Annotated in this window: 395 protein-coding genes, 5 tRNA genes and 4 pseudogenes (2 of these 404 running past the window's edge); 208 read left to right on the top strand and 196 right to left on the bottom strand. The window is 62.8% G+C overall.

From position 1 onward, the window contains the following. The 7 genes from AC56LY_RS17725 to AC56LY_RS17695 all read right to left on the bottom strand — a co-directional run. Positions 1 to 993: the 5' portion of a tetratricopeptide repeat protein gene (locus AC56LY_RS17725; protein WP_499581652.1), read on the bottom strand. It extends 555 nt beyond the left edge of the window; 993 of the gene's 1,548 nt are visible here — the first part of the coding sequence; its start codon is at positions 991 to 993; its stop codon lies off the left edge, out of view. A gap of 83 nt (positions 994 to 1,076) precedes the next feature. Further along, a complete protein-coding gene (locus tag AC56LY_RS17720; protein ID WP_499581651.1) occupies positions 1,077 to 3,104 on the bottom strand; it encodes a phospholipase D-like domain-containing protein in 2,028 nt (675 codons plus the stop codon). Positions 3,105 to 3,137: 33 nt separating this feature from the next. Then, positions 3,138 to 5,906 (bottom strand): type VI secretion system Vgr family protein, encoded by a 2,769-nt coding sequence (locus AC56LY_RS17715; RefSeq protein ID WP_499581649.1) that lies wholly within the window; start codon positions 5,904 to 5,906, stop codon positions 3,138 to 3,140. A 112-nt stretch (positions 5,907 to 6,018) separates the two neighbouring features. After that, positions 6,019 to 7,125, bottom strand: a complete 1,107-nt coding sequence (gene tssG, locus AC56LY_RS17710; protein ID WP_499581647.1) for a type VI secretion system baseplate subunit TssG — start codon at positions 7,123 to 7,125, stop codon at positions 6,019 to 6,021. Continuing rightward, complete coding sequence (gene tssF, locus AC56LY_RS17705) at positions 7,089 to 8,930, bottom strand: type VI secretion system baseplate subunit TssF (RefSeq protein ID WP_499581645.1); 1,842 nt, start codon at positions 8,928 to 8,930, stop codon at positions 7,089 to 7,091. Before tssF ends, tssG begins: the two co-directional genes overlap by 37 nt. A 20-nt stretch (positions 8,931 to 8,950) precedes the next feature. Then, complete coding sequence (tssE, locus tag AC56LY_RS17700; RefSeq protein WP_499581643.1) at positions 8,951 to 9,433, bottom strand: type VI secretion system baseplate subunit TssE; 483 nt, start codon at positions 9,431 to 9,433, stop codon at positions 8,951 to 8,953. Positions 9,434 to 9,446: 13 nt separating this feature from the next. Further along, positions 9,447 to 9,581, bottom strand: a complete 135-nt coding sequence (locus tag AC56LY_RS17695; RefSeq protein ID WP_499581641.1) for a hypothetical protein — start codon at positions 9,579 to 9,581, stop codon at positions 9,447 to 9,449. A gap of 48 nt (positions 9,582 to 9,629) precedes the next feature. On the opposite strand from AC56LY_RS17695, the gene tssK reads away from it, so the two are divergent. Next, entirely contained in the window at positions 9,630 to 10,961 is a 1,332-nt protein-coding gene (gene tssK / locus AC56LY_RS17690) for a type VI secretion system baseplate subunit TssK (protein ID WP_499581639.1), read from the top strand. A 15-nt stretch (positions 10,962 to 10,976) separates the two neighbouring features. On the opposite strand, the gene AC56LY_RS17685 is transcribed toward tssK, so the two are convergent. The 5 genes from AC56LY_RS17685 to AC56LY_RS17665 form a co-directional block, all read right to left on the bottom strand. Continuing rightward, positions 10,977 to 12,995: an alpha/beta hydrolase family protein gene (locus AC56LY_RS17685; RefSeq protein ID WP_499581637.1), complete on the bottom strand. Its 2,019-nt coding sequence runs from the start codon at positions 12,993 to 12,995 to the stop codon at positions 10,977 to 10,979. Between the two features lie 109 nt (positions 12,996 to 13,104). Continuing rightward, positions 13,105 to 15,171 (bottom strand): sodium:solute symporter family protein, encoded by a 2,067-nt coding sequence (locus tag AC56LY_RS17680; protein WP_499581635.1) that lies wholly within the window; start codon positions 15,169 to 15,171, stop codon positions 13,105 to 13,107. After that, positions 15,168 to 15,482: a DUF4212 domain-containing protein gene (locus AC56LY_RS17675; protein ID WP_499581633.1), complete on the bottom strand. Its 315-nt coding sequence runs from the start codon at positions 15,480 to 15,482 to the stop codon at positions 15,168 to 15,170. Before AC56LY_RS17675 ends, AC56LY_RS17680 begins: the two co-directional genes overlap by 4 nt. Beyond that, positions 15,472 to 17,046, bottom strand: a complete 1,575-nt coding sequence (locus AC56LY_RS17670; protein WP_499581631.1) for a sensor histidine kinase — start codon at positions 17,044 to 17,046, stop codon at positions 15,472 to 15,474. Before AC56LY_RS17670 ends, AC56LY_RS17675 begins: the two co-directional genes overlap by 11 nt. Then, positions 17,043 to 17,783: a response regulator gene (locus AC56LY_RS17665; protein WP_499581629.1), complete on the bottom strand. Its 741-nt coding sequence runs from the start codon at positions 17,781 to 17,783 to the stop codon at positions 17,043 to 17,045. Before AC56LY_RS17665 ends, AC56LY_RS17670 begins: the two co-directional genes overlap by 4 nt. Before the next feature lie 221 nt (positions 17,784 to 18,004). On the opposite strand from AC56LY_RS17665, the gene recA reads away from it, so the two are divergent. The 6 genes from recA to AC56LY_RS17635 all read left to right on the top strand — a co-directional run bounded on the left by recA (position 18,005) and on the right by AC56LY_RS17635 (position 23,551). Further along, positions 18,005 to 19,078 (top strand): recombinase RecA, encoded by a 1,074-nt coding sequence (gene recA, locus AC56LY_RS17660; protein WP_183556129.1) that lies wholly within the window; start codon positions 18,005 to 18,007, stop codon positions 19,076 to 19,078. Positions 19,079 to 19,153: 75 nt separating this feature from the next. Continuing rightward, a complete protein-coding gene (gene recX, locus AC56LY_RS17655) occupies positions 19,154 to 19,618 on the top strand; it encodes a recombination regulator RecX (protein ID WP_499581627.1) in 465 nt (154 codons plus the stop codon). 455 nt (positions 19,619 to 20,073) lie between these two features. Beyond that, positions 20,074 to 20,637 carry a DUF2889 domain-containing protein gene (locus AC56LY_RS17650; protein ID WP_499581625.1) on the top strand — a complete coding sequence of 188 codons (564 nt, stop codon included), beginning with the start codon at positions 20,074 to 20,076 and terminating at the stop codon, positions 20,635 to 20,637. A gap of 66 nt (positions 20,638 to 20,703) precedes the next feature. Then, on the top strand, positions 20,704 to 21,873 hold the full coding sequence (sucC, locus tag AC56LY_RS17645) for an ADP-forming succinate--CoA ligase subunit beta (RefSeq protein ID WP_499581623.1): 1,170 nt from the start codon (positions 20,704 to 20,706) through the stop codon (positions 21,871 to 21,873). Positions 21,874 to 21,892: 19 nt separating this feature from the next. Then, positions 21,893 to 22,774: a succinate--CoA ligase subunit alpha gene (sucD, locus tag AC56LY_RS17640; RefSeq protein ID WP_343026256.1), complete on the top strand. Its 882-nt coding sequence runs from the start codon at positions 21,893 to 21,895 to the stop codon at positions 22,772 to 22,774. Positions 22,775 to 23,080: 306 nt separating this feature from the next. Further along, positions 23,081 to 23,551 (top strand): pilin, encoded by a 471-nt coding sequence (locus AC56LY_RS17635; protein ID WP_499581621.1) that lies wholly within the window; start codon positions 23,081 to 23,083, stop codon positions 23,549 to 23,551. Between the two features lie 68 nt (positions 23,552 to 23,619). Here AC56LY_RS17635 and AC56LY_RS17630 read toward each other — a convergent pair whose 3' ends face one another. Both AC56LY_RS17630 and AC56LY_RS17625 read right to left on the bottom strand, forming a co-directional pair. Beyond that, the gene (locus AC56LY_RS17630; protein WP_499581619.1) at positions 23,620 to 25,686 is read right to left on the bottom strand and encodes a S9 family peptidase; all 2,067 of its coding nucleotides are present in this window, start codon (positions 25,684 to 25,686) and stop codon (positions 23,620 to 23,622) included. 156 nt (positions 25,687 to 25,842) lie between these two features. Beyond that, positions 25,843 to 26,298: a fasciclin domain-containing protein gene (locus AC56LY_RS17625; RefSeq protein ID WP_183556134.1), complete on the bottom strand. Its 456-nt coding sequence runs from the start codon at positions 26,296 to 26,298 to the stop codon at positions 25,843 to 25,845. Positions 26,299 to 26,465: 167 nt separating this feature from the next. Here AC56LY_RS17625 and AC56LY_RS17620 point away from each other — a divergent pair, with 167 nt between their 5' ends. Beyond that, on the top strand, positions 26,466 to 27,398 hold the full coding sequence (locus tag AC56LY_RS17620) for a MerR family transcriptional regulator (RefSeq protein WP_499581617.1): 933 nt from the start codon (positions 26,466 to 26,468) through the stop codon (positions 27,396 to 27,398). 1 nt (position 27,399) lies between these two features. Here the strand turns inward: AC56LY_RS17620 and moaC are convergent, their stop codons facing one another. Continuing rightward, positions 27,400 to 27,906, bottom strand: a complete 507-nt coding sequence (gene moaC / locus AC56LY_RS17615; protein ID WP_499581615.1) for a cyclic pyranopterin monophosphate synthase MoaC — start codon at positions 27,904 to 27,906, stop codon at positions 27,400 to 27,402. 75 nt (positions 27,907 to 27,981) lie between these two features. On the opposite strand from moaC, the gene AC56LY_RS17610 reads away from it, so the two are divergent. Further along, complete coding sequence (locus AC56LY_RS17610) at positions 27,982 to 29,568, top strand: M48 family metalloprotease (RefSeq protein ID WP_499581613.1); 1,587 nt, start codon at positions 27,982 to 27,984, stop codon at positions 29,566 to 29,568. Between the two features lie 9 nt (positions 29,569 to 29,577). On the opposite strand, the gene AC56LY_RS17605 is transcribed toward AC56LY_RS17610, so the two are convergent. Genes AC56LY_RS17605 through AC56LY_RS17595 form a run of 3 tightly spaced genes read right to left on the bottom strand, consistent with a single transcriptional unit; the run spans position 29,578 to position 31,394 of the window. Beyond that, entirely contained in the window at positions 29,578 to 30,165 is a 588-nt protein-coding gene (locus tag AC56LY_RS17605; protein ID WP_499581612.1) for a DUF2946 family protein, read from the bottom strand. Positions 30,166 to 30,169: 4 nt separating this feature from the next. Continuing rightward, positions 30,170 to 31,153 carry a YheT family hydrolase gene (locus AC56LY_RS17600; RefSeq protein ID WP_499581610.1) on the bottom strand — a complete coding sequence of 328 codons (984 nt, stop codon included), beginning with the start codon at positions 31,151 to 31,153 and terminating at the stop codon, positions 30,170 to 30,172. A 46-nt stretch (positions 31,154 to 31,199) separates the two neighbouring features. Continuing rightward, complete coding sequence (locus tag AC56LY_RS17595; protein ID WP_499581608.1) at positions 31,200 to 31,394, bottom strand: zinc-finger domain-containing protein; 195 nt, start codon at positions 31,392 to 31,394, stop codon at positions 31,200 to 31,202. A 223-nt stretch (positions 31,395 to 31,617) separates the two neighbouring features. Between AC56LY_RS17595 and AC56LY_RS17590 the strand changes: the two genes are divergently transcribed. The 11 genes from AC56LY_RS17590 (at position 31,618) to AC56LY_RS17540 (ending at position 42,801) form a co-directional block, all read left to right on the top strand. Continuing rightward, positions 31,618 to 32,376, top strand: a complete 759-nt coding sequence (locus AC56LY_RS17590; RefSeq protein ID WP_183556140.1) for an AzlC family ABC transporter permease — start codon at positions 31,618 to 31,620, stop codon at positions 32,374 to 32,376. Beyond that, a complete protein-coding gene (locus AC56LY_RS17585) occupies positions 32,369 to 32,713 on the top strand; it encodes an AzlD domain-containing protein (RefSeq protein ID WP_499581606.1) in 345 nt (114 codons plus the stop codon). Before AC56LY_RS17590 ends, AC56LY_RS17585 begins: the two co-directional genes overlap by 8 nt. A 38-nt stretch (positions 32,714 to 32,751) precedes the next feature. Next, a complete protein-coding gene (locus tag AC56LY_RS17580) occupies positions 32,752 to 33,966 on the top strand; it encodes a phosphoglycerate kinase (RefSeq protein WP_499581604.1) in 1,215 nt (404 codons plus the stop codon). Between the two features lie 52 nt (positions 33,967 to 34,018). Next, entirely contained in the window at positions 34,019 to 35,467 is a 1,449-nt protein-coding gene (gene pyk, locus AC56LY_RS17575) for a pyruvate kinase (protein ID WP_183556143.1), read from the top strand. Positions 35,468 to 35,576: 109 nt separating this feature from the next. Next, positions 35,577 to 36,641, top strand: coding sequence for a class II fructose-bisphosphate aldolase (gene fba / locus AC56LY_RS17570; RefSeq protein ID WP_183556144.1), 1,065 nt, complete (start codon positions 35,577 to 35,579; stop codon positions 36,639 to 36,641). 149 nt (positions 36,642 to 36,790) lie between these two features. After that, positions 36,791 to 37,687, top strand: coding sequence for a phosphoribosylaminoimidazolesuccinocarboxamide synthase (locus AC56LY_RS17565; protein ID WP_499581602.1), 897 nt, complete (start codon positions 36,791 to 36,793; stop codon positions 37,685 to 37,687). Between the two features lie 3 nt (positions 37,688 to 37,690). Next, entirely contained in the window at positions 37,691 to 38,188 is a 498-nt protein-coding gene (gene purE, locus AC56LY_RS17560; protein ID WP_499581600.1) for a 5-(carboxyamino)imidazole ribonucleotide mutase, read from the top strand. A 4-nt stretch (positions 38,189 to 38,192) separates the two neighbouring features. Beyond that, a complete protein-coding gene (locus AC56LY_RS17555; protein ID WP_499581598.1) occupies positions 38,193 to 39,392 on the top strand; it encodes a 5-(carboxyamino)imidazole ribonucleotide synthase in 1,200 nt (399 codons plus the stop codon). A 2-nt stretch (positions 39,393 to 39,394) separates the two neighbouring features. After that, positions 39,395 to 40,426 carry an L-threonylcarbamoyladenylate synthase gene (locus AC56LY_RS17550; protein ID WP_499581596.1) on the top strand — a complete coding sequence of 344 codons (1,032 nt, stop codon included), beginning with the start codon at positions 39,395 to 39,397 and terminating at the stop codon, positions 40,424 to 40,426. A gap of 260 nt (positions 40,427 to 40,686) precedes the next feature. Further along, the gene (locus AC56LY_RS17545) at positions 40,687 to 42,048 is read left to right on the top strand and encodes an SGNH/GDSL hydrolase family protein (protein ID WP_499581594.1); all 1,362 of its coding nucleotides are present in this window, start codon (positions 40,687 to 40,689) and stop codon (positions 42,046 to 42,048) included. A gap of 69 nt (positions 42,049 to 42,117) precedes the next feature. Then, the gene (locus AC56LY_RS17540) at positions 42,118 to 42,801 is read left to right on the top strand and encodes an OmpW/AlkL family protein (protein WP_499455764.1); all 684 of its coding nucleotides are present in this window, start codon (positions 42,118 to 42,120) and stop codon (positions 42,799 to 42,801) included. 46 nt (positions 42,802 to 42,847) lie between these two features. On the opposite strand, the gene AC56LY_RS17535 is transcribed toward AC56LY_RS17540, so the two are convergent. Beyond that, complete coding sequence (locus tag AC56LY_RS17535; RefSeq protein ID WP_499581592.1) at positions 42,848 to 44,947, bottom strand: putative bifunctional diguanylate cyclase/phosphodiesterase; 2,100 nt, start codon at positions 44,945 to 44,947, stop codon at positions 42,848 to 42,850. Between the two features lie 272 nt (positions 44,948 to 45,219). Here AC56LY_RS17535 and AC56LY_RS17530 point away from each other — a divergent pair, with 272 nt between their 5' ends. Beyond that, positions 45,220 to 47,496 carry a DOMON domain-containing protein gene (locus AC56LY_RS17530; protein ID WP_499581590.1) on the top strand — a complete coding sequence of 759 codons (2,277 nt, stop codon included), beginning with the start codon at positions 45,220 to 45,222 and terminating at the stop codon, positions 47,494 to 47,496. A 244-nt stretch (positions 47,497 to 47,740) separates the two neighbouring features. Next, positions 47,741 to 48,088: a hypothetical protein gene (locus AC56LY_RS17525; RefSeq protein ID WP_332532809.1), complete on the top strand. Its 348-nt coding sequence runs from the start codon at positions 47,741 to 47,743 to the stop codon at positions 48,086 to 48,088. A gap of 81 nt (positions 48,089 to 48,169) precedes the next feature. Here the strand turns inward: AC56LY_RS17525 and AC56LY_RS17520 are convergent, their stop codons facing one another. Continuing rightward, positions 48,170 to 50,134 carry a phosphatase PAP2 family protein gene (locus AC56LY_RS17520; RefSeq protein ID WP_499581588.1) on the bottom strand — a complete coding sequence of 655 codons (1,965 nt, stop codon included), beginning with the start codon at positions 50,132 to 50,134 and terminating at the stop codon, positions 48,170 to 48,172. 335 nt (positions 50,135 to 50,469) lie between these two features. On the opposite strand from AC56LY_RS17520, the gene AC56LY_RS17515 reads away from it, so the two are divergent. Further along, positions 50,470 to 51,099 (top strand): PEP-CTERM sorting domain-containing protein, encoded by a 630-nt coding sequence (locus AC56LY_RS17515; protein ID WP_499581587.1) that lies wholly within the window; start codon positions 50,470 to 50,472, stop codon positions 51,097 to 51,099. Positions 51,100 to 51,182: 83 nt separating this feature from the next. On the opposite strand, the gene AC56LY_RS17510 is transcribed toward AC56LY_RS17515, so the two are convergent. Further along, entirely contained in the window at positions 51,183 to 52,376 is a 1,194-nt protein-coding gene (locus tag AC56LY_RS17510) for an acyl-CoA dehydrogenase (protein ID WP_499581585.1), read from the bottom strand. Between the two features lie 92 nt (positions 52,377 to 52,468). After that, positions 52,469 to 52,981: a flavin reductase family protein gene (locus tag AC56LY_RS17505; RefSeq protein WP_499581583.1), complete on the bottom strand. Its 513-nt coding sequence runs from the start codon at positions 52,979 to 52,981 to the stop codon at positions 52,469 to 52,471. A gap of 155 nt (positions 52,982 to 53,136) precedes the next feature. Between AC56LY_RS17505 and msrA the strand changes: the two genes are divergently transcribed. Further along, entirely contained in the window at positions 53,137 to 53,679 is a 543-nt protein-coding gene (msrA, locus tag AC56LY_RS17500; RefSeq protein ID WP_499581581.1) for a peptide-methionine (S)-S-oxide reductase MsrA, read from the top strand. Between the two features lie 3 nt (positions 53,680 to 53,682). Here the strand turns inward: msrA and pdxH are convergent, their stop codons facing one another. Further along, entirely contained in the window at positions 53,683 to 54,951 is a 1,269-nt protein-coding gene (gene pdxH, locus AC56LY_RS17495; RefSeq protein ID WP_499581579.1) for a pyridoxamine 5'-phosphate oxidase, read from the bottom strand. 86 nt (positions 54,952 to 55,037) lie between these two features. Here pdxH and tcdA point away from each other — a divergent pair, with 86 nt between their 5' ends. Together tcdA and AC56LY_RS17485 are read left to right on the top strand one after the other, a co-directional pair. After that, positions 55,038 to 55,937, top strand: a complete 900-nt coding sequence (gene tcdA, locus AC56LY_RS17490; RefSeq protein WP_499581578.1) for a tRNA cyclic N6-threonylcarbamoyladenosine(37) synthase TcdA — start codon at positions 55,038 to 55,040, stop codon at positions 55,935 to 55,937. A 47-nt stretch (positions 55,938 to 55,984) separates the two neighbouring features. Then, a complete protein-coding gene (locus tag AC56LY_RS17485) occupies positions 55,985 to 56,503 on the top strand; it encodes an FKBP-type peptidyl-prolyl cis-trans isomerase (RefSeq protein ID WP_499581576.1) in 519 nt (172 codons plus the stop codon). Positions 56,504 to 56,544: 41 nt separating this feature from the next. Here AC56LY_RS17485 and AC56LY_RS17480 read toward each other — a convergent pair whose 3' ends face one another. The 4 genes from AC56LY_RS17480 to AC56LY_RS17465 all read right to left on the bottom strand — a co-directional run bounded on the left by AC56LY_RS17480 (position 56,545) and on the right by AC56LY_RS17465 (position 61,463). Further along, positions 56,545 to 57,540 (bottom strand): cation diffusion facilitator family transporter, encoded by a 996-nt coding sequence (locus tag AC56LY_RS17480; protein ID WP_499581574.1) that lies wholly within the window; start codon positions 57,538 to 57,540, stop codon positions 56,545 to 56,547. Continuing rightward, positions 57,537 to 57,887 (bottom strand): ArsR/SmtB family transcription factor, encoded by a 351-nt coding sequence (locus tag AC56LY_RS17475; RefSeq protein ID WP_332532821.1) that lies wholly within the window; start codon positions 57,885 to 57,887, stop codon positions 57,537 to 57,539. The genes AC56LY_RS17480 and AC56LY_RS17475 overlap by 4 nt, the downstream gene beginning before the upstream one ends. Positions 57,888 to 57,968: 81 nt before the next feature. Continuing rightward, positions 57,969 to 60,803 carry a M16 family metallopeptidase gene (locus tag AC56LY_RS17470; RefSeq protein ID WP_499581572.1) on the bottom strand — a complete coding sequence of 945 codons (2,835 nt, stop codon included), beginning with the start codon at positions 60,801 to 60,803 and terminating at the stop codon, positions 57,969 to 57,971. Between the two features lie 177 nt (positions 60,804 to 60,980). After that, on the bottom strand, positions 60,981 to 61,463 hold the full coding sequence (locus AC56LY_RS17465) for a CinA family protein (RefSeq protein WP_499581570.1): 483 nt from the start codon (positions 61,461 to 61,463) through the stop codon (positions 60,981 to 60,983). Between the two features lie 397 nt (positions 61,464 to 61,860). On the opposite strand from AC56LY_RS17465, the gene AC56LY_RS17460 reads away from it, so the two are divergent. Together AC56LY_RS17460 and AC56LY_RS17455 are read left to right on the top strand one after the other, a co-directional pair. Continuing rightward, complete coding sequence (locus tag AC56LY_RS17460; RefSeq protein ID WP_499581569.1) at positions 61,861 to 63,897, top strand: sensor histidine kinase, YfiR-like protein-associated; 2,037 nt, start codon at positions 61,861 to 61,863, stop codon at positions 63,895 to 63,897. Then, positions 63,894 to 66,521 carry an EAL domain-containing protein gene (locus tag AC56LY_RS17455; RefSeq protein ID WP_499581568.1) on the top strand — a complete coding sequence of 876 codons (2,628 nt, stop codon included), beginning with the start codon at positions 63,894 to 63,896 and terminating at the stop codon, positions 66,519 to 66,521. Before AC56LY_RS17460 ends, AC56LY_RS17455 begins: the two co-directional genes overlap by 4 nt. Here the strand turns inward: AC56LY_RS17455 and AC56LY_RS17450 are convergent. Together AC56LY_RS17450 and thiL are read right to left on the bottom strand one after the other, a co-directional pair. Continuing rightward, positions 66,511 to 68,214 (bottom strand): hypothetical protein, encoded by a 1,704-nt coding sequence (locus tag AC56LY_RS17450; RefSeq protein WP_499581566.1) that lies wholly within the window; start codon positions 68,212 to 68,214, stop codon positions 66,511 to 66,513. The two genes, AC56LY_RS17455 and AC56LY_RS17450, sit on opposite strands and share 11 nt — an antisense overlap. 148 nt (positions 68,215 to 68,362) lie before the next feature. Next, positions 68,363 to 69,331, bottom strand: a complete 969-nt coding sequence (gene thiL, locus AC56LY_RS17445; RefSeq protein ID WP_499581564.1) for a thiamine-phosphate kinase — start codon at positions 69,329 to 69,331, stop codon at positions 68,363 to 68,365. Between the two features lie 147 nt (positions 69,332 to 69,478). On the opposite strand from thiL, the gene AC56LY_RS17440 reads away from it, so the two are divergent. The 5 genes from AC56LY_RS17440 to AC56LY_RS17420 all read left to right on the top strand — a co-directional run bounded on the left by AC56LY_RS17440 (position 69,479) and on the right by AC56LY_RS17420 (position 76,524). Beyond that, positions 69,479 to 71,791 carry an NADP-dependent malic enzyme gene (locus AC56LY_RS17440; RefSeq protein WP_499581562.1) on the top strand — a complete coding sequence of 771 codons (2,313 nt, stop codon included), beginning with the start codon at positions 69,479 to 69,481 and terminating at the stop codon, positions 71,789 to 71,791. 434 nt (positions 71,792 to 72,225) lie between these two features. After that, positions 72,226 to 73,266 (top strand): GDP-mannose 4,6-dehydratase, encoded by a 1,041-nt coding sequence (gene gmd / locus AC56LY_RS17435; RefSeq protein ID WP_499581560.1) that lies wholly within the window; start codon positions 72,226 to 72,228, stop codon positions 73,264 to 73,266. Position 73,267: 1 nt separating this feature from the next. Further along, positions 73,268 to 74,197 carry an NAD-dependent epimerase/dehydratase family protein gene (locus AC56LY_RS17430; RefSeq protein ID WP_499581558.1) on the top strand — a complete coding sequence of 310 codons (930 nt, stop codon included), beginning with the start codon at positions 73,268 to 73,270 and terminating at the stop codon, positions 74,195 to 74,197. Beyond that, entirely contained in the window at positions 74,194 to 75,333 is a 1,140-nt protein-coding gene (locus AC56LY_RS17425) for a glycosyltransferase family 4 protein (RefSeq protein ID WP_499581556.1), read from the top strand. Before AC56LY_RS17430 ends, AC56LY_RS17425 begins: the two co-directional genes overlap by 4 nt. Positions 75,334 to 75,345: 12 nt before the next feature. Further along, positions 75,346 to 76,524 carry a glycosyltransferase family 4 protein gene (locus tag AC56LY_RS17420; protein ID WP_499581554.1) on the top strand — a complete coding sequence of 393 codons (1,179 nt, stop codon included), beginning with the start codon at positions 75,346 to 75,348 and terminating at the stop codon, positions 76,522 to 76,524. A gap of 170 nt (positions 76,525 to 76,694) precedes the next feature. On the opposite strand, the gene AC56LY_RS17415 is transcribed toward AC56LY_RS17420, so the two are convergent. Both AC56LY_RS17415 and AC56LY_RS17410 read right to left on the bottom strand, forming a co-directional pair. Beyond that, positions 76,695 to 77,690: a response regulator gene (locus AC56LY_RS17415; protein WP_499581552.1), complete on the bottom strand. Its 996-nt coding sequence runs from the start codon at positions 77,688 to 77,690 to the stop codon at positions 76,695 to 76,697. Beyond that, positions 77,687 to 81,049, bottom strand: coding sequence for an MHYT domain-containing protein (locus AC56LY_RS17410; RefSeq protein WP_499581550.1), 3,363 nt, complete (start codon positions 81,047 to 81,049; stop codon positions 77,687 to 77,689). The genes AC56LY_RS17415 and AC56LY_RS17410 overlap by 4 nt, the downstream gene beginning before the upstream one ends. 251 nt (positions 81,050 to 81,300) lie before the next feature. Here AC56LY_RS17410 and AC56LY_RS17405 point away from each other — a divergent pair, with 251 nt between their 5' ends. The 8 genes from AC56LY_RS17405 to AC56LY_RS17370 all read left to right on the top strand — a co-directional run bounded on the left by AC56LY_RS17405 (position 81,301) and on the right by AC56LY_RS17370 (position 87,364). After that, entirely contained in the window at positions 81,301 to 82,056 is a 756-nt protein-coding gene (locus AC56LY_RS17405) for a substrate-binding periplasmic protein (protein WP_499581549.1), read from the top strand. A 115-nt stretch (positions 82,057 to 82,171) separates the two neighbouring features. Further along, positions 82,172 to 82,396, top strand: coding sequence for an acyl carrier protein (locus tag AC56LY_RS17400; RefSeq protein ID WP_499581547.1), 225 nt, complete (start codon positions 82,172 to 82,174; stop codon positions 82,394 to 82,396). A gap of 3 nt (positions 82,397 to 82,399) precedes the next feature. Further along, positions 82,400 to 83,437, top strand: a complete 1,038-nt coding sequence (locus AC56LY_RS17395) for a ketoacyl-ACP synthase III (protein ID WP_499581546.1) — start codon at positions 82,400 to 82,402, stop codon at positions 83,435 to 83,437. Beyond that, positions 83,434 to 84,189 carry an SDR family NAD(P)-dependent oxidoreductase gene (locus tag AC56LY_RS17390; protein WP_499581545.1) on the top strand — a complete coding sequence of 252 codons (756 nt, stop codon included), beginning with the start codon at positions 83,434 to 83,436 and terminating at the stop codon, positions 84,187 to 84,189. The genes AC56LY_RS17395 and AC56LY_RS17390 overlap by 4 nt, the downstream gene beginning before the upstream one ends. After that, entirely contained in the window at positions 84,186 to 84,944 is a 759-nt protein-coding gene (locus AC56LY_RS17385) for an SDR family NAD(P)-dependent oxidoreductase (protein WP_499581543.1), read from the top strand. Before AC56LY_RS17390 ends, AC56LY_RS17385 begins: the two co-directional genes overlap by 4 nt. After that, positions 84,935 to 85,582, top strand: a complete 648-nt coding sequence (locus tag AC56LY_RS17380) for a PglD-related sugar-binding protein (RefSeq protein ID WP_499581541.1) — start codon at positions 84,935 to 84,937, stop codon at positions 85,580 to 85,582. The genes AC56LY_RS17385 and AC56LY_RS17380 overlap by 10 nt, the downstream gene beginning before the upstream one ends. Further along, the gene (locus AC56LY_RS17375) at positions 85,582 to 86,751 is read left to right on the top strand and encodes an aromatic ring-hydroxylating oxygenase subunit alpha (RefSeq protein ID WP_499581538.1); all 1,170 of its coding nucleotides are present in this window, start codon (positions 85,582 to 85,584) and stop codon (positions 86,749 to 86,751) included. The genes AC56LY_RS17380 and AC56LY_RS17375 overlap by 1 nt, the downstream gene beginning before the upstream one ends. Next, on the top strand, positions 86,741 to 87,364 hold the full coding sequence (locus AC56LY_RS17370; protein ID WP_499581537.1) for a DapH/DapD/GlmU-related protein: 624 nt from the start codon (positions 86,741 to 86,743) through the stop codon (positions 87,362 to 87,364). Before AC56LY_RS17375 ends, AC56LY_RS17370 begins: the two co-directional genes overlap by 11 nt. A gap of 223 nt (positions 87,365 to 87,587) precedes the next feature. Here AC56LY_RS17370 and AC56LY_RS17365 read toward each other — a convergent pair whose 3' ends face one another. The 3 genes and pseudogenes from AC56LY_RS17365 to AC56LY_RS17355 form a co-directional block, all read right to left on the bottom strand. Then, on the bottom strand, positions 87,588 to 88,823 hold the full coding sequence (locus AC56LY_RS17365) for an FkbM family methyltransferase (RefSeq protein ID WP_499581535.1): 1,236 nt from the start codon (positions 88,821 to 88,823) through the stop codon (positions 87,588 to 87,590). A 9-nt stretch (positions 88,824 to 88,832) separates the two neighbouring features. Beyond that, positions 88,833 to 89,963: a DegT/DnrJ/EryC1/StrS family aminotransferase gene (locus tag AC56LY_RS17360; protein ID WP_499582074.1), complete on the bottom strand. Its 1,131-nt coding sequence runs from the start codon at positions 89,961 to 89,963 to the stop codon at positions 88,833 to 88,835. Between the two features lie 138 nt (positions 89,964 to 90,101). Beyond that, positions 90,102 to 92,132: pseudogene (locus tag AC56LY_RS17355) on the bottom strand (O-linked N-acetylglucosamine transferase, SPINDLY family protein); the annotation flags it as partial. A gap of 222 nt (positions 92,133 to 92,354) precedes the next feature. Between AC56LY_RS17355 and AC56LY_RS17350 the strand changes: the two are divergent. Both AC56LY_RS17350 and AC56LY_RS17345 read left to right on the top strand, forming a co-directional pair. After that, positions 92,355 to 93,908 carry an ATPase domain-containing protein gene (locus AC56LY_RS17350; RefSeq protein ID WP_499581534.1) on the top strand — a complete coding sequence of 518 codons (1,554 nt, stop codon included), beginning with the start codon at positions 92,355 to 92,357 and terminating at the stop codon, positions 93,906 to 93,908. Then, positions 93,905 to 95,173, top strand: a complete 1,269-nt coding sequence (locus tag AC56LY_RS17345; protein ID WP_499581533.1) for a sensor histidine kinase — start codon at positions 93,905 to 93,907, stop codon at positions 95,171 to 95,173. The genes AC56LY_RS17350 and AC56LY_RS17345 overlap by 4 nt, the downstream gene beginning before the upstream one ends. A gap of 180 nt (positions 95,174 to 95,353) precedes the next feature. Here AC56LY_RS17345 and AC56LY_RS17340 read toward each other — a convergent pair whose 3' ends face one another. Further along, positions 95,354 to 95,953, bottom strand: coding sequence for a DUF4114 domain-containing protein (locus AC56LY_RS17340; protein ID WP_499581531.1), 600 nt, complete (start codon positions 95,951 to 95,953; stop codon positions 95,354 to 95,356). Between the two features lie 246 nt (positions 95,954 to 96,199). Here AC56LY_RS17340 and AC56LY_RS17335 point away from each other — a divergent pair, with 246 nt between their 5' ends. Continuing rightward, a complete protein-coding gene (locus tag AC56LY_RS17335; RefSeq protein ID WP_499581529.1) occupies positions 96,200 to 97,114 on the top strand; it encodes a LysR family transcriptional regulator in 915 nt (304 codons plus the stop codon). Here the strand turns inward: AC56LY_RS17335 and AC56LY_RS17330 are convergent, their stop codons facing one another. The 15 genes from AC56LY_RS17330 to hutC all read right to left on the bottom strand — a co-directional run bounded on the left by AC56LY_RS17330 (position 97,115) and on the right by hutC (position 109,585). Then, on the bottom strand, positions 97,115 to 97,849 hold the full coding sequence (locus tag AC56LY_RS17330) for an SDR family oxidoreductase (RefSeq protein WP_499581527.1): 735 nt from the start codon (positions 97,847 to 97,849) through the stop codon (positions 97,115 to 97,117). It abuts the gene before it with no gap. 721 nt (positions 97,850 to 98,570) lie between these two features. Continuing rightward, positions 98,571 to 99,158: a hypothetical protein gene (locus AC56LY_RS17325; protein ID WP_499581526.1), complete on the bottom strand. Its 588-nt coding sequence runs from the start codon at positions 99,156 to 99,158 to the stop codon at positions 98,571 to 98,573. Then, positions 99,139 to 99,510, bottom strand: coding sequence for a CHAP domain-containing protein (locus AC56LY_RS17320; protein ID WP_499581524.1), 372 nt, complete (start codon positions 99,508 to 99,510; stop codon positions 99,139 to 99,141). Before AC56LY_RS17320 ends, AC56LY_RS17325 begins: the two co-directional genes overlap by 20 nt. A 19-nt stretch (positions 99,511 to 99,529) precedes the next feature. Next, entirely contained in the window at positions 99,530 to 99,721 is a 192-nt protein-coding gene (locus AC56LY_RS17315) for a hypothetical protein (protein WP_499581522.1), read from the bottom strand. Positions 99,722 to 100,523: 802 nt separating this feature from the next. Then, complete coding sequence (locus tag AC56LY_RS17310) at positions 100,524 to 101,012, bottom strand: hypothetical protein (RefSeq protein ID WP_499581521.1); 489 nt, start codon at positions 101,010 to 101,012, stop codon at positions 100,524 to 100,526. A gap of 220 nt (positions 101,013 to 101,232) precedes the next feature. Then, positions 101,233 to 101,613 carry a hypothetical protein gene (locus AC56LY_RS17305; protein WP_499581519.1) on the bottom strand — a complete coding sequence of 127 codons (381 nt, stop codon included), beginning with the start codon at positions 101,611 to 101,613 and terminating at the stop codon, positions 101,233 to 101,235. Between the two features lie 333 nt (positions 101,614 to 101,946). After that, a complete protein-coding gene (locus AC56LY_RS17300; protein WP_499581517.1) occupies positions 101,947 to 102,435 on the bottom strand; it encodes a hypothetical protein in 489 nt (162 codons plus the stop codon). Positions 102,436 to 103,134: 699 nt separating this feature from the next. Then, a tRNA-Leu gene (locus tag AC56LY_RS17295) sits at positions 103,135 to 103,219 on the bottom strand. 110 nt (positions 103,220 to 103,329) lie between these two features. Continuing rightward, positions 103,330 to 103,797, bottom strand: coding sequence for a hypothetical protein (locus AC56LY_RS17290; protein ID WP_499581515.1), 468 nt, complete (start codon positions 103,795 to 103,797; stop codon positions 103,330 to 103,332). 269 nt (positions 103,798 to 104,066) lie between these two features. Then, complete coding sequence (locus AC56LY_RS17285) at positions 104,067 to 105,785, bottom strand: ArnT family glycosyltransferase (protein WP_499581514.1); 1,719 nt, start codon at positions 105,783 to 105,785, stop codon at positions 104,067 to 104,069. Positions 105,786 to 105,925: 140 nt separating this feature from the next. Continuing rightward, the gene (locus AC56LY_RS17280) at positions 105,926 to 106,195 is read right to left on the bottom strand and encodes a type B 50S ribosomal protein L31 (RefSeq protein WP_499581512.1); all 270 of its coding nucleotides are present in this window, start codon (positions 106,193 to 106,195) and stop codon (positions 105,926 to 105,928) included. A 188-nt stretch (positions 106,196 to 106,383) separates the two neighbouring features. Continuing rightward, positions 106,384 to 107,646: a transcription termination factor Rho gene (gene rho, locus AC56LY_RS17275; RefSeq protein WP_183556196.1), complete on the bottom strand. Its 1,263-nt coding sequence runs from the start codon at positions 107,644 to 107,646 to the stop codon at positions 106,384 to 106,386. Positions 107,647 to 107,794: 148 nt separating this feature from the next. Beyond that, a complete protein-coding gene (gene trxA, locus AC56LY_RS17270; RefSeq protein WP_482896324.1) occupies positions 107,795 to 108,121 on the bottom strand; it encodes a thioredoxin TrxA in 327 nt (108 codons plus the stop codon). Positions 108,122 to 108,354: 233 nt separating this feature from the next. After that, the gene (locus tag AC56LY_RS17265) at positions 108,355 to 108,759 is read right to left on the bottom strand and encodes a response regulator (protein WP_499581510.1); all 405 of its coding nucleotides are present in this window, start codon (positions 108,757 to 108,759) and stop codon (positions 108,355 to 108,357) included. Positions 108,760 to 108,844: 85 nt separating this feature from the next. Continuing rightward, the gene (gene hutC / locus AC56LY_RS17260) at positions 108,845 to 109,585 is read right to left on the bottom strand and encodes a histidine utilization transcriptional repressor HutC (protein ID WP_499581508.1); all 741 of its coding nucleotides are present in this window, start codon (positions 109,583 to 109,585) and stop codon (positions 108,845 to 108,847) included. A gap of 124 nt (positions 109,586 to 109,709) precedes the next feature. Here hutC and ada point away from each other — a divergent pair, with 124 nt between their 5' ends. The 8 genes from ada to hutI all read left to right on the top strand — a co-directional run bounded on the left by ada (position 109,710) and on the right by hutI (position 119,932). Next, complete coding sequence (gene ada / locus AC56LY_RS17255; RefSeq protein WP_499581506.1) at positions 109,710 to 110,813, top strand: bifunctional DNA-binding transcriptional regulator/O6-methylguanine-DNA methyltransferase Ada; 1,104 nt, start codon at positions 109,710 to 109,712, stop codon at positions 110,811 to 110,813. Between the two features lie 97 nt (positions 110,814 to 110,910). Then, positions 110,911 to 112,578, top strand: coding sequence for an amidohydrolase (locus AC56LY_RS17250; RefSeq protein WP_499581504.1), 1,668 nt, complete (start codon positions 110,911 to 110,913; stop codon positions 112,576 to 112,578). 126 nt (positions 112,579 to 112,704) lie between these two features. Next, entirely contained in the window at positions 112,705 to 114,414 is a 1,710-nt protein-coding gene (hutU, locus tag AC56LY_RS17245; RefSeq protein WP_499581502.1) for a urocanate hydratase, read from the top strand. A gap of 4 nt (positions 114,415 to 114,418) precedes the next feature. Continuing rightward, complete coding sequence (hutH, locus tag AC56LY_RS17240) at positions 114,419 to 115,951, top strand: histidine ammonia-lyase (RefSeq protein ID WP_499581500.1); 1,533 nt, start codon at positions 114,419 to 114,421, stop codon at positions 115,949 to 115,951. 18 nt (positions 115,952 to 115,969) lie between these two features. Then, positions 115,970 to 116,758, top strand: coding sequence for an N-formylglutamate deformylase (gene hutG, locus AC56LY_RS17235; protein WP_499581498.1), 789 nt, complete (start codon positions 115,970 to 115,972; stop codon positions 116,756 to 116,758). Continuing rightward, entirely contained in the window at positions 116,755 to 118,113 is a 1,359-nt protein-coding gene (locus tag AC56LY_RS17230) for a formimidoylglutamate deiminase (RefSeq protein WP_499581496.1), read from the top strand. The genes hutG and AC56LY_RS17230 overlap by 4 nt, the downstream gene beginning before the upstream one ends. A 12-nt stretch (positions 118,114 to 118,125) precedes the next feature. After that, a complete protein-coding gene (locus AC56LY_RS17225; protein WP_499581494.1) occupies positions 118,126 to 118,737 on the top strand; it encodes a HutD/Ves family protein in 612 nt (203 codons plus the stop codon). Next, positions 118,730 to 119,932, top strand: coding sequence for an imidazolonepropionase (hutI, locus tag AC56LY_RS17220; RefSeq protein WP_499581492.1), 1,203 nt, complete (start codon positions 118,730 to 118,732; stop codon positions 119,930 to 119,932). The genes AC56LY_RS17225 and hutI overlap by 8 nt, the downstream gene beginning before the upstream one ends. A 241-nt stretch (positions 119,933 to 120,173) precedes the next feature. Here hutI and AC56LY_RS17215 read toward each other — a convergent pair whose 3' ends face one another. From AC56LY_RS17215 to AC56LY_RS17200, 4 genes are all read right to left on the bottom strand, one after another. After that, positions 120,174 to 120,665, bottom strand: a complete 492-nt coding sequence (locus AC56LY_RS17215; protein WP_499581490.1) for a GNAT family N-acetyltransferase — start codon at positions 120,663 to 120,665, stop codon at positions 120,174 to 120,176. Then, on the bottom strand, positions 120,662 to 121,600 hold the full coding sequence (locus tag AC56LY_RS17210; protein ID WP_499581488.1) for a DMT family transporter: 939 nt from the start codon (positions 121,598 to 121,600) through the stop codon (positions 120,662 to 120,664). Before AC56LY_RS17210 ends, AC56LY_RS17215 begins: the two co-directional genes overlap by 4 nt. Positions 121,601 to 121,681: 81 nt before the next feature. Beyond that, positions 121,682 to 122,128, bottom strand: a complete 447-nt coding sequence (locus AC56LY_RS17205; RefSeq protein ID WP_499581486.1) for an Mpo1 family 2-hydroxy fatty acid dioxygenase — start codon at positions 122,126 to 122,128, stop codon at positions 121,682 to 121,684. A 62-nt stretch (positions 122,129 to 122,190) separates the two neighbouring features. Then, complete coding sequence (locus tag AC56LY_RS17200; protein ID WP_499581484.1) at positions 122,191 to 123,144, bottom strand: LysR family transcriptional regulator; 954 nt, start codon at positions 123,142 to 123,144, stop codon at positions 122,191 to 122,193. A 139-nt stretch (positions 123,145 to 123,283) separates the two neighbouring features. Between AC56LY_RS17200 and AC56LY_RS17195 the strand changes: the two genes are divergently transcribed. From AC56LY_RS17195 to AC56LY_RS17165, 7 genes are all read left to right on the top strand, one after another. After that, the gene (locus AC56LY_RS17195) at positions 123,284 to 123,502 is read left to right on the top strand and encodes a hypothetical protein (RefSeq protein WP_258835739.1); all 219 of its coding nucleotides are present in this window, start codon (positions 123,284 to 123,286) and stop codon (positions 123,500 to 123,502) included. Further along, positions 123,499 to 124,344, top strand: a complete 846-nt coding sequence (locus AC56LY_RS17190) for an alpha/beta hydrolase (protein WP_499581482.1) — start codon at positions 123,499 to 123,501, stop codon at positions 124,342 to 124,344. Before AC56LY_RS17195 ends, AC56LY_RS17190 begins: the two co-directional genes overlap by 4 nt. A 327-nt stretch (positions 124,345 to 124,671) precedes the next feature. Further along, positions 124,672 to 125,865 (top strand): efflux RND transporter periplasmic adaptor subunit, encoded by a 1,194-nt coding sequence (locus AC56LY_RS17185; protein ID WP_499581480.1) that lies wholly within the window; start codon positions 124,672 to 124,674, stop codon positions 125,863 to 125,865. A gap of 6 nt (positions 125,866 to 125,871) precedes the next feature. Beyond that, positions 125,872 to 129,054 carry an efflux RND transporter permease subunit gene (locus tag AC56LY_RS17180; protein ID WP_499581478.1) on the top strand — a complete coding sequence of 1,061 codons (3,183 nt, stop codon included), beginning with the start codon at positions 125,872 to 125,874 and terminating at the stop codon, positions 129,052 to 129,054. Beyond that, positions 129,054 to 130,547 carry an efflux transporter outer membrane subunit gene (locus AC56LY_RS17175; RefSeq protein WP_499581476.1) on the top strand — a complete coding sequence of 498 codons (1,494 nt, stop codon included), beginning with the start codon at positions 129,054 to 129,056 and terminating at the stop codon, positions 130,545 to 130,547. Before AC56LY_RS17180 ends, AC56LY_RS17175 begins: the two co-directional genes overlap by 1 nt. A gap of 254 nt (positions 130,548 to 130,801) precedes the next feature. Beyond that, complete coding sequence (locus AC56LY_RS17170) at positions 130,802 to 132,073, top strand: glucan 1,4-alpha-maltotetraohydrolase domain-containing protein (protein WP_499581474.1); 1,272 nt, start codon at positions 130,802 to 130,804, stop codon at positions 132,071 to 132,073. 86 nt (positions 132,074 to 132,159) lie between these two features. After that, complete coding sequence (locus tag AC56LY_RS17165; RefSeq protein WP_499581472.1) at positions 132,160 to 132,657, top strand: DNA-deoxyinosine glycosylase; 498 nt, start codon at positions 132,160 to 132,162, stop codon at positions 132,655 to 132,657. Positions 132,658 to 132,718: 61 nt separating this feature from the next. Here AC56LY_RS17165 and AC56LY_RS17160 read toward each other — a convergent pair whose 3' ends face one another. The 4 genes from AC56LY_RS17160 to AC56LY_RS17145 all read right to left on the bottom strand — a co-directional run bounded on the left by AC56LY_RS17160 (position 132,719) and on the right by AC56LY_RS17145 (position 135,483). Next, positions 132,719 to 133,012, bottom strand: a complete 294-nt coding sequence (locus AC56LY_RS17160) for a type II toxin-antitoxin system RelE/ParE family toxin (RefSeq protein WP_499581469.1) — start codon at positions 133,010 to 133,012, stop codon at positions 132,719 to 132,721. Continuing rightward, entirely contained in the window at positions 133,000 to 133,284 is a 285-nt protein-coding gene (locus AC56LY_RS17155; RefSeq protein ID WP_499581467.1) for a CopG family transcriptional regulator, read from the bottom strand. The genes AC56LY_RS17160 and AC56LY_RS17155 overlap by 13 nt, the downstream gene beginning before the upstream one ends. Before the next feature lie 79 nt (positions 133,285 to 133,363). After that, positions 133,364 to 134,560 (bottom strand): tetratricopeptide repeat protein, encoded by a 1,197-nt coding sequence (locus AC56LY_RS17150; RefSeq protein ID WP_499581465.1) that lies wholly within the window; start codon positions 134,558 to 134,560, stop codon positions 133,364 to 133,366. 65 nt (positions 134,561 to 134,625) lie between these two features. After that, positions 134,626 to 135,483, bottom strand: coding sequence for an HDOD domain-containing protein (locus tag AC56LY_RS17145; protein WP_499581463.1), 858 nt, complete (start codon positions 135,481 to 135,483; stop codon positions 134,626 to 134,628). 160 nt (positions 135,484 to 135,643) lie between these two features. Between AC56LY_RS17145 and AC56LY_RS17140 the strand changes: the two genes are divergently transcribed. Beyond that, positions 135,644 to 136,228, top strand: a complete 585-nt coding sequence (locus tag AC56LY_RS17140; protein ID WP_499581461.1) for a DNA-3-methyladenine glycosylase — start codon at positions 135,644 to 135,646, stop codon at positions 136,226 to 136,228. Here the strand turns inward: AC56LY_RS17140 and AC56LY_RS17135 are convergent. Next, positions 136,225 to 137,931 carry a methyl-accepting chemotaxis protein gene (locus AC56LY_RS17135; protein ID WP_499581459.1) on the bottom strand — a complete coding sequence of 569 codons (1,707 nt, stop codon included), beginning with the start codon at positions 137,929 to 137,931 and terminating at the stop codon, positions 136,225 to 136,227. The two genes, AC56LY_RS17140 and AC56LY_RS17135, sit on opposite strands and share 4 nt — an antisense overlap. Positions 137,932 to 138,011: 80 nt before the next feature. Continuing rightward, positions 138,012 to 138,473, bottom strand: a complete 462-nt coding sequence (locus AC56LY_RS17130) for a cache domain-containing protein (protein WP_499581457.1) — start codon at positions 138,471 to 138,473, stop codon at positions 138,012 to 138,014. A gap of 289 nt (positions 138,474 to 138,762) precedes the next feature. Here AC56LY_RS17130 and AC56LY_RS17125 point away from each other — a divergent pair. After that, positions 138,763 to 139,173, top strand: a pseudogene (locus AC56LY_RS17125) (lysine 2,3-aminomutase); the annotation flags it as partial. A gap of 1,962 nt (positions 139,174 to 141,135) precedes the next feature. Here the strand turns inward: AC56LY_RS17125 and AC56LY_RS17120 are convergent. The 4 genes from AC56LY_RS17120 to AC56LY_RS17105 form a co-directional block, all read right to left on the bottom strand. Then, positions 141,136 to 142,179, bottom strand: a complete 1,044-nt coding sequence (locus AC56LY_RS17120) for a DUF4238 domain-containing protein (RefSeq protein ID WP_499581455.1) — start codon at positions 142,177 to 142,179, stop codon at positions 141,136 to 141,138. Positions 142,180 to 142,248: 69 nt separating this feature from the next. Beyond that, positions 142,249 to 143,085 (bottom strand): hypothetical protein, encoded by an 837-nt coding sequence (locus AC56LY_RS17115; RefSeq protein WP_499581453.1) that lies wholly within the window; start codon positions 143,083 to 143,085, stop codon positions 142,249 to 142,251. A 142-nt stretch (positions 143,086 to 143,227) separates the two neighbouring features. Further along, the gene (locus AC56LY_RS17110) at positions 143,228 to 143,548 is read right to left on the bottom strand and encodes a hypothetical protein (RefSeq protein WP_499581451.1); all 321 of its coding nucleotides are present in this window, start codon (positions 143,546 to 143,548) and stop codon (positions 143,228 to 143,230) included. Between the two features lie 356 nt (positions 143,549 to 143,904). Then, positions 143,905 to 144,669, bottom strand: a complete 765-nt coding sequence (locus AC56LY_RS17105; RefSeq protein WP_499581449.1) for a hypothetical protein — start codon at positions 144,667 to 144,669, stop codon at positions 143,905 to 143,907. A gap of 1,109 nt (positions 144,670 to 145,778) precedes the next feature. On the opposite strand from AC56LY_RS17105, the gene AC56LY_RS17100 reads away from it, so the two are divergent. Beyond that, positions 145,779 to 146,441: a recombinase family protein gene (locus AC56LY_RS17100; RefSeq protein WP_499581447.1), complete on the top strand. Its 663-nt coding sequence runs from the start codon at positions 145,779 to 145,781 to the stop codon at positions 146,439 to 146,441. Positions 146,442 to 146,820: 379 nt separating this feature from the next. Here AC56LY_RS17100 and AC56LY_RS17095 read toward each other — a convergent pair whose 3' ends face one another. Next, a complete protein-coding gene (locus tag AC56LY_RS17095; RefSeq protein WP_499581445.1) occupies positions 146,821 to 148,500 on the bottom strand; it encodes a recombinase family protein in 1,680 nt (559 codons plus the stop codon). A 45-nt stretch (positions 148,501 to 148,545) separates the two neighbouring features. Here AC56LY_RS17095 and AC56LY_RS17090 point away from each other — a divergent pair. The 3 genes and pseudogenes from AC56LY_RS17090 to AC56LY_RS17080 all read left to right on the top strand — a co-directional run. After that, a pseudogene (locus AC56LY_RS17090) lies at positions 148,546 to 149,544 on the top strand (KamA family radical SAM protein); the annotation flags it as partial. 29 nt (positions 149,545 to 149,573) lie between these two features. Beyond that, a complete protein-coding gene (locus AC56LY_RS17085; protein WP_499581443.1) occupies positions 149,574 to 150,848 on the top strand; it encodes an MFS transporter in 1,275 nt (424 codons plus the stop codon). 76 nt (positions 150,849 to 150,924) lie between these two features. Continuing rightward, on the top strand, positions 150,925 to 152,250 hold the full coding sequence (locus tag AC56LY_RS17080) for a PQQ-dependent sugar dehydrogenase (RefSeq protein WP_499581441.1): 1,326 nt from the start codon (positions 150,925 to 150,927) through the stop codon (positions 152,248 to 152,250). Positions 152,251 to 152,269: 19 nt separating this feature from the next. On the opposite strand, the gene AC56LY_RS17075 is transcribed toward AC56LY_RS17080, so the two are convergent. The 4 genes from AC56LY_RS17075 to AC56LY_RS17060 are packed head-to-tail and all read right to left on the bottom strand — an operon-like array spanning position 152,270 to position 156,485. After that, the gene (locus AC56LY_RS17075; protein WP_499581439.1) at positions 152,270 to 152,596 is read right to left on the bottom strand and encodes a hypothetical protein; all 327 of its coding nucleotides are present in this window, start codon (positions 152,594 to 152,596) and stop codon (positions 152,270 to 152,272) included. 4 nt (positions 152,597 to 152,600) lie between these two features. After that, entirely contained in the window at positions 152,601 to 155,105 is a 2,505-nt protein-coding gene (gene ctaD / locus AC56LY_RS17070; protein ID WP_499581437.1) for a cytochrome c oxidase subunit I, read from the bottom strand. Next, the gene (gene coxB / locus AC56LY_RS17065; protein WP_499581435.1) at positions 155,102 to 156,070 is read right to left on the bottom strand and encodes a cytochrome c oxidase subunit II; all 969 of its coding nucleotides are present in this window, start codon (positions 156,068 to 156,070) and stop codon (positions 155,102 to 155,104) included. Before coxB ends, ctaD begins: the two co-directional genes overlap by 4 nt. A gap of 1 nt (position 156,071) precedes the next feature. After that, the gene (locus AC56LY_RS17060) at positions 156,072 to 156,485 is read right to left on the bottom strand and encodes a c-type cytochrome (protein WP_499581433.1); all 414 of its coding nucleotides are present in this window, start codon (positions 156,483 to 156,485) and stop codon (positions 156,072 to 156,074) included. 117 nt (positions 156,486 to 156,602) lie between these two features. On the opposite strand from AC56LY_RS17060, the gene AC56LY_RS17055 reads away from it, so the two are divergent. The 3 genes from AC56LY_RS17055 (at position 156,603) to AC56LY_RS17045 (ending at position 158,440) form a co-directional block, all read left to right on the top strand. Next, positions 156,603 to 157,169, top strand: a complete 567-nt coding sequence (locus tag AC56LY_RS17055; protein WP_499581431.1) for a c-type cytochrome — start codon at positions 156,603 to 156,605, stop codon at positions 157,167 to 157,169. Further along, positions 157,166 to 157,522, top strand: coding sequence for a c-type cytochrome (locus tag AC56LY_RS17050; RefSeq protein WP_499581429.1), 357 nt, complete (start codon positions 157,166 to 157,168; stop codon positions 157,520 to 157,522). The genes AC56LY_RS17055 and AC56LY_RS17050 overlap by 4 nt, the downstream gene beginning before the upstream one ends. A 69-nt stretch (positions 157,523 to 157,591) precedes the next feature. Then, positions 157,592 to 158,440: a fumarylacetoacetate hydrolase family protein gene (locus AC56LY_RS17045; RefSeq protein WP_499581427.1), complete on the top strand. Its 849-nt coding sequence runs from the start codon at positions 157,592 to 157,594 to the stop codon at positions 158,438 to 158,440. A gap of 6 nt (positions 158,441 to 158,446) precedes the next feature. On the opposite strand, the gene AC56LY_RS17040 is transcribed toward AC56LY_RS17045, so the two are convergent. Beyond that, positions 158,447 to 159,004, bottom strand: coding sequence for a carboxymuconolactone decarboxylase family protein (locus AC56LY_RS17040; protein WP_499581425.1), 558 nt, complete (start codon positions 159,002 to 159,004; stop codon positions 158,447 to 158,449). A gap of 130 nt (positions 159,005 to 159,134) precedes the next feature. On the opposite strand from AC56LY_RS17040, the gene AC56LY_RS17035 reads away from it, so the two are divergent. Beyond that, the gene (locus tag AC56LY_RS17035) at positions 159,135 to 160,472 is read left to right on the top strand and encodes an aspartate aminotransferase family protein (RefSeq protein WP_499581423.1); all 1,338 of its coding nucleotides are present in this window, start codon (positions 159,135 to 159,137) and stop codon (positions 160,470 to 160,472) included. A gap of 18 nt (positions 160,473 to 160,490) precedes the next feature. Here the strand turns inward: AC56LY_RS17035 and AC56LY_RS17030 are convergent, their stop codons facing one another. The 3 genes from AC56LY_RS17030 to yjgA are packed head-to-tail and all read right to left on the bottom strand — an operon-like array spanning position 160,491 to position 162,359. After that, positions 160,491 to 161,159 carry an alpha/beta hydrolase gene (locus AC56LY_RS17030; RefSeq protein ID WP_499581421.1) on the bottom strand — a complete coding sequence of 223 codons (669 nt, stop codon included), beginning with the start codon at positions 161,157 to 161,159 and terminating at the stop codon, positions 160,491 to 160,493. Further along, positions 161,156 to 161,776 (bottom strand): molybdopterin adenylyltransferase, encoded by a 621-nt coding sequence (mog, locus tag AC56LY_RS17025; RefSeq protein WP_499581419.1) that lies wholly within the window; start codon positions 161,774 to 161,776, stop codon positions 161,156 to 161,158. The genes AC56LY_RS17030 and mog overlap by 4 nt, the downstream gene beginning before the upstream one ends. Next, complete coding sequence (gene yjgA / locus AC56LY_RS17020; protein ID WP_343026144.1) at positions 161,754 to 162,359, bottom strand: ribosome biogenesis factor YjgA; 606 nt, start codon at positions 162,357 to 162,359, stop codon at positions 161,754 to 161,756. Before yjgA ends, mog begins: the two co-directional genes overlap by 23 nt. Positions 162,360 to 162,452: 93 nt before the next feature. On the opposite strand from yjgA, the gene pmbA reads away from it, so the two are divergent. Together pmbA and AC56LY_RS17010 are read left to right on the top strand one after the other, a co-directional pair. Then, positions 162,453 to 163,805 (top strand): metalloprotease PmbA, encoded by a 1,353-nt coding sequence (gene pmbA / locus AC56LY_RS17015; protein WP_499581417.1) that lies wholly within the window; start codon positions 162,453 to 162,455, stop codon positions 163,803 to 163,805. A 9-nt stretch (positions 163,806 to 163,814) separates the two neighbouring features. After that, positions 163,815 to 164,054, top strand: coding sequence for a hypothetical protein (locus AC56LY_RS17010; RefSeq protein WP_499581415.1), 240 nt, complete (start codon positions 163,815 to 163,817; stop codon positions 164,052 to 164,054). Between the two features lie 450 nt (positions 164,055 to 164,504). On the opposite strand, the gene AC56LY_RS17005 is transcribed toward AC56LY_RS17010, so the two are convergent. Together AC56LY_RS17005 and paaX are read right to left on the bottom strand one after the other, a co-directional pair. Beyond that, a complete protein-coding gene (locus AC56LY_RS17005; RefSeq protein WP_482896284.1) occupies positions 164,505 to 165,638 on the bottom strand; it encodes a M14 family metallopeptidase in 1,134 nt (377 codons plus the stop codon). 56 nt (positions 165,639 to 165,694) lie between these two features. Next, positions 165,695 to 166,615, bottom strand: a complete 921-nt coding sequence (paaX, locus tag AC56LY_RS17000) for a phenylacetic acid degradation operon negative regulatory protein PaaX (protein ID WP_499582072.1) — start codon at positions 166,613 to 166,615, stop codon at positions 165,695 to 165,697. 100 nt (positions 166,616 to 166,715) lie between these two features. Here paaX and paaA point away from each other — a divergent pair, with 100 nt between their 5' ends. The 12 genes from paaA (at position 166,716) to paaZ (ending at position 178,445) form a co-directional block, all read left to right on the top strand. Then, the gene (gene paaA / locus AC56LY_RS16995; RefSeq protein ID WP_499503807.1) at positions 166,716 to 167,705 is read left to right on the top strand and encodes a 1,2-phenylacetyl-CoA epoxidase subunit PaaA; all 990 of its coding nucleotides are present in this window, start codon (positions 166,716 to 166,718) and stop codon (positions 167,703 to 167,705) included. 69 nt (positions 167,706 to 167,774) lie between these two features. Further along, positions 167,775 to 168,059: a 1,2-phenylacetyl-CoA epoxidase subunit PaaB gene (gene paaB, locus AC56LY_RS16990; protein WP_332532214.1), complete on the top strand. Its 285-nt coding sequence runs from the start codon at positions 167,775 to 167,777 to the stop codon at positions 168,057 to 168,059. A 20-nt stretch (positions 168,060 to 168,079) separates the two neighbouring features. Beyond that, a complete protein-coding gene (gene paaC, locus AC56LY_RS16985) occupies positions 168,080 to 168,832 on the top strand; it encodes a 1,2-phenylacetyl-CoA epoxidase subunit PaaC (protein ID WP_499581412.1) in 753 nt (250 codons plus the stop codon). Further along, the gene (gene paaD / locus AC56LY_RS16980) at positions 168,832 to 169,344 is read left to right on the top strand and encodes a 1,2-phenylacetyl-CoA epoxidase subunit PaaD (protein ID WP_499582070.1); all 513 of its coding nucleotides are present in this window, start codon (positions 168,832 to 168,834) and stop codon (positions 169,342 to 169,344) included. Before paaC ends, paaD begins: the two co-directional genes overlap by 1 nt. Before the next feature lie 8 nt (positions 169,345 to 169,352). Beyond that, a complete protein-coding gene (gene paaE / locus AC56LY_RS16975) occupies positions 169,353 to 170,429 on the top strand; it encodes a 1,2-phenylacetyl-CoA epoxidase subunit PaaE (protein ID WP_499581410.1) in 1,077 nt (358 codons plus the stop codon). A 32-nt stretch (positions 170,430 to 170,461) separates the two neighbouring features. Next, entirely contained in the window at positions 170,462 to 171,253 is a 792-nt protein-coding gene (gene paaG / locus AC56LY_RS16970; RefSeq protein ID WP_499581408.1) for a 2-(1,2-epoxy-1,2-dihydrophenyl)acetyl-CoA isomerase PaaG, read from the top strand. Positions 171,254 to 171,255: 2 nt separating this feature from the next. Continuing rightward, complete coding sequence (gene paaH / locus AC56LY_RS16965; RefSeq protein WP_499581406.1) at positions 171,256 to 172,782, top strand: 3-hydroxyacyl-CoA dehydrogenase PaaH; 1,527 nt, start codon at positions 171,256 to 171,258, stop codon at positions 172,780 to 172,782. Beyond that, a complete protein-coding gene (gene paaI / locus AC56LY_RS16960; protein ID WP_499581404.1) occupies positions 172,775 to 173,224 on the top strand; it encodes a hydroxyphenylacetyl-CoA thioesterase PaaI in 450 nt (149 codons plus the stop codon). The genes paaH and paaI overlap by 8 nt, the downstream gene beginning before the upstream one ends. 18 nt (positions 173,225 to 173,242) lie before the next feature. Beyond that, positions 173,243 to 174,556, top strand: coding sequence for a phenylacetate--CoA ligase PaaK (paaK, locus tag AC56LY_RS16955; RefSeq protein WP_499581402.1), 1,314 nt, complete (start codon positions 173,243 to 173,245; stop codon positions 174,554 to 174,556). 14 nt (positions 174,557 to 174,570) lie between these two features. Continuing rightward, positions 174,571 to 175,773 carry a 3-oxoadipyl-CoA thiolase gene (gene pcaF / locus AC56LY_RS16950; RefSeq protein ID WP_499581400.1) on the top strand — a complete coding sequence of 401 codons (1,203 nt, stop codon included), beginning with the start codon at positions 174,571 to 174,573 and terminating at the stop codon, positions 175,771 to 175,773. A 4-nt stretch (positions 175,774 to 175,777) separates the two neighbouring features. After that, complete coding sequence (locus AC56LY_RS16945) at positions 175,778 to 176,377, top strand: phenylacetic acid degradation protein PaaY (protein WP_183556256.1); 600 nt, start codon at positions 175,778 to 175,780, stop codon at positions 176,375 to 176,377. A gap of 16 nt (positions 176,378 to 176,393) precedes the next feature. After that, entirely contained in the window at positions 176,394 to 178,445 is a 2,052-nt protein-coding gene (gene paaZ, locus AC56LY_RS16940) for a phenylacetic acid degradation bifunctional protein PaaZ (RefSeq protein WP_499581398.1), read from the top strand. 7 nt (positions 178,446 to 178,452) lie between these two features. Here the strand turns inward: paaZ and AC56LY_RS16935 are convergent, their stop codons facing one another. After that, entirely contained in the window at positions 178,453 to 179,118 is a 666-nt protein-coding gene (locus AC56LY_RS16935; RefSeq protein WP_499581396.1) for an HAD-IA family hydrolase, read from the bottom strand. Positions 179,119 to 179,195: 77 nt separating this feature from the next. Beyond that, a complete protein-coding gene (argH, locus tag AC56LY_RS16930; RefSeq protein WP_499581394.1) occupies positions 179,196 to 180,593 on the bottom strand; it encodes an argininosuccinate lyase in 1,398 nt (465 codons plus the stop codon). A 199-nt stretch (positions 180,594 to 180,792) separates the two neighbouring features. Between argH and AC56LY_RS16925 the strand changes: the two genes are divergently transcribed. Continuing rightward, positions 180,793 to 181,230, top strand: a complete 438-nt coding sequence (locus tag AC56LY_RS16925; RefSeq protein ID WP_343828794.1) for a GNAT family N-acetyltransferase — start codon at positions 180,793 to 180,795, stop codon at positions 181,228 to 181,230. Between the two features lie 67 nt (positions 181,231 to 181,297). Continuing rightward, positions 181,298 to 182,542 carry a cyanophycinase gene (locus tag AC56LY_RS16920; RefSeq protein ID WP_499581392.1) on the top strand — a complete coding sequence of 415 codons (1,245 nt, stop codon included), beginning with the start codon at positions 181,298 to 181,300 and terminating at the stop codon, positions 182,540 to 182,542. Between the two features lie 4 nt (positions 182,543 to 182,546). On the opposite strand, the gene AC56LY_RS16915 is transcribed toward AC56LY_RS16920, so the two are convergent. Further along, entirely contained in the window at positions 182,547 to 183,578 is a 1,032-nt protein-coding gene (locus tag AC56LY_RS16915; RefSeq protein ID WP_499581390.1) for an alpha/beta fold hydrolase, read from the bottom strand. Between the two features lie 153 nt (positions 183,579 to 183,731). On the opposite strand from AC56LY_RS16915, the gene AC56LY_RS16910 reads away from it, so the two are divergent. Together AC56LY_RS16910 and AC56LY_RS16905 are read left to right on the top strand one after the other, a co-directional pair. After that, positions 183,732 to 185,144 carry an IgA Peptidase M64 gene (locus tag AC56LY_RS16910; protein WP_499581388.1) on the top strand — a complete coding sequence of 471 codons (1,413 nt, stop codon included), beginning with the start codon at positions 183,732 to 183,734 and terminating at the stop codon, positions 185,142 to 185,144. Between the two features lie 144 nt (positions 185,145 to 185,288). After that, entirely contained in the window at positions 185,289 to 185,783 is a 495-nt protein-coding gene (locus AC56LY_RS16905) for a hypothetical protein (protein ID WP_258835694.1), read from the top strand. A gap of 305 nt (positions 185,784 to 186,088) precedes the next feature. On the opposite strand, the gene parC is transcribed toward AC56LY_RS16905, so the two are convergent. Further along, positions 186,089 to 188,428, bottom strand: a complete 2,340-nt coding sequence (gene parC / locus AC56LY_RS16900) for a DNA topoisomerase IV subunit A (protein ID WP_499581386.1) — start codon at positions 188,426 to 188,428, stop codon at positions 186,089 to 186,091. 45 nt (positions 188,429 to 188,473) lie between these two features. Further along, the gene (locus tag AC56LY_RS16895) at positions 188,474 to 190,468 is read right to left on the bottom strand and encodes a DNA topoisomerase IV subunit B (protein WP_258835692.1); all 1,995 of its coding nucleotides are present in this window, start codon (positions 190,466 to 190,468) and stop codon (positions 188,474 to 188,476) included. A gap of 173 nt (positions 190,469 to 190,641) precedes the next feature. On the opposite strand from AC56LY_RS16895, the gene AC56LY_RS16890 reads away from it, so the two are divergent. From AC56LY_RS16890 to AC56LY_RS16880, 3 genes are all read left to right on the top strand, one after another. Continuing rightward, on the top strand, positions 190,642 to 191,466 hold the full coding sequence (locus AC56LY_RS16890) for a response regulator (RefSeq protein WP_499581382.1): 825 nt from the start codon (positions 190,642 to 190,644) through the stop codon (positions 191,464 to 191,466). Between the two features lie 65 nt (positions 191,467 to 191,531). Further along, positions 191,532 to 192,542: a gamma-glutamyl-gamma-aminobutyrate hydrolase family protein gene (locus AC56LY_RS16885; protein ID WP_499581378.1), complete on the top strand. Its 1,011-nt coding sequence runs from the start codon at positions 191,532 to 191,534 to the stop codon at positions 192,540 to 192,542. A 94-nt stretch (positions 192,543 to 192,636) separates the two neighbouring features. Next, positions 192,637 to 192,984, top strand: coding sequence for a hypothetical protein (locus AC56LY_RS16880; RefSeq protein WP_499581376.1), 348 nt, complete (start codon positions 192,637 to 192,639; stop codon positions 192,982 to 192,984). On the opposite strand, the gene AC56LY_RS16875 is transcribed toward AC56LY_RS16880, so the two are convergent. After that, positions 192,938 to 193,669, bottom strand: coding sequence for an ArsR/SmtB family transcription factor (locus tag AC56LY_RS16875; RefSeq protein WP_499581374.1), 732 nt, complete (start codon positions 193,667 to 193,669; stop codon positions 192,938 to 192,940). The two genes, AC56LY_RS16880 and AC56LY_RS16875, sit on opposite strands and share 47 nt — an antisense overlap. Before the next feature lie 72 nt (positions 193,670 to 193,741). Here AC56LY_RS16875 and AC56LY_RS16870 point away from each other — a divergent pair, with 72 nt between their 5' ends. Both AC56LY_RS16870 and AC56LY_RS16865 read left to right on the top strand, forming a co-directional pair. After that, positions 193,742 to 194,068 carry an NIPSNAP family protein gene (locus AC56LY_RS16870; protein ID WP_499581372.1) on the top strand — a complete coding sequence of 109 codons (327 nt, stop codon included), beginning with the start codon at positions 193,742 to 193,744 and terminating at the stop codon, positions 194,066 to 194,068. Beyond that, a complete protein-coding gene (locus AC56LY_RS16865) occupies positions 194,065 to 194,409 on the top strand; it encodes an antibiotic biosynthesis monooxygenase family protein (RefSeq protein WP_499581370.1) in 345 nt (114 codons plus the stop codon). Before AC56LY_RS16870 ends, AC56LY_RS16865 begins: the two co-directional genes overlap by 4 nt. A 10-nt stretch (positions 194,410 to 194,419) precedes the next feature. Here the strand turns inward: AC56LY_RS16865 and AC56LY_RS16860 are convergent, their stop codons facing one another. The 4 genes from AC56LY_RS16860 to AC56LY_RS16845 all read right to left on the bottom strand — a co-directional run bounded on the left by AC56LY_RS16860 (position 194,420) and on the right by AC56LY_RS16845 (position 198,857). Further along, positions 194,420 to 195,547, bottom strand: coding sequence for a YbdK family carboxylate-amine ligase (locus AC56LY_RS16860; protein ID WP_499581368.1), 1,128 nt, complete (start codon positions 195,545 to 195,547; stop codon positions 194,420 to 194,422). Next, positions 195,537 to 196,727 carry a cation:proton antiporter gene (locus AC56LY_RS16855; RefSeq protein WP_499581366.1) on the bottom strand — a complete coding sequence of 397 codons (1,191 nt, stop codon included), beginning with the start codon at positions 196,725 to 196,727 and terminating at the stop codon, positions 195,537 to 195,539. The genes AC56LY_RS16860 and AC56LY_RS16855 overlap by 11 nt, the downstream gene beginning before the upstream one ends. 71 nt (positions 196,728 to 196,798) lie before the next feature. Continuing rightward, on the bottom strand, positions 196,799 to 197,974 hold the full coding sequence (locus AC56LY_RS16850) for a vWA domain-containing protein (protein WP_499581364.1): 1,176 nt from the start codon (positions 197,972 to 197,974) through the stop codon (positions 196,799 to 196,801). Positions 197,975 to 197,999: 25 nt separating this feature from the next. Beyond that, the gene (locus AC56LY_RS16845; protein WP_499503785.1) at positions 198,000 to 198,857 is read right to left on the bottom strand and encodes an AAA family ATPase; all 858 of its coding nucleotides are present in this window, start codon (positions 198,855 to 198,857) and stop codon (positions 198,000 to 198,002) included. A 176-nt stretch (positions 198,858 to 199,033) separates the two neighbouring features. On the opposite strand from AC56LY_RS16845, the gene AC56LY_RS16840 reads away from it, so the two are divergent. From AC56LY_RS16840 to AC56LY_RS16830, 3 genes are all read left to right on the top strand, one after another. Then, the gene (locus tag AC56LY_RS16840) at positions 199,034 to 199,384 is read left to right on the top strand and encodes a c-type cytochrome (protein WP_499581362.1); all 351 of its coding nucleotides are present in this window, start codon (positions 199,034 to 199,036) and stop codon (positions 199,382 to 199,384) included. Between the two features lie 8 nt (positions 199,385 to 199,392). Beyond that, positions 199,393 to 199,731: a c-type cytochrome gene (locus AC56LY_RS16835; RefSeq protein ID WP_499581360.1), complete on the top strand. Its 339-nt coding sequence runs from the start codon at positions 199,393 to 199,395 to the stop codon at positions 199,729 to 199,731. A gap of 74 nt (positions 199,732 to 199,805) precedes the next feature. Next, on the top strand, positions 199,806 to 201,326 hold the full coding sequence (locus AC56LY_RS16830; RefSeq protein WP_499581358.1) for a SulP family inorganic anion transporter: 1,521 nt from the start codon (positions 199,806 to 199,808) through the stop codon (positions 201,324 to 201,326). Here the strand turns inward: AC56LY_RS16830 and AC56LY_RS16825 are convergent, their stop codons facing one another. The 3 genes from AC56LY_RS16825 to AC56LY_RS16815 all read right to left on the bottom strand — a co-directional run bounded on the left by AC56LY_RS16825 (position 201,327) and on the right by AC56LY_RS16815 (position 204,120). Beyond that, positions 201,327 to 201,755, bottom strand: a complete 429-nt coding sequence (locus AC56LY_RS16825; protein ID WP_183556282.1) for a DUF1841 family protein — start codon at positions 201,753 to 201,755, stop codon at positions 201,327 to 201,329. A gap of 70 nt (positions 201,756 to 201,825) precedes the next feature. Continuing rightward, positions 201,826 to 203,349: an aspartyl protease family protein gene (locus AC56LY_RS16820; RefSeq protein WP_499581356.1), complete on the bottom strand. Its 1,524-nt coding sequence runs from the start codon at positions 203,347 to 203,349 to the stop codon at positions 201,826 to 201,828. Positions 203,350 to 203,484: 135 nt separating this feature from the next. Continuing rightward, complete coding sequence (locus AC56LY_RS16815) at positions 203,485 to 204,120, bottom strand: RNA pyrophosphohydrolase (RefSeq protein WP_499455629.1); 636 nt, start codon at positions 204,118 to 204,120, stop codon at positions 203,485 to 203,487. Between the two features lie 226 nt (positions 204,121 to 204,346). Here AC56LY_RS16815 and AC56LY_RS16810 point away from each other — a divergent pair, with 226 nt between their 5' ends. The 4 genes from AC56LY_RS16810 to AC56LY_RS16795 all read left to right on the top strand — a co-directional run bounded on the left by AC56LY_RS16810 (position 204,347) and on the right by AC56LY_RS16795 (position 209,617). Continuing rightward, positions 204,347 to 206,065: a proline--tRNA ligase gene (locus AC56LY_RS16810; protein WP_499455627.1), complete on the top strand. Its 1,719-nt coding sequence runs from the start codon at positions 204,347 to 204,349 to the stop codon at positions 206,063 to 206,065. Beyond that, on the top strand, positions 206,065 to 206,688 hold the full coding sequence (locus AC56LY_RS16805) for a lytic transglycosylase domain-containing protein (protein ID WP_499582068.1): 624 nt from the start codon (positions 206,065 to 206,067) through the stop codon (positions 206,686 to 206,688). The genes AC56LY_RS16810 and AC56LY_RS16805 overlap by 1 nt, the downstream gene beginning before the upstream one ends. 93 nt (positions 206,689 to 206,781) lie before the next feature. Next, a complete protein-coding gene (locus tag AC56LY_RS16800) occupies positions 206,782 to 208,227 on the top strand; it encodes an alkaline phosphatase (protein ID WP_499581353.1) in 1,446 nt (481 codons plus the stop codon). Between the two features lie 16 nt (positions 208,228 to 208,243). Then, positions 208,244 to 209,617, top strand: coding sequence for an alkaline phosphatase (locus AC56LY_RS16795; protein ID WP_499581351.1), 1,374 nt, complete (start codon positions 208,244 to 208,246; stop codon positions 209,615 to 209,617). Positions 209,618 to 209,716: 99 nt separating this feature from the next. Here the strand turns inward: AC56LY_RS16795 and AC56LY_RS16790 are convergent, their stop codons facing one another. The 3 genes from AC56LY_RS16790 to AC56LY_RS16780 form a co-directional block, all read right to left on the bottom strand. After that, the gene (locus AC56LY_RS16790) at positions 209,717 to 210,133 is read right to left on the bottom strand and encodes an SWIB/MDM2 domain-containing protein (RefSeq protein ID WP_183556557.1); all 417 of its coding nucleotides are present in this window, start codon (positions 210,131 to 210,133) and stop codon (positions 209,717 to 209,719) included. Between the two features lie 233 nt (positions 210,134 to 210,366). Beyond that, the gene (gene ffh / locus AC56LY_RS16785; RefSeq protein WP_482896243.1) at positions 210,367 to 211,734 is read right to left on the bottom strand and encodes a signal recognition particle protein; all 1,368 of its coding nucleotides are present in this window, start codon (positions 211,732 to 211,734) and stop codon (positions 210,367 to 210,369) included. Positions 211,735 to 211,854: 120 nt separating this feature from the next. Continuing rightward, entirely contained in the window at positions 211,855 to 213,075 is a 1,221-nt protein-coding gene (locus tag AC56LY_RS16780; protein ID WP_499581349.1) for an NHL repeat-containing protein, read from the bottom strand. Positions 213,076 to 213,429: 354 nt separating this feature from the next. Between AC56LY_RS16780 and AC56LY_RS16775 the strand changes: the two genes are divergently transcribed. The 6 genes from AC56LY_RS16775 to AC56LY_RS16750 all read left to right on the top strand — a co-directional run bounded on the left by AC56LY_RS16775 (position 213,430) and on the right by AC56LY_RS16750 (position 222,414). Continuing rightward, on the top strand, positions 213,430 to 214,233 hold the full coding sequence (locus AC56LY_RS16775; RefSeq protein WP_499581347.1) for a cytochrome C assembly family protein: 804 nt from the start codon (positions 213,430 to 213,432) through the stop codon (positions 214,231 to 214,233). Further along, a complete protein-coding gene (locus tag AC56LY_RS16770; RefSeq protein ID WP_499581345.1) occupies positions 214,233 to 214,481 on the top strand; it encodes a PP0621 family protein in 249 nt (82 codons plus the stop codon). The genes AC56LY_RS16775 and AC56LY_RS16770 overlap by 1 nt, the downstream gene beginning before the upstream one ends. Before the next feature lie 13 nt (positions 214,482 to 214,494). Continuing rightward, complete coding sequence (locus tag AC56LY_RS16765) at positions 214,495 to 216,156, top strand: sensor histidine kinase (protein ID WP_499581343.1); 1,662 nt, start codon at positions 214,495 to 214,497, stop codon at positions 216,154 to 216,156. A gap of 18 nt (positions 216,157 to 216,174) precedes the next feature. After that, the gene (locus AC56LY_RS16760; protein WP_499581341.1) at positions 216,175 to 217,620 is read left to right on the top strand and encodes a sigma-54-dependent transcriptional regulator; all 1,446 of its coding nucleotides are present in this window, start codon (positions 216,175 to 216,177) and stop codon (positions 217,618 to 217,620) included. A gap of 580 nt (positions 217,621 to 218,200) precedes the next feature. Further along, positions 218,201 to 221,149, top strand: coding sequence for a ribonucleoside-diphosphate reductase subunit alpha (locus AC56LY_RS16755; RefSeq protein WP_499581339.1), 2,949 nt, complete (start codon positions 218,201 to 218,203; stop codon positions 221,147 to 221,149). A gap of 158 nt (positions 221,150 to 221,307) precedes the next feature. Continuing rightward, positions 221,308 to 222,414 (top strand): ribonucleotide-diphosphate reductase subunit beta, encoded by a 1,107-nt coding sequence (locus AC56LY_RS16750; RefSeq protein ID WP_499581337.1) that lies wholly within the window; start codon positions 221,308 to 221,310, stop codon positions 222,412 to 222,414. Positions 222,415 to 222,495: 81 nt separating this feature from the next. Here the strand turns inward: AC56LY_RS16750 and AC56LY_RS16745 are convergent, their stop codons facing one another. Then, on the bottom strand, positions 222,496 to 222,921 hold the full coding sequence (locus AC56LY_RS16745; RefSeq protein WP_499581335.1) for a VOC family protein: 426 nt from the start codon (positions 222,919 to 222,921) through the stop codon (positions 222,496 to 222,498). 74 nt (positions 222,922 to 222,995) lie between these two features. Between AC56LY_RS16745 and AC56LY_RS16740 the strand changes: the two genes are divergently transcribed. The 3 genes from AC56LY_RS16740 to AC56LY_RS16730 all read left to right on the top strand — a co-directional run bounded on the left by AC56LY_RS16740 (position 222,996) and on the right by AC56LY_RS16730 (position 225,951). Continuing rightward, positions 222,996 to 223,679 carry a helix-turn-helix transcriptional regulator gene (locus AC56LY_RS16740; RefSeq protein ID WP_499581333.1) on the top strand — a complete coding sequence of 228 codons (684 nt, stop codon included), beginning with the start codon at positions 222,996 to 222,998 and terminating at the stop codon, positions 223,677 to 223,679. A 52-nt stretch (positions 223,680 to 223,731) separates the two neighbouring features. Beyond that, positions 223,732 to 225,459: a PQQ-dependent sugar dehydrogenase gene (locus tag AC56LY_RS16735; protein WP_499581331.1), complete on the top strand. Its 1,728-nt coding sequence runs from the start codon at positions 223,732 to 223,734 to the stop codon at positions 225,457 to 225,459. Between the two features lie 75 nt (positions 225,460 to 225,534). Then, positions 225,535 to 225,951: a hypothetical protein gene (locus tag AC56LY_RS16730; RefSeq protein ID WP_499581329.1), complete on the top strand. Its 417-nt coding sequence runs from the start codon at positions 225,535 to 225,537 to the stop codon at positions 225,949 to 225,951. Between the two features lie 512 nt (positions 225,952 to 226,463). On the opposite strand, the gene AC56LY_RS16725 is transcribed toward AC56LY_RS16730, so the two are convergent. Then, positions 226,464 to 227,558, bottom strand: a complete 1,095-nt coding sequence (locus tag AC56LY_RS16725; protein WP_499581327.1) for a hypothetical protein — start codon at positions 227,556 to 227,558, stop codon at positions 226,464 to 226,466. Between AC56LY_RS16725 and AC56LY_RS16720 the strand changes: the two genes are divergently transcribed. Then, positions 227,539 to 228,033, top strand: a complete 495-nt coding sequence (locus tag AC56LY_RS16720; protein WP_499581325.1) for a hypothetical protein — start codon at positions 227,539 to 227,541, stop codon at positions 228,031 to 228,033. The two genes, AC56LY_RS16725 and AC56LY_RS16720, sit on opposite strands and share 20 nt — an antisense overlap. Before the next feature lie 116 nt (positions 228,034 to 228,149). After that, on the top strand, positions 228,150 to 228,680 hold the full coding sequence (locus tag AC56LY_RS16715) for a YggT family protein (RefSeq protein WP_343026094.1): 531 nt from the start codon (positions 228,150 to 228,152) through the stop codon (positions 228,678 to 228,680). A 78-nt stretch (positions 228,681 to 228,758) separates the two neighbouring features. Here the strand turns inward: AC56LY_RS16715 and AC56LY_RS16710 are convergent, their stop codons facing one another. The 8 genes from AC56LY_RS16710 to AC56LY_RS16675 all read right to left on the bottom strand — a co-directional run bounded on the left by AC56LY_RS16710 (position 228,759) and on the right by AC56LY_RS16675 (position 235,584). Next, positions 228,759 to 229,700 (bottom strand): carbohydrate kinase family protein, encoded by a 942-nt coding sequence (locus AC56LY_RS16710; RefSeq protein ID WP_258835660.1) that lies wholly within the window; start codon positions 229,698 to 229,700, stop codon positions 228,759 to 228,761. 10 nt (positions 229,701 to 229,710) lie between these two features. After that, positions 229,711 to 230,790, bottom strand: a complete 1,080-nt coding sequence (locus tag AC56LY_RS16705; RefSeq protein ID WP_499581323.1) for a DUF3426 domain-containing protein — start codon at positions 230,788 to 230,790, stop codon at positions 229,711 to 229,713. Positions 230,791 to 230,794: 4 nt separating this feature from the next. After that, positions 230,795 to 231,760 carry a 50S ribosomal protein L11 methyltransferase gene (prmA, locus tag AC56LY_RS16700; protein ID WP_499581321.1) on the bottom strand — a complete coding sequence of 322 codons (966 nt, stop codon included), beginning with the start codon at positions 231,758 to 231,760 and terminating at the stop codon, positions 230,795 to 230,797. Further along, positions 231,757 to 233,157 (bottom strand): acetyl-CoA carboxylase biotin carboxylase subunit, encoded by a 1,401-nt coding sequence (gene accC, locus AC56LY_RS16695; RefSeq protein ID WP_258835657.1) that lies wholly within the window; start codon positions 233,155 to 233,157, stop codon positions 231,757 to 231,759. The genes prmA and accC overlap by 4 nt, the downstream gene beginning before the upstream one ends. A gap of 103 nt (positions 233,158 to 233,260) precedes the next feature. Continuing rightward, a complete protein-coding gene (gene accB, locus AC56LY_RS16690; protein ID WP_332532265.1) occupies positions 233,261 to 233,719 on the bottom strand; it encodes an acetyl-CoA carboxylase biotin carboxyl carrier protein in 459 nt (152 codons plus the stop codon). Between the two features lie 94 nt (positions 233,720 to 233,813). Beyond that, entirely contained in the window at positions 233,814 to 234,245 is a 432-nt protein-coding gene (gene aroQ / locus AC56LY_RS16685) for a type II 3-dehydroquinate dehydratase (RefSeq protein ID WP_499581318.1), read from the bottom strand. 143 nt (positions 234,246 to 234,388) lie between these two features. Then, positions 234,389 to 234,955 carry a TlpA family protein disulfide reductase gene (locus AC56LY_RS16680; RefSeq protein ID WP_499569593.1) on the bottom strand — a complete coding sequence of 189 codons (567 nt, stop codon included), beginning with the start codon at positions 234,953 to 234,955 and terminating at the stop codon, positions 234,389 to 234,391. Then, positions 234,952 to 235,584, bottom strand: coding sequence for a hypothetical protein (locus AC56LY_RS16675; protein ID WP_499581317.1), 633 nt, complete (start codon positions 235,582 to 235,584; stop codon positions 234,952 to 234,954). The genes AC56LY_RS16680 and AC56LY_RS16675 overlap by 4 nt, the downstream gene beginning before the upstream one ends. Before the next feature lie 245 nt (positions 235,585 to 235,829). On the opposite strand from AC56LY_RS16675, the gene mpl reads away from it, so the two are divergent. The 4 genes from mpl to AC56LY_RS16655 are packed head-to-tail and all read left to right on the top strand — an operon-like array spanning position 235,830 to position 240,473. Continuing rightward, entirely contained in the window at positions 235,830 to 237,206 is a 1,377-nt protein-coding gene (mpl, locus tag AC56LY_RS16670) for a UDP-N-acetylmuramate:L-alanyl-gamma-D-glutamyl-meso-diaminopimelate ligase (protein ID WP_499581315.1), read from the top strand. A gap of 14 nt (positions 237,207 to 237,220) precedes the next feature. After that, positions 237,221 to 237,820: a YqiA/YcfP family alpha/beta fold hydrolase gene (locus AC56LY_RS16665; protein ID WP_499581313.1), complete on the top strand. Its 600-nt coding sequence runs from the start codon at positions 237,221 to 237,223 to the stop codon at positions 237,818 to 237,820. Continuing rightward, entirely contained in the window at positions 237,817 to 238,404 is a 588-nt protein-coding gene (locus AC56LY_RS16660; protein ID WP_499581311.1) for a chorismate--pyruvate lyase family protein, read from the top strand. The genes AC56LY_RS16665 and AC56LY_RS16660 overlap by 4 nt, the downstream gene beginning before the upstream one ends. Positions 238,405 to 238,406: 2 nt before the next feature. Further along, on the top strand, positions 238,407 to 240,473 hold the full coding sequence (locus tag AC56LY_RS16655) for a ribonuclease catalytic domain-containing protein (protein WP_499581309.1): 2,067 nt from the start codon (positions 238,407 to 238,409) through the stop codon (positions 240,471 to 240,473). A 105-nt stretch (positions 240,474 to 240,578) separates the two neighbouring features. Here the strand turns inward: AC56LY_RS16655 and AC56LY_RS16650 are convergent, their stop codons facing one another. Next, the gene (locus tag AC56LY_RS16650; protein ID WP_499581306.1) at positions 240,579 to 240,788 is read right to left on the bottom strand and encodes a hypothetical protein; all 210 of its coding nucleotides are present in this window, start codon (positions 240,786 to 240,788) and stop codon (positions 240,579 to 240,581) included. Beyond that, complete coding sequence (locus AC56LY_RS16645; RefSeq protein WP_499581304.1) at positions 240,785 to 241,258, bottom strand: hypothetical protein; 474 nt, start codon at positions 241,256 to 241,258, stop codon at positions 240,785 to 240,787. Before AC56LY_RS16645 ends, AC56LY_RS16650 begins: the two co-directional genes overlap by 4 nt. Before the next feature lie 362 nt (positions 241,259 to 241,620). Between AC56LY_RS16645 and AC56LY_RS16640 the strand changes: the two genes are divergently transcribed. From AC56LY_RS16640 to corA, 4 genes are all read left to right on the top strand, one after another. Further along, positions 241,621 to 242,505 (top strand): energy transducer TonB, encoded by an 885-nt coding sequence (locus AC56LY_RS16640; protein WP_499581303.1) that lies wholly within the window; start codon positions 241,621 to 241,623, stop codon positions 242,503 to 242,505. Continuing rightward, on the top strand, positions 242,502 to 243,317 hold the full coding sequence (gene aroE, locus AC56LY_RS16635; protein ID WP_499581301.1) for a shikimate dehydrogenase: 816 nt from the start codon (positions 242,502 to 242,504) through the stop codon (positions 243,315 to 243,317). The genes AC56LY_RS16640 and aroE overlap by 4 nt, the downstream gene beginning before the upstream one ends. Positions 243,318 to 243,329: 12 nt before the next feature. After that, on the top strand, positions 243,330 to 244,088 hold the full coding sequence (gene mtgA, locus AC56LY_RS16630; protein ID WP_499581299.1) for a monofunctional biosynthetic peptidoglycan transglycosylase: 759 nt from the start codon (positions 243,330 to 243,332) through the stop codon (positions 244,086 to 244,088). Between the two features lie 96 nt (positions 244,089 to 244,184). Continuing rightward, on the top strand, positions 244,185 to 245,150 hold the full coding sequence (corA, locus tag AC56LY_RS16625; protein WP_499581297.1) for a magnesium/cobalt transporter CorA: 966 nt from the start codon (positions 244,185 to 244,187) through the stop codon (positions 245,148 to 245,150). An 18-nt stretch (positions 245,151 to 245,168) separates the two neighbouring features. On the opposite strand, the gene hemL is transcribed toward corA, so the two are convergent. After that, on the bottom strand, positions 245,169 to 246,467 hold the full coding sequence (gene hemL, locus AC56LY_RS16620; protein WP_499581295.1) for a glutamate-1-semialdehyde 2,1-aminomutase: 1,299 nt from the start codon (positions 246,465 to 246,467) through the stop codon (positions 245,169 to 245,171). 50 nt (positions 246,468 to 246,517) lie between these two features. Beyond that, complete coding sequence (gene thiD, locus AC56LY_RS16615; RefSeq protein ID WP_499581293.1) at positions 246,518 to 247,327, bottom strand: bifunctional hydroxymethylpyrimidine kinase/phosphomethylpyrimidine kinase; 810 nt, start codon at positions 247,325 to 247,327, stop codon at positions 246,518 to 246,520. Between the two features lie 98 nt (positions 247,328 to 247,425). On the opposite strand from thiD, the gene AC56LY_RS16610 reads away from it, so the two are divergent. The 6 genes from AC56LY_RS16610 (at position 247,426) to AC56LY_RS16585 (ending at position 256,633) form a co-directional block, all read left to right on the top strand. Continuing rightward, on the top strand, positions 247,426 to 247,578 hold the full coding sequence (locus AC56LY_RS16610) for a rubredoxin (protein ID WP_036170087.1): 153 nt from the start codon (positions 247,426 to 247,428) through the stop codon (positions 247,576 to 247,578). Between the two features lie 138 nt (positions 247,579 to 247,716). Next, positions 247,717 to 248,112: a response regulator gene (locus tag AC56LY_RS16605; RefSeq protein ID WP_482896215.1), complete on the top strand. Its 396-nt coding sequence runs from the start codon at positions 247,717 to 247,719 to the stop codon at positions 248,110 to 248,112. A 25-nt stretch (positions 248,113 to 248,137) separates the two neighbouring features. Then, positions 248,138 to 248,536, top strand: coding sequence for a response regulator (locus tag AC56LY_RS16600; RefSeq protein WP_499455589.1), 399 nt, complete (start codon positions 248,138 to 248,140; stop codon positions 248,534 to 248,536). Further along, positions 248,533 to 249,075: a chemotaxis protein CheW gene (locus tag AC56LY_RS16595; RefSeq protein WP_499581291.1), complete on the top strand. Its 543-nt coding sequence runs from the start codon at positions 248,533 to 248,535 to the stop codon at positions 249,073 to 249,075. Before AC56LY_RS16600 ends, AC56LY_RS16595 begins: the two co-directional genes overlap by 4 nt. Positions 249,076 to 249,132: 57 nt before the next feature. Further along, the gene (locus AC56LY_RS16590) at positions 249,133 to 251,388 is read left to right on the top strand and encodes a methyl-accepting chemotaxis protein (RefSeq protein WP_499581290.1); all 2,256 of its coding nucleotides are present in this window, start codon (positions 249,133 to 249,135) and stop codon (positions 251,386 to 251,388) included. A gap of 7 nt (positions 251,389 to 251,395) precedes the next feature. Then, entirely contained in the window at positions 251,396 to 256,633 is a 5,238-nt protein-coding gene (locus tag AC56LY_RS16585; protein ID WP_499581288.1) for a hybrid sensor histidine kinase/response regulator, read from the top strand. A gap of 9 nt (positions 256,634 to 256,642) precedes the next feature. On the opposite strand, the gene AC56LY_RS16580 is transcribed toward AC56LY_RS16585, so the two are convergent. After that, positions 256,643 to 258,148 carry a cryptochrome/photolyase family protein gene (locus tag AC56LY_RS16580; protein WP_499582066.1) on the bottom strand — a complete coding sequence of 502 codons (1,506 nt, stop codon included), beginning with the start codon at positions 258,146 to 258,148 and terminating at the stop codon, positions 256,643 to 256,645. 265 nt (positions 258,149 to 258,413) lie between these two features. Between AC56LY_RS16580 and AC56LY_RS16575 the strand changes: the two genes are divergently transcribed. Genes AC56LY_RS16575 through AC56LY_RS16550 form a run of 6 tightly spaced genes read left to right on the top strand, consistent with a single transcriptional unit; the run spans position 258,414 to position 262,992 of the window. Further along, positions 258,414 to 258,998, top strand: coding sequence for a YqgE/AlgH family protein (locus tag AC56LY_RS16575; protein WP_407070068.1), 585 nt, complete (start codon positions 258,414 to 258,416; stop codon positions 258,996 to 258,998). A gap of 26 nt (positions 258,999 to 259,024) precedes the next feature. Next, positions 259,025 to 259,411, top strand: a complete 387-nt coding sequence (ruvX, locus tag AC56LY_RS16570; RefSeq protein WP_499581286.1) for a Holliday junction resolvase RuvX — start codon at positions 259,025 to 259,027, stop codon at positions 259,409 to 259,411. Positions 259,412 to 259,415: 4 nt separating this feature from the next. Further along, the gene (gene pyrR, locus AC56LY_RS16565) at positions 259,416 to 259,946 is read left to right on the top strand and encodes a bifunctional pyr operon transcriptional regulator/uracil phosphoribosyltransferase PyrR (protein ID WP_499581284.1); all 531 of its coding nucleotides are present in this window, start codon (positions 259,416 to 259,418) and stop codon (positions 259,944 to 259,946) included. After that, positions 259,927 to 260,901 carry an aspartate carbamoyltransferase catalytic subunit gene (locus AC56LY_RS16560; protein ID WP_482900133.1) on the top strand — a complete coding sequence of 325 codons (975 nt, stop codon included), beginning with the start codon at positions 259,927 to 259,929 and terminating at the stop codon, positions 260,899 to 260,901. The genes pyrR and AC56LY_RS16560 overlap by 20 nt, the downstream gene beginning before the upstream one ends. Continuing rightward, the gene (locus AC56LY_RS16555) at positions 260,898 to 262,193 is read left to right on the top strand and encodes a dihydroorotase (RefSeq protein WP_499581282.1); all 1,296 of its coding nucleotides are present in this window, start codon (positions 260,898 to 260,900) and stop codon (positions 262,191 to 262,193) included. The genes AC56LY_RS16560 and AC56LY_RS16555 overlap by 4 nt, the downstream gene beginning before the upstream one ends. A 55-nt stretch (positions 262,194 to 262,248) precedes the next feature. Then, positions 262,249 to 262,992, top strand: coding sequence for a lysophospholipid acyltransferase family protein (locus AC56LY_RS16550; protein WP_499581280.1), 744 nt, complete (start codon positions 262,249 to 262,251; stop codon positions 262,990 to 262,992). Position 262,993: 1 nt separating this feature from the next. On the opposite strand, the gene AC56LY_RS16545 is transcribed toward AC56LY_RS16550, so the two are convergent. Next, on the bottom strand, positions 262,994 to 263,842 hold the full coding sequence (locus tag AC56LY_RS16545; protein WP_499581278.1) for a symmetrical bis(5'-nucleosyl)-tetraphosphatase: 849 nt from the start codon (positions 263,840 to 263,842) through the stop codon (positions 262,994 to 262,996). 272 nt (positions 263,843 to 264,114) lie between these two features. Between AC56LY_RS16545 and AC56LY_RS16540 the strand changes: the two genes are divergently transcribed. From AC56LY_RS16540 to AC56LY_RS16515, 6 genes are all read left to right on the top strand, one after another. Further along, positions 264,115 to 265,209 (top strand): MraY family glycosyltransferase, encoded by a 1,095-nt coding sequence (locus AC56LY_RS16540; protein WP_499581276.1) that lies wholly within the window; start codon positions 264,115 to 264,117, stop codon positions 265,207 to 265,209. A gap of 102 nt (positions 265,210 to 265,311) precedes the next feature. Next, positions 265,312 to 265,623: an H-NS histone family protein gene (locus AC56LY_RS16535; protein ID WP_482900252.1), complete on the top strand. Its 312-nt coding sequence runs from the start codon at positions 265,312 to 265,314 to the stop codon at positions 265,621 to 265,623. A 238-nt stretch (positions 265,624 to 265,861) separates the two neighbouring features. Further along, positions 265,862 to 267,244: a phosphomannomutase/phosphoglucomutase gene (locus tag AC56LY_RS16530; protein ID WP_482900128.1), complete on the top strand. Its 1,383-nt coding sequence runs from the start codon at positions 265,862 to 265,864 to the stop codon at positions 267,242 to 267,244. A gap of 10 nt (positions 267,245 to 267,254) precedes the next feature. Next, on the top strand, positions 267,255 to 268,235 hold the full coding sequence (gene waaC / locus AC56LY_RS16525; RefSeq protein ID WP_499581274.1) for a lipopolysaccharide heptosyltransferase I: 981 nt from the start codon (positions 267,255 to 267,257) through the stop codon (positions 268,233 to 268,235). Next, positions 268,192 to 269,523, top strand: coding sequence for a lipid IV(A) 3-deoxy-D-manno-octulosonic acid transferase (gene waaA / locus AC56LY_RS16520; RefSeq protein ID WP_499581272.1), 1,332 nt, complete (start codon positions 268,192 to 268,194; stop codon positions 269,521 to 269,523). Before waaC ends, waaA begins: the two co-directional genes overlap by 44 nt. 95 nt (positions 269,524 to 269,618) lie before the next feature. Next, positions 269,619 to 270,128 carry a YcxB family protein gene (locus AC56LY_RS16515; protein WP_499581271.1) on the top strand — a complete coding sequence of 170 codons (510 nt, stop codon included), beginning with the start codon at positions 269,619 to 269,621 and terminating at the stop codon, positions 270,126 to 270,128. A 43-nt stretch (positions 270,129 to 270,171) separates the two neighbouring features. On the opposite strand, the gene AC56LY_RS16510 is transcribed toward AC56LY_RS16515, so the two are convergent. The 10 genes from AC56LY_RS16510 to miaB form a co-directional block, all read right to left on the bottom strand. Next, a complete protein-coding gene (locus AC56LY_RS16510; protein WP_499581269.1) occupies positions 270,172 to 271,122 on the bottom strand; it encodes a M48 family metallopeptidase in 951 nt (316 codons plus the stop codon). Continuing rightward, positions 271,119 to 271,859, bottom strand: coding sequence for a lysophospholipid acyltransferase family protein (locus AC56LY_RS16505; RefSeq protein WP_332532292.1), 741 nt, complete (start codon positions 271,857 to 271,859; stop codon positions 271,119 to 271,121). Before AC56LY_RS16505 ends, AC56LY_RS16510 begins: the two co-directional genes overlap by 4 nt. A 51-nt stretch (positions 271,860 to 271,910) precedes the next feature. Beyond that, positions 271,911 to 272,483 (bottom strand): D-glycero-beta-D-manno-heptose 1,7-bisphosphate 7-phosphatase, encoded by a 573-nt coding sequence (gene gmhB / locus AC56LY_RS16500; protein WP_183556334.1) that lies wholly within the window; start codon positions 272,481 to 272,483, stop codon positions 271,911 to 271,913. A 22-nt stretch (positions 272,484 to 272,505) separates the two neighbouring features. Beyond that, positions 272,506 to 274,602 (bottom strand): glycine--tRNA ligase subunit beta, encoded by a 2,097-nt coding sequence (glyS, locus tag AC56LY_RS16495; protein ID WP_258835628.1) that lies wholly within the window; start codon positions 274,600 to 274,602, stop codon positions 272,506 to 272,508. Between the two features lie 17 nt (positions 274,603 to 274,619). Next, a complete protein-coding gene (gene glyQ, locus AC56LY_RS16490; protein WP_258835627.1) occupies positions 274,620 to 275,555 on the bottom strand; it encodes a glycine--tRNA ligase subunit alpha in 936 nt (311 codons plus the stop codon). Positions 275,556 to 275,677: 122 nt separating this feature from the next. Next, on the bottom strand, positions 275,678 to 277,243 hold the full coding sequence (gene lnt / locus AC56LY_RS16485; RefSeq protein ID WP_499581266.1) for an apolipoprotein N-acyltransferase: 1,566 nt from the start codon (positions 277,241 to 277,243) through the stop codon (positions 275,678 to 275,680). Continuing rightward, positions 277,243 to 278,121 carry a CorC family transporter gene (locus tag AC56LY_RS16480; protein WP_499581264.1) on the bottom strand — a complete coding sequence of 293 codons (879 nt, stop codon included), beginning with the start codon at positions 278,119 to 278,121 and terminating at the stop codon, positions 277,243 to 277,245. Before AC56LY_RS16480 ends, lnt begins: the two co-directional genes overlap by 1 nt. Before the next feature lie 123 nt (positions 278,122 to 278,244). Then, a complete protein-coding gene (ybeY, locus tag AC56LY_RS16475) occupies positions 278,245 to 278,712 on the bottom strand; it encodes an rRNA maturation RNase YbeY (RefSeq protein ID WP_183556339.1) in 468 nt (155 codons plus the stop codon). Then, the gene (locus AC56LY_RS16470) at positions 278,687 to 279,808 is read right to left on the bottom strand and encodes a PhoH family protein (RefSeq protein WP_499581262.1); all 1,122 of its coding nucleotides are present in this window, start codon (positions 279,806 to 279,808) and stop codon (positions 278,687 to 278,689) included. Before AC56LY_RS16470 ends, ybeY begins: the two co-directional genes overlap by 26 nt. Further along, the gene (gene miaB / locus AC56LY_RS16465; RefSeq protein WP_499581260.1) at positions 279,805 to 281,166 is read right to left on the bottom strand and encodes a tRNA (N6-isopentenyl adenosine(37)-C2)-methylthiotransferase MiaB; all 1,362 of its coding nucleotides are present in this window, start codon (positions 281,164 to 281,166) and stop codon (positions 279,805 to 279,807) included. Before miaB ends, AC56LY_RS16470 begins: the two co-directional genes overlap by 4 nt. Before the next feature lie 604 nt (positions 281,167 to 281,770). Here miaB and AC56LY_RS16460 point away from each other — a divergent pair. Continuing rightward, complete coding sequence (locus tag AC56LY_RS16460; RefSeq protein WP_499581258.1) at positions 281,771 to 282,178, top strand: hypothetical protein; 408 nt, start codon at positions 281,771 to 281,773, stop codon at positions 282,176 to 282,178. A gap of 114 nt (positions 282,179 to 282,292) precedes the next feature. Here AC56LY_RS16460 and AC56LY_RS16455 read toward each other — a convergent pair whose 3' ends face one another. Both AC56LY_RS16455 and AC56LY_RS16450 read right to left on the bottom strand, forming a co-directional pair. Beyond that, on the bottom strand, positions 282,293 to 283,126 hold the full coding sequence (locus AC56LY_RS16455; protein ID WP_499581256.1) for an HDOD domain-containing protein: 834 nt from the start codon (positions 283,124 to 283,126) through the stop codon (positions 282,293 to 282,295). Then, a complete protein-coding gene (locus AC56LY_RS16450) occupies positions 283,123 to 283,452 on the bottom strand; it encodes a hypothetical protein (protein WP_499581254.1) in 330 nt (109 codons plus the stop codon). The genes AC56LY_RS16455 and AC56LY_RS16450 overlap by 4 nt, the downstream gene beginning before the upstream one ends. A 158-nt stretch (positions 283,453 to 283,610) precedes the next feature. On the opposite strand from AC56LY_RS16450, the gene gstA reads away from it, so the two are divergent. The 6 genes from gstA (at position 283,611) to AC56LY_RS16420 (ending at position 289,284) form a co-directional block, all read left to right on the top strand. Further along, positions 283,611 to 284,216, top strand: a complete 606-nt coding sequence (gstA, locus tag AC56LY_RS16445; RefSeq protein ID WP_499581252.1) for a glutathione transferase GstA — start codon at positions 283,611 to 283,613, stop codon at positions 284,214 to 284,216. A gap of 1 nt (position 284,217) precedes the next feature. Further along, entirely contained in the window at positions 284,218 to 284,781 is a 564-nt protein-coding gene (locus AC56LY_RS16440; RefSeq protein WP_499581251.1) for a DUF1697 domain-containing protein, read from the top strand. A 536-nt stretch (positions 284,782 to 285,317) separates the two neighbouring features. Beyond that, complete coding sequence (locus tag AC56LY_RS16435) at positions 285,318 to 287,276, top strand: AAA family ATPase (protein ID WP_499581249.1); 1,959 nt, start codon at positions 285,318 to 285,320, stop codon at positions 287,274 to 287,276. A gap of 106 nt (positions 287,277 to 287,382) precedes the next feature. Then, on the top strand, positions 287,383 to 288,651 hold the full coding sequence (locus tag AC56LY_RS16430) for a DUF445 domain-containing protein (RefSeq protein ID WP_499581247.1): 1,269 nt from the start codon (positions 287,383 to 287,385) through the stop codon (positions 288,649 to 288,651). Between the two features lie 14 nt (positions 288,652 to 288,665). Then, positions 288,666 to 288,998, top strand: a complete 333-nt coding sequence (locus AC56LY_RS16425; RefSeq protein ID WP_499581245.1) for a putative signal transducing protein — start codon at positions 288,666 to 288,668, stop codon at positions 288,996 to 288,998. Between the two features lie 127 nt (positions 288,999 to 289,125). Then, positions 289,126 to 289,284 (top strand): hypothetical protein, encoded by a 159-nt coding sequence (locus AC56LY_RS16420; RefSeq protein WP_211524545.1) that lies wholly within the window; start codon positions 289,126 to 289,128, stop codon positions 289,282 to 289,284. 180 nt (positions 289,285 to 289,464) lie between these two features. Here AC56LY_RS16420 and AC56LY_RS16415 read toward each other — a convergent pair whose 3' ends face one another. The 8 genes from AC56LY_RS16415 to AC56LY_RS16380 all read right to left on the bottom strand — a co-directional run bounded on the left by AC56LY_RS16415 (position 289,465) and on the right by AC56LY_RS16380 (position 298,027). Then, entirely contained in the window at positions 289,465 to 290,715 is a 1,251-nt protein-coding gene (locus tag AC56LY_RS16415; protein WP_499581244.1) for a glycosyltransferase, read from the bottom strand. 7 nt (positions 290,716 to 290,722) lie between these two features. Further along, positions 290,723 to 291,424, bottom strand: coding sequence for a glycosyltransferase (locus AC56LY_RS16410; RefSeq protein ID WP_499581243.1), 702 nt, complete (start codon positions 291,422 to 291,424; stop codon positions 290,723 to 290,725). Positions 291,425 to 292,204: 780 nt separating this feature from the next. Further along, entirely contained in the window at positions 292,205 to 293,647 is a 1,443-nt protein-coding gene (locus AC56LY_RS16405) for an oligosaccharide flippase family protein (RefSeq protein WP_499581241.1), read from the bottom strand. A 181-nt stretch (positions 293,648 to 293,828) separates the two neighbouring features. Further along, positions 293,829 to 293,905: transfer RNA gene (locus tag AC56LY_RS16400), tRNA-Met, on the bottom strand. 59 nt (positions 293,906 to 293,964) lie between these two features. Then, positions 293,965 to 294,041, bottom strand: a tRNA-Met gene (locus AC56LY_RS16395). An 82-nt stretch (positions 294,042 to 294,123) separates the two neighbouring features. After that, on the bottom strand, positions 294,124 to 295,068 hold the full coding sequence (gene miaA / locus AC56LY_RS16390) for a tRNA (adenosine(37)-N6)-dimethylallyltransferase MiaA (protein WP_499581239.1): 945 nt from the start codon (positions 295,066 to 295,068) through the stop codon (positions 294,124 to 294,126). A gap of 8 nt (positions 295,069 to 295,076) precedes the next feature. Then, complete coding sequence (mutL, locus tag AC56LY_RS16385) at positions 295,077 to 297,014, bottom strand: DNA mismatch repair endonuclease MutL (protein WP_499581237.1); 1,938 nt, start codon at positions 297,012 to 297,014, stop codon at positions 295,077 to 295,079. Between the two features lie 71 nt (positions 297,015 to 297,085). Then, positions 297,086 to 298,027: a peptidylprolyl isomerase gene (locus AC56LY_RS16380; protein ID WP_499581236.1), complete on the bottom strand. Its 942-nt coding sequence runs from the start codon at positions 298,025 to 298,027 to the stop codon at positions 297,086 to 297,088. A gap of 209 nt (positions 298,028 to 298,236) precedes the next feature. Here AC56LY_RS16380 and AC56LY_RS16375 point away from each other — a divergent pair, with 209 nt between their 5' ends. Then, the gene (locus AC56LY_RS16375; RefSeq protein WP_499581235.1) at positions 298,237 to 299,280 is read left to right on the top strand and encodes a carbonic anhydrase; all 1,044 of its coding nucleotides are present in this window, start codon (positions 298,237 to 298,239) and stop codon (positions 299,278 to 299,280) included. Between the two features lie 6 nt (positions 299,281 to 299,286). On the opposite strand, the gene AC56LY_RS16370 is transcribed toward AC56LY_RS16375, so the two are convergent. The 3 genes from AC56LY_RS16370 to tsaE are packed head-to-tail and all read right to left on the bottom strand — an operon-like array spanning position 299,287 to position 302,094. Further along, complete coding sequence (locus tag AC56LY_RS16370) at positions 299,287 to 300,072, bottom strand: D-hexose-6-phosphate mutarotase (protein ID WP_499581233.1); 786 nt, start codon at positions 300,070 to 300,072, stop codon at positions 299,287 to 299,289. A gap of 1 nt (position 300,073) precedes the next feature. Then, the gene (locus AC56LY_RS16365; protein WP_499581231.1) at positions 300,074 to 301,633 is read right to left on the bottom strand and encodes an N-acetylmuramoyl-L-alanine amidase; all 1,560 of its coding nucleotides are present in this window, start codon (positions 301,631 to 301,633) and stop codon (positions 300,074 to 300,076) included. Then, positions 301,594 to 302,094, bottom strand: a complete 501-nt coding sequence (gene tsaE, locus AC56LY_RS16360; protein WP_499581229.1) for a tRNA (adenosine(37)-N6)-threonylcarbamoyltransferase complex ATPase subunit type 1 TsaE — start codon at positions 302,092 to 302,094, stop codon at positions 301,594 to 301,596. The genes AC56LY_RS16365 and tsaE overlap by 40 nt, the downstream gene beginning before the upstream one ends. 65 nt (positions 302,095 to 302,159) lie before the next feature. Between tsaE and queG the strand changes: the two genes are divergently transcribed. Then, on the top strand, positions 302,160 to 303,275 hold the full coding sequence (gene queG, locus AC56LY_RS16355; protein WP_499581227.1) for a tRNA epoxyqueuosine(34) reductase QueG: 1,116 nt from the start codon (positions 302,160 to 302,162) through the stop codon (positions 303,273 to 303,275). Here the strand turns inward: queG and AC56LY_RS16350 are convergent. The 3 genes from AC56LY_RS16350 to AC56LY_RS16340 form a co-directional block, all read right to left on the bottom strand. Continuing rightward, on the bottom strand, positions 303,272 to 303,652 hold the full coding sequence (locus AC56LY_RS16350; RefSeq protein ID WP_499581225.1) for a DUF3052 family protein: 381 nt from the start codon (positions 303,650 to 303,652) through the stop codon (positions 303,272 to 303,274). The genes queG and AC56LY_RS16350 overlap by 4 nt on opposite strands. A 149-nt stretch (positions 303,653 to 303,801) precedes the next feature. After that, entirely contained in the window at positions 303,802 to 304,383 is a 582-nt protein-coding gene (locus AC56LY_RS16345; protein ID WP_499581223.1) for a response regulator transcription factor, read from the bottom strand. Positions 304,384 to 304,424: 41 nt separating this feature from the next. Then, entirely contained in the window at positions 304,425 to 306,458 is a 2,034-nt protein-coding gene (locus tag AC56LY_RS16340) for a two-component system sensor histidine kinase NtrB (RefSeq protein ID WP_499581221.1), read from the bottom strand. A 108-nt stretch (positions 306,459 to 306,566) separates the two neighbouring features. Here AC56LY_RS16340 and AC56LY_RS16335 point away from each other — a divergent pair, with 108 nt between their 5' ends. The 5 genes from AC56LY_RS16335 (at position 306,567) to AC56LY_RS16315 (ending at position 312,070) form a co-directional block, all read left to right on the top strand. Next, the gene (locus AC56LY_RS16335) at positions 306,567 to 307,568 is read left to right on the top strand and encodes a TRAP transporter substrate-binding protein (protein WP_499581219.1); all 1,002 of its coding nucleotides are present in this window, start codon (positions 306,567 to 306,569) and stop codon (positions 307,566 to 307,568) included. A gap of 416 nt (positions 307,569 to 307,984) precedes the next feature. Then, complete coding sequence (locus tag AC56LY_RS16330; RefSeq protein ID WP_499581217.1) at positions 307,985 to 308,509, top strand: methylated-DNA--[protein]-cysteine S-methyltransferase; 525 nt, start codon at positions 307,985 to 307,987, stop codon at positions 308,507 to 308,509. Beyond that, on the top strand, positions 308,482 to 309,384 hold the full coding sequence (xerD, locus tag AC56LY_RS16325; protein ID WP_499581215.1) for a site-specific tyrosine recombinase XerD: 903 nt from the start codon (positions 308,482 to 308,484) through the stop codon (positions 309,382 to 309,384). Before AC56LY_RS16330 ends, xerD begins: the two co-directional genes overlap by 28 nt. Positions 309,385 to 309,469: 85 nt before the next feature. Then, positions 309,470 to 309,703, top strand: a complete 234-nt coding sequence (locus tag AC56LY_RS16320) for a hypothetical protein (RefSeq protein WP_499581213.1) — start codon at positions 309,470 to 309,472, stop codon at positions 309,701 to 309,703. A gap of 204 nt (positions 309,704 to 309,907) precedes the next feature. Beyond that, positions 309,908 to 312,070 carry a putative bifunctional diguanylate cyclase/phosphodiesterase gene (locus tag AC56LY_RS16315; RefSeq protein ID WP_499581211.1) on the top strand — a complete coding sequence of 721 codons (2,163 nt, stop codon included), beginning with the start codon at positions 309,908 to 309,910 and terminating at the stop codon, positions 312,068 to 312,070. Between the two features lie 10 nt (positions 312,071 to 312,080). Here the strand turns inward: AC56LY_RS16315 and AC56LY_RS16310 are convergent, their stop codons facing one another. Further along, positions 312,081 to 313,025, bottom strand: coding sequence for an endonuclease/exonuclease/phosphatase family protein (locus AC56LY_RS16310; protein ID WP_499581209.1), 945 nt, complete (start codon positions 313,023 to 313,025; stop codon positions 312,081 to 312,083). A 38-nt stretch (positions 313,026 to 313,063) separates the two neighbouring features. On the opposite strand from AC56LY_RS16310, the gene AC56LY_RS16305 reads away from it, so the two are divergent. The 3 genes from AC56LY_RS16305 to AC56LY_RS16295 all read left to right on the top strand — a co-directional run bounded on the left by AC56LY_RS16305 (position 313,064) and on the right by AC56LY_RS16295 (position 315,027). Continuing rightward, positions 313,064 to 313,555 (top strand): aminoacyl-tRNA deacylase, encoded by a 492-nt coding sequence (locus tag AC56LY_RS16305; protein ID WP_499581208.1) that lies wholly within the window; start codon positions 313,064 to 313,066, stop codon positions 313,553 to 313,555. Between the two features lie 89 nt (positions 313,556 to 313,644). After that, the gene (gene plsY / locus AC56LY_RS16300) at positions 313,645 to 314,268 is read left to right on the top strand and encodes a glycerol-3-phosphate 1-O-acyltransferase PlsY (RefSeq protein WP_499581206.1); all 624 of its coding nucleotides are present in this window, start codon (positions 313,645 to 313,647) and stop codon (positions 314,266 to 314,268) included. A gap of 90 nt (positions 314,269 to 314,358) precedes the next feature. Next, on the top strand, positions 314,359 to 315,027 hold the full coding sequence (locus tag AC56LY_RS16295; protein WP_499581204.1) for a DsbA family oxidoreductase: 669 nt from the start codon (positions 314,359 to 314,361) through the stop codon (positions 315,025 to 315,027). Here AC56LY_RS16295 and AC56LY_RS16290 read toward each other — a convergent pair. From AC56LY_RS16290 to AC56LY_RS16280, 3 genes are all read right to left on the bottom strand, one after another. After that, positions 315,024 to 315,869, bottom strand: coding sequence for an endonuclease/exonuclease/phosphatase family protein (locus AC56LY_RS16290; RefSeq protein WP_499581202.1), 846 nt, complete (start codon positions 315,867 to 315,869; stop codon positions 315,024 to 315,026). The two genes, AC56LY_RS16295 and AC56LY_RS16290, sit on opposite strands and share 4 nt — an antisense overlap. 144 nt (positions 315,870 to 316,013) lie before the next feature. After that, a complete protein-coding gene (gene tsaD, locus AC56LY_RS16285) occupies positions 316,014 to 317,054 on the bottom strand; it encodes a tRNA (adenosine(37)-N6)-threonylcarbamoyltransferase complex transferase subunit TsaD (RefSeq protein WP_499581200.1) in 1,041 nt (346 codons plus the stop codon). An 89-nt stretch (positions 317,055 to 317,143) separates the two neighbouring features. Further along, complete coding sequence (locus tag AC56LY_RS16280) at positions 317,144 to 318,205, bottom strand: 3-deoxy-7-phosphoheptulonate synthase (RefSeq protein ID WP_499581198.1); 1,062 nt, start codon at positions 318,203 to 318,205, stop codon at positions 317,144 to 317,146. A 147-nt stretch (positions 318,206 to 318,352) separates the two neighbouring features. Here AC56LY_RS16280 and ybiB point away from each other — a divergent pair, with 147 nt between their 5' ends. The 17 genes from ybiB (at position 318,353) to AC56LY_RS16195 (ending at position 340,942) form a co-directional block, all read left to right on the top strand. Next, positions 318,353 to 319,330, top strand: a complete 978-nt coding sequence (ybiB, locus tag AC56LY_RS16275) for a DNA-binding protein YbiB (protein WP_499581196.1) — start codon at positions 318,353 to 318,355, stop codon at positions 319,328 to 319,330. Between the two features lie 58 nt (positions 319,331 to 319,388). Next, positions 319,389 to 320,606 (top strand): BaiN/RdsA family NAD(P)/FAD-dependent oxidoreductase, encoded by a 1,218-nt coding sequence (locus tag AC56LY_RS16270; protein WP_499581194.1) that lies wholly within the window; start codon positions 319,389 to 319,391, stop codon positions 320,604 to 320,606. A gap of 95 nt (positions 320,607 to 320,701) precedes the next feature. Beyond that, positions 320,702 to 320,914: a 30S ribosomal protein S21 gene (gene rpsU, locus AC56LY_RS16265; protein WP_005665410.1), complete on the top strand. Its 213-nt coding sequence runs from the start codon at positions 320,702 to 320,704 to the stop codon at positions 320,912 to 320,914. A 127-nt stretch (positions 320,915 to 321,041) separates the two neighbouring features. Beyond that, a complete protein-coding gene (locus AC56LY_RS16260; RefSeq protein WP_499581192.1) occupies positions 321,042 to 321,491 on the top strand; it encodes a GatB/YqeY domain-containing protein in 450 nt (149 codons plus the stop codon). A 129-nt stretch (positions 321,492 to 321,620) separates the two neighbouring features. Then, complete coding sequence (gene dnaG, locus AC56LY_RS16255) at positions 321,621 to 323,417, top strand: DNA primase (protein ID WP_499581190.1); 1,797 nt, start codon at positions 321,621 to 321,623, stop codon at positions 323,415 to 323,417. 226 nt (positions 323,418 to 323,643) lie between these two features. Next, positions 323,644 to 325,899 carry an RNA polymerase sigma factor RpoD gene (rpoD, locus tag AC56LY_RS16250; RefSeq protein ID WP_499581188.1) on the top strand — a complete coding sequence of 752 codons (2,256 nt, stop codon included), beginning with the start codon at positions 323,644 to 323,646 and terminating at the stop codon, positions 325,897 to 325,899. A 113-nt stretch (positions 325,900 to 326,012) separates the two neighbouring features. After that, a tRNA-Ile gene (locus AC56LY_RS16245) sits at positions 326,013 to 326,091 on the top strand. A 434-nt stretch (positions 326,092 to 326,525) separates the two neighbouring features. Beyond that, positions 326,526 to 326,759 carry a DNA-binding protein gene (locus AC56LY_RS16240; RefSeq protein WP_499581186.1) on the top strand — a complete coding sequence of 78 codons (234 nt, stop codon included), beginning with the start codon at positions 326,526 to 326,528 and terminating at the stop codon, positions 326,757 to 326,759. Next, entirely contained in the window at positions 326,752 to 327,030 is a 279-nt protein-coding gene (locus tag AC56LY_RS16235; RefSeq protein WP_499581184.1) for a hypothetical protein, read from the top strand. The genes AC56LY_RS16240 and AC56LY_RS16235 overlap by 8 nt, the downstream gene beginning before the upstream one ends. Positions 327,031 to 327,148: 118 nt before the next feature. Then, positions 327,149 to 327,388 carry a hypothetical protein gene (locus tag AC56LY_RS16230; protein ID WP_499581182.1) on the top strand — a complete coding sequence of 80 codons (240 nt, stop codon included), beginning with the start codon at positions 327,149 to 327,151 and terminating at the stop codon, positions 327,386 to 327,388. A gap of 17 nt (positions 327,389 to 327,405) precedes the next feature. After that, positions 327,406 to 327,834 (top strand): hypothetical protein, encoded by a 429-nt coding sequence (locus AC56LY_RS16225; RefSeq protein ID WP_499581180.1) that lies wholly within the window; start codon positions 327,406 to 327,408, stop codon positions 327,832 to 327,834. Positions 327,835 to 328,324: 490 nt separating this feature from the next. Beyond that, positions 328,325 to 328,597: a hypothetical protein gene (locus AC56LY_RS16220; RefSeq protein WP_499581178.1), complete on the top strand. Its 273-nt coding sequence runs from the start codon at positions 328,325 to 328,327 to the stop codon at positions 328,595 to 328,597. 414 nt (positions 328,598 to 329,011) lie between these two features. Next, complete coding sequence (locus AC56LY_RS16215) at positions 329,012 to 330,073, top strand: DNA methyltransferase (RefSeq protein WP_499581176.1); 1,062 nt, start codon at positions 329,012 to 329,014, stop codon at positions 330,071 to 330,073. Positions 330,074 to 330,116: 43 nt separating this feature from the next. Next, positions 330,117 to 334,328 carry a DEAD/DEAH box helicase gene (locus AC56LY_RS16210; RefSeq protein WP_499581174.1) on the top strand — a complete coding sequence of 1,404 codons (4,212 nt, stop codon included), beginning with the start codon at positions 330,117 to 330,119 and terminating at the stop codon, positions 334,326 to 334,328. 48 nt (positions 334,329 to 334,376) lie between these two features. Next, entirely contained in the window at positions 334,377 to 335,714 is a 1,338-nt protein-coding gene (locus AC56LY_RS16205; protein WP_499581172.1) for an anti-phage deoxyguanosine triphosphatase, read from the top strand. A 1,158-nt stretch (positions 335,715 to 336,872) separates the two neighbouring features. Then, complete coding sequence (locus AC56LY_RS16200) at positions 336,873 to 337,655, top strand: hypothetical protein (RefSeq protein WP_499581170.1); 783 nt, start codon at positions 336,873 to 336,875, stop codon at positions 337,653 to 337,655. A 2-nt stretch (positions 337,656 to 337,657) separates the two neighbouring features. Next, entirely contained in the window at positions 337,658 to 340,942 is a 3,285-nt protein-coding gene (locus AC56LY_RS16195) for a DEAD/DEAH box helicase (protein ID WP_499581168.1), read from the top strand. A gap of 164 nt (positions 340,943 to 341,106) precedes the next feature. Here the strand turns inward: AC56LY_RS16195 and AC56LY_RS16190 are convergent, their stop codons facing one another. Next, positions 341,107 to 342,402, bottom strand: a complete 1,296-nt coding sequence (locus AC56LY_RS16190; RefSeq protein ID WP_499581166.1) for a tyrosine-type recombinase/integrase — start codon at positions 342,400 to 342,402, stop codon at positions 341,107 to 341,109. Between the two features lie 752 nt (positions 342,403 to 343,154). Between AC56LY_RS16190 and AC56LY_RS16185 the strand changes: the two genes are divergently transcribed. Continuing rightward, positions 343,155 to 343,652, top strand: coding sequence for a lysozyme (locus tag AC56LY_RS16185; protein WP_499581164.1), 498 nt, complete (start codon positions 343,155 to 343,157; stop codon positions 343,650 to 343,652). A gap of 5 nt (positions 343,653 to 343,657) precedes the next feature. Then, a complete protein-coding gene (locus AC56LY_RS16180) occupies positions 343,658 to 344,287 on the top strand; it encodes a hypothetical protein (RefSeq protein WP_499581163.1) in 630 nt (209 codons plus the stop codon). Here AC56LY_RS16180 and AC56LY_RS16175 read toward each other — a convergent pair. Continuing rightward, complete coding sequence (locus tag AC56LY_RS16175) at positions 344,223 to 345,386, bottom strand: sensor histidine kinase (protein WP_499581161.1); 1,164 nt, start codon at positions 345,384 to 345,386, stop codon at positions 344,223 to 344,225. The two genes, AC56LY_RS16180 and AC56LY_RS16175, sit on opposite strands and share 65 nt — an antisense overlap. A 250-nt stretch (positions 345,387 to 345,636) precedes the next feature. Here AC56LY_RS16175 and AC56LY_RS16170 point away from each other — a divergent pair, with 250 nt between their 5' ends. After that, the gene (locus AC56LY_RS16170; protein ID WP_499581159.1) at positions 345,637 to 346,239 is read left to right on the top strand and encodes a hypothetical protein; all 603 of its coding nucleotides are present in this window, start codon (positions 345,637 to 345,639) and stop codon (positions 346,237 to 346,239) included. Positions 346,240 to 346,251: 12 nt separating this feature from the next. Here AC56LY_RS16170 and AC56LY_RS16165 read toward each other — a convergent pair whose 3' ends face one another. From AC56LY_RS16165 to AC56LY_RS16150, 4 genes are all read right to left on the bottom strand, one after another. Continuing rightward, positions 346,252 to 347,277, bottom strand: a complete 1,026-nt coding sequence (locus AC56LY_RS16165) for a ribonuclease Z (protein WP_499581157.1) — start codon at positions 347,275 to 347,277, stop codon at positions 346,252 to 346,254. Between the two features lie 61 nt (positions 347,278 to 347,338). Further along, positions 347,339 to 348,322, bottom strand: coding sequence for an NAD(P)/FAD-dependent oxidoreductase (locus tag AC56LY_RS16160; RefSeq protein ID WP_499581155.1), 984 nt, complete (start codon positions 348,320 to 348,322; stop codon positions 347,339 to 347,341). Continuing rightward, positions 348,309 to 348,767 carry an Rrf2 family transcriptional regulator gene (locus tag AC56LY_RS16155; RefSeq protein ID WP_499581153.1) on the bottom strand — a complete coding sequence of 153 codons (459 nt, stop codon included), beginning with the start codon at positions 348,765 to 348,767 and terminating at the stop codon, positions 348,309 to 348,311. The genes AC56LY_RS16160 and AC56LY_RS16155 overlap by 14 nt, the downstream gene beginning before the upstream one ends. 59 nt (positions 348,768 to 348,826) lie before the next feature. Continuing rightward, positions 348,827 to 349,252 carry a YbaN family protein gene (locus AC56LY_RS16150; protein WP_499581151.1) on the bottom strand — a complete coding sequence of 142 codons (426 nt, stop codon included), beginning with the start codon at positions 349,250 to 349,252 and terminating at the stop codon, positions 348,827 to 348,829. Positions 349,253 to 349,582: 330 nt separating this feature from the next. Here AC56LY_RS16150 and AC56LY_RS16145 point away from each other — a divergent pair, with 330 nt between their 5' ends. Next, entirely contained in the window at positions 349,583 to 351,409 is a 1,827-nt protein-coding gene (locus tag AC56LY_RS16145; protein ID WP_499581149.1) for a bifunctional diguanylate cyclase/phosphodiesterase, read from the top strand. Positions 351,410 to 351,425: 16 nt separating this feature from the next. Here the strand turns inward: AC56LY_RS16145 and AC56LY_RS16140 are convergent, their stop codons facing one another. Continuing rightward, a complete protein-coding gene (locus tag AC56LY_RS16140; RefSeq protein ID WP_499581147.1) occupies positions 351,426 to 353,720 on the bottom strand; it encodes a CHASE domain-containing protein in 2,295 nt (764 codons plus the stop codon). A gap of 201 nt (positions 353,721 to 353,921) precedes the next feature. On the opposite strand from AC56LY_RS16140, the gene AC56LY_RS16135 reads away from it, so the two are divergent. The 4 genes from AC56LY_RS16135 (at position 353,922) to AC56LY_RS16120 (ending at position 357,765) form a co-directional block, all read left to right on the top strand. Continuing rightward, positions 353,922 to 354,365 (top strand): hypothetical protein, encoded by a 444-nt coding sequence (locus tag AC56LY_RS16135; RefSeq protein ID WP_499581145.1) that lies wholly within the window; start codon positions 353,922 to 353,924, stop codon positions 354,363 to 354,365. 109 nt (positions 354,366 to 354,474) lie between these two features. Continuing rightward, complete coding sequence (locus AC56LY_RS16130; RefSeq protein WP_499581143.1) at positions 354,475 to 355,095, top strand: LON peptidase substrate-binding domain-containing protein; 621 nt, start codon at positions 354,475 to 354,477, stop codon at positions 355,093 to 355,095. Positions 355,096 to 355,118: 23 nt separating this feature from the next. Then, positions 355,119 to 355,868, top strand: a complete 750-nt coding sequence (locus AC56LY_RS16125) for a hypothetical protein (protein ID WP_499581141.1) — start codon at positions 355,119 to 355,121, stop codon at positions 355,866 to 355,868. Between the two features lie 280 nt (positions 355,869 to 356,148). Then, the gene (locus AC56LY_RS16120) at positions 356,149 to 357,765 is read left to right on the top strand and encodes a DEAD/DEAH box helicase (protein ID WP_499581139.1); all 1,617 of its coding nucleotides are present in this window, start codon (positions 356,149 to 356,151) and stop codon (positions 357,763 to 357,765) included. 48 nt (positions 357,766 to 357,813) lie between these two features. Here AC56LY_RS16120 and AC56LY_RS16115 read toward each other — a convergent pair whose 3' ends face one another. The 13 genes from AC56LY_RS16115 to AC56LY_RS16055 form a co-directional block, all read right to left on the bottom strand. Continuing rightward, on the bottom strand, positions 357,814 to 359,517 hold the full coding sequence (locus tag AC56LY_RS16115; protein ID WP_499581137.1) for a response regulator: 1,704 nt from the start codon (positions 359,515 to 359,517) through the stop codon (positions 357,814 to 357,816). A gap of 90 nt (positions 359,518 to 359,607) precedes the next feature. After that, entirely contained in the window at positions 359,608 to 360,648 is a 1,041-nt protein-coding gene (locus AC56LY_RS16110) for an acyltransferase (protein WP_499581135.1), read from the bottom strand. A gap of 1 nt (position 360,649) precedes the next feature. After that, complete coding sequence (locus AC56LY_RS16105; protein WP_499581134.1) at positions 360,650 to 361,057, bottom strand: GtrA family protein; 408 nt, start codon at positions 361,055 to 361,057, stop codon at positions 360,650 to 360,652. Further along, positions 361,044 to 361,997, bottom strand: coding sequence for a glycosyltransferase family 2 protein (locus AC56LY_RS16100; RefSeq protein ID WP_499581132.1), 954 nt, complete (start codon positions 361,995 to 361,997; stop codon positions 361,044 to 361,046). Before AC56LY_RS16100 ends, AC56LY_RS16105 begins: the two co-directional genes overlap by 14 nt. Beyond that, the gene (locus tag AC56LY_RS16095; protein WP_499581130.1) at positions 361,994 to 363,766 is read right to left on the bottom strand and encodes a DUF6311 domain-containing protein; all 1,773 of its coding nucleotides are present in this window, start codon (positions 363,764 to 363,766) and stop codon (positions 361,994 to 361,996) included. The genes AC56LY_RS16100 and AC56LY_RS16095 overlap by 4 nt, the downstream gene beginning before the upstream one ends. After that, positions 363,763 to 367,569: a glycosyltransferase gene (locus AC56LY_RS16090; RefSeq protein ID WP_499581128.1), complete on the bottom strand. Its 3,807-nt coding sequence runs from the start codon at positions 367,567 to 367,569 to the stop codon at positions 363,763 to 363,765. The genes AC56LY_RS16095 and AC56LY_RS16090 overlap by 4 nt, the downstream gene beginning before the upstream one ends. After that, positions 367,553 to 369,001: a class I SAM-dependent methyltransferase gene (locus AC56LY_RS16085; protein ID WP_499581126.1), complete on the bottom strand. Its 1,449-nt coding sequence runs from the start codon at positions 368,999 to 369,001 to the stop codon at positions 367,553 to 367,555. The genes AC56LY_RS16090 and AC56LY_RS16085 overlap by 17 nt, the downstream gene beginning before the upstream one ends. Beyond that, positions 368,998 to 370,218 carry an ABC transporter ATP-binding protein gene (locus tag AC56LY_RS16080; RefSeq protein WP_499581125.1) on the bottom strand — a complete coding sequence of 407 codons (1,221 nt, stop codon included), beginning with the start codon at positions 370,216 to 370,218 and terminating at the stop codon, positions 368,998 to 369,000. Before AC56LY_RS16080 ends, AC56LY_RS16085 begins: the two co-directional genes overlap by 4 nt. Then, complete coding sequence (locus AC56LY_RS16075) at positions 370,218 to 371,018, bottom strand: ABC transporter permease (RefSeq protein ID WP_499581123.1); 801 nt, start codon at positions 371,016 to 371,018, stop codon at positions 370,218 to 370,220. Before AC56LY_RS16075 ends, AC56LY_RS16080 begins: the two co-directional genes overlap by 1 nt. A 177-nt stretch (positions 371,019 to 371,195) precedes the next feature. Beyond that, the gene (locus AC56LY_RS16070) at positions 371,196 to 371,999 is read right to left on the bottom strand and encodes a Crp/Fnr family transcriptional regulator (protein WP_499581121.1); all 804 of its coding nucleotides are present in this window, start codon (positions 371,997 to 371,999) and stop codon (positions 371,196 to 371,198) included. Positions 372,000 to 372,029: 30 nt separating this feature from the next. After that, positions 372,030 to 372,356 carry a VanZ family protein gene (locus AC56LY_RS16065; protein ID WP_499581119.1) on the bottom strand — a complete coding sequence of 109 codons (327 nt, stop codon included), beginning with the start codon at positions 372,354 to 372,356 and terminating at the stop codon, positions 372,030 to 372,032. A gap of 32 nt (positions 372,357 to 372,388) precedes the next feature. Continuing rightward, positions 372,389 to 373,687, bottom strand: a complete 1,299-nt coding sequence (locus AC56LY_RS16060) for a tetratricopeptide repeat protein (protein WP_499581117.1) — start codon at positions 373,685 to 373,687, stop codon at positions 372,389 to 372,391. Next, complete coding sequence (locus AC56LY_RS16055; RefSeq protein ID WP_499581115.1) at positions 373,684 to 375,531, bottom strand: CHASE2 domain-containing protein; 1,848 nt, start codon at positions 375,529 to 375,531, stop codon at positions 373,684 to 373,686. The genes AC56LY_RS16060 and AC56LY_RS16055 overlap by 4 nt, the downstream gene beginning before the upstream one ends. A 187-nt stretch (positions 375,532 to 375,718) precedes the next feature. Between AC56LY_RS16055 and AC56LY_RS16050 the strand changes: the two genes are divergently transcribed. From AC56LY_RS16050 to AC56LY_RS16030, 5 genes are all read left to right on the top strand, one after another. Further along, positions 375,719 to 377,095: a FecR family protein gene (locus AC56LY_RS16050; RefSeq protein ID WP_499581113.1), complete on the top strand. Its 1,377-nt coding sequence runs from the start codon at positions 375,719 to 375,721 to the stop codon at positions 377,093 to 377,095. 235 nt (positions 377,096 to 377,330) lie between these two features. After that, the gene (locus AC56LY_RS16045) at positions 377,331 to 380,159 is read left to right on the top strand and encodes a DUF4214 domain-containing protein (protein ID WP_499581111.1); all 2,829 of its coding nucleotides are present in this window, start codon (positions 377,331 to 377,333) and stop codon (positions 380,157 to 380,159) included. A gap of 431 nt (positions 380,160 to 380,590) precedes the next feature. After that, the gene (locus tag AC56LY_RS16040; RefSeq protein WP_499581109.1) at positions 380,591 to 382,387 is read left to right on the top strand and encodes a type I secretion system permease/ATPase; all 1,797 of its coding nucleotides are present in this window, start codon (positions 380,591 to 380,593) and stop codon (positions 382,385 to 382,387) included. Between the two features lie 62 nt (positions 382,388 to 382,449). Further along, positions 382,450 to 383,748, top strand: a complete 1,299-nt coding sequence (locus tag AC56LY_RS16035) for an HlyD family type I secretion periplasmic adaptor subunit (RefSeq protein ID WP_499581107.1) — start codon at positions 382,450 to 382,452, stop codon at positions 383,746 to 383,748. Positions 383,749 to 383,753: 5 nt separating this feature from the next. Continuing rightward, on the top strand, positions 383,754 to 385,076 hold the full coding sequence (locus AC56LY_RS16030) for a TolC family outer membrane protein (protein WP_499581105.1): 1,323 nt from the start codon (positions 383,754 to 383,756) through the stop codon (positions 385,074 to 385,076). Positions 385,077 to 385,156: 80 nt separating this feature from the next. Here AC56LY_RS16030 and AC56LY_RS16025 read toward each other — a convergent pair whose 3' ends face one another. Further along, positions 385,157 to 386,050 carry a sulfurtransferase gene (locus AC56LY_RS16025; protein ID WP_499581103.1) on the bottom strand — a complete coding sequence of 298 codons (894 nt, stop codon included), beginning with the start codon at positions 386,048 to 386,050 and terminating at the stop codon, positions 385,157 to 385,159. 231 nt (positions 386,051 to 386,281) lie between these two features. On the opposite strand from AC56LY_RS16025, the gene AC56LY_RS16020 reads away from it, so the two are divergent. From AC56LY_RS16020 to msbA, 8 genes are all read left to right on the top strand, one after another. After that, positions 386,282 to 386,968 carry a PEP-CTERM sorting domain-containing protein gene (locus tag AC56LY_RS16020; RefSeq protein WP_499581101.1) on the top strand — a complete coding sequence of 229 codons (687 nt, stop codon included), beginning with the start codon at positions 386,282 to 386,284 and terminating at the stop codon, positions 386,966 to 386,968. A gap of 224 nt (positions 386,969 to 387,192) precedes the next feature. Beyond that, positions 387,193 to 390,687 (top strand): DNA polymerase III subunit alpha, encoded by a 3,495-nt coding sequence (dnaE, locus tag AC56LY_RS16015; protein ID WP_499581099.1) that lies wholly within the window; start codon positions 387,193 to 387,195, stop codon positions 390,685 to 390,687. 503 nt (positions 390,688 to 391,190) lie between these two features. After that, positions 391,191 to 391,721 carry a methanogen output domain 1-containing protein gene (locus AC56LY_RS16010; protein WP_499581097.1) on the top strand — a complete coding sequence of 177 codons (531 nt, stop codon included), beginning with the start codon at positions 391,191 to 391,193 and terminating at the stop codon, positions 391,719 to 391,721. Beyond that, complete coding sequence (locus tag AC56LY_RS16005; protein ID WP_499581095.1) at positions 391,690 to 393,708, top strand: PAS domain-containing hybrid sensor histidine kinase/response regulator; 2,019 nt, start codon at positions 391,690 to 391,692, stop codon at positions 393,706 to 393,708. The genes AC56LY_RS16010 and AC56LY_RS16005 overlap by 32 nt, the downstream gene beginning before the upstream one ends. A gap of 126 nt (positions 393,709 to 393,834) precedes the next feature. Beyond that, entirely contained in the window at positions 393,835 to 395,439 is a 1,605-nt protein-coding gene (locus AC56LY_RS16000; RefSeq protein ID WP_499581093.1) for an alkaline phosphatase D family protein, read from the top strand. Positions 395,440 to 395,726: 287 nt separating this feature from the next. Then, a complete protein-coding gene (locus AC56LY_RS15995; protein WP_499581091.1) occupies positions 395,727 to 396,959 on the top strand; it encodes an O-antigen ligase family protein in 1,233 nt (410 codons plus the stop codon). Continuing rightward, complete coding sequence (locus AC56LY_RS15990; RefSeq protein WP_499581089.1) at positions 396,943 to 397,950, top strand: glycosyltransferase family 9 protein; 1,008 nt, start codon at positions 396,943 to 396,945, stop codon at positions 397,948 to 397,950. The genes AC56LY_RS15995 and AC56LY_RS15990 overlap by 17 nt, the downstream gene beginning before the upstream one ends. 18 nt (positions 397,951 to 397,968) lie before the next feature. After that, positions 397,969 to 399,702 (top strand): lipid A export permease/ATP-binding protein MsbA, encoded by a 1,734-nt coding sequence (gene msbA / locus AC56LY_RS15985; protein WP_499581087.1) that lies wholly within the window; start codon positions 397,969 to 397,971, stop codon positions 399,700 to 399,702. A gap of 112 nt (positions 399,703 to 399,814) precedes the next feature. Here msbA and AC56LY_RS15980 read toward each other — a convergent pair whose 3' ends face one another. Continuing rightward, positions 399,815 to 402,067 carry a family 1 glycosylhydrolase gene (locus AC56LY_RS15980; RefSeq protein ID WP_499581085.1) on the bottom strand — a complete coding sequence of 751 codons (2,253 nt, stop codon included), beginning with the start codon at positions 402,065 to 402,067 and terminating at the stop codon, positions 399,815 to 399,817. A gap of 180 nt (positions 402,068 to 402,247) precedes the next feature. Between AC56LY_RS15980 and AC56LY_RS15975 the strand changes: the two genes are divergently transcribed. Beyond that, on the top strand, positions 402,248 to 402,499 hold the full coding sequence (locus AC56LY_RS15975) for a hypothetical protein (protein WP_499581083.1): 252 nt from the start codon (positions 402,248 to 402,250) through the stop codon (positions 402,497 to 402,499). On the opposite strand, the gene AC56LY_RS15970 is transcribed toward AC56LY_RS15975, so the two are convergent. The 18 genes and pseudogenes from AC56LY_RS15970 to AC56LY_RS15885 form a co-directional block, all read right to left on the bottom strand. Then, positions 402,496 to 403,449: a zinc ribbon domain-containing protein gene (locus AC56LY_RS15970; protein WP_499581081.1), complete on the bottom strand. Its 954-nt coding sequence runs from the start codon at positions 403,447 to 403,449 to the stop codon at positions 402,496 to 402,498. The genes AC56LY_RS15975 and AC56LY_RS15970 overlap by 4 nt on opposite strands. An 84-nt stretch (positions 403,450 to 403,533) precedes the next feature. Then, positions 403,534 to 403,686 (bottom strand): hypothetical protein, encoded by a 153-nt coding sequence (locus tag AC56LY_RS15965; RefSeq protein ID WP_499581079.1) that lies wholly within the window; start codon positions 403,684 to 403,686, stop codon positions 403,534 to 403,536. Between the two features lie 14 nt (positions 403,687 to 403,700). Next, positions 403,701 to 404,213: a hypothetical protein gene (locus AC56LY_RS15960; protein WP_499581077.1), complete on the bottom strand. Its 513-nt coding sequence runs from the start codon at positions 404,211 to 404,213 to the stop codon at positions 403,701 to 403,703. Beyond that, positions 404,191 to 404,463, bottom strand: a complete 273-nt coding sequence (locus tag AC56LY_RS15955) for an acyltransferase family protein (protein ID WP_499581075.1) — start codon at positions 404,461 to 404,463, stop codon at positions 404,191 to 404,193. The genes AC56LY_RS15960 and AC56LY_RS15955 overlap by 23 nt, the downstream gene beginning before the upstream one ends. A 350-nt stretch (positions 404,464 to 404,813) precedes the next feature. Next, a complete protein-coding gene (locus tag AC56LY_RS15950) occupies positions 404,814 to 407,225 on the bottom strand; it encodes a catalase (RefSeq protein WP_499581073.1) in 2,412 nt (803 codons plus the stop codon). 231 nt (positions 407,226 to 407,456) lie between these two features. Next, positions 407,457 to 408,356, bottom strand: a complete 900-nt coding sequence (locus tag AC56LY_RS15945) for a sensor histidine kinase (RefSeq protein WP_499581071.1) — start codon at positions 408,354 to 408,356, stop codon at positions 407,457 to 407,459. Between the two features lie 273 nt (positions 408,357 to 408,629). Next, positions 408,630 to 409,250: an HD domain-containing protein gene (locus AC56LY_RS15940; RefSeq protein WP_499581069.1), complete on the bottom strand. Its 621-nt coding sequence runs from the start codon at positions 409,248 to 409,250 to the stop codon at positions 408,630 to 408,632. 50 nt (positions 409,251 to 409,300) lie between these two features. Continuing rightward, positions 409,301 to 409,732, bottom strand: coding sequence for an STY0301 family protein (locus AC56LY_RS15935; RefSeq protein ID WP_499581067.1), 432 nt, complete (start codon positions 409,730 to 409,732; stop codon positions 409,301 to 409,303). Positions 409,733 to 409,735: 3 nt separating this feature from the next. Then, a pseudogene (locus tag AC56LY_RS15930) lies at positions 409,736 to 409,990 on the bottom strand (BPSL0067 family protein); the annotation flags it as partial. Positions 409,991 to 410,132: 142 nt separating this feature from the next. Further along, on the bottom strand, positions 410,133 to 410,624 hold the full coding sequence (locus AC56LY_RS15925) for an Hcp family type VI secretion system effector (protein WP_499581065.1): 492 nt from the start codon (positions 410,622 to 410,624) through the stop codon (positions 410,133 to 410,135). 172 nt (positions 410,625 to 410,796) lie between these two features. Then, the gene (rng, locus tag AC56LY_RS15920; protein ID WP_499503629.1) at positions 410,797 to 412,260 is read right to left on the bottom strand and encodes a ribonuclease G; all 1,464 of its coding nucleotides are present in this window, start codon (positions 412,258 to 412,260) and stop codon (positions 410,797 to 410,799) included. Positions 412,261 to 412,338: 78 nt separating this feature from the next. Continuing rightward, positions 412,339 to 412,956: a Maf family protein gene (locus AC56LY_RS15915; RefSeq protein WP_499581063.1), complete on the bottom strand. Its 618-nt coding sequence runs from the start codon at positions 412,954 to 412,956 to the stop codon at positions 412,339 to 412,341. 59 nt (positions 412,957 to 413,015) lie between these two features. Then, the gene (rlmH, locus tag AC56LY_RS15910; protein ID WP_183556438.1) at positions 413,016 to 413,486 is read right to left on the bottom strand and encodes a 23S rRNA (pseudouridine(1915)-N(3))-methyltransferase RlmH; all 471 of its coding nucleotides are present in this window, start codon (positions 413,484 to 413,486) and stop codon (positions 413,016 to 413,018) included. Between the two features lie 6 nt (positions 413,487 to 413,492). Continuing rightward, entirely contained in the window at positions 413,493 to 414,221 is a 729-nt protein-coding gene (gene rsfS / locus AC56LY_RS15905; RefSeq protein WP_499581061.1) for a ribosome silencing factor, read from the bottom strand. Next, positions 414,221 to 414,886 carry a nicotinate-nucleotide adenylyltransferase gene (locus tag AC56LY_RS15900; protein WP_499581059.1) on the bottom strand — a complete coding sequence of 222 codons (666 nt, stop codon included), beginning with the start codon at positions 414,884 to 414,886 and terminating at the stop codon, positions 414,221 to 414,223. The genes rsfS and AC56LY_RS15900 overlap by 1 nt, the downstream gene beginning before the upstream one ends. Beyond that, positions 414,883 to 415,794 carry an oxygen-dependent coproporphyrinogen oxidase gene (gene hemF, locus AC56LY_RS15895; RefSeq protein WP_499581057.1) on the bottom strand — a complete coding sequence of 304 codons (912 nt, stop codon included), beginning with the start codon at positions 415,792 to 415,794 and terminating at the stop codon, positions 414,883 to 414,885. Before hemF ends, AC56LY_RS15900 begins: the two co-directional genes overlap by 4 nt. A gap of 81 nt (positions 415,795 to 415,875) precedes the next feature. Beyond that, entirely contained in the window at positions 415,876 to 417,141 is a 1,266-nt protein-coding gene (gene purD, locus AC56LY_RS15890; protein WP_499581055.1) for a phosphoribosylamine--glycine ligase, read from the bottom strand. A 13-nt stretch (positions 417,142 to 417,154) separates the two neighbouring features. Further along, the gene (locus AC56LY_RS15885) at positions 417,155 to 417,880 is read right to left on the bottom strand and encodes a YebC/PmpR family DNA-binding transcriptional regulator (protein ID WP_183556443.1); all 726 of its coding nucleotides are present in this window, start codon (positions 417,878 to 417,880) and stop codon (positions 417,155 to 417,157) included. A 186-nt stretch (positions 417,881 to 418,066) separates the two neighbouring features. Between AC56LY_RS15885 and AC56LY_RS15880 the strand changes: the two genes are divergently transcribed. Together AC56LY_RS15880 and AC56LY_RS15875 are read left to right on the top strand one after the other, a co-directional pair. After that, positions 418,067 to 419,044, top strand: coding sequence for a quinone oxidoreductase family protein (locus AC56LY_RS15880; RefSeq protein ID WP_499581053.1), 978 nt, complete (start codon positions 418,067 to 418,069; stop codon positions 419,042 to 419,044). Further along, a complete protein-coding gene (locus AC56LY_RS15875; RefSeq protein WP_183556445.1) occupies positions 419,041 to 419,193 on the top strand; it encodes a hypothetical protein in 153 nt (50 codons plus the stop codon). Before AC56LY_RS15880 ends, AC56LY_RS15875 begins: the two co-directional genes overlap by 4 nt. 79 nt (positions 419,194 to 419,272) lie before the next feature. Here the strand turns inward: AC56LY_RS15875 and AC56LY_RS15870 are convergent, their stop codons facing one another. Continuing rightward, the gene (locus AC56LY_RS15870) at positions 419,273 to 419,926 is read right to left on the bottom strand and encodes a DUF4136 domain-containing protein (protein ID WP_499581052.1); all 654 of its coding nucleotides are present in this window, start codon (positions 419,924 to 419,926) and stop codon (positions 419,273 to 419,275) included. A 187-nt stretch (positions 419,927 to 420,113) separates the two neighbouring features. Between AC56LY_RS15870 and pepN the strand changes: the two genes are divergently transcribed. The 3 genes from pepN (at position 420,114) to AC56LY_RS15855 (ending at position 424,037) form a co-directional block, all read left to right on the top strand. Next, positions 420,114 to 422,771 (top strand): aminopeptidase N, encoded by a 2,658-nt coding sequence (gene pepN / locus AC56LY_RS15865; RefSeq protein WP_499581050.1) that lies wholly within the window; start codon positions 420,114 to 420,116, stop codon positions 422,769 to 422,771. Between the two features lie 27 nt (positions 422,772 to 422,798). Next, on the top strand, positions 422,799 to 423,800 hold the full coding sequence (locus AC56LY_RS15860) for a class 1 fructose-bisphosphatase (RefSeq protein ID WP_499581048.1): 1,002 nt from the start codon (positions 422,799 to 422,801) through the stop codon (positions 423,798 to 423,800). A gap of 161 nt (positions 423,801 to 423,961) precedes the next feature. Further along, positions 423,962 to 424,037, top strand: a tRNA-Thr gene (locus AC56LY_RS15855). A 91-nt stretch (positions 424,038 to 424,128) separates the two neighbouring features. Here the strand turns inward: AC56LY_RS15855 and AC56LY_RS15850 are convergent. The 4 genes from AC56LY_RS15850 to AC56LY_RS15835 form a co-directional block, all read right to left on the bottom strand. Beyond that, positions 424,129 to 424,506, bottom strand: coding sequence for a hypothetical protein (locus tag AC56LY_RS15850; protein WP_499581046.1), 378 nt, complete (start codon positions 424,504 to 424,506; stop codon positions 424,129 to 424,131). Further along, positions 424,503 to 425,012, bottom strand: a complete 510-nt coding sequence (locus AC56LY_RS15845) for a hypothetical protein (RefSeq protein WP_499581044.1) — start codon at positions 425,010 to 425,012, stop codon at positions 424,503 to 424,505. The genes AC56LY_RS15850 and AC56LY_RS15845 overlap by 4 nt, the downstream gene beginning before the upstream one ends. Before the next feature lie 9 nt (positions 425,013 to 425,021). Beyond that, positions 425,022 to 425,513 (bottom strand): Hcp family type VI secretion system effector, encoded by a 492-nt coding sequence (locus tag AC56LY_RS15840; protein ID WP_499581042.1) that lies wholly within the window; start codon positions 425,511 to 425,513, stop codon positions 425,022 to 425,024. A gap of 92 nt (positions 425,514 to 425,605) precedes the next feature. Continuing rightward, positions 425,606 to 426,793 (bottom strand): DUF2325 domain-containing protein, encoded by a 1,188-nt coding sequence (locus AC56LY_RS15835; RefSeq protein ID WP_499581040.1) that lies wholly within the window; start codon positions 426,791 to 426,793, stop codon positions 425,606 to 425,608. A 291-nt stretch (positions 426,794 to 427,084) separates the two neighbouring features. Here AC56LY_RS15835 and AC56LY_RS15830 point away from each other — a divergent pair, with 291 nt between their 5' ends. After that, positions 427,085 to 429,010 carry a metallophosphoesterase family protein gene (locus tag AC56LY_RS15830; protein WP_499581038.1) on the top strand — a complete coding sequence of 642 codons (1,926 nt, stop codon included), beginning with the start codon at positions 427,085 to 427,087 and terminating at the stop codon, positions 429,008 to 429,010. Here AC56LY_RS15830 and AC56LY_RS15825 read toward each other — a convergent pair. Then, positions 429,007 to 429,903 (bottom strand): cupin-like domain-containing protein, encoded by an 897-nt coding sequence (locus tag AC56LY_RS15825; protein WP_499581036.1) that lies wholly within the window; start codon positions 429,901 to 429,903, stop codon positions 429,007 to 429,009. The two genes, AC56LY_RS15830 and AC56LY_RS15825, sit on opposite strands and share 4 nt — an antisense overlap. Before the next feature lie 381 nt (positions 429,904 to 430,284). Between AC56LY_RS15825 and AC56LY_RS15820 the strand changes: the two genes are divergently transcribed. From AC56LY_RS15820 to AC56LY_RS15790, 7 genes are all read left to right on the top strand, one after another. Further along, positions 430,285 to 430,932, top strand: a complete 648-nt coding sequence (locus tag AC56LY_RS15820) for an ElaB/YgaM/YqjD family protein (RefSeq protein ID WP_499581034.1) — start codon at positions 430,285 to 430,287, stop codon at positions 430,930 to 430,932. 244 nt (positions 430,933 to 431,176) lie between these two features. Beyond that, positions 431,177 to 433,183, top strand: a complete 2,007-nt coding sequence (locus tag AC56LY_RS15815) for an LTA synthase family protein (RefSeq protein ID WP_499581032.1) — start codon at positions 431,177 to 431,179, stop codon at positions 433,181 to 433,183. Between the two features lie 33 nt (positions 433,184 to 433,216). Beyond that, the gene (locus AC56LY_RS15810; protein ID WP_499581030.1) at positions 433,217 to 433,906 is read left to right on the top strand and encodes a response regulator transcription factor; all 690 of its coding nucleotides are present in this window, start codon (positions 433,217 to 433,219) and stop codon (positions 433,904 to 433,906) included. Continuing rightward, complete coding sequence (locus AC56LY_RS15805; protein WP_499581028.1) at positions 433,893 to 435,134, top strand: sensor histidine kinase; 1,242 nt, start codon at positions 433,893 to 433,895, stop codon at positions 435,132 to 435,134. The genes AC56LY_RS15810 and AC56LY_RS15805 overlap by 14 nt, the downstream gene beginning before the upstream one ends. A gap of 86 nt (positions 435,135 to 435,220) precedes the next feature. Beyond that, a complete protein-coding gene (locus AC56LY_RS15800; RefSeq protein WP_499581026.1) occupies positions 435,221 to 436,861 on the top strand; it encodes a phosphoethanolamine transferase in 1,641 nt (546 codons plus the stop codon). Next, complete coding sequence (locus tag AC56LY_RS15795) at positions 436,839 to 437,570, top strand: phosphatase PAP2 family protein (protein WP_499581024.1); 732 nt, start codon at positions 436,839 to 436,841, stop codon at positions 437,568 to 437,570. Before AC56LY_RS15800 ends, AC56LY_RS15795 begins: the two co-directional genes overlap by 23 nt. Then, positions 437,567 to 438,040, top strand: a complete 474-nt coding sequence (locus tag AC56LY_RS15790; protein WP_499581022.1) for a hypothetical protein — start codon at positions 437,567 to 437,569, stop codon at positions 438,038 to 438,040. Before AC56LY_RS15795 ends, AC56LY_RS15790 begins: the two co-directional genes overlap by 4 nt. Positions 438,041 to 438,053: 13 nt before the next feature. On the opposite strand, the gene AC56LY_RS15785 is transcribed toward AC56LY_RS15790, so the two are convergent. From AC56LY_RS15785 to AC56LY_RS15740, 10 genes are all read right to left on the bottom strand, one after another. Further along, on the bottom strand, positions 438,054 to 441,173 hold the full coding sequence (locus AC56LY_RS15785; RefSeq protein ID WP_499581020.1) for an efflux RND transporter permease subunit: 3,120 nt from the start codon (positions 441,171 to 441,173) through the stop codon (positions 438,054 to 438,056). Continuing rightward, entirely contained in the window at positions 441,170 to 442,312 is a 1,143-nt protein-coding gene (locus AC56LY_RS15780) for an efflux RND transporter periplasmic adaptor subunit (protein ID WP_499581018.1), read from the bottom strand. The genes AC56LY_RS15785 and AC56LY_RS15780 overlap by 4 nt, the downstream gene beginning before the upstream one ends. 297 nt (positions 442,313 to 442,609) lie before the next feature. Then, on the bottom strand, positions 442,610 to 443,347 hold the full coding sequence (locus tag AC56LY_RS15775; RefSeq protein WP_499581016.1) for a 2OG-Fe dioxygenase family protein: 738 nt from the start codon (positions 443,345 to 443,347) through the stop codon (positions 442,610 to 442,612). A 39-nt stretch (positions 443,348 to 443,386) separates the two neighbouring features. After that, the gene (locus tag AC56LY_RS15770) at positions 443,387 to 445,414 is read right to left on the bottom strand and encodes a TonB-dependent receptor (protein ID WP_499581014.1); all 2,028 of its coding nucleotides are present in this window, start codon (positions 445,412 to 445,414) and stop codon (positions 443,387 to 443,389) included. 35 nt (positions 445,415 to 445,449) lie between these two features. After that, a complete protein-coding gene (locus AC56LY_RS15765) occupies positions 445,450 to 445,944 on the bottom strand; it encodes a DUF6702 family protein (protein WP_499581012.1) in 495 nt (164 codons plus the stop codon). Continuing rightward, a complete protein-coding gene (locus tag AC56LY_RS15760; protein ID WP_499581010.1) occupies positions 445,941 to 448,304 on the bottom strand; it encodes a M1 family metallopeptidase in 2,364 nt (787 codons plus the stop codon). Before AC56LY_RS15760 ends, AC56LY_RS15765 begins: the two co-directional genes overlap by 4 nt. Positions 448,305 to 448,374: 70 nt before the next feature. Then, complete coding sequence (locus AC56LY_RS15755) at positions 448,375 to 450,759, bottom strand: M1 family metallopeptidase (protein WP_499581008.1); 2,385 nt, start codon at positions 450,757 to 450,759, stop codon at positions 448,375 to 448,377. 140 nt (positions 450,760 to 450,899) lie between these two features. Beyond that, entirely contained in the window at positions 450,900 to 452,357 is a 1,458-nt protein-coding gene (locus AC56LY_RS15750; RefSeq protein ID WP_499581006.1) for a serine hydrolase domain-containing protein, read from the bottom strand. 78 nt (positions 452,358 to 452,435) lie between these two features. Continuing rightward, positions 452,436 to 453,614, bottom strand: a complete 1,179-nt coding sequence (locus tag AC56LY_RS15745; RefSeq protein WP_499581004.1) for a GAF domain-containing sensor histidine kinase — start codon at positions 453,612 to 453,614, stop codon at positions 452,436 to 452,438. 56 nt (positions 453,615 to 453,670) lie between these two features. After that, positions 453,671 to 454,750, bottom strand: a complete 1,080-nt coding sequence (locus AC56LY_RS15740; RefSeq protein ID WP_499581002.1) for a hypothetical protein — start codon at positions 454,748 to 454,750, stop codon at positions 453,671 to 453,673. 161 nt (positions 454,751 to 454,911) lie between these two features. On the opposite strand from AC56LY_RS15740, the gene AC56LY_RS15735 reads away from it, so the two are divergent. Together AC56LY_RS15735 and AC56LY_RS15730 are read left to right on the top strand one after the other, a co-directional pair. Then, positions 454,912 to 455,655 (top strand): hypothetical protein, encoded by a 744-nt coding sequence (locus AC56LY_RS15735; protein WP_499581000.1) that lies wholly within the window; start codon positions 454,912 to 454,914, stop codon positions 455,653 to 455,655. A gap of 68 nt (positions 455,656 to 455,723) precedes the next feature. Beyond that, positions 455,724 to 456,050, top strand: coding sequence for a hypothetical protein (locus AC56LY_RS15730; protein ID WP_499580998.1), 327 nt, complete (start codon positions 455,724 to 455,726; stop codon positions 456,048 to 456,050). Here the strand turns inward: AC56LY_RS15730 and AC56LY_RS15725 are convergent. Continuing rightward, entirely contained in the window at positions 456,047 to 458,110 is a 2,064-nt protein-coding gene (locus AC56LY_RS15725) for a sensor domain-containing diguanylate cyclase (RefSeq protein WP_499580996.1), read from the bottom strand. The two genes, AC56LY_RS15730 and AC56LY_RS15725, sit on opposite strands and share 4 nt — an antisense overlap. 213 nt (positions 458,111 to 458,323) lie before the next feature. Between AC56LY_RS15725 and AC56LY_RS15720 the strand changes: the two genes are divergently transcribed. Beyond that, positions 458,324 to 459,082 carry a DUF2243 domain-containing protein gene (locus AC56LY_RS15720; RefSeq protein WP_499580994.1) on the top strand — a complete coding sequence of 253 codons (759 nt, stop codon included), beginning with the start codon at positions 458,324 to 458,326 and terminating at the stop codon, positions 459,080 to 459,082. A gap of 20 nt (positions 459,083 to 459,102) precedes the next feature. Here AC56LY_RS15720 and AC56LY_RS15715 read toward each other — a convergent pair whose 3' ends face one another. Both AC56LY_RS15715 and AC56LY_RS15710 read right to left on the bottom strand, forming a co-directional pair. Next, entirely contained in the window at positions 459,103 to 460,860 is a 1,758-nt protein-coding gene (locus AC56LY_RS15715) for an ABC transporter ATP-binding protein (RefSeq protein WP_499582064.1), read from the bottom strand. Between the two features lie 76 nt (positions 460,861 to 460,936). After that, on the bottom strand, positions 460,937 to 461,373 hold the 3' portion of the coding sequence (locus AC56LY_RS15710) for an ABC transporter ATP-binding protein (RefSeq protein ID WP_499580992.1). It continues 1,354 nt past the right edge of the window; the window shows 437 of its 1,791 coding nt (coding positions 1,355-1,791); the start codon falls outside the window, past its right edge; its stop codon occupies positions 460,937 to 460,939.

Below are 461,373 nucleotides of genomic sequence, written 5' to 3'. Positions count from 1 at the left end.
AGAGGCTGCGCTTGATTTTATTTCCGATGGTCGACTTGTCACGCCTTTCGCGGCATCAATAAGCGTTTGTTTATCGCCATTCCACGGCAAGAGCGGTGCGGGCGGTAATGGAAGCACCTCGTCAAGGTTGGGGAAGCGCAGCAGTGGATTAAGCTCGAGAGCGTTGTAAAGTACAGCATAGCGCTCGGATCGGGCTTGATCGAGATGTGGAACGAGCATGTCGGACAAGTCCTGTGGGTTGCGGAACTCTCCGGAAATGCCTCGCGCGCAGTTGGAGCAACCGAATTTAACACCTTCGTGTAGAGTGCGTAATGCATGTGATCTTGTTGCCGCAGTTCTAGATTCGGCAATTGTTCCATCAGTTTTTAACGGCCAGGATTGAAGAAAAGCCAACGTATAGGCTGCCGGGCCATAACCCTGAGCGAGTGCACATTCCAGCATTTTAGTTGCGACGGGTAGGTTCGCCCAAAATCCATCGCGGGGGCTGTCCCATGTCGCGGCCAGTTTATCGCCGAGGTAAGCCATCGCGTGCGGACTTCCCATCTCTGCTGCTCTTTGCCAGAATGCGTAAGCTCTGGTGGCGTCGCCAGGAACACCGACGCCAGTCATGTAGTAGGTGCCCATCCGGTCATATGCAGCCGGAATACCAAGATGCATCGCTTTCTCTACCAGAGCAATCGCGTCCATTTCTCCATGCGGCGGATCGCGATTCTCTAGGTAAAGCGTAGCCAAGTTGAGCATGGCTTTCCAATGGTGCCTGTCCGCAGCATTACGTGTCAATTGGACGATCTTCTTGTAGTCGCGGTCTTCTTCCCATGCGTCTGGATCGTCTAGTGTCTGCGCTTCGAGGAACCATTTTTCGGCTTGTGCATCAATTGGCGGGACTTTATCTGCTTCAATTACACAAGTGAAACTTGGACGATGGGGATTAAAAAGGGATAATTCTTCATTGCGGGGGAGGTCTTGGTTAGTTTTATATTGGTTGTTCACCATGGTATATGCCTTGAAAGAGAAAAGTATGAAGAGTCCAGTCAGTAGGGAGTAGAGCAGCTTACGAGCAATAGGCAATTTCATTATTAGCCCAGTCTTAGTGTGGCGCTACGATTATCTTGGAGTGGTAATAGGAACCCTTCCATAGGCTTGAAAATTCTTTTTTTCCCAAGGTTAGTATCCATAGCATTTTTCCAATCTATGAATGATGCTTCAATTTGGGCCGGTGAACCCTCCTTCCCGTCAACAGTCCCTCCACTCAATTTATCCCAAATTTTTTTTCGCAAATCAGCCGCCATGTTTGCATCATTCGTCGCCAAATTAATCTCACTATCAACTGCCATACTGCGTTGATTTAAATTAGCACTGCCCAGACTGAAAAAGCTGTCATCCACCAGCAGCAGTTTTGAGTGAATATAGATTTCGCGATAACGCATGCGGCCTTTGTCCAGCGCAGATGTTTGCAGCATCGCCACCGCTACCTTCAGACCGTATTTCTTTTCCAGCGCATCAACGCTCGGCTTGTCGATGTCATTTGCGAATTCCACAACCGCCGGCTTCGTGTACAGGGCACCGGTCGAGTTCCCCATCTCGTCGCACATCACGCCCGTGTACGTTTTCTTGTTTTCCTGCTCGATGAATGTCGACTGCCCAGTCATGCCGCTCTGCTGGCCAAGCACGGCAAGCGCGTCATAGGTTCTTGGGACCATCTGGGCACGTTCTGGAACGGGGATAACGACGAATACGTGCAGTAGTGGCATGTCGCCCTTGGTCCTGCAGCCCTTGGCTGCGGCGGCCTTCCACCGTGCCATGACGTTCTTGCGCGCCTGTATCAAACGTTCCGACCATTCCTGATATTGGAAGTACTGGTTTTCGATGTAGAGATAACCGGTCGCTGCTGCGGCCACGTCGGTGGCGACAAAGTACATTTCCTTGGCGGTTTTGTCCTTTTCATCGGGCTGGGTGCGAATGATCTGGACTGATGAATTTGCGCCTGGCGCACCCTCGCGCTGCAGGGCAGAGGGTATCTCGGTGTAATCAAAGCGCGTATCGCCGCCAGCCCGGCCCCAGGCGCGGATAAAGTTCGCTTGCACACTGGCAAGTGCACCACCTTTGATGCGACACGCATAGTCCCGATATGGTTTGAAGGTCTTGAAGCCGGCATCTGCCTTGGCACCTGCATCAACCTGAACTGCTTCAGTGACTTCGCGTGCACCACTGGTCTCGCGTTTCGGATTCTCCAGAAGATGCTCTTCGGTATCCCAGTAGTCTGTGACCGAGTTCAGGCCTTTCACATAGCCTACTGCTTCGGCGCCAGCATTGAAGTCGTAATCGATGAGAATTGTTTTCTGGTGGTGGGTGCCAACCCACACCATGCCATGCCGCTCGACCTCCCATTTGTCGAGGCCATCAGGTTGATATTTTTCATCGACCAAGTTCGCCTTTATCGCAGCTGCGTCTCCGGGGCGGGTGAGGATTTTGATCCCCTGGAAAAGGCCCGAGAACGCCGCCTCGTACCAGCCATGGCAGTATTCTTCCCGCGCGATGGATGGTATCGAATCTGGGTTGGCGGGCCGCGGTGTGCCCATGCCTCGCAGCGGTGAGCCCGATGCAAACAGTGTGAATTTGGGTTTTTTGAAAGCTTCTTTAGCCAAAGCAAGACTTCGGGGCGCCCCGATCCTGTCAGCTTCGTTACCGTCGGTGATACAGCGCCACGGATGTGTACCATGCGAATATCCGGGCATGTTCATGGCAAGCGGGCTGCCAAGCTTGCTGTACCAGACAAGCAGACGGACGCTCACGTGCCTTTTGCCCGCCGCAATCAGTAAGTCACCATATGTTTCACCACGCGGCCATGTCCCTGCATTACGTACCAATTCCATACCTGGATCGAACCCCCAACAACAGATATCGATTGATTTTTTTGCAGCCTTGATGTGTGCTGCGATATCGATAAACGCTTTTTCACCACATACAAACACCTCGAGTTCGTTGTTGTGGGTGATCGGGTGGGTCTTGCTGCGCTTCTCCAGAAACCACTGCACTGTGCTCGTCGCCTGGCAACTCAGCTCGTCAATAAAAACTTTTTCAGCACGCTTGATCGGATCAGGCATATGGCGTCCTCCTGGAAACGGTTGTATTGGTCGTCAGAGATGCTTGCGGCTGTCAGTCGAGCCATCGAGCGCCCGTGCGCCCTTATTGGAAAGCGACTGTTCCAGATACTCTGGTGCCTGAGGCGGCGCGAATTCGGGCACCGCAGAAAGGTCATAGATCTCGCCGTTTGGAAGTTCAACCTGATAGTCCCTGGTTCCCGTCTTGTGCTCGACGGCGATCTGGCCGAGATCGTCAGTGATGCCATCTTCGACTTTCGTCCCGTTTTTCAGGAGCGAGTAAGGGACATTGGCAAATGGACGGCCATTTTTGGAATGCGTCAGCAAAGTAAAGACCAGCTGCTTGGGGTCTTCCGGCGTCGTCGGCTCTGCAATATTGATCTTGTGCTCCGTTGACGGATGCGGACGGTTTTGTGGAGGGAGCGTTTCGAGGTTGCCGTGAAACAGTGCCGGCCTGGGCGCAAAGACCTGCAAGCGGTCGGTGATTTCAACCATGCATTCGGTGCCGTGAAGGCGCACGCCTTTTCGTCCCTTGATGTCGACCCAATCGGCCTGGCTGATCAGCGACAGGACCTTGTTGGCGATGACCTGAATGTCGTCGTCATGCGCCTGCACTGTGATTTTTCCGGATGCTGCAATCAACTTCATGCCGGCCTTGTGAACGAACAGGCGCAGTGTCTGCCTGATGCTTGCAAACAGGCTCTCGCCAGTTGCGATCGACAAACTGCAACCAGCGGTCAGCGCCGTGTGCTGGGCACTGGCAATGTGGGTTGATTGCGCCGTGGTCGTCTCGATACCCGCCGGGCTGGCCAGTACAAGGTGAGGTTGGGAAAGCTCCGGAAATTCTTTACCAGCGCCGCGCACTACGTCGTTCTGTGCCCTGAGTGCATCGGCAATGATGTCCTGTTGGCCGCTTTCCTGCGCCATCCCTTCCATTGCCGCAGTTGCTTGCGCGTCGTGCAATTTGTGCGCAGTGTCGAGCCGTTTAACCGTCTCATCCATATCCTTGATCGCCCCACGCGCCGCCTGCCTCGCCTCGGTCGTGATCAACAGCCCTTTGGCTGCCCGCGCGACGCCATGCCCGTCCGTACGCAGTTCCCAGCCTTCCCCGCGCGCATCCTTGCGCCCGGCGTTGTCCTCGATGCGCGTGATATGCCCGAGCGAAAGCTGACTGCACTGGTGATCGCTCTTCAGCTGCGCCTGGATCATCTCCTTCGTGTCATCCAGCACCAGGTGGTTGCCGCGTGCACCACCGCCGAGCTCGCGGCTGCGCAAGCCCGCCAGGGCCGATTGCGCCGGCAGCGCCCATGGCGGCATGTGCGTGCCGTTGTACAGCGCGCCCAGTATCAGTGGATGGTCGATGTTCCCGTTCGGATAGACAACGGCGACTTCTTCGCCGACGCGCGGCAGGCGGATGTGGCCAAACTCCTTCCCTGCAGCCGGGCTCAGCACCCGAATCCATGGCGAGCTGTTTTCGTCGTGCTGGCCCAGCCGGTCCCAGTGAAATTGCAGCTTGACCCGGCCGAAACCATCGGTGTGGATGTCGGCGCCAGCCGGACCGACGACCGTCGCCGTGTGCAAGCCCATGTAGGCGCCCGGTTCGCTGTTGAAGTCGCGACCGGGCCGCCAGCGGATGTCCCTGTTAATGCAGGTAAACCGGTTTTCGTAGTGCGACGGGGCCCCCACGCCAGCCTGGTAGTTGTTGGTGGCTTCGTGCTCGACAGACAGGATCAGGTAGCTGCGGTCGCCAATGCTGCGGCGCGGTTCGGGGTCGTAGTCCATCGAGCGCGGCTCGGCGCTGAAATGCCCGCCGAGTTTGAAGGTGCGCCCGGGCTGGACACTGCGGGCATTGCTGGTGGCATCGAACGTTTGCGTATCCTTGTCTTGCTCCACCATGCGCTGCGTTGCGAGCCGTTCACCATCGCTGCGCATGCGAAAGCCGTAAGCGCCGCTGTCTTCGTACACTTCATAGGCGAATATGTCGCCTTGCCGGTTGGCGGAATAGCCGGTGGCGTGCTGTGCGCCGGGATTCTTGTAGTCGACGCTGGCCAGCGTGGTCGTGCCGGAGCCGAGGCGCCGGCTCGCACTCCACAGGTGAATGCTGTCATCTTCGAGCGAACCGCTCTTGTCGTGGAACGCGATGACATCCACGTCGTCGTAGCTGGTGGCATCGATTGGCTCGTTGTGGAAGCTCTTGTCGGAGAGCATGAGCTTGTGACCATCAAAGCGGTGTTCGTACCAGTAATGCATGCCCCGCGCTTCCCAACGGCGGTGCAGGTGGTTGTAGTCGGTCTCGTTATATTGATTGGCAACGGTCAGTGGCGGATCTTCTTCAAAGACATGCATGTGCCAGTCGGCCTGGCGGTAGTGCTTGAGCGTTGCTTCGGTGATTTGCTGCACGCTCTTGCCATGGAACGACACGTTGTCCTTGCGCAGTCGCGCGAAGGCAAGCCAGGGCTCGAGCACCATCCGGTAAAAGGCAAAGCCGCCATCGGCACGCAAGAACGACAGCTGCGTGATGTACCCGTTGAAGTAACGCAGCGAGCCGTCCTGGCGCACCAGGGAAATCGTGACCAGCCGGCCCATCAGCATCTTGAGCGGGATGCGCGGGTCGTCCGACAGGACGTCGACCTCGAACCGGAATCCGCGCGAGATTTCTTCGCGCGCGACCAGCTTGTTTGGCAGCAAAATCGCGGGCGGCCCATCCTCGAAAGGAAAGTCCAGTCGCATCAGCCGGTTATGCTGCGAGTTGCCGCGAAATGCCGATAGTGCGGCGCCGGCTGCGATGGTCTGGCTCTCGCCCATTGCGTTGCTCCCGATGGCCGCTGCACGGCCGCAGTTGAAATAATCGACATGGTCAGCGACCACGTTAGCCCGTCGTCACGCAGCCTCAATTGACTGGCATCAACGCCGTTTTTTAAGCCACGTCACCGTCTTCCTGTCTGTCTCTTTTTCGATTCATCGGGGTCTGCAGCATCAACCGGACGTCGGGACGATCCGTAACGCCTGGTGTCGCGGTAAGAAACGTATTCCATCCAAGCTGACGCGACGGCGTCTTCGTGCTCAGCGTGAGCGGCTTGATGGCAGGCGGTGCAAGCAGTAACCGTAGTTCGTAGTGCAAGGTCGGCACTGCAAACATCCTTGTCATTTCCCGCAGTGCCGCCAGCGCCGTGCCGCCGGGAAGAAAACTGCGTGCTTGCGCTTCGTCCAGTGGCCCGACATGCAGACGCGCGCAGATGTCATGCCGCCACAGGCGCGTGCCCAGTGCTGTACTGATGCCGAGCACGGGCTTGGTGACGCCCAATATGCTGCGCCGGTTTTCGGGAACCGGATCCCAGCAGCCAACGAATTGTTCGAGTCTGACCGGCACGTTGAAATAGCTGCTCAACACCTGTTCGACCGTGCCGGCCGCCACCGGGCGGGTGCGCAGCAGTCCGGCGAAACAGGCTGCAGTGTCCGGTCTGACGTGCCTGACTGGTTGCCCGGCGCTTGCGGCCCGTGGCGGGTACGTGCCTGCCAAGGCAGTCATCATCGGCAGCAACCGGTCCCCATCGCCAATCGACAAATCGTGCTCGACCCGGTACTTGACCGACGCCTCATAGAACAGGCCGATCAACCGGGTCGACATGACATCGAGCAGTTCGCGCTGGCTGGCATCGTCGCCAAGCGACTTGCGCGCTGCAATCCGTTCGGTGTCGTGCACCGGCAGGGTGCCACTGGCGCCGAGCAGGCCGATAAATGCGGGTGTGATCCGAACGCGGCGCAATGTTCCCGAGCGCAGCGCGCCAAGTGGATCTTGTGTTGCCGGCTCGACGTCGAGCGCTTCGACTTCGCTGGCAGGAAACGACAGCGACAGGCTGTTGCGAAACGACAGCACGGTGCGCAAGGCGCGCTCGCGGCCGATGCCATGGCGCTGAAGCGCGCGTAGCAGGATGCTGACCAGCTGGGTGAAGCTGAACCGGTATGGTTCAGCCAGGAGCAGGGCAATTACAGCAGGCTCATGCTTCCGCTTCGTGGGGCGCATCGGATCAGCTCCTTTCCGCTTTGATGCGAGAGGGCGACGAGTTCGACGAAGCTGTTCAGGTGAACGTACAGCGCAAAGAACTGGTGCAGAACCTGGACGAACAGGTGCAGGCCGGCGCCGGCATACGCTTCTTCGTCGAGCGTGACGCGCACTTCAAGGCCATGCACCAGCGATGTGCCGTTCCTGTGCCTGATCCAGGCCGTGGTGTCCTGCTGGTCGAGCGCGATGATGCCGCGGATTTGCCGCCGCGAAACCGACGACGAGGCCAGGTCGTACAGGGACAGCATTTCGCGCAGGCCGTGCACGCCGTCGTCCATCAGCGAGTGATAATTCAGCGCCAGGTGCGAGATCAGGCGCCAGTGCATGCCTGCGTCATTCGTCAAGCGGGCAGGGCGGGTTGGCCTGCGCACCATGCGGATCGCTGCGTTGCGTGTTGCGCCGGGGATGAACAGGTCGCCTTCAGGCGCACCGATGGCCAGTGAGCAGGGCAGGTCGCGGTTCGTGCAGCTCAGTTCAACCGACAGGATATTTCTTTCGATGTCGAACGGGTCGCAATCGGCGCCGACGAGCGTAATCGATTTTTCATGGCCCGGACTGCACAAGGCAAGCGTCTCGTCGTGCCGCAGAAACCAGTAGCGTCCTTGCTCGCTGGCGTATTGTGCGCCGTGCCGAAGCGCATAGAACGGCTGGAATGCCGTGATCGACGTGTCGTTGCCGTTCTGGCGCACCAGGTGTACCGCATCGACCGAATACACCTCATATGCCTGCGGAGAATTGGCGTGCGCCAGAACGGTGTAGTCAGCCGCGCGCTGGTCGTACGTGATCGGCACGCCAGGCTGCTGGAACAGATTGACGACGGGCGTGCAACCTTGCACCAGATGCTGTGTCGACAGGCCGGCGAGCATGCGCGCCTTGTCGGCGTCGGGCCGAATGCCGGCAAGGCCCAGGCGTAATGTGACACTGGCGCAGCCGGCAGGTACACGTGCCAGCAGCATGGCAATATCGATGTCGAAAAAATTGAACTTCTCGGGAAAGGCGAAATATTCGGCAAGAATGCGGTAAGCCCCATGCGAGCGGGCGTCGAACGGGATAAGGGCATCGTCAGGGGCAAAGCCAGCCGGTGCGATCGGTATGCAAGGTAACCGTTCCCACGGGCCGTCCTCGTCAATCTGGACGTACGCTGCCACCGTGTGCATGAAGAGCGCATCGCGCAGCGTGGCGCAGAACGAGGCATCGCCATCGGCATACACGCGCAGCACGGTCGCCGTGTCCGGCGCCGGCAGCGGGCCCCATCCGGCGGCGCCGAATGTCAGCGTCAGCGACGATGTGACGTCGTCCGGCAGGCGTGTTGCGACCGGCGCCTGGATGATCGTCTCGAAGCTTGCGGCGCGCAGTGCGACAGGCGACGGCTTGACGTCGTGGATGGTCCTGAAGTGGCATGCCACGCCGTGTACTGGCTTTGATTCCAGCAACGTCCCGCGCGGCATGGCGGGGATCGTGTCCGGGCGATCGAGTGTGCTGGAAACGCGCACGATTGCGCACGACGGAAACGGGCGCAGGTAGTGGGGATAGAGCAGGTTGAGCAGGGCTTCAGTGAATTCGGGATACGAATCGTCCAGTCGCTTCGACACGCGCGCGCTGAGCAGGGCCGTGCTCTGTATCAGGCGTTCGACATGCGGATCGTCGCAGGTATCGCCACCCATTTGCAGCCTGGCGGCAACCTTGGGATAGCGCTGGGCATATTCCCTGCACAGCGACCTGAGAATGACGAGTTCGCGCTCGTACTTTGTCAACAATTCGTCCATGGGATCAGCGATTGCGCCCTCTAGTTGGCACCTTCGATCGAATACTGCTGGAGCGAGGGGCGAAATACCGCATTGAACGACATCGCCTCGGGCATCGACGCATGTTTCAGCTGCGCAGTGATCACGAATTCCACGCGGTTGATGGTGCCCCTGGCGCTCTTGGCGCCCCGGAGTGACACGAGGACCTTGTGCAGCCGGGGTTCATGGCGCTGGATGGCCAGCTGGACGGCCTTGCAGATTTCCTGCTGGTCCGTATCGCTGTTCATGCACATACCGGCGAAGTCGATCAGGCCATAGTTCAGGATGGAGCCCGATACCGCCGGGAGCGGGCTGAATGACGCCTGGTGCACGCCGCAGCGGGTATTGAGCAACGCCTGCAGATCGCGCGTGACGCTGCGCAGCGCATGCTCGACAGAGCGCGCATGGGCCTCGTGCCGGTTACCCGATGGGGGCTCACCGGTGTCGTCCAGGCGGTCGAACAGACCCGAAGTAAAGCCGCGCATCGCGCTCCTCTCGTCAAAGCGGGACAACACCCACGGCAGCCATTGTCGGGTCGTGAATCTCAGCAATGTTGCGCCGCCACAAGGGAATGCACTGGTTGATCGATACGCTGCCTGGCTGCGCGAAATCAATATCGCGCTTCAGGCGCAACGCCATCCTTCCGAGAATGTGTCCAGCGAAACTTCAACGGGAGAAACCATGAGCGCAACATCGAAGGTCCTGTGGTCGGAAGGCTTGACGCTGGGGCCGCAGCACTTTCAGCGTCAGGATCTTTATCACGAAACCAGGCTCCAGCGCATCGCTTCAGCCCTCAATCCGTACTGTTGGGGAGTGTGCAAGGTGACGTGGAATGTGGACGGATTGGGACACAACCGCCTGAGCGCGAACACGATGTCGCTCATCTATCCCGACGGAGACATCGTCGAAGCGCCCGGCGCCGACCTGCTGCCCGAGCCGGTTGATCTCACGCGCCTGCCGCCAGAGGAAGAATCATTCACGTTCTACGCAGCCCTTGCCCTGGTCAAGCCGCATGGGGGCAATGCCGACGACAACAGCCGCTACGTGCGCTGCGACCTGGATACCACTGACCTGTTCAGTGATGCGCTGGCGATCGAGGTGCCCTTTCTTAAAAAGCAGGTGCGGCTGTTGCTGCAGGCCGAGCCACATGGGGCGCGTGCCAGCATTCCCGTGGTGCGGCTGCGGCGGGTAGCGGAAGGGGGCTTCGAGCTGGTGCCGGAGTTCATCCCGCCGAGCGTCACGGTGGGCGCAGCGCCAGGCCTGGTGCGCATGCTCGATGGCTTGAGCAGTGTGATCACGACGAAGATCGAATCGCTCCAGCGCACGCACCGCATGACGAACAACAGCATGTACGAAGCCGGTGCGGGCGATATCTCGTCGTGGTGGATGCTCAACATCCTGAGCACGGCCAATGCGCTGTTGATGCACTGCGCCAGGTCGCCCGGGTTTCATCCCGAGGTGATGTTCCGGCAAATGCTTGCCGCCGCGGGCGGACTGATGACGTTTTCCGATCGCTACAAAACAGCCGACCTGCCCGCCTACCGCCACGAGGCGATGGGCGAGGCATTCACCGAACTCGACGCGTTGCTGCGCGACCTGGTCGATACGGCGATCGGCACCAACTATCTCATCATTCCATTTGTGGCGGACAAGAGCCGGCGCACGTTCTCGCAGGCGATTCTGGATCCGGCCAAGGTCACGAAACAAAGCCAGCTCTACCTGGCGATCACTGCTGATATGGCGGGCCTTGATCTGGTAGCGACGGTGCCGATCCGGCTCAAGGTCGCTGCGCCCGAGAATATGGAAAGCATCGTCGGGTCAGCATTGCCAGGCGTACCGATCGCGCACATGCCGCAAGTGCCCCCGGCGATCCCGGTGCGGCCCAACACCTACTATTTTTCGCTGTCCACCAAAAATCCCTTGTACGACAAGGCACTGGAGGCAGGCGTGCTGGCGGTGTATGCGCCGGACGGGATCCCGGGACTGAAAATCGACCTGGTCGTCGTGCTCTAGCCAACCACTGCGACGTCAGCGCACCGCCCCGCTACCGATATTCTTGTCGAGGAACTTCTCGACCCGACCCCAGAAATCGATGCGGTTCTTTTCCAGCGCCCAGCCGTGACCTTCTTCCGGGTACTCGATCCATTCCACCTGCTTGTTGGTGCGCATGACGGCGTCGCGCAGCGCGGTGCCATGGTTGATCGGCACGCGCCGGTCGACGCCGCCGTAGGCCAGCAGCAGCGGCTGGGTGATGCGCGCCGCCTGCTGCAGCGGTGACGTGGCCTTGAACTGGGCGGCATCCTTGACCGGGTCGCCGATCCGTTCCGGCAGGCTGTGCTGCTTGACGTCGCGTGACGTGTCGCTGCTGAAATGCGCGCCATTGTCGAACAGCAGGCCGATGTCGGTCACGCCGACAAAGCTGATACCGCAGCGGAACATGTCCGGATCGTTGACGAGTCCCATCAGCGTCGAATAGCCGCCGTAACTGGCGCCAGCGATGCAGACGCGCTTGGGGTCGACCAGTCCCTTGTCGACGGCCCAGCGTACGCCGTCGGCGATGTCGTTCTGCATGGCCAGGCCCCATTGCTTGTAGCCGGCACGTTCATGGTTGGACCCGAAACCCGTGCTGCCACGGAATTCCGGTTCGAGCACGGCGTAGCCGCGCGTGGCCAGAAATTGCGAGTCGGCGGCCCAGCCCCAGGATTTGCCGCGCACCCAGGGGCCGCCATGGACCATCACCACGAGCGGCAGGCCGGTGCGTTTGGCGCCGGGTGGCAAGGTGAGGAGGGCAGGAATGTCGAGACCATCGCGCGCCTTGTAGCGCAGGAATTGCTGGCGCCCCATCTGCGTCGGATCGATGCCGGGCCGCGCTTCGCCCACCTTGTTCAGCGACTTGGTTTTGCTGTTGTACAAGAAGAACACCGGTGCGACCACGTCCGAATAGGCGGTGACCACCAGCAGCGGCGAGTCACCCCGCGCCGGCACCGACATCAGGTTGACCGTCGTCGGGAGCAGCTTGTCGACGTCCTGCTGGATTGCCTTCATGCCGGCGTCGAACCATTCATTCGAGACCGCATCGGTACGGAACTGCATGCCCAGCACCTTGTCGCGGTTGATCACCAGCTCACCGTCGAAATCGTAGCCGGGCGCCGACAGCAGTGGTTGCGGATCGAGCTTGCCGGTGTTCACATCGAACGTGTGCATGGCGGTCGTCCCAGCCTTGCCGCGCGCCGTCACGAACAGCGTGCCAGTTGGCCCGAAGGCCACCGGCTCGATCGTCGCGGCGGTTTCCTTGAATGCCGGGAAACTGGTCAGTTCGCGCCATTTGCCGGTGGCCGGGTCGAGATACTGCAGCGTCGTGGTCAGGTCCTTGTAGGTGATCGCCAGGCGCGGTTCGCCCTTGTGGTCGAGCAGCCAGCCGCGCGTGGCGCCGGGGCGCGGCACCGTTTTGAACTGGCCCGACACGGTGTTTACTTGCAGCAGGTCGACATGGCTCAGTTCATTGCGGGTGTCGCCGACCGCTGCCAGCGCGTAGGTGTCATCCGAGTCGGCCCACGGGGTGTTGCCGGCCATTTCGCTCGATGGTGGCAGCAGCCGGCGCACGATGCGCGTGCCGGTGACCTTGTTGACGGGGTTACGGCTGGCCAGTTCAAGGAACCGGCCGCCGTCGAAGTCGACCGCGTACATGCCGGGCATGAAACGCTGGTCGCCCGGACCGACGCCTTTGTCATGCGTGTCGAACACCAGGCGCCGGTCGTTGATCCAGTAAAAATTGCGGACATCGGCGTCGTTGTAATGGGCGACGATCTTGGCGCTGTTGGTGTCCAGGTCGATGACCGTCAAAAAGTCACGCTTGCCCGGCGCGCTGGCGCGTACGGCCAGATGACGTCCGCTTGGGGACAGCCTGGCGTCGCCGAACGGGGCGTTGCCGAAGAATGCCGAGACGGGCGGTGGGGCTGGCGGGGTTTGTGCGACGGTCAGTGGCGAAGCGACGAGGACGAGCGCAGCGAAGGTGACCCTCCCCAGCACGCGGGTAAATGCAGACATGAAGTTTTCCGTGAAATGCTTGGTATTGGTATGGTTCGGCCTATGTTGGCGCGGCCCAGAATAGCATTTGCGTTACCGGGAAAATCTCTTCAATTCCCACCTGTTTGTGTCATTCGGGCGCCCGGATATAGTCGACCATGCCCGCGCTGGTGCGGCTCGGGCGCGGCGTGAGCAGGCTCACCACCACCACCGTGAACAGGCCTGCCGGCACCCCGAACACGCCGGCCGCCATCGGCAGGATGCCGAACCAGGTCTCCAGCGCATTGCCGCCCAGGACCGGGCTGGCGCGCAGCATGTAGTACAGGCACACGGCAAATCCCGTGATCATGCCGGCGATGGCGCCGATGTGGTTGGCGCGCTTCCAGAACACCCCCAGCACCAGCACCGGGAACAGCGTGGAGCCGGCCAGCGAGAACGCCGCCGCCACCAGCGACAGGATGTCGGCCGGCTTTTGCGAGGCCGCGTACGCCGCGATGAAGGCCACCGCCAGCAGCAGCAGCTTCGAGATCGTCACCCGTTTCTGGGTCGACGCGCCCGGTTCCACCATCTTGTAATACACGTCGTGCGACAGCGCGTTGGAAATGGCCAGCAGCAGGCCGTCGGCCGTGGACAGCGCCGCCGCCAGGCCGCCCGCTGCAACCAGGCCCGAGATCACGTAGGGCAGGCCGCCGATTTCGGGCGTGGCCAGCACCAACACGTCGGCGTCGATGGCAAATTCGGCCAGCTGCACGATGCCATCGCCGTTGATGTCGGCCACGCTGATCAGGGGATTGGTCTTGTCGACATTGGCCCAGTATGAAATCCAGGTGGGCAGCGACGAGAAATCGCTGCCCACGAGCGACGTATAGATGTCGTACTTGGCCAGCACGGCCAGCGCGGGAATCGTCAGGTACACCAGCAGGATGAAGAACAGCGTCCAGAACACCGACACGCGCGTCTCGTGCACCGAGGGCGTGGTGTAGGCCCGCATCAGGATGTGGGGCAGGGCGGCGGTGCCGAACATCAGGCAGAACACCACCGCCAGAAAATTGTTGCGGCGCGCGTCGGATTCTTCCGGCGTCGCGCCGGGGAACGGCTGCGCATGCGGCTCGGGCGGGCGTGCCCGCGCCAGGTTGGCGTCACGCCGTTCGAGCCACAGCGCACGGGCATCGTCGACCGAGTTGGGATACGTGGTCAGCGCGCGTTCGGCCTGGCGCACTTCGGTCAGTGACGCGTTGCGCGCACGGGCTGCGGCCAGCTGGCGCTGGGCGTCGAGCTTGCCGGCCTCCCACGATTCGGGCAGGGCCGCCACGCGCGCCGCGTAGCCGTCGGCGCGGCGCAGGAACTCGGCGCGCACCTGGGCTTCGCGCGGGTCGTTCGCCAGTTCGGCTTCGCGCGCGGTGAGCTTGGGCAGGAGCGACCCGTACGCTACCTGCGGGATCGGATTGTCGGCGTGCTTCACTGACAGCCACATGGTGGGAATCAGAAACGCGACCAGCAGGATGATGTACTGCGCCACCTGTGTCCAGGTGATGGCGCGCATCCCGCCCAGAAACGAGCAGACCAGGATGCTGGCCAGGCCCAGGAAAATTCCGACTGAAAAATCGACACCGGTAAAGCGCGAGGCAATCAGGCCGACCGCATAGATCTGCGCCACCACGTACGTAAACGACACCAGGATGGTCGCGCTCACGGCCAGCGCCCGCACCGGGCCGCCACGGCCGCCCGCGCCGCCGCCGTAGCGCGCCGCCAGGAAGTCGGGCACTGTGTACTGCGCAAACTTGCGCAGGTAGGGCGCGATCAGCAGCGCGACCAGCACGAAGCCGCCGGTCCAGCCCATGATGAAGGCCAGGCCGTCGAAGCCTTGCAGATACAGCCCGCCGGCCAGGCTGATGAAGCTGGCCGCCGAGATCCAGTCGGCCGCCGTCGCCATGCCGTTGAACATGGCCGGCACACGCCGGCCGGCGACGTAGTATTCGGTGACGTTCGAGGTGCGGCAGATCACGCCGATGACCGCGTACAGCGCGATCGTGGCGAACATGAACAGGTAGCCGATCCACAGGCGCGGCATGCCTTCCTGCTCGAGCAGGGAAAGGGCCGCCAGGAACAACCCGAAGGCGCCGGTGTACCACAGGTAGTAGCGCGAGAGCTTCTTGAAATAGCCGTGCTTCACAACCGGCGCGGAGTTCGTGCTCATGCGCGCGGCGCCAGTGCGGCGTGGTAATCGCGGTCGAGCCGGCGCATGCGCCAGGCGTAGACGGCGATGATCGTCAGCGACACGAGCGCGGCGCCCTGCGCAGCCATGTAGAACGACAGCGGCCAGCCGAACACCTCGAAGCGCGCCAGCTCGCGCGCGAAGAACACGGTGCCAAACCCCGTGACCAGCCAGACGGTCAGCAACAGCAGCGACATGCGGCGCGTGCGGTCCCAGTGGATCGTGCGGGCGTGCTCGAGGCGCGCGCGCGCGACGGTCTCAGGGCTGGTTTCAGTGATCGGATCAGTCGGCATGGTCGGGTTGGCCCACAGGCGGAGGGAAGGTCAGGCGAAACAGACTGCCCGGAAAGCGTGGCGACACGCTGCGTGGATTATTAAAAATGTCGATGTCGGCGCCGTGCTGCTGCACGATTTCGCGCACGATCGCCAGCCCCAGACCGCTGCCCTGGGTATTGCTGCCCAGGATGCGGTAGAAGCGTTCGAATACGTGCAGGCGTTCGGTCGGTGCGATGCCGGGGCCGGTGTCTTCGACTTCGAGCAGCGCGTGTTCGCCGCTGCTGCGCACGCGCACCGTCACGCTGCCACCAGCGGGCGTATAGCGCAGCGCATTGTCGATCAGGTTCGACAGCATCTCGCGCAGCATCAGGGGCTGGCCGGCGATCGTCACGCGCTCGTCGTCATTGGCGGGCGGCTCGAAACCCAGGTCGATCTGGTGGGCGAACGACGCCTGCACCCAGTCCTGCACGGTCTCGCGTGCCACGGTGGCCAGGTCGATCTCGTCGAACGCCAGGCCCGCCTGCGGCTGGTTCTCGGCGCGCGCCAGGGCCAGCAACTGGTTGATCAGGCGCGTGGCCGATTCGGAACTCTTGGCCAGCTGCTCGAGCGAGCGGTGGATTTCGGCCGGGTCGACTTCGCGCAGGGCCAGTTCGGACTGCATGCGCATGCCGGCCAGCGGCGTCTTCATCTGGTGCGCGGCGTCGGCGATGAAGCGTTTCTGCATCTCCACCGTCTTGCCCAGGCGTTCGAGCATGTCGTTGAACGAGCCGACCAGCGGCGAGATTTCTTCGGGCACCTGGCGCGGATCGATCGGCGACAGGTCGTCCTGTGGCCGCGCGCGGATGCGCTGCTGCAGCTCGGCCAGCGGGCTCAGGCCGCGCGAGAGTGCGAACCAGACCAGCGCCAGGATCACTGGCAGAATGATGAACTGGGGCAGGATCACGCCCTTGATAATTTCATTGGCCAGGTGCGCACGCTTGTCGAGCGTTTCGGCCACCTGAACCAGTGCCAGCGGCGGCGTCGTCGGCGAGGTCGTCCGTTCGTGCAGCGGATCGAGATTCACATACGCGTAGGCCACGCGGATCGGCGTGCCGTGGATGGTGTCGTTACGAAATTCGACCGTGCCGCTGCGGGCCGGCTCGCCGGCGCGGTTGGCGCGCGGACGCGGCAGGTCGCGGTCGCCGTCCAGGTGTTCGCCAGCCGGGCCGGCAAGCAGGTAATACACGCTGTCGACGTCGTCCGCGCGCAGGATGTCGCGCCCGGCCGTGCGCAGCTGGCCGACCGTCTTGCCGTCTACGGTGCGGATCTGCTGGCCCAGCACCGTGACCCGGTCTTCGAGCGCATCGTCGAACGGCTGGTTGGCGATCGATTTCGCCACCAGGTAGGTGATCGCGATGCTCATCGGCCACAGCAGCAGCAGCGGCGCGAGCATCCAGTCGAGGATTTCGCCGAACAGCGAGTGACGGATGTTTTCGTCCGGCTCGGGGTTGGGTGGAACGTAGAGCGGCTCGAACTGCGGCTGCGTAGGTGAGCCCGACTGCGGCTGCTGCTGCGCGGGCTCGGGCGTGAAGCCGGCGTTCACTTGTCGGCGGCGGTGGCGGCGATGCGGGCGTCGTTCGCGGCGGCAGCGGCTGCGGCGGCCGCGCTGGCCTCGGAGAATTTCTCGAGGCAATAGCCCAGGCCGCGCACGGTGGCGATGCGCACGCCGCCGACCTCGATTTTCTTGCGCAGGCGGTGCACATACACTTCGATAGCGTTATTGGAGACTTCTTCGCCCCATTCGCACAGATGGTCGACCAGTTGTTCCTTGGAGACGAGGCGCCCGGTGCGCGCCAGCAGCACTTCGAGCAGGCCCAGTTCGCGCGCCGACAGGTCGAGCATCTGGTCGTTGATGTAGGCACTGCGGCCAACCTGGTCATACACCAGCGGGCCATGGCGCACGACGGCCGCGCCGCCGCCGGCGCCACGCCGCGTCAGCGCGCGCACCCGCGCTTCAAGTTCGACCAGTGCGAACGGCTTGGCCATGTAGTCGTCGGCGCCCAGATCGAGGCCCTCGACGCGCTGTTCGACCGAGTCGGCCGCAGTGAGGATCAAGACCGGCAGCAACGAGGCGCGGGCGCGCAGGCGACGCAGCACTTCCAGTCCGGACATCTTCGGCAGGCCCAGGTCGAGAATGAGCAGATCGAACTCCTGCGTGGACAGGGCGGTATCGGCATCCTGGCCGTTCTTGACACAATCGATGGCGTAGCCGGACTGGCGCAGGGAGCGCGTCAGGCCATCGGCAAGTACGCTATCATCTTCGGCAAGCAGAATTCGCATGGGGCACCTCTTATTGACGTTGTCGCTTGTTCATCGAACACGCGTGATCGAACCGGTTCTCATTGTGTTGGATTTGCCGTCACAATGCGAGTCCCGAGCGATTGTTGGTAAGATAACCACGTCTTTTCGCTTGCAAAAACCACTGGATTTTTATACAGTACTGGCTCTTGAAGTGCGCGTGACCGCCCACACCTTGCCTACTCCACGACAGAAAGTACACCATGGACGACAAAAAAACCGCATTGAACGCCGCTGATAAGGGCAAGGCGCTGGCTGCCGCCCTGGCGCAGATTGAAAAGCAGTTCGGCAAGGGCTCGGTGATGCGCATGGATGCGAACACGCCGGTCGAAGAAGTACAAACGGTCTCTACCGGCTCGCTGGGCCTGGACATCGCGCTGGGCGTTGGCGGCCTGCCGCGCGGCCGTATCGTCGAGATCTACGGTCCTGAATCGTCGGGTAAAACCACCCTGACGCTGCAGACCATCGCCCAGATGCAAAAACTGGGTGGCACCTGCGCGTTCATCGACGCCGAGCACGCACTCGACGTCACCTACGCGCAAAAGCTCGGCATCAACCTGAGCGAACTGCTGATCTCGCAGCCGGATACCGGCGAGCAGGCGCTCGAAATCACCGACGCGCTGGTGCGCTCGGGCAGTGTCGACCTGGTCGTCATCGACTCGGTCGCAGCCCTGACGCCACGCGCCGAAATCGAAGGCGACATGGGTGACTCGCTGCCAGGCCTGCAGGCGCGTCTGATGTCGCAAGCGCTGCGCAAGCTCACCGGCTCGATCAACCGCACCAACACGCTGGTCATTTTCATCAACCAGATCCGCATGAAGATCGGCGTCATGTTCGGCAGCCCTGAGACCACCACCGGTGGTAACGCGCTGAAGTTCTACGCGTCGGTGCGCCTTGATATCCGTCGTACCGGCTCGATCAAGTCGGGTGACGAAGTGATCGGTAACGAAACCAAGGTCAAGGTCGTCAAGAACAAGATCGCCCCACCATTCAAAGAAGCGCACTTCGACATTCTTTATGGCGAAGGCACGTCCCGTGAAGGCGAAATTCTGGATCTCGGCGCAGATAACAAAATCGTCGAGAAGTCGGGCTCGTGGTACAGCTATAACGGCGAGCGTATCGGTCAGGGTAAAGACAACGCGCGTCAGTTCCTGCGTGACCGTCCAGCCCTGGCGCGTGAGATCGAAAACAAGGTCCGTACCGCCTTGGGTGTGCGCGAACTGCCACCAACGATCGGTGGTGACGACAAGCCGAAGCTGCAGGCGGTTGGTGAATAATCAGCCTGGCGCAGGGCGCGGTGGCAGCAGCTTGCCACCGGCGCCTGGCGCCACGCTGATGGGCTGACGTTACCCATGCAAGCACCCGTACTCAGTCTCAAGGGCCGCGCGCTGCGCTATCTGTCGCAACGCGAGCACAGCCGCTTCGAATTGCGCCGCAAGCTGTCCAAGTATGCGGAAGAGGGCGATGACGTCGATGCCCTGCTCGATTTTCTTGAAAAAAACAATTGGTTGTCGCAGGAGCGCTTTGCCGAATCCCTGGTCAACCGTAAAGCGAGCCGTTATGGCGACAGTCGCGTGATGGCCGAATTGAAAGGTCATGGATTAACGACCGAGGCGCTGGTCGACATCAAGGCCGGGCTGTCCGACAGCGAGACCGCGCGTGCGGTCGAAGTCTGGCAACGCAAGTTCGGCACGGTTGCCGAGGATGCCGCGGCGCGCGCCAAACAGATGCGGTTCCTGCTGCAACGTGGTTTTTCGCAGCGCGCCGCACGGGCGGCGATGCAGGGCACGCCCGGTGACGACGAGTTTCCCGACTAGTCATCGCTGACTCCGACCAGTCATCGCTGTCATCATCGGATTCAGTCATGAGCTGATGCTACCTCCAGGCGCCAGCGTGGAGCGTCATCCCCGATATGCCAAGGCATATTCCTCAACGGGCGATGGCGCTGCACGCTGGCGCCTTTGTACGTCGGTGCAGGTCAACAACCAAAACCCATATCTCTCATTCACTTCATGAATGGCAGTCATGATTCTGTGTCCTTCATGCGCATACCATATGCGTCAAACACGCTCTGAAGCGCCTGCCAAGTCCGTGCATCTCCTGCGACGCAGGCCGGGATGTGCCCTTTTAGCGATGCGCCGGGCGGGACGCTGTGATAAACTTTACGGGTTTAAGCAGCGCCGCATGAGCGGTTGTTGCCGCAGAAGCTGCGGTGACGTGCACTAGCACACCGGCTGCATCACTAACCGCCGTCTCGACGGCACTGGTATTTATGCCTTTGTCTCTTCCCGTATCGCGCTCGCTCCGGCATACGCGCGCCATCACAGTCGACGCCTATGCGCGCGACGATGGCATGTGGGATCTTGATGCCAGCATCCGCGATGTGAAAACGCGTACTGTTGAACTTGTTTCCGGCGAACGGCCCGGCGGCACGCCAGTGCACGACCTGAAGCTGCGCGTCACGATCGACCGTGACATGAACATCGTCGATGCCGAAGCCGCATCCGATGCCGTCCCGTATCCGGGCTTTTGCGATACCATCGGCCCTGCCTACAAGAAGTTGATCGGGCTCTCGCTCGTGAACCATTTCCGGTTGCATCTGAAAGACCGCCTGTCCGGCGTGCTCGGCTGCACCCATCTGACCGAACTGGCCCAGGTGCTGCCTACTGCAGCGCTGCAAGCCTTTGCTGACGATACCGTCGATGCCCCCGGCGGGCAAGGCGTCACGTCATCCGACCGTCCATTTGAGCTCGACCGTTGCCATGCCCTGCGCAGCGACGGCCCCGCCGTGGCCAAATATTACCCGCGCTGGTCCATCAAGGCCGTGGCGGGTTAAGTCGTCGTTTGTTTTTTTTGTAGTTCAACCGTTTCTAATTCAGTAATAGATAGAAGGGAAGCCAGCATGAAGATCCATGAGTATCAGGGCAAAGAAATCCTCCGAAAATTCGGGGTGACCGTTCCGCGCGGCATTCCGTGCATGTCGGTCGAAGAGGCTGTCAAAGCTGCTGAAGAACTGGGTGGTCCGGTCTGGGTCGTCAAGGCACAGATCCACGCTGGTGGTCGCGGCAAGGGCGGCGGCGTCAAGGTCGCCAAATCGCTCGAGCAGGTCAAGGAATACGCTGACCAGATCATGGGCATGCAGCTGATCACGCACCAGACCAGCCCGGAAGGCCAGAAAGTCCGTCGCCTGATGGTCGAAGAAGGCGCCGACATCAAGCAAGAACTGTATGTCTCGCTCGTCACCGACCGCGTCAGCCAGAAAGTCGTGCTGATGGCCTCGTCGGAAGGCGGCATGGACATCGAAGAAGTCGCGCACAGCAATCCGGAAAAAATCCACAACATCGTGATCGACCCGAAAGTCGGCCTGACCGATGAGCAGGCTGATGACATCGCCGCCAAGATCGGTGTGCCAGCCGGCTCGATCGCCGATGCACGCGCCAACCTGCAAGGCCTGTACAAAGCCTACTGGGAAACCGATGCATCGCTGGCCGAAATCAACCCGCTGATCGTCACCGGCAGCGGCAAGATCATCGCTCTGGACGCCAAATTCAACTTCGACGCGAACGCACTGTATCGCCGTCCTGAAATCGTCGCTTACCGCGATCTGGACGAAGAAGATCCAGCTGAAGTCGAAGCATCGAAATTCGATCTGGCCTACATCTCGCTCGACGGCAACATCGGCTGCCTGGTGAACGGCGCCGGCCTGGCCATGGCCACGATGGACACCATCAAGCTGTTCGGCGGCGAGCCAGCCAACTTCCTCGACGTCGGCGGTGGCGCCACGGCTGAGAAAGTGACCGAAGCGTTCAAGATCATGCTGAAGAACCCTGACCTGAAAGCCATCCTGGTCAACATCTTCGGCGGCATCATGCGTTGCGACGTCATCGCCGAAGGCGTGATCGCTGCATCGAAAGCCGTTTCGCTGCAAGTGCCGCTGGTCGTGCGCATGAAGGGCACCAACGAAGACCTGGGCAAGAAGATGCTGGCCGAATCGGGCCTGCCAATCATCGCCGCAGACACGATGGAAGACGCAGCCAAGTCGGTCGTCGCCGCTGCTGCCGGTCAAGCCTAATTGCTAAGGAAATAAAAAAATGTCGATTCTGATCAACAAAGATACCAAAGTAGTCACCCAGGGCATCACCGGCAAGACCGGTCAGTTCCACACCCGCATGTGCCGCGAGTACGCAAACGGCAAGGAAGCATTCGTTGCTGGCGTGAACCCGAAGAAAGCCGGCGAAGATTTCGAAGGCATCCCGATTTTCGCGACCGTTGCTGAAGCGAAAAAAGAAACCGGCGCCAACGTGTCGGTGATCTATGTTCCACCAGCAGGCGCAGCCGCTGCCATCTGGGAAGCCGTCGAAGCCGAGCTGGACCTGGCAATTTGCATCACCGAAGGCATTCCAGTCCGTGACATGATGGAAATTAAGGACCGTATGGCCAAGTCGGGTTCGAAGACCCTGCTGCTGGGCCCTAACTGCCCAGGCCTGATCACCCCTGACGAAATCAAGATCGGCATCATGCCAGGTCACATCCACCGCAAGGGCCGCATCGGCGTCGTCTCGCGTTCGGGTACCCTGACGTATGAAGCAGTTGCACAGCTGACCGCACTGGGCCTGGGCCAGTCGTCGGCAGTCGGCATCGGCGGCGACCCGATCAACGGTCTGAAGCACATCGACATCATGCAGATGTTCAACGACGATCCTGATACCGACGCGGTCATCATGATCGGCGAAATCGGTGGTCCGGACGAAGCCAACGCGGCTTACTGGATCAAGGACAACATGAAGAAGCCAGTCGTCGGCTTCATCGCTGGCGTCACCGCGCCACCAGGCAAGCGCATGGGCCACGCCGGCGCGCTGATCTCGGGCGGTGCGGATACTGCGCAAGCCAAGCTGGAAATCATGGAAGCCTGCGGCATTACCGTCACCAAGAACCCGTCGGAAATGGCGCGTCTGCTGAAGGCCATGCTGTAATTCTGACGATCTGTTGATCGAAAGCTAAAACGGGGAGCATGAGCTCCCCGTTTTCTATTTGGTGCGCCACTTTTTGTTGATCCAGACCATGAATGACAAAAATTGCCGTGCGGCACTGACAAAATTTGTCATTCCAGGTGCCGTTTTTTGTTCTGGCACAGGCGTTTGTTGGTTTGTTGTGCATAAAATCGACCGTTTTACGCCATTTTTGGGCTGGCACAGCGCTTGCATATAAGAAAGCGTAGCAGTGAGCAGCACAAGATACGTAGGTCCACTTTTTTGAAATACCCAACCCGGAGATTTAAAATGAACTTCAAGCAAATGCAAACCAAAAAGGCCGAAGGCGGCTTCACCCTGATCGAACTGATGATCGTCGTGGCAATTATCGGTATCCTGGCTGCCGTCGCCATTCCGGCATACCAGGATTATGTAGCAAAAGCCAAGTTCGCTTCGGCGCTGGCTGAAGTTTCGCCTGCCAAGACCGGCTTCGAAGTTGCACTGAACGATGGTTTGACCCCAGCGATCCCTGGCGAAGGCGGCGCTGTTCCTGCTGGCTCAGCTCCGATCGGCGTTCAAGCCACTAACGGTAACTCAACGATTGCTGTTACCACTGCCACGTCCGCTGGCGTAATCACTGCCACGATTGTTGGCGGTTCTTCCGGAGTTGCCACCAAGACGATCACGCTGACTCGCGATGCAGACACGGGTCAGTGGACTTGCGCAACCACCGTTGCACAGAAACTTGCTGGTCCTGTCAGCACCTGCACTGGCGTGTAATTGTAAAGCTCAACGCTTTACCTTATAAAAAAAGCCCGCTTCCCAGCGGGCTTTTTGCATTACAGCTTTTACTCTTCTGGCTGCGCCTTCAAGAACCGATCCAACCACGCATTCACCGTGTGATGCCACTGCACCGAATTGGCCGGCTTGAGCACCCAGTGATTCTCGTCCGGGAACACCAGCAACTTGCTCTCGACCCCTTGACGCTGCAGCGCCGTGAACGTCCCCAACCCCTGCGCCGTCGGAATCCGGAAGTCCAGATCGCCCTGGATCACCAGCATCGGCGTTTTCCACTTGGAAACGTGATGAACCGGATTGAAGCGCTCATGGTTCTCCGGCACCTTGTAGTACGGCCCGCCATTTTCCCAATCCGTGAACCACTGCTCCTCGGTCGAGTACGCCATGCCGCGTGTATCGAATACGCCGTCGTGATTGACGATGCACTTGAACTCATCCGACCAGTTACCGGCGATCCAGTTCATCATGTAGCCGCCGTACGACGCGCCCAGCGCGCAGTCGCGTGAACGGTCCAGCCACGGGAACTTCTTGACTGCAGCGTCGTAGCCCTTTTGCAGGTCGACCAGTGGCTTGCCGCCCCAGTCGTTGCTGATCGAGTCGGTGAACTTCTGGCCGTAGCCGGTCGAACCGTGGAAGTCGATGAACACGGCCGCGTAGCCGGCGCCGGCATAGGTCTGCGGATTCCCGCGGTAGCTCCAGCTGTTGCCGAAGCTGCCTTGCGGCCCGCCGTGGACGATGAACGCCACCGGATATTGTTGACCCGGCTGCGCATTCCACGGCTTCATCACGTAACCGTAGATGGTGTCGCCATTGGCGCCGGCAAACGAGAACTGCTCGGCCTCGCCCCAGCGCACGTCTTTCAGCAGCTCGGTGTTCAACGTGGTCAGCTGCTTTGGCTTGGCGCCCAGCTTCATCGAGAACAATTGCGCACCAGCGGACAGGTTCGCATGGGTATAGACCAGCGTATCGCGGCGCAGATCAAATGCGCCCACGGCGCCGGTGTCGGTCAGCGGAGTGACCTTGCCGCCTGCCACGTCGATGGAGAACAGGCGGTGCTGGCCGATGTCTTCCGCATCGACGATCAGCGCCTTGCCATCGGCGCGCCAGACCAGGCTGCCAGCCGAGCGATCCCAGTTGGCTGCCAGCGGGCGTTTCTGGCCAGTCGCCACATCCATCAGCATGATCTGGTAGCGGTCGGCCTCAAAGCCCGGTCGCGCCATCGCCAGGTAGGCCAGGGTGCGGCCATCGGGCGAGAACGTGCCCTTGGTGTCCCAGGCCGGATTGTCCGCCGTCAGGTTGCGTGGGGCAGCGCCGCCTGCGGCGGGCACGCTGTACAGGTCGAAGTTGGTCGACCAGGCTTCGGTCTTGCCGGCGATGCGGGCCGAGAACACGACCGTCTTGCCGTCCGGGCTGAAGCGGTATTCTTCGCGGTCACCAAAAGGCTTCGAGGGCACGTCGCCGTCGAGCGAACCCGACAGGCTGACCGGCTCGCCTGTGATCGCGCCTGCCGCGCCGATCGGCGCCGAGAACAGCACCGCATTGCGGTGGTCGCTCCAGGTATCCCAGTGGCGCGCGAACAGGCGGTCATAGACCTTGCCGGTGGCCTTTTCTTTTTCTTTCGCGTCGAGCCGGGCCTTGGTGCACGCCACGTCGGCGCAGTCGCGGAATACCGCCAGGCTGAACGCCAGCCGATCGCCCGTGGGCGCGACGCGGAAGTTGTCGACGTCCAGCGGCAGGTCGGTGACCTTGACGGGTGCGCCCCCGGCCACCGGCTGGCGCCAAACCTGCGACGAGCCGGAGCGCGCGGACAGGAAGTACACGGCGTCGCCCGACGGCGACCATTCCGGATCAGCGCTGCTCGACGCATGGTCGGTCAGGCGCTGCGGTGTCGGCTTGGCGGCGCGCAGGTCGATCATCCAGAGTTGGGTGTTGCCGCGGTTCTTTTCCATGTCGGTGCTGCGCACGGTGTAAATCACGCGCGTGGCGTCGGGCGATACGGCCGGGCTACCGACCCGTTCCATATTGACCAGGTCTTCCACGGTGAAGCCGCGCGGCGCGGCCATAGCGGTGGTGGCGGCCAGGGTCGCCGCTGCCACCGTCATCAAACGAAATTTCATGCCATCCTCGTCGATCAGTCCCGCGGCCGGGTGCCGCAGGCAAGCCGGGAATGTACCACGCGCGCCTGGCCAGCCCATACGACAACGCCCCCGCGATCCGGCAATGCCGGGCAGCAGGGGCGCCTCAACGTTCCCTAACGTACAGGAAGTTTGTGATTATTTTGGCATGATGACCGTGTCGATGACGTGGATCACGCCATTGTCGGCGACGATGTCGGTCTTGGTGACAGTGGCCTTGTCGACCATGACTTTGCCGCCAGCGACCTTGACCTTGAAGGCGCTGCCTTCGACGGTCTTGACGTCACCTGGCTTGACGTCGGCTGCTTTCACGGTGCCTGGCACCACGTGGTACGTAAGTACCTTGGTCAGCGCGGCCTTGTCTTTCAGCAGTGCGTCGAGTTTGGCTTTTGGAATCTTGGCAAATGCGGCATCGGTTGGTGCGAATACGGTGAACGGGCCCGGACCCTTCAGGGTGTCGGTCAGGCCGGCAGCCTGGACAGCCGTGACCAGCGTATTGAACGTGCCAGCCGATTTGGCGGTATCAACGATATCTGCTGCGTTGGCGGCGCCGAAGGCGAAGGCGAGTGGCAGTGCGATCAGAAATTTTTTCATCGTATGACTCCATATGGTTTTTGCAGTTCGATGTGAACTGCGTTAAGACCAATGTAGGCTTATTTTGTTCCCTTGTCTAACATGTGCACCGTTTTTGTAGCATAATAAGGGTTCAATAAAGGGACGCTATTATGGAAAACTCGCTAAGATCACATCATGAACCGATCATGTACCGAACCGGCGCAGCTGCGCGTCTGGCGGGTTTGCCGGTAGAAACGCTGCGCGTCTGGGAGCGCCGCTATAGTCTGTCGGATGCGCAGCGCTCCGAGCGTGGCCAGCGCCTGTATTCGGCCGAACAGGTCGCGCGACTGGGCCTGCTCAAGCAACTGGTCGACCAGGGCCATTCGATCGGCGTGCTGGCCGGCTTGAACCGTGAACAGCTGCAATCGATGCTGGGCCTGGATGGCCAGGCGAGGGCGATTGCCACCTCGCCAGCGCGCGTGCTGCTGGTCGGCGCCATGCTGTCGCGCCGGATCGCCGCCACCGGGCAAGCTGCGTTGGGCCTGGACGTGCGCGGGCATTGCGCCACGCTGACACAGGCGCTGGCGCTGCCGCGCGATGTCGGGGCTGACGTGCTGGTGATCGAACAATCCGAACTCGACGATACCGGCCTGGCGCCAATTGCCGCCGCGCGTGAGGCCAGCGGTGTCGCAGCCGTCGTGGTGTTGTACCGCTTTTGTTCCAGTGCCACGATTCGCGCCCTGCGCTCGCAAGGCTGCCTGGTGGCGCGCATTCCGGCTGACCTGTCAGAACTGGCGTTACTGTGCCAGTCGGCGCTGACGGGCCACCGTCCGCCGCTGCAGGAGCAGCCGCTGCCGCCCGTAGCGCCGCCCCGCTTCGATGAAGAGGCGCTGGGCAACATCATGACGGCGGCCGGCATCCGCCTCGATTGCGAATGTCCCCGTCACTTGTCAGAGATCCTGATGATGATTTCCAGCTTCGAGCGCTACAGCGACCAGTGCGCCCACCGCAATCCGGGTGACGAGGCGCTGCATGCGCGGCTGAAGATGGCGGCAGGCCGCGCGCGCGTCGTGATGGAAGATGCGATGGAACATCTGGCCATCACGGAAGGGTTGCCGTTGCCGAAAGTCCTTAACTGAGTCAGGCGTCGATGGCGGCAGTCCAGTCACCGCTCTTGCCGCCATGCTTTTCCAGCACCCGCACATTGGTTATGACCATGCCGCGGTCGACTGCCTTGCACATGTCGTACACGGTCAGCAGGCCCACCTGCACGCTCGTCAACGCTTCCATTTCGACGCCGGTCTTGCCGATGGTTTCCACCTGCGCCCGGCAATGGACGCTGTTGGCCGCCTCATCAATCTCGAAATCGACCGCCACGCGCGTGATCGGCAATGGGTGACACAGCGGCACCAGGTCGCTCGTGCGCTTGGAGGCCATGATCGCGGCGATGCGGGCGATGCCGATCACGTCCCCTTTTTTTGCGCTGCCCGACGTGATCAGGGCCAGCGTGGCCGGCTGCATACGGATGGTGCCGGCGGCCACCGCGATGCGGTGCGTGTCCTCTTTGGCGCCGACATCGACCATATGGGCCTGGCCGGTGGCGTCGAAGTGGGTCAGATGGTCTGTGTTCGGGTTGGAAGGGGTCATGAAGGGTCGATATCGTTGGGTAACAAAGTGTTCTGGGAGCAGCAGGGCGCATGCGGATACGGTTATGATAGCACCGTGAAATCTGTCGTCCGACCAGCATCCGTGCGCCGCTGGCGCCCCATCCTCACTGCCGTTGCCTTGTGCACGACGGCGGCGTTTGCCGTGGCGGCCCAATCCGATCCGCTCAAACGCGCCGATCACATCCACCTGCCCACGCTGGGCGACACCGCGCGGGTCGACCTGTCGCCGGTCGTCGAGCGCAAGCTGGGCGAAGAGATCATGCGCGACATCCGGCGCGACCGCGATTACCTTGACGACGAACCGATCTCCGAATACCTGAACAACTTCGGCAATGGCCTCGTGGCTGCAGCGCCGGGCGCGCGCGGCGAGACCAATGCCGACTTCCACTTTTTTGCCGTGCGCGATGCGGCGCTGAACGCGTTCGCGCTGCCGGGCGGGTTCATCGGTGCGCACTCGGGCCTGGTGATCGCAGCCCAGACCGAATCCGAACTGGCCGGCGTCATGGCGCACGAGATCGGCCACGTCACGCAACGCCATATCGCGCGCATGCTGGGCCAGCAACGCCAGGATATCCTGCTGCCGCTGGCGTCGATGATCCTTGCAGCGCTGGCTGCCAAAGCCGGCTCGGATGCGGCAATGGGCGTGCTGATGGGCGGACAGGGCCTGGTGGTCCAGCGCCAGCTGAACTTCAGCCGCGAGGCCGAGCGCGAGGCCGACCGCGTGGGCTTCCAGATCATGGAGGCGGGCGGCTACGACACGACCGGCATCGTCGCGTTTTTCCGGCGCCTGCAAAATGCGTCAAAGTTGTATGGCGAACTGCCGACAGGTCTGAGCAACCTGAGCAGCCACCCGCTGACGCAGGAGCGCATCAGCGACATGCAGGCGCGCATCCGCGAGATGCCCAAGAAGCAGCGCGTCGACAGCCTCGACTTTCACCTGGTGCGCGCACGCATCCGCGTACTGCAGGAGCCAAGCGAGCAGGGCCAGCGCAATACGCGCAGCGCGTTCAACACGCAGCTCAGGGAAACGCACCGTTATCAGCAGGCTGGCGCCCAATATGGCCTGGCCTACCTGGCGCTCAAGCAGGGCAATCTGGCCGATGCGCAAAGCTGGCTCGACAAGTCGCGCGAGACGATGAAACCGCGCGATGGCGTGCTGTCGGTGGCGTCGAACGTCGGCGATGGCGCGACCATGTACGCCGGCCTGGCGCTGGAGATCAAGATGGCACCCGCCCAGCCGGCATCGGTGCTGGCCGAAGCCGTGAAGGAAGCCGAGGCGATGCACGCGCGCTTCCCGCTGTCGCGCTCGCTCGCGCACCAGTACGCCGACGCCATGATTGCGACGGGCAAGTTTGACGACGCCACGCGCTTCCTGCGTGACCAGTCGCAGCAATACCGCGAGGAATACAAGCTACAGGATCTATTGGCCAAGGCCTACGCGAAGCAGGGCAAGATCGCGCTGCAGCACATGGCGCTGGCCGAATCGTATGTGCTGGCCGGCGCCACGCCGGCCGCGATGGCGCAGCTCGAGTTGGCGCGCAAGGCGCGCGATGCATCGTTCTACGACCAGGCCGTGATCGATGCACGTGCGCGCGAACTCGAGGCGCAGCAAAAGAAGGACAAGGAAGAGAAGGACGATTGACGGCCAGGGTCAGGGTGCCGGCATCCTGTTGAACCCGAACCGCTGCGCCAAGTCGGCGTCCGCCACCCGTTCCACAGTGAAGACCTTGCCCTGCCACGGCAATGTCAACGTACCAGCGCCACCGCCCAGCCACGCCATTACGGCGTCGTCCGATGCGCTGCGGCCATCCAGCGTGAACTGGCCAAGCACCTGCGCCACATCGCGGTCATCGAGCTGCGCCACGATCTCGCCGGCCACGAACAGCACGGCGCCGGCATCGCTCAGAAACACGTGCTCGACAGCCGTCAGCGCCTGCCCGGTCTGCAACAACAAGCCCTGCTGCGGATCGGTACGCGCGATGAACGGCGCGGCCTCCAGATTCACGTACACGCGCTGCGGGCCGTTCTGGAAATACCAGTTGCCCCGTTCGTCGTGCAGGTAATTGCGGTTGATGAACCCCACCAGTTTCTCGTTCTCGAGTCGGTCGCCGGGCAAGCCGGCCTGCTGGGTTGCTTCGTCGCGCATGCGCCAGTGGCCGCGCGCATCGAGCGCGAGCCAGCCGTAGCAGTGCGGTACGTTTGGCCACTTGGCCATTGCCTGTTTTACGATATCGTCCATAGTGTCAGCCAGCATCGCACAGTTCGGCGCCGGTCAGCGCGCGCGTGCCCGCCACGCCATCGAAATGCTGCAGGATCCGCTGCGCCAGCCAGTCGATCCGTCCCGGAAACGGCCCCGTCGGAAAGCCCACGTGCCCACCCGTGGCCGGATACTCGAGCGTCACCGCAGCCGATGCTGTCGTCGGCAAATACATCCCCGGCAGGAACGGATCATTGCGCGCATTGAGCACCAGTGTCGGCACGGTGATCGCGTCCAGCACATGGCGCGCGCTGGCGCGGTGCCAGTAGTCATCGGTGTCGCGGTAGCCGTGCAGCGGCGCGGTCACCACATTGTCAAATGCGTACAGGTCGCGCGCGGCGAGCAGCGCGGCGCGGTCGAACAGACCTGGAAACTGGTCGAGCTTGGCCAGGCACTTGGGTTTGAGCGTCTGCAGGAACATGCGGGTGTAGATCATGTTGAAACCCGACGACAGCGCCGCGCCGCCGCGTGCCAGGTCGAGTGGGGCCGACACCGCGCACGCCGCATCGATAATCGAAGCGCCATGGCCGGATTCGCCCAGCCAGCGTAGCAGCGCGTTGCCCCCTAGCGAGACGCCAGACGCGTAGAACACACCGGCATGGCGGGCGCGCAGTGAGCGCACGATCCACTCGACTTCCGCGGCGTCGCCCGAGTGATAGAAGCGGGGCGCCAGATTCGGCTCGCCCGAGCAGCCGCGAAAATGCGGCACCACGCCCGACCAGCCGCGCGCGGCCAGCGCCGCCATCAGCGCCCGTGCGTAATGGCTGTCGGACGAGCCTTCCAGGCCGTGAAACAGCACCACCAGCGGCTGGCCCGGCTGGCCATCGACAAAATCGAGATCGACGAAGTCGCCGTCCGCACTCGTCCAGCGCTCGCGGCGGTAGGCAACGGGCGGCTTGGCGATGCAGGTCGCCGGGTAGATGGTCTGGAGATGGCCGCCAGGCAGCCAGCGTGGTGCGCGGTAGGGCATGAAGAAGGAAGGAGAGGGGCGCGCGCAGTCGCGTACGCCCGAAAGATCAGTGGTTCTTGAGCACTGTGCCCGGCGCCAGGCGGTAGCCGGTACCGCAATACGGGCACTTCGCCTCGCCATGGTGGTCAAAATCGAGGAAGACGCGCGGGTGCGACGACCACAGCGGCATGGCCGGGTTCGGGCAGTGCGCCGGCAGTTCTTTGGCCGTGAGTTCCACGATCGGCATCGTCTTTTGGGTCATCTGGTGTCTCCGTCTGGCAGGTGGGCAAAGACAGGATTCTAACGGATTCCCCATATTGTCGAAATGACCGTAAAATAATGCGCTCAACATATTGAGCCCAAGCGCTCCTTTCTCAAGTGGCGTCGACCCATTCCATGCGTTTCATGCTCCACTGTTTCCAGATCATCGCTGTCGTCCCGGCCGTTATTTCGACGCCTGGAAGTTGCACGAACGCCACACCGTCATGTCCGTAAACGCCGGCGAGCCGGCTGGCCAGCTGCCGGTCACGATTGGCGACGCACCCGATCGCGACGCGTTTCGCGACGGATTCAAGACCGGCCTGCCGACGCTGTTCGGCATTGCCGCCTGGGGCTTGGTAGTGGGCATTGCCATGGTCAAGAGCGGCCTGTCCGTGCCGCAGGCGCTGGGCATGACGCTGCTGGTGTTCGCCGGCTCGGCGCAACTGGCATCGCTGCCACTGATCGCGGCGCAGGCGCCGATCTGGGTCATCTTCGCGACGGCGCTGGTCGTCAATCTGCGCTTCGTGATCTTTTCGGCGCTGCTCGCGCCGCACTTTGCCCACTTGCCGTGGCGCCAGCGCCTGTATCTCGGCTATATCTCGGGCGATATTTCTGTCGCCTTGTTCTTGCAGAAATATCCGAGTCCAACGCCGGCGGTGGGCAAGCTGTCGTACCTGAAGGGCTTGATGTTCCCGAACTGGGGCGCCTGGCAGATCGGCTCGGTGATCGGGGTATTCCTGGGCAGCACCGTGCCGGCCGAATGGGGCCTGGGCTTTGCCGGCACGCTGGCCATCCTTTGCATCATGGTGCCCCTGATGATCAACCGCGCCGCCTTGTGTGGCGTGCTGGTGGCGGGCACGGTCTCGGTGCTGGCCTACGAGTTGCCGTACAAGCTGGGCTTGCTGCTGGCGGTGCTGGTCGGGATGGTGACGGCGATGGTCATCGAAGAAACAATGGACAAAATAAAGGCGCGCCGTGGCTGATTGGGAAATCTGGGTGGTGATTGGCGTGCTGTGCGTGGCCACGGCCGCCACGCGCAGTTCGTTCTGGCTGATCGGCCACCGCGTATCGATTCCGCCACGGGTGCAGGAAATGCTGCGCTATGCGCCGGCCTGCGCGCTGGCGGCCATCATCGGGCCCGATTTTCTGATCGATCCGCAGGGTGAGCTACAGTTCACGCTGGCCAATCCAAAGCTGCTGGCGGGGCTTGCCGCGTTTGCGTTCTATGTGTGGCGCCGTAACATGTTGCTGACGATTTTATTCGGCATGCTTGTGTTCACCCTCCTGCGCGTCCTGCACGTTTTTGGCGCCGCAGCCTAATGTACAATGACGTTTTTTCACTATTGCCACGCTGACCAATGGACGCTTCCCGCCGTTTCACCCGTTTGCAAGACCTGATCGATCAGAACGCCCTGCAGGGCAAGCGCGTCTTCATTCGCGCCGACCTGAATGTGCCACAAGATGACGCTGGCAATATCACCGAAGACACGCGCATTCGCGCTTCGGTGCCGGCGATCCAGGCCGCCATCAAGGCGGGCGCGGCAGTGATGGTGACGTCGCACCTCGGTCGGCCGACCGAAGGCGCGTTCAAGCCGGAAGACAGCCTGGCGCCGGTCGCCGCGCGCCTGTCCGAGCTGCTCGGCCAGCCGGTCGAACTCAAGCAAAACTGGGTCGACGGTGTCGATGTCGCGCCGGGTTCGGTCGTGCTGCTTGAAAACTGCCGCGTGAACGTGGGCGAAAAGAAAAACAACGACGAGCTGGCCCAGAAAATGGCCAAACTGTGCGATGTGTACGTCAATGATGCGTTCGGCACTGCGCACCGGGCCGAAGCCACCACGCACGGCATCGCCAAGTTTGCACCGGTCGTCGCGGCAGGCCCGTTGCTGGCCGCTGAACTCGACGCACTTGGCAAGGCCCTCGGCCAGCCGCAGCGTCCGCTGCTTGCGATCGTCGCCGGCTCGAAAGTCTCGAGCAAGCTCACCATCCTGCAAAGCCTGGCCGACAAGGTTGACAACCTGATCGTCGGCGGCGGCATCGCCAACACGTTCATGAAGGCCGTCGGCCTGAACATCGGCAAGTCGCTGGTCGAAAACGACCTGGTGAACGAAGCCAAAGCGATCATCGACAAAATGGCCGCGCGCGGCGCGCAAGTGCCGATTCCGGTCGACGTCGTGTGCGCCAAGGAATTTGCGCCAACGGCCGCCGCCGCCGTCAAGCTGGTGGCTGACGTGCAAGACGACGACATGATCCTCGACATCGGCCCGCAGACCGCCGCCATGCTGGCAGAGCAGGTCGCCACGGCTGGCACGATCGTCTGGAACGGTCCGGTCGGCGTGTTTGAATTCGACCAGTTTGCCGAGGGCACCAAGACCCTGGCGCTGGCCATCGCAGATTCCAAGGGCTTCTCGATCGCCGGTGGCGGCGACACCCTGGCCGCGATCGCAAAATACAAGATTGCCGACCAGATCGGCTACATTTCGACCGGTGGTGGCGCCTTCCTGGAATTCCTCGAAGGAAAAACGCTGCCGGCGGTGGATATCCTGCTGCAACGCAGCGCGCAGTCTGCAGCATAAATGAGACCCTAGCGCAGCCGTGGCTGCGCTTTGTTTTTTACAAGGACACTTCATGTACCGTGGCACCAAGATCGTCGCAACCATCGGCCCAGCATCGACCGACTTCGATATTCTCGTCAAAATGATCCGCGCCGGCGTCGACGTCGTGCGCCTTAATTTTTCGCACGGGAAGGCCCAGGATCACATCGACCGGGCCACCTTGGTACGCCGCGCCGCCGCCGAGTGCGGCCGTGAAGTGGCCATCATGGCCGACATGCAGGGTCCGAAGATCCGCGTCGGCAAGTTTGAAGAAGGCAAGATCTTCCTGAACAATGGCGACCGGTTCATTCTGGACGCCAAGTGGGGTGAGAACGGCGAACTGGGCAACCAGGAACGCGTGGGCCTCGATTACAAGGCGCTGCCGCGCGACGTCAAGCCGGGCGACAGGCTGCTGCTCAACGACGGCCTGATCGTGCTGATCGTCGACCGCGTCGCCGGCCACGAAATCTGCACCACCGTCAAGGTCGGCGGCGAGCTGTCGAACAACAAGGGCATCAACCGCCAGGGTGGCGGCCTGACCGCACCGGCCCTGACGTCGAAGGACATGGAAGACATCAAGACCGCGATGAGCTTCCAGGCCGACTACCTGGCCATTTCGTTCCCGAAAAGCGCCACCGACATGGAAATGGCGCGCCAGCTGGCCAATATCGCCGGCGAGCCATACGGCCACAAGCCGATGATGATCGCCAAGATCGAGCGCGCCGAAGCGATTCCGCTGCTGCAAGAGATCCTGGACGCATCGGACGGCATCATGGTCGCCCGTGGCGACCTGGCCGTCGAAGTGGGCAATGCCGCCGTGCCGGCGCTGCAAAAGCGCATGATCCGCATGGCGCGCGATTCGAACAAGCTGGCCATCACGGCGACCCAGATGATGGAGTCGATGATCGTCAACGCCGTGCCGACCCGCGCCGAAGTCTCGGACGTCGCCAACGCCGTGCTGGACGGCACCGATGCCGTCATGACCTCGGCCGAGACCGCATCGGGCAAGTACCCGATCGAAACCGTCGAGATGATGGCCGCGGTCTGCCTCGAAGCCGAGATGTCCGAATACAACAAGGTCGACGTCGACTTCCTCAACAAACAGTTCACCCGCATCGACCAGACCATCGCGTACGGTACGCTGTTTACCGCGCACCACCTGCGCGTGAAAGCGATCGTGGCGCTGACAGAATCGGGCTCGACCGCGTTGTGGATGAGCCGTCACAGCATCGACACGCCGATCCTGGCACTCACCCCGCTCAAGACGACCGAGCGCAAGGCTTCGCTGTACCGCAACGTGCGCGCCTTCCACCTGGAGCAGGAGGGTGGCAGCCACGCCGTGCTGCGCAAGGCTGAAGAGCTGTTGATGAATGAAGGTTACGTGCGCAAGGGCGACCTGATCGTGGTGACGTGGGGTTCGCCAATGGGCGAAGCCGGCGGCACCAATGCGCTCAAGATCGTGCGTGTGGGCGAATATGATTAAAGGGCCGCGACGCGCCGCCTGATGCGTTCACGGCATGCTCGTTTCTCGGCATGCCGCGCTCGGCGCGCGCCGCTTCCCGACAAGTTTCTTTATTGTTTGGAGTACTACCATGGCACTCGTATCACTGCGTCAGTTGCTGGACCACGCCGCCGAAAACGGCTACGGCCTGCCGGCATTTAACGTCAACAACCTCGAACAGGTGCAGGCCATCATGGCTGCCGCCGACGCTGTCAACAGCCCGGTGATCATGCAGGCATCGGCTGGCGCGCGCAAGTACGCGGGCGAAGCCTTCCTGCGTCACCTGATCGACGCTGCCGTCGAAGCGTATCCGCACATCCCGGTCGTCATGCACCAGGATCACGGCCAGTCGCCGGCCGTCTGCATGGCCGCGATCCGTTCGGGCTTCTCGTCGGTGATGATGGACGGTTCGCTCGAAGCCGATGGCAAGAGCGTCGCCAGCTATGAATACAACGTCGCTGTCTCGCAAGAAGTCGTCAAGTTCGCGCACTCGATCGGCGTGACCGTCGAAGCCGAACTGGGCGTGCTCGGTTCGCTCGAAACGATGATGGGCGACAAGGAAGACGGCCACGGCGCCGACGGCGCCATGACCCGCGAGCAGCTGCTGACCGACGTCGACCAGGCCGCCGACTTCGTCAAGCGCACCCAGTGCGACGCCCTGGCAATCGCCATCGGTACCTCGCACGGCGCGTACAAGTTCACGCGCAAGCCAACCGGCGACATCCTGGCGATCGACCGCATCAAAGAGATTCACGCACGCATCCCGAACACCCACCTGGTGATGCACGGTTCGTCGTCGGTGCCGCAAGAGCTGCTGGCGATCATCCGCGAATTCGGCGGTGACATGAAAGAGACCTACGGCGTGCCGGTCGAAGAGATTCAAGAAGGCATCAAGCACGGTGTCCGCAAGATCAACATTGACACCGACATTCGCCTGGCGATGACGGCCGCGATTCGCAAGTACATGTTCCAGAATCCGTCGAAGTTCGATCCACGCGATTACCTGAAGCCGGCGCGCGAAGCGGCAATGGACGTGTGCAAGGCGCGCTTCCTGTCGTTCGGCTGCGAAGGCCAGGCCGACAAGATCAAGCCGATCCCGCTGGACAAGATGGCCGAGCGTTACAAGGCCGGCGAGCTGTCGCAGATCGTTCAATAAACCGCACGGATGGCGGCAACGCCGCCATCCCCGGGTTCGATCGCCCGCGTCGCAAATTGACGTAAAATATCGCATTGACCAGGCCTTACCGCCTGACTTTCACAACCGGCGGCCCGTTCCGCCGGTTCCGCTTTCCTGATACCCCATCTATGAACAGCCTCTACCAATCCTCCATTCAGTCCCTGCCACTGCTCGGTCACGGCAAGGTGCGCGATAACTACGCCGTTGGCGACGACAAGATCCTGATCGTCACCACCGACCGCCTGTCGGCCTTCGACGTGGTCATGAACGAGCCGATTCCCGGCAAAGGCAAGGTACTGAACCAGATGAGCGATTTCTGGTTCGAGAAGCTCGGCCACATCGTGCCGAACCACCTGACCGGCGTCACGCCGGAAAGCGTGGTCGCGCCGAACGAGGTCGAGCAGGTAACCGGCCGCGCGGTCGTGGCCAAGCGCCTGAAACCGATCATGGTCGAAGCCGTCGTGCGCGGCTACATCATCGGTTCGGGCTGGAAGGATTATCAGCAAAGCGGCGCCATCTGCGGCATTTCGCTGCCAGCCGGTCTTCAGCAGGCTGAAAAGCTGCCGGAGCCGATCTTCACGCCGGCCGCCAAGGCCGATCTGGGCGAGCACGACGAAAACATCTCGTTCGCCCAGATGGAAGAAAAAATCGGCGCCGAACTGGCCGCCAAGATGCGTGACATCAGCATCAAGCTCTACACGACCGCTGCCGAATACGCGGCCACGCGCGGCATCATCATCGCCGACACCAAGTTCGAATTCGGCCTGGACGACAACAACGTGCTGCACCTGATGGACGAAGTGCTGACCGCCGATTCGTCGCGCTTCTGGCCAGCCGACTCGTACGCGCCGGGCATGTCGCCGCCATCGTTCGACAAGCAGTTCGTGCGCGACTATCTCGAAACGCTCACCGAGTGGCCAAAGACCGCACCGGCCCCAAACCTGCCGCAGGACGTCATCGATAAAACCCAGGCCAAGTATTTCGAGGCCATCGAACGCCTGACCGGCGAAAAGCTGAAGGCATAAGCGATGACCGAGCAATCCAAGCCGCTCGTCGGCGTCATCATGGGCTCGTCGTCCGACTGGGACGTGATGCAGAACGCGGTCGCGATCCTGAAGCAGTTCGGCGTGCCATTTGAAGCGTCGGTGATTTCGGCGCACCGCATGCCGGACGAAATGTTCACTTACGCCGAAAGGGCCCGCGCGCGCGGCCTGCGCGCGATCATCGCCGGCGCCGGCGGCGCGGCGCACCTGCCTGGCATGGTGGCCGCCAAGACCATCGTGCCGGTGCTGGGCGTGCCCGTGCCGTCGAAGTACCTGCGTGGCGAAGACTCTCTGCTGTCGATCGTGCAGATGCCCAAAGGCGTGCCGGTGGCGACGTTCGCCATCGGTGAAGCGGGCGCCGCCAACGCGGCCCTGACCGCCGTGGCGATCCTGGCTGCCAATGACGACGCCCTGGCCGACAAGCTGGAGCAGTTCCGCCGCGACCAGACCGCCGCCGCCCAGGCCATGACCTTACCTGTTTGATCCGATGACCCAAGCGCAGCAGACTTCTCCAATTCTTCCATCGGCCGATCCGTCCACCTGGCTCGGCGTGATGGGCGGCGGCCAGCTTGGCCGCATGTTCGCGCATGCCGCGCAAAGCATGGGCTACCAGGTCGCCGTGCTCGAGCCGAGCGCCGACTGCCCGGCCGGGCAGGTTGCCGATCGCACCATCGAAGGCGCGTACACCGATGCGGCCGCGCTGGCCGAACTGCGCACGCTGTGCGCCGCCGTGACGACCGAGTTCGAGAACGTGCCGGCCGACAGCCTGCAACTGCTGGCCGAAGGCAGCTTTGTCGCACCGGGTGCATCGTGCGTGTCGATCGCCCAGGACCGCATCGCCGAAAAGCGTTTCTTTGTCGAGTGCGCGCCAACCTCGAAGGTGATGCCGGCGCCGCACAAGACGATCGCCTCGCACGCCGACATCGACGCCATCGGTGACGACCTGCTGCCAGGTATTTTGAAAACCGTGCGCATGGGTTACGACGGCAAGGGCCAGGTGCGCGTGCGCACGCGCGACGATGTGCGCGCGGCGTTTGACGATATGGACGGCGTGACCTGCATGCTTGAAAAGATGCTGCCGCTGGCCTATGAAGTGTCGGTGCTGACCGCGCGCGGCCATGACGGCGCCTCGGTCGTGTATCCGATTGCCGAAAACGTGCATCGCGACGGCATCCTGTTTACCACCACCGTGCCGGGCCCGAACGTGTCGCCCGAATGCGCCCGCCAGGCCCAGGATGCGGCGCGCGCCATCGTTGACCAGCTGGGTTACGTCGGTGTGCTGTGCATCGAGTTCTTCGTGCTCGACGACGGCACGCTGGTCGTCAACGAGATGGCACCACGCCCGCACAACAGCGGCCACTACACGATCGATGCCTGCATCACGAGCCAGTTCGCGCAGCAGGTACGCGCGATGGCGCGCCTGCCGCTGGGCGACGTGCGCCAGCATTCGCCGAGCGTCATGCTCAATATCCTGGGCGACGTCTGGTTTGACGGTGACACTGACAACACGCGCGAACCGGCCTGGGACCGCGTGCTGGCGCTGCCGGGCGCCAACCTGCACCTGTACGGCAAGGACGACCCGCGCCGCGCCCGCAAGATGGGCCACGTGACCTTCGTCGCGCCCACGCTGGACGAAGCGCAGGCCAATCTGCGCGCCGCCTGCGCCACCCTCGGCATCGACGCGTAACCATGACCGACCTGCAGATCGACCAGTCGGTCATCGACACCGCCGCCCGCCTGCTCGAAGCGGGCGAACTGGTCGCGTTCCCGACCGAGACCGTGTACGGCCTGGGCGCCGACGCCGAGAATCCGGCCGCAGTGGCCGCCATCTACGCGGCCAAGGGCCGGCCGCAAGACCATCCCGTGATCGTGCACCTGGCGCCGGAAGCTCCGCTCGACTACTGGGCCTGCGACATCCCGCCAGAAGCCGGCGCGCTGGCCGCGGCCTTCTGGCCCGGCCCGCTGACGATGATCCTGAAGCGCGCACCGAACATTCCCGATGCCGTCAGTGGCGGCCAGGATACGGTCGGGCTGCGCTGCCCGGCGCACCCGGTAGCGCTGGCGCTGCTGCGCGCGTTCAAGGGCGGCAAGGGCGGCATCGCCGCGCCGTCGGCCAACAAGTTCGGGCATGTCAGCCCGACGCTGGCCGATCACGTTGTCGACGAATTCGAACTGGACGACACGGTGGCGATGGTGCTCGATGGCGGCCCATCGCAGGTCGGCATCGAATCGACCATTGTCGACCTGTCGCGCCTGGCCACGCTGGGCCCGGTGCTGTTGCGGCCCGGCCACATCAGCGCCGAGGCGATCGCCGCCGTGATCGACCTCCTGCCGCGCGCAGCCGATGCGGCGGCGCCGCGCGCCTCGGGCACGCTCGAATCGCATTACGCGCCGCACACGCCGGTCGCGATGCAGGAGCGCGCCGTGCTGCTCGCAACGATCGACCAGTTGCACGCGGCTGGCCGCAAGGTCGCACTGATCCACGTCAGCACGATGCCGGAAACCCACGCCGCGCAGCGCTTGCCGCCACAGCCGGCAGGCTTCGCCCACGCGCTGTACGCCGCATTGCGCGCGATGGACGGGCAGGGCGCCGACATCATCCTGGTCGAGTCCCCGCCGCAACAGGGCGAGTGGCTGGGCGTCAACGATCGCCTGCGCCGCGCTGCGCATGGATCGACGGGCATCGTCCACGGACTGCTCAACAGTCGACCAAACGTTTAATTCAAATCAACGAATCGATTGACGGGGCGTAAGTACACCGTAAGTTACCGCGCCCCGTTACAAATTCCCCACTTTCTGCGGGGAACATGCTGGTTATAATCCGACGCCAACAGCCAGACCCATCCACTCTGATAGGTGCGAATCGCAACAACTGTTGAAGCAATGGATTTTGCTATACATGGGTAATGAACGCTGGCATAGTAATGAAGCGGCGAATAGCACGAGCGTTCGTTTAGAAAAAATTCAACTCAGGAGACACAATGCGTCAAACCAATTTTGCGCTGGCCGTGCTGACGGCAGCGCTGCTGACCGCGTGCGGCGGCGGCACGAGCCCGGCGGGCGGCGACCAGGCGACCAAGGTCACGTTCACCAACCAGGTCTCGTTCGGCGACAGCCTGTCTGACGTCGGCACCTACCGTGTCGGCGCCGTGGCAGCGGCTGGCGGCGGCAAGTTCACCATCAATGGTGACAGCACTGCCAAGAGCGAAGACCTGAACGGCAAGATCTGGCTCGACTTCATGGCCGCCCAGCTGAAACTGCCGGCGCCATGCGCTGCGCAGACCGGCCTGCAAGGCGACGCATCGCTTGGCTTCTCGGTTCCGATCGTCAACAACCCGAATTGCTTCAACTACGCCCAGGGCGGTTCGCGCGTGGTCAACCCGATCGGCCCGGGCAATGCTGCGACCGGCTCGCCGATCGGCGAAATGACCACCCCGATGGTCACCCAGATCGCTAACCACCTGGCCCGCTCTGGCAACAAGTTCACCGGCACCGAGCTCGTGACGGTCCTGTCGGGCGGCAATGACGTGCTGATGCAACTGGCAGCCGTGACCAGCGCCGGCACCGCTGCCGGTGCACAAGCCTTCGCCGGTGCCCTGGCCACGCGCCTGGGCGCCACCGCCACCAACCCGCAAGCCGCCACCCAGGCAATCCTGGCCGCGATCGCCACCGAGAATGCCCGCCCAGGCAAGACCGATGCAACGCTGGTCGCTGCCGCCGTGCGCGCTGCCGCCACCCAGCCGGGCAATTCGGCTGTTGCCGCACCTGCTGTGTACGGTCCGCTCGTGACCGCCGCGCAAGCGGACGGCACCGCTGCCGGCAACACCGCCGCTGGCGCCTACGCCACCGCCAACGCCACCGCGATGGTGACGGCGCTGGGTACCGCCGGTGCGCAGATGGCTGGCCTGGTCAAGAACGAACTGCTGGCCAAGGGCGCGAAGTACGTGATCGTCGCCAACCTGCCTGACGTGGCCAGCACGCCGACCGCGAAATCGCGTCCGGCTGCGATCCAGTCGCTGGTCGCCGCAATGGTCAACGCCTTCAACACGCAGCTCAAGGCCGGCCTGGGCGCCGACGATGCGCGCGTGCTGTACTCCGATCTGTACTCGGTCAGCAACGATCAGGTGAAAAATCCTGGCCCGTATGGCTTGACCAACACCAGCACCCCGGCGTGTGCCAACAACGCGCTGGGTGGGACCTCGCTGATCTGCACCGCCAACAACACGGTGGCAGGTGATGTGAGCCGCTACATGTTCGCCGACGGGATCCATCCGACCCCGTTCGAGAACGACCTTATCGCCCGCTACGTCTTCAAGGACATGGCTATCAAGGGCTGGCTGTAAGCAGGTTCTCAGCAACGAGCGGCGGGCCTGCCCTGGCGGCGGGCCCTCACACATCTATCAGGAGAAGTCATGAAAGTTCGTTTTAGCAGTATCGCCAAGGTTGCGGGTGTCGCTGCCGCACTGGCGTTTGCCACCGGCGCGTCGGCGCAATCGGCCGGCCAGATCACCGCCAAGGTCGGTTTCAACCGTTTGATGCCGAAAGTGGAAAGCGGCGACATCAGCGCGCCGGCACTGCCAGGCACCAAGGCCGACGTCGGCAACGACATGCAGCCAGTGGTCATCCTGTCGTACAGCTTCACCGACAACCTGTCGGTCGAGGGCGCCCTCGGCACGCCGTACAAGCACCAGATCTACGGTGCGGGCGCGATCACTGGCGTGGGTTCGGTGGGCACGGTCGAGGCACTGCCGCCGACCGCGTTCTTCCAGTACCGTTTCTTCGCGCCGACCGCGGCCTTCCGTCCGTTCATCGGCGTGGGCCCGACCTACGCGTACTTCATGAAGGAACGCGGTAATGGCAAGCTGACCTCGATCACCAATCCGGGCAGCGACGTGCCAACCACGTTCAAGATCGACAACAAGCTGACCTACAGCGCGCAAGTCGGTATCGCGATGAACTTCGACGAGCGCTGGTTCGCCGATGCGACGGTCATCAAGACGCGCCTGCGCACCGACGTGCACTTCTCGACCGGCCAGACCCAGTTCATGAAACTGGATCCGGTGGCGATCGTGCTGGCGGTGGGTTACAAGTTTTAAACACGGCGCAAGCCGCATGACGAGAGCCCGCCGTGTGCGGGCTTTTTTAATGCACGCCTGTCACGTACTGCGTGAATGTCTCGCCACTCACTGCCTGCTGGTACAGGAAACCCTGGTAGAGGTGGCATCCGGCATCGGCCAGGAACTGGCGCTGCCCCGCCGTTTCGACGCCCTCCGCCATCACTTCCAGCCCAAGGCTCTCGCCCAGCGCGATGATCGAGCGCACGATCGAGGCGTCGTTCTGGTCGGTCAGGACGTCGCGCATGAACGAGCGGTCGATCTTGAGCTGATCGAGCGGCAGCTTGCGCAGGTAGGCCAGCGACGAGTAGCCGGTGCCGAAGTCGTCCAGCGAAAACGAGAGGCCCTGCTGTTTGAGCGCGCTCATCGTCTGCGCGGCCAGCGTGAAATCGGTCACGACCAGGCTTTCGGTCAGCTCCAGGCGCAGCCCTGACGGCTGCACGCCGGTTTCGGCAAAAATCGTTTCCAGCAGCGCGACGAAATCCGGTTCGGTGAACTGGCGCGCGCTGACGTTGACTGACAGCGTCAGGCCGGCCGTCGCCGGCTGGCGCTGCCAGCGCGCCAGCTCGCGGCAGGCGGTGCGCATGACCCAGGCGCCGATCTCAATGATGAGTCCGCTTTCTTCGGCGATGCGGATGAAGTCGGGCGGCAGCAGGACCTTGCCATCGGGCTGGCGCCAGCGCAGCAGCGCTTCGGCGCCGATCACGTGCCCCGAGCGGTCGAGCTGCGGCTGGTAGTGCAGCACGAATTCATGGCGCTGCAGCGCGCGGCGCAAGCCGCTTTCGAGTTCGGCGCGGGCGAGCCATGCGGCCTGCGCGGCCGGGTCGTGAAAGCGAAACGTGTTGCGCCCGGCGGCCTTGGCCTGGTACATCGCGGCGTCGGCCTGACGCAAGGTCGATTCGACCGTGTCTTGCAGGCCGCACAGCGTGACCACGCCGACACTGACCGACAGCGTGTAATGCAGTTCGCCCAGCTGGAACGGCGCCGCCAGCGCCGAAACCACCTTTTTGGCGACGGTCTCGGCCTGCGCTGCGGCCACCGCGCGCGACTCGTCGACGGGCCGTATCAGCACCACGAACTCGTCGCCGCCCAGACGCGCCACCATGTCGGTTTCGCGCACGCAGCCTTCGAGGCGGCGCGCCACGGCCTGCAGCAGCAGGTCGCCGGCGGCGTGGCCCTGGCTGTCGTTGAGGTACTTGAAGTTGTCGAGGTCGCAGAACATCAGCGCACCGCACTTGCCGCTGCGGGCGCTGCCGACCAGCGCGCGGCGCAACTGGTCGAGCAGGTTGGCGCGGTTGGGCAGGTCGGTGAGGTGGTCGAAGAACGCCAGCCGGAAGATCTTCGCTTCGCTGGATTTGCGCTCGCTGATGTCGGTGCCGATCACCAGGATCTTCTGGCATGCGCCCGGCACGGCATCGGGCGCCAGCAAGGTCCAGCGGGTGTCGGTGTCGACCTTCGAGCCATCGCGCCGCACGTGGGCCAGTTCGCCCGACCATTCACCGTCGGCCAGCGTGTGCGCTAAGGCGGTTTCGTAGTGTGCCTGTTCGTCGCACAGCAGCTCGCAAAAGCGCTTGCCCATCGCCTCTTGCGCGCGCCAGCCGTACAGGCGCTCGGCGCCATGGTTCCAGTAGCTGATGCGCGAGGTCATGTCCATCGCAATGATCGCGTCGCGCGCCTGCTGCAGGAACGACGCCTGCTCGAGCATCACCAGATCGGCATGCTTGACCCGTGTGAAATCGGCCAGGAATCCTTCGAGCATCCCGGCCTGCCGGTTCAGGGCCCCTTGTTCCCAGATCCACCGGATGCGGCCATCAGCAGTGCGGATCCGGTACGTCACCTGGAACGGCTGGTTCTGGGCCAGAGCGATCGCCACGGCCGCATGCATCTGGTCGCGGTCTTCGGGCAGGATGATGCTGGCAAACGACAGGCCTGGCTGGGTGGTGAACGCTGCAGCCGAGTAGCCGGTCACTTTTTCGATGCCGTCACTGATGAACACCATGCTCCACTCGCTGTCGTTGCGACAGCGGTACGCTGCGCCCGGCAAGTTACTCAGCAGCAGGTCAAGCGACAAGGCATCGCTGCGAGTGGGTGCGGACGGATCGGATACTGGTTGCGTCAAGCTCATCATGCCTCTGCCGTGAATCGCGCCGGCCTGTGCAGGCCATGCAACATGCATTCGATGGTAGCGCAAATCGGGCCGGTAGCAAGTGCCAAGTACGAGTGAGCAGACGAATCGTCATCAGATCCATCCGGGATGCGACGCAAGGTGAAGCGGCATTGGCAAGTTGCCACAATTGAGCGGCGCCGGCGGCCAGTCAGAACGGGGCGGCCATGCCCAAAAAGTGTTCTCTTTGGCAAGCTGCATGCTAGACTGAGCGGCTTATTTTTACGGTGCCGCGCATGTCCCCCGCCTCGTTCGCCTGTCTCGGCCTGTTGCTTTGTGCTGCGCTGCATGTGTGCGATGCGCATGGCGCCGGCCTGCGTGCGCTGCGCATCGCGGCGGGCGACACGCCCGTGATCGACGGCGCCCTGGATGACTCCGCATGGCGCCGCGCGCCTGTCTACCAGGACTTCCACAAGCACCAGCCGCGCGACGGCGGGCCTGCGCCCGGTGCCTTGAAGACCAGCGTGCAAGTGCTGGTCGACGACGGTGCGCTGGTGTTCGGCATCCGCGCCTGGGACGACGCGCCGCACCTGCGCCGGGGGCTGCTGGCGCGGCGCGACAAGGTCGGCGTCGACCAGGATTTCATCGGCATCTGGATCGACCCGGCCGGCCATGGCCGCAATGCCCAGTTCGTGCGCATCAACACCACCGGCGTGGTCAGCGACGGTATCCACCGCGCCGAGGATGACGAATCCGATCTGGGGCCGGATTTCCCGGTCGAGACGGCCGTGACGATCCTGCCTGACGGCTACAGCATGGAAGTGCGCTGGCCGCTGTCGAGCCTGCGCTTTCCGTACGCCGATGGCCGCAACTGGCGCCTGATGGTCGAGCGCAGCATCCCGCATGCCGACGGCATGCTGCTGGTGACGGCGCCGTGGCGGATCGATGCGCTCAGCCACCTCAGCTTCCTGCAGGAGATCGACGGCATGGAAGCCACCGTGGCAGCGGTGCGTGACCGCAGCTTCCTCGAGCTGCGGCCGGAACTGACGGTGCGCAGCGAACGCGCTGTCATGCCGGGGACGCGCACGCGTGCCAGCCAGGCCGAACTGGGTCTGGAAATCAATGCCCGTCCGCGCGCCGACTGGGTCTTCAACGCCACCATCAATCCCGATTACTCGCAGGTCGAGATCGACGAGCCGGTGTCGCAGGGCGCCGGCAATATCGCGCTGTCGCTGCCCGAGAAGCGCGGCTTCTTTCTGGAAAGCGCGGACGTGCTGGGCTTGAGCCTGCCGGCCTTTTATTCGCGCACCGTGAACGATCCCGAATACGGCCTGCGCGCGACCTGGCGCGGGGCGCAGGCCGACGCCACGGCGATGAGCCTGCGTGACGAGCCGGGCGGCCTGATCCTGCGCGGCAAGCCGTACGAAACGCTGGAATACGGGCAGACCAAGCGCACGGTCGCAAGCCTGGTACGCGCGCGCTGGCACGGGGAGGGCTTGTTGCTGGGCGCATTTGCCTCGCAGCGCGACTACCACCGTTTCGGCGGCAACGACGTCGTCGGCATCGATGCCCAGTGGCGCGGCGAGGGGGATGACGGCGAGCAGCAGCAAGTGTCCGGCGTGGCGATGGTATCGCGCACGACCGCGGGCTTTGTCGACGATGATGTGCCGGCGCGGGTGGCAGAGCGCTCGGGTGGCTACCTGTGGGGCAAGTCCCTGCACAAGACCGAACGCTGGTGGTACGAAGCCGAGGTCGAAGCGATCGCGCCCGGCTTCGTCAACGACAACGGTTTTGTGCCGCAAGCGGGCATCGCCCGCGCCACCGGCTCGATCAACCGCATCCTGGGACCGCAGGCGTTCGGCGGGATCGCGCTGTACGAATTCGAGACCTACCTGGTGCTGCACGAGATGCGCACGCTGGCCGATCGGGTGACGGGGCAGGCCGGGGGCGAGACGGTCGAGCGCAAGCTGCGTCCCGGCGTCTGGCTGGCCGCGACCCGGCGCACGAATCTGTGGGCCGAGCTGGGCTTCGACCGCCAGCGCGCACGGCCGCTGGGGCGCCTGCACGATACGCGCGTCATCAATGTCGGCATCGAGACGACGCCCGCACCGTGGATTTCGAAGATCGCGCTGGAAGCGGCGCTCGGGCGCCAGCTGGACGCCGATGCCGACCGCGTGGGACCGGGCGGGAACGTGATCCTGGACGTCGGCCTGCGCTTTCCCTTGCCGCGCGGGTGGTCTCTGGAGCTCGACAACCACGTCAATCGCGCCTGGGTGGAGGGCACGCTGGGCCAGCCAGCATTCTCTGACACGGCCTGGCGCGCGCTGGCCATCGTCCATTTCAGCCCGCGCGATTCGGTGCGGCTGCTGGCACAAAACACCTGGGCCGCGCGCCGTGACGATGGCGTGACGCAGCTCGAGGCATGGAACGACCGCCAGGTACACCGCTCGCTGCTGTACCGCTACCAGTGGCGCCACGGCCGCACGGTGTCGCTGGGAATCGTGGATGACAAGCTCCCACTGGTAGACGAGCGCAGCCGCTCGCTGACCTTCAAGCTGCAATGGGAAGTGTAACCGCCATCAAAAGCCGGGGTCAGGTCTGACATTCGGACACGACCTCAGCCCTAGTTGCTTGACCGAGCGGGCGCATCGAGATTCCGACACCGTATTAATCGATCCACCCGGAATTATCGCTTTCAGGAAATCAAAAAACTGATGCCAGTGCAGAGGCCGTGTCCGAATGTCAGACCTGACCCCCGCTTTTGTTTTGCGATGTTGGCGCGCTACGCAACCTGTGGCTCGGTGCTATGCTTGTGCCATGACTACTGATACCGATATTGAACTGTCTGGCGCCTTCCAGGCCAAGGACAGCAACGGCCGTACCCTCGACGTCAAAGAGATCCGCATTTTCGACGAGGGTTACGGGATCATCGATGTGTACGTGGAGTTCGCTGCCAAGCTCGACCCGGATGCCTACAAGGACACCGTCCTGGTCCGTCAACTCGTCGAGCGCCTGCGCACGCTTGGGTATGTGGGGCCTGATTTCGGCCACAGCGACCCGGGCCTGCAAGAGAGCCGTCTGATCGTGCTCGAGGCACCGGAAGAATTTTCCGCGTTTGCCAAGAGCCGCGGCTGGAAGAATCTGGCCGAAGAGTTCGACGAATAAGCTGCAGCAGCAACGTGGCAAAACAATGGGGCCGGGTTCGTCATCGAACCCGGCCCCATTTTCGTGGAACCTGCGCTGCGCTTACGAACCCAGGCGCAGTTGCAGGCCGGTGTCGGTGTAGGTTGGCGTCACGGTAAAGCCGTCGACCGTGATGGTGCTGAACTTGCCCTTCAGGCTTGCCGCGCTGATGACGGTGAGCGTGTCGCCCACGGCCGGCTTGACGCCGTCCTGGAACTTGATGCGCAAGGTACCGCCGCCGATGGTGGCCGCGCCGGTCACGCTCATGCGGCCGCCCTGGGCCGCGCCCAGGCGCAGTTCCAGCGTCGCGCCGGTCAGCTGCGTGTATTTGCCGCCCACGACCAGCGTGGCCGGTGCGTTGCTGATCACGGTGCCGCCGCCAGCGACATATACGTCACCCGTGCCGAAGGCGGTTGTCGACAGCGCTTCGAGGCTACCAGCGTCGACTTGCGTGCCGCCAGTCCAGGCATTCTTGCCGCCCAGCTTCAACGCGCCCGAACCTTGCTTGACCAGCTTGCCGCTGCCGGTGATGTCGTTGCGCCAGCGGTCTGCTGCGTTAAAGCCACCCTTGCTCGCATCCATGTTCAGCACGACGTTGCCGGTAAAGACTGCATAGCCTTCAGCCGCAGCAAACAGATTCAGGCGGCCCCAGCCTTCAGCATCGTCCAGGATTGGATAGCCGGAACCGATTGCGGTGGTTTTCAGCACCACGCGGCGCTGCGCGTCGGTCAGGTACGGCAGGCGCGTTTCCAGCAGCACTTCGGCGCCTTTCGGCACGACGGCCGGCGCGGTGGTCGAGCCGATCAGCGGCAGGCCGAAGGTCATGCGGCGCAGGTAGTTCGCGCGGCTGGCAGCGTAGTCGGCAAAGCGGTCGTTCGCCGGCGTGCCCGAGATGGCGTAGCTCGGGAAGGTGCTGGCGGTGGTGCCGGTCAGCTTCATCAAGGTGGTCTGGGCCTGCTCGCGGGCGGCGGCGCGCGTGGTGGCGCCGGCGGCGATCAGGTTGGCAGCGGCGACGGCTTGCGCCTGCACGCGGCCGCTGATCACGTCCAGCGGCGAATGCATGCCGGCGTAGATGCGGCTCTCGCCCAGTTCGAGGCCACGGCCGACCAGTTCCTGGTAGCGCTCCGGCAGCACATAAGCCATCGCGACGGCGTTGCGTACCGCTTCGGCCGAGTGGCCGCTGGTGAAGCCGCCGTCGGTGTTCGGCGTCGCGCTCTTGGCCGGTTCGAGTTGCGGCACGACCTGCACCGCGCTGCTCCAGCGGTAAGGGCGCGCGTATTTGTAGAAGCGCTTGGCCGGTTCGGTCGAGCCGTTACCGCCCATTGCATTGACCAGGTCGACGACTTTGCCGAACTCGGCATTGGCGGCGCCGCCGACGCCGTTGTTGTTGCCGCCGTCTTCGTACTTGACCTTGGTGGCATCCGCCGGCATGTCGTTGATGGTGGTGGTTGCGCGCGAGGCGCTGCGCCACGCGTCGGTCAGCGGGCCCATGCCGCCGGTGACGCTGTAGCCCTTGCCGCGCCGGTCGTCCAGATACGCCAGCAGAGCCTGTTCCGAGGTGCGGCTGGCAGTGGCCTTGACGACGTAGTCGATGTTGGCATTGTGCACGGCGGCGTTGACGATCGTACCGCCATTGGTGCCGTCGTTCGGCACGCCGGTCCAGGTCGATGCGGCCACGGCCGGGAAGCCGTCAACGGCCGGGGCCGTCTGACCTGCATCGACCAGTTCGGTTACCGGCTTCCAGATGGCGAGCATGCCGCCCAGCACGCGCACGCCGGCGTTCGTAACCAGCGTGGCGTAGCGGGCATCGCCGCGCTGGTTGGTGGCAGCCGTGTCGACGAAGGCAAGCACTGCCGGCACCGGCGCCGTGTCGGCCGCGCCCTGGTCAGCTGGCGCAGCCGGGATGACGATGGCGACATCGGCGGCAGTGGCGTCGTCATGGTGGTCGGAACCACCGCAGGCGGACAGGGCAAGTGCCGCGCCGATGGCGACGGCAAGCGGAAGACGGCGGAGAACGACCTGATGCATGTGAACCCTTCAATGGTGGTGAGGCGAAAATTGAAGGGATGATAAGAAGTGCGTGTGACGTGCTGATGACGCCATGTCGATCCTGCCAGCAGGCATCAAGGTGCTGCTGAACCAGTAAAAAGTTAGGTTCAGGAAATATGACACCTATTATTTCCTAGAAGATTGTCAAAATCCGGGGTCAGATACGTCACCATTGTCGAATGTATTTACAGTATTTACAAAACCTGCCTCGCATAATTGGTAACTATTTGATTATTATCAAAAGTATCTTTTGGCATGGAATCTGCTTATAGAGAAATGCACCATCCGAAAATTCTTAACCAAAGGGGCCTGAAATGAAATATTTTAGTAAAGCAATACTTTCGATGTGCCTTTTCGCAGCAGCCGGCATGGCATCGGCAACGGCATTCAGCATCACGGGATCGAGCGCCATCGCGGGCACCGGTTACGGTGTTGAGGCGGAAAATGCTCAGTCGACCCTGCTCGATGTCGAGTTCAGTACTGCAAACTTCATCGCGGAGAACTTCAACTTGAACTCCCCGAGCGATTTTCGTGAGATTGTCGTTGGTCGGGTTGATTTTCGGGAGTCGAACAATAGCCAGGGTATTCGGTTAGCAGAGACGGACAATCTCGATCTGGCCTGGTCCCTGACATTTACTGCCCCGGGCAATGTCAGCAATTCCGTGATGGCAATCGGTACTGCCTTGATTGGAAGTGTCCAGGACAGTGCAATCGACTATAGCCTGGTATGGGCGCCAATTTTTGTTAACTTCGGTGCTAACGGCCAGTATCGAATCGATCTGTTCGACCTGGCCTTCTCGCATGCCACCGCACAAGACCTGGTTGCCCGCATCACGCTCATCAATGCTGATACGCCTGTCGATGTACCGGAACCTGGCAGTCTCGGTTTGCTGGCCATCGGCCTGCTCGGGGCAGGATTCCTGCGTCGTCGCGTATCGAAGTAATTGGCAGGGCAGTTGCAAAGCCGGCTGCGTGAGCAGCCGGTTTTTGCTTGGTGGCAGGCGCATGTAGCAACCGAACCGAACGATCAGAACGCGGCGATGCCGGTCTGGGCGCGGCCGAGGATCAGCGCGTGGATGTCGTGCGTGCCCTCGTAGGTATTGACCACCTCGAGGTTGACCATGTGGCGGATGATGCCAAACTCGTCCGAGATGCCGTTACCACCCAGCATATCGCGCGCCATACGGGCGATATCGAGCGACTTGCCGCACGAATTGCGCTTCATGATCGACGTGATTTCGGGTGCTGCCGTGCCTTCGTCCTTCATGCGGCCCAGGCGCAGGCAGCCTTGCAGGCCGAGCGTGATTTCGGTCTGCATGTCGGCCAGCTTCTTTTGCACCAGCTGGTTGGCAGCGAGCGGCTTGCCGAACTGCTGGCGATCCATCGTGTACTGGCGCGCCGTGTGCCAGCAATCTTCGGCCGCGCCCAGTGCGCCCCAGGCGATGCCGTAGCGGGCCGAGTTCAGGCAGGTAAACGGGCCTTTCAGGCCGCGCACGTCCGGGAACGCGTTTTCTTCCGGGCAAAACACATTGTCCATGACGATTTCGCCGGTGACCGACGCGCGCAGGCCGAACTTGCCGTGGATCGCCGGGGCCGACAAACCCTTCCAGCCTTTTTCGAGTACGAAGCCGCGGATCGCGCCTTCATCGTCCTTGGCCCACACGACGAACACGTCGGCCACTGGCGAATTGGTGATCCACATCTTGGCGCCACTCAAGCTGTAGCCGCCATCGACCTTGCGTGCGCGCGAAATCATCGAGCCAGGGTCGGAGCCGTGGTTCGGCTCGGTCAGGCCGAAGCAGCCGATCCATTCGCCGGTGGCCAGTTTCGGCAGGTATTTCTGTTTGGTCGCTTCGTTGCCGAATTCGAAGATCGGGACCATGACGAGCGACGACTGCACGCTCATCATCGAGCGGTAACCGGAATCGACGCGCTCGACTTCGCGCGCGATCAGGCCGTAGGCGACGTACCCCATTGCCGGGCCGCCGTATTCTTCAGGAATGGTCGGGCCGAGCAGGCCCAGTTCGCCCATTTCGCGGAAGATCGAGACATCCATCGACTCGTGGCGGAACGCTTCGAGCACGCGCGGGCGCAGCTTGTCCTGGCAATAGGCAGCAGTGGCGTCGCGCACCATGCGCTCTTCATCGGTCAGCTGGCTGTTCAGCAGCAGCGGGTCATCCCAGTGAAAAGCGGCTTTCTTGGGCGAGTCGGTACGGGTCATCGGAAATCCTGTCTCTGAATTCTGGTTAGAAGTTACCTGACCATTATAGAAACGTGGCGCAGCCCGATCTTTTCAAACTGCGACAGGCATTTTCATTTTTGACTGGCGGTGCTGCCGAACTTGCCGCCGTGGAAGATCAGCGCTGGCTGCGGCTGCAATTGGCACTCTTCGACCTCGCCGACAAAGATGACGTGATCGCCCTCCGGGTAACGGCTGCGGTTGTGGCATTCGAACCAGGCCGACACGCCCTTGAGGATCGGCAGGCCGGTGCGGGACAGCTCGTAGTCGACGCCCTCGAACGGGTTTTCACCGCGCCGCGCAAAGCGCATGGCCAGTTCTTCCTGGCCAGCGGACAGCACATTGATGACGTAGTGCGAGTTGCCGCTGAAGATCGGCATGCTGTTCGCCCCGGCGCCCAGGCTCCACAGCACCAGCGGCGGATCGAGCGAGACCGAGTTGAACGAGCTGGCCGTCAGGCCGCGGAAGGTGCCGTCGGCCAGGCGGGTGGTAATGACGGTGACGCCGGTCGCAAACTGCGACAGCGCCTGGCGGAAATGGGTCGTATCGAAGCCGCGCGTGGTCGCGCGGGCAGAAAGTGTATTCATGGTGTTCCTGGAACTGTGACGCTCATTATGCCACCGTCCTGCGCAAGCTTGCCGCGCCATGCTCTCTGGCTGCATCGGCAGCGGGTCAATACAGCGGGCAGCCGGGCTTTGCGCTACATTAAGCTTATCGAAATTTTACGATTACAAGGGCCATCATGAGTGAGCAAACAGCAAGCGACGTCGCCATCCTCGGGGGTGGCTGCTTCTGGTGTATCGAGGCGGTGTTCCTCGAAGCACACGGCGTCACGCGCGTGGAGTCGGGCTATATGGGCGGCCACGCGGATCAACCGACCTACGAGGCCGTCTGCAACGGCACCACCGGCCACGCCGAAGTCGTGCGCCTGGAATTCGATCCGTCGGTGATCAGCTACCACGACATTCTCGAGATCTTCTTCACGATCCACGATCCGACGACACTGAATCGCCAGGGCAATGACGTCGGCACGCAATACCGGTCGGTGATCTTCACCACGTCGCCGGCGCAGGACGCCGTTGCGCGCACCGTGATGGCCGAGATGGCCATGGTGTGGGATGCGCCGCTGGTCACGCAGGTATTGCCGCAGGAAACCTGGTACAAGGCCGAGGATTACCACCAGAATTACTTCGCGCAACACCCGTTGCAGGGGTATTGCGCGTTTGTGGTGGCGCCGAAGGTCAGCAAGTTCCGCGCGACCTTCAGCGACCGCCTCAAGGCATAACGATCACGGTTGCAGGCGCGAGCGCGTCCAGCTGCCGTCCGGCTGGCGCTGGTAGACGATCCGGTCATGGAAGCGCGAGCGGCGGCCTTGCCAGAACTCAATGCGCTCCGGCACCAGGCGGAAACCACCCCAGTTGTCAGGGCGCGCCGGATCGTCGCCGGCGGCCTGCGCCACGGCATCGTAATTCGCTTCGAGCGCGGCGCGGTTGGCGATCGGGCTGCTCTGCTGCGAGGCAATCGCCGCGACCCGGCTCTTGAGCGGCCGGCTGCGGAAATAATGGTCGCTTTCTTCGCTTGAGGTCATCTCGACACGGCCTTCGATGCGGATCTGGCGCTCGAGCTCGCTCCAGAAGAACAGCAGGGCGGCCTGGTTGTTGCCGCGCAGTTCCTGCGCCTTCTGGCTGTCGTAATTGGTGTACCAGGTAAAACCGCGTGGATCGAATTGCTTGATCAGCACGATGCGCGAGCTCGGCCGGTTGCCCGGGCCGACGGTTGCCACCGTCATTGCATTCGGCTCGTTCACTTGCGCCGCCAGTGCTTGCTCGAACCACGCCGTGAACTGCGCGATCGGGTCGTCCAGCACGTCGTCTTCGTTCAGGCTGGCCTGGCCGTAATCCTGGCGCAGATCGGCCACTGCCTGGCCGACGCCGGCTGTCTTGGCCGCCGCCGTGGCCGATGCCGTGGCCGATGCTGTGGTCGATCCTGTGGCCGATGCCACCGGCTGGTCAAACGCCTCGGGCGCCAGCAGGCCGCGGCGGCGCTGCATCGCCTGGCCCAGCTGTGCCATCTGCTCGGGCGAGAACAGGCGCATCGCCATCGGCGCCAGCGTGCTTTCCTCGCGCTCCATGTGCGCCGTGTAGCGGGCGACGAAGCGTTCGACGGCCGTGCTGGAGAGCATGGTCCCGGTGCCGGCTTCGATGGCGGTCAGTTGCTCGTGCAGGTCTTGCCACAGGGCGTCCATGTCGTTGTGGTCCTGAACGATGGTCGGCGCCAGCGCCTGCAGCGTGGCGGCGTCGTCGCCCTGCGCGGTGGCGCGCAGCATCGGGATCAGGTCCTGTTCTTCGTCGTCGTGGTGCAGGTGCGCCGCCTTGTCGAAGTAGCGCAGCACGGCGCCGGCGGCGTCGCGCGCCTGCTTGTCGACGCCATGTTCGGCCAGGTGCGGTAGCAGCTTTTCGAGGGTGGACAGTTGTTTGCGAATGCGGCCATGGCAATGCTTGAGCACGGCGATCGGCTGGGAGAAATCAGGGGCGGTGTCGGGCAGGAGAGAGGTCATTGTTCTGTGGGAGACACGCAGGTTATTTGGTTGACGAACGATTATTCTAGTGTAGTCGCGAAACACCTGTCCGCTACAATATCGGGATGAATCAATTACTTGAGCAAGGGGCGGCGGCAATGCCCACGGAGGAGATCGACTTCGCACGCCGCTTTGGCGGCATCGGGCGCCTGTACGGTGAGCCTGCGCTGGAACGTTTCCGCGCGGCGCACGTTTGCGTGATCGGCGTCGGCGGCGTCGGTTCGTGGGTGGTCGAGGCGCTGGCACGCAGCGCCATCGGTCACCTGACCCTGATCGATCTCGACAACGTAGCCGAATCGAACATCAACCGCCAGATCCAGGCCCTGTCATCGACCATCGGCATGCCGAAGATCGAAGCATTGCGCCAGCGCATCGCCGAGATCAATCCGTTTTGCCAGGTGACCCTGGTCGAAGACTTCATCGACCTCGAGAACATCGAGACCCTGGTGGCCAATCAGGGCTTCGATTACGTGGTCGATGCGATCGACAGCGTCAAGCCCAAGGCCGCGCTGATCGCCTGGTGCAGCGCCAACAGGATGCCGCTCGTGGTGGTGGGCGGCGCCGGCGGCCAGATCGATCCGACCAAGGTCGAGATCCGCGACCTGGCCCGCACCGAGCAGGAACCGCTGCTGAAAAAAGTGCGCAAGCTGCTGCGCGCGCAATACGGTTTTTCGCGCGGCGAAAAGCAGAAGTACCACATCGACGCCGTGTTTTCGATGGAACCGCTGCGGTATCCAGAGACAGGCGACGACAACGCTGGTGGGGCATGCGAAATCGACGACAACGGCATCACGGGCCTGAACTGCGCCGGATTCGGTTCGTGCATGGTAGTGACTGCCACCTTCGGCATGGTGACGGCGGGGCAGGTGCTGCGCCGGCTGGCCGAGGCGGCCAACGCCCAGGCGCAGGCTGTCACGGCAGCCGCCGGGCAAACTGTGCAAGGTGAGGCCGCCTTGCTATCATAGGTGCAGATGCAACCGCCCGGTTGCGACCTTTTGATGGAAGAGCACACATGATTCGTCGATCCGCAGTCATCGCCCTGTTCCTGGTTGCAGGCAGCGCCCAGGCCCAGGAAGGCGCGCAGGACGCCAGCAAGCCAGCGACCCAGCCGCCGGAAGCGCAGCAGCCAGCCACGCCACCAGCCCCGGTCACGCCGCCAGTGGCCGCTGAAACGCAGGCGCCGCAGGTCGAGATCGTCGATCGCGTAGTCGGCACCGGCAAGGAAGCATCGCTCGGCAGCAATGTCGTCGTCAATTACACGGGCTGGTTCCACAAGCCGCTGGCCAAGCAGCAGCGCGGCCGCAAGTTCGATTCGTCGCTCGACAATGGCCGCGATCCGCTGGAATTCCAGCTGGGCGCGGGCCGCGTGATCAAGGGCTGGGAGCAGGGCGTGGCCGGCATGAAGGTCGGCGGCAAGCGCACGCTGATCATCCCGAGCGCGCTGGCCTATGGCAAGCGTGGCGCGGGCGGCGGGATGATTCCGCCGGATTCCGATCTGATCTTCGACGTCGAACTGCTCAATGTGAAGTAATGCTGTTGTAACGTGGCCCGGTTCCGGGCCACGTCAGTCTGTCAGTGCGCGTGCCCCTGCAGCGTGCAGTGATGATGGGTCGTGCCTTCCTCGACCTGCAGCGTGCAGTGATGAATCGCGAACTGCCCGCATAACCCGTCCACCATCGCATCGATCGCCGCATCGCCCGGATACCCGGCGGGCATCACGACGTGCGCCGTCAACGCCGTCTCGGTCGTGCTCAGCGCCCAGATGTGCAGGTCGTGCAGGTCGGCCACGCCGGGCTGCGCGAGCAGGAAGGCGCGTACCTTGTCGGCATCCACGCCGGGCGGCACGGCCGCCATCGACAGCTGCACCGATTCGCGCAGCAGCGACCACGTACCCAGCACGATGACTACCACGATCACCAGGCTGACGGCCGGATCGATCCAGGTCCAGCCCCAGAACATGATGATCAGGCCCGAGACCGCCACGCCCAGCGACAGCGCCGCATCGGCCGCCATGTGCAGGTAGGCGCCGCGGATGTTCAGATCGCCCTTGCTGCCGGCCAGGAACAGCCAGGCCGAGAAGCCGTTGATCAGCACGCCGATGGCGGCAACGATCGACACCGTGGCCCCGGCAACGGGCGCCGGTTCGGCGAAGCGCTGCACCGCTTCCCAGGCGATGGCGCCGCACGCCACCATCAGCAGCAGGCCGTTGCCCATTGCCGCCAGGATCGACGAGCCGCGCAGGCCGTAGGTGTAGCGGCCGGTCGGTACGCTCTTGGCGAGCACCGCCGCGCCCCAGGCCAGCACCAGGCCCAGCACGTCGGACAGGTTGTGGCCGGCGTCGGCCATCAGCGCCGTCGAATGCGCGATGAAGCCATAGGCGAATTCGATGATGACGAAGGCCATGTTGAGCCCGATCGCCAGCGCAAAGGCGCGCCCGTTGCCTTCGGGGGAAGGCATGTGGTGGTGATGGTGGCCGAAGCCGTGGCCATGGTCATCGTGCTTGTGGTTGTCGTGCTTGTGATCGTGCTTGTGATCATGGTCGTGATCGTGCTGGTGATGTTGGCTCATGCGTCCATTCCGGTGGCGGGTTCGGCAATGTGCTCGAACATGGTGGAAAGCAGGCTGCTGATGTGGGCATCGGCAGCTGCGTAAAAGACTTGCTTGCCCTGGCGCTCGGCCTTGACGATGCGGGCCGCGCGCAGCAGGCGCAGGTGGTGGCTGACCAGTGAACTGGACAGCGACAAGGTATTAGCGATGTCGCCCACGGCCGTCGGCTGCGTCAGGCAGGCCAGCACGATGCGCAGGCGCGTTGCGTCACCCAGCAGGTGGAACAGGTCGGCCAGCTGGCCGATCGCTTCCTCGGGCGGCGGGGCGATCGGCTGGGCGGCCGGGTGCGTGTGGGTGTGTTCGTGCATGCGACTCTAACATGTGAATAGGTGTTCACATGTTAGTGCAAAGATCTGTGCTGGACAAGCACGGTGTGGTTCTACACCGGTTCAGTGACGGGGCTTGTCGCGCACCTGCCCGTCGTCGTCGCGCATTTCCGGCTGGCCCAGCCCCAGTTTCTGCAACTGCGGCAGAATCTTGCGCCGTTCGCCCACCGCCACCACGATCATCCGGTCCGGATCGAGCCAGCGGCGCGCGACCGCCTGCACGTCGTCGACGCCAACGCCCGCCAGGTGCGTGGCCAGGCTGTCGTAGTAATCCGCCGGCAAACCATAGACAAACAACTCTGTCAGGCTGGCGCCAATGTCGGCATTGGTCTCGAACTGCCCCGGCAGCGACAGCAACTGCGCATTGCGCGCCGCTGTCAGCTCGTCGGTGGAGATCGGCTGCTCGCGCAGCAGCGCGACTTCGCGCAGGATTTCGCGCACCGCTTCACCGGTCGCATCCTGCTGCACGCTCGCTTCCACCGAAAACGGCGCCGGCTGGCGGTCGTAGTCGAAGTGCGAATGGATGCCGTAGGTCAGCCCGCGCGTCTCGCGCAGGTTGTTGTTGAGCCGGCTCGAGAACATCCCGCCAAGCACCCCGTTCATGATTTGCAGCGCCGGGAAGTCGGGCGTGTCGCGCGCCGGGCCCATCGTTGCCACCTGCAGCGCCGTCTGGCCAGCGTCCGGCTGGTCGATGACGACCAGGCGCGCAGCGGTCGGTTTGGCCGTGCCAACCGCAGCCGCTGGTGCGTCGGCCCCCGTCCAGTCGCCGAACTGCGCCTGCGCCAGCGCTTCCAGTTCGGCGCGCGTGATGTCGCCGGTGACCACCAGCGCCGCGTTCGACGGCACGTAATGGCGACGCCAGAAGCCCACGATGTCGTCGCGCGTCGTGCGCTTGATAGCCGGCTCCAGGCCAAGCTGGCCATAGCCTTTCGGGTGGCCCGCGCCAAACAGCGCGCCTGCTGCGGCCAGCGCGGCCACGGTTTCGGGATCGTCGCGCTGTTGTGTGAGCGCGCCGAGGCGGTCCTGGCGCTGGCGTTCGATCTCGGCAAGCGGGAACGCGGGGCGCTGGACGATGTCGGCGACGATTTCCAGCGCGCGTGCAAAGGTGGACGTCAGGGCCAGCAGCGACACGGTCGAGACGTCGTCGCTGCTGCCCGTGTCCATAAAGGCACCCAATTGCGCAATGTCGTCGGCAATGGCCGGCGCACCGCGCGTGGCCGTGCCTTCTTCCAGCATCTGGGCGGTGAAACCGGCCAGACCGGGCAGGTCGGATGGATTGGCGGCGCCGCCGCTACGCACCACGAGCTGGCTCGAGACGAGCGGCAGCGCTGGATTGCGGTAGTGGATGACGGTCAGGCCATTGGCCAGCGTGAAGGTCTCGCCCCGTGGCTGTTTGAAGCGCGGCGTCGGGCCGGCGTTCGGCGGCGTCGCGCGCCACGCTTCGGCCACGTTGACCGGAGCCACCGGCTTTGCTGCGGCCGCGGTGCGGGTGGCCTTGCCAATGCGCGGATCGTCCACCTTCGGCTTGCCCGGCACGCCCGTGACGACGGCGCGCGCCTGCTGCGGCAGCCAGCTCTGCACCGCACGCTGCACAGCGGCGGCGTCGATGCGGCGCAGGCGCGCCAGGTCCTTGTCCAGGTAGCCCGGGTCGCCCGTGTACAGGTTGTAGTGATTGAGCTGCTCGGCCAGGCCATCGCCGCCCAGCTTTTCCAGCGACGCCAGCAGCGACGTTTCCAGGCTGTTGCGCGCGCGTTCGACTTCGCGCGCCGTCGGACCTTCGGTGCGCAGCAGGGCCAGTTCGGCGTCGATCGCCGCTTCGATCTCTTGCGGCGTGTGGCCGGCGCGCGCCGTCACGTCGATGACGAAGGTCGAGGCCAGGCCGAGCGAGCCTTGCGAGGCCGAGACATCCTGGGCGATCTGACGTTCGTAGACGAGCGATTTGTACAGGCGGCTCGACTTGCCGCCGCCCAGGATCGTCGCCGCCACCATCAGCTCGGCGTCGCCGGGCTGATAGGCAGCCGGTGTGAGCCAGCCCATGAACACGCGCGGCAGTTCGACGCGGTCGCGCACGACGACGCGGCGTTCGGCCGTGATCGGCGGCGTGACCACGTGCGGGCGCACCACGTCCGGCCCGCGCCGCAGGCCGCCGAAGTAGCGCGTGACCAGCTCGCGCACGCTCTGCTTGTCGATGTCGCCGGCGATCACCAGGCTGGCATTGTTGGGACCATAGTATTGGGTGAAGAAGGCGCGCACGTCTTCCAGGCGCGCGCTCTGGATGTCGGCGTGCGAACCGATGATCGAGGCCGCGTACGGGTGCCCCTGCGGGAACAGCGTGCGCGCCAGCGCTTCCTCGACGATGCCGTACGGCTCGCCCTCGACGGTCTGGCGCCGCTCGTTGCGTACCACGTCCTGCTGGTTGGTCAGCGCCTGCTGGTCGAGTACGTCGAGCAGGTAGCCCATGCGGTCGGCGTGCACCCACAGCGCCAGTTCGAGCTGGTTCGACGGCACGGTGTCGTAGTAGCTGGTGCTGTCGTAACCCGTGCCGCCGTTGCTGTCGGTCGCGCCGGCGCCTTCGAGCAGACGGTCGGCCATGCCGCGCGGGATGTGCGCGGTGGCGGCGAACATCATGTGCTCGAACAGGTGGGCAAAGCCCGTCAGGCCGGGCGCCTCGTTGGCCGGGCCGACGTGGTACCACAGGTTTACGGCGACGATCGGCAGGCGCTTGTCTTCGACCAGGATCACTTGCAGGCCGTTGGGCAGTACCAGTTTGTCAAAGGCGATTGCCGGCACCGGCGAGGCAGCCGATGGCGACGCAGGGGCGGGGGGCTGCGCCTGGGCCGGGCCGGAGGCCGGCGCAGCGGCCAGCATCAGCGGGACCATCAGGGTAGGAATATTCAAGCATTCTCCAGACAATTTCAGTGGCAACGACCTTCGCATCGGTCGCGCGACGCCCCGGCCGGCCGGCACGGCAGGCGGCAAGGCGCCGTCGACATTCGCTTGGTGCAACACGCTATTATCGCGGATACGCGGCAAAGGCGTGGCGCCGGCGCTGCCAGCGCCAGTGCCAGTGCGCCGCTATTCAACCAGACGCAGCAGCCCGCGCAGCGCATGCGCGACGGCTTGCGCACGCACCGCCTGGCGGTCGCCCTGGAACACGAGGCGCTCGGTCTGCACATGGTCGCCCCGCGCCCAGCCGAAGCACACGGTGCCGACCGGCTTGCCGGGCACGCCGCCGCTCGGGCCGGCGATGCCGGTGGTTGAGACGGCCACGTCGGCGCTGCTGTTGGCGACGGCGCCGGCGGCCATGGCAGCGGCCACTTCTTCGCTGACGGCGCCGAACTGGGCGATGACGGCGTCGGAGACGTCCAGCATGTCGTTCTTGGCCGTGTTCGAATAGGTGACGAAGCCGCGATCGAACCAGTCGCTCGAGCCGGGAATATCGGTGAGCGCCTGGGCGATGCCGCCGCCGGTACAGGATTCGGCCGTGGCCAGCATCAGTTTTTTGGCGCCAAGCGTCTGGCTGACCTGATTTGCAAGATCGGTAAGTTCATGCGTCACGTGCGTCTCCTTGTACGGTCGGCGGACGGTCTTGTCCGGGTAAGGTCATTCTAGCGCGCGGTGCGCCGGCATGGCATCCCGGGTATCAGGCGATGGCGCAATAGTGTTGCCGAATGTAAAGATGCTATGCTGGTCGCATGGCCAGATCGACGGCAAGGTTGTTGTGAAAACCGGATAAAGGTGCCGTGCGACATGCGGCTTGGTCGGGCTGCTATGCTGGAAAGCAGCTAGTACCTGTAACCAGATAGTCCTTTTTTGTTCACACACTTGACAATGCCGTACGGACGCATCGCACGTGGCCGGTCAGGATCGGCCCGATCGTGAAGTCGCCAGCCCAACCGGGCCAGCGCCCAACGCACGCGCGTAGCCGTTTCGTCAAACGGTTCGTGGAGGAAGCATGAGCCGCCAGCGCTCGATCCGCAAGAAGCTGGTAGCCATGGTGATGACGACGACATTCGTCGCACTGCTGGTCTCGATCGCCCTCGTGGTGGCGTACGACCTGCGCAGCTATCACCGGACGCTCATGAATGACCTGTCGACCAACGCCGAACTGGTCGGCCACATGACGTCCGCCGCGCTCACCTTCGACGACCCGCGTCTTGCCAACGAAGACCTGCTGCTGCTGCGCGCCAGTCCGCTGGTGCGCGGCGCAGCCATTTACGATGCGCGTGGCCAGCTGTTCGCTTCGTATTCCGCGACCGGTGAAAAGCGGCCCGTGCCCAGGCGCCTCGAAGCGATCGACCAGAGCGGCGACGGCATCATGGTGGTCAGCCAGCCGATCATCGAAAATGGCGAGGCGGTCGGTACTGTCGTGATGCGCGCCGAAAACCGCATGCTGGCGCGCTTCGTCGATTACCTTGCCATCGCCGCCGGCGTGACCCTGATCGCGATGGTAATCGCCTACCTGCTGATGCGCCGTTTCGGGCGCGTGCTCACGTCGCCGATCATTGCGATCACCGAAGTGGCGCGCGACGTGGTGGCCACGCGCGATTATTCGCGCCGTGCGCCGCGCATCGGCGACGACGAAGCGGCCGAGCTGGCCGACTCGTTCAACGCGATGCTCACCGAAATCGAAGGCCGCACGCGCGAACTCGAAGACTCGCACAACGCCACCCTGCGCTCGGCCACCGAACGCTCGCACGCCCAGCAAGAAGTGATGCGCCTGAACGAGCAGCTCGAGCAGCGCGTCGACGAGCGCACCCTGCAACTGGCGCTGGCCAACGCCGAACTGGCCAACGCCAATGAAGAAGCGCGCAGCGCCAACCAGGCCAAGTCGGCGTTCCTGTCGTCGATGAGCCACGAACTGCGCACGCCACTCAATGCCATCCTGGGCTTTGCCCAGATCCTGACCTCGAACACACTGCCGTCGACGCTCGAGCAAAAGAAGGAGTTCGCCAACCACATCCTCAAGTCGGGCCGCCACCTGCTCACGCTGATCAACGAGATCCTCGACCTGGCCAAGGTCGAATCGGGCACCATCACGCTGTCGATGGAGCCGGTTGCGCTGGCCGACATCCTGCTTGAATGCCGCACGATGATCGAGCCGATCGCCGCCACGCGCAAGGTGCGGGTGCTGTTCCCCGACGTTGATGGCGCGGTGGTCATGGCCGATCGCACGCGCCTGAAGCAGGTCATGCTCAACCTGCTGTCGAATGCGGTGAAATACAACCGCGACGAGGGCGCCGTGGTGCTTGCCTGCGACCAGCCCACGCCCACGCGCATGCGCCTGTCGGTGCAGGACACCGGCAATGGTCTCAATCCCGAGCAGGTCGCGAGCCTGTTTCAGCCATTCAACCGGCTGGGCCAGGAGTCCGGCACCCAGGAAGGTACCGGCATCGGCCTGGTGGTGACCAAGCGCCTGGTGGAACTGATGGGCGGCGAAATCGGCGTGACCAGCAGCCCCGGTGTCGGCAGCGTGTTCTGGATCGAGCTGGCCAGCACGGCGCCGCGCACGTCCGGCCTGGTTGAACGGGTCGCGCCGGACGCTGGCGCGCTGACCCGGTCCACGTCCACGACCGAAGCCGCGCCGCGCCTGCTGCTGTATGTCGAGGACAATCCGGCCAATCTGCGCCTGGTGGAAGAGATCGTGGCGTTCCGGCGCGACCTGCGCCTGCTGGCGGCGCACGACGGTCACCTGGGCCTGCAACTGGCGCGGGCGCACCGCCCGGACATCATCCTGATGGACCTGAACCTGCCCGGCATGAGCGGCTTCGAGGTGCTGCGCCAGCTTGGCGCGGACCCGGAAACCGCGCAGATTCCGGTGATCGCGCTGACCGCCAACGCCATGCCGCGCGATATCGAGCGCGGCGTGGCGGCGGGGTTCCACCGCTACCTGACCAAGCCGATCGACATCGAGAAATTCACTGAAGCGATCAACAGCACCCTGGCGGAGGGGCCAACGCTGGCCGTGCCAGGCGAAAGGACCCACCCATGATTTCCCTGTCCGACATCAGACGTGCCCGTATCCTGGTCGTCGATGACGAACCGGTCAACGTGCAGTTGCTCGAGTATCTCCTCAAGACCACCGGCTACGAAAACGTCATTTCAACGTTCGACCCGCGCCAGGTCGTCGCGCTGCACCTGAAGCACCGTTTCGACCTGATCATTCTCGACCTGCACATGCCGGGGATGGACGGCTTTGACGTGATGGAGGCCCTGAAACCCCTGGAGAGCGATTCGTGGCTGCCGGTGCTGGTGGTGACGGCCGAACCGGACAAGAAACTGGCGGCGCTCGAAGCCGGCGCGCGCGACTTCATCGGCAAGCCGTTCGACACGGTCGAGGTCATGACGCGCATTCGCAACCTGCTCGAGGTGCGCCTGCTGCACCGCGAATCCCTCGACTACGGCAGCGAACTTGAACGCCAGGTACGCGAGCGCACCGCCGAACTGGCGCGCTTTCGCGGCGCAATGGACGCCACGCCCGATGCGCTGTTTTTGATCGATACGGCCAATATGGCGATGGTCGACGTGTCCGAAGGCGCCTGCCGCATGCTGGGCTTTTCGCGCGAGGCGCTGCTGCGCATCGATCCGGTGGCGCTGGGTCTGGCCTCGCGCTCGCAGCTTGAACGCCATATCGGCGCGGCCGCGCAGGGCGGGCCGCCCGAGCCGGACATCGTCGAGACCGACCTGCTGCGTGCCGGTGGCGAAGGCTCGGTGCCGGTGGAAATCAGCTGGAAGCTGCAGGATCCGCAAGGGCAACGCAACGCCCAGCGCATGCTCATTGCCGTGGCGCGCGACATCAGCGAGCGCCTGCTGGCGCAGGAGCGGCTGCGCCACGCGGCCAGCTACGACGCACTGACCGGCCTGCCGAACCGCACGCTGTTCTTTGAAAACCTGCGCGGCACGATCGAGCTGGCCCAGGACAAGAACTGGCGCGTGGCGGTGCTGTGCATCACGCTCGACCGCTTCAAGGTGATCAACGATTCGCTCGGCACGGCCCCAGGCGACGAGCTGCTGCGCCAGTTCAGCACGCGCCTGGTGCGCTGCGTGAGGGTGCGCGATTCGGTCGGGCGCCTGGGCGGCGATGAATTTGCGTTGATACTGACGATGCCGCGCGACCAGCAGGACGCCGTGAACATGGCCAACGAAGTGCGCGAATCGCTGCGCCTGCCGTTCGACCTGCATGGTCAGCAGGCCGCGCTCACGGCCAGCATCGGCATCGCGATGTACCCGGACGACACGATCGACCCGGGCACGCTCGTCAAGTACGCCGACACGGCCATGGTGCGGGCCAAGGAAGCAGGGCGCGACGGCTACCGCTTTTTCACCGCCGGCATGAACGTGCAGGTGCTGGCGCGCCTGGACCTCGAACTGGCGCTGCGCGGCGCGCTGGCGGACAACCAGTTTGTGCTGCACTATCAGCCCAAGATAGAACTGAACACCGGCCGCATCGCCGGCAGCGAAGCGCTGCTGCGCTGGAACCGGCCCGGCTATGGCCTCGTGTATCCGGCCGAATTCGTGCCGGTGATGGAAGAAACCGGCCTGGTCGTGCGCGTGGGCGACTGGATCATCGATGAAGCCTGCCGCCAGATCGCGGCCTGGAATGCGGCCGGCGTGCGCGACGTGCGGGTGGCGGTGAACGTCTCGAGCCGCCAGTTCGTCGAGGGCGACCTGGAAGAGGTGGTGCGCAGCGCCCTCGAACGCCACGGCATCGAGGCAAGCCTGCTCGAACTGGAGCTGACCGAAAGCGCGCTGATGCAAAATGCCGAGCGCACCACCGAGGTGCTCAGGCGCCTGAAGGCGCTGGGAATCCGCATCGCGATCGACGACTTCGGCACCGGCTATTCGAGCCTGGCCTACCTGAAGCGCTTCCCGATCGACAAGCTGAAAATCGACATCGCGTTCGTGCGCGACATCGTCACCAACCCGGACGACGCTGCGATCGCGCTGGCCATCATCAGCATGGCGCACAGCCTGCACATGCAGGTGGTCGCCGAAGGCGTCGAGACGCGCGCCCAGATGGCCTACCTGCGGCGCCACCGCTGCGATGAAATCCAGGGCTTCTACTTCTCGCGCGCGCTGCCGGCAGGCCAGCTGGCCACGCTCGTCGTGTCAAACCGCGCCAGTCCGGACCATCTGCCCGAAGTGGTCGACAATGTGCAGACGCTGCTCATCGTCGACGACGATGCGAATGTGCTGGCCGCGCTGCACCGTCTGTTCCGGCGCGATGGCTACCGCGTGCTGACCGCAGGCTCGCCCGCCGAAGGCTTCGAACTGCTGGCGCTGTACCACGTGCACGTGATCCTGTGCGACCAGCGCATGCCCGTGATGAGCGGGACCGAGTTTCTCAGCAAGGTCAAGGAAATGTATCCGGACACGATCCGCATCATCCTGTCGGGCGACACGGGCGTGGAAGCGGTGCTCGATTCCATCAACCGGGGCGCGATCTACCGCTTCTACACCAAGCCGTGGGACGACATGGCGCTGCGCGACAATATCCGGCTGGCGTTTCGCCATTACTGGATGACGCACGGGCCGTATGACGACCGCAAGGCGCCGCGTGAGGGCGAGGGGCAAGAGGCGGCCCCCCAGGGCCGCCCCGGCAGCATTACGGCTTGACGACGACGACGGGGCAGAAGCGGAACGGGAACGGCGTTGCGCCCATCGAAGCGACATAGGTCTTGCAGGCACCGTCATTGATGGCCAGTCCATAGGGCGCCAGGCTGGTCTTCGCGGCTGCCATCGTCACGCGATCCTTTTCCAGCGCAGCGGCGATCAGGCGCTCGCGCAATTGGGCAGAGCCGTTCTCGGGTTTGCGTTTGCGCCGCGTGTCGACCCGGGCGGCGACCAGCATCACGTAATGCGGTCCGGGCCTGCCCGCGATGGCGGACTGGATCCGTTCAAGCCAGGCCGGTGACTCGGGAAAGCCGCCGGCCAGCGCGATCACGCGAACATCACGCGGGAAGAACGTGGCCAGCCAGCCCATCGGTGGGTCACCATGGGCAGTGAAGACGATCGTGTCGGCCGGCCGCGCCAGTGGCGGCACCTGGGCGCTGATATTCGGCGATGCCCAGCGAGCGTGACCCCACGAGTTGAACGGGAATGCGACGAGCGTGGTGGCCGCCAGCAGCCACCCGCCGATCCGTGCAGCATGGACGGGGGGAGCCATGCGTTCAACCAGAATCCAGACCATCAGTGGTGCGAGCAATTCGAGCGGCACCAGATAGCGGTAGATGCCAAACAGCTTCATCCACAGCAGATAGGCGACCAGGCCGAACACCATGAGAAAACATGCACGTGGCGACAGCGAAGACGGTGCCGCACGATTGCGCATTTTCTGCGCGATCCACAGCACCACGAACAGCAGCGCAAGCACGTACAGTACCGGCAGGACGGCCAGCGTGAGCCGAATTTCCGACACCCGCACGGTCTGGGCCATGAATACCAGTGGCCAGGCCAGTGCTTCGAGCACATTCTGCGGCATGTGGTGGTTGTCGATCACCCCGAGTTGCTGTGCCATCGAGCTGCGGAAAATATTATTAAATTGCGGGAACAGCGGATTGCCGAAGCGTTCCCACATCGTCATCCACCAGTAACCTGCCGCCATCAGGATACCCACAGCTACTGCGCAGCCCTGCGTGAAGGCCAGCGCCAGACGTACGCCCCACGACGCCGGCACCGTCAGCAAAGCAACACACAGGGCCACCGCGTAAGGCGCGTTGGTCAGTTTCAGACCGGTGCCCAGGCCCATTGCCAGCCCGGACAACAGCATCAGCGCGAACACGTGGCCGGAGGCGGTGTGCAGGGCGTTCCAGCCGCGCAGCACCAGGTACAGCGCACCGAGCACCAGCAGCGCGGTCAGGTTGTCGCCCATGGTATTGCCCAGTTGCGACAGGAAGCCGGCGCCGCACACGCCGGCAGCGGCCAGCAGGATGGGCAGGCGCGCGCCGTGGCTGCGCTCGCCCAGCAACTGGCGCGCGATGGCCAGCAGCAGTACGAAGTTCAGGCCTTGGACAAAGCCCATCAGGAAGCCGACCAGCGGGCCGGGCAGCGAAATGGTCAGCAAATAATAGGGAACGTCGATCAGCGGATTGAAGTAGCTTTGCCACTGGCCCGGCGCCATGTCGAGGTCGAGCCGGCCGTTGAGCAGGGCGTAAGCGTTATACCAGTGGTAGTTCCTCAGGTCCCAATTGTTGTCCTGGCCGAGAGCGATTGACAACAAGCCATACAGCACAGGCACCAGCCAGACAGCAATGCCGGGCGCGCGGGGATGCGCCAGCATGGCGCTATAGCGACGGGAGCGCGTTTTCAAACCAGCAAGAACATTCTGCACAAAACTCATTTGGCGCTTTTCCAGGTAAGGCAGTTAACCGGTTGGATGCTCATGAAGGAGACGGTTTCAACATTGCAGAAACCGTTAATTATAGCTTTCTTGCAACTTCATTCATGCGTATTCCGGCTCAGCCAACCTTGAAATGGTCCCAGCCGGCCACGCCAAGTTCCAGTGGCGCGCCGTTGCCATCGACGAGGCGCAAGCCTGGCGCGGCGTCGATGCTGCCGACTCGGGTCACCGGTGTTTCGGCCTGCGCCCCAGCCGCCAGCACGGCCTCGCGCGCGGCGCGCGGCGCGGTAAAGCACAACTCGTAATCGTCGCCGCCGGCCGCCGTGAAGCGCCGCCGCAATGCCGGCGCCTGCTGCGCCAGCACCTGCCCGGCCGGCAGCGCATCGACGTTGAGCGTCGCGCCCACCCGCGAAGCTTGCAGGATGTGGCCAAGGTCGCCCACCAGCCCGTCCGAAATATCGAGCGCTGCATGGGCGACCGGCAGGCTGGCCAGCGCCAGGCCGAGGGCCACGCGCGGCGTTGGCAGGTGCATGCGCGTGGCCGCTTTTGCGTGCAATGCCGGGTCGAGTTCGAGCTCGTTCCAGTACCCCGCCAGTGCCAGCCGGGCGTCGCCCAGCGTGCCCGAGATCCAGATATCGTCGCCCGCCTGCGCCGCGTCGCGCCGCAGTGCATGGCCCGGCGCAAGTTCGCCGAACACGGTGATGCAGATGTTCAGCGGGCCCCTGGTCGTATCGCCGCCGATCAGTTCGCAATCGTGCGCGTCGGCCAGGGCGAACAGGCCTTGCGAGAAGCCGGCGAGCCAGTCCGGATTGGCCTCGGGCAGCGCGAGCGCCAGCGTGAACGCGACGGGGCGGGCGCCCATTGCCGCCAGGTCGGACAGGTTCACCGCCAGCGCCTTGTGGCCCAGCATGCGCGGGTCGGCGCCGGCAAAGAAGTGGCGATCCTCGACCAGCATGTCGGACGAGATGGCAAGCTGGTGGCCCGGCGTGACAGCGAGCAGGGCGCAGTCGTCACCGATGCCCAGAGGCGCGCGGCCGGGCCGGTCGCGCTTGAAGTAACGCTTGATGAGATCGAATTCGGAGAGCATGGCGCGATTGTACCGTGGCACAAACGGCAGGCATGCGGCGCGATTTTGCTGCAACCGCACATAAGCATGTTGAAAATACGTAGTCGTTGCCAACACCCTCTCTGATAGAATCGAAAACCCCGTTTCGCACCAGGAAGGCCTCCCAGCATGGATTCGTCATCTGACAAAAAAGAAGAATTGCGTCAGCAATTGCGCCAAGCAGCGCTCGAATATCACCAGTTCCCACGTCCCGGCAAGATCAGCGTCACGCCCACCAAGGGCCTGCTGAATCAGCGCGACCTGGCGCTGGCGTACTCGCCGGGCGTCGCGGCGCCATGCGAAGAGATCGTCAAGGATCCGGCCAACGCCTACAAGTACACGGCGCGCGGTAACCTGGTGGCGGTCATTACCAACGGCACCGCCGTCCTGGGCCTGGGCAATATCGGCCCGCTGGCCTCCAAGCCAGTGATGGAAGGCAAGGGCGTACTGTTCAAGAAATTTGCCGCAATCGACGTGTTCGACATCGAGATCAACGAAACCGATCCCGACAAGCTGGTCGACATCATCGCTTCGCTCGAGCCGACCTTTGGCGGCGTGAACCTCGAAGACATCAAGGCGCCCGAGTGCTTCTACATCGAGCGCAAGCTGCGCGAGCGCATGAAGATTCCGGTCTTCCACGATGACCAGCACGGCACCGCGATCATCGTCGGCGCCGCGATCATGAATGGCCTCAAAGTCGTGGGCAAGGACATCACGTCGTGCAAACTGGTGGTGTCCGGCGCCGGCGCGGCCGCGCTGGCCTGCCTCGACCTGATCGTCGACCTGGGCTTCCCGATCGAAAACATCTTCGTGACCGACCTGGCCGGCGTGGTCTACAAGGGCCGCGTCGAGCTGATGGACCCGGACAAGGAACGCTTTGCCCAGGACACGCCGCACCGCAGCCTGGCCGAGGTCATCCCTGGCGCCGACATCTTCCTGGGCCTGTCCGCTGGTGGCGTGCTCAAGAAAGAAATGGTCGCGTCGATGGGCCCGAGCCCGCTGATCCTGGCGCTGGCGAACCCGAACCCGGAAATCCTGCCCGAAGACGTGAAAGCCGTGCGCAGCGACGCGATCATCGCCACCGGCCGTTCGGACTATCCGAACCAGGTCAACAACGTGCTGTGCTTCCCGTACATGTTCCGCGGCGCGCTCGATTGCGGCGCGACGACGATCACGCGCGAAATGGAAATCGCCGTGGTCCACGCGATTGCCGACCTGGCGCACGCCGAGCAGTCGGACATCGTGGCCTCGGCGTATGGCATCTCGAACCTGTCGTTCGGTCCGGAATACCTGATCCCGATGCCGTTCGATCCGCGCCTTCTGACCCACATCGCGCCGGCCGTGGCCAAGGCCGCGATGGACGGTGGCGTTGCCGCCCGCCCGATCGAGGACCTGGGCGCCTACGCCGAGAGCCTGCAGCAGTTCGTGTACCGCAGCGGCACCTTCATGAAGCCGCTGTTTACGATCGCCAAGAGCGCTCCGGATGAACTCAAGCGCATCGTCTACGCCGAAGGCGAAGAAGAGCGCGTGCTGCGCGCCGTGCAGGTGGTGGTCGACGAGAAGCTGGCGCGCCCGATCCTGGTCGGCCGCCCGGCCGTGCTGGAGCAGCGCATCGAGAAATTCGGCCTGCGCCTGAAACTCGGCGTGCATTTCGATGTCATCAATCCCGATTTCGACGAGCGTTACCGCGATTACTGGCAGAGCTATCACCAGATGGTGATGCGCAAGGGCGTCACGCAAGATCTGGCCAAGCTGGCCATGCGCCGCCGCCACACGCTGATCGGCGCGATGATGATCCACAAGGGCGAAGCCGACGGCATGATCTGCGGCACCTATGGCACCACGCAGATGCACCTGGAATTCGTCGACCAGGTGCTGGGCAAGCGCGCCGGCGCCAAGGTATATGCGGCAATGAACTTCGTCATCACGCCAGAGCGCCAGCTGGCAATGGTCGATACTCACGTCAACGAAAATCCGACCGCCGAGCAATTGGCCGAGATTACGGTGATGGCGGCCGAAGAAATGGAACGTTTCGGCATCGTGCCGCGCGCAGCGTTGCTGTCGCACTCGAACTTCGGCAGCGCCAATTCGGAATCGGCGCAAAAGATGCGCGCCGCGCTGGCCCTCGTGCAGCAAAAGAAGCCCGATCTGGAAATCGATGGCGAGATGCATGGCGACACGGCGCTCGACGCCAAGATGCGCGCCAAGATCATGCCGAACTCGACACTCAAGGGCGATGCCAACCTGCTCGTGATGCCGAATATCGACGCCGCGAACATCGCCTACAATCTGGTCAAGACGGCAGCCGGCAACGGCATCGCCATCGGCCCGGTCCTGCTGGGCTGCGCGCGGCCGGTGCATATCCTGACCCCGTCGGCAACCGTACGCCGGATCGTCAACATGACGGCGCTGGCCGTCGTCGAGGCAGTGTCACTGCGCTGAGGGTGATTGGCGTCGTGGGGGGTGGGCGGGCCGCCCCACCCCCCCGCCGCGGCCCAAGGGGGGGGGGGGGGAACCCCGTGTGGGGGGGGGGGGGGGGGGGGGGGGGGGGGGGGGGGGGGGGGGGGGGGGGGGGGGGGGGGGCCCCCCGCCCCCCCCCCCCCCACGCCGCTGACGCACTCTGTCTCGGGCTGTCACCGCTTTGTCGCGCGTTCGTCGCGCGTTTGTCACCTCAGCCGGACACACGTAACAAACCGTAAGCGCCCGGTTTGCCGCGTCATTTTCGCGTCATAATTATCTGGATAAGCGTTGTCTGAATGGCACGAAAATCCGGAGCGCGAGCCAGTCTGGCAACCTCCTCTGTTACAATCTTCGTTTGGCCGGGCGCGTTTTTCATCACGTTGCGCCTGCAAGACCAATTTCAAACCATCCATCATATGCATAACAAACGAGCCCTCATCACCGGTATTACCGGCCAGGACGGCGCCTATCTGGCGCAACTGCTTCTCGAAAAAGGCTACCACGTCACCGGCACCTATCGCCGTTCGAGCTCAGTCAATTTCTGGCGCATGGATGAGCTCGGCGTTACCACGCATCCAAACCTGTCGCTGGTCGAATACGACCTGACCGACCTGGCTTCGAGTATCCGCCTGCTTGAAACGGCGCAGCCAAGCGAGGTCTACAACCTGGCAGCGCAAAGTTTTGTCGGCGTGTCGTTCGACCAGCCGCTGGCCACCGCATCGATTACCGGCCTGGGCGCGGTCCACCTGCTCGAGGCGATCCGCATCGTCAACTCCAGGATCCGCTTCTACCAGGCGTCGACGTCGGAAATGTTCGGCAAGGTGCAGGCGATCCCGCAGATCGAAGAGACCCCGTTTTACCCACGCAGCCCGTACGGTGTGGCCAAACTGTACGCGCACTGGATGACGATCAATTACCGCGAGTCGTATGACATCTTCGGTTCGTCGGGCATCCTGTTCAACCATGAGTCGCCACTGCGCGGCCGCGAGTTCGTCACGCGCAAGATCACCGATACCGTCGCCAAGATCAAGCTGGGCAAGCAGGACATGCTCGAGCTGGGCAATATGGATGCCAAGCGCGACTGGGGTTTTGCCAAGGAATACGTCGAAGGCATGTGGCGCATGCTGCAGGCCGACAAGCCTGACACCTATGTGCTGGCCACCAACCGCACTGAGACCGTGCGCGATTTCGTCAACATGGCCTTCAAGGCCGTCGACGTGTCGCTCGACTGGAGCGGCAGCGGCGACAACGAAGTGGCCCACTGCACCGCCAGCGGCAAGCAACTGGTGCGCGTCTCGCCGAAGTTCTACCGTCCGGCCGAAGTCGAGCTGCTCATTGGCGATCCGGCCAAGGCCAGGCGCGAGCTGGGTTGGGAACCGAAGACCACGCTCGAAGAGCTGTGCCAGATGATGGTCGATGCCGACCTGCGTCGCAACGAACTGGGCTTCTCGTTCTGATATGACGCGCCTGGCCACGGACGACACCCTGCTGCGTGAAGGGGAAGGGCGGCGCGCCCTGATCACGGGCCTGCGCGGCTTTACCGGGTACTACCTGGTGCAAGAGCTGACGGCCGCCGGCTACCGCGTGTTTGGCACCGTGATGCCGGGCGAGGAGGTCGGCCCCGACATGTTCGCGGTGGATCTGTGCGACCGCGATGCCGTTGCTGCGATGGTCGCCGAGGTGCAGCCCGATGTCGTGGCGCACCTGGCCGGCATTGCGTTTGTCGGGCACGCCAACGTCGAGGCCATCTACCACGTCAATGTGGTGGGCACGCGCAATCTGCTCGAGGCACTTGCTGGCGGCAGTCACCGGCCAACCAGCGTGCTGCTGGCGTCGTCGGCCAACATCTACGGCAATGCCAGCGTGCCTGTCATCGATGAAGATGTGACCCCGGCACCGGCCAACGATTACGCGGTGAGCAAGCTGGCCATGGAATACATGGCGCGCCTGTGGATGGACAAGTTGCCGATCACGATCGTGCGACCGTTCAACTATACCGGCGTGGGGCAGGCGGAGAATTTCCTGCTGCCGAAAATCGTCTCGCATTTCCGCCGCAACGAAGCGCGCATCGAACTGGGCAATCTGGCCATCGAGCGCGATTTCTCCGATGTGCGCATGGTGGCGCGTGCCTACCGTCGCATCCTGGCGGCAGCGCCGGCCGGCGAAGCGTTCAACGTCTGCTCGGGCATGCCGCACTCGCTGTCGAACGTGATCGAGATGATGGGCGAGATCGCCGGCTACCGCATCGACGTGCAGGTCAACCCGGCCTTCGTGCGCGCCAACGACGTGCTGCAACTGACTGGCAGCAATCGCAAGCTGACTGCCGTGGTGGGCGACCTGGCCCCGACGCCACTGTACGAGACCTTGCGCTGGATGTACCTGGCGTGAATGCCGCAGCGATCAACGTCGGCCTCGGGACGACCATGATCGAACCGGGCCTGACGGGCGGCCGCCTCGATGGCATCGGCGTCTATACCAACGCCTTGCTGCGCCACCTGCCGGCCAGCGGCTGCGCCGTCACGCCGTGGTCCTGGCCGCGCGCGCGCGGCGCAGCCACTGACATCAGTGTCGGCCAGGCCTTTCCTTATTCCTTTGAAACAGCCACGCTGCTCGACGTGGTCACACCGGCTGTGCACCGCGTCCACATGCCGCTCGACGTGTTCCATGTGACCGACTACCGCGTGGTGCGCATGGATTGTCCGGTCGTGGCCAGTCTGCACGACGCGCTGCCGATCAAGCACCCGGAGTGGTGCAATCCGCGCTTGCGCGCGTTGAAAAACTGGCTGCAGGCCAGGGCCGCGCGCAAGGCCGATCACGTGATCGCGCTGTCGCACTTTGCGATTCCCGAGCTGGTCGAGTGCTTCGGCATCGACGAGCGGCGCGTGACGGTGGTGCCGTGCGGCGTCGACGAAAGCTGGCTGACGCCGCCCGCGCCGAAGGCCACGCGCGCCACGCTGGCGGCCTACGAACTGCAGGCAGGCTATTTTTTGTTCGTGGGTACGCTGCAGCCGCGCAAGAATGTCGAGCGCCTGCTGGCCGCCTGGCTGATGCTGCCCGCAGCCGTGCGCGCCGAGCGCGCGCTGGTGATCGTCGGCGCGCCCGGCAGCCGCAGCGAGGCCCTGGTGGCCAGCATGGGGGCGGCGCGCGCGGCGGGCGAGAACCTGATTTGGCTCGATCGCCTGACCGACCAGGAACAATTGCGCCACCTGTATGCCGGCGCCGGCGTGTTCGTCTTCCCCTCACTGTACGAAGGCTATGGCATTCCGGTGCTCGAAGCGTTTGCCTCGAACGTGCCGGTGGTGGCATCCAACACGACCTCGCTGCCCGAAGTGGCGGGCGATGCAGCCTTGCTGGTCGACCCGTTGTCGGTGGGCGAACTGGCCGAGGCCATGCGCACACTGGCACAGGACAGCGCTGCACGCACGCGCTGTATCGCCGCCGGGCGTGCACGTGCCGAACAACTGACATGGCAAAACACCGCACGCCTGACGGCAAATGTGTACCGAGCCGTACTTTCGCAGTAAGCTGAGTTGATTATGCGCGTCCTTCATTTTTACAAGACCTACCATCCGGATTCAGTGGGCGGCGTCGAACAGGTGATCCGCCAGATGGCCGTGGGCACCGGGCGCCTTGGCGTGACCAATACCGTGCTGTCGCTGTCGCGCCACCAGAACCTCGCGCCGTTCGAGTTCGAGGGCCATATGGTGCACCGTGTCCCGCTCAATGCCGAGATTGCGTCCAATGCCATCTCGGTCCAGTCGATCGGCGCGCTGGCGCGCCTGGCGCGTGAAGCCGACGTCGTGCACTACCACTTCCCGTGGCCGTTCATGGACCTGGCGCATTTCATGGCGCGCGTGAACAAGCCGACGGTGGTGACGTACCACTCCGACATCGTGCGCCAGCGCCACTTGCTGCGCCTGTACCAGCCGCTCAAGCACCGCTTCCTGCGCAGCGTCGACGCCATCGTCGCGACCTCGCCAAATTACCTGGGCTCATCGACCGTGCTGGCGCGCTATCCGGGCAAGACCAGCGTGATTCCGTTCGGCCTGGACCGCACCACCTATCCGCAGCCCGACCCCGATCGCCTGGCGCACTGGCGCGAGCGGGTCGGTCCCAAGTTTTTCCTGTTCGTGGGCGTGCTGCGCTATTACAAGGGCCTGCACATCCTGCTCGAGGCAGCCGCCGGCACCGACTACCCGGTCGTCATCGTCGGTGCGGGGCCGATCGAGCAAGAGCTCAAGGAACAAGCTGCGCGCCTGGGCCTGAAGAACGTCCTGTTCGTGGGCGCGATCGACGAACCCGATAAAGCCGCGCTGCTGACGCTGTGCTACGCGGTATCGTTCCCGTCGCACCTGCGCTCGGAAGCATTCGGCATCTCGCTGCTCGAAGGCGCGATGTACGGCAAGCCCATGATCTCGAGCGAGATCGGCACCGGCACCACGTACATCAACATCGATGGCGATACGGGCCTGGTGGTCCCGCCATCGGACGCGCTGGCATTGCGCGCCGCAATGCGCACGCTGTGGGACAACCCCGAACTGGCACGCACGATGGGCCGGCGCGCCGCCGCACGTTTCGAAGAGCTGTTCACATCCGAGCAAATGGCCGCCAACTACACCGCGCTCTACCACGACCTGATCGCCCGCCGCGCCACCGGCACAAGCACCGCCGCGCTTGACCAAACCAGCGCAGTTTTGCCACAGACGAAAGTCTGAGACACCGCATCACCCGCGATCGGCAACGCCGATCGAATCCCCAATCACGCTCAGCAGCGCAATTTCATTCTCAAAAGCTCTTGAAAAACAATTAGGGTCAGAGTCGAATTGTTTGGCAACTTTGGGTAATTGCCCAACAATTCTACTCTGACCCTAATTGGGTTTTGGGGTCAGGTGGTTTCGGCCCAGCGGGTGCGGATTTCGCGGATGGCGGGGAGGCGGGTGGTGAAGAGGTCGACAAGCTGGGGGTCGAAGTGGCGGCCTTTCTGGTCGTGCAGGAAGGCGATGGCGTCGTCTTCGGTCCAGGCCTTCTTGTAGGGACGCACCGAGGTCAGGGCGTCGAAGACGTCGGCGATGGCCACGATGCGGCCCACCAGCGGGATCGCTTCGCCGGCCAGGCCGTTCGGGTAGCCACTGCCATCGTATTTTTCGTGGTGCGTGAGCGCGATATTGCGCGCCAGTGCCAGCATGCCGCTGGTGTGTTCGCCGATGATCTCGGCGCCGATCGTCACGTGGCTTTGCATGATCTTCCATTCGTCGGCGTCGAGCGGTCCCGGTTTTTGCAGGATGCGATCCGGGATGCCGATCTTGCCCACGTCATGCATCGGCGCTGCGTGCAAGAGGTCGTCCGCTTCCAGCTCGTTCAGGCCGGCCGCGATGCCGAGAACGCGCGAAAAGTGGCTCATGCGGATCACGTGCAGGCCGGTCTCGTTGTCCTTGTACTCGGCGGCCAGGCCCAGGCGCTGCACGATTTCCAGGCGGCTCGCGCGCAGCGCCTCCATGCGCACCAGCGACAGGTGGGTGCGCACACGCGCGCGCACCACCGGCGGGCTGACCGGCTTGGTGATGTAATCGACGGCGCCGGCCTCGAACCCTTCGATCTCGTCGGCAGTCTCGGTCAGGGCGGTCACGAAAATCACCGGTACCGAGGCCGTGGCCGGATGCGCTTTCAATGCCGCGCACACTTCGTAGCCCGACATCCCCGGCATCATCACGTCCAGCAGCACCAGGTCGGGCTGCTCCTGGCGCACCAGTTCGAGCGCGCGGGCGCCATCCTTGGCAAACAGCAGGCGATAGTGGTCCTGCAGGATCTGGCGCAGCAGCTGCAGGTTGCTGGCTTCATCGTCGACGGCCAGGATCAGTGGCCGGGTATTGGGTTGGTTCATGCGGAAGGATCGTTGGTGGCGTCGCCAGGCGCGCCGTCAGAGGGTTCGTCCCCGAGGATGGCCATGACGGCCTCCAGATGGTCGAGGGCGAGATCGAAGTCAAAATCGGCAATCGCCGACTGTACCTGTACGACGCGGGTAATGACCGGGTGAGCGGCCAGCGCCACGGCCAGGCTGGTCATGGCGCCGTCGTTCAGGGCGCCGCGGCGCAGCGCTTCAAGCAGCACGCCGCCAGCGCGCCGTGCACGCGCCAGGTCGACCGTGCTGCCTGACGCCGTCGTCGCTGGCGTGACGGCGACGTTGCCGATCGCGGCCAGCGCCGCCTCGAGCGCCAGCGTTGCCACGCCCAGCGCATCGGCGGCATGCCGCTCGTCGGTCGGCACCGCGTTGGTTGCCTGCTCCAGCGTGGCCAGTGCATCGGACAAGCGTTCCAGGCCGACGTTGGCAGCAGCGCCGCGTACCTTGTGCGCGAGCATGCGCAGCTGCACGTGATCGCCGCCGGCGGCATGCAGGCGCATCGCGCCGTCCAGCTGCGCGTACTGGCGGTGGAAGTGTTCGAGCACCTCGCTATAGGCGTCTTCACGGTTGCTCCAGCGATGCAGGCCGGCGCGCCGGTTGAGCACTTCGCGCGGCGCCGTCGATATGGCGGCAGCATCGACCGGTACACCGCCTTCCAGGCCAAGCACACGCGCGATTTCGTGCGACAGGGCGAACCAGTCGACCGGCTTGCTGGCAAAGCCGTCCATGCCCGCATCCACGCTGGCCTGGCGGTGCTCGGCCAGCACGCTGGCGGTCATCGCGATCACCGGCAGGCGCGTCGTTCCATGGCGCGCCTCATGGTGGCGGATGGCGCGGGTCGCGGCCAGGCCATCCATCACCGGCATCTGGAAGTCCATCAGCGCCACGTCGTACTCGCCGCTGGTGGCCAGTTCGACGATTGCGCCGCCGTCGCGCGCGGCCGTCATCGTATGGCCGCGGCGCGTCATCAACAGCTGCATCAGTTCGAGATTCTGCGGCACGTCGTCGGCTACCAGCACGCGCAGCGGCGGCAGCACTGCGGCGCTGCGCACACGCGGCGCCTGATTCCCGAAGCGCGCCAGGATCAACGGCACGCGCACGTGGAACGTCGCACCCTGGCCCGGCGTACTCTCGGCCCAGATCCGCCCGCCCATCAGCTCGACGAGCTGCTTGCTGATCGTGGTGCCAAGGCCGGTGCCGCCGAAGCGGCGCGTCATCGATGCGTCGGCCTGCGTGAACGGATCGAAGATCGCGGCCAGGCGGTCGGGCGCGATGCCGATGCCGGTATCGATCACGGCGATGCATAGCTGGTCGCCGTCAGCGCCCACGGTCAGGGTCACGCCGCCGGTAGCGGTGAACTTGATGGCGTTGTCGAGCAGATTGGTGAGCACCTGGCGCATGCGCAGCTCGTCGCCGCGCAGGCCGGTGGGCAGCGCCGGGTCGTACTGGATGTCCAGGTGCAGACCCTTGGCGCGCGCATTGGCCGCCAGCGTCGACGACAGTTCATCGATCAGGGACAGCAGGTTGAAGTCGTTCTGTTCGAGTTCGACCGCGCCTTTTTCGAGCTTGGCCGTGTCGAGGATTTCATTGAGCAGTCGCAGCAGGGCGCGGCCGGCGCTGCGCACGGTATCCAGGTGGCGGCGCTGCTCGAGATTGAGTTCACCATCGAGCAGCACGTCGGTAAAGCCCAGGATCGAATTCATCGGCGTGCGGATCTCGTGGCTCATATTGGCCACGAAGGTGGCGCGTGCGGCCGCGGCCTGCTCGGCCTTCTCCTTGGCACAGCGCAGCGCTTCTTCCATCTCGCGCCGTTCGGTGATGTCGAGGATAACGCCATCGAGGTACTGGACGTTGCCTGCATCGTCATGCACGCTATTGCCGTTTTCCCAGAGCCAGCGCACGCTGCCGTCGGCGTGCAGCAGGCGGTATTCAACCAGGTAGGGGCGGTCTTCGCGCATCGCGGCGCTGGTTTCCTTGCCCACCCGCAGGCGGTCTTCGGCATGGATCATCGCGCCGAACACGCGGCGCGGCGGGCTGCCCAGGAAGTCGCGCGCCGGGTAGCCGGTGACGCGTTCGACCGCATCGCTGATGAAGATCATCGGCCACTCTTCGTTGATCGCACTGCGGTACGAGATGCCCGGAATATTGCCGATCAGGGAGCGGAACTGCTGCTCGCTGGCCTGCAGCGCGCTTTCCATTGCGCGCCGCTCGCTGATGTCGGTGACGAAGCAGACGAACAGGTCCTGCTCGCCCAGGCGTGCATGGCCGATCGCGCCGCGTACCGGAACTTCGTGGCCATCCTTGTGCAGGCACCAGGTCTCGGTGCTGGTGTTGATGCCTTCGAGACTGCCACGCGCCAGCACGGTCAGCACATTGAAACTGGCGGTGCGACCGCGCTCGGTGAGCAGCAGTCCGATGCTGCGCCCGACGATCTCGCCGCGGCGCCAGCCGAAGATGCGCTCGGCCGACGCATTGAATTCGGTGATGATGCCGTCGCGCCCGACCGTGATCACGCCATCGACGGTGGTGGTGAGCAGGGCGCGCATCCAGGCTTCGCTGCGCGAGAGATCATGGAACATCTGGCGATAGCGCAGCAGGCCGTTCACTCCCAGCACGGCCACCGACAGCGCCACCGTGGTTACCGTGATCGACAGCGCCAGAAAGCCGCTGTTGGCGTCGGCCGCGCCGCCCGGATCGACCGTGCCCGAAAAGCGCGCAGCGGCCATGCCGGTGTAATGCATGCCGGCGATCGCGCACCCCATCACGCAGGCCGACACCAGCAGGCGGCGCGATTCGGACACCGACTGGAAGCGCGACAGGCCATGGCGCACGCTCAGGGCCAGCGTGGCCAGGATCACGGCCACCAGGATCGAGACCGCGAACGTGAACGGATCGTAGTGCAGCGACAGGCGCATGCGCATGCCGTCCATGCCGGCATAGTGCATCGCGCCGATGCCGGCACCGACCAGTACACCGCCCACCAGCAGATGCGACAGGCGCAGCTCGGGACGTGAGATCAGGCTCAGCGCCACCCACGAGGCGCCGATGCTGGGCAGCGCCGACAGCAGCGTCGTCCAATGGTCGTAATGCACCGGCGTGCACAGGTCGAAGGCCAGCATGCCGATGAAGTGCATCGCCCAGACCCCCGCGCCGAGCGCCAGGCTGCCCGTGCCGAGCGCGATGGCGCGGTGCGACGGATGGGCGTTGGCCTGGCCGGTCACCTGCAACCCCATCCACGACGAGAAGATCGCCACCAGCAGCGACAGCGCCACCAGGGTAGGGTCGTACATCCCGTACGTCAGCAGGGATGGATCTTCAGGGACGGCGAACGAAGGCAGCATAATGAAGGTCAGGTTGTTTCTAAGTAAATAAAAATTCCACAGTGCATGTTCTAAAGTATCGCATTTTCCGAATTTACTGTGTTGTTACGCGTGAGAATGCTGGACGAATTGTTGTGTTTTGTCGCGTCCAAGCGACCATCTCAGGCTGTTCATTGCGTGAAAATCATGCTCACTGGTATGCTGGGGGCGCGGCAAGGTACGTCCCGGCGCCCTTGCGTCCATGTCGGCGGCAGTTATCTCAAGAGAATCAAATGCGATTGCGGCAACTCTGCATTGGCCTTGCCATCCTGTCGGGCAGCGCGTCGTCAATGACCGTAGCGGCCCCGCCGGCCGCGCCTTACCTGTCGATCACCACTGAGAGCTCGGGGCCATCGAGCATGCTCGAAGACGGCCGCGTGGTCGGCATTGCCACCGACAAGATCCGGGTTGTCATGGAACGGGCCGGCATCACGTACGACATCACCTTGCTGCCCTGGAAGCGCGCGTACGCGGCCGCACTGCAGCACGCCAACGGCTGCGTGTACTCCGCCAGCCGCACGCCCGAACGGGAAGCCCTGTTCAAGTGGATCGGGCCGACCGACGAAGCGCAGTGGGTGCTGATGGGGCGCGCCGACCGGACCTGGCGCATCGCCAGCCTGGACGATGCGCGCGGCCTGCGCATCGGCACCTATGCCGGCGATGCGCGCGACATCTATCTGCGCAGCCGCGGCCATGTCGTCGACACGTCACCCCACGACATGCTCAATCCACCCAAGCTGCTGCAAGGCCGCATCGATTTGTGGGCCGCCAGCTGGCGCGCCGGCAGCGATGTGCTGGTCAGAAATGGCTGGGACAAGCAGATTGTGCCGGTGTTCGTATTCAACCAGGTCGCCGTCTACCTGGCCTGCAACCGGGCCGTGCCCGATGCACTGGTCAAGCGCCTCAATGCCGCGTTTGAAGCGATCGAGCGCGACGGCACAGCACGCGCCATCGAGCGGCGCTACGAGCGGCGTGCCAGTGCACGGTGACAGGGCCGTTGGTTTGACTTATAGTGCGTCATGATTGTCGTCAATCAAGCGAAATTGGCTTTCGCGACGCCGTTGGCGCTACTTTTTTGCAAGTACACAATTTCACTAGGTTGCAATGGACACACTCGAGCAATTCGTCGAAAAATTCAAGAACGCGGTCGACTTCCAGGATGACGTTCAACTGACCGGCGACACCAATCTCAAGACGCTGGCCGAATGGGATTCGCTGGCGGCGTTGGGCGTAATCATCATGTTCGACATGGAGTACGACAAGGCGATTACCGGCAAGGACCTGGTTGGATGCCAGACTGTTTCCGACGTCTACAAGTTGGTGAGCTGAACTATGGCCCAAGCTACCCTGCGTAACGTCCGCTACGCGGGCATGGCTACATGTGTTCCCCGGCGTGTGTTATCCAATATCGATGACTGCCCGCCGCAATTGCGTTCCGCTCGCGAGCGAGTGGTGCGCAATATCGGCATTGAAACGCGCCGCATCTGCTCTGAATGGCAGTGCTTCTCGGACCTCGCTTTTGATGCTACCGAACGCCTGCTGGCCGAACTGACATGGGATCGCGAAGAAATCGACGCGCTTATCGTGATCACTCAGTCGCCCGACTATCCGATACCGGCCACTGCAATCATTATGCAGGATCGCCTTAAGCTAAAGACCACTACTATCGCCTTTGACATCAACTTGGGTTGCTCCGCGTATGCCTTTGGTATGAATGTCCTCGGTTCCATGATCTCGGCTGGCGGAATCAAAAAAGGGTTGCTGCTGGTAGGCGACAAGTCTGCGACGGTAATTGAACCGTTGTTTTCCGACGCCGGCACTTGTACCGCGCTCGAATATGATCCGAACGCGCCGCCAATGTATTTCGACCTGAATTCGGACGGCAGCGGTTACCGCGCCATCATGTTGCCAGTCGGGGGCGGACGTGAACCAGTGGGCCTGCAGCACATGGCACCGTTCAAGGATGACGACGGCATCTGGCGTAGCCCGGGAGCTCTGATCCTCGATGGACCGGCAGTACTGAGCTTCTCGACTCAGCAGGTGCCGCCTGCCGTACGTAACCTGCTGGCGTATGCAGATTGCTCAATCGATGAGATCGACTATTTCATATTTCACCAAGCTAACCGGATGATCAATGAGACGATCCGGAAGAAGCTCGGCCTGGCGCTGGACAAGGTGCCCACGACGTTGCACGACTTCGGCAACACCAGCGGCGCTTCATTGCCTGTGACAATGACGGTACGCATTCGCGATGACCTGATGCAGGGGAAGAAAAAAATCCTGCTGTCGGGTTTCGGGATCGGCCTGTCCTGGGGTAGTTGTATAATCGACATCGAAGGTGCGGTCTTTCCGGCATTGGTCGAATCGTGAGCTGCGTACCCGCCAATCCGTTCGGGCTTAAGGGTCGTCGGATTCTCGTTACCGGAGCATCATCGGGCATTGGTGCGGCTACTGCACACCTTTGTGCGAATTTGGGTGCTGAGGTAGTCGTCTGCGGGCGCGATACGGTCCGCCTCGACGCAGTTGTCGCTTCTCTTGCCGGTGGAGGCCATCAGACATTCGTTGGTGATTTAACTGACCCGGACGCACGTCAATCTCTGGTCGATGCCGTCACAGCCCTCGACGGCTGCGTATTCAGTGCCGGTATTGCCACATTGGCGCCGATGCGCATGGTGTCGCAGCGTCACGTGGATACTCTGTTCGCCGTGAACTACGACGCGCCAGTCTTGCTGACCCAGGCGTTGCTCGCCAAGCGCAAACTCGCGCATGGCGCGTCGCTGGTGTACGTGACTGCCCTTGCCGAGCATACCGCTCCGCCTGCAACGGGGATATATGCCGGCACCAAGGGTGCGCTGACCTCGACCGTGCGCACAATCGCCGTCGAGGTGGCCAAGCAGGGCATCCGTGCCAACTGCGTTTCGCCCGGCTATGTGGCTACGCCGATGATGGACGGCCTGCAGGCTGTGATGAACAGCGAAAGCAAGATGCAACTCGCTCCGCTTGGCACAATCGAACCGGAAGATGTCGCCGCTGGCATCGTCTGGCTGCTGGCGCCAGCTTCCCGGTGGGTCTCGCGCACGGCGCTGGCAATTGACGCGGGCCTGACCCTGCATCACCGATGAGCGACGATTCTATGTTCCATAGTCCTTTCAGCTTGAACGGCAAAACGATCCTTGTTACCGGCGCATCGGGCGGGATTGGGCAAGCAGTTGCCATCGCTTGCGCGAACGCCGGCGCGCATCTGACAATCACTGGCCGCGACCAGGTGCGCCTGGATGACACCCTGGCGCTATTGACAACAGCTACCGGCGGCGTCCATCAAGCGGTAGTTGCCGACCTGACCGATCCAGGCCAGCTTACTCAACTCGCCACGGTAGCGGGCCAGCTCGACGGCGTCGTGCATGCGGCTGGCACCCATGGCACATCGCCGGTCCGAATGTTTCGCCAAGCACACTTGGAATCTGTAATGGCCGCAAATTACGTTGCGCCAGCCATGTTAACCCAAAAGCTGCTCTATCAAAAACAGCTCCGCAATGGAGCGTCGCTGGTATTCGTTTCGTCGATCTCGGCCCATACTGGCACCGTCGGCGTCGGACCGTATGCCGCCTCGAAAGCGGCGTTGGAAGGATTCATGCGCGCGCTGGCGCTGGAAATTGCGCCGCGTGGCATGCGCGCCAACGCGCTGGCGCCGGGCCTGGTGGATACACCGCTGGTCAACTATGCCACCGAATGGTTTGCCGAGCAGGGAAAAAAATATCCGCTAGGATTGGGTCAGCCAGAAGATGTGGCGTATGGCGCCGTTTACCTGTTGTCCGATGCCAGCCGAAAGGTAACCGGCATTTCGCTGCATTTGGATGGCGGCATTCCATGGACGTGAATCCTGTGCTACGACGCATTCTGATCATTAGTGCTGGCGGTTTCGGCCGCACCGTGCTCGGCATGGTGCGCGACGACCCAGCGAGTGGCAAGGATTGGCGCATCGTCGGTTTTCTTGATGGACGCCCCGAGTTGGCCGCGAAGGCGCCGTTGCAGATCATGGGCGATCCGTTAACGTACTGCATCCAGCCAGGGGAAGAATTTATCTGCGCACTCGGCGACCCAGTCCAGCGCCGACGCTACGCTGCGCCGCTACTCGAACAGGGCGGGGTCTTCATGAACCTGTGTACCGGACTCATTGACTACGGCGGGCCAAGCATGGGACAGGGGTGCTTGTTCGAACAATACGTGCGCACCGGCGTAGATGTCCGCATGGGCGACTTTGTCATTATCCAATCGACCACGGTGATCGGCTACGAAGTGACAATCGGCTCGTACGTAACGATCGGGAGTTTCGTCTTCGTCGGCGGTCGCGTCACCATCAACGACAACGTTACCATTCACCCGCACACCACGATTCTTCCTGGTGTGACGATTGGCGCCGGCGCCGTGATTGGCGCGGGCAGCGTCGTGATCAAAAGCGTGCCCCCTGGCGTCACCGTGATGGGCAATCCCGCCAGAATTTTTCAATTCAAGTAATGCAGACACCGATCCCACCGAAAGCCTACATTGACCAGGGATGGTTCGAGCGTGAGCGCGAGCTGCTGTTCAAGCCGCTCTGGCAATTTATCGGTCCCAAGACTCTGCTTGACAAGCCAAATGCCTTTATCACGCGCACTTTATTCGGGATACCGGTTGTGGTCCAGAATTTCAAGGGTGAGCTGCGCGCTTTCGAGAATGTCTGCCCGCATCGACAAAGTCCGATCCAGCTCAAACCACATGGCGTGCGGCCGTTTTTTTGCAGTTACCACGGTTGGAGTTTTGGCCAGGATGGAGCCCCGACTAACATCCCCTTCGAAGATGCGCTGTACCGTTTTTCGCCGGAGCAGCGCGCATGTCTGCACCTGCACCGTTTTTCGCTCGAAGTCATCGGCAATCTGGTGTTCGTCAACTTGTCGCCGCAATCACTGCCAATTGCAGAGCAGTTCGGACAGAGCTATCTGGACTACCTCACTTTGGCATCGAAGGCCTTCGACGGTGAGGTAATCATGACGACCTACGAAGGAAACTTCAACTGGAAGCTGGCCTATGAGAACCTGCGAGATGTTCACCATTCGCGCTACGTGCATTCGCGCACACTGTACCAGGAAACGCGCTTCGTGCCCCTGATCAACGAAGCGAGCACGAGTGTACTGCATCGCATGCAGGCCGGCGGCCCCGTCACGGACCGCGAAGAAGCGCTGGCGCTGATGCGCTCTTTTAGTACGGGCGGGCGCGACGCTCCGCTGGAGCAGCCTCCGGCCAACAGCTGGCATCCTTTGGTAGCGCGTTTCATCGACCGCGATGGTGAATCTCACGACGCGTATTACAACTGGCTGCCCTTTCCCAATATGCACATCGCCTCCGCCAACGGTGGCTATTCTTTCACGATCGAGCACCACATTCCGGTCGCCGCGGGCCGCACTGAGATGATCGTGTATTACATGACTGCGAAGAAAACGCGGCCGTATGCCGCATCTGCAGCAGTCTTGCACGCGACTATGCTAGGCGCAGACAAGGTATTACGTGAGGATATAGATGTAATGGAAAACATACAGCGCACCTTGCATCCCGACGCCTGCCGTGCAAGTCTCGGGGACTATGAATCGGAGAATGCGATCATTCACCACTGGTACATGAACCTGATGGAGGGGCGCTTTGTCCTGTAAATTCATCGTCGGCACCGAGCCCGCTTTGGCGTGGGCGATGGCCGCGTGGCGTGAAGTCGCACCTGGGCTAGAGCTAATAGCGCTGCCGATGGTCACGCATGCCGACATAGCCGAGGTGGATGCCCTACTTGCTGACCGTGACCTGACCGGCGCGACTGCCTTCGTGACACTCGACGCACAGCACCTTAATTTCGCACGCTTGGAGCGAATGGGGCTCTATCGCACGCGCGGCCTGCGCATGCCGCCGCTGGTGTGCCGCGGTGCCATTATCAGCGCCACGGCGAACATCGGCGAAAACAGCTATGTTGGACCGGGCGCGATCGTGGGGCAGGGCTGCACTGTTGGTTACAACAGCGTCATTGGGAGCGGCGCGCGCATCGGCGATGGCAGTCGTATTGGCAATTCGTGCTGGATTGAGGATGGGGTCGTCCTTGGACGGGGCAGCCGCATCGGCGCACACGTGACTCTCGGCAGTGGCGTCATGATCGGCAGTGACATTGAAATCGGCAAGTTATGCGTCATCGACCGACCTGGGCGGATTGATCAGGATGTGACCGCCAAAACTTTTCTGCACGCCTCTTACTCCCATCCGATGGTCATTGTGGGCGCTTGAGCGCCCATGAGCGTCAGCTTTAATGTTCTGCGGGCAGTGAAAGGCCGAAATCGTCAGAGTCGGCTTGCGCTTCCGAATCAGGTTCCAAACCGCTGACGTCGCTCTTGAAGATCGTCGAGTTTCATGGTCTCCCGACGCATTTGAGCGCTCGCCGGAGTCGCGGTTGAAATTGATGCTGGAGCGCTTGTCCGGGCGATAAACGAAGGGACTTCGTGAGAATCGGTCAGTAAAAGTACAGGCAGGTGTCCCAGCGGTCTTCGGTGTGATGGCGCAAGCCGATCCGGTAATCTGGCGCGATGCTGTCGACGAAATGCGGCAGGTCGAGCAAGTCGGTAGAGCGGTGATAGGCCGAGAGCATCAGCTTTGGACGGGCTGTGCTGATCGTGTTCGCTGCGCCCTTGAGTGCGGCCAGTTCATACCCCTCGATGTCCATCTTGATGATCGTCGGCACATCGTCGATGATGTCATCGATACGTTCAACGCGCACGTAATCAGCGTCCGGACAGGTCTGCGCCCTTTCGGGCGGAAGCACTGAGCCACCGTGATAGCCAAGATGGTTGAAGGGCACGCGATCGGCGTGCTCGCCGACGGCGACTGCGTGCAGCGACAGTTTGTCGGCATGCGACGTACCAGCGTACTTCCTGAAAAAATTTTGCAAGGTAGCGACGTTGAGGCGGTCCGGCTCGATCATCCACGAGCGCGCGAACCGTCCCTGGGTCGTACCGATCAGGGCGGTCGTTGATTCGCCGATCGAGGCGCCGCAATCGACTAATTTTTCATGCTCGGAAAACGAGAACAGGCCAGAACGCACGTAAAGCGTCGAATAGGGCCGCGCCACATTCAGGAACCACTCTGGATTGCATGTCAGGTGAAATGTCAGCACTGCGTACAGCGTCTCGACCGAATACGGGTCGCCCATGCGGTCGGCCAGCGCCAGATATTCGTCGTAGCGCGTAGCAATCACGCTACCCCAGTCGGCTACCCGGTAGTCCATGAATTCGCTCAGGTCGAATGCCCGTGCGGCCTGTTCAAAGTTGATGTGGCGGATGGCATGGTTACGACATACGTCATCGAAAAAGCGCCGCGGCAGGTCATTTCGGCAGGCATTGATCGCGATGACGTCCGGATCGTTCTTGCACAGAGCCAGGAAGCGGTCAGTGGAGATAATGTCCACCCCCAGAAATTGCTCGCCGCGGTGAGCGCGAAAATCGTCTACCACGCCGAGCAGGCGCACACGCTCTCCAAACCCGTGAATCAGGTTGGCGCCGAAGTCGCTTCGTCCCAGCAGGACAACTGGGGTATCGACATTACGTCGCCCGAAGACTTCACGCACGCCCGCCGGGATGCAGAATTGCGGGTCCTGACGGTAGAGATTGACAGCGGCGAGGAACGCGGCTTTGGGGTCAAAGTTGTCCAGCATGAGGCGGGTTATGAGCGAGTCTGGTGTAAATGATGGCATGGGTCGCTTTCAGGAGGATGTGAGAACGCTGATAATGCGTTCGATCTGGTTCATCGCGAGTTCCGGATAGATAGGCAGGCATAATACTTGGCGCGCTATCGTGCTGGCCTGCGTCACATTTTCTAAAGCCGCCGATGGCAGTTGCCGGTACATTGGAAATTCGCTGATCAAGGGATAGAAGTAACGTCTTGCGTAAATCCCTGCTGCACGCAACTTCTCGTAGAGCGCGTCACGAGTAAGCGGAAAGCTCTCCCGGACCAGTACCGGGAAATATCCGTGGTTGGAGGTATGCCCCAATTCGATCATTGGATCAATACCCGTTACATCTTCGAGCAGCCGCCGGTAGGTCGCATCTACGTGTCTGCGTTTGCTCAGTGACGTATCCACAGACTGCAGCTGCAGCAGGCCGAAGGCTGCGCTAACCTCGTTCATCTTGCCGTTCAGGCCAACCTCACTCACGGTTTGCTCGTCGACGATGCCGAAGTTCTTGAGTTGGTCGATGCGCAGCTTGGTGGAAGCATCGTGGCAGACGATGGCGCCGCCTTCAAAGGTATTGAAGACCTTTGTGGCGTGAAAGCTCAGCACTGACAGGTGGCCATGACGCAGGATGCTTGCGCCATCCTGGCGCACACCGAAGGCATGGGCGGCGTCGTAGACGACTTTCAGGTCGTGCTTGCGCGCGATGCGTTCGATCGCGGAAACGTCGCAGGGATTGCCGTAACAATGCACTGGCAGAATGGCCACGGTGCGTGGTGTAATGGCAGCCTCGATCCGGGTCGGGTCGAGGTTGAACGTGCGGGGATCGATGTCGGCAAAGACTGGCGTAAGGCCACTCCATAATATCGCGTGGCCGGTAGCCACGAACGAGTAGGGCGTGGTGATGACTTCACCTTTTAGGCCCATTGACTGAAGTGCCGTCATCAAGGCAAGTGTGCCATTGGCGAATAACGAAATATGATTGACGCCCAGGTAGGCGCACAGCGCCTGCTCGAGGCGCTGGTGGAATTGCCCACCGTTGGTCAGGAACTTGCTGTCCCAGATCTGCTCCAGGTAACTGACAAAGTCCTCCAACGGCGGCAGGTCCGGCTGGGTGATATACAAGGGTAGCTCGGCTATCGGCGTAGGGGAAGCAGCCGTCATTGGCACCTCGAATGCCAACGCCGGCATGCCAGCGCACCAACGCTCCCACATCAGCCGCAGTGCCTGTTCGACGCTGTCAGCAATTTGAATCATGAAGTCGGATCCGGTGGGCGGGAAACGACTGCGCATGCCTGCGCGCAGCGCGGCCAGTGCCGTCAGGTCTCGGCATGCGGCTACCCCCTTGCTGACAAAGTCATCTGCATCGTGCGCGATGAATTGGGTCAGCGCGTTGTGTTCGAGGATGCAGGCCGTTTGGCGCCCGGCAGCGGTCTCCCCCGCCAGCGTGAGGGTCGGCACGCCCATCCACATTGCGTGCAGCGTCGTGGTGCCGCCCGAATAGGGGAACGTGTCCAGGCAGATGTCGACCTGATTGTGCAAAGCCAGGTAATCGGCCATCCCGGTACGCCCATGATACTGAACGCGTTCCGGGTCGATACCTTCCTGTGCCAGCCAGCCAGTCAACCCTTCGCGGCCATGCTCGGGCAAGCCGCCCACCAGCAGTCGCGCATCGGGCACGCCGCGCAGCAGCATTGCCCAGACGGCGACGACGTCCCGGTTGATCTTGCTGAGACGATTGAAACTGCCGAACGTGACGTAGCCATTGGCCAGGGCTGGCAGTTCGACCAGATCGGGCGCGTCAGAAGCAGGTTGAAATGGCGCGGATACCGGCAGGTGCACCAGCTGTTCGGTGAACAGGTGGTCGTACTGGCCGGGCGGCAGAATATGATGGTCAGTGAGATAGTAATCCACAGCGTCCAGGCCGGTGCTGCCGGGGTAACCGATCCAGCTCGCTTGTAGTGGGGCAGGCTTCCTTGCAAATACGGGTAACCGGTTGTACGCGGTATGGCCTGACAGGTCGATCAGGATGTCGATGCCGTCGGCGCGGATCAGCGCGTCGAGCGCCGCGTCGCCCAGGCCGGCCACGTCATGCCACACCGCCATGTAACTGCGCAGGCGCTCGGTCACCGTATCATGGACCGGATACGTGTAGTAGGCGTGCAAAACCAGCTGCGTCCGGCCTGCCAGGCGCGCGAGCACGGGCTCGATGAATGCAGCCAGCGCATGGTTGCGCAAATCGCCCGAGACAAATCCGATGCGCATGGGCCGCGCCGGGTCGGGCGCATTGTCCCAGGTAGTGCACGGCGCGCCGACACGTTGCGCAAGCAACTGGCCAAAGTTCCGATGTGCGGCAAACAGCGTCTCCGGGTCGATGCCAGCCACCTGGCTCATGCAGAACAGCATATTGCTGTGCGCGTCAGAGTTGGCTGGATCGCGCGCCAGCACGCTGCGGTAGGCCTCGACCGCCTCACGCGCACGGCCCTGGTGCTGCAGGATCATCGCGAGCGTATTGCCGGCCTGCGCATGCGCCGGATCGAGCGCGAGCGCGGTGCTGGCGCTGGCATGCGCTTCGCTCAGGCGGCCAGCGTCGAGCAGCGTGAGCGCCATGTGGTTGTGGGCGTTGGCATCGTCGGGGCGCAGCGCGACGGCGCGTTCGAGCACGGCCTGCGCGTCGGCCAGCCGGCCTGCGCCCCGCAGCAGCAAACCCAGATTGCTCAGCGCCTCGGCATCGTCCGGCGCGTACTGTACGGCCACCTGCATCGACTCGAGCGCCTGCAGCAGATCACCCTGCAAGTGGTGGATGCCACCCAGCAGCTTGTAGCCGAACGGATGCTGCGGAAACTGCTCGGTTAAAAACTGCGCCGCATAGCCTGCTTCGTCCAGGCGCCCCGACGCGAACAGCGCGGTGGCGGCGTCGATGGTGTCGGGATCCGGCGCGCCGGCCGTGGCCAGATGCTGTTCGAACCCATCGACCTCCGGCCCGGCCAGGCCGTGGCTGCGCCCCAGTGCGATCAAGTCGGTCGCCGTGGCGAACTGGCGCGCGGCAATCAGTGCCTCGATGTAGGCCAGCCAGTAGCGCTCTTCGCCGGTATCGCCCTGCAGGGCTTCGGTCAGGTGCGGGATCGCGGTGGCCAGGTCGCCGGTGTGGCGCGCCAGCATGCCCAGGCCAAAGTGGGCGTCGGGATAGCCGGGAGCAAGGTCGAGCACGGCGCGGTACAGCGCCTCAGCCTGCGCCGGCTGGCCGGCGGCAGTTTCGTGTGCGGCGGCCTGCAATGCTTCATCGACGATGTGCCGGACCGCGTCGCTGAGGGGAGTGCGCTGTTGTTCCATGGATGCGGGCGGCGGCCTTTGCGTATCGAGAGAGCGTACGGGAAGTACGGATGTGACGACCGGCGCGGTGTAGTAGAGAGCGCAGGCAGGATTGTTCTACAGCATCATTCAACACAATAGATCATGGACTTGCCAGGGTCAAGAATCGGTCGCATGCGGCTGACTTTGGAGCGCGGCATGTGCACATGATAAGCTTCCCCATTCTGCAGAAAAGGTGGGTTCATGAGCGCGTTGGTGAAGACAGGGATTGTGGGGCTGGACGAGATCCTGCACGGCGGTATTCCACGCAATAACAACCTGCTCGTCGAGGGCCCGCCCGGTGCAGGCAAAACGACGCTGGGACTGGGCTTCATCTACCGCGGCGCCGTCGACTTCGACGAACCGGGCGCCATCGTCTCGTTCGAACTCGACCCGGCCAAGTTGCTGCGCGACGCCGCCGGCTTCGACTGGGACCTGCAGGGCATGATCGACCAGGGCCGGATCAAGATCATCCAGACCAGCCCGGCCGTGCTGATGAGCGAATTTCGCAGCAGCGACGGCGCATTCTCGGCCGCGCTGCTGGCGATGGGCGCCAAGCGCCTGCTGATCGACGGCCTGACACCACTGCGCCTGTACGCCGAAGGCAACGACATCCCGTTCCGCGAAGACGTGCACCTGTTGATCGAGGGGCTCACGCGCCTGGGCGTGACGACGATGGTCACGGCCGAAAAGGACGCCTCGCTCGGCGGCGTGCTGGCCCATGAACGCTTCGTGTTCGACACGATCATCTCGCTCACGCTCGAAGAAGCACGCCGTCGCGTGCATCGCCGCCTGACGGTGGCCAAATCGCGTGGCCAGGATTTCATCGGCGGCAGCCACACCATGCGCATCGAGGCGCATCAGGGCGTGCACGTGTACCGCCGCGCCCAGTCGCGCCCGGTCATGTCGCCCGACCAGCCGACCTCCGAAGAACGCCTGTCGACCGGCTCGACCGCCATCGACAAGATGATGGACGGCGGCATCTACAAGGGCTCCGTAACGCTGGTCAGTGGCATTTCTGGCACCGGCAAGACGGTGCTGAGCGTGCAGTTCCTGAGCGACGCCATCAAGAACGGGCACAAGGCGCTGCTGGTCAGTCTGGACGAGCACGCACGCCAGCTGATGCGCAACGCCAGGCCCCTCGGCTTTGATTTGCAGGCGCTGGTGGATGCGGGCGACCTGTTCATCCATTATGAGTCGCCGCTCGAACTTGAACTGGACGTGCACTTCGACCGCATCATCAAGCTGGTGGAAAAAGAAGGCATCGACTGCGTCGTGTTCGATTCGATCGCCGTGTATGAAATGACCAGCCGCAGCGAAGTGGCCGATTACCTGTACGCGCTGGCGAGCTTCTTCAAGAACCGGCTGGCCACGACGCTGTTCAACTACGAAAGCCCCGAACTGCTGGGCGTGTCGCAGATCAGCGAAGAGCTCAAGGGCTCGCATCTGGTCGACAACATCATCCTGCTCAACTACGTCGAAATCTCCACCGTACTGCGGCGCGCGCTGGCCGTGCCGAAGGTGCGCGGCAGCCGCAACCTGCAAGTGACGCGCGAATACACGATCGGCGTGGGCGGTCTGAATCTGTTGGACGACAGCGACGACAATAACCAGGCCGTCCCGCAGTTACCCTTCTCGTCGTATTACGGTCTGCTGTCGCGTTCGCCATCGCGCCAGAGTCCGATGATCGAGGAAGCCGTCGCCAATGGCGAGCCCTTGCCCGAGTCGACGCACCAGCCGGTCGAAACCAACCGGTGATCACCGTCGACCTGCCTGACAAGCCGCCCATCGACTGGGACGACTGGCGCGCGCCGCTGCGCCAGTACACCGAGGCGACCGGGCTGGTGACGTCCGTCTACGACGCGACCGGCGTGCGCCGCATCGGGCCGTTGACCGGCTCGCGCATGTCGACCTTCCTCGCCGAGCAGTCGACGCTGTGGGCCGAGGACGGCCCCGGCACGGCGCTCGAGCGCAGCCTGGCGCGCGACGTCTGCCAGCAGGGTGCACCGAGAGCCAGCGAGTTCAGCGAAGGCTTCTGCGTGCGCGCCTTGCCGCTGCTCCTGCATGGCGATGTGTATGGCGTACTGGTGTTCGGCTGGCGCTTTGCCGATTTCAGCTCGCCGCTGGCCTGCGAGCGCATCGGCCGGCAGATCGGCGTGTCGGGCCATCTGCTGTGGAGCGAAGTGCGACTTGACGCGCCGGTCTCCGCGCAGCGCATGGCTACCTACGAAACCCTCCTGCTTACTCTCTCGAGCACGCTCGACCGGCAGCGCGAAACCATCGACGACCTGACGCGCGTGAACCGCACGCGCGAGCTGTTCCTGGCAACCGTCTCGCACGAGATGCGCACGCCGCTGTCGGCGCTGTCGATGCGCATCGAACTGATGCTGCGCACGATTCCCGACCTGCCAGAGAAGGCCGTCAGCGGCCTGGAATCGATGCGCGTGCACGTGCGCCAGGAAGCCGGCATGGTCGACGACCTGATCGACGCGGCGCGCACGCTGACCGGGCAAATGTCTATCGTGCGCAAGCCGATCGTGCTGGGGCAGGTGCTGCGCGAAGCGATCGCCACGGTGGAGCCGCATGCGCACGCCAAGCAGATCCTGATGCAGGTAACGCCCGCCGATTATGGCGCGGATATCCGCTTCGAGGCCGACGGGCAGCGGCTGCAGCAGGTGTGCTGGAACCTGCTGTTCAATGCGGTCAAGTTCACGCCGGTGGGCGGGGTGATCCGCATCGGCATCCGGCGCAGCGGGGGATGGGTCGAGATCGATATCGCCGATTCGGGGCAGGGCATCGAGGCGGACGATCTGCCGCATGTGTTTGGCGCGTTCAAGCTGCAGCAGCATGACAATGCGACCGGACTGGGACTGGGGCTGTATATCGCGCGGCGGATTGTGGAGCTGCATGAGGGGACGCTCAGTGTCAGCAGTGAAGGGCGGGGACGAGGGGCGACGTTTGCGATTCGGTTGCCGGTGCAGGGCGCTGCATTGGTTGCGCCTGAACGTCCGGACGACGCATAGCAAAAAACCCGCGTTTCCTGTGAGGAGAGCGGGTTTTTAGCATGCTACGCGTGCACGCAGCTCGTTGCCGTCTCAGCACATTGCGCCGCTGAATGAACAACGCGACAGAACCTGTGCGTTTCACGAAGGTCAGGCAAGCATGCACGCATGCCACTTGCCTGACAACACAACACGCTTTCGTTATGCCTTGATGGCTTTCTTGCGACGGCTCAGACCGAGACCTGCGATACCCAGGCCAAGCAGGGCGATCGATGCAGGCTCAGGCACTTCGGTCGCGACATTTGAAAATACGAAGCTGATGTCGTTGTAATTGAAGTCGCCACCACGAGGCTTGTCTTCGAACGCAACATAGGTACCGGCGCTCAGACGGTCATCGCCTGCGTAATACGACGAATAGACATGGTTGGTCAGATCGCTGTTCAAATTCGTTTGCGAGTACCAAGGGCCGATGTTTCCTGGCTTGATATTCGACAACACAAACACCAGGACGTCGCCAGCGACAACGTTTCCGAAGTTGAAGGCTTGACCATACGCCGACGTCTTGTTATTCAAACCGAACAGACCGGTAGAAACACCATTGACCATCATGCCGACTTCGTTTTCATAGTCAGCTTTGGAGCCAGCAAAATAGCCGGTCAGATTGCCGGTCGTTGCTGCGGTGAAGCTGTACGTTGCAGTGTTTTGCGTACCGACTTGCGAATACAAAATCGGCGCGGCCTGAACGGCGCCACTTGTTGCCATAACGCCGGCTACTGCCAATGTCACAAAAATGCTTTTCATCACTATTCCTCAAAGTATTGGCTTGTCCTTTTAGTTAAGCAATAAATGGGCCAAAATGAGAATCGGTGAGAAATCAATGCCTTATGAGTATGGCTCTGATTGTGATCAAGGATAGTGTAATTATCTTCGACAAATCAAGGTCGGTGCGACCATCCGCTCTTGACCTGATCCCGCCGGCGGGCTCCGTGACAACTGACTCGCATAAATTTCATCGCCAATGTCATAGCGTCAATTAAACTGATCTATATGGCGAACAATTCTGATCCGTCTTTTGACGACTTGACGATCTTCCTGGCAGTTTGCGCCACAGGCGGTTTTCGCACCGCCGCGCGCCAGCTGGGACTATCACCGTCGCGCGTCAGCGAAACCATCACGCGCATTGAGAAGCAACTGGGCGTGCCACTACTGGCGCGCACGACGCGCAGCGTGATGCTGACCGAACCGGGACGCGTATTGGCCGAACGGATCGCGCCGCTCTTCGCCGAAACCCGTGCGGCGCTGGACGATTTGACGCTACCCGGCAAAGAAGTACGGGGACGGCTGAAACTCAATGTAACCGGTGCGGTCATGGTTGACATTCTGCCGCCCCTGATCGACCTGTATATGTTGCGCCATCCGGCGGTGCGGATCGAGATCGAGGTTGAAGACCGCCTCGTCGATATCACAGCTGCCGGCTGCGATGCCGGCATCCGCTACGGCGAGCACCTCGCACAGGACGTGATCGCGGTATCGATCGGTCCGGCTTTCCAGCAACTAGCGCTGGCAGCTGCACCGGCATATCTCTTGCGACGAGGTGTTCCCGCCCATCCGCGCGAATTGCTGCAGCACGACTGCGTGCGCATGCGCTTTTCGAGCGGCGCCCTGACAGCCTGGACCTTTACCAACGGTGAAGAAACAATAACGCTCGATCCAGTTGCCCGGCTGGTGGTGGGCGTCGACGCGGCGGCGGCGGCCATCGCCCTGGCCGCCGCCGGACATGGCTTGGTATGCACGTTCAAGAACTGGCTCGATGCGGATTTTGCGACCGGCAAACTGGTGCCTGTCTTGCAGGACTGGTGGACGCGGTTCGACGGTCCGCAGCTGTATTTTCCCAGCCGGCGCATGACTGCGCCACTACGCGCCTTCGTTGACCTGGTGGCCGAAGCACGGACGGCGGGTTGATTACCAGGCCACCGCCCCACACGCATCAACGAGTTTGCCATTCACCTGGTCATCCGCGAGCAGGGCGAGGCGCACCGGCACCTTTGCTGCTTCGTCAGTCGACAGATAACCAGTATGTCCGTTCAAATCCGTATTCACGTACCCCGGACAGGCGGCATTGACGACAATCCCCGTGCCGCGTAACTCTTCAGCCAGCTGCACTGTGAGCATGTTCAACGCGGCTTTTGAAGCGTTGTAGCCGATCAGGCGCGCCTTGTAATAGCGGTTGGCCGGGTCACTATTGACGGCCATCGAGCCGAGACTGCTCGACATGTTGACGATCCGGGCGCCCTGTGCCACTCGCAACAAAGGCAGCATTGCCTGTGTTACCGCAAGCGCACCAAAAAAATTTGTTTCGAACAGGCGTCGCGCGGCATCGATGGAAGCGCCGCTGGGTGCGCCGTCTCCAGAATCATTGATACCGGCGTTGTTGACGAGAATATCCAGGCGGCCGTGCTGCGCCTGGATTGTCGACGCCGCCAGCGTGATACTGGCCGCGTCCGTGACGTCGAGCTGGACGAAGTGGGCGTTCAGATTTTCGCCGCGCAGCAGATCGGCAGCTGCCTGGCCGCGTCCGGAATCGCGTGCGCCGACGACGACAGTGACACCGTTGGTGCCAAGTTGACGCGCGATATCCAGTCCGATGCCTTTGTTTGCACCTGTGACCAAGGCGATCTTGTTGATGTACTTTTCCATGACGCTCCTTGACGTTCAAAAACGTATGATCGGGCCAGAGGGGCGCATTTGATAAGCGGCTAATTCTTGAACACACTGATCGCTCTACCAATCAATGCTGAATTTTAAATTCTTTGTTCCTTACCTTGGTGGCTTTGGCACAGGGAGTAAGCGCACGGCCCCTTTGTTTTTGCGGTCTCTATTCGTAGCGGCGATGCCCACCGTTTGTCGCTCCAACGTGTTCTCACGTTAGCAATTGGGGTCAGGTATGACATTTGGAGATGGTCTCAGCTTTGCACGAGCCAAGTCAGAGTCCGGATTTGAATTTGGTGTTTTGCCTCGTCTTCAAAGCTAAGCGACGGTGTTTGGATGAGCCGATAATCACTCAGCGATGCCGTTGAAACACGAAAAAGTTTGACTACATTAGAGTTCGTGTCCAAATGTCAGACCAGACCCCAGAGATGAGACCCCAGAGATAGGCCACAGTGTGAGCAGTGAAGGGCGGGAGCTGGGGCGACGTTTGCGATTCGGTCGCCGGTTGAGGGGATTGGGCCGTTGGTGTCTGGTGATCCTGAAACTGGATAGCAAAAAACCGCGCTTCCTGGCAAGTGGCACGTCTACGCGCGTTGACGCTCTTTACGCACGACGGCTTCCGACAAGGTCATGTCGATTAGCAAGTGACTGCAGCGCGATGAAGCTCGAACCGGATCGAGGGGAAGGAGAGCTGATTGCTTCAGGAGAATCACCGCGTCGCTGCGCGGATCTCTTTGAGAGCATGCCGAACCTCTTCGAGCTGGGTCTCGACACTGATGCGTTGTTTGATCAGCTCTTGCCGAAGCGCATCTGCTCCGCCGTAAGCCTTCGTGAGCCGGACAGCGAAGTCCGCAGCAAGTCGCTGCATCATGTCAAACGGGAACTCGTCGTCGAAAACTCTCGCTGAGAAGAGTTGCCGCGCGTCGCCGTCCAGCACTTCGCACTTGTCCCCATTCACGCCAAGAATGAAACCGAAGCCTCCCGCCGTGTATTGCCGGTTAACGTTTGCTGGTTTCCTGTCGATATCGTATCCGTTGAGCAGATAGTACGTCCGCCCGGACGCATCGTTCGCTTTGGCGAAGACGAACCACACGCCGGAAATCTCATCGCTATCGTTCAGCGCATGGCATCCAGACGCCAGCTTGGCGGGAAGCGGCTCGAACTTTACCCGCTCGCGATCGTATTTCAAGCCCAACAGTGGCTCTTGAAGCATGCGGGGCGGCGGCGCGCCCAGGGCCGATGCGCATGCCAAAACGAGCAAAAACGGGGTGAGAAGCCTACGGACGGTAGAAGACATGTGGTGGCCTTTGCTTACGGTATTCCGCTCCGCCCCAAAAATCACGCTGCTTGAAGTCGGAGATCCAGATCCGGCCATCGAAGGCCGCGATGTGCCCTGAGACGCTCCCTTTGGGATCAGGTTGAATGACGACGATGTCTCCTTTCATCGGAATAAAGGTATCGGAATTCGCCACGTTCAGCCTGTGAAACCCTAGCCTCAGCAGTGTTGGGCCCCAGTTCTTGGCATCGATTGGGTGCGTGCCCCTGGCATGGGCACCGCCCGCTTCGAGGGCCTCCCGCACATACATCGCGCAACGGGCAATACTTCGCGGCCTGGCTTTCGTCTTGAGGTGGTGCGTGTAGCGTTCCATATCGACTGGCATGATGAAACTACCCGATCTTGTTCTGCGTAAGATCACACCCACTCAGCGTCTGACCACCAGCGCCGCCTCCGATCTTTTCCTTGCTGTATTTCCATTTCACCTTCGCAGACGTCGAGCAGACGTTCTCACGCAAGCGCAAGGCAGATTCAATGTACGGAATCACTTGGCTGTTCAACAGGTTTTTGAGCTTGATCTCCACATGTTTGAGCTCTTTATAGTCGCCTTCAGTACGCGTGAACTCTAACTTCGCCGTTGGAACGTAAGCGCTATTTTCCGACTTCCTTTATATTCCATTGGTTCGTAGATAAAGGTCGGTCGCCATGACTTCTCCTACCCATGTATTGAGAAAGCCATTCTTGCGCCTGCATGCGATTTCGTTTTTGGATTGCCTCAAGGAAATCTCACATGTAGTTCTTGTAGCTAGGTGGCTAGGTAGCTAGTCCCAAGTCTGACATTCGGACATAGTTTCAGCTATGAACGAGTCAAATCCAGACTCCAGGTTTTCGTTTTACCTCGGCTCCAATGCTTAGTGAGGCAGTTGGAAGAGCTGATACCTCTTTAGCTGCGCCCTTGAAAAAACGAGCGAGTTTGACTACATCAGAGTTGGTGTCAAAATATCAAACTTGACCGGCAGTGTGTGACCCGCGGTGTGTGCTGCAGAAGACCATGACCCCACAGTGACACGCGATTCGATTGCCGATAGGGTGCGTTGGGCTGACGGCGCTTGACGATGCGGAGTCCAGATAGCAAAAAACCCGCGCTTCCTCGGAAGATTGCGGGTTTTTAGCGTAATACGAATGCGTGATGGGAGTAGGTGGTGCCTCCGGCCGGAATCCTCATATATTTATAATCAATGAGTTATGTATTGATTGCGTAATCTGTGCGTAGTCGCTACGGCCCGTTTAAGAAGTGCAATGCGAGTCCATCATGCAACGCTGAGTGCTACCAACGCCTTCTTTCGACCCGAAGCAGACTTTCACCCGAGAATCAGAGCGATGACATCAGGTTGCTATTTTTTTAATTCGGTAGCTCATTTCTTCTGCAATCCCTGCATTGTCATCGGCCCAAAATTCTTTGATGACTTCGATGGCCTCAACCGTGCCAATTTTGGCTAGAGCATGACTGAACCATTTCGCGATCACCTCGTCATCAGAGCCGGTGTACACGAGGAAGCCAAACCCGCCTTCTAGTACAGAACGAATGTAGGGAACGCTCGATGGGCTTTTGAGCCTCTGAATCTCCATCGTCACTTCCTGATGCAGTTCGTGTCCAGGCGTAACGAGGAGGCTATTGAGGATATCAGCCTTGACCTCGGAGTCTTCTACGACACGGGTCATCGCTAGTAACGTGCGAGAGGCCTCCCAATCGCGCCCCCTAATTGCGGTAGCCATTTCGTTAACGATGTAGTTTCTGACGGTTGAGGATGTGATTCCCGCTATTTGATACTGCATGGCGATGTCATTCGTACATTCGTCGAGGAGCTTACGCAAATTTCTGTCCATGCTAAAAGTGCCTAATGCTCGTTAAGTTTAAGGTCCGCATCTGGCCGAACTCGGCCGTTCGGTCAGCTTAGCAGGTTGCCATGACGGAAAAGTCACGGACAGTCACGACAGGCCGGATTCGACCCAAAGCAGCCGGTCGCTACATGATTGCTGATTCCATTCGCACGAAACCAGAAGACTCACGTCGACCGTTACATGCATTCGCCTGCTAGTCTTCAGACCATGGCCACGTACTCAAGCATGATGAGGTGAGAAATACTTTAGTGGATATGACTTGAATTGCTTCAGCGAGGGCTAGTCTCTGCACTCGCTGCTTTACCGTCTCCAGATCCTGTTCAGTGGCTCCGCCGTCGAATCGCAACTCAAATGCAGCCGAACCGTGACCTGTCATGGAACGCATTTCAGCAAGACGTGACGTTCCGCTTAACAGCTTTTCTAATGGATTTGTTATCGTTGCTTCTACGCGTTCAGGCACCGGTTCGTTTACGAGGTATTGAACGGCCACCATAGGAAATGGCCCTTGGCAGGCGTCTGCAGCGCTGCTCCCTAGCAGCACTGCAGCAGAGAGCAAAAATTGTCGTTTAAGCATGAGTGCCTCGTGAGTATTGAGTGCTATACAGATTCGCGCCAGCGAATCGTTAACCCAAACGAGTCAGATGGCCCGATCAGCGACTCGATAGTCGGCTTTTGGCCGAACCCGGCCGTTCAGGCCAGCATAGCAGGTTGCCAGATTGAAAATCCAGCGGTGACCGTGAGAGGCAGGAACCAACCCAAAGCAGCCGTTGAATGAGGGCGAGACTCACCGTGATCGCGCATCGTAAATTATGTTAAATACCGTGGACGGCAGGTCGTGCGCTTGGGGCAAGATCCAGTACGAAAGGTCTGGTTTCGACCCAAACCGGACATTGCATTGACGCTGAACTTACCCGACTTGAGTCAAGAGCTTATCTGCATTTGCGGCATACAGACTGAAAAATTGCTCAAGCGATGTGGCGACCAAGATAGATGCCTTTCCGTCGAAGTAATCCACGTAGATGGCGCTTACTTCTTTACTAATCGGCTTCACACGGTAGACCCAAGATTCCAGCAAGTAGTCAGAGAACAGCACGCCAAACTCATTCGTTTCTGCCTTACGACCGTCAATTTCGGATAGGGACCAGAGACGCCAGAGATCACGGTCGTCGCTTTCCATGCCACCGATAGCGCTATAAAGCGTGATGAGGTCTTTCGACGGTTCAATTCCTGCTTCTAAAAAAGTTGAGCTTATTATCGCTTCGCCATACGGCGGCAACACGCCGATGTCAGCTGTACGCCATTTTCTGATGAGTGGTTCGAGAGATGAGTGCACTTGTCCTCCGCAGATTTCTTTAACAGTCCGCTTCTGACCGAACCCGGCCGTTCGGTCCAGCATAACAGGTTGCTAAGTCGAAAATCCAGAGGTGGCCGCGACCGGCCGGATTCGTCCCGAAGCGGACGTAGCCACTTTATGCTGACCGCCGACCTAGGTGACATCTTCTTTTGGTCGGAAAATTGGGGTCAGGAAAATTGGGGTCAGGTCTGACATTTGGACACAGACTCAACTTTGCACGAACCAAGTCAAAGTTCGGATTTAAATTTGATGTTTGCCTCATCTTCAAAGTTAAGCGACGGCATTGGAAGAGCCGATACTCACTCAGCGATGCCGTTGAAAGACGAACAAGTTTAATTGCATTAGAGCTCGTGTTCGAATGTCAACCAGACCTTAGAGCTTGTCCCCAAAGCCTTTTTAGAGTTCCTGTCTGAATGCAAGACCAAACCCTAGAGCCTTAGAAAATAGCCGATTGCCGAGCTGAAAATCCCGCAGCAAATGTGATAAGCAGGAGCCGATCCGAAGCATACGTTGTTACTTATTTGCGCTTAGGTGAATACAGGCTTCAGCTTCAACTCGACTATCATCAGGCGTCGGTTCATCGAGCCGCACGAGGGAACGCTCAGTGTCAGCCCTACAAGGCGGAGGCGGAAGCGTTGAAATAACGGCGTTTGATGATGCTGACGCCAGATAGCAAAAAACCCGCACTTCCTGGGAAGATTGCGGGTTTTTAGCGTAATACGAATGCTTGATGCGAGTAGGTGGTGCCTCCGGCCGGAATCGAACCGGCACGCCTTACGGCGCTTGATTTTGAGTCAAGTGCGTCTACCAATTCCGCCACAGAGGCCCAATCGCAGGCGGGCATCTTAGCACATCGATTGCTCAGCTGGCCAGTGCGCCGCGAAATTCGGTGTGAGGGCTGCCAGATCGATTCTTCGGCGGCAAACGACGACCCGCCTAACACGTCATCCGATGCTGCAACAACCGCAAGCTCCCCATCGGCCCGACGATCTCCAGCACATGCTCGCGCACTGCGACATCGATCGCGCCTTCCTGCCCGCGCAGCCAGGGGCGTGGACGGAAGTAGCGGATGCTGGTGCTGTCGGCGGCGGTGCGGCGGTAGCCAAGCGTTTCAAGGGCCTCGTCCAGCCGGTCGATCATCTGGTGAGCATCGATGCGGCTGCGCATTTCAAAGCGGCCCGGGCCCAGCATGCAGATGGGCAGCAGGCCGCCGATGACGGCGGGCACCACGAGGAACGGCATCGGCGTGTTGGGATCGATCATGTGCAGACCCAGTACCAGTAGTGGCAGCCCGGCCAGCAGCGTGAGCGCCCACGGCAGCGACTGACGCCAGGTGTCGATGCGCTGCAGGAAGCCAGGGCGTTTCCTGATACGCTCGATTTCAGAAAATGTCACGCTATTCATGGTGCTCTCCCCTGGCTGCCGGCATCAGTCCGTGTTCACGCTGATCAAGAAAACTGGTGCAATATCCAGCCGACTATTAGTTGATTCGTCATTGACTTGATCATTGTGACGAGCGCTCAGTGGCTGACGTTTGACTGCGCGCAAACACGCATTCGTTGAAGCCAGCTTCTCATAAAGACAACACTTGCCGCGCACAGGTGATTTTTGGCCAGTTCATCGGCCAACAACAAAAAAGCCGCACAGATGTGCGGCTTGGGAGAGGGAGGTGCTCAGGGCTTCTGGCGGAATAGCCGGAAGCGTTCGTCGCGGTCCGAAGCGCGCCGGCCTTCCCATAGCGGCACCGCGTCGCGCACGTTCCACTTGGGCAGCAGGGTGGCGTCGCGACGGTTGCGCAGGCTGTCTTGCAGCAGCACGTAGTCGCACTTGCCGCCGGCGAGCGTGACGAATGGCAGGCGGCCGTAGAAGGCCAGCGAGGCACGCTGGGCCGGGCCGACGTTGGTGGCGATGCAATTCGCGTCGGCCGGCAGGCGGGCGGCGATCTGCTGGGCTACGCCGGCGTAGCTCTTGCCGTAGTTGAGGTCGGGCAGGAACAGCGTCATCAACAGCACCCATAGCAGGATCAGACCGCCCGAGGACAGCACCACGGCGCGCCACAATACCGCCGGCTGGCGCGACAGGCGCCAGTGCACCAGCATGATCCAGCCGACGCTGGCACCGGCCGCCACGATGAAGGTGACCACGCCGATTTCGGGCGTAAAGCCTGGCACCAGCTTGAGCGCGTTCTTGGACAGCTGCGCCGGCCAGCCCGTCAGCTTGGCGACCCAGAACAGCCAGATGATCGCGCTCAGCATCGTCAGCACCATCACCGAGAACCAGTCGATGGCATTGATGGCGCCGCGCTTCATCGTCGGCAGGCCGAAGGCAGCCATCAGTGCCAGGGGCGGCAGCATTTTCAGGAAGTCGCTGTTTTCGGGCGACGGGTCGGCCAGCATTTGCAGCACCAGCGCCAGGAAGAAGAACACGGGCAGCACGATATGCAGCATCTGCTGGCGGCGCCAGGCCCAGATTGCCCACAAGGCGAATGGCCAGGCCGGCCAGAAGAACCAGATGCCGATCCGGAAGAAGGCTTTCAGCGCCGGCCAGCCGGGCAGGCCGATCTGGCGCGCGTTCCAGTCGAGCCAGTCGGCGACCGGCGACAGGCCATAGGGTTGCAATACCGTGGCCGGCACGATCCAGATCAGCGTGAGGCCGAAGCCGACACCGGCGGCAACGGCCAGGTCGCGCAGGGCGCGCGGTGTGGGCAGCTCAAGGTAGCGGGTACAGGCAAACAGCGCCACGATCAGTACCAGCGGCGGCAGGAAGCCTTGCGTGAGCGCCAGCGCCCCAAGGGCAAGGCCCACCAGCACCGCATTGCGCGTGCTGGCCAGTTCGACGTAGCGCACGGCGCGGTACAGGAAGAAGGCGAGCAGCGCGCCCTGCAGGGTCGCTGCGAGCGTCAGGTGGCTTTGCAGCAGCAGGCCCAGGCTGCCGAGGTAGATCAGGACGGCGGTATCGCCCAGCATGCGGCCGTAGTCGTCCGGCTCGGGCTGGCCGCCGAAGGCCAGGCGCAGCGGTTGCGCTTCGGCGCGCCGGCCCAGGTGGAAGGCGGTGTACCAGAGTGACATCGTGCCCAGCACGAAGATGCCGACCGTCGAGACGCGGGCAGCGAGCACGTCGCCCAGCAGCCAGCCGAACAGCTTGATGCACACGGCGCCGAGCCAGAACGCGAGCGGGCCTTCGTCCACGCTGGCCAGGCCCGCGATGTTCGGGTACAGCCAGTCGGCCAGCGTGCCATGCGCCATCGTCCACATGATGCCGAAGCTGGCGGCGTCTTCCTTCCACAGATCGCGGCCGATCAGGCCTGGCAGGATGTAGAACAGGCCCAGCGCAAGCAGCGCCCAGCGGGGCAGTGCGAGGGTGGCGGCGGCGGGAAGACGGACTGGTTTCATCGATAAGTCTGATGGCAGAAATGAGCGCGTAGTATAGCCGCGAAAAAAAAGAAGCCGGGTCAGCGGCTTCTTTTTTGAAGCCGGCAAAGCCGGCTGTCTGGCCAAAGCCGGTGAAGGCTTTGACGGTATTACATCGGCAATTAGCCGTTGGCGACCGAGGTCTTCGAGCCAACTGCGCCGAACTTCTGGCGGAATTTCTCGACGCGACCGGCGGTGTCGACGATCTTGTGCTTGCCGGTGAAGAACGGGTGCGATTCAGCCGACACCTCGATCTTGACCAGTGGGTATTCTTTGCCTTCGTGTTCGATCTTGTCGCGGGTGTTGATGGTCGAGCGCGTGATGAACTTGAAGTCGCACGACACGTCATGGAACACGACGTCGCGGTATTCTGGGTGAATTTCGTTTTTCATGGTCTTGCTTTCTATTGAGTTGGTAGCCAAACAGCACTTCGTCGGTCGTCTCGCTTCTTGACCCGATTGCCGATCACTTGCCAGGGTTGGGCAGAACCGGCGATTATAAATTGGTTTTCACCTTCCGGCAATGCCCAACAAAAAAGGCAGCCCGAAGGCTGCCTTTGCGCGTGCTGCGTTGCGGTGGCTTAGCCGCCGCGGCGCATCATGTCGAAGAATTCCACGTTGTTCTTCGTTGCGCGCATCTTGTCGAGGATGAACTCCATCGCTTCGATCTCGTCCATCGAGTACAGCAGCTTGCGCAGGATCCAGATCTTTTGCAGCTGGTCCGGCTTGATCAGCAGTTCTTCGCGACGGGTGCCCGATTTGTTCAGGTTGATCGACGGGTAGACGCGCTTTTCGGCCAAGCGGCGCTCGAGGTGCACTTCCATATTGCCGGTGCCCTTGAATTCTTCAAAGATCACGTCATCCATGCGCGAACCGGTTTCGATCAGCGCGGTCGCGATAATGGTCAGCGAGCCGCCTTCTTCGATATTACGGGCCGCGCCGAAGAAGCGCTTCGGACGCTGCAGCGCGTTGGCGTCGACACCACCGGTCAGGACCTTGCCCGAGGCAGGGATCACGGTGTTGTAGGCGCGCGCCAGGCGGGTGATCGAGTCCAGCAGGATCACGACGTCTTTTTTCATTTCGACCAGGCGCTTGGCTTTTTCCAGCACCATCTCGGCAACCTGCACGTGGCGGGTCGCTGGTTCGTCGAAGGTCGAGGCGACGACTTCGCCGCGCACCGAACGCTGCATCTCGGTCACTTCTTCCGGACGTTCGTCGATCAGCAGGACGATCAGCGTGACGTCGGGGTGATTGGCCGTGATCGCATGCGCGATGTGCTGCAGCATGACCGATTTGCCGGACTTTGGCGACGCCACCAGCAGGCCGCGCTGGCCTTTGCCGATCGGCGAAATCAGGTCGACGATGCGGCCGGTGATGTTTTCGGCGCCGTTCATGTCGCGCTCGAGGCGCAGCGGCTCGTTCGGGTGCAGCGGCGTCAGGTTCTCGAACAGGATGCGGTGCTTCGAGGCCTCTGGCGATTCGCCATTGACCTTGTCGACCTTGACCAGCGCGAAATAACGTTCGCCGTCTTTTGGCGTGCGTACTTCGCCTTCGATCGAGTCACCCGTATGCAAGTTGAAACGACGGATCTGCGACGGCGAGATGTAAATGTCGTCGGTTGAGGCCATATAGCTCGCGTCTGGCGAGCGCAGGAAACCGAAACCGTCCGGCAGCACTTCGAGAGCGCCGTCGCCGAAGATCTGCTCACCGCCTTTTGCGCGCTTTTTCAGGATTGCAAACATCAATTCCTGTTTGCGCAGGCGGGCTGCGTTGTCGATATCGAGGCCGATTGCCATTTCCAGCAGCGCGGAAACGTGCATCGCCTTCAGTTCAGATAAATGCATGTGTGTGGGTAACCCGTGACGGGTAAAAAAGGTAGGGGAGGGAACTGCGTGGGTTAATCAAGGCGGGAAGGTGGCAATGAGCCGTGGGCCCTCCCGGCCGGGAGGCGATGACGCGGGCGCGTCGTCGCCGCTTATTGTATCAGCTGAATCAGATGTTGCTGTCGATGAACGCGGTCAATTGACCTTTAGCCAGTGCGCCGACTTTTTGCGCAGCGACTTCGCCATTCTTGAACAGGATCAGGGTCGGGATGCCGCGGATGCTGAACTGGGCTGGAACAGCCTGGTTGGCGTCGACGTCCATCTTGGCGATCGTGATCTTGCCGCCGTATTCCTTGGCGACTTCTTCGAGGATCGGGGCAATCATCTTGCAAGGACCGCACCACTCGGCCCAGAAATCGACCAGCACCGGCAGCTCGGACTTGAGCACGTCGGATTCAAAGGATGCATCGCTGATGTGTTTGATGTTTTCGCTCATGGTTTCCTCAATAAGAGGTAATAACTGTGATTAACGCCTTGAGACAGGACATGGGGAACGTCTCTACCGGCTAGGGGGTATCTTCCTGTGCTGCTTAATATTGTTACTACACAATGGTGGAGGCACTGTGTGCGAATTTCAATATTGGAAGAACGGCTAGAGGGTGTCAGGCGGGGAATGAGGCGAATAATACCGCATTTTTTTGAAAAGTGTTTAGCCGCTTGTACAAAAATTCAACAAGCCAATGCCTCGCGCAACTGGTTTTGTTCGAGCGGCTTGCGAAACGACCCGACCACTTGCAGTCCCAGCGCGCGCGCCAGTTCGCCAGCCGCTTCGCGCACACCGTCTTCCAGCGCCGAGATCAGGATTACCTTGCCCTGATACCCTTGCGCCGCCGCAGCTTGCAGGAATTCGATGCCATCCATTTCCGGGAGCATCAGGTCGCAGATCAGGACAGCGGGCATGGCGTCATCCAGGCGCTGCAGCGCACGGCGCGCGTCGCTTTCGAGCACCACCGTGTGCGGTCCGCATGCAGTCAGCATTTCGCGCATTACTTCCAGCAGCAGCGGATCGTCGTCCAGCACCAGAACGTGCAGGGGCGCGTCCAGGGACGGTGCATCGGTAGCGTGCGATGGCATGGTCATACCCGGCGGAGAAGAGAATGGCGGGCCCGCCATATGGCCGGAGTGTGACATGGTTTGTTGTCTGTTTGCATGATTATTTTCAAACGCTGCCCGTGAAGCGGGCCAGATGGCCTGGATGCCATAACGTGGCCACCGAGGCAATCCGGCCGGCCGACGTCGTGCGCCGGTGCAGCACCAGGCACGGCGCGCCGGACGCGATGCCAAGACGCTGCGCCGTCTCGCTCGATGCCGGCAGTGCCTCGATGGCATAGGTCGCGCCCTGCAGCGGCGCACTTACCATCAGGTGTTCATTGGGCGTGATGCTGGAAAAATCCTGTTCCAGGTAGGCCGGGGCGCAGGCCGGATTCACCCAGCGGTCTTCAAACTGGATCGGCACGTCGTTGTCAAAGTGGACGATCAGCGAGTGGTACAGCGTGCTGCCGGCGTCGAGGTTGAATTCGGCGGCCAGCGTATCGTCTGCTACGCCGGCTTCGAGCACCAGCACGCGGCTGGTGTGCTGCCTGCCGCGTTCACGGATCTCGTCGGCGATGTTGCGGATCTCGACCAGCGTGGCCTGGTACTTCTGCGGCGCGACATACGTGCCCGAGCCCTGGCGCCGTACCAGGACCTGTTCGGCGGTGAGCTCGCGCACGGCGCGGTTGACCGTCATGCGCGAGACGCCGAACAGGCGCACCAGCGCCTGTTCGGACGGTACCAGGTCGCCTTCCTTCCAGCGCCCGGTCGCGATTTCGCCGACCAGGTAGTCCTTGATCTGACGGAAAATGGGTGCTTTGTCCGGGGTGCTTTCTTGCAGATGATCGTGGGTGATCCGTGGGTCCAAGCTGTTCTCCGAGATGACGGCCTGTCTGACCTGACCAGATTCTAGCATTCGATTCGAAAGCAAGACCCGGTGTGCATAGCACCAGGCATGGCGCTACGATAGGCTTGCCGCCTGACCCATGGAGATGAACATGACCAACCCCACCGATGCCGCAGCCGATGCCGGCGCCGACAGCGCCGATCTGCGCTGGGCCGCCGTACAGCAGCGCGACCCGGCCTTCGACGGCCGCTTCGTGTATTCGGTGCGCACCACCGGCGTGTATTGCCGGCCATCGTGCCCGTCGCGCGCGGCGCGGCGCGCCAACGTGGCCTTCCATGCGGGCCCGGATGCTGCCGAAGCGGCCGGCTTTCGGCCCTGCCTGCGCTGCGCGCCGCACTTGCCGCCGCTGGCCCAGCGCCAGCGCGACGCCGTTGCGCGGGTGTGCCGCCTGATCGATGCCGCCGATGAAGCGCCGGACCTCGACAGCCTGGCACAGGCAGCCGGCATGAGCCGCTTTCACTTCCACCGCGTGTTCAAGGCGCAGACGGGGATCACGCCGAAAGCGTATGCGGCGGCGCGGCGCGGCGAGCGCGTACGGCGCGGGCTGGCGCAGGGCGCGCCGGTACTCGATGCGTTGTTCGACGCCGGCTACGGCTCCAGCACGCGCTTCTATGCGGGCGCGCAGGCGGTGCTGGGGATGGCGCCGGCGCACTACCGGGCCGGCGGGCGCGGTGAGACGATCCGCTTTGCCATCGGGCAGTGCTCGCTGGGTGCGATCCTGGTCGCGGCGACCGGGCGCGGGATCTGCGCGATCCTGATCGGCGATGCGCCGGCGCCGCTGCTGGACGATCTGCAGGCGCGCTTTCCGCACGCCGCGCTGGAAGGCGCCGATGCGGCGTTCGGGCAGACCGTGGCGCAGGTGATCGGGCTGGTCGAAGCGCCGCGTATCGGTCTCGAGTTGCCACTGGACGTGCGCGGTACGGCCTTCCAGCAGCGCGTGTGGCAGGCGCTGCGCAGCATTCCGGCCGGGCGCACGGTCAGCTACGCCGAACTGGCCGTCATCGTCGGCGTGGCCGGCGGCGCGCGCGCCGTGGCCGGGGCCTGCGCAGCCAATCCGGTAGCGGTCGCGATTCCCTGCCACCGCGTGGTGCGCACCGGCGGGGCGCTGTCCGGTTATCGTTGGGGCATTGAGCGCAAGCGCACGCTGCTCGAACGGGAACAAGAGCAGGCAGCATCCAGGCCGGATTGAACGGACGCCGGTGCTATGCCGGGCATGCAAATTTCGATACACTCTGCCGAGCTGCGCCCACGAGGCGCGGGATCCCAACCGACGGAGAAAACCACGCATGCGCGCCCGCTTGACCCCCTTGTGTTCCCTGATCGTTCTGGCCGTTGCCGGCAACCTGCCAGCCCACGCCGCGACCCTGATCGACAACGCCAACGGCTATACCCTCAACACCAAGGGCGACCTGGTGCAGTTCACCGCGCTCGCCTTTGACGACGCGGGCCGCATCATCGCCGTGGGCGCCAGCGCGGATGTCGCGGCCAAGGCGCCGCAAGCCAAACGCATCGACATGAAAGGCCGCACGCTGCTGCCCGGCCTGATCGACGCCCACGGCCACGTGTTCGGCCTGGGCCAGCAACTGACGCAGCTCGACCTGTTCAACAGCACGTCGCTGGCCGGCGCGCTCAAGTCGATCGGTGAGTATGCGGGCGCCAATCCGGGGCACCCATGGCTGCGCGGGCGTGGCTGGAACCAGGAAAACTGGAAGCTGGGGCGCTTCCCCACCGCGGCCGAACTCGACGCCGTCGTCAGCGACCGGCCGGTGTGGCTCGAACGCGTCGACGGCCACGCCGGCTGGGCCAACAGCCGCGCGCTGGCGCTGGCCGGCATCACGAAAGCCACGCCGGACCCGGTCGGCGGCAAGATCGTGCGCGACGCGAATGGCGAAGCGACCGGCGTCCTGGTCGATACCGCGCAGGAGTTGCTGACCAAAGTGCTGCCAGCGCAGACCGAGGCCGAATCGCGCACGATGCTCGATCGCGCCCTGGGCGAACTGGCGCGCGTGGGCCTGACCAGCGTGCACGACGCCGGCGTGGACGTGACCCAGGACCGCCTGTACCGCGCCTACGCCGATGCGGGCAAGTTGACGACGCGCGTGTACGGCATGATCGGCGGCGCCGGCGCGGACTTCGATGTGCTGGCCAAGAACGGCCCGCTGAACGACTACGGCAACGGCATGTACGCACTGCGCGCCGTAAAGCTGTATTCGGACGGCGCGCTGGGCAGCCGCGGCGCGGCGCTGATCAAGCCGTACAGCGATGACGCGCATTCGCACGGCCTGCTGTTCTTCAAGAGCGGGCAGATGGACACCATGATGACCAAGGCAATGCGCCGCGGTTACCAGGTCAATGTGCATGCCATTGGCGACGCCGGCAACAAGCAGATCCTCGACATCTACCAGAAAGAAGTCTCCGCAACCAAGAGCAGCGCGCAGCGTCACCGCATCGAGCACGCGCAGGTCGTGCAGCCAGGCGACATCCCGCGCTTCAAGTCGATCGGCATCATCCCGTCGATGCAGCCGACCCACGCGACGTCGGATAAAAACATGGCCGAGACCCGCGTCGGCCCTGAGCGCATCAAGGGCGCGTATGCCTGGCGCACCTTCCTGCACCAGGGCTCACGCATCGCCTGCGGCTCGGACTTCCCGGTCGAAGCACCGAACCCGTTCTTCGGCCTGCACGCGGCGGTCACGCGCCAGGATGCGCAGGGCCAGCCGGTGGCCGGCTGGTACCCGAACCAGGCGATGTCGTTGAAGGAAGCATTCCGCTGCTTCACACTCGACGCTGCATACGCCGGGCACCGTGAAGACAGCCTCGGCTCGCTCGAAACGGGCAAGCAGGCCGACTTCATCATCATCGACCAGGACTTGTTCAAGATGCCGACGTACGACATCCACAAGACCGGTGTGCTCGAAACCTGGGTGGCGGGCAAACAGGTCTTCAAAAAGTAATCCAGTGGGGTTGTATAGACAACCTGAATGCGGTAGGGTGGACGGATTCTCCGTCCACGCGGTGATGGTTGGCAGCCACCCATCCGGCAAGCAAGCGGAGCTCATCCCTGACCCGAAGGAGCCGCCATGTCCCAAGATGCCAGTCTCATCGACGATCCCCGCTTCGACCCTTCGCGCGTGGTCCAGGCCCCACGCGGCACGACGCTCAGTTGCAAGAGCTGGCTGACCGAAGCGGCCTACCGCATGATCCAGAATAACCTGGACGCCGAGGTCGCGGAAAACCCGCAGCGCCTCGTCGTCTACGGCGGTATCGGCCGCGCAGCCCGCAACTGGGCCTGCTACGACCAGATCCTGGCCAGCCTGCGCGAGCTCGATGACGACCAGACCCTGTTGATCCAGTCCGGCAAGCCGGTCGGCGTATTCCAGACCCACCCGGACGCCCCGCGCGTGCTGCTGGCAAATTCCAATCTGGTGCCCAAGTGGGCCGACTGGGCGCACTTCAACGAACTCGATCGCCGTGGCCTGTTCATGTACGGCCAGATGACGGCCGGCAGCTGGATCTATATCGGCACGCAGGGCATCGTGCAGGGCACCTACGAAACCTTTGCCGAAGCAGGGCGCCAGCACTTTGGCGGCGACATGCTCGGGCGCTGGATCCTGACGGCGGGCCTGGGCGGCATGGGCGGCGCCCAGCCGCTGGCCGCGAGCTTCGCCGGCGCCGTGTCGCTGACCGTCGAATGCCAGCAGAGCAGCATCGATTTCCGGCTGCGCACGCGCTACCTCGACAAGCAGGCGCGCGACATCGACGAGGCGCTGGCGATGGTGCAGCATCACACGGCGCAGCGCGAGGCCGTCTCCATTGGCCTGCTCGGCAACGCGGCCGACGTGCTGCCCGAACTGGTGCGCCGCGCCCGTGCCGGCGGCATCAAGCCCGACCTGGTCACTGACCAGACCTCGGCCCATGACCTGATCAACGGCTATCTGCCGAGCGGCTGGAGCGTGGCCGAATGGCAGGCCGCTCAGCGTGACCCGGCGCAGCACGCGCGCCTGACGCGCGACGCGGCGGCATCCTGCGCGCAGCACGTGCGCGCGATCCTCCACTTCAAGGCCATGGGCTGCCACGCGGTCGACTATGGCAACAACATCCGCCAGGTGGCCAAGGATGAAGGCGTGCAGGATGCCTTCGACTTTCCCGGCTTTGTGCCAGCGTATATCCGGCCGCAGTTCTGCGAAGGGCGCGGGCCATTCCGCTGGGTGGCGCTGTCGGGCGACCCGGACGACATCTACAAGACAGATGCGAAAATCAAGGAACTGTTCCCGCACGACGCGCGCGTGCACCGCTGGCTCGACATGGCGCGTGACCGCATCGCGTTCCAGGGCCTGCCGGCGCGCATCTGCTGGCTGGGCCTGGGCGAGCGCCATCTGGCGGGCCTGGCTTTCAACGAGATGGTGCGCACGGGCGAACTGAAAGCGCCGATCGTCATCGGGCGCGATCACCTCGACACCGGCTCGGTCGCCAGCCCGAATCGCGAAACCGAAGCGATGCGCGACGGGACCGATGCCGTATCCGATTGGCCGCTGCTCAATGCGCTGCTCAACACGGCCGGCGGCGCGACCTGGGTCTCGCTGCACCATGGCGGCGGCGTGGGCATGGGCTATTCGCAGCACTCCGGCGTCGTCATCGTGGCCGACGGCACCGACGCCGCCGCGAAACGCCTGGCGCGGGTGCTGGTCAACGACTGCGGCTCGGGCGTCATGCGTCACGCCGACGCCGGCTACGACACCGCCATCGACTGCGCCCGGCGCAATGGCCTCAATCTTCCGATGATCAAATAAATCCATGAACGAATTCATTCTGCAACCCGGCCAGCTGACCCTGGGCGACCTGCGCGCCGCCTGGAGCGCGCACGCACCATTGACCCTGGCCCTTGATGCCTGGCGCGACATCGCCGCCTCCAGTGCGGCCGTCGACGCCATCGTCGCCAAGGGCGATCCGGCCTACGGCATCAACACGGGCTTCGGCATCCTGGCCAAGGCCCATATCCCGGTCGAGCAACTGGCCACGCTGCAGCGCAACCTGATCCTGTCGCATGCGGTGGGCACGGGGCCGCTGATCGACGACCAGATTGTCCGCCTGATCCTGCTGACCAAGATCGGCAGCCTGGCGCGCGGCTACTCGGGCGTGCGCCCGCTCATCGTCGAGACGCTGATTGCGCTGTACAACGCGAACATTATGCCGGCCATTCCCGTGCAGGGCTCGGTCGGCGCGTCGGGCGACCTGGCGCCGCTGGCGCACATGACGCTGGCGATGCTCGGCGTGGGCCAGGTGCGTCACAACGGCGTGCTGGTCGACGCCGTCGACGCGCTGGCGGCGGCCGGCATCGCGCCGGTCGTGCTGGGCGCAAAAGAGGGCCTGGCGCTGATCAACGGCACCCAGGTCTCGACCGCGCTGGCGTTGCACGGCCTGTTCCTGGCCGAGCGCCTGCTCGAAGCGGCGATGGTCACCGGCGCGCTGTCGGTCGATGCCGCGCGTGGCAGCGATGCACCGTTCGATGCCCGCATCCATGCGGTGCGCGGGCAGCCGGGCCAGATCGCGGCAGCGGCCATCTACCGCGAATTGGTGGCCGGCAGCGCGATCCGCGCCTCGCACCTGGTGGGCGACGAGCGCGTGCAGGACCCGTACAGCCTGCGTTGCCAGCCGCAGGTGATGGGCGCCGTGATGGACCTGATCGGCAATGCCGGCCGCACGCTGCTGATCGAGGCGAATGCCGTCACCGACAATCCGCTGCTGTTCGACGATGGCGTCATCCTCTCGGGCGGTAACTTCCATGCCGAGCCGGTGGCGTTTGCCGCCGATTCGCTGGCCCTGGCCATCGCCGAGATCGGCGCGCTGGCTGAACGCCGCATCGCGCTGCTGATCGATGCCAACCTGTCCGGCCTGCCGGCCTTCCTCGTGCGCGAGCCGGGCCTGAATTCCGGCTTCATGATCGCGCACGTGACGGCGGCGGCGCTGGCGTCCGAAAACAAGTCGCTGGCCCATCCCGCCAGCGTCGACAGCCTGCCGACGTCGGCCAACCAGGAAGACCATGTCAGCATGGCCACCTTCGCGGCGCGCCGTCTTCACCAGATGGCGCACAATACCTGCGTGATCGTCGGCATCGAGCTCTTGGCCGCGTGCCAGGGCATCGAGTTCCACCGGCCGTTGCGCAGTTCGCAGACGCTGGAATCGGTCCACGCGCAGCTTCGCGAGCAGGTCGCGCCATATGATGCTGACCGCTTCTTTGCGCCAGACATCGAAGCAGCGCGCACGATGGTGTGGCAGGGCGCGTTGTCGGCCTCGTGCAAGGCGCTGTTTGCGGCGCTGCATCCGTAAATCGACCAGGGAGTTGCGATGGAATTCCGGTTCAAGGCAGGCAGGCTTCCCATGCTGGTATCGATGCCGCATGCGGGCACCGATATTCCCGATGAGGTAGCGCACACGCTGGCGCCGTGCGCCGCCGCGCGCGCCGACACCGACTGGCACTTGCCCGAACTGTACGGCTTCCTCGAAGAGATGGGCATCTCGACCATCTCGGCGCGCTGGTCGCGCTACCTGATCGACCTGAATCGCCCGCCCGAAGACACGAACCTGTATCCGGGCCTGGATACCACCGGCCTGTGCCCGCTCGACACCTTCGGGCGCGAGCGCCTGTACCGCGATGGCATGGAACCCGACGGGGCCGAGGTGCAGCGGCGCCTGGCGCGCTACTGGCAGCCGTACCACGCGCAGTTGCGCGCGGAGCTCGATCGGCTGAAGATGGAGCACGGGCGCGTGGTGCTGTGGGATGCGCATTCCATCGCCTCCGTTGTCCCGCGCTTTTTCGAGGGCACGCTGCCCGACCTGAACTTCGGCACGGCCGAAGGCACCTCCTGCGCGCCGGGGCTGGAAGCCGCGGTGCTGGACGTGGCGCGCACGCAGGAGCGCTTTTCGCTCGCGCTCAACGGCCGCTTCAAGGGCGGCCACATCACGCGCCACTACGGCCAGCCGGCATCTGGCGTGCATGCGATCCAGCTCGAGAAATGCCAGTACCTGTACATGAACGAAGCGCCGCCGTTCGAGTACCGGCCAGCGGTTGCCGCGACGCTGCAGCCACTGCTGCGCGACATGGTCAAGGCCGCCGTCGACTGGGTGCGGCCATGACAGCGCTGTTCGCGCGCCACGCGCTGCTGCCGCAGGGCTGGCAGCGCGACGTGCTGCTCGAATGGGACAGCGGGGGTGACCTGACGCAGGTGGCGCCCGGCGCGCGCCCGCCCCTGAACGTGGCGCGCGCCGAGTACGTGCTGCCTGGGATGGTCAATCTGCACTCGCACGCGTTCCAGCGCGCGCTGGGCGGCCTGACCGAAACAGGCAGCGAAGGGCCGGACAGCTTCTGGACCTGGCGCGACCTGATGTACCGCTTCGCCGCGCGCATCACGCCGGAACAGATCGAAGCCATCGCCGCGCAGCTGTTTGCCGAATGCCTGCGCCATGGCTACACGTCGGTCTGCGAATTTCATTACTTGCAGCGCGCTGCCGATGGCGCCAGCTATGCGCGGCCTGCCGAAACCGCCGAGCGCGTGGCCGCCGCCGCGCAACTGGCCGGGATGGGCGTGACGCTGCTGCCGGTGCTGTACAGCCATGCCGGGTTTGGCGCGCAACCGCTCACGCCGGTCCAGGCGCGCTTTCGCACGGACGTCGACGACGTGCTGGGCATCGCCGAAGCATTGGCGCCGCTGCGGGGTGGCCAGCTCGAAGTGGGCGCCGCGCCGCACTCGCTGCGCGCGGCCGGCATCGATGCGATCCGCGCGCTGGCGGCCGGCTTGCCCGCCGCGCGGCCGCTGCACATCCACATCGCCGAGCAAGAGGCCGAGGTGGCGCAGTGCATCGCGCACACGGGCCAGCGGCCCGTTGCCTACCTGTTCGACCAGCTCGCGCCTGATGAACGCTGGTGCCTCGTGCACGCCACGCACCTGGACGCGGCCGAAGTGACGGCACTGGCGGGTAGCGGTGCCGTTGCCGGCCTGTGCCCGACCACCGAGGCGAATCTGGGCGACGGCCTGTTTCCGCTGGCGCCGTACATCGCCGCCGGCGGGCGCTTCGGCATCGGCAGCGACAGCCATGTATCGCAGAGCCCCGTCGAAGAATTGCGCTGGCTCGAATACGGCCAGCGCCTGCAGCACCGGCAGCGCAATGTGGCGCACGTGCCAGCGCAGCGCAGTGTCGGCGACTTTTTGTGGCAAGCTGCGTTGGCTGGCGGCGCGCAAGCCACTGGCCGGCGCGTCGGCGCACTGGCGGCAGGGCGGCGTGCCGACCTGTTGGTGCTGGATGCCCAGCATCCGAACCTCGACGGCGTGGACCACGCCGAGGTCCTTGGTCGCATGGTATTTTGTGGTAACGATAACCTCGTGCGCGACGTGCTGTGCGGCGGACGCTGGGTAGTCCAAAGCGGCCGCCACCGGGCGCAGGAGGCGATTGCCTCGCGTTACCGCCAGGCGCTCCGGGATTTGCGTTCTTAGAAAGGTGACCACATGACTGTCTTGATTCCGTTTGCAGGCCTGGCCCCGGTACCGTGGAAGAACGGCGGCGGCAACACGACCGAGATCGCGATCGGCCCGCTCGACGCCGGCTTCGACGATTTCGACTGGCGCGTCAGCCTCGCCACCATCGCCGAAGACGGCGCGTTCTCGCAGTTCGAGGGCGTCGACCGCACGCTGGCGCTGGTCGATGGCCACGGCATGACCTTGCAGATCGATGGCGAGCCGACCCTGATCACGCATGCCGAGCCGGTCGTGGCGTTCGACGGCAGCTCCGAAGTGCGGGCCAAGCTCAATCGCGGACCGACGACCGACTTCAATGTCATGTCGCGCAGCGAGCGCTGTTATCACCAGTTCGGCCGGCGGCGCCTGAGCGGCGACTCGACCTTCATCGCGCGCGCCGAGATCACGGTGCTGTTCCTGGCTGAAGGCGACAGCCTGCAGCTGGCCAGCGACAACGAGCGCATTGGTCTCGTGCGCTACGACGCGGTGGTGCTCGACCAGGGCACCGTCTGGACGCTCGAGGCCGGCCAGGCCACCATCTATATCGTCGACGTCCATTACTATGCCGACGACGATGACGACGACATGGGGATGTATGACTGACCTGCTGCTGTCCAACGTGCACCTGGCCACGATGGACAACGGCTACGGCCTGCTGCACGACGCCGCGCTGGCCATCAAGGATGGCCGCATCGCCTGGATCGGCGCGCGAAGCGATGCACCGCCGGCCGCGCGCGAATACGACTGCGGTGGCGCCTGGCTCACGCCCGGCCTGATCGACTGCCACACGCACATCGTCCATGGCGGCAACCGCAGCGACGAATGGGAAGCACGCCTGAACGGCGCCAGCTATGAAGACATTGCGCGCCAGGGTGGCGGCATCATGGCCACCGTGCGCGCCACGCGTGCGCTGGACGTCGATGCGCTCGTCGCGGCCAGCCTGCCGCGTGTGAAGGCCTTGCTGGCCGAAGGCGTGACGACGCTCGAGATCAAGTCGGGCTACGGTCTCGCGCTGGACGCCGAAGAACGCATGCTGATCGCAGCGCGCCGCGTCGGCGAACTGCTGCCGGTGCGCGTCGTCACCACGTTCCTGGGCGCGCACGCGCTGCCGCCTGAATTCGCGGGGCGCCCGGACGACTACATTAGCAACGTGTGCGATGTCATGCTGCCCGCGCTGGCGGAGCAGGGCCTGGTCGACGCAGTCGATGCATTCTGCGAGCGCATCGGTTTTACCAACGCGCAGACCGTGCGCGTGTTCGAGAAGGCATGCGCGCTGGGCTTGCCGGTCAAGCTGCATGCCGAGCAGTTGTCCGACCAGGGCGGCGCCGCACTCGTGGCGCGCCATGGCGGCCTGTCGGCCGATCATCTGGAACACCTGAGCGAAGAGGGCATCGCTGCGATGGCCCGCGCCGGCACGGTGGCCGTGCTGCTGCCGGGCGCCTATTACTATCTGCGCGAAACGACCAAGCCGCCGATCGCCGCCTTGCGCGCCGCCGGTGTACCGATGGCCGTGGCCACCGACTGCAATCCCGGCACCTCGCCGCTGACGTCATTGCTGCTGGCGCTGAACATGGCGTGCACCTTGTGGCGCCTCACGCCGCAAGAGGCATTGCTGGGCGTGACCGCGCACGCAGCGCGCGCGCTCGGTCTGCAGGACGAGATCGGCACGCTCACGGTCGGCAAACGCGCCGACCTGGCGTTATGGAACATCGCGCGACCTGCCGATCTTGCTTATGCGATGGGTTTGAATCCCTGCCAGGCTGTCATCCATGGCGGCGTCTTGCGCACCATCGGCTGAACTCTTGACCGCCCGCAAGGCTGTCATCTGCGTTTCGGAGAAGATGAATTTCGCGACGTGTAGAAAAAAAAACGGTGACGGCCGTAAGCAAATGTAAGGCTTAATCAATCGTTAAGGATCGCTGGCTATAGTCCTTCTCGTGATTCAACTTCTCCCCTCCCCATTTGCCAAAATGGGTTTGCCCACGGCGCCAACGCGTCGTGGGTTTTTCTTTGTCGGTCGGGTTTAGCGTCAGCCGAAATCACCTGCGTTCGGCCAGCGCCGTCAGGCTCTCGCCCGTCACGCGGCAGATGCGCCACTCGGGCATCACGTCAGCGCCCATCGCCTTGTAGAAATTGATTGCAGGCTCGTTCCAGTCCAATACCGACCATTCGAAGCGCCCGCAGCCGCGCTCGACCGCCAGCTGCGCCAGCCGTTGCAGCATGCGCGTGCCGATGTTCTTGCCGCGATGCGCCTGCTTCACATACAGGTCTTCGAGGTACAAACCTTTCTTGGTCAGGAAGGTCGAGAAGTTATGGAAGAACAGCGCGAAGGTAACGACCTCGCCGTTCTCTTCGCCAACGATCGCTTCGCACGACGGGTGCGCGCCAAACAGGCCTTCGTGCAGCAGCGCTTCGGTGGCCACGACCATGTGTTCGAGTTTTTCAAAGACGGCCAGTTCCACGATCATGGCGTGGATGTGGGTGACGTCGTCCGGACGGGCAGGGCGGATGGAAAATGGGGCAGCGGTCATGGCGATTCGATGGGATTGTTCAGGTTAGCGGATTGCACAATTTTAGGTGCGGGCGCACGCACGGCCCAGGCGACGCTCGCCAGGCACACGATCATGCCGAGAAATTCAAGCGCGCCGGGGCGGTAATCTTCGAGCAGCACCGACAGCAGCACCGACAGCACGGGCGTGACGACGGTGACGTACACGGCCTTGTTGGCGCCGATGCGGGCGATCAGCGTGAAGTAGGCAAAGAAGGCGATGACGGAGCCGAAGATCGACAGGTAGAACAGGCCGGCCCAGTAGGTACCGCTGTCGGGCAGCGTGAAGGCGTCGCCGTTCGCGAGCGACCACAGCGTCACCATCGACGCGCCCCACAGCATCGACCACGCCATCGTCAGCGGCAGGTTCGCGCACTGCTGCTTGACCTTGGTGACGACAACGCTGCCGCCCGCGCTGGCCATGGTCGCGGCCAGCGCCAGCACGACGCCCGCAATGAAGTGACCGTTGCCGCCGGCCTGGATTGCCTGCCAGGCGTCGCCAATGGCGTGCCAGAACAGCAGCGCGACGCCCACCGTGGCGGCCGCGCCGCAGGTCCAGGTGCGGCGGTTGATGGCGGTGCCGAAAAAGAGGCGGCTCCAGATGGGCGTCCAGAACACCATCAGCGCAAACATCACGGCCACCAGGCCGGAGACGACGTGCTGCTCCGCGTGGTAGGTGCAGATATACGAAATGCCGAAGGTCAGGCCGCCCTGCAGCGCCATCCAGCGGTGCGTGCGCCATGGCAGGCTCAGGCGTTCGCGGCGCACGATGCATACGGCGAACAGGGCAGCGGCAGCGAGGAAGAACCGGTAAGCCACCGACACCGCCGGCGCGGTGTGTCCCAGTTGCAGGGTGATGGCCCAGAAGGTCGAGCCCCAGATCAGGGACGCGATGGTAAACAGGATGGGGGAAGACATCGCGGGAGTATAGATGGCCCGCCAGGTTCCTGTCGGCATCACCTCATCGACCGGCATCCCCGATGTAGTAGAAATGCAACATTACCATGCGAGCCGGATACGCCGGTACAGAATACTCAGCACGAACAGCGGCCCGATCAGCAAGAAGCGCAGATCCTCGAAGAACGATGGCTTCTTGCCCTCGATATGGTGACCGACGAACTGGCCGATCCAGGCCGCCACGAACACGCCGATCGCCGTCGGCAACACGGTCCCGTCCGGCAACATGGCCAGCAGTACCAGCATGGCGCCGGCCATCACAGCCATCCCCAGTGCAAACGCGCGTGACAGCTTGCTGTAATACACGAGCGCTACCGCCACGACCAGCAGCGGGACGACGGGATGGATGGCCCACAGGATGCCCAGCAGGCTGAACACGATCGCCGGTATGCACACGATGTGGATCAGCTCATTGACCGGATTGCGGTGGCTTTCGCCATAGCGCGCCAGCAAGACATCGATGGCACGGGGCGTGGATGCGGTGTGCATGGCGGCGTCTCCCTGTATTGTTGTAAGGACGATTCTACCGCTGCTGTTCCCCGTTCGGCACCCTATCGTGGCGGCAACGCCGGCGTGGGCGCCATGGTGTCGGCCGGTTGCACGCGCAGATGGGCATGGTTCGCGAACAGCTCGGCGATCCATTCGACGAATACCCGCACCTTGGCCGACAAATGGCGGTTGTGCGGATACACCACGTGGACGGGAATCGGATCGCAGCGCCAATCCGGCAGCAGCCGCACCATCTTGCCGGTCGCGAGCTGCTCGGACAAAAGATAGTCGGTCATATTGATCACGCCCAGGCCTGCCAGGCCCGCCTTGATATAGGCATTCGAGTCGTTGAGCGCGATAGCGCCGGGCAGCATGACCTCGATGCGCTCGCCGTCACGGGTGAAATCCCAGCCGCTGACCTTGCCCGACTTGGACGAAAAATAATTCACGCAGCGATGGCGCTCCAGATCGTTCGGATGCAGCGGCATGCCGAAGCGCTCGATATAGGAGGGCGCCGCGCACGTGACGAAATTGATCACGCCAACGCGGCGCGCAATCAGGTTGCTGTCGATCAGGTCGCCACCGCGCACGGCGCAGTCGACGCCTTCCTCGACCAGGTCGACCGGGCGATCGGTGCTGCCCATCTCCAGCGTGATATCGGGATAACGCTCGAAGAAATCGGGCAGGGCCGGAATCAGGATTTCGCAGGTCAGGCCCGTGGGTGCATCCACCCGCAGCCGGCCACTGGGACTGAAGCGGTGGCGCGTGAGCGATTCTTCGGCGTCGCGCACGTCCGACAGGATCCGCACGCAGCGCTCGTAATAGGCGGCGCCGTCGGATGTCACGGACACATGGCGGGTCGTGCGATGCAGCAGGCGTGAGGCAAGCGATGTTTCGAGCGCCTGGATCAACGTCGATACGGTTGCCTTGGGCATCTGGAGCGTATCGGCGGCGCGCGTGAAGCTGCCGGCATCGACGACTTGTACAAACACCTCCATGGCTTGCAGCTTGTTCATCCCGGTTTTCATTCAAAATTGGTGACATTGTTCAGGAATCTGAACAATCAATTCGGTATTGTCATCTTTATCCGATTTGCGATCAAGACTATTATGTGTGCATCGCAACAAAGTTTTACTTGAGAAGACGGAGCAGGACATGAGTATTCGAGATGGCATTTTTACCACGGTTGCAGTCACGCTTAGCGGCGTCGCGCTGGCGGGATTGCTTTGCACGGATGCTTACTCCCGCGCCGCCGGCGCCGAAGCACGCGGTGTGCGGGCGCTGTCGATGCAGATGCAGATGAGCTGCGTGGGCGATTGCGCCGTGGTTGACGAGCGCATCGTCGAACTCGAGCTCGGGCAGGTCCCGCGATGAACGCCGTGGGCGATCTGCCGGAGCGCGCGCTGAAAGTACGCGACCTCGAGGTCGCGGGTGCCACCGGCTCGCTGCCGGCGCGCCTGTACGCTGCCGGCCCGGCCGCCAAGCGCGACATGCTGGTCGTGTTCTACCACGGCGGCGGCTTCGACAGCGGCGACCTCGATGAGGCAGACGACTTCCTGCGCTCGCTGGCCGAATGCGATCACCTGCCGCTGGTGCTGGCGCCGAGCTACACGCTGGCCACCGTCAGCCCGTTCCCGGCCGCCGTCGAGGATGCCCACGCGGTCCTGCAGTGGGCCAAGAAGAACAAGGCCAAGCTTGGCTGGAACGGCAAGCTCCTGGTGACGGCCGGCATCGAAGCCGGCGCCAATCTGGCGGCCGTCTGCGCGCTGATGTCGCGTGATCGTGGTGGTCCGGCACTCGCTGGCCAGATCCTGGTCATGCCGATGCTCGATCCGGCCCTGAGCACCGGTTCGATGCGCCAGCTCACACAATGCTCCGACCGCGAAAAGGCCGCCACGATCTGCGCCGAAGCCTATCGCGGCTATTTGCCCCACGCAGCCGACCGCTCGCATCCGTACGCGGCGCCGCTGCATTCGAGTCGCCTGAAGAACCTGGCGCCAGCGCTGATCCTGTCGGCCGAGGACGATCCGCTGCGCGACGAAGCCGAGCTGTATGGGGCAAAACTGATCAATGCGGGAATCTGCACCACGGTGCGGCGCATGGCGCCCGCCGATCTGCAAGACCCGAACGGGCGCAATGAATGCGCCTGCAAATGGCAGGCGATGGGCGAGATTGCCAACTTCCTGGCGCGGCTGGAAGGGCGGCAGGGGACCTGACTCGGCAGCGCGTAGGGTGGACTTCTATGCCGTCCACTCTACATAGGTGCAGCCAAAATGGTAAGTAATAGTTAATAACAATAAAAGAGTGAGAATGAATCACAGTATCCAGCCGCAATACCTGCCTCGCAGATAACACACGGCCATCCGCCGGACTAAGCCACCGGCTCTACATCAGCTAACAAGAAATTTTTCCACGCCCCGGCGCGGAAGGGGATTCGTTTTGCCTGCGTTTCGTCTGGCCCGACATGCCAGCGACGCGGGACGGGGTTCTATTGTCTTTTTTTTCATCGTCGTACTTCATCGTTCTTAATAAAAGGGTTAATCATGAATAACCAATCAGGGATGGGCAAACTGCGCGTCATCATCGCCGCGCTGGCAATCGCAGGTCTCGCGGGTGCCGGTATCACCGGCTGCGCGGACGCCACCAGCGACGACGCACCGGCAGCGGCAGCGCCAAGTGCACCGCCAGTCACGAGCGCGGTCGTCATCCAGCGCGCCGTGACCGAAACGCAGGAATTCTCCGGTCGCCTGGAAGCGATCGAAGTCGTTGCAATCCGCCCCCGCGTGTCGGGCTACATCACGGCCGTGAACTTCAAGCCGGGCGCCGAAGTGAAAAAAGGCGAGGTCCTGTTCGTGATCGATCCACGGCCGTATCAGGCCGAAGCGGACCGCACCAAGGCCGTCGCCGCTGCCGCGCAGGCACGCGCTGACCTGGCGCGCCTGGAATTGCAGCGCGCCGAGCGCCTGCTGGCCGACAAGGCCATCGCCCAGCGCGAGTTCGACGAACGCTCGGCCGGCCAGAAAGAACTGGATGCGAGCGTGCGCGCCGCCCAGGCCGAGCACGAAACGGCGCGCCTGAACCTGGCCTACACCCGCGTTACGTCACCCATTGACGGCCGCGTCTCGAAGGCCGAAATCACCCTGGGCAACCTGGTGGACGCCACCGCGGTCCTGACCTCGGTGGTCTCGCTCGAGCGCATCTACGCCAGCTTCGATGGCGATGAATCCACCTACCTGCGCGTGTCGCGCCGCACCAACGCCGGCCAGCCGGTGGACGTGAAGGTGGGCCTGGCCGGCGAAGAAGGCTTCCCGCACAGCGGCAAGCTCGAATTCGTCGACAACCAGCTCGACAGCCGCAGCGGCAGCGTGCGCATGCGCGCCACGCTGGCCAACGCCGACCGCGCGCTGGCGCCGGGCCTCTTTGCCCGCGTGCAGATCGCCGGCGGCGCGCCGACCCCGCAGATCCTGATCGTCGACCGCGCCATCAACACCGACCAGGACCGCAAGTTCGTCTACGTCGTCGACAAGGATGGCAAGGCTGAATACCGCAGCGTCAAACTGGGCCCGCTGGACGATGGTTTGCGCATCGTGCGTGAAGGCCTGAAACCAGGCGAGAAGATCGTCGTGAACGGCCTGCAGCGCGTGCGCCCGGGCGCCCCGATCGCGGCGCAGGTCGTGCCGATGGTGGCCAACGCAGCACCGGCAGCGGCCACCCCAGCGGCTGCAACGGGAGCATAAGTCACCATGAACTTTCCTAAATTCTTTGTCGACAAGCCGATCTTCGCGGTCGTGCTGTCGGTGATCATCTTCGTCGCCGGCCTGATCTCGATCTTCATGCTGCCGATTTCCGAGTACCCCGAAGTCACGCCGCCCTCCGTGGTGGTACGCGCGCAGTATCCGGGCGCGAACCCGAAGGTCATCGCCGAAACGGTGGCCACGCCATTGGAAGAGCAGATCAACGGCGTCGAAGACATGCTGTACATGTCGTCGCAAAACACGTCCGACGGCGCGCTGGCACTGACCGTCACGTTTAAAATCGGCACCGATGTCGAGCAGGCCGAGACCGCGGTGCAGAACCGGGTCCAGCGCGCGCTGCCACGGCTGCCCGAAGAAGTGCGCCAGATCGGCGTGACGACCGTGAAGTCGTCGCCGAACCTGACGATGGTGGTCCACCTCAATTCCCCGGACGGCCGCTACGACGACCTGTACCTGCGCAACTACGCGGTGCTGAACGTGAAGGACCAGCTGGCCCGCATCAAGGGCATGGGCGAAGTCCAGCTGTTCGGCTCGGGCGACTACGCGATGCGTATCTGGCTCGATCCGCAGAAGGTCGCCGCGCGCGGCTTGACCGCTGGTGACGTCATCGATGCGATCCGCGAACAGAACGTGCAGGTCGCAGCCGGCGTGATCGGCCAGGGTCCGGCCAAGGACGCCGACTTCCAGCTCACCGTGAATACGCAAGGGCGCCTGCAGAGTACCGACGAATTCGGTGACATCGTCCTGAAGACCAATGCCGAAGGCGGCACCACGCTGCTCAAGGATGTCGCGCGCATGGAACTCGGTTCAAGCTCGTACGCACTGCGCTCGCTGCTGAACAACAAGTCGGCCGTCGCGATCCCGATCTTCGCCGCCCCAGGCGCGAACGACCTGCAACTCTCGGCCGATGTGCGTACGACGATGGAAGCGCTGTCGCAGGAGTTCCCGGAAGGCGTGAAGTACTCGATCGTGTATGACCCGACCCAGTTCGTGCGCGAGTCGATCAATTCGGTCATCGTGACGCTGTTCGAAGCGGTCGTGCTGGTCGCGCTGGTGGTGATCATCTTCCTGCAGACCTGGCGCGCCTCGATCATTCCGCTGCTGGCCGTGCCGGTGTCGGTGGTCGGTACCTTTGCCGTGATGCTGGCCTTCGGTTTCTCGATCAATACGCTTTCGCTGTTCGGCCTCGTGCTGGCCATCGGTATCGTGGTCGACGATGCGATCGTGGTGGTGGAAAACGTCGAGCGCAATATCGCCGATGGCTTGAATCCGCGCGATGCGACCATCCAGGCCATGAAGGAAGTCAGCGGGCCGATCATCGCCATCGCGCTGGTGCTGTGCGCCGTGTTCGTGCCGATCGCGTTCGTGTCGGGCCTGACTGGCCAGTTCTATCGCCAGTTCGCACTGACGATCGCGATTTCGACCGTGATCTCGGCCTTCGCGTCGCTGACGCTCGCGCCAGCCCTGTCGGCCGCCTTGCTGAAGCCGCACAACGCACCGAAAGACCGCCTGACGCGCATGATCGACGCCGTGCTGGGTCGCTTCTTCGGCGCCTTCAACCGCTTCTTCGGCCGCTCGTCGGTGCGCTATGAACATGGCGTGAAGGGTGTCCTGCGTCGCAAGAGCGCTTCGGTCGCTGTCTACCTGGCGCTGGCTGTGGCTGCGGTGTTCATGTTCAAGGCAGTGCCGCCGGGCTTCGTGCCACCGCAGGACAAGGCGTACCTGATCGGCTTCGCGCAATTGCCGGACGCCGCTTCGCTCGACCGCACCGACGCCGTGATCCGTCAGATGTCGAAGATCGCCCAGGAGATTCCCGGTGTCGAATCGTCGATCGCCTTCCCGGGCCTGTCGATCAACGGCTTTACCAATGCGCCGAACGCCGGCATCGTGTTCGTCGGCCTGAAGTCGTTCGACCAGCGCAAGGACAAGGCGAAAAGCGCCGAAGCCATCGCCGCCGAGATCAACAAGCGCATGGGCGCCGTCGAGGATGCATTCGTGATGGTGCTGTCGCCACCGCCGGTCAATGGCCTGGGCACGACGGGCGGCTTCAAGATGATGATCGAAGACCGCGGCAACGTCGGCTACGAAGAGCTGAACAAGGCAGTGCAGGCGCTGACGGCCAAGGCCGCGCAGACGCCGGAACTGGCCGGCGTGTTCTCGGGCTTCCAGATCAACGTGCCGCAGCTGTACGCGGACATCGATCGCGTGAAGGCCAAGCAGCTGGGCGTGCCGCTGGCGAGCATCAACCAGACCTTGCAGGTGAACCTCGGCTCGCTGTACGTGAACGACTTCAACCAGTTCGGCCGCACGTATCAGGTGCGGGTGCAGGCCGACGCGCCGTTCCGTTCGCAGCGCGAGCAGATCGAGCAGTTCAAGGTGCGCAGCAATACGGGCGAAATGATTCCGCTGTCGTCAATGATGCGCGTGAAGGACACCTATGGTCCGGATCGCGTCACGCGCTACAACGGCTACGTCTCGGCCGAGATGAATGGTGGCGCCGCGCCCGGCGTGTCGTCCGGCCAGGCGCAGGCGGCGATGGAACGCATCGCCAAGGAAGTGCTGCCGAAGGGCGTGTCGTACGAATGGACCGAGCTGACCTACCAGGACGTCCTGTCGGGTAACACGATGATCTATGTGTTCCCGCTGTGCGTGCTGCTGGTGTTCCTGGTGCTGGCGGCCCAGTACGAAAGCTGGACGCTGCCGTTGTCGGTGATCCTGATCGTGCCGATGTCGATCCTGTGCGCGCTCATCGGCGTCAAGCTCACCGGTGGCGACAACAATGTGTTCACGCAGATCGCACTGTTCGTGCTGGTCGGACTGGCGTCGAAGAACGCGATCCTGATCGTCGAATTTGCCCGCGAACTGGAAGACCATGGTCGCAGCGTCGTCGAGGCAGCGCTGGAAGCGAGCCGCCTGCGTCTGCGGCCGATCCTGATGACGTCGATCGCGTTCATCGCCGGCGTGGTGCCGCTGGTGTTCTCGAGCGGCGCGGGCGCCGAGATGCGCCACGCCATCGGTGTCGCCGTATTCTGGGGCATGCTGGGCGTGACCTTCTTCGGCCTGTTCCTCACGCCGCTGTTCTATGTGTTGCTGCGCTCGCTGGCCAAGCGTTTTGAAAAACCCGTGCACACCGCGCCTGCGGTGGCGCACAGCGCAGAAGGAGTGCACTGATGAATACGATGATTGCAAAGGGCGTCGCGCCCTTGTTGGCAGCATTGCTGCTGACGGCTTGCGCCACGCCCGACTTCGTGCAGCCGCACGTGGCCACGCCGGATGCCTTCCGCGAGTCGCAGGCACCAGTACCGGCCGCGGAAGTGGCGGGGATTGACGGCGCGCGCTGGAAGCCGGCGCAGCCGGCCGAGCAGCAGCCACGCGGCCAGTGGTGGCTGGCCTTCAACGATCCGGCGCTGACCGCGCTGATCGACGAAGCCGCCGTCAATAATGCCAACCTGTCGGTCGCGGCCAGCCGCGTCAAGCAGGCGCGCGCGATTGCCGGCATCGCCGAAGCGGACCGTATCCCGCAGGTCGGCGTGGGCATCGGCGCCCAGCGTGCGCGCCTGTCGCCACGTGAATCGAACCTGCCGCAAGGCGTGGGGACCGACGCGTACACGAGCTACAGCGCGCGCCTGTCAGCCAGCTACGAAGTCGATCTGTTCGGCCGCGTGGCGGCCGGCGTGTCGGCCGCGCGAAGCGATGCGGCGACCTCCGAAGCCAACTTCCGCTCGGTGCTGCTGGCCTTGCAGGCCGATGTCGCGCAGACCTATTTCAGGCTACGTGCACTCGATGCCGAGCTGGTGACGCTGGCCGATACGGTGCGGCTGCGTGAAGAAAGCATCAATGTCACGCAGCGCCGTTTCGACCTGGGCGACATCGGCGAATTCGACCTGTCGCGCGCCCGTACCGAGCTGTCCACGGCGCGCGCCGAAGCCATCGGCGTGCAGCGCCAGCGCGCCACGACCGAGCATGCACTGGCGGTCTTGCTGGGTAAACCAGCGGCCGATTACGTGGCCGGTCCGAGCCCGCTGCTCGATGCGAGCCTGCTGCCGGCGATCCCTGCCGGCCTGCCGTCATCGCTGCTCGAGCGCCGGCCCGACATCGTTGCTGCCCAGCGCGCGATGGAAGCGTCGAACGCCCGCATCGGCGTGGCGCGCGCGGCGATGTTCCCGGCCCTGACCATCAATGCCGATGGCGGCGGCGTGGGCGGCGTGTTCTCGGAAGTGTTCAAGTGGAGCAGCCGTTCGTGGGTGCTCGGGGCCCTGGCCTCGATGCCGATCATCGACGGTGGCCGCAACCGCAACAACATCGTGCGCAGCGAAGCGGTGCTCGAAGAATCGGTGGGCACCTACCGCCAGAGCGTGCTGGTGGCGTTTGCCGAGGTCGAGGATAACCTGGCCGGCCTGCGCATCCTGGCAGGGCAGGCCGGTGAGATCGACGCGGCCGTGGTGTCGGCACGCCGCTCGGCCGATCTGGCGCAGAAGCTGTACGACGCTGGCCGTTCGAGCTATCTGGAACTGCTCGACGCGCAGCGCAACCTGGCGGTCGTCGAGCGCACGGCGGTGCAGTTGCGCGGTGACCGTGCACTGACGACGGTGGCGTTGATTCGCGCGCTGGGCGGTGGCTGGGATGCGACGCGTCCAGTGAATGCGGCGGTGGCGCAACGCTGATCCCGGTATAAAAGTTGTTTGCCCTTTGCGGCGGTGCGCGTGAGCGTACCGCCGCTTTTTTTCGTCGGTGTAGCAAAACTACAAAAATATCTGGATTCAATTGACTCTAATAAACGTCAGGAACAGAATCTGTGGGCCGAAAGTGTCCGTTTAGAGACCGCGGTGCCAGGTCAGGTAGTTTATCTACGTGACCAATAGTACGTCCGTGGATGTCCTGAAGGACTGAACATATCAATTACAACGGAGGAGACAAAATGAAGAAAAGCATCATCGCCATGCTTGCCACCAGCGTCGTGGCACTGAGTAACCCGGCCCTGGCCGCCACCCCGCCTGCCCAGGCAGGTAACAGTTCTGCCGTGCTGCTCCAGGGCTTCCACTGGAATTCGTCGAGCGCCAGGAGTCCGAACTGGTACAACACCCTGCAGGGCAATGTGGGCGAGCTGAAAACCATGGGCTTTTCCCACGTCTGGTTCCCGCCGCCGTCCGATTCGGCGGCCTCGCAGGGCTATCTGCCGCGCCAGCTGAACAACCTGAATTCGGCCTACGGCAGCTCGGCCGAGCTGACCAACGTCGTGCGCGCCTTCACGAACAGCGGCATCAAGGCGGTGGCCGACGTCGTCGTCAACCACCGCGTCGGCACCACCGGCTGGTCGGATTTCACCAATCCCAACTGGACCGTGCATTCGATCGTCAACAACGACGAGTGCAACTGCGGCCTGGGCAGCGCCGATACGGCGCTCGGCTTCAACGGCGGCCGCGACATCGACCACCGCAACGTCGGCGAAGTCCAGAACGGCATCACCACGTGGCTGAACTACACGCTCAAACCGGTGGGCTTTACCGGCATGCGCGTGGACTATGTGCGGGGCTTCAGCCCCAGCTACGTCGGGCAGTATGCGAATGCCTTCAACGCCGAGTTCTGCGTCGGCGAACTGTGGAACGACCTGAACCTGAACAACGTCGATGCACACCGCCAGGAAATCATGAACTGGATTAACGGGACCAGCAATAGCTGCGGCGCTTTCGACTTCACCACCAAGGGCCTGCTCAACGACGCGCTTGCCAACGGCAACTACTGGCGCCTGAAGGATGCCGCCGGCAAGCCGCAGGGCGCCATCGGCTGGTGGCCAGCGATGGCAGTGACCTTTGTGGACAACCACGACACCGGTCCATCCGAAAGCTGCGGCAACGGCCAGAACCACTGGGCGGTGCCGTGCGGTTCGGTGATGGAGGGTTACGCCTATGTGCTGAGCCACCCGGGCATTCCGACCGTCTACTACCCCCACATCTACAACTGGGGCCTGAAGACGCCGATCGCTGCGCTGATGGCAGCGCGCCGGGCGGCCGGCGTGACGTCGACGTCGCCGGTGGCGATCCAGCAGGCGGCGCAGGGACTGTACGCCGCAGTCGTCACGGGCAACACGCGCCAGCTCGCGATGAAGATCGGACCGAACGCCTGGAGCCCGGCCGGCACGGGCTGGGTGCTGCAGACGTCGGGCAGCAATTACGCGGTGTGGATGAAGTAAGCATCCGCTGTGTGTGACGTACCGGCTGCCGGCAACGGCGGCCGGTCGTCAGCCTGATGCCGGCTGCGCGCCGCTACAATGGCGCCATGTCCATCGCATCTGCTCTACCGCTCACCGGCCTCGCGCCCGTCATCGACGCCCATATCCGCATTCTCGTGCTGGGCAGTTTTCCGGGCGCCGCGTCGCTGGCGGCCGGGCAGTATTATGCGCATCCGCGCAATCTGCTGTGGCCGATCCTGTCGCAACTGACGGGCGAAGACCTGGCCGGCTTGCCCTACGACGAGCGTTTGCCGCGCCTCCTGGCGCACGGCATCGGCTTGTGGGATGTACTGGGTGCGTGCGAGCGTGAAGGCAGTCTCGATTCGGCCATCCGTGCGCCAGCCGCGAACGACTTCGCGCGGCTGCGTGAGCGTTGTCCGCAGCTTGAAACCGTCGGCTTCAATGGCAAGACGGCGGGCAAGTTTGCACCGCAATTTGTGGACGCCGGGTATCGGACGGTGCTGCTGCCATCGACCTCGCCGGCGTATGCGGCGATGCCGTTTGCGCAGAAGCTGATGGCCTGGCAGCGCTTGCTGGCGAACTGACGTTTTTCAGGTTGGCTGCGAATGATGGTCAAACGATATCCGACACCTGGCATCGCCGGACTTAACCATAAAACCCCACTTCACGCTGATGTCGAACTGCGAGTACGAGGATGGCATCCTCCTCGGCCTCGTAGCTGTACAGCGCGATGTAGCCAGTCTTGCCATGTGAGATAACCAGTTCCCGCAAGTCGTGTTCGGCCAGGCGACCGACCAGGGGGTGCCGAACGAGAATGGCGATGGCTTCCTCGATCAGATCGAGTGTTGCCAGCTGAGCATCCACACCCTCTGGCATAAGGAAGTCGCTGATCCGTTCCAGGTCGGAGAGCGCGCGGCTTGCGTAGCTTATTCGCGCCATGCTGTCTTGGCAGGTCTGGCTGCCGCCCCATCTGTCAGGCGGTTGCGCAGGTAGGCGCGCACGTCGTCAGCAGCGTAGCCCTGTCCTTCCGCCAGCAACTCTGCCCTTGCGTCACGCGCTTGCGCAACGAAGGCAGCGCGCTGCTCCACCGCATGAGCAGCTTGCCGGATCGCGTCGACCATGAATGCATGCGGACTGATGCCAAGTTCTTGCGCAGCATCGACTGCGCGCTGCTTGAGTTCATCGGGAAGTTTCAGTGAGGTCGTCGACATGGGAGAGGCGCCATTGGTTGTGGTGCTACCACGGTAACACCGATGTCTTGAAGATTCAAGTGGTTACCATCACCACCACCTACCGAATATGCGTCCCGGTCCCCGCCGCCATCTTCCGCAGATAAGCCAGCTTCGCCACGTACACCTCGCGCATGTCCTGCCGCGTGCTGTGATCGACCGCCAGTGCGATCTGTTCCCGTGCATCGCGCACGTGCCCCAGCTGCAGATGGGCGACGCCCAGCCAGAACCGGAACTCGTCGTTGTATGGCGCGCGCCGCACCTCGCGCGCGAAGTGGGCCACCGCATCGTCATACTGCCCGGCCTTGAGCGCGGCCGTGCCCAGATCAAAATAGTGATAGGGCGGCGTCGGATCGACCGCCGCGATGCGCTTGGCCAGCGCCGCCGCTTCCAGCGGCCGCCCGAGCGCCACCAGCACCGGCTGCAGGTTGCGCAGCACCGACAGGTTCTCGGGCTCGCGCACCAGCGCCGCCTGGAACGCGCGCTCGGCCAGTGCCGGTTCGCCGTGCCGCTGGTAGATCACGCCCAGCGTGTTGAGCGTGCTCGCCACGCCGGGGCGCGCCAGGACCGCCGCGCGTGCCCACCAGTAGGCGTCGTCACGCCGGCCTTGCACCAATGCCTCGGCGGCGCGGTTGTTCAGGAACAGGGCGACGATGTCGTCTTCTTCGAGCTCGCGCGTGCGCAGGCGCGCGGCCTCGTCGCGCGGGATGAAATCGACGACCAGCACGCGCTGCGGGTGGTAGCCGCGCGGCGCGTCGGCCGGGCGCTCGCCCAGGCTGACGTTGATGTGGGAACTGGACAGGTACAGGCCGGCAGTGCGGCTCCAGGTGTTGTCGACGTCCACACTCTGGAACCGGACCGGCATGCCCAGCTCTTTGGCAAAGGCCGCCGTCATGATCACCAGCGACAGGCAGTTGCCCGTACGCGCGGCGTAGGTCTGGCTGGCGGTGCGGGTGATGGTCGATTCGTATTCGAGCTTGAGGTCGGACTTGCTGTAGAGCGCATCGACCAGGCCGTGCTGCAGGCCCTTGGTGCGCAGGCGCGACGTGAATGCGCTGCTGTTCAGGTAAGTGCGCATCGCGGGACTGAGCGCGAACAGGTCGTGCGCGCCGATGGGTTCCGATGGTGGCGCGAAGCGCGCATCGGCAAACAGGGCCGCTGGCGGGGCAGGGGGAGGAGCGAGACTGGCGCAGCCGGCCAGCAGCATGCTGAACAAAAGCCAACCGAACGACGGCCAATTGAACAAGACCCAGCGCATGGCGCCTCCTGCAAACGAGCGTACTGACAAGGCAGTATCCGCTCCCTTGCGGGCGAAGTCAAAACTCAGTCTTCGTGAAACGCTTCCAGCAGTTCGTCCATGATCTCGGCGGTTTCTTCGTCCGACAGGCCAAGATACGCGCAGGCGGCGACGCCACCCTTGTTCCATTCGTTCGACTCGGCCTGGCCCTGGTAGCGGCTGAGTGCATTCTCGGCCAGCAGCGACAGGGCGACCAGCGAGCGTACGGGTCCCGCAGTGGCGGCATCGTCGATCACGGCGAAATCGTGATGGTGCAGGATGGCCCAGGCGACGTGGTCGGACAGCCCCCAGTTGCGGGCCAGCAGGCAGCCCATGGCGGCGTGGCTGGTCGCGTGGCGTTCGTTCTCGAGGTCGGTGAACGGGCGATGGGCTTCCATCGACGCCTCGCCGTAGGTGGCTTCGTAATCCTTGAAACGGTCCATCAGGAGCGGCACGCCGGTGTCGCAGAACAGGCCGAACGTGTGCGCCACGTCGGCCTCGCCCATGCGCAGGCGGCGCGTCAGGAACACCATCGCGTGCGCGCGGCGCGTCGAGATGTCCCAGAAACTGGCCAGCGCGGCGCTGTTGACAGGAATCGCCTGGCGCGCCAGCAGACCGGTCATCAGGGCCGCGACCTGGTTAATGCCCAGGAACAGGATGGCCTGCTCGATCGACTTGGCCTTGCGGCGCCCGCCATAGACGGCCGAATTGGCCAGCTTGAGCAGGGCGCCGGACATGCCGACGTCGCTCGCCACGATCCGGCCGATGGCGTCGGGCGATGGATCGTCGGCCCCCAGCTCGCGCTGCAGATCGGCGAGCAGACTCGGCCGCGGTGGAATGCGGATCGACTTGATCAGGGCATCGACCTGGTCGGTTTGGGGGGCGTGCTCGACGACGGTATTCATGAAATGGCGGGGCGGAGAGGGCATCTCGGACGTTGCGGGGGAACGTGTGACTATACTCCAGCCGTCAGAATATTGCAGCAAGGCAATGTGCAAATCAACTGGTTAATGTGGCAATTCCACCATAGCGCCAGGGCACTGACGTGCGCGCTAGAATCCAGCTATGGCTATTTCGACAATTGCAGGAATTGATTTTTCAGCCGATGCCGCCACCGTGGCGCGCCAGCTGATCGGGGTGACGGTGCTGCTCGACGGCGTTGGTGGCCGCATCGTCGAGACCGAGGCGTATGACCGTGAAGATGCTGCTTCGCACGCGTTTGCCGGCGAGACCGAGCGCAACGCCTCGATGTTCGGCCCGCCCGCGCATGCCTACGTCTACCGCTCGTATGGGATCCACTGGTGCCTGAACTTCGTGTGCCGAGAGGCGGGGCACGGGGCCGGGGTATTGATTCGCGCGCTGGAACCGGTGGCGGGGCTGGACGTCATGCGCGCGCGCCGCGATGCGCAGGACGAACGCGCGCTGTGTTCGGGGCCGGGCAAGTTGTGCCAGGCGCTGGGCGTGACGCGTGCGCACGACGGGATGGCGCTGGCGGGAGCGTCGTTTACCTTGCTGCCGGCAGAGCCGGGACTGGTCGTCGTGGAGGGCATCCGCATCGGCATCTCGAAGGCGGTCGACGTGCCGTGGCGTTTCGGCCTGGCCGGCTCGCGTTTTCTGAGCCGGCCAATCCGCGGCCAGGCCAGCAACTAAGCTGACCCGCGCCGGCGCGCTGTCGCCGGCGGCAGTGCCGGTACCGGCTTCGCGCGCATCGTGCTGGCGCGGCTGCGCCGTTCAGCGACCCCCTGGAAGCCTGCCGCCAGCGTGTCTTCGTGCTGCACATCGACCTCTTCCACCTCGTCGTCGCCCGGTGCGATGCGGAAGATCGCGACGGCCCTGGCCAGGTTGACGGTCTGCTCGTGCAGGCTCTCGGCCGCCGCTGCGGCCTGCTCGACCAGCGCTGCATTCTGCTGCGTCATGCTGTCCATCTGTCCGACCGCGCGATTGACGTCGGCGATGCCGTCGGCCTGCTCGGTGCTGGCGATGCTGATGCGCCCGATGATGTCGTTCACCTGGCGCACCGACGAGACGATGTCGCCCATGCTGGCGCCGGCTTCGCTGACCGACGCGTTGCCCCGTTCGATGATGCTGACCGAGTCCGCGATCAGGCCCTTGATCTCCTTGGCCGCCGCCGCCGAGCGCTGCGCCAGCGTGCGCACTTCAGACGCCACCACGGCAAAGCCGCGCCCCTGCTCGCCGGCGCGCGCTGCTTCCACCGCTGCATTCAGAGCCAGGATATTGGTCTGGAACGAGATGCCATCGATGACGCCGATGATCTCGACGATCTTGCGCGAGCTGGCCTGGATCGATTCCATCGTCGTCACGGCGCCTTGCACCGCCTGGCCGCCGCGCGCGGCCAGTTGCGCCGCTTCGGCCGCGAGCTCGGATGCCTGGCGCGCATTGCTGGCGTTGTCCTTGACCGCCGTGGTCAAGGTCTCCATCGTGCTGGCTGTCTGCTCGAGCGAACTGGCCTGCATCTCGGTGCGGCTCGACAGGTCCATATTGCCGGTGGCGATTTCCTGCGATGCCGTGTCGATCGAGCGCACCGACGTCATCACGCTGCGCAGCGCGGCATTCAGGCGTGCGATCGTGTGATCCAGCGCGCGGCCCGTGTCGGCAATTTCGTCGCGGCCCTGCGCGTCCACGGGCGGCGCGTCAAGCCGGCCCTCGGCCAGTTCGCCGACCGTGTGCGCGATCGAGTGGATCCCGGCCAGCATCGCGCGCCGCACCAGCATCGTCACCGCCAGCGACAGCGTAATCGACAGCAGCACCAGGCCGGCCATGGTCCAGCCCAGCACGCGAAATTCAGCTCTCGCAGCGGCGTAGGCTTCCTGGTTCATGGTCTTTTCGATCTGCGCCAGTTGCGTCAGCGCGGCGTCGAGCGCGCCGAACTGCTGCTCGGCCTTCTGCATCGCGTTGGTGGCGATCGACTGGTCCACGGCGGCCATCTCGATCGTCTCGCCGATCGCCTTGCGATAGCGTGCCAATGCCGCTTGCGACGCTGCGACCGGCGCGCGTTCTTCGCGTTCGGCGGCATGTGCGAACTTGCCCAGTTTGTCGCCGATGGCGGCGTGTCGGCGGCCGATGTCGGCCGTCAGCGCGCGCAAGCGGTTCTGCGCGAAGCTGCCGTTGGTCCAGGCCAGCAACTGGTAAGCGTTGGCGTGCGCGAAGCGCGCCTCGCCGGCGACATCGGCCACCGCCTGCAGGCGCGCCGCGCGCACCTGCACCATGTGTTCGAGCGAGGCGTTCTGGCGCACCATGCCGTAGTAGGCGGCGCCCGACAGCATGGTCAGCAGCACGAGCACGAGGCCCGGGGCCAGCAGCAGTTTCTGGCCGATCCGCAGTTTGTTCAGCATGGGTCACTCCACAAAAAAAGCTGCCATCGCGGGCAGGGCGACGGCAGCGACAGCAGGGGATGCGCGACAACAGCGCAGGCTTATTTCTTGTAGATGCCCGCTTCGAGCACCACGCCGTCGACCAGCAGGATGTAGGTGGTCTTGGGCTCGATCTTGCCCGTGGCGGGATTTTTGTACTGGTAGTCGACCCAGCCTTTGCCCTTGGCAGCGGCCAGTTCGATGATCTCGCGCCGGTACTTCTTGCCGTTTGCATCGGGCACGTCGGTCAGGTCCTTGCCGACAATCGACGGGTTATAGGGATGGGCCAGCACGATGCCGGTCTTGACGTCGCGCAGGTCGATGTACAGCTCGCCCTGGACAAAATCCGGGTCCTTGGCATTGATGCGCTTCATCATTTCACCCTTGCCCTTGGCCTTGATCAGGGCGGCGCCGCGCTCGGCCATGGCGATGGCGTCCTTCTCGGTCGGTTCATTGGCCAGGGCGGCGGTCGATGCCAGCCCCAGGCACAGGGCGGCGGCAGTGGCGGTGGCGATCAGTTTCATGGTGGTGCGTCCTTTCGCGTTGAATGCATCAGAAATATTGCTTAAGTGCATTCACTACTCTAGCGGCGCGTGTCCTTGCCGGATTGCGCACGCACAAGCGCCTGGAAATCGCACCGTCTGCCGTTGCGCCGATGCCGCACTTTTTCCTACTGCAGCCCGTGATTGTCCTATCCACGCTGTCAGACACCATCTCATTGATTGATGGCAATCGGTGTCCATTCGGCATGCCTAAGATGGGTTCTTTCCGGCAATCCGCCGGCCCTCCCACCGTCTTCTTCTGGAGTTCTCCGTGAACACGACTGCAACGACGCCCCCCAAGTTCAAGCCCTTCACGCGCCAGTCAATCGTGACCGCGCGCCAATGGGAATGGCTCACGCCCGAGCTGCAGGAAGCCGTGCAGGTGGTCTCGCACGTGCTGCCGTTTCGCACCAATGCGTACGTGATGGATACGCTGATCGACTGGTCGCGCGTGCCGGACGATCCGATCTACCGGCTGACGTTTCCGCACCGCGACATGCTCCCGGCCGCCGAATACGAGCAGCTGCGCGAGCTGGTGCTGGTCAAAAAAGATGACGCCGCGATCGCGCGCCTGGTGCACGCGATCCGCATGCGTATGAACCCGCACCCGGCCGGCCAGATGACGCACAACGTACCGCGCGTGAACGATGCGCCGCTCAAGGGCTTGCAGCACAAGTACAAGTAGTGATGTAAAACGCCCCATCTTTACCAGCACTGAAAGATTGATCTAGGTCAAGGGTGAGTACGCGGCACAGTGCACACTTGCTCTATGTCGATCTTCTCGCCTCTTCGGTCAGTCGGTTCATCTTGCATCTTGGCAGCAGGGTTAGCTCTGTGTCGGCTTCATGGCCTGTTCTACGCACGATGTTTCCTGGAAGAGCAAGGTGTGGACAAGGACGTGATTACAGAATTGCTGGGATTGTCTACCAGACAACACCCAGTAGAGGGCCTTGATACCAGTGATGAGAATAGCCGCTAGACAGGTGTAATCGTTCAATCTCTATCGTCTTTTATAGAAAACAGCACTTTAGGTAAGCAAACTGACTTTTTGAGACCGCAAATTATCGCTTGAATTTTTAAGCAAAATCTTAGGTACCTGTACAAGTTGTGGACCACCCTTCGCAAACTGTATGCACAAATAATCGAATAAGTCAACATTTTTTTGACGCTTTAATTAATTCCTGCCAGAATGCTGTAGCGAGGCAACCAATGGCGTATGGCATTGCCCCTCGCATATGCGGACTACTCCCTTAAAAGAGGTCCATTTTTTACCCAACTAAACTTGCCATGAACAAGACAACCGAAGCCGCTCGCGGCACCTTCGTAAAGGACTCTTATGAACCCAAATGTACTGCCCCTCCACCGAGCTAAGCACACACCGTTTCTGCCTCAAGGCATCTACGACGCACCATGCTTTGATCTACGCATCCCATCAAAACCTGCACTACCAGTAGCGCCAGCAGCAAAACGACGGACGAAGAAGTCCACCGCCACAGTCCCGGTTGACACTAGGCGTAGGGGGCGTCCTCCAATCGTTCATACAAACGCACTGAAGCCCTATCTGCAAGCTTACAGCTCACCTGGGCACGCACTTGCGAAGCTTCCACGACTCGGCGATATCGTCACTGGCGCAGTCAGTCTGAACTACGGCGAGAACGCAAAGCCGCTGGGCATCAAGACGGCCATCGTTCTTCTTCGTCGCCTGGATACTATTTCAAGTAAAGCGATTCTTGACTACATGCATATGACGCTGCGTCCATGTAGCCAGCGACATGCTCAGCGTCTAGCTATGTGCATACGCATTATTGAGCGAGCAGCAAGAGCGGAGAATAGCAAATGGCCTGAACCAAGCCATGGCGACGGAGCGGATTCGTACATGACCCTACGCACCATCGTGCCATGTAGCGAACAGGGGTGCTCAGTTTGCCAGCCATCTGCGGATGCTGAACCAGCATGGAGCTTGACGGCAGCGGACGACGAAGGCCAGCGGAGCAGCTTTGCGCATAAGAAAGCTGATCTATGCAATGAAGATGGTTGGGCGGACCTGGAGGACGAGTTGTTCGCGTCCGATTAAACGACACATATATAAGCCGTGCGGAAGCGAGGCGAATGGGGGGACCTGTCCCTATAGGTGCCATAGGCACAGAACTTAACTGCTCCTGTGGAGCGCACGGTAACGATGACGAAATAGAAGTCCTTGGCTTCAGCAAAGCCAATTTCCTCCCTATTGGCGCGCCTACACGCGCCTTTAACCAGTGCCAGCGACACCATTAGGTAACTGCCATGGGCATTAGACGCTTTCTGTCCCTATGGGACCTTATAAACGGGTGCCATGGGCACATGCGCAGGCCCGAAAAAGCGGGCCAAAGGGATCGAAAGAATGGCATTTTAGTCTACGGCTCTTCACCACCAGACGCTGTAGGCGTATTCACAATTTCTGTGCCCATGGCACCTTAGAGGAGATTGCTATTAGTGGTTATCTGCCACCCGCAAGAACAGAGCTGAGAAGTTGTTCTCGCTCTGCTTCTGCATTGCTTCAAAATGCAGGCTAGCAACCTACCAACCTACGAAGTTGTGATTAGCCAGTCATTTTCTGACATCATCCAAACAGACTAGCTTTAACTCACCGCTTGCCTATAGCAATCTAGCGCACTTCAAGCAAGGTTCGCTCAGCCTCCGATTGCGCCTTATTCCAAGTTTCCCATTGAGCACGCTCCGCGTAAAAAGCTTCGAGGTCTACACTTCGAGGACGCAATACGCTGACTTGGGGGACAATGAGTCGACTGAATATATATCGATGTGCATGTTCGACTGTAAACTTTTGTATTTGATTCGCAAAATCTAACGACATAACAGTACCTCTTGGAGGTTGTGTCTTTGCTCCTATCTGGGTGTACATTAGGTGCCTCGGACCCAGCGGCAACATAATTTCAGTACCTTGACTTCCCCATCCGCCTTTAAAGTCATAATGGCATGGGTCGTGATAATTAAGACGTATAACTGGATCATCGCTTGTTAGCCACTCTATACCAGGAGGGCTACGGAGTATGGTCCAACGGTGTTTGTGTAATGCGTTAAGAGTTATGGTCAAAGAGTGCTTTAAACTCCACAGCCAGAGGCCACGCCCTATAGTTGCCTCGACGTGAATAAATCCCTCATCTGCCCCCGGATCAATCTGAACGAAAGTCCTAGCAGGAAAACTTTCTTGCTCTTGAAGCGGCTGTGCTGCAGAAAGGCGAATACCCGCCTCCTTCGCGACCTGTAGATCATGGACAGCCCCTTCTAGAGTATCTTTAAGAAGGGAGGGCATGATTTCATTCCAGTGTTTGAATCGCTCAAGCATCCTTGCAGGGGTTCTAACATCTTGTGCGGCAAGAAACCTCACTAACATTCGCCAATCTTCTCGACTAAGCGATTGATCAGTAACAGCTTTTTTAAGAGCAGGCGCCGCTGGCGTCTCAAAAGATTTTTCAAACCACGTTTCGATCACGTCAGTCTCTCCCCCAACTGCTAACTGAGTATAAAGATGTTCGTGAAATCCAATACTCTTCGGCGAATGCGGCTTCCACTCCCGCTCGTTTTTGTGGGGAACGAGGATGCGATAAGTCATAACTTTTTTCTCATTATTGATCCAATGTTGTAAATAATTATTGGGGACAAAATGATTGTGACTTTTAATCATATGCATTCTTCATTTCAGGAACTAACAACCAACCTGGAAGATTGGTGTGATACAAAAAAGTTTTATGCCTCTGTATCAGTTTCCATTGGACCAGTTATGATATCCCGTCGGAAAAATGCGTTTCTTTAACTCTCCTTTCTCCGAAACAAATTTCTTTGAATGCATGAGGAATTCTGAAAGCCCAGACGGCTTGAACAAGCCTTGCTCCCAATTATATTCTGCAAGTGCCTTCTCAGTAATATATTCAAATTCATCAGGCCATTGTGCTGCCTTCCATAGAATATATATCGATGACTCTTCAAGTGGAAGATGACCACCTTTTTCTAACGGAACAGAGGACAAGCGTGCAGCTTCATTTAATTCGTTTGCATGATAACCCCCGTAAAAATAGCTAGCAGACTTACCAGCAAATAGGTCTTCAAAGAATGCCCTGTATGCCACCTGATTAATTCCTAAGTCAACCTTATGATTAGTGACTGTTATACCGTGAGTAAGGTGATTAGCTTGCTCAACCAATCTACTTGCACGATGCCAAAGACCCGGATCATTTATATGATCTTTTAGCAGGTCCATCGCTTGCTCATACGCTCGTTTTGCCGCATCCAAATTAAAAAGAGAACGCCGCTCTTCGACTTCAGCCTGCCATTCGCCCTCTCTTCGATTAATTTGTTTTTGTTGGAAGATTAGAGTAACAACAACGCCAGCAAAACCTAGCCCGGAAAAAAGTGACGTCAGCGGACCAAAGCTATCACCATATGGGCCTCTTTGCATAACTTCTTTAGAATAGGTGTTTGCCCCCACCCAAGAATAGAAGTTCCCATAAACAAAAACCATAAACAAACCGATTACTAAAATAAATGGAATGACTACAAAAAGTATGGAAGTTTCTTTTCTATTGGCTTTGAGGTTCATGTTAAGTTTAATTTAAATTTCAGCTACTGCAGCAGGCGATACTGATCCATGACCTCTGCAGACAAGAGCAATCGTTTCAAATGCCAAAGTCTGTGCGCTTTTTATTAAACGCTAAGCCCTACTATTTATGAAGTGCCGACGATTAACGGGCATTAAAGTAGGCAAGATAGCTAGAATTATCGATTTCCTCGCTTTCGATTCTGGTCCAGAAAGATGATTTTAAAGATTTATTAACAGTGAACAGGCAAACAAAAAGGTTCTCGTCCAAGTCATATGTAACGGTTTCGACCTGAGGCATTAATTCCCCTGATCCCGTCTCCCAAAGCCACGTACTGTTGCCTTGTTTAAACTGCATTCCAACTGCCGGGACAAATGGTAGTTCAAGATCACTGCTAACGTAAAGAGCGACGATTTCATCGCTATCAATTTCACGCACGAGAAATTCAATTTTATACATTCCCATAACCTATCTCCTTGTTGATTTGATGGAATTATGCCATTATTTCATAAAAAAGAACCAAGCCTGCCCAAAATCCAAACAGTCTTCTTATGGCTGCAAGGGAGGTAAGCTGACAAGAGTTCAGGCCCAACCAAGGTAGGCAGGCATTATTGCAAAGCATTGCGGAACAACGAATATAGTCGAGTTAGGCAGTGCATGAAGAATATGCTGTGAGGTAGGAGATGTAAGCCTTATGCTAACAAAGGCCATATCACTCCGACAAGCGATCAGCTTCTGCGGAATGCACACGGCAAGGTCGCACGAGTAATTCATACTATGTAATTGACCGCAGGCCCTGGCTTGGATCAATTATTGAACACCTAAGTAATCTTTTCGAGAGGTATATGGACACCATCTAGCACTTCCGATGGAAGGTAGACTCCTTCGCCAGTCCGGTACTTCCCTACAATTCGACGCATCTCAGCAATATCAGATTCAAACAATACAAATCTAAATTGTTGATCTTTAACAGCTGACGGAGGCTCAGTATCAATCGACAATGTGAGTCGGTACTCTTCAGCAGACCATTTGAAGTGTCGTTCAAAAAAATCAACAATTGGAGTTACATTAGACTCCTCAGCGTAAACTACTATGTGCTCTGATTCCTTCGGACGCTGTGCCACTTTTTCCAGTACATCTGCTCGTAGTGTGGAGATGGCTTGGCGAATGAACTTATCTTCATGGCGTGGCAGAAGTTGATAAAATTGAGCAATATGTGCCCACTCCTCGCCGGGATCTAGTGAGAAAGGCCTGAACAGCATCGTTTGAGTGTCGCTTTGCTTTTGGTAGTAACCAGTGACCGGTATTGTGAATGTGTCTGCAGACGCATTAGAAATACGCATAGCTACCCCTTTAATACGCACTTTGCGACCGCCAGAATTTATTATGGTCATGTGCAACTGGGCGTTTGTCCATCCGAATCGATGTGTCAAGTACGCTTGACTATACGGTTCCACACTTAAACTAGCACGGCGGAAAATGTTCGCGAAGAATTTCCATTGCGATAAAAGAAGGGCAGCAATCGAGATGACTAGAGACCAGAACTTTATATCTGTGTAAAAAGGAACTTCAACTTGGTTCAGCATGTTGCTTCTCCACTGGTGACTATCAACATGTTAATAAAAGAAGCAATATGAATATACAGGTGTTTAAGCTTGCTGCGTCGATTACTGAGCTACTCTAGTGCTGAGACTACAGGGATTTAGATTTTTAAGGGAGTATCGATGAATTCGTTTCTACTCACCTTGATGCGAAACTGTACAAGCGAAGCGCGGTGCAACGAACCCAAACGCCCTCACTGAGAAGATGTCACTGAACGCAATTAGGCTATCGCCTCGCTAGGTTCCGGCTGAACTGGAATCGGTACGCCCTGTACTCGTCTGGCGCTCGACAGAATAAGTAATTGTCCAATGCTATGCATGTCGGTTGAGACAGCATAGCTTGGGCTTTCAGTTTTGCAGATACAAATTCCCTTTTGTAGGCCGTATCGTCAACCCATTCTAGAACAGCAATGACTCCGTACATCGCGCTCCACATATCACCTAAGCTTGGCACGTCTCGGTAAAGGGTATCGGTAATTTGGCGTAGTGGCTCACCTTCAAGCTCCTGCACTGATGCGTTCCCAAAATTGCTGCGAAGAACATCACGCACTGTCTGGCCTTGAAGCGGCTTGTTTAGTACCTCAGCGAGTCGAATTAAGTAAAACTCAACATCAGCTTTCGTGTCCTGCAAAAACCATTGATCGAACGTATGCTTGTTCGTCTGTTGCTGAAGTCGAAGTTGATGAATTAACAACGAAACCGTAAGGATGGTTAGGATGGGGCCGTATATACCTGACATAGCCGACCCCATCTCGCCCCACACTTGATGTTTGTTACTCACCTTGTATCCGAAAACGTTAACGTAGACCACTATAGGCATCATTAAAATTAGGCTCAGTAGTCCGCCTAGAAACCATATCCAAACCTTCTTCCAAACTTGTCTCATTTTTTGACTCCGATACACAGGCAACGATGTTAGTTAGTTAACGATACATCATTACAGACAATGTGAACATGCAAGATAGGTTAAATAGGGTCGTAGTCGGTTGAACAGTCAAAAAGTCCTATTTTTGTCTGGTGTATCCCCCGGGTGCCGCTTGTGAGCTATAGGTCATTTAAGGTATACTCAATTTATCTTACTCAAGGGGCAACAAATGACTACCAAACAGAAAATCTGCCGAATTTACCAGCGTGTCTCGACTTCCTCCCAAGACCTGACTCGGCAACAGAAGTTGGTAGATGACGCGGAAGCAGCAGGCTTCTACGTCGCTGGCGTCTACTCAGAGAAGATCAGCGGTACAGTAGCAAGCCGCCCTGAGCTCAATCGGATGATTGCTGATTTAAAGAAGGGTGATGTTGTCATTGCTGAGTCGCTCGACCGTATCAGCCGGTTGCCAGTAGCAGAAGGCGAAGCCCTCATTGCCCGTATAACGGACAAGGGCGCGAAGATCGCTGTCCCAGACCTTATCGACCTCTCCGAAGTCATCGACAACTCGACGGACGAAATGGTGCGAATCGTACTGGAAGCGAATCAGAAGATGATGCTGAAGATTGCCCTACACATTGCGCGTAAGGACTATGAACAGCGCGTGACGAAGCAAGCGAGTGGCATCGCAGAAAAGAAGGAAGCAGACAAGACAAAGCCTCTAGAAGAACGTACGTACAAGGGCCGCAAGGCTGACACGTTCACTAATGCCAAAATCGTGGAGTTGCGAAAGCTGGATTACACGATTGCTAAAATCGCCTCTACCCTCAACGTAAGCGAATCTCAGGTCAAGCTCATTTTGAAAAGGGATGCAGCGCAGAAGGCAGCATAAGCCATAAGAGGCGCCCCAAGCCCTCCAGCACCAATCGGGCTCCAGCACCGTACCTTGACTGATTAAATTCATCTGAGAGGCTCTCCTGGCCTCCCGCCCCTATTCCAAGGGAAAGATGCTCGCAGCCCTTAAGAATATTCAATTAACAGACCCTCGCTGACGCGATTAGACGCCCGTAGAGACGTTTGCAGCTACAACCCTCGCTTACTACCCTTCGCCCTCTAGGGTGCTCCTGTTGATATATTAAAACTCTCAGAGTGCGCTTCCTGAGCAGCCAGATACCTGTTAAACGAAGGTAGACATACCCGCTGATATATTCCTGACCTAACAGCAGGCCTAGGCCGACAGGCCACTTCCGAAATTATTCCGTTTTCAAAAATTAGCCTAAAGAAGTGTCCCTGGCCCTACGTGTCCCGCGTCCATTTGGCACAGTGAGAATACCAACGGCCATTGAGCCGATGCCCCCGATATGTAGTCGTCTCTTTACTCCAGCAGCGATTCCGTTAGCTTGTTGAAGATTCGGAGCCTCTCCTTTTCCTCCAGTGAGTACCAAGCCCTCTGGCATCTCTTCAGGCTCCCACGGCTCGCTCAAATCGTTATCGAGTGCGATGTAGCCGATTCTGTTCTTCTCCACAGCGAACATAGCTACAGCTGCGTCATGCTGGATTAACAGATAGCCGTCAGCGATACGGACCTGTACTCCTAGACGATGTAGGAAAGCATTCACACGACGCCGGGTAGGCTTGTCCTTCAGGTCGATCCTGGCCCGTATCTCTTCCAGGCTCAACCTCTCACCTGCGGTTAGTTCTACGGTCAAGCGATCAATGTCGGCCTTTAACGCCTTAATGCGTCCGTTGCTCTCGATGACAAGCTGGTGGTACGTATCAACCTCCGGGTTCTGTACAAGCTTGCTAGTCCAGATCGCCAACTTCTCACGCTCGGTCAATAGGCGTCCCTCCGCTGCCTGTAACTCTCGATTCAGCTTGTCCGGGTCCGGCATGACCAAGCTAAGGGCATCCAGGTGCAACAGCATCGCCATCAGGACATCTTCGCTCTCGTCGAGGCGAACATTCTTGGAACCCTCACAGGCACCGTATCGACGGTTAGCGCACATCAGGTAACGGAACTTGGTGCGGTGGATGATGTTCATGGCGCTACCACAGGCCCCACAGACCACCAGCTTACGCAATACGTTAAAGTCTGCTGACTGTTTCGTTACCTTGCCCGTCTCCCGTACCTTTACCATGTTCTTCGCAGCGTCGAATGTCTCCACGTCCACGACAGCCGGGAAGTAATCCGGGATTGGCTCCCCGCCATCCTTTAGCGCCAGCTCTCCGATAGCTGCACGGTTCTTCAGGATCGTTAGGACAGCCGAAGTCCCCCAGCGATTGCCTTTGTTGAACGTCCGGTAGCCTTCAGCATTGAGCGTCTGGGATATGGCGGTGCTTCCCAGTCCTTGAAGGCACAATTCGAAAATTCGTCCTACAGTGAACGCGTGTTCGTTGAGATAGTACTTACCCCTGGCCTTGTCAAGTGTCAGCCAGTTAGACACACGGTTACCAATGTGCCTCTTCGTCTCCCTGGCAAGCCTAAACCTCTTCTCCCATTCATCCTTACCCAGCCCGCTCTTACGGGCGCTCTCCTTGTGCGCGTTATCCATGTGTAGGATCGCTTGCAGCAAGTCGATAGCCGTGCTGTTGTGATCAAACCGCATCTCAGGACGTAGCGTAACTACGATAATCCCTAGTTTGACTAAATCTTGAAGCAAGCGAGACGCCTCCCACGCGTCTAGCCGGGTAAGCCTGTCTAGGCTCTCCAGGATTAGATAGCTCCCGGCCTCAATCTCCCCAGCCTTGACCAATGCAATGAACCGGGCGAGTGCACCGCTCTCAAGGTTTGCCCCACTGAAGCCAGATACGGCCTCGTCCTTAAATCTCTCTGTAGCCAGCGGAATCTTGTGTTCCTCACACCACTTTTCAGCGAGTGTCTGTTGCCGGATGATGGACGTTCCAGGGCGCTGGGCGTCACTTGAGAATCTGGAATATGAGTATGCTTTCATGCAATCAAGTTTACCAGCACCAGATAAAAAAAGGGCGTTTTACATCAGGACAGGTACAAGGAAACGGTGCTGTTCTTTCCAAGTGCCGGCCAGACCTGCCATGCCTACTGCACCTTCTGCTTCCGCTGGCCGCAGTTCGTCGGCATGGATGACCTGAAGTTCGATGCGCGCGAGTGCGGCGAACTGGTGGATTATCTGAAGGTGCACAAGGAGGTCACCGATGTCCTGATCACCGGGGGCGACCCGATGATCATGAATACGCGCTCGCTGGCCGAATTCCTCGAGCCGCTCCTGATCCCCGAACTGGACCACATCCAGAACATCCGCATCGGCACCAAGTCGGTCGCGTACTGGCCGCAGCGCTTCGTGTCGGACAAGGACAGCGACGACCTGATGCGCCTGTTCGAGAAGGTGGTCGCCAGCGGCAAGAACCTGGCCATCATGGGCCATTACAACCACGCGGTCGAACTGCGCGCACCGATCGCGCAGCAGGCGGTCAAGCGCATCGTCGGCACCGGCGCCACGCTGCGCATGCAGGGGCCGCTGATCCGCCACATCAACGAAGACCCGAAAAGCTGGGCCGAACTGTGGACCACGGGTGTGCGCCTGGGCGCGATTCCCTACTATATGTTCGTCGAGCGTGACACCGGCCCGCGCGACTACTTCGCACTGCCGCTGGCACGCGCCCACGAGATCTTCCAGGAAGCCTATTCGATGGTCTCGGGCCTGTCGCGCACCGTGCGCGGGCCGTCGATGAGCGCGTTTCCCGGCAAGGTCGTGATCGACGGCGTGGTCACGATCAATGGCGAAAAGCTGTTCGCGCTGCAGTTTCTGCAGGCCCGCAATCCGGAATGGGTGCGGCGGCCGTTCTTTGCCAGATACGACGCCACGGCGACCTGGCTCGATCACCTGAAACCGGCGTTCGGGCGCGACCGTTTCTTCTTCGAGACGGAAAGCGGCGGCCCGCTGCGGGGCGCGGGCGGTCGCGTGATTCCTCTGGTGCCGGCCGGCCAGCGCGGTCACGCCCAGCCCGACGCGGCGTAACCGTACGACGTTCAGCGAGAGCCTGTGCCATGCAGCCCGCCGCCACATTGACTGCGCCCGCCACCCCACGCCTGTCCGGCCTGGCAGTGTTCGTGTACGTGTTCGTGCCGTTCGCGCTGGGGCATTACCTGTCCTCGCTGCTGCGCAACGTGAATGCGGTGCTGGCATCGCAACTGGCGAGCGCACTCGCGCTCACGCCGGGCCAACTGGGGCTGCTCACCAGCGCGTTCTTCTTTGCGTTCGCGCTGGTCCAGCTGCCGGTGGGGATGGCGCTGGACCGTTACGGGCCGCGTCGCGTACAGGTGGCGATGCTGCTGGTGGCATCCTGCGGCGCAGTGCTGTTCGCGCGTGGCGGGGGCTTCTGGAGCCTGCTGGTCGCGCGCGCCGTCATGGGGTGCGGCCTGGGTGGCTGCTTCATGGCGGCGGTCAAGGCCGTGTCGATCTGGATCGCACCGAGCCGGCTGCCGTCGGTGCACGGCTACCTGATCGCCGTGGGCGGCATGGGTGCGGCCAGCGCGACGACGCCGGTGCGCGCGATGCTCGCGTACACCGACTGGCGCGGCCTGTTCCTGCTGCTGGCCGGGCTGGTCGCCTGCACGGGGCTGTTGATTGCGCTGCTGTATCCGAAGACGGGCGATGCGGCGCCCGGCCGAAGCCCGTTATCACCCGTATTGCCGGCGCTGCGCGAGGTCTGGCGCGCGCCCGGCTTTCGCGCCGTGGTGGCGCTGGTGCTGGTGCCGCACGCGGTGTTCTTTGGCGTACAGGGCCTGTGGATCGGGCGCTGGCTGGCCGACGTGGCGCTGTACCCGGAAGACGCCGTGGCGTACCTGCTGTATCTGGGCATGGCGGGGGTGGTGTTCGGGGCCATCGCGGTGGGGATGATCACCGAGTGGGCCGGGCGGCGCGGCATGCCGCCGCTCGATGTGGCGGCCGCCGGCATCACGATGTTCGTGCTGATTCAGACCGCGTTCGTGATCGGCTACCGGCCCAGCTTTCCGTGGCTGTCGGTGATGTTCACGCTGGCGGGCACGGTCACCGGCATCGACTACGCGATCGTGGCCCAGTCGATGCCACGGGCCCTGACCGGGCGCGCCGCCACCTTCCTGAACCTCTTGATCTTCATCGGCGCCTTTCTGGTGCAGGCCGGCTTTGGCGTGGTGATCGGGCTGTGGCAGCCCGACCTGCTGGGGCACGCGCCCGCCGCCGCCTACCGCTGTGCGTTTGCGCTGCTGGTGCTGATCCAGGTACCAGGGTTGTGGCAATACGCGCGCCCCCGCAGGGGGGCGCCCCTGCCGGCCATCTGAGATTGCTCCGGCGTAACGTACGTGGTGTAATGTTTTGTCAATATAAGATTTCCCCACTATATTCTGGGGGAACACCATGCGACATCATCTTCCGCGCCTGTGCGCCGGCGCCGCCATCCTGTTGCTGGCCGCCTGCGGCGACAAGTCGACGCTGCCGCAAGGCGCCGACATCGGGCCGCAGCCTGAGCTCAAGGCACCCAACAAGACCCTGATCCCGACGGTCAACATCGCAAAGGCCACTGGCTGGCCTGCCGGTGTGATGCCCACTGCGGCGGCCGGCCTGGAAGTGAACGCCTTCGCCACGGCGCTCGACCATCCGCGCTGGGTGTACGTGCTGCCCAATGGCGACGTGCTGGTGGCCGAGTCGAATGCCCCGGCCAAGCCGGAGGCCGGCGGGATTCGCAACTGGATACAGAGCAAAGTGATGGCCCGCGCTGGCGCCGGTGTGCCGAGCGCGAACCGCATCACGCTGCTGCGGGACGCCGATGGCGATGGCGTGGCCGAGCTGAAAACGGTCTTTTTGAAGAACCTGCATTCGCCGTTCGGGATGGCGCTGGTGGGCGACATGCTGTACGTGGCCAATGCGGATGCCATCGTGCGCTTCAACTACAAGGAAGGCGCCACCGAGATCACGGAGGCGGCGCAGCCGGTCGCGCCGCTGCCCGGCGGGCTGAACCACCATTGGACCAAGAACATCATCGCCAGCCAGGATGGCAAGAAGCTGTATGCCACGGTCGGCTCGAACAGCAACGCCGCCGAAAACGGCATGGACGTCGAAAAGAACCGCGCCGCGATCCTCGAAGTGGACCTGGCCAGTGGCGCAGGTTTTGGCAAGGTCCGCGTGTTTGCGTCGGGCCTGCGCAATCCGAACGGCATGGCGTGGAATCCGGACACGGGGGCGCTGTGGACGGTCGTGAACGAGCGCGATGAAATCGGCAGCGACCTGGTGCCCGACTACCTGACGTCGGTAAAGGAGGGCGGCTTCTACGGCTGGCCGTACAGCTACTACGGCAAGAACGTCGACGCACGCGTCAAGCCGCAGCGGCCGGACCTGGTGGACAAGGCGATCGTCCCTGACTACGCGCTGGGCGCGCACGTGGCCGCGCTGGGCCTGACGTTCTATGAAGGTACGCTGCTGCCGGCGCAGTACCGCAACGGCGCGATCATCGGCAACCACGGTTCATGGAACCGCAAGCCACGCTCGGGCTACAACGTCGTGTTCATTCCGTTCAGGGATGGCATGCCGAACGGGAAGCCGGTCGACATTCTCAGTGACTTCGTCAACAAGGATGGCGAAGCGCAGGGCCGGCCGGTGGGCGTTGCCGTGGACAAGAAGGGCGCAGTGCTGGTGGCCGACGATGTCGGCAACGTGATCTGGCGGGTGGTGCCGGACGCCGGCTGATCGCCGGCTGATTGCCGAACTACGCGCAGCCCGTCACCAAGAGGACCGGAATCCCGGTCCACGCCACCGCCACCACGGCCAGCACCGCGCTGGCCGCACCCACATAATCCACAAACTCGTCGGACCCCTGGCGCAGGCGCTTGCCGGCCAGGGCGCCGACCCACACGCACGCCGCCATCGACAGCAGCGTCGCGCCGCCCAGCAGCCACGGATTGGGGCCCCCAACACGCAGCGCGCCCGGCGTGCACTGGCTCGCTGCGACGATGTACGCAAACGCGAAGTGCACGCCCCAGATCAGCAGGGGCAGCGAGGCGCGCGTAGCGCGCGAAAAGAAATGGTCGCTCATCGCATCACTCCATCACCAGCAGCAGGCCGCGGATCACCAGGAATCCTGCGAAGCCCTGCAGCGTTACGTAGTGCCAGATCAGCGCGATATTGTCGCGCGTGGCGCGGTTCTCGGCACTGATCATGCCGCGCCAGGCGCGCACGCACAGGTACGGGGCGGCCAGCAGCAGCACGAACAGCATGAGGCCCTGGAAGCCGAGCAGGATCGAGATCGATGCGCTCCACGTATCGCGGGTGCCGTCCAGTTTCACGAGGCGCCAGCTATAGACGTCGACACCGAAGGCGGCAGCCGTACACGCCAGCGCCACGATCAGCACCCACGGCGTGAGCTTGTTCGACACCCGGTCGCTGAGCCACACCAGCGCGGAGCCGCCCAGCAGCAGGCCGGCCGACAGCAGCGTCCACGACCACGCCGGCAGCGATGCGCCCGGCGGTGGGCAGATCTGCAGCCGCATCGATGTGTGAATGTAGACGTAGGCGAACGAGCAGTAGATCAGGAACAGCACGATCAGCATGATGAACGTGCCCCACCATGAGTGCGACGCGGTGCCGCGTGCGCCGATCGGCAGGATGACGCCCCCGCCGATGTCGGCTTCGCGCATCGGCACCTTCTGGTCCGATTGCCACAGCCAGGCGATGATCGAGCCGATCGCGATCACGCCGCAGATGGTCGCCAGCACGTTGGCCTTGACGGTCAGGAGCAGGAAGAAGCCGGCGGTGCCGAAGGCACCCAGCACGGTCAGCCAGCTGTCGCCCGGCAGGATCATCAGGTAGGTCGGCTTGGCGCTGACCGGGCTGGTGGAGATGGTTTCGCGGCGGCCGGTGACGGTGTTGGGCAGGTAGTGACGGCCTTCGGCGACTTCCTGCGACAGCGTCGGCTGGTCCCACAGCGGATCGTCCGACGTAACGATCGGGATGCTGCGGTTGCCGTAGTCTTCCGACGGCAGCCATTCGAGCGTGGCCGCATTCCACGGATTGCCCACGTCCTTGGTCGGGCGGCGCAGCGTGCGCGTGGCGTCGACGATCATCAAGAGGATGCCGAGCGCGAACAGGAACGAGCCCAGGGTCGAGATCATGTTCAGGGCATCCCAGCCCATCTCGCTCGAATACGTGTAGACGCGGCGCGGCATGCCGAACAGGCCTGTGATGTGCATCGGGAAGAAGCTGATGTTAAAGCCCCCGAACAGCAGCCAGAAAGTCCATTTCGACAGGCGCTCGGACATCGTGTTGCCGTTGATGAGCGGGATCCAGTAGTAGATCGCGGCAAACACCGGGAACACCATGCCGCCGATGAGCACATAGTGCAGGTGGGCCACGATGAAGTAGGTGTCGTGCACCTGCCAGTCGAACGGGATCACGGCCACCATCACGCCGGTCAGGCCGCCGAGCACGAAGATGAACATGAAGCCGAGCATGAACAGCGTCGGCGCATTCATCCTGATGCGGCCGCTCCACAGCGTGGCAATCCAGCCGAACACCTGGATGCCGGTGGGGATCGCCACGGCCATGCTGGCCGCCGAGATCAGGCTCATTTCAATGACGCCCAGGCCCGCCGTGAACATGTGGTGCGCCCACAGGCCGAAGCTGAAGATGCCCACGCCGACCAGTGCGACGACAATCGCGCGGCGGCCCACCAGGCGGTTGCCGGCGATGGTCGGGATCATCGTCGAGATCATGCCGGCGGCCGGCAGGAAGATGATGTAGACCTCAGGGTGACCGAAGAACCAGAACAGGTGCTGCCAGATGATCGGGTCGCCGCCGCGTTCTGGGTCGAAGATCGGCAGGTTCAGCGCGCGCTCCAGTTCGAGCAGCGCCGTGCCGGCAATCACGGCCGGGAAGGCGATGATGATCATCACGCCCACGACCAGCATGGCCCACGCATACACCGGCATGCGGCGCAGCGTCATGCCCGGCGCGCGGGTAAACAGGATGCCGACGATCAGTTCGATGGCGCCGGCAATGGCGGAAATCTCGATGAAGCCGATCCCCAGAAGCCAGAAGTCGGCGTTCAGGCCAGGCGAATACTTCATGCCCGTCAGCGGCGGGTACATGAACCAGCCACCGTCCGGCGCCAGGCCCCAGAACAGCGTGCAGAAGAACGCGAGGCCGCCGAAGGCGTAGCACCAGAACGCATACGCGGACAGGCGCGGGAATGGCAGATCGCGTGCGCCCAGCATATTCGGCAGCAGGTAGACCGCGATCGCCTCGACGATCGGAATCGCGAACAGGAACATCATCACGGTGCCATGCATCGTGAAGATCTGGTTGTAGGTGCCGGCCGAAACCAGGTCGTTGTCCGGCACCGACAACTGCACCCGCATGATCAGGGCCAGGATACCGGCGAGGATGAAGAACAGGATCGCCGTGCCGATGTACAGCAGGCCGATATTGGTGTTGTTGACCGACTTGAAGAAGCCCAGACCGGATGGCGTCTTCCACACGGCCTCCAGTTTTTCCAGCTCCTCTGGCGGGCGTGGGGCGGAGTTGGGTAAGGTTGCGTCGCGCGTCATTTCAGGTGCTCAAGGTAGGTGGCCAGTGCGCGCAGGGTCTCGCCGTCCAGGTCCGGGGAGGGCGGCATGAAGACGCCCGTTTTGATGGCTTGCGGGTCGGCGATCCAGCCGGCCAGCGTACCGCGGTGATTGCGCACCGTGCCGGCGGCGATATGCCGGCGGCTGCCGATGTGCGTCAGGTCGGGACCGAGGCGCGGCGCATCGGCAATCCGTTCATCCAGCTGCGGCGCGACATCGGTCACGCCGCGGATCGTGTGGCAGGTCTGGCACTGCTGCGCAAGAAACGCCTCGCGGCCACGCTGCAGGATCGTGGTGTCGGCCGGCAGGGCCGGCTGGCCCTGGCGCGCGAGCCAGGCATCGAACTCGGGACGCGGCAGGGCAATCACGTGAAACGCCATGCGTGCATGCTGCTCGCCGCAGTATTCGGCGCACTGCCCGCGGTAGGTGCCCGGCTTGTCGGCGCGCAGGTTCAGGCCTGTCACGCGGCCCGGGATCATGTCGCGCTTGCCCGCCAGCGATGGCACCCACAGGCTGTGGATCACGTCCGATGCGGTCAGGCCCAGGTAGACCGATTCGCCGACCGGTATATAGATCTCGTTGGCGCTGATGATTTCGCGGTTGCTTGTGGGGTCGCGGTAGCGCACTTCCCACCACCACATCTTGCCGGTCACCGAGATGCTCAATGCCTTGTGCGAGGTTTGCGGTACCAGTTGCCCGGTGCGCCAGGTGCTCCATGTGAGCAGCGCTGTCAGCACGATGACCGGAAACGCGATGCCGGCACCCAGGATCCAGACACCCGGCGTGATCGGGCGCGCCTGGCGCCGCATGGCCAGCGCGAGCAGGCCCATGACGATGGCGAAGATCACCGCGCCGCCGACAAACAGGACCCACGTGAACTGATAAATGATGGCCGCGTCGGCGCCGGCCGGGTGCATGACGGACTGGATGTCGCTTATTGGCGTCATATTATTTAAGCGAATACATGAAGGCGGCCATGTGGCGCGCTTCTTCGTTGCTGATGCCGAGCGCCGGCATCAGGGTGCCGGGTTTCACTGCAGGAGGATTCTGCAGGAAGCGGATCATGTTCTCCGGCTGGTTCGGGATGCTGCCGGCGATGTAGCTCATGCGGCCCATGGCCTGGAGCGACGGACCGGCATCGCCATTCGGACCCTGGACTTCGGGGATGAAGTGGCAGGCGGCGCACTGGTATTGCTGCACCAGCAAACGGCCGCGTTCGGGGTCGCCGCCGGCCACGCGCGATGCGGGTGCTTCCTTGGTGCAGCCGCTTGCCAGCACTGCGCAGACGAGCACGGTGGCAGTAGTCAGGCCAGCCCGCAGCACAGGAAAGAAGCGTCGGTATTGACGAGATGGGTTGCGCACGGTTGGTTTTTCGTGAAAAAGCGATGGCTTTTATAATACAAGGAAAGTAGATGTCATTCTTTCAACTGGACGCCCTAGGCTATGCTATCTAATCGCGCACGACTTATTGTCAAGACCATGGTGTTGACCCTGCTGGGCGCGGGCACGATCGGCGCCGTCGGTGGCCTGATCGTGCTGCGCGGGGGCTTCTATGACCTGAGCGCGATCACGCAGCATTACGCGCTGGTCTACACGGTGCTGGGCGAGGGCATGCAGTACTCGGTGCAGAATCACGCGCGCGAGGTCGTGGTGCCACCGAACCTGAATACGCCCGAGCGCCTGCAGCGCGGTGCGCTGGTCTACCAGGCCAACTGCGTGCAATGCCACGGTGGGCCGGGCGTGGCACCCAGCACGATCGGCATGAGCATGCAGCCGGCCCCGGGGCCGCTGGTCGATGCGGATGTCAACTGGAAGACGCGCGAGCTGTACTGGATCACCCGCAACGGCATCAAGATGAGCGGCATGCCGGCCTGGGAATACCACCTGAGTGAGCCGGACATGTGGGCGGTGGTGGCGTTCGTGGGCGCCATGCCGGGCATGACAAGCCAGGACTTCAAACGCATGACGGCGGGCGGCGCCGTTCCGCCGCATGTCGAACAGACAGCAACGGACCGCGCGCAGCAGGGACAGGAAGGCCAGCCATGAAATTCACGATCACCATCATTCTCGGCCTGTCCGCGCTGCTGGCCGGCTGCGCCCCGAAACTGGCCCCCGGCCTGGTGGGCGACCCGATGCGCGGCAAGATCGCCGCTGCGCAATACGCCTGCCATTCCTGCCACGTGGTGCCGGGCGTGCCCGGCTCGGATGTGCGCGTGGGCCGGCCGCTCGACGAACTCGCGCAGCAGCGCTACATCGCGGGCAAGCTGCCCAATACCCAGGCCAACCTGGTGCGCTGGATCCGCGATCCGCAGGCGATCGATCCGGGCAACGCGATGCCGAACATGGGCGTGAGCGAGCGCGATGCGATCGATATCAGCGCCTACCTGCTGAGCCACTAATGGAGCCACTAAGGCATTGGTTGACACCATTCATTGGTATCATTCGCGTTTTTCTACAGGAATGACATCATGAGACTGGTCCGCTATGGCCGCCCGGGCAAGGAAAAGCCGGGCCTGTTCGATGAAGAGGGCCGCCTGCGCGACCTGTCCGGGATCATCGACGACATCGATCCGTCGCAGCTGTCCGACAAGGCGCTGCGCAAACTTGCCAAACTCGACCAGAAAACGCTGCCGCTCGTGCGTGGCAACCCGCGTCTGGGCGTGCCGGTCAGGGGCGTCGGCAAATTCATCGGCATCGGCATGAATTACCTGGACCACGTGCGCGAAACGGGCGCCGAGGTGCCGGCCGAACCGATCTTCTTCACCAAGGCGATCAGCGCCCTGAACGGCCCGGACGATCCGATCCAGCTCCCGAAGGGCTCGAAGAAAACCGACTGGGAAGTCGAACTCGGCGTGATCATCGGCACGCGCGCGCAGTACGTGAGCGAAGAAGACGCGCTCAAGTTCGTCGCCGGCTATTGCGTGGTGAATGATGTGACTGAGCGCGCCTATCAGTTCGAGATGGGCTCGCAGTGGGACAAGGGCAAAGGCTGCGATACCTTCGGCCCGGTCGGCCCGTTCCTCGTCACGCGCGACGAGATCCTCGACGTGCAGGACCTCGACCTGTACCTGGAACTGAACGGCAAGCGCATGCAGACCGGGAACACGGCCAGCATGATCTTCAGCGTCGCGCAGCTCGTGAGCTACGTGTCGCGCTTCATGACGCTTGAACCGGGCGACATCATCACCACCGGCACGCCGCCGGGCGTGGGCATGGGCCGCAAGCCGCAGCGCTTCCTCAAGAAGGGCGACCAGCTGCGCCTGGGGATCGCCGGTCTCGGTGAGCAGCAGGCCGACGTCGTGGCGTATCCGAAGTAAGGGGTATCAAGGCGGGCCGCCGCGCGGCTCGCCGGTATCCGGTACGGCCGTTTGCGCCGTATTCATCACCATTGCCAGCAGCGTGTAATAGCCGCAGATCCCCGTCAAGTCGACCGCGCCCTGTTCGCCGAACAGCGCCAGCGCATCCGCATACACGCGGTCCGACACCGCTTTTGTCTCGTGCAGCTCGATGCAGAAGTCGTGCACCACCGCCTCGTCGACCAGCATGTCGGCGGGCCGCTCACGCGCCGCAATGGCCGCGATGACGGCTGACGGAATCCCCGCCTGCGCCGCGATCGGCGCATGGATCGCCCATTCCACGGCCTGGTCCCACTGGCGCGCCGTGACCAGGATTGCCAGCTCCGACAAGCGCACGCCGAGCGCGCTGCGGTAGCGCAGGTACTCGCCCATGCGCTGCGCATGCAGCATCAGCTCGGGACTGCGCAGCAGCGGCACGAACGGGCCGTAGACAGCGCCGCGCGGGCCATCGATGATCTCCTGCGCGGCGGCGCGCTGGGCCGCGTTCAGGGCGTGATCGGGGATGGGGCCGAGACGTTCATTCATCGAGCATACCCGCCTGTTGTATCGAAATTGAAAGCAGGAAAATATTCGCACGGCCCGCGTTAAAAATCAAAAGAAGTGCTTCGGAGCACGCTTATCGTCAAGCGTTGAGCCACCGCCGAGGGAGCCGTCCATGAGCCACATCATCCACCGCAACCTGCGCCAGGTGCCGCCCACGGCGGTTGGCGGCGAAGGCATCGTGCTGCGCGACAGCACTGGCAAGACCTACCTCGATGCCAGCAGCGGCGCGGCCGTGTCGTCGCTGGGCCATGGCCACCCGGACGTGATCGCGGCCATGCACCGCCAGATCGACCGCTGCGCGTATGCCCACACTGCGTTCTTCACCACCGACGTGGCCGAGCAACTGGCCGAGCGCCTGATCGCCGGCGGGCCGCAGGATATGGGCGGCGTGTATTTTGTCTCGGGCGGCTCGGAAGCGATGGAGACTGCGCTCAAGCTGGCGCGCCAGTACTGGGTCGAGGCGGGCGAGCCGCAGCGCACGCAGTTCATCGCGCGCCGCCAGAGCTACCATGGCAACACGCTCGGCGCGCTGGGCGTGGGCGGCAACGAGTGGCGCAAGCGCGCCTTTGCCCCGCTGCTGAAAGAGGCGCTGCGCGTCGCGCCCTGCTACGCGTACCGGGGCTGCACCGACGGCATGTCGCTCGACGACTACACGGCCGGTCTGCTCGACGAGCTCGAAACGGCTGTCATCAAGGCCGGGCCGGACACCATCATCGCTTTCGTCGCCGAGCCGGTGGTGGGCGCCACCGGCGGCGCGATCCCGCCCACGCCGGGCTACTTCCAGGGCGTGCGCGATATCTGCGACCGGCACCGCATCCTGTTCATCGCCGATGAGGTCATGTGCGGCATGGGCCGCACCGGCAGCATGTACGCGATCGGGCAGGAGGGCGTGGCGCCGGACATCGTGGCCGTGGCCAAGGGCCTGGGCGCCGGCTACCAGCCGATCGGCGCGGTGCTGGCGCACGAGGCGATCGTCGACACGCTGCGCCAGCGCAGCGGCATGTTCCAGCACGGGCACACGTATATCGGCCACCCGGTGGCGGCAGCGGCGGCGCTGGCGGTGCAGCAGGTGATCGAACGGGACGACCTGCTGGCGCAGGTGCAGCGGCGCGGCGCGCTGCTGCGGCAGATGCTGGGCGATGCGTTCGGCACGCACGAACACGTGGGCGACATCCGCGGGCGCGGGCTGTTCCTGGCGCTGGAATTCGTGCGGGACCGCGAGACGAAGGCGCCGTTCGCGCCGGAAGTCAAACTGCACGCGGCGATCAAGTCCGAGGCGATGGCGCGCGGCTTGCTGGTCTATCCGATGGGCGGGACGATCGATGGCCAGCTGGGTGACCACGTGTTGCTGGCGCCGCCGTTCATCGTGACGCCGGGGGAGTTGTCGGAGATCGTGTCGCGGTTGGACGCGGCGGTCAAGGCCGCGTTGGCGACGGCCCTCGGGAGGTGAGGGCCGCCGTTGGCGGTGTTACGCGACGACCTTGCGAATCCACTTTGAAATGTCCTGCACCTCTTCGAGGCACAGCGTGTGCTGCATCGGATACGCATGCCACTCGACCTGGTAGCCGAGCGCCTCGACAACCTTGCGCGATTCTTCGGCGCGGGCAAACGGCACCACCGGATCCTGCACGCCGTGCGCCATGAAGATCGGCGTGGCCAGGCTCGCTTCGCTGCGTTCGGTGCCGGCGACGCTGGACAGCGGCAGGTAACCGGACAGGCACAGCATGCCCGCCAGTTTCTCGGGATGGCGCAAACCCGTCTGCAGCGTCATCGCGCAACCCTGCGAGAAGCCGGCCAGGATGATGCGCGAGGCCGGAATGCCACGCGCCTTTTCGCGCGCGATCAGCGCCTCGACCTGCAACTGCGATGCGCGCAGGCCGCCTTCGTCTTCGCGCCGCGTCAGGTCGGTGGCGACGATGTCGTACCACGAGCGCATCACGTAGCCGCCGTTGATTGTCACCGGCATCGTGTTCGCATGCGGGAACACGAAACGGATGCCCGGAAGGCCGGTCAGGTCCAGTTCACGCACGAGCGGCACGAAGTCATTGCCATCGGCGCCCAGGCCGTGCAGCCAGACGACGGCGATGGTCGGATTCGGGGCGGTCTCGATTTCGATATTGTCCAGCAGCTGGGTCATGGTGTCTTTCGCAATGCCGATTTGGGGCGGAAGGTCTGGCTGACCGCCGGATTGGTTTCCATATACGGGCCGCCAATCAGGTCGACGCAGTAGGGAACAGCCGCAAAGATGCCGCCGACGAGCGTGGCGCCGGTGTCGTCCTTGAGGCCTTCGAGCGTTTCCTTGATCGACTTCGGCTGGCCCGGCAGGTTCATGATCAACGCCGCATGGTCTGCGGTTTCACGGATCACGGCCGTCTGGCGCGACAGGATCGCGGTCGGCACGAAGCGCAGGCTGATCTGGCGCATCTGCTCGCCGAAGCCCGGCATCTCTTTGGTCGCGACGGCCAGTGTGGCCTCGGGCGTGACGTCGCGCCGCGAGGGACCGGTGCCGCCGGTGGTGAGCACCAGATGACAGCGCGCCGTGTCGACCAGCTCGATCAGCGTGGCTTCGATGGCCGCGCGCTCGTCCGGGATCAGGCGCGTCTCGATCCGGTACGGGGTCGTGAGCGCGCTGGCCAGCCAGTCTGTCAGCGCCGGGATGCCCTTGTCTTCGTAGACCCCACCGCTGGCGCGGTCGGAAACAGAGACAAGGCCGATCACCAGCACATCGTTGTTACTCGTCGTCGGACTCGTCATCGTTCGCTTCTTCGTCGGCAGCGGCAGCGGCGTCGGCTTTCTTCTTCTTTTGCAGGTCCTTGAGGATCTGGAAGATTTCGCGGAAGGCTTTCGGCGGCTTGGACTCGGCCACTTCCTTGCGCGCGTTGCGAATCAGGGTACGCAGGTGCTGGACGTCGAGTTCGGGGTTTTCTTCGAGCAGCACGGTCAGCGCCGTGTCGTCCGACAGCAGCTTGTCGCGGCGGCGTTCGAGCGCGTGCAGCGATGCTGTCTCGGCCTTCGACGCGCCTTTCCAGCTGTCGATCGTGCGCTGGATGACGGCGACTTCTTCTTCGTTCAGCGTGCGCATTTTCTTGCCCACGAATTGCAGCGCGCGGCGCCGGCCTTCGTGGTTGGTGATGCTCTGGCACGTGAGGATGGCATCGCGCACGTCCTCCGGCATCTCGACGCGCTTGACGCGGTCGCGCGCCGCTTCGACGAGCTGCTCGCCGAGCTTTTGCAACTCGTTCGACTGGCGCTTGAGCTCCGACTTGGAGGGACGGTCGTACTCTGGTTCGAACTCGTTGGACTGGAAGCCCACCGAGCCGCGATTTGGATTAGGCATGATTTGAATGATTTGATTGGCACTGGGCCGATCAGTGAAAACAGTAAACGGCTGCTATGATAACTGTTTTAGGGCTGGCCACGAAAAACACCGATGAACGACACCCCTTTTACCCACACCCAGGATCAGCTGAAACAGCTGGCGCGCGACATGCTGGCCCTCGCGCGCGAGCAGGGCGCGTCTGACGCGGCTGTCGAAATCAGTGAAGGGAGCGGGCTGTCGGTTTCTGTGCGTAAAGGCAATATCGAGACGATCGAGCAAAACAAGGACAAGGGCCTGGGCATCACCGTGTATTTCGGCCAGCGCCGCGGCAACGCGAGCACGTCCGACTTTTCCGCCGCTTCGCTCAAGGCCACCGTCGAAGCCGCATCGAACATCGCGCGCTTCACGGCCGAAGACGACTGCGCCGGCCTGCCGGACGCCGACCTGATCGAAACCGCGCCGCGCGACCTGCGCCTGTTCTATCCGTGGCCGATCTCCACCGAACAAGCCGTCGAACTGGGCCAGCGCTGCGAAGCCGCCGCGTTCGCCGTCGACAAACGCATCACCAACAGCGAAGGCGCCAGCGTCTACGTGCAGCAGTCGCACTTCGTCGCTGCCAATTCGCGTGGTTTCCTTGGTGGCTACCCGTTCTCGCGTCACACGATCTCGGTCGCGCCCATTGCCGGCAAGGGCAACGCGATGCAGCGCGACGACTGGTACACGTCGTCGCGCGACCCCAAGCAACTGGCCGCACCTGAAAAAGTCGGCCGCTACGCCGCCGAGCGCGCGCTGGCACGCCTGAATGCGCGCAAGCTGACCACCCGCACCTGCCCGGTGCTGTTCGAAGCGCCACTGGCCGCGGGCCTCTTGGGCGCGTTCGTGCAAGCCGTCTCCGGTGGCGCGCTGTACCGCAAGTCCACGTTCCTGCTCGACATGCTGGGTAAACCGGTATTCCCATCGCATATCCAGGTGGTCGAAGACCCGCACCTGATCGGCGGCGTCGGCTCGGCCCCGTTCGATGACGAAGGCGTCAAGACTGTGCGCCGCAAGGTGATCAACGATGGCGTGCTGCAAGGCTATTTTTTGTCGTCGTACACGGCGCGCAAGATGGGCATGCCAACGACCGGCAACGCCGGCGGCGCGCACAACCTCGAGATCGTCTCGACAGCCACGCGCCGCACCGATGACTTCGAGGGCATGCTGCGCAAACTCGGCACGGGCCTGCTGGTTACTGAACTGATGGGGCAGGGCGTCAATTACGTCACCGGCGATTATTCGCGCGGTGCCTCCGGTTACTGGGTCGAGCAGGGCGTGATCCAGTACCCGGTCGAAGAAATCACGATCGCCGGCAATATGCGCGATATGTTCCAGCAGATCGTTGCCGTCGGCACCGACACGCTGGTTCGCGGCAACAAGACCACGGGCTCGATTCTGATCGAGAACATGGTCATTGCCGGCAACTAAGGAAAACGCATGACCCGTTTCGTTCGCATCGACAAGGAAAGCAGCCCGAAGACGGTGCTGCTCAACCTCGACCTGGTAGCCACCGTCGAGCTCGCTCCCCAATCTGATCTGCTCAGCTCGAGCGGGGACAGCCGCAAGGTGTATGCCACTTTCCTGGCGCCGGATAAAACCGCGATCGCCACACTGCATTTCGACAGCAGCAGCGACGCCAATGCCTGGGTAAAGACGCATCTGGGCGTCGATCTGTAAGCCGTCCAGTCGATGTTCTGCGTGCAGCGGACACAAAAAGCGCCGTCGATCCGACGGCGCTTTGCATTGCACGGCCTCGCTGTGCGCCGTCCCGAAAAAAAGCTGGGGTCAGGTCTGACATTCGGACACGATCTCGACAGTCGGACAGTCGAAAAGCTGGGGTCAGGTCTGACATTCGGACACGAGCTCGACAGTCGGGCAGTCAGAACTAGTTCGCACCGTGCCACGCTAATACTGGGCAAGATACCATTTGAGGTGATCAAGGCTGAGGTTGTGTCTGAATGTCAGACCTGACCCCAGCTGTGTGTCTGAAGTGGCTAAGGCTGAGGTCGTGTCTGAATGTCAGACCTGACCCCAGCTGTGGACCTTGCGTTGAGTCGATGTTATCCGTGCAGCGGACACAAAAAAGCGCCGTCGATCCGACGGCGCTTTGCGTTGCACGGCTGGGTGTTACTTGCGCGCGCGGATCGCGTTCAGCACCGGCTGCAGCACCGCTGCGCCCAGGCGTGCGCTGCGTGCGCCGTCCCAGCCGACCAGCGGATCCGGGTCGTTCGCATTGTCCTTGAACGGCAGTTCCAGCGTCAGAGACAGGGCGCCGAAGGTGTGCGTGATGTGCGGCGAGCCCATGGTCAGGGTCTGGTCGGTGTACGGCGTCTTGCCGTAGCCGTGCACGTCCTGGAAGTCCGGGCTGGCGACCTTGAAGTCGGCGATGAAGCTGGCCTGCGCCGCGCCTTGCTCGGCGGTGAAGTTTGGCAGCGACTCACTGCCGGCCACGAACACGTACGGCAAGCCTTCGTCGCCGTGCACGTCGAGGCATACGTCCACGCCCGTCTCGTGCATCTTCTGGCGCACCAGGAAGACTTCAGGGCTGCGCTCCATGCTCGGATTGAGCCACTCGCGGTTCAGGTTGGCGCCGGCGGCGTTGGTACGCAGGTTGCCGCGCACCGAGCCGTCCGGGTTCATGTTCGGCACCACGTAGAACACCGATTCTTTCAGCAGCTGACGGCCGAACGGGTGGGCCGGATCGAGCAGCGCGTCGAGCATGCCTTCGACGAACCATTCGGCCATCGTCTCGCCCGGATGCTGGCGCGCGATGACCCAGACCTTCTTCTTGCCTTCGGCCGGCTCGCCGATCACCAGCATGTTCAGGTCGCGGCCATCGACGGTCGAACCCAGATCGAGCATGCGCACGTTTTCGGCCATCTGGGCGCGGTCGAGCAGCTCGAGGTGGCGTTCGAACGAATACGGTTCGAAGTAGGCGTAATACACGCTGTCCATGCCGGGCGTGTGCTCGATGGCCAGCACGCTGCCGTCGAACGACGTCGGCACGCGGAACCAGTTCACGCGGTCGTAGCTCGCCATCGCCTGGTAGTTTTCCCAGCCGGCCGGATAGGCGGCCTTGCCGGCATTGAGCAGGCGGATGGTGCAGGCTTGCCCTTGCGCGCCCTGCAGGCGGAAGTAGAACCACTGGATAATGTCGGCGTGCGAATCCTTGCGGATGTTCAGGTCGATGGCGTTCGCGCTCGTGGCGTTCACGACCTCGATGGCGCCAGCGTCGAATTGGCTGCTGATCTTGATAGACATGGTGTTGTCCTGTGTTGGGAAGACGTCAAAGAAGAAATGATACCGCTTTCGCCGTGCTACCGTGGCGCCAGCCCGCCGAAGCGGCCGCGAAACGCCGCATCCGCCCCGGGCGTGGCCGCATCTTCGACGCGCAGCATGGCCAGCACGTGCTCCTCGGCGCGTTCGTGGCTCAGTTGATAAATGGTGCGCGCCAGCGCGTACGCGTCGGCGCCCGGCCACGGGTCGGGCAGCAGCGGCAGCGGCAGCATCGGGTCGTGCAGCTGCACGCGGCGGTAGGCGTGGATCAGCAAGGTGCGGATCGCGAATGCGTGCGCTGGACTGACGTCGCCGCGCGCCAGCACGGCCGGCAGCGGCGCAAACGTCTCGATGAAGCCGCGGTACCCAAGCACCACCGCATTCAGGTTCCAGCAGTCGCCGACCAGTTCGGGCAACGGGCGCGAACCGGCGTCCGGCACCTCATCGGCCTGGCACACGAACACGCGCCCCTCGGCCCCCGTGCGCGCGAGGATATCGCGCAGTGTGTCGCGATCCGGCGCCGGATGCGCCATCACACCACTGGCCACCATCGCAAAGCCTTCCCATTCGAGTTCCTTGCGCACCAGCGCGCGCAGGTCGCTGTCGATGCTGCCGTTGGTGGCCAGCACGAACGTCCAGCGGCCATCCCAATCCTGTCCGGGGGCGGCGTAGATGCGGCGGTTGGCGCGCTCGAAGCGCGGCAGCGCCGTCGGCGCCAGCGCATAGCGGCTGCGCCGGCCTTCGCGGCTGGCCGTCAGCCAGCCTTCCTGTACCAGCCGGAACACGCTGGTGCGCACCAGCCGGTCGTTCACGCCAAAGGGGGCAAGCAGTTCGATCATGCTGCCCAGCCAGAAGGCGCCGCCATGGGGCGCGATCGCGTCGCCGCAGATCGTCACCACCAGCGATTTGTGGCGCGGCGGATCAGTGGCCAGGCTGTGGGCGATCCACTGGGTGCTGGTCATGTCATTCACGGTCTGGCTCGATATGATTCAAAATTATTGTGTACTTCCGATTTTTTGTATCGTATTATGATTCGCACAGATTTTGCAACGGGAGAGATCCATGTACGCACAAATGGTGGAGACAGGCCTCAATAAAGTCCGCACAGAACAGGACATGAGCGCCGAAGAGGGGGCATTCCAGGCGCGCATCGACGCCGGGATCAAGATCGAACCGAAGGACTGGATGCCGGAAGCATACCGCAAGACGCTGATCCGGCAGATCTCCCAGCATGCCCATTCCGAGATCGTCGGCCAGCTCCCGGAAGGCAACTGGGTCACGCGCGCGCCGACCCTGCAGCGCAAGTCGGTCCTGCTGGCCAAGATCCAGGACGAGGCCGGCCACGGCCTGTACCTGTACAGCGCCGCCGAGACCCTGGGCGTGTCGCGCGACGAGCTGCTGGCGGCCCTGCATGCCGGCAAAGCCAAGTATTCGAGCATTTTTAACTATCCGACCCTGAGCTGGGCCGATATGGGCGCGATCGGCTGGCTGGTCGACGGCTCGGCGATCATCAACCAGATCCCGCTGTGCCGCTGCTCGTACGGGCCGTATGCGCGCGCCATGGTTCGCGTCTGCAAGGAAGAGTCGTTCCATGCGCGCCAGGGCTACGACATCATGATGGCGCTGGCCAGGGGCACGCCCGAGCAGAAGGCGATGGCGCAGGATGCGCTCAACCGCTGGTGGTGGCCGTCGCTGATGATGTTCGGGCCGTCCGATGCCGAGTCGGTCAACAGCGCGCAGTCGAGCGCCTGGCGCATCAAGCTGTTCTCCAACGACGAACTGCGCCAGCGCATGGTCGACCAGACCGTGCCGCAAGCCGAGTACCTGGGCCTGACGGTGCCCGATCCCGACCTCAAATGGAATGCCGAACGCGGCTCGTACGACTTCGGCGCGATCGACTGGAGCGAGTTCTATGACGTTTTGAAGGGCAATGGCCCGTGCAACCGCGAGCGCCTGCGCACGCGTGTCAAAGCCTGGGACGACGGCGAATGGTTCCGCGACGCGCTGGTGGCGCACGCCGACAAGCAGGCCGCAAAGAAAGTGGCAGCCTGAGTCCACCGCAGATTCGCACCTTCGCACATTCGCACACTCACACGATGCGATGGCAATACGGAGACAACAATGAGCAAAGAATGGCCCCTGTGGGAAGTCTTCATCCGCAGCCAGCACGGCCTCGCCCACAAGCACGTCGGCAGCCTGCACGCCCCTGACGCCGAAATGGCCGTCAACAACGCACGCGACGTCTACACACGCCGCAACGAAGGCGTCTCGATCTGGGTCGTGCGCGCCGCCGACATCGTCGCCAGCAGCCCGCACGACAAGGCCTCACTGTTCGAGCCGGCCAACAGCAAGGTATATCGCCACCCGACGTTCTTCCCGATGCCGGAAGAAGTCAAGAATCTGTGAGCGCGCCGGAGACCAATCCCATGGATGCAAAAATCGACTACCTGCTGCGCCAGGGCGACAACGCCCTGATCCTGTCGCAGCAACTGTGCCAGTTGTGCGGCAAGGGGCCGGCACTCGAAGAAGACATGGCGCTGTCGAACGTGGCCCTCGACCTGCTCGGCCAGACCCGCATGTGGCTCTCGTACGCCGCCGAACTCGAAGGCCAGGGCCGCGACGAGGACCGCCTGGCCTTCCTGCGCGACAGCGGCGAGTACCGCAACTGCATCCTGCTCGAGCAGCCCAATGGCAGTTATGCCGACGTCGTCATGCGCCAGTTCCTGTTCGACGCATGGCACTACTTCTTGATGGATGGCCTGACCCGCTCGAGCGACCCACGCATCGTCGAGATTGCGGCCAAGTCGCTCAAGGAAGTGACGTACCACCTGCGCCGCAGCGGCGACCTGGTAGTGCGCCTGGGTGACGGCACGGCCACCAGCCGCGCGATGATGCAGACTGCGCTGGACGACCTGTGGATGTACAGCGGCGAGATGTTCCTGTACGACGCGGTCGACGAGGCAATGGTGGCGCAGGGCGTGGCGCCGGCTGTCGGACCGCTGCGCGAAGCCTACCTGAACCACCTGGCCGAAATATTCACCGAAGCCACCTTGACTATGCCATCGCCCGATGCCTGGATGCAGCGCGGCGGCAAGCAGGGCCGGCACAGCGAGCGCCTCGGCTTCATCCTGGCCGAGATGCAGTTCCTGCAGCGCGCCTATCCGGGCGCGGCCTGGTGATGACTGCGCTGGCCGTTTCGGTCGAGCAGGTCTGGGCCTGGCTGGGCGAGGTCGCCGATCCGGAAATCCCCGTCATCTCGATCGTCGACCTGGGCATCGTGCGCGACGTGGTGCTGGACGACGACACGTGGGTGGTCACGATTACACCGACGTATTCGGGCTGTCCGGCCATGACCGTGATCGCCGCCAGCGTGGGCAACGCACTGCGCGCGCATGGCCTCGAGCGCGTGCGCATCGCAACGCGCCTGGCGCCCGCCTGGACTACCGACTGGATGAGCGCTGCCGGCAAGGCTGCGCTCACCGGCTACGGCATCGCGCCCCCCGTGCAGCAGGCGATCGACATCAGCGGCCTGCACGCCGGCATCCGCCGCCGCGCCGCGCCGGCCGTGAGCTGCCCGCACTGCGGTTCGGCGCACACCCAGCTGACCAGCGAATTCGGCTCGACGCCGTGCAAGGCGCTCTACAAGTGCCTCGACTGCCGCGAGCCGTTCGATTACTTCAAGTGTCATTAAAGCCCAGCATGAGCCAATTCCATCCACTCACCGTCAGCAAGGTGAAACACGAAACGCGCGATGCCGTGTGCGTGACGTTCGATGTGCCGCCGGCATTGAAAGAGACCTTCGCCTTCCGCCAGGGCCAGTACCTGACGCTGCGCACCACGATCGATGGCGAGGACGTGCGCCGCTCGTACTCGATCTGTTCGGCGGTACAGGACGACCAGCTGCGCGTGGCGATCAAGCGCACGCCCGGCGGCCAGTTCTCCAGCTGGGCCAACGACAGCCTGCAACCGGGCGCGCAGCTGGACGTCATGCCACCGAGCGGCAATTTCAATGTGCCGCTCGACGCCGCCAGCGCTCGCCACTACCTGGCGTTTGCCGCCGGCAGCGGGATCACGCCGATCCTGTCGATCGTCAAGACCACGCTGCTGGCCGAGCCAGCCAGCCGCTTCACGATCGTGTACGGCAACCGCGCCTCGTCGAGCGTGCTGTTTCGCGACGAACTCACCGATCTCAAGGACCAGTACATGGACCGCCTGCGTCTGGTGTACGTGATGAGCCGCGAGCAGCAGGACATTGAACTCTTCAACGGCCGCATCACCGAAGACAAGTGCACGCAGTTCCTGCGCCAGTGGATCGACATCAAGGCGATCGATGTCGCCTTCATCTGCGGCCCCGAAGACATGATGCATGGCGTCTCGCGCGCGCTGCAGGCGGCCGGGCTGGCCAAGGAGCAGATCCGCATCGAGCTGTTTGCCGCGAGCGCGCCGACCCGCGAGCGCACGCCGCGCGCGGTTGCTGCCAGCGCGCGCCAGCACACCGAAGTGACCGTGATCATGGACGGCAGCGCCGCCAGCTTCACGATGGACCGGGACACCGAATCGCTGCTGGACGCGGGCCTGCGCGCCGGCATCGACATGCGCTATTCGTGCAAGGGCGGCGTGTGTTCCACCTGCCGCTGCAAGGTACTTGATGGCGAAGTGGAGATGGACGTGAACTACGCGCTGGAAGACTATGAAGTCGCGCGCGGGTTCGTGCTCAGCTGCCAGAGTTTCCCGGTGACCGACAAGGTGGTGGTGGATTTCGATATCGCCGAATAACCGCGCGCCACCAGAACAAAACGGAGACCACGATGAACTACGACAGCATCCAGTTCAAGGCAGAAGGCGGCGTCGCCGTCCTGACCCTGAACCGCCCCGATCGCCTCAACAGCTTCACCCGCGCCATGCACCTCGAAGTGCGCGATGCGCTCGCGCGCGTGCAGGCCGACCAGTCCGTGCGCGTGCTGGTGCTGACCGGCGCCGGCCGTGGCTTTTGCGCCGGCCAGGATCTCGCCGACCGCGCGGTCGACCCGGGCGCCCCTGGTGTCGATCTGGGCGCGTCGGTCGAGGAGTTCTATGCGCCGCTCGTGCTGACGCTGAAGAACCTGCCGATGCCCGTCATCTGCGCCGTCAACGGCGTGGCCGCCGGCGCCGGGGCCAACCTGGCGCTGGCCTGCGACATCGTGCTGGCCGCCCAATCGGCCAGCTTCATCGAAGCGTTCAGCAAACTGGGCCTGATCCCGGACACCGGCGGCACCTGGCATTTGCCGCGCCTGATCGGTCCCGCGCGCGCGATGGGCCTGGCCATGCTCGGCGAAAAACTCAGTGCCGAAAAAGCCGAAGCCTGGGGCCTGATCTGGCGCTGCGTGCCGGACGACGTGCTGATGGACGAAGCGCTGGCCATGGCGAAACACTTCGCCGCCGCGCCGACCAAGGGCCTGGCATTCACCAAGCGCGCCTTCCAGGCCAGCTACGCCAACACCCTGGAGCAGCAATTGCAGCTCGAAGCCGACATGATGCGCGAACTCGGTAACAGCCACGACTACCGCGAAGGCGTCGCCGCATTCCTGGCCAAGCGCGCGCCGCAGTTCAAGGGGGAGTGAGGATGCAGTCACTGCCACCGCATTCGACGGTTGCCGTCATCGGCAGCGGCGCGATGGGCGCCGGCATCGCCCAGGTCGCGGCCACGGCCGGCCATCAGGTGCTGCTGTTCGATACCCGGACCGGCGCCGCCGATAAGGCGATCTCGGAGATCGGCGCCACCTATGCGCGCCTGGTTGCGAAGGGCCGCATGGGCGCCGTCGAATCCGATCTCGCGCGCGAGCGCCTGCGCCGCATCGATGCCTTGCACGAAGCGGCCGGTGCGGTGCTCGTCATCGAGGCCATCGTCGAAGACCTGCAGGTCAAGCGCGCGCTGTTTGCCGCGCTCGAAGCCGTCGTTGCCAGCGACTGCATCCTGGCGACCAACACGTCATCGATCTCGGTCACGGCCATTGGCGCGCAACTGGCGCATCCCGAACGCCTGGTCGGCATGCACTTCTTCAATCCGGCGCCGCTGATGGCGCTGGTGGAAGTGGTGAGCGGCCTGGCGACGGGGCGCGAGGTCGCGCAGGTCGTGTATGCCACCGCCGAAAAATGGGGCAAGAGCCCCGTGCATGCGAAATCGACGCCCGGTTTCATCGTCAACCGCGTGGCCCGCCCGTTCTATGGCGAAGCCCTGCGCCTGCTGCTCGAACAGGCGGCCGAAGTTGCCACGCTCGATGCCGTCATGCGCGAGTGCGGCGGTTTTCGCATGGGCCCCTTCGAACTAATGGACCTGATCGGGCATGACGTCAATTTCTCGGTCACGCAGTCCGTGTTTGCGGCGTACTTTGGCGACCCGCGTTTCACGCCATCGGTGCTGCAGCAGGAGATGGTCAACGCGGGTTATCTGGGCCGCAAGACGGGGCGTGGGTTCTATCGCTATGGCGACGAGGCGGAAACGCCGGTCGTGCAGTCCGAAGCTGCCTGCGACCGGCCGGTGGCGGTCAAGTACGCGGGCGCGCCCGGCAGCGTCGATGCGCTTGTCGCGCGGCTGCAGGCCTCCGGCATCGAGCTGACCGAGATCGAAGCGGCGCCGGGCCTGTACTGCGGCGGCGCGGCGATCCATCTTACTGACGGGCGCAGTGCCACCGAGCGCGCGCAGGCGGATAACCAGCGTGACACGATCGTGTTCGACCTGCTGTTGGACGCTGCCACGGCGCCCCGCATCGCGCTTGCGCGCGCCGACGGGTGCAGTGATGACGCATGGCGCGCGGCAGTCGGCCTGTTCCAGGCTGCCGGCTTCGTCGTCACGCGCCTGGACGACGTCCCGGGCCTGGCCGTGATGCGCACGGTGGCGATGCTGGCCAACGAAGCGGCCGATGCCGTCCACCAGGGCGTGTGCAGCGCGCGCGCCGTGGACATCGCAATGCAGAAGGGCGTGAATTATCCGCGCGGGCCGCTGGCCTGGCTGGACGCGATCGGCATGGGGCAGGTCGTGACCGTGCTGTCGAACCTGGCCGCAACGTATGGCGAAGACCGCTACCGCGTCTCGCCGCTGCTGCGCCGCAAGCTGGCCGCCAATCCGCAGGGGGCGCGCTTTCATGCATGATGGTCAAAATCAGAACGCACAGGCGCTGGCCGAGCTGGCCGGGCGCACGATGTTCGAACGCGACCCGGCCAGCCAGGCGCTGGGCATGGTGCTGGATGAAATCCGCCCCGGTTATGCGCGCATGACGATGACCGTGCGCACCGACATGCTCAACGGGCACGCGACCTGCCACGGCGGCTACATCTTCATGCTGGCCGACAGCGCCTTTGCGTTCGCCTGCAACTCGCACAACCTCAGCACCGTGGGCGCCGGCTGCACGATCGATTATCTCGCCCCTAGCCGCGCGGGCGACGTGCTGGTGGCCGAGGCCACCGAGCAGGCGCTGCAGGGCAAAACCGGCGTCTACGACGTCACGGTCAAGACCGCGGACGGGCGCACCATCGCGCTGTTTCGCGGCAAATCGCATCGCATCAGCGGCACCGTGGCGCCCGTGGACGCCTGAACCACAAGGAGTCGACAGATGGTCCAACACCTTCCCGCACCGGGCGACCTGGAACCGATCGAGCGCGCCAGCCGCGACGAACTGCAGGCGCTGCAGCTGCAACGGCTGCAATGGACGCTGCAGCACGCGTATGACAACGTGCCGCACTACCGCGCTGCGTTCGACGCAGCAGGCGTGCACCCGGCCGATCTCAAGTCCCTGGCCGACCTGGCGAAATTTCCGTTCACCGAAAAGAAGGCCCTGCGCGAGAACTACCCGTTCGGGATGTTCGCCGTGCCGCGCGAGCAGGTGGTGCGCGTGCACGCATCGTCCGGCACCACCGGCAAGCCCACCGTCGTCGGCTACACGCAGAACGATATCGATACCTGGGCGAACATCGTCGCGCGCTCGATCCGCGCCGCCGGTGGCCGCCGGGGCGACCTGGTACACATCGCCTACGGCTACGGCCTGTTCACCGGGGGCCTGGGTGCGCACTACGGCGCCGAACGCCTCGGTTGCACAGTCGTGCCGATGTCGGGCGGGCAGACCGAAAAACAGGTGCAGCTGATCTGCGACTTCAAGCCGTCGATCATCATGGTCACGCCGTCGTACATGCTCAACATCGTCGAGGAATTCACGCGCCAGGGGCTCGACCCGGCAGCATCGTCGCTGCAGGTCGGCATCTTCGGCGCCGAGCCGTGGACCGATGCAATGCGGCGCGAGATCGAAACGCGCGCCGGCATCGATGCGGTCGACATCTACGGCCTGTCCGAAGTCATGGGCCCCGGCGTGGCCAGCGAATGCATCGAGAGCAAGGATGGCCCGGTGATCTGGGAAGACCATTTCTACCCCGAGATCATCGACCCCGACACGGGTGAGGTGCTGCCCGATGGCGAGGAGGGCGAGCTGGTATTCACGTCGCTGACCAAGGAAGCGCTGCCGATCATCCGCTACCGCACGCGTGACCTGACACGCCTGCTGCCCCCGACCTCGCGGGCGATGCGCCGCATGGGCCGCATCACGGGGCGCTCGGACGACATGCTGATCATCCGCGGCGTGAACGTGTTCCCCAGCCAGATCGAGGAACTGGTGCTGCGCATGCCGGCACTGGCGCCGCACTACCAGCTGGTCGTGGCGCGCGACGGCCATCTCGACACGCTCGAGGTGCTGTGCGAGCTGCGCGATACGCTGCTCGCGCCGGACTTTGTAGAAGCGCTGGCGCGCGAACTGCAGCACTGCATCAAGACCTATGTCGGCGTGACCACGCGCGTGCGCCTGTTGTCGCCGCAAGGCATCGAGCGCACGCTGACCGGCAAGGCCCGGCGCGTGGTCGACGGCCGTCCCAAACAATGAACAAGGAAACCAGCATGCTTGACGCTTTCATCTGTGACGCCATCCGCACGCCCTTCGGCCGCTACGGCGGGCTGCTCTCGACCGTGCGCGCCGACGACCTGGCCGCGCTGCCCATCGCCGCGCTGATGGCCCGCAATCCCGGCGTGGACTGGGCCCAGGTCGACGACCTGTTCTACGGCTGCGCCAACCAGGCGGGCGAAGACAACCGCAACGTCGGGCGCATGGCCGCGCTGCTGGCCGGGCTGCCGCAGGACGTGCCGGCCAACACGATCAACCGCCTGTGCGGCTCGGGCATGGATGCCATCGGCACCGCGGCGCGCGCGATCAAGGCCGGCGAAGCACACCTGGTGATCGCGGGCGGCGTCGAGAGCATGACGCGCGCGCCATTCGTCATGGGCAAGGCCGACAGCGCGTTTTCGCGCACCGCGAAAATCGAGGACACGACGCTCGGCTGGCGCTTCGTCAATCCGCGCATGAAGGCGCAGTACGGGATCGACTCGATGCCCGAAACGGCCGAAAACGTCGCGCGCGAATTCAATGTCAGCCGCGCCGACCAGGATGCGTTCGCGCTGCGCAGCCAGCAGCGCTGGGCGCAGGCGCATGCCGCTGGCGTCTTCAAGGACGAGATCGTGCCGGTCACGCTCCAGGGCAAGAAAGAAACGCGCATCGTCGACACCGACGAACAGCCGCGCGCCGATTCCAGCATCGAGGCGCTGGCGAAGTTGAAGGGCGTCGTGAGCCCGGACGGCTCGGTCACTGCCGGCAATGCATCGAGCCTGAACGACGGCGCCTGCGCGCTGCTGCTGGCCTCTGGCGAGGCCGCCGCGCGCCACGGCTTGACCCCGCGCGCCCGCGTGATCGGCATGGCGACAAGCGGCCTGGCGCCGCGCATCATGGGCTTCGGCCCGGCGCCCGCTGTCAGGAAGCTGCTGGCGCAGACGGGCTTGAGGCTGGACCAGATGGACGTGATCGAATTGAACGAGGCCTTTGCCGCGCAGGGCCTGGCCGTGCTGCGCGACCTGGGCGTGCCGGACGATGCGGCGCACGTGAACCCGAACGGCGGCGCGATCGCGCTGGGCCACCCGCTGGGCGCCTCCGGTGCACGCCTCGTCATGACCGCCGTGAACCAGCTGCACCGCACGGGCGGGCGCTACGCGCTGTGCACGATGTGCATCGGCGTCGGCCAGGGCATCGCCCTGATCGTCGAGCGGGTCTAGCAGCATGGTCAAAGTCTATGAAATCGACGGTGTGCGGCCCGTCGTGCATCCGAGCGCCTACGTGCATCCTTCCGCCGTGCTGATCGGCGACGTGATCGTCGGCCCGCGCTGCTATATCGGCCCGTGCGCCAGCCTGCGCGGCGACTTCGGGCGCCTGATCCTTGAAGAAGGCGCCAATTTGCAGGATTCGTGCGTGATGCACGGTTTTCCGCTCGAAGACACCGTGGTCGAAGTCGATGGCCACATTGGCCACGGGGCCGTGCTGCATGGCTGCCGCGTGGGGCGCAATGCGATGGTCGGCATGAACGCGGTGGTGATGGACAAGGCGGTCGTCGGCGCGGAATCGATCGTCGCCGCGATGAGTTTCGTGAAAGCCGGGATGGTCATTCCGCCGCGCTCGATGGTCATGGGCACGCCGGCCAAGGTGGTGCGCGCCTTGAGCGACGACGACGTCGCTTGGAAAAGCTTCGGCACGCGCCAGTACCACGAGCTGGCCGTGCGCTCGCTGCAGACGATGCGCGAAGTCGATGCCGACACCGCCGTGGCGCCGGACCGGGGCCGCATTGCTTTCGACACGAGCGCGCTGCACACGCCGAAGTCCTGAACCAACTGGAGATTACATGGGCCACATCCCGACACTGCAAAGCCTGATCGCTGGCCGCTGGCACGGCGCCGCATCGCACACGCCGCTGCACAGCGCGCTCGACAGCACCCTGATCTATCACACGCACGCCGAAAAGATCGACTTCGACGAAGCGCTGACCTTCGCGCGCAAGACGGGCGTCAAGGCGCTGATGCGCCAGACGTTCCAGGAACGCGCGGCGGCGCTGAAGGCGCTCGCGCTGTACCTGATGGAGCGCAAGGAAGAACTGTATGCGATCTCGCACCTGACCGGCGCGACGCGCCAGGACAGCTGGGTCGATGTCGAAGGCGGCATCGGCACGCTGTTTGCGTACGCCAGCATGGGCTCGCGCGAACTGCCGTCGTCGAATGTGCTGCACGAAGGCCCGGCCATCGCGCTGGGCAAGCGCGGCGGCTTTGCCGGCACCCACATCCTGGTGCCGCGGGGCGGCGTAGCGGTGCACATCAATGCCTTCAATTTCCCGATCTGGGGCTTGCTCGAGAAATTCGCGCCGAGTTTTCTGGCCGCGATGCCATGCATCGCCAAGCCGGCCACCGCCACCAGCTACCTGACCCACGCGGTGGTCAAGATGATGGTGGACTCGAACCTGCTGCCCGATGGCGCGCTGCAGCTCGTGATCGGCAGCACGGGCGACCTGCTCGATCGCCTCGGCGGCTTCGACGCGGTCACGTTCACCGGCTCGGCCGACACGGCCGCCATGCTGCGCGCAAACGGGAACCTGATCCGCGCATCGGTGCCGTTCACCGCCGAAGCCGACTCGCTCAATTGCGCGGTGCTGGCGCCCGACGTGCTGCCTTCCGATCCCGAGTTCGACCTGTTCATCAAGGAAGTCGCGCGCGAGATGACCGGCAAGGCGGGCCAGAAGTGCACGGCGATCCGGCGCGTGATCGTGCCGGAAGGGCTGGTCGACGCGGTCGGCGAACGGCTGCGCGAGCGCCTGGCAAAGATCACGGTGGGGGATCCGAACGTGGAGGGCGTGCGCATGGGCGCACTGGCGTCGATGGACCAGCACCGCGACGTGAGTGCGCGGGTCGAACTGCTCGCACGCGGCAACGAGGTGCTGTTCGGTGCACGCGACGGGTTCAAGCCGGTGGGCGAGAACGTCGCCAGCGGCGCCTTCTTCTCGCCCACGCTGCTGTTATGCCGCAATGCGATGGTCAATGACGCCGTGCACGACGTGGAGGCCTTCGGCCCGGTCAGCACGCTGATGACCTATACGGACATCGACGAAGCGCTCGAACTGGCTGCGCGCGGCAAGGGCAGCCTGGTGACCACGTTCGCCACCAAGGATCCGGCGCTGGCTGCGTACGCGGTGCCGATCGTGGCCGCGTCACATGGCCGCGTGCTGATCCTCGACCGCGAAGCGGCGGTGGACAGCACAGGCCATGGCTCACCGCTGCCACAACTCAAGCACGGCGGCCCGGGGCGCGCCGGCGGCGGCGAGGAACTGGGCGGCATCCGGGCCGTGAAGCATTTCCTGCAGCGAGCCGCGGTGCAGGGCTCGCCCACGATGCTCGGCGCCGTCACGGGCGAATACGTGCGCGGCGGCGCGGTCACGGAGAGCGACCTGCATCCGTTCCGCCGGCATTTCGAGGATCTGGAAGTCGGGCACTCGCTGCTGACGCACCGGCGCACGGTCAGCGAAGCGGACATCGTCAACTTCGGCGGTGTTTCGGGCGACTACTTCTACATGCACTTCGACGCCATCGCGGCCAAGGACACGCAGTTCGGGCAGCGCATCGCGCACGGTTACTTCGTGCTGTCGGCGGCTGCGGGCCTGTTTGTCTCGCCGGCGCCGGGGCCGGTGCTGGCCAACTATGGCCTGGACAACCTGCGCTTCGTGGCGCCGGTGGCGATCGGTGACACGATCCGCGCGCGCCTGACCTGCAAGCGCAAGGTCGATCGCAACCGGACGGACGAACAGGGACGGGGGCAGGGCGTGGTGGCGTGGGATGTGCAGGTGACCAACCAGCGCGATGAGCTGGTGGCCAGTTATGACATTCTGACGCTGGTGCAGAAGCGCACGTGATGGCGTTTTACGAGCGCGTACGCTGCAGGCGCAGCAAGCCTTCACCCGTGCGGATCGCCCGCAAATCATCGTAATCGGGCACGCCCGTAACGTCGGTCTCGACCGGATGCTTGTGCGTGGCGGTGACCATCACGCTGTCCATGCCGGCGGCGGCGGCCGATTGCAGGCCGGCCAGCGTGTCTTCGAACACGAGGCATTCTTCCGGGCGCATGCCCAGCTTCTCTGCGCCGAGCAGGAACGGGTCCGGCGCAGGCTTGCCGTGCTTGACGTCTTCGGCTGCGACCAGCACCGGCGGCAGCGGCAGACCGGCTGCGGCGATGCGCGCCTGGGCCAGCGCGCGTGGCGCCGACGTCACGATCGCCCAGCGCTCCGCTGGCAGCGTGGCCAGGAAAGCAGCCACACCGGCAATCGCTTCGATGCCGTCGACGTCCTCGATCTCGGCCAGCGTGATGCGGTGCGCTTCTGCTTCCGCGTCGATGTCCGGCAGGCCCAGGCCGCGTACGGTGTCAACGCTGCGTTTGCCGTGGATCGTCGGCAGGAACACGTCGACGTCCAGTCCGTGGCTACGGGCCCAGTCGGCCCAGACCCGCTCGGCGGCGATGATGGATGTCAGGATGGTGCCGTCCATGTCGAACAGGAAGGCGGCGTAGTCGCGTGCGGGCAATGCGGTCATGGCGTCATCAATCTAAAAAGGGCATGGAAAAGCGGGCCGGCGCTGCATCAGCGCCGGCCCGCTCCAGGGATGTGAAATTACTCGGCCAGCTGCTTGCGCACGCGCTCGATGGCGATGCGGACCTGGTTCGGCGCGGTGCCGCCCACGTGGTCGCGCGCGGCCACCGAACCTTCGAGCGTCAGCACTGCGAACACGTCCTCTTCGATCAGCGGCGAGAACGTCTGCAGCGTCTCGAGCGACATCTCGGACAGGTCGCAACCGGCCACGTCGCAGGCGCGCACGGCATGCGCCACCGCTTCGTGGGCATCGCGGAATGGCAGGCCGCGCTTGACCAGGTAGTCGGCCAGGTCGGTAGCCGTGGCATAGCCCTGCAGCGCTGCCGAGCGCATGTTGTCGGCCTTGACCGTGATGCCCGAGGCCATGTCGGTGAAGATGCGCAGCGTGTCCATCACGGTATCGATCGTGTCGAACAGCGGTTCCTTGTCTTCCTGGTTGTCCTTGTTGTAGGCCAGCGGCTGGCCTTTCATCAGGGTCAGGAGGCCAATCAGGTGGCCATACACGCGGCCGGTCTTGCCACGGGCGAGTTCCGGCACGTCCGGATTCTTCTTTTGCGGCATGATCGACGAGCCGGTGCAGAAGCGGTCGGCGATGTCGATGAAACCGATGCGCGGGCTGATCCACATGACCAGTTCTTCGGACATGCGCGAGATGTGCATCATCAAGATCGATGCAGCGGCCGTGAACTCGATGGCAAAGTCGCGGTCTGACACTGCATCGAGGGAGTTGTGGCACACGTCGTCAAAGCCAAGCGTTTTGGCCACGCGCAGGCGGTCGATCGGGAAAGTGGTGCCGGCCAGTGCGGCGGCGCCCAGCGGCAGGCGGTTCACGCGGCGGCGCGCATCGAGCATGCGCTCGGCGTCGCGGCCGAACATTTCGACGTAGGCCAGCATGTGGTGGCCAAAGGTGATCGGTTGGGCCACTTGCAGGTGCGTGAAGCCCGGCATGATCGTGTCGGCGTGGCGTTCGGCCAGGTCGGTCAGAGCACCGCGCAGGCTGGCGAGCAGCGTGACGATGTCGTCGATCGCGGCGCGCACGTACAGGCGAATGTCGGTTGCGACCTGGTCGTTGCGCGAGCGGCCCGTGTGCAGGCGCTTGCCGGCGTCGCCCACCAGTTCGGTCAGGCGTTTTTCGATGTTCAGGTGCACGTCCTCGAGGTCGAGCAGCCACTCGAAGCTGCCGGCGTCGATCTCGGCCCGGATCTGGGTCATGCCGCGTTCGATTTCAGCGCGGTCGTGCTCGCTGATGATGCCTTGCGCGGCCAGCATCTCGGCGTGCGCGAGCGAGCCCTCGATGTCGTGCGGGGCCAGGCGTTTGTCGAAGAAGACCGATGCGGTGTAGCGCTTGACGAGATCCGATACAGGTTCGGAGAAGCGGGCAGACCAGGCTTCGGCTTTTTTGGAGAATTGTTCGGTCATGGTGGGATTCCGGTTGGGGATCCCTTGATTATAAACTGCGCTGCCTGTGCGCCATGCGGCATGGCTGCCCGGGCTCGCAGGCAGCCTCGGGGACAGGCTTCCATGCGGGGTCTGGCGAAATCCGGTGCGGCATGCCACATCGCCGCTTGCGTTGGTACCAATCGGCGCTAGAATGACTTTTTGTCACCTTGTCCAGGCCATGATGACGAACGATTCCAGCTTCGAGGTCAGCACCGACCAGACCCGTCTCGACATTCCCATGATCTACCGCTTTCTCAGCGAGCAGTCCACCTGGGCTGTGGGGATTTCTCGGCCCGTGGTCGAGCGCGCCATTGAAAACTCGCTGTGCTTTGGCGGCTATCTCGATGGGCGCCAGATCGCCTTTGCGCGCGTGATCACCGATTTTTCCACCTTCGCCAACCTGGTGGATGTGTTCGTCGTGCCGGAATCCCGTGGCTGTGGTTATGGCAAGCAGTTGATCGGTGTGGTGATGCGACATCCCAGCCTGCAGCAATTGCGCCGCTTCACGCTGGCCACGTCGGATTGCCACGGCCTGTACGAACGCTTCGGGTTCACGCCGCCGTTGCGTCCAGAGACATTGATGGAGCGTTACTTTCCCAACATCTACTTATCCTGAGCGCACTCAACATGGCGACGTGAAACTGGAATCAGGCTTACGCTGATGACTTATCGGGGGAAGTCGCATGTTCCAATCTGTCGTCCGTGTTGTTGTTCATGCCACGCTCGCGCTGGCTGTCGCCGCCAGCGTCAATAGCCATGCGGCCGAGTCGCCGTCCATGCCATCATCACCGCAGCCCAAGGGCTCGCTCGTCATCATCGGCGGCGCGCTGCGCGATGACAACGACGCCGTCTGGACGCGCATCGTGCAGCTTGCTGGCGGCAAGAACGCCCGCATCGCGGTGTTCGCCTCGGCCTCGGCCAGCCCCGAACGCGCTGGCAACTATCTGATCGAACGCCTGGACCAGCACGGCGCCAAAGCCTTCTTTGTTCCCGTCGCCGAACGTCTCGACGGTTCTGACGTGCGCGCCGCCGCTGAAGATCCGGCGCTGGTCGAGGCGGTGCGTTCGGCCGGCGGCGCCTACTTCTCGGGCGGCGACCAGGCGCGCATCACGAACGCGCTGCGCCGGCCCGATGGCAGCAACACGCAACTGCTCGATGCGCTGTGGGACATGTACCGGCGCGGCGGCGTCATCGCCGGTTCGAGCGCCGGCGCCGCCATCATGAGCGCCACGATGTTCGGCCATCCGCGTTCGGTGCTGGGCACGCTGCAGCATGGCGTGGCCGATGGCCGCCAGATCACGCGCGGCCTGGGCTTCATCGGCGACGACGTCTTCATCGACCAGCACCTCCTGGTGCGCGGGCGCTTTGCGCGCATGCTGCCGGCGATGCTGGCCAAGGGCTACAACATCGGCCTGGGCATCGACGAGAACACGGCGATGGTCGTGGGCCCGAAGCGCGACGTCGAAGTGCTCGGCTATCGGGGCGCGCTGCTGGTTGACCTGAGCAACGCCGCCACGCGCGACGGCACCTTCAACCTCAGTAACGGCCGCCTGAGCTATCTCGATAACGGCGACCGCTTCAACCTGGACAGCAAGGTGTTCACACCGGCGCCCGAGAAAGTGCGCGGCAAGCTCGATGCGAACAAGCCGTACTGGCGCGGGCCGCTGTTCTCGGCCGATATCCTTGGCAACGGCACGGTGGTCGACCTGATGTCCAAGCTGGTCGACAGCGACCAGCCTGATGCCATCGGCCTGTCGCTCGACAGCCCGAATGCCGACCGGCCCGACCTCGGCTTCGAGTTCAAGCTCGGTCGCGTGAACGAGACGGTCGGCTACCAGTCGGCGTACAGCGAAGCCTATTCGGTCTACAACGTGCGGCTCGATATCCGGCCGATCGTGGTGCAGCGGCCGCTGTATCAGTACCGGTGATCGCTCAGTCGCAGCGCCAGTGCAGGCGTTCGGCCAGCACCTGGCGCTGTGCGTCGATCAGCGGGCCGTTCGGATCGTGGCCGGCGCGCGGTACCTCGACCATTGCCTTGTCGGGTGCCGTGATGGCCTCGAAGAAGCGGCGCGTGACCTTCGGCTCGGTCAGCAGGTCTTCCTTGCCCTGCACCAGATAGACCGGCAGCTCGTAGCGCGTGCCCAGGCGGTACAGGTCCATCGTGGACGCCATGCCGTCGCCTTTCCAGCCGACGAACTTCAGGAACGAATAATCCTCGCCCTCGGTGTAGTCGGCCTTTGCCTGCGGCGAGGCATATAAAGGCAGCACCTCGAACCAGGATGGCAGCGTCGGGTCGATGTTGGGCGCCTCGTACTTGCGCACGGCGCGCCGCACGATGCCAAAGTTGCGCGGATTGGTCCAGGGCGGCGGCCCGAGCGCCTCCAGTTGCGTGACGGTGGCAGTGTCGTTCGCTGCTCTAGCGCGGGCAATGACCGTGCTCCATGACGTGGCATTGTCCCGGTAACCCACCAGCTGGGCCACGCCGACATAGGCGCAGAACAGTCCCGGCTTTTCTCTGGCCATGTGGGCGCCGATCATCGAGCCCCACGAGCTGCCCAGCAGGATCACCTTGTCCCTGCCGAAACGCTGCGTCAGATAGCGCGCCACGTCGAGGCCATCGTCGCGCAGCTGTTCGATGCGCAAGGGGATGTCCTCGCCGGGGCGGTGACGGCCCCAGGTCATGCCGCTGCCGCGCTGATCCCACTGCGCCAGCGTGATGTGCTTGCGCCACGACGCATACGGGCCGGCGCCAAACACCGAAGTCGGATTGCCAGGGCCGCCATGCACGTACAGCAGCACCGGATTGGCGCAATCGTCGCCGCTGACAGTGACCCACTGCGCGATGCCGCCGATCTCCACGAAGCCGCTTTCGTCGACCGGCTGGCCGGGCTTGCAGATTGGAGCAGCATGGGCCAGGCAGGCACTGAGCAGCGGAACAGCAAGGCAGGCGCGCAGGCAAAACATCGGGACTCCGGATCGACAAGGGTGACCACGCTGATTCTGGCGTGGTTGCCAGGCCGGGTCAATCGCCCTGGCCTGGCACATCTGACAGGTAGCGGCGTCGCTGCAGGTCGCGGCGGGCTTAGAATAGCGCGATCTACTTGTCGGGGATTCGCGATGCGCCTGTTTCACTCCTTTGCTGCGCTGCTGCTTGGCGCGTTCGCTTCACTTGCCCACGCCGCGCAGCCGGCCACGGTCCGCCTGGACTACGCGCACAGCGGCAATGCGCTGGCGGACAGCTACGCGATCGAACGTGTCGTCATCGAGCCGCTGCCCTGGCCCGGCAGCGCAGCGCGCAACCTGGACGACACCAACCGCGGCCAGAACCGGGTCGAAGTGGTCGATCCGAAAACGGGCGACGTGCTGTACTCGCGCGGTTTCTCCACCGTGTTTGGCGAGTGGCGCACGACCGAGGAAGCAGGGCGCATCAGCCGCAGTTTCAGCGAGTCGGTGCGCTTTCCCCAGTTCGCGCAGCCGGTGCGCGTGCGCATCCTGAAGCGCGACGAGCGCAATCAGTTCTCGGTCGCCTGGAGCATCGACGTCGATCCGAACGCGCCGGACGTGGTCAAGCGCCAGCCCCCGCCAGCGGCAAAGCCGATTCCGATCCGAGTGAGCGGTCCGTCGCCCGACAAGGTCGACCTGCTGATCCTGGGCGATGGCTACACGCAGGCAGAGATGACGAAGTTCGAACAGGATGCGCGGCGCCTGTCGGCGCATCTGTTTTCGGTCTCGCCATTCAAGGAGCGCGCGAAGGACTTCAATGTCTGGGCGATGGCCGTGCCGACCGGGCAATCGGGCATCAGCCGGCCATCGACCGGCGTACACCATCCATCGGCGCTGGGCACGCGCTACGACATTTTTGGGAGCGAGCGCTATGTGCTCACACTCGACAACCGCGCGCTGCGCGACATCGCCCAGCATGCGCCGTACGAATTCATCGAGATCCTGGTCAACAATGAGACCTACGGCGGCGGCGGGATCTTTGGCCAGTTCAGCACGGCGGCAGCCGGCAATGACTGGGCCGACTACCTGTTCGTGCACGAATTCGGGCACCACTTCGCGGGCCTGGCCGACGAGTACTACACATCGCCGGTGGCCTACGCCGCAGCGAGCGGACGGATGGAACCGTGGGAACCGAACGTCACCGCGCTGCGTGACCCGGCCAAGATCAAATGGCAGCGTCATGTGACGGCCGGTACGCCGTTGCCCACGCCATGGCCGAAGGCCGAGTACGAAGCCACGTCGCGCGCCTACCAGAAAAAGCGCGCCGCGCTGCGCGAGGCCAACCGGCCGGAGTCGGAGATGAGCGACTTGTTTCGTGAAGACCTCAAACAGACCAACGCGCTGTTCGACCGGCAGCCGCACCGCCACGCGGTCGGCGCGTTTGAAGGCGCAAATTACGAGGCCAGCGGTTACTACCGGCCCGCGATGCAGTGCCTCATGTTCGACCGCAGCGATGCGTTCTGCCCGGTGTGCCGCGATGGGGTCACGGACATCATTGATTTGTACGCGGGCTCTGTTCGTCAGTAATCTTTGCTTACAACTCTGACAATTTCTGCGTGTGGTGGCTAACAGACCAGACTGTCTTGACGCCGTATTCTGGAATCACTGAACAACAACAACGACTGCACGGGCAACCCGCTCTGTACAGCGACCACCAAAAGGAAACTTATCATGAACAAACTGATCGCAACCCTTATCGCCGGCCTGATGGTTACCGCTGCTCACGCCCAGACCACCGCACCAACCACCACCGCTGCGGACAACCGCATCGTGAAGGCTGAAGCCAGCGCCGAGAAAGACGTCATCAAGGCAGAACAAAAAGAAATCAAGGCCGCAGTCAAGGCTGACCAGAAGCTGAACAAGACCGTGGCCAAGGCCACCGAAACCAAGGGCGATGCACACGCCAAGCTGGTCAAGACCCACACCGACGCTGCTGCCAACGTCGCCAAGGCCGATCCTGAAGACCGCGCCAAAGCAATGGCCAAGGCCGAAGGCAAAGTCGCTGATGCGAACCTGAAGGCCGAGAAGAAAATGATCAAGGCTGACGAGAAAGTGCTGAAAGCACAGGTCGACGCTGCTGCCGACAAGGCAACCGCTGCTGCCAAGACCGAACAGGTCCGCGCTGAAGCCCAGGCTGACGTGCACAAGGCTGCTGCCAAGCACTAAGCAAGTAGCTCCAATGAAAAATGCCGGCTCAGCCGGCATTTTTTTCGTCCAGATATCACGGGCCAAAAGCGAGGGTCAGGTCTGACATTCGGACACGATCTCGACAGTCGGTTAGTCAAAACTGGCTGGCACCGCGCCATGCTAATACTGGGCAAAACGCCATTGAGAATGGCTTAGCTGAGGTCGTGTCCGAATGTCAGACCTGACCCCGGCTTTGAAAACTAAGCAGTCGCTCCAATGAAAAATGCCGGAAGGCCGGCATTTTTTGCGTTCAACGAGCGGCGTTATGCCGCTCTTTGGTCGCGTCAGGTTTTCGCGGCATCGGCGTCAAGTGCCCGCATCCCCAGATCATGCGCCTTCATGCGCGCCGACAAAGCCTTGCCCTTGCGCGAGCGCTTGCCGAAGTGCGGCTCCAGGCCCGACGCGAACAGTTCTACCGTGCGCGCCTTGTCGCCGGCCCAGGTGCCGATCACGTTCAGGCCTTTCTGGTTGATCGGCTGCGCTGCCAGCATGGTTTCTTTCGGCTCGAGTTCCATCAGCATTACGCCACGGCCGCCATTGGTCAGCACCTTCATCTCGTCAATGCCGAACACCAGCACGCGGCCTTTTTCGGACAGGCATGCGATCGCACCGCAGCTGTCGGTCACGATCCGTGGCGGCAGTGGCGTCGCGCCGTCGTTCAGCGTGATGAACGACTTGCCGCCTTTCAAACGGCTGACCATGTCGCCCGCCTTGGTGATGAAGCCAAAGGCGTCCGACGTCGACAGCAGCAGGCGCGTCTCGGGATTGCCAGCGAAATAATGCAGGATGCGGATGCCGCCCGACAGGTCGACCAGCGTCGTGATCGGCACGCCGTCGCCGCGCGAACCAGGCAGCGCCGCCACCGGCACCGAGTACACCTTGCCGTTGTCGCCAATACCCAGCAGATGGTCGACCGTGCGGCATTCGAATGCCTTGTACAGCGAGTCGCCGGCCTTGAACGCGAACTGCGCCGGATCGTGGCCGATCCCGGTGCGCGCACGCACCCAGCCTTTTTCAGACACGATCACGGTCACCGGTTCGTCGACGACCTTCTGCTCGGCCACTGCGCGCTGCGCTTCTTCGATCACGGTGCGGCGCTCGTCGCCGAACTGCTTGGCGTCGGCTTCGATTTCGCGGATGATCAGGCGCTTCATCGACGACGGGTTCTCGAGGATGTCCTGCAGTTTTTCCTTCTCGCTGCGCAGGTCGGCCAGCTCTTGCTGGATCTTGATCGCTTCCAGGCGCGCCAGCTGGCGCAGGCGGATCTCAAGGATGTCTTCGGCCTGGCGTTCGCTCAGGCGAAATTCCTCGATCAGCGCGGCCTTCGGTTCATCCGAGTTGCGGATGATGGCGATGACCTTGTCGATGTTCAGCAGGACGGTCTCGCGGCCTTCCAGGATGTGGATGCGGTCGTTGACCTTGGCCAGCTTGAAGTCGGTGCGGCGGCGGATGGTCGTGAAGCGATAATCGATCCACTCCTGGATGATCGTGCCCAGGCCTTTTTGACGCGGACGGCCGTCGCCGCCGATCATCACCATATTGATCGGGCTGGACGACTCGAGCGACGTGTGCGCGAGCAGCATCAGCATGAATTCGTTCTGGTCCTGGTTCTTCGACTTCGGCTCGAACACCAGGCGCACCGCGGCTTCGCGGCCCGATTCGTCGCGCACCGTGTCGAGCGCGCCCAGCACGGTGTTCTTCAGCGCGAGCTGCTCGGGCAGCAGCGCTTTCTTGCCGGCCTTGACCTTCGGGTTGGTCAGTTCTTCGATTTCTTCGAGCACGCGCTGCGACGAGCAGCCCGGCGGGAGTTCGTAGACGATCGCCTGCCACTGGCCGCGCGCCAGTTCTTCGATCTTCCAGCGTGCGCGCACCTTCATCGAACCACGGCCCACCGCGTACATGTCGGCGATGCTGGACGCTGGCGTGATGATCTGGCCGCCGCCCGGGAAGTCGGGGCCGGGCACGATGGTCATCAGCTCGGCGTGCGACATCTTCGGATTGCGGATCATGGCGACAGCGGCGGCAGCCACTTCGCGCAGATTGTGCGACGGGATCTCGGTGGCCAGGCCGACCGCAATGCCCGAGGCGCCGTTGAGCAGCACCATCGGCAGGCGTGCCGGCAGCGTGCGCGGCTCGGTCGTCGAGCCGTCGTAGTTCGGCTGCGAGTCGACCGTGCCCATGTCGATTTCATCCATCAGGATGCGGGCAATCGGCGTCAGGCGCGCTTCGGTATAGCGCATCGCGGCGGCGCCGTCGCCGTCGCGCGAGCCAAAGTTGCCCTGGCCGTCGATCAGCGGGTAGCGCAGCGAGAAGTCCTGCGCCATGCGCACCAGCGCGTCGTACACCGACTGGTCGCCGTGCGGGTGCAGTTTGCCAAGCACGTCGCCGACCACGGCCGCCGACTTGCGCGGCTTGGCGGTCGGGCCCAGGCCCAGTTCATTCATCGCGTACAGGATGCGGCGCTGGACCGGCTTCTGGCCGTCCGACACGTCCGGCAGCGCGCGACCCTTGACCACCGAAACGGCGTAATCGAGGTAGGCGCGCTCGGCGAAGGTGGAGAGGGTGAGCGTCTCGACGTCGGACGGCTCGTGTTGCTGTTCAAAGAGACTTGGTTGGTTCGTCATGGTGTCTGTTCTGTTGCGCGCGGGGCGGATGGCCGGTGCGGCGTATTAGATATCGGCCTCGGTCTCGTTTCCGTGTTCTTCGATCCAGGCGCGGCGCGCGGCGGCTTCGCCTTTGCCCATCAGCATATTGAAGCGTGCCGATGATTCGGCGTGGTCGTAGTCGCCCAAAAACACGGGCAGCAGGCGGCGCGTGTCCGGGTTCATCGTCGTTTCCCACAGCTGCTCGGCGTTCATCTCGCCCAGGCCCTTGAAGCGCGAGATGCTCCACACGCCTTCCTTCAGGCCTTCTTTTTTCAGCTTGTCTTCGATCGCCAGCAGCTCGCCCGAGTCGAGCGCATACAGCTTCTGGATCGGCTTCTTGCCGCGCGCCGGCACGTCGACGCGGAACAGCGGCGGGCGCGCGATGCAGATGTTCCCGTTCGCAAACAGTGCCGGGAAATGTTTAAAGAACAAAGTGAGCAGCAGCACCTGGATGTGCGAGCCGTCGACGTCGGCGTCGGACAGGATGCAGATCTTGCCGTAGCGCAGACCGGTGAGGTCGGGCGAGTCGCCGGCGCTGTGCGGATCGACGCCGATCGCCACCGAGATATCGTGGATTTCATTGTTGGCAAACAGGCGGTCGCGGTCGGTTTCCCACGAGTTGAGCACCTTGCCGCGCAGCGGCAGGATGGCCTGGAATTCCTTGTCGCGGCCCATCTTGGCCGAGCCGCCGGCCGAGTCACCCTCGACCAGGAACAGCTCGTTGCGCGTGATGTCGTTCGATTCGCAATCGGTCAGTTTGCCCGGTAACACGGCCACGCCCGACGATTTTTTCTTTTCGACTTTCTGCAGCGAGCGCAGACGCGACTGCGCCTGGCGGATCACGAGTTCAGCGAGCTTCTTGCCGTATTCGACGTGCTGGTTCAGCCACAGTTCGAGCGGCGGCCTGGTGAAGGTCGAGACCAGCTTGAGCGCGTCGCGCGAATTCAGGCGTTCTTTCGTCTGGCCCTGGAACTGCGGGTCCAGCACCTTGGCCGACAGCACGAACGAGACGCGCGCGAATACGTCCTCGGGCAGCAGCTTGACGCCTTTCGGCAGCAGGCCATGCAGCTCGACGAAGTTCTTGACGGCGCCATACAGGCCGTCGCGCAGGCCCGCTTCGTGGGTGCCGCCGCTGACGGTGGGGATCAGGTTGACGTAGGATTCACGCACCACGCCGCCTTCTTCGGTCCAGGCCACGACCCAGGCCGCACCTTCGCCTTCGGCAAAACTGTCGTCGCCGGCGGCGGCGTACTGCGCGCCTTCGAACAGCGGGATCAGGGTTTCGCCGGTGGAGCTTTGCGCCAGCGCTTCGGTCAGGTAGCCGCGCAGGCCCTCGTCGTAGCGCCAGGTCTGGACTTCGCCCTTGGCGTTCGTGAGCGTGACCGTCACGCCCGGCAGCAGCACGGCTTTCGAGCGCAGCAGGCGCTGCAGGTCGTTCATCGGGATGGTCGGCGAATCGAAGTACTTGCCATCAGGCCAGGCCGTGACGCGCGTACCGTTCTTCTTGCCGCCGCGCTCGAATGGTGCGGAGGTGAGCGGCTCGATCACGTCGCCGGCGGCGAACACCAGCTTGTGCTGGCCGTTGCCCTGATCGTCCTTGCGCCAGACTTCGATCTCGAGACGCTTGGACAGCGCATTGGTGACCGAGACGCCGACGCCGTGCAGGCCGCCCGAGAACGCATACGCGCCGCCTGAGCCCTTGTCGAACTTGCCGCCGGCGTGCAGGCGTGTGAACACGATCTCGACCGTGGACACGCCTTCTTCGGGGTGGATGCCGACCGGGATGCCGCGGCCGTCGTCTTCGACCGTGATCGAGCCGTCCGGGTTCATCGTGACGCTAATGTTCTTGCAATAGCCACCCAGCGCCTCGTCGGAGGCATTGTCGATCACTTCCTGGATGATGTGGAGCGGATTTTCCGTGCGGGTGTACATGCCCGGACGCTGTTTCACAGGTTCGAGTCCCTTGAGGACGCGGATGGATGATTCGCTGTAGTCTGGAGCGGGTTTCTTGGAGGCCATCTTGAAGAGTATTTGTAGAATGCGTTGGCATTCTATCTTGTCGAGCGGAAAAGGAAATGCTTTTTAACTGTATAAATATACAGTATTTTGCGCTTATGTCGTGCTTTTCGCCTTGCACCTTTGTGCTAGATTACGCTGTAAATACATAATCGATGCAAGAAGGGTGGGGCCCGATGCAGCGATCCCATTGTCTGTTCACCGTGCGTCCGATCGGCTTTGATCCGGTTGAAACCGCCCGGCTGGCGGCGCTGCTCGAAGACGCGCCGGGCGCCGGGCCGTCGTATTCTTGCCTGCATGCCGATAGTTTGCAAGAGCCGGATCTGCTGGTTGCCAACGGTGACAGCCCGTTTGCGCTGGCGCAACTGGCGTGCCGGCCACCCGATGCGCTGCAACCGGCACTGGTCATCGGCGGCACTGGCAACACCCGTTGGCCAACCGTCACCCGCCCGCTTGACCAACGGGCGCTGCATGGGCAACTGGCCGAACTGCTCGACACGCGCGTGCATGCGCTGGCCCAGCACGGCGCCCGTGCGCGCCGCGTGCTGGCCGAACGCCGCCGCCGTCCGCGTCTGGGGCCGGATCTTGAAACGCCCGCATTCTACACGCGACTGCGCCACGGGCCCGTCGATGGCCCGGTATTGATCGTCGATCAGGCGTGCAACCTGCGCAACCGGGTGGCGCAGGTGCTCGGGCCGCGCCGGATCGGCGTCGAATGGACCGACAGCCAGGCCGCCGCCGTGCGCCTGTGCGACGAAACGCCGGTGGCGCTGGTGCTGATCAACACGGCGGCCCCGGGCATCGAACCGTATGCACTGTGCTCGTCGATCAAGGCGCAGGCCGGCGCCGGGCGCACGCCCGTGGTGTTCATGGTCACGCCATCGTTTCATTACGATAGCGCCCGCGCCCGGCTGGCCGGCGCCCGCGGCCTGCTCGAGACGCCTGTGGCGGGGCGCCACCTGATGCTGACCTTCCAGAAGCTGCTCGACGTGCCGGTCTGAGCATATGGCGACCTTTTGTAACAACTTTGAATCGTGCGCAGCATTGCCGAAGTTATATTAATGACATGACTGAAGACGAACCCATCAAGCGCAAGCCAGACGACCCCTCGCCAGAGGCGGATATCGATGAACGTCGCGAGACACGCGTGCGCGTGCCCGACCGGCGCGCCAGCGGCGGCCAGCACGCGCGCGGACCGGCGCGCTACCTGCGCGATGGCGACAACCCGGTGGCCCTGGCCGGCCGGGTCATCACGTCGCGCTTTCGCTCGCTGCGTGAACGCTTCAGTCGCGACATCATGCAGCGCACGCTGCACATCGGCGTCTCGGCCCGCATCTTCCATCCCGAAGCGGGCGCCAAGGGTCTGCTGAGCAAGAACCTGCAGTATCTCGAGGAATCCATCGCCCAGTGGGTGATGTCGCGCGACGTGCTGGTGTTCATGATCCCGACGGTCAATACCAACGGCTTGCTCCACCCCAGCAACATCACGCTGCGCCACTATGCGCGTCATCTGGATGGCCTGGTGCTGCAGGGCGGGGCCGACGTCGCGCCGCAAACCTATTCCGAAACCCCCACACGTCCCGAATGGAGCGGCGACCGTGCGCGCGACGTGTACGAGCTCGAACTGCTGCACGAATTCGTCGATGCCGGCAAGCCGGTGCTGGGCGTGTGCCGTGGCTGCCAGCTGATCAATGTCGCCTTTGGCGGCACGCTGCACCAGGACGTCGCCACCGACCGCCCCGACGCGCTGCCGCACGTGCACGACCTGTACGACGCCCATCGCCACGCGATCGTGTTTCCCAAGGGCTCGTCCCTGGGGCGCATGTTCCCCAATATCCAGCAGGCGATGGTGAACTCGATTCACCACCAGGCCGTCAAGGATCTGGGGCGCGATGTTCGTATCGAAGCCATGTCCGAACCGGACGGCATCATCGAGGCGATCCGCTACCAGCGCGCCAACTTCGTCATGGGCTTGCAGTGGCACCCCGAGTTCCACCGCGCGGGTGGTGTGGATCTGCTCGACTGCACACCGGTGCTCGATGAATTTTTGCGTGCGGCGCGCGAGACGCGGCTCTAGTACAAAATCGCTTGCTTTCGCCGTGTGAGACGGGAATAATGAATGAGAATCATTCTCATCTCATTGTCTTATTCTGGTCCATGGAGCGTTTCGCATGACGATTTCCCCTACACCTACCACGCCATCCACAGCAGCCGAGCCGCGCAACCAGGACACGCTCCTGGTTGCCTCGCTCCTGCACCTGATGTCGCATTACAGCGCGAAAGGCGACGGCGAGCCGCCGTGCGTCAAGCTGGCGTCCGTCATCGAGCGCCACCTGTGCGCGCTGGCGCGCCTGCCGACGATCGACCCGGTGCTGCGCGCTACCTGCGAGCAGTTGGCCGACCAATGGGCGAACGTGGTCGACGCCAGGCTGCCGGCACCAGGGCCTGCCAAACAGCCGCTGCTGGCGCGCTTCATGAAGACGGGCTGGGTCGGCAAGGGCGTGCCGGTGGCGGGCTGACCTGATCGAGCCAGCCACGCAGGGCGGCCTCGCCCTGCGCATCGAAGGCCATGACGCGTGAACCCGCCACGCGGCGCGCCCAGCCGAGTTGTTCGAACCGGTCAAGCAGGGCGCCGCCCAGTGCACCGGCCAGATGGTGACGCCGCTCGCTCCAGTCCAGGCAGGTGCGGCACACGGGGCGCCGCGAGCGGGCCAGCGCAGGGATGTCGATGCCCAGCTGGCCGATCAGTGACGCGCCTGCGGTCGTGAGCACCATGCCGTCGGCGCCGAAGCCGAACGCGCCTTGCGCAGCCAGCCGGTCATGCAACACCACGCCAAGCTCGCCGGCCAGGTGGTCATAGCAGACGCGCGCCTTGCGCAGGGCCGGCGCGGACGGGCCCAGCTTCAGGTGCAGCGGCAGCGTGCCGGCGCCGAAGGCCATGCCCATCAGCGTTTCGAGCAGCGCCGCCACGTCCGCATCGGCGATGCTGAAATACCGGTGTCGCCCCTGCGCCTGCACGGCCAGCAGCCCGGCATCGACCAGCCTGGCCAGATGGGTGCTGATCGTCTGGCGCGTGACGCCTGCAGCATCGGCCAGCTCGGTGGCGGTGAGCGCCCGGCCGGCCATCAGCAAGGTCAGGGCCTGCGCGCGCGCCTGGTCGCCGATCAGTGCGGCGATGGTAGTGATATTGGGACCGTCTCTCATGCTTCGATCTTAACCGAAGCATCCGGCCAGGGCGGCGGGCTAAAGTCACCACTCCAGAACCGAGGAGTCACCATGATCATCACCTGTTTCATCCGCTATCGCATCGATCCGTTTCAGCGCGAGCAGTTTCGTGAGTATGCCGCCAACTGGGGCCGCATCATTCCCCGACTCGGTGGCGCATTGATCGGCTACTTCCTGCCTCATGAGGGGACCAACGACGAGGCCTGGGGGCTGGTGGGCTTTGCCAGTCTGGCCGACTACGAAGCGTACCGCACGCGCTTGAAGACGGATGACGAGGCGCGCGCCAATTTCGCGCTGGCGCGCGAGGGGCGTTTCATCGTGCGTGAAACGCGTACGTTCACTGAAGCGGTGGAGAGCACGCTCGGGAGTCGTGCATGATCGCGGTCATCTTCGAAGTCGAGCCCGACCCGCTGCGTCAGCGCGAATACCTCGCCACGGCGCAGGCGCTGCGCGCCGCGCTCGAGGCAATCGATGGCTTCCTGTCGGTGGAACGCTTCGAATCGCTCACGCAGCCCGGCCGCCTGCTGTCGTTGTCATTCTGGCGCGATGAAGCTGCCGTGCAGCGCTGGCGCACGCTGGAAGCGCACCAGGCGGCGCAGGCTGCGGGCCGTGACGGGGTGTTTCGCGACTACCGCTTGCGCGTGGCGCACGTGGTGCGCGATTACGGGATGCAGCAGCGAGACGAGGCGCCATCAGACAGCCGGGAAGTGCACGGCTGACTGGCAAAGCTCACACCACGCGGTCACCCCGGAAGTGCCCGATCGCCGCATTGACCATCCCTTCGACCGAGCCTTCGCGCTCGGCGTGGCGACGCAGGATTGCTGCATCGCTACCGCCGCGCGCGGCCGCCGCCAGGTGCTGCAGCGCCTCGACGCTGTCCAGCGCTTCGGCGTGTGGCAGCATCCGTTCGAGCGTGGCCAGGATATCGTCGCGGATCACGATGCTGTCGTAGGTTTTCGGGTGCGTGATGCTGCCATCCAGACCAAAGCGGCAAGCCTGGAAGCGGTTGTAGTTGTAGACGAGGTAGTCATCTTCAGCAGGCGCCTCGTCCTTGCGCTCGAGCAGATGGCGGCACAGCGCCTGCAGGTAGGCGGCGAGCGCCGCGGCCCGCTCCACGGTCAGCGGCGTGTCGCACACGCGCAGTTCGATCGTGCCGAATTCGGGCTTGGGTCGCAGGTCCCAGTAAAAATCCTTCATGCTCTTGATGATGTTCGTCCGTTCCATCTTGGCGAAGTACACGTCGGTGAACTCCTGCCAGCTGAGCGTGAAGGGCGCACGCCCGCTCATCGGAAACGCGAACACGGAATTTAAGCGTGCCGATTCGAACAGGCTGTCGTGGCCCTGCACGAACGGCGACGACGCCGACAGCGCGATGAAGTGCGGCAGGTAGCGGTTTAGCGCGTGCAGCAGGTACATCGCATCGTCGCCATTGGCGCAGCCGATGTGCACGTGCTGCCCGAAGACCGTGAACTGCTTGGCCAGGTAGCCGTACAGCTGCGACAGGTATTCGTAGCGCGGCTTGGCCGAAATGCGCTGGTCGGACCAGTGCTGAAACGGGTGCGTGCCACCGCCGGCGATGCCGATATTGAGCGTGTCGCTTGCCGCGACGAGCGTGTCGCGGATCTCGGTCAGTTCGGCCAGCAAGGGGCCATATGCCGTGTGCACGCTCGAATTAATCTCGATCATGCTCTCGGTGATCTCGGGCGTGACGTTGCCCGGGAACGGCTTGCGCTCCAGCAGATGCATCAGGTCGGGGCTGGCGGCCGTCAGGTTGAAGTCCGACAGGTTGACCAGTTGCAGTTCGAGCTCGACCCCGAAGGTGAGCGGCGTGGACGAAGTAAAAGCGTCAAGCGGCATGATGGGACTCCGGTGCTTCGTGCGCCCAGATCAGGGCGCGCTGGATGATGATCGGGCCAACCACTTCGAGCAGCATCGCCACCGCGGCCATCGCGTGCAGGTCGTCGACCACTTTCAGGCCGGCATAGCGCGCATGTTCGAGCATCAGGATCACGAACACGGCCAGCGGCGCCAGGCCCAGGCCCGTAAGCGCGCCCTTGCGCCAGGTGACGCCCGACAGGTGCGAGAACGCAGCCACGCCGGCGGTCTTGGCCAGCAGCCGCACCAGCACGACGACCACCGCCATCACGCCGCCGGCCGCCACCAGGCGCCAGTCGAGGGTCGAGGCGGCGTACACGAACAGCAGCACGGTGAGCACTTCGCCCAGCGCGCCGAAATTGCGCTGGGTCTGGGTAAAGGTCACGCGGCGCGAGCGCACGGTCAGGCCGAAGGCCAGCGCCGCCACGACCGGCGACAGGCCGCCGACATCGCACATCGACACGAGCAGGATCACGGCCAGGGCGAATGCGACGGTCGTATCCTGCTGCGCATTGCCGATCGCGCGCAGCAGCGCCGGCACCAGCACGCCGAACACGGCGCCGGCCACGATCGACGCAGCGAGCATGACCAGGCTTTGCCACAGTGCCTCGCTGACGGCGTCCCGCGTGTGGAACAGCCAGACGCCGATGATGGCGTTGAACGCGAACACGGCCAGCACGCAGTTCTGCGCGGACAGGTGCAGCACGCGCTCGGTCATCTGGCCCGAGCTTTTCTGTTCGTTGATGACCCGCACGACGGTGGCGGGCGAGGTGGCCATCGACAGTGCCGCCATCAGCAGCGCTGTGATCTGGGCCGCGCCGAACGCGATGGCGACGAGGTAGACGAGCACGAACGTCAGGCTGGACTCGACCAGGCCGGCCACGCCGATCCACGGATTGTTGACGAGCCAGCGCAGGTTGATGCGGTTACCCAGTTCGAACAGGACCAGGCCGAAGGCGATATTGGCCAGCAGCGCGACCGGGCCCAGATCGGCTGCGGGCAGCACGCCGATCTGCGAGCTGCCCAGCGCGAAGCCGACCAGGCCGTAGAAGCTGATGCGGGGCAGGCCGGTCCAGCGCTGGCCAAATTCACCGGCCAGCCACGCCAGCGCAATCGCCAGGGGCCAGGCAAGGCTTGTCAATACGGACAACAGGTCAGGCATGCGGTCTCCTTCTTCTTATCGTTGCGCGATTCTAGTGCGCCCGGCAGTCCGCGTCCGTGTCCGTGCTAACACTACTTGCTTAACAAGCGCATGGCCCGTTCGAGGCCCTCCAGCGTGATCGGGAACATCCGGTTGCTCATCACCTGGCGAATCAGCGCGATCGATTGGCGGTACTGCCACAGGTGCTCGGGCTCGGGATTGAGCCAGGCGCACTTCGGAAACGCCGTCATGAAGCGCGCCAGCCAGACCGCGCCGGCTTCGTCGTTGTTGTATTCGACCGAACCACCCGGCGCCATGACTTCGTAGGGACTCATGGTTGCGTCACCGACGAACAGCACGCGCGTATCGGCCGGATATTTACGCAGCACGTCCCAGGTGGCAAAGCGTTCGCTGTGGCGGCGTGCGTTATTCTTCCACAGGTAGTCGTAGACGCAGTTGTGAAAGTAGTAGAACTCCATGTTCTTGAATTCGCTGCTGGCGGCCGAGAACAGTTTTTCGGTGCGTTCGATATGGTCGTCCATCGAGCCGCCGACGTCGAACAGCATCACGACCTTGATCCGGTTCTTGCGTTCGGGCCGCATGCGGATGTCGAGCCAGCCGGCGTTGCTGGCGGTGGCGCGGATCGTGTCGTCCAGCGCCAGTTCGTCTGCTGCGCCCTGGCGCGCGAAGCGGCGCAGGCGGCGCAGCGCCACCTTCAGGTTGCGCGTGCCCAGTTCGCGCTCGCCGTCGTAGTCGCGGTAGGTGCGCTGGTCCCACACTTTCACAGCGGTGCGCTTGCCTTCCTGGCTCTCCCCGCCGATGCGGACCCCTTCGGGGTTGGTGCCGCCATGCCCGAACGGCGACGTGCCGCCGGTGCCGATCCACTTGCTGCCGCCCGCGTGGCGTTCCTTCTGCTCTTTCAGCAGTTCCTGCAGGCGCTGTTGCAGCTTGTCGTAGCCGAATTTTTCGAGCTGCGCTTTCTGCTCCGGCGTGAGTTCGCGCTCGAAGCGCTTGATCAGCCAGTCGAGTGGAATCTCGGCCTTCGCGTCGAACACCGCATCGATGCCGCGGAACCAGGCGCCGAAGACGCGATCGAACTTGTCGAAGTGGGCTTCGTCCTTCACCAGCGTCAGGCGCGCGAGGTAGTAGAAGTCGTCCAGCGACGGGTCGATCACGCCGCGCTGCAGCGCGTCGAGCAGCGTCAAAAATTCGCGGATCGAGACCGGGATGCGGGCCTCGCGCAGGGCGCGGAAAAAATCGATCAGCATCGCATTGCGGGGGCTGGCGCCGCCATCACCGGTTGTTCCGCGCCATGAACATCAGGCGCTCGAACAGGCCGACGTCCTGCTCGTTCTTGAGCAGGGCGCCGTGCAGCGGCGGGATGCCCACCTTGCCTTCGGCGCTCGCGCGCAGGGCCTCGGCCGGCACGTCCTCGGCCAGCAGCAGCTTGAGCCAGTCGAGAAATTCCGACGTCGACGGCTTCTTCTTGATGCCGGGGACGTCGCGCATGGCATAGAAGCTTTGCAGCGCCGCAGCCAGCAGGTCCTGGCGCAGGTTCGGGAAGTGCACGCCGACGATGTCGGCCATCGTCTCGCGGTCCGGGAACTGGATGTAGTGGAAGAAACAGCGGCGCAGGAAGGCGTCCGGCAGTTCCTTCTCGTTGTTGGACGTGATGATCACGAGCGGGCGGTGGGTGGCCACCACCATCTCGCGCGTTTCATACACGTAGAACTCCATGCGATCGAGTTCGCGCAGCAGGTCGTTCGGAAATTCGATGTCGGCCTTGTCGACTTCGTCGATCAGGAGCACGACGGGTTCGGGCGCCGTGAAGGCTTGCCACAGCACGCCCTTGACGATGTAGTTCTGGATGTCGCGCACGCGCTCGTCGCCCAGTTGCGAGTCGCGCAGGCGAGAGACAGCGTCGTATTCGTACAGGCCCTGCTGGGCCTTGGTGGTCGATTTGACGTGCCACTGCAGCAGCGGCATGTCCAGGCTGGCCGCGACTTCTTCGGCCAGCATGGTCTTGCCGGTGCCCGGCTCGCCCTTGATCAGGAGCGGGCGGCCCAGCGTCAGGGCCGCGTTGACGGCCAGTTTCAGGTCGGCGGTGGCGACGTATTTGTCGCTGCCTTCGAAGCGGGGAGCAGCATGCATGGCGGGTGCTTTGTCGAGTCGGTCGGTGGCAGGAAGTATACGCCATAACCCTGGGCGCGCCGCTGCCGTCCGGTTTGTAGACTGGTGTCAAGTCTTCAGATAGAATCGGCCCGTTGGTAGACCTTTGCTAACTTTTTATGCGGTTGCGGTTTTCGAATTACAACTAAGAGACGCCCATGAAAACAAGTTTGGCACCACTGGTACTGGCAGCATGCGCCTGTACCGCCGGCAGCGCCGTCGCCACGGCCGCGGAAGTCGTCGGCAATCCCAAGGCGGCCGTCGCCAAGGTCGAGATGTGCATCGGCTGCCACGGCATCCAGGGCGGCTACAAGACGGCCTTTCCCGAAGTCTACCGGGTGCCGATGATCGGCGGCCAGTCGGCCAGGTACCTCGAATCCGCCCTCAAGGCTTACCGCAAGGGCGACCGCAAACATCCGTCGATGGTCAATATCGCCAAGTCGCTGACGGACCAGGACATTGCCGATGTGGCGGCCTATTACTCCCAACAGACGGTGGCCACGCGATGAACCACGCCATGCAACGGATTGTCTTTTCAATGGTGCTGGGCGCGCTGGGCGCGAGCGCATCGGCCGCCGACATTGCGCGCGGCGCTGCGCTGGCCAAGACGCACAACTGCGCCTCGTGCCACGGGGCCGACTTCAACAAGCCGATCGACCCGAGCTACCCCAAACTGGCCGGCCAGCACGCCGACTACCTGACGACGGCGCTGCGCGCCTACAAGCGCGGGGCCGGCCCGAACGGGCGCGTGAACCCGATCATGTCGGCGCTGGTGCAACCGCTGTCGAACCGCGACATGGCCGATCTGGGCGCGTACCTGGGCAGTTTGCCGGGCCAGCTGGTGACCAAAAAATAAGCCCGGTGCCAGACGCGCAAGGCGCTTGCTGGTAACATGCCAGCCCCTTGCCGCGTCACCCGCCGGAGCTCTTCGTGTCTTCCCTTTCGCCCGCTTATCTCAAAACCAACCTGCTCAGCGGCCTGACGGTCGCCCTGGCCCTCGTGCCCGAGGCGATCGCCTTCGCCCTGGTTGCCCACCTGTCGCCGCTCACCGGCCTGTACGCGGCCGTGCTGGTCGCCTTCATCACGTCCGCGTTCGGCGGGCGGCCCGGGATGATCTCGGCCGCCGCCGGCTCGCTGGCCGTCGTCATGATCGCGCTGGTGGTGCAGCATGGCGCGCAGTACCTGCTGGCGGCCGTCGTGCTCATGGGCGTGCTGCAACTGCTGTTTGCCGCTGCGCGGCTCGGCAAATTCATCCGCATGGTGCCGCATCCGGTCATGCTCGGCTTCGTCAACGGGCTGGCGCTGGTGATCTTTCTCGCCCAGTTCGGGCACTTCAAGGTGGCGGGCCCTGACGGCACGCCGCAATGGATGCCTGCCCCGCAGCTGGTCACGATGGGTGTCATCATCGCCATCACGATGGCGGTGATTTACCTGACGCCGCGCATCACCAAAGCCGTGCCGTCCACGCTGGTGGGGATCCTGGTGGCCAGCGTCGGTTGCGCGCTGCTGGGCGTCGAGACGCGTACCGTGGGCGACCTCGGTTCCATCGCCGGCGGCTTGCCCAGCTTCGCGCTGCCCGACGTGCCAATGACGTGGGACACGCTGCGCATTGTTTTCCCGTACGCGCTCGTGATGGCGGGTGTGGGCCTGATCGAATCGCTCCTGACGCTCACGCTCATCGACGAAATCACCGACACGCGCGGCCAGCCGAACCGCGAATCGCTGGCGCTGGGCGCGGCCAACGTGGTCAGCGGCGTGTTTGGCGGCATGGGCGGCTGCGCGCTGATCGGCCAGAGCATGATCAACGTGAACAGCGGCGCGACCGGGCGCCTGTCGGGCATCGCGGCGGCGGTGATCCTGCTGTGCTTCATCCTGTTCGGCTCCAGCTGGATCGAGGCGATTCCACTGGCGGCGCTGATCGGCGTGATGTTCGTCGTCTGTGAAAAGACCTTCGAATGGGGCACGTTCCGCCTGGCCGGGCGCGTGCCGCGTGCGGATCTGTTCGTGGTCGTGCTGGTGGCGGCGATCACGCTGCTGGTCGACCTCGCGGTGGCGGTGCTGACCGGCGTGATCGTCTCGGCGCTGGTGTTCGCGTGGCAGCATGCACGCCAGGTGAAGGCGGCGGTCGCGGTCGATAATCAAGGCTGGAAGGTGTACGCGCTCGACGGCACGCTGTTCTTTGCGTCAGTGAGTGCGTTTCAAGGCATCTTCACGCCGAAGGAAGATCCGCAGGATGTCGTGATCGACTTTTTGCATGCGCGCGTGGTGGACCATTCGGCGATTCAGGCGATCGACGCGCTGGCCGAGCGTTACCGCCTGCTGGGCAAGCGCCTGCACCTGCGCCACCTGAGCCCCGACTGCCGCGAGCTGCTGGAAAAGGCGCAGGACATGATCGAGGTGAACCTGGTGGAAGACCCGCGTTACCGGGTCGCGGACGACAAACTCGCCTGATCAGGCAAACGCGCGGCGCCGCACGCACTCGATATACGCCTCGGTATCGGGCGGCACGCCACCCCGCTGCGAGGCCCAGATCATCTCGCCCAGGCATTCCATGATTTCGTGGTGGGCATCGTGCTCGCCCCGTTTGGCCACCAGCATGTCGTGCGCGGCGCGGATGCCGCGCGGCTGGTCGATCGAAATCTGCTCGGCGATCGACAGGTGCATCGACAGGTGCAAAAACGGATTGGGCTTGCCGCCTTCGACCGAATAGTCGCGCGCGATCGCCGCCTCGATATCTTCGAACTGGTCGTGGTACTCGGGATGCTGCACGATCCAGTCGGCCGCGATGGCATCCATCGGCGTCAGGATCTCGCCATTGCGTTGCTTGCGATAGGCGTCGCAGAAAAAGCGGCGCACGTCGTGCGAGGACGGAGTGAACATGGCAGGAGGGGGCGAAAAAAGGGGAGAGCGGGCATTGTAGCGCAGCCGCCGGTCCGGCGCGGGGCGGGCCTCAGGATGCCTCTTTCGGCCCCTGGCGACACTCGGGCGCCTCATCCAGCACCCGCTTGGCCTGCTCGTCATCGCCCGTGAACCGATGGCGCTCGGCGATCGCAAAGCGCGCCTGGCAGGTGCGCCGCAGCGCATGCGCCGATTCTTCGCGCGCGAGCTTGAGCAGCTTGCCTTCATCGAGCTTGCCGAGATAGAAATCGGCGATCGGCCCCGGCCATTCATCGATGTCGTGCGTGAAGGCGCTGGCCAGTTCGCGCCGCGCCAGCTCGGGGTCTTTATTGTGCATGCGCGCCGTGTACAGCATCAGCGCGCCGGAGCGCTCGCCCGGCATGCGGTCGAGCGCCTGGCGCAGCCTTATCACCGCTTCGGTATAGCGCCGTTCTTTCATCAGGCGCTGGCCGACCACCAGGTTGGCGCGGGGATTGCCGCTGGCGGCCGCCTTGTCGAGCCAGACCAGGGCCTGCGCCATGTCAGGCGGCGTGCCATGACCGCTTCGGTGCATCGCGGCCACCATCATCTGCGCATCGCCATTGCCGGCGTCGGCCTCCTGCTGCAGCCAGGGTTCGATGCGGCGCCGCTGGCCAAGTGCGTCGCCCCCGACATAGGTAAAGTACAGCTTCTTCTGGCTCATCGCGAACATGACGCGGTGCGAGCGCAGGAAGTCGGCGCCGAGCAGCAGGTCGACGTCGAGATCATTCGTGTCGATCACGCCGATGTCGGCATTGCTGATCGTCTCGCGGCCGATCTGCAGCTTGTCCAGCGTCACGTTCCAGCGTGCGATGCGCCTGGCCCCGACGCCGCCCACTTCGCCAGCGCGTCCGACGTCTGGCGAGTTCATGTTCAGGCCCGCTTTTTCCGCGGCCCGGCGCGTCATCAGCGTGCTGGCGGAGCCGCTGTCGATCACCGCCGTGACCTCCTTGCCGTTCAGGAGCACCTTGAATTCGGGATTGGCCTGACGCGAGCTGGTCCAGCGAAAAGGAATCTCGATCGCGTTCTCGTCCCAGTAGGCCAGGTGCGCGCTATCGCAATTGGTCGGTTTGAAGAACTTGATTTCCTTGGTGGCCAGGGAAATCTCGAGGTCGGACTGGAGCAGGAATGGCGCGCCCAGGATCGCTTCGAACGATGGCGCGGTGCCGAAGTCACCCAGTACCCGTACGCGGCTGTTGGTGATCGCCGCCGGCCCGGCCTTGAATTCCTTGATCTGCGCGCTGTAGATGCGGGCCGCGCCGCCAATGCCATAGGCACGCCCGTCAGTAGGGCGCAGGGTCAGCGCGCGCCGCTCGGTCGCGGTACGCGTAAGTATCGTGCCATTGGCGCCGGTGTCGACCAGCATGTCGGCCGGCGTGCCGTCGATCCGCCCTTCGATCGTCAGGTTCAGGTCCGGGCCGGTATAGCGTACGGGCAGCGTCGCGAGCTGGGTTAATTGACAACGCTTGGGCTCGGCCTGCCAGGCATGGGCAGTGGGCACGGCACTCAGGGCAAGGAGTAGCAGCAGCAGATGCAGGCGGACGGTAGGCGTAGTCATGCAAGCATTGTACCGGCGAATGTTGCCGTGAAAACAATGCTTTGAGCATGAAATGGAGGGCGTCTGCGAGGGGCAGGCGGGATACCGGAGCAGGGCGCATCGTGCGCCAGCGCCGGTATCGATGTGTCTTGACGCCTACTTGTTCGGCGCCAGCACCAGTGCATCGGGCGCCGCCGGATTGCCCGGCCCGGCTGCCCCGAGCATCTCTTGCCCTGGCTTGGCGCCAGGCTGCGCGCGCCCATGCGGCTGGCGCAGGTAGCGCGCGCTGTGACGCCGCTCGCCGTGCTGGCCCTTGGCCGGCCAGCTCAGAAAGCGCGACAGCTCTTGCAGCGCGCGCTGGTAGACGTCGCGCTTGAACTCGATCACGACATCGAGCGGCACCCAGTAGTCGTGCCAGCGCCAGGCGTCGAACTCGGGATGGTCGGTCAGGCGCAGATTGACTTCGTTGTCGCGCGCGACCATGCGCAGCAGGAACCAGATCTGCTTCTGGCCACGGTAATGCCCGCGGATTTCACGCTTGATGAAATGATCGGGCACCTCATAGCGCAGCCAATCGCGGGTGCGACCCACGATCTTGACGTGCTCCTGACGCAAACCGATTTCTTCCTCGAGCTCGCGATACATTGCCTGCTCGGGTGTTTCGCCGTACTTGATTCCCCCTTGAGGAAATTGCCATGAGTGCTCTCGCACCCGCTTGCCCCACCAGACCTCGTTGTTAGCGTTCAGCAGGATGATGCCGACGTTGGGCCGAAACCCTTCACGGTCGAGCATAAGTGCACCTCGATACTTTCTGCCGGCGGACGTTCCCTCTTGCGGGCACTCGGTACCCTTGTATTTTTACTTACGTATTTTCATGCCCAAGGGGTTTCCGCACCGCTTGCGCGGTCGATGATGCTGGTTCCGGACCCTGTTTGTAGAAAGATTGGACGCATCAGCCGGCTAATCCTTTAAAATTAGGTCGATTATAACCCTCTCTTTTTAAAAAGAATTCACAGATATGCGTGCCTCACGATTTTTTATTTCAACTCTGAAAGAAGCGCCTTCCGATGCCGAGATCGTCAGCCACAAGCTGATGATGCGCGCCGGGATGATCAAGCGCCTGGGTTCCGGCATCTATACGTATATGCCGGTCGGGCTGCGCGTCATCCGCAAGGTCGAAGCGATCGTCCGTGAAGAAATGAATCGCGCTGGTGGTATCGAACTCCTGATGCCGCTCGTGCAACCGGCCGAACTGTGGCAAGAGACAGGTCGCTGGGACAAGATGGGCGACGAGCTCATGCGCGTGAAAGACCGCCATGGCCGCGACTTCGCGATCCAGCCGACGTCCGAAGAAGTCATCACCGACGTCGTGCGCAGCGAGATCAAATCGTACCGCCAGCTGCCGGTGAACTTCTATCACATCCAGACCAAGTTCCGCGACGAGCGCCGTCCGCGCTTCGGCTTGATGCGCGGCCGCGAATTCACGATGAAGGATGCGTATTCGTTCGACCGCGATGTCGCCGGCATGCAGACGTCGTACCAGACCATGTTCGACGCCTACACCCGCATCTTCACGCGCTTCGGCCTGAAGTTCCGCGCGGTGGCGGCCGACAACGGCGCCATCGGCGGCACCGGTTCGCACGAATTCCACGTCATCGCCAGCACCGGTGAAGATGCGCTGGTCTACTGCCCGACGTCCGATTTCGCGGCCAATATGGAAGCGGCTGAAGCCGTGGCCAGCGGCGAGCGCGCCGCTGCCACGCAAACGCTGACCAAGACCCCGACCCCGGGCACGACCAAGTGCGAGACCGTCGCGGCGCTGCTGGGTGTGAACCTGGCGCAGACCGTCAAGACCATCGCTTTGACGGTCGAGAACGACGGCAAGAAGAGCTACTGGGTACTGCTGCTGCGCGGCGACCATGAGCTCAACGAAATCAAGGTCGGCAAGGTCGACGGCCTGGCCGGCTACCGCTTCTCGACCGAAGCCGAAATCCTCGAGGTGTTTGGCACCGTGCCGGGTTACCTCGGTCCGGTCGGCACGAAAGTGCCGGTCACCGTCGTGGCCGACCGCACGGTCGCCAACATGGCCGATTTCGTCTGCGGCGCGAACGAACAAGACTTCCACCACATTGGCGTGAACTGGGGTCGCGATTTGCCCGAGCCGCTCGTGGCCGACCTGCGTAATGTCGTCGAAGGCGACCCGTCGCCAGATGGCAAGGGCGTGCTGGCGATCGAGCGCGGCATCGAAGTGGGCCACGTGTTCCAGCTCGGCACCGCGTACTCGCAGGCGATGGGCGCGACGTTCCTCGATGACGGCGGCCGCCCTGCGCCGCTGCAGATGGGTTGCTACGGTATCGGCGTGACCCGCATCCTGGGCGCGGCGATCGAGCAGAACTTCGACGACAAGGGCATCGTCTGGCCGGACGCGCTGGCGCCGTTCGAAGTGGTGCTGTGCCCGATGGGCATGGATCGCAGCGAGATGGTCAAGGACGCGACCGAGCAGCTGTATGCGTCGCTGTCGGCCATGGGCATCGACGTCATCGTCGACGACCGCGGCCTGCGCCCGGGCGCGATGTTCGCCGACTGGGAACTGATCGGCGTGCCGCACCGCGTCGTGATCGGCGAGCGTGGCCTGAAAGAAGGCAACCTCGAATACCAGGGCCGCCGCGATGCCGAAGCGAGCAGCGTCGCCGTGGGCGAGATGGTCGGCTTCATCAAGGCCAAGCTGGGCAAGTGATGGCGTTGCGCCTGGCCTCCTGGACCGGAGGCGTGCTGCTGGCGCTGGCCTTCGGTCTGGCGGCGCCGGCGCATGCCGGTAACCAGAAAGAAGAAGCGCTGTCGGATTCGGTGCGTCTGGCGCTGGCCAACGCCATCGCCGACGCGCGTCCGCCGCGCCCGACCTTCCGCACCGAGGCGGGGCGGGCGCGCTACCAGGCGTGGTTCGACCAGATGTCGCCGCGCCTGGCCAGGCGCTTGCCCGACGTCCAGACCCGCACCGAGTTTCTCGAGACCGCGTGGTATGAAGCGACCCGCGCGGGGCTCGATCCGGGACTGGTGCTGGGCCTGATCCAGGTGGAGTCGGCCTATCGCAAGTATGCGATCTCGATTGCCGGCGCGCGTGGCTACATGCAGGTGATGCCGTTCTGGACCAAGGCAATCGGCGACGGCGACCGCCGCCGCCTGTTCCACATGCAGACCAATCTGCGCTACGGCTGCGCGATTCTGCGCATGTATATCGACATGGAGCGGGGCGACCTGTACCTGGCGCTGGGCCGCTACAACGGCAGCCGCGGCAAGCCGAAGTACCCGAACGCGGTGCTGGCCGCCTGGAAGAACTGGGAGTTCAAACCGGGGGCGTGATGCGTTCCCGGGTTGTACAAAACCCTAACATAGCAATTCACCCCACCGTCATCGACGCAGTGTAGACTTCCCGCTTTCCCCAGTGAGGACTGCATGCGACCCATTCTTTTCACCGCTGGCGCACTGCTGGCGGCGCTCACCGGCTGCGCGGCCACGCCGCCGGTTTTAACCCAGACCGCGACCCCCACCCTGACGGCCAATCCGGTCGACCAGCGCGCAAAGAACATCATCTTCTTCCTGGGCGACGGCATGGGCGTCAACACGCTGACTGCCGCGCGCATCTTTGCTGTCGGCGAAGAGGGCGAGCTGGCGATTGACCGCCTGCCCGAATCGGCGTTCGTGAAGACCTTCTCCAACGACGCGCAGGTCACCGACAGCGCCGCCTCGATGGCCGCCTACATGACCGGTGTGAAGCAGAATAACGGTGTGATCTCGATGTCGGCCGGCACGCGCTCTATCGCGCCCGCCAGGGACGCCAACGGCAACAGCCTGGTAAGCCGCTGTGAGAATGGCGAAGCGGCCGTCACGCTGCTCGAACTGGCCCGCAAGCGCGGCATGGCCGTGGGCGTGGTCACCAATACCAGCGTCACCGACGCCACCCCGGCGGCGACCTATGCCCACGCCTGCAATCGCAAGCTGGAAACCGACATCGCCGCCAGCCTGGTGCCCGGCGGCGCCGGCTACAACCGGGCGCTGGGCGCCAATGGCCTGGACGTCCTGTTCGGCGGCGGTGCGCAGCAATTCACGCCATTTGCGCGTGGCGGCAAACGCGCCGACAACCGCGATCTGCAGGCCGAGTTCAAGGCCAGGGGCTTCCGGGTCGTGAACGACACCGCCGGGTTCAACGCCTTGACGCCAGGCACGCCGGTGGTGGGCCTGTTCGCCGCCAACCACATGGACTTCGACGCGATCCGCGACGCCGCCCGTCAACCGGCCCTGCCGGCCATGACGACGAAGGCAATCGACCTGCTGGCGCCGCACCGCGCCGGTTTCTTCCTGATGGTCGAGGGCGGCCTGATCGACCATGCGCTGCATGCCACGCTGGGCAAACGCGCGCTGCAAGAGACGGTGGTGTACAACGCCGCGCTGCAGGCTGCGCTCGAGCGCATGGAAGCGCTCGACCCGGGCCTGAAGAACACGCTGATCGTCGCCACCGCCGACCATGACCACACGCTGCTGCTGAACGGCTATGCAGCGCGCACCGGCAAGACCACGCCCGCCAACCCGGGTGTGCTGGGGCTGGTGCGCACGGCCGACGGCAAGCCGACGCTTGACAGCCAGGGCATGCCGTACACGATCATCGGCTTCGGCACGGGCGAAAATCGCCACCAGGGCGAGCGCTCCACGCCGCTGACCGACGCGGTCGTGACGGCCGACGACTACCACCAGCAAGCGGTCGTGCGCACCCGCGCGGGCGCCGAAACGCATGGCGGCAGCGACGTCTACCTGGGCGCAGCCGGCGCGAACGCGGAACTGTTCCGCGGAACCATCGACAACACGCGCGTCTTCAATCTGATCAAGACCGCAGCCGGTCTGTAAGCACGAGAAATCCACCATGACTTCACGACGCATTCTCCCGCTGCTGCTGGCCGCTGCCTTTGGCGCAGCGCTGCCGGCAACGGCTTCGGCCCAGCAAAAGGCGAAGAACATCATCTTCTTCCTTGGCGACGGCATGGGGCCGTCCGTCACCACCGCCGCTCGCATCTACCGCGGCGGCGAAGACAGCCTGCTGCACTTCGAGCGCCTGATGGAGCGCACCGCGCGCATCAAGACCTATTCGCTCGATTACCAGACCACCGACAGCGCGCCGTCGATGGGGGCGTACATGACCGGCATGAAGCTGAACAACGACGTCATCTCGCAGGCCGGCGCCCGCACGATCAACCCGACCAAAGACGGCGTCGACCAGTGCGGTCCGAACAACGGCACGCCGGCTGTGACGATCCTCGAACTGGCCAAGGCACGGGGCCGCGCCACCGGCGCCATCACGACGACCGAACTGACGCACGCCACGCCAGCGTCGACCTTTGCGCACACCTGCAGCCGCGACGCGGCCTATACGATCGCGCAGCAGCTCGTGCCAGGCGGCACCGGCTACAACGCGGCGCTGGGCGACGGTGTCGATGTGCTGATGGGCGGCGGGCGCAATCACTTCACGCCGCGTGACGCGGTGCTCAATCCGAAGGGGCGGCCCGACGGACGCGACCTGATGGCCGAATTCGCCGGCGCCGGCTATTACGTGGCCGGCACCAGCGCCGGCATGATGTCTGCCAAGGCGGGGCGCAAGTTCGTCGGCATCTACAGTGCCAGCAGCCACCTCGATTATGCGTACCAGCGCCGCCCCGAGCAGCCGACGCTGGCCGAGATGACGGGCAAGGCGATCGACCTGCTGTCGACCAATCCGAACGGTTTTTTCCTGATGGTCGAAGGCGGCAAGATCGACCACGCGCTGCACGACACCCGCGCCAAGCATGCGCTGGAAGAGACGGTGGCGTTTGACGACGCCTTGCAACTGGCAATCGAGCGCATGCGCGCGATCGATCCGGGCCTGCAGAACACGCTGATCGTGCTCACCGCCGACCATGACCACACGATGCAGATCAACGGTTACCCGAAGCGCGGCAACCCGATCCTGGATATCGTGCGCGACTACGCGACGGGCGAGCCGAAGAAGGATGCGGACGGCAAGACGTTCACCACGCTGGTGTTTGGCAATGGCCCGAACCGGCCGGACGCGCGCGCCGATGTCGATGGCATGGTCGCGCAGAGCGACGATTACCACCAGGAGACGGGCGTGCACAAGTCGTCCGAAACCCATGGCGGCGGCGACGTGAAACTGTATGCGACTGGTGCCGGTTCGGCGTCATTCAAAGGCACGATGGAGAATACCCGCGTGTTCGAACTGATGAAGGCTGCCGGCGGTTTGTAAGTTCAGATTCAGGTTATTTACACCTGAATAACAAAAAGCCCCGGGTTTGAATCCGGGGCTTTTTTAATCAGCGAGACGTCGACTGAATATAACCTGAACTTATTTCAGATGATCCGAAATCAGTTTGGTCATTTCAAACATCGAGACTTGCTCTTTGCCGCCGAAGACTGCTTTGAGCTTGTCGTCGCCATTGATCATGCGACGGTTTGCCGGATCTTGCAGGTCTTTCGACTTGATGTAATCCCAGACCTTTTTGGTCACTTCGGTGCGTGGCAGCGGCTTGTCGCCAACGACTGCAGCGAGCGTGGCCGACGGGGTCATGGCTTTCATGAACGCGGCGTTTGGCTTGCGTGCAACTGCTGGCTTGTCGGCCGATTTGTCAGCTGATTTATCAGCCGTTTTAGCGGCTGCTTTCGCTGGTGCTGCTGCCTTTTTTGCTGCGGGCTTGGCCGCTGCAGCAGGCTTGGCAGCTGCTTTTTTTGCTGGTGCTGCAGTGGTTTTTTTGGCTGTTGCCATCTTCGAGCCTCCTAAAACGAACACATGGAAAAATGCGTAATTTATCGCACGCCTATATTGGTAGCGTTTTACTGTTCGTGCAAGTCTTTTTCCAAACTTTTTCACTCTGATAAGCGCCTAAATGGGCGCTATCGCACACAACAACGCACGGGAACGATAAAACGCGGACAAGGGGCGTAAAAAAACCGCGCAAAGCGATACTTTGCGCGGTTCGGCGAGCAGAAAACAGCGGATTAGCGCATGCCGGGCATCATGCCCTTCATCCCGCGCATCATCTTCATCAGGCCGCCGCCTTTGAGTTTTTTCATCATCGTCTGCATCTGGTCGTACTGATTGAGCATGCGATTGACTTCCTGCACCTGCACGCCGGCGCCGGCCGCGATGCGGCGCTTGCGGTTGGCCTTGATCAGTTCGGGTTTTGCGCGCTCGAGCGGCGTCATCGAATCGATGATACCGACCATGCGCTGGACCGATTTCTCGGCCTGGCCCATATTGGCGCCTGCCGCGGCCTGCTGGAACTGGGCCGGCAGCTTGTCCATCAGGCCGGCCATGCCGCCCATCTTTTTCATTTGCGTCAGTTGCGACTTGAAGTCGTTCATGTCGAAGCGGCCGCCGACCTTGATCTTGTTGGCCAGTTCGGCTGCGGCTTCGGCGTCGACACCCTTGCGCGCTTCTTCGACCAGCGCCAGGATGTCGCCCATGCCCAGCACGCGGTTGGCCATGCGGGCCGGATCGAAGGCTTCGAGGCCATCGAGTTTTTCGGACACACCGGCAAACTTGATCGGTTTGCCCGTCACGTGCCGCACCGACAGCGCCGCACCGCCGCGCGAGTCGCCGTCAAGCTTGGTCAGCACGATGCCGGTCAGGGGCAGGGCATCGTTGAACGCCTTGGCGGTGTTGATCGCATCCTGGCCCAGCATGGCGTCGACGACGAACAGCGTTTCGATCGGGTTGACGGCGGCGTGCACCGCCGCGATCTCTTGCATCATTGCTTCGTCGATACCGAGGCGACCCGCGGTATCGATGATCAGGACGTCGTGGTAATGCTTCTTGGCCCAGTCGAGCGCAGCCAGCGCGATGTCGACCGGCTTGTCGTTGGCGGTCGACGGGAAGAAATCAGCGCCGACCTGTTTGGTCACCGATTCGAGCTGCGCGATGGCGGCCGGGCGATACACGTCGGCCGAGACGGTCAAGACCTTCTTCTTTTTCTGCTCCTTGAGGTACTTGGCCAGCTTGCCGGTGGTGGTGGTTTTACCGACACCCTGCAGACCGGCCATCAGGATGATCGCCGGCGGTTGCTGGGCAAACGAGAGCTGGCTGGCTTCGGGACCAAGGTCGGCGCCCATCAGGGCTGCCAGTTCCTTCTGCACTACGCCGACGAGCGCCTGGCCCGGGCTGAGCGAGCCGACGACTTCTTCGCCGAGGGCTTTTTCCTTGACCTTGGCGATGAATTCACGCACTGCCGGCAGCGCCACGTCGGCCTCGAGCAGGGCCATGCGCACTTCGCGCAGCATCTCTGCAGTATTTGCCTCGGTGAGGCGTGCCTCGCCGCGCATGGTCTTGACGACCTTGGCAAGGCGTTGAGTCAGGTTATCTAGCATGTCTGCGTCTTTGAAAAAATAACGTGCATATGGCTGCAGCCCGAACCGGAAGCGGTCGGGCTGAGCCTCATGCATCATTTTACCTCAGTGGCGCAGTGCAGTTCCGGTGAAACCGGCGTCTCAGCGCTGCAGAACCAGGCGGCGAATGGCGCCATACTGATCCAGGAGAACATAGGAGGCGGCGCTAATGGGGCGGAACATGTATGCCGACTCGTTCAGGCAAGACAGCGGCAGGGCTGGCCTGCCGTCAACACAATACGGTACGCCCGGCACCGTGGTGGTGACGCCGGCCGGATTGGTGCGTGTCAGCTTGAACGTCGCATCAGTGCTGTAGGTGTTGCCATTCAGGTCTGCGTTCAGGCCGGCCGGAAGTGCCTTGAGCGTCGTTACCACCCCGCCTGGCGTGACCTTGCGCGGTGTGTCGTTCGCGTCGAGCAGATACACATTATCGTCGTAATCAATGCCGACAATGCGCGGATTGAGGAAGCGCGCCGCGCTGCCGGCGCCGTCAGTCATGGCGCCGATCTGCTCGCCAACACCGCCTGCAAACTCGGACAGGACACCGGACGGCGTGATCTTGACGATATTGGGTCCCGACGAGGCTTGTTCACCGAGCTTGAGCGCAACCCCGATGGGCGTGGTAGCGAAGTACAGATTGCCTGCACGGTCGACGGCAAAACCGCTGGTGAAATACAGGCGTTGGGCGTTTGCCCGGTTTTCAGGCTGGCCAAACCACGTAGCGCCGATGAGCGAGGTAATCGCGCCGTTCGGTGCGATTTTCACGAGCTCGGGCGGACCCCTGCGGCTTGGGGAGGCAGAGACTTCCAGCAATGCGTAAATGTTTTCCGCCGTGTCGGTGGCGACGCTTACCGGCTGCCACATTGTCGGTTCGGTGCTGGTGCGCCAGGCAACGCTGTACAAACCGGGCGCGCCTGGCTCAAGCGTGATGGCCAGGGTCAGCGTTGCGCTGACGCCGTCGCCGCTGGCGGTGATGGTCACTGGCGTCGTCGCGGTCAGGCCGCCCGATGGCGGCAGGTAACGCACGCTGTTGCCGCTTTGCGCGCTGAGCGTGCCGGGGGCGCCGGCCGCAAGTGTCCAGCTGACCGTCGCACCACTGGAGAGCTGGGCGGTGAGAGGAACGGCCGGGCCGCCCGGGAGCGTACGCAAGGTTGGGCTGGAGATCGTGAGCGTGGGCGTTGGGATCGGGGTGGGCGCCGGAGCAGGCGAGGGCGCTGGCGCGGCGACCGGCGGGACCGGAAGTGCTCCGGAATTCGGCGCGTCGCTGCCGCCGCCACAGGCGCTCAGCAAGCCACAAAGTAAAAGAGGGCGAAGGTGTTTCATTGTCTGGTCTCTCACCGCTAACGGCATCATTGCAAGAACGTCCGATTATCCGGCTTTATCACCGCCGAATACTCACCAAATGTTCTTCTCGACGCCATCACTATCTACTTGATTAGAAGAATTTTTTTCTAATTATCAAAGTTAATTTTAGTAGGGGAATGCATTGCTAATGGTGTGCCGGTAAGCAAGAACTCTTGAAGTCAATTGATGACACGGAAGGGCCAATGATGCCGGCACCGATTGGCATGGCGCTTTGCACGGTGCTGAGCAGGAAAGCGCAAGTGCAGGATGTCATACGCCCTGGAAAACCCGCCCACCCCACGGCGACAGCATGCAATGGTGTAGACTCCCGTCATGCAGAATTTCCTCTTCCTTGCCGCGGCTTTCCTGTACGCGGTATGCGCCCTGCTGCCATCGCGACGTGCCCCGGCCATCTCGGCCGTGACGGCCGGCGCGTGGGTGCTGCATGGCGTTTCGCTTGGCATGGACGTGATGGTCCCGGGCCGGCTGCGCGTCGGTTTTGCCATCATGCTGTCGTCGGCGCTGTGGGTGTCCGTGGCCGCCTACTGGGTTGAAAATCGTAATTTCGCCCTCGACGGCATGCGCCGCCTGGTGATGCCGTTTGCCGCCGTGGCCGCGCTGCTGCCGCTGCTGTTTCCCGGTACCCTGACGCCGCTGGCCGGCAAGTCGCCCGCCTTTGGCTGGCATATCGCGGTCGCGGTGCTGGCCTACAGCACGCTGACCATTGCCGCCTTCCACGCCGTGCTGATGGCATTGCAGGAAGCGCGGCTGCACACCCGCACCGCCGGTGGCGGCCGCTTTGGCGCCGCGCTTGACCAGTTGCCGGCGCTGCTCACCATGGAAAAACTCCTGTTCCGTGTGATCTGGATCGGCTTCATCCTGCTGAGCCTGACGGTGCTGTCGGGCTTCGTGTTCTCCGAACAGGTGTTCGGCAGGCCGCTCATGCTCGACCACAAGAGTGTGTTCGCACTGCTGTCGTGGGCGCTGTTTGCCGCGCTGCTGGCGGGGCGCCGCTGGCGAGGCTGGCGCGGCAAGACCGCGCTGCGCTTCACGCTGGCCGGGTTTGCCACGCTGGCGCTGGCCTATGTCGGCAGCCGTTTCGTGCTCGAAGTTATCCTGCACCGGGGAACCATCTGATGCGACTATTATTCTGGATTGCCTTCATCGCCCTCGTGGTCTTCGCCGTGCGCAACAAGCTGCGCGCCATGAGCAAGCGTGCGGCCGTGCCGCCGCAAGCCCGGCCAGGCCAGGCCAAGCCGCCGATGCAGATCGAAGCGATGGCCCAATGTACCCATTGCGGCATGTATTTCCCGGCGTCCGAATCGGTACGCGCCGACGGCCACGACTACTGTTCGCCAGGCCACGTGCGCCTGCCGCCACCGTAGACGCAGGCCGGCCTTGACGCCACGCCGCACCCTGTCGCCCGAAGCGCGCGTTGCCCTGTGGCGCTCGCTGCAGACCTTCACGCTCACGCGCATCGTCATCGCGCTGGTACTGCTGCTGTACTTCGGTGTCGACTTCGAGAACGGCGTACTGCGCATTACGCAGCAGGTCGCCCAGATCTGCCTCGGCTATGCGGTCATGGCGCTGGTATTTTCGTTCGCCGCACGCTGGCAGCGCCGCTTCCTGGTGCAGCTCGGGGTGCAGGTCGCGCTCGACCTCCTGGTCATTTCGCTGCTGTACCTGGCCGCCGGCGGCATGCGCAGCGGCCTTGGCATCCTGTATCTGTTCCCGCTGGCCGGCGCCGCGATCCTCGCGCCCTTGCTGCTGGCGCTGTTCGCGGCGGCGGTGGCCACGCTGTTTTTGCTTGGCCTGAGCGTGTGGCAACTGGTCGAAGGGTTCGATCCGCCGCTGATGCAGGCCGGCCTGTTCGGCGCGGCCTTCTTTGCTGCCGTGCTGGTGGCCAACCGCATGGCTGCGCGCCTGCTGGGACAGGAAGAACTGGCGGCCCAGCGCGGCGCCGACCTGCGCATCCAGCAGGCGATCAATGAAATCGTGATCGCCGACGTGGGCGACGGCATCCTGGTGGTGGGCGCCGACGGCGCGGTGTTTACCGGGAATCCGGCGGCGCGCCGCATGCTCGGGCTGCAGACCGATACGTCCGGCTTCCTGCTGCATGCGGCGCCGGCCTTCGAGCCGCTGGCCGAAGCCTTCGATGCCTGGCTCGCCGCGCCCGAGAACGACAAGGCCTTCGTCACCGTCAAGCCGTATCGCGAAGGCGATGGCGCCGGCGACGTGCGTGGCCGGCGTGATCAGCCGGTGCACGTCAAGCTGCGCTTTGCCCGTGTCGCGGCGCCAGCCGATGCGGCTGGCGAGGGAGGTAGTCGCAGCGTGATCTTCATGCAGGACGTGAGCGCCATCGAAAATCAGGCGCAGCAACTCAAGCTGGCGTCGATGGGGCGCCTGACGGCCAGCATCGCGCACGAGGTGCGCAATCCGCTGTCGGCCATCGGCCACGCGACGGCGCTGCTGGCCGAAGACCTGCACGGCCCGGCCGAAGTGCGCCTGCTGAAGATCGTCAGCGATAATGTGACGCGCGTGAACCGCATGGTCGAAGACATCCTGCAACTGTCGCGCAAGGCCCAGCCCAATGGCGAACCGGTGCCACTGGGCGTGTTTCTCGAGCAGCTCAAGGCCGAGTTCTGCGAAATCCACGGCCTGGCCGGTGATATAGTCTATATCGGCGATCCGGGCGGCAGCGCCGTGCGGTTCGATCCGCTGCACCTGCACGAAGTCCTGCTCAATTTACTCAACAACGCGGTGCGCTACGCCAGCCGCCAGCCGGCCAGCATCCGCATCTTCCCGGCGCGCGATGCGGCCGGGCGGCGCGAGCTGCATGTGCAGGACGACGGCCCCGGCATCACGCCCGAAGTGCGCGACCACCTGTTCGAGCCGTTCTATACCACCTCGAGCAAGGGCACCGGCCTTGGACTCTACCTGGCGCGCGAACTGTGCCTCAACAACGATGCGAAACTCGATTATGAATACCGGTTCGACCCGTCCGCGCTGGGCCCGCGCAAGGCCAGTGGCCGCTTTGTCATCACCTTTGCCCTTGCCTGACGTGGCCGGGGAGCCGTCATGAGCGCGCCACGCGTCCTGGTGCTCGACGACGAGGCCGACCTGCGCGAGCTGCTCGAGATCACGCTGCTCAAGATGGGCCTGGACGTCGACAGCGCCGCCACGCTGCGCGAGGCGCGCGCATTGTTCGATGAGCGCGATTACGCGCTGGTGCTGACCGACATGCGCCTGCCGGACGGCCTGGGCCTGGAACTGGTGCGCGAAATCGGCGCCTCCGGCAAGGGCACGCCGGTGGCCGTGATCACCGCCTACGGCAGCGCCGAAAACGCAGTGGTGGCGCTGAAGGCCGGTGCGTTCGACTACATCGCCAAGCCGGTGGCGCTGGACGCGCTGCGCGTGATGGTGCGCGCGGCGCTCAAGCAATCCGAAAGCGCGGCGCTAGGTGACGGCGCTGCGCCCGACTCGCGCATGATCGGCAGCTCGCCCGCGATGGCGGCATTGCGGGCCCAGATCGCCCGCCTGGCGCGCTCGATGGCGCCGATCTCGATCACGGGCGAATCCGGCAGCGGCAAGGAGCTGGCCGCGCGCGAGATCCACGCCCAGAGTTCGCGCGCCGCGAAACCGTTCATCGCCGTGAACTGCGGCGCGATTCCCGAAACGCTGATGGAGGCCGAGTTCTTCGGCTACCGCAAGGGGGCGTTTACGGGCGCATCCGATGAACGTGACGGCTTCTTCCAGGCCGCCAATGGCGGTACGCTGATGCTCGACGAGGTGGCCGACCTGCCGCTGGCGATGCAAGTGAAACTGCTGCGCGCGATCCAGGAGCGGCGCGTGCGCAAGATCGGCGCGACGGTCGAGGAACCGGTCGACGTGCGCATTATCAGCGCGACCCACCAGGACCTGGCGCGCTGCGTCGAGACGGGCAAGTTCAGGCAAGACCTGTTCTACCGGCTCAACGTGATCGAGCTGGGATTGCCGCCGCTGCGCGAGCGGCTGGACGATCTGGCGCCGCTGGTGAACGGCATCCTGCAGCGGCTGGCCGGGGCAGGACAGGCCACGCTCGGGGCCGGGGTGCTGGACGCGCTGCGTGCGTATTCGTTCCCCGGCAATGTGCGCGAGCTGGAAAACGTGCTGGAGCGCGCGCTGGCGTTTGCCAACGATGGCGTGATCGAGGTGGGCGATTTGTCGCTCAAGGCAGCGCGGCCGATCGAACCGGCGCGGGCCGAACTGGCGCCGCCGGCGGTCGCGCCGGTCGTTACGCCAGCCATTGCCGTTGCGCCGGTTGCGCCGGTCGCCCCCGTCATGGCGTCGCCGTCAGGTGTCGGCCCCGCCGACTTGCCCGGCAACCTGCCGGAATACCTCGAGCAGGTCGAGCGCGACATCATCGGCCGCGCCCTGCAGCAGACCCAGTTCAACCGCACCCAGGCCGCCAGCCTGCTGGGGATCAGTGTGCGGCAGCTGCGCTACCAGATGCAGAAACTGGATATCACCGCGCCCGAGGATTGACCCGCTATTCGGGACATGCAGGGTGCATGCTCCGTGATGCCACCTTGTCATTTTGCGCACGTTTACCGGTGCACGCTGCACACCGATTGGGCAAGCGCGCACTGCGCTGATGAATGCTTGAGCAGCTCATCTGCGGCGGCTCGCGCCGATGTTAGCACTCGCTAACCGCGCGCCGCCCGTCGTTTGGGCGACCCTTGAAAGTCAAGGGTTCACACGCTTGAAAACGGCAAATATTGAGGATTTATTCACTTGCTGCTACGGGTTTGAGGTACTACAATTAGTCTCATATCAAGGCTGGACACTAGATGTAGTGGTAGCCCTCGAAGTGAGGGCGCCAGGATCCAGCCGGTGTTTCCTTAGTCAGCAAGCTGTTTCCAAACACGCCACACTGCACTTGTACTGAATATTCTTGCCCTGCTTTTCTGGTGCGCCGCCTGTTGGTCGCCGGCCGGCGGGGATTCGTTTTGCTAATTTTTTGCGACATATTTGCTAGTTGTTTGTTCGGGGACCGGGGGTGCGCGCAGCGCCGGGCGGTTTTCATGACGACAAACGGCGGCCCGTCCGCTCTCCTGGAGGCTCAATGCACCAAGCACAGAACATCTCGATCAACCAGAATGCCACTCCAGGTTCGACGCCTGCCGGCGCCACCCCGGCCGACATCGTCGCCCGCGGCGACTACCGCGTCATCCGCCGCAACGGTTCGGTGGTGGCGTTCGAGCCGAACAAGATCTCGGTCGCGATGACCAAGGCCTTCCTGGCAATCGCCGGCGGCCAGGGCGTCGTGTCGGCGCGCATCCGCGAGCTGGTCGAGCAGATGACCAACAACGTCGTCGCCGCGCTGGTGCGTCGCCAGCCGAACGGCGGCACGTTCCACATCGAGGACGTGCAGGACCAGGTCGAGCTGTCGCTGATGCGTTCGGGCGAGCACGATGTCGCGCGTGAATACGTGCTGTACCGCGCAAAGCGCATGGAAGAGCGCCGCGCCGCGAAAGAAGCCGCTGGTGGCGGTGGCACCGTCGTCGCACCGCAGATCCACGTCGTCGATGGCGGCGAGCGCCGCCTGCTGGACATCAACACCGTCATCGGTCTGATCGGCGCCGCCTGCGCCGGCCTCGAAAAGCACGTCGACGCCGACGCGATCCTGGCCGAGACCATGAAGAACCTGTACGACGGCGTGCCGGTCGAAGAGCTGCACAAGTCGGCCATCCTGGCTGCGCGCGCGCTGATGGAAAAAGACCCGGCCTACAGCCAGGTCACCGCCCGCATCCTGCTGCACACGATCCGCAAGGAAGTCTTCGGCCGCGAAGTGGCGCAAGCCGGCGCCGCCGCCGAATACCTGACCTACTTCCCGCAATACATCGCCAAGGGCATCGCCAACGAGCTGCTCGACGAAGAACTGGGCAAGTACGACCTCGAGCGCCTGGCCAAGGCCATCGTCGCCGACCGCGACCTGCAGTTTGGCTACATCGGTCTGCAAACCCTGTACGACCGTTACTTCCTGCACGTGCGCGACGTGCGCATCGAAATGCCGCAGGCGTTCTACATGCGCGTGGCAATGGGCCTGGCCCTGCGTGAAGACGACCGCGAAGCGCGCGCCATCGAGTTCTACAGCCTGCTGTCGTCGTTCGACTTCATGAGCTCGACCCCGACCCTGTTCAACTCGGGTACCCGCCGCTCGCAGCTGTCGTCGTGCTACCTGACCACGGTTGGCGACGACCTGGAAGACATCTACGACGCGATCAAAGAGAATGCGCTGCTGTCGAAGTTTGCCGGCGGTCTGGGCAACGACTGGACGCCAGTGCGCGCACTCGGTTCGCGCATCAAGGGCACCAACGGCCGCTCGCAAGGCGTGGTCCCGTTCCTGAAAGTGGTCAACGACACGGCCGTCGCGGTCAACCAGGGCGGCAAGCGCAAGGGCGCTGTCTGCGCCTACCTGGAAACCTGGCACCTCGACATCGAAGAGTTCCTCGACCTGCGCAAGAACACGGGCGACGATCGCCGCCGCACCCACGACATGAACACCGCGAACTGGATTCCCGACCTGTTCATGAAGCGCGTGATGGAAAAGTCGCACTGGACGCTGTTCTCGCCATCCGAGACGCCCGACCTGCACGACCTGACCGGCAAGGCGTTCGAACAAGCCTACCTGGCGTACGAAGCCAAGGCCGAGCGCGGCGAAATGGCTGTCTTTAAAAAGATCGAGTCGCTCGACCTGTGGCGCAAGATGCTGTCGATGCTGTTCGAAACCGGCCACCCATGGATCACGTTCAAGGACCCGTGCAACATCCGCTCGCCACAGCAGCACGTGGGCGTCGTGCACTCGTCGAACCTGTGCACCGAGATCACGCTGAACACCAGCGCCGATGAAATCGCCGTCTGCAACCTGGGCTCGGTCAATCTGCCGCAGCACATGAAGGGCGATGGCCTGGATCACGTCAAGCTGCAAAAGACGATCCGCACCGCGATGCGCATGCTCGACAACGTCATCGACATCAACTACTACGCCGTCGAAAAAGCGCGCAACTCGAACCTGCGTCACCGTCCGGTCGGCATGGGCGTGATGGGCCACCAGGATTGCCTGCACATGATGCGCATCCCGTTCGCCTCCGACAAGGCCGTGCAGTTCTCGGACACGTCGATGGAAGCGGTCTGCTACTACGCTTACCTGGCCTCGACCGAACTGGCCGAAGAGCGCGGCCGCTACGAGACCTACACCGGTTCGCTGTGGGACCGCGGCATCCTGCCGCAAGACTCGATCCAGCTGCTGGCCGAAGAACGCGGCAGCCAGTACCTGGAGCAGGATACGTCGTCAAAGATGGACTGGACCCCGGTGCGCGAGCGCATCAAGCAGTTCGGCATGCGCAACTCCAATTGCGTGGCAATCGCCCCGACCGCGACGATCTCAAACATCATCGGCGTCTCGGCCTGTATCGAGCCGACGTTCCAGAACCTGTACGTGAAGTCGAACCTGTCGGGTGAATTCACCGAGATCAACTCGTACCTGGTGCGCGACCTGAAGGCGCGCGACCTGTGGGACGAAGTCATGATCGCCGACCTGAAGTACTTCGACGGCTCGCTGTCGAAGATCGACCGCGTACCGCAAGACCTGCGCGACCTGTACGCAACGGCCTTCGAAGTCGAGCCGAAGTGGCTGGTCGACGCTGCGTCGCGCCGCCAGAAGTGGATCGACCAGGCCCAGTCGCTGAACATCTACATGGCCGGCGCATCGGGCAAGAAGCTGGACGAGACCTACAAGCTGGCGTGGCTCCGTGGTTTGAAAACGACCTACTACCTGCGCACGATTGCCGCGACGCACCTGGAAAAATCGACCACCCGCACCGGCGCGCTGAACGCCGTGTCGGTTTCGGGCGGCCTGTCCGGTGGCCTGTCGGCTGGCGAGAAAGCGCCGGTTGCAGCGGCGCCGGCGCCGGCGGCCAACACGGCAGCAGCAGCGACCGAAGAAGACGGCGCCGCCTGCTACCTGCGTCCGGGTGACGACGGTTTCGAGGAATGCGAAGCCTGCCAGTAATCCGCGCAGTCACTGAGTCATGGAGGGCGAGCCGCCTGCAAGGCAGGCTCGCCCTCCGGCAAGTACACAACGGCGCCAGTCGCCGACAACACGAATAACCAACGCATCAACGTGCCCGGCCGCAGTTCCTGCGCCAGCGCACCACAGAAGGAACCACCATGCTTAATTGGGACGACGAACCAACCAGCGCGCCGAGCGCTCCGCAAGCCGACGCCAACCTCGCCATCGTGCCTGCTGCCGAGGTGGCAAAGCGCGTCAATGCCGACGACAAGCGCATCATCAACGGCCAGACCGACGTGAACCAGCTCGTGCCATTCAAGTACAAATGGGCATGGGACAAGTACCTGGCCGGTTGCGCAAACCACTGGATGCCGCAAGAAGTGAACATGCAGCGCGACATCGAGCTGTGGAAGAGCCCGAACGGCCTGTCGGAAGACGAGCGTCGCCTGGTCAAGCGCAACCTGGGCTTCTTTGTCACGGCCGACTCGCTCGCCGCGAACAATATCGTGCTGGGCACCTACCGCCATATCACGGCCCCCGAGTGCCGCCAGTACCTGCTGCGCCAGGCGTTCGAAGAGGCAATCCACACCCACGCCTACCAGTACATCGTCGAGTCGCTGGGCCTGGACGAAGCCGAGATCTTCAACGCCTACAACGAAGTCAAGTCGATCCACGACAAGGACCAGTTCCTGATCCCGTTCATCGACACGCTGACCGATCCTGAATTCAAGACCGGCACCACCGAGAACGACCAGAAACTGCTCAAGTCGATCATCGTCTTCGCCTGCCTGATGGAAGGCTTGTTCTTCTACGTCGGTTTCACGCAGATCCTGGCGCTGGGCCGCCAGAACAAGATGACCGGCGCTGCCGAGCAGTACCAGTACATCCTGCGCGACGAATCGATGCACGTGAACTTCGGCATCGACGTGATCAATACGATCAAGATGGAAAACCCGCAGCTGTGGACCCCGGAATTCCGCGAAGAGATCAAGGCGCTGTTCATCGAAGCCGTCGACCTCGAGTACCGCTACGCCGAAGACACGATGCCACGCGGCGTGCTGGGCCTGAACGCCCCGATGTTCAAGGGTTACCTGCGCTTCATCGCCAACCGCCGCGCGGTGCAGATCGGCCTCGAGCCACTGTTCCCGAACGAAGAAAATCCGTTCCCGTGGATGAGCGAAATGATCGACTTGAAGAAAGAGCGTAATTTCTTCGAGACGCGCGTGACCGAGTACCAGACTGGCGGCACGCTGAGCTGGGATTGATGCGGGGGCGTTGATCGCCCTGCGTCAGTCACACACAAAAAGCCCGGCGTTGGTTCAGCCGGGCTTTTTGGTTTTTGCGCGTCAGGCGACGCGGGCGCGCTCCACCACATCGACCACCCACGCGATGCCAAACCGGTCCTTCACCATGCCGTACATCGGTGACCAGCTGGAGGGCGCGAGATCCTGCACGATCGCCGCGCCATCGACCAGCTTGTCCCACAGCGCCTTGATTTCTTCCTGCGTGTCCCCGCGCAGCGAGACGTAGAACGCGTTTTCTCCCTGGTGCCACGGCTTGTCACCCGCCACATCGAAGGCCATGATGCGAAAGCCGTTGGGCGCCTCGACCTGGCCCCAGACGATCAGGTCCAGGTCTGCCTCGTTTGCGGTGCGGCCCGCGTCACGGTAAGTGAACTGCATCAGCTGGCCGCCAAAGACCTGTTGATAAAAGGCCAGCGCGGCGCGCGCCTGGCCCTGGAAGTTGAGGTGGGTGACTGCCTGGACGGACATGAAGAACTCCTGATGAGGGTTGGAAGACAGGTGCTACGATAGCAACCCCTCCTGCCACTTTTTGTCAGTTGCCGATGTCCCGCCCACAGCGCCTGTTTCGCCTGCTCGATGCACTTCGCCGCCTGCCGCCCCCCGTGACGGCGGCGCAGCTCTCGCATGACACCGGCGTCTCGGTGCGCTCGGTCTATCGTGACATCGAGACTTTGCGCGAGAGTGGCGCCGAGATCGGCGGCGAGCGCGGTTTTGGCTACACGCTGGTGGACGACGGCACGCTGCGCCCGCACACGTTCAGCCGCATCGAGATCGAAGCGCTGACACTCGGCCTGGCCGAAGTACGGCAGATGGGTGACCCGGCGCTGGCCAGTGCGGCCGACGCGGTACTGGCCAAGGTGGCGGCAACCCTGCCGTCGCTTGGCCAGCAGCACCTGCTGCATGCGGTGTCGCAGGTCCACCGTTTCGGCCAGCGCTTTTCCAGCCTGCCCGACATGGCCACGATCCGCGCCTGCTGCTGGCGCGAAGAGGCGCTGGCGATCGATTACCGCGACCGCCACGGCGCGGCCAGCAAGCGCACCATCTGGCCGCTGGCCATCGTGTATCTGGACGGGACGCTGGTCGTGCTGGCGCGCTGCTGCCTGCGCGAGGACTTTCGCATGTTCCGCGCCGAGCGCATCGCGACGCTCGCGCCAACGGGCGCCAGTTTCCGGCCGCGGCGGGCATCGTTGTTGCGCGACTACCAGGCGATTCTCGACGCGACGTAACGGCGCGCATACCCTATGATGGCGATCTTTCAAGCCTGACCAGGAGACACCCTTGAATTCCCGCACCCAGCTGCTGCACGCCCTCATGCTCGCCGGCCTGGCGACGGTATCCGTTGCCCACGCTGCGCCGAACGCAGTGAACCAGACGGCCGCCGGCCGCACCATGTTCCAGAACAACTGCGCCAGCTGCCACACGGTCGATGCCGGGCTCGCGCCGCTGGCAGGCCCCGGGCTGTTTGGCGTCGTCGGGCGCAAGGCGGCGGGTGTCGCCGGATTCAATTATTCGGCGGCGCTGGCCAAGGCCGGTGCGGGTGGCACGGTGTGGACGCGCGACGAACTCGACGTCTTCCTGCTCGACCCGGCCAAGCGCGTGCCCGGCACCACGATGCCGGTCGGCGTGCCGGACGCGACACAGCGCGGCGCGCTGATCGATTACCTGGCCAGCCTGCAAGGCACTGCCACCGCCACGCCAGCCATCGCAAAAGCCGCTGCACAACCTCCTGCGCAAGCTGAAAACCGCGCCGGCGCCTGGACAGAAAACCAGCCCGGCAAGGTCTACCACATCAAGCCGACCGACCTGGCCGCGCCGTTTGCAACGGACAGCGCCGGCAACAGCGCGCGCGTGCAGGCGCGTCCGAACGGCACGCTGCCGACCGTGATGCCCGGCTTTACGGTCAGCGTGTTCGCGCAGGACGCCGACAAGCCGCGCGTGGCGCTGCGCGCGCCGAATGGCGACGTGTTCCTCGCAGCGACCGGCGCGGGCGCAATCAAGGTGCTGCGCTCGCGCGATGGCAAGAAGGCCGACAGCGCCGGCGTGTTCGCCACCGGCCTGGCGCGCCCGTACGGCATGGCGTTCTGGCCGAGCGGCGCCAATCCGCAGTATCTGTATGTGGCCGGCGTCAATTCGGTGGTGCGCATCCCGTACCGCAATGGCGACCTGACGGCGCGCGCGGCGCCGGAGGTCGTGATTGCCGAACTGTCAGAGACGAGCGGCGGGCACACGACGCGCACGCTGGCGTTCTCGAAGGACGGCAAGACGCTGCTGCTGTCGATCGGCTCGGCCACCAACGTCGCGGCCGACATCGGGCGCACGCCGCCCGTGCCGCTGGCGCAGTGGGAGCGCGAGCACGGCGTGGGCGGCGCCTGGGGCGTCGAGACGGACCGCGCCACCGTCATGGCGTTCGACCCGGACGGCAAGAACCGCCGCACGTTTGCGACCGGCCTGCGCAACTGCGTGGGCCTGCTGGTGCTGCCGACCACGGGCGACGTCATGTGCAATGTGAACGAGCGCGATGCGCTGGGCGACAACCTGCCGCCGGACTACCTCACGCGCGTGAAGCAGGGCGGTTTCTATGGCTGGCCGTGGTACTACATCGGCGACAACGAAGACCCGCGTCTGGCCGGTCACCGGCCCGACCTGAAGGGCAGGGCGATCATCCCTGACGTACTGCTGCAGGCCCACTCGGCGCCGCTGGGCATGGTGGTGTATCACGCGCCGAAGGGGGCGACGAGCGCGTTCCCGAAGGAATACGAGGGCGATGTGTTCGTGGCGCTGCACGGGTCTTGGAACCGGGGCGTGCGCACTGGCTACAAGGTCGTGCGCGTGTTCATGAAGAACGGGGTGCCGACCGGGCAGTACCAGGACTTCATGAGCGGCATGGTGGTCAGCGACCGCGATGTGTGGGGCCGCCCGGCCGCAGTTGAAGTCGGGCGCGATGGCGCGCTGCTGGTGGTCGATGATGCCGGCGGCACGCTGTGGCGCGTGGCGCCGAAGCGCTGACACGAAGTGAATATGCGCGTTCACACGCAATCGCACATGCGCTAGGATGAACGTCTCCTCTCTGACAGGACGCCCATGAACCCGCATATCTACCGGCTGGCCCTTTGTAGCGCGGCCTTGCTCACCGGCTGCGCCGGCACACCGTCCGCGGTCAAGCCGACGCTGGTACTCGAAGACTATGTGGGAGGCACGCCGCGCGATGCGGCGTGCGTGGCCCTGGACGACGGCGCACGCGCCCGGGTCACCAACCACGGGTTCGATCTGTTGGCCAAGGACATGGTGGTTGCACCCACCGCCAACGCGCCGGCGGATGGGGCGCAGCGGTCCGTCTATCGGGTACCGCTTGGCAGTCATCCGGTGGAGCGGATGGTGCGGCAACTGGACGGCTCGTTCCATTCGGTATTCGTCAATTGCCAAAACCGGTTGGCCTATATTGCCAAACGCGGCGGCGTCAGCGACAGTATCTATTGGTTCGGGCCGTTCGATCTCTGAGTCGATTCAACGCCGCGTAGAATCGCGCGCGCTAATCCGGCGTGATTTGTAGAATCCCTGTCAATTCAGGCGCGCTTGCGTATTTGGCGCGCCATATCACGCCGCTTGTTTCCGATTCACGGTTGCGCGCACACAAAGAATCCACGTCCTTTACGCGATTGAATTTGTCAAATCGAGAAGATGTGATATTGTCGCGGGCATCGGGCAAATCGATCGAATAATAGGGCGCTGAACCAAACAGTATGCACGGACGCGAAGCGAAAAGAACAAGCCGCCTTGCCTGACCAATTGCTCAGGCAAGGCGGCTTTTTCTTTTCGCACCTGCAAGGGTAGCGATGTGACGACGCTGGAACAGTAACCTGTCGACGTTGGCTGAAGCGCTGCAACTGTGAGGAGTTGCAGCAGTTCAGCCGGTGCCGGATTCATTGGCGCATATCGAACTACGGTTTGCGCCGATGAATAACTCGCCGGTCAACAAGGGCCTGGCGGGTTTTAAACCCTGAGCGTATTTCTCATCGCAGATGAAGGAGAATTAAAATGGCAACCGCTAAAAAAACAGTTGTAAAGGCAGCAGTGAAGAGCGCGCCTTCGTCCACGACGAAGTCGACCGCAAAGGCTGCAGCAGAGAAACCAGTCGCGAAAAAAGCCGCGACCACCACCACGGCCAAGACCACCGCCAAGGCAGCAGCCAAGCCGGCAACCCGGGCAGTGAGCAAGCCAGTGGCAAAAACCACGGCAAAACCTGTTGCAAAGAAAACCACTGCAACCAAAACTGCCGCGACCAAAACCACGGCTACCAAAACGACTGCCGCCAAGGCAACGGTTAAATCAACCGCCAAGACTGCAGCAAAGCCAGCAGTAAAGAAAGCGGCGCCTAAAACTGCAGCCAATACGACGGTAAAGAAAGCTGTCGCTAAAACTGCAGCCAAGCCGACCGTAAAGAAAGCTGCTGCAAAAACGACAGCAAAGCCGGCAACCAAGACGGCGACCAAGTCGGCAACTAAGCCTGCAACCAAGTCGGCTAGTAACTCGGCCACCAAGTCAGCGACTAAATCGGCGACCAAGTCAGTCACCAAGACGGCAGCCAAGCCAGCAGCGAAGAAGGCAGCAGCCAAACCAGCGGCCAAGCCAGCAGCGAAGAAAGCGGCCGCTAAGCCAGCCGCTAAACCAGCTGCAAAGAAAGCTGCAGCCAAACCAGCAGCCAAGCCAGCTGCAAAGAAAGCAGCAGCCAAGCCAGCCGCCAAACCTGCAGCCAAGAAAACGACGGCCAAGGCCACGACCAAGTCGACCGCTAAATCGACCACCAGGTCGACTGCTAAATCGCCGGCCAAATCGACCGCCAAATCAGCGGCCAAGCCAGCAACCAAAACGGAAGTAAAGAAAACCACCACCAAAGCAGCAGCCAAGCCGGTCGCTAAAAAAGCGGGCACCAGCAAGACGGCCGCCAAACCGGTGACCAAAAAAGCAGCCACGACCAAAGCAACGGCCAAGCCTGCGGCGCAAAAAGCGACCGTGACTAAAGCCGCCGCAAAGCCATCAGCTGCCAATAAAACGACTGCGACCAAGACCGTCGCGAAAAAAGCAACCGTGACCAGCGCTGCGGCCAAACCGGCCGTGAAAAAAGCCACGCCAGCCGTCACCAAGGTTGCTGCCACCACGACCGCTGCCGCCAAGCCTGCTGTTGCCAAGACTGCTGCGACGAAGACTGTCGCTGCCAAGCCAGCTGCCACCAAGACCGTCGCTACCAAGACCGTCGCGGCCAAGCCAGCTGTCACCAAGCCAGTCGCCGCCAAGGCCGACGTCAAGGTCGACATGACGCCGGACGTCAAAATGGACGCGAAAGCCGATTCGAAAGCCGATTCGAAAGCGGACACGAAAGCCGACACCAAAGCCGACGTGAAAGCCGACGCCAAGCCGGAAGCGAAGAAGCCAGCTGCCAAGAAGGCCGCGACCAAGCCGGCAGCGGCCGACGCGAAAGCGGGCGACACGCCCGCAGCCGCACCGGCAGCAGCGGCAGCGACGCCAGCAAAAAGCGTGATCGCGCCAACTGCCTGGCCATTCCCGACCAGCAGCCGTCCGTAATCGCCAACCTCGCCCTGCCTGCCATGCGCCTCGTGCAGCATGGCAAGTGGGGCGCGCTTCAGGCACAATGCCGCTGTGTGATCCTTCGCACAGCGGTTTTTTTTTGAGGAGAGTCCGTGCTGTCCATTCTTCAGTTTATCGTCGATATCGTTGCAGGCCTGCTGGGTGGGGTACTGTTGCTGCGCTTCTGGACGAATGCCATCCGCGTGCGTCTTCCCGACCAGATTCGCCAGTTCGTCCATACCATTACCGACTGGCTGGTGATGCCGCTGCGGCGCGTGGTGCCTGGTACCCGCGGCTACGACTGGGCAAGCCTCATCGGCGCCTTCCTGGTGGTCCTGGTGGCCAGCACGGTGCTGCTGCTGGCCGGTGCCAGCGGCGAGACGATGCTGCTGTACGCGCTGCATCGCTTCCTGACGTGGATCCTGTACGGCTTCATGGCGCTGTTGATCATCGAAGCGATCTTCAGCTGGGTCAATCCCAATGCGCCGCTGGCGCCGTTCGTGCACGCGCTTAATCAGCCGTTGCTGCGGCCGATCCGGCGTGTCGTCAAGCCGATCGGCGGCATGGACCTGTCGGTGCTGGTGGCGCTCGTGCTGATCCAGATCCTGCTGTTCGTGCTGCGGCAGGTGTTCGGGTACGTTTGAACCACCCGATTGCAAAAAAGGCCTCTGCATGCAGAGGCCTTTTTTTATGTCCCGGGCGGCGCCAGCGGCGCCTTCGGCTTAGCGGAACTTGCTGCCGAACGCCTGCTCGAACTGCGCGTCGAATTCCTGCGGCGTGAAGTGGTGGTTCTGGCCGCCGGCCGAGGCGATCTTGATCGCGCCCAGCAGGCTGGCGATGCGTCCGCTCGTGGCCCAGTCCAGATCATTGGTGATACCGAACAGCAGACCTGCGCGGTAGGCGTCGCCGCAGCCTGTCGGATCGACCACGTTGGTGGCCGTCACGGCTGGAATCTTGATGTGCTCACCGTTCGCGTAGATGTCCGAACCGGCTTCGCCGCGCGTGATGATCAATGCCTCCAGGCGCGCCGCGATGTCGGCCTGGCTCAGGCCCGTGCGGTCCATGACCATTTCGAATTCATAGTCGTTGCACGCCAGGTAGCTGGCCTGGTCGATGAAGGTGATGAGTTCTTCGCCCGAGAACATCGGCAGTTGCTGGCCCGGGTCGAACATGAACGGGACTTTCTGCTCGGCGCAGTCGCGCGCGTGCTTGATCATGCCGTCGCGGCCGTCCGGCGAGATGATCGCCACGCGGATTGCGCCCTGGTCGGCGACGTTGTTCTGGTTCGAGTATTCCATCGCGCCCGGGTGGAAGGCGTTGATCTGGTTGTTGTCCTGGTCGGCCGTGACGAAGCACTGCGCGGTGTAGGCCTCGGGGATCGTGCGGATGCCGCGCGTCTCGAGTCCCTGTTCCTGCATGCGCTTGAGGTAGTCGCCGCCGTCCTGGCCCAGGGTGCCCATCATCAGGGGCTCGCCGCCCAGCTGCTTGAGGTTGTAGGCGATATTGGCCGCGCAGCCGCCGTATTCGGTGCGCAGCGTCGGCACCAGGAACGACACGTTCACGCGGTGCAGCTGGTCGGCCAGCAGCGTGTCGCCGAAGCGGCCGTGGTACTGCATGATTTTGTCGAACGCGAGCGAGCCGCAGATCAGGGCGGTTTTGGTCATGGTGAGGCTTTCATGGATAGAACACTGCGATGTGGTAGCCGGATGGCTCTGCGCCCTCCAGCCTGAAATGGATGCGCACCTGCTGCTCGCCGCGTGCGGCGAACCCGGTGGGCGCGGCAGCGGCGGCGCCGGCGTAGTCGCGCGGGGCGAACACGCGGCGCACCAGCGGCTTGTCGTCAAGGTCGTTCAGCGTCAGTTCAAGGCTGGGCCAGGCCAGCGCCATGTCGCCCTGGTTGCGCAGCACGGTGCTGAAGGTATAGGCGTTGCCGCCCAGCGTGATGAGTTCACCGGTCTCGATGACCAGTTGCTCCGGTCGCGCCGGCAGGTTGACGCTGCAGCCGAACAGGGCGCAGGTCGAGACCAGCATCGGGCGCAGGCCCGGATGGCGCGCCGCCAGCACGTCGCGAAAACTCACGGCCGCCTGCACGACCAGCACGATCAGCAGCAGCACGCTGCCCACGGCCAGCGCGATGCGTCTCGTCTTGCTGGAGGCTTCGCGCTGGCGCGTGCTGCGCACGAACTCGGGTTCGTCGATGTCCGGCTTCGGCTTTGGCGGCGGCGGTGGTGGTTTGGGCGCCTCGTCGATGCGCGGCGGTGCGGCCTTGACGCGGCGCGCGCGTGCTTCGGCGGCGCGGTTGCGCGGCGAGGCAGGCACGTTCGATACGATCGGCGGCGAGCCGTCCGACGATTCACGCAGCAGCAGGGTCGGCGGGCCGATCGAGTCCGCCGTGTGTTCGCGGCTTGGCTCGGGTGCGGGGAGGGTGTCCGGTTCGGGCGTTGATGCCGGCGTCGGCGCCGGTTCTGGTTCTGGTTCCTGCGGCGCTACCGGCTCGCTCACCGGTGCGAGTGCCTCGACCGGCGTCTCGTCGATGGGAGCAGGGGAGATAACAGGAGAAGGAACTTCAGCCGGTGCGTCGGCAGGCGCCGCAACAACCGGTGCAGACCCGGCCGCCAGATCGATCAGCGCGCTGTTCCCGTCAAAAATCTGCTGGCATGCGCCACAACGCACAATGCCCCCACGCAGCTTGAGCTGGTCCGCGGCGACGCGGAACTGCGTGCCGCAGTGGGGGCATTGTGTGGCGAGCGCCATGCCTTTAGCCGGTAGTAGCAGTGGCAGTGGCAATGCGTGCCGGCGGTGTGTCCTGGCCCAGCGTGCCGTGCAGCGCAACCCAGCCATCCTGCTCGGCCCAGACGCCCAGCTTGATGAATGGCGCGTAGGCTGCAGCCACTTCGTCGGCCTGGCGTGCCAGCACGCCCGACAGCACGAGCGAACCGCCATCGGCCACGCGGCCGGCCAGCATCGGCGCCATCAGCTTCAATGGGCTCGACAGGATGTTGGCCACGACGATGTCGAACTTGCCGCTTGCATGGCGCGCATTGCCGGAAGCGGCAAACGTGTCAGGCAGGTAGAAGTCGATTTCGACGTTGTTGCGCTCAGCGTTGGCGCGTGCCGATTCGATCGCTTGCGGATCGATGTCGACACCTGCCACGTCCTGCGACCCGAGCTTCTTGGCCACCATCGCCAGGATGCCCGAGCCGCAGCCGTAGTCCAGCACCGACTTGCCCGGCGCAGGATGGGCTTCGAGCCACTCCATGCACAGGCGCGTCGTCGGATGGCTGCCGGTGCCGAAGGCCAGGCCCGGGTCCAGCTCGAGAATCAGGCCGTTCGGGTCCGGCGCCACGTGCCAGCTCGGCACGACCCAGATATTGGTGCCGATGTGGATCGGCTCGAACTGCGACTGCGTCAGGCGCACCCAGTCGGCGTCTTCCACCTTGCGGGTGGTGAACGCCGGCACGACGGGCAGACGGATCGCTTGCGCGGCCTCGGTGACGATCGCCAGCTGGTCGGCCTCAAGCTCGGTCAGCGCGACAACGCGGCTATGGTCCCACGCCGCTTCGGTCGGCTCCATGCCCGGCTCGCCGAACAGCGGCTTTTCGTCTTCGGTGCCTTCGTCGGCGTCTTCCACCGACACCGACAGCGCGCCGGCTTCCATCAGGGCGTCCGACAGCGCTTCGGCTTGTTCACGCGCCAGTTCGATGACGACTTCAGTCCAGCTCATTCGTTCACCTTGACTTCCGATTTGGCCGACAGCGCCGTTTCCTTCGGCAGGTCAGGCTTGGCGGCCAGTTTCTGCTCCAGGTAGTGAATGTTGGTGCCGCCTTCGATGAAGCGGGCGTCGACCATCAGTTCGCGGTGCAGCGGAATATTGGTCAGGATACCCTCGACCACCATTTCGGACAGCGCGATCTGCATGCGGCGAATCGCCTGCTCGCGCGTCGCGCCATACGCGATGACCTTGCCGATCATCGAGTCGTAGTGCGGCGGCACGTAGTAGCCGGCGTACGAGTGCGAGTCGACGCGGATGCCAGGGCCACCCGGCGGGTGCCAGCTGGTGATGCGCCCTGGCGACGGCGTAAACTTGAACGGGTCTTCGGCATTGATGCGGCACTCGATCGAGTGGCCCGACAGCATGATGTCGCGCTGGCGGAAACGCAGCTTTTCGCCGCAGGCGATGCGGATCTGTTCCTGGACGATGTCGATCCCGGTGATCATCTCGGTGACCGGATGCTCGACCTGGATACGCGTGTTCATTTCGATGAAATAGAACTCGCCATTCTCGTACAGGAATTCGAAGGTGCCGGCGCCACGGTAGCCGATCTTGCGGCAGGCTTCGGCGCAGCGGTCACCGATCTTTTCGATCAGCTTGCGCGGGATGCCCGGCGCCGGCGCTTCTTCGATGACTTTCTGGTGGCGGCGCTGCATCGAGCAATCACGCTCGCCGAGCCAGACGGCGTTTTTGTGTTCGTCGGCCAGGATCTGGATTTCCACGTGACGCGGATTTTCCAGATACTTCTCCATATAGACTTCCGGATTGCCAAACGCGGCGCCGGCTTCGGTCTTGGTCATCGCCACGGCGTTGATCAGGGCCGCTTCGGTATGCACCACGCGCATGCCGCGTCCGCCACCGCCACCGGCAGCCTTGATGATCACCGGGTAGCCGACGCGGCGCGCCGTCTGCACGATTTCTTTCGGGTCGTCCGGCAGGGCGCCGTCCGAGCCTGGCACGCACGGCACGCCGGCGCGGATCATGGCCTGCTTGGCCGAGACCTTGTCGCCCATCAGGCGGATCGATTCGGAACGCGGGCCGATGAAGACAAAGCCCGATTTCTCGACGCGCTCGGCGAAGTCGGCGTTTTCGGACAGGAAGCCGTAACCCGGGTGGATCGCTTCGGCGTCGGTCACTTCGGCCGCGCTGATGATCGCGGGCATGTTCAGATAGCTGAGGCTCGATTGCGCCGGGCCGATGCAGACCGACTCGTCCGCCAGTTTCACGTACTTGGCGTCCTTGTCGGCCTCGGAGTGCACGACGACCGTCTTGATGCCCAGCTCGCGGCAGGCGCGCTGGATACGCAGCGCGATTTCACCACGGTTGGCGATGAGGATTTTTTCAAACATGGTTGGTCCGGTGGTTCAGTGAAAACCGGCGCAGCTGAAAGACAAGCGGCGCCGGACACGTCATGGGTGAGCTGGTGGCAGGACTGCCGCCCAGCTTGAGGCTTTAGCCAATCACGAACAGCGGCTGGCCGAATTCGACCGGCTGGCCGTTTTCCACGAGGATCTTGGTGACAACGCCCGAGACATCGGCGTCGATTTCGTTCAGGAGCTTCATCGCTTCGATGATGCACAGCGTCTCGCCTTCCTTGATGTTCGAGCCCACTTCGACGAACGCGGCAGCGCCCGGTGCGGACGAACGGTAGAAGGTACCCACCATCGGCGACTTGACGACGTGGCCGGTTGGCTCGGGGGCCACGACCGGTGCCGCAGCGACAGGCGCGGCGGCCGGGGCTGGCGCCGCGAATTGTTGCACGCCTTGTTGCGGCATCATCATCATCTGGCCCTGACCAACAGCGGACGACTTGACGATGCGGACCTTGCTTTCGCCTTCGGTTACTTCGAGTTCGGCGATGTCCGATTCAGCGACCAGGTCGATCAAGGTCTTGAGTTTTCGTAGATCCATGTGAAACCCCTTGGAATTATTCGTTTTAGAGAGCAGGCCGGCGCGTCAAACAAGCCGCACGGCCGCTGATACATGAAGTTGACGTAGATTAACGCTATTTAAGTGCGAAGTCGATGGCAAACCTGTATCCGTGCGCCCCCAGTCCGCAGATCACGCCGCGCGCGATGCCGGAGAGGTAGGAATGCTGCCGGAACGATTCGCGGGCATGCACGTTCGACACGTGCACCTCGACGAATGGAATGGCCACCGACGCGAACGCATCGCGCAGTGCTACGCTGGTATGGGTCAAGCCACCAGGATTGATCACGATAAAATCCACGCCTTCGGTGCGTGCGGCGTGGATGCGATCGATCAGGGCGCCCTCATGGTTGCTCTGGAAATGCTCCAGTGCTGCGCCGGCGTTCATGGCTTGTTCAACTGCTGCGTTCTCGATGTCGGCCAGTGTCGTCGTGCCGTACACCGCGGGCTCGCGCGTCCCCAATAAATTGAGGTTGGGGCCGTTGAGAAGCAGTAGCTTTTTCGCCATAATGAGAGTCTGGTAGCCCGAAAGTCAGGCATTGTGCCGCCTAGCTCGGCTGTTGGCAAGCGGTAAAATTGCTGGTGATTAGCCGAAATTGGCCGCAATTGCAAATCGTACGATCGTTCGTTAAACCCGCGCTCAACGCCCGCTTAACCGTTCAATTTGGCCAGGTCGGCACGCAATTCGTCAAACTTGAGCTTGCCAATATACGTCTTGAGCACTTGCCCGTCGGCGCCAATCAGCACAGTGTACGGCAAGCCGCCCATCGTGTTGCCCAATTCCTTCGACAGCTCGGTCCCGCCCATGCCGGCCACATACAGTGGATAGGCGATCTGGTGCTTGGCAGCGAATTCGCTCATATTGGTCGGCGAATCGATGCCGATGCCGATCACATTGAAGTGCTTGCCCTTGTCTTCGCCTGCCAGGTGCGACAGCTCCGGCATTTCCTGCACGCACGGACCGCACCAGGTGGCCCAGAAATTCACCAGCAGGGGCTTGCCCTTCCATTGGGCCAGCGGCTGCGGTTCGCCCGCCAGGTTGTTGAGCGACTGCGCATACAGGTTGGTGACGGCATTGGTCACCGCACCGGCGCCGGCAGTCGTGCTGATCTGGGGGGAGGCCGGGGCCGGCGCCTTTTTATAGAGCGCGACGACGGCGCCCATCACGCCGAACAGCGCGGCCACTGCCGCGTAGGCGGCCAGATGTTTCTTGTTCATTCGTTCTGTTCCAGTGTTGAGTCGGCAGCGATCAGCGCGCGCAGGCCGGCAGCGTCGAGACGTTGCGGGCGGCCATCCGCGCGCGGCTTGAGCGCGCCGCGCAGGTCTTGGTATTCAAACAATTGCGCATGCACAGTTTCCTTCATCCACGGGAAACTGACGGTCTCGACGGGCGCATGGCGCCCCCCTTTGAAATGCGGGGTTTCCGAGATCTCGATATTAACATTGCGATTCAGCAGATAGATCTGCACTTCTTTCGCGCTGTCGGCGAACAGTTGCAGATGGATATCGTCGTGCTCGCCGGCAGTGCCTTGCAGCACCGGGCCCGTGATGTACGGATTGAAGTCGGCCAGCGCCTCCATCACCTGCAGTGCCGTGGTGCGCAATTGCGCGAGGCGCTCGCTGTGGTCCGGGCCGCCGAACAGTGCCAGGTACTTGCGCACTTCGTCTTCGACCTGGATGTCGTCGGGCATCATATTGGGAACAGGCTGGTTCACGCCGAGCACCTGGCGGGCCGCCTTGCGGCGCGCGGTATCGATGTCGGCGCCATCCTGAGCAACCATGCGCGCAGCCACGAGGGCGATCTCGGCGCGCAATTGAATGAGATCGTTGTTCAAGTTCGGCATCATGATCCAGATCATACTAGAACCTATCTCAGTAGGCCGAAGTCGCTGCTGGCGCGCCTGGCAATCGTGCGCGGCGTTGCTCGTCGTTGCATGGCACCGCCATGCGGCCTCCTCGCGCCTTGCTCACGCCTGCCATGCATCACCACCCGCTTCCTTCCGCCTACTGACATAGGTTCGGAACGGAAAACGGCTGCGGCTCGGGTAGAATCCCGGTTTCGTCCATTTACATCGCACCAGCGCACCTTCCCATGCACATTCATATTCTCGGCATTTGCGGCACCTTCATGGGTGGCCTGGCGGTCCTGGCCAAGGAAGCCGGCCACCGCGTGACCGGTTGCGACGCCAACGTCTATCCACCGATGAGCACGCAGTTGCAAGCCCAGGGGATCGAGCTGATCCAGGGCTATGGCCCGGAGCAGGTGTCGCTGAATCCCGATCTGTATGTGATCGGTAATGTGATGACGCGCGGGAATCCGCTGATCGAGGAAATCCTGAACCGCGGCCTGCCTTATATGTCGGGGCCGCAGTGGATCGGCGAGCATATCCTGCGCGAAAAATGGGTGCTGGCCGTGGCCGGCACGCACGGCAAGACGACCACCACGTCGATGCTGGCCTGGATCCTGGAAGATGCCGGCTATGCGCCGGGCTTCCTGATCGGCGGCGTGCCGATGAACTTCGGCGTCTCGGCGCGCCTGCATGGCGACAAGCCATCGAACTTCTTCGTCATCGAAGCCGATGAATACGACACGGCGTTCTTCGACAAGCGCAGCAAGTTCGTGCACTACCACGCCAAAACGGCCGTGCTGAACAACCTGGAATACGACCACGCCGACATCTTCCCGGACATCGGCGCCATCGAAACCCAGTTCCACCACCTGGTGCGCACCGTGCCGGGCGTGGGCCGCCTGGTCGTCAATGGCGACGAAGCATCGATCGGGCGCGTACTCAAGCGCGGTTGCTGGAGCGAGAAGGAAAGCTTTGGCGGCGCGGATGGCGTCGACTGGACGATGGTCGAGCATCCGGGCGGCGCCAGCTTCGACGTCATCTTCAAGGGCGCGCCGCAAGGCACCGTGCACTGGGACCTTACCGGCAAGCACAACCGCTCGAACGCGCTGGCCGCCATCGCTGCGGCGCGCCACGTCGGCGTGCCGGTCGCGCAGGCCATCGAATCGCTGGCCCGCTTCGAGAATGTCAAGCGCCGCATGGAAGTGCGCGGCGTGGTCAACAACATCACCGTCTACGACGACTTCGCGCACCACCCGACGGCGATTGCCACCACGGTGGGCGGCCTGCGCCAGAAGCTGGGTGCGCTGGGCGGCGGCCGGATCCTGGCCGTGCTCGAGCCGCGTTCGAACACGATGAAGCTGGGCGCAATGAAGGATGCGCTGCCGGGCAGCCTGAAGGATGCCGACCTGGTGTTCGGCTTCGGCAGCCAGCAGGCGCTGGGCTGGTCGCTGGCCGATGCATTCAAGCCGATGGGCACGATCGCGCACAGCTTCGACCAGATCGACTATATGGTGCAGGCCATCGTCCAGCAGGCGCAGCCGGGCGACCATATCCTGGTCATGAGCAATGGCGGCTTCGGCGGCGTGCACCAGAAGCTGCTCGACGCGCTGGCCCCATGACGTCGGCGCCGGATTTGCCACCGTATCTTCTGTATTTGCACGGCTTTCGCTCGTCGCCCAAATCGATGAAGGCGCAGGTCGTGCAGGCGGCGCTCGAAGAGCGTGGCCTGCTTGACCGCCTGATCTGCCCGCAATTGCCGGCGTCGCCAAAGGCCGCTTTCGCGCTGGCGCTGGACCTGGCCGCGCAGCACGCACCGGGCAATCTCGCGATCGTCGGCTCGTCGCTCGGTGGCTTTTATGCGTGCGCGCTGGCCGAGCGCCTGGGCGTGCCGGCCGTCGTCATCAATCCGTCGGTCGACCCGACCCGCAACCTCGAACACCACGTGGGCGTGACAACCAACTGGCATTCGGACGAGCCGTTCGAGTTTCGCGCCGAGTACATCGATGAACTCAAGGCACTGCGCGTCGACGCCATTACGCAGCCCGAGCGCTATTTTTTGCTGGCGGCCACGGGCGACGAAGTGCTCGACTACCGCGACATGGTGGCCCACTACGCCGGCGCGCGCCAGCACGTGATTTATGGCAGCGACCATGCGGTGTCGGAGTTTCCGATGTATGTCGACGAGGTGCTGGCGTTCTGCGGGATGGATGCAGTCGGGGACGGAACGCGGTGAGGAACCGTTCGCTGCGCCTGGCCGCCTGGCAGCCGCATGCGCGCGCCGTGCGTGCTTCTCCACCAATGCACGACTGGCTCATCACGCCCGGCTCGCTGACCGCGCGCCTGGTCGCCAGCAGCGACGCGTTTCGCGTGCGCCGCCTGCACCAGCACAGTACTGTGTGCCTGGCCGACGAAGCGGCGGCAATTGGCCTGGCGCGGCCACAACGGGTCTGGGAACGCGAAGTGCTGCTCGTCTGCGACGGCACGCCGGTGGTCTTTGCCCACACGGTCGTGCCACCCGATGCCGACGCGAGCGACTGGCCGCTGTTTTCGGCGCTGGGCGAACGTTCGCTTGGCTCGACCCTGTTTTACGATCCGCTCGTGCGGCGCGGATCACTTGAATTTGCGCGCCTGGGCGCCGACCATCCGCTCGTGCGCCGTGCGCACGCGGCCATCGGCGGCGCCGGCGTCCAACAGCCGATTTACCATGCGCGGCGCTGCGTCTATCGCCGCCGTCAAGGCCTGCTCCTGGTCACCGAGGTATTCTTGCCGGCGGTGCTCAGCCTGGGAGCGGGCGCAACCACGAACAACACAGAATAATCATGAATGTATTTTTTGAGGAATCGGGCGACTTCAAGGTCGGCGCCATCCTGTCGCAAGCCGGCGAGGCATACCAGGTCGAACTGGCCAGCGGCAAGCGCACCAAGGTCAAGACGCGCGACGTGCTGCTGCAATTTGAAAAGCCCAGCCCGCAAGAGCTGATGGACGCGGCCAAGGCCGTCGCGGCCGACGTCGACCTCGAATTCCTGTGGGAAGTCGCGGGCGAAGACGAATTCGGCTTTGCCGAGCTGGGCGCCGAATACTTCGGCCACGCGCCGTTGCCGCACGAAGCGGCCGGCCTCGTGCTGACGCTGCACGGCTCGCCCGTCTACTTCTACAAGAAGGGCCGTGGCCGCTACAAGGCGGCGCCGGAAGCCTCGCTCAAGGCCGCGCTGGCCGGTATTGAAAAGAAAAAACAGCAGGCCATCATCCAGGCCGGTTATGTCGACGAACTGAAAGCGGGCAAGCTGCCCGAATCGATGCAGCCGCTCGTGCACCAGCTGCTGTTCAAGCCGGACAAGAACACGATCGAATACAAGGCATTCGAGGCTGCGGCCAACGAACTGCAGACCAACCCAGCGCGCCTGATGCTGGACGTCGGCGGCCTGGCCTCGCCCAAAGACCTGCACATGGGCCGCTTCCTGTTCGAGAACTTCCCGCGCGGCGCCGGCTTTGCGCCGGTGGACGTACCGAAAGCGCCGACCGACCTTCCGCGCGCCGACGTTGCCGCATTCTCGATCGACGACGTGACCACGACCGAGATCGACGATGCGTTCTCCGTCGTAAGGCTGGACGATGGCACCGTGCGCGTCGGCATCCACATCGCCGCGCCGGGCCTGGCCGTGCGTCCGGACGATGCGATCGACAAGATCGCCCGCGCGCGCATGTCGACCGTGTACATGCCGGGCGACAAGATCACGATGCTGCCGGACGAGGTGGTCAACGCGTTCACGCTGGCCGAGGGCAACGATTGCCCGGCGCTGTCGCTGTACGCCGTCTTGAATCCCGAAGACTGGAGCGTCATCTCGACGACGACGCGCGCCGAGCTGGTGCCGATCAAGAGCAATCTGCGCCACAACGATCTGGACGACCTGGTCAATGAAGAAACGCTGGCCAGCGGCGCGGGCGAGTATCCGCACAAGGAAGAACTGGGCCAGTTGTGGCAGTGGGCCTTGCAGCTCGAAGCCGGCCGCATGGCAAAGCGCGAAGCCTTTGGCCTCAAGCCCGAGCAGGCCAACCGCATGGACTTCAATTTCTACGTCGAGGATGACGTGGTCTCGATCGTGCGCCGCAAGCGCGGCGCGCCGCTGGACAAGATCGTCGCCGAGCTGATGATCTTTGCCAACAGCACCTGGGGCAAGCTGCTGCATGACTCAGGCGTGCCGGGCATCTACCGCTCGCAAGGGCCGGGCGCCGGCGGCTGGGCCGCCAAGATGCAGGTGCGCATGGTCACGCACGCCGCGCCGCACCAGGGCCTGGGTGTGGATCAGTACGCATGGAGCACGTCGCCGCTGCGCCGTTACACCGACCTGGTCAACCAGTGGCAGATCATCGCCGCCGCCGAAAACGGCGTCACCGCACCGCTCGTTGCACCGTTCAAGCACCGCGATGCGACGCTGTTCTCGATCGTGTCGAGCTTCGACGCGGCGTACGCAGCCTACAACGAGTTCCAGCAGAATATGGAGCGCTACTGGTGCCTGCGCTGGCTGGGGCAGGAGGGCGTCAAGATGGTCGACGCCGTCGTGCTCAAGGACGAGCTCGTGCGCCTGACCGACGTGCCGCTGGTGGTGCGCCTGCCGGGCATGTCGCAGGTGGCGCGCGGCGCGCAGGTCAAGCTCGACATCGTGCGCTGGGATGAGATCGAACTGAATCTCGAAGCGCGTTTGCTGGAAGTGGCAAGCGCCGCGCCGGATGCGGCCATCGCCGATGAAGAGGACACGGAAGTCGACACCGGCGAAGCGGCAGCGGCCGAAGCGGTGGAAGCGGAAGGCGCGGTTGCCGTGGTGGAAACGGCTGACGTGACGGAACCAGCATCATCAGCGACGCCGTCCAGTACCTCGGCACCATAATGGACTTGGTAAAAGAAGCCGAAGGCATGGACGGCATCTGAAGCCGCAGGCTTTGGGGCCGTTGGCAAGGAGGCTGAGTGCGGGATTTTGCAGGTCACCCGCTGCTCAGGCTTCCAGCTTGCGCCCTCGTAGCCACCATGCCAACGGCGTAATGACACCCGCAACGACGGACGGGTAAAAGATCAGCGCAAACGCCTTGTCAAGGCTGATAGTCTGAGCGAAGAGGAAGATCGCCAGCCAGACGAGTACCGCAACCGACAGGGTCGAACCAATTGCGATCAGCAGGTATTTCAAGGTACTGAGGATGGCTTTCATGGTTTGAATGGTTCCATTGATGGACAATTGAAATATTGGCCTGCTTTACTGCCCCCAGCCCGTACAACTTCCTCGACAAATGACGCGCAGTTTTGAGGAAGCATCAGCCACAACCATCGCTTCGCGAGCAGCTCTTCCAGCTTCCTGTGTGCACCTGCAGGGTCGGGGATGGATACGACCCAGCGTCGAATCTCCCTTTTGCCGTTCTCCTTCAAATAGCGCAGGTAGCCGTTCTGCGTCATGATCTTCGGCTTGTTGTTGAACCCCGCTATGTGGAAGTACAGGCCTCCGCCCGTATGCAGCAGGGCGTGACCGCAGAAGTTGGCAGAGGTGCCCGTGACGACGACAGCGCAGCAGTGCTTGAAGTCCGACGGTCTGATGACGTTATGAACCATGACATCGCCGTCGTAGGGTACGGGCTGAGGTTTGTTGGCGTTCGCCTGGATTGCGCTATTGGTGGCACGGCCCATTTCAGCACTCCTTGTTGGCTGCACAATTCTGCGGCAGGATTTGATCGCGGTGCTTGTCGTCCGAAGGTTCTTCGGTGACGCCTTTGATCCTGAGGTGTGCACTGTTCGCCATGTCGCTCTCCCTTGTGAGTTGGATAAGACCGACGATTATTCACCCTGTATGGCGCTGTAGGCTTGTCACGAGTCAGGGTCGCAGGTACCTGAGATCAAGCGGACATTGAAGGATTGGCGAGCCCATTCAACCCGCCGGCTACTATTGTCGAACACACCACGTTATCCCGCACGCCAATTCCACCTCCCCCTATGGGTTCGCCTCAGGTTAGAATGAATCAATTCTCCGATTCAATTCTCACCCGCAGCGCGTGAAGTCTCTCCTACATAACCGTCCCCTGATCATTGCCCTGGCCGTATCGGTGGCAGCCCACGCGGCGCTGCTGGCGGTGCGCTTTGCTGCGCCTGAAACGTTCCGCCAGACGCCGGCCGACCCGGGCCTTGAGGTCATCCTGGTCAACGCCAAGCACGACCGGGCACCGGCCAAGGCCGATGCACTGGCCCAGGCCAATCTGGACGGTGGTGGTACCGCAGAAGCCGGCCGCGCCAAGTCGCCGCTGCCCGACCTGCGCAAAGTCGAGGATGGCGACAGCATCAAGGCCCTGCAGCGCCGCATCGCCGCGCTGGAGCAGATCCAGCAGAACGTCGTCACGCGCGCCCGCACGTCGAGTTTCACCGCGCCACCGGTCACCGAGCGTGAAAAGCCGGACCCGTCGCGCACGGGCGAGGACAACCTCGACACGTCGCGCGCCATTTCGCGCAGCGCTGCCGAAATCTTCGAGCGCATCGAAGAAGAAAACCGCCGCCCGAAACGCACGAAGATCACGCCGAGCACGCGCGAGGCCGGGTACGCGCTGTACTACAAGGCGATGCAGAAGCGGATCGAGGAAGTCGGCACGCTGAACTTTCCGCAGCAGGCCGGCAAGAAGCTGTATGGCGAGCTGGTCGTGTACATCCCCGTCTACCAGGACGGCACGCTGTACCTGAAGGATGGCGGCCCGAAGGTCGAGCGCAGCTCGGGCAATCCCGCGCTCGACAAGGCGGCGCTCGACATCGTGCGCCGCTCGGCGCCATACGGCGCGTTCCCGGCCAATATGCGCACCAAGGGCAAGGACGATCTGTGGGAAGTGTTTACGCGCTTCCAGTTCACCCGCGAAGACAGCCTGCGCGCAACCCTGGGGAATGCGTCGCCATGACCGACCGTTACTGCGTCATCGGCAACCCGATTGCCCACAGCAAGTCGCCACGCATCCACGCGCAATATGCCGCAGAGCTGGGCGAGGATCTCCAGTATGAACAATGCCTGGCGCCCGTCGACGGCTTTGCCGCAACGGTGAAGCGCCTGATCGATGACGGCTACAAGGGCGCCAACGTCACCGTGCCATTCAAGCTGGAAGCAGCGCGCCTGGCCACGCGTTTGACCGCGCGCGCACAGGCGGCCGGCGCCGTCAACACGCTGGTGTTCGATGGCGACGGGATCGTCGGCGACAACACCGATGGCGTGGGCCTGGTGGCCGACATCGTGCGCAATGCGGGCATATCGCTGGACGGCAAGCGCGTGCTGCTGCTGGGCGCCGGTGGCGCAGCCCGTGGCGCGCTGCTGCCGTTGCTCGATGCCGGCCCGCGCCAGATCGTGATTGCCAACCGCACGCTGGCCACCGCCGAGGCGCTGGTGGCGGAGTTTGCCGACCATGCGGCGCGCCTGGCGGTCAGCGGCTTCACCGATGTCGAGGGTCCGTTCGACGTGATCATCAATGCGACGTCGGCCAGCCTGGACGCGGCCGTGCCGCCGGTGCCAGCAAGCGTATTCGGCCCGGACACGCTCGCGTTGGATATGATGTACGGAAACAAGCCAACCGTGTTCATGGACTTTGCCGCAGGTCACGGCGCCGCCGTGCGCGATGGCCTGGGCATGCTGGTGGAGCAGGCCGCCGAAGCGTTCGCGCTGTGGCGGGGCAAGCGGCCGGGCACGGCGCACGTGCTGGCATCGATGCGTCAATCACAATAACAGGGGTAACCCGTGGCTACATCGCGCACCAAGGGATCATCGAAGGCACCAGCGAAGGGATCAGCGAAGCAGCGCTGGATCAAATGGATTTTTCTGGGGCCGCTGCTGCTCGTGCTGCTGGTCCAGCTGTATTTCTTCCTGATGGTGTGCTGGTATTCACAGGTCGATCCCGGCTCGACCAGCTTCATGCGCGCGCAATTGTCGGTACTGCGCGAAACCAATCCCGACGCCACGCTCAAGCACGAGTGGGTGCCGTACGAGCGGATTTCGTACAACCTGAAACGCGCGGTGGTGGCGTCCGAAGACGCCAACTTCAACGAACACTATGGCGTGGACATCAAAGCGATCGAGCGGGCCTACGAGCGCAACGAACGCCGTGGCAAGCTGGCCGGCGGCGGCTCGACCATCACGCAGCAACTGGCCAAGAACCTGTTCCTGTCCGGCTCGCGCAGCTATCTGCGCAAGGGGCAGGAAACGATCATCGCATTGATGCTCGAGACCGTGATGAGCAAGCAGCGCATCCTGGAAATCTACCTCAACGTGGCCGAGTTCGGCCGCGGCGTATTCGGCGCCGAAGCGGCGGCGCGCTACTACTTCAAGACGTCCGCCGCCAAACTGAGCACAGCGCAAGCCGCGCGCCTGGCCGTGATGCTGCCCAATCCACGCTTCTACGACAAGAACCGCTCGACCCGCTACCTGGAGCGCCGTACCAGCACAATCCAGCGCCGTATCCCGTCGGCCGACGTGCCACGTGCGGACGAGCGGCCATAAACGCGCGTTTGTGGCGCCAGAGTTGGCTCCACGGCGGGCAAACGGTTACACTTGCGCTACTTTTGTCGACCGGCCAAGAATAGCGAGACCCAGCGCATGATCAATGTATTCGTCCTACAGAACGGCCGCCTGAACCAGGTCACGATCGAATCCCGCGAGGAACTCGAGAGCGTGGCGCCGGTCTGGGTCGACCTGACCGACCCGAGCGAGGAAGAGCGCATCTGGGTCAAGGCCAAGTACAACGTGATCCTGCCAGGCGAAGACGAAGTCCAGGACATCGAAGCGTCGGCGCGTTATTACGAAGCCGAAAATGGCGACCTGCACCTGCGCACCGACTTTTTGCTGGAAGAAGAAGACGGGCCGTCGCGCGTGGTCACGGTGGCATTCATCCTGTCGGGCAAGATCCTGTTCTCGGTGCACAACGACGACTTGCCGGTGTTCCGCCTGGTGCGCATGCGCGCCCGTTCGCGGCCCGGCTCGATCGAAGACTATATGGATGTGCTGCTCGACCTGTACGCGACCGACGCCGAGTATTCGGCCGATTCGCTCGAGGGCATCTACGAAAGCCTCGAAGAAGTCTCGACCCGCGTGCTGCAGAAAGAATTTACCGACCAGGACGCGGCCGCGGCGCTGAACGCGATCGCGCACGAGGAAGACTTGAACGGCCGCATCCGCCGCAACATGATGGACACGCGCCGCGCGGTCAGCTTCCTGATGCGCGGGCGCCTGCTGAACTCGGACCAGTTCGAGGAAGCGCGCCAGATCCTGCGCGACATCGAGTCGCTCGACGGCCACACCTCGTTCCTGTTCGACAAGGTGAACTTCCTGATGGACGCCACGGTCGGCTTCATCAACATCAACCAGAACAAGATCATCAAGATCTTCTCGGTGGCCTCGGTCGCGTTCCTGCCGCCGACCCTGATCGCCAGTGTCTACGGCATGAACTTTGCCGTGATGCCCGAGCTGCAATGGCGCTTCGGCTACCCGCTGGCCATTCTGTTGATGATTGGCTGCGGTGTGGCACCGCTATGGTATTTCAGAAGGCGTGGCTGGCTGAAGTAAGCCAGCCAGCCCTGCGGGTCAGCCAAGTCGCTTGAACACGCGCCGCGCTGCTTCGATCGTCTCGTCGATCGCCGCGTCGTCGTGCTGGATCGACACGAAGCCCGCCTCGAACATCGCCGGTGCAAAGTACACGCCTTCGTCCAGCATGCCGTGGAAGAAGCGGTTGAAGCGCTCCTTGTCGCCGGCCATCATTTCACTGTAGCTGCCCGGGACTTCCTTCGAGAAGTACATGCCGAACATGCCGCCCACGGCGTCGCCGCAGAAGTCGATGCCCGCTTCGCGCGCGGCCTCGGTCAAGCCGGCCACGAGGCGGTTTGCGGTGGCGGTCAAGCGCTCGTAAAACCCTTCTTTCTGGATCAGCTTGAGCGTCGTCATGCCCGCCGCCACTGCGACCGGATTGCCCGATAGCGTGCCGGCCTGGTACACCGGGCCGATCGGCGCCATCTTCTGCATCAGCTCGGCGCGCCCGCCAAAGGCCGCCACCGGCATGCCGCCGCCGATGACCTTGCCCAGCGCGGTCAGGTCGGGCTGGATGCCGTACATGCCCTGCGCGCCTTGCAGGCCCACGCGGAAGCCGCACATCACTTCGTCGAAGATCAGCACGGCGCCGTGCTTCGTGCACAGGGCGCGCATGCTCTGCAAAAATTCTGGCGTGGCGCGGATCAGGTTCATGTTGCCGGCCACTGGCTCGACGATCACGCAGGCGATCTCGTCGCCCATCGTCGCGAACGCATCTTCCAGTTGCGCCACGTCGTTGTAGTCGAGCACGAGCGTGTGCTTGACGAAGTCTTCCGGCACGCCGGCCGAGGTCGGATTGCCGAAGGTGAGCAGGCCGCTGCCGGCTTTCACCAGCAGCGAATCGGCGTGGCCGTGGTAACAGCCTTCGAACTTGACGATCTTGTCGCGGCCGGTGGCGCCGCGCGCCAGGCGCAGCGCGCTCATCGTCGCTTCGGTACCGGATGAGACCAGGCGCACCTGCTCGATCGATGGCAGCAGGCGGCAGATTTCTTCGGCGATCTCGATTTCGCCTTCGGTCGGCGCGCCGAACGACAGGCCGTTGGCGGCGGCGGCCTGCACGGCCGACACCACTTCGGGGCGGGCGTGGCCGAGGATGGCCGGGCCCCACGAGCCAATGTAGTCGATATAGCGCTTGCCGTCGGCGTCCCAGAAATGCGGGCCGAGGGCGCGCGTGATGAAGCGCGGGGTGCCGCCGACCGAGCGGAAGGCGCGCACCGGCGAATTGACGCCGCCGGGCGTGGTCAGTTGGGCGCGGGCAAACAGGGTGTCGTTGCGCGAGGTGGCTTGTTCAGTGGTCATGTTGACGTTTCAAGAAGAGGAAAGACCGTCCCGCGCAGCGCGCTTGAAACTCAGGGACGGAAGAATTTGGCGGGAATGAATTTGCCCATCCCGAAGCGTTGTGCGTTCTCGAGCGCGCCGGTGGTGTATTCCTGCGCCACGGCCAGCGCAGTCGGCGCATCCATGCCGCGCGCCATCAGGGCGGTGAACGCGGCTGAATAGGTATTGCCGGCGCCCAGGAACGGGCCGGGCAGGTGCTGCCAGTCGACGCGCGCGACTTCGCCGCTGGCATCGAACAGGCGGTTCGAGCAGGCGCCGGCCGTGTCGCGCGTGCCGGTCACGAGCACGTACTGCAGGCCGGACGAGGTCAGTTCGGCCACGTCTTCGTCGAGGTTGCCAGGATCGGCGTCGCCGCCATCGCGCCACAGCTCGGCCATGCGGCCCAGCTCGGCCTGCGACAGGATCAGGGCGGTGGCTTGCGGCGCCAGAATGGAGCGCAGGGCCATCAGCATTTCTTCGTCGCCCATGCCGGCGTCAGGCAGGGCCGACAGGAACGGGTCGAGGATCAGCGGCGCGTCCGGGTAGTCGGACACGATCTCGGCAATGGCGGCCAGGTGCATCGCGGTGCCCACGGCGCCAACCTTGAAGGCGGCAATGGGCATGTCTTCGAGCAGTGCGCGCGCCTGTTCGGCCATCCAGTCGCTGTCGAGCTCATACATGTGCTCGACGCGGGCGCTGTCGCACACGAGCACACCCGCAATGGCCGATAGCCCGTGGCACCCGAGGGCGGCAAAGGCGGCGACGTCCGATTGCACGCCCAGCGCGCCGACGGGATCGCAGACGCCAAAACTCAGGATGAGGGGTAACGGTTGGTTTTGCACGACGGGTAGATTAAGATGCCGGATTCTGATTCCACATTTTACTAGATACAAGGATCAACACCGTGAGTACTGAATCCACCGCCCCGTTCCTGACCTGGATGTGCCTGATCTGCGGCTGGGTATACGATGAAGCTGCCGGCGCACCGGAGGACGGCATTGCGCCGGGCACCCGTTGGGCCGACGTACCGATGAACTGGACCTGTCCCGAGTGCGGCGCACGCAAGGACGACTTTGAAATGACGGCGATATAACACCTGTTGTCGTGCTTGCATGGCATCTTGACAAGCCCCTGATGCCATCGCAAACGTGTAGTTGACTCCCTGCAACACTTTGCGCACAAGAAAGATTCGTTATGCTATCGTGGCACTTCAAGCCGAAGTGAAACGACCATGACGACATCGCCGCAATCATCAAGCCTGACCATCATGGTGATCGATGACAGCAGCACGATCCGCCGGTCAGCAGAGATTTTCCTGACCCAGGCGGGCTATCACGTGGTGCTGGCCGACGATGGCTTCGACGCGCTCGCCAAGATCAACGACCACCATCCTGCGCTCGTGTTTTGCGACATCCTGATGCCGCGCCTCGACGGCTACCAGACCTGCGCGCTGATCAAGAAGAGCGTGCGGTTTCACGCGACCCCGGTGCTGATGCTCTCGTCCAAGGACGGCCTGTTCGACCGCGCGCGCGGCGCGATGGTCGGCGCCAGCGCCTACCTGACCAAACCCTTTACCAAAGACAGCCTGCTGGCGGCCGTGCGCGAGCACGCCCAGGCGGCCGGCTGACGATTCAACCAGATTTGGAGCCCTCGTGGCCATTCAAAAGATTCTCATCGTCGACGATTCGCCGACCGAACGACTGTACCTGACCGACATCCTGGTCAAGAACGGCTTTACCGTGTGCACCGCCGTCAGCGGCGACGAAGCGATCGAGCGCATTCGCGCCGAGCGCCCGCAACTGATCCTGATGGACGTGGTCATGCCCGGTACCAACGGCTTCCAGGTGACGCGCGCCATTTCGCGCGATCCGGAACTGGCAGCGCTGCCGATCATCATCTGCAGCAGCAAGGACCAGGAAACCGACCGTATCTGGGGCATGCGCCAGGGCGCCAAGGAATACCTGGTCAAGCCGGTCGATCCGGCGCGCCTGCTGGCGGCCATCGCCGCGCTGGCCGTGCCGGGTGACGCTACCGGCAGCGTGAAGGCATGACCACCGGGGGCGCGGACGAACGTGCAGGCCGCCGCGATCCCGCGGCGCGGCGCACCCGCCTGCGCCTGTACCAGGAGCAGCTGCTCGAACGGATGCAGGCAGCGAAGAACGGCGCCGGCGCCAGCGTGGCGCAACTGGGCGTGGCCATCGGCGGCGCGCGCTACCTGGTCGACCTGGCCGAAGTGGGCGAGATCGTCGCGCCCGTGCCGGTCACGCCCGTGCCGCTGACCCGCCCCTGGTATCTGGGGCTGGCCAATGTGCGCGGCAGCCTGCTGGGGGTGATCGACCTGGCGCGCTATCTCGATGACGAGCACGTGGCCGCGTCGACGGTCCCTGGCAGCACGCCGCGCCTGCTGGTGTTCGCCCCAAGCCTGGGCTTGAATTGCGCGCTGCTGGCGTCCTCGGTGTATGGCTTGCGCCATGCGGGGACGATGACGCGCGACGGCGACGCCCTGCGCGATGCCGATGGCAACACATGGATGCCGCTGTCGCTGGCGGCGCTGGTGCGCGAAGAGCGCTTCCTGCACATTGCACGCTAACCGAACACACTAATTGCAGCACAGGGAGCCGGAATGGGATTCGCCTCGAAATTGACCATGAATGTCTTCGCCAAGGGTGGCGCAGCCGATGACGCGGTGCGCCCGGTCACGCCGGCCCCCGTTCTTGATGCTGCTGCGCCTGACGCCGCAGCCAATGGTTCTGCTGCCGCAGCGGCGCGCCGTCTCGGCGGCTTTCGTGGTCGTGACGACGCCGCCACCGATGGCGCGGGCGACATGCGCGCCACGCCGATGGGGAGCAGCTTCCAGCCGAATCGCCTGCGCCTGCTGCTGGGAGCCGTTGCCGCTGGCGCGGTGCTGACCGTGCTGGCCATGTGGCAGAACGCTGCCAGCGACGCCCGCCTGGCGGGGCAAAGCCAGGTGGCCGGCGACGCCGTGATGCACTCGCAGCGTTTCGCCAAGGCGGCGCCGATCGCGCTGCGCGGCGATATGCAAGCCTTCCTTCAGGTCGAAGAAAGCCGCGCCGAGCTGGGTCGCGAACTCGATCTGCTGGCCCGTGGCGGCCAGTCGCCGACCGGGCGCATTCCCGCTGCCAGCGGTCAGCGCGCCGACGACCTGCAAAAGGCGATCGTGCTGTGGAACCGCTCGTCCAAGGCCGCTGCCAACATTCTCGGCAACCGGCGCAACCTGATCGCCTTCGGCGGGAGCCTGGCCCAGTACGAAGAAGTGGGCCCGGAGCTGGTCGCCATTGCCGAACGCCTGCAGCGCGACGAGTCCGCCGACGCGCGGCGTCAGATGGCAGCTCTGAGCCTGCTGTCGGTAACCCAGCGCCTGACGGCCGGCGCCCAGACCTTCAACACGCCGGGTTCGACCCAGAACGCGGTGACTTACATTTTGGGCGACATCGCCTCGCTCGAAGCGCTCGTCGACGGCCTGCTCGATGGCGGCGGCCGTTATGGCCTGGCCCCGCTGACGGACCTCGAAATGCGCGTGCGCCTGTCGCGCACCCGCGACAGCCTGCGCGAATACGTCAAAACCGTCACGCCGCTGATCGGCAACCTGACCAGCTACGCCGGCGCCCGCGCCGCCGAGCGCCTGATCTCGCGCGACAGCGAACCGCTGCGCGTGATGCTGGCCAAGCTGCACATGGATTACCAGCGCGACCAGGCCGAGATCAGCCCGTGGTTCTGGCTGGCCATCGGCGCCGGCGTGTTCACGCTGCTCGCCACCCTGGGCACTACCCGCGCCATGCTGCAGGAATCGCGTGAACGCGCCGCCGGCGCCGAAGGGCGCCGCCAGGAAGCCGAAGCGATGCGCCACCTGGCGCAGACCAAGGAAGAAGAAGCCAAGGCCACCAATGAACAGAACCAGGCCGCCATTTTGCGCCTGATGAACGAACTGCAGGACGTCGCCGACGGCGACTTGACGGTGCAGGCGACGGTGTCGGAAGACATCACCGGCGCGATTGCCGACTCGGTCAACTACACGGTCGAAGAATTGCGCGAGCTGGTCGTGCGGGTCATCCGCACGGCGGAGCAGGTGGCGCGCGCATCGAACGGTGCGCAGGACGTCTCGACCGAGCTGCTGGGCGCGGCCGAGCAGCAGTCACGCGAGATTCAGGATGCGTCGACCACGACGCTGCGCCTGGCCGGCCTGATTACCGACGTGTCGCGCTCTGCCCTCGAATCGGCCGACGTGGCGCGCCAGTCGGTGGCAGCGGCGGCGCAGGGTTCGACCGCGGTGCAGAACGCGATCGAGGGCATGCAGGAGATCCGCGAGCAGATCCAGGAAACCTCCAAGCGCATCAAGCGGCTGGGCGAATCGTCGCAGGAGATCGGCGAGATCACCGAGCTGATTTCGGACATTACCGAGCAGACCAACGTGCTGGCGCTGAACGCCGCGATCCAGGCCGCATCGGCCGGCGAAGCAGGGCGCGGCTTCTCGGTCGTGGCCGAAGAGGTGCAGCGCCTGGCCGAACGCTCGGGCGACGCGGCCAAGCAGATCGGCGCGCTGGTGCGCACCATTCAGACCGACACCCACGACGCGGTGGCGGCAATGGAAAAATCGACGCAGGGTGTGGTCGAGGGGGCGCGCCTGTCGGACGCCGCCGGCGCCGCGCTGTCGGACATTTCGCGCGTCTCGAACCGCCTCGGTGAACTGATCGATGACATGTCGACCGCCACCGAGCGCCAGGCTACCAAGGCCACCGGCGTGGCCGACAAGATGCAGCAGATCCTCGCCGTGACCGAACAGACCCGCCAGGGTACCCGCCAGACCGCCCTGTCCATTCAGGAACTGGCCACGCTGGCGCAGGAACTGAAGGATTCGGTGTCCCGCTTCCGCGTGGTATCCTGACCGGGCGATGACGACCTTGAACCGCTCCAGCAGTTTTGATACCGGCCCGCTGTCCTGGGTCATTGGCGAAATCCGCGACGCCCTCACGCGCGCCGCCACGTCCCTGCGCGACGCCGCGGGCCGTTCGCCCGAGGCGCAGCCAACGCTGCTGCTGCATGCAAAATCGCACCTGCACCAGGCGCACGGCGCCTTGCAGATGGTCGATGTCGAAGGCGTCGGCGTGTTCACCGCCGCCGCCGAAGCGGTGCTCGATCGTTTCAAGGATGGCCAGTTGGCCTGCAACGCCGAGAGCGTGCAGGTGGTGCTGGACGCCTTCGGTGCGCTGGGCGAATACCTCGACGAACTCCTGGGCGGCGCCCCGCAACAGCCGGCGCGCCTGTTCCCCTACTACCGCGACATGGTCGAACGCCATGGTGAGCGCAAGGTCCATCCGGCCGACCTGCTGCCGCTCGATCTGTCGGTGCTGCCCGAGCTGCCTGCTGCTACCCCTGTCAACGCCGACGTCGACATCGCCGCCTGCCGCGCGCACTTCGAAAAAGCCCTGCTGCCGTACCTGAAGGCCGACGATGACGACGCCGCGCGCCGCGCGCAGGCGCACGACATGGCTGCGGCAATCGCGCCGATCGCCGGCGCTCAGGAAAGCGCACGCGCGCGCCTGTTCTGGCAGGCGATGCATGCGTTTGCCAGCGTGGTGGCCGACGGCCAGATCGCCACCGACCTGTATGTCAAACAGCTCTTTGGCCAGATCAACCTGCAATTGCGGCGCCTGGCCAAGGGCCAGCAGGATGCGCCCGAGACGATGCTGCGCGATGCGCTGTTTTTCGTGGCCGCCGCCTGCGCGCCGGGCCCCGAGGCGGGTGCGCTGCGTCAGGCCCTCGGCCTGGACGGCGCGGTGCCGCACGACTACGCCGAACGCCGCTACGGCAAGCTCGATCCGCAGGCGCTCAAGGATGCGCGCGAAGCGCTGGCCCGCACCAAATCGGACTGGGACCTGATCGCCGGTGACGGCAAGCCCGACGCCGCCATCGAGAACGATTTCAACGATGCGCTGGCGCGCCTGGCTGGCGCCAGCGACAAGCTGGGCGCACCTGCGCTCGCGCAGCTGCTGCGTGAACTGGGCCGCGCGGCCGGTGACTCGGTACAGTCGGGGCGCGACGATCAGTTCGGGCTGGAGATGGCAGCCGCCATGCTGTTCGTCGAGAACAGCCTGGACCAGCTGCGCCAGTTGCCCGACGATTTTTCACAGAACGCCGAAGCCGTCGGCGCGCGCCTGCTGGCGCTGGCCGCCGGCGAAACGCCGCCCGATGCGCCGCAGTGGCAGGGCGAACTGGCACGCCAGATCCAGCAGGGCCAGACCGTGGCGGTGCTGGCGGGCGAGGTCAAGGCCGGCCTGCGCCAGATCGAAAAACTGCTCGACGATTATTACGACGACCCGTCCAAACGCCAGGTGCTGGAACAGGCCGGGCCGGTGCTGCATGGCTTGCAGGGGGCGTTTGCCATCCTCGACCAGGAGCAGGCCGTGCTCACGGTGCACCACGTCGAGGACGCGGTGCGCACGCTGGCCGACAGCGAGCGCGATGTCACCGCGCAGCACGCGTCGCTGCACAATATCGCGCAGAACATCGGTGCGCTCGGCTTCTTTGCCGACCTGCTGGCGCAGGACAGCGCATTGGCGCGCGGGCGCTTCACGTTCGACACCGACAAACAGCTGCTGCGCGAGCTGCCGTTCGAGTTCACTGAGGCTGCTGCTGCCGTCGAGACGCCGGTGGCATCTGTCGCCAGCACCGACGCGCAGGACGACGTCGATGCCGAACTGCTCGGGATCTTCATCGCCGAGGCGCAGGAAGTGCTCGGCGTCGTGGTCGAGACGCTGCCGCGCGCGGCCGATGAGCCGGACAACCAGGAAACCCTGACCGGCCTGCGTCGTGCCTTCCACACGCTCAAGGGCAGCAGCCGCATGGTGGGCCTGGAAGCCTTCGGTGCGACTGCCGCCAGCATCGAGCGGGTCATGAACATCTGGCTTGCCGATGGCCGCGCGGCCACCGCCGACTTGCTGGCGCTGCTCGCGCACGCCTACGCCGAACTGGATGCGTGGGTGGCCGAACTGGCCGTCGGCCAGGCGCCGCAGCGCGATGGCGCCGCACTGATCGAGGCAGCGGCGCGGGTGCAGGAAGGTGGTGCGTTTGCACCCTCGGCCGATGGACAGCTCGATGCCGGGCTTGATGCGCAGCTGGACGACATCCCCGTGCTCGACGAAGAGATCACGCAGCCGGGCCTGGACGCCGTGCGACGCGTGGGCGACCTGGCCATCGGTCAGGCGCTGCACGACGTCTACCTGCTCGAAACCGAATCGCTGTGCGCCACGCTGGAAGACGCATTTGCCACGCTGCGCGCGGACCCGGCGCAGCGTGTATCGGCCGATGCGATCACGGCCGCGCACACGCTGGCCGGCACCTCGGCCACGGTCGGCTACACCGACCTGTGCGAACTGGCGCACGCGCTGGAAAAGACGCTCGAGAAGCTCGCCCTGCCGGGCGCCAACGTCGACGAGGCCGCGCTGGATCTGTTCGATACGACACTGGCGCGCATGCGCGCGATGCTGCAGGTGTTCACGCTGGGCGAACTGGCCCCGGCGCAGCCGGACCTGATCGAACAACTGGCCGCGCTGCGCGCGCGCCTGGGTACATCGCCGTTCGACAAGCTCGAACCGGCGCTGGCAAGTCAGCTCGACACGCTGTTCGCCGAAGCGTACAAGCAGTTGCTGGCCGAACCGCCGCCATTCATGGCGCCGGTGTCTGCGCCGCGCGAGGCCGCGCCAGCAGCAGCATCGGACGATATCGACGACATCTTCGGCGCGTTCGGCGACGACCCGTTCGCCGCGCCCGCGCTGGAACAGGCCGCGCCGCAGCCGGAGGCCGGCTTCGTGGCGGTGACGCCCGATGAAGCGGTGCTGGCCGGGCCGGTGTCGGAAGCTGAAGCTGAATCGGAACCAGATCTGGCGTTTGAGAACCTGCACGAGCCCGAACTGGTTGGCGCCAGCGGGTACGTCGACGAGATCGATGCCGATCTGCTGCCGGTCTTCCTCGAAGAAGCGACTGACCTGCTGCCGCGCATCGGCCACGACCTGCGCCAGTGGCAGCAGGAGCCGTCCAATGCCGCCGTCGCGCAGCGCATGCAGCGTGACCTGCACACGGTCAAGGGCAGTGCGCGCATGGCCGGCGCGATGCGCCTTGGCCAGCACGCGCACGAACTGGAAACGCAGATCGAGAACATGGTTCATGCCGGCACCTCGACGCTGCCGCCGACCGCCTTCGACGAGCTGCTGGCCAACTACGACAGCGCGATGCTGCTGTTCGAGGGCTTGCAGCAGCCGGCGCGCGCCGACTCTGCAACGACAGCGGCGCCAGCCTCGGTGGATGCCCCCGCAGCCGCGCCGGTCGAGCCGGCCCGTGCGCCGCTGGTGCGTGTGCGCGCCGACATCCTCGACCGCGTGGTGAACCAGGCGGGCGAAGTGTCGATCACACGCTCGCGTCTTGAAAACCAGATTGGCGTACTCAAGTCGTCGCTCGGCGACTTCTCGGACAACGTGGGCCGCCTGCGGCGCCAGTTGCGCGAGATCGAGATGCAGGCCGAATCGCAGATCGCCTCGCGCCTGTCGATCGCCGGCGAGCGCGAATTCGATCCGCTCGAATTCGACCGCTTCACGCGTCTGCAGGAACTCACGCGCATGCTGGCCGAAAGCGTCGACGACGTCGCCTCGTTCCAGGAAAGCCTGGCGCGCACGGTCGATTCGGCCAACGAAGAACTGTCGGCCCAGGCGCGCATGACGCGCGACCTGCAGCGCGACCTGATGCGGGTGCGGATGGTGCCGTTTGCCAGCCTGTCCGAGCGCCTGTTCCGCGTCGCGCGGCAGACCGCGAAAGAGACCGACAAGCGTGTCAACCTGGATATCCGGGGCGGCGCTGTCGAAATCGACCGCGGCGTGCTGGAACAGATGGCGGCGCCCTTCGAACACCTGCTGCGCAACGCGATCGTGCACGGCATCGAGCCGCGCGCCGCGCGCCAGGATGCCGGCAAGGCCGAGACGGGCGAGCTGCTGGTGCAGGTCAGCCAGCATGGCAACGAAGTCCTGATCAACTTCAGCGATGACGGCGCGGGGCTGGACCTGGACCGCATCCGCGCCAAGGCGCTGGCCGGCGGCCTGCTCGCCGAGGGCGAGGATGCCCCGGACGACCAGGTGACCGACCTGATTTTCGCACCGGGCTTTTCGACGGCGGACACGCTGACCGAGCTGGCCGGGCGTGGCGTGGGCATGGACGTGGTGCGCTCCGAAGCCCAGGCGCTGGGCGGACGCGTCGCGGTGGCGTCCGAAGCAGGGCAGGGCGCGCGCTTTACCATCACGCTGCCGCTGACGCTGGCCGTGGCACAGGTGGTGCTGGTGGTGGCCGGTGGCCGCACACACGCGGTGCCATCGACGCTGGTCGAAGCGGTGCAGCAGGTGCGTGAAGCCGATCTGGCCGCCGCGATCGACGCCGGAAGTATCCACCTGGCCGGCCACGAACTGGCGCTGCATGGCTTGCCGGATCTGCTGGGCATGGATGACGACGAGCGCATCACGACGCAGCGTTCGACGCCGGTGCTGGTCTTGAATGGCGGCAGCCGCCGCATCGCGCTGCGCGTGGACGACGTGCTGGGCAACCGCGAGGTGGTGGTCAAAAACATCGGCCGCCAGCTGGCGCGCATGCCGGGCATCGACGGCGCCACGGTGCTGGGTTCGGGCGAGATCGTCCTGATCCTCGATCCGCTGGCACTGGCGCAGCAGCCACAGGGTGAAGCACGCGTGAAGCAGGCTGTCGTGCCCCAGGTGCGGCGCTCCACGGTGATGGTGGTCGACGATTCGCTGACGGTGCGGCGCGTGACGCAGCGCCTGCTCGAACGCGAAGGCTATCGCGTGGTGCTGGCCAAGGACGGCATCGAAGCGCTGGAGCTGATCGGGCAGGGCGCACCGGACCTGATGCTGGTCGACATCGAGATGCCGCGCATGGACGGCTTTGACCTGACCCGCAATGTACGGGGCAATGACGCAACGAAGGCGATCCCGATCATCATGATCACGTCACGCACGGCCGACAAGCACCGCAACGTGGCGCTCGGGCTGGGCGTGAATGCCTACTTCGGCAAGCCGTACCAGGAGACGGTGCTGCTGGCGGCGATCGAGGGCTTGCTGGGGCGTGAGGCAGCATAACGGCGGCGTTCAGTCGTCGTGCGCGTCGTCCTTCTCGTCCTCTGCCTTCGCCACCACCTTCTTCACCACTGCAAAGCGTTCCAGTGTGCGCTGTCGCGCCGCGTCGTGCTCCACGACCGGCGCCGGATAATCGCGTCCCAGCACCACCCCGCGCTCTGCCAGCACATCCGGCTTTACCAGCCACGGCGCGTGAATCTGCTTGGCGTCGAGCTGTGCCAGTTGCGGCAGGTAGCGTCGGATGAACTCCCCGCGCGCGTCGAAGCGCGTCGATTGCGTGATCGGGTTGAAGATCCGGAACCACGGCTGCGCATCGCACCCGGTCGACGCCGCCCACTGCCAGCCGCCGTTGTTCGAGGCCAATTCATAATCATTGAGCTGGCGCGCGAAATACCGCTCGCCGCGGCGCCAGTCGATGCCCAGATCCTTGGTCAAAAAGCTCGCGGTGACCATGCGCAGCCGGTTGTGCATGAAACCCGTTTGATTGAGCTGCAGCATCGCCGCATCGACCAGCGGATACCCGGTGCGGCCTTCGCACCAGGCCGCAAACAGCGCGTCGGCCTCGTCCCCCGTTTCCCACCCGATCACATCGTAGGCCGGCTTGAACGAACGTTCGACCACGTGCGGGTTCTGCGACAGCACCATCGCATAGAAGTCGCGCCAGATCAGTTCCGACAGCCACACCGATGCACCCGTCCCGCCTGCGCCCGACTGCACCATCTCGCGCGCGCTGCGCACCAGGTGGCGGATTGACGTCGTGCCAAAGCGCAGGTGCGCTGACAGCCGCGACGTGCCTTCTTCGGCCGGGAAGTCGCGCGCGCGGCCGTAGTCGGCCATTTCGCTGACAAAGGTTTCAAACAGTGTTTCCGCCCCATCCATCCCGGCAGGCAGCGGCGGCTCGCCCGACGTGAAGCCGATGTCTTCCAGGGCCGGCAGGGCGGCCGGAGCGCCGGCGGCCGGCGCTCCGGTGGGCCGCGCGAACGTGTGCGCATGGGCATCGACCGGATAGGTGGCCAGGGTCTCCGGATGCGCGGCCAGGCGTTTGAGCCAGGCGTTCTTGTACGGCGTGAAGACCGAGAACACGCCGCCGGCGAGCGTGAGCACTTCCTGCTTCTCGAAGATGACCTGGTCCTTGTACGTGTGGAAGGCGCAGTCGCGCGCGGCGAGTTTCTCGGCCACGGCGAGGTCGCGCGCAATCGCCGACGGTTCATAGTCGCTGCCGGCATGCACGGCACCGATCCCGAGTTCTTCTGCCAGAGCCGCGACTTCATCGCGCGCGCTGCCGTGGCGTACGATCAGGTAGCCTCCAAGGCGACGCAGTTCAGCATCGAGCTGGGCCAGGCTGGCATGGATGAAACGCAGACGCCGGTCATCCTTTGGCAACTCATCGAGAATATCGGTGTCGTAGACGAACAAGCAATACACCTGCTGCGATGAACGCAGGGCGTGGTGCAGGGCGGCATGGTCGAACGCACGCAGATCGCGGCGGAACCAGACTAAAGACTTGCTTGAATTCATCATCGTGTGCGAGGTCAAGGTGGGCCCAGATTTTACTGCCCATGATCGAAACGTGTGGCGCCCGAGGAATGCTTCCAATGGCCCGCAGGGCAAATGGGTGTAAACTGTCGGAAAGCGTAGGTTGCTCTGCAGATACCTGGCAGCCATTCAACAGAAGTAACAACGCGAGAGTGCGCCTTTTGAGAGCAATCGTATGAAAAAAACCAAAGTTGGCAAAACTCTTCCCATGCCGGGCATGCCCCGTGAGCAGGATGGGTCCCCCACCATGGCGGGCCCTGCAGCATCCGGCCTGAACCTGGCGAACCACTTCCTGATCGCCATGCCGTCGATCCAGGATCCCGTCTTCGGCGGCACCGTTGTCTACGTCTGCGAGCACAACGACAAGGGCGTGCTGGGCGTGGTCATCAACAAGCCGACCGACATGACGATGGAAACCCTGTTCGACCGTGTCGATCTCAAGCTCGCCGAGGGCCTGCGCGCCACCGTCGTCGACGAGCCGATCATGTTCGGCGGCCCCGTCCAGGACGACCGCGGCTTCGTGCTGCATTCACCGGGCGGGCGCTATTCGTCGTCGCTCATCGTCACCGACGACGTCTCGTTTACCACCTCGATCGACGTGCTCGAGGCCGTCGCCAATGGCGGTGGGCCGGCGCGCATGCTCGTCTCCATCGGCTATGCCGGCTGGAGCCCGGGCCAGCTCGAAGAAGAAATCTCGCGCAATGGCTGGCTCACAGTCGGGGCCGACGCGCGCGTGCTGTTCGACCTGCCGATCGAAGAACGCTACCACGCCGCCATCAAGCTCTTGGGCATCGATCCGTTGATGCTCGCCACCGAGGCCGGCCATGCGTAAGGCGTTCCAGTGCACGAACGGCGGGCATGGTTGATATCGTTCTGGGCTTCGATTTCGGCATCAAGCGGATTGGCATTGCCATGGGCAACACCCTGACTGGGCAAGCCCAGCCGCTGAAAGTCGTCAGCGCGATCGATAATGCCACCCGCTTCCAGATCATTGGCGACCTGATCGCGCAGTGGCAGCCCGCGCGTCTGATCGTCGGCGAGCCGCGTCATCCCGATGGCGCCGAGCACGACATGACCCTGCGCAGCCGCCGCTTCGCCAACCAGCTGCATGGCCGCTTCAATCTTCCCGTCGAGCTGGTCGATGAACGCTATTCGTCGGCCGTGATTGCATCAAAGCGCGGCGAGGTCATCGACGACAAGGCGGCCGCCATCATTTTGCAACAGTATTTTGACGCATCACGCTAACCCTATGCCTACCAACAAACACGCATTCGATGCCGAGGCGCTCTACCGCGAGCTGCTGGCCCAGGTCCGCGCTGGCCTGGACGGCGTCGCCGATCCGGCCATCGTCGGCATCCATTCCGGCGGCGCCTGGCTGGCCGAGCGCCTCGCGCGCGACCTCGACCTGACGCACCGCGTGGGCGCCATCGACGTCTCGTTCTACCGCGACGACTATGCGCGCAAGGGCCTGCACCCGGACGTGAAACCGACCCACATCCGCTTCGCGGTCGACGGCGCCACCGTGGTGCTGGTCGACGACGTGCTGCAGACCGGCCGCACCACGCGCGCGGCCATCAACGTGCTGTTCGACTACGGCCGTCCGGCCTGCATCCGCCTGGCCACACTGGCCGACCGGGGCGGGCGCGAGCTGCCGGTGGCCGCCGATTTTGTCGGCGTCCACGCCACGCTCGAGGCCAACGAGTCGCTGTGCCTGCAGCGCGATGAGACAGGCCAACTTTCGCTCACCATCGAACAAGACAATGCCGATCCTGCACAATAATCCGCAACTGAACAAAAACGGCGAGCTGCAGCACCTGCTCACCATCGAGGGCCTCAAGAAGTCGCACATCGACCACATCCTCGACACCGCATCGAGCTTCGTGGGGATCTCCGACCGCGAAGTCAAGAAGGTCCCGCTCATGCGCGGCAAGAGCGTGTTCAACCTGTTCTTCGAAAATTCGACGCGCACCCGCACCACGTTCGAGATCGCGTCCAAGCGCCTGTCGGCCGACGTCATCAACCTGAACATCCAGGCCTCGTCGACCACCAAGGGCGAGTCGCTGCTCGACACGATCGACAACCTGGCCGCGATGCACGCCGACATGTTCGTGGTGCGCCACGCGCAGTCGGGCGCGCCGTACATGATCGCGCAGCACCTGAACCGCACGCGCTCGGATGTCCACGTCGTCAATGCCGGTGACGGGCGCCACGCGCACCCGACCCAGGGCCTGCTCGACATGTACACGATCCGTCACTACAAGAAAGACTTCACGAACCTGCGCGTGGCGATCGTCGGCGACATCCTGCACAGCCGCGTGGCGCGTTCGGACATCCACGCGCTGACCACGCTGGGTGTGCCCGAAGTGCGCGCCATCGGCCCGCACACGCTGCTGCCGGGCGGCCTGGACCAGATGGGCGTGCGCACCTTCACCAACATCGACGAAGGCCTGAAGGACGTCGACGTGATCATCATGCTGCGCCTGCAGAACGAGCGCATGAGCGGCGCGCTGCTGCCGTCGGCGCAGGAATACTTCAAGAGCTACGGCCTGACGCCCGAGCGCCTGGCGCTGGCCAAACCCGATGCGATCGTGATGCACCCGGGGCCGATGAACCGCGGCGTCGAGATCGATTCGGCCGTGGCCGACGGCAGCCAGGCAGTGATCCTGCCGCAGGTGACGTTCGGGATCGCGGTACGGATGGCAGTAATGAGCATTTTGGCAGGAACCCACGCATGAAACTCCATATCAAGAACGGGCGCGTGATCGACCCGGCGAACGGCGTCGACGCCGTGCAAGACCTGTTCATCGTCGATGGCAAGATCGCGGCCATCGGCACCGCACCGGCGGGCTTTGCGGCCGACCGGAGCATCGACGCGAGCGGCCTGGTGGTCGCCCCGGGCCTGGTCGACCTGTCGGCGCGCCTGCGCGAGCCGGGCTACGAATACAAGGCCACGCTCGAATCCGAGCTGCAGGCTGCGATGCAGGGCGGCGTGACCTCGCTGGTCTGCCCGCCCGACACCGATCCGGTGCTCGACGAACCAGGCCTGGTCGAAATGCTCAAGCACCGCGCGCGCATCGTCGACCAGGCCAATGTGCACCCGCTGGGCGCACTGACCGTGGGCCTGAAAGGCCAGGCACTGACCGAGATGGCCGAACTGACCGAAGCCGGCTGCATCGGCTTCGCCCAGGCCGAAGAGCCGATCCTCGACACCACCGTGCTGCTGCGCGCGATGCAGTACGCCAAGACGTTCGAATACACCGTCTGGCTGCGCCCGCAGGACGCGCACATCGGCCGCGGCGGCGTGGCCCATGCCGGTCCGCTGGCCTCGCGCCTCGGCCTGTCCGGCGTGCCGGTGATGTCCGAAACCATCGCGCTGCACACGATCTTCGAGCTGATGCGCGCCACCGGCGCGCGCGTGCACCTGTGCCGGATTTCGTCCGCTGCCGGTCTGGACCTGATTCGCGCGGCCAAGAAAGAAGGCCTGAACCTGACGGCTGACGTCGGCGTGCACCACCTGCACATGACCGATGCCGACATCGGCTTCTTCGATTCCAACGCACGCCTGACGCCGCCGCTGCGCTCGCAGCGCGACCGCGACGCGATCCGCGCTGCGCTCGTCGATGGCACGGTCGACGCGATCTGCTCCGACCACACGCCAGTGGACGACGACGAAAAGCTGCTGCCGTTCGGCGAAGCGTCGCCCGGCGCCACGGGCCTGGAACTGCTGCTGGCGCTCACGCTCAAGTGGGCGCAAGACCAGCCGCACGGCGCACAGGATGCACAGGGCGCGCTGGCGCTGGCGATCGGCAAGATCACCTGCGAAGCGGCGCGCATTGCCGGCCTGCCGGCCGGTACGCTGGGCGTGGGCGCGGCGGCCGATGTCGTGCTGTTCGACCCGGCCGCGCGCTGGCTGGTCGACGGCAAGGCGCTGGCCAGCCAGGGCAAGCACACGCCGTTCCTCGGCTACGAGCTGGCCGGGCAGGTGCGCGCGACGGTCGTGCGCGGCCGCGTGGCTTACCAGCGTTGATCCAATCACAGCGTGCTCTTCACCCGAAGGGCGCGCCTTCACGGCGTCCATCACCTTGAATATCCGGCTTGCCTGGCGCCTCGCGCGCGTCACCGTCCATCTGTGCGAAGGATTGGCGACGTGCGCGCTGGTGTTCCCCTTTGCCTCGCCCCGTGTGCGCGCCCGCCTGACGCGCGGCTGGTCCGCGCGCCTGCTGCGCCTGTGCAGCGTGAATGTCGCACCGGCGCTGGGCGTGCCCGCACTCGCGCACGCGCTGGTGGTGGCCAACCACGTGTCGTGGCTCGACATCTTCGTCATCAATGCTTTGAGCCCCTGCCGGTTCGTGGCCAAGGCTGAAATTCGCGAATGGCCCGTGATGGGGCGTCTGGCCGCCGGCGCCGGCACCGTGTTCATCGCACGCGGCAACCGGCGCGAGTTGCGCCATGTGTTCAAGGGCCTGGTCGAGGTGCTGCAGAAGGGGGAGCGCGTCGCGCTGTTCCCGGAAGGCACGACCGGCCTGCAAGGCCAGGTGCTGCCGTTTCATGCCAATCTGTTCGAGGCGGCGGTCGATGCCGGCGTGCCGGTGCAGCCGTATGCGCTGGCCTATGTCGGCGCCAATGGCGCGCACCATCCGTCGATCGAGTACGTCGGGGATACGACCTTTGTCGACAGCCTGTTCCGCATTTTGCAGGGGCCACCGGTCACGGCGCGCCTGACCTGCCTGGCGCCTCTCGAGAGCCAGGGTGCGCACCGGCGCGAACTGGCGCAGGCGTCGCAAGAGGCCGTGGCCACTGCCGTAGCCACCGCAGTCTCACACTAATTCAGCGCTGCTTGCCGCCGTGCTCCCGGTACTCGGGGCAATCCACCTGCAGCAGCGTGCGGTCATCCAGGCACACGGCCGTCAATTTGCCGCCCCAGACGCAGCCGCTGTCCAGCCCGACCAGGTTGGGCCGCTGCACCACGCCCAGCGCCGACCAGTGGCCGAACACCACCGTCACATCCTGCGTGCGGCGCGCCGGCAGGTCGAACCATGGCTGCAGGTCGCTGCCGGTCGGGCCGGTGTCGGATTCCTTGTGCTTGAAGTCCATCGCGCCGTCGGGAGCGCACAGGCGCATGCGCGTGAGCGCATTGACGATGCAGCGCAGGCGTTCAATGCCCGTCAGACTGTCGTCCCAGCGGTCAGGCTGGTTGCCGTACATCTGGCTCAGAAAGTCGAGCCAGCCGTCACCCTGGAGCATGCGTTCGACTTCACCGGCCAGCGCCATCGTCTGCGCCGCATCCCATTGAGGCGCCACACCGGCATGCACCAGCAGGTGATTGTCGACGAACATCGCCAGCGGCCGCGCGCGCAACCAGGCGATGAGTTCATCGCGGTCGGGGGCCGCCAGGATCTCGTCGAGCGTGTCGGAGCGGCTCAGGCGCTGAACGCCGCCGGCCACCGCGATCAGGTGCAGGTCGTGGTTGCCAAGCAGGGCATCGACCCGCCCGCCGCTCGATGTATTGAGTGCCTTCATGCGCCGCAATGCCATCAGCGATTCGGGACCGCGGTTGATCAGGTCACCCACGAACAGGATGCGCGCGTCGTCACCCGCCACGAGGGCAATGCGGTCAAGCAGCAGCTGCGCTTCGTGCGCGCAGCCTTGGAGGTCGCCAATGGCGTAAGTCGTCATATTCTTGTTCTGGCAGGACCTCGCGGTCCTTCTGCCTGGCGTTGTGAAAGTGGGTGGCGCATGATGCGTTGGCGGATACTAAATGATTTTACGCGCGACCAGTGTTTTGCGTGGCCGTGCAAGCGGGTAACACGATAAATACGCGCGCCGGCGTGTACGCCCAGTCCGGTACAATGAGGCCGGCTTTCGGTTGACGAATAGCCTGTGATGGCTGCTCCAATTCGCTCCCTGCGCGGAGCGCTGCACAAGAATCGCTCCGAAAGAAAACAATAATGTTCTCGTTTTTTGTCAGTTTCCTTTCCTGCGCATTGCTCACGCTCCTGGTCATCAAGACCGCGCGAAAACATGGGCTGGGACTCGATGGTGATTTTGCCGGCGTGCAGAAAAACCATACGCATGCGGTCGCGCGCGTCGGCGGCATTCCCATCTTTTTGGCAGTGGTGGTGGCGTCCGGTTTATCGATCTTGCGCCAGCCGCAAATGGCAGCGTGGCTGGCAACCCTGATTGCCTGCGCTGCGATTGCCCTGTCCGGCGGCATTGCCGAAGACTATACGGGGAAGGTTTCGCCGGGCCGTCGCCTGTTTCTGACGATGCTCGCAGCGGGCTTTGGTTATTGGCTGCTCGATGCGCGTATCGGTCGACTCGACTTGCCATGGACAATCGTGCCGCTGGACTCGATCTGGATCGCGCTGCCATTGACGTTGCTCGCCGTGGCCGGCGTGGCCAACGCCATCAATATCATCGATGGTTTCAATGGCCTGGCCGGCGTCATCAGTATTTTCATGCTGCTGTCGCTGTCCTACGTCGCCCTGCAGGTGGGCGATATGTTCGTGCTGGTGGGTGCATTGATTGTCGCTGGTGCCACAGCGGGCTTCCTGATCTGGAATTATCCGGTCGGGCTGATTTTCCTTGGCGATGGGGGCGCGTATTTCCTTGGCTTCCTGCTGGGCGAGCTGGCCCTGCTGCTGGTGATGCGCAATCCTGCGGTGTCGACCTGGTATGCCGCGCTATTGCTGATTTACCCTGCATTTGAAACCATATTCTCTGCATACCGCCGCATGTTTGTCCGGGGTAAATCGCCAACGCTGCCCGATGGTATTCACTTGCACAGTTTGATTTTCAGGCGCATTGTGCAATGGACCGTGGGGCCGCGCGAAGCACGCGCACTCATGAAACGCAATGCGCGCACATCGCCTTATTTATGGCTGATTTCATTGCTGGCGGTGATACCGGCGACCGTGTTCTGGGAAAGCACCGGCGCATTGATGGTATTTTGCTTGTTGTTCATAATCAGTTACCTGTGGTTGTATGGACGCATCGTGCGATTCAAGTCGCCGCGCTGGCTTTTTTTAAACAAGAAAGACTGACCTTGTATTATTGATGTAGTATATTGCGACATTTGGTGAGTATTCACCGATCGTCAGCAATTGCTGAATCTGCATTCAATTTTTAACGAACGAGGAACGATGATGGATCTGTCGAATATGTCGGTAGGCGATTTGCGCAACCTGCAAGAACAAATCAAGCAGGAAATGAAAACGCGTGAAACCCAGGAAGTGCAGAAAGCACGTGAACAAATCCTGGCAATCGCGCAAAGCGTCGGCATGCCGCTGAAAGAACTGATGGCTGTTACCGGCCGCGGTTCGAAAGGCGCGACCGTCGCCGTGCGTTACCGTCACCCGCAAGATTCCAGCCAACAATGGACCGGCCGTGGCCGCCAGCCAAAGTGGGTCAAGGAATGGGTCGACGGCGGCAAGTCGATCGACGACCTGCGCGTCTAAGCAGTCTGTATCGCTCCGCCACGCGGAGCGAGCGCCGCGCGCTTCCCCAGCGCCGGCGCTGGTGGCGTGCTGCCATCGAATCTGGCGCCCATCCGCGGCCCCGGCTATTTCCCGATATTCCCCTGTTTTTTCGTGCGGTTTACGGCCAAGCTTGCGCACGCGCGCCATTCCCCCGTCCGCCACGCTTGCCGTTACAATAGTGGTTACTTATCAATCCTCCAATATTCCAGGAAACAAAATGGTCGCTCTCTCCAAAACGATTTTCAAGGCCTACGATATTCGCGGCATCATCGACAAGACTCTCGACGCCGGCATCGCGCGTCATATCGGTCGTGCATTCGGCGCTGCCGCGCTGGCCAAGGGAGAGAGCAAGGTCGTGATCGGCCGCGATGGCCGCCTGTCCGGCCCTGAACTGGCCGGCGCATTGAGCGAAGGCTTGCGTGACGCCGGCGTCGACGTGATCGACCTGGGCATGGTCGCCACGCCGATGGTCTATTTCGGCACCAACGTGCTCGACACCCGCTCGGGCATCATGGTCACCGGCAGCCACAACCCGCCCGACTACAACGGCTTCAAGATGGTCCTGGCCGGCGAAGCCATTTACGGCGACGCCATCACCGGTCTGCACGACAGCATCGCCGCGTACGACGGCGCGATCGCGGCGCAGCGCGGCGGCTACAGCACGCACGACATCCGCGCTGCCTACCTCGAGCGCATCATCGGCGACGTCAAGCTGGCGCGCCCGATCAAGATCGCGGTCGACTGCGGCAACGGCGTGGCCGGCGCGTTCGCGGGCGACCTGTATCGCGGCATGGGCGCTGAAGTGGTCGAGCTGTTCTGCGACGTCGATGGCACGTTCCCGAACCACCATCCTGACCCGGCGCACCCGGAAAACCTGCAAGACCTGATCCGCGCGCTGCAAGAGACCGACGCCGAAATCGGCCTGGCTTTTGACGGCGACGGCGACCGTCTCGGCATCGTCACCAAGGATGGCCAGATCATCTTCCCGGACCGCCAGATGATGCTGTTCGCAGCCGACGTGCTCTCGCGCGTGCCTGGTGGCGAGATCCTGTATGACGTCAAGTGCACGCGCCACCTGGCGCCGTACATCGAGCAGCACGGCGGCAAGCCGCTGATGTGGAAGACCGGCCACTCGCTGGTCAAGGCCAAGCTGAAGGAAACCGGCGCACCGCTGGGCGGCGAGATGAGCGGCCATATCTTCTTCAAGGAGCGCTGGTACGGCTTCGATGACGGCATGTATGCCGGCGCGCGCATGCTCGAGATCCTGACCAAGCAGCAGGATCCATCGGCGCTGCTCAACAGCCTGCCAATGGCCAGCAGCACCCCGGAACTGCACCTGCAGCTGCAAGAGGGCGAGAACTTCACGCTGATCGACCACCTGCGCGCCAACGCCACGTTCCCGACGTCCGAGAAAATCAACGACATCGACGGCCTGCGCGTCGAGTACGCCGATGGTTTCGGCCTGGCCCGTTCGTCGAACACGACGCCGGTTGTCGTGCTGCGCTTCGAAGGCGAATCGCCGGAAGCACTGGCGCGCATCCAGGCCGAGTTCAAGACCGTGATCCTGGCCGCCAAGCCAGATGCCGACCTGCCGTTCTGAGGATACGCGCTTGAAGATCCTGCTCGTGCGCGTGTCGTCGCTGGGCGACGTGCTGCATAACCTGCCGATGGTGGCCGACCTGCTGCGCGAGCATCCGGGCGCCACCATCGACTGGGTGGTGGAAGAAGGGTACGTGAGTCTCGTGCGCCTGAATCCTCATGTGCGCAAGATCATCCCGTGGTCGCTGCGCCGCTGGCGCAAGAGCCTGGGCAAGAAAGAGACGCGGGCCGAAATCCGCGCATTCTTCCGCACGCTGCGCGAAGACGAATATGACTATGTGTTCGACACCCAGGGCCTGCTCAAGACCGGCATCATCATGGGCGCGTCGCGCGTGCGCAAGGGCGGTAAAAAAGTCGGTCTGGCCAACGGCAGCGAAGGCTCGGGCTACGAGGGCATCTCGCGCATCTTCCATACCGACAGCATCTCGTTAAATCCGCGCACGCATGCGGTGGCGCGCGGACGCATGGTTGCGGGCGCTGCGCTCGATTACAGCGTCGACTCGGCCCCGGAGTTCGGGTTGCCGGCGCCAGGCGCAGGCACCCGGCCGGCGTTTTTGCCGCACGACGACTACGCCGTGTTTTTCCATGGCACGGCGCGCGCGGCCAAGAAGTGGGCGGACGCCAACTGGATCGCACTGGGCGCAGCGCTTGCGCCGATGCCGGTGCTGCTGCCATGGGGCTCGCAGTCTGAACACGAAGATGCCCAGGCGCTGGCGGCAGCGATCCCCAATGCGCATGTGCTGCCAAAACTGTCGATGATGGACGCGGTGTTGCTGGCCCAGCACGCGCGCCTTGCGGTGGGCGTCGACACGGGCCTGACCCATATCGCCGCCGCCTTCGTGCGGCCGACGATCGAAATCTACTGCGATTCGCCGAAGTGGAAGACCGAGGGCAACTGGTCCGATCGCATCGTCAACCTGGGTGACCTGGGTGCACCGCCGTCAAGCGATGACGTCATCGCGGCTGCACGGCGCCTGCTGGCGCCGGCATGACATGAACCGCACGCTGTACTCAAGCCTCTGGTGGCTGGCCATGCCGGTGGTGCTGGGCCGGCTGTGGTGGCGCGGGCGCAAGGAACCGGGCTACCGCGCGCATTGGGACGAGCGCCTGTCCCTTGGCGGCCCCGCGGCAGGCGAGCGGCCCACGATCATGGTGCATGCGGTGTCGGTGGGCGAGACGCGCGCCAGCGAGCCGCTGGTCGATGCGCTGCTGCTGGCGTATCCCGATTGCCGCATCCTGCTGACCCACATGACGCCGACCGGCCGCGCCACCGGGCGCGACCTGTTTGCGCGCCACGGCGAGCGCGTCGTACAGGCCTACCTGCCGTACGACACAGGATGGATGACGACGCGCTTCCTGCGCCGTTATCGTCCGCGCGCCTGCATCCTGATGGAAACCGAAGTCTGGCCGAACCTGATCCAAGCCTGCACGCGCCAGGGCGTGCCGATCGTGCTGGCCAATGCGCGCCTGTCCGAACGCTCGCTCAAGCGGGGCCGCAAGGCCGGCGCCGTGATGCTGGAGGCGGCGCGCTCGTTCACGCTGGTGGCGGCGCAGACCGATGCCGATGCGGCGCGCATTGCGTCGCTGGGCGCGCCGAACGTCGTCGTCACGGGCAGCGTCAAGTTCGACATCGTGCCGCCATCGAGCGCGCTGGAGAAGGGCGCCTGGCTGCGCACACGCATCGACGGCGCGGCGCGCCGCCCGGTGTTCCTGTGCGCGAGTACGCGCGAAGGCGAAGAGGCACTGATCCTGGAAGCATGGCGGCAGAACCGCGACAAGCCGCAGCACGCGTTGCTGTTGCTGGTACCACGTCATCCGCAACGCTTCGACGATGTGGCGAAGCTGGTCGAGGCACGCGGCCTGACGCTCGCGCGCCGCTCGCAGCTGGATGGTGACAACGCCGCCGCGATTGATACTGATGTTCTGCTAGGCGACTCGATGGGCGAGATGTTCGCCTATTACGCTGCTTGCGACTGCGCCTATATCGGCGGCAGCCTGTTGCCGCTGGGTGGCCAGAATCTGATTGAAGCCTGTGCACTGGGCAAACCGGTGCTGGTGGGCGAACACACGTTCAACTTTCTGGACGCGACGATCGACGCGGTTGACGATGGCGCGGCGTTGCGCGTCCCGGACGCCGATGCGCTCGTGGCCCAAGCCGCGCGGTTGCTGCACGATGATGCGGCGCGCGCAGCGATGGGCGCCAGGGCGCTGGCCTTCGCCGGCCGCCACCGCGGCGCGACCCTGCGCACTGTTGAACTCGTGCAACGGCTTATTGGGTAGGTTTTGTTACCATTCCCATCTGCACGCTACAAAACTATAGGGGATGCGCCATGTTGTCATTGAATCGCGCGACACCGGGCAGTGATGGAGAGCCAGTGTCTCTTCGGGTCCAGGAAGGGGTAGTCGACACGCTGGGAACGATCCTGGGCTCAGGCCTGGCCGACCACGTGCCGGCAAAACAGCAAACGGCAAGCGTGCTGCCGCTCGATGCACTGCATTTTTTCGTGCGCTATACGCTGGCCGAATACGTCAGCTTCATGTGGCAGCACGGGGGCTTTTTGATCCGCCGCCGGCGCGTGCGCTGGCCTGCCGGCTTCCTGCTGCGCCTGCGCAGCACGCTGAGCGCAGGACTGAACTTCGTGCTGCTCGGGCGCGGGCGCCGCACCTACGAATTCACCATCGACGCCCACGGCATCGTGCGCACCAGTGGCGGCGTGACGCTGATCGAATGGGCCGATGTGGCGTCCGTGCGCACCTACTCGCGTGGCTTCATGATGGTGCTCAAACGGGGCACGCTGCCGATCCCGTTTCGCTGCCTGTCGCAGCAGCAGACCGCGACCATGCGCGATCTGGCGGCCGCGCGCCATGCATTGAGTCTGCACTAACCTCCACGAACCCGGCAGGCCAGCAGCCTGCCTGCTCGCCTGCCTACTCGTCAAACAATACCGGCATCTGGTGCGACTGCTTGCGCAGCGCCAGGCGCGCGCCATCGTAATCCGGATACACCTCGGCCACCGTCGCCCAGAACGCCGGGCTGTGGTTCATCTCGCGCAGGTGCGCCAGTTCGTGCGCGACCACGTAATCGATCAACGCCAGCGGATAGTGGATCAGGCGCCAGTTCAGGCGAATGCTCCCGCCCACCGTGCACGACCCCCAGCGTGAACCGGCCGACGACAGCGTGCAGGTTGTATAGCGCACGTTCAGGCGCGGCGCGTAGTGGTCCAGGCGTTCGGTGAACACGCGCCTGGCCTCGGCCTGGAACCACAGCTTGACCCGTTCCTTGAGCTGCCACTCGGCCAGTCCGGGGACCACACCGATCGCCAGTTCGCGCGTCGCTTCATCAAACCGGCAATGGCTGCGCGTGGCCGGTTCGAGGCGCAGCGTGATCTCGCCACCCATGAACGGCAGCAGGGCGCCATCGACCCACACGACCGGCGCGCGTTGCTGGCGCAGTTCGCGCCGCTCGCCGCGTTCGAGCAGCTTGGTGATGATCCAGCGGCTTTTGGCGCGCAGCGCGTTCTCGATGTCGTCCTGCGTCACGCGGCGTGGCGCGGTCACGCGCAGGCCGTCGTCGTCGATCATGAAGCCGATCGAGCGGCGCGATGAGCGGCGCAGCGCGTAGTCGACGTAGTGCTGGCCGAGTGCAATGCGTTTGAGGGGAGGGTCTTGCGGGCCGACGGGCGGCGAAGGAAGCCTGGTGCGGGGCGGCGCCGGCGGCGCCTTGAACAATGGCTGGGACGGCGGCGCCGGCCTGTCGGAAGGCTTGAGCGCCGCAAAGAATTCTTGTGCAAACAGCTCGAGCTGGTCGCCGTCGATCTTCGACGACGCCGCCGTTTGCTGCGGACGCGAATTCCTGATCTGGGTGCTAACGTCGCTCAACCACCTTTGTAGGCGTGGGGCGAAATGACGCGCATTTCCGATTCTATCCAATTTTCTACCTCTTGCATCAAGCTGTCAGGGGTATGGCCTTGCGGCGATATCGGTTTGCCGACCGATACCGTGATCGTTCCGGGCCGTTTGATGAACGAATTCTTGGGCCAGCACTCGCCCGAATTATGCGCGATCGGCACCACCACTGCCTGGGTCTCGACCGCCAGGCGCGCGCCGCCGCTCTTGTACTTGCCCTTGCGGCCCACCGGGATGCGGGTACCTTCGGGGAACATGATAATCCACTGGCCATCGGCCAGGCGGCGTTTCCCGTGGCGCACCACATGCGAAAACGCGTTCTTGCCCTGCTTGCGGTCGATCGGGATCATGCGCAGCAAACCCATGGCCCAGCCGAAGAACGGGATGTACAGGATTTCCTTCTTGAAGACGTAGACCAGGGGACGCGTCAGGTTCGGCAGCAAAAAGATGGTTTCCCACGCCGACTGGTGCTTCGAGAGCACGATCGCCGGTGCGTCGGGCAGGTTGTCGTAGCCCTTGAATTCGTAGCGGATGCCGCAGATGACGCGCGCGCACCAGATGATGAAGACGTTCCAGCGCGAGGTAAACCAGAAGCGCTGGTTGTAGGGCAGGGGGGCTGCCAGGAAGCACAGTGAAGCCCAGATGATCGTCGCCACCATCATGACGATCGTGAACAGCAGGGAACGCAGAAACAGACTGAAATTACGCAAAGGGGCTCCGGACAAAACGATCTGGTTATTCTTATCGTGGTGTTGTATTGATTATGACGCTTGGGCAGCGCCAGCACCAGTGGCGCCGGCGGGTTTGAGCAGGGCGCTGACCATCGCGGCCAGGTCGGGGTAGACCTTCGTGCCGGGCGGCAGGCCGCCGGTCATCTGCGTGCGCTCGCCCTTGCCGGTCAGGACCAGATAGGGCGTGCAGCCACGGTTGAAGCCCGCCTGCAGGTCGCGCAGCGAGTCGCCCACCGTCGGCACGCCTTTCAGGTTGATCTTGAAACGCTTGCCGATTTCTTCGAACATGCCCGACTTGGGCTTGCGGCAGTCGCAGGCATCGAGCGCCGCGTGCGGGCAAAAGAAGATGGCGTCGATGTCGGCGCCCACCAGCTGCGCCGCCGCGTGCATCTTGGCGTGGATGGCGTTGAGCGTGGCGATGTCGAACAGGCCGCGCGCAATGCCCGACTGGTTCGTCGCCAGCACCACCCGATAGCCCGCCTGATTCAGGCGGGCGATGGCCTCGAGCGAGCCGGGGATCGGGATCCACTCGGCCGGCGACTTGATGAAGTCGGGCGAGTCGTGGTTGATCACGCCGTCCCGGTCGAGAATGATGAGTTTCATCGGGGGTGCCTGCATGCCGTGCTTACGTTGCCAGCTTCGAGATGTCGGCCACGCGGTTCATCATGCCGTGCAACGACGCCAGCAACGCCAGGCGGTTGTTGCGCAGCGCAATGTCGTCGGCCATCACCATCACGTCGTTGAAGAACGCGTCGACCGGCTCGCGCAGCTCTGCCAGCGTCTTGAGCGTGCCGGCAAAGTCGCCTGCGGCAAACGCCGCATCGACGGCCGGCTGTACGCGCGTGACGGCAGCGGCCAGGTCTTTCTCGGCCTGGTCCTGCAGCAGGGCCGGATCGACCGCGCCGGCTTGCGCCAGTGCTTCCTCGTTCTTCTTGAGGATGTTAGTGATGCGCTTGTTGGCGGCGGCAAGCGAGGCGGCTTCGGGCAGCGCAGCAAAGGCCTGCACGGCTTCCAGGCGCTGGACGACGTCGTCGACGCGGTCCGGGTTCTGGGCCAGCACGGCTTCGACTTCGTTCGGCGAGAAGCCACGGTCGCGCAGCAGGCCGCGCAGGCGGTCGAGCATGAAGGCCGTGACCTCGGCACTCGGGTCCTTGAACGCCGGCTGGTCGGCAAACGTCGTGACCGCATCGCGCAACATGTCGGACAGTTCGAGCGGCAAGCGCTTTTCGACCAGCATGCGCATGATGCCCAGCGCGTGGCGGCGCAGTGCAAACGGATCTTTTTCGCCCGTTGGCTGCAGGCCGATGGCCCAGATGCCCACCAGCGTTTCGAGCTTGTCGGCCAGCGCGACGGCCAGGCCGGTATCGGTGGTTGGCAGGGTGTCGCCGGCAAAGCGCGGCTGGTAATGCTCGGACGCCGCGCGCGCCACTTCATCGTGCTCGCCATCGTGGCGCGCGTAGTACGTGCCCATGATGCCTTGCAGTTCCGGGAACTCGCCGACCATGTCGGTGAGCAGGTCGGCCTTCGACAGGCGCGCGCCGCGTTCGGCGAGCGACGCGTCGAAGCCCAGTCGCGTGGCGATGTACATGGCCAGCTTGGTCACGCGCTCGCTGCGTTCGGCCTGGGAGCCCAGTTTGTTGTGGTACACGACGTTGCTGAGTGCCGGCAGGCGCGACTCGAGCGTTTTCTTTTTATCCTGCTCGAAGAAGAACTTGGCGTCCGACAGGCGCGGGCGCACGACGCGCTCGTTACCGCCAACAATCGCACTTGGGTCGTCAGTCGCGATGTTCGACACGATCAGAAAGCGCGAACGCAGCTTGCCGTCGGCGTCGGTCAGCGCAAAGTATTTCTGGTTCGTCTGCATCGTCAGGATCAGGCATTCCTGCGGCACGGCCAGAAATTCTTCTTCGAAGCGGCATTCGTAGACAACCGGCCATTCGACCAGGGCCGCGACTTCATCGAGCAGCGACTCGGGCATCAGGACCTGGTCGGCGCCGGCCTGCTCCAGCAGCTGGGCGCGAATGCTGTCCTTGCGCGCCTGCGGCGACGTAATGACCTTGCCCTCGGTTTCCAGCGTGTTCGCGTACTGATCGGCATGCGCAATCGTGATGGCGCCGCCATGCGACAGGAAGCGGTGGCCGGCGGTCTCGCGCCCGGCCGTCAGGCCGAGCAGCGTCAGTGGCAGCACCTGCTCGCCGTGCAGCGCGAGCAGGCGGTGCACCGGGCGCACGAACTGCACGGTGTCGCCGTTCGGGCGCTGGTAGCTCATGAGCTTCGGGATCGGCAGCTTGTTCACTGCGTCCTGCAGCACGTCCTGCAGCGCGCCAGTCAGGGCGCTGCCAGCGGCGGTGTAGGTGTAGAAGAAGCTTTCGGTCTTGCCATCCGGAGCGCGTTCGAGCTGGTCGATCGTCAGGTCGGGAAAGCCCAGTGCGGCCAGCTTCTTGGCCAATGGCGCACTTGGGTTGCCTTCCTTGTCCAGCGCCACCGTCACCGGAAGTACTTTTTCGCGGATCGCTTTGTCAGGTGACGTATCGCGCACATTGGTGATCGAGACGGCCAGGCGGCGCGGCGTGGCGTACGTGGTGACGACGCTGTCGGCTTCGAGGAAGTCGCGCGCTTTGAGGCCATTCGCGATGCCGGCGGCAAAGGCGGCGCCCAGCTTGACGAGCGCCTTCGGCGGCAGTTCTTCGGTCTGCAGTTCGACGAGGAGTGTTTGGTTCATGGTCTGTTCTGTTCTTTTCAGGCTGCGGCTTGGTCAGCGGCTGGTTCGGCTGGTTTGGCTTGTGGCGCCATCGGGAACCCCAGCTTTTCGCGCGAGTCGTAATACGCTTGCGCCACCAGGCGCGACAGCGTGCGCACGCGGCCGATGTAGGCGGCGCGCTCGGTCACCGAAATCGCGCCGCGCGCGTCCAGCAGGTTGAAGCTGTGCGAGGCCTTCATGATCTGCTCGTAGGCCGGCAGCGTGAGCGCCAGTTCGACCAGGCGCTTGGCTTCCGATTCGTGGTTCGCGAACGCCTGGAACAGCATCTCGGTGTTGGAGTGTTCGAAGTTATAGGTCGACTGCTCGACCTCGTTCTGGTGGAACACGTCGCCGTAGCTCAGGGACTTGGTCTTGCCGTCTTCCTGCCACTCGGTCCAGACCAGGTCGTACACGTTCTCGACGCCCTGCAGGTACATGGCCAGGCGCTCGATGCCGTACGTGATCTCGCCCAGCACCGGCTTGCAATCGAGCCCGCCCACTTGCTGGAAGTAGGTGAACTGCGTGACTTCCATACCGTTGAGCCAGACTTCCCAGCCCAGGCCCCAGGCGCCCAGCGTCGGGCTTTCCCAGTCATCCTCGACAAAGCGCACGTCGTTCTTTTTCAGGTCCAGGCCCAGTGCCTCGAGCGAACCGAGATACAGGTCGAGGATATTCTCTGGCGCGGGTTTGAGCGCGACCTGGAACTGGTAATAGTGCTGGAGGCGGTTCGGGTTCTCGCCGTAACGGCCATCCTTCGGACGGCGCGATGGCTGCACATAGGCGGCGCGCCATGGCTCCGGGCCGATCGCGCGCAGGAAGGTACCGGTGTGGAAGGTGCCGGCGCCGACTTCCATGTCGTAGGGCTGGAGCAGTGCGCAACCCTGTTTGTCCCAGTAGGACTGCAGGGTGAGGATGATTTGCTGGAATGTGAGCATGTCGAGTGGAACGCGGCCCGTGGACCGTGAACGCGGTATGTTTGCCAAATGGCCAATTCTACTGAATTTTTCGTACCCTCTGGGAAGGGATTTGGGTAGGGCGGGCGGCGATGCCGTCCACCTTACGGTTTTGTGCGCAGATAACGCCGCCCGGCAAACCACGCGCCAAGCAGCATGAACGCCCCCAGCAGCAGGAACGACGCGCTGCCCAGACGAATGAACGGCGTCATGCCGGTCGCGCCGCGCACGGTCGCGGCGAGCACGCCGTCGGTGTAGAACGGCAGTGCGTGCGTCAGATTGCCGCGGCGGTCGATGATGGCGGTGGCGCCGTCGTTGGTCGCGCGCAGCATCGGGCGGCCCGTTTCCAGCGTGCGCATGCGCGAAATCTGCAGGTGCTGCGGGATCGCCACCGACTGGCCGTACCACGACAGGTTCGACACGTTCAACAGCAGCGTCGCCGGTTGCGGCGCGTTGCGCAGCTGGTAGGCGATCTCTTCGCCGAACACGTCTTCGTAGCAGATATTCGGCAGCACCAGCTGGTCCTTGACGGCGAACGGCGCCTGCAGCGCGGCGCCACGGGTGGCGTCGTTCAGCGGAATGTCGAGCATGTCCGTCACCCAGCGGAAACCCGGCGGGATGAATTCGCCGAACGGCACCAGGTGCGCCTTGTCGTAGCGGTACACGGTAGCCTGGGGCTGCGGCGTCAGCGTGACCAGGCTGTTGCCATACTTGCCCGGGCCGTCCAGCAGCGGCATGCCGATGGCCAGCGTACTGCCGCTGGTGGTGGCGTAGCGCTGCAGACCGGCCAGATAACCCTCGGGCAGGTGTTGCGGGAAGGTCGGGATCGCCGTTTCGGGCGTAGCGATCAGGTCGGCCGGTGCCGCCGTGATCAGGCCCTGGTAACGCGTGAGAATGCTGTTCAGGAATTCGGCATCGAACTTGCGGTCTTGCGCAATATTGCCTTGCAACAGGCGCACGCTGATCGGCTGGCCGACATCCTGCGTCCATTCGACCGTGCGCAGGCCTGCACCGCCCAGCAGCAGAGCGGCCATCAGGCCCATTGCCGGCCAGCGCGCACGCTGGGTCAGCATCGCGAAACAACCGGCGATGATGCCCACGACGATGCCCATGCCGTACACGCCGATCAGCGGCGCATAACCGGCCAGCGGCGCGAGATCATGTGCGTAGCCGGACGAGGCCCATGGAAAACCGGTGAATACCCATCCGCGCAGCCATTCCGACACGCCCCAGGTCACGGGCAGCACCAGCAGCAGGAAGGCGGCCACCGGCAGCGACCAGCGACGGCGCAGCCAGGTGGCGACACCGGCCGTGAAGGCGCCCCACAGGCCCATATACAGGCACAGCAGCGTCAAGCCCACCACCGCCAGCACGGCCGGCAAGTGGGCGAAATCGGTCATGAAGACGTACAGCCAGTGCACGCCAGCCAGCGTCCAGCCGAAGCCGAAGGCCCAGCCGATCAGCGTCGCGCGCTTGACGGACGGGCTCATGCCGACCTGGTAGAACAGCCAGGCCAAGGACAGGAATTGCAGCGGCCACCAGCCGACCGGCTGGAATGACAGCAGGGAAGAGGCGCCGGCCAGAGCGGCGCCCAGCAGCAGGGCCGAGGGCTTGTTGGCGCGCAGCGCCGGGACCGGCGCTGCGGCTGATTGGGTACGGCGACGCAGCATCAGTCGTGTTCGTCGTCCGCCAATGGCAGTTTTTCGACCAGCAGGACGTGGATCTGGCGCGCGTCGGCGCGCAGCACTTCGAAGCGCACACCGTGCAGATCGACTACTTCGCCCTTGTGGGGCATGTGGCCGAGGTGGCTGGCGACCAGGCCGCCGACAGTGTCGACTTCGTCGTCCGGCAGGTTGGTGCCGACTTCGTCGTTGAACTGCTCGATCTCGGTGAGTGCCTTGACACGCCAGCGCGGGCCGAGCTGGCCTTCGCGGATCGAGATCACATTGTCTTCTTCTTCGTCGAAATCGTATTCGTCTTCGATGTCGCCGACGATCTGCTCGAGCACGTCTTCAATCGTGATCAGGCCGGCCACGCCGGAATACTCGTCGACGACGATCGCCATGTGATTGTGGTTGGCGCGGAAGTCGCGCAGCAACACGTTCAGGCGTTTCGATTCGGGAATGAACACGGCCGGGCGCAGTTTGGTGCGCACGTCGAACGATTCTTCGGCGTAATAGCGCAGCAAATCCTTGGCCAGCAGGATGCCCACGACCTTGTCGCGTTCGCCTTCGATGGCCGGGAAGCGGGAGTGGGCGGTCTCGAGCACGTAGGGCATCCACTCTTCGATGGGCTTCGTGATATCGATCACGTCCATCTGGGAGCGGGGCACCATGATGTCGCGCGCAGACAGGTCGGACACCTGGAACACGCCTTCGATCATCGACAGGGCGTCGGCATCGAGAAGGTTGCGTTCGTGGGCGTCGTGCAGCACTTCAAGCAGTTCTGCGCGGTTTTCAGGCTCGGGGGAGATGAATGCGGTCAACCTTTCCAGCAGGGACCGATGGGGTTTGGCGTCCGGACGGACGTCACTGGGATACTCGGGCATAGTTGGCGAGAAGCCGTTGTTGCGATGGGCGTAGGATACACCAAAAGGCACATTGCCTGTTTTTGATGCAGGCGTGCGGCCTGAGCGGCAGGCACGCCGCCGCTCGGGCCAGGCTGACGTTACTCAGTCCGCATAGGGGTCTGGGAACCCCAGCACTTCCATGATGTCGCGCTCGAACTGTTCCATTTCTTCGGCATCGTCATCATTGTCGTGGTCCCAGCCCTGCGCATGCAGCACGCCGTGCACGACCAGGTGCGCCGTGTGTTCCTCGACGGTTTTCTTTTGCTCGTCCGCTTCGCGCTGCAGCACGTCGGTGCACAGGACGATGTCGGCCTTGACCGGATCGTCCTCGGCCAGGTCTTCATCTTCGTTGTAGGCGAAGGTGAGGACGTTGGTCGCATAGTCCTTGCCCCGATAGGCCAGGTTCAGCGCCTGGCCTTCGGCCGCGTCGACAAACCGGATCGTCAGTTCGGCCGGGCCGAGCAGGGCAGACTCGACCCAGGTGCGCAAGGTGGCCTCGGGCAGCAGGCTTTCCAGACGCGGGTCGGCGAACTGCACCTCGAGTTCAAGCGGATGTTTTTTTTCTTGCATTTTTCACCGGGATCGGTTTGGGGAGATCGGCCAGTTCCTGCACCGAATTGTCGGATTCGTAGGCATCGATGATGCGCCCGACCAGCGGGTGACGCACCACGTCCACGCTCGAGAACTGGGAAAAGGCGATGCCGCGCACATCCCTGAGCACGTGCATCGCGTCGACCAGGCCGCTGCGCTGGTTCTTGTGCAGGTCGACCTGGGTGACGTCGCCCGTGATCACGGCCTTGCTGCCAAAGCCGATGCGGGTCAGGAACATCTTCATCTGCTCGACGGTTGTGTTCTGCGCCTCATCGAGGATGACGAACGCGTGGTTCAGCGTGCGTCCGCGCATGTACGCCAGCGGGGCGATCTCGATGATCTGCTTCTCGAACAGCTTTTGCGTGCGGTCGAAACCGAGCAGGTCGTACAGCGCGTCGTACAGCGGACGCAGATACGGGTCGACCTTTTGCGCCAGGTCGCCCGGCAGGAAGCCCAGGCGCTCGCCGGCCTCAACAGCCGGGCGGGTCAGGATGATGCGCTTGACGGCGTCGCGTTCGAGCGCGTCCACGGCGCAGGCCACGGCCAGGTAGGTCTTGCCGGTGCCGGCCGGGCCCACGCCAAAGGCGATGTCGTGGTTCAGCACATCGTTGAGGTACTGGATCTGGTGCGGCGTGCGCCCGCGCAGGTCGCTGCGGCGGGTTCGCAGGGCCGGGCTGTCGACGTCGTTCGGCGCAATGCCGTCCTGCGCGTCGGCCTGCGCCACGTCGGGCACGGCCTTGACCGCCTTGACGCCCTTGATGGCGCGCGGCTCGCCGCCGGGCGCCTCGAGGCTGCGCGGCTTGATGCCGGCGCGCTGCTCGACCAGGGCCAGCTGCACTTCTTCGATCGGCACGACCTTGTTGGCGACCGCGTAGAAGCGTTCGAGCAATTCGACGGCGCGATCGGCGTTGTCGCCGGTGACGATGAATTTCTCGCCACGGCGAAACACGGTCACGTCGAGCGCGGCCGAGATCTGGCGCAGGTTTTCATCGAGTGGACCGCACAGGTGGGCAAGCCGCGTGTTGTCGAGCGGCTCAGGGATGAAGTACGAGGGCTGGGTTGGCTGTGTTTTCAACTGGCGATGGCAATCGTATCAAGGTTGGCGACGAGTTCGCCGCGCAAATAATAATCGTGGCTGGCGCTGATGCGCACGTCAACCAGTTGGCCGATGAGCTGGACATTGGTCGCATCCACGGGGAACAGGACGACGCGGTTGTTCTCGGCGCGGCCCTGGAGCTGGGTTGGATCTTTTTTGGCATAGCCTTCGACCAGCACGCGCTGCACGCTGCCGACCATGGCGGCGCTGTGCTTGCGGGTGTTGGCGTCGATCAGGGCTTGCAGGCGCTGCAGGCGCGCCAGCTTGACCTCGTGCGGTGTGTCGTCTTCCAGGTTCGCGGCCGGCGTGCCGGGGCGCTTGCTGAAAATGAAGCTGAAGCTGTTGTCGAAATTGACGTCGGCCACCAGCTTCATCATCGCCTCGAAGTCGGCTTCGGTTTCACCAGGAAAGCCCACGATGAAGTCGGACGAGAACGTGATGTCGGGACGCACCGCGCGGATGCGGCGGATGATCGATTTGTACTCGAGGCCCGTATAGCCGCGCTTCATGGCAGACAGGATACGGTCCGAGCCATGCTGCACGGGCAGGTACAGGTGGTTCACCAGTTGCGGGATCTTGGCGTAGGCGTCGATCAGGCGCTGGCTGAATTCCTTCGGGTGGCTGGTCACGAAGCGCAAACGCTCGACGCCAGGAATCTCGGCGATGTATTCGAGCAGCAGCGCGAAGTCGGCGATCTCGCCGTTTTCCATGGCGCCCCGGAACGCATTCACGTTCTGGCCCAGCAGCATGATTTCCTTGACGCCTTGCGCGGCCAGACCTGCCACCTCGGTCAGCACGTCCTCGAAGCGGCGCGAGACTTCTTCGCCGCGAGTGTACGGCACGACACAGTAGCTGCAGTACTTGCTGCAACCTTCCATGATCGACACATACGCCACCGGGCCGTCGACCTTGGCCGGCGGCAGGTGATCGAACTTTTCGATTTCAGGGAAGGCGATGTCGACCTGGGCCACGCCAGATGCGCGCCGGTCGCTGATCAGCTTTGGCAGGCGGTGCAGCGTTTGCGGGCCGAACACGACGTCGACGAACGGCGCGCGCTTGATGATCGCCTGGCCTTCTTGCGAAGCAACGCAGCCGCCCACCCCAATGACGAGGTCCGGCTTGTTGCGTTTGAGTTCGCGCAGGCGGCCGAGATCTGAGAACACTTTCTCTTGCGCTTTTTCGCGGATCGAGCACGTGTTGAGCAGGATGACGTCCGCGTCTTCCGGCTTGTCGGTGCGTACCAACCCATCCGAGGCGCCAAGGACATCGACCATCTTGTCCGAGTCGTACTCGTTCATCTGGCAACCGAAGGTTTTGATAAAGACTTTTTTCTGCATGGAGAGGGTAGTTGGGGACGAATTACTGCGCCGACAAGGCTGGGCGATCAGTTTACCGTAATTCGGCAGGGACCCGACAAAAACGCCTACAGGGAAGAACAAATCATTCCAAAGGGAATGCCAAGTTTCTCTACTTAAAGTGATTATCGTTTTATTTACAATGTTAAATGTCCGCTAGCGAACATACTTTATTTTCGCGGCAAGACGGCAACGCGTGCGCGAACTATTTCTCTATGTAAATCAAAGAGTTCCGTGATCATTCTGATTGGAAAAATTTATCAGGGAAATCTCTTGCGTGCGCCACAATGTGGCCCCATGTGCTGAAATGCAAACGTGACAAGCTTTCCATACGTTAGCTTGATTTCTGACAAGGAGTCACGTGCGCGGGGTCGGCATCGACTTGGCGCGCGCAGCGATAATTTGTTTGAAAGACAAGTGCGTTCACGGAAACCACGTGGCGCACCGCAAGACCGGAATTCTTAAGGAACTACTCAGATTCGCCCTGTTTAATTCCTGAACACGTTCCGGGAACTTTAGTTGAAGATATGTTGTCTTTAACTAAGGTTCATAAGGGAACTATCTTAACCAACTCGTGAGGAATATCATGGCACAACAACATCACGCTCTGTCGTCGCAAGAGAGTTACAACCCGAACCATCTGCTCGACATCTTGCTGGGCAAGATGCAGCTGAAGAACGATGCTGCGCTGTCGCGCATGCTCGAAGTGGCGCCGCCCGTGATCAGCAAGATTCGTCACCATCGTCTGCCGGTTGGCGCGTCGCTGCTGATCCGCATGCACGAAGTGACGGGCATGAGCATCCGCGACCTGCGTGACCTGATGGGCGATCGCCGCACCAAGTACCGCCTGTCGGATGCACAAGGCCGTCCGAAGCCAGAAGAGAAAGCGGCAGCCGCTGCTGCAGCTGCTGCCCAGCAGGCAGGCCAGCCAGCACAGGGCCAGGCAAGCCAAGCGGGCGACGTGACGCCAAAGACCGGTAATTATGCGCACTGAAATCGTGGGCATGGCAGATCAGTCTGTCATGCCTGCGTTGTTGGCGTGCCGCGGCGCCGCCTGAGTGGCGCCGCACAGCAATTCGCTTCGTACTACCTGATTCCGTCCTGCGGCTTACGCCAACAGGATGGCAGTCATTTCTTCAAACTGCAGCTCCGTTTCGCGGAACACCTGCAACCACGCTTCCTCGGATAATCCCAGCGCCGTCCAGGCGACACTCGACACGGTCGGTACCACTTCGTTCGCATAGCCCGCAAGATCGAGCGCATGCGCCACGGCCTTTGCCACGTGCACGATCGTGGCCAGGAATCCCGCACCCGGCATCTCCGGCTCGCCATAGAACGCGATGGCCTGGCGCAGCGTGTCCGAGAACTGCCAGTGCTCGGCCAGTGCCCGGCCTGCCAACACATGGTCGACACCCAGCATGGCGCGCTCGGTCTCGAGCAGGTCGCCATCGACACGCTCGCATTCGCGCAGCACAGCGTCGTACTGCTCGGGGTAACGCGTCACCAGCACCAGTCGCCCGATGCCGTGCAGCAGGCCGGCCGTGAATGCCACGTCCTGATTGAAGTGCATATGGCGCGCCAGTACCCGCGCGCAAGCTGCGGTGGCGATCGACAGACGCCAGAATGCCTTGTGGTCGAATGCCGGACAGCGCCTGCCGGGAAAGCAGCCCGTGATCGATGCCGCCAGGATCAGGTTGCGTGTGGCTTGCACGCCGAGAAATGTCATGGCCTGGTGGATCGTCGTGACCTTGACCTGCAGGCCCAGGGCCGAGGAGTTGGCCAGGCGCAGCGTCTTGGCAGTCAGTGCCTGATCCAGGGCGACCTTTTTGGCCAGCACGGCCAGGTCGGCGTCTTCCTGATCGATGCTGCCCAGCAGTTCCATCACGACGGCGGGCAGCGAGGGCAGGTCGTCCAGGCCGGTCGTCAGTTCATCGAGCGTCATGGCGCCACCTGCCGTTCGAGCCGGTAATCCTCGACGTAGCGGCGCAGCAGGTTGCCGGCCCAGTCGCTGTCGTCGTCGCGGTCGTGGCGGCGAAACACGATGTCCAGCCGCGCCTGTACCGCTGCTGCATTTGGTGCGCGGTGCGCTTCCACGCGCGCCACCGGCACCATGTCGATCTGATGGCGCGCGAACGATGCAATGATCGCCTCGCTCAAGACCGTGCCTTTGGCCAGCAGTACCAGACCATGGCTGTCGAGCAGTTCGTCCGACAGCACCATGCCCGGTAATGCGCTGGTCACCGGGACCATCTCGTGATCGTCGCTCATAGTTTCCTCCATTCAATATTCAAACGATGGTATCACCGGTGTGCGTGCAGATCACGCCGGCCACACAATATGTCGCGTTCATGCCGCAGCGCCTCTGGCTGGAGAGCGGCGCCAAAATGCTGTAGGCTTTTGCCATCCATCACCATTTCAGGAACCCCGTGAAACTCTACTTCAGTCCCGGCGCCTGCTCGCTCGCGCCCCGTATCGCCCTGATCGCCTCTGGCCTGCCGTTTGACAGCGAGCGCGTCAACCTGCGCACCAAGTTGACCGCAGGCGGCGAAGATTTCCGGGCCATCAATCCCAAAGGCTATGTGCCGGCGCTGGCGCTGGAAGGTGGCCAGCTGCTCACCGAGAGCCAGGTCATCCTGCTATACGTGGCTGACCAGGCCCCGGCAAGCGCGCTGATGCCTGCCTCCGGCACTTTTGAGCGCTACGAATCGATGGAATGGCTGGCGTGGACATCCACCGAGCTGCACAAGCGTTTTTCGCCCATCTTTGCACCGGGCGCGTCGAGCGAGGCCAAGGAAGCAGCCTGGGCGGCGCTGGCGGCGCCACTGACGTACCTGGCGGGTCAGATCGGCGACGACGGTTATCTGGTCGGGGACGGGTTCACCGTGGCCGACGCCTACCTGTTTACCGTGTTGAACTGGGTGGGGTTTACCAGTTTCTCGCTGGATCACTGGCCGGCACTGCAGGCCTATCATGCACGCATCAAGGCGCTGCCTGCGGTGCAGGAAGCGTTGCGCCAGGAAGGGTTGCAATAGCATGAGGGCCGACACCACGCCGCGGTCGCGCTACATTGCCCTGCTGCGCGGCGTGAACGTTGGCCGCGCCAAACGCATTGCCATGGCGGACCTGCGCAAACTGGTCGAAGACCTCGGCCATACGGGCGTGCGCAGTCTGCTCAATAGCGGCAATATCGTGTTCGACGCCGTGGTCCCGCCCGTCGATGCGGCGCACGAGATCGAAGCGGCCATGGCCCTGCATCTGGGTGTCAGTGCGCGCGTGTTCGTGTTTGCAAGCGATAAAGTGGCCGAGATCGTTGACGACAACCCTTTGCTGCATGTGGCCACCGACCACGCGCGCCTGTTCGTCTTCCTGCTGGCAGGCGAGCCGCAACGCGCGTTGGCGGCCGACCTGTGCGGCCAGGACTGGGCGCCCGAGAGCATGGCGCCTGGACGTCACGCTATCTATGTCTGGTGTCCGCAAGGCTTGCTCGACAGCGCAGCCGCAGCGGCGCTCGGCAAGCGGCTGGGCGATGGTGCCACGTCGCGCAACTGGAATACGATGATCAAGCTGGATGGCCTGTGCCGCGCTGGCGCCGATTAACCGGCGCCTGGCTGAATAAGCGGTCGCCGCCTTTGGTGAATCATTTTATCGCCCGATTCTTTCCCGACTTGTTTTTTCGAATCGGTGTGAGCCTGCACGCATTTGCCTGAGCAGTTGCAGAGATAGCCATCACTTTATGTACCGATAGCGTCATATTGCATGCAGTCTTAAAAAGTTGACTGTGGTAAATATGCAGCGCTCAACAATATCTCTACCCATCTCCTAGGCATTTCGTCATGCCTATCTCGCAATAATTGCCGATTTATTTGACACACTCATCACGAATGCTGTCAGTCGGATAATCAATTCCATTATCAAGACTTTCATTCGCCTTAAATCACGTGGGTTTTTGACTTTTTGGTATTCCCGGCGATTTTTTTTGAAGGTATAGTCTTCTTACTTCCTTGCTTTCAAGCATTAAAAAGCAAGCCGCAGCAACGCGAATTTGTTGGCTTATCGCCGACGCCGACTACTGTTACCGGTGGCATGGCACCCCAGTCTCTCTTTGCTTCACGCATTTTCGACGAGTACACCTTATGCCCAATTTTTCCCGTCTTCAGATTGCATTCAAGAACGTCTACGTCCGCATCCTTGCCGTCATCCTGATGGCCATGTTGGTGACGCTGGCGATCTTCAAATCCAATGTGCCGCAGGATGCGCGCCCGGTAGTCCACTCGCAGAACATCGCCGAGATTACCGCGCTGGCCAGCCAGAAAGCCCGCCTGGAATACCTCTTGATTGCCAAACCGCTGTCCGAAGCGCCGCGTTATATCTACAAGTTCAAGGACTCGGCAGCACTCAACGTGGTCAAGGTACCGAGCACCTCGCACCTGTCGCTCGAGCGCGAAGTGCTGCTCAAGAACGCGATTCCCTATTCGATCGCCAAGGACGACTTCCTCGCAGCCCACGAGGCCGTGATGGACGAGGGCGCAAGCACGCTGGCGCGCACCGGCGCTTTCTTCAAGCAGAACGCGTTCAATATCACGATCGTGCTGCTGGTGCTGTACCTCATCAAATTCGGCATGCCGGGCACGGGCCTGAGCGCATCGGTCATCAGCCCGGACAAACTCAAGGGCAGCATGGATGACCTGATCGGCATGGAAGACATCAAGCAGGAAGTGCTGCATCTGGAAGAAATGATCCGCAACCGCGCCGAGTACCAGTCGCACAATATCGACAAGCCGTTCAACGTGATGCTCACCGGCCCGGCCGGTACCGGCAAGACCAAGCTGGTCGGCTACCTGGCCAAGCGCCTGAACCTGCCGATGATTTCGGCGTCCGGCTCGGCGCTCGAATCGGGCTATGTCGGCGGCGGCTCCAAGGCGCTGAACGCCTTGCACCGCAAGGCCTGCGCCAAGGGCAAGTGCATCATTTTCCTCGACGAAGCGCAGAGCCTCTTCATGCCGCGCGGTCGCAGCGAAAAGAAATGGGAAGACGACACCGCCAACACGATGCTTGGCCTGCTCGACGGTGTGAAAAGCGACAAGGGCGCAGGCGTCATCTGGATCGTGGCGTCGAACTTCGATGACAGCTCGACCGACATGGACGAAGCGATGCTGCGCCGCTTCTCGGTCAAGATCAACTTCCGCCTGCCGAACAAGGCCGAGCGCCGCGAACTGCTGCGCAGCTTCCTGTCGCGCAAGAAGGATGGCCTCGTCGACTGGAACGACCTGAACCTGGACCAGGTCGCCGAGATCACCCAGAACCTGAGCCCGGCTCTGCTGGAAACCGTGGTCGAACGCGCCAGCATGCTGTCGATCCAGGAAAAGACGATCATCAACACGAACCTGCTGTTCCGCGCCTACGAGCGCGCCACGATCGGCCTGACCGACCGCGCCACGACGCTCGACAAGCACAAGCAGCGCGAGCGCATCGCCCTGCATGAGCTGGGCCACTTCTTCATGCAGATCGATCCATTCCTGCGTCAGGGCCTGACGCTGGCCGAAGTCAAGGAACGCTCGCACCTGCTCAAGATCAGCACCGAAGCGGTGTCGAAGATTGGCGCGCTGGGTTACGTGCTGCAGTCGGGCGAAGACATGTCGCTGCGCACGCTGGAAGAACTCGAGCGCGACGTGGTGGGCCTGTACGGCGGCGTCGCGGCCGAAGAAATGTTCTACGGCCCGCGTGGTATTTCGGTGGGCAGCCAGAACGACATCGAAAAGATCACCAAGATGCTCAACCTGATGGTGAGCCGCCTGTCGATGTATTCGCGCTCGAAGATCGATTACAGCCAGTTGCAGAAGGATATCGGCGGCGAGCACACGGTGCGGCTGGTGGAAGAAAAGGCCGATGCGCTGTACAGCTACACGCTGGACGCGATCCGCGACTACAAGCTGATGATGGAGTCGCTCAAGGACACGCTGCTGGAGCAGTACGTGCTGTCGAAGGATGAAGTGTTTGCGCTGCTGGAAGCACGCAGCGAACTGCTGCTGCCGCAACTGCATGGACAGCGCTGCGCGAAGCTGACCTTGTGCGAGGAAGAAGTGGCGGCGTAAGGCGCCTGATTTCCTCTGGAAGAAGGATGCGCCGCGGGCAGCCGGCGCGTCACGCGCGGGCAAAGTCGGCTAGCATGGCAGCATCGCCACAGCCGGGCCGCCCCGCATGCAAAAGCACGACGAACTGCGCAAGTCCAAACTGATCGCCCTCAGCTTCTTTATAGGCGCAGCCGTGCTGTTCGTGGTCAGCCTGTTGCTGCCGCAGACCTGGTGGACCGGCCTGTTGCGCGCGTTTTCCGAAGCAGCAATGGTCGGCGCGCTGGCCGACTGGTTCGCGGTGGTCGCGCTGTTCAAGCGCATCCCGATTCCGATCATCTCGCGCCACACCGCCATCATCCCCGGTAACAAGGACAAGATCGCCGACAACCTGGCGCTGTTCGTGCGCGAAAAATTCCTCGACACCGAGTCGATCCTCAAGCTGATCCGCCGGCACGACCCGGTGCAACTGCTGGCTGACTGGCTGGCCAAGCCCGCCAACACCGAACTGATGGGCGCGCACCTGGTACGCGCCGCCACCTTCATGCTCGACTTTATTGAGGATGCACCGGTGCAGAACGTCATCCGGCGCGCAGTGCACACGATGGTGGGCAGTGTCGACTTGTCGAAGTCCGGCGGCGCGATCCTCGAGAGCCTGACGCGTGGCCGGCGCCACCAGCAACTGCTCGACGAAGGCATCCGCCAGCTTGCCCATCTGCTGGACAATACCGAGACCCAGGGCGCCATCGCCAATGGCATTGTCGACTGGCTCAAGGAAGACTACGCGCTGGTCGAACGCATGCTCCCGTCCGAACTCATTGGCCGCAAGGGCGCCGACATTGCCGTGCGCCTGGCCTCGGGGATTCTCAACAAGGTCGCGGCCGACCCCGCGCACCCGCTGCGTGCACGTTTCGACGAGTACGTGGCCGATTTCATCGAGCGCATGAAGGCCGACCCCGACTTCATCGCCAAGGCTGACGACGTCAAGCGCTACCTGCTCGAAGACGACACGTTCAATGGCTACGTCGGTTCGCTGTGGGCCGAGCTGAAGGCGTGGCTCAAGCGCGATTTGGCCAGCGACGATTCGAGCATGCGCCGTCGCATCATCGGCATGGGCGCCTGGATCGGCAAGGCGCTGGGCGACGACCCGCAACTGCGCCAGTCGCTGCAGGAGAACCTCGAGGCCGCCGCGCGCGGCGTGGCGCCCGAATTTGCAGGCTACCTCACGCGCCACATCGCCGACACCGTCAAGCAATGGGACGACCGCGAAATGTCGGCCCAGATCGAACTCAATATCGGCAAGGACCTCCAATACATCCGCATCAACGGCACCATCGTGGGCGGGATGATCGGCGTGGTCCTGTACCTGTTGTCGCACCTTCCCGTACTGCTGCGCTAAGCCAAGGAACCCAGATGCACACGCTCTCCCTGAACGACTGGCTCGCTGCCCACCCCGACATCGAAGCCGTGCCCGAGCGCGATCTGTACGTCGTGGCCCGCTACATGATCCCCGTGGACGCCACGCTGGCGCAGGGCTGCCTGGAAGCATCCGGCATCCCGGCAATGCTGGCCGACGCGCACCTGATGCAGACCGACCTGCTGCTGGCGCCCGCGCTGGGTGGCGTGCGGTTATTGGTCCCGGCCGAGCACGTGCAGGCGGCGCATGAGGTGCTGCTGGCGCTGGCGCGAGGGGACTTTGCGCTGGATGAGGATGGACCCGATGGCGAGTGGCGTACGCCGATCTGAGGTGGCTGGAGCAAGTGCTGGCATCGGTGGTCTGGCGCACAAAACGCGAACCGGCAGCGGCGTAGGCTGATGCTGTCGTGGCCGGTCATCCCGGCTGGCCAACGCATTTGCTGACAGGAGAATCATCATGCCGCAAGGTGATAAATCGTCGTACACCGACAAGCAGAAGCGCCAGGTCAAACATATTGAAGAAGGGTACGAGAAGAAGGGCGTCGGGAAGAAGGAAGCAGAGCGTCGCGCCTGGGCAACCGAGAACAAGGTGTCGGGTGGGGGCAAGAAGCACTGATGCCGCGCCGAAGCAGTGCCGGCCCAGCAAAAAGCCGCTGCGTCGTTTGATGCAGCGGCTTTTTGTTAGATGGACACGGCCTTGTCTGCAAGCCTCAACGTTCTGGTACTACCATGCCACAGCCGGGGTCAGGTCTGACAAATGGACACGGCCTTATCTGTAAGCTTGAATGTACTGGTACTACGGCTGAGCTTGTGTCCGAATGTCAGACCTGACCCCGGCTTTTTGAGCAGGTTTGACGATCGCCTCGAAGTGCGCGAGGAGCCCGTCGGCCACCTTGTCCCAGGTGTTCTCCAGCGCGTAGCCCCGTAGCCGCGCCGGGTTCCAGTCATTCTCCAGCGCGACGCCGATGGCGTGTGCGAACGGCGCCGGTTCGCGGGCGTCGACCAGGATGCCCAGGTCTGGCCCCGTGATGATCTCGGGCACGCCCCAGGTGCGGTGCGCCACCACCGGCGTGGCGCAGGCCATGGCTTCGAGGACGACATTGGGCCAGCCTTCCTTTTCGCTGGCCAGGCAAAACACGTCGGCCGCCGAGTACCAGGCGTGCAGGTCGGTGTTCAGCACGGCGCCGGCCCAGACGACGTGTCCGGCGATCCCGAGTTCGGCTGCCAGCGCGCGCAGGTCGGCTTCGCAGTCGCCTTCCTCGCCGCCTTGCCCGACGACGATGAAGCACAGGTCCGTGTGCCCGGCGGCGCGCAGCAGGGCGTGGGCGCGCAGCAGGATGTCCACGCCCTTGCGTGGCACCAGGTGCGATACCGACAGCATGTAGCGCCGGTCGGTGCGCAAGCCCAGCGCCGTGCGGGCGTCCGTCTTTGCCGTGGGACGAAACCGCGCCGTGTCCACGCCATTGGTGGACGCATGGCCCTTGTCCGGCGGCGCGCCCAGCCGGATGGCACCGTCGACCAGCGCCCGGGCGACACCGAAGTAGCGCGCGCTATGGCGCAGCGCGTACAGCACTTGCCGGATCCGCACGGGAAACCGGGGCAGGTCGTTGATGTCGTGGCCGCGCAAGGTGACGACATACGGCTTGCCGATGACGCGGGCCAGCAGGGCGCCCGCAAACCCTTCCGGAAACGCCAGGTGGCAGTCGAGCACGTCGATCTTGCCCTTGAGGCCATGGGAGCCGATAAACCGCCACAGCGCGAAGGCCAGGAACACACCCTCCAGCGGCTTGAGCACGGCCGGGATCGAGAAGAATTTCGGGAAATACGTCGGATACGCGTTGGCGTCGGTCTGCGGCGCAATCTGGTTCCGGTTGGCATAGCGCGGGAAGTACCGCTCGCCGGGGAACCAGGGGATGGGCGAGACCACGATCAGATCGACCTTGGTCGACAACGCGTCCAGTCGTTGCTTGACGAACTGGGCATGTACCGGCATCCGTGGATTGGGAAACATGGTTGCGATACAAAGGATGCGGATGCGGTCGGTCATAAAATGCTTAAAGATCGTCCATGACATCGGCCAGGAAACGGTCTGCTTTTGCCTCCCAGCTTTCGCTTTGGAGAAAGTCGTCGAGGCGGGTGCGGGCATCGCTTGGATACGCTTCCGTGCCCGATTCGAGCGCGGCCAGCGCCGCAGCGACTGCCTGCGGGAACGCATCCGACGCCGCCAGGGTCAGGTAGGCAGCCAGCCGAATCGCCTCGGGAAGCGGCGACGTGATCACGGGCTTGCCCGTGGCCAGGTATTCCTTGAGCTTGAGCGGATTGATGTTCCAGGTCGACGCGTCGACCACGTAAGGCAGGATGCACACGTCGAAGTGCGCGACGTGACCGGGCAAGTCGGCATACGGCACCGCGCCGTAGAAGCGCAGGTTGGGCACATCGAAAAACTCACCGGGATCGCGATCCACGATCGGGCCCAGCACGACGAAGGTCGCCTGTGGTGACAGGAGCGCGGCAGCCCTGAGCGCCTGGCCGTCGACACGCTGGTCGAACACGCCGAACATGCCCACCAACGGATGGGGCAGGGCAGCCAGGGGGCTGGCAGGATCGGGTTGGGCTCGCGAGAAATGCGCCAGGTCCACGCCATGGGTCAGCAGGGTCGACGCGTGCGCAAACGGAGACCGGGTTTCGAGAATCGAGGTGGACGTGGCGATCATCAGATCGCACGCATCCAGCGTTTGCTGCTCCAGGCGTTGCATGGCCGGACCATTGATACCATGCCAGTGCGTGAAGTCGTCGACGCAGTAATAGATTTTGCGCCTGAAAATATGATCGCGAAACAGGCCGGGCACGATGGGGGACGTACTTACCAGGATGGGATATTTTCCTGGCGCCACATGCCGAAGCGCTTCATGCACGGCGCCCGACAGAAGGTGGTGATTCAGCGCGGTGGACGTGGGACCCTGAAACGATGGCCACATGACCGGATTGACGATATACGGGAAAACGGCGTCCCTGGACACTGCAGGCAAGCAGGCATTTGCAGCACGACGTCCCCGGTCTGCCAAGCGCCTCTTGAATCGCGCACCGGGACGAATCCACGAACGAATGACCTGCACGGTCCTTTTGAAATCATGCAGGTTGAGTCGCGGCGTGCGCAGGCCAATGGTATTCACCCAAATAACCTGGACGTGCGGAATAATCCTCAGGAATAAATGCTGGCAACTGGATGGATGCCGGCCCCAATCATCGGCAAATACGACAAAAACGTACTGGGACAACGGATGTTTAGGGTCTGGCATTCTGGCCAATTAATTCGGGACGGCACTTGGTAGGAAAAGGGGAATGTGTAATTGCACAAAAAACGATACACAATTCACATTGTCTGCCAAGATAAATAACGGCAGGTTTTTTCAGCAATGACAATTGTTATTATAATATCAGCTGAGACGAACCAATCGAGATCAAAATAAAGTCGCTGTCGCCGCAAACCAACTGACTCGTTATGCCCTAAAAATAAGCTTGGCATTCTCCCGTATTTATGCAATACGCGTCCGTAACCCGGACAGCATTTTATCGATCTCCGGTGTTAATGGATGACTCGTGATGCGAAGTGACAGATACCAGAGGCATGCCAGGGGCAGGGCCGAGGCAAGAAGAACGAGAACCGGTGTGAATGAGGCGGGAAACGCCATTTTGAGCAACGCGGCGCCTGCCATGCAAATGATCGCAACGGCAGCGCTGGGCCATAAAGCCACCAGCATGGTCGACAGCCGGTGACGGAAATAGATGTGCTGCTGGATCAGCAGCACGGGCATCGCAACGATGGTCGCGCCGCAAATCACCCACGAAAAGCTGCGAATACTGCCGTCGAACAGGGCAAAGGCAAAGGCCACGCGCGACGCGAGCGTGACCGCGATCGGGAACGAGGCCAGGAACGGCCTGCCGATGGCCGTCATGGCCGCAGGGTAGTAATTGAAGATCGTGCCGATGGCGCAGGCCACCAGCAAGCCGTCGATGGCTGGCACCGAGGGCAGCCATTTTTCGCCATACAGCACGGTGATGATGTCCGCAGCGAACACATACGTCAGTCCGAGCGCGGTCCAGGCAATGCCGGTCAGCAGCGAGGTTGCCTTGTTCAGCAAGGTGCCGACCGACTCGCCACGGTGGTGCGCCTGGGCGATGTACGACACCGAGCCATAATTTGCCGTGCTACCCGCGATATGGAAAAAAATCGTGACGGTCGAATTGGCCCGGCTGAAAAAGCCGACCAGGGTCGCATTGCCCAGTTTCCCCAAAAGGATGTCGGGAATCGAATTGTTAATCGAGCTGAGGCAATTTGTAAGAAGCGAGCTCATCCCGAAATGCACGACATCGCGCCAGTGCCGGAAAGAGGGCATCCATGGAAGATATTTGGGTCGGAAAGGGATGTACGCAATGGCGCACGTGATGATATTGACGAGATTGGCCCACGCCATGCTCAGCGCGCCAAAACCCATGAGAGCAAGAATAATGCAGGTGGCCGCCGACGTGGCTGTACTCACTGCGGTGACCCATGCCTGCTTGCCAGCCGCAAAATCGCGTATCAGCAGCGAATTGGTGATCGAGCCAAACGGAATGAAGACGAAGCAGATCGCCAGTACCTTCATCACGGGGATCATCTTCGGTTCATTGAACCATGCGCCAAACCAGTCGCTGCCGGCATAGATGGCCGCAGCAATCACCCACGAGGTCGTGAAAATCACGCCCGTGGCAGCGCGCAGCTTTTCCGGCGTCAGTTCTTTTTCGCGCTGCAGATAACTGCCGACGCCGAAGTCCTGAAAAATATGGGCAATATTGATGAATACGATGGTCATCGAATAGATGCCAATATCGCTGGGGCTCAGTACGCGTGCAAGAAACAGTGTGACGGCAAACTGGACAATCGTTCCGCCAGTCGACGTAAAAAAGTTGATGAACAGGGAGCGCCGAATGTTCGCCATAAGATAGAGCCGCTTTTTTTCTATTTATCCGGCTCATTATGCACGGTGATGCAGGCCGAGCATATATTCGCAGGGACCAAATTCGGGCATTGCGTGCCGTGGACGGGCAGGGCACAAAAAAACCGCAGTCTCCGTGGCGGGGACTGCGGTTTCTGGCGCTCTCTGTTGCGAGAGTGAAGCTTGGTGGTGATAGGTGGACTTGAACCACCGACCCCAGCATTATGAGTGCTGTGCTCTAACCAACTGAGCTATATCACCGGAACGGGCAAAAGCAAAATGGCCTGACTCGTTGGAGCCAGGCCATCGCCTGAAATCTTTGGTGGTGATAGGTGGACTTGAACCACCGACCCCAGCATTATGAGTGCTGTGCTCTAACCAACTGAGCTATATCACCGCAACGGCAAGTATTATCCGGCGTGAGTGGATGGCTGTCAAGATCGCTGGGGCGTGTGGGTCACAAATAGTCGCCGCGCATGTCAATTTTCCAACAGCGCAAGGTGCGCCAGCATCGCGCCGGCCGGATCCGGCCCCAGGCAATCGACGACGATCCGGTCCGGCATCGCGCGCAGCCACGTGATCTGGCGCTTGGCCAGCTGGCGCGTGGCGATGATGCCCGTCTCGCGCAGCGCGGCGCGGTCGATGCGCCCGTCGAGATAATCCCAGGCCTGGCGGTAGCCCACGCAGCGGATCGATGGCAGCAGTGGCGACAGGTCGCCCCGTGCCCGCAGCCGCGCCACCTCTGCCACCAGCCCGCTGTCGTCGCTCGTGCCCAGCATCGCGTCAAAACGCTGCGCGATGCGCTTGTGCAGCACCGCGCGGTCATCGGTCTCGAGACCGAACGACACGAGCCTGAACGGCAGCACTGGCTTCGTGCGCAGCGCCAGCAGCGCCGACATCGGCTTGCCGGTGAGTTCGATGATTTCCAGCGCGCGGTTGATGCGCTGGGCATCGTTCGGTGCCAGCCGATCGGCAGTGACCGGGTCGAGCGCGCGCAGCTTGTCGTGCATGCCGGGCCAGCCGATGCGCGCCGCTTCGGCGTCGAGCGCGGCGCGCAGGGCTACGTCGGCCGTCGGCAAATCGTCCAGTCCCTCGACCAGACCCTTGAAATACATCATCGTGCCGCCCACCAGCAGCGGCAGCGCGCCGCGTCCCGTGATCTCGGCCACCAGGCGGATCGCATCGTTCCTGAACTGCATGACCGAATACGCGTCGAGTGGATCGAGGATGTCGATCAGGTGATGCGGCACGGCGGCCAGTTCGGCCGGCGTGGGCTTGGCGGTGCCAATGTCCATCTCGCGATAGACCAGGGCCGAGTCGACCGAAATGATTTCGACGGGGCGCGTTTGGGCGATGCGCAGGGCGGCCGCGGTCTTGCCGGAGGCGGTCGGGCCCATGATGGCCACGGCCAGCGGTTGGTTCATGTCCACCATCATTGACCGCGCAGGAACAGCTTGTCGAGCGCAGAGATTTCGAGCTGCACCCAGGTCGGGCGCCCGTGGTTGCACTGGTCGGCGCGTTCGGTGCTTTCCATCTGGCGCAGCAGCGCGTTCATTTCGGGCTGGCTCAGGATGCGGTTGGCGCGCACCGCCGTGTGGCAGGCGAGGGTGCCGAGCAGCTCGTTGCGCCGTTCGATCAGCACGCGCGAGCCGCCGAATTCGCGCACGTCGCGCAGCACGTCGCGCGCCAGCGTTTGCGCATCGGCGTTCTTGAGCAGCGTCGGCACGCTGCGCACCGCCAGGGTGGTGGGCGACAGGGCCGCGATATCGAAGCCCAGCGTTGCCAGCGTGTCCGCGTGCTCGTGCACGGTGGCGACCTCCATCGCGTCGGCGTAGAACGTCACCGGGATCAGGAGCGCCTGCACCTGCATTTCCTGGCCCTGCGCCTGGGCGTCCAGCGCATTCTTGATTTGCTCGTACAGGATGCGCTCGTGCGCCGCGTGCATGTCGACCAGCACCAGGCCGCGCGTATTCTGCGCCAGGATGTAGATGCCGTGCAGCTGGGCCAGCGCAAAGCCGAGCGGGAAGTCGTCGTTCGACAGCGGCTTGTCAGCCGCCGTCATGGGCACCGGCACCGGCACAGTGGCCGTACTGGCCGTACTGGCCGCGTCGGATGCAAACAGCGCGCCGTAGGCTTCAAGGCGTTGGGGCACGCCGCCTCCGGTAGCTGCATCGTCCCAGCGGCTGCCCGCTGCGTAGGGCGACGGCGAAAAGGTCTGCGTCAGCTGCGCGCCGAACGAGGTCTGCTCGTGCGGGCGCTGCTGCTGCGACGGCGACTGCGACAGTTGCGAGGTTTGCCATAGTGGCGTGCCGCTCGGGCGCACCTCGGCCGCCGTCATTGGCCCCGGCACGCTGCCGTGCGCGGTGGCCGAGGTCTGCGCCAGCGTGCGCTGTACCGCGTGGAACACGAACTGGTGCACCGCGCGGCTGTCGCGAAAGCGCACCTCGGTCTTCGACGGGTGCACGTTGACGTCGACCAGCGCCGGATCGAGGTCGAGCGACAGCACATAGGCCGGGAAGCGGTCGCCGTGCAGCACGTCCTGGTAGGCCGCCTTGACCGCGTGCACCAGCACCTTGTCGCGCACGAAGCGCCCGTTCACGTAGAAGAACTGGCCGTCGGCGCGCGCCTTGGAGGCAGTTGGCAGGCCAACGTAGCCATGCAGGTGCAGCGGGCCGGCCGCTTCGTCCAGCGCCAGGCGCGCCTCGGCAAAATCGTTGCCCAGGATGTGGGCGCTGCGCTTGGCCGCTTCGCTGACGTTCCAGTGGTCGATCGTGCGGCCGTTGTGCGACAGGCTGAAGGCCACGTCCGGGCGCGACAGCGCGATGCGGCGCACGACCTCGGCGCAGTGCGCGTATTCGGTCTGCTCGGACTTGAGGAACTTGCGCCGCGCCGGCGTATTGAAGTACAGGTCCTGCACGTCGATGGTGGTGCCACAGGCGCCCGACGATGGGGCCACCACGCCTTCGTGCGAGCCGACGATCTCGAACGCGTGCGCGGCGTCGGCCGTGCGCGAGGTCACGCGCACCGAGGCGACCGACGCAATCGAGGCCAGCGCTTCGCCGCGAAAGCCCAGCGTGCCCACGTTTTCCAGGTCGCTCAGCGAAGCGATCTTGGATGTCGCGTGGCGCGACAGTGCGAGGGGCAGCTGCTCGGGCGCGATGCCGCGGCCGTTGTCGGTGATGGCGATGCGCTTGACGCCGCCTTCTTCCAGGCGGATGGTGATTGTCGTCGAACCGGCGTCGAGCGCGTTTTCCAGCAGTTCCTTGACGACGGCCGAGGGCCGCTCGACCACCTCGCCGGCGGCGATCTGCGAGATGAGCTGGTCGGGAAGCTGCTGGATGGGGCGGATGGTCGGGGCAAGGGCGTTCATCCGCAGATTATAGCCCGCCCAAAATGCGCCGGAACGTCCCCGGCTGCATTTGCGTCACAGCCCCTGTGGGGTCAAGGCTGCTCGCGTACGGGAATCGGCACGTTGCACAGGTCGATCGCGCCGGCCGCGACCTTGCTCCACGGCCCGCCGCGATTGCGCTGGGCATCGATCACGGCCTGGAACGCGGCGCTGTCCGAGCGCATGACCTCGAGCTTGCTGCGATCGGCAGGCGGCACGTCGGCCGCCATGCGCACGCTGGCGATCGGCGTGCGCTGTTCGGCCTTCTCGTAGAAGCCTGAGGCGCCGGTCCCGCGCGGCATGACAGTAAGCAGCGGCATGCCGGCCACGATGCGGCCCACGACCGTGATGTTGCGGTCCAGGTGGCGCGGCGCGTGGCCGATCACCGTGTAGAGCTGCGAGCCGTTGCCGGTGTCGGCGCCGTTGTCGCGCGCCACGCCGATCATCGCGTAGCAGTGCGGCAGCCAGGTCTGCCGGGTCGCCGGATTGCGCGCGACGGGAAAGCCGTCGACGTGGCCGACCTGCGGCGCGTAAACGTCGCGTTCCTTCAGGCGCGTGAAGGTGTCGCTCTTCGTGTACGGCACGGTGAATTCAGCGGCCACGGTCTTGGCGGCCTTGAACGGGCGCGGCTTTTCTTCATCCGGGTCGCCCCATTGCACGACAAAGCCATCCTGCGCGCGCATCACCCACAAGCCGTCGAAATAGCGCTCGCGTACCAGCGCGCGGATATTGGCCACCGTGTTCGGCGCGAAGCGCGGCGCGAGTTCGATGACGACGCGCCCCGTTGGCAGCTCGATGTACATCGTGTTCTCGGGGTCGAGCGCGCGCCATTCGGCTGCCTTGGATGCCTTGACGACATCGGCCACCGTCAGCCGGGGCGGCAATTCCTGCTCGGCCTTGGCCGCTGCGGCGTGCGCGCTAGGCATGGACAGCAGCGCGCACAGCGCCGCGCCGACGGTTGCCTGGATCGTAGTCTTTTTTGACGCTGCCTGCATGTGCTCCCCCTGTCGTTATAAGTATCGGGCAATTGTAATCGAGGGCAAGCGCGTAGGGCGGGCGATGCAAGAACGACACGGGATGTTGTTGCGAAGGCTTGCAAACTGGCCAATCCGACGAATTAAGTCCCCATGTTGCCGGCGCGCACTCAAGTTACAGGCGCTGAGTCCGATAAAGGAGGGAGAGAATCAAACTATCCGAAAATCACATGCGTAACCTGATCGCACTATGTACGTTGGGCCTGGTCACTGCCCTGGCACAGGCGAACGAACCGACACCGAAGACCGCCAAGCCCGTGGCCGAGCCGGCCAAGCCTGCAATCGCGTCGATCCGGCCGAACCTCAAGCCGGCTGCTGCGCCCGCCGCTGCTGCTGCTGCCGCTACGTCCGCAAAATCCGAAGAGGATACCGAGGTTGACCTGTCGGTGCGCATCGCCGAAAAGCTCGCCGAGCTGCGCGCCAAGCAGGCCCTGCGCGCCGAAGAAGCCGCGCGTGCCCGCAAGGCTGCCGACGCGCGTCGCAAGAAGGAAGCGGCGATGGTGGCGGCGGTGGCCGTCGAAGCGGTGCGGCCAAAGAACGGCACGCACTGGAGTTATGACGGCGAGTTTGGCCCGGAGAACTGGTCGAAGATTAATACGGCATGGGCGGCCTGCAATACCGGCAATCGCCAGTCGCCGATCGACCTGCGCGACGGCATCAAGGTCAACCTCGAGCAGATCACGTTCGACTATCAGCCGAGCTCGTTCAACGAGGTCGACAATGGCCACACGGTGCAGGTCAATGTCGCGGGCGGGAATTTCCTGACCGTGGGTGGCACCACCTACGAGCTGCAGCAGTTCCACTTTCACCGGCCAGGCGAAGAGCGCGTCAATGGCCGCGGTACCGAGATGGTGGTGCACATGGTGCACAGAAGCTACGACAACAAGATCGCCGTGCTGGCAGTGCAGCTCGAGCGTGGCGACGCCAATCCGATGATCCAGACCGTGTGGAATAATCTGCCGCTGGAAAAGCTGACGACCGTGACGCCATCGATTGTGCTGAACGTGAACGAGATCCTGCCGGCGCGGCGCGACTACTTCACGTACATGGGCTCGCTGAGCGAGCCGCCCTGTACCGAGAACGTGTTGTGGATCGTGATGAAGCAGCCAATGACGGCCTCGCCGCAACAGATGGCGCTGTTCTCGCGGCTCTATCCGTACAATGCGCGGCCTGTGCAGCCGAGCAATGGACGGATGATCAAAGAGTCAATGTAAAGGCGTTCAGCTGACCCGGTAGCGGCCTTCCCAGGCCGCGCCAGGCGCGAGCTGCACCGGCGTCAGCTGCGCCGGTTCGATGCAGACGAAGCGCTGATACTCTTCGTCTTCCATGTCCGCCAGCGCCGCCGTGTCGGCTGCGCCCGGATTCCACACGACCGCATCCAAAAAGCCTTCCTGCTCGAGCGTCAGCACGCGCGCCCAGGTGCCCAGGAAGATGGTGTCGTCGACCTGTTCGTACACCACGTCCAGCTTGTCGGCGATCGACAGCGTGCCCGCCTCGAGTCCCTCGATGCGCACGTCGGCCAAATGCGGCACCAGGTGGTAGCTGTGCAGCGCCGCCGCAAACGGGAACGCTGCCTCGCCCGTGTTGCGGACATTCAAGGCCATGGTCAGTTCATTGGCGCGCACGGCCACGCGCAGCTGCAGCGCGAACCGGTGTGGCCACGCCCCTGCCAGTGCCGGCGGCAGATCGGCCTCGTTCAAACCAAACACGGCCCACGCCGCGCCATCTTCGACGCCACTGTCTTCCAGGCGCCAGGTGGACACGCGTGCAAAGCCATGGCGCATGCCGTCGCCCTGCTCGGCGAACTGCGGAAAGATCACCGGCACGCCGCCACGGATCGCGCGGCTGCCGTCGAGCGCCGAGCGGGCGCTCAGGAACATGCGCTCGCCGCCATCGGCCCCATGCCACGAAACCAGGTGCGCGCCGTACAGCGTGACGACGGCGGTGGCGCCATCGGGCGCCGTGATGCGGATCGCGGGCAGCTGCCCGAAAGTGATGTGGTCCATGTCAGGTCTGGCGGCTCTTGGCCATCGGCGGGTTGTCGGCGAAATAACGGCGGATGCCGTTGGTGATGGCATTGGCCAGTTGGTCCTGGTAGCCGTTGTCGTTCAGGCGCGCTTCTTCTTGCGGGTTCGAGATGAAGGCGGTCTCCACAAGAATCGATGGAATGTCCGGCGCCTTGAGCACGGCAAAGCCGGCTTGCTCGACCGATGCCTTGTGCAGCCGGTTGATGCCGCCGATTTCACGCAGTACGGCTTTGCCGAGCTTGAGGCTGTCGGTGATCTGCGCCGTCGTCGACAGGTCGAACAGCACGCTGGCAAGCTGCTTGTCGGTGTTGCCACCAGCCAGATTCACGCCGCCCACGAGGTCGGCCCGGTTCTGATCACTGGCCAGCCAGCGCGCGGCGCTGGAACTGGCGCCTTTTTCGGACAGCACGAACACCGACGAACCGCTCGCCGTTGGCGAAACCCAGGCATCGGCGTGGATCGACACGAACAGGTCGGCCTGCACCTTGCGCGCCTTTTGCACGCGGGTGTTCAGTGGCACGAAGAAGTCGCCGTCGCGGGTGAGCATCACGCGCGTGTTGGGCAATTGTTCGAGCTTGGTCTTGAGGCGCTTGGCCACTTCGAGCACGATGTCTTTCTCGCGGCTGCCGTTGGCGCCGATGGCGCCCGGGTCTTCGCCGCCATGGCCAGGGTCGAGCGCGATGGTGACCATGCGCGCCACTTTCTGGGATGGGCGCGCACCGGCCCTGCCGGGCGTGGGCTGCACTGCCTGGGCCGGCGGCGTGCCACGCAGTCCCGAGATTTCGGCTTCAAGCCGGGCAATGGCGTCCGGTCCGGCGTTCGGCTGGGTGCGCGGCGCGGCTGGTGGCGGCGTCGGAATCTGCACCGGCGGCGTGGTGGCGACGATGGCGCCTGCTGCCGCGGCAGCAGTGCCCGGGCCGACGGTGCCGGATGGTGGCAGCACGGTGGCAGGCATCGTGGCGCCCGGCGGACCGGATACCGGATCGCCCAGCGCAGGCGTGCCGGCCGCCACGGTCTTGGTCGGGCCGGTGCTCCATTCGCCGCTTTCGATCATCGCCGCGATCGGGTCGACCGGCGTGACCGGGTACAGGTCGAAGATCAGGCGGTGCTGGTAGCCGGCCACGGGCGCGAGGGTAAACACCTGCGGCTTGACCTCGGCCTTCAGGTCGAACACCAGGCGCACGACGTTCGGCCGGTTCTGGCCCACGCGCACCTGCTTGATGTACGGGTCGTTCGATTCGATCTTGGCCACCAGACTCTTGAGCGTGGGGCTCAGGCCCAGGCCATCGATATCAACGACCAGGCGCGGCGGATCGGGAATCAGGAAATGCTCGGTCTTGAGGTTGGTGTCGTTTTCGAGCGTGACGCGGGTGTACTCGGGCGCGGGCCAGACGCGTACCGCCAGGATCTGGTTGGCGCTGGCGGGCACGGGCGCGACGACGGACAGCAGCAGCGTGCCGCCGGCCTTGAGCATGACACGGCGGCGTGCGGAGGGCTTGGTTACTGGTGCGGCGGGAGGAAAGCGAGACGATCGAGGCATAGCAGGCCTAATTCAGACAACGCTTGCAATTCTACAGCACGGCCGTTTCCACTGACGCTCAGCAGTAAACGGATGTCCGGCGGCGGTAACACGGGCTCGCCTTTTTCAGGCCACTCGACGATGCAGACGTTGTGGCCGTCGAAATCTTCGCGAAAGCCAGCGTCCAGGAATTCTTCCGGACTCGACATGCGATACAGATCGTAGTGGATCACGCTCAGCGGATTGTCGTCAAGCATCACGTTGTACGGCTCCGACAACGTGTAGGTCGGGCTCTTGACGGTGCCCGTGTGGCCCAGCGCGCGCAGCAGGGCGCGGGTGAGGGCGGTCTTGCCGGCGCCCAGGTCGCCGTGCAGGTAGATGACGAGGCCAGGCGCCAGCGCGCGCGCTAGCGCGCCGCCCAGTGCGTTGGTGGCCGACTCGTCCGGCAAATAGTGGTGCAAGTGCGCTTTGATGGGCTGCATGGCATAAAATAGCGTGTTGTGCTGCATTCTGCTGCGTTCTGTTCTTGTGGTGTTCCCGCCCCGGTATGTCCGAATCCCCAACTTCATCCGTCGACCTGCCCCAGCTAGCGCGCGCCATCAAGGGATGGGGCGCGGGGCTGGGCTTTGCCGACGTGCGTATTGCCGATGTCGACCTGGGGCACCTGGAAGCGGGCCTGCAAGCCTGGCTGGATGCGGGCTACCACGGCGAGATGGATTATATGGCAACCCACGGCATGAAGCGTGCGCGGCCGGCCGAACTCGTCCCCGGCACTGTGCGCGCAATCGTGGTGCGGATGGACTATCTGCCAACCGAACGCCAGGGCGACTGGCGCGCCGGGGAACGCCTGCGCCAGGCTGACCCGAACGCGGCCGTCGTGTCGGTGTATGCGCGGGGCCGCGACTACCACAAGGTGCTGCGCAACCGGCTGCAGGCGCTGGCCGAGAAAATCCAGCAAGAAATCGGACCGTTCGGTTTTCGCGTGTTCACCGACTCGGCGCCCGTGATGGAATTGCCACTGGCCGAAAAAGCCGGCCTGGGCTGGCGCGGCAAGCACACGCTGCTGCTGTCGCGCGCGGCCGGTTCGACCTTCTTCATCGGTGAAATTCTGATCGACCTGCCGCTGCCGGTCGACCCGCCCACCGGCAAGCATTGCGGCGGCTGCACGGCCTGCATCGACATGTGCCCGACCGGCGCGATCCTGGGCCCAGGCAAGCTCGACGCCCGGCGCTGCATCTCGTACCTGACGATCGAGCTGAAAAGCAGCATCCCCGAAGAATTGCGCCCGCTCATCGGCAACCGCATCTACGGCTGCGACGATTGCCAGGTCGCATGCCCGTGGAACAAGTTCGCGCAGCGGGCGCAGGTGCCCGATTTCGATGAGCGCAACGGCCTGGGCGAGGGTGACCTGGTCGGCCTGTTCGCCTGGGAAGAAGCCGAATTCAACCGGCGTATGGAAGGCAGTCCGATCCGTCGCATCGGGCACGAGCGCTGGTTGCGCAATCTGGCAGTCGGACTGGGTAATGCGGCGGATCAGTTGCCTGGCGATGCAGCCATCGTGGCGGCGTTGCAAGCGCGGGCCGATCATCCATCCGGGCTGGTGCGTGAGCATGTGGCGTGGGCGCTGGCGCGCCATGGCGCCCAGCCCCATTCGGCCACCTAAACGGCAATGCGTTTCAGGCGCAGTGCCGACCAGTCGCCATCGATGGAAATCATGGCCACGCCGGTGATGCCGTGCTCTTTGGCGTAGGCGTTGATCGAATCACGGTGGATGTCGGTTGCCTTCGACGCCGTCTGCTTCAGGTAAGCGATCCAGAGCGAGCCGGTGGCGTTCAGCTGTTGTTTGGCGCGCGGCAGGTAATGCGCGAGGTCGTTCTGACCCAGGCAAAACATCAGGATGACGTCAAACGGCCCGTCACCGTCTTTAACGATGTCGGACGGCATCTGCGCCGTCATGGTTGGATTGGCTTGGCCATTGAGCACGAGCATTGATTTCGCCGTGCGTAAAAACATCTTGTCTGCAACTGTCTTTTCGTTCATACGCGTTTCCTGAAAAAGCCTGTGCATCGCGGCGCCCTGGCCGCGGCGCGTTCAGACATTATTTTACAAGGCTTGCTGCGGGCAGCAGAGACCCTTGACGCGCGGAAAATGAAGACAGTGTGAAGGCAGCGCGAGCGCGCCGCCGGTATTTACTTGAGCAGGCCGGCCAGTTCGACCGCCGTCTTGACCTGCATCTTGTCAAAGATATGGGCCCGGTGCACCTCGACCGTGCGCATGCTGATGCCGAGCTTGTCGGCCACGACCTTGTTCATCATGCCGGCCAGGATCAGGTCGAGCACTTCGCGTTCGCGCATGGACAGCGTCGCCAGTCGCGCCTGCACCGCAGCAGAGGTGGCCGCCTTGCGTGAGGCGGCCAGTGCCTCTTCCACCCGGTCCATCAAGACGTTGTCGTTGAACGGTTTCTCGAAGAAATCAAAGGCGCCGCGTTTGAGGGAGTCGACGGCCATCGGTACCTCGCCGTGGCCGGTCAGAAAAATCACCGGCAGGCGTGGCAGCAGGCCGCGGCCGATCAACTGGTCGAACACAGCAATGCCGTTCATGCCGGGCATGCGCACGTCGAGCAGGACGCAGTCGCCGCTGCCGTCGAGATCCTTGATGACGTCGAGAAATTCCTGGCCGCAGGGATAGCTGCGCACGTTGAGGCCGCGCGATTGCGCCAGCCAGGCGAGCGAATCGCGAATGACTTCTTCGTCGTCGACGATGTGCAGCATGGGAGTCTCCGTAATGGTCGGGCAGGGCGCCGCACGCGATTCTAGCCGACCGCCCGGCTCCCTGCCTGCGCGGGCAGCGAAAACGTGAACACGGTGCCTCCGGGCGGATACGGCGCGTGGCTCAGGGTGCCGCCGTGGAACTCGATCGCCGTACGGCAAATCGACAGCCCCATGCCCATGCCCTCCGCCTTGGTCGAATAGAACGGCGAAAACAGCCGCTCGGCTACTTCTGCCGAAATGCCGTGGCCGCGATCGATCACCGAGACGGCCACCTGGTCGTCGATGTGCGCCGCCTCGATACGCAGCACGCGCTGGTCCGGCACGGTGTCCTGCATGGCCTGGATGCCGTTGCGCGTGAGGTTGAGCAGCACCTGCTCGAGCAGGACGCGGTCGGCCAGCACCGGCGGCAGGCCCGGTGGCAAGTGCACGCGCAGCACCACACCGGCCTGGCGCGCCTGCAATTCGATCAGCGCATGCACGCTGGCAATCACGCTGCGGATCGTCAGTTCCTGGCGCAGCGGTTCCCGTTTTTTGACGAATTCGTGCACGCTGCGGATGATGTGCCCGGCGCGCTGGGCTTGCTGGCGCGCCTGTTCCAGTGCATGGCGCAGCATGCCGGGCTTGAGTTCCTGGCCGGCGCCAGCGGCGCGGTCGAGCATGTTCAGGGCGCCAACGGTATAGCTCGAGATGGCGGCCAGCGGCTGGTTCAGTTCATGCGCCAGCATCGACGATAGTTCACCCATGGTTGCCAGGCGCGCGCTGGCCTGCAGCTTTTCTTCCTGTTGGCGGTTAAGTTCTTCGACGCGCTTGCGGTCCGTGATGTCGAGCACCGAACTCATCCAGCCGGTATGGCGTCCATCGACATCGACCAGCGGCGACTCGAATATCAGCACCGGCACGCGCACTTCGTCCGGCCGCTGGAACACGGTCTCGAACTGCGGCGTGACCTTGCCCGACAGGATGCCCTGGAAGCGGTCTTCGTATTCGGCCATCGCTTCCGGCGCCCAGTACGCCATTGGCGGCTTCTTGCCGATCAATTCTTCCTGCGACAGGCCGACGATCTGGCAAAAGGCCCGATTCACGTAGGTCACGCGCCCTTCGAGGTCGCGCGCACGCAGGCCCGTGATCAGCGAGTTTTCCATGGCCGTACGAAACGCCATCTGCTGGCGCAGTGCGGCCTCGGCCGCCAGCGTGCGCGAGATGTGGCGCCACAGCGCCGCCAGGCTCATCAATAAGCCGAGCGCCAGCACGATCACCGAGCCGACCAGCAGGTTGGGCAGCAGTTGCGGCGCGCGCTTGACGCTGTTGGTCGACAGCACCAGTTGGGCGCCGGGCAGGTCGAGTTCACGCTGGTGCGTGTACACGTTGCGGCCCGGGCCGCCCGAGGCGCGCCGCGCCACCGCCAGCTCGTTGCGGTCGAGCAGCGTCAGCGCATTGTCCTGTGCGAACCACCACGGCACCGTTTCATCGAGCAGCACCTGCAGGCTGTAGGTTGCCACCAGGCTGCCGGCGAACTGGCCGCCGCGAAACAGCGGCAGGTAGTAATCGATCACGCCGTGGGTCGACGCGGTGGCGCCATACGGCACGCTGTAGCGGCCGCGCCGGATCGAGCGCGCCATTTCGCCGGCCAGCACGGTGGCCGCGGGCAGGCCGGTGGCAGGCAGGTCGCTGCCGTGGATGGCTTGCTGGACGCCGTCGGCATCGGTCCAGACGACGCGCACCAGTTCAGGGCCATTGGTAAACATCTGGCGGAAGCGCGCCGTCAGCTTGGCCGGCGGCAGCGGCGCGACGACGAGGTCGGCGCCGAGGGCGGCCAGTGCTTCTTCGCTGCGCGCCAGCTCGAAGCGCAGCGTTTGCTCGACCCACAGCGTATCGGCAATCAATTGCTCTTGTCGATCGTTGCTTTCCATCTGGCGCGCCTGCCACGGTAGCCAGATCAGCACCGCCAGGAACAGCAGGACCAGCAGGATCGGCACCATCCAGCGCAGGAAACGCCAGCCGCGCGAGCGCGCGCGCGGCTCGGGCTCGGCGTCCAGGTCGTCTGTCGCCCCGGGCTGGATGAACGGAAATTTCATGCAAGGTCCTGTTTTGGTTACACTGTCGGGCGCATCGTGGCCTCGTCGCGATGGCGGGCAATGCGGTATCTGCCAGTGTAACGTTTCATCAGGAAGAATCGAACCGTCATGCAACTCAATTCCCTGGCCATGCGCGCTCTGTGCGCCGCGTTGGCCGCAGCCGCCAGTATGAATGCCTGGGCACAGGGGCCGATCGTGATCAAGTTCAGTCACGTGGTGGCACCCGACACGCCCAAGGGCCGCGCTGCCGAGCGATTCAAGGCACTGGCCGAGCAAATGACGCGCGGCCAGGTCAGGGTGGAAGTCTATCCGAACAGCCAGCTGTACAAGGACCGCGAAGAGCTCGAGGCGCTGCAACTGGGCGCCGTGCAGATGCTGGCGCCGTCGCTGGCCAAGTTTTCGCCGCTGGGCGTGCGTGAATTCGAAGCGTTCGACCTGCCGTATATTTTTCCGGACAAGGCGGCGCTGTACAAGGTGACGGAAGGGCGCATCGGGCGCGAGCTGCTGCGCAAGCTCGAGCCGAAGGGCATCACCGGCCTGGCCTTCTGGGACAACGGTTTCAAGGTCATGTCGGCCAATCAGCCTCTGGTCGCGCTGAAGGATTTCGATGGCGTGCGCATGCGTATCCAGGCGTCCATGGTGCTCGACGCGCAGATGCGTGCGCTGGGCGCGCAGCCGATGGTGCTGGCGTTTTCCGAAGCCGCCCCGGCGCTGCGCGATGGCGTGGTGGAAGGCACCGAAAACACGCCGTCGAACATGTACACACAGCGCATGCACGAAACGCAAAAACACCTGACCGTGTCGAACCACGGCTACCTGGGTTACGCCGTGATCGTCAACAAGAAGTTCTGGGATGGCCTGCCCGCAGCGACCCGCACGATTCTGACGCGCGCGATGCGCGAAGCCACCGTGTATGAAAAGCAGATTGCCCAGCGCGCCAATGACGAGTCGATGGAAAAAATCCGCCGGTCGGGCACGACCGTGATCCATACGCTCAATCCGGAGCAGCAGGCCGAGTGGCGCCGTGCACTGCAGCCAGTGTACGGCCAGATGGAAAGCCGTATCGGCAAGGAGACCGTGCATGCTATCCTGCGCGAAGTGGCGCGGTGAGCATCCGTTCCTGGTCACCAAGGCATTTTGTTTATAAGTAAAACAATTTTCTGTTTTTGTGACCTAAAAGATACATTTTCTATAAGCATTTGCGTTATCATGGCGCTCATACGCACTGAAGTGGTGCGGTGCAGGGCCAGCAACAAGCAGTACAGGTTTTGGGGGAGCATTGCTATAAGAACGGTACTTGTACCGGAGAATATTCGAGGAGACAGCACGTTTTACAGAAGTCGTTGGCACTGCCAAACGACCGGAGACGTGACCCGAATTGGAGCGCACCTGATGGTGCGCTTTTTTTTCGCCTGTTTTTCGTTTCCTGATGCCAAACGACTGGCCGCGCACTCGCTGCGGCGGGTAAGATGCCGGAGTGCCTGCCAGCGGGATGGTCCCGCTGCCGCGCACTGCCAACCGTCGCCATGAAGCCAGATCGCGCCTCCCTGCTGTTCAATGCCATCGTGCCGGCGCCCTTCGGCGCGCTGGGCATCCGCACGGACAACGACACCGTGTGCGAGCTGGTCTATCTGCCGCCATCGTTTGCCGAAAAAAGCGCCGACAGCGCGCTTGCCGACAGGGCAGCGCAGCAGGTTGCACGATATCTGCAGGATCCCGATTTTATGTTCGACCTGCCGCTGCTGGAGGCCGGTACCGAATTCCAGCGCAAGGTCTGGCAGCACATCCACGCGATCCCGCGCGGCGCCGTGCGCACGTACGGGCACCTGGCGCGCGTGATCGGCTCGGCCCCGCGGGCCGTGGGCCAGGCTTGCGGCGCCAACCGGTTCCCGCTCGTGATTCCGTGCCACCGCGTCACCGCCACCGGCGGCCTGGGCGGTTTTGCCAACCAGGATGATGAAAACGGCTTTCACCTGTCGGTGAAACGCTGGTTGCTGCGCCACGAAGGCGCCACTGCAAGCCCATGGCAACAACAGTCGATCTTTCCCTGATCGACGAGTTCTGCGACACGCTCTGGCTGGAACAGGGCCTGGCCAAGAACTCGCTCGACGCTTACCGGCGCGACATGCGCCTGTTCGCCACCTGGCTGCACGCGCGCCAGCCCGACCGTGGCCTGCTGGCTGTCGGTGCGGACGACCTGGCCGCCTATTTTGCCGAGCGCCATCCCGATTCGCGCCCGAGCACGGCCAACCGCCGGCTGTCGGTGCTCAAGCGCTTTTATGGGCTGGCGCTGCGCCGCAACCGCATCGAGGTCGATCCGTGCCTGAAGATGGCATCGGCGCGCCAGCCGACCCGTTTCGTCCACACGGTGAACGAAAGCCAGGTCGAGGCGCTGCTCGCTGCGCCCGACGTGGCCACGCCACTGGGCCTGCGCGAACGCACGATGCTCGAGCTGATGTATGCCAGCGGTTTACGGGTGTCGGAACTGGTGGCCCTGAAGCTGGTTGAAGTGAGCCTGAACGATGGCGTGCTGCGCGTGACGGGCAAGGGCAGCAAGACGCGCCTGGTGCCGTTCGGCGAAGAGGCGCGGCGCTGGATCGAGCGCTACCTGAAGGATGCGCGCGGCATCATCCTCAATGGCCAGATGGACGACGCCCTGTTCGTCACCAGCCGCGGCGGCCCGATGACGCGCCAGATGTTCTGGATCCTGATCAAGAAGCACGCCAAGAAGGCCGGCATCACCGGGCCGCTGTCGCCGCACACGCTGCGCCACGCGTTCGCCACGCACCTGCTCAACCATGGCGCCGACCTGCGCGTGGTGCAACTGCTGCTCGGCCACGCCGATATCTCGACCACGCAGATTTACACCCATGTGGCGCGCGAACGACTCAAGCGCCTGCACACCGAACACCACCCCCGCGGTTAGCGTTAAGGCAAGCCGGGATTGGCGCGGTAGTCCATAATGGCCGGTCAGGACGGTAGCCCCTACCGCCCATCATATCGAGGTGACTATGGCACGGAATAATTTTCAATACGAAAAACGGCAACGGGAACTCGACAAGAAGCGCAAGGCCGACGACAAGGCCAAGCGCAAGCTCGAACCAAAGAATGAACTCGATGCTGACGGCAATGTCATCGTGCAAGACAACAGCAACGACAGCGACAACGACAGCACCAGCAGCAACGACAGCACCAGCGACAGCGAAGCCGTGGCCCCGGCAGCGCTGCCTTCCAGCCCCGCTTGATCTCATCATTGAACTAACCGCGGTAATTGCAGTCTGAGCCATCTGAATGCGACAAGCGGTCAGCTGGCTGCCCATCTGATGGCAGGGTGCAATTGCTTCGCTGCCAGCGCGCAGCGCCGCCTCGCAAACGAAGCGTGTCTCCAGCATGCCAATGACAGGCTTGTCTTTCTGATTGCTGTCACTGCCCAAGCGAAAGGCGCTGCCATGAGCAAGCTATTGCCAGACCCCCCGGATCGTGCGGCAGCCAGGCAGGCGGGGGGCGACGAGGCGCTGCCTGCTCAGACCGGCCCGGCCGCCCTCAACCCGTTGTACGACGGGGCCGGGGACACCCCGCATGCCTTTGGCTGGCTCTACCATTTCGTCACGGCCCTCGAACTGGCGCCTGTCGTTGCCGTGCACTCGATGGACCGCGCCGGCATCATCCGCTTCTGGAACCACGCCAGCGAAGAACTCTACGGCATCCGCGCCACCGATGCCGTTGGCCGGGCATTTCGCGACGTGGTCTTCCACCCCGGCCGCCAGACCGAATTCGAAGACGTGATCGCCACCATCTGGCGTACCGGCCAGGCGCCGCAGGCGAGCGACTGGCTGGTGCAGTCAACCGCCGGCCGGCGCCACTGGGTGTATTCCTGCTACTACCCCGTCAGGCACGACCACCTGATGGAAGAAATCTTCTGCATGGAGGTCGACATCACGGCGCGCAAAGAAGCCGAGACCAGTCTCGCGCAGGCCGCGCAAGTGTTCCAGAATGCGCGCGACGCCATCATCATGATGGATGCCCAGTACCGCGTGCGCGCCGTCAATGGCGCCTTCACCAGCATCACCGGCCATGCGCCCGAGCAGATCATCGGCCATGCATTGGCCAGCCTCGGCTGGGGCGTAGACGACGGCTTCTACGAGCGCATCTGGGCCGAGCTCGAAGGCACCGATCACTGGGAAGGCGAGCTGGCCAGCGCGCGCAGCAATGGCCAGCGCTATCCGGTACGCGTCACGCTCACGGCAATTCGCGATGCCCATGGCGACGTCTCGAGCTATATGGCGATGCTGTCCGATATCAGCGAGCGCAAGCGCATCGAGGAACAGGTGCGCCACCAGGCCGAGCACGACGCCCTGACGGGCCTGCCCAACCGGATCCTGTTCCTGGACCGGCTGCACCAGGCGCTGGCCACCTGGCGGCGCCAGGGCAGCTGCTCCGCCGTCATGTTCCTCGACCTCGACAAATTCAAGGCGATCAACGACACCTATGGCCACCAGGCCGGCGACGTCGTGCTGCGCGAAGTGGCCGCACGGGTATGTGCCTGCGTGCGCCAGGTCGACACCATCAGCCGCCTGGGCGGCGACGAGTTCGTCGTGCTGCTGTCAGACATCAAGGGCGCCGACCAGGCGGCGCACGTGGCCGTTGCCGTCACCCAGGCCGTGGCGCTGCCCATCCACATTGGCGGGCAGGAAGTAACGCTGTGGGCGTCAGTCGGCATCGCGCTGTGTCCCGACGATGGTGCCGACGTCGAAACCCTGCTGCACCATGCCGATGTGGCGATGTACCACGCCAAGCAGAACGGCCGCGGCACCTTCCGTTTTTTCAGCCCAGCCATGAACGCCCACATGATCGAGCGCGTCGAGCTTGAAAACCGCCTGCGCCAGGCGCTCGACAGCAAGGAATTCATGCTGCAATACCAGTCCGAAATCGAAGTGGCGACCGGGCGCGTGACGTCGGTCGAAGCGTTGCTGCGCTGGCGCCATCCGCAACGGGGGCTGTTGTTGCCGCATGAATTCCTGCCGGTGGCCGAAGACTCCGGGTTGATCGTCTCGATCGGCGAATGGGTGCTGCGCGCAGCGTGCCAGCGCGCACGCGCATGGCGCCATGCCGGGGCCACCATCACGGTGGCGGTTAATCTGTCCGACGTCCAGCTGGCGCATGACGGCCTGCTGCCGGCAATCGACGCCGCACTCGAGAGCGCCGGCCTGCCACCTGGCGCGCTCGAACTCGAAATCGCCGAAGACGCACTGATCCGGGGCGAACCGGCGTTTCGCGCCACGGCGCTGGCGCTGCGCGCACGCGGTGTACAGCTCAATGTCGACCGGTTCGGTACTGGCCTGTCGAGCCTGGAAGCATTGCGGCGCTTTCCACTGACCAAACTGAAGATCGACCGCAGCTACGTGGGCGACGTGATGCACGATCCGGTGCATGCCGCCATGGTGCCGGCCATCATTGCGGTGGCGCGCAGCCTGCAACTACGCGTGGTGGGGGAGGGCGTGGAAACTGCCGAGCAGCTCGACTTTCTGCGCCAGCATGGCTGCGACGATTACCAGGGGTTCTATGCCAGTGCGGCCAGTACCCGGCCGGATTTGACGCCGCATCGCGTCTGAACCAGCCGGCCTACGCAAACAGCCGGATCCTGGCCAGCACCTGCCCGTGGTCCGACGCTTCCGGCAACCCCAGGTTCAGGTGATCGTTCAGATACACGACATCGATCACTTCCCCGATCGCATCGGGCAACGCCGGATTGAATTCGGGCGACACCAGGATATGGTCGATCGTCGAATGGCGCGTGTCGTGCAGAATCGAATACCCCACATGGCGCTGGTGGTCCAGCCTGCGCTGCACCTGGCTCGCGTCGTACAGGCGCTCGTGCAGCGGCGTGCCCGCGCCCAATACGATCTCAGTCGTCACCGAATCGGCCACGTCATTGAAGTCGCCCAGCACGATGCGCGGGCGACGGTGGGTGTGCGCCATATCCGTCAGCAGCACGCGCAGCGCGGTGGCTTCGGTGCCGCGCCGGATCAGCGAGCGCAGGCACGCCAGCGCATACAGGTGCGGGTCGGCCCCGCTGTCGCTCGAGCGGTAATCGGGGCGGCGCGACTTGAGGTGCACGACGACGACGTCGATCACCACTCCCGACGGCGCGATCACGCCCGCATGCAGCGGGGCGCGCGTGAAGCGGTCAGGGTCGCGGCTGCCGGCGGGCATCGTGACATTGGCCGGGAACTTGCCCAGCTCGGTGCCCGGCTCGGCCAGCGGCAGGCGCGAGACCAGGGCCACGCTGGGCGTCAGGCGCGCCGCCCCCGGGTCGGGGTCGAAGCCGATATGGTGCGCGTCATGGTAGCGCCGCGTGCGCCGCAGGACTTCCGCCAGCACGCTCTGCGAGAAAATTTCCTGGAAGCCGATCACGTCGGCGTTGATCAGGTCGAGCTGGTGCGCCGTCCAGTCCAGCTTGGCTTCGTATTCGGCGGCCGTGGTGGGCGCGAGATTGTCGTACAAGCGTGCGCCAGGCGGTGCCAGATTGAAAGTGTTGAAGGTGGCAAACCGAAGTTCTTCCTGCATAATAGAAACCCCTATTGTTCGTCTTTAGCGTAACACGCATGGCCAAGAAAGAGCACGTCTCCGAGACCCCCGCGACCCAATTCCTGCGCAAGCATGGCGTCGTGTTTTCCGAGCATCCTTATGCGTACCAGGAACACGGCGGTACCTCGGTGTCGTCCAGCGCGCTGGGCGTGCCGGAACATGACGTGATCAAGACCCTGGTCATGCAGGATGAAGCAGCCAGGCCATTGATCGTTCTGATGCACGGCGATTGCAAGGTGTCGACCAAGAATCTGGCCCGCGCCATCCCCTGCAAGTCGGTCGAACCATGCAAGCCGGATGTGGCCCAGCGCCATTCAGGGTATCTGGTTGGTGGAACATCGCCGTTCGGCATCCGCAAGGCGCTGCCGGTGTATGTCGAAGAAAGTATCCTGCAGCTCGACAAGATCTACATCAACGGCGGACGCCGCGGCTATCTGGTGGGCATCGATCCGCGCGTGCTGGTCGATGTGCTGCAGGCGCAGCCGGTAATCTGCGCCATCGCCGAGTAGCTTCGCCGCATGCATCCGATGGTGTATATTCACGCACCAATTTCCGGTAGAAAAATGAGCCCGACACTGGCGCCCACGAAAGAGACACGATGAACACCCTGATTGCCACCATTGCCGCCTACCTGCTCGGTTCGATTTCCTTTGCCGTCGTGATGAGCCGTGCGTTCGGCCTGTCCGACCCGCGCACGTATGGCTCGAAAAACCCCGGCGCCACTAACGTGCTGCGCAGCGGCAGCAAGAAGGCGGCGATTGCCACGCTGGTTGGCGACGCGGCCAAGGGTTGGCTGGCCGTCTGGCTCGCGATGCGCTACGGCTACGACTTCGGGCTGGATGAGACCGGCATCGCGCTGGTGGCCATCGCCGTGTTCATCGGTCACCTGTGGCCCGTGTTCTTCCGCTTTGTCGGCGGCAAGGGCGTGGCCACCGCGCTGGGTGTGCTGCTGGGCATCAATCCATGGCTGGGACTGGCCACGCTGGCCACCTGGATGATCATCGCGTACGCATTTCGCTACTCGTCGCTGGCGGCGCTGGTGGCAGCGGTATTCGCGCCTTTGTACTACGGCATGCTGTTCGGCGTCGATGCCATTCTGCTGGCCGTGATCGTCATGAGCGTACTGCTGGTGTGGCGCCACAGCGGCAATATCGGCAACCTGATCGCAGGCAAGGAATCCAAGCTCGGCAGCAAGTCGGCCGGCTCAGGCAAGGCAAAATAAGGCAGCGTGCGCGGGGTTTTTACGAAGGCGTTACCATGATCGGCAATAGCGGCACATCCGCAGCCGCGCCGGACAGAAAGGTAATACGCCATGACCAAGCAACTCAGGATTGATTTCGTGTCGGACGTCTCGTGCCCATGGTGCGCAGTCGGTCTCAAATCCCTCGAACAGGCACTGTTGAAAGTGGGCGACGACGTGCGCGTCGACCTGCATTTTCAGCCGTTCGAGCTGAACCCGAACATGCCGCCGGAAGGCCAGGACATCGTCGAGCACGTCACTGAAAAATATGGTGCCAGCCTCGAGCAGCAAGCATCCAGCCGCGAGATGATCCGCGAGCGCGGCGCTGCGGTTGGCTTCACGTTCGACATGGAGCGGCGCGGCCGCATCTACAACACCTTCGACGCGCACCGCCTGCTGTCGTGGGCCGAAGAAGAAGGCAAGCAACGCCAGCTCAAGGTCGCGCTGCTCGAAGCCTATTTCACCCGCTGTGAAGACCCGAGCAACCACGCCGTGCTGCTGCGCGCCGTCGAGAGCGTGGGCCTGGAGCGCGAGACGGCTGCGCGCATCCTGGCATCGGACGAGTATAAGGACGAAGTGCGCGAGCGCGAGCAGTTCTTCCTGAATGCCGGCATCAAGTCGGTGCCGGCCGTGATCATCAACCAGAAACACCTGATTTCCGGTGGCCAGCTGCCCGAAGTATTCGAGCGCGCGCTGCGCGAGATTCCGGGCCTGGAAACGCCGGCCGACGCCGCCGTTTAAGTCAGATCCAGGACCACCGGCTGGTGGTCCGATGCCGCCGTCTCGGACTGCACGTCAACGGCAGTCAGGCGCGGCGCCAGATCGTCGGTGACGAAGAAATAATCGTAGCATTCAGGCCGCTCGGGCCACGGATACCCGTGCAGCCCGGTGGTCGGCGCGCGCGCCATGTCGCCATGCACGACGCGCCAGGCATCGACCAGTGCCAGCGCGCTGCCTTCCGGCGCGGCCAGCAGCGCCGCGTAATCCGGCGCATCGGGCGCGAAATTGAAATCGCCGCACAGGATTGCCGAGCCAGGCCGAAAGCCCAGCTGGAACGGCGCGTCGAGATTCGGATCGGGCTGGAACAAGAGCGCGCGGGCACTGGCTTCGGCGTGCAGTTCGCGGATGCGATTGACCTGTGCCATGCGCTGGACGGGCGAATAATATTCGAGATGCGTCGTGAGCAGGCGCAGCTTGCCACCAGGCGCTTCGACGACGGTTTCGAGCAGGCCGCGCGGCATGCCGGCCGCATGGTCCGGGTCGGCCGGCCACGGCAGCAGATGACGGTGCACCTGCGAAATGCGGTACTTGGACAGGATCAGGTTACCGAACAGGCGCGGGACATTGTTCTGGTAAATCTCGCTCGGCGCATGCTCCATCGCGTGGTAGCCGCCGAAGGCACCGGCGAGTTGCTTGAACTGATTGGCGCTGGCGCTGCCTTCAAGCTCGGGGTGATTGGCAGCCACCTCTTGCAGGCAAATCACATCGGGGTTCAAGCGGCGCAGCACGTCGATCATCGCATGAATGCGGATCCGACCGTCCTTGCCACAACCCCAATGAATATTCCAGCTGACTACGCGCATTGCTCACCTCCGTAAAACTTGATCGACGGATATTGCCACCGTTTTAATGGCAACGGTCACACCGTAGGATCAGTGTCAGAGAGGCAAGTTCAATGCTGGCGGCAGTCTTTTTATCGTGATGTGCCGCCGTGTTTTCGGATGACTTCAGGCCGCTTCGAGCTCATCCAGCGGCCAGCGCGGACGCACATTGAACGCGTAATCGCGCTGCGCCAGCGCAGGGTTGCGCTCAAGACGCATCGCGCCGGCAAACGCGATCATTGCGCCATTGTCGGTGCAAAATTCCAGCTCCGGATAATAGACCTTGAACTTGCGCTTGGCCGCCGCCGCATTGAGCGACGCGCGCAATTGCTTGTTGGCGCCAACGCCGCCGGCAATCACCAGCCGGCTCAAACCCGTGTGCTTCATCGCGCTCACGCACTTGGCGGTGAGCACGTCGACAATCGCGTCGACAAAGCCGCGCGCGATGTTGGCCTTGTCCTGCTCGGGGATATTCGCAATTACCTTTTCTTCGTGGTTCTTGACGACGGTAAGCACCGCCGTTTTCAGGCCCGAAAAGCTGAAGTTGAAGTCCTTGCTGTGCAACATCGGCCGCGGCAGCTTGTAGGCTGCCGGATCGCCGCGCTCGGCCAGTTGCGAAATCGCCGGGCCGCCCGGATATCCCAGGCCCAGCAGCTTGGCCGATTTGTCGAACGCTTCGCCGGCAGCATCGTCCAGCGTCTCGCCCAGCAGCGTGTAGCTGCCCACGCCATCGACGCGCATCAGCTGCGTGTGACCGCCCGAGACGAGCAGGGCGATGAACGGGAAGTCCGGCCGTTCCGATGCGAGCAGCGGCGAGAGCAGGTGCCCTTCGAGGTGGTGCACGCCCAGCACCGGCTTGTCGAGCGCGAGCGCCAGGCTGCACGCTACCGACGAGCCGACCAGCAGCGCACCGGCCAGGCCGGGGCCTTGCGTGTAGGCGATGGCGTCGATATTGGAGGCCGGCAGATTGGCGCGCTTGAGCACCTCGTCCAGCAGCGGAATGGCGCGCCGGATATGGTCGCGCGAGGCCAGTTCGGGCACCACGCCACCATATTCTTCGTGCATCGCGACCTGCGAGTGCAGGGCGTGGGACAGCAGGCCGCGCTCGGTGTCATACAGAGCAAAGCCGGTTTCATCGCAGGAGGATTCGACGCCGAGAACGATCATGAGGAAAGCCAGGTAGATTGAGCGGAACCGGGCATTCTACCGCAGGGCGAAGGGCGCCGCCGCCCACCCTGCGGATGTTGCGCGGTTTGTTACGGACGCTGCAGCAATTCCTTGTGCGCTTCGCGCAGCATGGTTTCCGTTTCTTCCCAGCCGATGCAGCCATCGGTGACCGAGCAGCCATAGACCAGCTGCGACAGGTCGCTCGGAATCGACTGGCTGCCGCTGACGATGTTCGACTCGATCATCACGCCGACCAGCGACTTGTTGCCATGACGGATTTGCTGGATGACGTCGGACATGACCAGTGGTTGCAGTTCCGGCTTCTTGTAGCTGTTGGCGTGCGAGCAGTCGACCACCAGATTGGCCGGCAGCTTGGCCTTGGTCAGCGCCTGTTCGGCAATGGCCACCGAGACCGAATCATAGTTCGGCCGGCCGCCACCGCCGCGCAGCACGACGTGGCCGTAGGCATTGCCGCTGGTGCGCACGATGGACACGGAACCCTGGCCATTGATGCCCAGGAACGCGTGCGGATTGGATGACGAGAGCACCGCATTGATCGCAATGCTCACGTCGCCATCGGTGCCGTTCTTGAAGCCCACGGGCGTCGACAGGCCGGACGACATTTCGCGGTGCGTCTGCGATTCGGTCGTGCGCGCGCCGATGGCGGTCCAGGCGATCAGGTCGCCCAGGTATTGCGGCGAGATCGGATCGAGCGCCTCGGTCGCGGTCGGCAAGCCGATTTCGCAGACATCCAGCAGGAACTGGCGCGCCCGTTCCATGCCGACTTCGACGCGGAACGAATCGTCCATGAACGGGTCATTGATATAGCCCTTCCAGCCGGTGGTCGTGCGCGGCTTTTCAAAGTACACGCGCATCACCAGCACCATCGTCTCGCTCACCTCGTCCTGCAGTGCCTTGAGGCGGCGCGCATAGTCCAGGCCAGCTTCGGGATCATGGATCGAGCACGGGCCCACGACGATGAACAGGCGCTTGTCCTTGCGGTCGAGGATATTGCGCAGCGTTTCGCGGCCCTGCATCACGGTGGCATAAGCGCGTTCGTTCAGCGGCAGGGTGGTATGCAGCTCGACCGGCGTTGGCATGCGGGCGAACGAGCTGACGTTGGTATTTTCGATTTGTGGCGTACTGGTCATGATGCAATCTATATTCTTCTGGGGGATGGATCAGTGTAAGCGGAAATTGCTGTATGTGCACATGCGCAGCCCCAAATGGCGGCGTCTCGCTGCGCTCTGCACCCGTGCGTGCTGCCGCAGTGCGACGTTCCCGTGTATCCTTTTGTCATGACTACCGATATCGAACGCTTTGTCGCAGCCCCTTTCATCAAGGAAATCGGCCGCGGCGTGAAAGGGGCGCGCAGCATGACGCGCGACGACGCGCACCGGCTGTACGCAGCCATCCTCGAAGGCCGCGTGTCCGACCTCGAACTGGGCGCCATTTTGCTTGCCATGCGCATCAAGGGCGAGTCGGTCGAAGAACTGGCCGGCTTCATGGATGCAGCGAGCGCCGCGTTCACGCCGCTGCCCGCGCCGCGCGGCGAATTCGCCCCGGTATCGATTCCCACCTACAACGGCTCGCGCAAGCTGGCCAACCTGACGCCGCTGCTGGCACTGCTGCTGGCGCGCGAAGGCGTGCCGGTGCTGGTGCATGGCGTGAGCAACGATCCGGGACGCGTCACCACGGCAGAAATCCTGCACGAGCTGGGCGTGACCGACGCGACCACCGGCGCCGAGGTGCACAACGAATTCGTCCATGGCCGTGTGGCGTTCATGCCGATCGAGCATCTGGCCCCGGAACTGGCGCGCATGCTCGCGCTGCGCCGCGTGCTGGGCGTGCGCAATTCGACCCACACCATCGTCAAGATCCTGCAACCCTTCGACGGCCCGGCGCTGCGCCTGGTGTCGTACACGCACCCCGAATACCTGACAACACTGGGCGAGTACTTCGAAGGCGTCGACAGCGAAACCCGGGGCGACGCGTTCCTGATGCGCGGCACCGAGGGCGAAACCGTCGCCCACCCGCACCGCGCCCAGCGCATCGACTGGTTCCACGCCGGCCAGCGCGCCCTGCTGGTCGAGCGCGACGCGCCCACCGACGACCTGGCCATCGTGCCCGACGGCCGCGATGCGGCCACCACCGCTGCCTGGATCGCCGCCGCACTGCGCGGCGAGGTGCCGGTGCCGCCATCGATTGCCACGCAGGTGGCATATTGCGTCGAAGTCTCGCGCAAGATCCGCGCCCGCAGCCTGCCGGCCGAGTAGCTGTTCGCCAGTGCCTGACTCGCATACAATGGCGGGTTGAGCAAAGGTGGTGGCAGGCATGGCAAATCAATTCGATGTGGCGGTAATCGGCGCGGGCGCAGCCGGGATGATGTGCGCGGCCGTCGCGGCGCAGGGCGGCAAGCGCGTGGTGCTGGTCGACCACGCGGCCAAGCTGGCCGAAAAGATCCGCATCTCGGGCGGTGGGCGTTGCAACTTCACCAACGTCAACGCCGGGCCGCAACATTACCTGTCAAACAACCCCCATTTTTGCCGCAGCGCATTGTCGCGCTACACGGCGCAAGATTTCCTGGCGCTGGTCAAGAAATACCGGATTGCCCACCACGAAAAGCACCGCGGCCAATTGTTCTGCAACGATTCGGCCGAGCAGATCATCGCAATGCTGCGCGCTGAGTGCGACCTGGGCGGCGTCGAGTGGCGCATGCCGTGCAAAGTGGCCGGCGTGCGCAAGACCGAGGATGGCTTTGCCGTCGACACCGACGCTGGCGAGTTGCTGGTGGGTAGTGTCGTGGTTGCCACGGGCGGCCTGTCGATCCCCAAGATCGGCGCGACTGATCTCGGCTATCGCATCGCCACGCAATTCGACCTGCCCCTGATCGAGACCCGCCCGGGTCTGGTGCCACTGACCTTCGACGGCCCCAGCTGGGAGCCGTTCGTGCCGCTGGCGGGCATCGCGCTCGAGGTCGACGTCAGTACCGGCAGTGGCAAAGGCAAGGGCGCACGGGGTGGCCACTTCCGCGAAGACCTGCTGTTCACGCACCGCGGCCTGTCGGGGCCGGCGATCCTGCAGATTTCCAGCTACTGGCAACCGGGCACGCCGATCGTGCTGAATCTGTTGCCCGACATGGACGTGGCCGACACGCTGATCGGCCTGAAGAAAACCGAGAAAAAGCAGCTGGGCAATGTGTTGACGCAGTGGCTGCCCGCGCGCCTGGCCGAAGGCTTGCTCGCGGCCAATGGCTTTGACGCTACCGCGCGCCTGGCCGACATGGCCGACGCGAAACTGCGCGCGCTGGGCGACGCCATCAACCGCTGGGCCATTGTCCCGACCGGCTCGGAAGGCTATCGCAAGGCCGAGGTCACGCTGGGCGGCGTCGACACCAAAGGCCTGTCGCAGCAGACGATGATGGTCAACAAGGTGCCCGGTCTGTACTTCATCGGCGAGACGGTCGACGTGACCGGTTGGCTCGGTGGTTACAACTTCCAGTGGGCCTGGGCATCGGGCGTGGCAGCCGGTCTGGCGCTGGCAAATAGTTGACGCTTGAAAACACCACTTCGTGATTAAAGCTTCCACTCGACTGCAAACGATGCTAGAATTTCGTTCTTCCCTAAATCCAACGGTTTGATTTTTACATGACCACTATCCGCCTTAAAGAAAACGAGCCGTTCGAAGTCGCCATGCGTCGCTTCAAACGCACCATCGAAAAGACCGGTCTGTTGACGGAACTGCGCGCACGCGAGTTCTACGAAAAACCGACCGCAGAACGCAAGCGCAAGCTGGCAGCAGCAGTGAAGCGTCACTACAAGCGCATCCGCAGCCAGCAACTGCCGAAGAAACTGTACTAAGACAGTTCAGACGGCCAAGACCCGGTGACGGCATTGCCAGTCCCGGCGAGTCGCTGAAGTCCGCAAACCCGCTTCGGTTTCGCCGCAGCGGGTTTTGTCGTTTCACCCTTTTGAATACGGAGATCCCATGAGCTTAAAAGAACAACTGACCAAAGACATGAAAAGCGCCATGCGCGCCAAGGAAACCGGCCGCCTGGCAGCGGTGCGCCTGATCATTTCCGAAGTCAAGCGCAAGGAACTCGACGAGCAGACCCAGCTGGACGATACCCAGGTGCTGGCCGTGATCGAAAAGATGATCAAGCAGCGCAAGGATTCGATCAGCCAGTTTGAAGCCGGCAACCGTCCCGACCTGGCCGACATCGAGAAGGCCGAGATGGTCATCCTGTCGGCGTACATGCCAGCCGGCCTGTCGGACGAAGAAATCGCCGCCGAAGTTGCTGCGGCCGTTGCCGAAACCGGCGCGACCGGCCCGCAGGACATGGGCAAGCTGATGGGCGTGCTCAAGCCGAAACTGGCTGGCCGCGCCGACATGACCGTGGTCTCCGGCCTGGTCAAGAAAGCCCTGGCTGGCGCATAAACGCCATAAGCGCCATCTGCAACGCGTCGTCTTCGCCCACCCCGGGCGGGGACGACAACTTGTTGCATATCAATTTGCAGCAGGCGCTGCGGTATAGTCTGGCCCTAGACAAACACTGTGTAAGCTCAAGTGATTCCGCAAACTTTCATCACCGATTTGCTCAACCGGGTCGACATTGTCGATATCGTGGGCCGCTACGTCCAGCTCAAGAAGGGCGGGGCGAACTTCATGGGCCTGTGCCCATTTCATAACGAAAAGTCCCCCAGCTTCACGGTCAGCCCAACGAAACAGTTCTATCACTGCTTCGGCTGTGGCGCGCACGGTACATCGATCGGCTTTCTGATCGAATACTCGGGCATGGGCTTTGTCGATGCGGTGAAAGACCTGGCGCAGAACGTCGGCATGATCGTGCCTGACGTAGACGACAAGATCCCGCCGGCCCAGCGCGCCGCCCAGCAAGCGCAGTCGCTGGCGCTGACCGATGCGCTGACGCAGGCGTGCGCGTTTTACCGCGCCCAATTGCGCGAAGCGCCGGACGCCATCGCGTATCTGAAGAACCGTGGCCTGACCGGTGAAGTGGCCGCCCGCTTCGGCATGGGCTACGCCCCGGCCGGCTGGGACAGCCTGCGCGCGGTTTTCCCCGACTACGAGGCGCACGTGCTGGTCGAGTCGGGCCTCGTGATCGACAAGGTCGATGAAGAGGGCAACCGCCACAAGCGCTACGACCGCTTCCGCGAACGCGTGATGTTCCCGATCCGCAACACCAAAGGCCAGGTCATCGGCTTTGGCGGCCGCGTGCTCGACAGCGGCGAACCGAAGTACTTGAACTCGCCTGAAACGCCACTGTTCCAGAAAGGCCTGGAGCTGTACGGCCTGTTCGAGGCGCGCCAGGCGATCCGCGACGCCGGCTATGTGCTGGTGACGGAAGGCTATATGGACGTCGTCGCGCTGGCACAATTGGGCTTTCCGCAAGCGGTGGCCACGCTCGGCACCGCCTGCACCAGTACCCACGTGCAAAAGCTGCTGCGCCAGACCGACGACGTGATCTTCAGTTTCGACGGCGACAAGGCCGGCCGCAAGGCCGCGCGCCGCGCGCTGGAAGCGTGCCTGCCGCAAGTGAGCGACAACAAGACCATCAAGTTCCTGTTCCTGCCGCAAGAGCATGACCCCGACAGCTTCGTGCGCGAGCGCGGCGCCGAAGCATTCGAGCAAGAAATTGCCGATGCGATGCCGCTGTCGCAATTCCTGCTGCGCGAAGTCACGCAAGAGCACGACCTCGATACACCCGAAGGCCGCGCCAAGTCGCAGTTCGACGCCAAGCCGCTGTTGCAATCGATGACGCCGTCGAGTCTGCGTCTGCAGATCGTGCGCGGTCTGGCCAGCATGACGCAATCGACGCCGGCGGAGATCGAAAGCCTGTTCGAGTTGTCCAAGCCAGTGGCCACCGCGCGCCGCGCGCCACCGCGCCAGGGCCGGCCCGAACCAGTGGGCCTGGAGCGCAAGATGCTGCGCATCCTGGTTGCGCATCCGCATCTGGCGCTGGAACTGGACGAGGTCGCGCTGAGCGCGTTCGACTATTTCGGCGAAGAGGGCGCCGATCGCCTGCGGCATCTGATCGACACCGCGCAGGCCCTGGGCCAGCACGGCACGTTTGCCGCACTGTCACAACAGTTGCATGAAGTCACTAACGAGTATGATGGCATGATTGCCGAAATCGCCGCCGAACCCGAAAACGAGGTCGATGGCGACCGCATCGTTCTGCTCAGTTCAGTACGCCAAATCAAGATGGATTCGTTACGAGAAGAATTGAACCAGTTGTTTTCTGCCGGCTTGACCCCAGATCAGGTCAGTACTCGCTATCGCGAGATTACTGCCCAGCTGGACCTTCTGGAACGTGAAGCCACCGCGGCGATGGCACCCCGATGAACACTGGCTTTCTCCCCGTGGGCCAAGGCGTTCACGACTGGAAAAAGAAAGGGTGCGTGCTATAATAAAACGCTAACTATTGCAACTGTTGAAACACTTCTTGGTTCAATTGCGTGCGTGGAGTATTAGTTAGCGGGGCATGGATTTGTGCCTGCAGGATGATGAAGGTAACAAAACTTTATTCTTAACCACCGTAAAGTTAGTCGTTGTGACATCGAAAGCGCCTGTGCCAACCAAGAAACCCGAAACCAACGTGGCTGCCACGACCACGAGAACGTCTGCCGCCAAGGCCGACAACGCGCAAGACAAGGCTGAGGTGCGCACGGCGACCTCTGCGCCTGTCAACCAGACGACCGATGCGGCCACGCTTGCCGCCATCGACACGTCGGGCTATGTCTTGCCGTCTGTCAAAGTGCCGGGCCGGCGCGGTCGCAAGCCAAAAGAATTCACCCCTGAAAACGACGAGATCGCCGCGCTGAACGCGGTCGAGCGTGCCGAGCTCAAGGCTGCGGACAAGGCCAAGGCCAAGGACCGCAAGGCCAAAGAGAAGGCGCTGCTCAAGGATGCGTTCTCGTCCGATACCGAGGCCAGCGAAGAAGAACTCGAGCTGCGCCGCAGCAAGCTCAAGGCCCTGATCAAGTCGGGCAAAGAGCGCGGCTTCCTCACGTACGCCGAGATCAACGACCACCTGCCCGAAAACATCGTCGATCCGGAAGCGATCGAAGGCATCATCGGCACGTTCAACGACATGGGTATCGCGGTCTACGAGCACGCACCCGATGCCGAGACGCTGCTGCTGTCCGACAATGTCCCCAACGCAACCAGCGACGATGAAGCCGAAGCGGCTGCCGAAGCTGCGCTGTCGACGGTCGACTCCGATTTCGGCCGCACCACCGATCCGGTTCGCATGTACATGCGCGAAATGGGCTCGGTCGAGCTGCTCACGCGCGAAGGCGAAATCGAGATCGCCAAGCGTATCGAAGACGGCCTGAAGGACATGATCCAGGCCATCTCGGCCTGCCCGGTCACGATCGCCGAGATCATCGGCACCGCCGCCAAGATCGATAGCGACGAAATCAAGATCGACGAAATCGTCGACGGCCTGGTCGACCAGGAAGGCGAAGACAACACGCCGCAAGTCGCCGCGCCCGTCGCCAGCGAGTCGGACGAGGACGAAGAAGACGAAGAAGACGCCGAAGGCGAAGAGGAAGAAGAAGAGGCGCCAAGCAACTCGGGCGCCGCCGGTTACTCGGCGGAACAGCTCGAAGCGCTGAAGGTCACGGCCCTGGCCAAGTTCGCCGAGATCGCCCAGCAATTCGACAAGATGCGCAAGGCGTTCGAAAAGGACGGCTACAACTCGAAAGCCTACGTCAAGGCGCAGGACGCGATCTCCAACGAGTTGCTGGGTATCCGCTTCACGGCCAAGGTCGTGGAAAAGCTGTGCGACACGCTGCGCGGTCAGGTCGACGAAGTGCGTCACATCGAGAAGCAAATCCTCGACGTGGCCGTGAACCGCTGCGGCATGCCGCGCGCCCACTTCATCAAGGTCTTCCCGGGCAACGAAACCAATCTGGAATGGGTGGATGGCGAAGTCAACGCCGGCCATGCCTACAGCGCGATCCTGGGCCGCAATATCCCGACGATCAAGGAACTGCAGCAACGCCTGATCGACCTGCAAGCGCGCGTCGTGCTGCCGCTGCCTGACCTGCGCAACATCAACCGCCAGATGGCGGCCGGTGAAATGAAGGCGCGCAAGGCCAAGCGCGAAATGACCGAGGCCAACCTGCGCCTGGTGATTTCGATCGCCAAGAAGTACACGAACCGCGGCCTGCAATTCCTCGACCTGATCCAGGAAGGCAATATCGGCCTGATGAAGGCCGTGGACAAGTTCGAGTACCGTCGCGGCTACAAGTTCTCGACGTACGCAACCTGGTGGATCCGCCAGGCGATCACCCGTTCGATCGCCGACCAGGCGCGCACGATCCGTATTCCGGTGCACATGATCGAAACGATCAACAAGATGAACCGGATCTCGCGCCAGATCCTGCAAGAGACCGGCGCTGAGCCCGATCCGGCCACGCTCGCGATCAAGATGGAAATGCCGGAAGATAAAATCCGCAAGATCATGAAAATCGCGAAAGAGCCGATTTCCATGGAAACGCCGATCGGTGACGACGACGATTCGCATCTGGGCGATTTTATCGAAGACAACAACACGCTGGCGCCATCGGACGCCGCGCTGCATGCTTCGATGCGTGGCGTGGTCAAGGATGTGCTCGACTCACTGACGCCACGCGAAGCCAAGGTGCTGCGCATGCGCTTTGGCATCGAGATGTCGACCGACCATACGCTGGAAGAGGTCGGCAAGCAGTTCGACGTCACCCGCGAGCGGATTCGCCAGATCGAGGCGAAGGCGCTGCGCAAACTGCGTCACCCGTCGCGCTCGGACAAGCTCAAGAGCTTCCTCGAGAACAACAGCTGATTGTTGATGCGGGCTTGACGGCCCTGTACTAAAGGCAATATGCTCTCGCCACTTCGCTCATCACGTTCGTGTTGATGCGCAGGTGGCGTTTGCTTGCCACCATCCCAGTTTCTGGGCCTCTAGCTCATGCTTGGTTAGAGCAGCGGACTCATAATCCGTTGGTGCCGTGTTCGACTCACGGGAGGCCTACCAATAAAATCAACGACTTAGCCCGGTTCAGTGAACCGGGCTTTGTTGTTTTTGCGTCCTATGTAAGGGCGGATGTAAGACGATTTTGAACATGGTCTTCGGCCTCTCGGCTTCCTAAACGCAAGCGGTTGTCATTCGTATCTTTCGGGTTGCATTTCTGTTGAGTAATATCTATACTCCGCCAATCGTGAGTTCAGATGCGCTCACTTTTTTTAAACCCCTTCTTTTCTCTCAAGATGTTGTCTGTGTTCCTCGCGTTGAGCGGGGCTGGTAAGGACCGGTAGCAGCAACTTTTGAGACTTCCTAAAAGCATCTCTGGCTTGTTATGCCAGAGTGCTGCGCAGTACTTGCGCGGAATCTTTGTAGAGATTTTCTTCCTTGTGCTTTTGCTTACGCAAGCGCGAGGTTTTCCATCTACTTAAAGATTCATACTATCCATGATCTCCGAAAACTCGCCGTCGTTTGACGGGCCTCGCTTCATTGCATTGCCGTTGGAAAACCGTATCGCTGTCGATACCGCTACGGCTGCCTTTCACTTGGGGCGCCGCCCTCAGACATTACGCGTCTGGGCTTCGCGTCAGTCGGGCCCGATCCGCCCCATTCGCATTAATGGCCGCTTGGCCTGGCCGGTCACTGAACTGAAGAAACTGCTGGAGACGCCAAATGAATAAGGGCTTCCAGCAGACACTGTTCTATCCTGACTCCATCCAGGACTGGGCACGCATAGAACACTTCACCGCCGTTATGACTCAGGTAGAGGAGGCCAGTAATAGCAATGCTGAACTGGCGAAGCTGCCGCACAACAGCAGCGTCCGACAGCAGCTCGTTAACGAGGCTGAAAGTCTCTACATCGAGTCGCGCCGTCTAGACAGCTTCCTGGGCATCCAGCGTACTTGCCGTAACTGCTTGTACAAAACCACTTTGGGGGTGAAAGGTGAGTAAGGGTAAAGTTGTAATCCTGACTGCGACTGCCCCTGCTTACTCTGGTCTGATTACCGATGGCAACCTCAATGAGCGCATCCTGGGTGGCAATTCGTGGTGTCGCGGTGAGGCTCGCCTGATGGTCTGCGCCACTGGCAACAACGCAGCGCTCGACCGTGATCTGGGACGCCGCATGATCCGTGTACGCATCGATCCCGGTGTCGAGACCCCTCAGTCGCGCAACTTCTCCTTCGACCCAATCGATCTCGCACTGTCTACGCGCCAGGAAATCGCGCAAGCCGTCCTGGTTGTCATCCGCGCTTGCTGGCAGGCCAAGCCTAGCCAGCAAGGCAATGGCGATGCAGGCTTCAGCGAGTAGAACAAGCTGGTGCGCCAGTGCGTGATGTGGTTGGCTCGACTGGCTTCTGCGAGGCCGCAGGCATCGGTAGCGTTGGCGACCCTGCGCAGTCCATCATGGAAGATGCGGGCGCTGATGATCCTGACGTTGCAGCACATCGCATGTTGATGGTCGGCTTGAATGAAACGTACAAAGGCCTCTCGTTCCAGGCAAAGGATGTCCTGCAATTGTGGGAGTTGGGCGAGCGCCGTAGCAGTGACGACCTGACCGGCATGATTCGCGAATCCCTTAGCGCAATGCTGGGTCGCCATGCTTTGCCTAACTCGGTAAGCGTCGGCAGGGTACTGCGTAACCGCCGCGACCGCTGGGTTGGCTCCCTGATTCTGCGCCAAGTTGGCAAGGACCGTAACGACGTTGCACTGTGGTGTGTCGAGACTGCGGGTGTTGCGGGGGATCGTAGGGACTAATCGACACACTTCCAGCAATACATATATACAAAAAATCCATTCCGTTAGAAAACATCCCTGCTATCCCCCGCATCCCCCGCAAACTAGTCCTTATATTGACAGATGTTTGGTGGCGGGGGAGGGGGAGACGGGGTGGGTTCAACGAAACATACAAAGTAAATTAATGGGCAAATCAAATATTGAGCAGATGAAGTACAGCATTGAGGATGCTGCGGCCTCGGCACTGACTGCGATTGAATGCCACGGTCTGAAAGATGCACAGCAAGCCCTGGAAGAACTGACCCGTCGCAACAAGGCTCTGAATGGAAGGCGGCGACGCCGCAATCGCCGACGCCCTCGGTCGCCAAGCTGTGGTCTTGGAGGCGTTGCTCTACCACTTGCTGCGCAACGCCTCAGAAGTGAAAAAGCCGGAGCTTACGACCATGGCACTCAAGGCAGCGATGAGCGCCCAGCGTGCACTGTTGACGACGCTGGCAACTGCGAGGTGTAGATGCGTAAGCCACCGATACTGGTTCAGCGGGCGATCGCCACTCTCGTGGAAGATCGCTGGGTCACGGTGGTGCAATTGAACGGTGCGGGGACTTCATCGGCCTATATCGTTAACGATCAAGTTGCCTGGAGTGAGGACCGCAATAACATGGCGCTGTCAATTTTCGAGGCCACTGTCGTCGCTGACAAGGCAGATCAGATCGACCAGACCCTTCCTGACACACTGTTGCGTCAAATTCCGGCCTTGTTTTTGAGAGATTCCCGACGCCTGTAGCCACTCGTTTTTATGCCGGCGTTGATTTGCGGCGGATCTGATCCACTTCACCGTATAATTTGTGCACGAAACTGACCAGATTTCAGACATGATTCCGCTCGTCAAACTGAGCGAGGAATTGGGACAGGCGATGTAAGTTCACAGCGTTCGCGAGGGCTTAGAGAGGGCAATCCCGACAGCAAACGACTACCTTTTTGGCTTGGCCTCGCTTTACAGCTTGGCAATAGACCAATAGTAGAAGTATTTTTTTTAGCTGTCGGATATTCCTATGTTAAAGTTGTGTCGCCACAGAACTTCAAAATTACTAACAACAATATCCTCGCAAAAAAATAGCAAGGTTACTCTCATTAAATGCCTCGATCTCTTGCTTACGAACCGCGCCATGCGTTAAATGCCATTTGTCCGTATTTCACGATGTTTCCGCTGGAATACCCATTGCGGGTGCTTGCAAAGCATCGACGTGAGCGCCCGGTTGTGATGGACCCGTTTTGTGGCCGGGGAACTACCTTATTCGCCGCTCGATCATTGGGCCTTGCCGCTCGCGGAATCGATAGTTCACCTGTTGCAGTCGCAATTGCGCAGGCAAAGTTATCTATTGTTTCATGTGAAGCTGTGCTGGAATTGGCACAGTCGTATATCGATGATGGTCTCGTAGCAGACGTTCCTGATACGCTGTTTTTTCGGAGCGCGTTTCATCCTCAGGTCCTGCGAAACATTTGCGCGATTCGCCAAGGGCTGCTAACCGCTGAAGTGGAAACTGATGCTGTTGTTTTACTTAGAGCGGCGATGTTGGGTTGCATGCACGGCCCTGTGAGTAAAAAACAGGACACTCAGTCATATTTTTCCAACCAAATGCCGAGAACTTTCGCATCCAAGCCAGATTATTCTGTCCGGTATTGGAGTGAGCGAGGGCTAATAGCGCCTGCAGCAGACGTGCTTCGTGTCTTAAGAAGAAAATTGGAACGGCTTGACGTGTCAGCGCCTCCAGACGGAGTTACTTTTGCCAACGCTATTCTCGGAGATTCTCGATTTGCAAAAAGTTTACCGCAACGAAGTCGAGATTTTTCTCTCGTAGTCACATCACCTCCTTACTATGGCATGAGCACATATGTTCAGGACCAATGGCTGAGGAATTGGTTTTTAGGTGGCACCGCGCACGTTGAATACTCAAATCCAGACCAGCTAAACCACGCTGGTAAAGACGCATTTTGCGAATCTCTTGGTGCAGTTTGGAAGAATATGGCGCGTACTAGGGCGGAAGACCTACATATGTACGTTCGATTCGGAATCATTCCGTCGTCGAAGGCCGACCCCAAGGCTTTAATGAAAGCATCGCTAGAGTCTTCTGGTGTGCAATGGCGATTAATTTCGACTAGAGCTGCCGCAACTGCCGCAGCAGGAAAACGGCAAGCCAATCATATGACTGCCGATTCGACTGCCGCTGTTGAGTATGATTTTCACATTAGCCGTATCTGAATAAAGACCCTAGCCAATGACAACGACACCTCCGTCAATAAGCATGGCAGCAAAGAAAGTATCTAAGACTACACTTTCAATGTTTTTGAGAACGAGGTGCGATAAAGAATTATATTTATCCCTTCACGATAAGAAGACGATGGGAAGGCTCGGGTTGCCCGAGCCAGTAAAACGACCTGGTATCGGTTTATTGTCGGTACAAGGCAAAGAGTTCGAGCTAGAGCGTAATGATCAGTTAGTTCGTCTTTTTGGAAAATCGATTATTTTCAATAAATCTGGAAATAGTTATAACGATATTGACCTTGCGACCGCATTGGCAAAATGCACTGACCCTATATCTGTATTGCTACAAGCAAAATTTTCAATTGCTCGACACAAAACTAAAACATTAACAAATATTGGACTTTTGCCAGCCGACATTGCGATTGTTCCGGACATCGCTGATTTTATTCCTGATGTTTTAATTGTGCGTGACGCAAAATCTGCTGATATAGAAATTCTTCCTGATGGTAGTAGGCGAATAATTTCTGAGTTGGTTGATGCCAGAAAAGGCATCGAAATTTTCGACATTAAACATACTAGCGAAGCGAATCCGAGCTACTGTGCTGAGATAGCCTTATATGCTTTAATGCTGGCAAATTGGATAGATGAGCGCCCCGAATTTAAAAGTAGATTTTACGTAACCCTAAGCGCGTATCTGTGGACACGATTCAAACAAGGAGATAGTGAGCTTGAACGGCTTGAAGCGTTAGCTATTAAGGCCGCTCCCGCTCAAATATTTGATGCACTACTTAGCGATTCGGAAGATGCAAACTTACGTTTTTATCTTGCGGCAGTGCGACGATTCTTTGATGACGTAGTGCGTGTAGTTAAGGTTGGTGACGCAGCCCCTAAAGGATGGGAAAAGCTTGAATGGCATGTTAGCGGAACTTGTGGAAGCTGCGACTGGCTTGGCGACAAGCGGCATCTGAGCCGCAGCGCCCATATACACATCGATTCTAACCCGTCTAATTATTGCATTCCTTGTGCCCGTATGACGGGACATCTTAGTCTGATACCTGGCATTACTCGGGGGGCAAAAAAAATACTACAAAGCCATTCACTTACTGACGCAACGGCCTTTTCTATGGCCGCCGGTCATCCTGCCTTGCAAGAGCATACTGTTCTGAAACGGGAGGCACGGACGTGGCCGATGCGAACTACAGCTGTACTGACTTCGACCGTTTCCAACGACGCAGACTCGGTAATAGCATCACTCGCTGGCTTTGCAAATCTTCAGATTTTCGCAAGTATAAATTTCGACTCCAGCGCTGGACTTTTGACCGGCTTGGCGCTATCAGGTTTTGCCACTGCTTATAAGGCAGGACAAGCACCGACACGCTTCCAAACTATCCCCTTTATAGTTGACCAAAAGACTTTGGTTGACGAGTGGATTGCACTTGAGGGGTTTTTAAGCCACATCGCAGATTGCATCCAACGTGCGGAGACAGTCGTCGCGCCCAAGACACTAAAAGGGCAAATTCATTTCTGGGAAGAGCGACAGTTTAAAGAGCTTTGCAACGCACTAGGGAGGCATTTACCTCAAGTACTTGCACTAAGCGATAGAAAAGCAAAGGCTCTTGCTTGGGTATTTCCCCCAGACGACTTTATCGCAACACCTGAGTCACTCGAGGCCTCTACGGTAGTTACCGTTGATGACATAATTCGTCGCATGGTCTTCACTCCAACGCCTCACGTTATCACGTTGTTTGATACCGCTGAGGTCTACTCAGCGGGACCGATACAGACAGTTCGTGACTCATATTACCGAGAATACTTAAGTAATGGTATTCCGCGTGAACGTATTTATGAACTGTGGTCACACGCCGCTCAGATAAAACGCGGTACCACTTTATTGCCTCGCAATAGCGCTATCGCCGAATATGCAGATGCCCTCTCTAAACAGTCTAAAGCGCTTGAGTCCATCTGTGAACGATTGAGAAAAGACTATCGTGGGAAATTTAAGGCTAAGGCTACGCATATACCTACCTCGATACCTCAAGGGGCTAGGAGTGTCGCTTTTGATGCGAAATTATGGATTTGGTGGGATAGCTTAGAATTCAATACGGCTCAACTTGAATCGCACATAAAGTTGTCGATGGAGGGGGAACGTCTTGAAGCATCATATGAAGCCATAGTTATGACGAATGGGCGCGCCATTTCCCCTCAAAAATATGAATTTGATGTGGCTTCATCATCAACTGAAGCAAAATTTAAAGTCGATAGCATGCTTACTTTGGGTAAGATTGGACGTCCAGGAATGCCCTTGGAACATGCTAGGGATTTGCTGAGTCCAAGTGCTCCATATTTTCAGGGAGACCAAGGCCTGCTCGGAATGCCTTTATGGAGCGTATTAGGTACTAAATTAATTCAATTTGACCGCGTCACTGCAAAGGCGATAGTCGAATTTAGTTGCTATCAGGACCCTACGCTTATCTCTTACCTGTTTGGGAATTCTGCTATCGGTTTATTGAACGATGTTTTCCTAATGGAAAATAAGAGGCCTAGTGGCTTTGATTGGACTCGAACAAGTAGCAAAATATTAAAGGAAATAGGTAATCCTTCAATCGCCGTTGCGGATATTAATGCAGCCAATGCGATGGGTATCAAGCCGAATGCAAGAAAAGGTGGCACTAGCCCAATTACCCCTGTCGCAAGACTGCTGTGGGAAGCACCTGCACTGGAGGCTACCTCCCGTATTTCTACCCCGGATGCTCGTTCGATTGCGGCATTTGCTCAACTTTTCAACGGCTTAAATGCATCGCAAACGGCGGCAGTGGAGCACGCTGCCGAACGTGCCTTAACGATCATTTGGGGGCCGCCTGGCACCGGCAAGACGAATACATTGGCGGCGTTCTTGCATGCAGTGACGCACGATGCAAACACACGTGGGCGTCCACTAAAAGTCTTGGTTACGGGGCCGACTTATAAGGCTGTCGAGGAAATAATGCACCGCGCCATGTCGTTCATAACGGCCGACGTGAGTAGCTCTTGCCAGATGTTCATGGCGTACTCAGCCCAGCGAGTGCAAGTGGCGCCACCCCAAGGATTGCCTCCTCATATTTCCTATAAACACATAGGTCTGGATCTTCACGACCCAGAGTGCCAGGGATGTTTACATGAAATAAAAAACTCCTCTGGAGTGATCATCGTCGGTACTCAAATTAGACAGGCGAGGAGATTTCCTGAGTGGCTGCATTCCAGTACAGTCCAACCAGTTTTTGACATAGTTGTAATTGATGAAAGCTCGCAAGTGCCGGTCTCGCACGCGCTTTCTGCGATGTGTGGACTAAAGGCTGATGGACGTTTGGTTGTAGCCGGAGACCGCCTCCAAATGCCTCCGATTACTTCCTTGGATGCTCCGACCGATGCGGCTTATCTAGTCGGCAGCATTCAGACATATTTAGTTGAGCGATTTGCTCCTAGTACAGCTCAATGTATTTTAGAAACAAATTACCGATCTGCCGAGGACATTGTTGCGTTCGCACGAACAATTGGGTACCCGCCGACCCTTTCTGCGGCATTTCCGGACACATCCGTATGGTATTTTGTTGACCCAATACCGACCTTCCCTTCTCATTTACCTTGGTCGACAGCTTACGCTGATCTTCTTCATGTAAAAAATAAGACAGCCGCTCTTTTGCACAACGATGAGGTCTCATCCCAAGGGAATTTGTTCGAGGCCAAAATCGTAGCCGCGATGGTGTGGATGCTTCGGCATTCGGTCAGCGCGGAGCTCGAGGGACGCGGAGCTGTTGTACATAGTCGTCCGACGCCACAGCGGTTCTGGGAGAAATGTGTCGGTGCGGTAACTCCTCATAGAGCACAACGTGCGCTTGTAGTTCGTGAACTGGAACAGCTATTCCCAACCGAGAAAAACTTAATTGATGAAGCTGTAGACACCGTTGAGCGTTTTCAGGGGGGCGAAAGGCATACCATTATTGTCTCTTTCGCTGTCGCAGACATGGATATTATTGGCGGTGAGGAAGCATTTATTATGCAATTGGAGCGTGTTAATGTCGCAATTTCCCGCGCAATGGCGAAGTGTGTCGTGGTCATGCCCGACACTTTAGCCGCTTATATTCCTGAGGATAAACGTGCGTTAGCAACAGCTTTTGCGCTTAAAGACTACATCGAAGAGTTCTGTGGCGTAAGGAAAGACATTATTTTTTCTCTTGCAGGTACTTCTAGAAGCGGGCAAATGCGGAATCGATAAATTGTAATCATTATCGATGTTTATTGTTTAAAATTTATAGGGCGGACTATGGAAACTTGGATTCAACGAAAACGAAATAGTGATGACCCAACGTACATATCCAAGCCCTTCAATGTCGTGGGGATGGATAGCGAATTTCAAAGGGATCGGGCGCGTGTTATCCATTCTGCGGCATTTCGCCGGCTACAGTCAAAGACTCAAGTTTTAGGTATTGGGGAAAGTGATTTTTATAGAACCAGGTTAACCCATTCGTTAGAAGTTGCGCAAATTGGAACAAGTATCCGCCATACGCTTTATGGACGAGCACCTGCTGATGTTGGTTGGAAGGCAGCTCTCCCGTGCGAGTCGTTGATTGAAACCATTGGTCTTTTACACGATTTAGGTCATCCTCCTTTTGGCCATGGAGGCGAAACCGCGTTAAATTTTGTAATGAAGGACCAAGGAGGATTTGAAGGAAATGGTCAAACACTTCGAATAATGGCAAAGCTTGGAGAGTACTCTCCAAATCATGGGCTTGATTTGACACGCCGCTCCATGTTGGGTGCACTTAAATATCCGTGTTTATACTCTGAAGTTGCAGTTCCCTATGATGAAAATGCGTTACCGTCCAATTCTAAGCCTCCGAAATGTATATTTGATGATGAGTCGCTAATTCGTGATTGGATTTTGTCACCATTCGCAAAAGAGGAGCAAGCTAAGTTTATTCAGTCAGTTGAAGTGATTGAGAATGATAAGATCAAACACCGCTCTCCGTTATATAAGTCATTTGATACATCCATTCTGGAGCTTGCTGACGATACTGCATATGGCGTACACGATTTTGAAGACGCTATTGCTCTTCAGTTGATAGACGAGAAAAAATGGATGAACGAAATTTCTCCGAAAATATTTTCAATCGCTCAAAGTGGAATTTTAGGGCAGGGACCAGATTTCTATAATGCTAAGCTTTTTTCAGAGTCTGGAAAAGATCGCAAGCATGCAATCAGTAAATTGGTTGGTTATTTTGTGACCAGCACAATTGTTGTTGAGAGCTCAGAATTTTTAGATCCGTTGCTTCGCTATAATGCTACTTTCCCAGAAGAACAGACTCAGGTACTGAAAATACTAAAGAAATTTGTTCGGGAACAGGTAATTATGAGACCGCAGGTTCAGACACTTGAGTATAAAGGGCAACAGATTGTTTTGAAGTTGTTCGAGGTGCTTTATGAGAACCCTAAGCGGTTATTGCCGAAAAACACCTTTGAAGCATATGACAAGGCAAATGGGGAGCAGGAAAAAATGCGATCGATTTCTGATTTTATTTCCGGCATGACAGACCCATATGCAACCAAGCTTTTCCACAGACTTTTTAGCCCTGATATCGGATCGATCTATGACAGAATATGAGATCTACTAAACGCCTCATTTAAGGTCAATATTCATCAATGTGACCTATATTTTGGTTGTTGCATGGAAAATAGGAGTTAGCTTACAGGTCGATTGGTATGTCTTAAAATATAGGATATGTCGATAGGATGGCTTTCGATGCGTTTGCATGTTCTGAAAATTTCAGTATTATCTGCTTTATTTTCTTGGCGAAACTCGGCCAATTCTTGTCGTAGCTCTAACACCTGGGCTTGAATTAACATCAACTGCTGATTTTTAGATTGCTCGTTTGACATTGCCACTCTCATCCCCATCGATTAGCCAGTTCAGTGTTCGCTATTGATGCATCATGCCACCATCTGTCGCAGTAAAACATCGAGGTAACAGCACCAAATCGCTACTTCTAGATATATCGGCCTACACTTGGTGTAGTTTTTGTGAAAAAACTACACCCAAAAATGGTTTCGGAAAAACCGGGAGAGATTTTACGCAACTTGTTTCAGTTGTGATATCTCCAGGGGCGAACTGTATAGTGCTTTTCTGCGGTAGCACTTGGTTTTTGTCCCATGAATTGAGCCCCCGGCGACTGTTGGATTTTCCAGCGACTCGATTAGTGACTTGTATGACCGACGCAAGCCGAGCAAAGTGGCGCCACTAATTCCAGCAACTACACTGGCATTAGAAAGGACACTCGTCGGGCTGGATATAGACCCCCCGCAATTTGTGCCAGTGCAGATCTACTGCGAGCGGTTTCTGAAGACATCCAAACGCCCGACGATCTCTATCAATGGAACCTGGCCACGAATGTGCCTGCGTCGAATAATTCCTAGTAACGCCCAATGCGATCACTCACTTTCCCACTCGATGCCCCGAGCAAGGTTGTGTCTTACACGTGGCTCTGATCGGCTTGCAAATTATGCCGCGAAGTCGAGTAGATTTTACCGCAAATCAAAACGTTATCGTGATGCTGTTGCCTAGAGTGCGGCCAGCAATGCCTTCTACCGTGCGAGCGAAATCGCTCGATTGGCTGGTTCACGCCGCTTTTCGTGATGCCTTAAGGAAGAGCGTGACACTTGGCTAGATTTTTCCTACTCATAAGATGTTATGCTGTGTGGAAATGCACAGCTGCTAAACGCGCTATTAGATTCACCGAAGTTTCTCGCTCCAATTGGAATATATATGCCATTAAAATTTCTTCCTATAAAAAGTAAAACGGACTGGTCGGGAAGTAAATGGGAAGTTGTGGATGATGACAAACTTTCTGAGTTGATTGCCCGTGTCGCTGTCGGACAAAGTCGATACGTTCATCGGGTTTTAACTGAGACATCAGTACCGGCCAGAAAGGCTAAAGATACGGTAATCGATGGGGCTGTTAAGCTGCTTACTGCGAGTGATCCAGCAAAACCATGGCATAGGGATGGTTGGATGTTTCAAGTGATATCATGGATTGCGGCTAACATGCAGAATCTTGGAGACATAATAGCGCCGCCGCATATGATTCATGCTCACAAAGGGTTTGATGGTATTCACGTGAAGATCGATGCATCTACTAAACTTGTTTCATTGGTGGTAATTTGCGAAGAGAAAGCAACAAAGAATCCGAAGCAAATGGTAAGTGTTAATGTTTTGAAAGAATTCAAAACTATGCAGGCAGGGGAGCGAGATAACGAGTTAGTTGCACAAATAACACAAATGCTTGAATCGCGCTCAGATATTGACGTTGATGATGCATTAGAGAAAATTATTTGGAAAAATTCGAGAGGCTACCGAATTGCAGTAACCATTAACGATGAACACAACAGCTCAGCAGGCCATGAAAAACTGTTTGAGGGATATATCACGACAGTAACTGGTGGAGTGGAAAAACGGCGGAGCGAAATATTGTACTTGAAGCAATTGCGACCGTGGATGGCCACCCTTGCTTCGCTGGCCGTTCAACACGTTAAACAGATGGATAAATAATAATGTACGATCCTCAAACATCTCTATTGATACAAACTACTCCTGAGTTAGAGGGCTTGGATCGGACTAGATTGCCAGAAGAGCTCTCCCAAGCTTTCGCTGAGATTTCTGCTGCTCGACTCCGGCTGCGTGAAAATGGTGCCGCAATACGAAACGAGTTGAGCGTACTTATTGATAGAATGCAGCGACTCGCTTTCACAAATGAAGCAATGGTGGCGATTTCCCCTCATCGTGCCGATAGGGCTGCTGCTGCATTTGTTGCGGGCTCTGCACACCAACTCGCATTTAATGCAAAGCATCTAGCGGGTGAAATTGATAGCTTGTCGTATATTCGTGCGCAGAGTATTTCGCCTGATATTTCAGCAATGTTACTGTTTCTAGTGGCAGAGGCCACCGCAGATGCTTCTGAAATTGCTCAGAGAATTAATGTAGATAAAAAAAATGCCCTAGGCCATAGCCTAACGGAGGCTCTGAAAGCACTTGCCTCCGGTAATATTAATAAGATAGGGAAAAGTGAACTACCAAATGGGGATTTAATGACTGATGGCCCGATGGCTAAAGCGGCGGTATGGGCCTTGTACTATGAAATATTAATTGGAGTTCGTTTGTTAGCGGCTGAGCTGTTGCGCGAACCAGATTCCGTTACGGGAGCTGCATTCGATAAATTCGTGCACATTCAAAAACTATCGACCTCAAAGAAATCTTATTCCGATGCCGCGTTCTTGGAAGAAATCGGCGCTTTTGCTGGACCTCACCATTTAGCTTCACTATTAATAGGTGTAGCTGGGGATCTTGTGGGAAGTGCTGTGACTAGTATTGACCCACCACCAGGGGTCGATCCTGAGCGATGGATTTCGTCCTTGCGCCGCATTGCCACCTCTCGTCCATACTTATGGCGTAATCACCGTGAAGCCATCCTGGCGGGTTATCTCGAGCCAGGCACCTCATCAGCCGTTGGATTCCCTACCGGTGCAGGAAAATCTACGTTAGCAGAGCTAAAAATTAATGCTACGCTATTAATTAATAAAAAAGTAATATTTCTGGCTCCCACAAATGCTCTAGTGGGGCAGACGACTGCGGCGCTCAAACGCACATTCCCAAATCAGAGCGTAATGCAGGAGCAGGTAACTGAGCTAGTTCAACTCGCCGAAGAGACTAAATTACCTGAAATTTTTGTTATGACACCTGAAGCCTGTTTGGCGCAGATGAGTATTAACCGCGACGCTTTCAATGGGGTAGGGTTATTAGTTTTTGATGAATGCCATTTGCTTCATGCTACAGACGAGACTAGGGGGCGGCGAGCGCTAGATGCGATGCTTTGCTTGCTAAGTTTCTCAGCAATTGTTCCGGAATCAGACTTTCTCTTGCTATCGGCTATGATGAAGAACACGCAGGAAATTGCCGATTGGCTCTCCCAGCTAACAAATCGCAAGTGCTTGTCTCTTGCGCTGCCTTGGAAGCCTACCCGTCAATTGAGAGGGAGTGTTGTTTATCCACAGGAACAAATAACGGAACTGAGTGCGGGGTTGAATATTGCAAAAAAAGCAAATAAAACAAATAACCCATCGACCAAAAACAAGGAAGCTTTAAAAGCTCAACCATTAGGGTTATTCGGTTTGCAGCAAACATGGGCATCTTCTCAAACTGAAGATTATTCACTGCTAAAATTGTTGGATGAAGAGGTGCAGCTAGGCGCAAACAGTTATTGGAAATTGACGCCAAATTCTGGTTCTGTTTCCTCGCAGATAGCGGCAGGGGCGGCACAAGCAGGTTTGAAGACCTTGGTTTTTTTTCAAACCATTAAAAATGCCGCAAGTGCAGCGGATAAGGTTCAGAGGAATATCGGTAGATGCGACATACCTCTATTAGACGGTGAACTCGCTTTGCTTGAAATTGCCGTTTTAGAGCTTGGTGGAGAAAAACATCTTTATATCGATGTGTCAGAAAAAAAATTAGTCTCTCCCTGCGTGGTTCATCACGGACTTTTGTTGCCCGAAGAGCGGCACTTATGCGAATCACTTTATCAGCGACCCAATGGTGCATCGGTAATGGCTGCAACTTCAACTGTCGCACAGGGCATGAATTTTCCTAGTGAGCTAGTGATAATTGCGGAAGATAGTCGGTTTGATGCTGCAAAAGACAAACGTGAGGTATTGGAAGCTCAAGAACTTCTGAATGCTGCAGGGAGAGCCGGACGAGCTGGTTTGAATGCAAATGGAGTTGTTTTGGTAATTCCCGGGAAAGTCATTGATATTGATTTTGACGATGCTTCGATTGGGCAGCATTGGAGTAATCTTCAGAAGGTATTTGGGCAATCAGATCAATGTCTTGAGATAGATGACCCACTCACCGCTGTACTTGATAAAGTACATGCAAATCTCGAAGATTTAGGCGAAGTCGAGCGTTATGCTATAGCTCGTCTCGCTATGACAAACACTGAGGCTGACCCCAAGGAACGTATGGGGAAAGCGCTTATGAGGACGTTTTCCGGGTACCGGGCCTCGAAGCGAGGGGATCTAAAATGGGTGCAAAGTCGTGTTCAATCGGCGATAGCATTTCAGAAGAAGCAGAGTTCAGAGTCCGATCTGTCAACTGACGAAGCTCAGATATCATCGACATTAGGCATCTCGCTACCTGTAGTCGTCGCCTTATCAAAGGATCTAACCGACGTTGTGATCGCAGAAAATACTTCGATTGAGAGTTGGAGTGAGTGGATGTTTGATTGGTTGGAATCAGATGCTTCGCTACTTGACTCTATACTGCGTATCGATTCGCTTAATGAATTGTTTGGAACATCCTTTGCGAAACTTATTGAGCCAGAGGATCGATCTGAATTCGCAATACCTAAGCTTCGCAAATTGACTTATCTTTGGATGATGGGTCGCCCTCTTTCAAAGCTGGAGCTGGCCCTGGGTACTACTCAGGCGAATTTGAAAACTTGCACTGGAGCGAGGAAGTTTGTACTGCGCGTTATCCCTGAACTTTCGTATTTTTTTGGAATCCCTGCACTTTTACAACAGCGACGTAACCTGAGTAATGACGTAGAGACCGAACTCCCCCCAGCGCTGGCTAAGTTTAGTCGTTGCGTTCGTGATGGCTTAAAGAACTATGAACAAGCAGCACTGGGTCAACTCCTATATACGGCTAGGCTTTCTCGGAGGCAATTGCACCAAAGATTTGCGTTATTGGAACCTTACTTAGATTTATTCGCTATGGATAATACTTGGGGGGAAACGCTGTCACGTGTGCGCGGAGCCTTAAGTAGCGAACGTGCTGATGACCTTTAATATGGATCCATGGAAAATGTCGAAAATTTTGGAAAAACTGGTCGAAATTTACATGGAGCCTGCCGCAATAGCGGCTTGCGCTATATAAAAAAAAGTCTGGGGTGTCACTATTCATCTGTTGCCTTAATTACGCTGGTACAGTGAAGATTGGTAAGATTATTCTTCTATGCAACTATTCTTAAGCTGGGCTGGTTCGCTGAGGCGCACACTTTCGCTTGGTCGAGAATCCATACTTCTATTTTTTCATGGTGCAGGCGCAACAGGTCGAGTGGTCGAACCGTATAGTGTTTTTCTGCGGTAGCGCTTGGCTTGTGCCCCATGATTTGTGCCACGACACCAGCCGGGATGTCCAGCCACTCAGTCAAAGACTTAAATGAACGACGCAAGCCGTGCAACGTGAGGCCGCTGATGCCAGCGACTGCACTGGCACTAGAAAGGGCATGATTCGGGCTAGATATAGGCTCCCCTTTAGTTCCAGCGAAGACCCATGGAGAGCGGCGAGGCAGGGCGGCCAACACCGATGCCATGTACGGCGTGAGGGGGATCTCTCGGTTGCCCTCCACCTTGTCTCGAATGGTCAGGCCTCGCCATTTAATGTTTAAGTCATCCCAACGCAGCGCCAGCACTTCGCCCGGACGTGCGCCTGTGAGCAGAATCATCTGCAAGCAAGCTGAAATTGCAGGATTGCTGATGCGCCGTACTGCGTCGAACCATGCGGATAACTGCTCGCGTTGCAGGACATCACTTTTGGTCTGCGCCTTGCCGAATGCCTCGCGGCTCTTCTTCGTTTTTGAAGGGTTAGCCGAAGACAGAATCGGTGCGTATTGTTGCTGCTCCGCGCACCAGCCCAAGAACACTTTCAGCAGCCGCCAAGCAAGGCGGGAAGCTGTTGGCCGCGAGTTGGCTTCGGTAGCAGCCCAGGCTTCGATAGTTGGAGCGTCCAACTCAGACAATTTTAGGTGCATCAATGGGTGGAGCGGGCCAGCAATCGTGATGCCACGGCCACGGGTGCCGCGAGTCGATGGCAGGCCTCCGCCTTTTGCCTTGGCAACGTGATCGTTGTAATGACGCTCGCCCCATTTATTGCGGCGCTCTTCGATGTAATGCTCCCAAGCCTCGCCAACCGTGGTGCCCTCGCTGCGAGCCTGCTGGCGCTTGGCGATGTCCGCAGCCGTTAATTCATCTTTTACTTCGCGGGTGTCTCTACCGTCATCGATCAGGGTTTGAAGTTCTCGTGCCTTGATACGGGCGTCCGCGATGCTTCGAGCATCTGCACCGCCAATCGTCATACGAAGGCTGCGGCCTTGATACTCGCTTTGGAAGATATAGGCGGGTTTGCCAGATGGCGTAGCGCGGAGGCCAAGCCCAGGGGCCGCCGAATCCCAGAGAAAAGCCTGCGTCTTCTCTGGCGGACACTTGAAGGCGGCGATCCGACCAGCGGTGAAGTTAACTTTTGCCATGCGTCTCCTGAACCTTACATCCGCCAAGGATGTAAGGGCGGATGTAAGACGATTTATTCCATTTGGATCAACTTCCATCAACACAAAGTAAGGTACTTTTTGATGTAAGCTATTGATATATATGGATTATACAGGATCGGTGGAATTCTAAGAAATATTGATCAACACGCATTTATTCGGACTCATAATCCGTTGGTGCCGTGTTCGATTCACGGGAGGCCTACCAATATATGCGTCACAAAGCGTGATGTGCAACCTGTGCTGAAAGCTAAAGTGCAGCAAGCGTGTGCACCAGCTTTCGTGGCGTTTATGCTTCGCAACGCATCTCAGTTCTGCCTGCCTTATCTTGTCATCTCTGGTTTTCGCAATTTTTTGCCAATGGATCTCCGTATGGATCCAAACGGTAAATCTGCCAGTGCGTCCATCGCAAACCATCTTACTGAACACTCCGAAATTTATCGGACTTGCTGCCCATTTCTTGGGGCATCGTCAGGTTATATCTACGTAAGAAACCGTTCATTTCATGTTAGATTGGCGACGTACTACCTCCCAGCGGGGAACATACTCCTGTTGTATCAGCTCAGAGCAACGGCTGAAACTGCAGTAGCGGAATCAGTCAGCATTTCGCTAAAGCTGAGTTCCTTTGCGAAATTTCAATGATTCTGTCCCCCGTGTTGATAAATTAAATTTTCTCAACCATGGAGTGAGACACGACCAACTATAATCCCAAGTCCACGACTCCCAATGCCACAATGAAAATGTCGCTTCATGGAAGAGTGCGCTTGCGAGCAACGGAACAAGCAGTTTATCGATATTACAATGATATGGGCAAAGATAAAGGGCACTGCACCTGGGGAGTAGGGATTCTGGCTCACAAAGGTGTTTGTACAAAAGAGCAGATGGGGAAGAAAGTATCGGTCGAAATGGTTGACCGAGAATTCGAGAAAAAGATTTTCGAGGCGGAGGGGATCGTTCGTCGAAATATTCATGTTCCACTTAATCAAGCCCAGTTCGATGCACTATGCAGCTTGTCCTACAATGCCGGGGCAAAGGGCTCCTTCACCACTTTTAACCTTGTGAATAAAGGCGACTTTGCTGGGGCTGCCGCAAATATGGGATTGATGATCAAAGTACAAGTGGTTGAGAAAGGTAAGAAAAAGTATGTTATTGCACCCGGCCTCATAAAACGGCGTGCTGACGAAAGCGCGCCGTTCCTAGTCAAAGATGCGTCAACTGCAGCCAGTAAATGAGGAGAATGAAAATGTCTTTTCTTGGATATATGGCTTTGAGCAATCGCATCAATATATTATTGCTTATTGTAGTCATTGCTATGAGCATATCGCCATCCGCTCACGCCTCGGACCCGATTGAGCGCAGAGTCACTGGTGAATGGCGATTTACTGCTGCGCTTGACGGTGCGGAGATTGCCTCCCTCGACGATAAGGAAGCACAACAACTGCTTGGCCAAGTTTTTACAATAAAAAAAGAGCAAGTAAAATTTGAAGAAATGGACTGCGGGAAAACGGAGTTTGACGCGCACAAGGTCGAGCCGCAGCTTCATTTGCGCAAAGAATTTCATGCCAGTTCAAAGGAACTTGGTATGCCCACGCCAGTTATGGTCGTCGACCTGAGCTGTACTTCGGTCTTCATCACCAAGCCAAACCACTTGGTAATTTTTGGCAAGGTTGGTTTTTTGACGCTGTGCGAGTCAAGAAATAATGAACGATCAGTGGCCTATGCAAGTGCGTCAAAGCCCTGCACAGGCCAGAGATCTATCAATAAAAAAGGGCTAGCTGACAAGCTATCCCTTTTTTTGCTACTCAATGCGTCTGTTCAGCAGGCGGAATCCCATCCAGCGCCAGATGCCGCGGCAGACTCATCGTAAAAGCACACCCCACGCCCGGAAAATCTTCCACTGACAGCTGACCGCCATTGCGCGAGATACTCTGGCGCGCAATCGACAATCCCAGGCCCAGCCCCGAGCGATCGTCACCACGCTGTGTGAACGGTGAAAACATTTTCTCTGCGTTCCCCTTTGGCAAGCCACCACAGTGGTCTCGCACGACGATCAGAACACGTTGCCCTTCCGCATAGGCTGTCAGTGAAACGGCAGTATGCGGGCAGGTAAACTTCAGCGCATTATTGAGCAGATTGGCCAGCGCGGCGAGTAACAGATCCCGATCGCCCTGTATGCCCAGCAACTTGTCGACGTCAGCAACCACGAGTGCCGAACCACGCCTGTCGGCTTCAAGTTGCGCCGAATCGTGTGCTTCGTGGATGAAATCGGCAAGTGAGAAAATACCCTTTGAGTCCGCCGCGGCGCCTTCGTTTCGCACATCTTCCAGTGACAGGTTGATCAGGCGCTGCATCGCTGCGTGCCCACGCTTGAGCAAGGCACCGGTGGCGCCCGAAATGGACAATTGCCCCGCTTCCATCGCCGCGACTGCCATGGTGGCCACGCTCAGCGAATTGCGCAGTTCATGCATCAGGAAACCAAGGCGCTCGTTGGTTTCGGAGGCGTAGCGATCAGAGATGGCGCAGTCACGTTGGAAGGAAAATTCAGTGACCGCACTGGCGATGGCGTTGTCCAGGCAGCGATTGAGGGTACGGAATTCATCCGCTGGGAACGGTGCATCGCGCTCAACGGCCAAATCCGTGATCGCCTGGCACAAGTCGCCATAATCGTGGACCACCTGGTCCACCGTGTAATCCAATGCAAGCAACGCGGCGCCATGCGCGGCAGCCGTCGCACCCATTTGCGATGCGTCCTTTCTCTCGCCCCCGGAGGCGCCGGAGATAGCCATTGCAGCGGCTGTGTCAATGTTCTCTTCTGCGTACAGCGTTTTTGTCAACTGCTCCAAAAACATGGGTATACCAGTACGCAGTTGCTCTCTGGATGCGTTCCGTTGAGGGCGCTTGTTCACCTTGTCGATACACCGCTGGATCAGATCGTCGGCATTGTTGGACAGGAATTCATACATCATGGTGAGCCTCCCAGGCAAGACGCCTGCAGCCTCCATCCGCATGAGTGCTGTTTGTCAGAACGTTATCCGTCCTATTGTATGGCGAAATCATGGAGCACAGCGTTCGGCAAAACATTGACATGCCGTATCCGCTTGCCGCGATGCCCAGGACGCGGGGCATGGAATCTGGTCGAGCGCCATTCATGGGGCGTACAAAGCCATGCATAATGACGGATTGGGCCCACGGCCAGATTCCTCTGACAAGATTCGCATGGTCATCCATACCGCTGCAGATACACAGCGTACGCACAACGATATCGACGTCGGCGTGCGCCTGGTCGACGCTCTGCGGCACCACGCAGGCGCTGCCCAGGGCATGCCCATCGTCTACAAGGACTTGCTCAGGCTGGCCCGTCTTCTGTATCCCAAGGACGTGATCCTCGACCGCGCAGTGCAGGTTGGCATTGGCGCAAAACTCCGGTTCGTCGAGGCGTTCTGCGCGGCCCATGGCTTGCCCAACCTCGCGGCCCTTGCCGTCGGCCCAACAACCATGCGGCCGCCAGCGCAGTATGGGGGCGACTGGGATGCTGACCGCCACGCCGTCGCTGCGTTCGACTGGTCTGCCATCGACGCGCAGCTTGCCGACTATGCCAGGACCGCACGCGCCGCCATCTCGGCACGCCTGAAACCGCGCAAGGAGCGGCCGGCGGACGTTTCGTGGTACGCCTATTTCTGCTCGCACCGCAAGGAATGCGCGTGGATAGGGCAGGAGGACAAGCAGGAAATCGTCAACCTGATCATGGCGGGCATCGATCCGGATACCGCCATGAAACGGGTGCAGGTCGCTAGAACCGAATTTGGCGAAGCAGCGTAATACGGCGTCAGCTCAACCCGGTTGTCTGTCGGACGTTGACGGCGCCGCCCTGACGCCGGTGGGCGCTTGCTCCGTGCGCACCAGGGCACCGCTGCGGTCCAGCACGTAATGATCCAGGTCGCGCGCCAGGATCAGATTGCCGTTGTACTGCGCGCGTGCCTCATCCTCGAGTAGCGACATCGGCAGCGCGCCATGGTCCTGGTAGCGTGGACTGAAATGCGTCAGCACCAGGTTGCGCACGCCGGCCGCTTCGGCAAAGCGCGCCACCCGCATTGCTGAAGTGTGTTGCGGCCCTGGCCCGATCTTTTGCAGCACGTCTTCGGTGTAAGTGGCCTCGTGCACCAGCACGTCCGCGCCGTGCGCTGCGCTGGCCAGCAATTCTGGCCGATCGTTGTCGCCGGCGACGACGATACGTCGCGCCCTGGGTGGCGGCAGCAGATAGTCGGTCGCCTTGATGACGCGCCCATCGGCCAGCGTCACATCGCGCCCTTTCTGGAGATCGCCCCACAACGGCGACGCGGGCACGGCATCCGCACGCAATTTCTCGGTGTTCAGTTGGCGCGCCGTTGCCGCCTCCGTGAATCCATAGGCCCAGCACGGAAGGCCGTGTGACAACGCCGTTGCATCCACCGCCAGCTCGGGCATGAGCGGCGCGCCGGGCAGGTCGCCCGTCAGGTCGCCAGGGGTCAGCCAGACGAGCGGGAAGGGCAGACTCAGCTGGCTCGCCACCATGATGGCTTCGATCATGCCGCGCAGCGGCGGCGGGCCGACAACCGTCAAGGCGTCGCTGCGGCCCGCCATGGCGGCGCTGGCGAGCAGCCCCGGCAAGCCGTAGCAATGGTCGCCGTGCAGGTGGGTGATGAACACGGCGCGCAGGCTCATGACGGACAGGGGCGTGCGCAGGATGCGGTGCTGCGTGCCTTCGGCGCAGTCGATCAGCACCCATTGTCTGGCGCCACGCAGGCGCAGCGCCAGGCCGGACATATTGCGTTGCCGGGTCGGCGTGCCGGCCGACGTCCCCAGGACAATGATTTCCATATGCGGTTTTCGTGAAGTGACGCTGCCATTATCCGTCACGCCGACACAAACCGGCAGAAGCTCATTCGCGCGTGGCGGCAGACGCTGACGATGCGGCGGCAGGGATCATCGGCGCCGCAAATGGCGTCACGCCAAACAGCAGCGAGCGATGCGCGCCGACGCCGGCCATGGCGCCATCGGCCACCGAGAGCGCCACCGTGCTGGCGGCGCGCATCGCGTCGCCTGCGGCGAACACGGCTGGGACCGTGGTCTGCCGGCCTTCGTCCGTGCGAATGAACGGTCCCAGCGGCCCCTGATCGAATGCGCAACCGAGCTGCTCTGCAATGGGGCTGGCCATGTGCACGCGCCCGTAGGTGAAGAGGCCCGTCATGATTTCCTGGCGTCCGTCTTCCAGCACGACGGTCGCGACATTCACCAGCCGGCGCACCGGTGTGTCGTCGACCACCACGCCGCGCGCCTGCAGATCGGCCCGTTGTGCATCGTCGAGCGGGCACACGCCGTTGGTGAAGAACGTCACCTGGCCCCAGTGCGGCAGCATTTGCGCCTGGTGCACCGACAGCGGGCCGCTGGCCAGCACGCCGATGCGGCCCTCGTTCAGTTCGTAGCCGTGGCAGTACGGGCAGTGGAACACGCTCTTGCCCCAGCGCTCGGCCAGGCCGTCGATGGGCGGCAGGTCGTCGCGCACGCCCGTGGCCAGCACAAGCCGCGCAGCGCGCACGGTGGCGGCGCCATCGAGTTCGATGACGAACGTATCGCCATCCTGGCGTGCCGAGGTCGCTGTGCCATCGTGCCAGTCCACATTGGGATAGGCGGCGACGTTGGCGCGCCCCTCGGCGGCGATGTCGGCGGCCGGCTGGCCATCGCGCGTCAGAAAGCCGTGCGAATCGGCGGCGAAGCGGTTGCGGCGCTGGCCGGCGTCGATCACCAGGATGCGGCGCCGCGCGCGTGCCAGTTGCAGCGCGGCCGACAGGCCGGCGTAGCTGCCGCCGATGATGATGGCGTCGTAGGGCAATGGTGATGCCGGTGTCGGTTCAGTCGTGTTCATGCGCAGGCCTCGTGTGAAGGTGATTGTCGTAGCGTCCGTTGAAGTCGCGCGACAGGTCGGCCAGGCTCACCTGGCCGAGGCGCTCGACCAGCAGCGCTTCGGCGTCGGCAAACGCGCTTTCGAGCGAGGCATTGACCACGCGCTCGACCAGGCATTCGCTGTGCTCATTGCGGTTGCCCATCGCGAACACGGTAGGCGCGCCCACCGCATCGTAGATATCGCGCAGCGTGACTTGCGCCAGGTCGCACGTCACGGTCCAGCCGCCGCCGTGGCCGCGTTCGGAGCTGATGTAGCCGCGTTCGCGCAGGCCGGCCAGCACGCGCCGCACCAGTACCGGGTTGGTGCCGAGCATGCCGGCCATCTGCTCCGAGGTTATCGGGCGGTCGCTATGGGCCAGGTGCAGCAGCACGTGGAGGACGGAAGAGAGTTTGCTGTCGCGTTTCATGTAACTAATGATAGTACAAAAAAGCGCGGCAGACGACGACAGGATGAAAAAACAGGCATTTACGGCAGTTCGGTGCGGGAAACGATGCGCTCGGCAGGGGCTGTGGGTTCGACCACTGCGCGCGGCAGCTTCAAGGTCGGCAGGTACCACCACATATAGGTGCTCACGCAGGCGCCGATCACGCCCATCATGATCAGGATCGCGATGCTGTCGAAGTGCCGCGACGACCATGCCATCGAGCCCCACAACATGATGGTCGCGACGATCTTGCCCTTGAGCGGGATACCGTGGCCGGCCTCGAAATTGTCGATGTACTTGCCGAACACCCGATGCCCGATCAGCCAGCGGTGCAGGCGCACCGAGCCACGCGCGAAGCAGGCCGAGGCCAGCAGCAGGAAGGGTGTGGTTGGCAGCAGCGGCAGGAAGATGCCGAGGATGCCCAGCAGCACAGCCAGCACGCCGAGGATGTTGTAGAAAACTTTCATGGCGCTACTCTAGCACCGTCGGATCACGCTTGTCGAAATGACTATCCATCATGCATTATGCGCAACCATACAACGGTGAAGCGTGGTTGAACCGTATATTATCGCGCAACGTTACGTTCCAATTTGCAACTTTTTGCGGATAAGTCAGTATAATAGTTCGCTCAACGACGGGCGCGTTTATTTGGCAGTACCAGGAATTGCTTTCACGCCCGGCTCTCCATTCCATGTGCTGTCCGCCTGCTGCCTGGCTCGATCCGGCCGTCTTTCATGTCTTTTCCCACTTCGCCCCATTCGTCGGGGGCTGTACTCGGCGGCTACGTCCGACCCCGTGTGTTACGCCAACTGGTGCTGTATGTTGCCGTGATGCTTCTGGCTGTCTGGGTCCTGGTCGCGATCGAGCAGGCGCGCTTTGCAGCGCTGGCCGAAGCCAGCGGCAAGAGCAATGTGCAGAACCTGTCGCGTGCTTTTTCGGAAGAGGTCAGGGCCACGGTGGGGCTGGTCGACCTGTCGCTGGTCCAGTTGCGCGGTACGTGGCAGCGCGATCCGGCTGATTTCGCCCAGGGCGTGGCCGAGCATACGCAGCATCTGCGCATGCCGATCCATTTTACCGTCACCGATGCCGGTGGCCGTCTGTTGTATTCGAACGATGAGGCGCAGCCACGGCAGTTGGCGCAGGGCGCGTTGCCCGAGTTTGCCGTCCACCGCACGCAGGACGGCGACCAGCTGTATGTCGGTCGCCCCGAGAAAGATCCTGTCAGCGGGCAGTGGTCGATTCATTTCACGCGGCCGATCCGCAATGCCGGCGGGCGCCTGACGGGCGTGATCGCCGCCTCGATTCCGCCATCGTACTTCCTGCGTTTCTATGACAGCATCGATCTGGGTCCGGATGCCGCTGTCAGTCTGATGCGCCTGGACGGCACCATCATCGCGCGCACTTCGCGTCCGGACGGCCAACTCTTTATGGGCGTCAACATGGCGCAGGCACCGCATATGCTGGCCAAAGGCCCCAATGGCATGTTCCGCAAAGTCAGCCTGCTCGACGGGATCGACCGTTTCTTTGCCTGGCACAAGCTGCCGGATTATGGTCTGGTGGTCACGGTCGGCCAGGCCGTGCACGACGCCGAAGCGCGCTTTACCCAGCAAAGCGCGATGATGCGCAATGTGGGCGTGCTCGTGTCGCTCGTGCTGGGCGTGCTGGGATGGGCGGCGATCGGCGCCGCCGACCGGCGCCGGCGCGCGCTCAAGGCGCTGGCGGCGGCCGAGGCACGCTGGAAGCTGGCGCTGAACGCTGCCGGCGACGGTGTCTGGGATTGCGATATCACGAACGGCATCGCGCTGCTCTCGCCCAGTGCGCAGCGCATCCTCGACCGCGAACACGCGAGCGTGTCGTGGTTCGGCAGCAAGGGGATGGCCGAGCTGGTCCACCCGGACGAAATCGATGCCGTGCGCATCGCCTTGCGCGCGCATATCGACGGCGTCACGCCCGACTACGCGATGGTGCACCGGATCCGCATGCGCGACGGCAGCTGGCGCTGGATCGAGGCGCGTGGCACCGTCACCGAATGGGGCGAGCGCGGTGAGCCGCTGCGCATGGTTGGCACGTTCTCGAACATCGACGCGCGCAAGCAGGAAGAAGAGCGCATGCGGCGCATGGCGCATGAAGACGCCCTGACGAAGCTGCCCAACCGCGTGCTGCTGGACGACCGCATGCGCCAGGCGATCCGGGTTGCGGCGCGCGACGGCCACAAGGTGGGCATGATCTATTTTGACCTCGACAAGTTCAAGCCCGTCAATGACACGCACGGCCACGCGGTCGGCGATCGCCTGCTGCGCATGGTGGCCGAGCGCGTGCGTGCGGTGCTGCGTGATTCGGATACGCTGGCGCGGATAGGGGGCGACGAATTCGCCGTGCTGCTGCCCCGTTGCACGCAGGCGCAGGATACCGAGCGCGTGGCCGTCGCCATCCTGGCCTGCCTGGAGCAACCGTTCATCGACGGCCCGCGCGAACTGAATATCTCCGGCAGCATCGGTTACGCCCTGTATCCCGATTGCGGCGACGATGGTGCAGCGCTGCTGCACTGCGCCGACCTGGCGATGTACGACGCCAAGGCGCACGGCCGCAACCGGATCTCGGGCAGCTACCGCACCCGGGTCTGACGGCGACCGGCCGGCATCAAGGCAACGCCTCCACATCGGGCACGGCCAGGGCCGGTAGCACATGCGCCGTATGGCGCGGCAGGTAGATGGTCACCGTGGTGCCGGCGTCCGGCTTGCTGGCCAGCCGGATCTGCCCGCCGCTCTGGCGCACGAAACCATGCGCCATCGACAGTCCCAGTCCCGTGCCTTTGCCTTCCGGCTTGGTGGTGAAGAACGGTTCGAACGCGTGTTCCATCACCTCCGGCGGCATGCCATGGCCGGTGTCAGCCACTGTGATCATCACGTAGTCGCCCGGCGCCAGTTCGGTATCGAGCTGGCCGGCTGCCGCGTCGATCGTCACGTTCGCCAGCCGCAGCGCGATGTGGCCGCCGCCTTCCATCGCATCGCGCGCATTGATGATCAGGTTGAGCAGCACGTGCTCGAGCTGGTTCGGGTCGACCAGCGTCGGCCACAGGTCGGGCGCGCTGCTGCGTTCGAGCTTGACGGCGTCGCTGGCGGCGCGCTGCAGCAGGCTGTCGCTGCGGTCGAGCAGTTCGGCGACGTTGACAACGCTCGGGTGCAGCGGCTGGCGCCGTGCAAACGCGAGCAGCTGGCCGGCCAGCTTCGAGCCGCGTTCGACCGCGTCGAGCACGTTGTGCAGCCGCTTGCGCGTGGGCGGGCCGTCGGCGCGCAGCATCAGCTGCACGTTGGCGCTGATGATGTGCAGGATATTGTTGAAGTCGTGCGCCACGCCGCCAGTGAGCTTGCCAACCGCCTCGAGCTTCTGCGCCCGGTGCATCGCCAGACGCGCTTCCACCAGGCGCGCCTGGCGTTGCAGCTCGCGTTCTTCGGCTGCGCGCCGCGACGTGATGTCGCGCACGAACACGGTGGCCCCGGCGCCGTCCGACGGCGGCAGCAGCGCCACCGCCAGTTCGACCGGCACGCGCCGCCCGCTCGTGTGCAGCACTTCGGTTTCAGTTGGCTGGCCCGGCAGCGGGCCCACGCCACTCCTGGCGAAGGTGTCGAACGCGTCGCGGAACGCCGCATGGCCTTCGGCCGGCAGCAATTCCTCTGCCGGACGGCCGATGGCGTCGTCGGCTTCCATGCCGAAGATCTGCGAAGCTTGCGCGTTCCAGTCCGTCACGCGGCCCTCGCGGTCGAGCGCGAGGAAGCCGTCGTAGGCTGTTTCCAGGATCACGCGGATGCGGCGGCCGTCGGCGGCGATGCGGTCGTGCGACTCGCGCAGTTCAAGCGTCATCGTATGCGCCAGTTCGAGTGCGCGCCGGCGCGAACTGGCCAGCAGCCAGACGATCAGGCTGGCCAGCGCGCCGAGCACGATGCCGGCGATGCCGATCATGCGCGGCCGGGTGGTGTCGAGCGCGGCTTCGAAATCGACGCCGGAGCCCATCCGCACGGTCCAGACGCGGCCTGCGATCATCATCCTGGTGGTCGCGAAAAAGCGCGGCGCCGTGTGCGCGGCTGCGCCAGCGGACTGGTACAGCAGCGAGGCCGGTGTGGCGGTGTCACCGTCGTGGATCGTAACGTCGAGTTCGGGCGCGCTGACGCCGCCCACCCGGCGCATCAGGTCGTTCATCCGAAACGGTGCGTAGATCCAGCCGGTCAGTGCGGCGCGGCGCTGCGCAGCGTCGTCGATCAGGCGGCCGGTGCGATACACGGGCAGGTACATCAGCACGCCCGATTCGGCGCTGCCATCGTCTTCCTGGATCAGCACCACCTTGCCGCTCAGGGTCGCATGGCCGCTGTCGCGCGCCGCCAGCAGGGCCGCGCGGCGCGCCGGCTCGCTGGCCATATCGAAGCCGAACGCGCGCAGGTTGCGCGCATTGAACGGCTCGATGTGCGAGACCGCCGCGAGCAGCGGGCCCGATGCCGGGTCGCCCGGCGCCGGTTGAACACGGTAATCGGGAAAACCGTCGGCGCGCACCTGCGCTTCGTGCGCCGCCACGTCGCCCGGCGCCAGCCGGGTAGCGATGCCGAGCGCACCGATGCCGGGGAAATTCTGCACCAGGTCCAGGCTCTGGTAATACTCGCCGAATACGGCGCGAGGCAAATCGACTGAACCGCGCAAAAAACCACGGGCGCTTTGCAGTACCTGTTCGTAGACGAGCATGCGCCGGCTGATGTTGTAGGTCATCGCGCGGGTGCGATAATCGAAGGCTTCGCGCAGCTGCGCTTCGGCATTGCGCTGCGCGCTCGACCAGGCCACCCAGGTCACCAGCAGCGTGATCACGAACACCAGCAGCGCCATCAATAGTGGCGCATGGCCGGCGGCAGGCGGCGGCGAGGCAGAGGGGCGGGTGGGGGTCTGCTGCATGTCCTTGTGTGGGGCAGCCGTGATGGCGCAATGGATGGGAACGGTAAGATCTCCACAGGATACGCACCCTCGCATTCGCAAGGCGCACGCAACTTTTGCTCATTTGTTAATGAACCATGTCAGCCGGACCCATTTGCTGTTAATTTATTTTATGAAACATTCTAGCCCGAATCGCCTGGTTTGTAATGACGTGGGGGTGCCATGACGCAATTTCTGCGCCGCCATTGGCCGTTGACGCTGTTGATTGCCGTACTTGGCGTGACCGCGCTGTGGAGCATGCTCGCTCCGATCAAGGGCGGCAGTCATCAACTGCTGCTGGCGTTTCCGCCTGGTGTGACGGTCAGCGGGATGGCCGTGCCACGCGAAATCCGCCTGACGCGGGGTGTGCAGGATGTGCTGCTTCTGCGCAACAGTGACCGGGTGCCGATCGTGTTTGGCCCGCTCAAGCTTGCGCCCGGGCGCGACGTGCGCCTGCCGTTCGGCGAAGAAGGGGTGTTCGACTATGTGTGCCCGGCGGTGCTGGGCAAGGCGGTGCGCGTGCGCGTGGTGGCCGCGCCCGGCCCCGGCTGGGGCCGCCTTGTCTGGCGCCTGGGCAGCCTGCACCACTGGGTGCGCTATCTGCCGCTGCGCTCGCCGGACGATTGACTGGCGACGGCGACGGCGACGGCAACGGCTGCGGCGCGCCGCAATTTGCCGCGCGCGGGCGTCCGGCAATCGTGTCCCGCGTTGGCGACGATTCTGTCATCATGAACCCATGTCGACGATTTCCATGCCACTGTTCCCGCTCAGTACGGTGCTGTTTCCGGACGGGGTGCTGCCGCTGCAGGTGTTCGAGGTACGCTACCTCGACATGATCAGCCGCTGCATCGTCGACGGCACGCCGTTCGGCGTCGTCCTGCTCACCAGCGGTCACGAGGTACGCAAAGCCGATGCGCAGCAAGAGCGCTTCGTGGCTGCCGGCACCATCGCCTCGGTCACCGAAACCACCGCCGAAACCCCGGGTCTGCTGCAGGTGCTGTGCCGGGGCGGAGCGCGCTTCAATGTCGTCACCGCCGAGCAGCGCGTCAACGGGCTGTGGGTGGCCGAGGCCGAGCTGGCCGAAGAAGACCAGGTCGTGCGCATTCCGTCCGAACTGCAGGGCGCGGCCGATGCGCTCGACCGGGTGCTCAATTCGCTGCACGAAGTACCGCAGCATCGCTGGCCGGTGCAACCACCGTTCCGGCTGGACGACTGCGGCTGGGTCGCCAACCGCTGGTGCGAGCTATTGCCATTGCCCAACCAGCAAAAGCACAATATGCTGATGCTTGATAACCCCGTGATCCGGCTTGAACTGCTGCACGATGTCCTCGACGAACATGGGTTGATCACTTCCTAGCCGCTCATCGGGGTCAAGCCAGCATGACATTCTCGGACGACTTGCTCATTGCGTACATCAACGGCGACCTTGCCGAGCCGGCGCGTGCGGCGGTCGAGCGGGCAACCCGTGCCGATCCCATCCTGGCGGCGCGCGTCGCCCAGCACCGGGCCGAGCTGCGCAACGGGCGCGGGCGCAGCGTCGGGGTCTCGGCCAATGGCCACGATGGCGGCGCCAGCGCCCAGCACCCGGCGCCGCAGGGGGCCAAGGTGGTGCACCTGAACACGCTGCGCCCCGGCCGGCCCATGGCGTTCCCGCCGCCCGCTCCGAAGCGCGTCGTTGGCTTGCACTGGGTGACGCTCACGGCGGCGCTGCTTGGCAGCGCCGTGCTGGGTGCAGTCGGCTGGCATCATCTGGGGCAAGGCCCCGGCCTGGCCGTGCTCGATCATGACAACGGCGTGCTGGTCGCGCGCGGCGCGCTGGTGGCGGCCCTGGACGATCAACTGGCCACGCCTGGCCCGTCCGACAGCGGGGTGCGCATCGGCGTCACGTTCGTGGCCAAGGATGGCGGCTATTGCCGCAGCTTCGTCGTCGATACCACTGCGGGCCTGGCCTGCCTGCGCCGCGGGCGCTGGACGATTCCGGTGCTGTCCCAGGGCACGGCCGGCGCGGCGTGGCTCGACGGTTCGATTCCGCCGCCTGCCGTGCGCGCGGCGATCGAGGCGCGCATTGCCGGCAGCGCGCTCGACCCGGCCGCTGAACGCGCCGCCCAGCAACGCGGCTGGGCCCGGTGAAGAGGGCGCCGTTGCTGTCTGCGGACGCCGCAGTGTTCCTTCTGGTAAACTGCTTAAAAAAGTGGCGGGCATATACATGGGTGCCGATTTCGGGTATCTTGTCACCCGCTAAAAGTGTCTCTACGTCCGCTTTCTCCGGCCCGCTTGCAGGCCAATCTTCCGGTCCCGCCGCCTTGCGCCGGCGCCCGGTTTCTGTTGTCCCCCTTCGCTGCGTGCTGCCGATCGCGATGGGTCAACCTGCCCGATCGTAGAGCTGAACGAATGATTTCCCGAAAAAACTATGTCTGATACCCCGAACAATACCGAAGTCGCTGTCACGCCAGACGTGGATGTGCTGGTCGCCGCCGACGCCGTCCCGGTCGTGCGCTTTGCCGATTTTGGCCTGGCGCCTGAAATCCTGCGCGCACTGACGGATCAGGGCTATGTGCACCCGACGCCGATCCAGGCCGAGGCAATCCCCGTCGTGCTGCAGGGCCGCGATGTCATGGGCGCCGCCCAGACCGGCACCGGCAAGACAGCCGGCTTCTCGCTGCCGATCATCCAGCTGCTGATGCAGCACGCCAATCCGAGCATGTCGCCGGCGCGCCACCCGGTGCGCGCGCTGATCCTCGTGCCGACCCGCGAACTGGCGGTGCAGGTGGCCGAGAACGTCAAGGCCTACGCCAAGCACACGCCGCTGCGCGCCACCGTCGTCTTCGGCGGCATGGACATGAAGCCGCAGACCGAGTTGCTGCGCGCCGGTGTCGAGATCGTCATCGCCACGCCGGGCCGCCTGCTCGACCACATCGAGCAGAAAAACGTCAGCCTCGGCCAGGTGCAGATGCTGGTGATGGACGAAGCCGACCGCATGCTCGACATGGGCTTTTTGCCCGACCTGCAGCGCATCATCAACCTGCTGCCGAAGCAGCGCCAGAACCTGATGTTCTCGGCCACGTTCTCGCCCGAGATCAAGAAGCTGGCCAACACCTTCCTGAACAATCCGCTGACCATCGAAGTCGCGCGCAGCAATGCCACTGCCGACAAGGTCACGCAGATCGTCTACAAGGTCGACGAAGGGCAGAAGAGCGACGTCGTCGAGCACCTGATCCGCTCGCGCAACCTCAAGCAGGTGATCATCTTCTCGAACACCAAGATCGGCGCCTCGCGCCTGTCGACGCACCTCGAGAAGCGCGGCATCAAGGCCTCAGCGATCCACGGCGACAAGACGCAGCAGGAGCGCATGGCGGCGCTGGACGCGTTCAAGGATGGCGGTGTCGAAGTGCTGGTGGCGACCGACGTCGCTGCGCGCGGCCTGGACATCACCGACCTGCCGGCCGTGATCAACTACGACCTGCCATACAACGCCGAAGACTACGTGCACCGGATCGGCCGCACGGGCCGCGCCGGCGCCTCGGGCGACGCGCTGTCGGTGTATTCCGAAAAAGACGAGCGCCTGCTGCTCGACATCGAAAAGCTGATCAAGCAGACGATCACGCGCGGCACGCTCGACGGTTTCGTGGCACCGGCCAGTCGTGCGCGTGATGCCGCTGGCGGCCGCGAATTCGGCCGTGACTCGGGCCGCGACTCGGGCCGCGACTCGGGCCGTGACTCGGGCCGTGATGCGAGCCGTCCACCGCGCGACGCCAGCCGTGAATTCGTGCGCGATGGCAGCCGCGACGCAGCAGCACCACGCGATGCAGACCGCGGCCCGCGCCGTGATGCCGAAGCCGGTCGTGGCGCGCCGCGCACGCCGCGCACCGGTCCCGGCCCGGGTTCGCGCCGCGAGCGCGTCGACCCGTGGTTCCTCAAGCCTTACGAGCCAACCAGCAGCCCGCGCAAGGATCCCGATCCGGTCAACGCGCCGGCCAAGCCGGGCAAGCAGAAACTCGCGTTCCTGCTCGGCGGCGGGCCGAAGTAAGCAAGCGGTAGGGTGGACGGGTTTCCCGTCCACGCGTTCAAACCAACTTCAAGGCGTGCGCTTCAACGCCGCCTTGATCCGGTCCAGCAAGTCCTGGTGCTGGTACGGCTTGGCCAGCACGTTCAAACCGTCGCTGCGCAGGTCGGACCCCGGCAACTGTTCCATATAGCCGGTCGTGACCAGCACCGGCATCTCCGGCAGCCGGGCGTGCACGCGCTCGATCAGTTCCAGTCCATTCATCCCGCCCGGCATGATCACATCGGTGAACAGCAGGTCGAATCCCTCGTCGGTATCCAGGATCTCCAGCGCGCGCTCGCCGCTGGGCGCGGCCACCACATCGTACTCCGCCATCTGCAGCATCGCTTCGGCCAGTTCGCGCACATCGACATTGTCTTCGACCACCAGGATGCGGCAGCGCCGCTTGCCATCGGCGCCCGGGCCCTGCGCGACTGCGCTGGCCCCGGCTTCTCCTTCGGCCTGATCGGCGACGCGGAAGATCATGCGCACCTGCGTGCCGCGCCCTGGTTCGCTGTCGATGTCCAGGCGGCCATGCGACTGCTGCACGAAACCGTGTACCATTGCCAGACCCAGGCCGGTGCCCGGCCCCTTGGTCGTGAAGAACGGCTCGGTCGCGCGGCGCCGCACGTCCGGCGTCATGCCCTGGCCTTCGTCAACCACGCAGATGCAGACATAGTCGCCGGCGCGCAGGCCCAGCTTGCGGCGCCGGTCTTCGGACAGCACGGTGGTGCCGACCTTCACCGCGCCGCCGCCCGGCATCGCATCGCGCGCATTGAGCACCACATTGAGCAGCGCCATCTCGAGGTAGGTCGGGTCGATCGTGCAGGCCGGCAGGCCCGGCTTGAGGTCGAGCTGCAGGTCGATCTTGTCGCCCAGCGTGCGCACCAGCATGTCTGAAAACTCGACCACCAGGCTGTTCAGGCTCAGGCGCTTGGGCTCGAGCCGCTGCTTGCGTGCAAAGGTCAGCAGTTGCTGGGTGAGCTTGGCCGCCTGCATTGTCGCGCGCTGCGCGCGCCGGATCGGCTCGAGCGCCTTGTGCTGGCGTTCGGTGCCCAGCAGCGCCACATCCAGATTGCCGTTGATGACCTGCAGCAGGTTGTTGAAATCGTGCGCCATGCCGGCCGACAGCTGGCCGATCGCCTCCATCTTTTGCGCCTGCAGGTGGGATTCCTGCGTCGTACGGCGTTCGCTAATGTCCATCTGCGAGGCGAAGAAAAACATCAGCTCGCCCTGCTGGTCGAAGATCGGGCCAAAGAACAGCGCGTTCCAGAATGGCGTGCCATCGGCCTTGTAGTTCAGCAGGTCGACGGCCACCGCGCGTGACTCGGCGACGGCCTGGCGCAGCTCGGCCACGGTGTTGCGGTCGGTGTCCGGCCCCTGCAGAAAGCGGCAGTTGCGCCCCAGGATATCCTGCTGCTTGTAGCCGGTCAGGTCTTCGAACGCGCCATTCGAAAACACGATCGGATTGTCGGGCTGGCGCGGGTCGGTGATGAGCATCGGCATGCGCGTCATTTCCACCGCGGCAAAGAAGATGTTGCCGCGTTCATCCAGGCCGCCGTGCTCGATATAGCTGGCCTGCCAGTGGTTCACGCCGGGGTTGTCCTCGGGCGGGCCCATCGGATTGACGGCATTGCCCTCGACCTGGCCGGCGGCCGGTACGCCGCGGCTTTGGCCGCCTCCTTGTACATCGAGGTCTTTTTTGAGCGTGTCGTCCTTGGGTGGTCCGAGTACCATGCGTTTCCTTGAAGCGGAGGTTGTGACCTCTACTTTAATTGGACTGGCAGACTCGTTTCCGTACGTGAGCGCACAAACCCCGGTGTTATATCAGCGCGGTGCAATCGCGCGGACGAACGGAATGGCTTGCAGAATGCGAATCAACAACGCCGAGATCCCGGCGGCCAGCAGCGTGAGCAGCGGGATTCCGAGCCAGGGGTTGATGAAGCGGTAGTCGATGCCCTTTGCGTCGAGAGCAAACAGGACCCAGACATGGATCAGGTAGACGCCGAAGCTGGTCGCGGCAAACCAGGCAATGCCCCGTTGCCTGAATGTGCCCTCGGGCGCCCAGGTCGCACCCAGTGCGCGCAGGGCCACGAAGGCGGCCACGCCGGCCAGCACCACGAGCGGACTGGAATAGACATAGAAGGTTTCGTTGGCGCCACCGAGCGTGTGGCTGCGCCACCAGGTCGCCACCGCGATCGCCACGGCCAGCACGATCCACGCGAGCCAGGCACCGGCCACATGCAGGCGCCGCGGCACTGCCGGCAGGTAGCGGTACAGCACGGCCCCCAGCGCCATGTAGCCGGGATACAGATGCAGCGCAGCCCAGTCGATCCCTGCCACCCGGCGCCCGGTCAGCGCGATTTCAAGCGGCACGACGCTGGCTGCGATGAACCAGAAAAACAGACAGAACAGTTGTATGCGCAGCGTGGTGTTCTGGTGAAATGCCGCGAGCACGGGAAGAAAGACGTACACACCGGCCAGCGCATACAGGTACCACAGGTGGCCGACCACGGGGCCGCTGGCAATCAGGGCTGGCCAGTCGGTATGCTGCTGGCCGGCGTAGCGGAGCCACAGCAGGTAAAGCACCGACCAGGCGGCCAGTGGCAGCACGATGCGCCACTCGCGCCGGCCGATCGACGCGATCGAGTGCTGTCGCGACAGCAGCAGTGCACCGCTGATCATGAAGAACAGGGGCACTGAGACGCGCGCCACGCTTTCCCAGGCATTGACCGCCCACCAGTTACGCTCGCTCATCAGCCCGAATCCCTTGGCACTGACGTGGATGACAATGACGAGCAGCGTGGCGACGACGCGCATGCCGTCCAGTGCATGGTCACGTGACGGGGTGGCAAGGGATTGGGTCATATCAGGCGGGAGGACGGAACGTGAAGGCGCGGTGCAGCGCAAACGTCAACACGGGACCGAACAGCAGCACGAGCAGCAGGCCGATCAGGTAATGCCAGCCCATGGTCTCGGCCAGCCATGACAGGGCCACGGTCAGTGCCAGGCTGAGCATCGACACAGCCACGAACTTGCGATAGCGCTGCCAGTCAGGCGCAGCATGGAACGTGTAACGGCAGTTGGCGAAAAACGAGACGGTGTTAGCGACGGCAAAGCCGGCCACATTGGCCGCGACCGGTCCGGTCAGTCCGGTTTCGACCAGCAGGATCACGGTGCCGGAATGCAGCAGCGTGTTGAGCACCCCAATCACGCCGAAGACGAGAAACGCCCGATAGCGCGTCAGCAGATACTGCAGGCGTTCAGCGAACGTCATCGATGCTTTCGTTGCCGTGTTCTTCACGTACCAGATACACCGGCCGCCGTTTGACTTCGTGATAAATGCGGCCGACGTATTCGCCCAGCACGCCGATGCCGATCAGTTGTATGCCGCCAATGAACATGATGCCGGCCATGAGCGAGGCATAGCCGGGCACGTCCACGCCGGAAAAGATCGTCTTGAGCACGATGATCACCGCATACAGCAACGCCAGTGCCGAGACGCTCAAACCCAGGTAGGTCCAGATCTTCAGCGGCGCGGTGGAAAAACTCGTGATGCCTTCGAGCGCCAGGTTCCACAGCTTCCAGAAGTTGAAGCTCGAGGTACCCGCACCGCGGTTGCTATGAACGTAGGGAACCGTCACGGTACGGAAACCCACCCACGCGAACAGACCTTTCATGAAGCGGTGATTTTCCGGCAACTGGCGCAGCGCTTCGACGACGCGCCGGTCCATCAGCCTGAAGTCGCCCACGTCCATCGGTACCTGGATGTTCGAAATGCGGTTGTGGAAACGGTAGAACGACGTGGCCGACAGCTTTTGCAGTTTGCCATCGGTCACGCGGTCGGTACGCTGGGCCAGGACGACTTCGGCGCCCTGTTCCCATTGCGCCAGCATCTGCTCGAGTACTTCGGGTGGATGCTGCAGGTCGGAATCGATCGGCACGACTGCATCGCCGTGGGCACGGTCCAGGCCTGCGGTCAGCGCCGCTTCCTTGCCAAAATTGCGGGACAGGTCCACCAGGTGCACACCAGGGAACCGGGCGCGGGCCTCGACCAGCTCGGCCCAGGTCTGGTCGCGGCTGCCATCGTTGACGGCAATGACCTCGAACTCATACTGCGGCATGCTGTCGGCCACCGCGGCGATGCGCCGGAAGAATTCCAGCACATTGCCCGATTCGTTGTAAAAAGGTGCTACCAGCGAAACGCGTTTCTTCATGGTTTATTCTGGATAAGGTTGGTGCCGTTGCGGCGGCACAGGAAGACGATGTCCATATCGGTGCAGGTCGCGTTCGCACCCATCATGCGTTCAGCGTCCTGCTGGTGAGGGTAGGCTTGCTTCTCGAACGCCACCGCGACATTCGCGGGCAGACGCGCGATCTCGGCGCCGTGGTTGTCACAGGGCTTGGACGCACGGGCGATATAGCCGGTCGAGAGGGGATAACCATGCTGCACTGCATAGGCCATCACCGGCAGCAGCGCCTTCGAGGGGGTCGAATCGCTGCAGCGGAACGGCGGGTAATGCTGCAGCGCCTTGACGTCGGGGCCGAGGAAAGCATTCCAGCGTGCCGGATCGATCGCATGGCCGCCGGCCTGGGCCACGGCGCCGCGCACGCGCTCATGGTGCTCGCGCAAGTCCCATAGCTGCAGTGCCACAACGGCCGCCAGGACCATTGCTGCCTGCGCAGTGCGTAAATGGCGCGCCGCGCCCAATACGGTGAACACGACAATCGCATAGCCGACTGGCCAGAAGAAACGGCCGGATGAACGGAACGTCGCCGTCAGGCCGTCAATCCAGTGCGGCAGATGCAGCGAGAACAGCTGGGCATTGCCAAGGTACACGGTGTTCGACAGCGCGTACGCTGCCAGCAGCACCAGCGTGACCAGCAGCGCGCCGTGACGGCGCCAGAACGCCGGATCGCGCTGACCGCGCAGCTTGACGACGAACGCTGTCAGTGCCAGCAGGAATACGCCGAGATAGTTGTAACCCTCGCCCTGGCCATCATGCGCCGTCGGGTTCGGAAAATGCAGCAGCATGCCCCCGTGCAGCGGTGCGAGCAGGTTCATCGAGTAGTGGCCGAAGCCCCATTCGCGCCCGCCAGCGCCGGGTGGCATCGGCAGCATCGTGATCCACATCGAAACAAACAGCAGGCCGTAGACGATCACTGGCGCAAGCAACGGAGCCCGCCATGCCGGGCGTCCCACTGCCAGGCCGTACGACGGGCGCAGCAGCCACTGGCGCAGCACGTCGGCCGCGAAGATGGCCGATGCCATCACGAACAGGTAGATATTGATGTAGAAGCCGCCCACCAGAAGCAGTGCCCACGAACCGAGCGCAACACGCCCCAGGCGCACACTGCGCAGGTAGATTGCCAGGGCGAACACCAGCATCCATTGCGACATCAGGCTGGTATGCGCGATGCGGAAGGTCAGGGCCGGGAAGCTGGCCAGCAGAAGCGCAAGCGCAGCCAGCGCGGCCCAGCTGCGCACGCGCGCTTCGCGGCAGATCCACCATGCGCCCACGCCTTGCAGCGTGAAGCACAGCGCGATCCACAGGCCGTATGGATTCCAGTAGCCGGCGCCGGGGTGCACCAGCTTGAGGATGGCCGCGTACAGCGGCACCGTGTCGAGGAAGGTGGCCAGGGTGCCGTCAGGCGTGTTGAGCGAGTTCAGCCGCAGCAGCGGCCAGTGCCAGGGTTCATGCACGTAGGCGTTGAAGCCGGCCAGGTACTGGGTAATGTCGGCATTGTCGCGCCACCAGAACGGCGAGCTGCCGCTTAGCATCGGGTAACCGTACAACCACCAGGCGTAGCCCAGGCCGATCAGCACCGCGACGATCAGTCCCAGCGGGCCTTGCGACTGCAACCAGGCCGGCCCCGCATGGCGCTGCGGAACTGGCGGAACTGGCGCAACGGTGCGGGGCAGTGGCGGTGGGATGTGTGCAGAAGGCCGCGGAGCGTGCTGGCCGATGGGGGCGCGCACCGTCATGGGATCTGCCTGGTAACCGGCGCGGACAACAGCGCAAGAAGGGCACGCGCCTGTTCCTGCCAGGTCGACCACGACATCGTGTGCGGCGATGGATGGCTGCCTTGCGCGTGCAGTGCGAGCCATTCACGCACGGCGCCAGCCAGCGCCGCGCCATCCATGCCCGCGAAATAATGGGCACCCGTGCCAGCCACTTCGCGGAACACGGGAATGTCGCGCGCGAGCAGTGGCAAGCCGTATTGCGCGGCTTCGATCAGAGGCAGCCCGAAGCCTTCACCTTCGCTTGGATACAGCAGACAGGCGCTGGTCTGGTACACCTGTTGCAGCGCGTCGTCATCCAGGTCTTGCAGCCACAGCAAGCGGCGGCCCAGTTCGGGACTGGCGCCCAGGCGTGCCACGATGCGCGGAATGGTGCGGCGGTCGGCATCCGGCAGCTGTTTCCAGCCTTCGCGTCCGACGATCACGAGGTTGACCTCGACGCCCGCGGCCCACAACTGCTCGAACGCCTCGAGCGCCTGCAAGTGGCCCTTGCGCGGTTCGATCGTGCCGACCATCAAAAAGCTCGGTCGGGCCGTGAGCTGTTGCGCCAGCACCAGCGATGACGGCGACGGTGTAGTGCTGGCCTTGACCTCGAGGTCGGCGCCCGAATGCAGCGCCGTGAGCAACTGGCCGGGCCGGCGCGCCACGCCGTTGGCAGCGAGCCAGGCGGCGAGGTCGTCGCGCACGGCGCCGGAGACGCAGATCAGGCGATCGGCCTCGGCCGCCACGCACTCGAGCCAGGCGGCATGACTGATGTCGGCATGCGGCGGGAAGAACTCGGGACGCAGCACCGGCAGCAGATCGTGCACGGTGAAGTTGATCGAGACGCCGCGCGCGCGCCAGGCCGCATACACCCCGCCGCGCGTCGATTCCAGCACGACCTGTGGCGACAGTTCGGCGCTGTAGAAAATGTCGCCGGCCTGGACGTCGACCAGCGGGTCGGGGCCCGGTAGCACCTGTTCGATGCCGAGCAGGCGCGCCGCGTAATTGCGCGCATAGCGGTAATGCGGCTGTCCGCCTTCATTGCTGAAGCGGACCGGTTCGATACGGTAGCCGCCAGTGCGCAGCTGCAGCAGTTCGAGCAGCTGCTTGCGCACCACGCGCTCGATGCCGGTCTTGAGGTCGTTCTGCGCAATCGTGCTCACGTCGAGCAGCAACTGGCGCGGCTGCAGCGGGTCCGGGGCGCGCGCCACACTGCGCGCCAGGCGTTGCAGCATTGCGTCGTCGGACTCGAGGCCGGGCGTGGCCAGCAGCGCGCGCAGCAGGGCGGGGCGCGCGTGGCGCCCCTTGCGCTCGGCATAGTCGAGCGCTTCCTTGTACATCAGGCCCACACGTTCGGGGCTATTGCGCTGGCCCATCAGCGTGAAGCCGGCCATGCCCAGCGCCAGACGGCGCGTGTCATCGGCGCGCAGTGTCTCGAGCGCATCGATCAGGTCGTGCTGACTGAAGGCGTCGTCCAGCATCCAGGCGGCGCTGTGCGGGAATTCCGCCATCGCGCCGTTCGCGTTGATGATGGTCGGCAGGCCGTAGATCATGCAGTCGAGGACCGTACCGGACGTCTCGCCGCGCGAGCCGGTGCGCAGCTGCACGCCAATGTCGGCCGCCTGCAGGTAACGGAAGTAATCCTCGTCCGAGGTCCAGCCCGAAATGCGCACGCGCGCGTCCAGGCCGGTGCTCTTGCCGGCGGCGGCGATGGTGTCGGTGATCTGGCGGCCATAGTCGCCGCCATGGTTTTCGCCAACGAACACCAGCTGGCAGCGGCGGTCCCGGTGCAGGTTGGACGCCAGCCAGGCCTGCAGCAGTTCCAGGCAATGCTTGGTCGGCGCGACGAAACCGAAGTTGCAGACCACGAAATCGTCGTCGGCGATGCCCAGTGCCTTGCGGGCGGCGGCGCGGTTGTTGACGGCGGGCGCGGCCCGCGGCAGTTGCGCCGGGCTCCAGTCGGCACCGGCATCCGGACCGATCCAGTCGCGCGCCAGCGTGCGTGCGTACTCCGAATGCACGATCACGTGGCTGGCGTCCTGCAGGATCTCGAGATTGGCGGGGTAGTCCTGCTTGGCGCGTTCGAAACCGTCCGGTGCGACGCTGGCCTGCACCGCTGCATAGCCGTGTGCATGCAGCAGGCTGCGCGTCCAGATGCCCGGCATGGCGCCAACCACCTGTTCGTACGACAGCATGCTGCTCAGGAAGAAGTCATGCAGTACCACCACGCCAGGATGACGCTGCAGCAGCGGAATCATGTGGCTATGGAAGGGGCTGTTGCCAAACTGGTAAATGATGTGGCGGTAACGGTCGGGATGCGCGTCGAGCCAGGCCAGCGGGTGCTGTGGCAGATGCGCCAGCTCCGGCGGCAGCACGACCTCGGACTGGTTGACGATCAGTTCGACGTCGAACCACGGCAGCAGCGTCGGCAGGACGCGTACGGCGTAGTCGGCCACCCCGGTGCGCTCCGGCGGCAGCGGGGACAGGAAGGCGATGCGCGGCCGGGCATCAGGCGCGGCCGCGACGCGCGCGGCGCTGGCCGCCTGCGCGTCTGCATGCGCTTCGAGCGCGGCAATGGCGCGCCGGGCGCTGTGGTCCCAGCTGAACTTGCGGCGCTGGACAATATTATGGGCGCGCAAGCGTGCCTGCAGCGCCGCATCGCCCAGTACCTGGCCGATCTTGGTGGCGATCGCAGCCGGGTCACGCGCGTCGAACATGGCTTCCGGATTGCCGATCACTTCCGGGATGCTGGTGCTGTCGGCGCCAATGACCAGTGCGCCGCACGCCATGGCCTCGAGTACCGGCAGGCCAAAGCCTTCGTGCAGCGACGGGAACACGAACAGTGCCGCTTCGCGGTACAGGTCGATCAGGTCGGCGTCACTCACGTAGCCGGTCAGCACCATTTCGTCGGCTGCCAGACCGTGGCGCTGCGCGAGTTCGGCCAGCCGCTGGCGTTCGCCGTCATTGGCCTTGCCGGCGATGACCAGCTGGTGCGCCGCGCGCTGGGCAGGCGGCAGCATGCTGTAGGCCGCAACCAGGCCATCGATGTTCTTGCGTGCGTCGAAGCCACCCGGCGCGCACATCAGCGCAGCGCGGGTGATGCCGAAGCGGGCGCGCAGTGCAGCCACGTGCGCCGCGCGCTCGGCGGGCGCCATGTCCGGGGCGGCCGGGCAGAAGGTGTCGTCCACCGCAGTCGAGATCGAGACGACGCGCGCCGGGTCAAGCCCCAGCGCATCGATTGCTTCCTGGCGCGAATAGTCCGAGATCGCCAGCAGCAGGCCGGCCTGGCGCAGCGATGCAATCTTGTTGTCGTAGTAGCTGCGCTGTTCAGGCTGGCGCAGGTATTGTTCCGGGTTCAGGAACGGGATCAGGTCGTACAGCACAACGGCGGTACCCGCGCCACTGGCAAGCCGGCCGACCGAGATCACGCTGTCGTCGACATAACCTTCGAACAGGCTGGTGACGAGTACGGCGTCCGGACGCAGCTGGGCAATGGCATATTCGCGCAACAGTTCGCCGGCGCGTGCGCGCGGGCTGTTGGCGGCATGCACTTCAGCGCTGTGGCCGGCGCCGTCGAAGACACGAATGCGTTCAGGTGGCACCAGGCCGGCAAACGCCTGGCGGATGTCGTCGATGGCGCTGCCCAGCGCGCCATTCAGGATCAGCCACACCTCGTGCTGGCCGGCGTTGCGGGCCACGCCCAGCGCCAGTGCCAGCGAATAGCGGCCGATGCCGCGAAAGCGGCTTTCCGACTGCGCGCCCTGAAGATCAATGACTATGCGCATCGGTATTCCTTGCTTGTTCCTGTTTCAATTGGCGGTACACGCGCGCGGCGCGCGGCGAAAGTTCGGCGGCATCGACCGTCATGTCTTCGTCGAGTACCACGTGGATCGCTTCCCTGTTGTCGAGCATCATGCGATACAGGCGCGCTTCGAGCACCGGCACCTTGCGCAGCGCGGCGCGCGCCGCGCGCTTGAGCGCGGGACGGCGCAGCACGGCGCCGCCGACGCGCCGGATCAGGCGCCGCACGCGCGACCGGGCAGCGGTGCCCAGCCGGCCTTCGCGCTGGGCATTGCGCAGCCGGTAGACAATCGTGGTCACGCGCCGCAGCGGTTCGGTGATGCGCCATGAGCTGCTCGAGAGCAGGTCGACCACGCGCTGCGACATCTCGGCCGCATGCGCTTCGACATGGGCGATGCGCGCATCCTGCGCCGCCGCCGATTGGTGATGTTGTTCGTGCAGTTGCGCGAATGCTTGTTGCTGCTCATGCATTTGCTGAGCCGCCTGCTGCTGCGCTTCCTGCAGACGCAGGATCGCGTCGTGGTGCGCCTGCTGTTGCTCGCGCATCTGGCGTTCGAGCTGTGTCAGGCGGGAGTCGGCATCGACGATGCTGCGCTCCAGCGCCTGGCCCAGTTCATCGCCCCGGGTCGCGAGGCGGCCCAGGATGCCGTGGACTTCGGCATGGCGCCCGGCCAGCTGTGCTTCATAGCGCTGCGCCAGATCGGCCAGCGTGATGCCCCAGGGCGCATCGAAACCGGCGTCGAATGGCGCCAGCACGGCTGCCTCGGCCGCCTTCTGGGCCACCACGCTGTAGTCGGGGCTGACGCCTTCGAGGACATTGATCATGCCGAGCGGCGCGTCGGTATGCAGCTGCGCTTCTTCTTGCAGGCGCACGATGCGCTGGCGCCCGAAGCCGGCGTGTTCCGCGGCAAAGCCGAGCAGGTCGGGCGGCAGCGGCCGTACATGGGTCGGATCGCGATAGAAGCTGGTCGCGCCGACAGTCAGGTTTTCGGGGTTCGGCGTTTCCATGATCAACAGGCCGCCCGGGCGCAGTGCGCGCAGCGACTCGGTGATCAGGTCCTGCACCAGCTCGAACGGCAGGTGCTCGACCAGGTGGAATGCCGACACCAGCGCCAGGCTGTTGTCGGGCTCTGCGCGCAACGCGGCCAGCGCGTCGCAGTGGCGCGCGGCCAGGCCGCGCTCGTGGCAAGCGGCCAGCATGCCATCGTCGAGGTCCACGCCCCGGGCATCAAAGCCGTCTTCGCCGAGCAGCTCGAGCCACTCGCCGCGTCCGCACCCCAGGTCGAGCGCGGCGGCGGGGCCGTGCTGCAACAATGGCGCGGTGAACGGCGCATACGCGCGCAGCCGGTCCTTGATGATCTCGCGCGAGCCGCGGTAACGGTCTTCGAAGGCGCGGTAGAACGACGTTTGGCTCATCGCTGGATCTCCAGTTGCGGTTCGAGCCAGCTGCTGCCGACAAACTCGCGACGGTTCATGTTCATGACTTCGAATATTGCGGCCAGGTCACGCCACTCGTAGTTGTCGCCCAGATGGGTTTCGGTGCTGGTCAGGGCGGTGGTGATCGAGTAGCTGCCCGGGCCAAGATTGAGCGGGAAGCGGAAGCGGTAGTCGATCGTCTCGCCGGCGCGCACATCGGTCAGCGCCTGTTCGAGGTGATGCGTGTTGGTGCCGAAGATCTGCTGGCCCAGCCGGTCCTTGATCATGTAGCCAAGCACGAGACGCGGCAGGTTGGCCTTGATCGCGACCCGCACGCGCAGCACGGCCGGCACGCCGACGTTCATCACTTCCATGACCTGGCCGTGCTCGTTCTCGAGCGCGACCTCGAGTACCCGGGCCATGCCGTTGCCGGACGTGGTCTGGACCCGGCCCTCGGCCGTGATGACCTGTTCCACCGTGCTGCCTTCGCGTTCGGCAATCAGCGCGTTGTAGTAGTCCATTACTTCTTCGGGTGTACCCTGCTTGGCCAGGCGACCGCTGTCGAGCAGGATGGCGCGGTCACAGATCGACTGCATCGCGGCGCGATCGTGGCTGACGATGAGAAGTGTCGTGCCCAGCTTGCGAAACTCGCGGATACGTTCGAAGCTCTTGTGCTGGAAGTAGGCATCGCCGACCGACAGCGCCTCGTCGACGATCAGCACGTCCGGACGGCGCACCGTGGCCACGCTGAAAGCCAGGCGCATCTGCATGCCCGACGAATACACGCGTACCGGCTGGTCGATGTAGTCGCCGATTTCGGCGAACGATTCGATGTGCGGCATCAGTTCGGTAAGCTCGTGGATCGCCAGGCCGAGCAGCTGGCCGGCCATGTACACGTTCTGGCGCCCGGTGAAGTCGGGATGAAAGCCCATGCCCAGTTCGAGCAGGGCGGCCACGCGGCCGCTGATGCTCACGCTGCCGGTGGTTGGCTGTGCGGTGCCGGTAATCAGCTTGAGCAGCGTGCTCTTGCCGGCGCCGTTGATGCCGATGATGCCGACCGCATCGCCCGGCGCGAGCCGGAAGTTGATGTCGTTGAGCACCCACTTGAGCTTGTGGCGCGGCTTGTTGCCTGGCATGACCCATTCGGCCAGCCGGCTCCAGCGGTTGCCATACTGCTTGTAGGCCTTGCCCAGGTCCTTGACGATAATCGAGCCCATTACAATTCATCCACCATTTCACCCGCACGCTTGCGGAACAGATGCATGCCAAGGCCGCACAGCAGTACGGCCAGCACGCTCACCGGAATCAGGCTCGGCCAGTGCGGCAACTCGCCGCGCAGCAGGATGCCCTGGTAGGCCTGGACCACGGACGCCATCGGATTAAACACCAGCAACGGCCGCAGGTCGGCCGGCAGGGCCGTGGCCGGATACACCACCGGTGTGAACCAGAACCAGAATTGCAGCAGGATCGCAAAGAACTGGCCGACGTCGCGGAAGAACACGTTCAGCACACCCAGTACCATTGCCAGGCCGATCGAAAACATGATCTGGATCACCAGCACCGGCAGCAGCGCCAGGAAGCTCCAGCCCGGAAACGAATCGGTGGCGACCAGGAATATCAGGAACAGGCCGAAAATGATCGCGAAATTGACCAGCGAATTGAGCACCACCACGATCGGCAGGCAGATGCGGGGGAACTGCAGCTTCTTGATCAGGTTCGCGTTTTCAAGGAACACGTTCTGGCCGCGCGTGGTGATCTCGGCAAACAGGCCCCAGGTCAGCACACCGGCGCACAGATAGATGCTATAGGCGAAGGTACCGGTACCGCCCGGCAGGCGGGTGCCCATCACCTGCGAAAAGATCACGGTGTAGACAACGATCATCGCCAGCGGATTGAGTACTGTCCAGGCGGCGCCAAGCAGGGAATTGCGGTACTTGGCCTGGAACTCGCGGCGCACGCTGCCCGCGATGAAACCGCGATAGCGCCATACGCCGCCCAACATGTTTCGGGAAATCATAGGTAAAAAGGCTGCTCAAGACATCAGGAATCGGGGAGCACGCACAGCGCGTCCGAAGGCAGAAAAAATGAAAATAAGTTGTTGATTATAACATGACGACTATCAACAAATAACTCGTAACCGGCCGTTACATGTTTCTACATTGCAATGAAACTCGCGACAATTTCCAGGCATCGCTCAGCCTTCGATGAGCTTTTGCAGGGCTTCCGGTTTGACGATGACGAGGCGATGCGCGCCTTTTTCCACGATGCCCTGCTGTACCAGGACCAGCAGGGCGCGGGTCACGGTTTCGCGGCTGGTATTGATCATGTTGGCGATATCCTGGTGGGTCGGCAGGTTCTCCACGACGTGCACGCCGCCTTCCTTCTTTTCCTTGAGCAGGTCGAGGAACGTGAAGATGCGGCGCGACGTGTTGTGAATGCTGAGCAGGGCGCGGAACTCGGAATCGCGTTGCACTTTTTCAGCCAGAAAGCGCAGCATCTGATTGGCGACTGACGGCGAATGCGAAAAGAGATGCAGTGCCACCGCGCGCGGCAGCAGTGCCACCAGTACCGGCGTCAGCGCCACCACCGAGGCCGAACGCATCGAACCGTTGATCACGGCGATTTCGCCGAAGAAGTCACCCGGCTGCAGCAGGCGCAGGCCGATGGCGCGCCCGTCTTCGGTGATGTCGATGACCTGCAGCGAACCGGTCAGCAGAAACAGCAGGCTGTCGCCGGGCGCACCTTTTTGCAGCACTACCTCGCGCTTGGCGTACTGGCGAATCCGGATATGCGACTTGACGCGCAGGATTTCCTCGTCGCTGAGATCCGACAGCAGCGGAATCTTGCGAAGGTGAATGTGCAGGTTCACTTCCTGCGGCGTTGCCTCCACAGCCCCTGCCGTTGCGGCAGCGGCCGTCGTCGACGCCGGGTCCGGTACCAGTTCGCTCGGGGCGATGCCGGCATCGGCGTCGGTTTTACGTTTGCTCGAAGATGTCATTCGTGTCTCATCCTGCAATGTCCAGTTGCCCTAAATGACGGAAGCAAGCCAGAACAACACGGTTACCAGGGCAATCCCGGCCGTGTTGGCTGCCATGTCGCGCCAGCAGAAGCTGCGACCGGGTACGCGTTGCTGCAACAGTTCGATCGCAAGACCCGCCAGCAGAAGGCTGGCAAGCCACCCGCCGCGCAGGATCCAGTCCGGTTCGATCCGCAGGGCCAGCGTGGTCAGCAGCGCAAAGGCGCCAAAGTGCAGCAGCTTGTCATGCGGAAGCGGCGGTAACCAGCCTGCGGGCAATAAACAACCAATGGCGACCGCGCCGGACGCGGCCATGAAGACTATCAATTCCCAGGACATCACCGCCTAAGTTTATTTACCGAAACCCGGCATCAGAAATTATCCCACCGCAGGCTCAGCTGCAGGGCACGGCTATTATATTGGAAGAGCGAAATGTTCTCGCGGTTAAACGTACCACGCCATTCCAGCGTCAGGCTGGTGTGAGGGCGTAGCGCCCACTGTCCGGCCGCACGCAGCGTGGTCATGTTCTGCCTGCGCCGCGCCTCGATCAGGCCGGCCGAATAGATGTCGGCGCCGCGCCAGTACTGGTGACTCAGTCCGGCTTCCATGGTCACGCGCTCGGTGAGTTCGCCATACCATTGCAGGTTGCCGAACCAGCCTTTGCGATCGCCACCCGGGCGGCCGACGCCACTGTCATCGTCAAGGCGCGTCAAGGTGGCCTGTGTGAGCTGACGTTTGCCACGGTAGCCGAGGATGCCACCCAGTTCCAGGGTCGTGCCGTCATACGCCGGCCGCGTGGGATAACTGACCCGGCTGGCATTGGCCGAAACGGCGAATTCGACGCCCTGCGGCAGGCCCAGCATCGTGTTGAGCGGTGGCGTAGCACGTACCTGGAGCTGCTCCTGGCGCTGGTACAGCGCGCGGTCGAGCGTCACATAGCCCAGCGCAGCGGTGCCACGCAGGCGCCAGGCGCCGGGTGTCCAGCTGTGCTCGACAGCGCCCAGCACCGACGCGCTGTCCAGGTCGCGTTCGCGGTCGTGCCAGCGCGAATACACCTGGACGATGGCATTCGTACCGGACTTGCCGACCGGACGCAGCCATGAGGCAGACAACTGGTTGAACCCGTCCGAGCGAGGCAGAAAATCAGGCGACAGCTCGTAATCGGTCTGCTCGCTGCCGGTCCCGATGGCAAAGCGCGGATTGCTGGCACCCTGGTTGACGTTGTCGTCGTAACCGCGGGTCGCCGACAGCAGCAGGGCGCCGCCGGGTTTGCCGCCGCCGGCGACGCTCTTGCGACAGCCGCGGGCGCGGTAGTGCGCGATCGCCTCGAGAATGCCGGGCGGCGGGTTGAAGCGCCGCTCGACTTCGCCGAACAGGCGCTCGGCTTCAGCTGCATTGCCCAGTTCGCACTGGCTGATCGCCAGGTCGAGCCAGGCCCCGGCGTGCTTCGGTTGCTGCCCGACAAAGCGCTGCAGCATCTTCGCGGCTTCATCGGGGCGGCCATCGTCGAGCAGACGCAAGGCTTCGCGGTACAGCACGTCGTCCGGATCGATGGCAGGCGCGACTTGTGTGGCGGTCGGCATCGAATCTGGCGCCTGCGCCATGGCCGGGGCGTCGCAGGCCAGGCCGGCCAGGGCCAGGGGCAGCAAAAAAATACGGTGGGCTCTCATACGGCCTGTTCCAGGGTGTACACGCGGGTCGGGCGGCCTTTGCCGCGCAGCTGGCGCTCGCCGAGCAGCAGCAACCGGTGGCGGTGGCTCAATGCGGCCGTGCCTTCGCCGACGATGACGTCGTGTGGATAATCGCGCGCCGCCTGTTCGAGGCGGGCTGCAGTATTGACGCTGTCGCCGACGGCGGTATAAATGCTGCGCGCGGCGGTGCCATAGTCGCCCGCCATCGCCGCGCCACTTTCGATGCCGATACGCACCCGCAACGGCGGCTTGCCAAGTGCCACGCGCGCCGCTGAAAATTGCGCCACTTCGAGCAGGATGCGCGCAGCGGCGTCCAGCGCCAGGTCAGCGTGGTCGAGGTTCGGCAACGGTGCACCCCAGAACGCCACCAGGCCATCGCCGGTGTACTTGTCGAGCGTGCCGCGGTGCGCCAGCACGGGGCCGGTCAGGCATTCGAGAAAATCGGTGGTCAGGCGCGCCGCTTCTTCCAGCGATAGCGTTTCCACCTGACTCGTATAGCCTTCCATGTCAGCCACCAGCGTGGTCACGTCGAGGCGGCGGGGTGCCAGCGGATCGTTCAAGCCGCTGCGCAGCAGTTCGTCGACCACTTCGCCGGCGACGTACTGGCGCAGCGTGCCGAGCAACTGGCGCGAGCGGCGCTGCGACATTTCCCAATGAAACGGCACCGCGACCGCCAGGAGGTACAGGCCGCAAAAGAGGGGGCCAGCCGGTGCGAAGCCTGTGTCGCGCGGCACCAGCAGCCAGACGATCGGCAGCCACAGCAGCGAAGCGGCGCCCAGCAGCACGGCGTTTGCTGCGGCCGACAGGCGCGGCAGCGTATAGGCTGCAACCAGGACGACGATCAGCGTGAACAGGAACGCGATTGCCTTGCCCGGCAGCGGGGCGGGCGCCAGGCCCTGCTGCCGGTCGAGCAAGGTGCTGAGCATCGACGCATGCACCAGCAGACCCGGACTCGACGCGCCGAGCGGTGTCGGGATGCGGTCGCCGATGCTCAGCGATGACGAGCCGATCAAGACCAGGCGGTCGCGCGCCATGCCGGCCGGCATGCGGCCGGCCAGCAGGTCGACTGCCTTGACCACGTCGTAGGCAGACCAGTCGCGCGAATAGGGAATGCGTTCGACACTATCGACCGCGGGCCGGGCCGCAGCCGGGGTGCTGCAGCACGCCAGGAGCGCGAGCGAGAGGGAAGGGTAACTGCGGCCACTATAGATAGTTGTCATCGGCAGGCGGCGCAGGGTGCCGTCGGCATCGGGCAGAACGCCGATATTGCCTGCATGACGCGCTCCCGCCAGGCCGGCGTGGTTTGCCAGGTAGCCGTGCGCGACCATGATAGCTGGATCGGTTGCGCTGCCGGCGGCCACAGGCGCTCCCCCGATCAGTCTTCCGCCGGTGAGTGGCGCGTCGGCATGGACATAATCGAACATCTGGGCCAGCACCAGCGGACCGTGGCCGGCGAGCATCGCCAACCGCATGTCGCCATCGACGTCGGCCGGCTTTTCCATCAGGATGTCGAGCGCAACGCCGCGCGCGCCGTCGGCCAGTACCAGCTCGGCCAGATCGGCGATGCGGGCGCGCGGCCATGGCCACGGCAGTTGCGCGACGCTGCTTTCATCGATGTCGATCACCAGCACACGCCGCTCAGGCGCCGTACTCGCCTGCAACTTGATGACACCGTCGCGCAGCCACTCGTCGGCGGCCGACGTCAGGCCAGGGATGCCCTGCCACTGCAACCATCCCGCCAGGATGAGCGCCACGATGACGATCAAGCCGCGCAACACGCCTGTTTCGCGCAGGACGTTGCGCACGGAGCTTGGAGGGATCATGGATCGGGGCGGGAGCTGGGCGGCGCCGGGAGCGCAGAGAGGCAATAGTTGAAACCGTAAGTATAGCGGTTAGTCGTGCAGCAGAGAAATGTTAACCTGTGTCAGGAATTGTCTAATCATTGTAGTATGTGATGGTAGTCACAGACTTTAGCAGCTGTGCCCGGACAATGCTAGGCAAGGAGAATCTATGCTACAAAAATTCGCACTGGTGGCTGGCCTGCTGTGGTCAGTTGCCGACATCGCCGCGGCAGCCGAGGCTGGGCGCGTCGTGTTCGTCACCGGGCAGGCCCAGGTAGGTGCCCGCGCGGCAGTGCAGGATGTAGCAGTGCAAGAGGGCGACCAGATCACCACCGGCGCTGATGGCTATATCTATGTCAAGACGGTCGACAATGGCTTTCTGATCTTGCGCCCAAACAGCAAGGCGCGGGTGGTGGCGTATGCGATCGACAAGGCCGACCCATCGAAAACCCAGGTCAAGCTCGAACTGCAGCAGGGTGTCGCGCGTGCGATCTCGGGGCAGGGCGTGCAGCAGGCAAAGCAGAATTTCCGTTTCAATACACCTGTGGCGGCCATTGGCGTGCGTGGCACCGACTTCACTGTCTACACCGACCAGCAGACCACGCGCGTGTCGGTCGTATCCGGCGGGGTGGTGATGAGTGGCTTTAACGCCAGTTGTTCGGCCGCCGGCACCGGGCCATGCGAAGGGCGTGACGCCAAGGAGCTGTTCGCAGGCCAGCGCGGTCTGCTGCTGCAGGTCGAGCGTGGCAGCAGCATCCCGCTGCTGCTGCAGAATCCTGCGCTCGCGCCGGACCAGAACGGCAAGCCCCGTGCCGATGAGCCGGTCGCCAAGCAGGCGGCGCCGTCAGTACCGATGGCGCAAGTGAATCTGGATCCGCAGCGCACCGAGCTGGCGTTGCAGAATGTGCGGCCTCCCATGCCACCAGTAGCTCCGCAAATCCCACCTGTTGTTGCGCCTTCACCTATCGTGCCTGAGCCTGAAATCCCTATCGCTCCAGTAGTTCCAGTTGTGCCTGTATCGCCATCAATCCCAGTGATACCAGTTCCATCTAAACCACCAGTTCCCGAAGTGTTTTGGGGGCGGTGGCAGGCAATTGCCGGTGAGCCTGCAAACCTTGGTAAGATCGGGGACTCGGATGTCGAAATTGCAACTTATTATGGATCCTACGCGATCACGCGGGTAAAAAATTCAGAGTTTTCCTTGCCTAAGGATGGTGGCGCGTCGTTTTCATTGGTGAAGAGTGAAGCAATTATGACTAACATTGATGGCGATCGAATTGCATCGGTCGAGAATGGAAAGTTTACCGTTGATTTTTCGACAAAGAAATTTTCAACTGAATTGGAAGTGAAAGCCGGTCTCGATCGTGTGAATGTTGTCGGTAGTGGGATTGTCACCGACAAAGGCAAGCTTTATAACGACGATGTCTCGGAAACAATGATTCACGGTTATTTAGGCGGTAAAAACGCAGAACAGGCAGGTTATTTGTTCAAAAATTCAGCAACGCCCGGTATTACGGTGATTGGTGCCACTTCCTGGAGTCGGTAAACGTAATGCACAGTGATTTGAAAGAGTACAGAATTACAAGTAAGCTATTGATATAGTTGAAACAATCTGTAAAAAAATTCTGTTTAATCGCAAAAAAACACAGAGATGTGATGCCCGTCACAACATTGCTGGTTGAATCTGGCAATATACTTCGCAGTTCTGCAGTACAGCCCTACTCGTTACCTCAGTAGGCGGCAGACTTGGGTTACAAACCACACTTAAAGGATCTAAAATCATGGCAGCACAAGATTACACCGGCGTCGTACAACAACTGTACATTTCGTATTTTGGCCGCCCGGCTGATTACTTTGGTCTGAAGAATTTCACCGAGCAGCTCAACGCACTTGGCGCACCAACCGAATTTGCTGCACTGCAAGCGCGAGTTCAAGCTGACGCTGCTGGTACCTCCCCACTGACGAAGCTGATGAACACCTTCAGCAACTCGCCAGAATCGATTGCTCTGTACGGTAACGACACCACCCAGCTGGGCGTTTCAAAGTTCGTTGCAGCAATTTATCAAAACGTACTGGGTCGTGAAGCCGATATCCCTGGCTTCAACTTCTGGGTCAATGCAATCACCTCGGGCTCGCTGAGCAAGGCTAACGCTGCTGCCGCTATCTCGGCTGGCGCAACCGCGAATACCACGGCTCAAGGCGTGCTGGATGCACAAACCGTTGCTAACAAGCTGTCGGTCGCTACCACCTTTACCGCTGCTCTGGACACCCCAACCGAGTTCAATGCATATGCTGGCGACAACGCAGCTGCTGCCGGTCGTTCGCTGCTGCAAGGCGTGAACAACACCACCAATCTGACCTCTTACCAAGCTAACATCAACGACACGATCAGCACCATCGTGAACGTTGCTCAGCCAGGTACCACCGTGTCGCTGACCGTTGGTGTCGACACCCCAACCGGCAGCGCTGGTGATGACATCTTCAACGCGATCCCACAAAACGTGGCCGGCGAAAGCGCTGACACCCTGGGTTCGTTCGATGTGATCGATGGCGGCGCAGGCAAAGACACGCTGAATATCTATACCGGCGGTACCGGTGGTACCACGTTCAACACCACCCAGCAGGGCATGGTCAAGAACGTTGAAACCATCAACATCTATAACGCAACCGGCGCAACGTTCGCTAGTGCTGGCATTGATGCTGCTAAATTTGTCGGTGCAACCAACATCAACCAAGTTGGCAACGCAGCAACTGTCAACAACCTGTCGGCTAGCACCACTGCTACCTTCACCACCGTATCGACTGACACTACTGCAATCAACGTTAACGCAGCTGCGGGCGTATCGGCTGCAAAAGTTGCTCTGAGTGGTGTGACTGGTGAAACCACCGCTGGCGCTGGCCAGAACGCTGTTGCCGTGAATGTCGGCGGCGCTGCGCTGTCGTCGGTGACTGTGTCGGGTACTATCGCTACTGCTGATGCTACTTTCACTACTACTCCAGCCGTTGCGCTGAACGTCACTACTGGCGCAAATGCCAGCAACGTTTCGGTTGACACCCTGACCGTGAACACCGCAATGAAAACCACCCTGACTGTCACCAAAGCAGCTGGTTCGACCGGCGATGTGACCTCGATCAATGCAGCAGGTTCGACCGGTGGCATCACGTTTGCCGCAGGCGCAGCTGTAGCAACGATCGTGACCGGCGCTGGCGCCGATGTCATCAGCGGTACCTTTACCACCTCCGCTGCAGCAGGCACGACCGCTGCTAAAAATGCATCGATCATGACCGGCGAAGGCAAGGACAACATTACCGTGGCGTCGGCTGCCAACAGCACCGGTTTGACCACCGTCGATGCAGGCGCTGGCGATGACACGATCACCGTAACGAAGCTGGCTGGCGCTGGCTTGAACATCCAGGGTGGCGAAGGTAACGATACCGTTGCCATGTTGGGTACCGTTGCACTGGCAACCACCGATGTGATCAATGGCGGCGCTGGTACCGACACGATCTCGGTTGCAGGTTCGGCCTCGGCTCGTACGGCTGATGACTTCATCGTCTTCAACAAGCTGATCACGAACTTCGAAACCATCAAGTTTTCGAGTGCCGAAGGTGTTGCTGCTGTCACTAGCGGAACTCCAGTTCCTGGCGTTGCTCTGAATGCATCGCTGCTGGGCGCGAACTACACCACTATCGATCTGGCAAATAATTCGTTCGTCAGCAATGTCGGTACTCAGGCTATCGTTGCCAATGGCAACCTGACGGTTTCGACCACGGGCTACAAAGCACCTGTCGCAGCTGCTGGTAGCACTCCTGCAGCCGATGCAGTCTACGCTGGTACCCTGTCGATCACCGAAAAGGTGACTGGCACGGTTACCGCCAACGCTGACGTGGTCAACCTGACCGTCGCTGCTGGTACTACCACTGCTGGCGTGGTCGGCACTCTGGCAGGCGATGCCAAGTCGGCAATCGTTACCGTCACCAATGGTCTGACCACTGGTGGTACCGCTGATACCGCTGCTAGCTTCGTACTGAATACCGGTAACGGTAATGCAGAAATGACTTCGGTCACGGTGTCGGGCACCGGTTCGGCAACCATCACCAACGCAGCCGATAGCGCGCTGGTCAACGTTGACGCATCGGCTCTGGCTGGCAAGGCGACTGTTGGCGCCACTGCTGGTACCGCAACCGCCGGCCTGACGTACGTCTCGTCGAACGCTGCAGTTGAGACCATCAAGCTGGGTGCTGGCATTGACAACATCACCGTGGGTGCATCGACCTATGGCGCTGTTGACACCATCTCTGGCCTGAACCTGGTTCTGGCAACTGGTGGTACGGCTCTGGCAGCTACCTCCGATGTCCTGGACATCGGTGGCGTGACCGGTGCGTTTGTTAAGTTCACCACCACCCAAACCGACTTCGATCTGGCGCTGAAAGATGCGGCTGCTTACGCTGTCAGTGGTACGGCTGCCAACAATCTGGTGTTCAGCTTCGGCGGCGATACCTACGTGTACAGCGATGCTGGTACCGCTAACGAAGTCGACTCTGCTGATGTTCTGGTCAAGCTGACCGGTACTGTCAACCTCGACACTCTGGTTATCGCTCTGGGCTAAAAACAGATTCACAACCCGCACTGTGGTGTGGGTTGTTGAGTTGAATTGATGGGTTATGAAGAGCTCGATTACTGGTTTGTTCTGAAGAGCTGTCGAATGCGGAGGGCATCCTGCTGAGTTTCGGCCAAATGGAATAACGAGCTATCGATCTGAAGTAACCTGCCTAAAGGGCCACGCTAACGCGTGGCCCTTTTACGTTGGTACGAAAAAATCAAAAGTGTTGCCGAAGAAGCTACTTTCGAAATGATGGCGATATACCCTATTTTATAAGGTCGTTAGTGCAGGCCGGTAAGTGGTTGCAAGAAAGCTTTTGTTGGAAGTAGTAATGAAAATTCCTCTGGCTTAGTCTCTATACCTGTGCTACGCTCTCAAAACTTTGTGATCTGCGTCACATAAAAGCCAATTTTTACCTCCTCTTCTTGCAAGTCTTTATGAAAAATCCCTTGAATAAAAAGAACGAGATCTTGCAAGTGCTGGCCTCGTTCAAGAGTGCTTTCTTTACCGTTGGTGTATTTTCTGCTGTAAGCAATCTGCTTATGCTGGCACCGTCGTTGTATATGTTGCAAGTATATGACCGCGTTCTGCAGAGCCGAAACGAGCTGACGCTGCTCATGCTGACGATCATGATGCTACTGGCTTTTGTGATTGTTGCTGGTCTCGACGTTGCGCGTAGTTTCGTGTTGGTTCGCGTCGGCGCGCATATGGATCTTAAACTTAACAAGCGCGTCTATTCCGCAGCCTTCGAGCAGAATTTGAAGCGAGCCGGGGGCAATGCAGGTCAGTCGCTGACGGACTTGACGACCTTACGTCAATTTTTGACTGGCAACGGTGTTTTTGCCTTTTTTGATGCACCCTGGTTTCCGATCTACTTGGCTGTAATCTTCATGTTTAATACGACCTTGGGATTTTTCGCCCTGGGCGGCACAATCGTGCTTGTCGCATTAGCTTTTTTAAACGAGCGTATAACACATAAGCCGCTGGCCGAGGCTAATACCACCGCCATTTCAGCGAACCTGCAAGCCACGAATAATTTGCGCAATGCAGAAGTTATTGAATCAATGGGCATGTTGCCTAATTTGATGAACCGCTGGTTCAAAGTACACTCGCGTTTTTTAAATTTTCAGGCTGATGCCAGCGAAAAGGCTGGAAAAGTAAACGCTGCTACGAAGTTCGTACAGACTGCGTTGCAGTCCCTCGTATTAGGTCTGGGTGCCTTGCTTGTTCTCGAAGGTAAAATCTCTCCAGGCATGATGATCGCTGCCTCGATCTTGCTAGGGAAGGCACTAGGTCCAGTTCAGCAAGTCATCGGGGCGTGGAAAAGCTTTGCGTCCACCCGTAGTGCTCATGAGCGCTTGACCAAGCTACTCGAGGCCAATCCAGAACGCAGCTCCGGTATGGAGCTACCTAAACCGAACGGCCAAGTGTCTGTCGAAGCGGTGGCAGCGTTAGCCCCAGGAACAAATGTCGCTGCGTTGCGTGGTGTCAGTTTTGCAATTATGCCGGGTGATGTTCTTGGTGTAATCGGGGCGAGTGGTTCCGGAAAATCCACCCTCGCCAGATTGTTAGTTGGAGTATGGCCAGCAACCACGGGCAAGGTGCGACTAGATGGTGCTGATATCTACCAATGGAACAAGGGTGAACTCGGCCCTCACATTGGATACCTACCGCAAGATATCGAACTATTCGCCGGCACGGTGAGCGAAAATATTGGCCGCTTCGGCGAGATCGATGCTGAGAAAGTCGTGCTTGCAGCCAAGCGGGCTGCCGTACACGAAATGATCCTTCGTTTACCGAATGGCTATGACACGATACTGGGCGACGGTGGTGCTGGCTTGTCCGGTGGCCAAAAGCAACGGATCGGATTGGCGCGTGCAATGTACGGTGATCCAGCCCTGTTGGTGCTCGATGAGCCGAATTCAAATCTGGACGAATTTGGCGAGAAAGCGTTGACCAATGCGATCCTGGAATTGCGTCAGCGCGGCAAGACGATCGTGATGATTACGCACCGTACTGCTGCGATTGCAGCGACGACCAAATTGCTGCTGTTGAACGAGGGCACCGTCGGTATGTTCGGTCCTACTGGAGATGTTCTACAGGCATTGCAAGACCAGAATCAGAAGCAGGCACAGGCGGCTCAAGCTGCAGCACAACATAGGGCATCGCAAGCTGACGCTGCGGCACGCGCAACGCCACAGGCAGAGTCAGCGCGGATTGGACAGGAAAAATGAAACTCATTAAAGCCGAAAACAAGCATGACGTAGCAGAGGTTATTACGCATGAAGTAACACCTGTGGATGTGCAAACTGACACACGAAGTTATAGCCGCTTCGGCTGGCTCGTCATCGTCGTTGGCTTCGGCGGCTTCCTGCTGTGGGCCACCACGGCGCCACTGGATCGCGGCGTGCCGATGTCGGGCACCGTCGTCGCCGAAGGCAACCGCAAGTCGGTGCAGCATCTGACCGGCGGCACGGTGCAGGACATCCTGGTCAAGGATGGCGACACGGTGCGCCAGGGCCAGGTGGTCGTGCGCCTGAACAATGTGCTGGCATCGTCGAATGTCGAGTCCACCCGCGCGCAGTTCATCGCGGCCTGGGCCACCATCGCGCGCCTGCAGGCCGAGGGTAGTGGCGCAAAGACGATCGCGTTCCCTGTGGCGCTTGAGCCGTTCAAGGCCGATCCGCAAGTAAGCGCCGCGATGGCGCTGCAGAACCAGCTGCTCTCGTCGCGCCGTATCTCGCTCGACAGTGAACTCAATGCCATCGACGAGAACGTCGCTGGCCTGCGCATGCAGATCAAGGGCCTCGAAGAAGCCCGCGCGAGCAAGCGCGAACAGGCGACCTTCCTCAAGGAGCAACTGGGCGGCATGCGCGACCTGGCCAAGGATGGCTACATCGCGCGTAATCGCCTGCTCGACGTCGAGCGCACCTATGCGCAGCTGAGCGGCGAGATGTCGGAAGACATCGGCAATATCGGCCGTGCCCAGCGCCAGGTACTGGAACTGAACCTGCGCAAGGTGCAGCGCGTACAGGACTTCCAGAAAGAAGTGCGCGGGCAACTGGTGGATGTGCAGCGCGAAGCCGAAGGCCAGGGCGCCCGCCTGCAGGCACAGGACTATGATCTGAAGAATGCCGAAGTGCGCGCGCCGGCTGACGGCGTCGTCGTCGGTTCGTCGATCTTCACGCGTGGCGGCATTGTCGGCCCCGGCGCCAAGATGATGGACATCGTGCCATCGGGCAGCGCCCTGATCGCTGAAGGCGAACTGCCGGTGAACATGGTCGACAAGGTGCACGTCGGCTTGCCGGTCGAGCTGATCTTCTCGGCATTTAACACCAACCGTACGCCGCACATTCCGGGTGAAGTCATGCAGGTGTCGGCCGACCGCGCCATCAACGAACATACCGGCGTGCCTTACTACAAGGTCAAGGCCCGGGTCACGCCGGAAGGTGCGCGCATCATCGCCCAGAAGAAAATGGAAATCCAGGCCGGCATGCCGGTCGAGGTCTTCGTCAAGACTGGCGAGCGCTCGATGATGAGTTACCTGCTCAAGCCGATCATCGATCGCGCCCAGACATCGATGTCGGAGGACTGATGCGCATGTTCTCGATGAAACTGTTGCCTGGCCTTTTGGGCGCCGCGCTGGTCGCGCTCAGTGCCCAGGCGTCGGCAGTCAATCTGCTGCAAGCCTACGACCTCGCATTGCAGCACGACCCGGCATTCCGGGCTGCGCAGTTCACCAATGAGGCGGGCAAGGAAAACCGCATTCTCGGCCGCGCCGGGCTGTTGCCAAGCGTAAGCGCGAGCCACGGCGCCAACAAGGTGGACAACCTGACCGAGAGTGCTGGCCGTACCCTGCGTGACGAACGTTATATTTCGCGCTCGACCACGGTGCAGGTACGTCAGCCGCTGTTCGCCATGGACGCGCTGGCGCGCTACCGCCAGGGTGTCGCCCAGACGAGCTATGCAGCGGCGCAGTTCGAAAGCCAGGAGCAGACCGTCATCCTTCGCGTGGCCGAGGCATATTTCGATGCCTTGTTCCAGGCCGATCAGGTCGCGCTGGCGCGTGCCGAACGCGAAGTATTCGCCGAGCAGCGCAGCGTCAATAACCGCCTGTTCGAAAAGGGCGAGGGCACCAAGACCGACATGCTCGAGACGCAGTCGCGTCTGGATCTGGCCGAGGCTGCACTGATCGAGGCCCAGAACACGCTGGGGTCTGCGCTGGACACGCTGGCCGGCATCGTCGGTGGCCAGGTCGATACGCTGACCCAGCTCCAGCCGGGCTTTCGCGTCGAGCAAAAGGATGTGCTTGGCTACGATCGCTGGAAAGAAACCGCACTGGCACGCAATCCGGATATCCAGGCGCTGCAGTTCAATGTGCAGATTTCTACCGAGGAAATCAAGCGACAGCGCGCCGGACATTACCCGCGCCTGGATGCGGTCGCGACCTACAACCGTGGTATTTCCGATACCACGAACACGGTCAACCAGGATATCAAGACGCAGAGTATCGGCTTTCAGCTGAATATTCCGATTTATTCGGGCGGCGCCATCACCGCATCGACGCGCCAGGCGGCGGCCAACAAGGGCAGGGCGCTGGCCGAGCTCGAAACGCAGATCAGCCGTACGCTGGTCGAGCTGCGCCGTCAGTACACGCTGACCGAAAGCAGCGTGCCGCGCATCGATGCGCTGATCAAGGCGGTCGATTCGGCGCAGTTGCTGGTCACCGCCACCGAGCAAAGCATCAAGGGCGGCGTGCGCATCAACCTGGATCTGCTCAATGCGCAGCGCCAGCTGTCGATCGCGCAGCGCGACCTGGCCCAGGCGCGCTACGGCTACATGCTCGCGTCCCTGCGCTTGAAGGCTGCCGCCGGCACGCTTGGCCGGGATGACGTCAGGCTGCTGGCCGCGTACTTCCAGTAATCCGGCGGCGTCAGTGCCGCACGTAAAAAAGGCCTACGAGCAACTAACGCGTAGGCCTTTTTCAATGGTGCTGCGTGGGGTCAGCCAGGCGCGTTGCTGGCGTTGCCGGCGGCCTCTGCGCTCGTGGCAGCATGTTTGCCCACGCAATGCGGACAAGACACCTCATACACATAATCTGGCGACAGTTGCTGGCGGGGCGTGACGATCGCGCGGCACGCGAAGCACTGCACGGTTTCAGTCGGCTCGAGCTTGGGATTGAGCGCGGTACGGTAGTCGAACACGAAGCAGTCGCCCGTGTAGTGCGCGCCGCCGACGTCCTCGAAATACTTCAGGATGCCGCCCTCGAGCTGATATACGCGCTCGTAGCCGATTTCCTTCATGTGGATCGCCGCTTTTTCGCAGCGGATGCCGCCGGTGCAGAACGTCACGACCGTCTTGCCGGCCAGCTCATCGCGGTGCTGCGCTGCGACTTCAGGAAACTCGGTGAACTTGTCGATGCGGTAGTCGAGCGTGTTCTCGAACGTGCCGACGTCGACTTCGAAGGCATTGCGCGTTTCCATCATCACGACCTCGACGCCGTCATCATCGTGACCCTGGTCGAGCCAGCGCTTGAGCGTGACCGGATCGACCGCAGGCGCGCGGCCCAGTTCGGGCTTGATCAGCGGCATGCGCATCGTGATGATCTCTTTCTTGATCTTGACCAGCATGCGCTTGTGCGACTGTTCGGTCGACAGGCTCTCTTTCCACGTCAGGTCAGCCAGGCGGGCGTCGCTGCGTACCCAGTCGAGATACGTGTCGATGTGCTCGCGGGTGCCCGACAGGAACATATTGATGCCTTCCGGCGTGAGCAGCACCGTGCCCTTCAGGGCCAGCTCGTTGCACAGCGCCTGGTACTGCGGGCGCAAGGTTTCCAGGTCGTCGAGCGTGACAAATTTGTAGGCGGCGATGTTGACGTACTGTTGAGCGGAAGACATGGCGGTAAGGAAGAAGCAAACATGAACGGGACAGGCCGACATTATAAGTCAGTCGACGCTGCCAACCATCAGGGAACCGCCGTATGCTTGTCGGATAGATTTACACCATTGCATCAGAGCATTGATGAATATCAAATAAGTCATTGATTTGTATGGTAGGTAACGCCCTGGCATCAAGCTTGCTTATAGGTGGCTGTGCTGTTCAAACTTTGATCTACTAGGAAAACAACAATGATCCGTAATATCGCTCTGCTGGCCCTTTCGCTGACCGCTGGTGCCGCTTCGGCAGCCACCATCCCTTCGACGCTGACCTTCAACTCGGACAGCAACACTGCCTACACTAACGTGATGCCGGCAGCGCAAAGTGGCAGCGTGCTGATCGACTTCAACCTGACCTACACCGGCGCCACCGTTGACAGCAACGATTTCATGGCTCTGTGGTTCGGCAACTCGAACAACACGTCCGAGGGCTACAAAGGTCCGAACGTTGGCTTCAAGGCAAACTGCGGCACGGGCGGCAGCTGCACCAACGACCTGTTCGCCCGCCTGAGCGGCGAAAGCGGCCCGTTCATGGCCAACAGCAACCTGGTTGCCGGCACCACCTACAACATCTTCGCCAACCTGTACAAGAGCGCTGGTTCGACGACCTACAACCGCTTCGACATGTGGCTCAATGCAACGGCTGACGAAAAATCGTCGCTGACCGGTGCTGACCTGATGGCAACCGGCAACTCGAACCTGACGTCGTTCGACGCCATCGGCGTGCGCACCCTGGGCATCGACAAAGGTCTGACCATGACCGTGAGCAACCTGAACGTCACCGGCCTCGCGGCTGAAGTGCCTGAGCCAAGCAGCATTGCCCTGATGGGTCTGGCACTGGCCGGTCTGGCATTCACCCGTCGCAACAAGCGCGGCTGATCACGCAAGCGCGCGCAGGCTTCGGCCTGCTCGCCGGCGCTGCCCTGAAAACGTCGTTTCCTGCGCAAGCGGGAACGACGTTTTTTTACGTCAACCACAGAACAGGAGGCGCCGGGCAGCGCAGCACTGTGCGCGCGGGGCAAGCGGTGCCGGGAGATGTTTCAGCAATGTCATTTGCATCGGTCCGCCCCATGCGACTGGCCCGGGCGCGGTAAAATGCGGGGATGACTTCCCCGACTTTTACCCATCTGCGCATCCACTCCGAATACTCCATCGTCGACGGCCTGGTCCGTATTGACGAGCTGGTGAAGGCGGCGGTCAAGGATGGGCAGCCGGCGCTGGCCGTGACCGACCTGGCCAATACCTTTTGCCTGGTGCGCTTCTACAAAGAGGCGCGCGGCAAGGGCGTCAAGCCGATCGTCGGGGTCGATGCCTGGATCACCAACGACGACAACCGCGACAAGCCGCATCGCCTGCTGATCCTGGCCAAGAATCACACCGGCTACCTGCAGCTGTGCGACCTGCTGGCGCGTGCCTGGCTTACCAACCAGCACAAGGGCCGCGCCGAACTGCGCGCCGAATGGCTCGAAGCGCTGGCCACGTCCACGTCCACTCTCAACCCCGAGCAGTCGCAGGCCAATGGCCTGATCGTGCTGTCGGGCGCGCACTTTGGCGACATCGGCCAGGCCATCGAGAACGGCGACATCGCCCGCGCCGAGGCCAACGCAGCGCGCTGGGCGCGCGTGTTCCCGGGCCATTTTTATATCGAGATCCAGCGCGCCGGCCAGCTCAATCAAGAGCAGCAGGTACGCCATTCGGTGGCGCTGGCCGGGCGCCTCGGGCTGCCGGTCGTGGCGACGCACCCGGTGCAGTTCCTCGACAAGGACGAATACATCGCCCACGAAGCGCGCGTCTGCATCGCCGAGGGCGAGATGCTGGCCAACGCCAAGCGCGTGCGCCGCTTCAACGAGAACATGTGCTTCAAGTCACAGGCCGAGATGGCCGAGCTGTTCAAGGATTTGCCGGGCGCGCTGGCCAACTCCGTTGAAATCGCCAAGCGCTGCAACGTCACGCTCACGCTGGGCAAGCCGCAGTTGCCGAACTTCCCCACCCCGGGCATGACGATCGACGAATTCCTGATCGCCGAGACCAAAAAAGGCCTGGAAGACCGCCTGCTGCAGCTGTACCCGAACGAAGCCGAGCGCGAACGCGAGCGCCCGCGCTACGAAGCGCGCCTGGACTTCGAGAACCAGACGATCATCAACATGAAGTTCCCCGGCTACTTCCTGATCGTGGCCGAGTTCATCCAGTGGGGCAAGAACAACGACGTGCCGATCGGCCCTGGCCGCGGTTCGGGTGCGGGCTCGCTGGTGGCGTATGCGCTCAAGATCACCGACCTCGATCCGCTCAAGTACAACCTGCTGTTCGAGCGTTTCCTGAATCCCGAACGCGTCTCGATGCCCGACTTCGACATCGACTTTTGCCAGGAAAAGCGCGAGCTGGTGATCCAGCACGTGAAGGACCTGTACGGGCGCGATGCGGTCTCGCAGATCGCCACCTTCGGCACGATGGCGGCCAAGGGCGCGATCCGCGACGTGGGTCGCGTGCTCGATTTCGGCTACAACTTCTGCGACGGCATCTCCAAGCTGATTCCGTTCAAGCCGGGCAAGCAGGTGTCGATTGCCGAGGCAATCGAAGAAGAACCGATGCTCAAGGAGCGCCTCGAGAACGAAGAAGAGGTCAAGACGCTGCTTGAACTGGCGCAGAAGGTCGAAGGCATCACGCGCAATATCGGCATGCACGCCGGCGGCGTTTTGATCGCGCCGGGCAAACTCACCGACTTCTGCCCGCTGTACACGGCTGGCGGCGATACCGGCGTGGTCTCGCAGTACGACAAGGACGACGTGGAGGCCGTGGGCCTGGTCAAGTTCGACTTTTTGGGCCTGACCACCCTGACGATTCTCGACCGCGCGGTCAAGTACATCAAGCAGCTCGATCCGGCCGAGAGCGAATTCGACCTGGCCAAGCTGGCGCTGGACGACCGCGCGTCGTACAAGCTGCTGTCCGACGCCAAGACCGTCGCGATCTTCCAGCTGGAGTCGCGCGGCATGCAGGGCATGCTCAAGGATGCGCGGCCCGACCGCTTCGAGGACATCATCGCGCTGGTCGCACTGTACCGCCCGGGCCCGATGGACCTGATCCCCGACTTCTGCAAGCGCAAGCACGGTGAAAAGTTCGATTATCCCGATCCGCGCACCGAGTCGATCCTGTCCGAGACCTACGGCATCATGGTCTATCAAGAGCAGGTGATGCAGATGGCGCAGATCGTCGGCGGCTACTCGCTGGGCGGCGCCGACATGCTGCGCCGCGCGATGGGCAAGAAAAAGGCCGAAGAAATGGCCGAGCACCGCGAGATCTTCCGCGCCGGCGCGGCCAAGGATGGCCTCACCACCGCCAAGGCCGACGAGATCTTCGACTTGATGGAAAAGTTCGCGGGCTACGGCTTCAACAAGTCGCACGCCGCCGCCTACGCGCTGCTGTCGTACCACACGGCGTACCTGAAGGTGCACCACACCGCCGCGTTCATGGCAGCCAACATGTCGCTGGCGATGGAAGACACCGAGAAGATCAAGATCCTGGTCGAGGATTCAAAAGAAGTCTGCAAGCTCACGATCCTGCCACCGGACGTCAACGAATCGCAGTTCCGCTTCACGCCGGAGGGCGAGGCGCGCTCGAAAACAGGCAAGCCGGTCACCAATATCCGCTACGGCCTGGGCGGCGTGAAGGGCGCGGGGCAGGGCGCGATCGAAGCGATCATCGCCGCGCGCACGGCAGGCGGCAAGTTCAAGGACCTGTTCGACTTCTGCAACCGGGTCGATCGCAAGCAGATCAACCGCCGCACGATCGAATCGCTGATCCGCGCCGGCGCGATGGACGCCTTCGGCGTCGACCGCTCGGTGCTGCTGGCATCGGTGTCGTTCGCGATGGAAGCGGCCGGTCAGGCTGCGGCGGCCATCAATCAGGTCAGCCTGTTCGGTGGCGATGACGCCGACCTGGTCGCGCCGCCGGAGTACGTGAAAGCGTTGCCGTGGACCGACCGCCAGAAGCTGTCCGAAGAAAAAATCGCGCTGGGCTACTACCTGTCGGGCCATATGTTCGACTCGTACGCGCAAGAGGTGCGGCGCTTTGCCAAGACGCGCATGAAAGACCTGGAGCCGTCGCGCGATCCGCGCATGATGTGCGGCGTGATCTCGGGCATCCGCACGCAGATGACGCAGCGCGGCAAGATCCTGATCGTGGCGCTGGACGACAAGACCGCCGTGCATGAAGTGACGGTCTACAGCGAAGTGTTCGAGGCCAACAAGAACGCGTTCAAGGAAGACGAATTCCTGCTCGTGGTGGGCAAGGTGTCCGAGGACCGCTTCAACGGCGGCCTGCGCATCACGGCCGAGAAGGTGTTCGACCTGGCCACGGCGCGCATCCAGTACGGCCACAAGCTCGAGATGGACCTGGACAAATCGGTCAGCGCGGCGCGCCTGGCCGAGATCCTGCAGCCGCACCGTGTGCATGACGGGATGCCGGTGAGCCTGCGGCTGCAGACGCAGGATATTCCGTTCACCGTGCAACTGGGCGACGACTGGCGCGTGGCGCCATCCGATACGCTCAAGGCGGCGCTGGAACTGTCGCTGGGCGCGAAGGATGTGGCGGTGGAGTACTAGCGCGCATTCGGGCGACGGCAGATCGGCCTTGGCCGCATCCTGATCTGCCGCACCGACACTATCGGCGACGTCGTCCTGACGCTGCCGCTGGCCTTGCTGGCGCTGCCGAACGTGGACAATCTGTGCGGCCGGCTCGATCTTGACGAACTGCTGGCCCTGATCGCCACCTGCGATGGCGCAGGCCGAGGTGGTAGCGCGGTGCGGGGTTGCCTTAGGTGTGGACCAGCAATAAGGCTTGTCACGAAACTGGCACGCCTTTGCATCAGTATCGTGATGTCGAGATAGCCCCCGACTCTGCGGACACAGCCTGTTGGTAATTCCCGATTGATGAAACTATGTCGCTGTCGTGTGGGATAATTAACAGCCTGAAAAATGCGACTGATTTCATACATACCGGCAAGGGCGCCCAATCTTGGGTTGAAACCGGGTCAATGTCCACTTTCCTGCTAGTCAAGATGACGGTCACAACAGGAATTCTGAGCATTTGAAGTAAGGCTGAAGACATGATGGAAACCAAGACGATACCAATTCACCAACTGCCTGTAGAACTCGATCGCGATATGTTTCTCAGAACGCTGATACGCGAGCTCGCCGGTACGCTGGAAGATGTCGTCGGCCTGGAGGAAGCTTCAGGTTTTGTCAGTGCAGTTGGTCAGCGCATTGGCGACCAAATCAATCTCAGTTACCGGTCGTCGCTGGGCGTCGAGCTACTATCGAAGCAACAAGTGGCGGAAGTATTGGTGGATCTGAAACGAAGAATTCAAGGTGATTTTTTCATTTTAGAGCAAACCGATGAGAAGATTGTATTCGGCAATCGCGTCTGCCCTTTCGCCGAGAAGGTGATCGGGCGACCGTCGATGTGCATGATGACGTCCAATGTCTTCGGTACCATCGCAGCAGAAAACCTGGGCTATGCCAAAGTCGCGCTCGAGAAGACGATTGCTGAAGGCGATCCTGAATGCCGCGTGGTGGTGTATCTGAAACCGCAACCGGACGTGCACCATGTCGACGGGCGTGAATATTTTTCCGGCTGAATCGCCCCCGATGGATACACGTTCGCAATTCGAGGGCCTGGCTGATCTCTTGCCCGAAGCGATGCTGCTGGTCGACATGGATGGGTTGATTCAGGCGACCAATGCGGCTGCAAGACGGCAGCTTGGCAAGCTGGATATCGAACCGGGACTGACAGCCCTGGCAGCGCTGTGCATCGAGCCGCCGCAACAGGTGGCGGAGTATCTGCGCAATTGCCGCCGGGTTGTCGCACTCATGCCCGCAACGCTGACCTTCCGCTTACCTTGCGGCACTGCGCTTCCCCTGCGTGCCCAAGGGGCGCGCTTCGCCCCGGGCGCACAGCCGACATCGTGCTGGGTGCTATTGCGACTCATTCCAAAACATGCGGCCGAAAGCCGTTTTTTGGCCATGAATCGGCAGATCGAGAAACTCGCGCATGAAATCGATCTGCGGCGCCGCGCCGAACTCGAATTGATCGAGCAGCGCGAGTGGTTCAGGGTCACTCTCGCAGGTATCGGTGATGGCGTGATCGTCACCGATATCCATGGGGCCATCAGCTTCCTGAACCCCGTTGCGGAATCCCAGACCGGCTGGAACCTCGCAGACGCCCTTGGTCGACCCGTTGAAGAAGTCTTCCGTATTGTCAGTGAGGAGACAAGAACTGCGGTTGAGAATCCGGTGAGAAGGGTACTTGCGGAGGGGGTCATTGTCGGGCTGGCCAACCATACTATCCTGATCCGGAGAGACCACTCAGAACTGCATATCGACGATTCGGGCGCACCCATTCGCGATGCACACGGAACACTCATCGGCGCCGTGCTCGTGTTTCACGATATCACCGAGCGTTGGCGACTTGAGCAACAAGTCAGGGCCCGGAAGGTTGAACTCGAGGATGAGCACCGACGCAAGGACGAATTCCTGGCCATGCTTGGTCACGAGCTCCGAAATCCGATGTCGGCCATCAAGACCGCCCTTGAACTGCAGCGACTACCAAATGCAAGTAACGAGGCGCTCCAACGTGCCGGCGGTGTGCTGAATCGGCAGGTCAAGCACCTGACGCGACTGGTGGACGAACTACTGGATATGTCCCGGATCTCCAGCGGTAAAATAAATTTGCATCGCGAAGTGCTCGATATTTCCCTGGCGATTCACAGCGCACTGGAACTGGTTGAGCCGATGTTGCATGAAAAACGCCACGTCCTTTTCACTGACCTGGCGGCGCAGAGTTTGCTGGTCAACGGCGATCTTCACCGATTGATACAGGTGATCGGTAACCTGTTAAACAATGCAGCGAAATACACGCCGCATGGCGGCACGATACATCTGGCTGCCAGGAGAATCGACGACGCCGTCGAAATTTCTGTTCGGGACAACGGCATGGGTATTCCGCTCACGTTATTGCCCCGTGTTTTCGACATCTTCACGCAATCCGAACGGACACTGGCCCGTTCCGAAGGTGGATTGGGCGTGGGTCTCACCGTCGTCCATCGACTGGTAGAACAGCACGGCGGCACGGTTGCCGTCCATAGCGACGGGCCTGGTACTGGCAGTGAATTCCGTATTCTTCTTCCGTTGGTGCAGCTAGTTTCCGGGGAACCGTCAACGCCGCATTCGTCTCCCGCCATGCCTGGTGTCAGAAAAATGTTGGTGGTTGACGATAATCAGGATGCCGCAACCATGGTGGCCGAGTTGCTTCGGGCGTTCGGCAACGAGGTATCGGTCGCTTTTGAGGGGCAGGAAGCGATATCTTGTTTTCATCAGGTGCTGCCAAGCGTCGTCCTGCTGGATATCGGCTTGCCGGGCATGGACGGGTATACGGTTGCACGCACCCTGCGCGCCAACGCTGCTCTGAGAAATTTCACCCTGATTGCGTTGACTGGTTACGGTCAACCAGAAGATATCCGCAAGTCTTACGACGCGGGATTTGATCATCACCTCACCAAGCCCCTGGACATCAGCAAGTTGCTCGATATTCTTGCCACGACCCCGGATACGCAAGTGCTGAACTAACCAGCTGCCCGTGCTGGTTGTGTCGCGGCGTTCAAGAAGCAAATGCCGCCCGATTCGATTGACGGTTTCATCGCCACGTCATACAAAAAAAATAAGCTTGCCTGCTCTTACATGAACGGAGCTGGCATGACTTCATCGCATTCGCGTCGCACTTTCCTGGCCCAGGGCGGGGCATTGGTAGGCAGTTCGGCATTGGGCGGCACCTTGCTGCTCGGGGGCTGCGGCGGCAGCAGCCATGCGGCAATCGGCGTCAGTGACAACGAACGGCCGAAGATGCCGTCGGGGATACAGTTCGGTGACATCACCGATCAACGGGCGATCATCTGGAGCCGCAGCGACCGTACTGCGCAGATGATCGTCGAATACGATACCAGCGAGCGTTTCAGCAATGCCAGCCGCATTGTCGGCCCCACGGCCAGCGACGCGACCGATTTTACGACCCGTGTCGACCTGGGCGGCTTGCCGGTCGGCCAGACGGTCTTCGTGCGCGTGCGCTATGTCGATCCCAATAATTCGAAGATCGAAAGCGAAACCATTTCGGGCCAATTCAGGACCACGCCGGCGGCCGATGGCACCCGGGCAGTACGGTTTCACTGGAGCGGCGACCAGTGCGGCCAGGGCTGGGGCATCAATGCCGATTTTGGCGGCATGAAAATCTATGAAGCGATGCGCTTGCGTGACCCGGACTTTTTCATCCACAACGGCGACACGATTTATGCCGATGGCCCGATCCTGGCCCAGGTGACGGCGGAAAACGGCCAGGTCTGGCGCAATGTCGTTACCGAAGAAGTCAGCAAGGTCGCCGAAACCTTGAAGGAATACCGTGGCCGCCATGCCTACAATATGCTGGATGCGAACTTTCGCAAGTTCGCTGCCCAGGTGCCGCAGATCTGGCAATGGGACGATCACGAAGTCACGAACAATTACAGCGCCGCCAAGGATTTATCGGGCGACGCCCGCTATACCGAAAAAAGCATTGCCACGCTCACGACGCGCGGCCGGCGCGCGTTCCTCGAATATGCGCCCATGCGCTATTACAAGCAGAGCGAGCCGCAGCGCATCTATCGCACCATTTCGCATGGCCCGCTGCTCGACGTCTTCGTCCTGGACATGCGCAGCTACCGTGGCCCGAACAGCGCGAATCTGCAAACCGGAGAAGACGCCAGTTCGGCGTTTCTGGGCAGTGCACAGGTGGAATGGCTGATCGCTGGCTTGAAAGCCTCGACCGCAACGTGGAAAGTCATCTCCGCCGACATGCCCATCGGCCTGAACGTTGGCGACGGCAAGAACGCCCGCGGGGAAGACGTCTGGGAAGCGATCGCCAACGGCAACGATGGCGTGCCGCTGGGGCGCGAACTCGAAATGGCGCGCCTGCTCAGCAGTATCAAGGCCATCCCGAACGTGGTCTGGATCACCACCGATGTGCATTACTGCGCCGCGCACTATTACGATCCGGCCCAGGCCCGGTTCACGAATTTTTCACCGTTCTGGGAATTCGTTGCCGGCCCGATGAATGCGGGTGCGTTCGGTCCGGGCGTGCTCGACAAAACCTTCGGTCCCACGGCGGTCTTCTCGAAAAGCCCGCTGATCCAGAACTCTTCGCCGTTTGCCGGCTACCAGTTCTTTGGTGAAGTCAATATCGACCCGCGCAGCAAGGCGATGAAGGTCGAGCTGTTCAATCTGGACGGCGTCTCGCAGTTTGCGCAGACGCTGCCGGCGGCGGGCGTGTAAGGCCGGCCCAATCGGCCGACGGCAGCATGTTCACGCAGGCCGATGCTCGCCTGCGTGGTGCTGTCGCTGGCGCTGGGCGCGAAGGACATGGCAGTCAGTATTGAACCGTAGTGAGCGCAGGACAGGGATGGGCATTGCACCGCCAGGGCTTCGTCGGGCCTGCGGATGCTTTCGTCTATAATGCGCTCTCTTTCACACGCGGTTCGCGTGCTTGTTCAATGATGACAGAAAAAAACATTACGCCCGAACCTGCTGGCGGTCGCGCCCGCAATGCGGCGAGCTGGCTCATGTTGCTGTTCCCCGCGTCGGTTCTGACCACCAGCTTTGGCGTACACCTGACCCTGTTGATCGTGGTGCTGTCGCTCGCTTTTCTGGCGCGGCGTGGCCTGGCAGAGTTCTACGCTGCCCATGTGCGCGACATCCGATGGATCGCGCTGGCCTTCGGCGGCTATTTTCTGGTGACCCTGCTGCGCATGATCTGGTTCAGCGATTCCGTCGGCACGCTCGACGGTCCGTCGCGGCTGCTGCTGGCACTGGGCTGCATCGGCTTCGTCGGCATCCTGCGTCCGAATATCCGCATGTTCTGGATCGGCATGGGCATCGGTACCATCGGGGCCGCGCTGATCGGCGGCTACCAGTGGTTCGCGCTCGGCGAAGCGCGCGCGGTCGGCGCTACCCATCATGCGATCAGCTTTGGTGACATTGCGGTGGCGATGGGCGTGATGTCGTTCTGCGCGCTCAACGACTTGCGCAACACGCGTGTGGCCTGGCTGCCGGTGGTGGGGCTGGTATGCGGCGTGCTGGCGGCCTTGTTTTCCGGTTCGCGCGGCGCCTGGCTCGGACTGCTGGTGGTGCTGTGGCCGATGCTCAAATACGGCAGCCACCTGCATGGCAAGACGATCCGTTACACCGTCGCCCTGATCCTGGTCGCCTGCGTCGGGGCCTACATGACGCCGCAGACAGGCGTGGCGGGCAGGATGAACGACGCTGTGTCCGACATCGAGCGCTACAACAACCTGAACGACGCCGGCACGAACGTCGGCATCCGCCTCGAATTGTGGAAGGCATCGGCAATGTTGATCGCCGAGCATCCGTTGATCGGCGTTGGCCGCGACGCCTTCCACGGCGAGCTGCAGGCGCTCGAGCGCGAAGGGCGGTTGCAGAAGTCGCTCGCCCTCACTTACAGCACGCCGCACAACGACGTGCTCAATACGCTGGTCACTGGCGGTGTGCTCGACCTGAGCTTCCTGCTCCTGATCTACGTCGCCCCGATCACTTTTTTCATGCGTACCCTGCGCAATGGTCCGCCGGCGGCCGCCGCCCCGGCGCTGGCCGGCATGCTGCTGGTGATCTGCTTCATCGTGTTCGGGCTGACTGACGTGATGTTCTGGCTGATGCTGACCAAGGTCTTCTATGCCACCATGGTCGCTGTACTGGTCGGCTTCTGCCTCGTCGCCAGGTCGGCGCCAGCGCCGGTAACGCGCATTTCTTCCCATGATCGCCATGCGTCCATCACTTGACCGCATCCTGATCTGCCGCACCGACAACATCGGCGACGTTGTCCTGACCCTGCCACTGGCAGGCTACCTGAAAACGCGTTTCCCGCAAGCGCGCGTCGACCTGCTGTGTCGCGCCTACGTGGCACCGGCGATGCGGCACTCGCGCTTTCTCGACCGCGTGATCACCATCGAAGAAGCGGGCGAGCCGGAAGCCTTCTTCAAGCAGGGCGGGTATGACGCCGTACTCTTCGCCTTCCCCGATCGCCGTCTGGCAACGGCGGCCAAGCGTGCGCGGGTGCCGCAGCGGATCGGCACCAGTCACCGCCTGTACCACTGGTTCACCTGCAACCGCCTGGCCCATTTCAGCCGCGTCAAATCGAATCTGCACGAAGCGCAGCTGAATTTTTTGCTGCTGCGTCCGCTCGGAATCGACCACGTGCCGACACTTGACGAGATCCCGGCGCTGTACGGTCTCACCGCACCGCAACGCCCTGCAGTCGATGCGCTGTTCGAGAGCGGGCGGCGCCACATCATCCTGCATCCCAAGTCGAACGGCAGCGGGCGCGAATGGCCGCTCGGTCACTTCACGGCGCTGGCGCGCGAATTGTCGGCGGACCCCGACATCCGCCTGTTCGTCACCGGCAGCGCAGCAGAGGGCGCCCTGATCGCGCAAGAGGCGCCGGACCTGCTGGCCCTGCCCAACGTGGAGAGCGTGTGCGGCCGGCTTGACCTGGATGGCCTGCTGGCGCTGATCGGGCGCTGCGATGGCCTGGTGGCCAGCAGCACCGGGCCGCTGCACCTGGCCGCTGCGGTGGGCAGCCGTGCGCTCGGATTGTTCCCGCCGATCAAGCCGCTCGACCCTGGCCGCTGGGGCCCGCTCGGAACGCGCGCTGAGGTGCTGTGCGCCGACCGCCCCTGTGCCGGCTGCAAGGACGCGGCAACCTGCATCTGCATGGCGTCCATTACGCCGTCACAAGTGGCCGCACGCCTGCGCGCCTGGGTACGAACCTAAAGACAATCAGGCTACAACGTGGAAACCAACGTCATCGTCAAACGCCTGCTGGCGCTCGTCAAACCGTACAAATCGCGCGCCGCGCTGGCGCTGCTGTCGATGGCGATCACCGCCGCGACGCAGCCGCTGCTGGCCAAGGCGATGCAGCTGCTGTTCGACCGCGGCTTCAAAGAACGCGTCTCGTTCAGCCTGTGGCTGATTCCGGCCGTGCTGGTATCGATCTTCGTGCTGCGCGGGATCGGCACGTTCGGCACCGCCTACTTCAACAACTGGGTGCTTTCGCGCGTACTCAACGACATGCGCGCCATGGCCTTCGAGCGCGTGCTGCGCCTGCCCGTCGCGCGCTACCAGGACGAGAGCACCGGCAAGATCATCAACACGGTCGTCAACGACGTGCGCCAGGTCGTCGACATGATCCAGTCGGTGTTCGTCGCCTGCGTGCGCGACGTGCTGGTGGTGATCGGTCTGCTTGGCAGCCTGCTGTACCTGAACTGGAAGCTCACGCTGATCGCCATCGTCGTGATCCCGCTGACCGCCGTCATCGTGCGCACGACCACCAAGCGCCTGCGCAACCTGAACCGTGAAAGCCAGCGCGTCACTGCCGAAATGACCGGCGTGGTCGAGGAAGCCGCGCGCGGCCACCAGGTGATCCGCGTGTTCGCTGGCGAAGCCTACGAGCGCCGCCGTTTTCATCAACGCAGCGTTGCGCTGCGCGGTTTCTCGCAGCGCATGACGGTGGCGTTTGCCGCCACCACGCCGGTGACCCAGATCGCGACCTCGCTGGCGCTGTCGCTGGTGGTCGTGCTGGCGATGCAGGCCGACATGACGGTCGGCGAATTCACGCAGTTCGTCACCATGATGCTGATGCTGCTCACACCGCTCAAGTCGCTGGCCGAAGTGAACGGTCCGATGCAGCGCGGGATGTCGGCCGCCGAGACGGTATTCGGCATCATCGATGCCGAGCCGGAGGTCGACACCGGCAGCCGTGAACTGGGCCGCGCCAATGGCCACCTGGTGTTCGAGCAGGTCGCGTTCCAGTACCCGAATGCGGCCGGTCCGGCGCTCGACAATGTCTCGCTCGAGGTGATGCCGGGGCAGACCGTGGCGCTGGTAGGGGTCTCGGGTGGCGGCAAGTCGACCTTCGTGAACCTGGTCACGCGCTTTTACGATCCGCAGGGCGGGCGCGTCCTGCTCGACGGCGTGCCGTACACCGACATCAAGCTCGCGTCGCTGCGCAGCCAGCTGGCGATGGTGAGCCAGAACGTGGTGCTGTTCGACGACACGCTCGCGGCCAATATCGCCTACGGCGCCGAACACATCGACCACGAGCGCCTGGCCGGCGCGATCCGCGCGGCGCACCTGACGGATGTCGTGGCGCGCCTGCCGGAGGGCATCGACACGCGCATCGGCGAAAACGGTTCGCGCCTGTCGGGCGGCCAGCGCCAGCGCGTGGCGATCGCGCGCGCGATCTACAAGGATGCGCCGCTGCTGATCCTGGATGAGGCGACGTCGGCGCTGGATAACGAAAGCGAACGCGCGGTGCAGTCAGCGCTCGACACGCTGATGGCAGGACGCACGACGATCGTGATCGCGCACCGCCTGTCGACGATCGAGCGGGCCGACCGCATCGTGGTGATGGAAGCAGGGCGCATCGTGGAGCAGGGCACGCACGACGAACTGCTGGCCATGAAGGGCATGTACGCGAACCTGTACTACCTGCAGTTCACGGCCGAGAAGAAACAGCCAATTTAACCTGCTACGCCGCCCATGCGGTGATGGGTTGCCGCCAGATCATCCGGCACGAATCGGAACCGGTAACGATCACCGCGTGGACGGGGAACCCGTCCACCCTACAAGTCGACCGTCAGCGCGCGTAATGCGCCGCCTCTCCCGCCTGCCGGATCCCGGCGCCGCCGGCAGCTTCCTGTACCGCATGCGCATAGCGCTGCAGCGCATCGTCCAGCGATGGCAGCAGCAGCGCACGTTCGCTGCCCAGCGCACTGAACGCCGGGCGTTGTGCAGGATAATCCAGAGCGTCAGCCGCAACCTCCTGCACGCCGTCCGCCGACATCCCCGCTGCCGCGCAGGCGCGCCGCGCCAGCTCGGCCCAGCTCACCGCGTCGCCATTGGTCAGGTGCCAGATGCCGCGCTCGCGGTCGATCATCAGATCGAGCGCGACCTTCACCAGATCCGGCACATAGGTCGGCGAGACGATCATGTCGCGCGCAGCCTGAAACGGCTCGCCATTGGTCAGCGCGCCCAGCGCCTGGGTCACGAAGTTGTGCCGGTCCCATGGCCCGAAGAACGCGCTGGTGCGGATCACGAGCGCCTGCGGATCGGCGTCGAGCACGCGGGTTTCGGCATCGAGCTTGCTGCGTCCGTAGACGCCCAGCGGATTGGTCGCATCTGATTCGACATACGGCGCGCCCTTGGCGCCATCGAACACCAGGTCGCTCGAGAACGTCATGAAGCGCAGCGCGTGGCGCATAGCGGCCAGGGCCAGCACGGTCGGGCCCAGCGTGTTTTCGCGCATGCAGCGCTCGCTGTCGGTCTCGGCCTCGTCGACCCGAACGAAGCCGCCCGCATTGATGATTGCCCACGGCTTGAAACGCACGATTGCCGCGTCCACCGAGGCCGGGTCGGTGATGTCCATTTCTTGCCGCGTGAGTGCGTGGCAGGCCAGGTTGCGCGCTTCGCAGATGCGCTTGAAGGCGGCGCCCAGCGTGCCGGTCGCGCCCGTGATCAGGATCGGCTGCACGGGCGCCGACTTGAACTGGCTGCGCACGGCAATGTCGGCCACCGCCGTGCGGGTGGCCACGGGTTTGCACCAGAAGCGGCCCGGCCGACGCCACCAGCCTTCGCCCTGCAAGACCGGATTGGACAGCGCGCGTTTGCTGGCCAGTTCGCGCATCAGGGTTGCCAGCGCGGTAGGGCGGGGCGTGGGCGAGCGCACGTCGAACGGGCCCGGCTCGTAGTAGCCGTGGCAGGCGGTCACCAGGCTGTTCCAGTCGAACGAACCCAGCAGCGCCCAGACCGTGACTGCGCGGATGTCGGCGCCCTGCTGGCGTGCCTTGAGTGCGGCGTTCCAGATTTCGACGAGCCAGCGCAGCTGGTCTTCGCGGTTGGCATCGATGTGCGCTTCGGTGATCGCGATCGGGATGCCGTAACGTTCCCAGGTTTCCATCAACAGCGGGGCAATGCCGGGCGTGGGCGTGGCCAGTGCGCGCGGCGCCTCGATGTCGGCATGCGCTACGCCCCGGTAGGTGTGGCGGTGGCTCTCGGGGTAGCGTTCAGGGCGATGGTCGAGCCAGCGCTCGCTGGTGACGTAATAGTTCACGCCGATCACGTCGGGCGGGCACGGGTTGTCGCGGAACCAGCGCAGCTCGTCAACCGTGGCGCCCGAGTCGAGCAGGTAGTCCCACAGCTTGTGGCCCGTGTCGACCATCCCGCACAGCAGGTCCCAGGCCAGCCAGCGGCGCTCGTTGAAGTAGTTCGCGATGTCCTGCATCTCGGGCGTGCCGTAGGTCTTGGACAGATCGTCGGTCTGGACCAGCTTGGCAGCCGGGTTGACGGCGCGGATCGCGCGCATCGACAGCACCGTCGCGCGGCACTGGATCAGCAGGGCGCGGATGAACGTGGCTTCGTCGCCGCCATGCGGGTACCAGACACCGGCCAGGCCCGAGAAGCGCGCCGTGGTGCAGATCTCGTTGACGGGCGTGTAGTGCTCGACCCACGGATAGCGCGCGGCCACGGCGCCGGCATATTCGGCCAGCTGGTCGGGGAAGGCGGGATCGACAAGGCTCGTGTGACGGGGCCCGCTGCCATGGTGGATCAGGCCGACGATCGGGTTGACCCCGAGGTCGCGCAGCGCCGGCAAGCGCTCGTCGGCCCACGACCAGTCGGCCTTGTCGATGCCGTCGGGCGCCGTGCGCTCCCACAGCACCGGGTAGCGGATCGCCTGGATGCCAAGCGATGCGAAGCGTTCAATATCTTGCAGGCGGCCAGCGTGGCCGTTGCGGTCCATCTGGCTGAAGTAGTCGTCGCGGACGCGGTTAACCGTGCATTCGAGCCCGCCCCACAGGGCAAGGTCGGGCTGGGAATCGGTGCGAAGAGTCATGAAAGCTTACCTGCATAGTGAACATGACAACAGACTAACGTTCGCAGGAGGCTCACTATGTTAAGTGGTTCACATAGCGGGCAGTTTTCGGACCAGTCCTACTTCCTGGCAGCGGTTTTTTGGGTAGCGTGCCCATTCTGCAGATGGGAACGATTTCGGGCGACAATGTACGGACTCACAATGCAGGAGAAATCAATGTATATGGTGTACTGGACGATCGTGGATGGCGCCGCCGCCCACCCGCAGGCGCAGGGCTTCGATACGACCGAGATGGTCCCGGCAATGGGCTTCATGGAGGCGCTGCGCAAGCGCCAGCGCGATGGCGAAGGCATCCGCTTCATCACCATGTGTTCGGAGCATCCGGACGTGGTGGGCCACCCTGGCGTGGACGTTACCGGTGCCGATTACAGCTGGAAGAAGCGGCGCAGTTAGCGCGCTGGATCGTTCATGCCGGTCAAGCTCACGACCTGGCCGTCGGCGCGCACGACGCCATTCTGGAGCACGATCGTCGATGCCCGGTTCACGTCCGGCAGCTTGATGGTGATGGTGTCGCCGCGCTGCGCGATGCTGCCTTGCGCGGCGCAGGTGCCGAACAGCGGCGTGGGCGTGACGCCGGCCGCGTCGGCGAGCAGGAAGTAGAACAGCGTCTCGCAACTGTTGCCGCGCCCGCCGCTGCTGGCGATCAGGATCGCTTCCTTGCCGCCCGATAGCGGGAAGCTGCGCAGCGGGAACTGCCAGCGTGCATCTTCGCCCGTGAACAGGGCCTGACCATCGAGCAGCAGCGCGCCGGTGCCATCGGCGCCGGTCTTGCGTTCCAGCAGCCCCGCCACCGTGCGCAGCGACGTCGGCAGGTTGTCGGCATTGCTGTCGAGGATGCTACCGCCAGCGAGCGGCGCGGCGTTCGCGGCCTGGTCGGCAGCGCGCTGTCCCTCCTGCTCGCGTGTCGTGTAGTCGTCATACGCGGGGCCGCCGATGGCTGCGAGGGCGCCGACAATCAGTGCGACCACCATGATGCCGACGCCCCATTGCGACCACCTGCGCTGAACGCGGTTGAAGTGCTCCAGGCTGTCCCACTGCTTGTTTTTCCAGGCCATCTCGCGGCCCTTGAACCCCAGCCAGAACGCCATGATCCAGCCCACGTACGGTATCACTGCCAGCAGGCCGATCCAGGAGCGGTTGCCGATGGCCCAGATCCAGTTCAGCAAGAATGCGCCCCAGCTCCAGCCCTTCACACCGTCGGGAATGCCACCCTCATCGGTGCTGTAGATCGATGGTTTGTCGAGGTTGACGGATGGCGAGGCATTGACCGCTGCCGTCTTGCCGCAGACGGCGCACGCAGCAGCATCCGGCGCCATCGGGGCGCCGCAGTGAGAACAGAACATGGGGAGGCTTTCTGAAAGTGGGTGAGGGGCACAGATCGATTATAGCGATCGTTGCACTGCAGGAAACTCACCCAATTCCACGGATCAGATCTTCAGGGCCGCGCGCTGCACCGGGCCTGCACTGCGCGGCGGCCCCCGTACCGCTGCCGGCCTGGTGCTGGCACCGGTCATCGTCTTGAAGACGCGTGGCATCGTTCCGATCGCAAGCTGATACACGGCCACCAGGATGGCGCTCACGATCAGCGGCGCCATCACCCAGGGTAGGGAATGGCGCTGCCGTAGCGGCCATACAGGATCCAGGTGAGCATCAAGATCGGTGCATGGCCCAGGAACAGGAAAAAGCTGTATTTGCTCATGCTTGCCAGCCACACGCCGGACCGCGTGCTGGCCGCCCAGGCGGTTGTCGGCCAGAGCAGGAACGGCGCAGCCAGGTGGTGTCTTCCACCCGGAAATACAGGATGGCGAGGTAGGCGAGCAGGAAAGTGACAAACAGGATGCCGGCGTGGCGATCGAGATAGCGCAAATCCCACGCCCGCACTGCTGCCATGCCGCCAATGTAAAACTTGTACGGCCATCAGATTGCGCTGCAGCAGATGCCTGTCGAAATCGCCCATGAAGACGACTGACACGAGCACTAGCCCGGCCCAGGCAGTCCTGCGCATCAACCAGCCGAACAGGGGCGCGAGCAGGATCAGCACGATCAGGTCGCACAGAAAATTCAGTGGGTAATTGATGGGCGAGTCAGTCAGACCAAAACGCCGCATTCAACCAGCCTGTCGCATCGAACGGCCACAGGTTGGCTGACAAGTGCATGCCGCCAAACATCTCGGCGCCCAGCGCCACGGGTGCCAGTGGCAGGTTAAAGCAAAGGAAGGGAATCAGGATCGTGCGCGCTTTTTTGGTCAGGCAACGTAGCGGTTCCTGATTGATGCAGGATTTGAATAGCAGATAGCCCGAGATCACGGTCAGGACCGGCACACTGGCGCGAAAAACGGCCTTGATCAGGTCAAACATGCCATCGCCGATGGCCGACATGTGCACCTACGCCGGGGCCTGCAACATGATGACACCGAAAATCATGACAATTCGCAAAAACGCGATGCGGTCACCAGTTGCATGGCCGAGGGTGATGGAAAGCCTTTCAGTTATATCGCGTTGGGTGGGCCGACCAACGGTAGTGCACGGCGTGTACTTACCACTTGGTAACAAAATAATAACCAACAGGGTGCGCGAATAATTTGTTCCAGTAAATAGAGCATTTATGAAAAGTTAATAAAAAAAAGACACCGATTGGTGTCTTTTTCTTGCTGCGCTGTCATGAGGCCCATCTGCCCCTGTTGTGAGGGCAGACGGGCTGGACTGACTTACACCGACGGTGGATCGGTTTCGCGGGCAAACACGCGGAAGCCGGCCAGTGCCGTCTTGAACGCTGCCAAGGCAGCATCGGCATTGGCAGCATCACCCATGATCAGGCCCGGATCATCCGAACCGTCTGGCAGCGTGGTCGGGATCATGGCCTTGGTCAGCAGGTCCGAACCGGCGCCGAACACGAGGATCGGCTTGCCGTGACGGTATTGCTCGCGCAGGAATTCCAGCACCTGTGCGTTCTTGGCCAGCGTAGCCACGGCCTGGTCGCCATCCGGCACGATCACGGCGTCGTACATGACCGATGGGCCAGCTTCGACAGAGATCTCGACGTCGATCGGGTCGCCGTCAAGCGCCTTGACCTTGCCCAGCATGTTACCGACCATGCGTGGCACGGCGCCGTCCTTGAGCAGGCTGCCATACTGGCTCTTGACTGCCTTGTCATCGACGCCCGACGCGATCAGCACGGCGACGCGGCGGCCTTTGATGCCGGTGACGCCTGGACGGCTCATCAGCGACAGCGCTGGCGATGGCGGATAGGTTGGAATCGGCGCACTGGTTGCCAGTGGCAGCGGTGCCGGCACATCCATGCCCAGACCTTCAGCCACGCGGGACACCAGCACGTCATCGACGTTGGCCAGCAGCGCCAGCACACGCTCGCGCACTGCCGGCGTCTGCACACGGGTCAGCTCGAAACGGAATGCGTTGACGATGTGGTTCTTCTCGGCCGTGGTCTGGCTCTGCCAGAACAGACGCGCCTGCGAGTAGTGGTCAGCAAACAGTTCAGGATTGCCGCGCACTTTGTCCGCTGCAATCGTCTCAGGGAAGCTGGTGAAGCCTGCAGGACCAGCCTGGTAAGGCACACCGCCGCCCAGCGAATTCGGTTCGTAGTTCACGCGGCCACGGTTGATGGCCTGGCGATGGAAACCGTCGCGCTGGTTGTTCTGGATCTGAACGATCGGCGAGTTGATCGGGATCTCGTGGAAGTTCGGGCCGCCCAGACGGGTCAGCTGGGTATCCTGGTACGAGAAGTTACGACCTTGCAGCAGCGGATCGTTCGAGAAGTCGATACCCGGCACAACGTGCGAAGTACAGAATGCGACTTGCTCGGTTTCGGCAAAGAAGTTGTCCGGGTTGCGGTCCAGCACCATCTTGCCGACCGGGGTCAGCGGCACCAGTTCTTCCGGGATCAGCTTGGTCGAATCGAGCACGTCGAACGGGAAGCTGGCAGCTTGTTCTTCGGTAAAGATCTGCAGGCCCAGTTCCCATTCAGGGAAGTTACCGGCTTCAATGGCTTCCCACAGGTCGCGGCGGTGGAAGTCGGAATCGGCGCCCGAGATGCGGACGGCTTCATCCCACACCAGCGAGTGCGTACCCTGCATTGGCGTCCAGTGGAATTTCACGAAACGCGCTTCGCCCTGTGCATTGATCAGGCGGAACGTGTGCACGCCGAAGCCCTGCATCGTGCGGTAGCTGCGCGGAATGGCGCGGTCCGACATCGTCCACATCAGCATGTGCGCGATTTCCGGCGACAGCGAAGCGAAGTCCCAGAACGTGTCGTGGGCAGTGGCTGCCTGCGGCATTGCGTGATGCGGTTCCGGCTTGGCTGCGTGCACCAGGTCAGGGAACTTCATGGCGTCCTGGATGAAGAACACCGGGATGTTGTTACCCACCAGATCCCAGTTGCCTTCTTCGGTATAGAACTTGACTGCGAAACCGCGCACGTCGCGTGCGGTGTCGGTCGAACCACGCTCACCGGCCACGGTCGAGAAGCGCAGGAACACTGGCGTGCGCTTGCCCTTCTTGGCGAACGGGATGGCGCGGGTCAGCGAGCTGAAGTTGTCGTAGGATTCGAAATAACCGTGCGCGGCCGAGCCGCGTGCGTGCACGACGCGCTCAGGAATGCGCTCATGGTCGAAATGGCTGATCTTTTCGCGCAGGACGAAGTCTTCGAGCAGGGTCGGACCACGCAGGCCGGCCTTCAGCGAATGCTGGTTGTCCGAGACCGGGACGCCCTGGTTCGTCGTCAGGTGACGGTCGGCCGGGTCAACGCGCACGCGGTCGAGCGGGTCGACGGTGGCGTTTTCGCCTTTTGGCGGATTGCCGTCGCCGACTTTGTCATTGGCGACGATTTCGGTCGACGTGCTGCCAGTGGCGGCGTGGGTCGACGGCTTGAAGGTTTCGCCGACTGCTGGCGTACGCGACGCATCGCCGTATTCGCTGGCCTTGTTGGCATTGAATGGACGTGCCGCTGCGAGCTCTTGCTCAGCAGGGATTTTATCGAGCAGACGATCCGCGATCGGGTTGCTGACGCCAAGGCTCTGAGGCGGCTTGGCATCGGATGGACCGGCTACCGTGCTCAGGACCGATCCGGCGCCATCGAATGAGCTGGGATGCTTTGATGTTGGCATGCTGTTCCTTGTTTGTTGTAGAGATAATTAAACTCCCAATAACATAGCCCAGCACGTTGCCCCTCCACTGTGAGTTCACACACACACAGGAGGATCAGTATTTTATTATTCCTATGATATCGATCAACATTTTCAATTGATGACTTGCTCAGTAATAAACAAGATAGTCGTGCAGCATTGATGCAGACTGGGCGAGCAGTGCAGCATCGCAATAAGGGTGTCAGCAAGCCACTAGCTCAGCCGATCGACGCCCTCCGTGCTTGCATGTATGGACACCAATGGCAGGCGCACGACGAGGCGCACGCCTTGTGCACGGGCACTGTCGATGGTCAAGTTGCCGCCATGGGCAGCGACTTGTTCCTGCTGCGTCACAAGGCCAAGGCTGCCTGGCTTGCGTGGCGCCTGCGGAGTGAATCCGACGCCGTTGTCACTGATGCTCAGTTCGAGCATGCCCTCAGTGGCGACCAGGTGCAGCTGAACGTGGCTGGCAGACGAATGACGACACACGTTGTCGAGCGACTCGCGCAGCACGCGGTATAAGCTCATCAGGATGTCTTCATCGATCTGCAGATCGTCGAGACGCCCGTCAGCCTGCACGTCGCACGCAATGCCGTTCGCGCGCGTGAACTTGCGCGCTTCGATTTCCAGCGTGGCCACGACGCCCAGCTCAAGGCCGACAGGCCCTAACTCGCTCAGCAGGTGCTTGACGGTGCGCAGCGTCTCGTCGACATTGCCCAGCGCTGCGCTCACCCAATCGTGCAGGCGGCCATGGTGGTCGTTCGTTTGCCGGTGCAGGGTGACGATGTCGAGCCGCAAGGCCAGCAGGTTCTGGCCAAGGCAATCGTGGATCTCGCGCGAGATCCGCTTGCGCTCGGCCTCACTGCTGGCGCGCTGGTGGGCCAGTAACGCATGCAGTTGCTGCTCGGATGCGCGTAACGAGGCTTCGGTATGTTGGCAGGCGATGATCTTTTCGACCAGCGCCAGGTTGACGAGCATTTGCCCTTCGGTCAACTGTCGCATGGACGCTTCGAGTCCGTCGTCGGCAACCACGTCGGCATAGCGCGACGGCGCCAATGCATCGCGCAGTTGGTCCGGTGCTTTGCTGTGACGATTGCGGAGTCGGGTTCGCATGGCAATCACCTGTGGTTCACGCGCGAAAAAGAGAGGAGTTTTCTGCTGCCTGTTGTGAGACGCTAAGTATTTTGCTGATGCAAGTCAAGCGGAACCGATGGGAACGCACGCAGAATCACGCGCGCATGTTGGGTGCGTGCTCCAATCGAGGGCAGCAGTAACGGCGCACCATGCAGCTTGGATGGACTGGATCTCAATAGGTTTGCAGGCACATTCGTCAAGCAGGCTGCAATCGATCTGGATCAATCTTGCTGCCTGTTGATGGATCGTTGTTCAGAGCGACGAAATGGCCTTGGCCAGATTGGCCTTGGCCGGCTGCTCAAGGCGCTGCGCGACGGCTGGCGTCGTGTATATCTGCTTGCGGTCGAGAAAGCCCTGCAGCACGGCGCGGCGCTTGACGGCGTAGACCTGCGGCGGCACCCATGCGTATTCGGCGCCGATCTGGCGCGTGTACTCAGCAAAGCGCACGGCGGGCGCGCCCAGGATGGCCAGGTCGATGTCGACCAGCAAAGCCTGATCCGGCGAGGCGGGCAGGGCAGTGTGGCAGGTGGCCATGATCAGGTCATGCACGCGTTGGCAGCGGGCCGCATCGACGCCGCCGGTCGCCAATGCTTCAGTGGCCCAGTGCGCCGAGCGTGCTTCGTTATCGTGGCACTGTACGTCGTAGATAGCGTCGTGGAACCACAGGGCCAGTTCGATGTCGGCAGGCTGTTCGGCGTGTGCCCGCAGCGTCTCGGACAGCGCCAGGCATTCGGTGAGGTGTTGCAGTGTGTGGTAGTGGCGCTGGGGCTCGTCCCACGCGCGCAGCAGTTGCTCGCACAAGTCGGAGGGCGGGGCCAGGTTCAGCACTGCCCAGGTTGCAAGCCAGCGTGCGAGGTTACGTTGATGGGGCATCAATGATGAATGGGTCAGCTGAACACCTTGTTCCTGGGAGGTGCGCGACGCTATCGACATCTGACGTCGACCTGCGTCTCTCCGGCATGGGCGCCTTTCATGCCTGTCACCGTGCATGTGGTGATCTCATCAGGCAGCCGTTTCGCCAACGATACCTCGCCGAATGCACCGTAGTCGCACCTGAGCCATTTACCGTCAGGGTACTGACCATCCAGTGCGTATGTCCGTCTCCAACCTGTTTTGGTTCTCGTCGCATCGCGTTCACGAAGCACGCCGAGACGTTCCGGCGGACCATCAGCCGGCGCAGCGCTGCTCAAGTACAGCGGCGAAGAGACAAACGGTGTCCACTCCTCATCAGGCGCGGCCAGGTGAAGGGATGCCTCAGGGATCGATTGGGGACATACATAGCTTGTTGGCGCTGCGTGGGACACGAGGTGGGCCAACAGCAAAGTCACAGTTGCGGCTGCACATTGAATTTTCATGGATCACTCGATCACGAAAAATGCATCGGCATTGTTGGACGGGTCGATAAAGTTGCCATTGCTATCTTTCCCTTTTCGACGGATGAAGCGCTTGCCGATTGCGGCCTTTGAACGCCACTGATCCATTATGTAAATGCCGTCAGATACTTGTCCCATATAAAAGGCAGCGTGGTTACCATGAGACTGATTCGCATATCTGCCGTTGACAAAGGTCGCTATCGCAGTGCCCTGCGCAAGGCTGTTGGCGCTAACGACGTTGTCACCTTGCCGCTAGTTGCCGGTCCATCCAACGGACGTGTGATTTTTGACGAGCGTAACACACTCGCCGTTCCCCTCCTTGGGCTTCCCTTCGAGGCTTCGAACGGCCGAATAAACTGTTGACATGATTCTCTCCTGTCGCTCAGCAGATACGATTAACAGCCAGATCCCATCCGCCGGCAGTGAGGCCTTTGGCACCACCACCAACCTTCTGCTGTGTATATCGCCATTTCACCTTCGAGTATTTGAGGCTCAAATGCTCAGACAAAATTTCGCCTTCGTTGATTTCAGGCGCTACTTCGCTCACCAGGACATTGGTCATTTCAACTTCAAAGTACTTGATCCGTTCGCCAAACCCATCGGCACGGAAAAACTCAAGGCGACCGGAGGGAATAGTCCTTCCCATTGCACAGTGTTGAAGAAGGATTGGCGTGGCCAAGTCGGAGATTTTTCGAAGTGCCAAGCTGGAATGTTCACAACGCTCCGCGGTGTGACCGCCTCCCGTGGAACTGGTAGCAGATTTAGGCTGAACGATCATCCAGTCAGCCATCGTGCATTCAATCCAACCTAGGTGCTGACTATCGGCGGATTCGCCCTTGATACCGTCTAACTGAAGATACACATCGATGGCCATGGAAGCTCCTTTAAAGGGCTTCAATGTTGCAGCGAAGTCTCTCCACTAATATTGAAATGACGCAAGGGCGCTTAACATGCGATCTCGTCGCTGCTAGCCGATGAATGGCGTGGGCAACGCAAAAGCGCGTGTCTGGTGATCAGAAATGCGCGATCAGCCTTGCCCATAATTTCTACATCAAAATCACATCGTACTGTTCCTGGTGATACCCCTTCTCGACCTGCAGCGAAATGCGCTTGCCGATGAAGTCCCCCAGCATGGCCAGGTGCTGCGACTCTTCTTCCAGGAACAAATCGATCACCTCTTGCGAGGCGACGATGCGGAACTCGCGCGGGTTGAACTGCTTGGCTTCGCGCAGCAGTTCGCGCAGGATTTCGTAGCAGATCGTGCGGCTGGTTTTCACCTGGCCCTTGCCCGAGCAGGCCGGGCAAGGTTCGCACAGGATGTGGGCCAGCGATTCGCGCGTGCGCTTCCTCGTCATTTCCACCAGGCCCAGCGCCGAGAAATTACTTACGGAGACCTTGGTGCGGTCGCGCGCCAGGGTTTTCTTCAGCTCGGCCAGCACCTGGTTGCGGTGCTCGTTGTTCTCCATGTCGATGAAGTCGAGGATGATGATGCCGCCCAGATTGCGCAGGCGCAGCTGGCGCGCGATGGCGTGCGCCGATTCGAGATTCGTCTTGAAGATCGTGTCGGCGAAATTGCGCCCGCCGACGTAGCCACCCGTGTTGACGTCGATGGTCGTCATTGCTTCGGTCTGATCGACGATCAGGTAGCCGCCCGATTTCAGGTCGACGCGGCGCCCGAGCGCGCGCAGGATTTCTTCTTCGACGCCGTACAGGTCGAACAGCGGGCGCTCGCCCGTGTAGTGCGCCATGCGCGACAGCACGCTTGGCGTGTAGACCTGGGCGAATTCGACGAGTTTCAGGTAGTTCTCGCGCGAGTCGACCTGGATGGTGGCGGTTTCGTCGTGCACGAAGTCGCGCAGCACGCGCTGGGCAAGCGACAGATCCTGATAGAGCAGGGTGGTCGGTGGCCGGGTGCGGGCGCCCTGCACGATGGCGCCCCAGGTCTTGCGCAGGTAGTCGACGTCGGCGGCCAGGTCGTCGTCCGGTGCTTCTTCGGCCATCGTGCGCACGATGTAACCACCTTTTTCGTCGGGCGGCAGCATGCCTTGCAGACGCGTGCGCAGGCGTTCGCGCTCGCTTTCCTTTTCGATTTTCTGCGAGATGCCGATGTGCTGGTCTTGCGGCAGGTACACCAGCATGCGCCCGGCGATGGAAATCTGGGTCGACAGGCGCGCGCCCTTGGTGCCGATCGGGTCCTTGATGACCTGGACGGTCAGTACCTGGCCGTCAAACAGCAGCTTTTCAATCGCGGTCGGGGGAACGTTGGCGCCGTCGTGGCTGCGCGCTTCCCAGATGTCGGCCACGTGCAGGAATGCGGCGCGCTCCAGGCCGATGTCGATGAAGGCCGACTGCATGCCTGGCAGCACGCGCACGACCTTGCCCAGATAGACATTTCCCGCCAACCCACGCGTGAGCGTGCGCTCGATGTGCAGTTCCTGCACCGCGCCTTGCAAGACCAGCGCGACGCGTGTTTCCTGCGGCGTGATGTTGATAAGAATATCTTCGTTCATGGACCCTGCCGCACGTATTGTTCAGGGTGATCATGATACACGCTCACGGCGCATCGCCGGGGTGGGAAGGCGATCAATTCAGACCGTCAGGCCCGCCTTGCGCAGCAAACTGGCGGTCTCGAACAGGGGCAGGCCCATGATGCCGGAGTGGCTGCCTTCGATGTGCTCGATGAACAGCGCCGCAGGGCCCTGGATGCCGTAGCCGCCGGCCTTGTCGTATGGCTCAGGCGTCGCGCAATAGGCGCGGATCTGTTCCGGCGTGAGCTTGGCAAAGCGCACGTTCGACACTTGTGTGACTTGCTCGGCCACGCGTTCGGCGTGCACGGCAACCGAGGTCAGCACCTGGTGCGTACGGCCCGACAGACGCTCGAGCATGGCGATCGCTTCCCGGTTATCGGCTGGCTTGCCCAGAATCTCGCCATCGATCGTGACAGTGGTGTCTGCCGTCAATACCGGGCGCAGCGGCTGGCGCCGTTGTAGCAGCAGGTTGAAGGCAAACGCGCCTTTTTCCCTGGCAACGCGCGCCACGTAATGGTGCACGTCTTCGTTCGACAGCACGTCTTCACTCACGTCGACCGCGCGGGCCGGATCACTGCGCAGCAGCATCAGCTCGAAGTCAACGCCAATCTGGCGCAGCAATTCGCGTCGGCGCGGGCTTTTCGAAGCGAGGTAAATCTTGTTCTGGTTGTTTCTCATCGATTCGGACGATCAGGCAGGGCTGTCGGGCAGGTAAAGAATTACTGCAGAAGCAAAATTCAGACCCGGTGATAAGGGTGATTCTGGGTGATCGACCAGGCACGATACAGCTGCTCGGCCAGCATGACCCGCACCATACCGTGCGGCAGCGTCATACTGGAAATACGGATCAGGCCCTCGGCACGCGCCTTGAGCTCGGGATCGAGGCCATCGGCGCCGCCGATCAGGAACGCGGTGTCGCGTCCGTCACGTTGCCAGGTTTCCAGCTGCTGCGACAGGCCGACGCTGGTCAGGTCGCGGCCGCGCTCGTCGAGCGCGATGATGCGTACGCCCTTGGGCAAGACCGCTTCGATGCGCTCGCGTTCGAGCGCCATCGCCGTGGCAGCGGTCTTGCTGCCGGACCGTTCGACCGGCTTGATTTCCTTGAGCACGATGCGCAGCTCGGGTGGCATGCGCTTCGTGTACTCGGTGAAACCCGACTCGATCCAGGCCGGCATCTTGTGACCGACCGCGGCAATGATCAATTGCATGGACGCTTACTCGGCATCCTTCTTGATACGACGGATCACTTTCTTGACCGGTGCTTCGACCGCTGGCGCTTCTTTCGGCGCGGCAGCTTTCACGGCGCGCTTTGGCGGCTTGGCCTTGGTTGCTTCGACAGCGGCGGTCTCGGTCTTGCTCGGGCCGACCTTCACGGTCTTGCCGCTTGGGACAGCTTTAGCAGCAACTTTCTTGGCAGCCGGCTTCTTGGCAGCAGCAGGACCTTCGGCAGCGATGGTCTTGGCGACCGTGGCAGCGCGCTTGGCGGCAGGTTTACGTTCGTTGACCGGCTTGGCCTCGACCTTGTCCTGGTTGGCGGCAAGGTGCTTCGACTTCGGTTTGGCTTCGTCGGCTTCAGCGCCTTCGGCGGTCGACTTGCGCTTGGCGGCGCCCAGCTTGACCGGCTTTTCGCCCCAGATTTCTTCGAGACGGTAGTACTGGCGAATGGCCGGCTGCATGATGTGGACGATGATGTCGCCCAGGTCGACCAGCACCCATTCACCGGTGTCCTCGCCTTCCATGCCGATGACGTCGCCGCCGGCAGCCTTGACCTTGTCGCGCACCGATGCGGCCAGCGACTTGGTCTGGCGGTTCGAGGTGCCCGAAACGACCACGATGCGGTCGAACAGGCTGGTCAGGTGCGTCGTGTCGAACATGACGATGTCCTGGCCCTTGACGTCTTCCAATGCGTCGATGACGAGGGTTTGCAGTTTCTTGAGATCCATTAGTTTTTGTACAGGTTATGTTGTTGAATATAGTCTAGCACTTGCGCCATTGCGAGCGCGTTTGCGTCCGCTTCCTGGCCCGCGTGCAAGGCCGCACGAATGCGGCTTGACGAAATGTCGACGTCCAGCGTCGGTGCGAGGCAAACTTTTCCGTGGCTGCTTGCGCGCACGGTGTCGGGCGTCGCAAGGCGCGTCGACAATTCTTGTGCCACCGGTGGTGGCAAGGTTTCTTGCGCCAGGTCGTAACCCGGGCGCGTGGCCACACCCAGGTTGGCCAGCGCGAACAGTTCGCGCCATTCATTCCAGGTATCCAGATTGCGCAGCTGGTCGGCGCCCATCAGGAATACGATCGATGCCTGCGGGCCGAGTTCCCGGCGCAGCGCGCGCAGGGTCTCGACCGTGTAGGTTGGCGTGGTGCGTTCAATTTCCTGCAGGTCAAACACGACGTGCAACTGGTCGTTGTTCAGTGGCCTGAAGGCCAGTTCGAGCATCGCGATGCGATGCGCATCACCGGCTTCCATGCCGTTCTTTTGCCAGGGGCGGCCGGCGGGCAGGATGCGCAATTCGTCCGCCTGCAGCAAGCCGCAAAACAATTGGCCCAGCGCGACGTGGCCGAGGTGCACCGGATCGAAGCTGCCGCCCAGCACGGCGATGCAGGCCGTCACGGCGCGAGCCAGTCCCGGTGCGGCAGGAAGTCGGTCGCCAGGCGCGCTTCCGGGCTGCCCGGCTCGGGGTGCCAGTCGTAGCGCCACTTCACGATCGGCGGCATCGACATCAGGATCGCCTCGGTGCGGCCGCCCGACTGCAGGCCGAACAGCGTGCCGCGGTCCCATACCAGGTTGAACTCGACATAGCGGCCGCGCCGGTAAGCCTGGAAATCGCGCTCACGCTCGCCGTACGGCCGGTCCTTGTGGCGCGCCAGGATCGGCAGGTAGGCCGTGGTGAAGCTGTTGCCGACGCTTTGCATCAGCGCACACGACTGCTCGAAGCCCAGTTCGTTCAGGTCATCGAAAAAGATGCCGCCCACGCCGCGCGCTTCCTTGCGGTGCTTCAGGTAAAAATACTCGTCGCACCAGGTCTTGAAGCGCGGGTGCAGCGTCGGGCCGAACGGTGCCAGCGCATCATGGCAGCTCTGGTGGAAGTGGCGCGCATCGGCCTCGTCGCCGTAATACGGCGTAAGGTCCATGCCGCCGCCGAACCACCAGACCGGCTCTTCGCCGGGCGCGGTCGCTTCGAAAAACCGCACGTTCATGTGGACCGTCGGCGCATACGGATTGCGCGGGTGCAGCACCAGCGACACGCCCATCGCTTCCCAGGCGCGGCCCGCCAGTTCGGGGCGCACGGCGCTGGCCGATGGGGGCAGGGCGGCGCCCATCACGTGCGAGAAGTTCACGCCGCCGCGCTCGAACACATTGCCTTCTTCGATCAGGCGCGAAATGCCGCCGCCGCCTTCGGGCCGTTCCCACGCGTCGCGCAGGAACGGCTTGCCATCGATCTGTTCGAGGTCCTGGACGATACGCGCCTGGAGGTCGAGCAACCAGGCCTTGATGGCTGCGCTATGAAGGGATGGCATGGAACGATCGCGGTCGGGAAATGAAAAGAGCGCAGATTGTACACCTGCGCACGTGGTGGTCACTCGTTGTGAGGGTGGTGCTTACTTAATGCCGCGCCAGCCGATGTCGCGCCGGTACTGCGCGCCATTGAAGTGGATCTTCTCGACCGTTTCGTAGGCGCGCTTCTGCGCCATCTTGACGCTGTCGCCCAGACCCACGACGCATAGCACCCGGCCGCCACTGGCTTGCAGCGTGCCGCCCACGACGCGCGTGCCGGCGTGGAAGGTGACGCATTCGGGTACTTCAGGCGGGATGCCGTCGATGACGTCGCCCTTGCGCGGACTGTCGGGGTAGCCGGCGGCGGCCATTACGACGCCCACGGCGGTGCGGCGGTCCCATTCGAGTTCGACCGTGTCGAGCGTGCCATTGCAGGCGTGTTCGAGCACCGTGGCGAAGTCGCTTTTCAGGCGCGCCATGATCGGCTGGGTTTCCGGGTCGCCCATGCGGCAGTTGAATTCCAGCGTGCGCGGATTGCCGTCGGCATCGATCATCAGGCCAGCGTACAGGAAGCCCGTGAACGGAATGCCGTCGCGCGCCATGCCCTGGATGGTCGGGTTGATGATCTCGCGCATCACGCGCGCATGCATCGACGGCGTGACGATTGGCGCCGGCGAGTACGCGCCCATGCCGCCCGTGTTCGGACCCTGGTCGTGGTCCTTCAGGCGCTTGTGGTCCTGGCTCGTGGCCAGTGCCAGCACGTTCTTGCCATCGCACATGACGATGAAGCTGGCTTCTTCGCCGGCCAGGAATTCTTCGATGACGATGCGTGCGCCGGCGTCGCCAAAGGCGTTATCGGCCAGCATGTGGTCAACGGCGCCGTGTGCTTCTTCGGGCGTCATGGCCACGACGACGCCTTTGCCGGCCGCCAGGCCGTCGGCCTTGATGACGATCGGTGCGCCGTTGGCATCGATGTAGGCGTGGGCAGCAGCAGCGTCCGAGAAGGTTTCGTACTTCGCGGTCGGGATGCCGTGGCGCTGCATGAACGACTTGGCGAAATCCTTCGAGCTCTCGAGCTGCGCGGCTTCGCGGGTGGGGCCGAAGATTTTCAGGCCGCGCGAGCGGAACAGGTTGACGATGCCGGCGGCCAGCGGTACTTCCGGGCCCACCAGTGTCAGCGCGATGTGCTCGGCCGTGACGAAGTCGGCCAGCGCCTGCGGCTCGTGCAGGTCGACCGTCACCAGGCGCGTGTCGAGCTCGGTGCCACCGTTGCCGGGAGCGACGAAGACCGTCTGGACGCGTTCCGATTGGGCCAGTTTCCACGCCAGAGCGTGTTCGCGGCCGCCCGAGCCGACTACGAGAATTTTCATATTGCTTACCAGGTTATTCGTCGATCACGGCGTTGGTGAACACTTCCTGGACGTCGTCCAGGTTTTCCAGTGCATCGAGCAGCTTCTGCATCTTGATCGCGTCGTCGCCCGTGAACACCGTTTCGGTGGCGGGTTTCATGATGACTTCGGCCACTTCGGCCTTGAAGCCGGCCGCTTCGAGCGCTTCTTTCACCGACGCGAAGGCGTGCGGATCGCACAGCACTTCGAAGCCGCCTTCGTCGTCGGCCGCGACATCGTCGGCGCCGGCTTCGAGCGCCGCTTCCATCAGCTTGTCTTCGTCAACGCCCGGCGCGAACAGGAACTGGCCCGTGTGCTGGAACATGAACGCGACCGAACCTTCGGTGCCCATATTGCCGCCGTTCTTGCTGAACGCGTGGCGCACTTCAGCCACCGTGCGTACGCGGTTGTCGGTCAGGCACTCGACGATGATCGCCGCGCCGCCGATGCCATAGCCTTCGTAGCGCACTTCTTCGTAGTTGACGCCTTCGAGCTCGCCCGAACCGCGCTGGATGGCGCGCGTGACGTTATCTTTCGGCATATTCGCATCGGCCGCCTTCTCGACTGCCAGGCGCAGGCGCGGATTGGACGGGATGTCGCTGCCGCCCATGCGCGCGGCGACGGTGATTTCCTTGATCAGGCGCGTCCAGATCTTGCCGCGCTTGGCGTCAGTTGCGGCCTTTTTGTGCTTGATATTGGCCCATTTGCTGTGTCCAGCCATGTCGAGAATTCCTTAGACGGTATGCAAGAGTGGCCGACATTCTAGCATAGCGCCCCCTTGCAAAAAGGTCCAAGGGCCATCATGCCGGGGGCGCGAATCGGCATGGAAACAACAGTCTGGTGCGCCGGTGCTTTCGCCGCCGGCGAGCACGAATACGGTATTCTTGGTGAACACAAAGGAGAACTTATGCACGCCAAAGCAATCCGCATCGCCGCCAATGGCGGCCCCGAGGTCATGGAATATGTCGATGTCGACGTGGGCGCGCCCGGCCCGGGCGAGATCCTGCTGCGCCAGCATGCGATCGGCCTGAACTTCATCGACGTGTATTTTCGCACCGGCCTGTACCCGCAGCCATTGCCCGGCGGGCTGGGCAAGGAAGGCGCGGGCGTGGTCGAGGCGGTGGGCGAGGGCGTGACCAATGTCCAGCCGGGCGACCGCGTCGCGTACGCCGGCGGGCCCAACGGCGCCTACGCCGACCTGCGCGTGATGCCGGCTGCCGTTGTCGTCAAGCTCCCTGACGCGATCTCGTTTGAGACGGCAGCGGCCATGATGCTGCAGGGCCTGACGGTGCAGTACCTGTTTCGCTCGACCTACCCGCTGCAGGCCGGCCAGACGATCCTGTTCCACGCCGCGGCCGGTGGCGTTGGCCTGATCGCCTGCCAGTGGGCGCGCGCCCTTGGCGTGCATCTGATCGGCACGGTCGGCTTTAAGGAAAAGGGCGAGCTGGCGCTGGCGCACGGCGCGGCGCACGTCATCAACTACAACGACGAGGACATCGTGGCGCGTGTGAAAGAAATCACGGGCGGGGCCGGCGTGCCGGTGGTGTACGACTCGGTGGGCAAGGACACGTTTGCCGCGTCGCTCGATTGCCTGCAGCGGCGCGGGCTGATGGTCAGCTTCGGCAATGCGTCCGGCGCCGTGGAACCGTTCACGCCTGGCGAGCTGGCCAAACGCGGTTCGCTGTACATCACGCGCCCGACCCTGTTCGACTACATGACCAACCAGCAGGAAGCCGAGGCGATGTCGGCCGAGCTGTTCGAGATGGTCACGAGCGGCAAGGTGATCATCAACGTCAACCAGACCTTCCCGCTGGCGCAGGCCGCTGAGGCGCACCGCGCGCTGGAAGCACGCCGCACCACCGGTTCGACGGTGCTGCTGCCATGAGGGATACCCGCGACGAGTCACCGTTCACGCCGCCATCGCGCCCGACGGGCGATGGCGCGCCGAAGTTCGGCCGGCTGCTGATCGTGCTGGTGCTGGCCTTGCTGCTGGTCGTGGCGATCACGTTCGGGTCGGAGGCGTATTTCAGCTAGCGGTTAATAGACGAACTAGACGGGCGTAAAAAAAGCCAGGCAGTTTTGCCTGGCTTTCGAGTCCGTCTTCAAGGCCTGGTCAAGCGCCCGGTTCTTTCGTCACCACCACCCGGCGCGCCACGCCCGACTGGCCAGGGAAGCCCTCGAACGCGCTTTGCACCAGCGCTGGCATGACTTCGGGTGTCGACATATTGCGGCTCGTGTTGTGCACGGTCACTTCAAACAGGCGCTTGCCGTCGCGCGACGACTTGATCGCCACCTGCAGCTCGCGCCGGTACTGGTGCTCGATCGACGTCTGGTACGACGGGTACGGACCCCAGAACGGATCGTAGAACGGGCTGTACCAGCCGCCCCAGTAGCGGCGGTTGAAGCCGCCGCGATAGCCGCCGTAGCCGAAGCGCGCGCTCGGATAGAAATACGGCGTCATCACAGGCTCGATCACGCGCACCGGCACGTCGGTGGTGGTAAAGCGCATCGCCACGGTCAGCGCCGGCGTGGCGCCATTGGCATCGCGGAAGCCCTGGCGCGCCAGCTGGCCACGCACCAGGTCCTGGTAGCTGCGCCACTCGAGGGTATCGTCCTGCGGCGACGGCACTTCAAACACATAGGTCTTGTCGGCAATCTGCGCCGGCCATTGGTGGAACGTGGTGACATCGCTGCGGATGCTCGTCGCGCAGCCGCCCAGCAGCAACGCGAACGCGGTACCCAGAGCGATGGTGATGAAGCGTTTCATGCAAATCTCCCGTTTGTCTTGTCGGTCTTTCCCCGATCTTCAAGATTACCCCTTGTTCAGATTCAGGGGAGCCACTTTTACACCCGGTTACCGTGCCTACAAAGCGATACATGGCATTCGTGGGCGGCGATCCAAAAGCTTGTTGGTAAAATAAGCCCCTCATCCACTGTGTCAGCCCGAGCCCATCATGCGCACCGATACGCCCCAGACCATCTTCCGCAAGGACTATACCCCGCCCAGCTATCTGGTGGATACCGTCGAACTGGGCTTCGACCTGGACCCGGCCCGCACCGTCGTCGCCAGCCGCCTGACGCTGCGACGCAACCCGGCCGCCACCACGCGCGGCATCGAACTGCACGGCGAAGACATCGAACTGGTGGCGCTGCGCCTGAATGGCAAGCTGCTGGGCAAGCGCGACTACACGCTAACCAACAACCTGCTGACGATCCGCTCGGCGCCGGACGACGTGGTGCTCGAGATCGAATCGCTGTGCGCACCCGATAAAAACACGACGCTGAGCGGCTTGTACGTGTCCAACGGCAACTTCTTCACGCAGTGCGAAGCCGAGGGCTTCCGTCGCATCACGTTCTTCCCGGACCGTCCGGACGTGATGGCCAAGTTCACCGTGATGCTGCGCGCCGACAAGGCCCGCTATCCGGTGCTGCTGTCCAACGGCAATCTGCTCGAAGAAGGCGATCTGGACGATGGCCGCCACTATGCACTGTGGGAAGACCCGTTCAAGAAGCCGTCGTACCTGTTCGCCCTGGTCGCGGCGCAACTGGTCTGCCAGGAAGAAACCTTCCGCCTGGCCGACGGCCGCGACGCGCTGCTGCAGGTGTGGGTCGAGGACGGCAACCTGGACAAGACCGATTACGCGATGCAGTCGCTCAAGCACAGCATCCGCTGGGACGAAGAAAAATACGGGCTCGAACTCGACCTCGACCGCTTCATGATCGTCGCCACGAGCGACTTCAACATGGGCGCGATGGAAAACAAGGGCCTGAACATCTTCAACACCAAGTTCGTGCTGGCCAACCCGCGCGTGGCCACCGACATCGACTTCCAGGGCATCGAAGCCGTGGTGGCGCACGAATACTTCCACAACTGGACCGGCAACCGCGTGACGTGCCGCGACTGGTTCCAGCTGTCGCTGAAAGAAGGCCTGACCGTGTTCCGTGACCAGGAATTCACGGCCGACATGATCGGCACCGCCACCGGGCGCGCCGTCACCCGCATCGACCAGGTGCGCACGCTGCGCCAGGCCCAGTTCCCGGAAGACGCCGGCCCGATGGCGCACCCGGTGCGGCCCGACTCGTTTGTCGAGATCAACAATTTCTACACCGTGACGGTGTACGAAAAGGGCGCCGAAGTCGTGCGCATGTACCAGACGCTGTTTGGCGTCGACGGTTTCCGCAAGGGCATGGACCTGTACTTCGCGCGCCATGACGAGCAAGCCGTCGAATGCGACGACTTCCGCCACGCGATGGCCGACGCCAACGACCGCGAACTGGGGCAATTCGAGCGCTGGTACAGCCAGGCCGGCACGCCGGTGCTGCGCTTCGAAGGCCGCTGGGACGAAGCCGCGCAGACCTACACGCTCACGCTGTTCCAGTCGTGCCCGGCCACGCCCGGCCAGCCCGAGAAACTGCCGTTCCACATCCCGGTGGCCGTTGGCCTGCTCGACGCCGCCGGCGCCGATATGGAACTCGTCGTCGATGGCGCGCAGCGCGGCACGACCGCGGTGCTCGAACTGACCGAAGCCGAGCAAACCTTCGTCTTCACGGGCGTGACCGGGCAGCCGGTGGCCTCGGTGCTGCGCGACTTTTCGGCGCCGGTCATCCTGCAGGGCGGCTACACCGATGCCGACCTGCTGCACCTGTTCAGCCACGACAGCGACCCGGTCAACCGCTGGGAAGCGGGCCAGCGCCTGGCGATGGAACGCCTGCTGAAACTGACCGGCGAAGCGGGCGCGAACGACGATGCCGCCGCCAGCCTGAACCTGGACGAGACCTTCATCGAGGCGCTGCGCAAGATCCTGGTCGACGAGACGCTCGATCCGGCCTTCCGCGAGCAATGCCTGACGCTGCCGTCCGAATCGATGGTCGCCGAGCAGCTGGAGTGCGTCGATCCGCTGGCCGTGCACATCGCGCGTCAGTTCATGCGCGCCGACCTCGGTGCGCGCCTGCGCAGCGAGTTGCTGGCGCAGTACGAGGCCAATGCCACGCCCGGCCCGTACAGCCCGGACGCCGCCTCGGCCGGCAAGCGCGCGCTGAAGAACCTGGCGCTGGCTTATCTGAACGCGGCACCGGACGCCGCCAGCGTCGCGCTGGCGCAGCGCCAGTTCGATGAAGCCGACAACATGACCGACCGCGCCGCGGCGCTGGCCGCCCTGGTCGCAGCGTGCGTGCCGCAGGCGGCCGATGCGCTGGCCGTGTTCTATGACGAATTCCAGAACGAGGCGCTGGTCGTGGACAAGTGGTTCGCGATGCAGGCGTCAAGCCCGACCACCGACCTGGCCGCCGTGCGCGCGCTGATGACGCACCCGGCCTTCACGCTGCGCAACCCGAACCGCGCGCGCAGCCTGGTGGCAATGTTCTGCGTGAACAATCCGGTACAGTTCCACGCGCCGGACGGCAGCGGCTACGCGTTCTGGGCCGAGCAGGTCATCGCACTCGACGCACTGAACCCGCAAGTGGCCAGCCGCCTGGCGCGCGCCATGGACCGCTGGCGCCGTTACGCGCCGGCCCTGCAGTGGCAGATGCGCGAAGCCTTGCAGAAGGTGGCGGGGCAGGTCAAGCTGTCGAACGACGTGCGCGAGATCGTCGGCAAGGCGCTGGCCAACTAAACACATTCAACACAACCTGAGGAACCCATGAAACGCGTAAGTCTGACGCAGTACCTGGTGGAAGAACAACGCCAGCACCAGAGCATCAATGCGGAGTTGCGCCTGCTGATCGAAGTCGTGGCCCGCGCCTGCAAGCGCATCAGCTATTCGGTGAGCAAGGGCGCGCTGGGCGAAGTGCTCGGCAGTGCCGACACCGAAAACATCCAGGGCGAAGTGCAGAAAAAGCTCGATGTGATCTCCAACGAGATCCTGCTCGAAGCCAACGAGTGGGGCGGCCACCTGGCCGCGATGGCGTCCGAGGAAATGGAAACCATCCGCCAGATCCCGAGCCGCTATCCGAAGGGCGAATTCCTGCTGCTGTTCGATCCGCTGGACGGCTCGTCGAACATCGACGTCAACGTGTCGATCGGCACGATCTTCTCGGTGCTCAAGGCCCCGGAAGGCATGCAGGACCCGACCGAGCAGGACTTCCTGCAGCCCGGCAGCACGCAGGTGGCCGCCGGTTACGCCGTGTACGGCCCGCAGACGATGCTGGTGCTCACGACCGGCAATGGCGTGCACTGCTTCACGCTCGACCGCGAGCAGGGTTCGTGGGTGCTGACCCAGAGCGATATGCAGATTCCGGCAGCGACCAAGGAATTCGCGATCAATATGTCGAACCAGCGCCACTGGCACCCGCCGGTCAAGCGTTACGTCGACGAGCTGCTGGCAGGCTCCACCGGCCCACGCGGCAAGGACTTCAATATGCGCTGGGTCGCCTCGATGGTGGCCGACGTGCACCGCATCCTGACCCGCGGCGGCGTCTTCATGTACCCGGCCGACCTGCGCGACACCAGCATGCCAGGCAAGCTGCGCCTGATGTACGAAGCCAATCCAATGGCGATGATCGTCGAGCAGGCCGGCGGCGCGGCCACCGACGGCCAGGGCCGCATCCTCGATATCCAGCCGACCAAGCTGCATCAGCGCGTGCCGGTGTTTTTGGGTTCGAAGGAAGAAGTGGATGTTGTTACGGGCTATCACGCGGCCTGATGGTGCGCCTGATCATCTGCGTATAAATTAGGCAAACCGGAAATCTTGCGAAAGTGATGCGATACACACTAGCAAGGTTGCCGGTTTGTTTGCTAGAATACGGCTCTTTCGTGAGCGACGGCTTGTTTGTCGGGCATGATGGAAGGCGAAGCACAGGTTTCGCCGCTGTAGCTCAGTCGGTAGAGCAGCGCATTCGTAATGCGAAGGTCACCAGTTCGATTCCGGTCAGCGGCACCAAAATTAGTTAGTCAGAAAAAAGGGTTACAGGCTTCGGCCGGTAACCCTTTTTTCTTGTTCCTCCACTTCGTCTGATCGTGTAACCACTCGGTCAGCAGGTCAGCCCTCGGATACTTTTCCCTGTCCGAATATCAAGGCCGACGTAGCATGAGTACCCCTCACTCTTTGTCCAGATGCAGCTGAGATCGCCCTTGCCACGTTCCCGCTGGTCAGGTCCGGCGCCACAGGCGTCCTTGATGTCGGGGCCAAGATGGTCGAACAAATCCCTGGCAAGCGGCCCTGTCACCATCAACGATAGTTTTCTATCCTTCTCTGTCGGTGGGGTCGAGTCGCCGAGGCTGCCGCCGTAGATGTAAAAATCTCCGGTGAGCGCTTTGGCTAGGTACCGGCTTTGGCTTTTGCTCTCGCCAGCAGAGGCGACCGAAGCCAGCGCAATAGCCCCGGCAAGACAGGTCAAGCGAACGTTCATGGCCGCTCCCAAAGTCCGATATGAAGATGATCATCATGGTCGCGCCATGGCTTTACAAGCGGACCGCACACCTCGCGCACTTTGGCGTCGTTAAAGTAGATGAGCTTGACGAGGGGGTGTCGCAAAAACAGGCTGACCAGTTTGATCGTAGCTGGCTGATCGTAGATCGCGTCCCGGTACGAGCACCGTGCAGCCTGACCGACCAGCTTATCTTTGCGGACCGGGCGGATGTCCATGTCGATGCCCTTCATGTGGGTGGCATGGTCAAACCTGAGTCCACCCGCCACACTGATGTTCCCGATACCAAATTTGCGGTCATCGATTGCCTGCCACTCGCGTTCAACCTGAAATATCACCGTCAGCATAGTGGGGTGGGCATATTGGGCCAGATGACCAGTGCCGGGCACGCCTTTGACATTGCCGTACACGTAGTAGCCTGCTTCTTCTGGCGCTTGCGGGAGCATGAAGTGGCCAAGTTGATCCCTTGGTTGAATGGGTATCGGCATGGTCCGGCCTCATGCACACTTTTTGGCGGCAAGATCCCAGCCCCCTGACGTACTACCGCTGGCTCCGCCACCGATCTTCTGCTGTACGTAGGTCCACTTGATCTTGGGGAAGCATAGCCCGATCTCATCCTGGAGCAGGCCACCGTCATGCATCACCTGGTCCATATGGGACAGCAGCACGTTCTCCAGTTCGACCTGGTAGTACTTCACGGGCTTGCCGTCGCTATCGGCACGCATGAACTCCAGCTTGGCCTTTGGGATGGTCTTGCCCATCGAGCAGTGCTGCATGAGGATCGGCGAGGCAAGGTCGGCCAGTTTGGTGAGCGACAGGGTGCGATGCTCGCAGTGCCCGGCTGTATGGCCCCCTGCGGTCGACACGCTGATGACTCTGGGTTGCGTCACGCCCCAGTGGGTCGAAGCGATTTCAATCCAGCCTTGGTGCGCTGAATCAGCCGACTCCCCTTTGATGCCGTCAATTTGCAGATATGCGTCGAGTGCCATGTACTGTCTCCGATGGTTGGGTACATCGGTTATTCTTTACCAGCGACAGCAACAAGGGTTGTGAGCGCGCAATGGATTAGCGACGTATGCCGTCAGCCGGGCTGGGTCTCTTCGGTCGCAGCTTCCTGCAAACCGCGCGCCAGGCTCGACACACTCGGATTGTCGACGAACACACAGCGCTTGCCGTGGCGTTTGCAATGGTCTTTCACGCGCCAGTAGGCACTGTGGCTGATGCAGCCGGTCTGGCAAATCACCAGGTCGGCAGCGGCCAGGCTGGCATCGAGCTGGCTGCTGCTGTCTTCCAGGCCGCCGTCGTGGTGCGCAAACTGGGCGCCGACGCGCTCGATCATCGTGCGGTAGATCGGCACGCTGCTGCTGCGCCCGCCGACGCACAGCACGGCGCGGTTGTGCAGCCGTACCGGCATCGCAACGGGCACCGCGACGGGTTCCGCTGCCGGCGCGGGAGCCACTTCGGCATCGGGTGCGGCGGGGCGCAATGTCTTGAGTTCAGTCACCTGCGCGCGCAGGGCCTGCTCGCGCGCTTCCAGTTGCGCGATGCGTTCGGCCATGCGCTCGCGGGTGTCGAGCTCGGGGACGCTGGCTTGCAGACGCGCCAGCTCGGCGCGGAGGGTGGCGACATCGCCATCCCGGGCAATGGTGGCGGCGCGCGCCGTCATCAGGAGCTGCTCGTGGCGCTCGGCGTCGAGCGCTTTCTCTTGCGCCAGTGCGTTGCAGCGTTCCTGCAGGCGGACGACTTCGCGCTCAAGACGGGAATTGTCGGCAACGATCGCATTGAACTTGTTGAGATCGGCGCGGGCGCAAGCGCCGGCCTGGTGCTGCACCATATGGATATCGCGGCACATTTTCTCTTCGAGCGCCACCGTGCAGCGGGGATGGGACAGCCCGGCCCAAAATGCGCCAGCCACGTCACCGGCAGCAACAGCCGCCGCCCACATGGCCTCGACCTGCTCGGTGGTCTTGGCCGCGCGGAAGCGCTGGATATGTTGCGCATAGCGACGTTCGAGCTCTTTCTGAACCGCGTCGGCCACAGGCGTGCGCAATGCGCATTCGCTGACGGTGCCGACGTGAATATCGTAATCATCATGCAGCACCTTCCCACCAGTCACTTTCTCGACCAGCTTGCGCAAACCATTCAACGGCAGCCCCACGCCCACCAGCGGGCAATGCGACGCATGCGACAACTCCCAGACGCGCCGCCGGCGCGAGCTCTGCGCGCCATCGTTGGAGCAGGGTACGGTCGAAGCATGTTTGTCGCACATGGCAGATCCTCTGGTGCAGAAAGTGGCAGGAGGACAGTGCCCTCCATCAAATGATAATGATTCTCATTTATTCTATCGCAGTCTGCGCGCCGTGCAAGCAGAATTTACAACTTCCTTAATATCCCGAGAGCGCATCTGAAGTGATCATGCATATCCGCGCGCGTGGATGAGCAACTTTGATTTCCGGGTGGCTCTGTTACACTGACCCGATCTTTTCCACAGCCAGCCGTCGTCCGCGTGATCCACATACACACCCCCAACGGCCTCCCATCCGTCCTCGTCGGTCCCCTGTTGCGCCGCCTCGAACCTGGCCGTCTTGTCCTCTGGCTGGTCGGCAGCACGCCGTTGTCCTTCACACTGGTACTGGAACCACATGGCGGCGATCAGCAGCGGCTGGTGGTCGATGAGGCCTCGTGCCGTATCATTCCGATCGGGCGCGATGCGCACATTCACTTTATCGACGTCACGCTGCCTGACCCGCTGCCGCAGGACACGCTGATCGACTACGACCTGTTGCTGACGGATGTCGAAGGCGTCGAACAGGGCATCGCGGCGTGGGCGCCGCATCTGGTGCACGAAGGCGCCGCAAGGCCGAACATGGTCCTGCGCAGCCGCTCCGACAACATCCTGTATGGCTCGTGCCGCAAGCCGCATCACCCGTCGCGCGACGGCCTGGCGCGGGGCGACGACCTGATTGCCGAACACCTGGGGCAGGCCGGCGAGCGGCCGTCAATGCTGCTGCTGGCCGGCGACCAGGTGTATGCCGACGACGTGGCCGGCCCGATGCTGGGCGCCACCCACGCGCTGATCGAGCGTCTGGGCCTGTTTGGCGAATGCGTCGAAGGCGCCATCGTCGCCGACAGCGACGAGTTGTACGCCCATCCCGACGGCTACTATGGCCGCCAGCGCCTGCTGCCGGCCCATAAGTCGAGCGAGGCGCTGCGCGAGAAGTTCTTCGGCGGCGTCGAAAAGCCGATCTTCACGACGGCCAACGCTGACAACCACCTGATGACGCTGGGCGAAGTGCTGGCGATGTATCTGCTGGTCTGGTCGCCGGTGCCATGGCAGGTGATTGGCGAGATCGCGATGCCCCAGCTCGACCCCAAGCACCAGGAGCGCTGGCACGAGGAAGCCGGCATCCTGCACGGCTTCTGCGACGAGTTGCCCCGCGCCGCGCGCCTGATGGCGCACGTGCAGACCCTGATGATCTTCGACGACCACGACGTCACCGATGACTGGAACCTGTCGTACAAGTGGGAAAAGACCGCCTACGGCCACCCGTTCTCGCGCCGCATCATGGGCAATGCGCTGGTGGCCTACATGCTGTGCCAGGGCTGGGGTAACCGGCCCGACGTCTTCGGCGAGGTGCTCGACGACATGGCCGCGATGGCCGCCAGGCCGGATTCCCGGAACCGCCTGGAACCCGAGCCGCATGGCGCGCTGATCGAGCGTCTGCTGACATTCCGCCAGTGGGACTACATGCTGCGCACGCAGCCGGCCGTGATCGTGCTCGATACCCGCACGCGGCGCTGGCGCAACCAGCGCCGTCCGAGCCATCCGTCCGGCCTGATGGACTGGGAGTCATTGACCGAATTCCAGCATGAATTGCTCGATGAGACGGCGGCGGTGATCGTGTCGGCGGCGCCGATGTTTGGCGTGAAGCTGATCGAGGTGGTGCAGAAGATCGCTACGCTGATGGGCCAGGCCCTGACCGTCGACGCCGAGAACTGGATGGCGCACCGCGGCGCAGCCCGCAGCCTGCTCAATATCTTCCGCCACTCGCGCACACCGGGCAATTACGTGATCCTGTCGGGCGACGTGCATTATTCGTTCGCCTATGACGTCGAAGTGCGCGACGACACCCGGCCGCCGCACATCTGGCAGATCACCAGCAGCGGCTTCAAGAACGAATTCCCCGAAGACCTGCTCAACTGGCTCGATCGCCTCAATCGCTGGCTGTATTCGCCGCGCTCGCCGCTGAACTGGTTCACCAAGCGGCGCGCGATGTCGATCACGCCGCACCTGCCCGATCAGCGCAAGCACGGCGAACGTCTGTGGAACGGCTCCGGCATCGGCCAGGTCTGGCTCGATGCGAAGGGCCGGCCCGAGCGCATCGTGCAGCACAATGCCGATGGCCGGCCTTCCACGCAGTTTTTGAAGCTGGGCGAGGAAAAGTCGGCCGAGACGGCAATCGAACGACCGAAGAAGGCCGCCTAATCAGGCTGCCGGCTCGCCAGCGCCAGCGGCAGCCCGCGCGCCCAGCGGTTCGACGACAGCGAAAACTCCAGCGCCCGCACCTGGTGGTACCAGCCGGCCGGCACATACAGCATGTCGCCCGGCCGGACGATCACTTCCACCAGCGCCGCCTGGCGCGCCAGCGGAAAGCGCGCGTCGTCCAGCGCTTCCGGGTCGACCGGTGAGCCGAACAGCAGCGGGTTGGCTTCCCGCGTATACAAATACGCGTCGTGGTGGGGCGGCGCGAGGAAGATCCGTTTCACGCCGCGGATCTGGGCGAAGATATTGTCGTCGTAGTCGCAGTGCAGCGGCGTGATCGTGCGCGCCGGGCCAATCCAGAAGCGGGGCGGGCCCATCTTGTCAAAATACGCCGGCCAGTGGCACAACCGGTTCAGTTCGCGCAGCGCCAGGTTGCCGACGTAGGGCGGCAGTCCCGAATCCACCGGCGTGGACAGATCGAGATAGTCGCGCAACAGCATGTCCTGCATCGCCCGGTCCGGTGCGAACGCGGTATGCACGTAGTCGCCCACGCGCGCGCGCACAGGAAGGTGGCCGTACTTCGCGCGCAAGGTGGCGATGTCGAGTTGCACGATCGGCCAGCGCCCGACCACGTCCGTGACCAGGAACGGCATGCCGGCCAGCGCATGCGCGCGAAACGCTGCTGCATCGAGCCGCGCAAGGCGTGGCACGTGCGTGAATGGGGGCAGCGCCCGCGCCGCTTCCTTGATCGCCTCGCGCATCTGGGGAATCGAATCGACCCCGCGCACCTGCGCGTCGCGCTGCGCACGGGCTGCCGCGTCCTGTTCAAGCTGCGCCGCATCTGTACGCCGCAGCGGCGGCAGGCGTGCTCCGCCCGGGTCCTTCTCTGCTGCCATGTCGTCCGTTCTTGCAAGTAATGAGGGGGCGTATGGTACCGTCAGGTGCCAGTAAAGTGCGCCTAAATCACCCAAAATGACCGCTTTGTGAACCGATGTGATGGTTCTGTTAGGCAGCGCACGGTCTACGTCGGGTCGCCATTGTATTTTTTGTATCGCGACGCAGTGAATCCGATACTGCGACTCGGAAAGTTGCCGCAAGGTGGCCAACCGGGATGGGACGCTAAGAAAATGTACAGAGACGCCGAGTCAAATCGATGTTGATGTAGCGCAGTACAAGATCGTTCCCGCTTGTTGTATCGGACTTATTCAATCAAAGATGTGGTGCTAGTCGAATTTCGTTCTACTCCGCGTTGATCACTATTTTATGAGGGTTACATCATGGATAATCAAAAGTCTACCGAAGGTAAAGGCATCAACGCAACCAACGCAGGTTCGAACCCAGGTTCGGGCACCGGTTCGCTGGGCACGAGCACCGTGACCGGCAACAGCGGTCTGGGCAACAGCGGCAGCAGCGCCAGCACCGGCGCCGGCAACTCGTCGGGTTCGACCACCGGTTCGTCGTCGACCCCATCGACGCCATCGACCTCGTCGACCTCGTCGACTTCGTCGACCGCATCGTCGATCAGCGACACCGCAGCAAACGCCGCTGGTGGTATCAAGGCAGCAATGTCGTCGATCACGCCAGAGAAAGCACACGGCGCCATCGACAAGGCAGCGCAAGCCGCTCAGCCAGTCGTTGACAACATCGCTTCGAAGGCCCACGCTGGCGTCGAAAAGGTCACTGGCCTGATCAGCACCGCGCAAGAAAAATTCGGCGACCGTTCGACCCAGATCACCGAGAAGTACTCGGACCTGTCGGCCCAGGGCAAGGAATACGTCAAGAACAACCCAGGCAGCGCACTGCTGGCTGCAGTCGGCGTCGGCTTCATCCTGGCCAAGCTGCTGGGTGGCTCGAGCGACCGTAGCGACTATCGTGACGATTATCGCAACGACTACCGCAAAGACTACAATTCGTACCGCGATTAATTCCACCGTTTAAAACCGTGGATTGATTCCGGCGCATCATCGATGTGCCGATCCGAAGCCCGACCAGCATCTGCTGGTCGGGCTTTTTTGCGTCCGCGGTTTAACGCTTTCTTAACGTCTGATTAACGTAGCGATGACGGTGGGCAATCTAGCATCCATACCGCATCAGAAGGCGCGCTGGATTCAGGTCCACGTGATCGATTTACCGCCGGGCAGGGCAAGGCCCGGCACATCCGACGGATTCATGAAGACTGACGAGCTCTACCTGCATGGGGCGGCCACCGCCCCGACACGTCCCGCATCTTCCTGGCTGGCACGCAGCACACGCATCGCTGGCCCTTTTGCACCGCTGGTGCAGATGCTGTTCATCGGGCTGGTGCTGCTCTCGGGCTTTCGCCTGGCGATGCTGGCCTGGCAATGGGAACGCGTACGCGCGACCGGCGCCGTGCTCGAGATCGTCGTGCAGGGCGTACGCGCCGACCTGATCCTGCTTGGCTACTGCCTGGCCATCCCGCTGTTGCTGGCGCCGCTACTGGCGCACTCGCGCACGGCGCGCCTGTGGCAACGGTTCACGCTGGGCTGGGCGACGCTGGCGCTGATCTTCATCCTGTTCATGGAAGTCGCATCGCCGCAGTTCATCATGCAGTACGACGTGCGCCCGAACCGCTTGTTCATTGAATACCTGAATAATCCGCGCGAAGTCTTTTCCACGCTGTGGCACGGTTTCCGCACTGCGGTGCTGCTGGGCTGCGCGGTCACTGTGCTGCTGGGCGTTGCGCTGGTACGCCTGCTGAAAGGCGCATCGGCCAGCACGCCGATGTGGCAGAGCCGCAGGATGCTGCTGGTCTGGCCGTTCCTGTGCCTGCTCGTGTTCATGCAGATCCGCTCGACCACCGGGCACCGGCCCGCCAATCCAGCCATTTTCGCGCTCACCGGCGATGCGATGGTCAATTCGCTCGTCATCAATTCGGCATGGTCGGTGCTCGACGCGATGCGCTCGATGGACAACGAGGCCAAGTCGTCCGACATCTACGGCGACTTCCCGCGCGAGAAGGTGTTCGCGCAGGTGAAGGCGGCGCCGTGGCTGCGCGACTACCGCTTCACGAACCCGGAGCAGCCGACGCAGCATTACCAGAGCGCGGCCATTGCGCGCACCAGGCCGTTGAACCTCGTCATCGTGCTGCAGGAAAGCCTGGGCGCGACGTTCGTCGAGTCGCTGGGCGGCCTGGCCGTTACGCCGGAGCTGGAAAAGCTCAAGGGTGAAGGCTGGTGGTTCGAGCAGTTGTACGCCACCGGCACCCGCTCGGTGCGCGGCATCGAAGCAGTGGTCGCAGGCTACGCGCCCACGCCAGCGCGCAGCACGGTCAAGCTGTCGCTGTCGCAGCAGAATTTCTATACGCTGGCATCCGGCCTGGGCGACCAGGGTTACCACACCGAATTCGTCTATGGCGGCGAAGCGCACTTCGACAATATGCGCAGCTTCTTTACCGGCAATGGCTTTCAGAAGATCGTCGACATCGGCGACATGAAACCGAAGTTCGTCGCCAGCTGGGGCGCGTCGGATGAAGACCTGTTCGACAAGTCGCTCGAGCGCCTGAAGACCCTGCACGCCGCGAACAAGCCGTTCTTCAGCCTGATCTTCACGTCGTCGAACCACGAGCCGTTTGAATTCCCGGACGGTAAAATCGCACTGCACGACGGCGACAAGCAGACCGTCAACAACGCGGTCAAATACGCCGACTACGCGCTGGGCAAGTTCATCCGCGAAGCCAGGCAGCAGGCCTACTGGAAAGACACGGTGTTCCTGATCGTGGCCGACCACGACAACCGCGTGTATGGCGACAGCCTCGTGCCGATCAAGAAATTTCATATCCCGGGCCTGATCCTGGGTGCGGATATCGAGCCCAAGCGCATCACGACGATCGCCAGCCAGATCGACCTGGCCCCGACGCTGCTGTCGTTGCTGGGCGTCTCAAGCACGCACCCGATGATCGGGCGCGACCTCGTGAAAGACAGCACGACGCCGGGTCGCGCGCTGATCCAGTTCAACGATTATTTTGCCTACCTCGAAGGCACTTCGGCCACCGTGCTGCGGCCCGGCCAGTCGCCGCTGCCGGGCCGGTACGACGCGGCCAGCGGGCACTTCAGCCCCGGCAGCGGCAGCCCGACCCAGGCGCAGGTCGACAAGGCGATGGCGCACGTGATCCTGCCGTCGATCCTGTACCGCGAGCAGCGCTATCGCCCGCGCTGAAAACGGCGACCGATTCGCCTTACAATGACCAGCATGCGCATCCTCATCGTCGAAGACAATCCTGACATCCTGGCCAACCTGTACGGGTTTCTGGAACCGAAGGGCTACGCCGTCGATTCGGCGCGCAACGGCTATGGCGGCCTGGCGCTTGCCTCCGAAAACAACTACGACGTCATCATCCTCGACGTCATGCTGCCCGGCCTGAGCGGTCTGGAGCTGTGCCAGAAGCTGCGCACCGAGTTGTCCAGCGCGACGCCGGTGCTGATGCTGACGGCGCGCGACAGCCTGCAGGACAAGGTGCTGGGCTTCGACAGCGGCGCCGACGACTACCTGGTCAAGCCGTTTTCACTGGTCGAACTCGACGTGCGCCTGAAAGCCCTGGCGCGCCGTGCGGGTGGGCAGCATGCGTTCAGCCGCGTCCTGCGCTTCGGCCCGCTCGTGTTCGATCCCGACCAGCAACAGGCTTCGCGCGACGGCGTCAGGATCGTGCTCACCAAGACCGGGTACGTCCTGCTGCGCTGCCTGATGGCGGCAGCCCCGCGCATCGTGCCGCGCGAGGCGCTCGAGCAGGCGGTCTGGGGCGAAGACCGCCCCGAGAGCGACGCGCTGCGCACGCACATCCACGCGCTGCGCCAGGCGGTCGACAAACCGTTCGCCTGCCCGATGGTCCATACGATTGCCGGTGTCGGCTACAAACTGGCGATGCCCGATGCGCCCGGCTAGTTCGCTCAGTCGGCCGATCGTCGGCGCCTTCATCCTGTTCGGCGTCGTGCTGTCGCTGTTCTTCGCCGTGCTGGCCGCCCTGGTGGTCGAAGGGATCGAAGTGCATCTGGTCGACGAGCGCCTGGCCGAAGTCGAGAAATGGGCGCGCCCCCGGGCCGCCGCCGGGCTGCCGGCCGACCTGCCGGCGGGCCTGCGCTTTCACCGGGGCGACGATATCCCGCTGTCGCTGCGCGCGTTGCCGGCGGGGGTGTCCGAGGCCGAGGTCGATGGCATCGGTCTGCATGTGCTGGCCGGCGCCGACGAACGGGGACCGTACGTGGTGGTCGACCATGAAAGCGATTACGAAGAGATCGAGATCCTGGTGTACTCGATGTTCGCTGCTTTTTTCGCTGGCTTCGTGACGCTGGCGCTGTTTCTGGGCCGCTTTGTCGGCCGGCGCATTGTCACGCCGCTGCGCGAACTGGCCGATGCCGTGGGGCAGGGCGCATTCGCCTTGCCACATACCGAACGGGGCGACGAACTGGGGACGCTGGCGCGCGCACTGGCCGCGCACACGCGTGAGTTACGTGACTACCTCGACCGTGAACGCGTGTTCACCGGCGACGTCAGCCATGAGCTGCGCACGCCGCTGACCGTCATCATGGGCGCAGCCGAGATCCTCGTCGAAAACGGCAGGAGCCCGGCAGTGCAGGCGCCGGCGCAGCGCATTTACCGGGCGGCGCAGGAAGCGACGGAGTGCGTGACGGTGCTGCTGGTGCTGGCGCGCGCACCTCAGCTCGCCCTGTTTTCGCCGGTGTCGGTCAACGAGATCGCGCGCCGTGAAACCGAGCGCTACCAGGCCATGGTGACGGGCCGGCCCGTCACGCTGCGCTGCATCGGCGATGCGGCGTTCCGCATTTGCGCGCCTGCCGAACTGTGCGTGTCGGCCATCGCCAACCTGATTCGCAACGCTTGCCAGTACACCGAGCAGGGCGAAGTCACGGTCGTCATCGAACCGGGGCGCATCACGGTCGAAGACACGGGGCGCGGCTTGCCCGACGCAGTGCGCCAGACGCTGGGCGAGGGCGCACGCCCGATCCCGTCGAGCGGGTCGGCCGGCACCGGGCTGGGCCTGTCACTGGTCAAGCGCATCTGCGAATACCTGGGCGCGTCGCTGGTGTACGAAAACCGCCCGACCGGCGGGAGCCGCTTCACGATCATTTTTCCCGTGTCGTTCACGCCATCCTAACGCCGCGTTGACGGTGGCTTGCCATCATCCTTTCTATCCTTGAAGCACTGCAGCGATGTTTGCTGCAATGTTGATGAGGGCGTGAAATGGATAAACTGTTTGCAAGACGGATCGATGCATCGCTGCTTGTGCTGGTCGTGGCGCTGTTGCTGGCAAGCCTGGGCAACGTCACCTTCTGGAGCGTGCTGGCCCATGCCGCCGGGGGCGTGTCGCTGGCCAGCCTGCCCATGCTGGCCGGCACGTTTCTGATCGTCGTCCTGTTTTTCAATGCCTGCCTGACGCTGGCCAGCTTCCGCTATCTCGCCAAGCCGGTGCTGATCGCCCTCGTGCTGGTGGCGTCCGCGGCAGGCTACTTTATCGCAGCCTACGGGATCGTCATCGACAAGGCGATGATCCAGAATGTGTTCGAGACCGATACCCGCGAAGCGACCGAACTGATCAGCTGGCAGATGGCCGCCAGGATCGGCCTCCTGGGCGTGCTGCCATCGCTGTGGATCGCGCGTGCCAATATCCAGTTTCCCAGTGGCGTGAAAGGGCTGCTCAAGCGCAGCAGCAATGCGGGCGGCTCGCTGCTGCTGGCGTTTGTCCTGCTGGCGCTGCTGTTCAAGAGCCTGGCGCCGACGCTGCACGAGCACCGCGAACTGCGCTTCCTGCTCACGCCCACCAATTTCATCCAGGCCGTGGATGGGTATCTGCGCAGCCGCTGGGCAGCCGAAATTGTGGTCGCGCCGCTGGGCCGCGATGCCGTGAAAGGCGCTGCCTGGGTCGGCCATCACCGCAAGACCCTGACGGTGATCGTCGTGGGCGAAACAGCGCGCGCGGCGAATTTTTCACTCGATGGCTATGCCCGCGAGACCAATCCGCTGCTGGCACGGCAAGCAGGGTTGATCAATTTTTCGCGTGTCAGTTCGTGCGGTACCGCGACTGCGGTGTCGGTGCCGTGCGTGTTTTCCGCCTTTGGCCGCAACGATTACAGCCAGTCCAAGGCAGCAAGCCAGGAAGGGCTGCTCGACGTGCTGGCGCATGCGGGCTTTTCCGTGCTGTGGCGCGACAACAATTCGGGCTGCAAGGGCGTGTGCAACCGCGTCGGGTACGAAGACCTGTCGCGGCCCGATGGCAAGAATGTGCACTGCAGCGGCGACGAATGCTACGACGAGCGCCTGCTCGATGGCTTGCCGGGCTTGCTCGCCAACAGCAGCAAGGACCTGGTCGTGGTGCTGCACCAGAAGGGCAGCCACGGCCCGGCGTATGCCAGCCGCTACCCGCAAGGGTTCGGCCGCTTCGGACCGGTGTGCGCGAGCAATGACTTCGACACGTGCTCGCGTGATTCGATCCGGGCCGCCTACGACAACACGATCCTGTACACCGATTATTTCCTGAGCAAGACCATCGACGGCTTGCGCGCGATCGCGGCCGCGCAGGACGCCGATACGGCCATGCTGTACTTCTCGGACCATGGTGAATCGCTCGGCGAAAACAACGTGTATCTGCACGGCGCGCCGTACCTGTTCGCGCCGCGCGAACAGACCGAAGTGCCGATGATGCTGTGGATGTCCGACAGCTTCAGCGAGCGGTTCCGCATCGACCGGCGCTGCCTGGCCGCGCGGCGCAACGAACCGCTGTCGCATGACAATGTGTTCCACTCGGTGCTCGGCATGCTCGACGTGAACACGGCCGTGCTCAATCCACGCCTGGACCTGTTCCATGCCTGCGTGCGGGGTGCGTGAGGTGCGGGCCGATGCCACGCTGCTGTCGGCGCGCGCCCTGCGGCACCTGGCCGTCATGCTGGCGGCTGGCGCGCTGGCCATCCTGTGGCTCGGGCGCTGGACCGATCTCGATCTGGTGCTGGCCGATGCCGTGTTCGACGCGCAGCACCGCGTCTTTCCCTGGCGCGATGCGTGGCTGACCGTCACGTTCAACCACGTCATTCTGAAGCAGCTGTTGACGGTGCTGGCAGTGGGCGTCGTTGGCTATGCGCTGGTCGACGCTTGCCGGCCCCGCGCCGCACTTGGCGCCCTTGGCCGCCTGCAGCTGCGCATCGTCGCGCTGTCCGCCGTCCTGGTGCCAGCCGTGACCAGTACCCTGAAACACCTGAGTGCATCGCACTGTCCCTGGGACCTGCTGCGCTATGGCGGCGAGCAGCCTTACGTGCGCCTGTTTGGTGCCTTCCCGGCCGGCGTGATGCCGGGGCAGTGTCTGCCTGCCGGCCATGCGTCGAGCGCCCTGTGGCTGGTGGCACTGGCCGTCTGCTGGTTGCCGGCGCGGCCATCGCGGGCGCGCGCCGCTGCGCTGCTGGCCATCGGCGCCGGCGCCACGGTGGGCTATCTGCAGCAACTGCGCGGCGCGCATTTCATGACGCATACGCTGTGGTCGATCTGGATTGCGTGCACGATTGTCGTGGCGCTGATTGCCACCCTGCAGGCCACACCATCATGAGCATGTACCGCTCCGTCGTCGATCCATCCCACATGGCCCTGTCGCGCGCCGACGGCGTCCGTCTGCAGGGCGTGGTGAACCGGCTGGCTAGGGCGTATCCGCCGGACTGGCTGGAGCGGTGCGGCGCGCAGCTATACGGCGCGACCATCGTGGCCAGTCTGGGACTGACTGGCCTGGTCGGCGCACTCTGGTCGCCCTGGTGGACCTATCTGATTCCCGTCGTGTGCCCGCTGCTGCTGCTGGGCGTGCTGCCGGTCTGGCTGTTCGGCCGCGAACCGTGCCGCCCGCGCTGGGCGCATCCGCTGGCCATCGTGGGTGACGACGATGCGGCGATGATCGGGCGGATTGTCGCTGCGATGGATGAACACAGCAGGGCAGAGCTGTTACGGCACTGCCCGGCCAACGATGGCGCGAAGGTCTTCGCGCTCTGGCAGCTGCTGCAGGCTGCCGGCGGCGAAGAACCTCACTGAGACGAAGCCGCGTTCAGGCCGGGGTCTTGTCCACCTCGACGGCCCGCGCCGGCTGGCGCCGCATCTTGCGTCCGGTGCGCTTGAGCCAATTCTCGAAGTCGTCGACATACGTGAACACGGCCGGCACCACCAGCAGGCTCAGTAACGTCGACGTGATCAGGCCACCGATCACGGCCACCGCCATCGGCGAGCGGAAGCTCGGGTCACCCGAAAAGCCCAGCGCCAGCGGCAGCATGCCGGCGCCCATCGCGATGGTGGTCATCACGATCGGCCGGCTGCGCTTGTGGCAGGCGTCGACCAGCGCGTCGAAGCGGTTCATGCCCGCTTCGCGCGCCAGGATCGCGTAATCGACCAGCAGGATCGAGTTCTTGGTCACGATCCCCATCAGCATGATCAGACCGATCATTGTCGGCATCGACAGCGCATTGCTGGTGACGAGCAGCGCCACGAAAGCGCCGCCGATCGACAGCGGCAGCGCAGCCAGAATCGTCACCGGCTGCATGAAGTCCGAGAACAGCAGCACCAGCACCCCGTAGATGCACAGCACCCCGATCAGCATCGCCAGCCCGAAGCTGGCGAACAGCGCCTGCATTTCCTGGGCGTCGCCCAGCTCTGCGATCGTCACCGACGACGGCAGCGACTGGAACACGGGCAGCGCGCGCGCCGCGGTATTGACCTCGCCGAGCGAGCGGCCCGAGAGTTCGACGTCGAGTGTGACGTTGCGGGTGCGGTTCAGGCGGTTGATCTGCGCCGGGCCGCTTTCCATCGTGATGTCGGCCACGGTCGAGAGCAGCACCGGTCCGTTCTTGCCGGGCACTGTCAGGCGCCCGATCGCGTCCAGGTCGGCGCGCACGGCATCCGGCAGCTTCACGCGGATCGGCACCTGGCGCTCGTCCAGGTTCATCTTGGCCAGCGACTGCTCGTAGTCGCCGGCGGTGGCCACGCGCACCGTCTCGCCAATCGCCGCTGCCGTCACGCCCTGGTCGGCCGCGCGCGCAAAGTCGGGGCGCACGATGATTTCGGGGCGCACCAGCGAGGCGCTCGAACTGACGTTGCCGATGCCGGGCAGGCCGCGCAGTTCGCGCTCGGCCTGGCGCGCCGCGGTACTCAGCGCATTGGCGTCTTCGCTGCGCAATACCAGCTGCATTTTGGTGCCAGCGTCGGGAATGCCGACCGTGAAGCGCGCGCCGGGAATGGCGGCCACGCGGTCGCGGATCGTGTTTTCGATGACGCCCAGCTTCACGTCGCGGTCACCCCGGTCCACCGTTTTCACGGTCAGGACCGCGCGCCGCGCTTCGGCCGCGGCGCCAGGCGAAAACGCGTCGCCGCTCGAGCCGCCACCGATCGAACTGAAGATGCTCGTCACGCCCTCGACTTTCATCAGTTCCAGGCGCACCTGTTCGGCCACGGCGCGGGTCTGGGCCAGCGTGGCGCCCGGCGCCAGCTCGACGTTGACCTGGGTCTGCGAGCGGTCGGCCGGCGGCATGAAGCCGGTCGGCAGCAGCGGCACCAGCGCCAGCGAGCCCGCGAAGAACACGGCCGCGCCCAACATCGTCAGGCCACGGCGGCGCAGGCACCACTGCATCACGGCCAGGTAGCGCCGCATGATGGCGCCATCCTGCGGCTCGTGACCGGCCACGCCGGCGTTCTTCGGCGCCTTGAGCAGGTAGGCGCACATCATCGGCGTGAGCAGGCGCGCCACCAGCAGCGAGGCCAGGATCGCCAGCACGGCGGTCCAGCCGAACTGCTTGAAGAATTTGCCGGGGATGCCGCCCATGAAGGCGGTTGGCAAAAACACGGCCACGAGCGCAAACGTGGTGGCGATCACCGCCATCCCGATTTCGTCGGCTGCTTCGAGCGAGGCCTGCATCGGCGACTTGCCCATGTGGAGGTGGCGCGAGATGTTTTCGATCTCGACGATCGCATCGTCGACCAGCACGCCGATCACGAGGGCCAGCGACAGCAGCGTGACCATATTGAGCGTGTAGCCGAACAGGTACTGGCCCAGGAAGGCCGGAATTACCGACAGGGGCAGGGCAGCCGCGGCGATCAGCGTGGCGCGCCAGTCGCGCAGGAACCACCATACGACCAGCACCGCCAGTAGTGCGCCTTCGTACAGCATGTGCATCGAGGCGTCGAAGTTCTCGTCGACCGACACCGAGTTGTCGATCACTTCATTGACGATCAGCTTCGGGTTTTCTTTCTTGAGCTGCTCCATCGCGGCGCGCGCGCCGGTGGCGACATCGATCTCGCCGGCCCCGCGTGTGCGGAACACTTCGAAGGCGACGACGCGGCGGCCATCCTGCTCGGCCAGCGCGCGTGGTTCTTCCACGGTGTCGAGCACGCGCGCCACCTGGTCCAGGCGCACGTGGCGCCCGTCCGGCAGCGGGATCTCCATCGCGGCCAGCGCCTGCGCGGTGCCGACGGTGGCCAGCGTGCGCACCGATTGCTCGACGCCGCTGACATCGCCCCGGCCGCCCGGCGCTTCGCGCTGCACATTGCGCAGCTGGCGCGAGATGTCGAGCGCCGATACGCGCAGCGCCGCCATCTTCTGGTCATCGAGCTCCACGCGCATCTCGCGCGTCACGCCGCCCACGCGCCGGATTTCACCGAGGCCCGGCACGCCCAGCATGCGCTTGGCGACGTCGTTGTCGACGAACCAGCTCAGGTCCTGGTCGTCCAGACCCGAGCCTTCGGCCGCGGCGATCGTGAAGGTGGAGACGACGCGCCCGGCGGTGGCGGCCTTGGTCACGGTTGGTTCGCGCAGCTCGGCCGGCATGTCGGCGCGCACGCGCGAGACGGCGTCGCGCACGTCGTTGACGGCTTCGGCCGAATCGCGCTCGAGGATGAATTCGACCGTGACGGTGGCCACGCCGTCGAGCACGCGCGTGTAGATGTTCTTGATGCCCTGCAGGGTGGCGACCGAGTCTTCGATCTTGCGCGCGACTTCGGTTTCCAGCTGCGCCGGGGCGGCGCCATCCAAGACGGCGGTGACGGTCACGATAGGCAGCTCGATGTCGGGGAAGTCCTGCACCTTGCTGGCATTGAAGGCCATCAGCCCCGCCACGGTGAGCAGGACAAACAGCATGATCGCCGGGATCGGATTGCGGATCGACAGGGCGGAAAAGTTCATCGTGCGGCCTTTGCCGGTACTGCAGCTGGCGCGGCGATATTGCGTACCAGGTCGCCGTCATTGAGGAACCCGGCGCCGGTGACGACAATGGGCGCATCGGCCGCCAGGCCGCCGACGATCTCGACCCGGTCGCCCAGGCGGCGGCCGGTGGTGACCTTCAGCTGGCTCACGCGGCTGTCCGCATTCAGGCGGTACACATAACTGAAGCCGTCGCGCACGGCGATCGACTGCTGCGGCACGGTCAGGGCATTCGACGTGCCCAGCTCGAACCGGCCGCTGGCGAACATGCCGGCCTTGAGCGGCATGTCGCCCGACAGCGCCGGCGGCAGGTCGACATAGACCAGCGCAAGGCGGGTCTGCGGATCGACCGACGGCGCCACGACGCGCACCTTGCCCGTGACTTCGAGACCGCTGGCGCCGCGCACGATGGCGCGCGTGCCCGCCTTGATGCGGCCCAGGTCCTGCGCCGTCACTTCGGCGCGCCATTCGAGGCGGCCCTGGCGGATCATGCGAAACAGTTCGGTGCCCACGCCGACGACGGCGCCGACGGTGGCATTGCGCGCCGAAATCACGCCGCTATCGGGCGCCGTCACCTGTGTGTACTTCAGGCGCAGCTGCTGCTGCGTCAGCGTGGCCTGGGCCGACTGGACACGCGCGGCGCCAGTCTGCTCGCCCGTCACGTATTGCGTGACCTGCTGGGCGCTCAGGGCGCCGGAGCTTTCCAGTGCGCGGGCGCGGTCGGCATTCGCCTTGGATTCCAGGGCATTGGCCTTCGCTTCGAGCAGCGCGGCGCGCGCGCCCTCGATATCGGCGCGCACGGTTTCATCCGCGAACACGGCCAGCACCTGGCCCTTCTTGACCACGTCGCCGACATTGACGCGCACCTCGTTCAGGCGCAGTCCGTTCGATTCGCTGCCGATGACGGCGTCCTGCCAGGCGGCGATACTGCCGTTGGCGGTCAGGCTGATCGGCAGGCTGGCGGTGGCCGGGCGGGTAGTGGTAACGCTCAGAGCAGGGCGTGGCGCGGCCTTCTCTTCCTTGGCGTCGGCGCGATTGATCGTGGCCAGCGCAATGACGGCGCACAGAGACGCAGCCCCGAGGGCGATGGCAAGGGCACGTGGATGTCGAATGGTTTTCATGGTGTCTGGGTGATCGCGGCCTGGTCCAGCAATCCGGTGATCCGGCGCTCCGGCAAGCAACTGAGTGTAGCAAATGTGACGTCCCCGGCAAGGCTGCACGGGTGTCACTACAAATAGTGCAGTGCGGAAAAATGGGTGGTTTGGCAGGGCATTCTACAAATTTACAACAGTAGATCTACCGTATTGCACTGCACAATAAAAAGAGATATATTGGACCTGTCTCCTCCAGTTTTCTCCGAAAATTGGATTTGCCGCCCGCCAACCAACAGGTTCTGCGGGCGTTTTTTTTTGCTCTGCTCAAGCGTTTTCGCCCTGGAACGACCCGGCGCGCCAGGTCAGCACCAGCGTATCGCGGTAACCATGCTCGCCCAGCGGCTGGATCGGCGTCGATTCGTGGATCACGGCCGCGTCGTCCAGCAGCAGCAGCGTCCAGGGTTCGGTCATCGTGAAGCGCTGGCCGGCCGGACCATCGGCGTCGAACACGCGCGTCTCGCCGCCCTTGATGCCGTGGCGGCCAATCATGATCACCGCCACGAAATTCACACCATCGCGGTGCGCTCCTTCGGGTGTCGGGCGGCCGATGCCGTCCGCCGTGTCGATCCTGAACTGGTGCGCTTCGACGAACCACGGTTGCACCGGCGTCACCGCCGAACAGACTGCGCCGAGCGCGTGCAGCAGGCGTTCCCAGGCCGGGTTGGCGACAGTCGTCGTTTCCATCGGCGCAAACAGGCGGTGCATGCCGCCGTGCAGCGCGTTGTATTCGACCGGCTGCCAGTGCGCGCGGCGCGGCGTCTGCGCCAGGCTGGCGCCATCGTCGATGAAGCACGAGTGGCGCCGGCGCCGATAGCGCCCGCCATCCTTCAGGTAATCGTCGAGTTCGAGCCGGTCCCAGCTGGGCACGAGCGTGGCGAGTTCAGACAGGCTGCAGCCGGCCAGCAGCGCAACGTCGTCAGGGCGCAGCAGGGCGTAGCCGGTGTCGCGCAGTGCGGCCGTCAGGTGCGACGGATCGAGATAGGGCAGGGGCGGAGTGGTCATCCCGCTAGCCTAGCACTTTCATTGCCGCCCGGCCAGACTTCACCAGGTCTTGACCAGCGTCAGGCGCAGCGAGCGCGGTTCAATCGGGTGGAAATGCACGTCCGCCACGGGCGCGGTCTCGCCCGCCAGTTGCGACTCGTAGAAGTAGTCGATCGCCGAGGCATGCCGGTTCGTCAGGTTGAACGCTTCAAGTTCCAGCTGCAGGTCCTTTGCCAGCTGGTAGCCCACGCGCCCGTTGAGGGTCACGCTTGCCTTGGAACGCACGCTGTCGTCTTCGATGAGCGGTCGCGGACCGAACCAGCGCAGGCGCAGGGAGCCCGACCACGGGCCGCTGCGGTCGACCGTCACGCCCAGTTGCGCGACGCCTTCGATCGCGCCCGGGATCCGGTTGCCCAGCGAACGCGCGCGGGCCCAAGCCGCATCGAAGTCGACCGACAGCCATTTGTAGGGCCGGTAGTAGTTCGAGAACTCGATGCCGTAGCGGCGGCTCGGATCGCCCGCCTCGGTGTTGCCGGCGTCGCCGATATAGGTCAGCTCGGAATCGAAGTCGAGACGGTACACGGCCAGCGACATCTGCATCTTCGGAATTGCCTCGGTGCGCAGGCCAAACTCCACGCCGCGCGAGCGCACGAGGCCCGGCGTGCGATCCACCGCATCGAGCGTTTTCGGATCGACCGTGGCGACCGTGCCGCGCGCGTCGTTGCTGTGAAAGCCGTGGCCGTAGTTGGCATACAGCTCGGTCGAGGCCCACGGGCCATAGGCGATGTTCAGCGTCGGCGTCACCAGCGTGTCGTGCGTCTTGCCGGCGTTTTCAGGCCGGTCGCCATCGACGCGGAAGCGGTAGTTATTCGCGCGCACACCGACGACCGTGCGCAGCGCATCGCTCCAGCGCGTGGCATTCTCGACGAACACCGCGCCACTCGTCTCGACGATGTGGTCTTCGCGCGTGGTGGCAATCCGCGCGCGCTTGCGGGTGTCGTACAGGCCGTTGTAGATATTGTCGTTCTGGAGTTGCGCGCCCACAGTCAGGTCGGACGACAGCGTGTCGCTGCGGTGCATGTGCCACGTGTGATTGGCGTCCACGCCCGTCGTCACGCGCCGGTCGGGCTGGGCGAACTGGTCGCCGTTGACCGGATCGTTCAAGAAGTAGGTGAAGTTCGAGAACAGTTCGAGCTCGTTGCGGATGACGTAGGCGCTGACTTTCGAGGCCGAATCCGTGTCCGTGCTGCGCCAGATACCCGAGATGCTCTGGCGGCGCGCTTTGCCGCCGTCGCTGTCGTCGATCAGGTCGAAGCGGCCGATGCGGCCATCCTCGACGGCCCGCAGCGGAATCTGGTCCGTCGAATTCCAGTGGCCGCTGTAACTCATCGCGGTGACGTTCCAGCCATTGTTGGCGTAGCCCTGGCTGTAGCGCAGCACGGCGTTGATCTTGCGGTAGCCGTCGGGGCGCGTCCATGGGCCGTCGTTCTTCATCAGCTCCAGCGCGTACAGCAGGCTGCCGCCGGCAACCTCGGGCGAACCGGCCAGCATCGTGCGGGCGTAGCCGTCCTGGCCGACCGTTGCGGACGCGATGCTTTTCACCAGACGATTGGCATAGCTGAGCGACGCCACGCCAGCGGACGAAAAATCGCCTTCGCGCGCCGAATACGGACCCTTGCGGTAATCGAGCCGGCCCACCAGTTCGGGAATCAAAAAATTCAAATCGGTCCAGCCCTGGCCGTGCGCGTGGCTGCGCTGGTTGACGGGCATGCCATCGACCCAGGTGGCCAGGTCGGTGCCGTGGTCGAGATTGAAGCCGCGCAGGTAGAACTGGTTGGCCTTGCCTTCGCCGCTGTGCTGGCTGGCGATCAGGCCGGGCGTGACTTCGAGCAGCTCGCCCGGCCGGTACGCGATGCGCCCGGCCAGGTCCTTCGCACCGGCGCTGCCGGCGCCGGCCGAATCGGCGATGCCAAGCTGGCTGGCGCGGGCACCTTCGACCAGCACGCGCTGGAGCTGGAAATCATCGGCATGGACGGTGGATGAGACGAACAGCGCGGCGAGCACGCAAGGGATTGGGCGAAGAGGCATGGGGCGAAGCAGCATGGCAATTTCAGAGTAAGGGTTCAGCGCGCAGGCTGTTCGAGCGTCTGGCGCATGAAGGTCAGCGAACGCACGGCGCCGCCTTCGTTGAGGTTCACGGTGTTGACCTGTTCGGCCATGAAGTCGACCAGGACGCCCTGGTGGATGAAGGCCGTTGCCGACAGCGGCGTGGCGGCCAGCTCCTGGTAGATCATGACGCTTTGCGCATCGGCCGTCATGCCGACCCAGGTCACGGGCAGCTTCTTGCCGTTCTTGTCGGCGAGCCAGAAGTGGCGCTCGACGTAGGTGCGCAGCACGGCCTGGTCTTCCGCGTCGCTCAGGTCGAACTGGCGCCCGTACAGATTGAGCAGCAGCGCATCGATATCGTGCGCCGTGTAGGTGTGGACGATTTCCGTGCTCTCGGTGCGTGCGTTGTACGAGATGTCGGTCATGCCGAAGTGGAAGCGGTGCGCGCTGGCCGCAGCGCTAACGCACAGCAGCAGCGCCAGGAGCAGCGACTTCAATCCGTGCAGCGTCATTGCGCCGCCTTCGGTGCCGCTTTCAACGGCGTGGCCGCGTCGCGCATCAGGTTGTTCGGATCGCGCTCGGTCTTGAACAGCTCCAGGCGCGACGGCGTCGCCTTGCGTGGCCAGCTATTGTTGCTGACATCGATGTCGGCCGTTTCCCAGTACGGGTCCTGCGTCAGGCCGACGATCGGTTCATCGGTGACGAACAGCTTCGTGATCTTCTTCGGCGAATAACGCCACACTTCGGCCGGGATGCGCTCGATCGTTTTTTGGCCGCTTTTCAGGGTGAGTTCGACGATCAGCGGCATCACGAGGCCACCGCGATTGGAAAAGTCGACCAGCGTCAGGTGCTTGCCTTCCTTGAGCAGCGCCTTTTCCCAGTCTTCCAGCCCGGCCGTCGTTTCGGCAAACTTGTTGCGGTCCTTGTTGGTCACGGTGAATTCGTCGTGTTCGTTGTAGAAGTCCTTCAGCTCCGGATGCGCATCGACGCGGCGCGGCATTCCCTGGTTGCGCTGGTCGGTCACCGACACCGGTTCGGCGGCGCGGCGCGCGCGCTGCCAGGCTTTTTCGACTTCCGGGTCCTTCGACGACACCGTGTACTCGCTGATGCCGTCGACGCTGATGTCCACCGCGTCGGTCGTGTAGAACCAGCCGCGCCAGAACCAGTCGAGGTCCGTGCCCGAGGCGTCTTCCATCGTGCGGAAGAAGTCGGCCGGGGTGGGGCGCTTGAACTTCCAGCGCTCGGCGTATTCCTTGAACGCGAAGTCAAACAGCTCGCGTCCCAGCACCGTCTCGCGCAGGATATTGAAGGCCGTGGCCGGCTTGGCGTAGGCGTTCGCACCGCGCTGCAGCGTCGACTCGGCATTCGTCATGATCGGCGCCTGGTTCGTGCTGCGCATGTAGTCGACGATGTCGCGCGGCTCGCCACGGCGCGCCGGGTAGTTCTCTTCCCACGCCTGTTCGGCCAAAAACTGCAGGAAGCTGTTCATCCCTTCGTCCATCCAGGTCCACTGGCGCTCGTCCGAATTGACGATCATCGGGAAGTAGTTGTGGCCCACCTCGTGGATGATCACGCTGATCAGGCCATACTTGGCCGCCTGCGAGTACGTCAGCTCGCCCGTCCTGGCGTCCTTGACGGGGCGGCGGCCGTTAAACGACAGCATCGGGTATTCCATGCCGCCCACCGGGCCGTTGACCGAGATCGCCACCGGATACGGATAGTCGAACGAGTACTTGTTGTACTGCTCGATCGTGTGGATCACGGCCGGCGTCGAGTATTTTTCCCACAGCGGATTCGCTTCGGCCGGATAGTACGACATCGCCATCACGTCCTGCTTGCCGCTCTTGATGCCCTGCGCATCCCAGATGAACTTGCGGCTCGACGCGAACGCGAAGTCGCGCACGTTTTTCGCGTTGAAGCGCCAGGTACGGTTGCTGGTGGCGCGGCCCTTTTCGGTCGCCTGCGCTTCCGCCTGCGACACGATCATCACCGGCTTGCCCGCGGTTTTCGCCTGCTGCAGGCGACCGCGCTGGGCGCTCGTGAGGACCTCGCCCGCGTTCTGCAGCTCGCCCGTGGCGGCCACGATGTGGTCGCTTGGCACCGTGATCGCCACATCGTAGTCGCCAAATTCCAGCGTGAATTCGCCGTCGCCCAGGTATTGCGCGTTCTGCCAGCCGGCCGCGTCGTAGTAGGCGGCCATGCGCGGGAACCACTGCGCGATTTCGTAGATGTCGTTGCCGTCCTTGAAGCGCTCGAAGCCCATGCGGCGGCCCAGCACGTTCATTTCGGGGATGTTGAAGCGCCAGGCCACGTTGAACGACACCTTTGCACCCGGTTTGAGTGGCTGCGGCAGGTCGATCCGCATCATCGTCTTGTTGATCGTGTGCGCCAGCGCGCGGCCATCGCTGCCGGTCACGCTCTGAATGTCGATGCCGCCGGCGAACTTGCCTGCTTCGAGCGTGAAGCGCAGCGCGTCGAACTTCACGCCATCGTTGCCCCTGGCCTGCCACGCGCTGCGCGACGGCAGCGTCGTGATCTTGCGGTTGTCCGAGTCGCTGCGGAACATGTTCTGGTCCAGCTGCACCCACAGGTACGACAGCGTGTCGGGCGAGTTGTTGTGGTAGGTGACCGTGCCGGCGCCGCTGATCGCGCGACTGGCTTCGTCGAGCGTGACGCGCAGCTTGTAGTCGGCGCGCTGCTGCCAGTAGGCGTGGCCCGGCGCACCGGCCACGTTGCGCGTGACGCCGGGTGTCGGCAGCAGCTCGTCCAGTTGGCGGAACTTGTCGTCGAAGGCCGGACCGGCCGCGCCGGCAGTCATCGCAACGCCGAGGGTGAGGGTCGCGAAGGCCGCGTGCAGGTGGGGGAGTTTCATGATCGTGGTACCCAAAAAATGACATCGGGCGGATCGCTCCGCCCGGGTAATGAACCAACCGGATGCTGCGTTATTCCGCTGGCGTTGGCGCCGCCTCCGGCGCCGGCGTGCCTTGCGCATCCTTCGTCTTGAGCTTCGAATTGAAGTCGCGCATCAGGTTGTTCGGATCGCGTTCGGTCTTGAACAGTTCGAGACGCGACGGCGTCGCCTTGCGTGGCCAGCTGTTGTTGCTGACATCGACGTCGGCCGTTTCCCAGTTCGGATCCTGCGTCAGGCCGACGATCGGTTCATCGGTGACGAACAGCTTCGTGATCTTCGTCGGCGAATAACGCCAGACTTCGGCCGGGATGCGCTCGATGGTTTTCTGGCCGTTCTTCAGCGTCAGTTCCACGATCAGTGGCGTGACCAGGCCGCCCACGTTCGAGAAGTCGACCAGCGTCAGGTGCTTGCCTTCCTTGAGCAGCGCCTTTTCCCAGTCTTCCAGATCGGCCGTCGTTTCCGCGAACTTGTTGCGGTCCTTGTTGGTGACGGTGAACTCGTCGTTCTCGTTGTAGAAGTCCTTCAGTTCCGGGTGCGCATCGACGCGGCGTGGCATGCCCTTGTTGCGCTGGTCCGTGATCGACACCGGCTCGGCGGCGCGGCGTGCGCGCGCCATGGCTTTCTCGACTTCAGGGTCCTTGGACGACACCGTGTACTCGGTGATGCCGTCGACGCTCACGTCCACCGCATCGGTGGTGTAGAACCAGCCGCGCCAGAACCAGTCGAGGTCCGTGCCCGACGCGTCTTCCATCGTGCGGAAGAAGTCGGCCGGCGTCGGGCGCTTGAACTTCCAGCGCTCGGCGTATTCCTTGAACGCGAAGTCGAACAGCTCGCGGCCCAGCACCGTTTCGCGCAGCACGTTCAGCGCGGTGGCCGGCTTGGCATAGGCGTTGTTACCGAACTGCAGAACCGATTCCGAATTCGTCATGATCGGCACCTGGTTGGTGCTCTTCATGTAGGTGGTGATGGCGCGCGGATCGCCGCGGCCGCCCGGCCAGTTGGCTTCCCAGGCTTCCTGCGCCAGGAACTGCACGAACGAGTTAAGGCCTTCATCCATCCAGGTCCACTGGCGCTCGTCCGAATTGACGATCATCGGGAAGTAGTTGTGGCCCACTTCGTGGATGATCACGCCGATCAGGCCATACTTGGTGCGCTGCGAGTACGTCAGTTCGCCGGTCTTCTTGTCCTTGCTCGGACGCGGACCGTTAAACGAAATCATCGGGTATTCCATGCCGCCCACCGGGCCGTTGACCGAGATCGCGGTCGGGTACGGGTAGTCGAACGAGTACTTGTTGTACTGCTCGATGGTGTGGATGATCGCCTGGGTCGAGTATTTCTCCCACAGCGGATTGCCTTCCTTCGGGTAGTACGACATCGCCAGCACGTCCTGCTTGCCGCTCTTGACCGCCTGCGCATCCCAGATGAACTTGCGGCTCGACGCGAACGCGAAGTCGCGCACGTTCTTCGCCTTGAAGTGCCAGGTCTTCATGGCCGTGCTGCGGACCTTCTCGGCAGCTTCGGCTTCGGCCTGGGTCACGATGATGACCGGCTTTTTCGCGGTCTTCGCCTGTTGCAGGCGATCGCGCTGGGCGGCCGTCAAGACCTCGCCCGGATTTTGCAGCTCGCCCGTGGAAGCGACGATGTGGTCGCCCGGCACCGTGATGCGCACGTCGTAGTCGCCGAATTCCAGCGTGAATTCGCCCGAGCCCAGGAACTGCTTGTGCTGCCAGCCATACACGTCGTAGTAGGCAGCCATGCGCGGGAACCACTGGGCGACTTCGAACAGGTCGTTCTTGTCGTCGAAGGTTTCGTAGCCGGCGCGCCCGCCGAGCACCTTCTGCTCATTGATGTTGTAGCGCCAGTCGATCCCGAACGTCACCTTCGCGCCGGGTTTGAGTGGCTGCGGCAGGTCGATCCGCATCATCGTTTTGTTAATGGTGTACGGCAGCGGGCGACCGCCCGCATCCTTGACCGCCAGGATGTCGAAGCCGCCCGGGAAGGTGCGCCCCTCGAGCACCGTGCGCAGGGCATCGTATTTCAGGCCGGTGGTCTGGGTGCCATTGGCCCAGGCATCGCGCGACGGCAGGATGGCGCTCTGGCGCGCATCCGAGTCGGTCTTGTAGATGTTCTGGTCGAGCTGCACCCACAGGTATTTGAGGGTATCCGGGGAATTGTTGTGATAGGTGACCGTGCCGGCGCCGGAGAGCGCGCGTTTGGCTTCATCGAGCGTGGTGCGGATCGTGTAGTCAGCGCGTTGCTGCCAGTAGGCGTGGCCCGGGGCGCCGGAGGCGGTGCGGATCGTGCCTGGCGTCGGCAGCAGCTCATCGAGCTGGCGGAACTTGTCGTCGAACGGTGCTGCGGCAAACGATGATGCTGCGAGGCATAGAGCTGCTACGCCGATTGGCAAACGAAACATGATTCCCCTGGATTTGTTGTTGGAAATATGACAGGAATTCTATCGTTGATATTCCTCAATTGCTTAACGTATTTGTAAAAATCCAGATACATGTGGCGCGCGCCACACCAATGGCGGCGCCTGCATGCTGATTCCATGGTTCAGTACATGTTGGTCACGCGCGCGTACCCCCGAACCCACGTGCCCTGCACGATCTTGCCAAAGTCGGCGTCATGGCGGTGCAGTTCGAGGTCGCGCGACAAAACGAACAAGACCTTGTCCGATTCCGCGTACAACGGTTCCCACTGGCCGCCGCGTTGCCTGAGCACCAGCTCACCCTTGCGCTCGGCGATCTCGAAGTCCGTCACGGCGTCGAGCTGGTAGCGGCCCACCAGCGTGCGCCGCGTTTCCGGTGCGAGAGCGACGGCCTTGCGCAGTTTGGTCTGGTTGGTGTCCCATTTGTATTCGTAGGCGATGGCGCGCATCAGACCTGCTGCCACGTCGATGCCATTGTCGCCATTGGTCAGGATGACCGCGCCGCTGCCGTCAGCGACGGCAGCGTAGAACACCGCCTTGAAGCCCTGGTTGCTGCCACCGTGGCTGAAGCCCTTGCCGCCATCCTGTATCTGCAAGCCCAGCGCATAGTTGTTCTTCACCGGCTGGAGCATCGTGCGCGTCATCGCGGGCGTGAGCACACCGTCCGTCGCCCCGGCCGCGCCCTGCTGGATCGCGATCGCGAAGCGCGCCAGGTCGTTCGGCGTGGTCCAGAGGCCGGCGGCAGCCTGCTCGGGATAGGTATAGGCGCCGCCGGGGAACGGCTTGCCGTCCTCGTCATGCGGCCGCGCGGCGCTGGGCGCCAGCTCTGGCGGCAGTGGCTGGGCATAGGTGCTGGCGGTCATGCCCAGCGGCGCCAGCACCAGTTCGTGCAGGATCGCGTCGAATGGCTGGCCGGCGCGGTCGATCATCGCCTGCTGCACCAGCGTGTAGCCGCCGCCCGAGTAGCGGAAGGCCGACCCCGGCGCCGCATTGACCCGGATGGCCTTCGTGTTGGCGGGGGCGGCGCCATCGAGTACCTGCTGCAGCGTTGGCACGCTCTTGCCGGCGGCGTAGCCGGGAAAGCCCGAGACGCTCATGCCACCGGTATGCGACAGCAGCTGGCGCAGGCTCGGCGTTCCGTCACCCTTCGGCAGCGTCCAGCTAGTGAGCGCCTGGTCGATGCCGGCATCCAGATCGAGCTTGCCCTGTTCGACCATGCGCAGCGCCGCCATGGCCGACACGGATTTGCTGAGCGAGGCTGCCTGGAACAGCGTCTGCGGCGTGACGGCGGGTCCGCCGGCCCAGGCCACGCCGTAGCCGCGCGTCCAGGCCACCTTGCCGTCCTTGATCACGGCCACGCTCACGCCCGGCACGTTCAGCCGTTTCATTTCGTCGATGAGGGCCAGGGGCGCTACCGGCACATCGGCCAGGGCGACTTCCGGGCGCAGGCCGGACTCGATGCGGGCGATGGCGGCGCTGTCGTCGGCGCTGTCATCGGCATGTGCGCCGGCAGCGGCCAGCATTGCGATGCAGGCGGCGAGATACACAACATGGGAGTGGCGGCGGGGCAGGGCGGAACGCATCTTCTTCTCCAGACATGGTTGCACAAATGGCAAACAGTATGGGCAGGCGCGGCCAGGCCGGCAAGCATTGAGAGAAAGCTATGCCGCCGGCATGCTGAAGGTGAACGTGATGCGCCCGTCCGTTGATGTGACGCCGATCGCGCCGTCGTGGCCGCGCGCGATCTGGTCGACGATGTACAGGCCCAGTCCCAGGCCTTCGTCGCCGGCGCGCGAGGTGGCGCGCCAGTAGGGCTTGAACAGCTGGGCGATGACGGCCTGGCTCAGATCGGGGCCGGCGTTGCTCACGGCGAGCACGAAGCTGGCGCCGTCGATGCGCGCGTCCACCTGGATCGGCTCCCCGCTGTCGCCATGCAGCAGCGCATTCTTGAGCAGATTCGACAGCAGCTGGGCGAGCCGCTGCGGGTCGCTGCGCAGCGCGATATCACGCGCGATGCTGGACTCGATCACGCGGTCGGGGTACACGCCGCGCAGCTCGTCGACCACCTGGTCGAGCATCAGGTGGACGTCGGCGCTCTGGCACAGTTCGAGCGCGAGGCCGGAACCCATGCGCCCGCGCGTGAAATCGACCACGTTGTCGACCAGGCCGGCCATGCGCATGGCGCTGCTGCGCACGCGTTCAACGATCTTGTCGGTTGCCGGATCGGTGCTGCGGCGCTTGAGCAGTTCGGCGCCGGTCAGGATGGCGCTGAGCGGGGTGCGCAGGTCGTGGCCCAGCACCGCGATGAACTGTTCACGCAGTTCGGCTGTCTCGCGTTCGGACAGCAGGTCCGAGCGAGTATCGCGCAGCGAGCGCTCGGTTTCGAGCTGGCGCGAAATGAGTTCGGCGAACAGCGTCATGGCTTCCACTGTGGCGCCCGTGCTCAGCGCCGCCGGCTTGGGATCGAGGCCGCACAGGGTGCCGAAGTAGTCGCCGTCAGGACGGAAGATCGGGATCGAAAAATAGCTCTGGAACCCGTACAGGCGCGGCGTGTGGTGGTCGCGGTACGAATCGCTGTCACGCACGCTGTCGATGACGATCGGCTGGCGCGTCGCGCGCACTTCTTCGCACAGCGTGGTGGTGACGTCCAGCGGGTCGCCCGCCTGCAGGCCGAACCCGAGCTCGTCGTGGACGGCGCAGGTGGTCCAGGTGGTGTCGGTGACGTGCGCGATGCAGACGAACCCCAGCCCGGTCATGGTCGCTACTGTTTCCAGCACGCGCGGCACGGCGGCAATGGCCTGGATTTCCCTGACATGCTGGGAGACGGTGTCTGGCATCATGGTAGCTCGGTGAATGAGGTCGAAATCATACCACCGGCCGGCAGGCGTGGTCCGGCTCAGGCCTGCCAGCGCCCGTCGGCATATACCTGCACGTCGCCCAGGAACACCGCATCGGTGACTGCGAACACGTCGATGTGAAAGCGCGCATCCTTGCGCTTGAAGCCCGGCTTCGTGTACACGCCATGCTTGGCGCCCAGCGACAGGTGGATGCCGCACATGCGCTCATACGTGCCGATATCGTCCACCCGCAGGTCGCGCGTGAAGGCGCGGTTCAGCCCGAAGCCCAGCTCGCGCACCCACACTTCGCCTTCCTCGAGGCGGATGTTCTCGAGCACCTGCTCGAAGGCGGGTGTGGCGTTCTCGGTGCCGGTCACGCGGCCCGCTTCGATGATCAAGGTAACCGGTACATCGGGATGGTTCGAGCGGTAACTGGTGTCGCCGAACACGTGGATCTGGACCCGGCCATGCACGGCTTCGAGGTCTTGCGCCTCGGTGAATACTTCGCCGATCGGGAACTGGCCGCCGACGTTGTTCATCTCGCTGTAGTCGCCGATATTGAGTTTGGCCGATTCGAACGGCGAGGCAAAGGTGAGCGTCTCGCCGCCGCCGACCACGCGGCCATGTGGCGCGGCGTCGATCAGCGCCTTGAGCGCGCGCCCGGTGCCGCGGAAGTAGGCGGGGTCGTAGGCCAGCGCATTGACATAGTGTTCGCCCTGGATGCCGGGCATGCGCGACAGGTGCACGTGCTCGATCACTTTTAAATCGAGCTTGAACAGCTCGACGCGGATGCGAAAGCCGTCGAGCCGGAAATTGGTCGACTGGACCAGCACCACCAGGTCGTGCGCGGCCATCGAACGAAACGCCGCCAGCACCGCATCGGGCGTCACGCTGTCGAAGTCGACGAACGCGGCGTCGGGAAGATTGTGCCGGTAGCCGGCGAGCAGGGCGCGCGCCAGCGGCGTGCGCGTGTCGTACACGACCAGCGCCTTGTGCGCCGGGCCGTGTTCGAGGGCGATCGACAGCACGGCCGCCAGGTGCGCGGTCGCGGCGTCCACCACGGTGGCGGGCAGATCGTCGTCGGAAAGGATGGGGGCGGCAGCGGTCATCGGCGCAGATAAAAAGGGGGAAGCGGTCATTATACGTTCCGTTGCACCGTGAGGGATCAGGCGGTGCTACCGGGCAAACAGCGCGACGCGTGGCCGTGCGGGGCGCTATCATGCGGCCTTCCATCACGATCAAGACAGCAGTTGGCAGGCCGTCTTTCGGCATGTACGGCAACAGCGAAATACGGGGCACCATGGCACACGACGATTCCTGCATCAACACCGGCTGCGGCCGCGCGTTCCCCCATCCGGTCGATTTTTGCCCGTGGTGCGGTACGGCGCAGGGGCCGGTCAGCCCCGTGCCGGCGCCGCCGGTCGTGATGCCGCCTTTGCCACCGGTGCCGCCAACGCCGCCAGTGCCGCCAACGCCGCCAGTGCCGCCAACGCCGCCAGCGCCAGTGATCCAGCCAGCGCCTGTCCCGAGGCCCGTCCCACCACCGCCACCGCCACCGCCCGTCCGCGCCAATGCCGCGCCACGCCCCGCCGTCCCGACGCGCAAACCAATCCGCCTGCGCTGGTGGCTGATCGGCCTCAGCGTCCTGTGGCTGGCCTGGATGCTGACCAAGCCGACTGCGGCCCGCATCGAGCGGCGCATGGCGTCGGCCATCGCACTGGCCAAGGAGTGCAAACCGAAGGAAGCGCAGGACGACCTGATCGCGCTGCGCAAGACACGTGCGACGCCCGAGCAGCTGCGCCAGGTGCAAAGCGCGCTCAATACGGCGGCCGCGGCCTGCACGCGCGCCGAGCAGCGCCGCGCTGCGTGGACCACCGCCAACAACGCCATCGAGCGCTTGCTGAATGCGGGCAGCTTCGAACAGGCCCGCAGCCGCCTGGGCACGTTTACCAAGCGCTGGGGCGAAGATGCGCGCACGCGTGAAGTCAAGGCGCGCATCGACGCCGGCCGGCGCGATCACCCGCTGGCCGATCCTTCGCGCTGACCCCGTAAGGACAGCCACGCCGCCACGCCTTGTGTAGTATCGAACGCGTTGAAAACAAGGAGCAAAGCATGAAAGCCATCACCACGAACACGTTGCTGGTGTCGGCACTGCTGCTGGCGCTGGCCGGCTGCGCGCGCGACGACGAAGGCAAGGGCCCGGCCGAGCGCGTCGGCAAGGCGCTCGACCACGCTATTACCGGGGTTACCAGGTCGGTGAAGAATGAAATTGCGCGCGCCGACGACGCCGTCGACGATGCGCGCGCCAAAGTCGGCAATGCGACGCAGGAAGCCAGCCGGGGCCTGGAGCGCGCCACCGAGAAGATGGGCAAGTCGGTCGAGCGGGCAGGCCAGGCGATTCAGGAAAACGCTGGCAAGGACAAGGACAAGGAAGGTTAAGCGTTGGCGGCGCTCGGCATGTCCGGGTCGCCGTACACGATGGCCATGTCGACCTGGCCCGAGCGCCAGGCGTGTTCCAGGTTCTGCTCGATCACATCCAGGCTGACACGCTCGCCATCGGCAAAGCCGCGCACGCCGTAAGCGCGGTTGCGGCCATGCGACTTGGCCATGTACAGCGCCATGTCCACCAGGTTGACCACGCGTTCCCACGCCATCATCTGCTTGCCGACGGCAAGCGGAAACGGTGCAAAGCCGATCGACACGTTTATGGCAATCTTCACGCCGCCATGGTCGATGACGGTGGCATTGATGCCACCCAGGATGCGCGCGGCCACTTCGTCCATGCGATGACGCGGGACCGACGGCAGGAAGGCCAGGAACTCTTCGCCGCCCCAGCGCACGATCATGTCGGTCTCGCGCAGGATGTCGGCCAGGCTGGCCGAGATCGTGGTCAGCACCGTATCGCCGGCCGCGTGGCCGTGGGTATCGTTGATATGCTTGAAGTGGTCGACGTCGAGCAGGAACAGTGCGCCCACGCCTTCTTCGCCGGGCGCTGCCGGGACGGACGCCGGCAGCGCGCGCATGTACTCGAGAAAGTGACGGCGGTTGTACAGACCCGTGAGCGGATCGCGCACGCTCTGCTGCTTGAGTTCGTGGTTCTTGGCGTGCAGCTGCGCATTGGCGTGGCGCACCTTGCGGTATAACAGGCCCACCACGATTGCCGCCAGCGCGATCACAATCAGCACCAGCCACCAGACGCGCTGCTGCAGGCGGCGGTTGTCGATTTCGGCCGATTTGATCGTGTTCTCGCTGCGCAGCAGTTCAATCTGGCGCTGCTTGCGTTCGGCCTCGTACTTCTCTTGCAGCTCGAGCATCGCCTGCTGGCGGCGCTTTTCAAACAGCTCGTTCGATAGCTTGCGCTCGCGGTGATAAGCCTTCAGGGCGCCCGGCAGGTCGCCCGCGCGCTCGAGCGCCTCGCCGTATTCCACCAGCGCGGTTTGCAGTTCGGGCTTGTCGCCCATTTCTTCGTAGCCGGCGATCCCGGCCTCGATATGGCGCTTGCCCTCGACCAGCCGTCCGGTGGCCAGGAAGGCCTGGCCCAGGTTCAGGTGCGCGATCGCGTCGAGCCGGCGATCGTTCAGCGGGCGCGCCGCATCGACTGCCTGCTGGGCGTAGCTGACGGCGTTGCGGTAGTCGCCCGTCTTGAGATACCAGTCCGACAGGTTGACCAGGGTGCCGGCGATACGATTGCTGGCGCCGATCTTGCGTTCGAGCGCCAGGCCTTCCTGCAGCACGCGCAGCGCACGCTCGTTCTGGCCGCTATCGATCGCCAGACCGTATTCCATCCGCTTGAGCAGCATCGTGCGACCGGGCGAGTTGGCGCTGGCCGCGGCAGCGTAGGCCTCGTCCAGTACGGCGAAGCCTTTTTCGGGTTCGCGCATCTGCGAATACAGGCGCGCCAGGGAATACAGCGCCATCACGGTATGGATCGGATCTCCGCTCGAGCGCGCCAGTGCAGCGGCGCTCTGCAGGCCCTGCAGGGCGCGTGGCAGGTTGCCTTCCTCGGCATACGATTCGCCCGACGAAATCGCAGTGCGCACGCGCAGATCGATGTCGCTCGTGGTGTTGGCCAGCTTTTCGGCTTCCCAGATCAGGCGGTGGGATTCGCCCGGGCGGTGCTGCGCGAACGCGGCATACCCCTGCATCAAGAGGCCCTTGGCCAGTGCGCCGGTATGGTCGTGCTGGCGGCCCAGGGCAATGAGTTCGTTGGCCAGCGCGAATGCCTGCGCATGCTGACCCATGCCGTGGCGGGCGGCGGCCATCTGGTTCAGAAATTCGATCCGCTGCGGCAGCGGTGCCACGCGTGCCTGGTCCTCGATGGCTTCGAGCATCGGCAGCGCGCGTTCGGGAACAATGCGGTTGACTTCGCGGATCTCGGCCAGGCGCGCATCGAGCGCCGGCGCGCTACTGGCAAACGCACAGGCCGACGCCACGCACAGGGACAAGGCCACGGCGTTGGATCGGGAGCGCGACAGGGCGCGGTGCAGGATAGCGAACATGCCGTGGTTTCGTCGCACCGGGGAAAGCCGGCAGAAGTTGGTTTGGAATATTATATTGCTGTTGCAAACAAGAAATTCAGTTTGTCGTGAAATGTCACAAAAATGACACAGCGGCATCGTTTCCAAGTGTCTCACGCGGCGTTGGCAAGCGTGCGTGCGCCGTCGAGCCATCGACCTATACTGGCCGTACGATTATCCCTGTAGAGGTCGGCCATGTGGACATCACCGTGGGTCAGGTGGGGCGGGACGCTGGGCTTTGCCCTGGGCGGTTTCTTCGACGGTATTTTGCTGCACCAGATCCTGCAATGGCACCATCTGTTCAGCCTCGTGCCCGGCATGGACGACCTGCGCCTGCAGGTGCTGTGGGATGGTTACTTCCACCTGTTGATGTACGTGGTCGCGCTCGTGGGCCTGGCGGGCCTGTGGCGCGCGCAGCGGCGCGGCGCGATGGAATGGGGCTGGCCACTGGCGGGCGCCATGCTGGTGGGCTTCGGCTTGTGGCATACGATCGACGCACTGCTGTCGCACTGGCTGCTGGGCATCCACCGCATCCGTGTGGACAGTCCCGATCCGCTGTTGTGGGACCTGGCCTGGCTGGTCGTGTTCGGCATAGTGCCACTGGTGCTGGGCTGGCGCTGGTTGCAGCGGCGCGGTGGCGGCACGGGTGCGCGCGGCTCGCTGGCCAGCCTGGCGTTGCTGGCCGCCGGCAGCGCCGCCCTCGGTGGCTGGGCGCTCGTGCCGCCGCCTGGCCAGAACCTCACCACCGTTGTGTTTCATCCGGGCGCCGGGCCACGCGAGGTGTTCGCCGCGCTCGACGCCGTCGACGGGCGCCTGGTCTGGAGCGACCGCGCGATGGGCGTGGTCGTGATGGCCATCCCGGCCCGACACCACCTGACGTTGTACCGGCACGGCGCGCTGCTGGTGAGCGGGGCGGGCGCGCCGGGCGGCTGCGTCAACTGGAGCCGCCCCTGAGCTGCCCCGCCGGGACTACCCTACAGCGCGATCTGCTGCAGCAGATACAGGCGCTGGTACAGGCCACCCTCGATGCGCATCAGTTCTTCGTGCGGCCCGGCCTCGGTGATCTTGCCGTGGTTGAGCACGATGATGCGGTCGGCGTCGCGGATCGTCGACAGGCGGTGCGCGATGGCGATGATGGTCACCTTGCCGCGCAGTTCTTCCAGCGCCTGTTGCACCACCTGTTCGGTGGCGCTATCGATGCGCGACGTCGCTTCGTCGAGCAGCAGGACACGCGGCTCGCCGGCCAGCGCGCGGGCAATGGCGATCAGCTGCTTCTGCCCCGACGACAGGCGTGAGCCGCCTTCGCCAAGCTGCGTGTCGTAACCCTGTTCGAGCGCGCTGATGAAGTCATGCGCATGCGCCGCGCGCGCGGCGTCCATCAGGCGTTCGAGCGGCAGGCCGCGGCCCATGTCGATGTTTTCGCGCGCGCTGGCGGCCAGGATGAACGGGTCCTGCGGCACCAGGCCCACTTCATTGCGGAAGCGCTCGTTGCCGATCTTGGCCAGCGGCACGCCACCGATCTCGATGCTGCCCTGTTCGACGACGTAGTAGCGCAGCAGCAGCGACAGCAGTGTCGACTTGCCGCTGCCCGTGTGACCGACGATGCCGAAGAACGCGCCTTGCGGGACATCGAGCGACAGGTCGTGCAGCACCGGCTGGCCGGGAACGTACGCGAAGTCGACATTGCGCACGCTGACTGCCGGGGCATCGGGCGAAAACGCGTTCTCACCGTCCATGCGGTCCACGTCGTGCTCCGGTGCGCCCGCTTCATCGAGCAGGGTGTTGACGCGTGCAGCCGCGACCACCGCCTGCTGCAGGCCGCTGAACTGCATCGTGATCTGGATGAGCGGCTCGACCACGCGCGCGATGTAGCTGACGAACGCGTACAGCACGCCCACTTCGACCGCGCCAATGTCGCGCTGGCCAAAAGCGAAGATCACCAGCGCCAGCAAGGCCACGTTGAGCAGGTCGAGCGCAGGGCGCAGCAGGAAGGCATTGGCGCGCAGTTCGGCCAGGCGCGCCGTGTAGTGGGTGCGGTTGGTGACCAGAAAGCGTTCGCCGAAACGCAGCTCGGCATTGCTGGCCTGCAGGACGGTCATGCCGCCGATCGACTCGGCCATCTGCGCATTGATGTCGCTACGCAGGGCGCGCGCACGGGTGACTGCCGGCGCCGACAGGCGCTGATACAGCCAGACGATGCCGACCACCGCCGGCACCAGCAACAGCACGATCAGCATCAGGCGCCAGTCGAGCCAGGCCATCGCGACCATCGTGCCGATCAGGACGATCGAGTTGTCGAGCAAGACGTACAGGACCTGGATGTAGAGTGTCTTGACGGCTTCGGTGTCGTTCGTCACGCGGCTGACCAGCTGGCCGGTGATGGCGCGGTCGAAGAACGCCATCGGCAGGCGCAGCACGTGGTCATAGACCCACTCGCGCAGGCGCTGCACCGAGCGCATCGCCACGCCGGACAGGCGGATCAGTTGCAGGTAGCGCACCCAGCTCGAGACCCAGCCGGTGACCACCAGGCCACCCAGCAGCAGGGCCATCTGCGGCCAGTCGAGATGGCGCGGCAGCAGGTGGTCGTCGATCAGCGCCTTGCCCAGCAGCGGGCCGACCACTTCGAAGGCCGCTGCCAGGATCAGCCACAGCGTGGCGATGATCAGGTGGCGCCGTTCGGGCGCGGCGGCGCGGCGCAGCAGGCGCGTGGCCAGTTTGGCCTGGTCGCGCATGACGCCGCGTTCCAGGCTGTTATCAGTTTTCGGCGGCGGCGCCGTGGTGGATGCGTCGGCCGTGTCCAGCGTTGCTTCAGGTTGCGTCAAGGCTGGCCTCCAGTTGTTGGTAGCGCCACTGGCTGGCATACCAGCCGTCCAGCAGCAAGAGTTCGTCGTGCGTGCCTGCTTCGATCACGCGCCCGGCGCGCAGGACCACGATGTGGTCGGCCGCGACCACCGCCGACAGGCGATGGCTGGCGATGATGGCGGCGCGCTCGGGCCGCGCGCGGCGCAGCTCGGCCAGGTGATCGAGGATGCGTGTTTCGGTGCCGGTGTCCACCGCCGACAGCGCGTCGTCCAGCAGCAGCAGCGGATTGTCGGCCAGCAGCGCGCGGGCAATCGCCACGCGCTGGCGCTGGCCGCCCGAGAGCGTGATGCCTTTTTCGCCGACCGGCGTGTCGTACCCATACGGGAAGCGCAGGATGTCGTCGTGGATGGCGGCCATGCGCGCCGCGCCTTCGATCTCGGCGC

Source organism: Telluria sp. ZT3P25 (genome assembly GCF_059685895.1).
This window is presented reverse-complemented; position numbering and strand designations above follow the sequence as displayed.

Coding starts and splice junctions, on each gene's coding strand:
- AC56LY_RS17720 (WP_499581651.1), bottom strand. CDS start 3,104: ATGCCTGATCCGATCAAGCGTGCTGAAAAAGTTTTTATTGACGAGCTG.
- AC56LY_RS17715 (WP_499581649.1), bottom strand. CDS start 5,906: ATGGGCGAGAGCCAGACCATCGCAGCCGGCGCCGCACTATCGGCATTT.
- tssG (WP_499581647.1), bottom strand. CDS start 7,125: ATGCGCCCCACGAAGCGGAAGCATGAGCCTGCTGTAATTGCCCTGCTC.
- tssF (WP_499581645.1), bottom strand. CDS start 8,930: ATGGACGAATTGTTGACAAAGTACGAGCGCGAACTCGTCATTCTCAGG.
- tssE (WP_499581643.1), bottom strand. CDS start 9,433: ATGCGCGGCTTTACTTCGGGTCTGTTCGACCGCCTGGACGACACCGGT.
- tssK (WP_499581639.1), top strand. CDS start 9,630: ATGAGCGCAACATCGAAGGTCCTGTGGTCGGAAGGCTTGACGCTGGGG.
- AC56LY_RS17685 (WP_499581637.1), bottom strand. CDS start 12,995: ATGTCTGCATTTACCCGCGTGCTGGGGAGGGTCACCTTCGCTGCGCTC.
- AC56LY_RS17680 (WP_499581635.1), bottom strand. CDS start 15,171: ATGAGCACGAACTCCGCGCCGGTTGTGAAGCACGGCTATTTCAAGAAG.
- AC56LY_RS17675 (WP_499581633.1), bottom strand. CDS start 15,482: ATGCCGACTGATCCGATCACTGAAACCAGCCCTGAGACCGTCGCGCGC.
- AC56LY_RS17665 (WP_499581629.1), bottom strand. CDS start 17,783: ATGCGAATTCTGCTTGCCGAAGATGATAGCGTACTTGCCGATGGCCTG.
- recA (WP_183556129.1), top strand. CDS start 18,005: ATGGACGACAAAAAAACCGCATTGAACGCCGCTGATAAGGGCAAGGCG.
- recX (WP_499581627.1), top strand. CDS start 19,154: ATGCAAGCACCCGTACTCAGTCTCAAGGGCCGCGCGCTGCGCTATCTG.
- AC56LY_RS17650 (WP_499581625.1), top strand. CDS start 20,074: ATGCCTTTGTCTCTTCCCGTATCGCGCTCGCTCCGGCATACGCGCGCC.
- sucC (WP_499581623.1), top strand. CDS start 20,704: ATGAAGATCCATGAGTATCAGGGCAAAGAAATCCTCCGAAAATTCGGG.
- sucD (WP_343026256.1), top strand. CDS start 21,893: ATGTCGATTCTGATCAACAAAGATACCAAAGTAGTCACCCAGGGCATC.
- AC56LY_RS17635 (WP_499581621.1), top strand. CDS start 23,081: ATGAACTTCAAGCAAATGCAAACCAAAAAGGCCGAAGGCGGCTTCACC.
- AC56LY_RS17630 (WP_499581619.1), bottom strand. CDS start 25,686: ATGAAATTTCGTTTGATGACGGTGGCAGCGGCGACCCTGGCCGCCACC.
- AC56LY_RS17625 (WP_183556134.1), bottom strand. CDS start 26,298: ATGAAAAAATTTCTGATCGCACTGCCACTCGCCTTCGCCTTCGGCGCC.
- AC56LY_RS17620 (WP_499581617.1), top strand. CDS start 26,466: ATGTACCGAACCGGCGCAGCTGCGCGTCTGGCGGGTTTGCCGGTAGAA.
- moaC (WP_499581615.1), bottom strand. CDS start 27,906: ATGACCCCTTCCAACCCGAACACAGACCATCTGACCCACTTCGACGCC.
- AC56LY_RS17605 (WP_499581612.1), bottom strand. CDS start 30,165: ATGGACGATATCGTAAAACAGGCAATGGCCAAGTGGCCAAACGTACCG.
- AC56LY_RS17600 (WP_499581610.1), bottom strand. CDS start 31,153: ATGCCCTACCGCGCACCACGCTGGCTGCCTGGCGGCCATCTCCAGACC.
- AC56LY_RS17595 (WP_499581608.1), bottom strand. CDS start 31,394: ATGACCCAAAAGACGATGCCGATCGTGGAACTCACGGCCAAAGAACTG.
- AC56LY_RS17590 (WP_183556140.1), top strand. CDS start 31,618: ATGTCCGTAAACGCCGGCGAGCCGGCTGGCCAGCTGCCGGTCACGATT.
- AC56LY_RS17580 (WP_499581604.1), top strand. CDS start 32,752: ATGGACGCTTCCCGCCGTTTCACCCGTTTGCAAGACCTGATCGATCAG.
- pyk (WP_183556143.1), top strand. CDS start 34,019: ATGTACCGTGGCACCAAGATCGTCGCAACCATCGGCCCAGCATCGACC.
- fba (WP_183556144.1), top strand. CDS start 35,577: ATGGCACTCGTATCACTGCGTCAGTTGCTGGACCACGCCGCCGAAAAC.
- AC56LY_RS17565 (WP_499581602.1), top strand. CDS start 36,791: ATGAACAGCCTCTACCAATCCTCCATTCAGTCCCTGCCACTGCTCGGT.
- purE (WP_499581600.1), top strand. CDS start 37,691: ATGACCGAGCAATCCAAGCCGCTCGTCGGCGTCATCATGGGCTCGTCG.
- AC56LY_RS17555 (WP_499581598.1), top strand. CDS start 38,193: ATGACCCAAGCGCAGCAGACTTCTCCAATTCTTCCATCGGCCGATCCG.
- AC56LY_RS17550 (WP_499581596.1), top strand. CDS start 39,395: ATGACCGACCTGCAGATCGACCAGTCGGTCATCGACACCGCCGCCCGC.
- AC56LY_RS17545 (WP_499581594.1), top strand. CDS start 40,687: ATGCGTCAAACCAATTTTGCGCTGGCCGTGCTGACGGCAGCGCTGCTG.
- AC56LY_RS17540 (WP_499455764.1), top strand. CDS start 42,118: ATGAAAGTTCGTTTTAGCAGTATCGCCAAGGTTGCGGGTGTCGCTGCC.
- AC56LY_RS17535 (WP_499581592.1), bottom strand. CDS start 44,947: ATGATGAGCTTGACGCAACCAGTATCCGATCCGTCCGCACCCACTCGC.
- AC56LY_RS17530 (WP_499581590.1), top strand. CDS start 45,220: ATGTCCCCCGCCTCGTTCGCCTGTCTCGGCCTGTTGCTTTGTGCTGCG.
- AC56LY_RS17525 (WP_332532809.1), top strand. CDS start 47,741: ATGACTACTGATACCGATATTGAACTGTCTGGCGCCTTCCAGGCCAAG.
- AC56LY_RS17520 (WP_499581588.1), bottom strand. CDS start 50,134: ATGCATCAGGTCGTTCTCCGCCGTCTTCCGCTTGCCGTCGCCATCGGC.
- AC56LY_RS17515 (WP_499581587.1), top strand. CDS start 50,470: ATGAAATATTTTAGTAAAGCAATACTTTCGATGTGCCTTTTCGCAGCA.
- AC56LY_RS17510 (WP_499581585.1), bottom strand. CDS start 52,376: ATGACCCGTACCGACTCGCCCAAGAAAGCCGCTTTTCACTGGGATGAC.
- AC56LY_RS17505 (WP_499581583.1), bottom strand. CDS start 52,981: ATGAATACACTTTCTGCCCGCGCGACCACGCGCGGCTTCGATACGACC.
- msrA (WP_499581581.1), top strand. CDS start 53,137: ATGAGTGAGCAAACAGCAAGCGACGTCGCCATCCTCGGGGGTGGCTGC.
- pdxH (WP_499581579.1), bottom strand. CDS start 54,951: ATGACCTCTCTCCTGCCCGACACCGCCCCTGATTTCTCCCAGCCGATC.
- tcdA (WP_499581578.1), top strand. CDS start 55,038: ATGAATCAATTACTTGAGCAAGGGGCGGCGGCAATGCCCACGGAGGAG.
- AC56LY_RS17485 (WP_499581576.1), top strand. CDS start 55,985: ATGATTCGTCGATCCGCAGTCATCGCCCTGTTCCTGGTTGCAGGCAGC.
- AC56LY_RS17480 (WP_499581574.1), bottom strand. CDS start 57,540: ATGAGCCAACATCACCAGCACGATCACGACCATGATCACAAGCACGAT.
- AC56LY_RS17475 (WP_332532821.1), bottom strand. CDS start 57,887: ATGCACGAACACACCCACACGCACCCGGCCGCCCAGCCGATCGCCCCG.
- AC56LY_RS17460 (WP_499581569.1), top strand. CDS start 61,861: ATGAGCCGCCAGCGCTCGATCCGCAAGAAGCTGGTAGCCATGGTGATG.
- AC56LY_RS17455 (WP_499581568.1), top strand. CDS start 63,894: ATGATTTCCCTGTCCGACATCAGACGTGCCCGTATCCTGGTCGTCGAT.
- thiL (WP_499581564.1), bottom strand. CDS start 69,331: ATGCTCTCCGAATTCGATCTCATCAAGCGTTACTTCAAGCGCGACCGG.
- AC56LY_RS17440 (WP_499581562.1), top strand. CDS start 69,479: ATGGATTCGTCATCTGACAAAAAAGAAGAATTGCGTCAGCAATTGCGC.
- gmd (WP_499581560.1), top strand. CDS start 72,226: ATGCATAACAAACGAGCCCTCATCACCGGTATTACCGGCCAGGACGGC.
- AC56LY_RS17430 (WP_499581558.1), top strand. CDS start 73,268: ATGACGCGCCTGGCCACGGACGACACCCTGCTGCGTGAAGGGGAAGGG.
- AC56LY_RS17420 (WP_499581554.1), top strand. CDS start 75,346: ATGCGCGTCCTTCATTTTTACAAGACCTACCATCCGGATTCAGTGGGC.
- AC56LY_RS17415 (WP_499581552.1), bottom strand. CDS start 77,690: ATGAACCAACCCAATACCCGGCCACTGATCCTGGCCGTCGACGATGAA.
- AC56LY_RS17410 (WP_499581550.1), bottom strand. CDS start 81,049: ATGCTGCCTTCGTTCGCCGTCCCTGAAGATCCATCCCTGCTGACGTAC.
- AC56LY_RS17405 (WP_499581549.1), top strand. CDS start 81,301: ATGCGATTGCGGCAACTCTGCATTGGCCTTGCCATCCTGTCGGGCAGC.
- AC56LY_RS17400 (WP_499581547.1), top strand. CDS start 82,172: ATGGACACACTCGAGCAATTCGTCGAAAAATTCAAGAACGCGGTCGAC.
- AC56LY_RS17395 (WP_499581546.1), top strand. CDS start 82,400: ATGGCCCAAGCTACCCTGCGTAACGTCCGCTACGCGGGCATGGCTACA.
- AC56LY_RS17385 (WP_499581543.1), top strand. CDS start 84,186: ATGAGCGACGATTCTATGTTCCATAGTCCTTTCAGCTTGAACGGCAAA.
- AC56LY_RS17380 (WP_499581541.1), top strand. CDS start 84,935: ATGGACGTGAATCCTGTGCTACGACGCATTCTGATCATTAGTGCTGGC.
- AC56LY_RS17375 (WP_499581538.1), top strand. CDS start 85,582: ATGCAGACACCGATCCCACCGAAAGCCTACATTGACCAGGGATGGTTC.
- AC56LY_RS17365 (WP_499581535.1), bottom strand. CDS start 88,823: ATGCCATCATTTACACCAGACTCGCTCATAACCCGCCTCATGCTGGAC.
- AC56LY_RS17360 (WP_499582074.1), bottom strand. CDS start 89,963: ATGACGGCTGCTTCCCCTACGCCGATAGCCGAGCTACCCTTGTATATC.
- AC56LY_RS17350 (WP_499581534.1), top strand. CDS start 92,355: ATGAGCGCGTTGGTGAAGACAGGGATTGTGGGGCTGGACGAGATCCTG.
- AC56LY_RS17340 (WP_499581531.1), bottom strand. CDS start 95,953: ATGAAAAGCATTTTTGTGACATTGGCAGTAGCCGGCGTTATGGCAACA.
- AC56LY_RS17335 (WP_499581529.1), top strand. CDS start 96,200: ATGGCGAACAATTCTGATCCGTCTTTTGACGACTTGACGATCTTCCTG.
- AC56LY_RS17330 (WP_499581527.1), bottom strand. CDS start 97,849: ATGGAAAAGTACATCAACAAGATCGCCTTGGTCACAGGTGCAAACAAA.
- AC56LY_RS17325 (WP_499581526.1), bottom strand. CDS start 99,158: ATGTCTTCTACCGTCCGTAGGCTTCTCACCCCGTTTTTGCTCGTTTTG.
- AC56LY_RS17320 (WP_499581524.1), bottom strand. CDS start 99,510: ATGGAACGCTACACGCACCACCTCAAGACGAAAGCCAGGCCGCGAAGT.
- AC56LY_RS17305 (WP_499581519.1), bottom strand. CDS start 101,613: ATGCTTAAACGACAATTTTTGCTCTCTGCTGCAGTGCTGCTAGGGAGC.
- AC56LY_RS17300 (WP_499581517.1), bottom strand. CDS start 102,435: ATGCTGGACCGAACGGCCGGGTTCGGTCAGAAGCGGACTGTTAAAGAA.
- AC56LY_RS17290 (WP_499581515.1), bottom strand. CDS start 103,797: ATGAATAGCGTGACATTTTCTGAAATCGAGCGTATCAGGAAACGCCCT.
- AC56LY_RS17285 (WP_499581514.1), bottom strand. CDS start 105,785: ATGAAACCAGTCCGTCTTCCCGCCGCCGCCACCCTCGCACTGCCCCGC.
- AC56LY_RS17280 (WP_499581512.1), bottom strand. CDS start 106,195: ATGAAAAACGAAATTCACCCAGAATACCGCGACGTCGTGTTCCATGAC.
- rho (WP_183556196.1), bottom strand. CDS start 107,646: ATGCATTTATCTGAACTGAAGGCGATGCACGTTTCCGCGCTGCTGGAA.
- trxA (WP_482896324.1), bottom strand. CDS start 108,121: ATGAGCGAAAACATCAAACACATCAGCGATGCATCCTTTGAATCCGAC.
- AC56LY_RS17265 (WP_499581510.1), bottom strand. CDS start 108,759: ATGCCATCGCACGCTACCGATGCACCGTCCCTGGACGCGCCCCTGCAC.
- ada (WP_499581506.1), top strand. CDS start 109,710: ATGAACATGACCAACCCCACCGATGCCGCAGCCGATGCCGGCGCCGAC.
- AC56LY_RS17250 (WP_499581504.1), top strand. CDS start 110,911: ATGCGCGCCCGCTTGACCCCCTTGTGTTCCCTGATCGTTCTGGCCGTT.
- hutU (WP_499581502.1), top strand. CDS start 112,705: ATGTCCCAAGATGCCAGTCTCATCGACGATCCCCGCTTCGACCCTTCG.
- hutH (WP_499581500.1), top strand. CDS start 114,419: ATGAACGAATTCATTCTGCAACCCGGCCAGCTGACCCTGGGCGACCTG.
- hutG (WP_499581498.1), top strand. CDS start 115,970: ATGGAATTCCGGTTCAAGGCAGGCAGGCTTCCCATGCTGGTATCGATG.
- AC56LY_RS17230 (WP_499581496.1), top strand. CDS start 116,755: ATGACAGCGCTGTTCGCGCGCCACGCGCTGCTGCCGCAGGGCTGGCAG.
- AC56LY_RS17225 (WP_499581494.1), top strand. CDS start 118,126: ATGACTGTCTTGATTCCGTTTGCAGGCCTGGCCCCGGTACCGTGGAAG.
- hutI (WP_499581492.1), top strand. CDS start 118,730: ATGACTGACCTGCTGCTGTCCAACGTGCACCTGGCCACGATGGACAAC.
- AC56LY_RS17215 (WP_499581490.1), bottom strand. CDS start 120,665: ATGACCGCTGCCCCATTTTCCATCCGCCCTGCCCGTCCGGACGACGTC.
- AC56LY_RS17210 (WP_499581488.1), bottom strand. CDS start 121,600: ATGTCTTCCCCCATCCTGTTTACCATCGCGTCCCTGATCTGGGGCTCG.
- AC56LY_RS17205 (WP_499581486.1), bottom strand. CDS start 122,128: ATGCACACCGCATCCACGCCCCGTGCCATCGATGTCTTGCTGGCGCGC.
- AC56LY_RS17200 (WP_499581484.1), bottom strand. CDS start 123,144: ATGAACAAGCTGCAAGCCATGGAGGTGTTTGTACAAGTCGTCGATGCC.
- AC56LY_RS17195 (WP_258835739.1), top strand. CDS start 123,284: ATGAGTATTCGAGATGGCATTTTTACCACGGTTGCAGTCACGCTTAGC.
- AC56LY_RS17190 (WP_499581482.1), top strand. CDS start 123,499: ATGAACGCCGTGGGCGATCTGCCGGAGCGCGCGCTGAAAGTACGCGAC.
- AC56LY_RS17185 (WP_499581480.1), top strand. CDS start 124,672: ATGAATAACCAATCAGGGATGGGCAAACTGCGCGTCATCATCGCCGCG.
- AC56LY_RS17180 (WP_499581478.1), top strand. CDS start 125,872: ATGAACTTTCCTAAATTCTTTGTCGACAAGCCGATCTTCGCGGTCGTG.
- AC56LY_RS17175 (WP_499581476.1), top strand. CDS start 129,054: ATGAATACGATGATTGCAAAGGGCGTCGCGCCCTTGTTGGCAGCATTG.
- AC56LY_RS17170 (WP_499581474.1), top strand. CDS start 130,802: ATGAAGAAAAGCATCATCGCCATGCTTGCCACCAGCGTCGTGGCACTG.
- AC56LY_RS17165 (WP_499581472.1), top strand. CDS start 132,160: ATGTCCATCGCATCTGCTCTACCGCTCACCGGCCTCGCGCCCGTCATC.
- AC56LY_RS17160 (WP_499581469.1), bottom strand. CDS start 133,012: ATGGCGCGAATAAGCTACGCAAGCCGCGCGCTCTCCGACCTGGAACGG.
- AC56LY_RS17155 (WP_499581467.1), bottom strand. CDS start 133,284: ATGTCGACGACCTCACTGAAACTTCCCGATGAACTCAAGCAGCGCGCA.
- AC56LY_RS17150 (WP_499581465.1), bottom strand. CDS start 134,560: ATGCGCTGGGTCTTGTTCAATTGGCCGTCGTTCGGTTGGCTTTTGTTC.
- AC56LY_RS17145 (WP_499581463.1), bottom strand. CDS start 135,483: ATGAATACCGTCGTCGAGCACGCCCCCCAAACCGACCAGGTCGATGCC.
- AC56LY_RS17140 (WP_499581461.1), top strand. CDS start 135,644: ATGGCTATTTCGACAATTGCAGGAATTGATTTTTCAGCCGATGCCGCC.
- AC56LY_RS17135 (WP_499581459.1), bottom strand. CDS start 137,931: ATGCTGAACAAACTGCGGATCGGCCAGAAACTGCTGCTGGCCCCGGGC.
- AC56LY_RS17130 (WP_499581457.1), bottom strand. CDS start 138,473: ATGAAACTGATCGCCACCGCCACTGCCGCCGCCCTGTGCCTGGGGCTG.
- AC56LY_RS17120 (WP_499581455.1), bottom strand. CDS start 142,179: ATGCATATGATTAAAAGTCACAATCATTTTGTCCCCAATAATTATTTA.
- AC56LY_RS17115 (WP_499581453.1), bottom strand. CDS start 143,085: ATGAACCTCAAAGCCAATAGAAAAGAAACTTCCATACTTTTTGTAGTC.
- AC56LY_RS17110 (WP_499581451.1), bottom strand. CDS start 143,548: ATGGGAATGTATAAAATTGAATTTCTCGTGCGTGAAATTGATAGCGAT.
- AC56LY_RS17105 (WP_499581449.1), bottom strand. CDS start 144,669: ATGCTGAACCAAGTTGAAGTTCCTTTTTACACAGATATAAAGTTCTGG.
- AC56LY_RS17100 (WP_499581447.1), top strand. CDS start 145,779: ATGACTACCAAACAGAAAATCTGCCGAATTTACCAGCGTGTCTCGACT.
- AC56LY_RS17095 (WP_499581445.1), bottom strand. CDS start 148,500: ATGAAAGCATACTCATATTCCAGATTCTCAAGTGACGCCCAGCGCCCT.
- AC56LY_RS17085 (WP_499581443.1), top strand. CDS start 149,574: ATGCAGCCCGCCGCCACATTGACTGCGCCCGCCACCCCACGCCTGTCC.
- AC56LY_RS17080 (WP_499581441.1), top strand. CDS start 150,925: ATGCGACATCATCTTCCGCGCCTGTGCGCCGGCGCCGCCATCCTGTTG.
- AC56LY_RS17075 (WP_499581439.1), bottom strand. CDS start 152,596: ATGAGCGACCATTTCTTTTCGCGCGCTACGCGCGCCTCGCTGCCCCTG.
- ctaD (WP_499581437.1), bottom strand. CDS start 155,105: ATGACGCGCGACGCAACCTTACCCAACTCCGCCCCACGCCCGCCAGAG.
- coxB (WP_499581435.1), bottom strand. CDS start 156,070: ATGACGCCAATAAGCGACATCCAGTCCGTCATGCACCCGGCCGGCGCC.
- AC56LY_RS17055 (WP_499581431.1), top strand. CDS start 156,603: ATGGTGTTGACCCTGCTGGGCGCGGGCACGATCGGCGCCGTCGGTGGC.
- AC56LY_RS17050 (WP_499581429.1), top strand. CDS start 157,166: ATGAAATTCACGATCACCATCATTCTCGGCCTGTCCGCGCTGCTGGCC.
- AC56LY_RS17045 (WP_499581427.1), top strand. CDS start 157,592: ATGAGACTGGTCCGCTATGGCCGCCCGGGCAAGGAAAAGCCGGGCCTG.
- AC56LY_RS17040 (WP_499581425.1), bottom strand. CDS start 159,004: ATGAATGAACGTCTCGGCCCCATCCCCGATCACGCCCTGAACGCGGCC.
- AC56LY_RS17035 (WP_499581423.1), top strand. CDS start 159,135: ATGAGCCACATCATCCACCGCAACCTGCGCCAGGTGCCGCCCACGGCG.
- AC56LY_RS17030 (WP_499581421.1), bottom strand. CDS start 161,159: ATGACCCAGCTGCTGGACAATATCGAAATCGAGACCGCCCCGAATCCG.
- mog (WP_499581419.1), bottom strand. CDS start 161,776: ATGACGAGTCCGACGACGAGTAACAACGATGTGCTGGTGATCGGCCTT.
- yjgA (WP_343026144.1), bottom strand. CDS start 162,359: ATGCCTAATCCAAATCGCGGCTCGGTGGGCTTCCAGTCCAACGAGTTC.
- pmbA (WP_499581417.1), top strand. CDS start 162,453: ATGAACGACACCCCTTTTACCCACACCCAGGATCAGCTGAAACAGCTG.
- AC56LY_RS17010 (WP_499581415.1), top strand. CDS start 163,815: ATGACCCGTTTCGTTCGCATCGACAAGGAAAGCAGCCCGAAGACGGTG.
- AC56LY_RS17005 (WP_482896284.1), bottom strand. CDS start 165,638: ATGTCTATCAAGATCAGCAGCCAATTCGACGCTGGCGCCATCGAGGTC.
- paaX (WP_499582072.1), bottom strand. CDS start 166,615: ATGACCAGCACCCAGTGGATCGCCCACAGCCTGGCCACTGATCCGCCG.
- paaA (WP_499503807.1), top strand. CDS start 166,716: ATGTACGCACAAATGGTGGAGACAGGCCTCAATAAAGTCCGCACAGAA.
- paaB (WP_332532214.1), top strand. CDS start 167,775: ATGAGCAAAGAATGGCCCCTGTGGGAAGTCTTCATCCGCAGCCAGCAC.
- paaC (WP_499581412.1), top strand. CDS start 168,080: ATGGATGCAAAAATCGACTACCTGCTGCGCCAGGGCGACAACGCCCTG.
- paaD (WP_499582070.1), top strand. CDS start 168,832: ATGACTGCGCTGGCCGTTTCGGTCGAGCAGGTCTGGGCCTGGCTGGGC.
- paaE (WP_499581410.1), top strand. CDS start 169,353: ATGAGCCAATTCCATCCACTCACCGTCAGCAAGGTGAAACACGAAACG.
- paaG (WP_499581408.1), top strand. CDS start 170,462: ATGAACTACGACAGCATCCAGTTCAAGGCAGAAGGCGGCGTCGCCGTC.
- paaH (WP_499581406.1), top strand. CDS start 171,256: ATGCAGTCACTGCCACCGCATTCGACGGTTGCCGTCATCGGCAGCGGC.
- paaI (WP_499581404.1), top strand. CDS start 172,775: ATGCATGATGGTCAAAATCAGAACGCACAGGCGCTGGCCGAGCTGGCC.
- paaK (WP_499581402.1), top strand. CDS start 173,243: ATGGTCCAACACCTTCCCGCACCGGGCGACCTGGAACCGATCGAGCGC.
- pcaF (WP_499581400.1), top strand. CDS start 174,571: ATGCTTGACGCTTTCATCTGTGACGCCATCCGCACGCCCTTCGGCCGC.
- AC56LY_RS16945 (WP_183556256.1), top strand. CDS start 175,778: ATGGTCAAAGTCTATGAAATCGACGGTGTGCGGCCCGTCGTGCATCCG.
- paaZ (WP_499581398.1), top strand. CDS start 176,394: ATGGGCCACATCCCGACACTGCAAAGCCTGATCGCTGGCCGCTGGCAC.
- AC56LY_RS16935 (WP_499581396.1), bottom strand. CDS start 179,118: ATGACCGCATTGCCCGCACGCGACTACGCCGCCTTCCTGTTCGACATG.
- argH (WP_499581394.1), bottom strand. CDS start 180,593: ATGACCGAACAATTCTCCAAAAAAGCCGAAGCCTGGTCTGCCCGCTTC.
- AC56LY_RS16925 (WP_343828794.1), top strand. CDS start 180,793: ATGATGACGAACGATTCCAGCTTCGAGGTCAGCACCGACCAGACCCGT.
- AC56LY_RS16920 (WP_499581392.1), top strand. CDS start 181,298: ATGTTCCAATCTGTCGTCCGTGTTGTTGTTCATGCCACGCTCGCGCTG.
- AC56LY_RS16915 (WP_499581390.1), bottom strand. CDS start 183,578: ATGTTTTGCCTGCGCGCCTGCCTTGCTGTTCCGCTGCTCAGTGCCTGC.
- AC56LY_RS16910 (WP_499581388.1), top strand. CDS start 183,732: ATGCGCCTGTTTCACTCCTTTGCTGCGCTGCTGCTTGGCGCGTTCGCT.
- AC56LY_RS16905 (WP_258835694.1), top strand. CDS start 185,289: ATGAACAAACTGATCGCAACCCTTATCGCCGGCCTGATGGTTACCGCT.
- parC (WP_499581386.1), bottom strand. CDS start 188,428: ATGACGAACCAACCAAGTCTCTTTGAACAGCAACACGAGCCGTCCGAC.
- AC56LY_RS16895 (WP_258835692.1), bottom strand. CDS start 190,468: ATGGCCTCCAAGAAACCCGCTCCAGACTACAGCGAATCATCCATCCGC.
- AC56LY_RS16890 (WP_499581382.1), top strand. CDS start 190,642: ATGCAGCGATCCCATTGTCTGTTCACCGTGCGTCCGATCGGCTTTGAT.
- AC56LY_RS16885 (WP_499581378.1), top strand. CDS start 191,532: ATGACTGAAGACGAACCCATCAAGCGCAAGCCAGACGACCCCTCGCCA.
- AC56LY_RS16880 (WP_499581376.1), top strand. CDS start 192,637: ATGACGATTTCCCCTACACCTACCACGCCATCCACAGCAGCCGAGCCG.
- AC56LY_RS16875 (WP_499581374.1), bottom strand. CDS start 193,669: ATGAGAGACGGTCCCAATATCACTACCATCGCCGCACTGATCGGCGAC.
- AC56LY_RS16870 (WP_499581372.1), top strand. CDS start 193,742: ATGATCATCACCTGTTTCATCCGCTATCGCATCGATCCGTTTCAGCGC.
- AC56LY_RS16865 (WP_499581370.1), top strand. CDS start 194,065: ATGATCGCGGTCATCTTCGAAGTCGAGCCCGACCCGCTGCGTCAGCGC.
- AC56LY_RS16860 (WP_499581368.1), bottom strand. CDS start 195,547: ATGCCGCTTGACGCTTTTACTTCGTCCACGCCGCTCACCTTCGGGGTC.
- AC56LY_RS16855 (WP_499581366.1), bottom strand. CDS start 196,727: ATGCCTGACCTGTTGTCCGTATTGACAAGCCTTGCCTGGCCCCTGGCG.
- AC56LY_RS16850 (WP_499581364.1), bottom strand. CDS start 197,974: ATGCTGATCGATTTTTTCCGCGCCCTGCGCGAGGCCCGCATCCCGGTC.
- AC56LY_RS16845 (WP_499503785.1), bottom strand. CDS start 198,857: ATGCATGCTGCTCCCCGCTTCGAAGGCAGCGACAAATACGTCGCCACC.
- AC56LY_RS16840 (WP_499581362.1), top strand. CDS start 199,034: ATGAAAACAAGTTTGGCACCACTGGTACTGGCAGCATGCGCCTGTACC.
- AC56LY_RS16835 (WP_499581360.1), top strand. CDS start 199,393: ATGCAACGGATTGTCTTTTCAATGGTGCTGGGCGCGCTGGGCGCGAGC.
- AC56LY_RS16825 (WP_183556282.1), bottom strand. CDS start 201,755: ATGTTCACTCCGTCCTCGCACGACGTGCGCCGCTTTTTCTGCGACGCC.
- AC56LY_RS16820 (WP_499581356.1), bottom strand. CDS start 203,349: ATGACTACGCCTACCGTCCGCCTGCATCTGCTGCTGCTACTCCTTGCC.
- AC56LY_RS16815 (WP_499455629.1), bottom strand. CDS start 204,120: ATGCTCGACCGTGAAGGGTTTCGGCCCAACGTCGGCATCATCCTGCTG.
- AC56LY_RS16810 (WP_499455627.1), top strand. CDS start 204,347: ATGCGTGCCTCACGATTTTTTATTTCAACTCTGAAAGAAGCGCCTTCC.
- AC56LY_RS16805 (WP_499582068.1), top strand. CDS start 206,065: ATGGCGTTGCGCCTGGCCTCCTGGACCGGAGGCGTGCTGCTGGCGCTG.
- AC56LY_RS16800 (WP_499581353.1), top strand. CDS start 206,782: ATGCGACCCATTCTTTTCACCGCTGGCGCACTGCTGGCGGCGCTCACC.
- AC56LY_RS16795 (WP_499581351.1), top strand. CDS start 208,244: ATGACTTCACGACGCATTCTCCCGCTGCTGCTGGCCGCTGCCTTTGGC.
- AC56LY_RS16790 (WP_183556557.1), bottom strand. CDS start 210,133: ATGGCAACAGCCAAAAAAACCACTGCAGCACCAGCAAAAAAAGCAGCT.
- ffh (WP_482896243.1), bottom strand. CDS start 211,734: ATGCTAGATAACCTGACTCAACGCCTTGCCAAGGTCGTCAAGACCATG.
- AC56LY_RS16780 (WP_499581349.1), bottom strand. CDS start 213,075: ATGAAACACCTTCGCCCTCTTTTACTTTGTGGCTTGCTGAGCGCCTGT.
- AC56LY_RS16775 (WP_499581347.1), top strand. CDS start 213,430: ATGCAGAATTTCCTCTTCCTTGCCGCGGCTTTCCTGTACGCGGTATGC.
- AC56LY_RS16770 (WP_499581345.1), top strand. CDS start 214,233: ATGCGACTATTATTCTGGATTGCCTTCATCGCCCTCGTGGTCTTCGCC.
- AC56LY_RS16760 (WP_499581341.1), top strand. CDS start 216,175: ATGAGCGCGCCACGCGTCCTGGTGCTCGACGACGAGGCCGACCTGCGC.
- AC56LY_RS16755 (WP_499581339.1), top strand. CDS start 218,201: ATGCACCAAGCACAGAACATCTCGATCAACCAGAATGCCACTCCAGGT.
- AC56LY_RS16750 (WP_499581337.1), top strand. CDS start 221,308: ATGCTTAATTGGGACGACGAACCAACCAGCGCGCCGAGCGCTCCGCAA.
- AC56LY_RS16745 (WP_499581335.1), bottom strand. CDS start 222,921: ATGTCCGTCCAGGCAGTCACCCACCTCAACTTCCAGGGCCAGGCGCGC.
- AC56LY_RS16740 (WP_499581333.1), top strand. CDS start 222,996: ATGTCCCGCCCACAGCGCCTGTTTCGCCTGCTCGATGCACTTCGCCGC.
- AC56LY_RS16730 (WP_499581329.1), top strand. CDS start 225,535: ATGAACCCGCATATCTACCGGCTGGCCCTTTGTAGCGCGGCCTTGCTC.
- AC56LY_RS16710 (WP_258835660.1), bottom strand. CDS start 229,700: ATGACCAAAACCGCCCTGATCTGCGGCTCGCTCGCGTTCGACAAAATC.
- AC56LY_RS16705 (WP_499581323.1), bottom strand. CDS start 230,790: ATGGCGCTCGCCACACAATGCCCCCACTGCGGCACGCAGTTCCGCGTC.
- prmA (WP_499581321.1), bottom strand. CDS start 231,760: ATGAGCTGGACTGAAGTCGTCATCGAACTGGCGCGTGAACAAGCCGAA.
- accC (WP_258835657.1), bottom strand. CDS start 233,157: ATGTTTGAAAAAATCCTCATCGCCAACCGTGGTGAAATCGCGCTGCGT.
- accB (WP_332532265.1), bottom strand. CDS start 233,719: ATGGATCTACGAAAACTCAAGACCTTGATCGACCTGGTCGCTGAATCG.
- aroQ (WP_499581318.1), bottom strand. CDS start 234,245: ATGGCGAAAAAGCTACTGCTTCTCAACGGCCCCAACCTCAATTTATTG.
- AC56LY_RS16680 (WP_499569593.1), bottom strand. CDS start 234,955: ATGAACAAGAAACATCTGGCCGCCTACGCGGCAGTGGCCGCGCTGTTC.
- AC56LY_RS16675 (WP_499581317.1), bottom strand. CDS start 235,584: ATGATGCCGAACTTGAACAACGATCTCATTCAATTGCGCGCCGAGATC.
- mpl (WP_499581315.1), top strand. CDS start 235,830: ATGCACATTCATATTCTCGGCATTTGCGGCACCTTCATGGGTGGCCTG.
- AC56LY_RS16655 (WP_499581309.1), top strand. CDS start 238,407: ATGAATGTATTTTTTGAGGAATCGGGCGACTTCAAGGTCGGCGCCATC.
- AC56LY_RS16650 (WP_499581306.1), bottom strand. CDS start 240,788: ATGAAAGCCATCCTCAGTACCTTGAAATACCTGCTGATCGCAATTGGT.
- AC56LY_RS16645 (WP_499581304.1), bottom strand. CDS start 241,258: ATGGGCCGTGCCACCAATAGCGCAATCCAGGCGAACGCCAACAAACCT.
- aroE (WP_499581301.1), top strand. CDS start 242,502: ATGACCGACCGTTACTGCGTCATCGGCAACCCGATTGCCCACAGCAAG.
- corA (WP_499581297.1), top strand. CDS start 244,185: ATGATCAATGTATTCGTCCTACAGAACGGCCGCCTGAACCAGGTCACG.
- hemL (WP_499581295.1), bottom strand. CDS start 246,467: ATGACCACTGAACAAGCCACCTCGCGCAACGACACCCTGTTTGCCCGC.
- AC56LY_RS16610 (WP_036170087.1), top strand. CDS start 247,426: ATGTGCCTGATCTGCGGCTGGGTATACGATGAAGCTGCCGGCGCACCG.
- AC56LY_RS16605 (WP_482896215.1), top strand. CDS start 247,717: ATGACGACATCGCCGCAATCATCAAGCCTGACCATCATGGTGATCGAT.
- AC56LY_RS16595 (WP_499581291.1), top strand. CDS start 248,533: ATGACCACCGGGGGCGCGGACGAACGTGCAGGCCGCCGCGATCCCGCG.
- AC56LY_RS16590 (WP_499581290.1), top strand. CDS start 249,133: ATGAATGTCTTCGCCAAGGGTGGCGCAGCCGATGACGCGGTGCGCCCG.
- AC56LY_RS16585 (WP_499581288.1), top strand. CDS start 251,396: ATGACGACCTTGAACCGCTCCAGCAGTTTTGATACCGGCCCGCTGTCC.
- AC56LY_RS16580 (WP_499582066.1), bottom strand. CDS start 258,148: ATGAATTCAAGCAAGTCTTTAGTCTGGTTCCGCCGCGATCTGCGTGCG.
- AC56LY_RS16575 (WP_407070068.1), top strand. CDS start 258,414: ATGGCGGGCCCTGCAGCATCCGGCCTGAACCTGGCGAACCACTTCCTG.
- ruvX (WP_499581286.1), top strand. CDS start 259,025: ATGGTTGATATCGTTCTGGGCTTCGATTTCGGCATCAAGCGGATTGGC.
- pyrR (WP_499581284.1), top strand. CDS start 259,416: ATGCCTACCAACAAACACGCATTCGATGCCGAGGCGCTCTACCGCGAG.
- AC56LY_RS16560 (WP_482900133.1), top strand. CDS start 259,927: ATGCCGATCCTGCACAATAATCCGCAACTGAACAAAAACGGCGAGCTG.
- AC56LY_RS16555 (WP_499581282.1), top strand. CDS start 260,898: ATGAAACTCCATATCAAGAACGGGCGCGTGATCGACCCGGCGAACGGC.
- AC56LY_RS16545 (WP_499581278.1), bottom strand. CDS start 263,842: ATGACGACTTACGCCATTGGCGACCTCCAAGGCTGCGCGCACGAAGCG.
- AC56LY_RS16540 (WP_499581276.1), top strand. CDS start 264,115: ATGTTCTCGTTTTTTGTCAGTTTCCTTTCCTGCGCATTGCTCACGCTC.
- AC56LY_RS16535 (WP_482900252.1), top strand. CDS start 265,312: ATGGATCTGTCGAATATGTCGGTAGGCGATTTGCGCAACCTGCAAGAA.
- AC56LY_RS16530 (WP_482900128.1), top strand. CDS start 265,862: ATGGTCGCTCTCTCCAAAACGATTTTCAAGGCCTACGATATTCGCGGC.
- waaA (WP_499581272.1), top strand. CDS start 268,192: ATGACGTCATCGCGGCTGCACGGCGCCTGCTGGCGCCGGCATGACATG.
- gmhB (WP_183556334.1), bottom strand. CDS start 272,483: ATGAAACTCATCATTCTCGACCGGGACGGCGTGATCAACCACGACTCG.
- glyS (WP_258835628.1), bottom strand. CDS start 274,602: ATGAACCAAACACTCCTCGTCGAACTGCAGACCGAAGAACTGCCGCCG.
- glyQ (WP_258835627.1), bottom strand. CDS start 275,555: ATGCTCACATTCCAGCAAATCATCCTCACCCTGCAGTCCTACTGGGAC.
- lnt (WP_499581266.1), bottom strand. CDS start 277,243: ATGCTGCGTCGCCGTACCCAATCAGCCGCAGCGCCGGTCCCGGCGCTG.
- AC56LY_RS16480 (WP_499581264.1), bottom strand. CDS start 278,121: ATGCCCGAGTATCCCAGTGACGTCCGTCCGGACGCCAAACCCCATCGG.
- ybeY (WP_183556339.1), bottom strand. CDS start 278,712: ATGCAAGAAAAAAAACATCCGCTTGAACTCGAGGTGCAGTTCGCCGAC.
- miaB (WP_499581260.1), bottom strand. CDS start 281,166: ATGCAGAAAAAAGTCTTTATCAAAACCTTCGGTTGCCAGATGAACGAG.
- AC56LY_RS16460 (WP_499581258.1), top strand. CDS start 281,771: ATGGCACAACAACATCACGCTCTGTCGTCGCAAGAGAGTTACAACCCG.
- AC56LY_RS16455 (WP_499581256.1), bottom strand. CDS start 283,126: ATGACGCTCGATGAACTGACGACCGGCCTGGACGACCTGCCCTCGCTG.
- AC56LY_RS16450 (WP_499581254.1), bottom strand. CDS start 283,452: ATGAGCGACGATCACGAGATGGTCCCGGTGACCAGCGCATTACCGGGC.
- AC56LY_RS16440 (WP_499581251.1), top strand. CDS start 284,218: ATGAGGGCCGACACCACGCCGCGGTCGCGCTACATTGCCCTGCTGCGC.
- AC56LY_RS16435 (WP_499581249.1), top strand. CDS start 285,318: ATGCCCAATTTTTCCCGTCTTCAGATTGCATTCAAGAACGTCTACGTC.
- AC56LY_RS16430 (WP_499581247.1), top strand. CDS start 287,383: ATGCAAAAGCACGACGAACTGCGCAAGTCCAAACTGATCGCCCTCAGC.
- AC56LY_RS16425 (WP_499581245.1), top strand. CDS start 288,666: ATGCACACGCTCTCCCTGAACGACTGGCTCGCTGCCCACCCCGACATC.
- AC56LY_RS16420 (WP_211524545.1), top strand. CDS start 289,126: ATGCCGCAAGGTGATAAATCGTCGTACACCGACAAGCAGAAGCGCCAG.
- AC56LY_RS16415 (WP_499581244.1), bottom strand. CDS start 290,715: ATGACCGACCGCATCCGCATCCTTTGTATCGCAACCATGTTTCCCAAT.
- AC56LY_RS16410 (WP_499581243.1), bottom strand. CDS start 291,424: ATGCAACGCCTGGAGCAGCAAACGCTGGATGCGTGCGATCTGATGATC.
- AC56LY_RS16405 (WP_499581241.1), bottom strand. CDS start 293,647: ATGGCGAACATTCGGCGCTCCCTGTTCATCAACTTTTTTACGTCGACT.
- miaA (WP_499581239.1), bottom strand. CDS start 295,068: ATGAACCAACCGCTGGCCGTGGCCATCATGGGCCCGACCGCCTCCGGC.
- mutL (WP_499581237.1), bottom strand. CDS start 297,014: ATGAACGCCCTTGCCCCGACCATCCGCCCCATCCAGCAGCTTCCCGAC.
- AC56LY_RS16380 (WP_499581236.1), bottom strand. CDS start 298,027: ATGCAGGCAGCGTCAAAAAAGACTACGATCCAGGCAACCGTCGGCGCG.
- AC56LY_RS16375 (WP_499581235.1), top strand. CDS start 298,237: ATGCGTAACCTGATCGCACTATGTACGTTGGGCCTGGTCACTGCCCTG.
- AC56LY_RS16370 (WP_499581233.1), bottom strand. CDS start 300,072: ATGGACCACATCACTTTCGGGCAGCTGCCCGCGATCCGCATCACGGCG.
- AC56LY_RS16365 (WP_499581231.1), bottom strand. CDS start 301,633: ATGCCTCGATCGTCTCGCTTTCCTCCCGCCGCACCAGTAACCAAGCCC.
- tsaE (WP_499581229.1), bottom strand. CDS start 302,094: ATGCAGCCCATCAAAGCGCACTTGCACCACTATTTGCCGGACGAGTCG.
- queG (WP_499581227.1), top strand. CDS start 302,160: ATGTCCGAATCCCCAACTTCATCCGTCGACCTGCCCCAGCTAGCGCGC.
- AC56LY_RS16350 (WP_499581225.1), bottom strand. CDS start 303,652: ATGAACGAAAAGACAGTTGCAGACAAGATGTTTTTACGCACGGCGAAA.
- AC56LY_RS16345 (WP_499581223.1), bottom strand. CDS start 304,383: ATGCTGCACATCGTCGACGACGAAGAAGTCATTCGCGATTCGCTCGCC.
- AC56LY_RS16340 (WP_499581221.1), bottom strand. CDS start 306,458: ATGAAATTTCCGTTCATCCAGCCCGGGGCGACAGACGACCTGGACGCC.
- AC56LY_RS16335 (WP_499581219.1), top strand. CDS start 306,567: ATGCAACTCAATTCCCTGGCCATGCGCGCTCTGTGCGCCGCGTTGGCC.
- AC56LY_RS16330 (WP_499581217.1), top strand. CDS start 307,985: ATGAAGCCAGATCGCGCCTCCCTGCTGTTCAATGCCATCGTGCCGGCG.
- xerD (WP_499581215.1), top strand. CDS start 308,482: ATGGCAACAACAGTCGATCTTTCCCTGATCGACGAGTTCTGCGACACG.
- AC56LY_RS16320 (WP_499581213.1), top strand. CDS start 309,470: ATGGCACGGAATAATTTTCAATACGAAAAACGGCAACGGGAACTCGAC.
- AC56LY_RS16315 (WP_499581211.1), top strand. CDS start 309,908: ATGAGCAAGCTATTGCCAGACCCCCCGGATCGTGCGGCAGCCAGGCAG.
- AC56LY_RS16310 (WP_499581209.1), bottom strand. CDS start 313,025: ATGCAGGAAGAACTTCGGTTTGCCACCTTCAACACTTTCAATCTGGCA.
- AC56LY_RS16305 (WP_499581208.1), top strand. CDS start 313,064: ATGGCCAAGAAAGAGCACGTCTCCGAGACCCCCGCGACCCAATTCCTG.
- plsY (WP_499581206.1), top strand. CDS start 313,645: ATGAACACCCTGATTGCCACCATTGCCGCCTACCTGCTCGGTTCGATT.
- AC56LY_RS16295 (WP_499581204.1), top strand. CDS start 314,359: ATGACCAAGCAACTCAGGATTGATTTCGTGTCGGACGTCTCGTGCCCA.
- AC56LY_RS16290 (WP_499581202.1), bottom strand. CDS start 315,869: ATGCGCGTAGTCAGCTGGAATATTCATTGGGGTTGTGGCAAGGACGGT.
- tsaD (WP_499581200.1), bottom strand. CDS start 317,054: ATGATCGTTCTCGGCGTCGAATCCTCCTGCGATGAAACCGGCTTTGCT.
- AC56LY_RS16280 (WP_499581198.1), bottom strand. CDS start 318,205: ATGACCAGTACGCCACAAATCGAAAATACCAACGTCAGCTCGTTCGCC.
- ybiB (WP_499581196.1), top strand. CDS start 318,353: ATGACTACCGATATCGAACGCTTTGTCGCAGCCCCTTTCATCAAGGAA.
- AC56LY_RS16270 (WP_499581194.1), top strand. CDS start 319,389: ATGGCAAATCAATTCGATGTGGCGGTAATCGGCGCGGGCGCAGCCGGG.
- rpsU (WP_005665410.1), top strand. CDS start 320,702: ATGACCACTATCCGCCTTAAAGAAAACGAGCCGTTCGAAGTCGCCATG.
- AC56LY_RS16260 (WP_499581192.1), top strand. CDS start 321,042: ATGAGCTTAAAAGAACAACTGACCAAAGACATGAAAAGCGCCATGCGC.
- AC56LY_RS16240 (WP_499581186.1), top strand. CDS start 326,526: ATGATCTCCGAAAACTCGCCGTCGTTTGACGGGCCTCGCTTCATTGCA.
- AC56LY_RS16235 (WP_499581184.1), top strand. CDS start 326,752: ATGAATAAGGGCTTCCAGCAGACACTGTTCTATCCTGACTCCATCCAG.
- AC56LY_RS16230 (WP_499581182.1), top strand. CDS start 327,149: ATGGTCTGCGCCACTGGCAACAACGCAGCGCTCGACCGTGATCTGGGA.
- AC56LY_RS16220 (WP_499581178.1), top strand. CDS start 328,325: ATGCGTAAGCCACCGATACTGGTTCAGCGGGCGATCGCCACTCTCGTG.
- AC56LY_RS16215 (WP_499581176.1), top strand. CDS start 329,012: ATGTTTCCGCTGGAATACCCATTGCGGGTGCTTGCAAAGCATCGACGT.
- AC56LY_RS16210 (WP_499581174.1), top strand. CDS start 330,117: ATGGCAGCAAAGAAAGTATCTAAGACTACACTTTCAATGTTTTTGAGA.
- AC56LY_RS16205 (WP_499581172.1), top strand. CDS start 334,377: ATGGAAACTTGGATTCAACGAAAACGAAATAGTGATGACCCAACGTAC.
- AC56LY_RS16200 (WP_499581170.1), top strand. CDS start 336,873: ATGCCATTAAAATTTCTTCCTATAAAAAGTAAAACGGACTGGTCGGGA.
- AC56LY_RS16195 (WP_499581168.1), top strand. CDS start 337,658: ATGTACGATCCTCAAACATCTCTATTGATACAAACTACTCCTGAGTTA.
- AC56LY_RS16190 (WP_499581166.1), bottom strand. CDS start 342,402: ATGGCAAAAGTTAACTTCACCGCTGGTCGGATCGCCGCCTTCAAGTGT.
- AC56LY_RS16185 (WP_499581164.1), top strand. CDS start 343,155: ATGAAAATGTCGCTTCATGGAAGAGTGCGCTTGCGAGCAACGGAACAA.
- AC56LY_RS16180 (WP_499581163.1), top strand. CDS start 343,658: ATGAAAATGTCTTTTCTTGGATATATGGCTTTGAGCAATCGCATCAAT.
- AC56LY_RS16175 (WP_499581161.1), bottom strand. CDS start 345,386: ATGATGTATGAATTCCTGTCCAACAATGCCGACGATCTGATCCAGCGG.
- AC56LY_RS16170 (WP_499581159.1), top strand. CDS start 345,637: ATGGTCATCCATACCGCTGCAGATACACAGCGTACGCACAACGATATC.
- AC56LY_RS16165 (WP_499581157.1), bottom strand. CDS start 347,277: ATGGAAATCATTGTCCTGGGGACGTCGGCCGGCACGCCGACCCGGCAA.
- AC56LY_RS16160 (WP_499581155.1), bottom strand. CDS start 348,322: ATGAACACGACTGAACCGACACCGGCATCACCATTGCCCTACGACGCC.
- AC56LY_RS16155 (WP_499581153.1), bottom strand. CDS start 348,767: ATGAAACGCGACAGCAAACTCTCTTCCGTCCTCCACGTGCTGCTGCAC.
- AC56LY_RS16150 (WP_499581151.1), bottom strand. CDS start 349,252: ATGAAAGTTTTCTACAACATCCTCGGCGTGCTGGCTGTGCTGCTGGGC.
- AC56LY_RS16140 (WP_499581147.1), bottom strand. CDS start 353,720: ATGCAGCAGACCCCCACCCGCCCCTCTGCCTCGCCGCCGCCTGCCGCC.
- AC56LY_RS16135 (WP_499581145.1), top strand. CDS start 353,922: ATGACGCAATTTCTGCGCCGCCATTGGCCGTTGACGCTGTTGATTGCC.
- AC56LY_RS16130 (WP_499581143.1), top strand. CDS start 354,475: ATGTCGACGATTTCCATGCCACTGTTCCCGCTCAGTACGGTGCTGTTT.
- AC56LY_RS16125 (WP_499581141.1), top strand. CDS start 355,119: ATGACATTCTCGGACGACTTGCTCATTGCGTACATCAACGGCGACCTT.
- AC56LY_RS16120 (WP_499581139.1), top strand. CDS start 356,149: ATGTCTGATACCCCGAACAATACCGAAGTCGCTGTCACGCCAGACGTG.
- AC56LY_RS16115 (WP_499581137.1), bottom strand. CDS start 359,517: ATGGTACTCGGACCACCCAAGGACGACACGCTCAAAAAAGACCTCGAT.
- AC56LY_RS16110 (WP_499581135.1), bottom strand. CDS start 360,648: ATGACCCAATCCCTTGCCACCCCGTCACGTGACCATGCACTGGACGGC.
- AC56LY_RS16105 (WP_499581134.1), bottom strand. CDS start 361,057: ATGACGTTCGCTGAACGCCTGCAGTATCTGCTGACGCGCTATCGGGCG.
- AC56LY_RS16100 (WP_499581132.1), bottom strand. CDS start 361,997: ATGAAGAAACGCGTTTCGCTGGTAGCACCTTTTTACAACGAATCGGGC.
- AC56LY_RS16095 (WP_499581130.1), bottom strand. CDS start 363,766: ATGACGGTGCGCGCCCCCATCGGCCAGCACGCTCCGCGGCCTTCTGCA.
- AC56LY_RS16090 (WP_499581128.1), bottom strand. CDS start 367,569: ATGCGCATAGTCATTGATCTTCAGGGCGCGCAGTCGGAAAGCCGCTTT.
- AC56LY_RS16085 (WP_499581126.1), bottom strand. CDS start 369,001: ATGAGCCAAACGTCGTTCTACCGCGCCTTCGAAGACCGTTACCGCGGC.
- AC56LY_RS16080 (WP_499581125.1), bottom strand. CDS start 370,218: ATGGGCTCGATTATCGTCAAGGACCTGGGCAAGGCCTACAAGCAGTAT.
- AC56LY_RS16075 (WP_499581123.1), bottom strand. CDS start 371,018: ATGATTTCCCGAAACATGTTGGGCGGCGTATGGCGCTATCGCGGTTTC.
- AC56LY_RS16070 (WP_499581121.1), bottom strand. CDS start 371,999: ATGACATCTTCGAGCAAACGTAAAACCGACGCCGATGCCGGCATCGCC.
- AC56LY_RS16065 (WP_499581119.1), bottom strand. CDS start 372,356: ATGTCCTGGGAATTGATAGTCTTCATGGCCGCGTCCGGCGCGGTCGCC.
- AC56LY_RS16060 (WP_499581117.1), bottom strand. CDS start 373,687: ATGAGAGCCCACCGTATTTTTTTGCTGCCCCTGGCCCTGGCCGGCCTG.
- AC56LY_RS16055 (WP_499581115.1), bottom strand. CDS start 375,531: ATGATCCCTCCAAGCTCCGTGCGCAACGTCCTGCGCGAAACAGGCGTG.
- AC56LY_RS16050 (WP_499581113.1), top strand. CDS start 375,719: ATGCTACAAAAATTCGCACTGGTGGCTGGCCTGCTGTGGTCAGTTGCC.
- AC56LY_RS16045 (WP_499581111.1), top strand. CDS start 377,331: ATGGCAGCACAAGATTACACCGGCGTCGTACAACAACTGTACATTTCG.
- AC56LY_RS16040 (WP_499581109.1), top strand. CDS start 380,591: ATGAAAAATCCCTTGAATAAAAAGAACGAGATCTTGCAAGTGCTGGCC.
- AC56LY_RS16030 (WP_499581105.1), top strand. CDS start 383,754: ATGTTCTCGATGAAACTGTTGCCTGGCCTTTTGGGCGCCGCGCTGGTC.
- AC56LY_RS16025 (WP_499581103.1), bottom strand. CDS start 386,050: ATGTCTTCCGCTCAACAGTACGTCAACATCGCCGCCTACAAATTTGTC.
- AC56LY_RS16020 (WP_499581101.1), top strand. CDS start 386,282: ATGATCCGTAATATCGCTCTGCTGGCCCTTTCGCTGACCGCTGGTGCC.
- dnaE (WP_499581099.1), top strand. CDS start 387,193: ATGACTTCCCCGACTTTTACCCATCTGCGCATCCACTCCGAATACTCC.
- AC56LY_RS16010 (WP_499581097.1), top strand. CDS start 391,191: ATGATGGAAACCAAGACGATACCAATTCACCAACTGCCTGTAGAACTC.
- AC56LY_RS16005 (WP_499581095.1), top strand. CDS start 391,690: ATGTCGACGGGCGTGAATATTTTTCCGGCTGAATCGCCCCCGATGGAT.
- AC56LY_RS16000 (WP_499581093.1), top strand. CDS start 393,835: ATGACTTCATCGCATTCGCGTCGCACTTTCCTGGCCCAGGGCGGGGCA.
- AC56LY_RS15995 (WP_499581091.1), top strand. CDS start 395,727: ATGTTGCTGTTCCCCGCGTCGGTTCTGACCACCAGCTTTGGCGTACAC.
- AC56LY_RS15990 (WP_499581089.1), top strand. CDS start 396,943: ATGCGTCCATCACTTGACCGCATCCTGATCTGCCGCACCGACAACATC.
- AC56LY_RS15980 (WP_499581085.1), bottom strand. CDS start 402,067: ATGACTCTTCGCACCGATTCCCAGCCCGACCTTGCCCTGTGGGGCGGG.
- AC56LY_RS15975 (WP_499581083.1), top strand. CDS start 402,248: ATGCAGGAGAAATCAATGTATATGGTGTACTGGACGATCGTGGATGGC.
- AC56LY_RS15970 (WP_499581081.1), bottom strand. CDS start 403,449: ATGTTCTGTTCTCACTGCGGCGCCCCGATGGCGCCGGATGCTGCTGCG.
- AC56LY_RS15960 (WP_499581077.1), bottom strand. CDS start 404,213: ATGCGGCGTTTTGGTCTGACTGACTCGCCCATCAATTACCCACTGAAT.
- AC56LY_RS15955 (WP_499581075.1), bottom strand. CDS start 404,463: ATGTTTGACCTGATCAAGGCCGTTTTTCGCGCCAGTGTGCCGGTCCTG.
- AC56LY_RS15950 (WP_499581073.1), bottom strand. CDS start 407,225: ATGCCAACATCAAAGCATCCCAGCTCATTCGATGGCGCCGGATCGGTC.
- AC56LY_RS15945 (WP_499581071.1), bottom strand. CDS start 408,356: ATGCGAACCCGACTCCGCAATCGTCACAGCAAAGCACCGGACCAACTG.
- AC56LY_RS15940 (WP_499581069.1), bottom strand. CDS start 409,250: ATGCCCCATCAACGTAACCTCGCACGCTGGCTTGCAACCTGGGCAGTG.
- AC56LY_RS15935 (WP_499581067.1), bottom strand. CDS start 409,732: ATGAAAATTCAATGTGCAGCCGCAACTGTGACTTTGCTGTTGGCCCAC.
- AC56LY_RS15925 (WP_499581065.1), bottom strand. CDS start 410,624: ATGGCCATCGATGTGTATCTTCAGTTAGACGGTATCAAGGGCGAATCC.
- rng (WP_499503629.1), bottom strand. CDS start 412,260: ATGAACGAAGATATTCTTATCAACATCACGCCGCAGGAAACACGCGTC.
- AC56LY_RS15915 (WP_499581063.1), bottom strand. CDS start 412,956: ATGAGAAACAACCAGAACAAGATTTACCTCGCTTCGAAAAGCCCGCGC.
- rlmH (WP_183556438.1), bottom strand. CDS start 413,486: ATGCAATTGATCATTGCCGCGGTCGGTCACAAGATGCCGGCCTGGATC.
- rsfS (WP_499581061.1), bottom strand. CDS start 414,221: ATGGATCTCAAGAAACTGCAAACCCTCGTCATCGACGCATTGGAAGAC.
- hemF (WP_499581057.1), bottom strand. CDS start 415,794: ATGCCATCCCTTCATAGCGCAGCCATCAAGGCCTGGTTGCTCGACCTC.
- purD (WP_499581055.1), bottom strand. CDS start 417,141: ATGAAAATTCTCGTAGTCGGCTCGGGCGGCCGCGAACACGCTCTGGCG.
- AC56LY_RS15885 (WP_183556443.1), bottom strand. CDS start 417,880: ATGGCTGGACACAGCAAATGGGCCAATATCAAGCACAAAAAGGCCGCA.
- AC56LY_RS15880 (WP_499581053.1), top strand. CDS start 418,067: ATGCACGCCAAAGCAATCCGCATCGCCGCCAATGGCGGCCCCGAGGTC.
- AC56LY_RS15875 (WP_183556445.1), top strand. CDS start 419,041: ATGAGGGATACCCGCGACGAGTCACCGTTCACGCCGCCATCGCGCCCG.
- AC56LY_RS15870 (WP_499581052.1), bottom strand. CDS start 419,926: ATGAAACGCTTCATCACCATCGCTCTGGGTACCGCGTTCGCGTTGCTG.
- pepN (WP_499581050.1), top strand. CDS start 420,114: ATGCGCACCGATACGCCCCAGACCATCTTCCGCAAGGACTATACCCCG.
- AC56LY_RS15860 (WP_499581048.1), top strand. CDS start 422,799: ATGAAACGCGTAAGTCTGACGCAGTACCTGGTGGAAGAACAACGCCAG.
- AC56LY_RS15850 (WP_499581046.1), bottom strand. CDS start 424,506: ATGAACGTTCGCTTGACCTGTCTTGCCGGGGCTATTGCGCTGGCTTCG.
- AC56LY_RS15845 (WP_499581044.1), bottom strand. CDS start 425,012: ATGCCGATACCCATTCAACCAAGGGATCAACTTGGCCACTTCATGCTC.
- AC56LY_RS15840 (WP_499581042.1), bottom strand. CDS start 425,513: ATGGCACTCGACGCATATCTGCAAATTGACGGCATCAAAGGGGAGTCG.
- AC56LY_RS15835 (WP_499581040.1), bottom strand. CDS start 426,793: ATGTGCGACAAACATGCTTCGACCGTACCCTGCTCCAACGATGGCGCG.
- AC56LY_RS15825 (WP_499581036.1), bottom strand. CDS start 429,903: ATGGCAGCAGAGAAGGACCCGGGCGGAGCACGCCTGCCGCCGCTGCGG.
- AC56LY_RS15820 (WP_499581034.1), top strand. CDS start 430,285: ATGGATAATCAAAAGTCTACCGAAGGTAAAGGCATCAACGCAACCAAC.
- AC56LY_RS15815 (WP_499581032.1), top strand. CDS start 431,177: ATGAAGACTGACGAGCTCTACCTGCATGGGGCGGCCACCGCCCCGACA.
- AC56LY_RS15810 (WP_499581030.1), top strand. CDS start 433,217: ATGCGCATCCTCATCGTCGAAGACAATCCTGACATCCTGGCCAACCTG.
- AC56LY_RS15805 (WP_499581028.1), top strand. CDS start 433,893: ATGCGCCCGGCTAGTTCGCTCAGTCGGCCGATCGTCGGCGCCTTCATC.
- AC56LY_RS15800 (WP_499581026.1), top strand. CDS start 435,221: ATGGATAAACTGTTTGCAAGACGGATCGATGCATCGCTGCTTGTGCTG.
- AC56LY_RS15795 (WP_499581024.1), top strand. CDS start 436,839: ATGCCTGCGTGCGGGGTGCGTGAGGTGCGGGCCGATGCCACGCTGCTG.
- AC56LY_RS15790 (WP_499581022.1), top strand. CDS start 437,567: ATGAGCATGTACCGCTCCGTCGTCGATCCATCCCACATGGCCCTGTCG.
- AC56LY_RS15785 (WP_499581020.1), bottom strand. CDS start 441,173: ATGAACTTTTCCGCCCTGTCGATCCGCAATCCGATCCCGGCGATCATG.
- AC56LY_RS15780 (WP_499581018.1), bottom strand. CDS start 442,312: ATGAAAACCATTCGACATCCACGTGCCCTTGCCATCGCCCTCGGGGCT.
- AC56LY_RS15775 (WP_499581016.1), bottom strand. CDS start 443,347: ATGACCACTCCGCCCCTGCCCTATCTCGATCCGTCGCACCTGACGGCC.
- AC56LY_RS15770 (WP_499581014.1), bottom strand. CDS start 445,414: ATGCCTCTTCGCCCAATCCCTTGCGTGCTCGCCGCGCTGTTCGTCTCA.
- AC56LY_RS15765 (WP_499581012.1), bottom strand. CDS start 445,944: ATGACGCTGCACGGATTGAAGTCGCTGCTCCTGGCGCTGCTGCTGTGC.
- AC56LY_RS15760 (WP_499581010.1), bottom strand. CDS start 448,304: ATGAAACTCCCCCACCTGCACGCGGCCTTCGCGACCCTCACCCTCGGC.
- AC56LY_RS15755 (WP_499581008.1), bottom strand. CDS start 450,759: ATGTTTCGTTTGCCAATCGGCGTAGCAGCTCTATGCCTCGCAGCATCA.
- AC56LY_RS15750 (WP_499581006.1), bottom strand. CDS start 452,357: ATGCGTTCCGCCCTGCCCCGCCGCCACTCCCATGTTGTGTATCTCGCC.
- AC56LY_RS15745 (WP_499581004.1), bottom strand. CDS start 453,614: ATGATGCCAGACACCGTCTCCCAGCATGTCAGGGAAATCCAGGCCATT.
- AC56LY_RS15740 (WP_499581002.1), bottom strand. CDS start 454,750: ATGACCGCTTCCCCCTTTTTATCTGCGCCGATGACCGCTGCCGCCCCC.
- AC56LY_RS15735 (WP_499581000.1), top strand. CDS start 454,912: ATGGCACACGACGATTCCTGCATCAACACCGGCTGCGGCCGCGCGTTC.
- AC56LY_RS15730 (WP_499580998.1), top strand. CDS start 455,724: ATGAAAGCCATCACCACGAACACGTTGCTGGTGTCGGCACTGCTGCTG.
- AC56LY_RS15725 (WP_499580996.1), bottom strand. CDS start 458,110: ATGTTCGCTATCCTGCACCGCGCCCTGTCGCGCTCCCGATCCAACGCC.
- AC56LY_RS15720 (WP_499580994.1), top strand. CDS start 458,324: ATGTGGACATCACCGTGGGTCAGGTGGGGCGGGACGCTGGGCTTTGCC.
- AC56LY_RS15715 (WP_499582064.1), bottom strand. CDS start 460,860: ATGCGCGACCAGGCCAAACTGGCCACGCGCCTGCTGCGCCGCGCCGCC.